Origin of the sequence: Bartonella sp. HY038 (assembly GCF_014117425.1) — a bacterium.
GTDB lineage: Bacteria > Pseudomonadota > Alphaproteobacteria > Rhizobiales > Rhizobiaceae > HY038.
The window spans coordinates 865,071-1,326,443 of sequence record NZ_CP059725.1; the positions used below are offsets into that span (position 1 = coordinate 865,071).

392 protein-coding genes, 8 tRNA genes, 4 pseudogenes and 1 riboswitch (2 of these 405 running past the window's edge) are annotated in these 461,373 nt (G+C 40.2%); of the genes and pseudogenes, 222 read left to right on the top strand and 182 right to left on the bottom strand.

Annotated features, from left to right (window positions below):
* Positions 1–177: the 5' portion of a DUF2062 domain-containing protein gene (locus H3299_RS03620; protein ID WP_182418957.1), read on the bottom strand. It extends 426 nt beyond the left edge of the window; 177 of the gene's 603 nt are visible here — the first part of the coding sequence; the start codon lies at positions 175–177; the stop codon falls past the left edge of the window.
* Between the two features lie 464 nt (positions 178–641).
* Between H3299_RS03620 and moaB the strand changes: the two genes are divergently transcribed.
* The 5 genes from moaB to pqqE all read left to right on the top strand — a co-directional run bounded on the left by moaB (position 642) and on the right by pqqE (position 4,817).
* Entirely contained in the window at positions 642–1,178 is a 537-nt protein-coding gene (gene moaB / locus H3299_RS03625) for a molybdenum cofactor biosynthesis protein B (protein ID WP_182418958.1), read from the top strand.
* 548 nt (positions 1,179–1,726) lie between these two features.
* Positions 1,727–2,659, top strand: a complete 933-nt coding sequence (pqqB, locus tag H3299_RS03635; RefSeq protein WP_182418960.1) for a pyrroloquinoline quinone biosynthesis protein PqqB — start codon at positions 1,727–1,729, stop codon at positions 2,657–2,659.
* Positions 2,656–3,417, top strand: coding sequence for a pyrroloquinoline-quinone synthase PqqC (gene pqqC, locus H3299_RS03640; RefSeq protein WP_182418961.1), 762 nt, complete (start codon positions 2,656–2,658; stop codon positions 3,415–3,417). The genes pqqB and pqqC overlap by 4 nt, the downstream gene beginning before the upstream one ends.
* Positions 3,418–3,729 (top strand): pyrroloquinoline quinone biosynthesis peptide chaperone PqqD, encoded by a 312-nt coding sequence (pqqD, locus tag H3299_RS03645; RefSeq protein ID WP_182418962.1) that lies wholly within the window; start codon positions 3,418–3,420, stop codon positions 3,727–3,729.
* Positions 3,717–4,817, top strand: coding sequence for a pyrroloquinoline quinone biosynthesis protein PqqE (gene pqqE / locus H3299_RS03650; protein ID WP_371739830.1), 1,101 nt, complete (start codon positions 3,717–3,719; stop codon positions 4,815–4,817). The genes pqqD and pqqE overlap by 13 nt, the downstream gene beginning before the upstream one ends.
* Positions 4,818–4,850: 33 nt before the next feature.
* Here the strand turns inward: pqqE and H3299_RS03655 are convergent, their stop codons facing one another.
* Genes H3299_RS03655 through H3299_RS15710 form a run of 3 tightly spaced genes read right to left on the bottom strand, consistent with a single transcriptional unit; the run spans position 4,851 to position 7,043 of the window.
* Positions 4,851–5,456: a UbiX family flavin prenyltransferase gene (locus H3299_RS03655; protein ID WP_246708131.1), complete on the bottom strand. Its 606-nt coding sequence runs from the start codon at positions 5,454–5,456 to the stop codon at positions 4,851–4,853.
* Complete coding sequence (locus tag H3299_RS03660; protein ID WP_182418964.1) at positions 5,453–6,919, bottom strand: UbiD family decarboxylase; 1,467 nt, start codon at positions 6,917–6,919, stop codon at positions 5,453–5,455. Before H3299_RS03660 ends, H3299_RS03655 begins: the two co-directional genes overlap by 4 nt.
* A complete protein-coding gene (locus tag H3299_RS15710) occupies positions 6,912–7,043 on the bottom strand; it encodes a hypothetical protein (RefSeq protein WP_256434231.1) in 132 nt (43 codons plus the stop codon). Before H3299_RS15710 ends, H3299_RS03660 begins: the two co-directional genes overlap by 8 nt.
* Positions 7,044–7,173: 130 nt before the next feature.
* Here H3299_RS15710 and H3299_RS03665 point away from each other — a divergent pair, with 130 nt between their 5' ends.
* From H3299_RS03665 to H3299_RS03680, 4 genes are all read left to right on the top strand, one after another.
* On the top strand, positions 7,174–7,680 hold the full coding sequence (locus tag H3299_RS03665; RefSeq protein WP_182418965.1) for an SCP2 domain-containing protein: 507 nt from the start codon (positions 7,174–7,176) through the stop codon (positions 7,678–7,680).
* Positions 7,671–8,648 carry a peptidase U32 family protein gene (locus tag H3299_RS03670; RefSeq protein ID WP_182418966.1) on the top strand — a complete coding sequence of 326 codons (978 nt, stop codon included), beginning with the start codon at positions 7,671–7,673 and terminating at the stop codon, positions 8,646–8,648. Before H3299_RS03665 ends, H3299_RS03670 begins: the two co-directional genes overlap by 10 nt.
* Positions 8,649–9,572 (top strand): U32 family peptidase, encoded by a 924-nt coding sequence (locus H3299_RS03675; RefSeq protein WP_371739772.1) that lies wholly within the window; start codon positions 8,649–8,651, stop codon positions 9,570–9,572. It begins immediately after the preceding gene.
* Between the two features lie 98 nt (positions 9,573–9,670).
* Complete coding sequence (locus H3299_RS03680; RefSeq protein WP_182418967.1) at positions 9,671–10,810, top strand: NnrS family protein; 1,140 nt, start codon at positions 9,671–9,673, stop codon at positions 10,808–10,810.
* Between the two features lie 81 nt (positions 10,811–10,891).
* On the opposite strand, the gene H3299_RS03685 is transcribed toward H3299_RS03680, so the two are convergent.
* Positions 10,892–13,270 carry a membrane-bound PQQ-dependent dehydrogenase, glucose/quinate/shikimate family gene (locus H3299_RS03685; RefSeq protein WP_182418968.1) on the bottom strand — a complete coding sequence of 793 codons (2,379 nt, stop codon included), beginning with the start codon at positions 13,268–13,270 and terminating at the stop codon, positions 10,892–10,894.
* A 265-nt stretch (positions 13,271–13,535) separates the two neighbouring features.
* Here H3299_RS03685 and H3299_RS03690 point away from each other — a divergent pair, with 265 nt between their 5' ends.
* From H3299_RS03690 to H3299_RS03730, 9 genes are all read left to right on the top strand, one after another.
* Positions 13,536–14,075 carry a DUF805 domain-containing protein gene (locus H3299_RS03690; protein WP_182418969.1) on the top strand — a complete coding sequence of 180 codons (540 nt, stop codon included), beginning with the start codon at positions 13,536–13,538 and terminating at the stop codon, positions 14,073–14,075.
* Between the two features lie 42 nt (positions 14,076–14,117).
* Positions 14,118–14,570, top strand: coding sequence for an SMI1/KNR4 family protein (locus H3299_RS03695; protein ID WP_182418970.1), 453 nt, complete (start codon positions 14,118–14,120; stop codon positions 14,568–14,570).
* A gap of 41 nt (positions 14,571–14,611) precedes the next feature.
* The gene (locus H3299_RS03700) at positions 14,612–15,196 is read left to right on the top strand and encodes a DUF805 domain-containing protein (protein WP_182418971.1); all 585 of its coding nucleotides are present in this window, start codon (positions 14,612–14,614) and stop codon (positions 15,194–15,196) included.
* Positions 15,197–15,689: 493 nt separating this feature from the next.
* On the top strand, positions 15,690–16,463 hold the full coding sequence (locus H3299_RS03705; RefSeq protein WP_182418972.1) for a hypothetical protein: 774 nt from the start codon (positions 15,690–15,692) through the stop codon (positions 16,461–16,463).
* Entirely contained in the window at positions 16,456–17,739 is a 1,284-nt protein-coding gene (locus H3299_RS03710) for a hypothetical protein (RefSeq protein ID WP_182418973.1), read from the top strand. The genes H3299_RS03705 and H3299_RS03710 overlap by 8 nt, the downstream gene beginning before the upstream one ends.
* A complete protein-coding gene (locus tag H3299_RS03715) occupies positions 17,726–18,682 on the top strand; it encodes a MoxR family ATPase (RefSeq protein WP_182418974.1) in 957 nt (318 codons plus the stop codon). Before H3299_RS03710 ends, H3299_RS03715 begins: the two co-directional genes overlap by 14 nt.
* Entirely contained in the window at positions 18,683–19,996 is a 1,314-nt protein-coding gene (locus H3299_RS03720) for a DUF58 domain-containing protein (protein WP_182418975.1), read from the top strand. It abuts the gene before it with no gap.
* Positions 19,993–21,084, top strand: a complete 1,092-nt coding sequence (locus H3299_RS03725) for a stage II sporulation protein M (RefSeq protein ID WP_182418976.1) — start codon at positions 19,993–19,995, stop codon at positions 21,082–21,084. Before H3299_RS03720 ends, H3299_RS03725 begins: the two co-directional genes overlap by 4 nt.
* Positions 21,081–21,965: an RDD family protein gene (locus H3299_RS03730; RefSeq protein WP_182418977.1), complete on the top strand. Its 885-nt coding sequence runs from the start codon at positions 21,081–21,083 to the stop codon at positions 21,963–21,965. The genes H3299_RS03725 and H3299_RS03730 overlap by 4 nt, the downstream gene beginning before the upstream one ends.
* A 190-nt stretch (positions 21,966–22,155) precedes the next feature.
* On the opposite strand, the gene leuA is transcribed toward H3299_RS03730, so the two are convergent.
* From leuA to H3299_RS03755, 5 genes are all read right to left on the bottom strand, one after another.
* A complete protein-coding gene (leuA, locus tag H3299_RS03735; protein WP_182418978.1) occupies positions 22,156–23,844 on the bottom strand; it encodes a 2-isopropylmalate synthase in 1,689 nt (562 codons plus the stop codon).
* Between the two features lie 292 nt (positions 23,845–24,136).
* A complete protein-coding gene (locus H3299_RS03740; protein WP_182418979.1) occupies positions 24,137–24,715 on the bottom strand; it encodes an NUDIX domain-containing protein in 579 nt (192 codons plus the stop codon).
* 269 nt (positions 24,716–24,984) lie between these two features.
* On the bottom strand, positions 24,985–25,629 hold the full coding sequence (locus H3299_RS03745) for an ATP-dependent Clp protease proteolytic subunit (protein WP_182418980.1): 645 nt from the start codon (positions 25,627–25,629) through the stop codon (positions 24,985–24,987).
* 188 nt (positions 25,630–25,817) lie between these two features.
* A complete protein-coding gene (locus tag H3299_RS03750) occupies positions 25,818–26,312 on the bottom strand; it encodes a DUF805 domain-containing protein (protein WP_182418981.1) in 495 nt (164 codons plus the stop codon).
* A 42-nt stretch (positions 26,313–26,354) separates the two neighbouring features.
* A complete protein-coding gene (locus tag H3299_RS03755; RefSeq protein WP_182418982.1) occupies positions 26,355–27,332 on the bottom strand; it encodes an asparaginase in 978 nt (325 codons plus the stop codon).
* Positions 27,333–27,764: 432 nt separating this feature from the next.
* Here H3299_RS03755 and H3299_RS03760 point away from each other — a divergent pair, with 432 nt between their 5' ends.
* The 6 genes from H3299_RS03760 to hemN all read left to right on the top strand — a co-directional run bounded on the left by H3299_RS03760 (position 27,765) and on the right by hemN (position 35,308).
* Positions 27,765–30,008 carry a bifunctional (p)ppGpp synthetase/guanosine-3',5'-bis(diphosphate) 3'-pyrophosphohydrolase gene (locus H3299_RS03760; protein ID WP_182418983.1) on the top strand — a complete coding sequence of 748 codons (2,244 nt, stop codon included), beginning with the start codon at positions 27,765–27,767 and terminating at the stop codon, positions 30,006–30,008.
* Between the two features lie 256 nt (positions 30,009–30,264).
* A complete protein-coding gene (gene pyrE, locus H3299_RS03765) occupies positions 30,265–30,843 on the top strand; it encodes an orotate phosphoribosyltransferase (protein ID WP_182418984.1) in 579 nt (192 codons plus the stop codon).
* A gap of 748 nt (positions 30,844–31,591) precedes the next feature.
* Positions 31,592–31,828 (top strand): hypothetical protein, encoded by a 237-nt coding sequence (locus H3299_RS03770; protein WP_182418985.1) that lies wholly within the window; start codon positions 31,592–31,594, stop codon positions 31,826–31,828.
* A 189-nt stretch (positions 31,829–32,017) separates the two neighbouring features.
* Positions 32,018–32,470, top strand: a complete 453-nt coding sequence (locus H3299_RS03775; RefSeq protein WP_182418986.1) for a hypothetical protein — start codon at positions 32,018–32,020, stop codon at positions 32,468–32,470.
* A gap of 539 nt (positions 32,471–33,009) precedes the next feature.
* A complete protein-coding gene (locus H3299_RS03780) occupies positions 33,010–33,789 on the top strand; it encodes a helix-turn-helix domain-containing protein (RefSeq protein ID WP_246708133.1) in 780 nt (259 codons plus the stop codon).
* Positions 33,790–33,973: 184 nt separating this feature from the next.
* A complete protein-coding gene (hemN, locus tag H3299_RS03785) occupies positions 33,974–35,308 on the top strand; it encodes an oxygen-independent coproporphyrinogen III oxidase (RefSeq protein ID WP_182419628.1) in 1,335 nt (444 codons plus the stop codon).
* A 117-nt stretch (positions 35,309–35,425) separates the two neighbouring features.
* Here hemN and H3299_RS03790 read toward each other — a convergent pair whose 3' ends face one another.
* The 6 genes from H3299_RS03790 to H3299_RS03815 form a co-directional block, all read right to left on the bottom strand.
* Positions 35,426–36,199: a hypothetical protein gene (locus H3299_RS03790; protein WP_182418987.1), complete on the bottom strand. Its 774-nt coding sequence runs from the start codon at positions 36,197–36,199 to the stop codon at positions 35,426–35,428.
* A gap of 96 nt (positions 36,200–36,295) precedes the next feature.
* A complete protein-coding gene (locus H3299_RS03795; protein ID WP_182418988.1) occupies positions 36,296–37,072 on the bottom strand; it encodes a hypothetical protein in 777 nt (258 codons plus the stop codon).
* A 42-nt stretch (positions 37,073–37,114) separates the two neighbouring features.
* A complete protein-coding gene (locus H3299_RS03800; protein WP_182418989.1) occupies positions 37,115–37,360 on the bottom strand; it encodes a hypothetical protein in 246 nt (81 codons plus the stop codon).
* Between the two features lie 189 nt (positions 37,361–37,549).
* The gene (locus H3299_RS03805) at positions 37,550–38,317 is read right to left on the bottom strand and encodes an N-acetylmuramoyl-L-alanine amidase (protein WP_182418990.1); all 768 of its coding nucleotides are present in this window, start codon (positions 38,315–38,317) and stop codon (positions 37,550–37,552) included.
* Positions 38,314–39,039, bottom strand: coding sequence for a DnaJ family molecular chaperone (locus H3299_RS03810; RefSeq protein ID WP_246708135.1), 726 nt, complete (start codon positions 39,037–39,039; stop codon positions 38,314–38,316). Before H3299_RS03810 ends, H3299_RS03805 begins: the two co-directional genes overlap by 4 nt.
* Complete coding sequence (locus tag H3299_RS03815; RefSeq protein ID WP_182418991.1) at positions 39,036–39,392, bottom strand: hypothetical protein; 357 nt, start codon at positions 39,390–39,392, stop codon at positions 39,036–39,038. Before H3299_RS03815 ends, H3299_RS03810 begins: the two co-directional genes overlap by 4 nt.
* A 327-nt stretch (positions 39,393–39,719) precedes the next feature.
* On the opposite strand from H3299_RS03815, the gene H3299_RS03820 reads away from it, so the two are divergent.
* The 3 genes from H3299_RS03820 (at position 39,720) to H3299_RS03830 (ending at position 42,631) form a co-directional block, all read left to right on the top strand.
* Positions 39,720–40,457 (top strand): GH25 family lysozyme, encoded by a 738-nt coding sequence (locus H3299_RS03820; RefSeq protein ID WP_371739831.1) that lies wholly within the window; start codon positions 39,720–39,722, stop codon positions 40,455–40,457.
* A gap of 45 nt (positions 40,458–40,502) precedes the next feature.
* Positions 40,503–41,015, top strand: coding sequence for a ClbS/DfsB family four-helix bundle protein (locus tag H3299_RS03825; protein WP_182418993.1), 513 nt, complete (start codon positions 40,503–40,505; stop codon positions 41,013–41,015).
* Positions 41,016–41,404: 389 nt separating this feature from the next.
* Positions 41,405–42,631, top strand: a complete 1,227-nt coding sequence (locus H3299_RS03830; RefSeq protein WP_182418994.1) for a lytic murein transglycosylase — start codon at positions 41,405–41,407, stop codon at positions 42,629–42,631.
* Between the two features lie 64 nt (positions 42,632–42,695).
* Here H3299_RS03830 and H3299_RS03835 read toward each other — a convergent pair whose 3' ends face one another.
* Both H3299_RS03835 and gstA read right to left on the bottom strand, forming a co-directional pair.
* Positions 42,696–43,976 (bottom strand): glycerate kinase, encoded by a 1,281-nt coding sequence (locus H3299_RS03835; protein ID WP_182418995.1) that lies wholly within the window; start codon positions 43,974–43,976, stop codon positions 42,696–42,698.
* A 106-nt stretch (positions 43,977–44,082) separates the two neighbouring features.
* Positions 44,083–44,691: a glutathione transferase GstA gene (gene gstA / locus H3299_RS03840; protein ID WP_182418996.1), complete on the bottom strand. Its 609-nt coding sequence runs from the start codon at positions 44,689–44,691 to the stop codon at positions 44,083–44,085.
* Between the two features lie 427 nt (positions 44,692–45,118).
* On the opposite strand from gstA, the gene dusB reads away from it, so the two are divergent.
* From dusB to rplL, 11 genes are all read left to right on the top strand, one after another.
* Positions 45,119–46,117, top strand: coding sequence for a tRNA dihydrouridine synthase DusB (gene dusB, locus H3299_RS03845; RefSeq protein ID WP_182418997.1), 999 nt, complete (start codon positions 45,119–45,121; stop codon positions 46,115–46,117).
* Positions 46,117–47,286, top strand: a complete 1,170-nt coding sequence (locus tag H3299_RS03850) for a nitrogen regulation protein NR(II) (protein ID WP_182418998.1) — start codon at positions 46,117–46,119, stop codon at positions 47,284–47,286. Before dusB ends, H3299_RS03850 begins: the two co-directional genes overlap by 1 nt.
* A complete protein-coding gene (ntrC, locus tag H3299_RS03855; RefSeq protein ID WP_182418999.1) occupies positions 47,283–48,743 on the top strand; it encodes a nitrogen regulation protein NR(I) in 1,461 nt (486 codons plus the stop codon). The genes H3299_RS03850 and ntrC overlap by 4 nt, the downstream gene beginning before the upstream one ends.
* Before the next feature lie 377 nt (positions 48,744–49,120).
* Entirely contained in the window at positions 49,121–50,296 is a 1,176-nt protein-coding gene (gene tuf, locus H3299_RS03860; RefSeq protein WP_182419000.1) for an elongation factor Tu, read from the top strand.
* Between the two features lie 80 nt (positions 50,297–50,376).
* Positions 50,377–50,452 (top strand) — tRNA-Trp (locus H3299_RS03865).
* A 654-nt stretch (positions 50,453–51,106) separates the two neighbouring features.
* Positions 51,107–51,331 (top strand): preprotein translocase subunit SecE, encoded by a 225-nt coding sequence (gene secE / locus H3299_RS03870; RefSeq protein WP_182419001.1) that lies wholly within the window; start codon positions 51,107–51,109, stop codon positions 51,329–51,331.
* A gap of 12 nt (positions 51,332–51,343) precedes the next feature.
* A complete protein-coding gene (gene nusG / locus H3299_RS03875) occupies positions 51,344–51,880 on the top strand; it encodes a transcription termination/antitermination protein NusG (RefSeq protein ID WP_182419002.1) in 537 nt (178 codons plus the stop codon).
* Between the two features lie 201 nt (positions 51,881–52,081).
* Positions 52,082–52,513: a 50S ribosomal protein L11 gene (gene rplK, locus H3299_RS03880; protein WP_182419003.1), complete on the top strand. Its 432-nt coding sequence runs from the start codon at positions 52,082–52,084 to the stop codon at positions 52,511–52,513.
* Between the two features lies 1 nt (position 52,514).
* Complete coding sequence (gene rplA, locus H3299_RS03885) at positions 52,515–53,216, top strand: 50S ribosomal protein L1 (RefSeq protein WP_182419004.1); 702 nt, start codon at positions 52,515–52,517, stop codon at positions 53,214–53,216.
* 571 nt (positions 53,217–53,787) lie between these two features.
* Positions 53,788–54,306 carry a 50S ribosomal protein L10 gene (rplJ, locus tag H3299_RS03890; RefSeq protein ID WP_182419630.1) on the top strand — a complete coding sequence of 173 codons (519 nt, stop codon included), beginning with the start codon at positions 53,788–53,790 and terminating at the stop codon, positions 54,304–54,306.
* 53 nt (positions 54,307–54,359) lie between these two features.
* Positions 54,360–54,731 carry a 50S ribosomal protein L7/L12 gene (gene rplL / locus H3299_RS03895; protein WP_182419005.1) on the top strand — a complete coding sequence of 124 codons (372 nt, stop codon included), beginning with the start codon at positions 54,360–54,362 and terminating at the stop codon, positions 54,729–54,731.
* A 90-nt stretch (positions 54,732–54,821) separates the two neighbouring features.
* Here the strand turns inward: rplL and H3299_RS03900 are convergent, their stop codons facing one another.
* On the bottom strand, positions 54,822–55,031 hold the full coding sequence (locus H3299_RS03900) for a hypothetical protein (RefSeq protein WP_182419006.1): 210 nt from the start codon (positions 55,029–55,031) through the stop codon (positions 54,822–54,824).
* Here H3299_RS03900 and rpoB point away from each other — a divergent pair.
* From rpoB to H3299_RS03915, 3 genes are all read left to right on the top strand, one after another.
* Positions 55,013–59,152 carry a DNA-directed RNA polymerase subunit beta gene (gene rpoB, locus H3299_RS03905; RefSeq protein ID WP_182419007.1) on the top strand — a complete coding sequence of 1,380 codons (4,140 nt, stop codon included), beginning with the start codon at positions 55,013–55,015 and terminating at the stop codon, positions 59,150–59,152. The genes H3299_RS03900 and rpoB overlap by 19 nt on opposite strands.
* Positions 59,153–59,343: 191 nt before the next feature.
* Complete coding sequence (gene rpoC, locus H3299_RS03910; protein WP_182419008.1) at positions 59,344–63,552, top strand: DNA-directed RNA polymerase subunit beta'; 4,209 nt, start codon at positions 59,344–59,346, stop codon at positions 63,550–63,552.
* A gap of 19 nt (positions 63,553–63,571) precedes the next feature.
* On the top strand, positions 63,572–63,883 hold the full coding sequence (locus H3299_RS03915; protein WP_182419009.1) for a hypothetical protein: 312 nt from the start codon (positions 63,572–63,574) through the stop codon (positions 63,881–63,883).
* Positions 63,884–64,472: 589 nt separating this feature from the next.
* Here the strand turns inward: H3299_RS03915 and H3299_RS03920 are convergent.
* Both H3299_RS03920 and H3299_RS03925 read right to left on the bottom strand, forming a co-directional pair.
* Positions 64,473–65,177: a cyclic nucleotide-binding domain-containing protein gene (locus H3299_RS03920; protein WP_246708136.1), complete on the bottom strand. Its 705-nt coding sequence runs from the start codon at positions 65,175–65,177 to the stop codon at positions 64,473–64,475.
* A 242-nt stretch (positions 65,178–65,419) separates the two neighbouring features.
* The gene (locus H3299_RS03925) at positions 65,420–65,920 is read right to left on the bottom strand and encodes a DedA family protein (protein WP_182419010.1); all 501 of its coding nucleotides are present in this window, start codon (positions 65,918–65,920) and stop codon (positions 65,420–65,422) included.
* A gap of 639 nt (positions 65,921–66,559) precedes the next feature.
* Here H3299_RS03925 and H3299_RS03930 point away from each other — a divergent pair.
* The 9 genes from H3299_RS03930 to H3299_RS03970 all read left to right on the top strand — a co-directional run bounded on the left by H3299_RS03930 (position 66,560) and on the right by H3299_RS03970 (position 81,890).
* The gene (locus H3299_RS03930) at positions 66,560–68,860 is read left to right on the top strand and encodes an ATP-binding protein (protein WP_182419011.1); all 2,301 of its coding nucleotides are present in this window, start codon (positions 66,560–66,562) and stop codon (positions 68,858–68,860) included.
* A gap of 189 nt (positions 68,861–69,049) precedes the next feature.
* A complete protein-coding gene (locus tag H3299_RS03935) occupies positions 69,050–69,514 on the top strand; it encodes a hypothetical protein (RefSeq protein WP_182419012.1) in 465 nt (154 codons plus the stop codon).
* Positions 69,515–69,765: 251 nt separating this feature from the next.
* Entirely contained in the window at positions 69,766–71,325 is a 1,560-nt protein-coding gene (gene guaA, locus H3299_RS03940; protein WP_182419013.1) for a glutamine-hydrolyzing GMP synthase, read from the top strand.
* Between the two features lie 97 nt (positions 71,326–71,422).
* Positions 71,423–71,761: a YrdB family protein gene (locus H3299_RS15770; RefSeq protein WP_182419014.1), complete on the top strand. Its 339-nt coding sequence runs from the start codon at positions 71,423–71,425 to the stop codon at positions 71,759–71,761.
* A gap of 313 nt (positions 71,762–72,074) precedes the next feature.
* Positions 72,075–75,581, top strand: a complete 3,507-nt coding sequence (locus tag H3299_RS03950) for an autotransporter outer membrane beta-barrel domain-containing protein (RefSeq protein ID WP_182419015.1) — start codon at positions 72,075–72,077, stop codon at positions 75,579–75,581.
* Between the two features lie 174 nt (positions 75,582–75,755).
* Positions 75,756–77,234 carry a helicase HerA-like domain-containing protein gene (locus tag H3299_RS03955; RefSeq protein ID WP_182419016.1) on the top strand — a complete coding sequence of 493 codons (1,479 nt, stop codon included), beginning with the start codon at positions 75,756–75,758 and terminating at the stop codon, positions 77,232–77,234.
* 58 nt (positions 77,235–77,292) lie between these two features.
* Positions 77,293–77,676, top strand: a complete 384-nt coding sequence (locus tag H3299_RS03960; RefSeq protein ID WP_182419017.1) for a hypothetical protein — start codon at positions 77,293–77,295, stop codon at positions 77,674–77,676.
* A 361-nt stretch (positions 77,677–78,037) separates the two neighbouring features.
* Positions 78,038–80,299 (top strand): leucine-rich repeat domain-containing protein, encoded by a 2,262-nt coding sequence (locus tag H3299_RS03965; protein WP_182419018.1) that lies wholly within the window; start codon positions 78,038–78,040, stop codon positions 80,297–80,299.
* Positions 80,300–80,882: 583 nt separating this feature from the next.
* Positions 80,883–81,890, top strand: coding sequence for a hypothetical protein (locus H3299_RS03970; RefSeq protein WP_182419019.1), 1,008 nt, complete (start codon positions 80,883–80,885; stop codon positions 81,888–81,890).
* A gap of 79 nt (positions 81,891–81,969) precedes the next feature.
* Here the strand turns inward: H3299_RS03970 and H3299_RS03975 are convergent, their stop codons facing one another.
* From H3299_RS03975 to H3299_RS03995, 5 genes are all read right to left on the bottom strand, one after another.
* On the bottom strand, positions 81,970–83,241 hold the full coding sequence (locus tag H3299_RS03975) for an ABC transporter substrate-binding protein (RefSeq protein WP_182419020.1): 1,272 nt from the start codon (positions 83,239–83,241) through the stop codon (positions 81,970–81,972).
* A gap of 20 nt (positions 83,242–83,261) precedes the next feature.
* On the bottom strand, positions 83,262–84,083 hold the full coding sequence (locus tag H3299_RS03980) for a carbohydrate ABC transporter permease (RefSeq protein ID WP_182419021.1): 822 nt from the start codon (positions 84,081–84,083) through the stop codon (positions 83,262–83,264).
* Between the two features lie 58 nt (positions 84,084–84,141).
* Entirely contained in the window at positions 84,142–85,077 is a 936-nt protein-coding gene (locus H3299_RS03985; protein ID WP_182419022.1) for a carbohydrate ABC transporter permease, read from the bottom strand.
* 67 nt (positions 85,078–85,144) lie between these two features.
* Positions 85,145–86,263, bottom strand: a complete 1,119-nt coding sequence (locus H3299_RS03990) for an ABC transporter ATP-binding protein (protein ID WP_182419023.1) — start codon at positions 86,261–86,263, stop codon at positions 85,145–85,147.
* Positions 86,263–87,093, bottom strand: a complete 831-nt coding sequence (locus tag H3299_RS03995) for a metallophosphoesterase (RefSeq protein WP_182419024.1) — start codon at positions 87,091–87,093, stop codon at positions 86,263–86,265. The genes H3299_RS03990 and H3299_RS03995 overlap by 1 nt, the downstream gene beginning before the upstream one ends.
* 539 nt (positions 87,094–87,632) lie before the next feature.
* Here H3299_RS03995 and H3299_RS04000 point away from each other — a divergent pair.
* The 3 genes from H3299_RS04000 to H3299_RS04010 all read left to right on the top strand — a co-directional run bounded on the left by H3299_RS04000 (position 87,633) and on the right by H3299_RS04010 (position 91,280).
* Positions 87,633–89,705, top strand: a complete 2,073-nt coding sequence (locus H3299_RS04000; RefSeq protein WP_182419025.1) for a carbon starvation CstA family protein — start codon at positions 87,633–87,635, stop codon at positions 89,703–89,705.
* Between the two features lie 123 nt (positions 89,706–89,828).
* Entirely contained in the window at positions 89,829–90,026 is a 198-nt protein-coding gene (locus H3299_RS04005; protein ID WP_182419026.1) for a YbdD/YjiX family protein, read from the top strand.
* A gap of 243 nt (positions 90,027–90,269) precedes the next feature.
* On the top strand, positions 90,270–91,280 hold the full coding sequence (locus H3299_RS04010) for a GTP-binding protein (protein WP_182419027.1): 1,011 nt from the start codon (positions 90,270–90,272) through the stop codon (positions 91,278–91,280).
* 74 nt (positions 91,281–91,354) lie between these two features.
* Here the strand turns inward: H3299_RS04010 and nrdF are convergent, their stop codons facing one another.
* From nrdF to rpoZ, 6 genes are all read right to left on the bottom strand, one after another.
* Complete coding sequence (gene nrdF / locus H3299_RS04015; RefSeq protein ID WP_182419028.1) at positions 91,355–92,323, bottom strand: class 1b ribonucleoside-diphosphate reductase subunit beta; 969 nt, start codon at positions 92,321–92,323, stop codon at positions 91,355–91,357.
* A gap of 12 nt (positions 92,324–92,335) precedes the next feature.
* Positions 92,336–94,504 (bottom strand): class 1b ribonucleoside-diphosphate reductase subunit alpha, encoded by a 2,169-nt coding sequence (gene nrdE, locus H3299_RS04020; RefSeq protein WP_182419029.1) that lies wholly within the window; start codon positions 94,502–94,504, stop codon positions 92,336–92,338.
* Positions 94,498–94,905, bottom strand: coding sequence for a class Ib ribonucleoside-diphosphate reductase assembly flavoprotein NrdI (gene nrdI / locus H3299_RS04025; protein ID WP_182419030.1), 408 nt, complete (start codon positions 94,903–94,905; stop codon positions 94,498–94,500). Before nrdI ends, nrdE begins: the two co-directional genes overlap by 7 nt.
* Position 94,906: 1 nt before the next feature.
* Positions 94,907–95,128, bottom strand: coding sequence for a glutaredoxin-like protein NrdH (gene nrdH, locus H3299_RS04030; RefSeq protein WP_182419031.1), 222 nt, complete (start codon positions 95,126–95,128; stop codon positions 94,907–94,909).
* A gap of 386 nt (positions 95,129–95,514) precedes the next feature.
* Positions 95,515–95,790, bottom strand: a riboswitch (cobalamin riboswitch).
* 76 nt (positions 95,791–95,866) lie between these two features.
* Positions 95,867–96,751 (bottom strand): LysR family transcriptional regulator, encoded by an 885-nt coding sequence (locus H3299_RS04035; protein ID WP_182419032.1) that lies wholly within the window; start codon positions 96,749–96,751, stop codon positions 95,867–95,869.
* A gap of 209 nt (positions 96,752–96,960) precedes the next feature.
* Positions 96,961–97,365: a DNA-directed RNA polymerase subunit omega gene (rpoZ, locus tag H3299_RS04040; RefSeq protein ID WP_182419033.1), complete on the bottom strand. Its 405-nt coding sequence runs from the start codon at positions 97,363–97,365 to the stop codon at positions 96,961–96,963.
* Positions 97,366–97,577: 212 nt separating this feature from the next.
* On the opposite strand from rpoZ, the gene H3299_RS04045 reads away from it, so the two are divergent.
* Positions 97,578–98,162 (top strand): NYN domain-containing protein, encoded by a 585-nt coding sequence (locus H3299_RS04045; protein ID WP_182419034.1) that lies wholly within the window; start codon positions 97,578–97,580, stop codon positions 98,160–98,162.
* Positions 98,163–98,279: 117 nt separating this feature from the next.
* Positions 98,280–98,948: a uracil-DNA glycosylase gene (locus H3299_RS04050; RefSeq protein ID WP_182419035.1), complete on the top strand. Its 669-nt coding sequence runs from the start codon at positions 98,280–98,282 to the stop codon at positions 98,946–98,948.
* A 59-nt stretch (positions 98,949–99,007) separates the two neighbouring features.
* Here H3299_RS04050 and H3299_RS04055 read toward each other — a convergent pair whose 3' ends face one another.
* Entirely contained in the window at positions 99,008–100,210 is a 1,203-nt protein-coding gene (locus H3299_RS04055; RefSeq protein WP_182419632.1) for an MFS transporter, read from the bottom strand.
* Between the two features lie 405 nt (positions 100,211–100,615).
* Here H3299_RS04055 and H3299_RS04060 point away from each other — a divergent pair, with 405 nt between their 5' ends.
* Positions 100,616–102,727 (top strand): lytic transglycosylase domain-containing protein, encoded by a 2,112-nt coding sequence (locus H3299_RS04060; RefSeq protein WP_182419036.1) that lies wholly within the window; start codon positions 100,616–100,618, stop codon positions 102,725–102,727.
* An 86-nt stretch (positions 102,728–102,813) separates the two neighbouring features.
* On the opposite strand, the gene H3299_RS04065 is transcribed toward H3299_RS04060, so the two are convergent.
* Both H3299_RS04065 and H3299_RS04070 read right to left on the bottom strand, forming a co-directional pair.
* Positions 102,814–102,975, bottom strand: coding sequence for a hypothetical protein (locus H3299_RS04065; RefSeq protein WP_182419037.1), 162 nt, complete (start codon positions 102,973–102,975; stop codon positions 102,814–102,816).
* A gap of 168 nt (positions 102,976–103,143) precedes the next feature.
* A complete protein-coding gene (locus tag H3299_RS04070; RefSeq protein ID WP_182419038.1) occupies positions 103,144–103,755 on the bottom strand; it encodes a hypothetical protein in 612 nt (203 codons plus the stop codon).
* Positions 103,756–104,290: 535 nt separating this feature from the next.
* On the opposite strand from H3299_RS04070, the gene H3299_RS04075 reads away from it, so the two are divergent.
* Positions 104,291–104,638, top strand: coding sequence for a RidA family protein (locus H3299_RS04075; protein ID WP_182419039.1), 348 nt, complete (start codon positions 104,291–104,293; stop codon positions 104,636–104,638).
* A gap of 104 nt (positions 104,639–104,742) precedes the next feature.
* Positions 104,743–105,627, top strand: coding sequence for a metallophosphoesterase (locus H3299_RS04080; RefSeq protein ID WP_182419040.1), 885 nt, complete (start codon positions 104,743–104,745; stop codon positions 105,625–105,627).
* Positions 105,628–105,641: 14 nt separating this feature from the next.
* Here H3299_RS04080 and H3299_RS04085 read toward each other — a convergent pair whose 3' ends face one another.
* Positions 105,642–105,797 carry a hypothetical protein gene (locus H3299_RS04085; RefSeq protein WP_182419041.1) on the bottom strand — a complete coding sequence of 52 codons (156 nt, stop codon included), beginning with the start codon at positions 105,795–105,797 and terminating at the stop codon, positions 105,642–105,644.
* Positions 105,798–106,329: 532 nt separating this feature from the next.
* On the opposite strand from H3299_RS04085, the gene H3299_RS04090 reads away from it, so the two are divergent.
* The 4 genes from H3299_RS04090 (at position 106,330) to H3299_RS04105 (ending at position 109,548) form a co-directional block, all read left to right on the top strand.
* Entirely contained in the window at positions 106,330–106,887 is a 558-nt protein-coding gene (locus H3299_RS04090) for an NADPH-dependent FMN reductase (RefSeq protein ID WP_182419042.1), read from the top strand.
* 501 nt (positions 106,888–107,388) lie between these two features.
* Positions 107,389–107,553, top strand: a complete 165-nt coding sequence (locus tag H3299_RS04095; protein ID WP_182419043.1) for a hypothetical protein — start codon at positions 107,389–107,391, stop codon at positions 107,551–107,553.
* Positions 107,554–107,804: 251 nt separating this feature from the next.
* On the top strand, positions 107,805–109,094 hold the full coding sequence (gene murA / locus H3299_RS04100) for a UDP-N-acetylglucosamine 1-carboxyvinyltransferase (RefSeq protein ID WP_182419044.1): 1,290 nt from the start codon (positions 107,805–107,807) through the stop codon (positions 109,092–109,094).
* A 10-nt stretch (positions 109,095–109,104) separates the two neighbouring features.
* Positions 109,105–109,548: a DUF2948 family protein gene (locus H3299_RS04105; RefSeq protein WP_182419045.1), complete on the top strand. Its 444-nt coding sequence runs from the start codon at positions 109,105–109,107 to the stop codon at positions 109,546–109,548.
* Positions 109,549–109,582: 34 nt separating this feature from the next.
* Here H3299_RS04105 and H3299_RS04110 read toward each other — a convergent pair whose 3' ends face one another.
* Positions 109,583–110,035 (bottom strand): DoxX family protein, encoded by a 453-nt coding sequence (locus tag H3299_RS04110; RefSeq protein ID WP_182419046.1) that lies wholly within the window; start codon positions 110,033–110,035, stop codon positions 109,583–109,585.
* Positions 110,036–110,279: 244 nt separating this feature from the next.
* On the opposite strand from H3299_RS04110, the gene uvrB reads away from it, so the two are divergent.
* Entirely contained in the window at positions 110,280–112,988 is a 2,709-nt protein-coding gene (gene uvrB, locus H3299_RS04115; RefSeq protein ID WP_182419047.1) for an excinuclease ABC subunit UvrB, read from the top strand.
* A 304-nt stretch (positions 112,989–113,292) separates the two neighbouring features.
* Positions 113,293–114,726, top strand: coding sequence for an NADP-dependent phosphogluconate dehydrogenase (gene gndA / locus H3299_RS04120; protein WP_182419048.1), 1,434 nt, complete (start codon positions 113,293–113,295; stop codon positions 114,724–114,726).
* A 430-nt stretch (positions 114,727–115,156) separates the two neighbouring features.
* On the opposite strand, the gene H3299_RS04125 is transcribed toward gndA, so the two are convergent.
* Positions 115,157–116,230 carry a tartrate dehydrogenase gene (locus H3299_RS04125; RefSeq protein ID WP_182419049.1) on the bottom strand — a complete coding sequence of 358 codons (1,074 nt, stop codon included), beginning with the start codon at positions 116,228–116,230 and terminating at the stop codon, positions 115,157–115,159.
* 44 nt (positions 116,231–116,274) lie between these two features.
* On the bottom strand, positions 116,275–117,573 hold the full coding sequence (locus H3299_RS04130) for an MFS transporter (RefSeq protein ID WP_182419050.1): 1,299 nt from the start codon (positions 117,571–117,573) through the stop codon (positions 116,275–116,277).
* A gap of 108 nt (positions 117,574–117,681) precedes the next feature.
* On the opposite strand from H3299_RS04130, the gene H3299_RS04135 reads away from it, so the two are divergent.
* Positions 117,682–118,596, top strand: coding sequence for a LysR family transcriptional regulator (locus H3299_RS04135; protein WP_182419051.1), 915 nt, complete (start codon positions 117,682–117,684; stop codon positions 118,594–118,596).
* Between the two features lie 116 nt (positions 118,597–118,712).
* Here H3299_RS04135 and pepT read toward each other — a convergent pair whose 3' ends face one another.
* The gene (gene pepT / locus H3299_RS04140; RefSeq protein WP_182419052.1) at positions 118,713–119,930 is read right to left on the bottom strand and encodes a peptidase T; all 1,218 of its coding nucleotides are present in this window, start codon (positions 119,928–119,930) and stop codon (positions 118,713–118,715) included.
* An 8-nt stretch (positions 119,931–119,938) separates the two neighbouring features.
* Positions 119,939–121,549, bottom strand: coding sequence for an ABC transporter substrate-binding protein (locus tag H3299_RS04145; RefSeq protein WP_246708137.1), 1,611 nt, complete (start codon positions 121,547–121,549; stop codon positions 119,939–119,941).
* A 264-nt stretch (positions 121,550–121,813) separates the two neighbouring features.
* On the opposite strand from H3299_RS04145, the gene H3299_RS04150 reads away from it, so the two are divergent.
* On the top strand, positions 121,814–122,872 hold the full coding sequence (locus H3299_RS04150; RefSeq protein ID WP_182419054.1) for a hypothetical protein: 1,059 nt from the start codon (positions 121,814–121,816) through the stop codon (positions 122,870–122,872).
* Positions 122,873–123,460: 588 nt separating this feature from the next.
* On the opposite strand, the gene H3299_RS04155 is transcribed toward H3299_RS04150, so the two are convergent.
* The 6 genes and pseudogenes from H3299_RS04155 to lipB form a co-directional block, all read right to left on the bottom strand.
* Positions 123,461–124,468: an aldo/keto reductase gene (locus H3299_RS04155; RefSeq protein ID WP_182419055.1), complete on the bottom strand. Its 1,008-nt coding sequence runs from the start codon at positions 124,466–124,468 to the stop codon at positions 123,461–123,463.
* Positions 124,469–124,519: 51 nt separating this feature from the next.
* Entirely contained in the window at positions 124,520–124,936 is a 417-nt protein-coding gene (locus H3299_RS04160; RefSeq protein ID WP_182419056.1) for a MerR family transcriptional regulator, read from the bottom strand.
* A 142-nt stretch (positions 124,937–125,078) separates the two neighbouring features.
* Positions 125,079–126,107 (bottom strand): hypothetical protein, encoded by a 1,029-nt coding sequence (locus H3299_RS04165; protein ID WP_182419057.1) that lies wholly within the window; start codon positions 126,105–126,107, stop codon positions 125,079–125,081.
* A 454-nt stretch (positions 126,108–126,561) separates the two neighbouring features.
* Positions 126,562–127,632, bottom strand: a complete 1,071-nt coding sequence (gene mutY / locus H3299_RS04170; protein WP_182419633.1) for an A/G-specific adenine glycosylase — start codon at positions 127,630–127,632, stop codon at positions 126,562–126,564.
* A gap of 115 nt (positions 127,633–127,747) precedes the next feature.
* Positions 127,748–129,676, bottom strand: a pseudogene (gene parE, locus H3299_RS04175) (DNA topoisomerase IV subunit B); the annotation flags it as partial.
* A 314-nt stretch (positions 129,677–129,990) separates the two neighbouring features.
* Positions 129,991–130,725, bottom strand: coding sequence for a lipoyl(octanoyl) transferase LipB (lipB, locus tag H3299_RS04180; protein ID WP_371739795.1), 735 nt, complete (start codon positions 130,723–130,725; stop codon positions 129,991–129,993).
* Here lipB and H3299_RS04185 point away from each other — a divergent pair.
* From H3299_RS04185 to gatA, 5 genes are all read left to right on the top strand, one after another.
* The gene (locus H3299_RS04185; protein ID WP_182419058.1) at positions 130,724–130,939 is read left to right on the top strand and encodes a hypothetical protein; all 216 of its coding nucleotides are present in this window, start codon (positions 130,724–130,726) and stop codon (positions 130,937–130,939) included. The two genes, lipB and H3299_RS04185, sit on opposite strands and share 2 nt — an antisense overlap.
* Positions 130,936–131,607: a guanylate kinase gene (gmk, locus tag H3299_RS04190; protein WP_182419059.1), complete on the top strand. Its 672-nt coding sequence runs from the start codon at positions 130,936–130,938 to the stop codon at positions 131,605–131,607. The genes H3299_RS04185 and gmk overlap by 4 nt, the downstream gene beginning before the upstream one ends.
* 320 nt (positions 131,608–131,927) lie before the next feature.
* Positions 131,928–133,412 (top strand): cobyric acid synthase, encoded by a 1,485-nt coding sequence (locus H3299_RS04195; RefSeq protein WP_182419060.1) that lies wholly within the window; start codon positions 131,928–131,930, stop codon positions 133,410–133,412.
* A 200-nt stretch (positions 133,413–133,612) separates the two neighbouring features.
* Positions 133,613–133,900, top strand: coding sequence for an Asp-tRNA(Asn)/Glu-tRNA(Gln) amidotransferase subunit GatC (gene gatC / locus H3299_RS04200; RefSeq protein ID WP_182419061.1), 288 nt, complete (start codon positions 133,613–133,615; stop codon positions 133,898–133,900).
* A gap of 100 nt (positions 133,901–134,000) precedes the next feature.
* Complete coding sequence (gene gatA, locus H3299_RS04205) at positions 134,001–135,482, top strand: Asp-tRNA(Asn)/Glu-tRNA(Gln) amidotransferase subunit GatA (protein ID WP_182419062.1); 1,482 nt, start codon at positions 134,001–134,003, stop codon at positions 135,480–135,482.
* Between the two features lie 76 nt (positions 135,483–135,558).
* On the opposite strand, the gene H3299_RS04210 is transcribed toward gatA, so the two are convergent.
* Positions 135,559–135,999, bottom strand: coding sequence for a VOC family protein (locus tag H3299_RS04210; protein ID WP_182419063.1), 441 nt, complete (start codon positions 135,997–135,999; stop codon positions 135,559–135,561).
* 351 nt (positions 136,000–136,350) lie between these two features.
* Here H3299_RS04210 and H3299_RS04215 point away from each other — a divergent pair.
* From H3299_RS04215 to H3299_RS04225, 3 genes and pseudogenes are all read left to right on the top strand, one after another.
* Positions 136,351–136,854: pseudogene (locus H3299_RS04215) on the top strand (cold-shock protein); the annotation flags it as partial.
* An 89-nt stretch (positions 136,855–136,943) separates the two neighbouring features.
* Positions 136,944–137,216 (top strand): hypothetical protein, encoded by a 273-nt coding sequence (locus H3299_RS04220; RefSeq protein WP_182419064.1) that lies wholly within the window; start codon positions 136,944–136,946, stop codon positions 137,214–137,216.
* 280 nt (positions 137,217–137,496) lie between these two features.
* Complete coding sequence (locus H3299_RS04225; RefSeq protein ID WP_182419065.1) at positions 137,497–138,099, top strand: YqgE/AlgH family protein; 603 nt, start codon at positions 137,497–137,499, stop codon at positions 138,097–138,099.
* Between the two features lie 643 nt (positions 138,100–138,742).
* Here H3299_RS04225 and H3299_RS04230 read toward each other — a convergent pair.
* Positions 138,743–139,048: an ETC complex I subunit gene (locus tag H3299_RS04230; RefSeq protein WP_182419066.1), complete on the bottom strand. Its 306-nt coding sequence runs from the start codon at positions 139,046–139,048 to the stop codon at positions 138,743–138,745.
* Positions 139,049–139,442: 394 nt separating this feature from the next.
* Positions 139,443–139,519 (bottom strand) — tRNA-Pro (locus tag H3299_RS04235).
* Between the two features lie 372 nt (positions 139,520–139,891).
* On the opposite strand from H3299_RS04235, the gene H3299_RS04240 reads away from it, so the two are divergent.
* Positions 139,892–140,386, top strand: coding sequence for a hypothetical protein (locus H3299_RS04240; RefSeq protein ID WP_182419067.1), 495 nt, complete (start codon positions 139,892–139,894; stop codon positions 140,384–140,386).
* 60 nt (positions 140,387–140,446) lie between these two features.
* Here H3299_RS04240 and ctrA read toward each other — a convergent pair whose 3' ends face one another.
* Complete coding sequence (gene ctrA, locus H3299_RS04245; RefSeq protein WP_182419068.1) at positions 140,447–141,148, bottom strand: response regulator transcription factor CtrA; 702 nt, start codon at positions 141,146–141,148, stop codon at positions 140,447–140,449.
* A gap of 684 nt (positions 141,149–141,832) precedes the next feature.
* Between ctrA and H3299_RS04250 the strand changes: the two genes are divergently transcribed.
* Positions 141,833–142,219 (top strand): flagellar export protein FliJ, encoded by a 387-nt coding sequence (locus tag H3299_RS04250; protein WP_182419069.1) that lies wholly within the window; start codon positions 141,833–141,835, stop codon positions 142,217–142,219.
* Positions 142,220–142,565: 346 nt separating this feature from the next.
* On the top strand, positions 142,566–143,282 hold the full coding sequence (locus H3299_RS04255) for an MgtC/SapB family protein (RefSeq protein WP_182419070.1): 717 nt from the start codon (positions 142,566–142,568) through the stop codon (positions 143,280–143,282).
* 108 nt (positions 143,283–143,390) lie between these two features.
* Here H3299_RS04255 and H3299_RS04260 read toward each other — a convergent pair whose 3' ends face one another.
* The gene (locus tag H3299_RS04260) at positions 143,391–143,705 is read right to left on the bottom strand and encodes a DUF1476 domain-containing protein (protein WP_182419071.1); all 315 of its coding nucleotides are present in this window, start codon (positions 143,703–143,705) and stop codon (positions 143,391–143,393) included.
* Positions 143,706–143,905: 200 nt separating this feature from the next.
* On the opposite strand from H3299_RS04260, the gene purC reads away from it, so the two are divergent.
* The 7 genes from purC to grxD all read left to right on the top strand — a co-directional run bounded on the left by purC (position 143,906) and on the right by grxD (position 149,647).
* The gene (gene purC / locus H3299_RS04265; protein WP_182419072.1) at positions 143,906–144,670 is read left to right on the top strand and encodes a phosphoribosylaminoimidazolesuccinocarboxamide synthase; all 765 of its coding nucleotides are present in this window, start codon (positions 143,906–143,908) and stop codon (positions 144,668–144,670) included.
* 198 nt (positions 144,671–144,868) lie between these two features.
* Complete coding sequence (gene purS, locus H3299_RS04270; protein ID WP_182419073.1) at positions 144,869–145,108, top strand: phosphoribosylformylglycinamidine synthase subunit PurS; 240 nt, start codon at positions 144,869–144,871, stop codon at positions 145,106–145,108.
* Between the two features lie 149 nt (positions 145,109–145,257).
* Positions 145,258–145,926, top strand: coding sequence for a phosphoribosylformylglycinamidine synthase subunit PurQ (purQ, locus tag H3299_RS04275; protein ID WP_182419074.1), 669 nt, complete (start codon positions 145,258–145,260; stop codon positions 145,924–145,926).
* Positions 145,923–146,324: a hypothetical protein gene (locus H3299_RS04280; protein WP_182419075.1), complete on the top strand. Its 402-nt coding sequence runs from the start codon at positions 145,923–145,925 to the stop codon at positions 146,322–146,324. Before purQ ends, H3299_RS04280 begins: the two co-directional genes overlap by 4 nt.
* A 216-nt stretch (positions 146,325–146,540) precedes the next feature.
* Entirely contained in the window at positions 146,541–148,748 is a 2,208-nt protein-coding gene (purL, locus tag H3299_RS04285; RefSeq protein WP_182419076.1) for a phosphoribosylformylglycinamidine synthase subunit PurL, read from the top strand.
* Positions 148,749–148,908: 160 nt separating this feature from the next.
* Positions 148,909–149,142: a BolA/IbaG family iron-sulfur metabolism protein gene (locus tag H3299_RS04290; RefSeq protein ID WP_182419077.1), complete on the top strand. Its 234-nt coding sequence runs from the start codon at positions 148,909–148,911 to the stop codon at positions 149,140–149,142.
* Positions 149,143–149,314: 172 nt separating this feature from the next.
* Positions 149,315–149,647 (top strand): Grx4 family monothiol glutaredoxin, encoded by a 333-nt coding sequence (gene grxD, locus H3299_RS04295; RefSeq protein WP_182419078.1) that lies wholly within the window; start codon positions 149,315–149,317, stop codon positions 149,645–149,647.
* Positions 149,648–150,020: 373 nt separating this feature from the next.
* On the opposite strand, the gene H3299_RS04300 is transcribed toward grxD, so the two are convergent.
* Positions 150,021–151,235 (bottom strand): UbiH/UbiF family hydroxylase, encoded by a 1,215-nt coding sequence (locus H3299_RS04300; protein ID WP_182419079.1) that lies wholly within the window; start codon positions 151,233–151,235, stop codon positions 150,021–150,023.
* 365 nt (positions 151,236–151,600) lie between these two features.
* Between H3299_RS04300 and pcsA the strand changes: the two genes are divergently transcribed.
* The 8 genes from pcsA to H3299_RS04340 all read left to right on the top strand — a co-directional run bounded on the left by pcsA (position 151,601) and on the right by H3299_RS04340 (position 160,766).
* On the top strand, positions 151,601–152,371 hold the full coding sequence (pcsA, locus tag H3299_RS04305) for a phosphatidylcholine synthase (protein ID WP_305852530.1): 771 nt from the start codon (positions 151,601–151,603) through the stop codon (positions 152,369–152,371).
* Positions 152,372–152,884: 513 nt separating this feature from the next.
* A complete protein-coding gene (locus H3299_RS04310) occupies positions 152,885–153,994 on the top strand; it encodes a septal ring lytic transglycosylase RlpA family protein (protein WP_182419080.1) in 1,110 nt (369 codons plus the stop codon).
* Between the two features lie 184 nt (positions 153,995–154,178).
* The gene (locus H3299_RS04315; protein ID WP_182419081.1) at positions 154,179–155,402 is read left to right on the top strand and encodes a D-alanyl-D-alanine carboxypeptidase family protein; all 1,224 of its coding nucleotides are present in this window, start codon (positions 154,179–154,181) and stop codon (positions 155,400–155,402) included.
* Positions 155,403–155,472: 70 nt separating this feature from the next.
* Positions 155,473–156,126, top strand: a complete 654-nt coding sequence (gene tmk, locus H3299_RS04320) for a dTMP kinase (protein ID WP_182419082.1) — start codon at positions 155,473–155,475, stop codon at positions 156,124–156,126.
* A gap of 78 nt (positions 156,127–156,204) precedes the next feature.
* Positions 156,205–157,302 carry a DNA polymerase III subunit delta' gene (locus H3299_RS04325; protein ID WP_182419083.1) on the top strand — a complete coding sequence of 366 codons (1,098 nt, stop codon included), beginning with the start codon at positions 156,205–156,207 and terminating at the stop codon, positions 157,300–157,302.
* Positions 157,303–157,601: 299 nt separating this feature from the next.
* On the top strand, positions 157,602–159,149 hold the full coding sequence (gene metG, locus H3299_RS04330) for a methionine--tRNA ligase (protein WP_182419084.1): 1,548 nt from the start codon (positions 157,602–157,604) through the stop codon (positions 159,147–159,149).
* A 3-nt stretch (positions 159,150–159,152) separates the two neighbouring features.
* Positions 159,153–159,926: a TatD family hydrolase gene (locus H3299_RS04335; protein WP_182419085.1), complete on the top strand. Its 774-nt coding sequence runs from the start codon at positions 159,153–159,155 to the stop codon at positions 159,924–159,926.
* Between the two features lie 18 nt (positions 159,927–159,944).
* The gene (locus tag H3299_RS04340; RefSeq protein ID WP_182419086.1) at positions 159,945–160,766 is read left to right on the top strand and encodes an MBL fold metallo-hydrolase; all 822 of its coding nucleotides are present in this window, start codon (positions 159,945–159,947) and stop codon (positions 160,764–160,766) included.
* Positions 160,767–160,934: 168 nt separating this feature from the next.
* On the opposite strand, the gene rpmG is transcribed toward H3299_RS04340, so the two are convergent.
* The 3 genes from rpmG to H3299_RS04355 form a co-directional block, all read right to left on the bottom strand.
* Positions 160,935–161,102, bottom strand: coding sequence for a 50S ribosomal protein L33 (rpmG, locus tag H3299_RS04345; RefSeq protein ID WP_182419087.1), 168 nt, complete (start codon positions 161,100–161,102; stop codon positions 160,935–160,937).
* 95 nt (positions 161,103–161,197) lie between these two features.
* Positions 161,198–162,373, bottom strand: a complete 1,176-nt coding sequence (locus H3299_RS04350) for an MFS transporter (protein WP_246708138.1) — start codon at positions 162,371–162,373, stop codon at positions 161,198–161,200.
* Complete coding sequence (locus tag H3299_RS04355) at positions 162,373–163,071, bottom strand: NUDIX hydrolase (protein ID WP_182419088.1); 699 nt, start codon at positions 163,069–163,071, stop codon at positions 162,373–162,375. Before H3299_RS04355 ends, H3299_RS04350 begins: the two co-directional genes overlap by 1 nt.
* Positions 163,072–163,277: 206 nt before the next feature.
* On the opposite strand from H3299_RS04355, the gene H3299_RS04360 reads away from it, so the two are divergent.
* The 3 genes from H3299_RS04360 (at position 163,278) to H3299_RS04370 (ending at position 166,958) form a co-directional block, all read left to right on the top strand.
* On the top strand, positions 163,278–164,237 hold the full coding sequence (locus H3299_RS04360; RefSeq protein WP_182419089.1) for a hypothetical protein: 960 nt from the start codon (positions 163,278–163,280) through the stop codon (positions 164,235–164,237).
* Between the two features lie 406 nt (positions 164,238–164,643).
* The gene (locus H3299_RS04365; RefSeq protein WP_182419090.1) at positions 164,644–165,666 is read left to right on the top strand and encodes a DUF4375 domain-containing protein; all 1,023 of its coding nucleotides are present in this window, start codon (positions 164,644–164,646) and stop codon (positions 165,664–165,666) included.
* A gap of 83 nt (positions 165,667–165,749) precedes the next feature.
* Entirely contained in the window at positions 165,750–166,958 is a 1,209-nt protein-coding gene (locus H3299_RS04370; RefSeq protein ID WP_182419091.1) for a DUF4375 domain-containing protein, read from the top strand.
* Between the two features lie 24 nt (positions 166,959–166,982).
* Here H3299_RS04370 and H3299_RS04375 read toward each other — a convergent pair whose 3' ends face one another.
* Together H3299_RS04375 and H3299_RS15560 are read right to left on the bottom strand one after the other, a co-directional pair.
* Positions 166,983–168,014 carry a PLP-dependent aminotransferase family protein gene (locus H3299_RS04375; protein WP_210276136.1) on the bottom strand — a complete coding sequence of 344 codons (1,032 nt, stop codon included), beginning with the start codon at positions 168,012–168,014 and terminating at the stop codon, positions 166,983–166,985.
* Positions 168,011–168,358, bottom strand: a complete 348-nt coding sequence (locus H3299_RS15560) for a GntR family transcriptional regulator (RefSeq protein WP_210276138.1) — start codon at positions 168,356–168,358, stop codon at positions 168,011–168,013. The genes H3299_RS04375 and H3299_RS15560 overlap by 4 nt, the downstream gene beginning before the upstream one ends.
* 96 nt (positions 168,359–168,454) lie before the next feature.
* On the opposite strand from H3299_RS15560, the gene H3299_RS04380 reads away from it, so the two are divergent.
* The 3 genes from H3299_RS04380 to H3299_RS04390 are packed head-to-tail and all read left to right on the top strand — an operon-like array spanning position 168,455 to position 169,984.
* Positions 168,455–168,880 (top strand): GNAT family N-acetyltransferase, encoded by a 426-nt coding sequence (locus tag H3299_RS04380; RefSeq protein WP_182419092.1) that lies wholly within the window; start codon positions 168,455–168,457, stop codon positions 168,878–168,880.
* 10 nt (positions 168,881–168,890) lie between these two features.
* Complete coding sequence (locus H3299_RS04385) at positions 168,891–169,502, top strand: FMN-dependent NADH-azoreductase (RefSeq protein WP_182419093.1); 612 nt, start codon at positions 168,891–168,893, stop codon at positions 169,500–169,502.
* A 2-nt stretch (positions 169,503–169,504) separates the two neighbouring features.
* Complete coding sequence (locus tag H3299_RS04390) at positions 169,505–169,984, top strand: carboxymuconolactone decarboxylase family protein (RefSeq protein ID WP_182419094.1); 480 nt, start codon at positions 169,505–169,507, stop codon at positions 169,982–169,984.
* 214 nt (positions 169,985–170,198) lie between these two features.
* On the opposite strand, the gene tig is transcribed toward H3299_RS04390, so the two are convergent.
* The 4 genes from tig to H3299_RS04410 form a co-directional block, all read right to left on the bottom strand.
* The gene (gene tig, locus H3299_RS04395; RefSeq protein ID WP_182419095.1) at positions 170,199–171,722 is read right to left on the bottom strand and encodes a trigger factor; all 1,524 of its coding nucleotides are present in this window, start codon (positions 171,720–171,722) and stop codon (positions 170,199–170,201) included.
* Between the two features lie 232 nt (positions 171,723–171,954).
* Positions 171,955–172,037, bottom strand: a tRNA-Leu gene (locus H3299_RS04400).
* A gap of 323 nt (positions 172,038–172,360) precedes the next feature.
* Entirely contained in the window at positions 172,361–173,563 is a 1,203-nt protein-coding gene (locus H3299_RS04405) for an FAD-dependent monooxygenase (RefSeq protein ID WP_182419096.1), read from the bottom strand.
* A gap of 261 nt (positions 173,564–173,824) precedes the next feature.
* The gene (locus H3299_RS04410; RefSeq protein ID WP_182419097.1) at positions 173,825–174,076 is read right to left on the bottom strand and encodes a zinc-finger domain-containing protein; all 252 of its coding nucleotides are present in this window, start codon (positions 174,074–174,076) and stop codon (positions 173,825–173,827) included.
* Between the two features lie 364 nt (positions 174,077–174,440).
* On the opposite strand from H3299_RS04410, the gene H3299_RS04415 reads away from it, so the two are divergent.
* From H3299_RS04415 to H3299_RS04435, 5 genes are all read left to right on the top strand, one after another.
* Entirely contained in the window at positions 174,441–176,630 is a 2,190-nt protein-coding gene (locus H3299_RS04415; RefSeq protein WP_182419098.1) for an RNA degradosome polyphosphate kinase, read from the top strand.
* Between the two features lie 24 nt (positions 176,631–176,654).
* Entirely contained in the window at positions 176,655–178,172 is a 1,518-nt protein-coding gene (gene ppx / locus H3299_RS04420; protein ID WP_182419099.1) for an exopolyphosphatase, read from the top strand.
* A gap of 223 nt (positions 178,173–178,395) precedes the next feature.
* Positions 178,396–179,808 (top strand): metalloprotease TldD, encoded by a 1,413-nt coding sequence (tldD, locus tag H3299_RS04425; protein WP_182419100.1) that lies wholly within the window; start codon positions 178,396–178,398, stop codon positions 179,806–179,808.
* A gap of 120 nt (positions 179,809–179,928) precedes the next feature.
* Positions 179,929–180,090, top strand: a complete 162-nt coding sequence (locus tag H3299_RS15775) for a DUF4424 family protein (protein ID WP_371739832.1) — start codon at positions 179,929–179,931, stop codon at positions 180,088–180,090.
* 14 nt (positions 180,091–180,104) lie between these two features.
* Positions 180,105–180,635, top strand: a complete 531-nt coding sequence (locus H3299_RS04435) for a hypothetical protein (RefSeq protein ID WP_182419101.1) — start codon at positions 180,105–180,107, stop codon at positions 180,633–180,635.
* A gap of 343 nt (positions 180,636–180,978) precedes the next feature.
* Here the strand turns inward: H3299_RS04435 and H3299_RS04440 are convergent.
* A pseudogene (locus H3299_RS04440) lies at positions 180,979–182,212 on the bottom strand (DEAD/DEAH box helicase); the annotation flags it as partial.
* An 801-nt stretch (positions 182,213–183,013) separates the two neighbouring features.
* Here H3299_RS04440 and gpt point away from each other — a divergent pair.
* On the top strand, positions 183,014–183,508 hold the full coding sequence (gene gpt / locus H3299_RS04445; RefSeq protein WP_182419102.1) for a xanthine phosphoribosyltransferase: 495 nt from the start codon (positions 183,014–183,016) through the stop codon (positions 183,506–183,508).
* 460 nt (positions 183,509–183,968) lie between these two features.
* Positions 183,969–184,436: an NUDIX hydrolase gene (locus H3299_RS04450; protein WP_182419103.1), complete on the top strand. Its 468-nt coding sequence runs from the start codon at positions 183,969–183,971 to the stop codon at positions 184,434–184,436.
* Positions 184,437–184,536: 100 nt separating this feature from the next.
* Here the strand turns inward: H3299_RS04450 and H3299_RS04455 are convergent, their stop codons facing one another.
* The 3 genes from H3299_RS04455 to H3299_RS04465 all read right to left on the bottom strand — a co-directional run bounded on the left by H3299_RS04455 (position 184,537) and on the right by H3299_RS04465 (position 190,316).
* On the bottom strand, positions 184,537–185,613 hold the full coding sequence (locus H3299_RS04455) for a hypothetical protein (RefSeq protein ID WP_182419104.1): 1,077 nt from the start codon (positions 185,611–185,613) through the stop codon (positions 184,537–184,539).
* A 158-nt stretch (positions 185,614–185,771) separates the two neighbouring features.
* On the bottom strand, positions 185,772–189,257 hold the full coding sequence (dnaE, locus tag H3299_RS04460) for a DNA polymerase III subunit alpha (protein ID WP_246708139.1): 3,486 nt from the start codon (positions 189,255–189,257) through the stop codon (positions 185,772–185,774).
* A 618-nt stretch (positions 189,258–189,875) separates the two neighbouring features.
* The gene (locus H3299_RS04465) at positions 189,876–190,316 is read right to left on the bottom strand and encodes a MucR family transcriptional regulator (RefSeq protein WP_182419105.1); all 441 of its coding nucleotides are present in this window, start codon (positions 190,314–190,316) and stop codon (positions 189,876–189,878) included.
* A gap of 370 nt (positions 190,317–190,686) precedes the next feature.
* Between H3299_RS04465 and msrB the strand changes: the two genes are divergently transcribed.
* Positions 190,687–191,115 carry a peptide-methionine (R)-S-oxide reductase MsrB gene (gene msrB, locus H3299_RS04470; protein WP_182419106.1) on the top strand — a complete coding sequence of 143 codons (429 nt, stop codon included), beginning with the start codon at positions 190,687–190,689 and terminating at the stop codon, positions 191,113–191,115.
* A gap of 204 nt (positions 191,116–191,319) precedes the next feature.
* Here msrB and H3299_RS04475 read toward each other — a convergent pair whose 3' ends face one another.
* Positions 191,320–193,161 carry an ABC transporter ATP-binding protein gene (locus tag H3299_RS04475; RefSeq protein WP_182419107.1) on the bottom strand — a complete coding sequence of 614 codons (1,842 nt, stop codon included), beginning with the start codon at positions 193,159–193,161 and terminating at the stop codon, positions 191,320–191,322.
* A 334-nt stretch (positions 193,162–193,495) separates the two neighbouring features.
* Between H3299_RS04475 and H3299_RS04480 the strand changes: the two genes are divergently transcribed.
* The 3 genes from H3299_RS04480 (at position 193,496) to H3299_RS04490 (ending at position 196,118) form a co-directional block, all read left to right on the top strand.
* On the top strand, positions 193,496–193,957 hold the full coding sequence (locus tag H3299_RS04480; protein WP_182419108.1) for a tRNA (cytidine(34)-2'-O)-methyltransferase: 462 nt from the start codon (positions 193,496–193,498) through the stop codon (positions 193,955–193,957).
* A 209-nt stretch (positions 193,958–194,166) separates the two neighbouring features.
* Positions 194,167–195,081 carry an oxygen-dependent coproporphyrinogen oxidase gene (gene hemF, locus H3299_RS04485; protein ID WP_182419109.1) on the top strand — a complete coding sequence of 305 codons (915 nt, stop codon included), beginning with the start codon at positions 194,167–194,169 and terminating at the stop codon, positions 195,079–195,081.
* 140 nt (positions 195,082–195,221) lie between these two features.
* Complete coding sequence (locus H3299_RS04490) at positions 195,222–196,118, top strand: ankyrin repeat domain-containing protein (RefSeq protein ID WP_182419110.1); 897 nt, start codon at positions 195,222–195,224, stop codon at positions 196,116–196,118.
* Between the two features lie 73 nt (positions 196,119–196,191).
* Here H3299_RS04490 and H3299_RS04495 read toward each other — a convergent pair whose 3' ends face one another.
* The 7 genes from H3299_RS04495 to H3299_RS04525 all read right to left on the bottom strand — a co-directional run bounded on the left by H3299_RS04495 (position 196,192) and on the right by H3299_RS04525 (position 203,998).
* The gene (locus H3299_RS04495) at positions 196,192–197,175 is read right to left on the bottom strand and encodes a TerC family protein (protein ID WP_182419111.1); all 984 of its coding nucleotides are present in this window, start codon (positions 197,173–197,175) and stop codon (positions 196,192–196,194) included.
* A gap of 170 nt (positions 197,176–197,345) precedes the next feature.
* Entirely contained in the window at positions 197,346–198,134 is a 789-nt protein-coding gene (locus tag H3299_RS04500; protein WP_182419642.1) for a heme ABC transporter ATP-binding protein, read from the bottom strand.
* Positions 198,134–199,240 (bottom strand): iron ABC transporter permease, encoded by a 1,107-nt coding sequence (locus H3299_RS04505; RefSeq protein WP_182419112.1) that lies wholly within the window; start codon positions 199,238–199,240, stop codon positions 198,134–198,136. Before H3299_RS04505 ends, H3299_RS04500 begins: the two co-directional genes overlap by 1 nt.
* Positions 199,241–199,248: 8 nt before the next feature.
* Positions 199,249–200,160 carry a hemin ABC transporter substrate-binding protein gene (locus tag H3299_RS04510; RefSeq protein WP_182419113.1) on the bottom strand — a complete coding sequence of 304 codons (912 nt, stop codon included), beginning with the start codon at positions 200,158–200,160 and terminating at the stop codon, positions 199,249–199,251.
* A gap of 150 nt (positions 200,161–200,310) precedes the next feature.
* Positions 200,311–201,372 (bottom strand): hemin-degrading factor, encoded by a 1,062-nt coding sequence (locus tag H3299_RS04515; RefSeq protein ID WP_182419114.1) that lies wholly within the window; start codon positions 201,370–201,372, stop codon positions 200,311–200,313.
* Between the two features lie 9 nt (positions 201,373–201,381).
* The gene (hemP, locus tag H3299_RS04520; protein WP_246708140.1) at positions 201,382–201,579 is read right to left on the bottom strand and encodes a hemin uptake protein HemP; all 198 of its coding nucleotides are present in this window, start codon (positions 201,577–201,579) and stop codon (positions 201,382–201,384) included.
* 211 nt (positions 201,580–201,790) lie between these two features.
* The gene (locus H3299_RS04525; RefSeq protein ID WP_182419115.1) at positions 201,791–203,998 is read right to left on the bottom strand and encodes a TonB-dependent hemoglobin/transferrin/lactoferrin family receptor; all 2,208 of its coding nucleotides are present in this window, start codon (positions 203,996–203,998) and stop codon (positions 201,791–201,793) included.
* A 191-nt stretch (positions 203,999–204,189) separates the two neighbouring features.
* Here H3299_RS04525 and H3299_RS04530 point away from each other — a divergent pair, with 191 nt between their 5' ends.
* Positions 204,190–204,510: an antibiotic biosynthesis monooxygenase gene (locus H3299_RS04530; protein ID WP_182419116.1), complete on the top strand. Its 321-nt coding sequence runs from the start codon at positions 204,190–204,192 to the stop codon at positions 204,508–204,510.
* 88 nt (positions 204,511–204,598) lie between these two features.
* Here the strand turns inward: H3299_RS04530 and H3299_RS04535 are convergent, their stop codons facing one another.
* Positions 204,599–206,308, bottom strand: a complete 1,710-nt coding sequence (locus tag H3299_RS04535) for an ABC transporter ATP-binding protein/permease (RefSeq protein ID WP_182419117.1) — start codon at positions 206,306–206,308, stop codon at positions 204,599–204,601.
* 116 nt (positions 206,309–206,424) lie between these two features.
* Entirely contained in the window at positions 206,425–208,626 is a 2,202-nt protein-coding gene (locus H3299_RS04540) for a TonB-dependent siderophore receptor (protein WP_182419118.1), read from the bottom strand.
* Positions 208,627–209,083: 457 nt separating this feature from the next.
* Between H3299_RS04540 and H3299_RS04545 the strand changes: the two genes are divergently transcribed.
* From H3299_RS04545 to H3299_RS04565, 5 genes are all read left to right on the top strand, one after another.
* Complete coding sequence (locus H3299_RS04545) at positions 209,084–210,580, top strand: replicative DNA helicase (protein WP_182419119.1); 1,497 nt, start codon at positions 209,084–209,086, stop codon at positions 210,578–210,580.
* Positions 210,581–210,762: 182 nt separating this feature from the next.
* Complete coding sequence (gene radA / locus H3299_RS04550; protein ID WP_182419120.1) at positions 210,763–212,163, top strand: DNA repair protein RadA; 1,401 nt, start codon at positions 210,763–210,765, stop codon at positions 212,161–212,163.
* A gap of 357 nt (positions 212,164–212,520) precedes the next feature.
* Entirely contained in the window at positions 212,521–213,099 is a 579-nt protein-coding gene (locus H3299_RS04555; RefSeq protein ID WP_182419121.1) for a CvpA family protein, read from the top strand.
* 82 nt (positions 213,100–213,181) lie between these two features.
* A complete protein-coding gene (gene purF, locus H3299_RS04560) occupies positions 213,182–214,729 on the top strand; it encodes an amidophosphoribosyltransferase (protein ID WP_182419122.1) in 1,548 nt (515 codons plus the stop codon).
* A gap of 27 nt (positions 214,730–214,756) precedes the next feature.
* Entirely contained in the window at positions 214,757–215,500 is a 744-nt protein-coding gene (locus tag H3299_RS04565) for an SDR family NAD(P)-dependent oxidoreductase (RefSeq protein ID WP_182419123.1), read from the top strand.
* Here the strand turns inward: H3299_RS04565 and H3299_RS04570 are convergent.
* The 3 genes from H3299_RS04570 to H3299_RS04580 all read right to left on the bottom strand — a co-directional run bounded on the left by H3299_RS04570 (position 215,489) and on the right by H3299_RS04580 (position 218,011).
* On the bottom strand, positions 215,489–216,721 hold the full coding sequence (locus tag H3299_RS04570) for a cyclopropane-fatty-acyl-phospholipid synthase family protein (protein WP_182419124.1): 1,233 nt from the start codon (positions 216,719–216,721) through the stop codon (positions 215,489–215,491). The two genes, H3299_RS04565 and H3299_RS04570, sit on opposite strands and share 12 nt — an antisense overlap.
* A gap of 363 nt (positions 216,722–217,084) precedes the next feature.
* Positions 217,085–217,657: a 50S ribosomal protein L9 gene (rplI, locus tag H3299_RS04575; protein WP_182419125.1), complete on the bottom strand. Its 573-nt coding sequence runs from the start codon at positions 217,655–217,657 to the stop codon at positions 217,085–217,087.
* A 30-nt stretch (positions 217,658–217,687) separates the two neighbouring features.
* The gene (locus H3299_RS04580) at positions 217,688–218,011 is read right to left on the bottom strand and encodes a hypothetical protein (RefSeq protein ID WP_182419126.1); all 324 of its coding nucleotides are present in this window, start codon (positions 218,009–218,011) and stop codon (positions 217,688–217,690) included.
* Between the two features lie 316 nt (positions 218,012–218,327).
* Between H3299_RS04580 and H3299_RS04585 the strand changes: the two genes are divergently transcribed.
* The gene (locus H3299_RS04585; protein WP_182419127.1) at positions 218,328–218,636 is read left to right on the top strand and encodes a hypothetical protein; all 309 of its coding nucleotides are present in this window, start codon (positions 218,328–218,330) and stop codon (positions 218,634–218,636) included.
* Between the two features lie 275 nt (positions 218,637–218,911).
* Here the strand turns inward: H3299_RS04585 and rpsR are convergent, their stop codons facing one another.
* The 3 genes from rpsR to H3299_RS04600 all read right to left on the bottom strand — a co-directional run bounded on the left by rpsR (position 218,912) and on the right by H3299_RS04600 (position 221,406).
* Complete coding sequence (gene rpsR, locus H3299_RS04590) at positions 218,912–219,160, bottom strand: 30S ribosomal protein S18 (protein ID WP_182419128.1); 249 nt, start codon at positions 219,158–219,160, stop codon at positions 218,912–218,914.
* The gene (gene rpsF / locus H3299_RS04595) at positions 219,160–219,558 is read right to left on the bottom strand and encodes a 30S ribosomal protein S6 (RefSeq protein ID WP_182419129.1); all 399 of its coding nucleotides are present in this window, start codon (positions 219,556–219,558) and stop codon (positions 219,160–219,162) included. The genes rpsR and rpsF overlap by 1 nt, the downstream gene beginning before the upstream one ends.
* Positions 219,559–219,876: 318 nt before the next feature.
* Positions 219,877–221,406 carry an NAD(P)H-hydrate dehydratase gene (locus H3299_RS04600; RefSeq protein WP_182419130.1) on the bottom strand — a complete coding sequence of 510 codons (1,530 nt, stop codon included), beginning with the start codon at positions 221,404–221,406 and terminating at the stop codon, positions 219,877–219,879.
* Between the two features lie 233 nt (positions 221,407–221,639).
* Between H3299_RS04600 and H3299_RS04605 the strand changes: the two genes are divergently transcribed.
* From H3299_RS04605 to H3299_RS04620, 4 genes are all read left to right on the top strand, one after another.
* On the top strand, positions 221,640–221,978 hold the full coding sequence (locus tag H3299_RS04605) for a P-II family nitrogen regulator (RefSeq protein ID WP_182419131.1): 339 nt from the start codon (positions 221,640–221,642) through the stop codon (positions 221,976–221,978).
* A 104-nt stretch (positions 221,979–222,082) separates the two neighbouring features.
* Entirely contained in the window at positions 222,083–223,492 is a 1,410-nt protein-coding gene (glnA, locus tag H3299_RS04610) for a type I glutamate--ammonia ligase (protein WP_182419132.1), read from the top strand.
* Positions 223,493–223,819: 327 nt separating this feature from the next.
* Positions 223,820–224,455, top strand: a complete 636-nt coding sequence (locus H3299_RS04615) for a hypothetical protein (protein ID WP_182419133.1) — start codon at positions 223,820–223,822, stop codon at positions 224,453–224,455.
* A gap of 330 nt (positions 224,456–224,785) precedes the next feature.
* Complete coding sequence (locus H3299_RS04620; protein WP_182419134.1) at positions 224,786–228,217, top strand: AsmA-like C-terminal domain-containing protein; 3,432 nt, start codon at positions 224,786–224,788, stop codon at positions 228,215–228,217.
* A 165-nt stretch (positions 228,218–228,382) separates the two neighbouring features.
* On the opposite strand, the gene H3299_RS04625 is transcribed toward H3299_RS04620, so the two are convergent.
* Positions 228,383–228,730, bottom strand: coding sequence for an ADP-ribosylation/crystallin J1 (locus H3299_RS04625; RefSeq protein WP_182419135.1), 348 nt, complete (start codon positions 228,728–228,730; stop codon positions 228,383–228,385).
* A gap of 122 nt (positions 228,731–228,852) precedes the next feature.
* Positions 228,853–231,687 carry an Rne/Rng family ribonuclease gene (locus tag H3299_RS04630; protein WP_182419136.1) on the bottom strand — a complete coding sequence of 945 codons (2,835 nt, stop codon included), beginning with the start codon at positions 231,685–231,687 and terminating at the stop codon, positions 228,853–228,855.
* Positions 231,688–232,524: 837 nt separating this feature from the next.
* Here H3299_RS04630 and H3299_RS04635 point away from each other — a divergent pair.
* The 7 genes from H3299_RS04635 to pip all read left to right on the top strand — a co-directional run bounded on the left by H3299_RS04635 (position 232,525) and on the right by pip (position 242,486).
* Entirely contained in the window at positions 232,525–233,787 is a 1,263-nt protein-coding gene (locus tag H3299_RS04635; protein WP_182419137.1) for an N-acetylmuramoyl-L-alanine amidase, read from the top strand.
* A 528-nt stretch (positions 233,788–234,315) separates the two neighbouring features.
* Positions 234,316–236,733, top strand: coding sequence for a penicillin-binding protein 1A (locus H3299_RS04640; protein ID WP_371739833.1), 2,418 nt, complete (start codon positions 234,316–234,318; stop codon positions 236,731–236,733).
* A 200-nt stretch (positions 236,734–236,933) separates the two neighbouring features.
* A protein-coding gene (gene prfB / locus H3299_RS04645) for a peptide chain release factor 2 (RefSeq protein WP_182419138.1) occupies positions 236,934–238,062 on the top strand; the annotation gives its coding sequence in 2 pieces (ribosomal slippage) (positions 236,934–237,002 and positions 237,004–238,062; 1,128 coding nt in all).
* A 215-nt stretch (positions 238,063–238,277) separates the two neighbouring features.
* Positions 238,278–239,222 (top strand): phosphodiester glycosidase family protein, encoded by a 945-nt coding sequence (locus H3299_RS04650; RefSeq protein WP_246708141.1) that lies wholly within the window; start codon positions 238,278–238,280, stop codon positions 239,220–239,222.
* 149 nt (positions 239,223–239,371) lie between these two features.
* Positions 239,372–240,109 carry a cytochrome c biogenesis CcdA family protein gene (locus H3299_RS04655; protein ID WP_182419139.1) on the top strand — a complete coding sequence of 246 codons (738 nt, stop codon included), beginning with the start codon at positions 239,372–239,374 and terminating at the stop codon, positions 240,107–240,109.
* Between the two features lie 52 nt (positions 240,110–240,161).
* Entirely contained in the window at positions 240,162–241,511 is a 1,350-nt protein-coding gene (gene glmU, locus H3299_RS04660; RefSeq protein ID WP_182419140.1) for a bifunctional UDP-N-acetylglucosamine diphosphorylase/glucosamine-1-phosphate N-acetyltransferase GlmU, read from the top strand.
* A gap of 27 nt (positions 241,512–241,538) precedes the next feature.
* Positions 241,539–242,486, top strand: coding sequence for a prolyl aminopeptidase (pip, locus tag H3299_RS04665; RefSeq protein ID WP_182419141.1), 948 nt, complete (start codon positions 241,539–241,541; stop codon positions 242,484–242,486).
* A 39-nt stretch (positions 242,487–242,525) separates the two neighbouring features.
* Here the strand turns inward: pip and H3299_RS04670 are convergent, their stop codons facing one another.
* From H3299_RS04670 to aroC, 3 genes are read right to left on the bottom strand one after another with little or no spacing between them, the layout of a single operon-like run.
* Positions 242,526–242,795: an exodeoxyribonuclease VII small subunit gene (locus H3299_RS04670; protein ID WP_182419646.1), complete on the bottom strand. Its 270-nt coding sequence runs from the start codon at positions 242,793–242,795 to the stop codon at positions 242,526–242,528.
* Positions 242,796–242,849: 54 nt separating this feature from the next.
* Positions 242,850–243,965 (bottom strand): 3,4-dihydroxy-2-butanone-4-phosphate synthase, encoded by a 1,116-nt coding sequence (gene ribB / locus H3299_RS04675; RefSeq protein ID WP_182419142.1) that lies wholly within the window; start codon positions 243,963–243,965, stop codon positions 242,850–242,852.
* Between the two features lie 53 nt (positions 243,966–244,018).
* Positions 244,019–245,107, bottom strand: coding sequence for a chorismate synthase (gene aroC, locus H3299_RS04680; RefSeq protein WP_182419143.1), 1,089 nt, complete (start codon positions 245,105–245,107; stop codon positions 244,019–244,021).
* A 382-nt stretch (positions 245,108–245,489) separates the two neighbouring features.
* Between aroC and H3299_RS04685 the strand changes: the two genes are divergently transcribed.
* Positions 245,490–245,786 carry a DUF1344 domain-containing protein gene (locus H3299_RS04685; RefSeq protein WP_182419144.1) on the top strand — a complete coding sequence of 99 codons (297 nt, stop codon included), beginning with the start codon at positions 245,490–245,492 and terminating at the stop codon, positions 245,784–245,786.
* Between the two features lie 385 nt (positions 245,787–246,171).
* Positions 246,172–247,074 carry an EamA family transporter RarD gene (gene rarD / locus H3299_RS04690; protein ID WP_246708142.1) on the top strand — a complete coding sequence of 301 codons (903 nt, stop codon included), beginning with the start codon at positions 246,172–246,174 and terminating at the stop codon, positions 247,072–247,074.
* Positions 247,075–247,109: 35 nt separating this feature from the next.
* Here rarD and map read toward each other — a convergent pair whose 3' ends face one another.
* Both map and H3299_RS04700 read right to left on the bottom strand, forming a co-directional pair.
* Entirely contained in the window at positions 247,110–247,895 is a 786-nt protein-coding gene (map, locus tag H3299_RS04695; protein ID WP_182419146.1) for a type I methionyl aminopeptidase, read from the bottom strand.
* A gap of 704 nt (positions 247,896–248,599) precedes the next feature.
* Positions 248,600–249,359: pseudogene (locus H3299_RS04700) on the bottom strand (IS5 family transposase).
* A 246-nt stretch (positions 249,360–249,605) separates the two neighbouring features.
* Between H3299_RS04700 and H3299_RS04705 the strand changes: the two are divergent.
* Both H3299_RS04705 and H3299_RS04710 read left to right on the top strand, forming a co-directional pair.
* Positions 249,606–249,860, top strand: coding sequence for a hypothetical protein (locus H3299_RS04705; RefSeq protein WP_182419147.1), 255 nt, complete (start codon positions 249,606–249,608; stop codon positions 249,858–249,860).
* Positions 249,861–249,968: 108 nt separating this feature from the next.
* A complete protein-coding gene (locus tag H3299_RS04710; protein WP_182419148.1) occupies positions 249,969–250,127 on the top strand; it encodes a hypothetical protein in 159 nt (52 codons plus the stop codon).
* Between the two features lie 223 nt (positions 250,128–250,350).
* Here the strand turns inward: H3299_RS04710 and H3299_RS04715 are convergent, their stop codons facing one another.
* The 6 genes from H3299_RS04715 to H3299_RS04740 form a co-directional block, all read right to left on the bottom strand.
* Complete coding sequence (locus tag H3299_RS04715) at positions 250,351–250,560, bottom strand: cold-shock protein (protein WP_182419149.1); 210 nt, start codon at positions 250,558–250,560, stop codon at positions 250,351–250,353.
* A gap of 659 nt (positions 250,561–251,219) precedes the next feature.
* Positions 251,220–251,582, bottom strand: coding sequence for a hypothetical protein (locus H3299_RS04720; RefSeq protein ID WP_182419150.1), 363 nt, complete (start codon positions 251,580–251,582; stop codon positions 251,220–251,222).
* Positions 251,583–251,694: 112 nt separating this feature from the next.
* The gene (locus tag H3299_RS04725; protein WP_182419151.1) at positions 251,695–252,045 is read right to left on the bottom strand and encodes a hypothetical protein; all 351 of its coding nucleotides are present in this window, start codon (positions 252,043–252,045) and stop codon (positions 251,695–251,697) included.
* Positions 252,046–252,268: 223 nt separating this feature from the next.
* Positions 252,269–252,382, bottom strand: a complete 114-nt coding sequence (locus tag H3299_RS15715) for a tail protein X (RefSeq protein ID WP_371739800.1) — start codon at positions 252,380–252,382, stop codon at positions 252,269–252,271.
* A 638-nt stretch (positions 252,383–253,020) separates the two neighbouring features.
* A tRNA-Gly gene (locus tag H3299_RS04735) sits at positions 253,021–253,094 on the bottom strand.
* A gap of 26 nt (positions 253,095–253,120) precedes the next feature.
* Positions 253,121–253,204 (bottom strand) — tRNA-Tyr (locus tag H3299_RS04740).
* Between the two features lie 192 nt (positions 253,205–253,396).
* Between H3299_RS04740 and H3299_RS04745 the strand changes: the two genes are divergently transcribed.
* The gene (locus H3299_RS04745; protein ID WP_182419152.1) at positions 253,397–254,227 is read left to right on the top strand and encodes an RNA methyltransferase; all 831 of its coding nucleotides are present in this window, start codon (positions 253,397–253,399) and stop codon (positions 254,225–254,227) included.
* 120 nt (positions 254,228–254,347) lie between these two features.
* Here H3299_RS04745 and H3299_RS04750 read toward each other — a convergent pair whose 3' ends face one another.
* Positions 254,348–255,109 carry an NAD kinase gene (locus tag H3299_RS04750; RefSeq protein WP_182419153.1) on the bottom strand — a complete coding sequence of 254 codons (762 nt, stop codon included), beginning with the start codon at positions 255,107–255,109 and terminating at the stop codon, positions 254,348–254,350.
* Positions 255,110–255,295: 186 nt separating this feature from the next.
* On the opposite strand from H3299_RS04750, the gene H3299_RS04755 reads away from it, so the two are divergent.
* The 5 genes from H3299_RS04755 (at position 255,296) to H3299_RS04775 (ending at position 261,225) form a co-directional block, all read left to right on the top strand.
* Positions 255,296–255,670 carry a hypothetical protein gene (locus H3299_RS04755; protein ID WP_182419154.1) on the top strand — a complete coding sequence of 125 codons (375 nt, stop codon included), beginning with the start codon at positions 255,296–255,298 and terminating at the stop codon, positions 255,668–255,670.
* A 212-nt stretch (positions 255,671–255,882) separates the two neighbouring features.
* Positions 255,883–256,584, top strand: coding sequence for an SDR family NAD(P)-dependent oxidoreductase (locus H3299_RS04760; protein WP_246708143.1), 702 nt, complete (start codon positions 255,883–255,885; stop codon positions 256,582–256,584).
* A 247-nt stretch (positions 256,585–256,831) separates the two neighbouring features.
* Positions 256,832–257,506: a protein-L-isoaspartate O-methyltransferase gene (locus H3299_RS04765; protein ID WP_182419155.1), complete on the top strand. Its 675-nt coding sequence runs from the start codon at positions 256,832–256,834 to the stop codon at positions 257,504–257,506.
* A 232-nt stretch (positions 257,507–257,738) separates the two neighbouring features.
* Complete coding sequence (locus H3299_RS04770) at positions 257,739–259,085, top strand: TolC family outer membrane protein (RefSeq protein ID WP_182419156.1); 1,347 nt, start codon at positions 257,739–257,741, stop codon at positions 259,083–259,085.
* 532 nt (positions 259,086–259,617) lie between these two features.
* Positions 259,618–261,225 carry a DUF2497 domain-containing protein gene (locus H3299_RS04775; protein WP_182419157.1) on the top strand — a complete coding sequence of 536 codons (1,608 nt, stop codon included), beginning with the start codon at positions 259,618–259,620 and terminating at the stop codon, positions 261,223–261,225.
* 246 nt (positions 261,226–261,471) lie between these two features.
* Here the strand turns inward: H3299_RS04775 and H3299_RS04780 are convergent, their stop codons facing one another.
* Positions 261,472–262,212, bottom strand: coding sequence for a hypothetical protein (locus H3299_RS04780; RefSeq protein ID WP_182419158.1), 741 nt, complete (start codon positions 262,210–262,212; stop codon positions 261,472–261,474).
* A gap of 826 nt (positions 262,213–263,038) precedes the next feature.
* Positions 263,039–263,113: transfer RNA gene (locus H3299_RS04785), tRNA-Val, on the bottom strand.
* 199 nt (positions 263,114–263,312) lie between these two features.
* On the opposite strand from H3299_RS04785, the gene H3299_RS04790 reads away from it, so the two are divergent.
* Entirely contained in the window at positions 263,313–263,768 is a 456-nt protein-coding gene (locus H3299_RS04790) for a hypothetical protein (RefSeq protein ID WP_182419159.1), read from the top strand.
* Between the two features lie 11 nt (positions 263,769–263,779).
* On the opposite strand, the gene cpdR is transcribed toward H3299_RS04790, so the two are convergent.
* A complete protein-coding gene (gene cpdR / locus H3299_RS04795) occupies positions 263,780–264,142 on the bottom strand; it encodes a cell cycle two-component system response regulator CpdR (protein WP_182419160.1) in 363 nt (120 codons plus the stop codon).
* Between the two features lie 540 nt (positions 264,143–264,682).
* On the opposite strand from cpdR, the gene H3299_RS04800 reads away from it, so the two are divergent.
* Together H3299_RS04800 and hisN are read left to right on the top strand one after the other, a co-directional pair.
* Positions 264,683–265,573 carry an N-formylglutamate amidohydrolase gene (locus H3299_RS04800; protein ID WP_246708146.1) on the top strand — a complete coding sequence of 297 codons (891 nt, stop codon included), beginning with the start codon at positions 264,683–264,685 and terminating at the stop codon, positions 265,571–265,573.
* A 255-nt stretch (positions 265,574–265,828) separates the two neighbouring features.
* The gene (hisN, locus tag H3299_RS04805; protein ID WP_182419161.1) at positions 265,829–266,614 is read left to right on the top strand and encodes a histidinol-phosphatase; all 786 of its coding nucleotides are present in this window, start codon (positions 265,829–265,831) and stop codon (positions 266,612–266,614) included.
* 30 nt (positions 266,615–266,644) lie between these two features.
* Here the strand turns inward: hisN and H3299_RS04810 are convergent, their stop codons facing one another.
* Complete coding sequence (locus tag H3299_RS04810) at positions 266,645–267,634, bottom strand: alpha/beta fold hydrolase (RefSeq protein ID WP_182419162.1); 990 nt, start codon at positions 267,632–267,634, stop codon at positions 266,645–266,647.
* 251 nt (positions 267,635–267,885) lie between these two features.
* Here H3299_RS04810 and H3299_RS04815 point away from each other — a divergent pair, with 251 nt between their 5' ends.
* Positions 267,886–268,377 carry an Hsp20 family protein gene (locus H3299_RS04815; RefSeq protein ID WP_182419163.1) on the top strand — a complete coding sequence of 164 codons (492 nt, stop codon included), beginning with the start codon at positions 267,886–267,888 and terminating at the stop codon, positions 268,375–268,377.
* Between the two features lie 257 nt (positions 268,378–268,634).
* Here H3299_RS04815 and glmS read toward each other — a convergent pair whose 3' ends face one another.
* The 5 genes from glmS to H3299_RS04840 all read right to left on the bottom strand — a co-directional run bounded on the left by glmS (position 268,635) and on the right by H3299_RS04840 (position 275,494).
* Complete coding sequence (gene glmS, locus H3299_RS04820; protein ID WP_182419164.1) at positions 268,635–270,455, bottom strand: glutamine--fructose-6-phosphate transaminase (isomerizing); 1,821 nt, start codon at positions 270,453–270,455, stop codon at positions 268,635–268,637.
* 151 nt (positions 270,456–270,606) lie between these two features.
* Positions 270,607–271,506: a cation diffusion facilitator family transporter gene (locus H3299_RS04825; RefSeq protein WP_371739801.1), complete on the bottom strand. Its 900-nt coding sequence runs from the start codon at positions 271,504–271,506 to the stop codon at positions 270,607–270,609.
* Positions 271,507–271,732: 226 nt separating this feature from the next.
* Positions 271,733–273,919: an anthranilate synthase gene (locus tag H3299_RS04830; protein ID WP_182419650.1), complete on the bottom strand. Its 2,187-nt coding sequence runs from the start codon at positions 273,917–273,919 to the stop codon at positions 271,733–271,735.
* A 418-nt stretch (positions 273,920–274,337) separates the two neighbouring features.
* A complete protein-coding gene (locus H3299_RS04835) occupies positions 274,338–274,838 on the bottom strand; it encodes a BA14K family protein (RefSeq protein WP_182419166.1) in 501 nt (166 codons plus the stop codon).
* Between the two features lie 440 nt (positions 274,839–275,278).
* Positions 275,279–275,494, bottom strand: a complete 216-nt coding sequence (locus tag H3299_RS04840) for a cold-shock protein (RefSeq protein WP_182419167.1) — start codon at positions 275,492–275,494, stop codon at positions 275,279–275,281.
* Positions 275,495–275,812: 318 nt separating this feature from the next.
* On the opposite strand from H3299_RS04840, the gene H3299_RS04845 reads away from it, so the two are divergent.
* On the top strand, positions 275,813–276,235 hold the full coding sequence (locus H3299_RS04845; RefSeq protein ID WP_182419168.1) for a Kazal-type serine protease inhibitor domain-containing protein: 423 nt from the start codon (positions 275,813–275,815) through the stop codon (positions 276,233–276,235).
* A gap of 101 nt (positions 276,236–276,336) precedes the next feature.
* Here H3299_RS04845 and H3299_RS04850 read toward each other — a convergent pair whose 3' ends face one another.
* The 6 genes from H3299_RS04850 to H3299_RS04875 all read right to left on the bottom strand — a co-directional run bounded on the left by H3299_RS04850 (position 276,337) and on the right by H3299_RS04875 (position 283,605).
* The gene (locus H3299_RS04850; protein ID WP_182419169.1) at positions 276,337–277,623 is read right to left on the bottom strand and encodes a dihydroorotase; all 1,287 of its coding nucleotides are present in this window, start codon (positions 277,621–277,623) and stop codon (positions 276,337–276,339) included.
* The gene (locus H3299_RS04855) at positions 277,620–278,588 is read right to left on the bottom strand and encodes an aspartate carbamoyltransferase catalytic subunit (protein ID WP_182419170.1); all 969 of its coding nucleotides are present in this window, start codon (positions 278,586–278,588) and stop codon (positions 277,620–277,622) included. The genes H3299_RS04850 and H3299_RS04855 overlap by 4 nt, the downstream gene beginning before the upstream one ends.
* Before the next feature lie 355 nt (positions 278,589–278,943).
* Positions 278,944–279,933, bottom strand: a complete 990-nt coding sequence (gene glpX / locus H3299_RS04860; RefSeq protein WP_182419171.1) for a class II fructose-bisphosphatase — start codon at positions 279,931–279,933, stop codon at positions 278,944–278,946.
* 158 nt (positions 279,934–280,091) lie between these two features.
* On the bottom strand, positions 280,092–281,408 hold the full coding sequence (locus tag H3299_RS04865) for a homoserine dehydrogenase (protein ID WP_182419172.1): 1,317 nt from the start codon (positions 281,406–281,408) through the stop codon (positions 280,092–280,094).
* A gap of 455 nt (positions 281,409–281,863) precedes the next feature.
* Positions 281,864–283,048: an LL-diaminopimelate aminotransferase gene (locus H3299_RS04870; protein ID WP_182419173.1), complete on the bottom strand. Its 1,185-nt coding sequence runs from the start codon at positions 283,046–283,048 to the stop codon at positions 281,864–281,866.
* A gap of 203 nt (positions 283,049–283,251) precedes the next feature.
* Complete coding sequence (locus H3299_RS04875) at positions 283,252–283,605, bottom strand: hypothetical protein (protein WP_182419174.1); 354 nt, start codon at positions 283,603–283,605, stop codon at positions 283,252–283,254.
* 554 nt (positions 283,606–284,159) lie between these two features.
* Between H3299_RS04875 and H3299_RS04880 the strand changes: the two genes are divergently transcribed.
* The 4 genes from H3299_RS04880 (at position 284,160) to dprA (ending at position 288,620) form a co-directional block, all read left to right on the top strand.
* Complete coding sequence (locus H3299_RS04880) at positions 284,160–285,467, top strand: D-Ala-D-Ala carboxypeptidase family metallohydrolase (RefSeq protein WP_246708147.1); 1,308 nt, start codon at positions 284,160–284,162, stop codon at positions 285,465–285,467.
* Between the two features lie 74 nt (positions 285,468–285,541).
* Positions 285,542–285,616 (top strand) — tRNA-Glu (locus H3299_RS04885).
* Between the two features lie 1,123 nt (positions 285,617–286,739).
* Complete coding sequence (gene plsY / locus H3299_RS04890) at positions 286,740–287,357, top strand: glycerol-3-phosphate 1-O-acyltransferase PlsY (RefSeq protein WP_182419175.1); 618 nt, start codon at positions 286,740–286,742, stop codon at positions 287,355–287,357.
* A 6-nt stretch (positions 287,358–287,363) separates the two neighbouring features.
* Positions 287,364–288,620: a DNA-processing protein DprA gene (gene dprA / locus H3299_RS04895; RefSeq protein ID WP_182419652.1), complete on the top strand. Its 1,257-nt coding sequence runs from the start codon at positions 287,364–287,366 to the stop codon at positions 288,618–288,620.
* On the opposite strand, the gene H3299_RS04900 is transcribed toward dprA, so the two are convergent.
* Positions 288,581–288,817: a hypothetical protein gene (locus tag H3299_RS04900; protein ID WP_182419176.1), complete on the bottom strand. Its 237-nt coding sequence runs from the start codon at positions 288,815–288,817 to the stop codon at positions 288,581–288,583. The two genes, dprA and H3299_RS04900, sit on opposite strands and share 40 nt — an antisense overlap.
* A gap of 353 nt (positions 288,818–289,170) precedes the next feature.
* Between H3299_RS04900 and topA the strand changes: the two genes are divergently transcribed.
* Together topA and rnr are read left to right on the top strand one after the other, a co-directional pair.
* A complete protein-coding gene (gene topA, locus H3299_RS04905) occupies positions 289,171–291,894 on the top strand; it encodes a type I DNA topoisomerase (protein ID WP_182419177.1) in 2,724 nt (907 codons plus the stop codon).
* A gap of 53 nt (positions 291,895–291,947) precedes the next feature.
* Entirely contained in the window at positions 291,948–294,194 is a 2,247-nt protein-coding gene (gene rnr, locus H3299_RS04910) for a ribonuclease R (protein WP_182419653.1), read from the top strand.
* 261 nt (positions 294,195–294,455) lie between these two features.
* Here the strand turns inward: rnr and H3299_RS04915 are convergent, their stop codons facing one another.
* The 12 genes from H3299_RS04915 to H3299_RS04970 form a co-directional block, all read right to left on the bottom strand.
* Entirely contained in the window at positions 294,456–295,775 is a 1,320-nt protein-coding gene (locus tag H3299_RS04915) for an MFS family transporter (RefSeq protein ID WP_182419178.1), read from the bottom strand.
* 150 nt (positions 295,776–295,925) lie between these two features.
* Positions 295,926–297,335, bottom strand: coding sequence for an FAD-binding oxidoreductase (locus H3299_RS04920; RefSeq protein WP_182419179.1), 1,410 nt, complete (start codon positions 297,333–297,335; stop codon positions 295,926–295,928).
* Positions 297,336–297,752: 417 nt separating this feature from the next.
* Positions 297,753–298,232 (bottom strand): F0F1 ATP synthase subunit B, encoded by a 480-nt coding sequence (locus H3299_RS04925; protein WP_182419180.1) that lies wholly within the window; start codon positions 298,230–298,232, stop codon positions 297,753–297,755.
* Between the two features lie 12 nt (positions 298,233–298,244).
* Positions 298,245–298,805 (bottom strand): F0F1 ATP synthase subunit B, encoded by a 561-nt coding sequence (locus tag H3299_RS04930; protein ID WP_182419181.1) that lies wholly within the window; start codon positions 298,803–298,805, stop codon positions 298,245–298,247.
* Positions 298,806–298,926: 121 nt separating this feature from the next.
* Positions 298,927–299,151 (bottom strand): F0F1 ATP synthase subunit C, encoded by a 225-nt coding sequence (locus tag H3299_RS04935; RefSeq protein WP_182419182.1) that lies wholly within the window; start codon positions 299,149–299,151, stop codon positions 298,927–298,929.
* A gap of 74 nt (positions 299,152–299,225) precedes the next feature.
* Entirely contained in the window at positions 299,226–299,984 is a 759-nt protein-coding gene (locus H3299_RS04940) for a F0F1 ATP synthase subunit A (RefSeq protein ID WP_182419654.1), read from the bottom strand.
* A gap of 24 nt (positions 299,985–300,008) precedes the next feature.
* Positions 300,009–300,389, bottom strand: a complete 381-nt coding sequence (locus H3299_RS04945; protein ID WP_182419183.1) for an AtpZ/AtpI family protein — start codon at positions 300,387–300,389, stop codon at positions 300,009–300,011.
* Between the two features lie 401 nt (positions 300,390–300,790).
* Positions 300,791–302,119 carry a cell wall hydrolase gene (locus H3299_RS15780; RefSeq protein WP_371739802.1) on the bottom strand — a complete coding sequence of 443 codons (1,329 nt, stop codon included), beginning with the start codon at positions 302,117–302,119 and terminating at the stop codon, positions 300,791–300,793.
* A 492-nt stretch (positions 302,120–302,611) separates the two neighbouring features.
* Positions 302,612–304,042 carry a ribosome biogenesis GTPase Der gene (der, locus tag H3299_RS04955; protein ID WP_182419184.1) on the bottom strand — a complete coding sequence of 477 codons (1,431 nt, stop codon included), beginning with the start codon at positions 304,040–304,042 and terminating at the stop codon, positions 302,612–302,614.
* 3 nt (positions 304,043–304,045) lie between these two features.
* Positions 304,046–304,723: a tetratricopeptide repeat protein gene (locus H3299_RS04960; protein ID WP_182419185.1), complete on the bottom strand. Its 678-nt coding sequence runs from the start codon at positions 304,721–304,723 to the stop codon at positions 304,046–304,048.
* Positions 304,724–304,953: 230 nt separating this feature from the next.
* Complete coding sequence (gene nhaA / locus H3299_RS04965) at positions 304,954–306,231, bottom strand: Na+/H+ antiporter NhaA (RefSeq protein ID WP_182419186.1); 1,278 nt, start codon at positions 306,229–306,231, stop codon at positions 304,954–304,956.
* Positions 306,232–306,445: 214 nt separating this feature from the next.
* Complete coding sequence (locus H3299_RS04970) at positions 306,446–307,150, bottom strand: L,D-transpeptidase (RefSeq protein WP_182419187.1); 705 nt, start codon at positions 307,148–307,150, stop codon at positions 306,446–306,448.
* Positions 307,151–307,418: 268 nt separating this feature from the next.
* Here H3299_RS04970 and H3299_RS04975 point away from each other — a divergent pair, with 268 nt between their 5' ends.
* The 18 genes from H3299_RS04975 to H3299_RS05060 all read left to right on the top strand — a co-directional run bounded on the left by H3299_RS04975 (position 307,419) and on the right by H3299_RS05060 (position 325,328).
* Positions 307,419–309,509: a molybdopterin oxidoreductase family protein gene (locus tag H3299_RS04975; RefSeq protein WP_182419188.1), complete on the top strand. Its 2,091-nt coding sequence runs from the start codon at positions 307,419–307,421 to the stop codon at positions 309,507–309,509.
* Between the two features lie 90 nt (positions 309,510–309,599).
* Positions 309,600–310,625 carry a beta-N-acetylhexosaminidase gene (gene nagZ, locus H3299_RS04980; RefSeq protein WP_182419189.1) on the top strand — a complete coding sequence of 342 codons (1,026 nt, stop codon included), beginning with the start codon at positions 309,600–309,602 and terminating at the stop codon, positions 310,623–310,625.
* A gap of 88 nt (positions 310,626–310,713) precedes the next feature.
* Positions 310,714–311,520: a ScpA family protein gene (locus H3299_RS04985; RefSeq protein WP_182419656.1), complete on the top strand. Its 807-nt coding sequence runs from the start codon at positions 310,714–310,716 to the stop codon at positions 311,518–311,520.
* The gene (gene scpB, locus H3299_RS04990) at positions 311,513–312,184 is read left to right on the top strand and encodes an SMC-Scp complex subunit ScpB (protein WP_246708148.1); all 672 of its coding nucleotides are present in this window, start codon (positions 311,513–311,515) and stop codon (positions 312,182–312,184) included. The genes H3299_RS04985 and scpB overlap by 8 nt, the downstream gene beginning before the upstream one ends.
* A gap of 129 nt (positions 312,185–312,313) precedes the next feature.
* Positions 312,314–312,547, top strand: a complete 234-nt coding sequence (locus tag H3299_RS04995) for a twin-arginine translocase TatA/TatE family subunit (protein ID WP_182419191.1) — start codon at positions 312,314–312,316, stop codon at positions 312,545–312,547.
* A gap of 163 nt (positions 312,548–312,710) precedes the next feature.
* The gene (gene tatB / locus H3299_RS05000; protein WP_182419192.1) at positions 312,711–313,382 is read left to right on the top strand and encodes a Sec-independent protein translocase protein TatB; all 672 of its coding nucleotides are present in this window, start codon (positions 312,711–312,713) and stop codon (positions 313,380–313,382) included.
* Entirely contained in the window at positions 313,375–314,211 is an 837-nt protein-coding gene (gene tatC / locus H3299_RS05005; RefSeq protein ID WP_182419193.1) for a twin-arginine translocase subunit TatC, read from the top strand. Before tatB ends, tatC begins: the two co-directional genes overlap by 8 nt.
* Before the next feature lie 74 nt (positions 314,212–314,285).
* Entirely contained in the window at positions 314,286–315,566 is a 1,281-nt protein-coding gene (gene serS, locus H3299_RS05010) for a serine--tRNA ligase (protein ID WP_182419194.1), read from the top strand.
* Between the two features lie 192 nt (positions 315,567–315,758).
* A complete protein-coding gene (surE, locus tag H3299_RS05015) occupies positions 315,759–316,517 on the top strand; it encodes a 5'/3'-nucleotidase SurE (protein WP_182419195.1) in 759 nt (252 codons plus the stop codon).
* A 90-nt stretch (positions 316,518–316,607) separates the two neighbouring features.
* A complete protein-coding gene (locus H3299_RS05020) occupies positions 316,608–317,270 on the top strand; it encodes a protein-L-isoaspartate(D-aspartate) O-methyltransferase (RefSeq protein ID WP_182419196.1) in 663 nt (220 codons plus the stop codon).
* A gap of 125 nt (positions 317,271–317,395) precedes the next feature.
* On the top strand, positions 317,396–318,736 hold the full coding sequence (locus H3299_RS05025) for a peptidoglycan DD-metalloendopeptidase family protein (RefSeq protein WP_182419197.1): 1,341 nt from the start codon (positions 317,396–317,398) through the stop codon (positions 318,734–318,736).
* Positions 318,737–319,009: 273 nt separating this feature from the next.
* On the top strand, positions 319,010–319,588 hold the full coding sequence (pgsA, locus tag H3299_RS05030; protein ID WP_182419198.1) for a CDP-diacylglycerol--glycerol-3-phosphate 3-phosphatidyltransferase: 579 nt from the start codon (positions 319,010–319,012) through the stop codon (positions 319,586–319,588).
* Positions 319,589–319,691: 103 nt separating this feature from the next.
* A complete protein-coding gene (gene moaD / locus H3299_RS05035) occupies positions 319,692–319,943 on the top strand; it encodes a molybdopterin converting factor subunit 1 (protein WP_182419199.1) in 252 nt (83 codons plus the stop codon).
* A gap of 2 nt (positions 319,944–319,945) precedes the next feature.
* Positions 319,946–320,425 (top strand): molybdenum cofactor biosynthesis protein MoaE, encoded by a 480-nt coding sequence (locus H3299_RS05040; RefSeq protein WP_182419200.1) that lies wholly within the window; start codon positions 319,946–319,948, stop codon positions 320,423–320,425.
* Positions 320,426–320,791: 366 nt separating this feature from the next.
* Positions 320,792–321,352 carry an invasion associated locus B family protein gene (locus H3299_RS05045; RefSeq protein ID WP_182419201.1) on the top strand — a complete coding sequence of 187 codons (561 nt, stop codon included), beginning with the start codon at positions 320,792–320,794 and terminating at the stop codon, positions 321,350–321,352.
* 376 nt (positions 321,353–321,728) lie between these two features.
* Positions 321,729–322,418 (top strand): ribulose-phosphate 3-epimerase, encoded by a 690-nt coding sequence (rpe, locus tag H3299_RS05050; protein WP_182419202.1) that lies wholly within the window; start codon positions 321,729–321,731, stop codon positions 322,416–322,418.
* Between the two features lie 85 nt (positions 322,419–322,503).
* Entirely contained in the window at positions 322,504–323,811 is a 1,308-nt protein-coding gene (gene purB, locus H3299_RS05055) for an adenylosuccinate lyase (RefSeq protein WP_182419203.1), read from the top strand.
* A gap of 641 nt (positions 323,812–324,452) precedes the next feature.
* Positions 324,453–325,328, top strand: a complete 876-nt coding sequence (locus H3299_RS05060; protein ID WP_182419204.1) for an META domain-containing protein — start codon at positions 324,453–324,455, stop codon at positions 325,326–325,328.
* Positions 325,329–325,504: 176 nt separating this feature from the next.
* On the opposite strand, the gene ndk is transcribed toward H3299_RS05060, so the two are convergent.
* Complete coding sequence (gene ndk, locus H3299_RS05065; RefSeq protein WP_182419205.1) at positions 325,505–325,927, bottom strand: nucleoside-diphosphate kinase; 423 nt, start codon at positions 325,925–325,927, stop codon at positions 325,505–325,507.
* 248 nt (positions 325,928–326,175) lie between these two features.
* Between ndk and abc-f the strand changes: the two genes are divergently transcribed.
* From abc-f to H3299_RS05080, 3 genes are all read left to right on the top strand, one after another.
* Complete coding sequence (abc-f, locus tag H3299_RS05070; protein WP_182419206.1) at positions 326,176–328,062, top strand: ribosomal protection-like ABC-F family protein; 1,887 nt, start codon at positions 326,176–326,178, stop codon at positions 328,060–328,062.
* Between the two features lie 194 nt (positions 328,063–328,256).
* A complete protein-coding gene (locus H3299_RS05075) occupies positions 328,257–328,775 on the top strand; it encodes an IS1595 family transposase (RefSeq protein WP_182419207.1) in 519 nt (172 codons plus the stop codon).
* Between the two features lie 452 nt (positions 328,776–329,227).
* Positions 329,228–329,704: a hypothetical protein gene (locus tag H3299_RS05080; protein ID WP_182419208.1), complete on the top strand. Its 477-nt coding sequence runs from the start codon at positions 329,228–329,230 to the stop codon at positions 329,702–329,704.
* 114 nt (positions 329,705–329,818) lie between these two features.
* Here the strand turns inward: H3299_RS05080 and H3299_RS05085 are convergent, their stop codons facing one another.
* The 6 genes from H3299_RS05085 to H3299_RS05110 all read right to left on the bottom strand — a co-directional run bounded on the left by H3299_RS05085 (position 329,819) and on the right by H3299_RS05110 (position 336,433).
* The gene (locus tag H3299_RS05085; protein WP_182419209.1) at positions 329,819–330,220 is read right to left on the bottom strand and encodes an SUF system Fe-S cluster assembly protein; all 402 of its coding nucleotides are present in this window, start codon (positions 330,218–330,220) and stop codon (positions 329,819–329,821) included.
* The gene (locus tag H3299_RS05090; protein ID WP_371739803.1) at positions 330,217–331,458 is read right to left on the bottom strand and encodes an aminotransferase class V-fold PLP-dependent enzyme; all 1,242 of its coding nucleotides are present in this window, start codon (positions 331,456–331,458) and stop codon (positions 330,217–330,219) included. The genes H3299_RS05085 and H3299_RS05090 overlap by 4 nt, the downstream gene beginning before the upstream one ends.
* A gap of 27 nt (positions 331,459–331,485) precedes the next feature.
* Positions 331,486–332,766: a Fe-S cluster assembly protein SufD gene (gene sufD, locus H3299_RS05095; RefSeq protein WP_182419210.1), complete on the bottom strand. Its 1,281-nt coding sequence runs from the start codon at positions 332,764–332,766 to the stop codon at positions 331,486–331,488.
* 12 nt (positions 332,767–332,778) lie between these two features.
* Positions 332,779–333,534 carry a Fe-S cluster assembly ATPase SufC gene (gene sufC / locus H3299_RS05100; RefSeq protein ID WP_182419211.1) on the bottom strand — a complete coding sequence of 252 codons (756 nt, stop codon included), beginning with the start codon at positions 333,532–333,534 and terminating at the stop codon, positions 332,779–332,781.
* Between the two features lie 55 nt (positions 333,535–333,589).
* Positions 333,590–335,101: a Fe-S cluster assembly protein SufB gene (gene sufB / locus H3299_RS05105; protein ID WP_182419212.1), complete on the bottom strand. Its 1,512-nt coding sequence runs from the start codon at positions 335,099–335,101 to the stop codon at positions 333,590–333,592.
* A 168-nt stretch (positions 335,102–335,269) separates the two neighbouring features.
* Positions 335,270–336,433: a cysteine desulfurase family protein gene (locus H3299_RS05110; protein ID WP_182419213.1), complete on the bottom strand. Its 1,164-nt coding sequence runs from the start codon at positions 336,431–336,433 to the stop codon at positions 335,270–335,272.
* 250 nt (positions 336,434–336,683) lie between these two features.
* Here H3299_RS05110 and H3299_RS05115 point away from each other — a divergent pair, with 250 nt between their 5' ends.
* Entirely contained in the window at positions 336,684–337,358 is a 675-nt protein-coding gene (locus H3299_RS05115; protein ID WP_182419214.1) for an alpha/beta hydrolase, read from the top strand.
* A 247-nt stretch (positions 337,359–337,605) separates the two neighbouring features.
* Complete coding sequence (locus H3299_RS05120) at positions 337,606–339,279, top strand: ribonuclease J (protein ID WP_182419215.1); 1,674 nt, start codon at positions 337,606–337,608, stop codon at positions 339,277–339,279.
* Between the two features lie 78 nt (positions 339,280–339,357).
* Here H3299_RS05120 and H3299_RS05125 read toward each other — a convergent pair whose 3' ends face one another.
* Entirely contained in the window at positions 339,358–339,972 is a 615-nt protein-coding gene (locus H3299_RS05125) for a DUF922 domain-containing Zn-dependent protease (RefSeq protein ID WP_182419216.1), read from the bottom strand.
* 113 nt (positions 339,973–340,085) lie between these two features.
* Here H3299_RS05125 and folP point away from each other — a divergent pair, with 113 nt between their 5' ends.
* Positions 340,086–340,919 carry a dihydropteroate synthase gene (gene folP / locus H3299_RS05130; protein WP_182419217.1) on the top strand — a complete coding sequence of 278 codons (834 nt, stop codon included), beginning with the start codon at positions 340,086–340,088 and terminating at the stop codon, positions 340,917–340,919.
* On the top strand, positions 340,919–341,446 hold the full coding sequence (gene folK / locus H3299_RS05135) for a 2-amino-4-hydroxy-6-hydroxymethyldihydropteridine diphosphokinase (RefSeq protein WP_182419218.1): 528 nt from the start codon (positions 340,919–340,921) through the stop codon (positions 341,444–341,446). The genes folP and folK overlap by 1 nt, the downstream gene beginning before the upstream one ends.
* Before the next feature lie 35 nt (positions 341,447–341,481).
* Here the strand turns inward: folK and H3299_RS05140 are convergent, their stop codons facing one another.
* Both H3299_RS05140 and H3299_RS05145 read right to left on the bottom strand, forming a co-directional pair.
* Positions 341,482–343,740 (bottom strand): ComEC/Rec2 family competence protein, encoded by a 2,259-nt coding sequence (locus tag H3299_RS05140; RefSeq protein WP_182419219.1) that lies wholly within the window; start codon positions 343,738–343,740, stop codon positions 341,482–341,484.
* Between the two features lie 413 nt (positions 343,741–344,153).
* Positions 344,154–344,726, bottom strand: a complete 573-nt coding sequence (locus H3299_RS05145) for a TetR/AcrR family transcriptional regulator (RefSeq protein ID WP_182419220.1) — start codon at positions 344,724–344,726, stop codon at positions 344,154–344,156.
* Between the two features lie 193 nt (positions 344,727–344,919).
* Here H3299_RS05145 and H3299_RS15565 point away from each other — a divergent pair, with 193 nt between their 5' ends.
* Genes H3299_RS15565 through H3299_RS15720 form a run of 3 tightly spaced genes read left to right on the top strand, consistent with a single transcriptional unit; the run spans position 344,920 to position 346,262 of the window.
* Positions 344,920–345,135 (top strand): hypothetical protein, encoded by a 216-nt coding sequence (locus H3299_RS15565; RefSeq protein ID WP_210276139.1) that lies wholly within the window; start codon positions 344,920–344,922, stop codon positions 345,133–345,135.
* A complete protein-coding gene (locus H3299_RS05150) occupies positions 345,107–346,135 on the top strand; it encodes an MFS transporter (protein ID WP_210276141.1) in 1,029 nt (342 codons plus the stop codon). Before H3299_RS15565 ends, H3299_RS05150 begins: the two co-directional genes overlap by 29 nt.
* Positions 346,128–346,262: a hypothetical protein gene (locus H3299_RS15720; protein ID WP_256434234.1), complete on the top strand. Its 135-nt coding sequence runs from the start codon at positions 346,128–346,130 to the stop codon at positions 346,260–346,262. The genes H3299_RS05150 and H3299_RS15720 overlap by 8 nt, the downstream gene beginning before the upstream one ends.
* Positions 346,263–346,659: 397 nt before the next feature.
* Here the strand turns inward: H3299_RS15720 and H3299_RS05155 are convergent, their stop codons facing one another.
* From H3299_RS05155 to H3299_RS05165, 3 genes are all read right to left on the bottom strand, one after another.
* Positions 346,660–347,793, bottom strand: coding sequence for an HlyD family efflux transporter periplasmic adaptor subunit (locus tag H3299_RS05155; RefSeq protein WP_246708149.1), 1,134 nt, complete (start codon positions 347,791–347,793; stop codon positions 346,660–346,662).
* Between the two features lie 66 nt (positions 347,794–347,859).
* Positions 347,860–350,121, bottom strand: a complete 2,262-nt coding sequence (locus H3299_RS05160; RefSeq protein WP_182419222.1) for a type I secretion system permease/ATPase — start codon at positions 350,119–350,121, stop codon at positions 347,860–347,862.
* Positions 350,122–350,137: 16 nt separating this feature from the next.
* Positions 350,138–351,595: a TolC family protein gene (locus H3299_RS05165; protein ID WP_246708150.1), complete on the bottom strand. Its 1,458-nt coding sequence runs from the start codon at positions 351,593–351,595 to the stop codon at positions 350,138–350,140.
* 1,325 nt (positions 351,596–352,920) lie between these two features.
* Between H3299_RS05165 and H3299_RS05170 the strand changes: the two genes are divergently transcribed.
* The 8 genes from H3299_RS05170 (at position 352,921) to H3299_RS05205 (ending at position 364,171) form a co-directional block, all read left to right on the top strand.
* Positions 352,921–356,319, top strand: coding sequence for a type I secretion C-terminal target domain-containing protein (locus H3299_RS05170; protein WP_182419223.1), 3,399 nt, complete (start codon positions 352,921–352,923; stop codon positions 356,317–356,319).
* Between the two features lie 373 nt (positions 356,320–356,692).
* A complete protein-coding gene (locus H3299_RS05175; protein WP_182419224.1) occupies positions 356,693–357,022 on the top strand; it encodes a septum formation initiator family protein in 330 nt (109 codons plus the stop codon).
* Positions 357,023–357,151: 129 nt separating this feature from the next.
* Positions 357,152–358,192, top strand: coding sequence for a pyruvate dehydrogenase (acetyl-transferring) E1 component subunit alpha (pdhA, locus tag H3299_RS05180; protein WP_182419225.1), 1,041 nt, complete (start codon positions 357,152–357,154; stop codon positions 358,190–358,192).
* 14 nt (positions 358,193–358,206) lie between these two features.
* Entirely contained in the window at positions 358,207–359,604 is a 1,398-nt protein-coding gene (locus H3299_RS05185; RefSeq protein ID WP_182419226.1) for a pyruvate dehydrogenase complex E1 component subunit beta, read from the top strand.
* Positions 359,605–359,656: 52 nt separating this feature from the next.
* Entirely contained in the window at positions 359,657–361,012 is a 1,356-nt protein-coding gene (locus tag H3299_RS05190) for a pyruvate dehydrogenase complex dihydrolipoamide acetyltransferase (protein ID WP_371739834.1), read from the top strand.
* Between the two features lie 80 nt (positions 361,013–361,092).
* Positions 361,093–362,553: a dihydrolipoyl dehydrogenase gene (gene lpdA / locus H3299_RS05195; protein WP_182419228.1), complete on the top strand. Its 1,461-nt coding sequence runs from the start codon at positions 361,093–361,095 to the stop codon at positions 362,551–362,553.
* 200 nt (positions 362,554–362,753) lie between these two features.
* Positions 362,754–363,716, top strand: coding sequence for a lipoyl synthase (gene lipA / locus H3299_RS05200; RefSeq protein WP_182419229.1), 963 nt, complete (start codon positions 362,754–362,756; stop codon positions 363,714–363,716).
* A complete protein-coding gene (locus tag H3299_RS05205) occupies positions 363,716–364,171 on the top strand; it encodes a type II toxin-antitoxin system RatA family toxin (RefSeq protein WP_182419230.1) in 456 nt (151 codons plus the stop codon). Before lipA ends, H3299_RS05205 begins: the two co-directional genes overlap by 1 nt.
* Positions 364,172–364,525: 354 nt before the next feature.
* Here H3299_RS05205 and H3299_RS05210 read toward each other — a convergent pair whose 3' ends face one another.
* Positions 364,526–365,740: an NADP-dependent isocitrate dehydrogenase gene (locus tag H3299_RS05210; RefSeq protein WP_182419231.1), complete on the bottom strand. Its 1,215-nt coding sequence runs from the start codon at positions 365,738–365,740 to the stop codon at positions 364,526–364,528.
* A gap of 72 nt (positions 365,741–365,812) precedes the next feature.
* Complete coding sequence (locus H3299_RS05215) at positions 365,813–366,163, bottom strand: DMT family protein (protein WP_182419232.1); 351 nt, start codon at positions 366,161–366,163, stop codon at positions 365,813–365,815.
* A 1,416-nt stretch (positions 366,164–367,579) separates the two neighbouring features.
* On the opposite strand from H3299_RS05215, the gene H3299_RS05220 reads away from it, so the two are divergent.
* From H3299_RS05220 to H3299_RS05235, 4 genes are all read left to right on the top strand, one after another.
* A complete protein-coding gene (locus H3299_RS05220) occupies positions 367,580–368,155 on the top strand; it encodes a spore coat protein U domain-containing protein (RefSeq protein WP_182419233.1) in 576 nt (191 codons plus the stop codon).
* 87 nt (positions 368,156–368,242) lie between these two features.
* On the top strand, positions 368,243–368,983 hold the full coding sequence (locus H3299_RS05225) for a molecular chaperone (protein WP_182419234.1): 741 nt from the start codon (positions 368,243–368,245) through the stop codon (positions 368,981–368,983).
* A gap of 111 nt (positions 368,984–369,094) precedes the next feature.
* Complete coding sequence (locus H3299_RS05230; protein WP_182419235.1) at positions 369,095–371,773, top strand: fimbria/pilus outer membrane usher protein; 2,679 nt, start codon at positions 369,095–369,097, stop codon at positions 371,771–371,773.
* Between the two features lie 186 nt (positions 371,774–371,959).
* Positions 371,960–373,063 (top strand): spore coat U domain-containing protein, encoded by a 1,104-nt coding sequence (locus tag H3299_RS05235; protein WP_182419236.1) that lies wholly within the window; start codon positions 371,960–371,962, stop codon positions 373,061–373,063.
* Between the two features lie 774 nt (positions 373,064–373,837).
* Here the strand turns inward: H3299_RS05235 and H3299_RS05240 are convergent.
* The gene (locus H3299_RS05240) at positions 373,838–375,202 is read right to left on the bottom strand and encodes a sigma-54 dependent transcriptional regulator (protein ID WP_182419237.1); all 1,365 of its coding nucleotides are present in this window, start codon (positions 375,200–375,202) and stop codon (positions 373,838–373,840) included.
* Between the two features lie 598 nt (positions 375,203–375,800).
* Between H3299_RS05240 and H3299_RS05245 the strand changes: the two genes are divergently transcribed.
* The gene (locus H3299_RS05245) at positions 375,801–376,178 is read left to right on the top strand and encodes a hypothetical protein (RefSeq protein WP_182419238.1); all 378 of its coding nucleotides are present in this window, start codon (positions 375,801–375,803) and stop codon (positions 376,176–376,178) included.
* Positions 376,179–376,372: 194 nt separating this feature from the next.
* On the top strand, positions 376,373–377,386 hold the full coding sequence (gene hemH, locus H3299_RS05250) for a ferrochelatase (RefSeq protein WP_182419239.1): 1,014 nt from the start codon (positions 376,373–376,375) through the stop codon (positions 377,384–377,386).
* 117 nt (positions 377,387–377,503) lie between these two features.
* On the opposite strand, the gene H3299_RS05255 is transcribed toward hemH, so the two are convergent.
* A complete protein-coding gene (locus tag H3299_RS05255) occupies positions 377,504–377,965 on the bottom strand; it encodes an NfeD family protein (protein WP_182419240.1) in 462 nt (153 codons plus the stop codon).
* A gap of 374 nt (positions 377,966–378,339) precedes the next feature.
* The gene (locus tag H3299_RS05260; RefSeq protein WP_182419241.1) at positions 378,340–379,314 is read right to left on the bottom strand and encodes an SPFH domain-containing protein; all 975 of its coding nucleotides are present in this window, start codon (positions 379,312–379,314) and stop codon (positions 378,340–378,342) included.
* A 348-nt stretch (positions 379,315–379,662) separates the two neighbouring features.
* Here H3299_RS05260 and panB point away from each other — a divergent pair, with 348 nt between their 5' ends.
* A complete protein-coding gene (gene panB, locus H3299_RS05265) occupies positions 379,663–380,472 on the top strand; it encodes a 3-methyl-2-oxobutanoate hydroxymethyltransferase (protein ID WP_182419242.1) in 810 nt (269 codons plus the stop codon).
* Between the two features lie 852 nt (positions 380,473–381,324).
* Here panB and recA read toward each other — a convergent pair.
* From recA to H3299_RS05300, 7 genes are all read right to left on the bottom strand, one after another.
* Complete coding sequence (recA, locus tag H3299_RS05270) at positions 381,325–382,407, bottom strand: recombinase RecA (protein ID WP_182419243.1); 1,083 nt, start codon at positions 382,405–382,407, stop codon at positions 381,325–381,327.
* A gap of 305 nt (positions 382,408–382,712) precedes the next feature.
* Positions 382,713–383,936, bottom strand: coding sequence for a hypothetical protein (locus H3299_RS05275; protein ID WP_182419244.1), 1,224 nt, complete (start codon positions 383,934–383,936; stop codon positions 382,713–382,715).
* Positions 383,937–384,131: 195 nt separating this feature from the next.
* Positions 384,132–385,349: a gephyrin-like molybdotransferase Glp gene (gene glp / locus H3299_RS05280; protein WP_182419245.1), complete on the bottom strand. Its 1,218-nt coding sequence runs from the start codon at positions 385,347–385,349 to the stop codon at positions 384,132–384,134.
* 150 nt (positions 385,350–385,499) lie between these two features.
* Positions 385,500–385,985 carry a cyclic pyranopterin monophosphate synthase MoaC gene (gene moaC / locus H3299_RS05285; protein WP_182419246.1) on the bottom strand — a complete coding sequence of 162 codons (486 nt, stop codon included), beginning with the start codon at positions 385,983–385,985 and terminating at the stop codon, positions 385,500–385,502.
* Between the two features lie 28 nt (positions 385,986–386,013).
* Positions 386,014–386,808, bottom strand: coding sequence for an indole-3-glycerol phosphate synthase TrpC (gene trpC, locus H3299_RS05290; RefSeq protein ID WP_182419659.1), 795 nt, complete (start codon positions 386,806–386,808; stop codon positions 386,014–386,016).
* Positions 386,808–387,827, bottom strand: a complete 1,020-nt coding sequence (trpD, locus tag H3299_RS05295; protein WP_182419247.1) for an anthranilate phosphoribosyltransferase — start codon at positions 387,825–387,827, stop codon at positions 386,808–386,810. Before trpD ends, trpC begins: the two co-directional genes overlap by 1 nt.
* Before the next feature lie 13 nt (positions 387,828–387,840).
* Positions 387,841–389,718: a peptidyl-prolyl cis-trans isomerase gene (locus H3299_RS05300; protein WP_182419248.1), complete on the bottom strand. Its 1,878-nt coding sequence runs from the start codon at positions 389,716–389,718 to the stop codon at positions 387,841–387,843.
* Between the two features lie 627 nt (positions 389,719–390,345).
* Between H3299_RS05300 and H3299_RS05305 the strand changes: the two genes are divergently transcribed.
* On the top strand, positions 390,346–392,343 hold the full coding sequence (locus H3299_RS05305) for a murein L,D-transpeptidase (RefSeq protein ID WP_182419249.1): 1,998 nt from the start codon (positions 390,346–390,348) through the stop codon (positions 392,341–392,343).
* A gap of 19 nt (positions 392,344–392,362) precedes the next feature.
* On the opposite strand, the gene H3299_RS05310 is transcribed toward H3299_RS05305, so the two are convergent.
* Both H3299_RS05310 and H3299_RS05315 read right to left on the bottom strand, forming a co-directional pair.
* Positions 392,363–393,142 carry a cobalt-precorrin-6A reductase gene (locus H3299_RS05310; RefSeq protein WP_182419250.1) on the bottom strand — a complete coding sequence of 260 codons (780 nt, stop codon included), beginning with the start codon at positions 393,140–393,142 and terminating at the stop codon, positions 392,363–392,365.
* The gene (locus H3299_RS05315; RefSeq protein ID WP_371739805.1) at positions 393,129–394,232 is read right to left on the bottom strand and encodes a cobalt-precorrin-5B (C(1))-methyltransferase; all 1,104 of its coding nucleotides are present in this window, start codon (positions 394,230–394,232) and stop codon (positions 393,129–393,131) included. Before H3299_RS05315 ends, H3299_RS05310 begins: the two co-directional genes overlap by 14 nt.
* A gap of 407 nt (positions 394,233–394,639) precedes the next feature.
* Here H3299_RS05315 and H3299_RS05320 point away from each other — a divergent pair, with 407 nt between their 5' ends.
* The 9 genes from H3299_RS05320 (at position 394,640) to rnhA (ending at position 403,670) form a co-directional block, all read left to right on the top strand.
* On the top strand, positions 394,640–395,323 hold the full coding sequence (locus H3299_RS05320) for a rhomboid family intramembrane serine protease (protein WP_182419252.1): 684 nt from the start codon (positions 394,640–394,642) through the stop codon (positions 395,321–395,323).
* A gap of 535 nt (positions 395,324–395,858) precedes the next feature.
* The gene (locus H3299_RS05325) at positions 395,859–396,992 is read left to right on the top strand and encodes a porin (protein WP_182419253.1); all 1,134 of its coding nucleotides are present in this window, start codon (positions 395,859–395,861) and stop codon (positions 396,990–396,992) included.
* 201 nt (positions 396,993–397,193) lie between these two features.
* The gene (locus tag H3299_RS05330) at positions 397,194–397,775 is read left to right on the top strand and encodes a YdcF family protein (protein ID WP_182419254.1); all 582 of its coding nucleotides are present in this window, start codon (positions 397,194–397,196) and stop codon (positions 397,773–397,775) included.
* 288 nt (positions 397,776–398,063) lie between these two features.
* Positions 398,064–399,605, top strand: a complete 1,542-nt coding sequence (locus tag H3299_RS05335) for a cbb3-type cytochrome c oxidase subunit I (RefSeq protein WP_182419255.1) — start codon at positions 398,064–398,066, stop codon at positions 399,603–399,605.
* A 272-nt stretch (positions 399,606–399,877) separates the two neighbouring features.
* Complete coding sequence (cyoE, locus tag H3299_RS05340) at positions 399,878–400,825, top strand: heme o synthase (RefSeq protein ID WP_182419256.1); 948 nt, start codon at positions 399,878–399,880, stop codon at positions 400,823–400,825.
* A complete protein-coding gene (locus H3299_RS05345; RefSeq protein ID WP_182419257.1) occupies positions 400,825–400,974 on the top strand; it encodes a hypothetical protein in 150 nt (49 codons plus the stop codon). The genes cyoE and H3299_RS05345 overlap by 1 nt, the downstream gene beginning before the upstream one ends.
* 220 nt (positions 400,975–401,194) lie before the next feature.
* Positions 401,195–402,223, top strand: a complete 1,029-nt coding sequence (gene ispH, locus H3299_RS05350) for a 4-hydroxy-3-methylbut-2-enyl diphosphate reductase (protein ID WP_182419258.1) — start codon at positions 401,195–401,197, stop codon at positions 402,221–402,223.
* A gap of 18 nt (positions 402,224–402,241) precedes the next feature.
* Positions 402,242–403,210 carry a homoserine kinase gene (locus H3299_RS05355; protein ID WP_182419259.1) on the top strand — a complete coding sequence of 323 codons (969 nt, stop codon included), beginning with the start codon at positions 402,242–402,244 and terminating at the stop codon, positions 403,208–403,210.
* A 19-nt stretch (positions 403,211–403,229) separates the two neighbouring features.
* Positions 403,230–403,670, top strand: coding sequence for a ribonuclease HI (gene rnhA / locus H3299_RS05360; protein ID WP_182419660.1), 441 nt, complete (start codon positions 403,230–403,232; stop codon positions 403,668–403,670).
* 82 nt (positions 403,671–403,752) lie between these two features.
* Here the strand turns inward: rnhA and H3299_RS05365 are convergent, their stop codons facing one another.
* The 4 genes from H3299_RS05365 to H3299_RS05380 are packed head-to-tail and all read right to left on the bottom strand — an operon-like array spanning position 403,753 to position 407,426.
* Entirely contained in the window at positions 403,753–404,514 is a 762-nt protein-coding gene (locus H3299_RS05365; protein ID WP_182419260.1) for an ABC transporter permease, read from the bottom strand.
* Positions 404,498–405,268 (bottom strand): ABC transporter ATP-binding protein, encoded by a 771-nt coding sequence (locus H3299_RS05370; protein ID WP_182419661.1) that lies wholly within the window; start codon positions 405,266–405,268, stop codon positions 404,498–404,500. The genes H3299_RS05365 and H3299_RS05370 overlap by 17 nt, the downstream gene beginning before the upstream one ends.
* Before the next feature lie 41 nt (positions 405,269–405,309).
* Positions 405,310–406,311 carry an ABC transporter substrate-binding protein gene (locus H3299_RS05375; protein WP_182419261.1) on the bottom strand — a complete coding sequence of 334 codons (1,002 nt, stop codon included), beginning with the start codon at positions 406,309–406,311 and terminating at the stop codon, positions 405,310–405,312.
* Between the two features lie 59 nt (positions 406,312–406,370).
* Positions 406,371–407,426 carry a PrpF domain-containing protein gene (locus tag H3299_RS05380; protein ID WP_182419262.1) on the bottom strand — a complete coding sequence of 352 codons (1,056 nt, stop codon included), beginning with the start codon at positions 407,424–407,426 and terminating at the stop codon, positions 406,371–406,373.
* 231 nt (positions 407,427–407,657) lie between these two features.
* On the opposite strand from H3299_RS05380, the gene H3299_RS05385 reads away from it, so the two are divergent.
* On the top strand, positions 407,658–408,551 hold the full coding sequence (locus tag H3299_RS05385; protein ID WP_182419263.1) for a LysR family transcriptional regulator: 894 nt from the start codon (positions 407,658–407,660) through the stop codon (positions 408,549–408,551).
* A 44-nt stretch (positions 408,552–408,595) separates the two neighbouring features.
* Here the strand turns inward: H3299_RS05385 and H3299_RS05390 are convergent, their stop codons facing one another.
* From H3299_RS05390 to H3299_RS05435, 10 genes are all read right to left on the bottom strand, one after another.
* Positions 408,596–409,414: a protein-disulfide reductase DsbD domain-containing protein gene (locus tag H3299_RS05390; protein WP_182419264.1), complete on the bottom strand. Its 819-nt coding sequence runs from the start codon at positions 409,412–409,414 to the stop codon at positions 408,596–408,598.
* A gap of 235 nt (positions 409,415–409,649) precedes the next feature.
* Complete coding sequence (gene tsf, locus H3299_RS05395; RefSeq protein ID WP_182419265.1) at positions 409,650–410,573, bottom strand: translation elongation factor Ts; 924 nt, start codon at positions 410,571–410,573, stop codon at positions 409,650–409,652.
* A 113-nt stretch (positions 410,574–410,686) separates the two neighbouring features.
* Positions 410,687–411,457, bottom strand: a complete 771-nt coding sequence (gene rpsB, locus H3299_RS05400) for a 30S ribosomal protein S2 (RefSeq protein ID WP_182419266.1) — start codon at positions 411,455–411,457, stop codon at positions 410,687–410,689.
* Between the two features lie 235 nt (positions 411,458–411,692).
* Positions 411,693–412,529 carry a cell envelope integrity EipB family protein gene (locus H3299_RS05405; protein ID WP_182419267.1) on the bottom strand — a complete coding sequence of 279 codons (837 nt, stop codon included), beginning with the start codon at positions 412,527–412,529 and terminating at the stop codon, positions 411,693–411,695.
* Positions 412,530–412,753: 224 nt separating this feature from the next.
* On the bottom strand, positions 412,754–414,028 hold the full coding sequence (gene clpX, locus H3299_RS05410; RefSeq protein ID WP_182419268.1) for an ATP-dependent Clp protease ATP-binding subunit ClpX: 1,275 nt from the start codon (positions 414,026–414,028) through the stop codon (positions 412,754–412,756).
* A gap of 219 nt (positions 414,029–414,247) precedes the next feature.
* Positions 414,248–414,874 (bottom strand): ATP-dependent Clp protease proteolytic subunit, encoded by a 627-nt coding sequence (locus H3299_RS05415; RefSeq protein WP_182419269.1) that lies wholly within the window; start codon positions 414,872–414,874, stop codon positions 414,248–414,250.
* Between the two features lie 216 nt (positions 414,875–415,090).
* Positions 415,091–415,882, bottom strand: a complete 792-nt coding sequence (locus H3299_RS05420; protein WP_182419270.1) for a hypothetical protein — start codon at positions 415,880–415,882, stop codon at positions 415,091–415,093.
* Positions 415,883–416,052: 170 nt separating this feature from the next.
* Positions 416,053–417,429, bottom strand: coding sequence for a Trk system potassium transporter TrkA (gene trkA / locus H3299_RS05425; protein ID WP_182419271.1), 1,377 nt, complete (start codon positions 417,427–417,429; stop codon positions 416,053–416,055).
* A 3-nt stretch (positions 417,430–417,432) separates the two neighbouring features.
* Positions 417,433–418,797, bottom strand: a complete 1,365-nt coding sequence (locus tag H3299_RS05430; RefSeq protein WP_182419272.1) for a sigma-54 dependent transcriptional regulator — start codon at positions 418,795–418,797, stop codon at positions 417,433–417,435.
* Complete coding sequence (locus tag H3299_RS05435; protein ID WP_182419273.1) at positions 418,797–421,055, bottom strand: PAS domain-containing sensor histidine kinase; 2,259 nt, start codon at positions 421,053–421,055, stop codon at positions 418,797–418,799. Before H3299_RS05435 ends, H3299_RS05430 begins: the two co-directional genes overlap by 1 nt.
* Positions 421,056–421,851: 796 nt before the next feature.
* Here H3299_RS05435 and rirA point away from each other — a divergent pair.
* The 6 genes from rirA to H3299_RS05465 all read left to right on the top strand — a co-directional run bounded on the left by rirA (position 421,852) and on the right by H3299_RS05465 (position 428,821).
* Positions 421,852–422,310: an iron-responsive transcriptional regulator RirA gene (gene rirA, locus H3299_RS05440; RefSeq protein ID WP_182419662.1), complete on the top strand. Its 459-nt coding sequence runs from the start codon at positions 421,852–421,854 to the stop codon at positions 422,308–422,310.
* A gap of 34 nt (positions 422,311–422,344) precedes the next feature.
* The gene (locus H3299_RS05445) at positions 422,345–423,562 is read left to right on the top strand and encodes a bifunctional 2-C-methyl-D-erythritol 4-phosphate cytidylyltransferase/2-C-methyl-D-erythritol 2,4-cyclodiphosphate synthase (protein WP_182419274.1); all 1,218 of its coding nucleotides are present in this window, start codon (positions 422,345–422,347) and stop codon (positions 423,560–423,562) included.
* The gene (locus H3299_RS05450) at positions 423,559–424,068 is read left to right on the top strand and encodes a CinA family protein (RefSeq protein ID WP_182419275.1); all 510 of its coding nucleotides are present in this window, start codon (positions 423,559–423,561) and stop codon (positions 424,066–424,068) included. The genes H3299_RS05445 and H3299_RS05450 overlap by 4 nt, the downstream gene beginning before the upstream one ends.
* Positions 424,069–424,576: 508 nt before the next feature.
* Complete coding sequence (locus H3299_RS05455) at positions 424,577–425,665, top strand: hypothetical protein (protein ID WP_182419276.1); 1,089 nt, start codon at positions 424,577–424,579, stop codon at positions 425,663–425,665.
* Positions 425,666–426,284: 619 nt separating this feature from the next.
* A complete protein-coding gene (locus H3299_RS05460) occupies positions 426,285–426,971 on the top strand; it encodes a response regulator transcription factor (protein WP_182419277.1) in 687 nt (228 codons plus the stop codon).
* 17 nt (positions 426,972–426,988) lie between these two features.
* Positions 426,989–428,821: an ATP-binding protein gene (locus H3299_RS05465; protein ID WP_182419278.1), complete on the top strand. Its 1,833-nt coding sequence runs from the start codon at positions 426,989–426,991 to the stop codon at positions 428,819–428,821.
* Positions 428,822–428,916: 95 nt separating this feature from the next.
* Here the strand turns inward: H3299_RS05465 and mltG are convergent, their stop codons facing one another.
* Entirely contained in the window at positions 428,917–430,044 is a 1,128-nt protein-coding gene (gene mltG / locus H3299_RS05470; protein ID WP_182419279.1) for an endolytic transglycosylase MltG, read from the bottom strand.
* 404 nt (positions 430,045–430,448) lie between these two features.
* Here mltG and H3299_RS05475 point away from each other — a divergent pair, with 404 nt between their 5' ends.
* The gene (locus H3299_RS05475; RefSeq protein WP_182419280.1) at positions 430,449–430,910 is read left to right on the top strand and encodes a RidA family protein; all 462 of its coding nucleotides are present in this window, start codon (positions 430,449–430,451) and stop codon (positions 430,908–430,910) included.
* 58 nt (positions 430,911–430,968) lie between these two features.
* Here H3299_RS05475 and pyc read toward each other — a convergent pair whose 3' ends face one another.
* Positions 430,969–434,427, bottom strand: a complete 3,459-nt coding sequence (pyc, locus tag H3299_RS05480) for a pyruvate carboxylase (protein ID WP_182419281.1) — start codon at positions 434,425–434,427, stop codon at positions 430,969–430,971.
* A gap of 313 nt (positions 434,428–434,740) precedes the next feature.
* On the opposite strand from pyc, the gene purU reads away from it, so the two are divergent.
* Positions 434,741–435,625: a formyltetrahydrofolate deformylase gene (purU, locus tag H3299_RS05485; RefSeq protein WP_182419282.1), complete on the top strand. Its 885-nt coding sequence runs from the start codon at positions 434,741–434,743 to the stop codon at positions 435,623–435,625.
* Between the two features lie 56 nt (positions 435,626–435,681).
* On the opposite strand, the gene cimA is transcribed toward purU, so the two are convergent.
* Complete coding sequence (gene cimA / locus H3299_RS05490; RefSeq protein WP_371739807.1) at positions 435,682–437,304, bottom strand: citramalate synthase; 1,623 nt, start codon at positions 437,302–437,304, stop codon at positions 435,682–435,684.
* The gene (gene cysS, locus H3299_RS05495) at positions 437,304–438,809 is read right to left on the bottom strand and encodes a cysteine--tRNA ligase (RefSeq protein WP_182419283.1); all 1,506 of its coding nucleotides are present in this window, start codon (positions 438,807–438,809) and stop codon (positions 437,304–437,306) included. The genes cimA and cysS overlap by 1 nt, the downstream gene beginning before the upstream one ends.
* A gap of 629 nt (positions 438,810–439,438) precedes the next feature.
* Here cysS and H3299_RS05500 point away from each other — a divergent pair.
* From H3299_RS05500 to H3299_RS05510, 3 genes are all read left to right on the top strand, one after another.
* Positions 439,439–440,500 carry a zinc ABC transporter substrate-binding protein gene (locus tag H3299_RS05500; RefSeq protein WP_182419284.1) on the top strand — a complete coding sequence of 354 codons (1,062 nt, stop codon included), beginning with the start codon at positions 439,439–439,441 and terminating at the stop codon, positions 440,498–440,500.
* Positions 440,501–440,759: 259 nt separating this feature from the next.
* Complete coding sequence (locus tag H3299_RS05505) at positions 440,760–441,617, top strand: glucose 1-dehydrogenase (RefSeq protein WP_182419285.1); 858 nt, start codon at positions 440,760–440,762, stop codon at positions 441,615–441,617.
* Positions 441,610–442,872: an AGE family epimerase/isomerase gene (locus H3299_RS05510; protein ID WP_182419286.1), complete on the top strand. Its 1,263-nt coding sequence runs from the start codon at positions 441,610–441,612 to the stop codon at positions 442,870–442,872. Before H3299_RS05505 ends, H3299_RS05510 begins: the two co-directional genes overlap by 8 nt.
* A gap of 296 nt (positions 442,873–443,168) precedes the next feature.
* On the opposite strand, the gene H3299_RS05515 is transcribed toward H3299_RS05510, so the two are convergent.
* Positions 443,169–443,597 carry an organic hydroperoxide resistance protein gene (locus H3299_RS05515; protein ID WP_182419287.1) on the bottom strand — a complete coding sequence of 143 codons (429 nt, stop codon included), beginning with the start codon at positions 443,595–443,597 and terminating at the stop codon, positions 443,169–443,171.
* Between the two features lie 347 nt (positions 443,598–443,944).
* Positions 443,945–446,611, bottom strand: a complete 2,667-nt coding sequence (pepN, locus tag H3299_RS05520; RefSeq protein ID WP_182419288.1) for an aminopeptidase N — start codon at positions 446,609–446,611, stop codon at positions 443,945–443,947.
* A gap of 313 nt (positions 446,612–446,924) precedes the next feature.
* Here pepN and H3299_RS05525 point away from each other — a divergent pair, with 313 nt between their 5' ends.
* Positions 446,925–447,917, top strand: coding sequence for a DMT family transporter (locus H3299_RS05525; RefSeq protein ID WP_246708151.1), 993 nt, complete (start codon positions 446,925–446,927; stop codon positions 447,915–447,917).
* Between the two features lie 48 nt (positions 447,918–447,965).
* Here H3299_RS05525 and H3299_RS05530 read toward each other — a convergent pair whose 3' ends face one another.
* The 7 genes from H3299_RS05530 to H3299_RS05560 form a co-directional block, all read right to left on the bottom strand.
* Positions 447,966–448,841, bottom strand: a complete 876-nt coding sequence (locus H3299_RS05530; protein ID WP_246708153.1) for a uracil-DNA glycosylase family protein — start codon at positions 448,839–448,841, stop codon at positions 447,966–447,968.
* 168 nt (positions 448,842–449,009) lie between these two features.
* Entirely contained in the window at positions 449,010–450,074 is a 1,065-nt protein-coding gene (locus tag H3299_RS05535; protein WP_182419289.1) for a nickel/cobalt transporter, read from the bottom strand.
* On the bottom strand, positions 450,062–450,724 hold the full coding sequence (locus H3299_RS05540; RefSeq protein ID WP_182419290.1) for a DUF1007 family protein: 663 nt from the start codon (positions 450,722–450,724) through the stop codon (positions 450,062–450,064). Before H3299_RS05540 ends, H3299_RS05535 begins: the two co-directional genes overlap by 13 nt.
* A 289-nt stretch (positions 450,725–451,013) precedes the next feature.
* On the bottom strand, positions 451,014–451,427 hold the full coding sequence (locus tag H3299_RS05545; RefSeq protein ID WP_182419291.1) for a Fur family transcriptional regulator: 414 nt from the start codon (positions 451,425–451,427) through the stop codon (positions 451,014–451,016).
* A 60-nt stretch (positions 451,428–451,487) separates the two neighbouring features.
* The gene (locus H3299_RS05550) at positions 451,488–452,288 is read right to left on the bottom strand and encodes a metal ABC transporter permease (protein ID WP_182419292.1); all 801 of its coding nucleotides are present in this window, start codon (positions 452,286–452,288) and stop codon (positions 451,488–451,490) included.
* Positions 452,281–453,114 carry a metal ABC transporter ATP-binding protein gene (locus H3299_RS05555; RefSeq protein WP_315973330.1) on the bottom strand — a complete coding sequence of 278 codons (834 nt, stop codon included), beginning with the start codon at positions 453,112–453,114 and terminating at the stop codon, positions 452,281–452,283. Before H3299_RS05555 ends, H3299_RS05550 begins: the two co-directional genes overlap by 8 nt.
* A 193-nt stretch (positions 453,115–453,307) precedes the next feature.
* The gene (locus H3299_RS05560) at positions 453,308–454,057 is read right to left on the bottom strand and encodes an SOS response-associated peptidase (RefSeq protein WP_182419294.1); all 750 of its coding nucleotides are present in this window, start codon (positions 454,055–454,057) and stop codon (positions 453,308–453,310) included.
* A 173-nt stretch (positions 454,058–454,230) separates the two neighbouring features.
* Here H3299_RS05560 and H3299_RS05565 point away from each other — a divergent pair, with 173 nt between their 5' ends.
* From H3299_RS05565 to cysE, 6 genes are all read left to right on the top strand, one after another.
* On the top strand, positions 454,231–454,602 hold the full coding sequence (locus H3299_RS05565; protein ID WP_246708154.1) for a TIGR02301 family protein: 372 nt from the start codon (positions 454,231–454,233) through the stop codon (positions 454,600–454,602).
* A 192-nt stretch (positions 454,603–454,794) separates the two neighbouring features.
* Positions 454,795–455,052, top strand: coding sequence for a hypothetical protein (locus H3299_RS05570; RefSeq protein ID WP_182419295.1), 258 nt, complete (start codon positions 454,795–454,797; stop codon positions 455,050–455,052).
* Positions 455,053–455,144: 92 nt separating this feature from the next.
* Positions 455,145–455,813 (top strand): hypothetical protein, encoded by a 669-nt coding sequence (locus H3299_RS05575; protein ID WP_182419296.1) that lies wholly within the window; start codon positions 455,145–455,147, stop codon positions 455,811–455,813.
* 703 nt (positions 455,814–456,516) lie between these two features.
* Complete coding sequence (locus H3299_RS05580) at positions 456,517–456,990, top strand: DUF192 domain-containing protein (protein WP_182419297.1); 474 nt, start codon at positions 456,517–456,519, stop codon at positions 456,988–456,990.
* Between the two features lie 6 nt (positions 456,991–456,996).
* Complete coding sequence (locus tag H3299_RS05585; protein ID WP_182419298.1) at positions 456,997–457,776, top strand: alpha/beta fold hydrolase; 780 nt, start codon at positions 456,997–456,999, stop codon at positions 457,774–457,776.
* A 60-nt stretch (positions 457,777–457,836) separates the two neighbouring features.
* A complete protein-coding gene (gene cysE, locus H3299_RS05590; protein WP_182419299.1) occupies positions 457,837–458,667 on the top strand; it encodes a serine O-acetyltransferase in 831 nt (276 codons plus the stop codon).
* A gap of 24 nt (positions 458,668–458,691) precedes the next feature.
* Here cysE and H3299_RS05595 read toward each other — a convergent pair whose 3' ends face one another.
* The 4 genes from H3299_RS05595 to folE form a co-directional block, all read right to left on the bottom strand.
* A complete protein-coding gene (locus H3299_RS05595) occupies positions 458,692–459,051 on the bottom strand; it encodes a DUF488 domain-containing protein (protein ID WP_182419300.1) in 360 nt (119 codons plus the stop codon).
* Positions 459,052–459,208: 157 nt separating this feature from the next.
* Positions 459,209–459,293, bottom strand: a tRNA-Leu gene (locus tag H3299_RS05600).
* A 208-nt stretch (positions 459,294–459,501) separates the two neighbouring features.
* The gene (hisI, locus tag H3299_RS05605; protein ID WP_182419301.1) at positions 459,502–459,915 is read right to left on the bottom strand and encodes a phosphoribosyl-AMP cyclohydrolase; all 414 of its coding nucleotides are present in this window, start codon (positions 459,913–459,915) and stop codon (positions 459,502–459,504) included.
* Positions 459,912–460,535: a GTP cyclohydrolase I FolE gene (gene folE / locus H3299_RS05610; protein WP_182419302.1), complete on the bottom strand. Its 624-nt coding sequence runs from the start codon at positions 460,533–460,535 to the stop codon at positions 459,912–459,914. Before folE ends, hisI begins: the two co-directional genes overlap by 4 nt.
* A 323-nt stretch (positions 460,536–460,858) precedes the next feature.
* On the opposite strand from folE, the gene H3299_RS05615 reads away from it, so the two are divergent.
* Together H3299_RS05615 and yidD are read left to right on the top strand one after the other, a co-directional pair.
* Positions 460,859–461,290, top strand: a complete 432-nt coding sequence (locus H3299_RS05615; protein ID WP_182419303.1) for an iron-sulfur cluster assembly scaffold protein — start codon at positions 460,859–460,861, stop codon at positions 461,288–461,290.
* Between the two features lie 12 nt (positions 461,291–461,302).
* Positions 461,303–461,373 carry the 5' portion of a membrane protein insertion efficiency factor YidD gene (gene yidD, locus H3299_RS05620; protein ID WP_182419304.1) on the top strand. 301 nt of this gene lie beyond the right edge of the window, so 71 of the gene's 372 nt are visible here — the first part of the coding sequence; the start codon lies at positions 461,303–461,305; the stop codon falls past the right edge of the window.

A 461,373-nucleotide genomic window follows, 5' to 3' on the forward strand; every position in this document is an offset into this window, starting at 1 on the left:
TGTGCATGAGGAGTAAATACCAATTGCAAATCCCAATGCAATTGCATGGGGTGAACCCGAGAAACGCAAAATGCGTTTGCCAAAATAACGAAAAGAACGGTTAAATGAGCGGCGCGGCCAAACGGATAGGCGCACTCGTTCACGAAGATTTGCTGGATAACGACGGCGAAACAGCATCTTCTTTATTCTTCATCAAATTTGTGGTTTGAAATTATAAACAATTTAAATCCAATTTTTCAATTTTTAAAACAATGAAGTGCGACATTTTAAAATAGCCTTTTATACCAAAATTAACCTTTATTACGAATTGTCAATTTTGTAGCCAATAGACAAAGTTAGCTTAAATTATTGGTAGCAAGGCGGTTATGCGAGTCGAACATATTGTAAGTAATGCTTCACTAGCATAAAGTTTGGTCTTTTATAAGAGGTTTTATATTAGCTCGATTTTTCAGTTCTATGAACACATTTATAATGCCTTTTGAATATATAGATTATAAGATTAAAATTACAATCGGTAGAAATTTTAAGCTTAAGGCGCGACAGATGGATAGATGATGAGAATGTGTCATTTAGACATTTCATGAAAGAACTGCTATTTAAGCGATATTTATATGTGTTGTTAAATTTTAGAAAGCCTCAACATGAGTACCTGGATAGATGAAACCTTAAGCTTTACGCCCCTTACTATTGCAGTCCTCACTATTTCTGATACACGCAAACCGTTAGATGACCGCTCTGGTGATATCTTAGTGGAAAATTTGCAAAAATCTGGTCATGTTTTGGCAGAGCGGGCAATTGTTCGCGATGAAATTGATGATATTAGAGCGCAGGTTACAAAATGGGCGATGGATGATTCCATTCAAATCATCATCACAACTGGCGGTACAGGGTTTACAGGCCGTGATATTACTCCCGAAGCAATCGAGCCTTTATTCGATAAGCGAATGGATGGTTTTTCAACCCTTTTCCATATAGTTTCTTTTGGTACTATTGGCAGTGTTACCGTGCAGTCACGAGCTGTTGCTGGTTTAATTAATGCAACTTTTGTTTTTTGTTTGCCTGGCTCACCTGGTGCTTGTAAAGATGCTTGGAAAGGCATATTGCAAGGCCAGCTTGATAGCAGACAAAAGCCAAGCAATTTTGTAGATTTGATGCCAAGGTTGAAAGAGCATCTCTAAAACGTCAATATGGCCTTATTTAACATACATATTTGCTCCTTACGCCATATGTCATCATGCGAATAATGATTTATATCATCGCACTAGAATAATAATGTCTTTTAATGCTGTCTTATCAAGGCAACAAAATCTGATTTATTGTATGATTTTATAATTTGTATTGTTAAAAAATAGCGCCTTTTTATAACTCTTTAAAACTAATAGTAAAATTAAGTTGAAACGAGATATTTTTAATGACGCGATAATAAAAAACTGTCATATTCCTTGCGAATGGCAGATGCCGCGATTTGCAGCATTCATGCTGATGATCAATATTTTCCACCAGAAAAGGAGATTTTTATGAAAAAAGCATGGGCAAAGCCAACTATGTGCCAAGTTGCAGCCGGTATGGAAATTTCACGTTATTTACCTGCACAGGTAGCAACAAAGCGCTGATTGCTTTGTATTTTATAGTGATATGGATGTTGGCGCTTTGTCTTAAATATTGTGGACGCGCCAACATTTTTTTTAATAGTTTATATGTTATTTATGTTTAATTGGATTATTTAATGTTTTTTAAAATTATTGGCTCGGCTGCTGGCGGTGGTTTTCCGCAATGGAATTGTAATTATCCATTAAGCCGCAACGCTCGCACAAAAAATGCCAATTATTTGCCGCGTACTCAATCGAGCCTTATCGCATCTAGTGATCAAAAGCGGTGGGTGCTTTTTAATGCTTCCCCAGATTTGCGCCAACAAATTAATCAAACACCAGAATTACATCCCCATGCTGATGGTGAATTACGCAATTCGCCTATTGCTGCGGTTGTTTTAACCAATGCCGATGTTGACCATATTGCTGGCTTGTTGACCTTGCGTGAACGCCAACCCTTTGTGCTTTATGCGACAAAACGGGTTATGACTGTTTTAAACGAAAACCCGATCTTTAATGTGCTGGATCGTGATGTTGTACAGAGAAAAGTTTTACCCAATAGCGGTCTAGTTACCTTGCCTGATTGTGAGGGAAAATCCCTTAACGTAGAAATTGAAATATTTTCGGTTCCTGGAAAAGTAGCACTGTTTATGGAAGACCCAATGCAGCTCAATTTTGGCTCGCAAGAGGGCGATACGGTTGCTTTGAAAATTTATGAGAAGGACAGTGATAACAGTCTTTTATATATTCCAGGGGCAGCAAGTGTCACAAATCTTATGAAGATGAAGGCTGGTAAAGCTGATATTTTGCTGTTTGATGGTACGCTTTATCAAGATGATGAAATGGTAAAGGCAGGGCTTGGGCCTAAAACAGGTGCAAGAATGGGTCATATTTCCATGAGTGGTGAATTGGGCTCTATCGCAGCGTGGCAGGATGTTGCAATAAAGCGCAAAATTTTTGTTCATATTAATAATAGTAATCCGGTGCTAAATGCATCATCGCCTGAGCGTGCTTTGGTAGAAAAGGCCGGTTGGGAAATTGCTTTTGACGGAATGGAGTTAGCCCTATGACTGATTATCATGATATTGCACAAAACGGCCTTAGCGAGAGTGAATTAGAAGCGGTTTTACGCCAAATTGGCCATGAGCGTTATCATATCAACCACCCACATCACCATTATATGATGGCGGGAAATATGTCTAAACTTGAATTGCAAGCTTGGGCCTTAAACCGCTATTGCTATCAGGCCGCTATTCCACGCAAGGATGCCGCTATTTTAATGCGCTCTAATGATCCGGAGTTTCGTGCCGAATGGCGTAGTCGCATTGAAGATCACGATGGCACGAATGGTAAAGATGGTGGCATATCACGCTGGTTAAAATTAGCAACGGGTCTTGGTCTTGACGAAGAGGTGGTTAAAAGCCAAAGGCAGGCTTTAGCTGCTACGAAATTTGCCGTTGGTGCATATATTGAGTTTTGCCGTGATAAAACCCTGCTTGAAGCGGTAGCGTCTTCCTTAACCGAGCTTTTCTCGCCATTGATTATATCAGAGCGCGTTCCTGGCATGCTCGCCAAATATTCTTTCATCAGTGAAGAAACTTTGGCCTATTTTAAGCCGCGTTTGACACAAGCGCCAAAAGATTCTGATTTTGCTTTAGCCTATGTAAAAAAGCATGCCAATACGCCTGAAAAACAACAGCAAGTAATTGACGCATTGTTGTTTAAAACTGATATCCTATGGGCGATGTTAGATGCATTACAACATGCCTATGGTGAAAAAGGCCATATTCCGCCAGGTGCTTTTATAGGGGTACTAACAGGCAATTAGATGTTACATGTTCTGGCGGAAGTTAAAAAGTCAAGGCAAGTTGTAAATGCAAAGAGTAAGCCGCAATTGATGGCGCATGTTCGCATGCGCTATGATCCTGTAAGGGAGGCGCTGGCCTTGTTGTCACCAGAAAAAATCCTTTGGCCTGATGAAATTGCTTTAGAAATTTTAAATCTGTGCAATGGTAAAAAAAACGTGTCTGACATTGCAACTCAATTGGCAAATCAATATGAAGCGCCATTGGATGAAGTAATGGCCGATGTCATAGAATTTTTACAAAGCTGGTCGGATCAGTTATTATTGAAATTATGAATCAGACAATTTTACCACCGATCAGCATGTTGGCGGAGTTGACCTATCGTTGTCCGCTACAATGCCCTTATTGTTCCAACCCTTTAGAATTGATGAAAGCTGATCGCGAATGCGATACAGCGCGCTGGACTGCGTTATTTAATGAAGCAGCCGATATGGGGTTATTACAAGTGCATCTTTCTGGTGGTGAGCCAACCTTGCGTAAGGATTTACCGCAATTGGTGGCAGCACTCAAAGCTCGCGATATTTATAGCAATTTGATAACTGCTGGGGTAGGCGGTGCAGAAAAACAATTGCCAGCCTTAGTTGAAGCTGGGCTTGACCATGTTCAGCTTTCGGTACAAGGCACCGATAGCGCCACCACCGAGCTCATCGGCCATTTAAAAGGTGGTTTTGAGCAAAAAATGAAAACGGCACAAAAAGTGCGCGAATTGCAATTGCCTTTAACTATCAATGCTCCCATTCATCGCCATAATATCGATCAATTAGATGATTATGTAAAACTTGCTTTAAGACTTGGTGCGGAACGGCTGGAAATTGCCAATGTGCAATATTCCGGTTGGGCGCTGCTTAACCGCGGTGCTTTAATGCCAAAACGCGAAGATTTTGAACGACAAATGGATATGGTCGCTCATTTACGTGAGGCTTTGCGTGGTATTTTAAATATAGATTATGTTATTCCTGATTATTTTGCCGATTATCCCAAGCCCTGCATGGGCGGTTGGGCAAGAGATGCTTTTGTGGCAACGCCTGATTGTACAATTTTGCCGTGCCATGCCGCAATGACGATTAAAACCTTGCAATTTGATCGATTTGGCGAAAAATCATTAAACGATATTTGGCTTCATTCATCCGCTTTTAATGCCTATCGTGGCGATGATTGGATGAGTGAGCCTTGCCGTTCTTGCGAACGTAAAGAGTTGGATTATGGTGGCTGTCGTTGCCAAGCCCTTGCCCTTGCTGGTAATGCTAATGAGGTTGATCCGGCCTGTATTCGCTCGCCTTTACATCAACAAATGGTAGAATTGGGGCTAAAAGCATCACAAAGCAATGACGAATTACAATATCGCCGCATTGGTGTTTTTTAGCCAAAATAGCTGCACATGGTGATAGTTTAAATCTTATTCATCAAACCATTCTTTTGCCTTTGCGCTGATCGATATATTGGTAAGACTTATTGCGCGAAGGGCAAGATCATTAACAATATCATCAATGGTTTGTGGCTTGTGATAAAATGGCGGTATTGGTGGCATGATAATTCCACCCATTTCAGTCACTTGCACCATATTGCGCAAATGCCCAAGATGAAGCGGGGTTTCGCGCGCCAATAAGATGAGCCGCCGCCGTTCTTTTAAATGAACATCTGCCGCCCGTATAATGAGATTATCCGCAAGACCATTAGCGATTGCTGCTAGGCTGTGCATCGAGCAGGGAGCAATGATCATTGCGGCAGTTTTAAATGAGCCGCTAGCGATGCTTGCCCCAATATTGTGGTAATCATGAAAAATTATATTGCTCTTACAATTGGTTTGTAATTGCTTATATTTTTGCAACTTTTCTTTTGAAACTTCGGTTTCTATTGTTCTTTGTGCAGATGGAGAAACAACGACGTGCAAATCAATATGCTTTTCGGCATGAAGATAATCAATAATTTTTAAACCAATAGCGGCACCTGATGCACCAGTGATGGCAACGACAATGCGGATGTTTTGAGGTTCATTCATCATAGACCAAGATCTTTCCAATAGGCATCAACTTTTGACTTTACCTCATCGGGCATTTTTAAAACTTTGCCCCATTCACGGGTGGTTTCGCCTTTAATTTTATTGGTGGCATCTAAGGCCATTTTGCCGCCAAGCCCTTCCATTGGTGAAGCAAAGTCCAAATAATCAATCGGCATATTATCTAAAATAGTGGTGTCACGGCTTGGATCAAATCGGGTGGATAAAGCCCAAATTACATCATCCCAATTGCGAATATCAATATCAGGATCAACGGCAATCATTAGCTTGGTGTAATTAAATTGCGGCAACATGCCCCAAAGCCCAAGCATTACACGTTTGGCTTGGCCTGCATAACGCTTATCAATGGCAACAATAATCGCGCGATAGGAGCAGGCTTCTGGTGGTAACCAAATATCGGTAATTTCAGGAAATTGCTTTTTAACTAATGGAACGAATAATTGGTTGAGGGCTTCACCTATGCGCGAGGGTTCATCGGGCGGTCTGCCTGTATAGGTGGAAAGGTAAATGGGGCTTTCGCGCATGGTAATGGCGGTAATTTCCATAATAGGAAAAGGTTCAACTGCGTTATAGTAACCTGTATGATCGCCATAAGGCCCTTCATTTGCGGTATTCTTATGTGATACATAACCTTCAATAATAATCTCAGCTTGCGTTGGTACCATTAAGGGTACAGTTTTAGCTTGCACAAGATCCGTTGGGCTTTTGCGTAAAAGTCCAGAAAATGCAACCTCACTCATGGTTTCAGGTAAGGGCATGACCGCAGATAAAATAAGCGCAGGGTCAGCGCCAATGATAATGGCAACCGGCATATCGCGTTGTTGCTTTTGCCATTTGTGATGGTGCTTGGCGCCGCCGCGATGCGCAAGCCAACGCATGATAAGATGGCTATTGTCGAGTTTTTGTAGGCGATAAACTCCAAGATTAACATCATTGCGATTATCAGGATCAACAGTCATTACCAAAGGCCAAGTTACCAAAGGGGCGGGCTCATCTGGCCAACAGGTCTGAATTGGCAAAACTCCCAAATCAATATCATCACCAGTTAATATAATTTCTTGGCAGGGAGCACTTCGCTTGGTTTTGGTGCGCATGGAAAGGACAGAACGCGCCATTGGCAATTTTTTCCAAAGATCGGAAAGTGAAGAAATACCACTTGGCTCGCGCAAATCCGATAGGCTTTGACCAAGATCAGGGAGGGATTTTTTTTCAATGCCAAGGCCTAGTGCCACGCGCTCTACTGTGCCAAATAGGTTGGTGAGGACTGGGATTTTTGAAATGACACCGTGTTCATTTATTGGTTTTTCAAACAATAGAGCAGGGCCATGCTTTTCCAAAACACGTTTATGGATTTCGGTCATTTCATGTCGAATTGAAACTGGACGCTTGATGCGTTTTAACAAATTGCGCGACTCAAGAAGCTTTATAAAGGCGTTTAAGTCATGCATGGGCTTTTTCCTGATGGGGCAAAATCAGCTGCATAAACATAAACGGCACCAATTTAGGCATTAGAAAAATAATTCGCTTAAGTTGCTGCTTTAGAAAAACTTTTAAATTTGAAACGGTTTTCATCAAAAAAAATCCACTTCTTGCACTGGCGCTTGATATATATTCATGGTATCTGCGACATAATGACGCAATTTTGTGCGACACTATGTCGCGAAGCGCCACATGTCAAATGATTTGCGAAAAGAGGTTTGCTATGCAGCTTGCACCACCACTTAAAAATGCCATTTCACATCTGCCATTACCGCTTTTAAGCCTGCCAGCGCGTTTAGCTTTTTCGCAAATTTTGCTTGTCCACCCCAAATTATTTGATCGCCTTGGCGAACATGCCAGCAAAAATTTTGCTTTCATTTTAACCGATATGCCTTTGGTGTTTGTGGTCAACCCGCAACAAAAATCAATTAAACTTTTCAAAGACCGCAAAGATATTAAGGCCGACGCTGAAGTTGAGGGGCCGCTTGGCCTGTTGCTTGCTTTGGCCGAAGGGCGGCTTGATGCTGACGCGTTGTTTTTTTCGCGCGATGTAATGATTACTGGCGATATGGAAGCAATGCTTGCTTTGCGTAATGCCCTTGATGACAATGAAATAGATTTACCGCATGATTTGTCACTATTAAGTGGCCCATTGGCCCCAATCACCGAAAAAGTGGCTAAGCATTTACGCCGCCATTTATTAAAAGAGGAGCCAAAGCAATGGAATTAATATGTCCTGCAGGTACGCCATCTGCCTTTATTGAAGCGGTAGATGCAGGTGCCGATTGCGTTTATTGTGGCTTTCGCGATGAGACCAATGCCCGCAATTTTCCCGGCTTAAATTTTTCTCGTGAAGAATTATCTGATGCAATCGCTTACGCACGTAAGAAAAATGTTCAAACATTTGTTGCTTTAAACACTTTTATGCGTGCCGGCGCCGAAGATATTTGGTTTAGCGGCGTTGATGATGCAGTAGAAATTGGTGCTGATGCATTGATATTAGCTGATATTGGCCTGCTTGATTATGCAACACGTAAGCATCCACAACAACGCCTCCATGTTTCGGTGCAGGCTTCCGCCTCCAATGTTGATGCTATTGCTTTTCTTGTTTCATCATTTAACGCTAAGCGTGTTGTCTTACCACGCACCTTGACAATTAGCGATATTGCCAAGCTTGCTAAACAAATTGATTGCGAAATTGAAGTTTTTGCCTTTGGCGGTCTTTGCGTGATGGCGGAAGGACGTTGTTCATTGTCATCTTACGCCACAGGAAAATCACCCAATATGAATGGTGTTTGTTCACCTGCAAGTCATGTGCGTTATGAGCGAGATGGTGATGCAATGCTATCTATTTTAGGGGACTACACAATAAACCGATTTGAGCGTGGCGAAGCCGCTGGCTACCCAACGCTTTGCAAAGGGCGTTTTGCCATTGCTAATGAACCAGGCTATGCCTTTGAAGACCCGATTTCATTAGATGTGATGGATCATCTTGACGCTTTGCGCGATGCTGGCGTCAGTGCGTTAAAAATTGAAGGACGCCAACGCGGCAAGGCCTATGTGGCGCAAGTCGTTGCTACATTAAAAGCCGCATTGCAAACCGATAGCGATAGTCGTGGTCAATATTTATCAAAATTACGCGCATTAAGTGAGGGGCAACAAACCACCTCAGGTGCTTATGAAAAACGGTGGAGATAAATGATGAAAAATAGACAAATATCATTATCCATGGGACCAGTTTATTATTTATGGGATGCTGATAAATGGTGCGATTTTTATTATCGTATCGCCGATGAAGCGCCAATCACTTCGGTGAGTATTGGCGAAAGCATTTGTTCTAAACGTTTGCATTTTACCGATAAGCTTATTGATAAAGTTGCGGATCGGCTTCAAAGAGCTGGAAAAAAAGTGGTTTACAGCACCCTTGCTATGGTAACGCTTGAGCGTGAACGCAAAGACGTTAAAAAAGTGCTTGCTCGTAATGATTGTGTTTTTGAAGTCAATGACCTTGGAACGGTTAATTTATTAAACGATCATCAGCATATTATTAGTCCATTGCTTAATGTTTATAATGCACCCACGGCCCGCTTTCTAGCAAGCCGCGGAGCAAAACGCATTTGTTTGCCGCCAGAATTGCCCTTTCAATCAATAAAAACGATTGTTGAAAAAACCAAAGATGTCACTGATATTGAAGTTTTTGCTTTTGGCCGGCTTCCTTTGGCTATCTCTGCGCGTTGCGCCCATGCCCGCTCGAAAGGTCATATTAAGGACAATTGTCAATTTGTCTGCGGTGAAGATCCCAATGGATTGCCAATCCGCACCCTTGATGGCAAAGATTTTTTAAGCCTTAATGGTATTCAAACCATGTCGCATAATTGCCAAGCCTTAACTTATGAAATGCAATCGCTTATTGATATTGGCGTTCATCATTTTCGCTTGTCGCCACAAGATTGTGATATGGTTGCAATCGCGCATTTGTTTAATGATCTCATTGCTGGGCAATTATCGGCTGAGGAAGCAACACAAAAAATTGCAGATCACTGTGGTGATATGCCTTTGGCTAATGGCTTTATTCATGGTTTGGAAGGTGCGCGATTTGTTGAGCGCGCTATTGTTTTATAACAATATTAGTTAAGATTTAAAGATTAAAACTGGTTATCAGCATAGCTATTGATGTGGTGCTGATAGCTTTCTGATAAATCTTTTGGGATGGTGGTTTTATGAAAAAATCCTTTGCCTACCAGCCTTTTTTTACCTTTGGCGCACTTTGGGGAGCGTTGCATTTTCTGTTCTGGCTACCATTTCTTGGCAGTGAAGTGGATTTAACTGGGAGTTATACTCCTTTTTTTTGGCATGCCCATGAAATGCTTTTTGGATTTGGCACCGCTATTCTAGCTGGTTTTTTGCTAACGGTTGTTCCCAATTGGACCGGTGAATTGCTTTTTTCGTCAAGGCTTATAAGATTGCTATTTGCCCTATGGTTGTTAGGGCGCAGTGCTATGATTTTGACAAGTTTTTTACCTGCATTTTTGGTCAGTCTATTAGATAGTATATTTTTACCAAGCGTTGCTATGTGCTTAACAATTCCAGTTATTAAAGCAAAAAAGTGGCGAGATTTCAAAGTCCTTATCGGGCTATTTATAATTATGATTGCCAATATTACCTTTCATTATCAAATAATAAAAAATGGTGATGTTCTCGTTTTTTGCAAGCTTGCTGTGGCAGCTTTTACGGTGTTGATTATTATTGTTGGTGGTCGCATGATCCCTGCTTATATGCGTCTTGCATTTCAAGGCTGCGGCAGGGGCGAGGGGCCGCCCAAACATGGTTTAATCGATAGTGCCACCATTTTTGTAAGCGTAATAGCTCTAGGGCTTTGGGTCAGTGATTGTTGCTTTTTAGCGCAATTTTATTTTGGTTTGGCTGCTGCTATACTCAATATTGTACGTCTCGTGCGGTGGCAAATTTTAAGACCACCTTACCCAATTTTAGTCTTCTTATTAGTGCTTGGTTACGCATTTATAATCATTGCATTTTTGTCTATGGCATTGGCGGGATTTGCAATTTTACCATCACTCTTTCCAATTCACATTATCACTATAGGCGCTATGGCAATATCGATGCTAACGGTGATGATACGCCTTTGCTTGCGATACCAGTTTAAAAAAGCATCAGTCAATCGACTGGTTGTTGCGCCATTTATTTTGCTTACCTTTGCGGTTTTTTTGCGTGCATTGGCTGATATTTATAGCGAGCAAGCAATGACGCTTTTTTATGCTTCAGCTATTTTGTTTTCAATTGCTTTAGTGGCGTATCTTTTTCCCAAAAAACTGCTTTCATATAAAGATAGACGTTTTTAAGACGTAGTCAGAATAAATTTTGTATGTTCGAAAAAAAAGGCCGCGTTAGCGGCCTTTCATTGTTAAATATTTGCTATAAACTTAGTCTTTTAGCTTATAGGCAATGACATAATCGCCGCGTTTGGCATTTTGGCGAGCGCCACCAGCAGTAATAACAATATATTGCTTACCAGTTTTAGGCGAAACATAAGTCATTGGCCCGCCTTGGCTACCAACTGGCAAACGATCTTTCCATACTTCTTTACCAGTACGGCTATCAAAGGCACGTAAATAGAAATCTTGTGTGCCGGCAAAGAAAACAAGACCAGATTGGGTTGATAATGATGGTCCAAGGGTCGGCATACCAATTGGTACGGGAACACCAAGCGCCATATTCATTGGGCCGGTGTCTTGCACTGTGCCAACTGGAACTTGCCAAACGATTTTGCGGGTTTTCAAGTCAACGGCAGACATTGTTCCAAAAGGTGGCTTTTGGCATGGAACACCCAAGGGTGACAAGAAGCGCATGCGCATTGCACCAAAAGGTGTGCCGTCCATTGGCACAATACCCATTTCAATGCCTGAAGCATTGGCTGGAATGTCTTTGCGCTCAACAAGGTAATTGGCAAGTCCTAGGCGCATATCATTGATAAACACATAGCCAAGGGTTGGATCGTAAGAAACTGAACCCCAATTCATGCCACCCAAAGAGCCTGGCATTTGCAAGGATAAATCAAGGCCAGGTGGTGTGAATACACCTTCGTGGCGTAAAGATTTAAATTTGATGCGGCAAAGTACCTTATCAAATGGGGTTGCACCCCACATATCTGCTTCGGTTAGTGTATCATTACCAAAAGATGGCATACCAACAGAATAGGGCTGTGTTGGCGAAGCGTTTTCAGGCTCTATTACGCTTTTGGGTACTGCTCTTTCTTCAACCTTTGAAATTGGCTCGCCAGTCTCACGGTTAAGTAAGAAAATCATACCTTGCTTGGTCACTTGGAATAGGGCAGGGACGATATTGCCCTTATCATCAGGTGCATCAAGCAATACAGGCTGGGCAGGCGTATCAAAATCCCAAATATCATAATGGACAAATTGATAATGCCAACGCACTTTACCGGTTTTTACGTCAAGCGCCACAACAGAAGAAGAGTATTTTTTGTCAAGCTCTGTGCGGTATCCTGCCCAAAAGTCAGGAGTTGAATTGCCGGTTGGCAAATAAACAAGGCCAAGCTTTGGATCATAGGACATTGCTGCCCACACATTTGGCGTACCGCGTGTATAGGTTTGGCCTTCTGGCGGCACAGTAGTGATTTCAGGATTACCTGGATCCCAAGCCCAAACAAGCTTGCCATCATGTACAGAATAAGCACGAACAACCCCTGGTGGTTCGTCAGTCGAGAAGTTATCAGCAACGCGGCCACCAACAATAACAAGATCGCCGGCTAGAAGTGGGGTTGACGTTTGCTGATAATAGCCAGGCTTTACTTCGCCCATGCCAATTTTTAAATCAACAATACCTTTGTCGCCAAATCCTTCACAGGCTTTACCTGTGTCGGCATTAATGCCGATAAGACGCGCGTCACCAGTTGGTAAAAATAGGCGGCGTAAACATTTATCGCCATTTTCATCTGCTGCCACTGTATTGGCATTGGTTTCTTCAAAATAGGCAAGACCACGGCACCGTTGCCATGTTGGTGCGGACCCTTTGGGGTCAAACGTCCATTTTTCTTTACCTGTATCAATATCAAAAGCTAAAACCTTACCATAAGGTGTGCAAACATAAAGGTTTTCACCAATTTGTAATGGTGTGTTCTGGTCTTCTGCGCCAGCACCGGTGCTTATGGCAATGTCACCAGTATGGGCTGTCCATGCAACTTCTAAACGGTTAACATTTTCCGGAGTGATTTGGTCAAGCGCAGCAAAGCGGCTACCATAATCATCATTACCCCAATGTTTCCAATCCTTTTGCTGGTTTTCTGCTGTAACAGGTACAGGGGCAGGCGCAACTTGGGTATTATAAATAACATTTTTAGGGCTGAAAGATGCATAAATTGTTGCACTTAGGCCAAGAAGCGTTAGCAAGGCAAAGAAATAAGAACCTTTACTTGCAACACGACCCTGCGCGCGCATGAGCGGGCGATAGGCCAGCAATACAAGAAATAAAGCAACACCAAGAGGGAATAGGTCTGGAAAATTTTGCCAATAATTAAGGCCTGATTCTAAATAAGACCAGATGGCGGTTGCAATAAAGATAAGGACAAATATCCAAACGCTAAGGGGGCGAAGCTTTATCATTAATAGCCCGCTTACTAAAAGCGCAATGCCAAGAGCAAGATAATAACCAGTGGTGCTTCCTAAAAAAAGAAGGTAACTACCGGCTATGGTGAAGTAAATACCAGCCAACAATACCAGAATACTGAGACAATAAATCAGTATTCTGGGTAATGTGCCCAGTGTTTTATAATTATGAAGCATTAAAATCTCACCGTTAAAATTTTAAGGGATTGGACCAATATGAGGTCATCTATCTAAAATAAAGTGTCAATTAATTCAAAACACATATATTTGTGTTGATGATTTTTATGGTAAAGGATTTACATGCTTAAAGGAAATATATTATTTTGTTTTTATGTGTAACACACAGAAAATATTGAATTTTATTATTATTCTATTCTGTAATAAATCTAAATTATAGTGCATGAACAATGTCATTATTAGAATGGAAATAAGGTAACTATGAATGAATCCCTTTGCTACAATTAAAACGGTCTTGGTTACAAAGCTTTTTAATTATTCTGGTCGTGCGTCGCGTGCAGAATTTTGGTGGTATATCCTGTTTGTTTTACTCATTGTTTGGCTATATAAAAAAATCGCGCGATCTATGTTCTCTTCACCAATTAGGGGGGAACCATTGGCGCGCGCAGATTGGTTAAAACCAGAGCTTAGTCTTAACGATCTTAGCGGTTTTATTTTGGGATTAATGTTAATAATCCCCTTGGTGTCGGTAACAGTGCGGCGTTTACATGATAGAAATATGACTGGTTGGTGGGTTTTATTATTTGTTGCTGTTTATTTACGCCTTAACATTCCTTTTTTTTCTGCATTTCTGCCTTCTTTATATTTACCAGAAGATCACTGGATTTCTGCAGTGAATGTTATAATGTTTTCTATTAGTGCTTACTTATTATTTAATACTTTAACTAAAAATGGGACAAAAGGACCTAATCGGTTTGGATCTGATCCTGCGCCGGTTAAAATAGATACCGAAGTATTTTCTTGAAAATAAATATAAATTTGAAAATATAAGTAACAGGATCATAAAATGGAAATTGAAAAATTTTACGGTGTCAGATTAAAGCAATGTGGTGTTCCTGTTGATGATATTGATATTTTTAACGAAATAAATTGCACATTTAATGGATCAGATTTGTTTTATGAATTTTATAAAACTTATAATGGAGGATATGCAAATAAACAGACTATTTACGTAGATTTTCCGATAACTCTAAGGTATTTTTTTTATGTTAAAAAACCTTTTGATAAATTACACTTCACTATTCAAACAAAAACAAATTTTTTTAAGAGTGATGCTATAGGTCAACAGTTTTTAGTAAATGCCATTATTATTTCTCAAGATAGTGGAGGAAATCCAATTTACATTGATTCAAATACAGGACAGGTATTTTATACTCCAACAGATGTTGGTGAGGACATTGAAGATTTTGAAAAATATTTTTTGGCTGAAAATTTTGGTAATTTTTTTAAAAAAACTTGATTACCAATCCAACTTCGCGATTAAAGAGGGGCTGCCAAATATTGACTATTATAAAAAATATGAAAACTGGTGGGATGAGTTGCTGTAAAAAAAGGGGGGGGCTAATGGGGTTTTGGCAAGCCGTGAGGACAGCAATTTTTAAAAAATATCTAAAATTTTCTGGGCGTGCATCACGGTCTGAATTTTGGTGGTTCATGTTGTTTTATGTACTATGCTATATTTTTATTTTTGCCTTACAATGCTTAGCTTCATGGTTGGAATTCGCTCATAGCGATTTCATTGGTTTAGGTTGGTTTATAGTAAATAATGTATTTTTGCTTGTGTTATTTTTCCCCCGTATTGGAATAACTGTACGGCGTTTGCACGATCTTAATTTTTCTGGTTGGTGGAGCCTTATATTAGTTGGACTAGCTATAACCATATGGATGCGGTTTTTGACCGAGCTATTCACTCCAGATTTTTTAGATTTGTATAGAGTAACCGATTTTATAAATATCTATAAAGTTGCTTTTAGTATATTGACCTTTATTCTGCTTATTGTTTTAATTAAAAAAGGGGACAGTGGTCCTAATAAATATGGAGAAAATCCTGTTCGCGTAAAGGTCGATCTAAGTGTATTCTCATGATAATGATAGAAAATGTAGGATTAATATATTTATATATGTGAATAAATAAGTTTTTTCTATGGATATAGGCTGTTTTACGATAATAAATGCGCTATGGAATAAGTGTTTTAGTTGTAATATTTGGTAATAATGTCAATAGTATAGAATTAATATTATTTAATCCAATTGGCTTTCTATAAATAGCTGTCATTTAAATGTAAGGGATATAAATGGGGGTGAGCAATAAAGGCGGTGTTGTTTGAAAGATATGCCAATTTTTCTAGCCGCTCATATTTATCATAATTTTGGTGGTGATATTATTTTATAATATTGTTTCATTTGTTTTTATCACATTGAAGAAATTTTGCTACTTGTAAATACAAGTGCTGCGGGTCTTATTTTTCTTATTGTTTTGTTTGGCATACTTATTTTGAAGGGGACCAAAAGTGTCAATAATTATGGTGAATATCCAACTGGACCATATAGTTTACAAGACATATTCGTGTGAATATTAATGATAAAGACTAAAAAGGCATTAGGTTTTCTTATTTTGTGTGTTTTGGTAATTGGTATCACAATTGCCAAAGGACAGAATGTTGCCCGTTCACATACTTCTTCTAATCCATCGCAAGGCATAAGTACTGAAAATCAAGTTAATCAACGTCAATATATTGAAGAGTGTGAAAAATATAAATTTGATTGCAAAATAAGTTATGGACATGATGAAATAAAGCCTGAAGAACAGCAGACACAATCGCAACCGGAGCAAAAAAGTCGAACAGTAAGCAACCGTTCATCAACGCCAATTTTAATCGGTCCAACTTCAGTTTTTACTGTTTTGGTGATTATTGTTGTTGTTATTCTGCTTTGGCTACGCTTTGGCGGCTCCGGTGTTTTGTTGAATAATTCCCCTAAAGATATAAAGCCGCAAGGTGAGATACCTGAAAGTTGGGGAAATGCAAGCAATATTGTTTCAAGCTCATCGAATGATATTCTATCAGGAATTTTAGCTATTGATGACAAACGCGTAGCGATGATAGAATTATTGCGGATGTGCCTTTTGCATGGAGCTGGTCTTAGTTCTACACGGCTTGCACGCTCTGACACTGAGCGAACCATCTTTCGCCGTCTTCCCCAATCATTGCCGCAACGTGATGAGTTGGAGCTTTTGTTGAAAACAACGGAACTCGTGCATTATGGTGGGCAAGAAATAACGTCAGACCAATTTGATGAGTTGATCAGCAAAGCCAGAATTTTTTTAAATATAAGGAAGATGGCTAATGCGTAAAATTTTCGTTGTAGTCATTCTCATTGCTTTATTTTTATTGGCTTTATTTTTGTTTACATCACAATGGCGCAATAAGCCTTATGAGCTTTCAGCTTTAGGAAATAAAGGGCTTGAGCTTGTGTTAAAAGCAAAGGATATCCAAACAACAAGCTTTGATAAATATAAAACCTATTTGGACACGCAATTTGATTTTCGTATTCTTTCAACTGATGCAATCATATTTCCATATTTAAATGGTCATTATCAGCTTCCATATTTTACTGATGCGCGCCGTAAGCTAGCGCAAACCTTAAAAAACAAGGTTAATGAATTAGATACAATGGTTGTGCTGCCTAAATGGGATAAAAGAGTAAGCGAAAACCTTAAAGCTGATAATAATTTTTTACTGTTGTTACCCAATGTTAAGTGGGTCATGGACACGCTTGATTATGGTGGTATTCGATTAGATCGTTCTTTGAATAGCTTTACGCGAGAAAATATTAAAACAATTAGCGGCCATATGCGAAAAGTAGAGCTTTATGATGCGCAGTTTTTTTTCCGCGGTACTCTTCCTGATGAATGTGAGGAATTGCTTGGTATAAAGGCTGGCGCATTATTAATTCATTGTTCTGGTGATTATTCCGCTTACTTCCTTTCAGATCCTGATTTATTCAATAATCATGGGCTTGCACTTGGTAATAATAGAGACATAGCTGTTGATATGATCAATGATATGTTGGCCGAATTAGATGCAAAGTCCGTTTTTCTCGATGTAAATGAAAGGCTATTTTCCAATCAAGCCCATGAAGAAGTTAAGCCACAGCCATACAAACGCGATGCTAGCGATTTTGCTCGCCTTTTTGAATATCCGTTGTCGACTATTTGGGCTGCAATTTTAATGATTACCATCATTTGCCTATGGCGCGGCGCTTTTCGTTTTGGCCCGCCATTAAAAGATGCAAATGACAATATTGAAATATCAAAAACAGCAGCAGTAAGTGCTATGGCAAGATTGCTGCGGCTCTCGGGCAATGATGGACAAATGGTCGCACAATTTGTGCAAAATAGTTTGTTGGATAGGGCGGTACAAGCTTTTGGCGAAAGTGGTGGTAATCAAGCGGGGATTGATCGTTTCATACAACGGCTCGCTCAAAAAGATAAAATTTTGGCAGAAAAATTTGCTTCCTTGGCTCGTTCTTTAATGCTGCTTGGACCAATAATGAGACATCACGAGTTACACAAAAATTTAGAAGATTTTCGCGAATTACTAAGGAGAGTAGACCTTGAATCTCGATGAACTCCATAATTTGGTTGCGTCTATACGCGATGAAATCAACAAATATGTGCAGGGGCAAGATGCGCTGATTGATCTTGTGTTGACGGCAATTTTTGCACGGGGGCACTGCCTTGTTGAAGGGCCTCCAGGGACAGCTAAAACCTTGCTTGCGCGTTGTGTTTCAAGTGTTATGGATATGCAATATAGACGTATTCAATTTACGCCAGATTTGATGCCAAGCGATGTGCTTGGTATTAATTTGTTTAATTTTGAAACCAATAAGTTTCATTTGACTAAGGGGCCTATTTTTACAGATATTCTTTTGGCTGATGAAATTAACCGTGCACCGCCAAAAACACAGTCAGCATTATTGCAAGCTATGAATGAACGTGTGGTAACCATTGATGGTAGCGATTATTCACTTGGTGATAATTTCTTTGTGTTAGCTACCCAAAATCCTATTGAGCAACATGGAACATATCCCCTGCCAGAAGCGCAGCTTGACCGCTTTCTTTTCAAGTTGGTTGTTGATTTTCCTGATCGTGAAATAGAAATTGCAATTTTAACCGCTCATGGCTCTAAAGCTATACATGAAGATACCAATAAACCACAATTAAAACAAATTCTTACTGCCGATCTTATAAAAAGCGCTTATGCCCTTCTTGATAATATTCGGTTGGATGAGACCATTCTTGTTTATATTGTTGACCTTGTTCGTGCTACGCGCTCGGATGGTGATATATTATATGGCGCGTCAACCCGTGCCGCCGATGCTATTGCGTCGGCTGTTCGTGTCCGTGCTGCATTTGAAGGACGCAATTATGCAATTCCAGATGATGTGCAAGCTTTGTTTATTCCAGCGCTTCGCCATCGTATTGTGCTTTCACCTGCGGCAGAAATTGACGGGAAAGCAGCCGAAGATGTTCTAACCAATATTATTAACCGTGTGGATGCCCCCCGATAGATGCGCCCTTCAATTCACCTCATCACCCTTGTTTTAGGTCTTACTGTTGCAACTATTATCGTTGCCTTTTGGTTTTCAAGTCTTAGCTGGCTTTTACCGTTTTTCTGGGCAGTCTTAATGGGTGTTTTGGTTATAGATGCGTTGGTATCGCTACCACCAAAGCGTATTGGTTTAATTGCAGATTTACCTAAACAGGGATTTGTTGGGCAAGATATTGAGCTTGTTGCGCAAATTTTTGTGCAAAAAGATGTGTTGCCCAAGGATCTGGTTATGCGCCTTGATCTGCCATTGGTGTTGGTTGGTAAGCCAGAATTTAACCTTTCTTATGAACAAGGAGCAAAGGAAACGGCATCGCGCGCCACGCTTTTGCCTACCAAACGTGGCAAGTTTAAAATACCTGCTCTTTGGTTGAAGTGGTCGTCAAAATTGTCTTTGCTGGAGTTTCTTATTTCCTTTCCAATCAATAAGACAATAGATATTGTTCCTGATATTTCTCCTGTTTTGTCAGGGGCAATCTACACCCAAATCTATCCTTTAGCCGGTGGACAAAAGGATATGAAAACACGTGGTGATGGTAGCGAATTTCACCAGTTGCGTGAATTTAGTGCGGGCATGGATCCTCGTAGTATTGATTGGAAACGTTCGGCACGAACGAGAAGTCTTATTGTACGCGAAACGCGAATTGAACGAAATCATCAGATCGTCTTATGCATTGATAGTGGGCGCTTAATGGCCGAGCAATTGGCAACTGTTTCCAAACTTGATTGTGCTATAAACTCAGCTTTGGCGATGTGTTGGGCATCGGGCATTGCGGGGGATAATGTTGGATTTTATAGTTTTGATAGCAGACCGCGTATTTTTATTCCGCCAGCACCTGGGCGCAATGCCTTCAGTCGCATTCAAAAAACATGTGCTCAAATGCAATATGAAACACGGGAAACTAATCATACCCTTGGTCTCACACAATTGGCAACAAAGTTAAAAAAGCGCTCATTAGTAATTATTTTTTCCGATTTTGTTGATACGATAACTGCTGAATTAATGATTGAAAATATGCAGGTTTTGACCCGTCAGCATCTGGTTGTTTATATAGCAATGAAGGACCCAATTCTTGATAAAATGACGAAGCCAGAGGTTTTAGGATTAGAGCCGATTGCGCGAGCAGTGTCGGCTCATAATATTATTGAAGAACGGCGCGCAGTTTTGGAAAAGTTAAATAGGATGGGGGTGTTGTGTCTTGATAGTGCGCCTGAATTGCTGACCACTAACTTGATATCACGCTATATCGATATTAAATTGCGGGGAATGATATGAGTGAGACTAATTACGGTCATGAATTCACTTTTTCAAGCAATGTTAACCGCGATGATGCAATTATTGTCACGGAGCAGGGTAATTTGCGTTCATCGCGCTTTCGCTTGGAGCGTGAAAAATATTGGCTGCGGCTTGATGAATTGATAAAGCGTGCTGAAAAAAATGGTATTTCAAGCTTTAGCTATCAAGAAACCAATGAACTTACCGACACCTATCGCCAAGCTGTTAATTCTTTAAGTGTTGCGCGTGACATTTCTCTTGATTTAGCTTTGATTGAGTATTTGGAAAGTCTTTGTTCTCGTGCTTACCTTGTGGTCTATGCACCGCAAGAAAGCTTGCGAGGTGTTATCAGTCGGCTTTTTGTTTCTGGTATTCCCCAAGCCGTAAGGCGTTCAGCCTTGCCTTTATTTGTTGGCTTTTTGGCGCTTATATTGGGAGCGGTGGTTGGTTTCCAGCTTTTTAATCAAGACACATCTTGGTTTTATAGCTTGGTTCCATCCAGCGTCTTTGACGATAGAACGCCAGAAGCTAGTGCAGAGCAGCTTCTTAAATCTATTTATAGCGATAAAGAAAATTTTGTTGATAAGTTAACAGATTTTGCTGCAGATTTGTTCTCTCATAATACTCAAATTGCAATATTCATTTTTGCATTGGGTATTTTTTTAGCTGTTCCAAGTTTTTTGCTGACATTTTATAATGGTTTAATCCTTGGTGCGTTTTTTGGCATGCATGTGCAAAAGGGAGTAGGCTATGATATTTTTGCTTGGCTTTCCATTCACGGCGTTACGGAACTTGCTGCGATAGCAATTGCTTGTGCTGGCGGTGCGCGCTTGGGATTAGCAGTTTTATTACCGGGATTGCGTACGCGCAAAGATGCATTAAAGCATCAATCACGTGATGCGGTAAAGTTAGTTATTCTTGCAGCTATCATGCTCATAGTTGCTGCCTTTTTAGAAGGATTTATGCGTCAGACGGTTCAGTCTGCGGAAATTCGATTATTAATTGGTTGGGGAATGGGCGGCTTTTGGTTTACTTGGTTATTATTGAGCGGGCGCAAAAAGCCTATAAAAGGCGGTAATAGGAGATGAGTAAAAAAGAGCGAATTAATCCTCGTCTTTGGAAGTTTGTACCACCTGAGGGTGTCCCCATCCATTTTACCATTGCAACAATAGGTAGCCGTTTTGGCGCCCAAGCTATTGATTTATTATTGACGTATGTTTTAATCTTTATCATGTTTTGGGTTTTAATTCTAACCGATGTCATTGGTTGGACGGCAGCATCTACTTTGATAACCTTGACTGCTTTTTTAATACGCACGCCCTATTATATTTTTTCTGAACTTATTTGGAATGGTCGAACTTTAGGCAAAAGATTTTCAAAAATTAGGGTTATCAATATCAATGGACGACGCTTGACACCGCACCAAATCACCGCTCGAAATCTCATGAAAGAAGTCGAGATTTTTACGCCAGTAATATTGATGCTTAATATTGGGTATCTACCAGTCTGGGGCAAAATTCTCACATTAGTTTGGACTGCTATTATTGTTATTGTGCCATTGTCTAATCGCCGCCGTCAAAGATTAGGGGATATTATTGCAGGAACATTGGTCGTTGAAAATCCGACGTCGGTTTTAATGCCTGATCTTGTCGTAAGCAGTGGTGGTTTAAAAAGTAAAAGCTCTATATTTAGCTTTTTACCCGAGCAATTAGACATTTATGGTCGCCATGAATTGCAAACATTAGAAGCAATTTTGCGCGATGGTAATTTATCGCAAATGGATAGTCAGATAAAATTGGTGGCAAAGACCATTATGCAAAAAATTAATTTTCAAGAAATATTGCAACCTGGGCAAGAACGTCTGTTTCTTACAGAGTTTTATAAAGTGCAACGGGAGCATCTTGAAAAATTGCGTCTATTTGGCACATTACGTGAAAACAAGTTTCATACTACTGAAACCAAGAATTAAAGCCTTTTGTTTTTTTCCTAGAGCGCATTTCGATCTGATTAGATCAGATCGGCGCTCTAATTCATTGTTTACACCGCGTTTTTTGTCCGAAAACCGCTTCACACTTTTTGGAAAACGCTCTAATAAAAAATGCCCATTTAAATCTTAAGACTTAAATGGGCATATGATATTTGTACGTAATATGTTGAAGCTATGCGATGCGGTTTGCAGCGGCTAAAATGGCTGCTAGTGAGGCACTTGTAATATTGTCATCAATGGCAACACCAAAGACATGACCATCAGGATAGGCAATCTCCATATAGCAAATGGCGGTTGCATCAGAGCCTTGCTGCATGGAATGCTCAGAATAATCAATAACCGAAAGCTTCTTACCAATATAGTTGGATAGCGCATTGATAAAGCCATCAACAACACCATTGCCTTTGCCTTCGATGCTTTTTACAACGCCATTATCGGTTATATCGGCCGTTACAATGCGGCGGTTGCGATCAACCGGATCTGGGCGACTTTCATGATCAATATATCCAAAGCGCGCATTTTCACCTGAGGTATAGGTCTTAATAAACTCATCATAAATACGTTGTGATTGAAGCTCTTTCCCCTCAATATCCGTAATTCTTTGAATAACATCACGGAATTCCACTTGTAATTTGCGTGGCAAGTTTAAACCGTAATCTTGATTTAGAATATAAGCAATACCACCTTTGCCCGATTGTGAGTTGATGCGGATAATTGCTTCATAAGAGCGGCCAACGTCTTGCGGATCAATTGGCAAATAAGGCACTTCCCAGATTGGCGAGTTGGCTGATTTTATTATTTTCATGCCTTTATTGATGGCATCTTGATGCGAACCGGAAAAGGCGGTGTAAACCAATTCACCAACATAAGGGTGGCGTTCAGGAATACGCAATTGGTTGGAATATTCGTAAACTTCCTTCATGCGCTCAATGTTAGAGCAGTCAAGCATTGGGTCAACGCCTTGAGTAAACATATTTAAGGCAAGGGTAACAATATCAACATTGCCAGTACGTTCACCATTACCAAACAAAGTACCTTCAACGCGGTCTGCGCCAGCCATCAAGCCAAGTTCTGCAGCTGCAATACCGCAACCGCGATCATTATGGGGATGCAATGAAATAATGACACTGTCGCGGCGATCGATATTGCGGCACATCCATTCAATCTGGTCGGCGTAAATATTGGGCGAAGACATCTCAACCGTTGATGGTAAGTTCAAAATCATTTTCTTCTCCGGTGTCGGATTAATGATTTCAATAACAGCATTGGATATTTCTAGTGCAACTTCAAGCTCTGTGCCAGTAAAGCTTTCTGGCGAATATTGGAATTGGAAGTCATTGCCAGCTTTTGCCGCCATGTCGCTAATCATTTTTGCAGCATCGGTCGCAATTTGCTTGATGCCAGCAACATCTTTGCCAAAAACAACGCGGCGTTGCAACTCGCTGGTTGAATTATAAAAATGGACAATCGGATGATTGGCGCCTTCCAAGGCTTCAAAGGTACGGGTGATTAATTCTGGTCGGCATTGCACTAATACTTGCATGCTGAGATAGTCTGGCATGTTGCCGTGCTCAATACACCAGCGGGCAAACTCAAAATCAGTTTGCGAGGCTGATGGAAAACCTACTTCAATTTCAGTAAACCCCATATCAACGAGCAAACGGAACATACGTTCTTTGCGATCTTGCCCCATTGGGTCAATCAAAGCCTGATTGCCATCGCGCAAATCAACCGAACACCAGATAGGAGCATGTTCAATTGTTTTATCAGGCCAAGTACGGTCCTTTAAACCAACTTGTGGATATGCTTGATATTTTTGGTCAGCATTGACCATGCCTTTTTTTGCAGCAGTGTAAGTCATAATATCACTCTTCATTACGAACTAATGTTAAAACAGAAAATAATGGAAAAAGAGGCATTTTGCCGTTTTGGCATAAATCGGCTGCCGGGCGCCTCTCAGCGAACCCGACAACCGCTAATAAGGCCGAGTAGAAGTGCATTTGTAATGCTTACTAAAGAAAAGCTGCTGAAATATGCAGTCGCGCAAAACCCTTGCTTGGCAGCAAAGCTTTTATTTCTGAAAATGGCGCGATCAAGTGTTTTCATGTGTTAGATACTACATATTTTATTCAAGCCCGCAAGAGAAAAAGCGACTAACAAAACTTTTGTTTACATAAATTCAAAAGTAGGATTGTTTTTAGATCGATAATTTCTTCATTTTCAACCATGATTAAAGCTTTTTCTAACGCCATTTCTACCACTTCAATGTCTTCGCCTTCACTATAAAGGCCGCCGCCTGCACCGATGCGGTCGCCTGCATCATAGGTGGCGATAAAAAGATATAATTCTTCTGATGAGTACCCCGGGCTAGAAAAGCCACGTCCAATTCGGGTGAGTTGATGGAAACGATAGCCTAGTTCTTCTTCGCCTTCACGCATAATGGCTATTTCCGGCGTTTCACCCTCATCAATAATGCCAGCGCAAGCTTCCAACATCATTGGGTTTTCGCCATTCAAAAAGGCAGGAAAACGCAGCTGACGGGTCAATAGAACAGTTTGTCTGATAGGATCATAGGGGACAATGGCACTCGCGGGACCACGGCAATAAACCTCACGTTTTTGTTCGCTCCATTCACCGCTGCGGCGCTGGAACTCAAAATCAAAGCAGGATAATCTGGTCCATCCGGCTGATAGAATTTTTTCTGCAATATTGCGGATTCTATTAAATTCCATGACAGGTACTCCAGTTACAACGCGTCTCATTTAGTTTCGCACATCAAGCGACTATATGCTAGTTAAATTAATTTAAAAAAACTTATCTCTATCGGTTAACCCACTGAATATTTGTCTTTTTTATAAGGGCAATGAAAAAGGTGGCCTTGTGAAAACCATTTTAAATTTTGACAGTCCATATTTATATTAAATGTTGCGCAGACACCAATAAAAAACCTGCTAGATGCACAGCACATAGCAGGTTTAAAAATATAGCAAAATTTAGAGACTTATTTTTGGCTGCTGCTGGGAGCTGCCCCAAGATCTGACCCGAGATCTGACCCAAGATCTGACATTGTGCTGATGGCGCGTGATACAATGCCATATTCCATGGCTTCTTCTACAGTCATCCAATGGTCGCGGTCAATATCAGCGCGCACCCGTTCAACTGGTTGTCCGGTTTCGCGTGAGATGATTTTAGCCAAACGCTCGCGCATACGTAAAATTTCACGAGCTTGAATCTCTACATCGGTTGCTGAGCCGCCAATGCCGCCTGATGGTTCATGTATAAGAAAACGTGTATTTTCAAGGCACAAACGACGTTCTTTTGGAACAGCTAAGAAAATATGGGTACCAGCACTTGCAACCCAGCCTGAACCAATCATGGTAACTGGGGCTGGAATAAATTTAACCATATCATGAATAAGATCGCCAGATTCTACATGGCCACCTGGTGAGGACACAACGACATAGATAGGATCTGAAGATTCCTGCGCAAGCCCGATAAGCTGCGCCACAACATTCTTGGCCATTTTGTCATCAATTCCGCCGATGATGAAAACGAAGCGTGAGCGAAATAGATTTTCTTCCATACGTCCTGCAAGCGGCTTAGCTGCATTTTCGTCTTTTGTTTCTTTTGTCTTTTCATCGCTCATAAGCGGGTTCCTTATACTATACCAAGCATTTCAAGATTAAATTGAAATGCGTAATCTTTATTGCAATTTGAACTCTTTCACAATGTGGCAAAAAGTTTTTATTGATTCGATGTTATATTATCGTTTTGTAACGATTATGGCGAGGCATCCAATGCGAAAACTTATTTGTTAGCTTTCATAAAATTATGTTACGCAAATATATCAGCATTCGTATTTGGTCTTAATGGATCTGGACCATATTTATTGCTACCCATAGTGCCTGTAAACATCAATATAATGTGTAAAATAATCATTGCTATGGCAAATAATCCTTTTAACATTTTGTATGTAAGTGGATCTGGTTCCGCAAATAGTTCGTAATAGGGTAAGCTTGCTTGGATGATAATAATGATCGACCATAATCCAGACATATTTCTATCGTGCAAGCGGCGAGATGTTACTGCCAAGAATGGTATAACAAGTATGAGATCAAGAGTAATACAGAATGCATAAAAACGTATCAGGGTGGAAAATAACACTGGTCCTAAACTTGTTTCTACTAGTTTTGGTATTCCCCATATTAATATCCTTGAGAGTATCAAATAACTAAGACGAAACCACCAAAATTCAGCCCGTGAAGCACGACCAAAAAAATTGGCATATTTTTTGACGAATGTTATATAATTTGCTTCTAAAAATCCCATGAGCTTACCGTTATTCTTGAGTTTTTTAAAGTATCTCAAAGTCTATTGAGCGTCAAAATAATGTTGGATAGTCGCATCTGTGGCACCTGCGCCTATCAAGCATGCAAGTGCAATGCGCGATTTAACACCTGATAAAGAGCCTGAAAAAATCGCACCAGCTTTAGCGAGTGAGACGCCACCACTATCTCCGCCGTAAATGGGCATTGTGCGCCCTTCAATACAACGAGAGGATATGATAACCGGAATTTTTTTGTCGGTTAAGACCTTGATTGCTGCCGCAAATCCATCAGGCGCATTGCCAAGACCAAAGGCTTCAAGTACAAAACCTTTTACACCTTGGCTTGCTGAAAAGGTTAGGTAATCTGGGCTGACACCCATGGCTAATTTCATAAAACCAATATTATCTTCAACTCTCGTTGTTGCGATAGGGGACCGCATCAGGGGTTTACGCCATATGCTTACCTTGCCAAATTCAATAGAGCCGATTTTACCAAAGCTGCTTGAGCGAAAACTGTCAACGCGATAGGTATGGGTTTTGCTCACTTCGCGTGCGGCATGCAAATCATGCTCAAAGGCGATTAATGTCCCAAGATTTTGTGTTTCATTACTTTGAGCCGCAATAATTGCTTCGACAATATTACGTGGTCCATCACTATCACTTTCGCTAGCATTGCGCTGCGCACCAGTAAAAATAACTGGCTTATTTGACTGTACAATAAGATCGCTTAAAAAAGCGCTTTCTTCCATTGTGTCGGTGCCATGAGTTACAACAACTCCGTCACAATCAGCCTGTTGCAAGGTTTCATTAATTTGCTTGGCTAGCGAGAAGGCGAGGGGCAAAGTGAATGCCGCACTATCCAATGTACAAAAATCGTCAACTGTTAGCCGAATATTTGGTAATCGGTCTTTAATCGTTGCAATAAGATTATTGCCCTTTATTCCAGCAACGACACCATCAGAATTTTTATTTTTGGTGGACGCAATCGTGCCGCCTGTTGTTATAATTTTGATATGTTTCATTGCATTGCCCTATTTTATTTTTTGGCTGTTAGCAGAATTAATTATTCAAAACTGTGTATATCTGTAGAAAACACAATTGTCATTTTATCATTCCTGATCTTACCGATAATTTTCATTTGTTGGGGTTTATAAGACAATATTAATTAAACTCATATGAGGTTGTTTTTTCATTTTTTAAAAGCTTTGGTTTCACTTCTATTGAAAAGACAAGTGATATGGATTGAAAGAGCAATTAACTTATCAATTTATACAATGATGTTAATTTTAAACTTTATTGTTATTGCTTAATCTAGAATTGTTTTATAATTTTGAAAATTACAGTAATTTTAATTGAAATACCGCAATTTTTCTTTATATGCTGTTGTAATATAATATTTTTCAATAAAATAGCTGCAATGATAGACCACCCAAAAGAATCAGGAGACTATGCCCATGATGCGTCAATATGAGCTTGTTGAGCGCGTACAGCGGTACAAGCCGGACGTCAACGAGGCATTGCTAAATAAAGCCTATATTTACGCCATGCAAAAGCATGGAGCACAAAAACGTGCAACAGGTGAAGCTTATTTTTCTCATCCTTTAGAAGTTGCTGCAATTTTAACTGATATGCGCCTTGATGAGGCAACTATTGCCGTTGCGCTTCTTCATGACACTATTGAAGATACAACTGCGACACGCGCAGAAATAGATCAACTTTTTGGGCCAGAAATTGGCAAATTGGTTGAAGGGCTTACCAAGCTAAAAAAACTTGATCTTGTTTCTAAAAAAGCTATTCAAGCGGAAAATTTGCGCAAATTATTGATTGCAATTTCTGAAGATGTGCGGGTGCTGTTGGTAAAGCTTGCAGATCGTTTGCATAACATGCGCACCTTGGATGTTATGCGCGATGATAAACGCCGCCGTATCGCAGAAGAAACCATGGATATTTATGCGCCGCTTGCTGGCCGCATGGGTATGCAAGATATGCGTGAAGAGCTTGAAGAGCTCGCTTTTCGCTATATTAATCCTGAAGGTTGGCGCGCGGTTAAAGATCGTTTGGCAGAGTTGCAAGAACGTAATGCCGATATTTTAACCACCATTGAAGATGAGTTGTCTTTCCTCTTTGCTGAAAATGGTATTGATGCCAAAGTAAAAAGTCGGCAGAAAAAAGCCTATTCGGTTTTTAAAAAAATGGAAACCAAGGCTTTATCTTTTGAGCAATTATCAGATATTTACGGCTTCCGTGTTATGGTGCATAAGGTGGCAGATTGCTATCGCTCCTTAGGTGTTATCCATACTACATGGCCAATGGTGCCGGGGCGGTTTAAAGATTATATTTCTATTCCAAAACAAAATGATTACCGTTCAATCCATACCACGATTGTTGGGCCATCGCGCCAGCGTGTAGAGTTGCAAATTCGCACCTATGAGATGGATGAAATCGCTGAATTTGGTGTTGCTGCGCACTCTATATATAAAGATCGTGGTTCAGCCAATAGTCCACAAAATTTGACTGGCGAAACCAATGCCTATGCATGGTTACGCCAAACTATTCAATCTCTGTCGGAAGGCGATAATCCAGAAGAATTTTTGGAACATACCAAGCTTGAACTTTTTCAAGATCAGGTTTTCTGTTTCACGCCAAAAGGGCGGCTTATCGCTTTGCCACGCGGTGCAACGCCGATTGATTTTGCTTATGCCGTGCATACCAATGTTGGCGATTCTTGCGTGGGCGTTAAGATTAACGGTCGTATCATGCCGTTGATGACCGTTTTAAAAAATGGTGATGAAGTGGAAATTATCCGCTCTAAAGCGCAAGTACCGCCAGCTGCTTGGGAATCTATGGTGGTGACTGGTAAAGCGCGTGCGGCTATCCGCCGTGCAACTCGCGTTGCTGTACGTAAACAATATTCAGGATTGGGTACGCGCATATTAGAACGTAGCTTTGAGCGTGCAGGAAAAAAATTTAATAAGGATGAGTTAAAGCCAGTGCTTTCGCGCCTTGCTCGCAAAGACATTGATGATGTTTTGGCCTCGGTTGGCCGTGGTGAATTACCATCAAGCGATGTTATCAAGGCAGTTTATCCTGATTATCAAGATAGCCGTGCAACAACAAAAAGCAAAGCAAAACCGGGCGAAGAAGGTTGGTTTAACATCCAAAATGCATCTGGTATGATTTTCAAAGTACCGGGAAGCGAAAAGACGGCTGGCGATTCAGATGATCGTGAGGGGGATGAACTTCAGCGGCCGCCATTGCCTATTCGTGGTATTCATGGTGACGTGCCGGTGCGGTTTTCGCCAGAGGGCGCAGTGCCCGGTGATCGGATTGTTGGTATTTTACAGCCGGGCGCAGGCATTGTTATCTATCCGATCCAATCGCCAGCGCTTACTGCCTATGATGATCAGCCTGAACGTTGGATTGATGTGCGCTGGGATATTGATGCAGCAATGACCGAGCGTTTTCCTGCTCGTGTTAGTGTTTTAGCAATTAATTCGCCAGGCTCCTTAGCAGAAGTGGCGCAAGTTGTGGCTAAAAATGATGCGAATATTCAAAACTTATCGATGGTGCGGACTGCGCCAGATTTTACCGAGATTATTATTGATCTTGAAGTTTGGGATTTAAAACATTTAACCAAGATTATTTCGCAATTGAAGGAAGAAAACATGGTTAGCGGTGCAAAACGCGTTAATGCGTGATGCAAAACCAATGTGATGCTTGAACATAAATTAGCATGACGTTAATAACGCTATTAAATATGGCTCATAATGGGCTTATCGATTGTTGCGGCTAATCGGTTTTGTTTTTGCATTTTGATGTTGTCCGTTAGCAAAGATGTTAAAATGTAATGGTTTAAAGAAATGCGTTTCACTATTCATTTTTTGCATGGTATCTGAAATTGGTATCAGTTTGTAAAAGTTAAGAGAACGCGCGAATAGAATGAAGGAATTTTTTATGACAACTGATGATGTGCTTGATATTTTTCGCGAAGCAGGCGCCATTCTTGAAGGGCATTTTATTTTAACATCAGGACGGCGCAGTGGCACCTATATGCAAAAAGCCCATGTCTTTATGCATGCTAACTTGACTGAAAAATTATGCCGTGGTCTTGCTGAAAAAATTCGCAAAAATGTTGATGGAAAAATTGATTATGTTGTAGGGCCAGCTATTGGTGGTCTTATCCCTGCTTATGAAACATCGCGTCATTTAAATGTGCCTGCCATTTGGGTTGAGCGTGAAAATGGCGAGTTCAAGCTACGCCGTTTTGATGTTGAAAAAGGCGCACGCGTTGTGATTGTTGAAGATATTGTAACCACCGGTCTTTCTATTCGCGAGACTGTCGATTGCATGCGCAAGGCTGGGGCTGATGTTGTTGCCGCCGCTTGTATCGTGGACCGTTCCGCTGGCAAGGTAGATGTAGGTGTGCCACTTATTGCTTTGGCTGAATATGAAGTGCCTTCATATGACGCAGATAATTTACCTGAAGAACTTGCAAAAATTCCTGCAATTAAGCCTGGAAGCCGTAATATTTAGTGGTAAAACAAAACTATTGATTTTCAACAAAAGCAAAAATTGCTTTTGTTGGAAATTTTGAAAACTAATAAGGGAAGCTACGATCTGTTGGTTTAATTCTGCGGGTAATGAGCCATTTTTCATCAAAATGACCGAACTGAAGCTCCCGATTATCTTTTGTGGTTGTTTGCTATTCTTCATTTTGCTTTATGCTAGTTTTCAATACTGCATTTACATAGTAACGTATCGAATTTTTTGCATCGCTGATGCGTTTGCAGTTTTTTTAAAAAAACATTAGTTAAATAAGCGCTTTTTGCGGTAAAATTTCTTGTAGCAAAGAATTTTTTTCATCCGGTTCTTTTAGCTCGCAGCCGGTTAACGCAAAAATAACAATTTCAGATAGTGCTCGTATTTCAAACCGAAAATTCATTATAAGTCGATATGTTATGATTGAAAAACGTGGTTTTGTTACTTGTCAAGCAAGCTTTTTGACGCCGGGACAATAGGTTGATAAATTTGGAGTGCCTAAAGACAGGTTTTTAGGACAGCGTGGATATAGTCTAAGTCAACGCGGAATGGTTCCGCGCTCTGAGAATTAAAATATATACGCGTTACCTTGTGCAAAAACCTATTTCTACGGAGCATGGGAGAGCTTCAGCTGTTCCAGAGTTCAATGCAGCAAGTGATGTGCCTCAGTGTTATACTGGAGAAAAATTTATTCAACAGTTACTTGATGGTGGATTTTTACCCCTGATGCAGGATTATTAAAATGAACAATAACTATATTTTTGAAATTATCAAAGTTGGTGTTTTAAATAATTCAGAAGCCCCCATTGATAACGATATATTTTATAAATGCCTTATCTGTGAAGGTATTATACCGTCTTGTCCGAAAGAAGACGTAGGATGTCAATGTGGTAATATCGCTATTGATATAGTGTTGCATAGGTTGTTTATTGGAAACAAAGAAAAGTTTTCTATTCTTAAAAGGAAAAAAATATTATAACCATAATATTTAAAATATAATTTTTTATTAAGTTAGATAACTTTATAATTTTATTGATAAAAATATATATTAAATTTATAGATGGTATTTGTTTTTACATTTTTACAGATAAAAACGATAAATATGTTTATATAATAAATATTTATTTGTAAATTCTTATTAGAGGAGGCTAGTAAGGGCAGGTATGCTATGGAAAATAATGAAGGATTCATAGCTGTCATAAAGGCGGCAGAACTTTTTTTGGCCAATGTAGAGCTTTTTACAAAGCAGCATTGGCTTGCAAGTTATGGTGAGTTGCAATTGCAATATAATGAATTGCCTTTATGGATTTTAATTTCAGCAGAAGCATCTGTATGTGAAGCTCATCACCAATTGTTGAAGCTTTATGAGCCCTTTCAAATTGCTCTTTCATCAGTACAGTTAAATATTTATTTTTATCGAAAACAAGCAGATAGTAGGTATTGTCAATTTTTCACTTTCCCAAATACGCAAGATTTTTTAAATGCTCAAATTGATGGTGAGATTTTAACAGAAGAAACTTATGATAGGTTAGAAAATATAAACCAAAAATTTTCAAAAAAAATCATTGATTTTTATATTGGATTTTTCGCCAAATATCATTTCATACGAAAAATGGTGTAATTCATAATGTTAAATGGAACTATTTTACACGCTAAGCGTTAAGTAGTATGATTACTGTGCGTTTTAGACGCAGGGCGCTTAATAATAATATGCTTTAAAAACATTATAAGCTTATAAAATATGAATGACTTGATGTGTGGTTAAAGCCTACATCATTGCTGTGATAAATCTGCGCTTTTACCATTAGATCATTTGTTTTTATGATTAAAATGTGCTAAGGAAATAATTGTTATTTATCTTTAGTATTGTGCTAATTCAATATAAAATATGGACAATTTTTTTGGTGTCTTTTGAGTGCAGTCCAGTTGGTTCGCTGCTGACTTAGATTGTGGTTCTTAAATGGATAGAATATTTTATATCTATGTTTTTTATAGTCATTTAGACTTGGGTTTGATATTTGCATGTATAATCAAGCCGATTGATTGTAATTGAAATGCTCTCATTTGAAGCTATCGTTTGATGAGCGTTAATTCTTATTTGATTAATATGTAAACGTTTAGATTAAAAAATGATTAGGTTATGTGTAGGGAAAGCAATTGTTGGACAGATTGAAAAAAACGACGCTCCAATCGGGCATGCTGTTTCAGCCTAATGACAGTTTAAGTTGTGAAAGCATGAAGGGAACTTTATGCGAAAATTGTCAAGTGCATGGCATTGCCATATGTGCATCACTTGATGAGACGATGTTACGTGAGCTTGACAGTATTACTTCTGACAAAAAACTTGATACAAATCAAGAGCTTGTTCAAGAAGGTGACATCAAGAAATATGTTTTTACTTTGCGCAGTGGTATGTTGCGGCTTGTTTCAACATTGTTTGATGGTCGCAGGCAGATCTCAGGCTTTATTATGCCCGGTGAGTTTATCGGGTTGATTGCGGAAGATTATTATACCCAAACGATCGAGGCAGTAATACCATCAACCCTTTGCGTATTTCCACGCCACGAGCTTGATCAAATGATGGAGTTTTATCCGCAAATGCGTGAGCGTTTGTTTGAGATGACGAGAAAATCATTATCGAGATCGCGTGAAAATCAGCTCTTATTGGGGCGATTAACGCCTATTGAAAAAATGGCCAATTTTTTGTTGATGTCGTCAAAGCGTGCGACTGAAAGTGGTCTAATCGATAATCCTGTTAATCTGGTAATGAATCGCAGCGATATAGCTGATCATTTAGGCCTTACTATTGAAACCGTGAGCCGTTGTTTTTCAAAATTGAAGACTCAAGGGGTAATAAGATTAATTGATACCCATACGGTGCAATTATTAGATAGGGCAACCTTGCAACATCTTTCTGGTATGCGCGATAAGCCTGCCTAAATAAATTATGCTAGGCGAAAGCTATGAAAAGCTAATAAATTAAGTTATGCTAAAATAATCGTATTTATTAAAGATGCGGCGATATGCCTTAATTGTGATAGGTAGAATTACTTTAAAGATACACCATTTGCATGTAATGGTGTAATGATAGAGATAGATAAAGATTTGGAAAGTTAAATTGGCGATGAATAAGGAAACTTTGCTGCATTATGCAATCCAAGCGGTACCTCGCTATACCTCCTATCCAACAGCGGCAGATTTTGTTGCTGTCGGCGATGGCGAGCGAAAGCAGTGGCTTGGTGAAATTGCCAATGGCGAAGCTGTTTCTGTTTATATCCATGTTCCATATTGTACTGAGTTATGCCACTATTGTGGTTGCTTTACCAAGGCAATTCGCCGTGAAAATATTATTCAGGATTATGCGGATACCTTAGTAAAGGATATCCATTTACAAGCAGGTTATTTAAAAGGTCGGCCAAAGCTTGTTCATTTGCATTGGGGCGGCGGCACTCCTTCAATTCTATCAGCTGCAAGTTTTAAAAAAGTTATGGCTGCATTAAGACAAGTTTTTGACTTTGATAAAGATGCCGAGCATGCGATAGAGCTTGATCCACGTACTGTCACGCCGCAATTGGCAAGTCTTATGGCCTCTATTGGCGTTAATCGCGCGAGCCTTGGGGTACAAGATATTAATCCTGATGTGCAAAAGTTGATTGGCCGTATTCAGCCAGTTGAAGATGTTGAAAACGCGGTTAAAAACTTGCGTAATGTTGGCATTATGCGGATTAATTTTGATTTGATTTATGGTTTACCATTACAAACCAAAGCGTCGTTGGAAGAAACGTGCCGCGTGGTGGGGGCGCTTGAGCCTAACCGTATTGCCTGTTATGGTTATGCCCATTTACCGAAAAGGCGTGCTAATCAACGGCTTATTGATGCAGCAACATTGCCGGGTGCTTTTGAGCGATTTGAGCAGGCAGAAGTTGTAGCAAATACCTTGGATAGTCTTGGCTATGTAGCAATCGGTATAGATCATTACGCTAAGCCTGATGATCCGATGACAATTGCCATGAAGGAAGATCGCTTACATCGTAACTTCCAAGGCTACACCGATGATAATTGTCCAACACTCATTGGTTTTGGCGTTTCATCGATTTCAGAATTCCATAATGGTTATGCGCAAACTATTGCTGATATTGGTCAATATCGCCGCGCAATCGATGAAGGCACGATGGCAACCAAGCGTGGTATTGGTCTTGATGATGAGGATCGTTTACGTGCCAATTTGATCCGTGAAATCATGTGCCGTTTCAAGATTGATCTTGCCGATTATGGTGGCATTGAACATTTCCAGCGTGAAATGAATAATATGGCATCACTCGTCAAAGATAATATTGTAACCATTGATGGTTCAATCATTTCCATTACCGAGGAAGGATTGCCATTTGTACGCACACTTGCGGCTTTGTTTGATACATATCGCTCATATGGGCAGGGGCAGTTCTCCGCAGCCGTTTAAATTTTTTGATTTTGAGAGTTTATAACGCGCTTGGCAATGTGCTTGGCGCGTTTCTTTATTATGAATGGCTTTGATTCTACAGCCAACATATCTGTGTTAGTCCTCATCATTTAAATATTAGGTATCAATATCCTTAAGGTATTCACTAAAATCTTCATTGATGTCGTCCATGCTTAACAGTTCATGTGGCTTTAATTTTGTCCATTTTATTTTGGTTGTTACCTTATCGGTGGCTTCATCAAGAATAGGGTCAATAATTAGCGTTTCGATTGTTGTCTTTTTTTTATTTGTAATAAAATTATAGCTTTCTTCGGTTGTTGTTCCGGTAGTTCTTTGGGTGGAGGAATAGTCATAACCAACGAGATTAAAATCACCATTTTGCCAACGAAATCTATATACGTAGAAACCCATTTGACTGCCAAAAAAGCCAATGCGAATATTTAATGTACCATTTTTTGCTGTAACACCACCATAAACAATGCCATGAAATGGATCAACGACTTCGTCATTAATTATAACCGATTGCGGTATGAAATCTGTATCTTGCTTGACAAGACGCCAAAATTTACCTTGCTTGAAAAGCACGATTAGCATTCTAGGATTTGCAACTTCAAATCTACCTGACATTTTTCCGTCGCTGGCTTGCCCAATGCTACGTAATACTAAAACCGTATCAAGTACGCCGTCATTATTGAGATCGTCTTGTTGAAGATATTCAACAATCCAAGAATTGGGTATAAAATCTTGTAATTTTTCACTTTTAATTGGTAATTGGGGAAATTCAAAATAATCGCCAGTGTCATCTGATTGTGCATTTGCTGCAAAAATGTTGAAAAAAATTGTAAATATGATGCTTAATTTCAGCGGGTATTTAAAAGCTCTTTTCAACATAATATATCCGCTCCGTCTTGATCTATTATTGAATATCCAATGTAAGCTCAAAGGCATATAGTATATTTGTAAGGTCATGTAAGTTTAGCTGGAAAATTACTGAGCTATTGCTTTAAGATATTCATCAATATCGCCGCTCATAATCTCATCAAGTTTTAGCAACTTATGCGGCTTTAACTTTTGCCAATCTGAGCTAGTCTCAATGCTATCATCATCTAATGGTGTTTCGATTTTGGTGTTTTGGCGGTTGGTTGAAAAATTGTAGCTGCTGGTTGTTTCAATCCCAGACGCTCGTCCACGTGAATAACTATCATAACCAATGAGATAAAAATCATTGTTTTGCCAGCGAAACGTATAGATTTTATAGATTAATTCGCTGCTAAAATAACCTAAGCGGATTAAGATGATACCTTTTGACGTTGTTACTCCGCCAGAAACGATACCGTTGAATGGATCTTGAATATAGCCATTATCATTTTCGGTTTTAGGGATGAAAGTGGTATTTTGTTTAATCAGCCGCCATTCTTTGCCTTCGCGGAACAAAATAATCAATATTCTAGGATTAGTATCTATTAGGGGTGAAGTATCATCACCAATATGGTTGATATTTTGGATATCTTGATTGCGGAGCACCATAACAGTATCTAGCTCGCCATCGCCATTTAGGTCTTCTTGTTGAAGAAATTCAACAATCCAGAAATCTGGAATGAAATCTTGTAATTTTTCACCCTTCAAAGGTAATTGGGGAAGTTCTATTGTGCTTGCATCTTGATTAGCCTTTTGCTTGGTAAAAGCGCATTGGCATGTTGCTGCAAAAAACACCAATAGGCAAAGAAATTTCAACAATAATCTTTGCCAATATTGATGTTTCACAGCTACCTCAATTGATGAGTTGAAAACAATTTACAAATATGATTACCGCACATAAAGCCCAACTGACATTGCAACGCATAAGACAGCTAAGACAATGAGACCAAGATAAATTTTGGGGCGATCAAACAATATCGCAAAAGCTGAAAACCAACCAACAATACCACCGCCAAGCGCGAAAAGAAAGCCTGCTTTACTGCCAACGGCAATATGTACAGCCATTAGGCCGCCAATGATTAACGCGCCAAATAGAATTAATAATGCGGTGGCGACTTTTTCATAATCATCCATGGTATTTCCTCTTTATCATGCCGCTTGCAAGGTCATATAGGTCTATTACAATAGTTCTACTCTATATCAATGCCGAACGAAAGATTTAAAATAGAGTGCTAACCTAATTTTCCTCGCATAAAAATATGCGGCAAATATGTCTTATCGATTTATGTTAAAAATAAATAGATTTAACTTGGTCGTAAAAATTTAACTAAGGCGTTCAAGCCGTTGGAGCAGGCGGTGTAATGTATCAATGGTGGAGGCATCCGCTACACCGTCAACAAGTGCTGGCCTAAAATGACGCTGGAATGCTTCGGTTACAATTTTAGTATTTTCATCAAAACTTCCAGTGATTTCTATAGGATAGCCATAAAGTGCCAGCATGGATTGAAATGCTTCAACTGGCCGACCGCTTTCACCTAGGCTCATAAACCTGCCGCCGCCAAGTGGGCTTGGCGAGACAAATTGGCCAATGCCATTGTCAGCAAGGTCTTTCCATGGAAATTTTTCGCCAGGGTCAATTTTGCGCTCTGGTGCAATGTCGCTATGGGCTAAGACATAGCGTGCGCCAACATTATGGCGATTTATGATGGATTGGCAAAGTTCAACAACTGCTTTGATTTGAAGCGAAGGAAAATCTGGAAAATTTCCAAGTGGTCCTTGATTGACAATTTCAATACCAATGGATTTTGAGTTAATATCATCTTGCCCTTGCCACATGCTTTTTCCAGCATGCCAAGCACGCTTTGATTCGGCAACCATTTGCACGATAGTTCCGTCTTCGCGTACCACATAATGACAAGAAACTTGTGAGGCAGGATCCTGTAACAGACTTTCGGCAGCTTCAGCATCATTCATGCCAGTATAATGCAAAATCAGAATATGCGGCTTAGTATTATCAGATCTTTCATTGAAATTAGGCGATGGGCGTAAAATTGCGCATTCAAAATCAGGTCTATCCAAAACTTCAGTCATGTTAATATCAATTCTTTTTTAATCAAAGCCCAAGCATTATTAATGCGGGCAAGTCGTTCATTAGCAATTGCAGAAAATTCAGGTGGCATGCCGCGTGCAGCCAGCTTATCGGGGTGATGCTCTTGCACAAGTTTATAATAATGCTTGCGCGCTTCAGCAAAGGGCATCTTGGGGTTAATACCTAAAACTGTCCACGGGTCTTGCGTGCCATTTACGGAATGATATGCGGTGATCGTTTCAAAACGGCTTGCAGTAATGCCAAATATTTCACTTACTTGGCGTAGAAAGTTCATTTCATCTTGATGAATGTAACCATCGGCTTTAGCTATATGGAATAGCCCATCAATAACATCTTCTAAAAGGCAGGATTCGCATTCGCTATCTTTGCAAAGATAAACAATGCGCTTGGCGTAATAATCGAAGCCAGCAATATCGCCCTTTGCCAGTGAGAAAAGACGTGCCACATGGTTTAAGTCTTTTTCTTCCACGCTAAAAATTTCGTAAAATGCCTTAACTTCATTATCGGTAACGATACCATCGGCTTTAGCCATTTTGGCTGAGAGAGCAATCATCGCTACCGAAAACGCTACTTGTCGGCGTTTTTCAGCATCCCCTTCAAAATAAGTGCGCACACTTTCAATCACCGTTGATAAAGCGTCGCTTGCATGTTGTAAAATGCTACCAAGCAATGACCAAATAGTGTTGGAATTATTATCGCTCACCCGCCAAGGCCTCCAGTGGTTTGTGCTGGATAAAAAGCTTTGCGTGCGCTTGTTGCTGCTGCCTCACCAGCCTTTTGTGCATTGTCATCGCTTTGGCCGGTGGCTTTGGCAGCTGCAACTGCATCTTGGCGTGCTTGCTCAATTGCTGATTCGCGCTCTGCATCACTCATGGTTGCAGGGGTTTTCGGCGGCTCTGGCAAATTTATCGGTGAGCCATCAGGTAAAGTTTCCCCTTGGGTTGGGATAAGGGGGGAGCCACCTAAAAATATTTTTTGCCCGATATAGGCACCAATACCCAATATCATAAACAAAATAAGGACAAGAATAACTCTTCCCCACCGAATTCTTTTCATTCCATCACCGCTATAAAAAAATATTTGTTAATATATGCCATTCTTTTACCTTTTTATGCAATGCTTAAAGGCACTTGTTCCAAAAAGGAAAGAATTCAAGTGGTCAAAACGAACAATTATTTTAAATTTACCAATTTGTTTACTTCAAAAGCACAGTCTATGACTAAAGCAAAATTATCTAATTGTGAAGCTGCTGCAAATCATGATTGTGCTAGAAGTAAAGTTTTTAGATGGAAAACATGGCTAAAACACGATTTTAAGCCTTTATCTATTTTTACTAAGATCGTGGCTTGCGGTGTTTTGCTTTTGCCGAGCGCCTGCGGTTCGATGTTTTCCGATCTTGGTGACTTGAAATCACAAAGCCAATTTAAAGGCGAGCATAGTGGAGCAGGCCCGCGTTTTGACGATAGTAACCCCCATGAATGGGCAGCACGTAAGCCATGGCATTATCCTATCCATGGTACTGACATTTCAAAATATCAGCGCGAAATAGATTGGAATGCGGTTAAGCGCGCTAATATTTCCTTTGTCTTTATTAAGGCAACTGAAGGTGGTGATAGGGTTGACGATAATTTTGCGATGAATTGGCAGCGTGCTAAAAATGTAGGTATGCCACGCGGTGCTTACCATTTTTATTATTTCTGCCGTCCAGCAAAAGACCAAGCACGTTGGTTTATTGCAAATGTTCCCAAGGATAAAAGCGCACTTCCACCAGTTCTTGATATGGAATGGAATGATAAATCACCGACTTGCAAGCTGCGCCCAGACCCTGAAACCGTGCGCCGTGAAATGAAGGTGTTTCTTGATATTGTTGAGCGCCATTATAATAAGCGCCCAGTTATCTATACAACGGTTGATTTTTTTGACGAAAATAATCTACGCTTGTTTAAAGCCTATCCCTTCTGGCTGCGTTCAGTTGCTGGCCATCCCGATGAGAAATACAGCGCCCATCCTTTCACTTTCTGGCAATATACCGGTACGGGTGTTATTCCTGGAATTGAAGGCAACGTCGATATTAACGTCTTTGCTGGCAATCGTGAGCAATGGGCAAAATGGATTAAATAAGTCAATGCAATAATTTCGATAAAGTGTTTTTGAAAGGAAATAGTAATGCCGCGTCCAACAGATAAAGCTAGTTTACAGCACCTTGCTGAACAAAACTATCAAAAGCTACACCACATGATAGATAGCCTATCGGCCGAGCAGCAATTAGGGCTATTTCCTTTTGATGATCGCGATAAAAATATTCGCGACGTGCTCATTCATTTATATGAGTGGCATCAATTATTGATACATTGGGTTGAAAATAATTTAGCGGGTCATGACGTCGCTTTCTTACCAGCGCCTTTTAATTGGAAAACTTATCCGCAAATGAATGTTGAATTTTGGCAAAAACATCAATCAACTCCACTTGAGACAGCGAGAGCTGATTTTGAAAAAAGCCATCATAAAGCAATGCAGCTTATTGAGCCGCTTAATGATGAGCAGTTATTTACCAAGAAATTTTACAAATTTACCGGATCAACCAATTTGGCTAGTTATATAATTTCCGCGACAAGTTCGCATTATGATTGGGCATTAAAGAAAATAGGTAAATATCGTAAAATGATAAATGTAAAATAAATGCTTTTACATAGCTTGTGTTTTAAAGGAAGGTAATAAATTTTTATATTTAAGCCACAGGCAATGTTCATAATGATTTTGTTTTGATTATTCTTGCTTGTCAATTTAACAGTTTGTTTTATTAGAATTATTACAAACATTATGGTGCGTAAAAATAGATCACTGGGGATAACTAAAGCTTGTGCAGATTCTAGCACTAAAATTAGCAAGTTCCTATTTAAGGGGCTTGCTATTTATCAAATATTTTTTATTTCCTTAGATAAAGTTCTATTTTATTTTGGCTATGATTAGGCTAAATAGTTTAAGTACTGTTTTGAAAAAATTATTATAATCGCCGACTTTAGTCGCAGTGTTTGATGAGGCTTGGTAAAAGAGCCAATAGGATAAAAATGCTTTTTAATAAGATATCTTTGATTGCTTTATCAGCTATGATGGGCTTTAGTTTCATTCAAAATGCGAATGCTCAAAATACTTCTGAGCAAGCGGCAAATGCAGCGCAAAGTTCAACTTGTGGCGGTAATTTAAAAGATTGGCTTGATGGTGTTGCTAAAGAGGCTAAGGCACAAGGGGTGAGTGATCATTCCATTCAAGAATTATATGATGCACAAATTGATGAAAAAGTATTGGGGCGCGATCGCTCACAAGCTATTTTCAATCTTACCTTTGCAGATTTTTCCAAGCGGGTTATTTCCGATAATCGCCTACAAAAAGGGCGCGAAAACCTTGTAAAATATAAAGCAATTTTTGATAAGGCGGAAGAAACTTATGGTGTTCCCGGTCCAGTAATTGCAGCGTTTTGGGGGTTGGAAACCGATTTTGGTGCGGTGCAGGGCAATTTTAATACTTTAAATTCCTTAGTGACATTGGCTCATGATTGCCGTCGTCCTGATTTATTCCGTCCACAAGTTATTGCTTTACTTAAGCTTTTTGATACCGGAGTTGTCGATTCAAAAACTCAAGGTGCTTGGGCAGGTGAAATCGGCCAGATGCAACTTTTGCCGAAAGATTATCTTGAGCGCGGTGTTGATGGTGATGGCGATGGCAAGGTAGATTTACGAAACAGCACTGCTGACGCTATTATGACTGCAGCGCGAATGATTAGTGAACTTGGTTGGAAACGTGGTCAGCCTTGGCTTGAAGAGGTGCGGGTTACTGGACAAAATGTGCCTTGGCAAGAAGCAACTCGCCAAAATCGCAAACCCCATTCGCAATGGGCAAATTGGGGCGTTTCTGGGGTGCAAGGACCACTTGGTGCAGATGATGGTGATGCGTCATTGGTGTTGCCAATGGGGCGCAAAGGACCAGCCTTCCTTTCCTATGATAATTTTGATGTTTTTGTTGAATGGAATAAATCCATCGTTTATGCCACAACGGTCGCTTATTTTGCTGCACGATTGAACGGTGCGCCAAGTTTCGATCTTGGCAATCCCGATGCTGGCCTATCAACGGATGATATGAAGGCATTGCAAGAAAAATTATTGGCTCGTGGCCATGAAATTGGCAAGATTGATGGTGTTTACGGTGCTTTAACCCGTGATGCTGTAAGAGCCGAGCAATTGCGCCTAAATATGCCAGCTGATGCTTGGCCAACCCAAGATTTGTTAGAAAAATTATAGTCGTTTAAGATAAAAACATCATGCGCCTTTTGGTGGCGCATGATGTTTGTTGTTTCTGACATTGCTATTTAATTAAGATAATTCGTAAATCATTGACATTGGTACCAGTTGGGCCGGGGACAAATAAATTGTCAATTGCGTTAAATGCTGACCATGCATTATGCTGTGCAAGGAATTTTGCACCATCAATGCCAGCTTTTTGCATGGCTGCAATGGTGTTAAAATCACAAAAAGCACCAGCATTATTTTCTGAGCCATCAATACCATCAGTATCTGCTGCAAAACCATAAATTCCCTCAATGTCTTTTATGGTTAAAGCAAGTGACAGCAAAAATTCGCTATTGCGGCCGCCTTTTGCACCTGCCTCAATATCACTTTGGCTAATGGTTACAGTTGTTTCACCGCCAGATAATAATATTGCCGGCTTTTGAAACGGTTGATTGAATAGAGCGATTTCTTTAGCGATGGCGCCATGCATTTTGGCAATTTCGCGCGCTTCTCCTTCTATCGCATCTGATAGGATATAGCTGCTAAAACCAGCATTTTCACAAAATTGCTTGGCAGCAAGCAGTGACTGACGGGCAGAAGCAATGACATGAACTTCGTTGCGTTGAAATGCTGGGTCATTGGGGAGGGGAGCATCTTCATCATCATTGGCAAAATAGGCGATGATATGGTCTGGCAATGCTATTTTATAATGAGAAATATAGGCGCGTGCCTGCTCTTTGCTAATATGATTTGCGACAGTTGGCCCTGATGACACAAAAGACGGTTCGTCACCTGGAATATCTGAAACAATTAGCGAAACCACCTTGGCAGGAGAGGCAGCTTTGGCAAGCCGTCCGCCCTTAATCTGGGAAAAATGTTTGCGTATGGCATTCATGGCGTCAATCGGTGCGCCGCTTGCCAGTAAAGCTTTGTTGAGTAAAATATCATCATTAAGTGACATGCCTAGCGGCGGTAAGGGTAGCAGAGCTGAACCTCCACCGCAAATAAGGGCAATGACAAGATCATTTTCATTAAGATTATTTACCCTGTCTAGCAGTTTTTGGGCGGCAATAAAACCATTTTCGTCCGGCACGGGGTGTGATGATTCAACTACGGTAATATTGTTGCATGGGGTCGCATAACCATAGCGGGTAACAACTAAACCCTCAACTTCGCCATTGCCGGCTTCGTGCCAAAGCTTTTCAAGAGCGGCAGCCATTTGCGCAACGCCTTTACCAGCGCCAATAATAATTGTTCTGCCTTGTGGTTTTTTAGGTAAATATTTTTTTAAAGCAAGATATGGATCTGCTGCAGCAACGGCTATGTTAAAAATGTCTTGAAAAAACTTTTTATGCATGACTCACCCCTCTATATATAAAAAGCCAGATAACCAATTAATATCTGTTATCTGGCTATTATAACGTGAAAGACGAATAATACGAATAATTTATTATATGTGATGATTATTGAAATTTTTGTTCGGCAGCGATCGCTTCAATTACCGCTGGACGTTGGCCAATACGCTGATGAAATGCTTGGATTGCAGGGAAAACCGATAGATCAAGCCCCAAATGTGGTGCCCAATTTAAAACGACAAAAAGATAAATATCAGCAAGAGAAAAAGTATTATTGGCTAAATATTGTGCTTTTTCTAACTCGATTTCAACGGTTTTTAAACGAGTTTGGATTTTTTCAAATGATTGCTTTTTGTATTCTTCTGGCGTAGCTGGATAAAAAAGTGGTCCAAAGCCTTTATGCAATTCAGTGCCGATGAAGTTAAGCCATTCTTGCACTTTTGCACGCTCAAACGTTCCACATGCAGGGGCAAGGTTTTTAGCTTGGCTATTATCATTTAAATATTGAGTAATCGCTGGACCTTCGGTAATAATGCGCCCATCATCCAATTCTAATGCTGGCACATAACCTTTGGGATTGATATCGATGTAATTGCGACCATCGGACGTTGCTTTGCTTGCTAAATCAACTTTGACCAAATCAAGCTTAATACCCAATTCACTGGCTACAATATGAGGAGATAGGGAACAAGCGAACGGGGAAAAATATAGTTTCATGATCATATTCCTTGATGTTGGTTTAGTTGAACTTTTAACAGTTATGAATATAGATGAAATTAATTAAGCCAGAAGATAGCTTAATATCGACAAATTGTTGCATTTTTATTGACAATGTCAAGATGCTAAACTTTTACCCATTGATAATCAATTCACTACATTTTTATCAACTAATCCAAGCCCTATATCGTGCTAAAATTGGTAAAATTGATTTTTAAATTATGATGATAGCGATCAAAAGCTTGGGCTTAGTATTTGCCCTATTGGTTGTTTGTTGAAAGTTTTATGTGGCTTTGCACAGAAAATCGGCGTGTTGTATGGTGTTATTAGAGCTTATTTAATTTAAATGAAATGATTTTTTGCCTCTTTATTGATCTTTTAAAAAAAATGGTTAAAACTTAGGCTTGAGGAAATCAGGAGTTTACCGGTGTCGCTACTAAATACCCCTTTCACAGTCGGTGATGTGACTATTCGCAATCGCGTTTTGGTTGCGCCTATGTCGGGTGTGTCTGATTTACCTTTTCGGTTGCGGGCTTGGCAAGCGGGAGCGGGTCTAGTTGTTTCTGAAATGGTGGCAAGTGGTGAATTGGTTAGCGCACGCAAAGAAAGTCATTTGCGATTATCATCAGATGGTATTGATCAACATGTTGTGCAATTAGCCGGCCGTGATCCCTCTTTTATGGCAGAGGCTGCTCGCATTGCCCAAAATGAAGGCGCCGACATTATTGATATTAATTTTGGCTGTCCTGCTAAAAAAGTGACAGGCGGCTATTGCGGCTCAGCTTTAATGCGAGAACCTGATTTTGCCTTGCAGCTTGTTGAGGCGGTTATTGGTGCGGTTGATGTACCGGTCACGGTTAAAATGCGTCTTGGTTGGGATGATGATAGTATTAATGCGCCCGAAATTGCACAACGCTGCGAAAATGTGGGCGTTGCAATGGTGAGCGTTCATGGGCGCACCAGAATGCAATTTTATAAAGGTAATGCCGATTGGCAGGCAATTAAAAAAGTGCGTGAGCGCATAAAGATACCACTGGTTGCTAATGGTGATGTTACGTGCGCAGAAGATGCGTTGAAGCTGATTGAGATTTCAGGGGCTGACGCTATCATGGTGGGGCGTGCTTGTTATGGGCAGCCTTGGCTTGCTGGACTTATGGTTGATGGTTATATGCCTGATGATATTGCAGCTTATGCAATCAGCCATTATGAAGATATGCTATCCTATTATGGAGTTTTTGCAGGTAAACGTCATGCCCGTAAACATCTTGATTGGTATATATCGCGCCATAGTGCAGGGCTTTATAGTGCCGAGGAGCGTATGGCGTTAGTTACCGAACTTGAGCCAGAAAAAGCAACTATTCTACTTGCGGATATTTTAGGACGTGCTCGTATAGATAGAAATGACAATAAGCAAAGGGTGGCGTAATGGATAATTCAAATTATGGGGCGCAAAATTTTCTCCAAAAAGATAATCTTGCTGCTTTGGTCTTGGATGCTGTTTCTCATCCTGTAGTAATGGTCGCCAGTGACGGATTGATTTGCTATGCCAATAACGATGCAGAGCAGTTTTTAAAAACAAGTGCAAGCACTTTAGCTAAAAGTCGTTTGGCGCAATTCTTACCCTTTGGTAGTCCACTTTTAACCTTGGTTGATCAAGTGCGGCAGACCAAAATTCCAATTACTGAATATCGGGTTGATATTTCTTCGCCCAAGCTTGGGCGCGATAAATTGGTTGACGTATTTGTGCATCCTGTATTTGAGCCGCAAGGGGCCGTGGTTATTCTATTTCAAGAAAAATCGCGAGCCGAAAAACTTGATAAGCAAATGACCCATCGCGGCGCTGCGCGTTCTGTCACCAGTCTTGCATCAATGCTTGCTCATGAAATTAAAAATCCATTATCAGGTATTCGTGGGGCAGCTCAATTGCTAGAAGCGGTGGTGGGCGATGAGGATCGCTCGCTTGCCCGTTTGATTCAAGACGAAACAGACCGTATTGTCGCGCTGGTTGATCGTATGGAGGTATTTTCCGATGATCGCCCCATTGAGCGTTTTCCGGTCAATATTCATCTTGTTTTAAGTCATGTAAAAGCCATTGCTAAAAGTGGCTTTGCGCGCAATATCCAAATTGTTGAGCATTATGACCCATCCTTGCCGCCGGTCTTTGCTAATCGTGATCAACTTATCCAGATTTTTTTAAATTTGGTCAAAAATGCTGCGGAAGCATTGCAAGGACGTGAAGATGGCGTAATTACACTTTCCACAGCCTATCGTACTGGTATTCGCTTAAAAGTGCAGGGACATAAGATTGCTTTACCGATGGAATTTTGCGTGGAAGATAATGGTCCTGGTGTATCTGAAGATATTATGCCACATCTTTTTGATCCTTTTATTACCAGTAAGGTGAATGGCTCCGGCCTTGGTCTTGCTCTGGTTGCTAAGGTGGTTAATGATCATGGCGGGGTAATTGAATGTGATTCAGAAGTTGGGCGCACGGTGTTTCGCATTTTAATGCCAATGTGGCGACCGCAAGACGCGCAAATTCAAAATGTAGAGGTCGAAGATGCGCAAGGTGTTAAGCAGGAGATTGGGATATGAGTAAGGGAACAATTCTAGTCGCTGATGATGATGCAGCTATTCGTACCGTATTAAATCAGGCCTTATCACGTGCTGGATATGATGTAAAAGTAAGCCCCAATGCTGCAACCCTTTGGCGGTGGATTGCTGCAGGAGAGGGGGATCTTGTTGTCACTGATGTTGTTATGCCTGATGAAAATGCTTTTGATTTTTTACCGCGTATCAAAAAAATCCGCCCCGAAATGCCAATTATTGTTATGAGTGCCCAAAATACCTTTATGACGGCTATAAAAGCATCAGAAGCAGGGGCTTATGATTATCTACCCAAGCCTTTTGACTTAAGTGAACTTATTGCTATTGTTGGCCGCGCTATGGCAGAGCCAAAAAAACAAGCTGATGCAGCAAAAAATGATGATGTGGGCGATACTATGCCATTGGTTGGGCGTTCACCAGCCATGCAAGATATTTATCGCATTCTTGCGCGTATGATGCAGACAGATCTTACCATTATGATTACTGGTGAATCTGGCACCGGTAAGGAATTAGTTGCACGTGCTTTGCACGAATATGGTCGCCGCAAAAAAGGTCCATTTGTTGCAATCAATATGGCGGCAATTCCAAAAGATCTGATTGAATCTGAACTTTTTGGCCATGAGAAAGGCGCATTTACAGGTGCACAAACCCGTTCAAGCGGTCGGTTTGAGCAAGCTGATGGCGGAACGCTTTTTTTGGACGAAATTGGTGATATGCCAATGGATGCGCAAACTCGCCTTTTACGTGTTTTACAGCAAGGCGAATATATGACAGTTGGTGGTCGTACGCCAATTAAAACCGATGTGCGTATTGTCGCTGCCACCAATAAGGATTTGCGTTTGTTAATTAATCAAGGGCTATTTCGCGAAGATCTTTATTATCGCTTGAATGTTGTTCCCTTGCGTTTGCCTGCCCTTCGTGAGCGGGCGGAAGATATTCCCGATCTTGTGCGGCATTTTTTCAAAAATGCGGCTGAAGATGGTTTGCCGGTTAAGTATATCACCAGCGAGGGATTGGACCTCATGCGCAGTTATAGCTGGCCGGGCAATGTAAGAGAGCTTGAAAATTTAGTGCGCCGTTTAGCCGCTTTATACCCCCAAGAAGCTATCAATGCCGATGTGATCGAAGCGGAGATAAAGCCTGATCGCCAAAAAGATGCTATGGTTGGCGCAGATAGCGCTGTGCTTGAAACAATATCAATTGCGCAAGCTGTCGAATTTAATATGCAACGCTATTTTGCCTCTTTTGGTAATGATTTGCCACCGGAAGGTGTTTACCATCGCGTATTGGCCGAGATGGAATATCCATTAATTTTGGCTTGCCTCACTGCAACGCGCGGTAATCAGATTAAAGCAGCTGAATTATTGGGGCTTAACCGTAATACTTTGCGCAAGAAAATACGGGATCTTGGTGTGAATATTTATCGCGGCATGAACGGCAATTAAAATAATCTAAATTTCTGCTAAATTAGTACAACTTGCATATTACGGGAGTTGTCTGTTTAAGTTTATGTTTTAATTAACTTTTTTGTGATGGTGCAATTGTGGGGAGGTTTCTAATTCATTTTAGCGCAAATATGTTGAAGTAATGCGAGCTGCAGGAGTTAAGATTTTTTCTTGTCAATTGAAAATTAATATGTATATAGGTTGGCATTATTGGTGGACTTACGTGCTTTGGCAGGATAAATCCATCATAGTTCAATCGCTTTTACCCTTTAGGTTAAGCTATTGAATAATCAGATGGCCGAACTTATATCATGGTTTGGTAGTGTTTGAAAGTTCACCCACTAGTGGGTGCTAACGAGATTGAGAGATCAACGGCGATGGCTAAGAGCAAATTTGAACGTAATAAGCCGCATGTTAATATCGGCACAATTGGTCACGTTGACCATGGTAAAACCAGTTTGACAGCTGCGATCACCAAGTATTTTGGTGAGTTTCGCGCTTATGACCAGATTGATGCTGCACCTGAAGAAAAGGCACGCGGTATCACCATTTCAACTGCACACGTAGAGTATGAGACAGAAAACCGTCACTATGCTCACGTTGACTGCCCAGGCCACGCTGACTATGTTAAGAACATGATCACCGGTGCGGCTCAGATGGATGGTGCTATTCTTGTTGTTTCTGCAGCAGATGGTCCAATGCCACAGACCCGCGAGCACATTCTTCTTGCTCGTCAGGTTGGTGTTCCTGCAATCGTGGTTTTCCTTAATAAGGTTGATCAGGTTGATGATGAAGAGCTTCTTGAGCTCGTTGAATTGGAAGTTCGTGAGCTTCTTTCAAAATATGATTTCCCAGGCGATGAAATTCCTATCGTTAAGGGTTCAGCTCTTGCAGCGCTTGAAGACAGCAATAAGACCATTGGTGAAGACGCAATCCGTCTTCTCATGAGCGAAGTTGATGCTTATATTCCAACTCCAGAGCGTCCAATCGATCAGCCTTTCTTGATGCCAATTGAAGACGTGTTCTCAATTTCAGGTCGTGGTACTGTTGTAACTGGCCGTGTTGAGCGTGGTATTGTTAAGGTTGGTGAAGAAGTTGAAATCATTGGTATTCGTCCAACTTCAAAAACCACTGTTACTGGCGTTGAAATGTTCCGCAAGCTTCTTGATCAAGGTTTGGCTGGCGATAACATTGGTGCGTTGCTTCGCGGTGTTGATCGTGAAGGTATCGAGCGTGGTCAGATCTTGGCAAAGCCAGGTTCAGTAACACCTCATACAAAATTCCAAGCTGAGGCTTACATCTTGACGAAGGAAGAAGGCGGTCGCCATACTCCATTCTTCACAAATTATCGTCCTCAGTTCTATTTCCGTACAACAGACGTGACAGGTATTGTTACGCTTCCTGAAGGTACAGAAATGGTTATGCCTGGTGATAATATTTCTGTGAATGTAGCTTTGATCGTTCCAATCGCAATGGAAGAGAAGCTCCGCTTCGCTATTCGTGAAGGTGGTCGTACCGTTGGTGCGGGCGTTGTAGCGAAAATCATTGAATAGTTAAAAAAACATTTGCTATGTGGAGAGAATCAAGTTATTGACCTCCACACAGTTTACAGGTTGGATCATTTAGTGATCATAGGGGTATAGCTCAGTTGGTAGAGCGACGGTCTCCAAAACCGTAGGCCGCGGGTTCGAACCCTGCTGCCCCTGCCAGATAAGCCCAGACATTTTGTCTGGGCTTTTTTTTAAACTAATTTTTAGTTTCTTCTTTGAGGTCAATCTCTAAGGTGTTGCTGATAGTTTTTCCAGTTAGATATTTATTAATGGTCTGCATGTCTAAATTCCAGTTTGGCTATAATTGCTGTATCAAAAACGTAAAATAGGTTTGGGGCTTTTCGTTACTGTTTACTTTAGTTAGCGATAGCAGTTTCTAACGCTTATAGTTTAGGCTTGTTGCTTTTGAGTTTGGTTGGTTTAATGATAGGTGGAACTAGATTTATTGTCTTCACTATGTTTTGGAGCCGTAACAATCTTTCAATGGCGCCGACATTAAATGACTTGATTTATCTAGTATTGAAGATTAATGGCAATAAAATTTATAATTTGCGCTAATAAAATGGTGTCTGCTTTGTGCGGTCTGCATGGAGAAAAATTAATACAATTGTGCTTAGTTTCGATGAATTACGTTTTTTTCTTGCAATTTCTGAAGTTTTAATTATTATATCGCCAATGTTCGGGCGCGTAAGGCTGTTTGGCTTTTCGCGTCTTAAATCTATATAGCAGATATTTTTTGAATGTGCTGTTAGGTTTACCGATTCGTATTTAATTTGGTTTTTTCTAAGTCTCTTTTATTGAGTAGGGCTATAAATGGCATCTAAGACAAACCCTATCACTTTTTTTAAGCAAGTTCGGGCTGAAATTGCTAAAGTGACCTGGCCAAGTCGTCGTGAGACAGTTATTTCTACCGTCATGGTTTTGGTGATGGTTGTTGTGGCTTCACTGTTCTTTTTGTTGGCTGATTTTCTAATGTCAAATGGTGTAAGTCTAGGTGTGCGCTTCATTAGTGATTTGATTAAGTCTTTTATGGGTTGATGGTGAGGTTCTATGGCTGTTGCAGCGCGTTGGTATATTGTTCAGGCTTATTCAAATTTTGAGAAGAAAGTCGCCGAAGCAATTCAAAAAGAGGCGGAGCTTAAAGGCTTAACGCATCTTGTGGAGAATATTACTGTTCCCGCAGAAAAGATTGTTGAAATTCGTCGTGGGCGCAAAGTTGAGTCAGAACGCAAATTTTTTCCTGGTTATGTTCTTATTCGTGCGCATTTGACTGATGATCTTTTTCATTTGATTAAAAATACGCCTCGGGTAACTGGGTTTTTAGGGTCGGATTCACGGCCTGTTCCGATTTCAGATCGTGAAGCTGATCAAATTTTGACGCAGGTTCAAGAACGAGTTGAAAAGCCAAAGTCAGCCTTGCGCTTTGAAGTGGGTGAGCAGGTTCGCGTTTCTGATGGTCCTTTCGCTTCATTTAATGGTATTGTTCAAGAAGTTGAGGAAGAGCGTTCACGCTTAAAGGTTGAAGTGTCGATTTTTGGTCGTGCAACCCCTGTCGAGCTTGAATATGATCAGGTTGAAAAGCTTTAAGTTTTAGTAAGGCTATTGAAGAATCGCTCGAAAGGGTGGTAAAGCGCGTGAGCGTTTTAATTTAAACGCAATTTTGCGTTTTGGGCGGAAGAAAGAAAATGCTTTAGCCGGCATTTTGTTTTGTACCGCCAACTGCGTGCCGAATGATTTCGGTTTTGGTTCCGTTAGATACGGATAATTTTATATAAAGGCAGATGTAGTATGGCTAAAAAAGTAGCAGGCCAGCTCAAGTTGCAGGTGCCAGCAGGTTCGGCGAATCCTTCGCCGCCAATCGGTCCAGCTCTTGGTCAGCGTGGTATTAATATTATGGAATTCTGTAAGGCGTTTAACGCGTCCACACAGGATATGGAAAAGGGTTCACCTATTCCTGTTTTGATTACTTATTATCAAGATAAGTCTTTCACATTCGTATTGAAGACTCCTCCAGTTAGCTATTTCATCAAGAAAGAAGCTAATTTGAAGTCTGGTTCAAAAGAGCCAGGTAAGATTTCTGCAGGTACGATTAGTCGCGATAAGGTTCGTGTTATTGCTGAGGCCAAAATGAAAGACCTCAATGCAAATGATATCGAAGCAGCGATGCGTATGGTTGAAGGTTCCGCCCGTTCAATGGGTATTGAAGTGGTGGGTTCATAAGATGGCCAAGATTTCAAAAAGAATGAAAAAAATCCGTGAGGGTTTAAATACAGATAAGCTTTTTGCGCTTAACGAAGCTATTGCTCTTGTTCGCGAACGTGCTGTTGCTAAATTCGACGAAACAATTGAAGTTTCGATGAATCTTGGTGTTGATCCTCGCCATGCTGACCAAATGGTTCGCGGTGTGGTTAACTTGCCAAATGGTACTGGCCGTACAGTTCGCGTTGCTGTATTTGCTCGTGGCGATAAGGCTGAAGAAGCAAAAGCTGCTGGTGCAGATATTGTTGGTGCAGAAGATCTTTATGAAGCAATTAATGCTGGTAATATTGATTTTGACCGTTGTATCGCAACTCCTGACATGATGCCACTCGTTGGCCGTCTTGGTAAGGTGCTTGGACCACGTGGTATGATGCCAAATCCAAAAGTTGGTACGGTTACTCCAGATGTCGCTGGTGCAGTTAAAGCATCAAAGGGCGGCGCTGTTGAATTCCGTGTTGAAAAAGCTGGTATTGTTCATGCTGGTATTGGTAAAGCATCTTTTGGTGATCAAAAAATCGCTGAAAACATTCTTGCTTTTGCTGATGCGGTTATTAAAGCAAAGCCTGCAGGTTCTAAGGGTGAATATGTGAAGCGTGTTGCTGTTTCATCAACCATGGGCGTTGGTGTAAAGGTAGATCCAGCTTCGGTTCGTCCAGCTCAATAATATTTACGTTATTTTAATAAATGCGCTCGGGGACTTAATTGTTTCCGGGTGCTTTTTTTATAGAATTTTTTTACTTTGCAAAATCCCAAGCTTGAAATTTTCTTGGTGTGACATAAGTCATTTTATAAGTATGTCTTTTTTAACTAAAGGCGTTATATAGTTTGCATAGGGTGTCGATATTGGTTCATTGTAATTATTTTAATGAATTTATAACCTTATGCTTGCAATTTAGTTGTGAAAGTTATACATGCGAAATGTTGATCGCCTGATTTTTAGAATCAGGAGGTCTTTTTTGCTAGATGCAAAATACCGGAAATATTCCGGAACATCCTGTCCGAGATTGCGGGTGGTGTAAGATTTTTCTTATATCTTAATCTGTGAAGCCTGCATGAGACTGGGTTAGTAGAGCTTTTTAATGGATTTTTCTAATTGGAAAGTTTGAACCAGAGTTGCCTTTGATTGTGTATGCATGAAGAAGGGGACAGGATCCTCGATAGTCACGTGATTATCATGTGGCAAAGGCAACCCGATGGATTTGCAAAGGTGCAAGTCCGTTAATTGGAGAGAGACAGTGGAAAAAGCGGAAAAACGCGAATTTGTCACATGGCTCAATGGGACCTTTAATGAGTCCGGTTCTGTCGTTGTGGCCCACTATTCCGGTCTCACTGTTGCGCAGATTAATGATCTTCGTACGAAGATGCGCGCAGCAGGTGGTTCCGTTAAAGTCGCGAAAAACCGCCTTGCCAAAATCGCTCTTCAGGGCACTGAATCAGAAGCTATTGCTAGTTTGTTCACCGGACAAACTGTTATTGCTTATGCTGCTGATCCAATTACAGCACCAAAAGTTGCTGTAGATTTTGCTAAAACGAATGCCAAATTGGTTATTCTTGGTGGTGCAATGGGTGCGACTGCCCTCGATGCTGATGGTGTGAAGTCTTTGGCTTCCTTGCCTTCACTCGACGAGCTTCGTGGCAAGTTGGTTGGTATGATTTCAACCCCAGCTACACGTATCGCATTGGTCACTCAGGCGCCTGCAGGTCAACTTGCTCGCGTTGTTGGTGCATATGCTCGGAAGAACGAGGCGGCTTAAGGCCGTTTCTCGCTGTCAATAGTTCAAATCTTTTAATTAGTTAGGAATATAATATGGCTGATCTCGCAAAGATCGTTGAAGAACTTTCAGCATTGACTGTTATGGAAGCTGCTGAGCTTTCAAAGATGCTTGAAGAAAAGTGGGGCGTTTCTGCTGCTGCTCCTGTAGCTGTAGCTGCTGCTGCTGGTCCTGCAGCTGCTGCTGAAGAAGAAAAGACAGAATTCGACGTAATTCTTGTTGATGGTGGCGCACAGAAAATTAACGTTATTAAAGAAGTTCGCGGTCTTACCGGTCTTGGTCTTAAAGAAGCGAAAGACCTCGTTGACGGTGCTCCTAAGCCTGTTAAAGAAGGTGTTTCTAAAGACGAAGCTGAAAAAGTTAAAGCTACTCTTGAAGCAGCTGGCGCTAAGGTTGAGCTTAAGTAATATATTTATTCCGGCGGGGAAACTCGCCGGTTTAATTTAAGTTGGAACGAACCCTTTTCCTGACAGTTCGGTGGCTGTCAGGAAACGGGTTTAACCCGTTAAAGGATCCAAATCAATTGGGCGGTAGTATTGCTTAAATTTGGATTTATATTCTGGGCATATTTTACCGGTTGAATGGGTGAAAATGCCGATCGGTATAGCACTATAATCTTGGTGATGTGGTGCAATGGAAGCAGCTCCAAAGGTGTGGCCGCCAATGGAGCAAAGATCGAGGAGCGACGATGGCTCAGACCCTATCATTCAACGGTCGTAAGCGCGTACGCAAATTTTTTGGTAGAATCCCAGAAGTAGCTGAGATGCCGAACCTTATTGAGGTTCAAAAGTCATCATATGATCAGTTCCTTATGGTTGATGAGCCAAAAGGTGGGCGTCCGGATGAAGGCTTGCAGGCGGTATTCAAATCAGTATTTCCAATGACGGATTTTGCGGGCGCTTCAATGCTCGAATTCGTTCGTTATGAATTTGAAGCCCCCAAGTTCGATGTTGAAGAATGTCGTCAACGTGATTTGACTTACGCTGCGCCACTTAAAGTGACGTTGCGTTTAATCGTGTTTGATATTGATGAAGATACTGGCTCTAAATCCATTAAGGATATTAAAGAGCAAGATGTATATATGGGCGATATGCCGCTTATGACTGATAACGGTACATTTATCGTTAATGGTACAGAACGCGTTATTGTATCGCAAATGCACCGTTCCCCCGGTGTGTTTTTTGACCATGATAAAGGTAAATCCCATTCATCTGGCAAATTATTATTTGCCGCGCGTGTGATTCCTTATCGTGGTTCATGGCTCGATATTGAATTTGATGCCAAAGATGTGATTTACACTCGTATAGATCGTCGTCGTAAATTGCCAGTCACTAGCTTGCTAATGGCTTTGGGTATGGATGGGCAGGAAATCCTTTCTACCTATTATAATACGATACATTATGTTCGTGATGGCGAAGAATGGCGTATTCCGTTTTCGGTTGATCGCTTTAAAGGTGTCAAGCTTGTTGCAGATTTGATTGATGCTGATACCGGTGAAGTTGTTGCTGAAGCTGGTCGTAAGCTAACAACACGTGCTGCGAAGCAATTGGTTGAAAATGGCCTTAAAGCCGTTAAAGCTACCAATGACGATCTTTTAGGTTCCTATCTTGCGGAAGATATAGTTAATTATTCCACTGGTGAGATCTTCCTTGAAGCCGGCGATGAACTGGACGAAAAATCGTTAAAGATTCTTCTCGATACCGGTGAAGACGAAATTAATATTCTTGATATTGATCACGTTAATGTTGGTGCCTATATTCGCAATACTTTGGCTGCAGATAAAAATGAAAGCCGTCAAGAAGCATTGTTCGATATTTATCGTGTGATGCGTCCTGGTGAGCCGCCAACATTAGATACTGCCGAAGCAATGTTTGAATCGTTGTTCTTTGATGCAGAGCGTTATGATTTATCAGCTGTTGGTCGCGTCAAGATGAATATGCGTCTTGAGCTTGACTGCCCCGATACTATTCGCGTTTTGCGTAAAGAAGATATTGTTGCAGTATTGAAGATGTTGGTCGAATTACGCGATGGTCGCGGTGAGATTGATGATATCGACAATCTTGGCAATAGACGTGTGCGCTCCGTCGGCGAGTTGATGGAAAATCAATATCGCGTCGGCTTGCTCCGTATGGAGCGGGCTATTAAAGAGCGTATGTCTTCGGTTGAAATCGATACGGTTATGCCGCAAGATTTGATCAATGCGAAGCCAGCTGCCGCTGCAGTACGTGAATTCTTTGGTTCTTCTCAGCTTTCACAGTTTATGGATCAGACCAATCCTTTGTCTGAAATTACCCATAAGCGTCGTATGTCAGCATTGGGGCCTGGTGGTTTAACACGTGAGCGTGCTGGCTTTGAAGTGCGCGACGTGCATCCAACCCATTATGGTCGTATTTGCCCGATTGAAACACCTGAAGGTCCAAATATTGGTCTTATCAATTCGCTTGCAACTTTTGCCCGCGTTAATAAATATGGCTTTATTGAAAGCCCATATCGTAAAATTATCGACGGTAAGGTAACAAGTGATGTTATCTATCTTTCAGCAATGGAAGAGTCTAAGCATTATATTGCTCAGGCTAATTCGCTTTTGGATGGTGAAGGTCGCTTTACCGAAGAATTTGTTGTTTGTCGTCACGCTAACGAAGTTCTCATGGCTCCTAAAGACCATGTTGATTTGATGGACGTTTCGCCAAAGCAGCTTGTTTCTGTTGCTGCGGCGCTTATTCCATTCTTGGAAAACGACGATGCGAACCGAGCTTTGATGGGGTCCAACATGCAACGTCAGGCCGTGCCTTTGGTACGTTCTGAAGCACCTTTTGTTGGTACTGGTATGGAAGCCGTGGTTGCCCGTGATTCTGGTGCGGCTATTGTTGCAAAACGTACAGGTATTGTTGACCAAGTAGATGCTACTCGTGTGGTTATCCGCGCGATGGAAGACTTGGATCCAACCAAATCTGGCGTTGATATTTATCGCTTGCAAAAGTTCCAGCGTTCCAACCAATCGACCTGCATCAATCAGCGTCCATTGGTAACCGTTGGTGATCGCATTGAAAAAGGCGATATCATTGCCGATGGTCCATCGACTGATCTTGGTGACTTGGCTCTTGGTCGTAACGTGCTGGTCGCGTTTATGCCTTGGAATGGCTATAATTACGAAGATTCGATTTTGTTGTCAGAGCGTATTGTTGCCGATGACGTCTTTACTTCAATCCATATTGAAGAATTCGAAGTCGCTGCTCGTGATACCAAGCTTGGACCTGAAGAAATTACTCGCGATATTCCAAATGTTTCGGAAGAAGCGCTTAAGAATCTCGATGAAGCCGGTATTGTTTATATCGGTGCCGAAGTTCAGCCAGGTGATATTCTTGTTGGTAAGATTACGCCTAAGGGTGAAAGTCCGATGACACCAGAAGAAAAATTGCTTCGTGCGATTTTTGGTGAAAAAGCTTCAGACGTTCGTGATACTTCAATGCGTATGTCGCCAGGGACTTTTGGTACTGTTGTGGAAGTGCGCGTTTTCAATCGCCATGGCGTTGAAAAAGATGAACGTGCAATGGCGATTGAACGGGAAGAAATTGAAAGTCTAGCAAAAGACCGTGATGACGAACAATCGATTCTTGATCGTAGCGTTTATGCGCGTCTTATCGATCTATTAACCGGTCGTGTAGCAATTGCAGGTCCTAAGAGCTTCAAAAAGGGTACCACCCTTGATGCTAACATCATGAATGAGTATCCGCGTTCGCAATGGTGGCAATTTGCTGTTGAAGATGAAAAACTTCAAAGCGAACTTGAAGCGATGCGCACCCAATATGACGAATCTAAAAAGCGTCTTGAACAGCGCTTTATGGATAAGGTTGAGAAGGTACAGCGCGGCGATGAAATGCTGCCCGGTGTCATGAAAATGGTTAAGGTTTTTGTGGCTGTTAAGCGCAAAATCCAACCAGGTGATAAGATGGCTGGTCGTCACGGTAATAAGGGTGTGGTATCACGCATTCTTCCCGTTGAAGATATGCCATTCTTGGAAGATGGTACTCACGTAGATATCGTGCTTAACCCACTTGGCGTGCCAAGTCGTATGAATGTTGGACAGATTCTAGAAACCCACCTTGGTTGGGCTTGTGCCGGTATGGGCAAGCAGATTGGTGAAATGCTAGAACTCTATAAGCAATCAGGCGATGTAACGCCATTGCGTCATCGTATTGAGGCAATCATTCCGGATAATGACCGTAATGAGCCAGTGCGTCATTATGATGAAGACAGCGTTGTGCGTCTTGCAGATCAAATGAAGCATGGTGTCTGCATTGCAACACCGGTCTTTGATGGTGCTCATGAGCCAGACATCAATGATGCGCTTGAGCAAGCAGGTCTTTCGACCTCTGGTCAGGTTACGCTTTATGATGGTCGTACGGGTGAATCTTTTGATCGTCAGGTAACAGTTGGCTATATTTATATGCTTAAACTGCACCATTTGGTTGATGATAAGATCCATGCTCGTTCTATCGGACCTTACTCGCTTGTTACCCAGCAACCGCTTGGTGGTAAAGCTCAGTTTGGTGGTCAGCGTTTCGGTGAAATGGAGGTCTGGGCTTTGGAAGCTTATGGTGCCGCCTATACCTTGCAGGAAATGCTCACCGTTAAGTCCGATGACGTTGCTGGTCGTACCAAGGTTTATGAAGCGATTGTCCGTGGTGATGATACGTTTGAAGCCGGTATTCCTGAAAGCTTTAACGTGCTTGTCAAGGAAATGCGTTCACTTGGCCTTGATGTAGAGCTTGATAATACCAGTGAGTTGATTGCTGCGCAAAATGCTCTGCCGGATGCGGCCGAATAAAATGCCGAAAATGAAGATCATGCCAGATTTCTGGCGTGATCTTTGCCTGTCTTATCTAGCTGTTGCAGCTTAAAACGGGCAAAGCAGGATTTTTCTGATCTAAATTATTCCTGTTTAAAACCGATTTTTATTGAGATGACGGATCGCTCATCACAGCAGACTCGATTTTGAAGAGTCTTAAGGAGAACGGCATGAACCAAGAGGTCATGAATCTTTTCAATCCTCAGACGACAGCTCAGACATTCGATTCTATTCGAATTTCGATTGCTAGTCCTGAGAAGATTCTGTCCTGGTCTTATGGCGAGATCAAGAAGCCAGAGACCATTAATTACCGTACGTTTAAACCAGAACGTGACGGTCTTTTCTGCGCCCGTATTTTTGGCCCGATCAAGGACTATGAATGTCTTTGCGGCAAATATAAGCGTATGAAATATAAGGGCATTATTTGTGAAAAATGCGGCGTTGAAGTAACACTTTCACGTGTTCGTCGCGAACGTATGGGCCATATTGAGCTTGCAGCACCTGTAGCTCATATTTGGTTCTTAAAGTCACTGCCAAGTCGTATTGGTACTTTGCTTGATATGCCATTAAAGGATATTGAGCGCGTACTTTATTTTGAAAACTACATCGTAACCGAAACCGGTCTTACTTCATTGAAGCAACATCAATTGCTTTCTGAAGAAGAATATATGATGGCAGTTGATGAATTTGGTGAAGACCAATTTACAGCTTTAATTGGTGCGGAAGCTATCTATGAGCTTTTGGCTTCAATGGAGCTTGAAAAAATTGCTGGTGATTTACGGGCTGAGTTTGCCGAAACAACTTCTGAGTTAAAACAAAAGAAATTGTTGAAGCGCTCGAAAATCGTTGAAAACTTCCTTGAATCTGGTAATCGTCCTGAATGGATGATTATGAAAATCGTACCGGTTATTCCACCTGATTTGCGCCCATTGGTGCCACTTGATGGTGGTCGTTTTGCGACTTCAGATTTGAATGATCTTTATCGCCGCGTTATCAATCGTAACAATCGCTTAAAGCGTTTGATCGAATTGCGCGCGCCTGGTATCATTATTCGCAATGAAAAGCGTATGCTTCAAGAAGCGGTTGATGCCTTGTTTGATAATGGTCGTCGTGGCCGCGTTATCACCGGTGCTAATAAGCGTCCGTTAAAATCACTTTCTGATATGCTTAAGGGTAAGCAAGGTCGTTTCCGTCAAAACTTGCTCGGTAAACGCGTTGACTATTCAGGTCGTTCAGTTATCGTGACCGGTCCAGAACTTAAATTGCATCAATGTGGCTTGCCTAAAAAAATGGCGCTTGAACTGTTCAAGCCATTTATTTATGCGCGTCTTGATGCCAAGGGCTACTCCTCTACTGTGAAACAGGCCAAGAAATTGGTTGAAAAAGAACGTCCAGAAGTTTGGGACATTCTTGACGAAGTTATTCGTGAGCATCCAGTGTTGCTTAACCGCGCGCCAACCCTTCACCGTCTTGGTATTCAAGCATTCGAACCAGTTTTGATTGAAGGTAAGGCTATCCATCTTCATCCGCTTGTTTGTACAGCATTTAATGCTGACTTTGACGGCGATCAGATGGCTGTTCACGTACCATTATCGCTTGAAGCTCAGCTTGAAGCTCGCGTCTTGATGATGTCGACCAATAATATCTTGCACCCTGCAAATGGTGCGCCAATTATTGTGCCATCACAGGATATGATTCTTGGTCTTTATTATCTATCGATTAAAGCCGAGCGTGAGCCAGGTGAAGGCATGATTTTTGCTGACCAAGGTGAGTTAAGTCATGCTTTGGAAACCAAAGCTGTAACGCTACACACCAAGATCAAGGGGCGCTACAAGAATCTTGATGAAAATGGCAATTGGGTGTCAAAAGTTTATGATACGACACCAGGTCGTCTTATTGTTGGTGAATTGCTGCCTAAGAATCCAAATGTCCAATTTGATATTGTCAACCAAGAATTGACCAAGAAAAATATCTCAAAGATGATTGACCATGTTTATCGTCATTGTGGACAGAAGGAAACAGTGATTTTCTGTGACCGTATCATGCAGCTTGGTTTTGCTCATGCTTGTCGCGCCGGTATTTCGTTTGGTAAGGATGACATGGTCATTCCTGATAGCAAGGCTCGCCTTGTTGCTGAAACGGAAGCATTGGCAAAAGAATATGAGCAACAATATAATGACGGTTTGATTACTCAAGGCGAAAAATACAACAAAGTTGTTGACGCTTGGGGTAAATGTACCGACCGTGTTGCCGAAGAAATGATGAAGCGCATTCAAGCTGTTGAGTTTGATCCAGAAACGGGTCGTCAAAAACAGATGAATTCGATTTATATGATGTCGCATTCAGGTGCTCGTGGTTCTGCAAACCAGATGAAGCAGCTTGGTGGTATGCGCGGTCTTATGGCTAAGCCTTCTGGTGAAATTATCGAAACTCCGATTATTTCAAACTTTAAAGAAGGCCTAACCGTGAATGAGTACTTCAACTCAACTCACGGTGCACGTAAAGGTCTTGCTGATACGGCGCTTAAAACCGCTAACTCTGGTTACTTGACACGTCGTCTTGTGGATGTTGCACAAGATGCAATCATTTCGCAAGTGGATTGCGGCACGGTTAAGGGCCTTACCATGCAGCCAATCGTCGATGCGGGTCAGATCGTTGCATCGATTGGTCAGCGCGTGCTTGGTCGTACAGCCTTACTTGACATTCTTCATCCAATTTCGGGTGAAATCATTGTTGAAGCTGGTCGCATGATTGAAGAGGCTGACGTTGCAAAGATTGAAGAAGCTGGTATTCAAACGGTTCAGATTCGTTCGGCTCTTACCTGTGAAACACGTTATGGTGTTTGCGCTAAGTGTTACGGTCGCGATCTTGCACGTGGTACGCCAGTTAACCAAGGTGAAGCTGTCGGCGTTATCGCTGCGCAGTCGATTGGTGAGCCGGGTACTCAGCTAACCATGCGTACCTTCCACTTGGGTGGTACAGCGCAGGTTGTGGATTCTTCTTATCTTGAAGCTTCTTACGAAGGCCATGTTGAGTTGCGTAACCGCAACGTTGTTCGTAACTCTGAAGGTAATTTAGTCGTTATGGGCCGTAATATGGCAATCCTTATTAAGGATGCAACAGGTAAAGAACGCGCTTCACATCGTGTGTCTTACGGTTCTCATCTGTTTGTCGATGATGGTGATGTGGTAAAACGCGGTCAACGTTTGGCCGAGTGGGATCCATATACCCGCCCAATCTTAACTGAAGTTGAAGGTTATATTGCTTTTGAAGACATGATCGATGGTCTTTCTGTGACAGAAACCGCCGATGAGTCTACAGGTATCACCAAGCGTCAGGTTATTGATTGGCGTGCAAATCCACGCGGTGCAGAGTTGAAGCCTGCTATTATCCTTACCGATAAGAAAGGCAAAATTGCAAAGCTTGCTCGTGGTGGTGAAGCTCGTTACATGGTGTCTATGGCAACTATTTTATCAGTTGAACCTGGTGCCCACGTACAAGCAGGTGATGTTATTGCCCGTCTGCCAATGGAAAGCACCAAGACTAAGGATATTACCGGTGGTCTTCCACGCGTTGCTGAATTGTTTGAAGCACGTCGTCCAAAGGACCATGCGGTTATCGCTGAAATCAGTGGTACTATCCGTTTTGCACGCGACTACAAGAACAAACGCCGTATCCTTATTGAGCCAGATGATAATACAGAAGAGCCAGCAGAATATTTGATCCCTAAAGGCAAGCCTTTCCACTTCCAGGATGGTGATCAGATTGAAAAAGGCGATTATGTACTTGATGGTAATCCAGCACCGCATGATATCCTTGCTATTAAGGGTGTTGAGGCTTTGGCTTCGTATCTCGTTAATGAGGTTCAGGAAGTTTATCGCTTACAAGGCGTGTTGATCAATGATAAGCATATTGAAGTTATTGTGCGTCAAATGTTGCAGAAGGTTGAAATTACTCAATCTGGTGAATCTGGCTACATCGTTGGTGATCATATTGACCGTATCGAACTTGAAGAAGTTAATGAACGCTTGATCGAAGAAGGTAAAGCACCTGCACTTGGTAATCCAGTACTTCTTGGTATTACTAAGGCGTCCTTGCAAACACCTTCGTTTATCTCGGCTGCTTCCTTCCAGGAAACAACCCGTGTTCTTACTGAGGCTTCAGTTGCAGGTAAGATTGATACATTGCAAGGATTGAAGGAAAACATCATTGTTGGCCGCCTTATTCCTGCAGGTACTGGTGGTAGCATGGCACAAATCCGCCGCATTGCTACAACTCGTGATGATCTTATCGTTGACGAGCGTCGTAAATCAACTGGCGCGGAAACAGCAAGTGCAATGCTTACAGATATGACTGAAAACGCATCTGCTGCGGAATAAGTTTTATTGATTTAAAAAAATGAAGCCCGCTTTTGTTCAGCAAAAGCGGGCTTTTGTTTTATTAGGGTGTTTTTTTATGTATGCGGAATTATTGGTTGATATTGGTATTTTGATAAGTGAATTACAGAAAAATAGCCGCTTTGAAACAGTTCAATATTTTCAAAGTCAATACGACAAGATCAGTCTTCAGGACGAGCGGGCTGTTGCAGCTGTAAAGGAATTAACGTCGATAGCAGCATTGACGCAATATGGCAATTTTTCCTTTCAGGAGGAAGCTTTGCTAACGTCGGTAATAGAGCGCGCTATTGTCATAAAGCATTTAATCCGGTGAAAATCCTAATATATCGTTTGCTTCAAGCAGGTGGGCTCAATGATGATCAGGTATAGCTTGTCAATAGTTGTAAGTTTTTCTTTTATGTGTCGTTAAAAGGAAAATTTGTTAAGTTTAGTAGTGCGGCGGCTACGCAATTTTGCCTGTGCAACTTTCAGTTTACGAAAATGCTGATCGCTGCAAAATTTTCTTCAAAAAATTGCGAACAACTTAACCTTATTTAGGAGAGAATATTAGTTAGTTGTAATCTTGGGATACGGATTTATCTTCATCAATTGCATTTGATCTGCGGTAAAAAGACGTGAGTAGTGTTGTGATCGTAGTTAGAGATATGAACTTGAGCAAAACTATTTAAGTTATTGAATGTTTGACTATTTCAAGCTTTATAAGTGTGCTCATAAAACGACTGTAAATCCAATTTTATCAAAATTTAAAAAATTAACTTACGAAGATGATGCTTCAAATATATGTGCTTTGGCCTTTAAGTAAGCGCTATTTTGCAGTAAACAAAATTTTATAAAGCAAGCACCACGTGGTAAGGCATAAAGAAATAGAGAAATAATGTTTTAGCTCTATTCTTTCACTACTATTATTGCGGCTCAATTTTATCAATTAGCGGGTCGGGTCGGGCGAAAAGTTCAAGCTTATGCATGTCAACAAAGACAACGCGAGAGCCATCAACTTTAATACCATGTTTGGCGAGCTGTGAAAATGAGCGGGAAAGGTTTTCGGCTGTCATGCCAAGGTAGCGTGCAATTAACCTCTTTTCACATGGTAAATCAATGAAATGGGTCTGATTTTGCTGTTTGGCAAATTTAATAAGAAAATTGGCCAACCGTTCAGATGATGAACGTAATTTTTGGTTTTTGAGTTCTTTAACTGTGTGACGATAACGTTTTGCCAATTCGCGGACAACGGCACGCATGAAGGTTATATCTTCTTCAATTGCTTGGCGAACTTGTTCTGCTGGTATCATTAGCACAGTTGCGTTGCTTAAAGTCCGCGCTGATTGCAAGCATACATCGTCATTTAAAACTGCCGCTAGAATGAAAAGGCCTACTGGCTCAACAATATCAAGGATGGTTTGCTTTTCCTCTGTATAGGAAAACATCTCAATATTGCCTTCAATTAAAATATATAGAAAATCTGCTCGTTGGTTTTGATGGATTAAAACAACGCCTTCTGGAAAATTTTGTAAAAAGCCCCCATTGATCAATGATTGAAAGGTTTCTTCTTTCACATTGGCAAATAATTCTAATTGCCGGACGGCTGCAATATCCTCGGGCCTCATCATTCATCCTTTTACATTGTAATTTATGTGATAATTACAATATTGGTTTACCTAGAGCGCATATTCTTTTTTATGTTTACAATATCACAATCATATTTAAAAGTGTTTTTGTTCTATGGTGGTAAACAAAAATATACTTTCACTTATTTATTGTGGTGGCATTTTAAAATAAATTTTAAATATTTATATAGTATTTTATTATAATATTTTATTATAAGTTTGAAGAATTTTTTAATTTTATTGTTTTATGAGAAAAAAACTTTCACGATATATGGACCTGCTCCCCAAACAAGTGTCCAAGCTGCAGATCCGATAATATTAGCAATAAGAAACTTATGGAATGCCATACCGCCTGATCCTGCAATGATGCCATTCAATTGTCGTGCAATTACAATAAATCTTGCGGTTGCAACAAAGAAAAAACCTTTTTGGTTCAGTTGGTTTTCAAATTTATCTAGCCGTTCGGGTGTTAGTTTAATCAAATAGCCGTAGCGCAGCAAAAGCTTTTTACCACCAAAATGACCGATTGCATATCCGGTACAATCGCCAAGGACACTTCCCAGAAAACAGGCTACTAATAAGCCAGGTAAGCTTAGCTTGCCAGCGGCGGCGAGCAATGATCCAACCACTAATCCGCTTTCGCCAGGTAAAGGTAACCCCAAGGATTCAAAATACAGAATAAAGAAATAGGCGAATATTCCATAGTGTTGAATATAGGCTTCTAGCCAAATTTCAATTGCGTGCATTGTTTACTCTATCAAGTCGTCATTGGTTTATTGGCAAAATTGATGGGTATTAGTTAACTCAACAATCTCATGGTATTTTAAGCGCGTCTATTTAGTGAAAAAGTGGTTGCGCGCCTTAATTTTTCGGTTTTATTACATGGTCGATAAGTAGAGGTTGATTTTGGTTTTTGCCTTATTGCTCCAAAATGCCTTTACACTATTGATAACTATATTGATTGGTATTTTATCATATTAAAAATAAATGCAGCATTTGTTCAATATTCTTTTTTAATAGAACGCTAACATGGATTTTGAAATGCACTTATTTGTGAGTTTTAGTTATTGAAACCTTTAAAAATGTTTGCAGCGCTATATTTTTTATTTTGTTGTCTTTGCTTCCTTAATTTTAGATGTGTTTGCAAAACATATTTTCAAATATCCGTTAGGACCAATTATCGCATTTGATATTTTTGAAAAGAAAAAACTATTATCGCTTAAGTGACTGTTTATTAATGGTATTTATACGTTGTGAATAAAAGTTAAGCTAAAGTTAAGAAAATGCTGGACATAGCGAATCAGTTTTGATTCATTGCAGCTATTCAAGTGCTGTATATGCGAATCAGTTGCAGTGATTTCTAATCTTTGGAAGAGGGGCCGCCTATGGCAAGAATGGACGCGTTGGACGCGGCCAAAGGAGCATTTGCTGACAAAAAAAAGCCGGTAAAGCAACGGTTGGATATGTCTGCGCATGTAAACCTTATTTCAGGTCCAGCTTATAAAAGAATGTTGAGGATTGAGCCTTGGATGCGGCGCTCTATTCCTTTGCTTATAGCTTTTTTCCTTATTATTTTGGCACTGGTTCGCGGTCTTTCTCTTTATGAGTGGCGTGTGGGTATTGAAAGCAGTTCGCGTGCAGCGTTGACGCTTTCAACCGGTCATATAGCTTCAGCAATTGATCGTGTTGCGGCAGTTAATGACGGGTCGAAAGGTAGATTGTCTAATGCAGCCCTGCAGGATATTTTGTTGCGCTTTCGCAGTGCAAGTTTAGTAAATCCTGCCGCCGTTATTGCTATTGTCGATGCCAATGGTGTTGTTGTTGCAGCCTCTGGTTTTGAACCGCTGATTGGAAAGCTGCTTTCTGATCAGGTAAGTGACACACCTGCTTTATTTGTTATGGGGGCAGGTGCAGGTATTATGAACGTTTTGATTAATAATGATCCTGCCTATGCGGCTATGAGCGAGACCGCTGGTTACCGTATCTTTGTTGCATTGTCTCAGCAGAAAATGCTCGCTGATTGGCGTAAAACCTTATCGCTCAATATTACGCTTTTTGCGGGTACTGTTGGGGTAATGTTGGCCATTCTTTATGCCTATTTCAGTCAAGCAACAAGAGCGCGCGATGCTGATGCTATCGCCGATCGCATACAGCAGCGTATTGATACGGCTATGGTGCGTGGTCGTTGCGGCTTATGGGACTGGGATATGGCCCGTGGTCGTATCTATTGGTCGCGTTCTATGTATGAGATGTTGGGCTATCGTCCTTATGATGCGTTGCTTTCAGTATCTGAGGTTGCCGCTGTCGTAGATCCGAAAGATTTTGATCTTTATGATGTTGCGCGCCGTGCGATGAACGGTGAAGTTGATCATATTGATATTAATGTGCCGATGCGTCATAGCGATGGCCATAATGTTTGGATGCGTATTCGCGCTGAGGTTGCAGGTAGTGATGAGCCGCATCTTGTTGGTATTTCTTTTGATGTTAGCGAACAGCATCAATTTGCAGAACAAACCGCTAAAGCTGACCGCCGTATTCGCGATGCTATTGAAAATATTTCAGAAGCATTTGTGCTCTGGGATGCTGATGGACGTCTTGTTATGTCAAATAGCAAGTATAGAGAACATGCAGCCCTATCAGCCAATCTATTGGTGCCTGGCGCTTCTCGTACCTATGTTGAGGCACAAGCGCGTGCTCCGCTTCTTGAAACCGTGCTTGAGGGGGACGAGGAAGGTAATACTACTTATGAGCGTAAACTTCTTGATGGAAAATGGCTAAAAGTGAATGAGCGGCGCACTGAGGATGGTGGTTTTGTTTCGGTGGGTACGGACATTTCTGCCCTTAAAGAGGCTGCGCAAAAAGCGATAGATGTGCAAAAACGTTTGTATAATTTTGTGACTGAGTTGCGTACATCGCGCACGGCACAAAAACAAAAGACTGAGCAGGTTTCACTTCTCAATGAACAGTTGAAGGAAGAAAAAGACCGTGCTGAAAGTGCAAACCGCGCCAAATCTGAATTTTTGGCTAATATGTCTCATGAATTGCGTACGCCACTTAATGCAATCATCGGTTTTTCACAGATGATGAGCGCAGGAACTTTTGGACCGCTTGGCAATGAGCGCTATAATGAATATATGGAAGATATTACTAAATCGGGTACGCATTTATTGACATTGATTAATGATATTCTTGATATGTCAAAAATCGAAGCTGGTCGTTTTTCCATTGATCGTGAACAGCTCGATGCTGCAACCGTAATGAGCGATACTTTGCGTATTATGGCAATTACCGCACAAGAAAAACATGTGGCACTGGCAGCCAAAGTTGCTCAAACCATGCCCATGTATGCCGATAGTCGCGCTTTGAAGCAAATTTTCTTAAATCTAGTATCAAATGCGGTAAAGTTTACGCCAGCTGGTGGTCATGTATCCGTTCATAGTTCCATTAAAAACAAAATGTTGTTTGTAACGATAGCTGATAGTGGCGTGGGTATTCCAAAGACGGCTTTAAACAAATTAGGGCAGCCATTTGAGCAGGTGGAAAATCAATTTACCAAAACCCATACCGGCTCTGGTCTTGGCCTTGCTATTTCGCGTTCATTGATTGAGTTGCATGGGGGTACATTGCGTATTTTCTCACGGGAGGGTAAGGGGACCATTGTCAGCTTACGCATGCCGGTGAAGTAAACTTCTTTTTATTGGTCTTTATTAAAGCTATTCTAATTGGTTGTGTGTTGAGTGTGTATAGGTGCTAACAGGCCTATCAAATGCGCCGCCCACTTGCATAAATTGGAGAAAAGCCAATAGACAATGTTTGATAATGATAGACAGCATCAATAATATCGCTTATGATTTTAATATTATGTGGGTGGTGCTATGAAGAAAAAACTATTTCTATCATTTTTCGGTTTGACAGCTTTATTGGCTTCTTGTGGGACAATGTCTCATACGGCATTATTTAAGCCAGGTGCAACGCTTGCACAAAAGCAAGGCGACCTTGATCGCTGTAAGATAGCATCATTCAAGCAAGTACCTGCAGAGTTAAGCACAACTGTCAATGGTGGGTTTTATGACCCAGGTTATGTGAGTTGTGTTGGCACTGGCGGCGGCGGTGCTTTTTGTCGTAGGGTTGGGGGTGTTTATATTCCACCAACCTATTCAACAGTCGATCGCAATGAAAATTTGCGTTGGCGTTATGTACAAGGCTGTTTGAAGCAAAAAGGCTATGATGTTATTACCAATTTGCGTCCATGTGCAAATGATGCACAAAAGAGGCAGGCCTTAGCTGCCAAAAGCATCAGTGATCTTGTTTGCAATCCTGATTCTAGTCTTGATTATTAAGTGATTGAATTAGCGTTATGTAAGGATTTTTAAATAAGCTTAGCTACTTGATCAAAGTTTGCATTTGGTCTGTTAGCATAGTTTTATTTACCCTTTATCAAAGCTATTTTGATGCCTTTGGGGTAATAAAAGTTCTTGTGCTGCGTTTGAGCAAGGTTAAACAATCGTCTTGATGTGGATTTCTACAAATGTGGTAGGATATTGCGATTAAGACAATTGCATTTTTTGCCGAAATTCATTATCTGCTATGCATGAGCACAAAACATCCTGACAGTATCCTTATTATCGATTTTGGCAGCCAAGTAACGCAGCTTATTGCAAGACGTGTGCGTGAAGCTGGCGTTTATTCTGAAGTCGTTCCTTTTCAATCGGCAGTCGAAGGCTTTCATCGCATAAAGCCAAAAGCCGTTATCCTATCGGGTAGCCCGCATTCTACCACAGATATTGGTAGCCCGCGTGCACCACAAGAAATATTTGAAGCTGGTATTCCAGTTCTTGGCATTTGCTATGGTGAGCAAACCATGTGCGAGCAATTGGGTGGCAAGGTCGAAGCTGGCCATGAACGCGAATTTGGTCGGGCTTTTTTGCAAGTTGACCAAGATAGCCCATTATTTGACGGCGTTTGGGAAAAAGGCTCGCGCCATCAAGTATGGATGAGCCATGGCGATCGTGTGGTTGCGTTGCCAGAAGGCTTTAAAGTAATTGGAACATCGCAAGGCGCACCTTTTGCCGCCATTGCTGATGAAAAGCGTCATTTTTATGCCGTACAATTTCATCCAGAAGTTGTCCATACACCTGATGGCCATTTGCTAATCCAAAATTTCGTTCATAAAATTGCCGGTCTTAAAGGCGATTGGACAATGGCCGCCTATCGTGAGCAAGCCATTGCGGCAATTCGCCAACAAGTTGGTGGCGCAAAAGTTATTTGTGGCCTATCCGGCGGTGTTGATTCTTCTGTTGCTGCCGTTCTTATTCATGAAGCAATTGGCGATCAGCTTACTTGTATTTTTGTCGATCACGGCTTGTTGCGCAAAAATGAAGCCGCGGAAGTTGTTTCAATGTTTCGTGAGACCTATAATATTCCGCTTGTGCATGTTGACGCATCGGATATGTTTATTGATGCCCTTGAAGGGATGAGCGATCCAGAAGAAAAGCGCAAAACCATTGGTCGCTTGTTTATTGAAGTATTTGAAGCGGAAGCCAAAAAAATCGGCGGTGCAGAATTTTTGGCGCAAGGCACACTCTACCCAGATGTTATTGAAAGCGTTTCCTTTACGGGAGGTCCTTCGGTTACCATTAAAAGCCATCACAATGTAGGCGGCTTGCCTGAGCGCATGAATATGAAATTGCTTGAACCTTTGCGTGAATTGTTCAAGGATGAAGTGCGAGCGCTTGGTCGCGAGCTTGGTTTGCCTGCTAACTTTATCGGGCGCCATCCTTTCCCTGGTCCTGGTCTTGCTATTCGGTGTCCAGGTGGCATTACCCGTGAAAAACTTAATATTTTGCGTGAAGCCGATGCAATCTATCTTGATGAAATTCGCAAGGCTGGCCTTTATGATGTGATTTGGCAAGCTTTTGCTGTATTGCTTCCTGTGCAAACCGTTGGTGTTATGGGTGATGGTCGCACTTATGAATTTGTTTGTGCTTTGCGTGCCGTAACTTCGGTTGATGGTATGACAGCTGATTTCTATCATTATGATATGGATTTTCTAGGCCGAGCTGCAACTCGCATTATCAATGAAGTGCGCGGCATTAATCGCGTTGTCTATGATGTGACATCAAAACCACCTGGTACGATTGAGTGGGAATAATTGCATCCACACATGTGAAGACTGCAACTAAAGAGAGAGGATTAAGCGCTGCTATTAAAAATAGCGGCGCTTTTTTATTCATTTGAAAGTTAATATTTTGAATTTTGTTAAACTTATTAATGATAGTCTAAGATTTTTATTAGAATTTTTAATAATCGCGTCTCTATGCTATTGCGGCTTTAGTCGATTTGATCAAGCCATTTTTAAATTTGGTATTGGTTTGATTTTGCCAATAATGATTATTGTTTTTTGGGCAACTTATATAGCGCCAAAAGCGCCTAACCGCTTGGCCTTTTTACCGCGATTTATGGCCGAAATGGTAGTTTTCTTAACTTGTTTAACTCTCATTTATCTCAGTGGTTTAGAATTTTATGCGATATCGCTTGCTATTGTTGTGGTGATAAATTCTATTATTATTAGTTTATTTAGTATTTAAATTTTAGCAAATATAATTAAGTTGAAATTTATATAATTATAAATTATTTTTTATATTTATTATTAAAATATAAATCAATCTTTAGTTGTATTTTTTTGTATTTATGCAATTTAATGTTTAGTATTATTTAAAGTTTTTATAAAAAATTAAGTTATATTTAATTTGTTCATTAAATGTTCTAAAGTTTAATATAGTATTAACTTTTAATATTTGTTATTCTATACCCAGCATAAGCTAGGTATTTTTCTTATGCTTTTATGTTGCGGGGCGTTATTATGCCTATGCTTCAACTGCAAGTTGAAGAGAGGGACTTATGGCATTTAATCACAATTTGATCGTTTGTAATGTTTTACAATCTTTCCAGCGTAAGGCCAATTCTGGTTGTGCTATGCTTGCACTTGTTGCAACTGGCATTGTATCTCTGGCGCTAATCGATGGTGGTTACAGTATTGCTTTTTCGGCTGACGCAAATGAAACGGCTATTGCTCCGAGTAATTTTGCAAACTTTGTTAATAGCAATGGCGATGGCAATTATTTTTTAAAAATACCAAGCGAAGCTAATACAAGCTATGTTTTGTATGATCATGGAGAAAGCGCATCTTATCCGACTTTAAATAGGCTAAACACCAATCATCCTGATATTGCATTGCACTTAAATGGGCAAAATAACAACACTGGACGTAGCGATAATTTTAAGGTTAATCAATTTGTAATTGAAGATGGCACTTTAATAGTTGATGCGGGTCCTGGACTTTCTTTCGAAGTTGGTAGGTTTTTGCAGCAAGGTGGGCATACTGAGATTTCTTCACAAGTTAACGGTCAAGTTGGTTTGAAAGCCAATAATGTCGTTGTCGATATGCTAACTGGTCGGCTTAGTGCCTCGGCCACAGCTGGCACTGCAGTAAAGGGCGATTTAACCTTAGAAAATGGCGCAGTGACGATTGAGACTAGCGTTGGGCAAAGCGCAAAAAATGCATTACCAATTGGCTGGCAAGGTAGTGTGCGTCAAGCAGGAGGACATCTCAATATTTTTAATAGAGGTGGTGTCGGCGTTAGTGGAAGTGAATATATTTTAAATGGTGGTACTCTTAGTATTACGGCGTTAAACCCTCAAAATGCACTTCAATCAACGGGTGCATTAGTAAGTGGGCGTTTTTCACAAAGTGCCGGTAGTAATATAATTTTGGCTGATGGATTGGGCTCAACAGGTGTTCTTCTTGAAAAAGATGCCCGCTATGTTTTATTCGGTGATGATAGTCAAATTCGGATCAATGCGCAAAAAAATGGTGTTGGGTTAAGAAGTGTTTCGAAGGCAAGTGGTGCGGAAAATGATTTTGGTGAAGCTTTCACGCAAAATGGTGGTGATTTAGCTATTCTCGCCAAAACAGGCGGTAAAGGTCTATATCTTGAGCAGGGCGGGGTTAAGCTCATTAAAGGCAATCTTTCTATTGATGTAAGTGAGGCAGGTACAGGCATTGAAATTGCGAATAACAATGACTCAACATCTGATTTTACGCTTGATGATGGTAGCGTTAAAATTGTTGCTAGGGGTGATAATAGTATTGGTCTTAAAAGTGAAAGGGTTACCATAAATGGTGGTAGCCTTGATCTTCTAGCTAGTGATAATGGCAGGGCGATTGATATAGGTTCGGGCCAGTTCAATATGCAGGCGGGCAATCTTTATTTACGTCAAAATTCTGAAGCCGCTCAAGGTTGGGCTGTATATGGTGATGACAATAGTTCGGCTTTTTTTGGTAAGGATGCGGTTGTTGAAACTATTATTGATCTTGATGCGGCGAAGCAAAAATCTGGTTTAATGAGTTTTGGTACTGTTACTATTGAGGATGGAGCCAAGCTTCAGCTTGGCTTTGCCAATACAGCAACAGTTTTGTCATCTAATTATGGAATGGGACGAAGTACTGCAACGTCCTCAATCAATTCTCCTTTTTTAGAAAGTAGAAGCAATCCAATAGCAGGGCAGTTTGATGTCGCACCAGAAAATGTTGCCGGTGAAACCCTTTTTTATAATTATCAGCTTGTATTAAGTGAAGGTAACCAAGATTATCGCTTGGTGATGACACCGAAAAGTACAGGAAATACCGGTGGTGGTGATAACAGCGACGAAAATGAAAATGGTAGCTTAACCGGTGGTAATGGTAGCAGTGAAAATCAAACTGAAACTGGTGATAATGGCGGTGAAAGCGATGGCAGCGGTTCAACCGGTGGTAACAGCAATAGTGGAAGCGACAGCGCTGGCTCAACCGGTGGTAACAGCAGCAGTGGAAGCGAGAGCGGCAGTTCAACTGGTGGAAATAGCAGTAATGAAAATCAAAGCGGCGGTTCAACTGGGGGTAATAGCAGCAGTGAAAGCGATAGTGGCGGTTCAACCGGTGGAAATAGCAGTAATGAAAGTGGTGGCAATGGTAGCCATGAAAGCGAAAGCAGTGGCTCGACGGCTGGTAATAGCGAGCCTGGAAATAATACCAATATTAATGATAACGACAATAGTTGGGTAAATAGTGGTGGTAATCAACCAAACGATAATGGTTCAAGTGGGACTGCCGAGGCGGGGCGTGATTTGCTTTTGCCTTCACATTTATTATCCGGCGCCAATAAAAATGCTAGTTTTTCACTAGAAAATATTTTGCGGCTTGATAGTAAAAATGCTTCACATGCAAATTTAAACCGTGCATTTGATAAATTATATAATAGCCGTAACGAAAAAGAGTTAGAGCAGCATGCGCGTGGCTTAACCGCTCATGATACGACACGATTACCAAGCCTAACCATGGCAATGCATGACCGTATGACCTTAAGCTTACAAAGCGAAATTGATAAAGCTGCACAGCAGACAGAAGTACCCGTTTTGCAAGCTCCGCTTGCCTATGTTGAACCGCAAGCATCATCATCACAAGATTCAACACCGTTTTTGCAAGCTCTGCCAAAAACGCGTGATCGGTTGGTGAATGGAAATACTAAAAATGGTCTTTCACAAATGACCTATTGGGCAAGGCCAATGGGAGCTGCGGATAGATATCGTGCCGTAGATACATCTCATTCTAAACTTGATGCAAATTATGGTGGTATATCTGCGGGTTTTACCCACCGGCTTGATACAATCATTTTGGGTGCAAGTGTTGGTTATCTTCATGGTGATTTATCGGGCGCCGATGGTTATGACGCAAAGAGCAATAGCTTTTTATTAACTGCTGGACTTAAAACCGATAATATTGCTTTGACAGAAAATTTTACGCCAAGTTTCAACTTGATTGGTGCTTATGGTTATAGTCAATATGATCAAAACCGCCGTGATACTTTGGGTGGCCGCAATCAGGCTGATCTTGATGTTAATAGTGGTCGTTTAACCGCCCAAATGGTGCTTAGCTATGATATTGGGGTAAATGCGCGTCTTCTACCCAAAGTTGGTTTGGATTATAGCCTTGTGCGTCTTGGTAGCTACAAAGAGCATGGCGGTGCAATTCCGCTTAGTGTTGATGCAAAAAATGTTAATTCCATGCGGCCCCATATCGGAGCAGATATTATGGTTGTCACTAGCGGCAATATTGAGCTCAATGCTTATGGGCTTTATCGCTATGAAGTTTTGGATAATAAAGTTGGCCTACGCACCAGTTTCAGTGATGCAAGCAATATGAGCTTTATCAGTGAAGGAGAAAATGCGGGTCGTTCATCAGCAAATATCGGTATTAATGCAAAGGTCAAAGTGAATGATATGATATCGGTTGCGGGTGGTTATGATCTAATGGCGGCACGCAAATTTATCGGTCATCAATTTTATTTACAAGGTGATGCCAAATTTTAAAATTTGGGCAAAATGTAACGATTTTTCATTTAGATAATAAAATCAATCTGCTAATATAGGTTTTTTATTGAGTTGATGTTTTAAATAATCAACTTAGTGCTATGATTGTTTTTATTTTGTTAGGTTTATTTAAGCGAATTTGTGTTATTGCTTATCAGATTCAGGAGTATGAATATGGTAGAGCAGGGCAAAATTTTTCTTGGTGCTTATGATGGCGCGGATCAAAACCAAAAAAATGGTGAATATCTTTGGCTAAAATATGCCAATCGCCATGGTCTTGTGACGGGAGCAACCGGAACGGGTAAAACCATTACGTTGCAAGTATTGGCTGAATCATTTTCGACGCAGGGCGTACCGGTTTTTTGTGCCGATGTGAAAGGTGATCTGTCAGGTATTGCAAAAGCTGGCACAAAGTCGGAAAAAATCACGCAACGCGCTAGCGATGTTGGTCTCAATGATATGGTAATGCAAGCAAGCCCGGTTGTGTTTTGGGATATATTTGGCGAGTTAGGCCACCCGATCCGCGCAACAATTAGTGAAATGGGTGCGCTATTATTGTCGCGCTTGCTAAATCTTACCGCCGCACAAGAAGGTGCACTTAATATTGCTTTTAAAATTGCCGATGATGAAGGGCTTGTTTTAAAAGATTTAAGTGATTTACGGGCCATGCTAAATTATTTGTCGCAGGAAAGTAAAGACGTTTCTGCGCGTTATGGCAATGTTTCCAAGGCGTCCCTTGGTGCAATCCAACGTGAATTGCTGGTGCTTGAAACCCAAGGCGGCGAGTTGTTTTTTGGCGAACCTGCTTTGCGTCTTGCCGATATTATGCGCAGTCAAATTGATGGACGTGGCTTTGTCAATGTGTTGGCGGCTGAAAAATTGATGAATAATCCGCGTCTTTATTCAACATTTCTGCTTTGGTTGATGTCGGAATTATTTAAAAAACTGCCAGAAATCGGCGATCCGGAAAAGCCGCGCCTTGTATTTTTCTTTGATGAAGCGCATTTACTGTTTGATAATGCACCCAAAGCGCTGGTTGATCGCATTGAGCAAGTGGTGCGGCTTATCCGTTCCAAGGGCGTTGGCATTTATTTCATCTCACAAAGTCCGGCAGATATTCCTGAAAGTGTTTTGGCGCAGCTTGGCAATCGCATTCAACATGCCCTGCGCGCTTATACGCCTAATGAAATGAAAGCGGTAAAAATAGCGGCGCAATCTTTTAGACCAAATCCGCGCTTTGACACGTTTAACGTCATTTCCAATCTTGCAACTGGTGAAGCTCTTATTTCAACCTTGGAAGAAAAAGGCGTGCCTTCTGTGGTGGAGCGGGTTGTAATGCGTCCTCCAGTTTCGCAAATTGGACCAATAAGCCTCCAAGAACGGCAAAATTTAATCGCGCAAAGTCCAGTTTACGGTCAATATGAACAAGAAAACCATGATGAAACAACAAGACGCAGGTTGGATCAAATGATGCAAGCTGGCGAGCAGCAACAACAACAGCAATCGCGTCAAACACAGCGGGCACCGCGTGCAAGCAATCGGCAAAGCGTTGGCGAGGCTGCCATCAAGTCAGCAACGCGATCTGCAGCTAATGCACTTGGCCGCACGATTGTGCGTGCTGCAACACAATATTTGAAGCGATTTTTTAAATGATATGTAGTTAATGTAGTTGATTAGGCTCAATGAAATTAGAAAATAAAAGGTCGTAAGCATGAAGAAGAAATGGTTTTTAATACCACTTGGCATCGTTATTTTTATAGGTGCCGCCTTGTGGGGAGGTGACAAATACCTCTATTCCCTTGCTTATGATGAATTTGTTGGAATAGCAGTTGAAAAATATGGCTGTGAAGGAAGCGAATGCGATGAACCTATTACCTATGCCATTGAGGCTCTAAAAGAAAAGCAACAATTGTCTGAACGTCAGGTCATGCGCTGCCGCGGCGCCGCTATTGTTGAAGAGAAAAAATTTGTGATTTTAGATGGCGTTAAAAATCAAATTGCCGCATGGATAATTGAAACCTGTGACAATGGCGAAGCATCTCTTGATGACGCTACTATTGAGTTTTATGACGGCTCAGGCTCACATGGTGAGTAGAGCTCTATAATTTTAACAAAACGGGTGTTTAAAGCCCGTTTTTTTTGGCATCAAAGGTGCTTTTATAGGCAGACTCAAAAGCTCGATATATCTCAAGTCTTGATATTTTTTTATTTGTTTAGAATGATAATAATATTTTCTGTGAAGCGTATAAAGAAACCTACCAAAAAATAGTATTAGTATAACTCCATTAAAAAGTCACAAATTATAATTAATAAATTTCTATAATCTTTCTATTGAACAGCTTATTAGCAGCTTGTGTCTTTTAACATCATTTATTCTCTTAGTTTCTGTATCAGAAATCGATTGTACTGATCATAATTTTTTATACTTGTAAAACAATGCAAATAGCGGTGGGCCAATGTTAAATTTTATCAAAGAAAAGTTATTCATTCTAGTTGCTCTGTGCTTAATGCCAAGCTTCGCCTTAAGCGAAGTGATCGTGCAAGAGGTTGATGAGCCAACGATAGTGCAAATTGGCAAGCAGCGCGTTGGTGTCGATCAAGATGGATTTTGTTTAACCCCACCAGCCAAAGGCTATACGCAGCAAGATTGGCAAAATCTTGGTAAATTAACTCGTGTTTCTTGCTTTTGTATCCATGGTGAAGGATTAAATTCACTTGTAGGTTTTCCAACTTTGCCTGAACTTTATCAAATAAGTTTTGATGGTTCCACATTTACCGATATTTCGCCTTTGAAAAACGCGCCAAAACTGACAATTTTATATTTAAAAAATGTAAAAAACACAGAAATTTCAGGTTTTGAAGAATTAGCTAATTTAGAGTTTTTGTCCATTCATCATACCAAATTGCAAGATTATAGCTTTTTATCAAAATTAACTAAACTTGAATTCTTAAGCTTATCCGATAGCAACTTTTCGGACCTCAGTCTTTTAGAGAACCTTGACAATCTTATTGAGCTTAATATTTCTAATAGCAAGGTGACTGATTTTAGCGCCCTTGAAAAATTGCCTAATCTTAAAACCTTAAAACTGAATGGCTTAACACTTGATAAAGATACGATTAAATCCCTTGTATCATTAAAAAAACTTAGCACTTTGGACCTATCGAATAGTAATATTTCAGATTTATCGTTTTTAGAAGATTTAAAAGATATCAGGGAGCTGTTTCTTGACAAAACCTATGTCACAAATCTTGAGCCATTAAAAAACTTAAAAACACTTAATACTTTATCGCTTGCCGGTCTTACCCTTGATGAAAATAGCTCAGCAATCATTGCTCGTTTTACTGAGCTTGATGATTTAAATCTTGCCAATAGCAATATTACTGACCTAAAATTTTTAACGTCCCTTGAAAATTTGTCAAAACTTAATTTAACCGGTAGCAAGGCAACCGATTACAGCTCACTTTCTAAGCTCAAGATGCTTTATTCCCTTATTTTAACTGGTGCATCAATTCCTGACCTTGAACCAATTCGCGGACTGGAAAACTTGAGCGAGATTTCGCTTAATGAAACGAAAATTCAAAATATTGAGCCTCTTCGTGAAACCGCCTCACTTGGTGAAATTGATTTACGCGGCACCAATATTTCTGATGTTTCTTCTTTGGCTCAAAAAGGTTACATTTACCAACTTCTTTTATCCAATACTAAAGTAAAAGATCTTTCTATGCTGCCGGGCGTGCGTGAGTTAGATATTCGTGGGCTTAATGAAAAAATATTTTTAAAACTTCCAAATGAGGTATCCAAATTATTACTTGGTGAAGGACCGAGCGATAATAGAGTGGATCGTAAGGATCTTTTCAATAAGCGGAATCTAGCAAAAGAGACCTACCTGTTAGATGAAGCCCAAATTGAAAGTCTTGTTCGGAAATTACGCGGGGAAAAACAAGTTGAATTTTTAGGGCAGGAAATTTGGCCCAATATATATGGTCTTACCATTTGTTATAAGCCATCAACATTGGATAAAGAAACACAAAAATTATGCGTAAATCAAACCCATAAGGATCTAGGTATTTCTATTGATGAGCCTCTTAATAGTGGTGACATTGCAAAATTGGCAAAATTCACCAATTTACAAAAGCTACAATTGATAAATTTTGAAAAGGTAAATGCTTCTGATCTTCCACCATTGCCGCAATTGGTTTTTCTTAACCTTACCAATGCGAAATTTGTCCAAAATAGTGTTTTTAATAAGCAGCCAAAGCTTAAACTCTTAATGTTGGATAATAGTAATTTTGATGATTTAAATATGATTAAAAACTTTGAAGGGCTTGAAGTTCTTTCTTTGCGAAATACCCCATTAAAAGATATTTCAGCGCTTAAGGATCTTAGATCTCTCTTTGGGCTTGATCTTGCATCAACACCAGTGGAAAATTTTGATACTTTAAGTAGCTTAAGCAATTTGGAAAGCTTAAATTTAAACAATACTAAATTTCAAAATTTATCTATTCTGGCCAAGATTGAAACATTGAAAAATCTAGATCTTCAGAATATTGCTATTTTAAATTTTGCTGGTTTTAGCAATAAAAATACTTCTTTTCTCGTTGGAGAAAATACAAAAACACCTGAAATGCTGCCCTATTTTAAGTTTTTTGGACGCTTAAAAGATCCGGTTTCTGATATTTATAAGCGCGATAATACGTTTTATAGGAGACAATTTTAGGGCGCGGCAATTAATCATTATATGCTTGGGCACTTTACTTCAAAATCAATGGATTGAAGTGCCCTCATTGCATGTTTTTACAGCTATGTTTTTTTATGAGTAGTATTTTGAATTAGATTGGGGTATCGCCTAATTTTTGGGCAATAACTTATCAGATTTTTACAAAAAGTTTAATCAAGTTTGGCGTTTCAATAATATGCTAAAATAAGGCGTTTAGAACAGCCTACCGCTTCAATAATAACCTGCACCACTTCTTGTGATAAAGTGAACAGGGTTTTAAAATTAGCAAAGTATGTTGATACTGTAATAAATACAGTATTAATTTCAATTATTTTCAATTATTTTTAATTATTAACTTTTTTAAGCATGTAATATTCCTTTGGATTTTAATAGCTTCTATATCATCAAAAATCTGGACATCATGAAATAAACGCAGATGGTCAAAATCAGTTATAATAAAACAAAAGCTATGTTGATATAAATAAAATAGATTTTAAATGTGACCACTTATAAAATTAAGATTTTTAGTGAAGTATTACCGTTCTATATATCTTGAATTTTTTGGCTAAAAATGTGGTGCCTAATGACAGAAATAAAAGATAACACTTTACCTATAGAAATCCCAGTTAAAAGAGTTCGTCTTACCTATAGAGCTAATTGGGGCATTGTATTAGTATTGTCTTTTTGGACACTTTTTTTTGCGTTATTTTTTTCAGGTCTTGTGCTCTACGCAAGTTACTATCCAATAAAGCGTTTATGGAATGATTGGGTGATTTCAAAAAATTATGAAGTTATTCCAAATGCATATGCAGCATATGGCTGTAACGAATATGAGGATATTTTAGATTATGCGAATTGTCGTGTTACATTTAATGCTGGTAACCGGTATAAAGAAGAAAAATTAAGGGATGGTTTTGAGAATTTTCCTTATAGTTGGCAAGTTTTTCTAGCGCCAGAAAACTTGGCGATGAAAGGTAAATCTCCAATGGTTCGCAGTGTTGATAATCCAGGTAGAACTAGTTTTTTATTTGGTATTGAAACAATTAAAATACGTCTTTTAAGTCTGTTGATAACAAAAGCGTTTCAAATTTTAATTGTTTCAGTGTGGTTTTACGGCCTATATCTATGGTGGAAAGTTTATTATTGGCGGCGTTTTCCTAATGATGTTTGTTTAAAAGCTATAAAAATAGCCCGTATTTACGATGCAAAAAAACGTGGTAAAGTTTATTACCATTATGGTTTAAGCAAATCTATAGCCGCTAGCGGATTGCGCTATTTGCCTTCTCCAAATTATATCGTTATGCCAAATCCTATGCGTAATATGATGGCATATACATGGTTGCGTAAAGGGCAAGAACCTATATTTTTAAATAAAGAGCAAACAATTGGTGTTGCTATTGAAGCTAAGCAAGCAGGTGGTGGCTATTTGTTGGATTATAACCTGACACGCTGTGTTTTATCTAAGCAAGATAAGGAAAAACTTATCGCCAATATTAAAGCCTATCAAGCATGGATTGCAAAACATCCTAAAGAATTGCAAGAATTAAAGGCGGCTATAGAGCGTCAACCAAAAACCGGTTTAATAGCATAAACGCCAAAAAAAAGCCCAAAAAAAACCATGCAAATGGTTTAAATGTTTGCATGGCATTTTTTAAGTTTTGTCAAAAATTTTAACGGCGCGGTAGTAGCTTTTGTACTTCGGCTGCGGCATCATCGCGGGCTGTATCAGCATCAGCTGTGCCACCAACGATGCGGGCAATATTATCAACAATAGTTTGGGTAATGCGCACGCCATTGCTGCCAGGGAATGCATACCATGGTGTCATTAATGGCATTTGTTCAAGTGAAGGCTTGAAAAGCGGATTTTCTTCATAAAATGTGCCAAGATATTCAGGTGATGTGGCTGCAAGTCCATTATTGGGCACATAGCCAGTTCCTGGAACAACGACTGAGGCACCATAAGGACCTGCGGCAAATTTAGCAAATTCCCAAGCAGCTTTTTGCTTTTCAGGATCCGTTGTTAAAATAATAATCGCATTACCACCAGTTGGCAGTTTGGCTTTTTCAGGGTTAAGAACTGGTATTTTGGCGGTTCTTAATTCAAACTTGTCACCAACGCTATTGATTGTGTTGCGTAATGCGGCGCTGCTGTAAAACTGAAAGCCAACTTTACCTGCGGCAAAGGCTTGCAATCCCGCGTCTGCGGTAAATTCTGGCATGCCGCCTTCTTTTACCAAGCGCTCAATAAGATGAAATGCTGCGGTGCCTTCTGGACCATTAAAGGCAACCGTCTTTTCGTCTTGCGATAGCATGGTGCCGCCAGCGCCAAATAACAGGGCGGAATACATCCAATCGTCACCCTGCCAGCGTAAGTTGATACTTGATACACCATTGCCAAGGGCTTTAATTTTTGCGCCAATACGAATGACGTCATCCCAGCTTTGCGGTGGATTGTCAGGGTTCTCACCAACCGCGCGGAAAAGATCTGCATTATAATACATAATTGGGTTAGACGTTGCAAAAGCAAGACCGACTTGCTTGCCGCCAATTTTTGCAAGATTAAGGATGTTTTCGCTAAAGCCTTGTTTGGCAAGCGTATCTTTTTCGGTATTTAGATAGGGGGTAAGGTCAACGCCAACATTGCGCTCAGTTAACATTCTTAAACGGTTAAGGGCAACAAAGGTTACATCTGGTTGTTCGGCCGTATTAGCTTGGCGCAAAATCGTCTGTATGCCTTGCTCATAATTATCTGACGGATTAACAAAGCTAATCACAACATTTGGATTTTCTTCCATATATTTTTGCGAGATTTTTGCCATCACGTCTTTAAAAAAGCCCGGCATAGGATAATGGACTTTTAACGTCGTTTGCGAAAAAGCAGCACCGCTAAGTGCAACCGATATGCCGATAGCGGCACATATGGATTTTAAGACTTTTTTCATAGATACTCTCCGTTATGGTTTTAACCTTTAAGGCCGGTTAGGGTTATTCCTTCAATGAAACGGCGTTGCGCAAAAAGGAATGCAAGAATAAGGGGAAGGGTGATGATTAATGTTGCTGCCATCAAGACACCATAATCGCTGCCCGATTCAGCAGCGCGAAAATAAAGCAAGCCCAAAGGTGGTGTTGCTTTATTAATGTCGCTTATAACGATCAATGGCCAAAATAGGTCATTCCAATGAGCAACGACAGAAAAGATTGAAAATGCAGTTATTGCAGGCCAAGCATTAGGGACAACAACCCGCGCGATGATGCCAAGTTCTGACATGCCATCAAGTCGAGCAGCATGTAAAAGGTCGTCAGGCAGAGCTTTAAAAAATTGCGTAAAAAGAAAAATGCCAAATACGGAAATAAAGAATGGTAGCCCCATTGCTGTATAGCTATTTAAAATACTTAAATTGCTAAAAGCGACATAAAGGGGCAGGGCAGTGGCGTGAATAGGCACTAATAAGCCTAGCATAACCAGCGCGATCATAAAACGCGCACCGCGAAATTTAAGTTTAGCCATTGCATAGGCACAAGGAATAGCCACCACCACTTGTACTACCAAAATAAGCAGACAAATAAAAACACCATTAAGCATTATTTGTGCCATAGGAACGCGCGTTAATGCCTTGCCAATATTATCAAATAGTGCCCAATTCTTCGGGACAAGCGACAGAGTAGAAGTGAATATTTCATCTTGCGGCTTTGCGGCTGTGCTCAACATCCAAATATAGGGCAACAGAAAGATAAATGTGCCAAGAGCCAGAAAACCATTACGGAAGATGCGAAAAATTGACATTATTTTACCTGAAGTCGAAAGGAGTAAAATGGATGGTTGCAATTGTGAATAGTTTTTATCACTGGTAATGAACACGTTTTTCAACAAAGCGATGTTGCAACAACATCATGATGAGCAAAATGGCGATAAATACCATTGTCATGGCAGATGCATAACCAACGCGTAAATAGATGAACCCCTCTTGATATATGGTCCACAATAAAACCTCTGTCGATTTATTGGGGCCGCCTTCTGTCAGGGTTTTTACGGTTTCAAAAACTTTAACCGAGTTGATGATGGAAATGGTTAAAACAAAAATCGTTGTGGGGCCAAGTAATGGCCAAGTTACCAAACGGAATTTGTCAAAGCGTGAGCGCACGCCATCAATTTCCGCCGCATCATAAAGGTCTTTAGGAATAGCGGTAAGTCCAGCAAGAAACAACACCATATTAAAGCCAATGGTTTGCCAAATGCCAATGATTGCAAGGCTGCCAAGGGCACTATTGGCTGAACCAAGCCAATTGGGGCCTGCAATGCCAAATATTGCTAGAAAACCGTTGATTGGGCCAACCGTTGGGTGAAATAGATATTGCCAAACGGTTGCCATTGCAACAATGAGCGAGGCAACAGGCAAAAAATACACAGTCCTAAAAAAAGCTTTGCCCTTATTAAGGCTGTTAATTGCCAAAGCACTTAATAGGCCAAGAATAAGCGATGCTGGGGTAACAATTAAAACATATTTTATTGTATTTTGAAGGGAGATACGAAAATTTTTGTCATTAAATAATTCAATATAATTGTTAAAGCCAGTGAAGGCAAAATTTGGATAGCCAAGTTCAAAATCCGTGAAGCTTAAAATGGCGATGGCTAGTACCGGTAATATAATCAGTAATAGTGCCAAAATAAGTGCAGGTGCCATCAAAGCAAAAGCTAATTTTTCTTCGCGCTTGGCTCGTAATTTGGCAATATTAGGCATTGTCGGCGTGTAAGGCGCTGAAATGCTGGTCTCAGACATTGTATATCCCCTAGTCTATTTTATGTTTTGGTAACTCTGTATTTTATTTTAGATAAAACGCGATGATTTATCTTATCCGCAATCCGTCGTGATCAAAAAACAGCAGTTTTTCATCGTCAAAATCAAGATGAATGGGCGTGCCTACCTGAAGGGATATCGCTTCCTCTGGCGTGAAACGGGCAATTAATTCGTCGCTTTCATTGGGTAGGTTGATTGCGGCTAAAACTTCATTGCCGATAAATTCAACACGGGCAATATTGCCTTTTATTGGTGAAGTTTCATCACTTATGCGGATATGTTCGGGACGGATACCAATTTTCACTTTTTGCCCAATGGTGAGACTTGCATTGGGCTTAATGATTTTTCCTGCAATGTTGAGCGTGGCATTTTCATTATAAAGGGCAGTTATAATATTAATGCGTGGCGATCCGATGAAACGCGCCACCTCTATATGGCTTGGATTATTATAAACCTCGGTCGGCGCGGCTATCTGCAATAAATTGCCATGCATCATAACGGCAACGCGGTCCGCCATGCTCAAAGCTTCGGTTTGGTCATGGGTAACATATAATGTCGGCACGCCAGCCTTACGGTGTAAATCCACAATTTCAGCGCGTGTATGCACGCGCAAATTGGCATCAAGATTAGATAGAGGCTCATCCATCAAAAAGGTTTTCGGCCGGCGTACCAATGCACGGGCCAAGGCAACACGCTGCCTTTGTCCACCTGACATTTGCCCCGGCTTTCTATTTAAAAATGGGCCAATTTTTAGGCTTTCAGCCGTTTCTGCTACGGCGCGATCAATTTTTTGGCGAGTTGCACGATAGCCAGGCATAAAACTGCCAATAATGGGCAAGCGCTGGGTATCGGTTAAATCGCGCATAGCTAAAGGAACGGCTATATTTTGCCCAGCGGTTAAATGCGGGTATAGCGCATAGGATTGAAAGACCATGGCAATATTACGCTCGCTTGGTCGCGCATGGGTCATATCATGCTTTCCAACAATGATTTTGCCACTATCAGCATGTTCAAGACCTGCTGCTATGCGTAATAATGTGCTTTTACCGCAGCCCGATGGGCCGACAAGCGCAATAAATTCGTTCTCGCTTGCCTTGATGGAAACACTTTTCAAAATAACATTGTCGCCAAAAGATTTGGATATATTTTGTAAAGCAAAAGCGCTCATTATTTTTTATCCCCACTGGTTGAATGCATGGGATAGACTTCACCAATAATGTCATCAATGATGAATTTTTGTAGCCCAGGAATAGATATTGGCGTGCTTGTTACATTGTCTTTTGTAAACTCGTGCATGACAGCGCCAAGGCAATTTACACCAGGAAGGGCGGTTTCGTTAAATTCAACGATATAGGATGTTGGTGCCGTCCAAATAAAGTCAATACCGTTATGATGGGCTTTATGACTTTTATGGATGTGGCCACTTGCATGAAGCTTAACCCGATACTGCGCAAATAAATCCAATAGCTCTTGGCGCTTTTTGGGTTCAATTCCCCAATATCCTGTTTCCCCCTCAAAAGGGCTATCCATGAAAAGTGGCTTATGGGCAAAAATTGCAATATTTTTATCTTTGCTGGCCTCAAGCGTTTCTTTAAGCCAGTTTTGCTGCGCATTATCACGCACATCATCAAGTCCGATAAAAAGGCTATTTAAGCCAATAAGCCGCCAGTTACCTATATCATGAAACCAATGGTCTGGACCTATAATATTTTGCCAGCGCGTAATACGAATATCATCAACCGGTTGAAACGCGCCATTTAAGTGTCCAACGTCATGATTGCCGGGTATGATTGCAAAAGGAATATTAAGTGAGCGCATGCGTTCAATACCAAATTGCAAATCCTCATCCTTATCAGCGCCGTCAATGCTAAGGTCGCCGGTATGAATGATCATATCAGGCTTGACGTCTAAAATATAATCTTTGACGGGTTGCCAATTGGCATTAAAATGTGGTTTTGTTGGACTCATATGAGTGTCGCTAATTTGCAATATACGCATAGTTTGCTTTCCTAATATAAAGGAAATATCCTTTAGATTTAAAAGTGGAAAAAAGGCGCAATGCTTTGCAAATTGCTTAAGACCAAAGCCCGCTTACCCTTTTGTCAAATCAATTTAATTCGAAGCTTGGTATGCGGTGTTGATGACAGCAACATTGTATTTTTATTACAATTTGATGAAGCAATGCCTATACATTACTTTTTGCTTATAAAATGCGATTGTTGAAATCTAAAAATTGAATGGCGTATTTGATTGATAATTTATCAGGTTTATTAACCAAAAGGCTAATTTATGAAAATAGATGACGGATTTATAGCCACCGCAGTTCTTTACCGGTTTTTATATCTATTAGATAAATAGCTGGAAATATTTCATCTATACATCAGGGCATCATAGGCTAATTAACTTTTACTCTAAGCTTTTAATCCCCGATTTAATTTATAGCTTCTATAAAAATGTTTGCAAATTTTTGCACCTAGTCGCAATATAGCCACATTTCGAGGAGCCGGACAGATTCTGTCCTTATTGGAGGGTTACCTATGTTATATAGAGCCAAGCCTTTAAGCGCTGCGCACAAACTTATTCTTGGTTTGCTGGCAATTATTGGCGCATTTTCTTTAGGCTATATTGCTTTAAATCGTGGCGAAGCGATCAATGCGGTTTGGATTGTTGTTGCGGCAGTTTGTGTTTATCTCATTGCTTATCGCCTTTATGGCATGTTTATTTTGAATAAAGTTTTACAGGCTGATCCCACCCGTATGACGCCAGCTGTGCGCCATAATGATGGGCTTGATTATGTGCCAACTGACAAGAATATATTGTATGGCCACCATTTTGCTGCGATCGCTGGTGCTGGGCCATTGGTTGGGCCAGTTCTTGCCGCGCAAATGGGTTATTTACCTGGCATGCTTTGGATCTTGGCAGGTTGTGTGCTTGCTGGTGCTGTGCAAGACTTTATGGTTCTTTTCATTTCAACTCGCCGCGATGGTCGCTCACTGGGTGAGCTTGTGCGTGAAGAAATGGGTACAATACCCGGCGTCATCGCTCTTGTTGGCTGTTTTATGATTATGCTTATCATTCTCGGCGTTTTGGCTATGGTGGTGGTTAATGCTCTTGATGGTAGTCCTTGGGGTACCTATACGGTTGGCTTTACCATTCCTTTAGCACTGTTTATGGGTGTTTATTTGCGCTATATTCGCCCAGGTCGGGTGGGTGAAGTTTCCATCATTGGCATCGCTTTCCTGATATTTGCTATTATTTCAGGTGGTTGGTTCGCAGATAGTAGTATTGGACATTATTTAAGTTTTAATAAGCCAACACTTGCCAGTATCATTATTTTTTATGGATTTATCGCTGCGGTTTTACCGGTTTGGCTTTTGCTCGCACCGCGTGATTATCTTTCGACCTTTTTAAAAATTGGTACCATTATTGGTCTTGCTATTGGTATCGTTATTTTACGACCAACGCTTGAAATGCCAGCATTGACAGATTTTGCGGCAAAAGGTGGGCCTGTATGGGCTGGGCAGCTTTTCCCATTCTTGTTCATTACCATTGCCTGTGGTGCAGTGTCGGGCTTCCACGCGCTTATTTCATCAGGTACTACGCCCAAGATGCTCGCCAATGAAACACAGGCTTGCTATATTGGCTATGGTGGCATGTTGATGGAATCTTTTGTGGCTATCATGGCTTTGGTGGCTGCTTGTGTCATTAATCCTGGTGTTTATTTTGCCATGAATACCCCCTTAGGCACGTTGGTTCCCAATGGAACAGTTGATGCTTTACAATCTGCATCCCAAATTATTTCAAGCTGGGGTTTTCATGTTACGCCAGAAATTTTGCAGCAAATCGCAAAAGATGTTGGTGAACCAAGTATTCTTGGCCGTGCTGGAGGTGCGCCAACATTGGCTGTTGGTATGGCGCATATTTTGCATAATGCTATGTCTGGCTGGCTTGGTATGTCGTTTTGGTACCATTTTGCGATTTTGTTCGAAGCCTTGTTCATATTAACTGCGGTTGATGCAGGCACCCGCTCTGCTCGCTTTATGCTGCAAGATCTTCTTGGTCTCGTGCATCCAGACTTGCGTAAAACTGATAGCCTGCCAGCAAATCTTTTAGCGACATTTATTGTTGTCTTGCTTTGGGGCTATTTTGTTATGGTCGGTGCCCTTGATGAAACAGGTAAAGGCGGCATTTATACATTATGGCCATTATTTGGTATTGCAAACCAGATGCTTGCTGCAATAGCTTTGATGTTGTGCGCTGTGGTCTTGTTTAAGATGAAGCGTCAACGTTTTGCGTGGGTTGCCATTATTCCTGCATGTTGGTTGCTTATTTGCACTATGACTGCTGGCTGGATTAAAATATTTGATGCAAAATTGAGCTTTTTTGTTGCTGCATCAAATGCCGCAAATATGCAGGGCAAAATTAGCAATACAGTGAATGGCGCTTTAACTGCATTCTTTATGTTGGTTGTCATTTCGCTCGCAATCTATTCAATCAAAACGGCAATGGCTGCGCTTAAAAACGATAAGCCTACATCTGCCGAATTACCTTATGAAAGATTGCCAGACCAATATATTCCTGAAGAATATAGAGATGCTAAGACGGCATAAAACTATGTGCTGAAACGAATATGGTCTGCTCATTTTAAAAATTGGCAGACCATATTAACAATTTAAAAATCTATGCCAAACGTTTAATGATACTAAGCGTTCAATATTGGTGGAGGAAATGCCATGTTTAACAAAATTGCTAAGGCCGGCAAATATATGGGGCAGGCGGCTAAATTAATGATTGGCGTGCCTGACTATGATAATTATGTTCAACATATGCGATTGACCCATCCAGACCAAACACCCATGACTTATCCTGAATTTTTTAAAGATAGGCAAGATGCTCGTTTTGGTGGCAAAGGTGGTTTTAAGTGCTGCTAGATTAGGGCGATGATATTTTGGCTCTACATAGATTTGCAAGAGCTTTGTTAAATATTTCCAAAATGTAGTTCTTGCGGCATTTTATTCAATTCTTTAAATTATATTTTCTTTTATAATCAGGGTGTTGTGTTAATTAATTAACTTATGGTTAAAGCTTTATTTAAAGTTATGGTTAAAAAAGCATTAATTTTTATAAAGAATTTATGTTAAAGTTTTGATTTTAAATTATTAAAGGGTTTTCTTATGGTTGTTCCTGTTACCGTTTTTTCGGGTTTTTTGGGTTCTGGTAAAACAACCTTAATCAATCATTTATTACGCAATGATCAAAAGACACCATTTGCGATCATTGAAAATGAATTTGGTGAAACAGGCATTGATGGCATATTACTTGAAAAGCGCGATAAGCTTGAAATTGTAGAAATGAGCAATGGCTGCGTCTGCTGTAGTGTTCGGGGTGAATTTGCAACTGGCATTAATCAATTGCTTGAAAAGCGCGACAAAGGATTGGTTGATTTTGAACGCATCATAATTGAAACCACTGGACTTGCTGACCCTTCGCCGGTGGTGCAAACTTTTTTCGTTGATGATAATCTGCGCGAAAAAACTATGCTTGATGCCTGCATTGTCCTTGCTGATAGCGAGCATATTGAGCGCCAATTGGATGAGCATAATGTGGCGGTAGCGCAAATTGCCTTTGCGGATCGTATCTTTTTAACCAAAACTGATCGTATTGACAGCGAAAAAAAACAATCAATCTTAAAAAGATTAAGTAAAATCAATTGTAAAGCTGACTTTTTTGAAGTGGTTAATGGTGCTTGCCCACAGGAACTTTGGCTCAATGTCAAGGCTTTTGAATTAAGTGATGAACTGCAAATAACCAAGGGTAGTTTGGGCTTTGATGAAGCGCAAAAGCCGTGCTTTAGTGCTTTTTCCGCGCAGGGCGTGCAGCAGCAATCCTGGGGGGATACTATCCAATCGCTTTATTTTGAAATGGCGCTTTTTGATATTGATCGCTTAGGCAGCTTTATGGAAAAATTGATTGAAGATTTTGGCAATGATATGTTGCGCTATAAGGGCGTTTTTGCCATTGCTGGTGAAGAAAAGCGGCTTATTTTGCAAGGAGTGCATAAGGTAGCGGCTTTTGATTATGGCTCACCTTGGAATGAAGAAAAGGCACTATCAAAATTTATTATTATTGGCCGCGGGCTTGATCAAGATTGGTTGCGTGAGCAATTAACGCAATGTCTTGCATGATTATATAAGAGATTATTTTTTTGAATTTTCAATAATCTCTTATATTTTAATAGGTTGTGCTAATTTATTGATGTTTAAAAAGCCCAATCTTCATCCTGCGTGGCAACTGCTTTACCAATAACATAAGATGAGCCAGAGCCTGAGAAAAAGTCATGATTTTCATTGGCTGCGGGTGATAGGGCTGATAAAATAGCCGGATTGACCGCACAAATTTCTGCTGGAAAAAGCGCATCAAAACCCAAATTCATCAGCGCCTTGTTAGCATTATAATGCAAAAACATTTTCACATCTTCACTTAAGCCAACCGCGTCATAAAGGTCCTCAGTATATTTGCTTTCCACTTCATAAAGGTCGAGCAAAAATGCAATGGTGAAATCTTTAATTTCTTGCTGTTTTTCACTGCTGCATTTTTTAAAGGCTTTTTGGAATTTATAGCCGATATAATAGCCATGCACTGCTTCATCACGAATGATAAGGCGGATAAGGTCAGCAGTATTAGTAAGCTTAGCGCGGCTTGACCAATACATTGGCAGATAAAAACCAGAATAGAACAAAAAGCTTTCAAGAAAAACCGAGGCGATTTTTTTCTTCAATGGATCATCAGCTTGATAACGCTCAATCACCAGCTTTGCTTTTTCTTGCAAATAGCGATTTTCTTCCGCCCAACGAAATGCTTCATCAACATCAACGGTAAGACAAAGGGTAGAAAAAATTGACGAATAGGAGCGTGCATGTACCGCTTCCATAAAGGCAATATTGGTAAGAACTGCTTCTTCATGTTGGTTTTCAGCGTCTTCTAAAAGTGATATCGCTCCAACGGAATTTTGAACGGTATCAAGTAAAGTAAGACCGGTGAAAACGCGTATGGTCAAAATTTGTTCTTCACGGGTAAGGCTTGCCCAAGAGCCAATATCATTAGAAAGAGGTACTTTTTCTGGCAGCCAAAAATTAACCGTCAAGCGGTTCCAAACTTCAAGGTCTTTTTCATCTTCAACGCGGTTCCAATTAATGGCGCGTACGGGTTTTGCTTTTAAATGGTTCATTTGATGTGCTCCTTAAAGACTGCATGATACGCAGCCTTCAACCTCGGTGCCGCTTAGGGCATCTTGGCGAATGCGGACATAATAAATAGTTTTAATGCCTTTTTTCCATGCATAGATTTGCGCGCGATTAATGTCGCGTGTTGTTGCAGTGTCAGGAAAAAATAGTGTTAGCGATAGGCCTTGGTCGACATGGCGAGTGGCCTCGGCATAAGTGTCGATGATTTTTTCAGGGCCAATTTTATAGGCGTCTTCAAAATATTGAAGGTTGTCATTGGTCATATAAGGCGCTGGATAATAGACGCGGCCAATTTTGCCTTCTTTACGAATTTCGATTTTTGACACAATAGGGTGAATGGACGAGGTGGCATGATTAATATAGGAAATAGAGCCGGTTGGGGGCACAGCCTGTAAATAGCTGTTATAAAGTCCATATTCGGCAACTCTATCGGCTAATTCACGCCAATCATCTTTTGTGGGGATAGCAATTGCATTTTTTGCAAAGAGCTCAATCACTTTAGGAGTTTTTGGCTGCCATTCTTCATTTATATATTTGGCAAAATAGCTCTTATCGGCATAGGCAGAGTTTTCAAATCCTAAAAAGTGACTTCCATGTTCCTTCGCTAATTTGTTCGAGGCACAAAGCGCATGATAGGTGATGGTGTAAAAATAGATATTAGTAAAATCAAGCGCTTCAGGTGAGCCATAATAAATATGTTCACGAGCAAGAAAGCCATGAAGGTTCATTTGCCCAAGACCAATGGCATGGCTTTCACGATTGCCTTTAGCAATTGAAGGAACACATTCCATATTGCTCATTTGTGAAACAGCGGTAAGGGCGCGTATAGCTGTTTCAACCGTATTGCCAAAATTGGGAGAATCCATCGTTTTAGCAATGTTGAGCGAACCAAGATTGCAGGAAATATCGTTGCCAATAGTTTTATAAGAAAGATCGGCATTAAATTCGCTGGCGTTATTTACTTGCAAAATTTCAGAGCAAAGATTGCTCATTGAAATGCGGCCAGCAAGCGGATTAAGTCGATTGGCGGTATCTTCAAATAAAATATAAGGATAACCTGACTCAAACTGAATTTCTGCAAGGCGTTGAAAAAAAATGCGGGCATTAATACGGGTTTTGCGAATATCAGGATTATCAACAAAGTCTCGATAATGCTTACTTATTTCAATATCACTCATGCATTTTCCGGTGACACGCTCAATATCATAAGGAGAAAATAGATACATTTCCTCATTTTGGCGGGCAAGCTCAAACGTAATATCAGGAATAATTACCCCTAAGGATAAGGTTTTGATGCGGATTTTTTCGTCTGCATTTTCGCGCTTGGTGTCAAGAAAAGTTAAAATATCTGGGTGGTGAGCATGTAAATACACCGCACCAGCCCCTTGGCGCGCACCAAGTTGGTTGGCATAAGAAAACGCATCTTCAAGCATTTTCATCACTGGTACAATGCCTGATGACTGGTTTTCAATATGCTTGATCGGTGCGCCCGCTTCACGCAAATTGGTAAGGCTAAGGGCAACGCCGCCGCCGCGCTTTGATAATTGCAAAGCCGAATTGATAGAACGGCCAATTGATTCCATATTGTCTTCAAGGCGCAATAAAAAGCATGAAACAAGTTCGCCGCGCTGCTGTTTACCAGCATTTAAAAAAGTTGGTGTAGCAGGCTGGAAGCGACCGGTGATAATTTCATCAACTAATTTTATTGCAAGTTCTTGATTGCCGCGTGCAAGGCTTAATGCAACCATGACAACGCGATCTTCATAACGTTCTAAATAGCGCGTGCCATCGCGTGTTTTTAAGGTGTACGCGGTGTAATATTTAAAGGCGCCAAGAAAAGTTGGAAAGCGAAATTTAAAGCCATAAGCGCGTTGGAAAAGGCTTTTTATAAAATCGCTATCATAGGCATCTAACACGCTTTTTTCATAAAAACCTTCTTCGACAAGGTAATCGAGTTTTTCTTCTAAATTATGAAAGAAAACTGTGTTTTGGTTGACATGCTGCAAAAAATACTGCCGCGCTGCCATTTTATCCATTTCAAATTGGATTGTACCATTTTCATCATAAATATTAAGCATGGCATTTAGGGCATGAAAATCAAGCTGTGTTTCGCTGCGCGCTGATTTTGCTATTTGCGATTTATCCAATTGCGGCTGGTCTAGCATTGGTTTTTTCCAAGATTTTTAAAGTTTTTTAAGATTTCATGAACATTGTCAGCATCTTCTTGCGTGCCGCGCAGTTCAAAGCGATAAAGGCAAGGCACATTGCATTTTTGCGCAATAATATCGCCAGCAAGGGCATAGGTATTGCCAAAGTTGCGATTGCCACCAGCAATGACACCGCGAATGCGGTGGCGATTTTCTTCTTCATTTAAAAAATGGATAATGGCTTTGGGTACAGCGCCATTTCCTTCGCCATCAGCATAGGTTGGCAACACCAAAATATAGTCATCACCTATATGTTTGGCTGGTTCTTTGCGATCAATGCGAAAGGCGGGCAATTGCAAGCGCTCGACAAAAGCATGAGTATTGCCGGTCGAGCTCGAGTAATAGGCAAGCAAAAGCATATTATGCAATCTTCGCAATCATGTCAGGGCGAAACCCAGCCCAATGATGATCACCTGCAACAACAACAGGAACTTGACGATAGCCCAACGATTGAACCCGCGAAAAACCATCTTCATTCTCAGTAATATCAATAATATTGTAAGCAATACCCTTAGTATCAAGAACGCGGTAAGTAGCAGTACATTGAGCGCATTGGGGCTTTGAATAGATGGTAACTTGCATGAGATAAATTCCTTTTGAGGATAACTAGCTTTGGTACTTTATAGAGTTTTGGTTAAGCATAAACGCCGAGCAATAAGGGCTTAGCCTTATGCTGCGTTAAATCCGTGCTTTGTCATGGAGGATGGCGCTGTCAGAAATATTAAAGCAGCAAAGCTCAATGCTGCTTATTGTAGCTCGACGGCGCTATAGCTTTAGTTACTGCTGCAATGGTGGGGCCTTGATGTATTGGACATCAAAAATTTTTAGATAAAGCATTATAAACTTCCTTCCCGAAGCCTAAAGAGGCATTTGCACGGGTGAGTTTAACGCATTGGCACAGGCAATAGACCTAAACCAAAAGGGCGCAAAGATGCGCCGATTAAACCTCGCCAGTGCAGACACCCCGTCTGTTGACATTTATTCAAGGCAGGTCTCCTGGCTCACAGCTCAACGCAATTAACGACCTTCCCAAGCGTTATTTCAATTTCATTTTAGCAATGATGCTAATTATGATTTTAAAAATTTTGCTCAGTGGTTAAACCGTTATTGCTCCTTGTTCACAGTTGCGGGGGCAGCTTTGGAATAATATCTATAATCAAATGTAAGGCATTGATTATTAAGCTATCTACCAAATTCCCTTTAAATTTGAACAGAATCAAATAACCTTGAATACTAGATATAGTAGTCTATTTGAATTTTTGGTCAATATATATGGTTAGATTATAAACAGACAAAATTGAATTTGGTTAACTCAGCTTTTTACAGAAAAGCAGCGCGATTGGTTTCGATAGATTGGGAAATAAAATTTGCCACTTCATGAATACGGCGAATGCCTTTTAAATTTTCATGATAGGATAGCCAATAGGAGCGAATAATTGCTTTTTCTGGCAGCACTACCACCAAATCAGGATAAGTTCTAGCGATATAGCTATGCAAAATACCAATGCCGCCGCCAGCTATAATGGCTTCCAATTGCCCTAATGTGCTAGATACTTGAAAATTAGAATGCCAATCTTCACTTATCTCATGGCTATAAGCAAGGGCAGGGGTGGAGATGAGATCGTCAACATAATCAATCTTGCGATGATGTACTAATATATCTTGAATATCTAATGGGTGGCCATGGCGCTTTAAATAATCCTTATGGGCATAAAGGCGCAATTTATAATCGGTCAGCTTTTTGGCAATAAGCCGCCCTTGCGCAGGGCGCTCAACGGTTATCGCAATATCGGCTTCGCGTTGGGACAGCGAAAAATTGCGTGAGACCGGTACCAATTGCAAGGTTAAATCTGGAAATTTTTCTGATAATTGCGGTAAATGCTTAGCAAGGAAAGAAACACCAAAACCATCAGGTGCAGCAATACGAATGGTACCACTAAGCTGCACATCTTCGCCACCAATTTGCGCTTGTGCTTGCAACATTTGCGCCTCAACTTGTTCTGCATGGTTTAAAAGGCGTTCACCTGCATCGGTGAGCTGCGTTCCAGTGGTGCTGCGCGTCACTAATTTGGTGTTCAATTGGTGTTCAAGCGCGGTTAGGCGCCGCGAAATAGTTGTATGATTAACTCCAAGCTGTTTGGCAGCTTTAAGCAACTGACTATTGCGCGCAACGCTTAAAAATATTCGTAAATCATCCCAATTCATACGCTTAAATTTGCATATGTTTGGCGATTATTCAATGCCATAAAACGCTTCTATAGGCTTATGCGCTTATTGTGTAAAAAATAGTTTTAATGAAATCTTGTTTGGCTCATCTAATTGAATTAGACCTATAAATGCAAAAAAACCGCCAACTGTTACAGTGGCGGTTTTATATAAAGTCGATTAATAATGATTAATTCAATAGTTTAGAATCAGTAATCATCATTCTTTTCAGGGGCAACCAAGCCCTCAATACCAGCAAGAAGATCGTCTTCAGACATTTGATCAAAGACTATAGGTTGATCTGCAACGTCATCATTAAATAACGAATCACCCAAACCTGCATCATCATGAGTAAGAAGTGCTGGTGCAATTTCAGGCTCATCAACTTCGACATGCTTTTGCATGGAATGGATAAGATCTTCTTTCAAATCGGCTGGTGACAAGGTCTCATCAGCAATCTCACGCAAGGCAACAACAGGATTCTTATCATTGTCGCGGTCAATAGTGATTTGCGCACCTTGAGAAATCTGACGGGCGCGGTGGCTAGCCAGAAGAATAAGCTCAAAGCGGTTGTTAACCTTATCAATGCAATCTTCAACAGTAACGCGGGCCATAGATGCCCCTTTCATTATATGCGGTTTAATGGATTTGAGGCTTACATAACCAGTTTTTATAAAAAAAACAAGAAAAACCAACCAAAGAGTTAAAATTCCTAAAGTTCTGTCTTGGCATCACTGCACAACTACATTAAGTTAGGTGTATTGTTCCAGTTATTTTAGCTCTGCATTCAATTAGTAATGCATATTATAAAAAGATGGTTTTAAATATGTTTGACCCAAGAGAGAAAATTGCTCTTTTTATTGACGGCGCAAATTTATATGCCGCCTCCAAAACATTAGGTTTTGATATCGACTATCGAAAACTTCTAAAAGCTTTTCAAAAGCGCGGTTATCTTTTACGCGCTTATTATTACACTGCTTTGGTTGAAGATCAAGAATACTCCTCGATTCGTCCACTTATTGACTGGCTCGATTATAATGGATATCGTGTCATTACTAAGGCAGCCAAAGAATTTACTGATGCGGCAGGTCGCCGAAAGGTAAAAGGCAATATGGATATTGAGCTTACCATTGATGCAATGGAGCTTTCGGAAACCGTTGATCATTTTGTTATTTTTTCTGGCGATGGTGATTTTAGATCTTTGGTGGAAGCTTTGCAACGCAAGGGTCGGAAAGTGAGTGTTGTTAGCACTCTTTCAACGCAACCAGCAATGATTTCGGATGATTTGCGCCGCCAAGCGGATCATTTCATTGATCTTGTTTCGCTAAAAAATGAAGTGGGTAGAGCACCAAGCGATAAGCCGAGTGACTCGCCAGCTTTTTATGAAGAAGACGAAGAAGACGAATATTGATTTTTTTTAAATGAAGTGGCGATATATATCGCCACTTTATAGTCTTTTTTGATGTTGCCGCGGCTTTTAGCCGTTTTATTATTTTATTTAAGGGCATAGTTTGCATTGTTATCAGTCATGAATTTTTCTGTAGCGCAATCATGTCCGGATCCTAGCTATGACTGCCCTTTATGCCCGCGCCTTCACGAATTTTTAAGTGAATGGCGGCAAATCGAGCCTAATTGGTATAACGGTCCAGTGAAGCCGTTTTGGCCAAAAGATGGTGCGCAAAGTGTTAAGCTGTTAATTATTGGCCTTGCCCCGGGTTTACGGGGGGCGAATCGCACAGGCCGACCATTTACAGGCGATTATGCCGGCGATTTGCTTTATTCTACATTGAAGCTGTTTGGCTTTGCACAAGGGCAATTTGAAGCACGTATTGATGATAGTTTACAATTAGTTGATTGCGCAATTGCTAATGCTGTGCGCTGTGTTCCGCCGCAAAATAAACCAGTGGGCGCAGAAATAAATATGTGTCGACAATTCTTATCACCATTATTTAACAATCTTCCAAATTTGAAAATTATCATAACCCTTGGTGCTATTGCCCATCAATCAACCATCCGTGCGCTTAAAAAGCCGGTAAGTCGTTATCCGTTTAAGCATGGACTTATGAGTGATGTTGATGGCTTGAAAGTTTTATCAAGCTATCATTGCTCACGTTATAACACCAATACAGGTGTTTTGACCGATGCAATGTTTCAAGACGTTTTTGAAAAAGCGCGCGCTTATCTTGATAATCAATAAAACGCTGGTCTAATTCATAAACCAGCGTCTTTTTTGTGGATTGAAAAGCGTAGTTAAGTCTAGCGTTTGAGTGTTTTAACTTCACCAGTTTTTAATTTTGGCAAAAATATTGCGACAAGTCCCAAGAATGGCAAAAACGAGCAAACATCAAATAGGGCTTGGATGCCATAAATATCAGCAACTTTGCCTAACACTGCCGCAGATATAGCGCCAATGCCAAAAGAAAGTCCAAAGCAAAGACCTGCCACTGTACCAACGCGGCCGGGCAATAATTCTTGCACAAAAACTACAATTGCTGGAAATGCCGATGCTAAGATTATACCAATAATAACCGATAAAATTGCCATGATTGGCAAATTAACATGCGGCATTAATAGAGTAAAAGGTAATACGCCAAGAATGGATACCCAGATAACTGAGCGTGCGCCAATGCGATCACCAATGCGACCACCAAAAATTGTGCCAACAGCTATACCGCCGAGATAAAGAAATAGTAAAATTTGCGCTGTATGAGTAGTAACGCCAAATTTGTCGATAGCATAAAACATATAAAAATTGCTCATACTGGCAAGATATACGTATTTAGCTAGCATCAATAAAAGCAATACAAATAAAGTACCAGCGATTTGTTTTTTAGATAAAAGCTGGGTTTGCCTAACTGCTTTTTTCTTTGCGGTAAATTTTAATTGGGCAGCATACCAACGGCTAACCCAAATCAACAATAAAAAGCCAATAAAGGCAATAATTGCAAAATATCCAATGCGGCTTTGCTGCGAGATAAACAATGCGGCTAATAACGGGCCAAGCGCTGCGCCAGTATTGCCGCCAACTTGAAAAATAGCTTGGGCAAAACCATGGCGACCGCCCGATGCAAGTCGCGTAACCCGTGAGGCTTCAGGATGGAATATGGCCGAGCCAAACCCAACACTCGCAACGCCAATGAGCAACACATAATAATGATGTGCATTCGCAAGCAATAGTAAGCCCACCATGGTAAATAGGGAGGCAAAGGGTAGCGAGTAGGGGAGCGGACGTTTATCGGTATAAAAGCCGATAAGTGGCTGTAAAACTGAACCAGTTATTTGATAGGTTGCGGTGATAATGCCAATTTGTAAAAATGTAAGGCCATAATTATCACTTAATAGAGGATAAATGGCAGGCAACATCGATTGCATGACGTCATTAAATAAATGACTAAGACTAATTGCAAGAAGAATGGCAATGACCGTATCTTCTGTTTTTACTGCTGGGTCCTTTATCATAGCCACTGCTCCTCCCTATTGCCTATGCATGATGTCGCTGTTCCTTAACTGGCCATTAGGGACATCATCACGTGGCTATTTAAAAATTTAAGCTTTGTCGCGTTTATAGCAATTATAAAATATTTTGGCAGGGGCAAATATGATTATAAAATAGGTTCGTGGTAACAAAATTGTGCGCCAAATCATAAATTAAAAAGCTAATCACAAAAGCTAAAGGTGTTTGCCTTGGTTTTAACGATTTTTCATATTATTGAAGTTTTATGCTGTTAACTATAGCTTTAGTTTTTTAACCCTTTTTTAACTACTATTCGTAACTACCCTGAAAATTAAGAGACGATTCACCATTAGCCTTTATGACTTTTGAAGATTAAATTTAAGATGTCAAAGCACTATGACGGGAAGCACATGATGAAATCTGGTTTATATCTTGGCCGAGTAGCATTAGTGAGTGGGCTATCTTTAAGTGCAATTGTTCAATCTTTTGCGCAAACGCCAAAACTGCCATCTGATGGCCCTGTGCCATTGGCGCGGCCCTTTGCTTCAGCGCCGCAAGCGGGAAGCAGTGTAGTTGCTGCAGATAATATTATCACTTCAGGTATTCCTAAATTGCCAACTGGTAAGATGGTTGGCAAATTAAAAGATGGGCTTGATGCGCTTTATAAAAAAAATGACGCAAATCGTGCTATCGCTATTCGAAATGGATTGGCGGTTAATTCCATTGACAGACAAATTTTGACATGGAGCCTAGCGACCTCTGGTGCGCCAGAAATGTCGAGCAGCGCTATTGTATCGGCGATGCATGAGGTGGCAGATTGGCCAGGCCAGTCAATTATGCAGCGCAATTTTGAACGGGCAATTTCGCGGGAAAATTTAAGCGCAGCAAATGTCATTAGTCTTTTTTCTAATCGCCGTCCTGAAACAGCACAAGGCATGGTAACGCTTGCCAATGCTTTAGCCGCATCGGGCAAAACTGCGCAAGCGCGGGCGGTTATTGCGCCATGGTGGCATCGCGAAAAGCTAAACCCAGCCGAAGAAAAATATGTTCTTGAAAAGCAAAAGGGTGTTTTAACCTCTGACGACCATCTTATCCGCATGAAAGCCATGTTGCTTGCCTATCGTATTGATGCAGCTGAGCGCGTTTCGGGGCCGGCCAAGGCACGCTCATTCTATCTTGCTTTTGAAGCGGTGGCGCGCAATAGAAAAGATGCAGGGCAAAGACTTGCTAATGTTGATCCATCTTGGCGTAAGGACCCTGTTTATAGTTATGCGCGTATTCAATATTTAAGGCGTGCTGGAAAATATACTGATGCTGCAAATGTGCTTTTAAAAACGCCAAAAGATGCAGCCTCATTAATTGATCCAGATGCGTGGTGGAATGAACGGCGTGTTTTATCGCGTGAAATGCTCGATCTTAATAATCCGAAACTTGCTTATCAATTGGCGGCGGCACATGCTGCAGAAAGTCCAACAGCCGCAGCAGATGCTGAATTCCATGCCGGTTGGTATGCGTTGCGTTTTTTGAATGATCCCAAAACTGCAATGCGCCATTTTAGCCAGATAGCAAAACTTTCATCGGGGCCAATTTCATTGTCGCGCGCTTATTATTGGATGGGCAGGGCAAGTGAAGCGCAAAAAAATCCTGCGCAAGCAACAAGCTATTATCAACAATCCGCCCGTTTTGGGACGACATTTTACGGGCAATTAGCTGCGGCGCGCCTTGGCGCATCAAAGCTTGAATTGCCTTATCCAAAACCAAGCAATGACGAAAAACAACGTTTTGAAAAACGCGGTGCTGTTCGCGCCATATTAAGGTTAGAGGCGGCAGGCTATAGTGATAAAGCAGGTTTACTTTATCGCGAATTAAGCCGCGAATTAAAAAGCCCCGGCGAACTTGCCTTGCTAGCGGTAATGGCAGAGCGCAAAAGCAACCATGTTATGAGTTTGCGCATTGGAAAAACGGCAGTTTTGCGTGGCATTAATGTGGGTGCGCTTTCGCATCCTTTGGGTGCTATTCCATCATCTGCCAATATTTCACCATCAGGTAAAGCGCTTGCTTATGCTATTGCCCGTCAAGAAAGTGAATTTAATCCAGCTGCAGTTTCAAGCGCTGGTGCACGCGGAATGCTGCAATTAATGCCAGCAACTGCAAAATCGGTAGCGGCAAAACGTGGCATTGCTTATAATGTGCAACGCTTGACGACTGATCCCGCCTATAATGCGACTTTGGGCGCCCATTTTTTAGGTGATCAGCTAGAGCGTTTTGATGGCTCTTATGTTTTGACCTTTGTTGGTTATAATGCTGGTCCAACTCGTGCTAATGAATGGATTAATCGCTATGGAGATCCGCGCGGCCGTGATTTGGATACAATTGTTGATTGGATTGAGCGCATTCCTTACACAGAAACACGCAATTATGTGCAGCGCGTGATGGAAAATTATCAGGTCTATAAAGCGCGGTTGACGGGTTCATTTACAATTAAAAATGACCTTATCGCAGGGCGCACAATGAAAAATTAGTAAAAATGAAAAACTAGCAAAAGAACCCAAAGTTGTATTTGCTTTGGGGCATTTCTTTTGCCGCGTTTACGCTTGTAAGAACGCCATTATTTTTTATCTTGAAAGGGTTGGGATTTTGCCGCTGCAATAATAGCCCGCTCATGGGCGTTGCTACGATAAAACAACTTGCGCACAAAATAACCGCTTAAAGCGCCTAACAGCGAAGATAGAGCAATTAATAAAATAATCTCAAAAGCAAGATGAAGCATGATTTACTTTTCCCCTTCATTGCGTTTGCTCACTGTCCAGCCGATAAAAAAGCTAACAATTGCTGCAATAAGCATCCATGGCCAAAGAAATGATATGAGAAAAGTCATAATTAAGGTCCTATAAGGTTAAATGCATGTCGCAATTATGTGGTTGATAGCTGAAATATTTTATTCGCTTTTGAGTGTGAGGCTTTGCAATTTTAACCCATTTGGTATGCTGAGATCCTTTATTGCCTTTTCAGCATCGCCATTTTTGGCAATGCCATTAATTGTAATGACATCATCACTAAGGATAATCTCGCCACTTTTTAACTGCTGAATCTGTGCTGCCGCATAATGAAGCCACTCAGCAAATTTTTCATCCGCACCTCGCGCATTGCCGGCTTGATCAATAATAACGCCATCCATATTATCTAAAATAGCGAAACGATCAAACTCGACTGGGAAATCGCCTCTGATGGTGATGGTATCATCATTTTTTTCTAAAATAAATTCAAAAGGCGCTTTTAGTGGCGGAACGATAACCTCATCAGTAACCGATGCTATGCCCCATATGGCCGCAGCTTTGGCTAATACATCGCTTTCAATATTTTCAGTTGCGGCGATACCGCGTATCGTAAGGTCGCGGCCATCAAGATCATAAGTCGCCCAAATCTTATCTGTAAGGAGGTTTTCAACTTCATTGGTAAGTTGCGTCGTCATTGCACTCAAGCAAAACCATAATGCCATCACTGAAAAGAAAATAATGGTTGTAAGCAAGGGCCAAAATAGTCGGCGCATAGGATTTCCTTTTAAAATGCTACTTTTGCAGCATATTTATTAAAATTGCTAATTTGCGATAAATATTGAAGAATTTTTATGAAAGCAATATAATTTATAGCAAAGATTGCTTTTGCTTTAAAAATGGCAATAAAAATAGCCTTTTAAAAAAGGGAAGGGGAGTTTGTGAAAACAAAAATATTTACAGGAAAACGAGTTGGGCTAGATTAAAGCACAACCCTCACGCATTCATTATCGAATAATGAATGGACTTGCTAAGGTCATTGCCTTCAAATCCTAACCAGTTACTCCCATTGAGAAAATCATAAGCGCAACGCCAACATTCAATGAAAGGATCATAGCTGAATAGGTTATGGCCGTTTTGACGATATCATTCATTTGATCACCTATAGGTTTGTAATTTAACATCACATTACGTTACAACACGAAACATAACAAATTGTTACAATTGCGGCAATGGTAAAAAAACTTATTCCTTTTTATTTTTTTCTTGTTAAAACATTCATATCAACTCAATTTAAATGGAGGAATGAGCATGTCTGATATAAAGCGTATTGAGCCTGGTAAACGCATGAGCAATGCAGTTGTGCATAATGGTGTTGTCTATCTTGCTGGTCAAGTCGGCGAACCAGGTGCTAGCGCAAGCGATCAAACCAAGCAAATTTTAGCTGAAGTGGATCGTTTGTTAGCTCTTGCAGGTTCAGATAAGACACGTATTTTGAAAGCAATGATCTGGCTTTCGGATATGAAATATTTTGCCGATATGAATGCCGTTTGGGATGAATGGGTTGCACCAAATGCAGCTCCTGCCCGCGCAACCGGTGAAGCAAAGCTTGCAGCCCCTGAATATTTGGTTGAGATTGTTATTACTGCTGCTGTTTAAGAAATTTTGTTTCATAAATTATGGCATATGTCATGGCTATCTATGGCATATGTTTTTAATTTTTAAATTGTATATTTAAAACTCAATTGAAATTAAGGTTTTTAATGTTTCGCCTTATTCATATTTCTGATGTTCATTTAACGCCAATGCCTGAGCCAAAGCTTTTTCAGCTATTGAATAAGCGCATTACTGGCTGGGTTAATTGGAAGATGAACAGAAAAGGCGAAATCGGCAATGAAACCTTGCAGTGCATTATCAATGATATTAAAAATCAACCCCATGATCATATAGCGATTAGCGGTGATTTGGTTAATTTAGCATTGCCGATTGAGTTTCAAAATGCCCGTATTTGGTTAGAGCAATTGGGAAATGCGCAGGATATATCTGTTGTTTTTGGTAATCATGATGCCTATGTACCTACTGCATTAAAAACCGCTATAAAAACATTTGCGCCATGGATTAGCAGTGACGTGGCTGTCAACGCACCTTTTCCCTATATGCGGATAAGAAAAGATGTTGCAATCATTGGTTGCTCGTCAGCTATTGCAACCATGCCTTTTCGGGCCACAGGTAAATTTGGTAAGCGCCAAGCAGACAGCCTTAAAAAATTATTGCACATAGCTGCAGAAAAACAACTTTTTCGCGTGGTGATGATCCATCATCCGCCTATTCATAATGCGACGCATCGCCACAAAATCTTAACAGATATTGATTGCTTTCAAACAGTTATCGCCGAGTGTGGTGCAGATTTGATTTTGCATGGTCATACTCATTTGCCAACACTTTATAGCATAAAGGGTAGAGATGGCGACATACCTGTCGTGGGGGTTGCATCAGCTTCGCAGGGTTTTGGCGGCAAAAAACCACCAGCCAATTATAATGTGTTTGAAATTGAAAAGCAAAATGGCAAATGGCAAAATAGATTATCACGCCACACAATTTTAAATGCTGAAAATGATATTCGCTGTAGCGAAACCATTTTATTTTAATTAGACAAAAAAAGTCACCAAATAATTGATAATTGCTCAATAAGGATAAGGGTTGCGGCTGCAATGGAAAGGCACGTAATACAGATTATAAATCCATATTCTACAATGCTCATAATCACATTATGACTGCTGCGTAGCGGCGAGACTTCAAGAGGAACTTGCTTAGTCATTAGAGCACTTTCAACGAATATTATTTGAATTGACCTAATGGTTTTTACAGCGATTCTGTTTCAATGGGTTTAAAACTCTTGGTAAATTATGGGTAAATGATGGGTGAACTGTAAAATTACCGTGGCTAGGTGTTTATTTGCGCTTTATCATTATGAGAGTTATTTGCAATGCAGCAAAATCTTAAGGCTAGATTGTCATCTTTGGTTTAGATTTTCATATTAGTGTCAATATTTTTTTGACAGTGCGTTGCACTAAAATCACTTACCTATATTGATGTTTTGGAATAGTCTCATAGTTAAATAATTGCATGTTTTGTGGTGATTAGTCGATTATGGGTCTGCTAAATCTTGGTTTTTGAGTTTGTTAGATTTCACATTAAAATGATGGATAAAATCATAAAACTGTCAATTAATGGCATTACTTTTAAATAATAAACTATATATTGCCATTGAGTTTGATTTTTCTGCGATGGTTATCTTGAAGCATGGCAGAATGGACGACAAATCTTCAAGACGTTTAAACAGGTGTAAAATGTCAAAAGTATATAATATCGGTGTTTTCGTTGGTTCATTACGCAATGCTTCTTATAGCCGTAAATTAGCTAATACATTTAAGAAGATTGCTCCAGCAGGTCTTAATCTTGAAATTATTGAGATTGGCGATATGCCAATGTATAATGAAGATCTTGAAACCGACGTACCACCAGCTTCATGGTCAACGTTCCGTCATGCCGTAAAGCATGTTGACGGCTTCTTGTTTATTACACCTGAATATAACCGTTCTGTACCAGCTGTACTTAAAAACGCTATTGACGTTGGATCGCGCCCCTATGGACAAAGTGTTTGGAATGGTAAGCCAGGTGCGGTTGTATCGCTTTCTCAGGGAATTATTGGCGGTTTTGGTGCCAATCATCATTTGCGTCAATGTTTGGTATTTAATGATGTACAAACTATGCAGCAGCCTGAAGCCTATTTATCACATATTCAAAATATCATTACCGATAGTGCAGAACCTGCTAATGAATCTTCCCATGCATTCTTGGTTAGTATTCTTACTGCGTTTGAAGCTTTGGTTAAAAAGTTTGACTAAGCATTGCCCGCAAAAGTGCAAAGCGGTTTTGCGTTAAGGACAATGCGTTGAATTACACATTGCCCGCAAAAGTGCAAAGCGGTTTTGCGTTAAGGACAATGCGTTAAATTATACATTGCCCGCAACTATCTAAATTTACAGTCTTTAATAAGGCTGCCTTATTGATATAAGCGTTAATAAAAGCATTTCCACTGCCGATTATTTTCGCTTTATTGGCCGCTAGCATGTTTCATGTTAGCGGCTAATTTTTGGGCTTGGTTCTTTTAGTGATTTACCTATTTAAATGTCTCTTCATCTGTGCCTATCAAAGGTACTGTTGCTATCTTGAAAAAAAACTCGCTTCAATATAAATAGGCAGCTTACATAATTAAAACTGGTTGCTTAGAGTGCGTGTGTTTATTGTTGAAGCGGTAACATGCTCTAGGCTCTTTATTTGGGCGCATTGTTGACAAGAGAAAGTTAAATCAACTTTTTTTCAAAAAATGCTTAAATGGGCAAAGCATGAGTATTGACCAAAAAAAAGAACATCAAAAAAAGCGCTTGGCAAAACAGTTGCGCACGAACCTAATGCGCCGTAAAGCACAAGCTCGACAAAGAACCGAGGATGGTGCTGAGGATGAGGTGCTTGATGGTGATGCTATCGAAAGCGGTGATAAAGATAAATAGCGGTTTAATTGCAATTAGCGCAATAATTTTTGGCTAGATATCATTAAGAAATTTTAATGTTTGCCATAATTTTGTAGTTAAATATTTTTATCAATTTTTGTTCGCCATTAAAACACTTTTAAAGCGTTGCAACTTATTATAGAGCTGTGAACTCTAAATGACATAGTTTTAAAAGCATTTATTTAACCAAGGCTTTGTCATTTACACGATATTGCGACAATCGACTATCAGCATTTAGGAAGGCAATTAGAATGGATCGTATAAGAATTATCGGCGGTAACCGGCTTAATGGGGTTATTCCGATTTCTGGCGCAAAAAATGCTGCTTTGCCTTTAATGATCGCTTCTTTGCTAACCGATGATATGTTGACCTTAGAAAATGTGCCCCATCTTGCAGATGTAGAACATTTGATTCGTATTTTAGGCAATCATGGTGTTGATTATTCGGTAAATGGCCGCCGTGAACATCAAAATGGCAGCTATTCGCGCACTGTGCATTTTAATGCTCGCCACATCGTTAATACCACTGCGCCATATGATCTTGTTTCGACAATGCGTGCGAGTTTTTGGGTAATTGGGCCGCTGCTTGCCCGTATGGGTGAAGCCATTGTTTCGCTGCCTGGTGGTTGCGCCATTGGTACGCGCCCGGTGGATTATATCTTGGATTGCCTTAAGGCGCTTGGCGCAAATATTCATATCGAAAATGGTTATGTCCATGCCAATGTTGGCGATGGCTTAGTTGGCGCTGAATATACATTCCCTAAAGTAACTGTTGGGGGCACCCATGTCATGCTAATGGCGGCAAGTCTAGCTAAGGGTGATACTATTATTCATAATGCTGCAGCTGAACCAGAAGTTGCTAATCTTGCTGATTGTTTAAACCAGATGGGGGCAAAAATCTCTGGTGCTGGTACATCAACCATTAAAATTTCGGGCGTTTCTGGCCTTTCTGGCGCGCGTGTACGGATTATTCCAGACCGTATTGAAACTGGAACCTATGCAATGGCTGTTGCGATGACGGGCGGCGATGTGGTGCTTGATGGCGCCGATCCGCGCCAATTAACATCAGTTCTTGAAACATTGCGTCAAACGGGTATTGAAATTGAAGAAAGTGCCAACCAAATCCACATTCGCCGCAATGGCCATGCGATTGAGCCGGTTGATATTGAAACCCAACCTTTCCCCGGTTTTCCAACCGACTTACAGGCACAATTTATGGGGCTTATGACCCGGGCGAATGGCACATCTCATATTACCGAAACCATTTTTGAAAATCGTTTTATGCATGTGCAAGAATTGGCGCGGCTTGGCGCAAAAATTTCGCTTTCTGGGCAAACAGCAACGGTCGAGGGTGTTGAGAACTTGCAAGGGGCGCAAGTCATGGCCACCGATTTGCGGGCATCAGTTTCTTTGGTAATCGCAGGTCTTGCAGCGCAAGGTGAAACGATGATTAGTCGTGTTTATCACCTTGATCGCGGTTTTGAGCGCCTTGAAGAAAAATTATCTCATTGCGGCGCCGTTGTTGAACGTATCCGTGGGTGAGTAGAGCATCATGGCCTTATTAAAATTATTAGCCCTTGATAGTGAAGATTTAGCAATTATATCCGCTCACGCGCAAGATGCTGTTTTAAAAGTAAAAGATATCGATTGGCAGCCTAAGGATAAGCGCTTGGTGATTGCTATTAACCGTTTTGCTTGGGAAATTGAAAAGCCACGCGGATTTTTTAAGCGGCGTAATATTCCAGAACGGCATTTTGCGGTTTTGCGATTTGATCGGGTTGAAAAAATTCAAGCTCGCAATATTAATAGTGATAAAGCCGAAGAGGTTTTATCCTTATTAGCTATTCAATTTGAAGAAGGCGATAATCCGCAAGGCACAATTCAATTGCAGTTTTCAGGTGATTGCGCTTTGCGTTTAAGTGTTGAATGTATTGAATGCCAGTTGGGAGATCTTGGCCCCGTTTGGCAAGCAAAAAACCGTCCTAACCATGATTAATCATGGTTAGGACTAAAGCTTTTTAAAAATCTGCTTAAAAATCTGCTTGTTGCGGTTTACCAGCTTGTTGAAATTCATAAATAGCAACAATAAGACAGCAAATAGCCCAAAAGACCAAATATTCATCGCCGCCTTGGTTCCATGTCCAAGCAAAATAGCCACGATTGATATTTAACGCGGTAAGGGCGCTTAAAAGAATAGTCATGGCGCCAAGAGCCGCATAGCGTGAGCAAATACCTAATATTAAAGCTAATCCGCAGGTAACCTCGCCAAGCGCGGCAAAATAAACCCAAAATTCAGCTGGATAAAATCCAACCTTAGCAAAAAAGCCAACAGTATCAGGATTAAGGGTTGGAAAGTGGCTAAACTTACCGTAGGCTTCTGGCAAAAGAAATAAGCCACAAATGATACGCAATAGGTGTTCGGTATTTCTAAAATTAAAATTGCTTGCTTTTAGCTTGAAATCATCCAAATAAAATAGCTTCATGATCTGAGCCTTTTGTAATGTCGATTATAGTTATTTTAAGTTGGGGCACCGAGGTACTTTGCATAATTTTTTGCATTATTTATTGTGTTGTATTTTAGGTAAAATGCTTCGCGATACGCATGACGCGATACATATGATATGAAGCGCACCGCTTACATTGTATTGCCGTTAAATTTATTAAACATATCTTTTATTGATGCTAAAAGTTACTATATACAGTTCAACATATATAGCGAGTGTAAAAATGGCCGAAAATAAAAGCTCAAAAAAAGTTGATCAAAGTAATCACATTAAAGACGGTCAAAATGATGAAGGCATAACAAGCATAGCGTCTTGGGCGAATGAATTAAGTGATGCGGCTGAAAAAGATGTTGTTGAGGTGAAAGCTAAAACGGCAAAAGCCAAAGCAACCAGTGCAGCTAAAAAATCAGTCAAAAAAACCGCTAAAGATGAAAAGCCAATGAAGACATCGCGCGGCACGTTACTTGGCGGTAAAGCTTCCGCTAAAGAGCGCAGCCGTGCGGGACTTAATCCTGTTTCAGGGTTAGATATTTCACTAGAAGATGCTGATAATTTACCCCAAAGCGGTGCGACGGCAACGGTTGAAGCATTATCTGCGCTTATTTCATCGGGCAATCCACTTTTTAAAAATGGTGAGCTTTGGACACCGCATCGACCCGATCGGCCACATAAGTCCGAAGGCGGTATTCCGTTTAAAATGCATACACCGTTTTTACCATCAGGTGATCAGCCAACGGCTATCAAGGATTTGGTGGAAGGTCTTAACAGCGATGATCGCACACAGGTTCTCTTAGGTGTGACAGGGTCAGGCAAAACCTTTACCATGGCTAAAGTCATTGAGGAAACCCAAAGGCCGGCGCTTATTCTTGCACCAAATAAAACCCTTGCTGCACAGCTTTATGGCGAGTTTAAATCATTCTTTCCTGATAATGCGGTTGAATATTTTGTTTCCTATTATGATTATTATCAGCCCGAAGCCTATGTTGCGCGGTCCGATACTTACATTGAAAAGGAATCATCGGTTAATGAGCAGATAGACCGCATGCGCCATGCTGCCACCCGTGCGGTGCTTGAGCGTGATGATGTTATTATTGTTGCATCTGTTTCTTGTATTTATGGTATTGGGTCGGTTGAAACTTATACCGCAATGACCTTTGAGATGAAGGTTGGCGATAGGTTAGATCAACGGCAATTATTATCCGATCTTGTCGCGCAGCAGTATAAGCGGCAAGAATTTAATTTCGTGCGTGGTTCTTTCCGTGTGCGCGGCGATACAATTGAAATTTTTCCAGCCCACTTAGAAGATAGGGCATGGCGCATTTCATTGTTTGGTGATGAGATTGATACAATTACTGAGTTTGACCCGTTAACTGGTAAGAAAACTGGCGATTTAAAATCGGTTAAAATCTATGCAAATTCGCACTATGTGACACCGCGGCCTACTTTAAATCAGGCGATAAAAAGCATCAAAACTGAGTTGCGTAACCGCCTTGTCGAACTTAATGATGCGGGGCGCTTATTAGAAGCGCAAAGAATTGAACAACGCACCAAGTTTGATCTTGAAATGTTGGAAGCAACAGGTTCTTGCCCGGGTATTGAAAATTATTCACGTTATCTCACGGGACGTAAACCGGGTGAACCACCACCAACCATGTTTGAATATATTCCGGACAATGCTTTGGTCTTTCTTGATGAAAGCCATGTTACCATTCCGCAAATTGGCGCTATGTATCGTGGTGACTTTCGACGTAAAGCAACCTTGGCAGAATATGGTTTTCGCTTGCCATCTTGTATGGATAACCGTCCCTTGCGTTTTGAGGAATGGGATGCAATGCGCCCGCAAACCATAGCCGTTTCTGCAACGCCTGCTCAATGGGAAATGAATGAAGCAGGCGGCGTCTTTGCCGAGCAAGTTATTCGTCCAACAGGTCTTATCGATCCGCCCGTTGAAATTAGGCCAGCAAAAACGCAGGTTGATGACGTGATGGGCGAAATATTAGCCACCAGTAAAAAAGGCTATCGCTCGTTGGTGACGGTACTTACCAAACGCATGGCGGAAGATTTAACTGAATATTTGCACGAGCAAGGCATTAAGGTGCGCTATATGCACTCAGATATTGATACGCTTGAACGCATTGAAATTATTCGCGACTTGCGTCTTGGTACATTTGACGTTTTGGTGGGTATCAACCTTTTGCGTGAAGGTTTGGATATTCCTGAATGTAGTTTTGTTGCCATTCTTGATGCGGATAAGGAAGGCTTTTTGCGGTCTGAAACATCACTTGTTCAGACCATTGGTCGTGCGGCGAGAAATGTTAATGGTCACGTTATTCTTTACGCCGATAAGATGACGGGTTCGATGGAGCGCGCAATTAACGAAACCAATCGCCGGCGCGAAAAACAGGTTGCTTATAATCTTGAGCATAATATCACGCCAGCAAGTGTCAGCAAGAATATATCCGATATTCTTGGCTCTGTTTATGAGCGAGATCATGTTCGCGCTGATATTTCGCAATTTATCGATGAAGGTGCGATGATAGGCAATAATCTTGCCACCCATATCGCGCATCTTGAAAAACGTATGCAGGAGGCTGCCGCCGATCTTGACTTTGAGGAAGCCGCACGCTTGCGCGATGAAGTCAAGCGTTTGCGCCAAACCGAACTTGCTATCGCCGATGATCCATTAACCCGTGAAACAATACGAACGATTGAGGGAACCGCCAAAAAGGTTAGTAAAAGCCTTTTTGCCAAGCCTGATTTGGATCATATGGGACCAACAATGGATACCGGACTACCTATGCCAGATTCGTCCGTTAATGATGAGTTGGCGCCGGTAAAGCGCGGGCGTATTGGTGTTGGGTCTTATGAAGAACCTGAAAAATCTAATAGTCGAAAAGGCAGGGCGCGAAAAACGGGTCGGCCAGGAAAATAAGTTTTAAAGCTGTTTATCAAACGTCCCTTTCAATTGCATGATAGGGGCGTTTTTATTTGCAGGCTTGAGCTTTACGAATGATGATATAATTTGCAGCCTTAAGCAGATCAATTTTTTAAATGATCAATATTTTATCAATCATGGCTTTTTTTGTTTTTAAATTGTGCAATTTGATATAGTCTTTGGCAAATAATATCTCGACAATTGGGCAGCATCAGCACTTATCAATGATGAGGCAGTCTTTCGCTTCATTCAATATTCGTCTTTATGCTAATTTTTTTACTAAGTTGAAAGTGAGAAAAACGTGGAACAAGCAGAAATTGGATTGATTGGTCTTGCCGTAATGGGGGCAAATCTTGCCCTTAACATTGCGGAAAAAGGTTATCGCGTCGCCGTTTATAACCGTACTTATGCCAAGACAGAAGAATTTTATAAAAATGCTGGCGATCTGCAGGATAAAATCATTCCATGTAAAACATTGGAAGAATTTGCGGCTGCCATTCGCCCACCGCGTCCAATTATTATCATGATTAAAGCTGGTGAACCAGTTGACGAACAATTACAAGAATTAGCACCACATCTATCAGACAATGATATTATGATTGATGCGGGTAATGCCAATTTCCGCGATACAATCCGCCGCTTTAACACCTATAAGGACACAGGCTTGACCTTTATGGGCATTGGGGTTTCAGGCGGTGAAGAAGGTGCGCGTCACGGTCCATCAATTATGGTTGGTGGCACAGAAACCTCATGGAAGCGGGTTGAACCAATCTTAACTGCAATTGCTGCGCGCTATGATGGCGAACCTTGTGTTGCACGCATGGGCAATGACGGTGCTGGCCATTTTGTTAAAACCATTCATAATGGTATTGAATATGCTGACATGCAGATGATTGCCGAAATTTATGGCATTTTCCGCGATGGTCTTAAAAAGGACGCGCACGATATTTCCAATATTTTTGGTGAATGGAATAAAGGCCGCCTTAACTCTTATTTGATCGAAATTACTGCAACGGTTTTAGGCGCAAAAGACCCAATATCTGGTATGCCCATGGTTGACATGATTGTCGATAAAGCTGGACAAAAAGGCACAGGCAAATGGTCGGTGATTGAAGCGCAAAATATGAATGTGCCAGCAACCTCGATTGAGGCAGCGGTTGCTGCTCGTTGTATTTCAGCTCTTAAAGATCAACGTCAAGCTGCAGCTAAATTATTTGGTGCGCAAAATACCGATTTTTCAATTTCGTATGATGATGCGCTTAATCATGATTTGGCACAAGCATTGCTTGCCGCTAAAATTGCCGCCTATGCGCAGGGCTTTGTTGTTATGGCAGAAGCATCACGCGACTATAATTGGTCGTTGCCAATGCCTGAAATTGCAAAGATTTGGCGCGCTGGTTGCATTATCCGTTCGCAATTTTTGGATGATATTGCTAAAGCCTTTGTTGATGCACCAGATGCAGTTAATCTTATTGTAACGCCAACATTTGCTGCCATGGTTAAAGAGGCATTGCCATCTTTACGCCGTATCACTTGCGCCGCCTTGCAAGCAGGTTTGCCTGTTCCAGCTTTGTCAGCAGCTCTTAATTATTTTGATAGTTATAAGCAAGAACGCGGTACTGCCAATTTAATTCAGGCGCAACGCGATTTCTTTGGCGCGCATGGTTTTGATCGTATCGATGGCAAGGATATTCACCACGGCCCTTGGGGATCTGGTTTAGCTGATTTTAAATAAGCAGTTAAATGTAGTTAATGTGGTTGCAACCATTTACCGCTTACCCAATATCAATCTTATTCATTGTTTCAAGTCGCATGAATTATGAAAAATGATAATCTTGGATTGATTTTGGGGGAGGGGTTGAAGCATAATCTGCTAATTGGAATGAAGTGGTCTGAGAATTTTTTTGTAAAAATCCAAGGATTTAATTGAGAAAAGGCGCTAAAACTTAAGAATATTCTTAAGTTTCCTCGACAAAGTTAGCACAAAAATTTCCTCATACCATTTCGTTCAAATTAATGGGTTCTGACCCTAGGGTGTTGGAGAGCTAAAGATGGAGCTATACCCATCTTTAGCTCTCGTGACCGTATATTCTTGAGCCGCATTATCTTTGCAAAGATCAATGATTCATGACGCAGCTGTTTTTAATGATATCATATTGAAAAACTTAAATATTGCTGCTTGCAATGGCATCTAACATTGCATCGGTTACCTCTTTTGTTGTCGCAGTGCCACCAATATCTGGTGTTTTAATATTTTTGCCACCAACAATTTCAATAGCATCCATAATTCGGTTAGCACCGCCAGTTTCACCTAAATGGTCAAGCATTTGCGCCGCTGTCCAAAAGGCTGCAATAGGGTTGGCTATTCCTTTACCGGTAATGTCAAAAGCTGAACCATGAATAGGTTCAAACATTGAAGGGAAACGGCGCTGCGGATCAATATTGGCCGTTGGGGCAACACCAAGGCTACCTGCCAATGCTCCCGCAAGATCAGATAAGATATCGGCATGAAGATTGGTGGCAACAATTGTATCTAAGCTTTCTGGTTTCAGCACCATCCGCACAGTCATTGCATCAACCAACATTTTATCCCAAGTCACCTCTGGAAATTCCTTTGATACTTCCTCAGCTATTTCATCCCACATCACCATACCAAAGCGTTGCGCATTAGATTTCGTCACCACTGTTAACAGTTTTCGTGGTCGCGATTGAGCTAATGCAAAGGCATAGCGCATAATGCGAGCAACTCCAGTACGGGTAAAAATAGATACTTCAGTCCCAACTTCCTCTGGCAAGCCCTTATGGGTGCGCCCACCATTTCCTGAATATTCCCCTTCAGAGTTTTCACGCACAATAACCCAATCAAGAGTACCTACGCCGCAATTGCGCAAAGGCGGCACAATACCGGTTAATATTTTTGTTGGACGAACATTGGCATATTGGTCGAACCCCTGACATATGGGCAAGCGCAAGCCCCATAAAGTGATATGGTCAGGAATATCTGGCGCGCCTACAGCACCAAAATAGATCGCATCATATGGCTTTAATTGCTCTAACCCGTCTTTGGGCATCATTTCACCATTTTTACGGTAATAATCCGACCCCCAATCAAATGTGGTAAAGTCAAATTCTACGCCATTTAGCCGCTTTTCAACTGCTTTAATAACCTTAATGCCAGCTTCGATAACCTCAGGACCAATACCATCGGCTGGAATAGCTGCTATTTTATATTTATGCATAATAAACCTCTTTTATCCTTAAATATATTATATCAAACTGTCTTCTATTTTACTGGCTTGGTTGCCGACGCCAGAATAATGGTTAAAACACTTGAAACAACAAGCAAACCCGCTACAAAATATAAACCGCCGGAAAAACTACCGCTTTGATCTTTTATCCAACCAATCATTGTTGGACCCAAAAAACCACCTAGATTTCCGATTGAATTGATAGTTGCAATGCCGGCCGCGGCGGCAGAACCTGATAGGAAAATAGTTGGCATGCTCCACATTGGTGGCTTTGAACAAGATATGCCAATATTAACGATGGTAAGGGTAAAAATTATACCTATGATCGACGAAACCATCGCAGCTAGCACAAGACCACAAGCAGCAACCAAACATGCAATCACTACATGCCAAGTACGCTCATTGGATTTATCGGAATGACGTGCCCAAAGGAACATAGCAACCACGGCAAATATAGCAGGAATTGCATTAGCAAAGCCAATCTCCAAAGAATTAAGCCCTGTTGTTTTAATGATTTGTGGCGCCCAAATCCCAGGCGTATACAGCCCTGCCGATGTGCCGAAATATATGATAGCAAGCGCTAAGACGCGAATATCAGCAAGCCCTGCTAATATGCTATGCTTGGCAGTAGCTTGTTTATTGCGCTGCTCATTCGCCATTGTTTCAGTAAGCCAATTACGCTCATCTTTACTTAACCAGTTTGCCTTTTCGGGCTTGTCTGTCATATAGAATAATACAACCACACCCAATATAATGGCGGGTATTGCCTCTAGAATAAACATCCATTGCCAACCGGCATAGCCCATTAAACCATGCATCTGCATTAGCGCACCAGATATTGGTGAGCCAAGTGCCGTTGATAGCGGGGCAGCAGCCATAAATAATGCAGTGACACCGGCGCGCGAACGCATTGGAAACCAAAAACTCAAATAAAGAATGATGCCAGGGAAAAACCCCGCTTCGGCTGCACCAAGTAAAAAACGCAAAACATAAAAACTAACTGGCCCTTGCACAAAAGCCATTGCACCTGAAACCAACCCCCATGTGATCATCACCCGCGCAATCCAAATTCTTGCGCCAACCTTATTTAAAATAAGGTTAGAGGGTACTTCAAAGAGAAAATAGCCAAGAAAAAAAATGCCTGCGCCTAACCCATAAACCGTATTGGAAAGGCCGATATCCTTATTCATTTCAAGCGAGGCAAAACCAATATTGACCCGATCAAGAAAGGCGATGAAATATAAAACCATGATAAATGGCACTATGCGCCAAGTAACCTTTTTTATGACCGCGTTACCATAGGTCACATGATCAGCTTTAACCTCTTGCTGCATGTCTTCCTCCCATCATGCAATAACTCCCACGCCATAAAAGCGCTCGCGAGGTTGGAAAAACAATGTTAAATTGATTATATAAAAAAATGGAATAATAGGGGAAATATAATGGATCTTGCCCATATCGAGTATTTTTTGCTGCTTTGCAAAGAAATGCATTTTGGCCGCACTGCAAAAAAATTGAATATTGCCCCCGCCAGTCTCTCACGGCATATTCGAATGCTTGAGCAATCTTTCAATGTTCGGCTCTTTATTCGTACAACTAGAAATATTATCCTTACCAAAGAAGGCGAATATCTTTTTAAACATGGTCCAGAATTATTAACACTTGCACAAACAATTACGCAGAATATCGCTTTAATGGAAAAAACTGAGAAAAATGAATTGCAAATTGGTGCAATGGATAGTGCTGCGTCTGGTCTATTACCAATGCTTATGCGTGATTTTTATCAAGAAAATCAAAATATCAAACTTTTCATGCACGAAGATAAAACAATTAATCTCATTCCGAAAATTCTCACCGGTCGGCTCGATATTGCGTTTATCCGCTCACCAGAACAAAAAAATCCATTATTGCAAATAATCAACCTTTTTGATGAACATATGGTTATTGCGCTGCCTAGCAGCCATCCACTGGCCACAGCAGAAAAAATAACCATCGATGATCTTAAAGACCAACCAATGATATTACCAGAGCGGCGCTATCGCCCCCATAGCCATGATCTTGTTATCAATATTTTCAAAAGCAAAGGCTATGATATCAATATTGCGCAAATGGCCAGCGAAAAAAATACAATCATTAATCTTGTTGCTATGAATATCGGGCTTGCGATTGTTCCACTATGGACAACAAAATTAACCCAGCAAGGGGTTAGTTTTGTTGAACTGCAACTTACCGACAATGCAAACTTAATGCGGCTGCCCCTTGCAGTAGCATTTTTAAAAAACACCAGAGACGCGGCCCGCGAAAAGTTGTTTGAAATACTGCAAAAAAATATCAAAAACTATGCCGATGAACTATAGTTTATTTTTGCCACAAACTGGCATAGTTTTCCTTTGCGAAGAGCCATATTAGCAACTTTAAGCTATTACCATCTTACATTATCTTTCATATCGGGATCTTCAATAGCTAAAGTTTATTATTTTTTTGCCTGCTTGATAATCTCTACAACCATTTCAGAAGCTTTTTTTAAGGAGTTAACTGGCAAATATTCAAAAATAGAATGAAAATTATGGGCCCCGCAAAAAAGATTAGGGCATGGCACACCTTTTTCAGTTAAAATAGTACCGTCAAAGCCACCACGCATCGGTTTTTTATCGATATTGAGCCCCATTAACGCCATAACATTTAAAGCAAGATCGGCCGCATAAGCGTTTTTGCCAGTTAAGCCTTCAGCAACATTTCGGTAAACTTCTTTATAGCGCATTCTTACGCATTCTTCACCAAATAGGGCTTTGAAACTATTGACTAAATCATTAACAAAAAGCCGGCGTTTTTCAAAATTATTGGCATCAAAATCACGTATATCCATAACCAAACTAGTTTTGGCGACATTGCCATTAATATTTTTAACCCAATAATATCCTTCGCGCCCTTGCGTATATTCCGGTCTTTCTCCAGCCGGCAACATGGCAATAAATTGGTGGGCAAAAAGCAGTGAATTGCGTAATTTCCCCTTAGCTGACATAGGGTGAGCTGCCTGCCCATAAAAATCAATGTGAAATTCACCGGCATTCCAATTTTCAAGCACGATTTCGCCAATAGCACAACAGTCAAGCGTGTAGGCAAAATCTACATTAAGAGCGTTAACATCAAGTGCTTTTGCACCAAGCAAACCAATTTCTTCGTCTGGAACAAAAACAAGTTTTACGACGCCATGTTCAATGTCAGGGTTTTGAACAAGAAACTGCACAGCATCCATAACTTCGGCAATTGCAGATTTATTATCGGCACCTAGCAAACTTGTGCCATCGGTTACGATAATTTGATCTCCAATATAATTTGCAATTTCAGGAAAATCATTTTGTTTTAAAACAATATTTTTTTGCTGATTTAAAACAATGTCGCCCCCCTTATAATCAATCACTTGCGCCTTAGTATCACCAACATATTCAGAACTGGTATCCATGTGGCAAACAAAGGCAATGCTAGGCTTAGCAGTGCTACTATTGGCTTTTAAAGTACCAATCGTAATTGCATGGTCTTGCTCTTCAACATCTAGCCCAAATGCGCGCATTTCTTTAGCCAATAATTCTGCCAACTGCCATTGGTTTTGGCTTGACGGTAATGTGCTTGCACCAGGAATAGCGGTTGTATTGATTTTGGTATATTGAATAAATCGATCAACAATGTCCATAATTGTACCTATTCTTCAATATCAACATCAAGAAAAGCATGAGAGCCGAAAGGATCTATTTTATAGTTTTTAACCTTGCTACTAATAGGCTGCTCAATAATTTGATGAGCAATAGGCAGCCATGGATTTTCTTGTGCGAAAATATCTTGTGCTTTGCCATAAAGCGCATTACGCTTTGCTTGGTCGGCGCTTATGCGAGCTTCTTTAATAAGCCTATCAAATTCTTCATTGCACCAATTTGCTCGGTTAACTGCGCCAATAGCATCACAGCCAAGCAAAGTACCTAAATAACTATCTGGATCAGCAATGCTTGGTGTCCAGCCAATAATCACCATTCCATCACGATCTTTGGCCAATGATAACTTCATATATTCAGCCCATTCATAGCTAATAATATCAGCCGTAATCCCAACTTTAGCTAAATCAACTTGCATTAACTCCGCCGCACGTCTTGCATTGGGCATATAGGGGCGAGAAACAGGCATTGCCCAAATCTTCATGTGCAAATCTTTAACCCCAGCCTCGTCAAGCATAGCTTTTGCCTTTACTGGATCATAAGCATCAACGGGCAGATCCTTATAACCTGGAATTGAAGGCGGCATCGCATTAATAGCAGGAAAAGCCGATCCTAAAAATACTGCATCAATAATAGCCCTTTTGTCTATAGCCATATTAATAGCACGGCGCACCCGCTTATCATCAAAAGGTGGTTGCAAGGTGTTATAAGCACCATAACCAACATTTAGGCCATCACGCTTTAAAATAGTTATATCCTTATTGCTGCGCATTTTTTCAATGTCAGCAGGGTTTGGATAAGCAATTACGTGGCAATCACCGGTTAATAATTTTTGATATCGAACCGATGCATCTGGTGTAATTGAAAAAATGAGATTATCAATCTTTTGCTTGCCACCCCAGTAATCGGGATGAGCTTTATAACGAATAACAGTATCGCGCTGATAAGCAACAAATTGAAAAGCACCTGTACCAATTGGCTGTTGGATTAAGCCATCCAACTTTCCTTCTCGCACCAGTTGATCAGCATATTCTTTTGATTGAATTGCCGTAAAGGTCAAAGAAAGCGACTGAATAAAAATTGCGTTTGGTTCATTTAAAATAAATTTAACTGTATGGTCATCAATCTTTTCTATTTTCCGCAATAATTTATCAAAGCCATAAGATGTATATTGTGGCCAAAGTCCATCACCATAAAGCGGGTTTTCCTTATTGCTTTGACGGTCTAGTGTAAAAATCACATCATCAGCATTGAAATCGCGCGTAGGTTTAAAATAATTGGTCGTATGAAATTTCACGCCTTGGCGCAAATGAAAAACATATTCCTTACCATCATCTGAAACCTCCCAACTTGTTGCTAGGCCAGGCTTAGTGTTTGTTGTTCCAATTTCAACATTGATAAGTTTGTCAAAAATATTCCACGCGGAAGCGTCATAACTGGGTCCAGAAAAATTGCGTGCAGCATCAAAACCATCGGGCGATGCTTCAGAGCAATAAACTAATGTTTTTGCCTCAGCAGCCCCTAGATTGGAAGTGCAGAGCGTAGCTGTAGCCAGCAAAGCTGAAGAAAATAGTCTTTTAAGCTTGATTTTTTTATGCATCATGTCCCCTACCATTTTATGCCGTAGCTCATTTTAAAGCAAAAAAGCCACATTTTCCCAATTGTTTGATTTATGACAGCAAAATTATTCATCTGTCAATAATACAATAATTACTTATTAATATGGGCTAAAATAGTACTTAAAATTACGGTGACCAATATTTATGATTCTAGATTGACATAAATCCATAAATGCTGACTTATATAAAATTAAATATTTAAATAAAACCAGAATTAAATAGTTTTATATTATAAATTAGGAATATTTATGAAATATATTTTTCTAATAGCAAGTATTTTAACAATTTTTATTGCGTTTCAAACTCATAGCTTTGCAAATGGTGGCCCAGTTGAAAGAGCCGATCCAGTGCCAGAATTAAGTCCTGAGTTACAAAAAATAATCGATCATCATTATGATTATCCTTATTCTAAAAATTATACTTACCCCGATGAGATTTATGAGCGCAGAAAACGAGTAGAAGACGATATTTACAGCCAATATATCAATATACGCAGGCCTTCACGGGTGTATAGAACTGCAGAACATTATAAAGAAGACCTGCAAATGCATGAAATGGCGTTAAAGATTGGTCTTTGTCAAAAAATAACTGATGCGGAGATGGAGGCCATTAAAGATCGTATCAATAAGCGATATAATGGGCGAGTGATACTTGAATTAGCCGTTGATCAACGAAACTTAGAGGCCATTGATTTGCTTTTTAAATATGGCGCTGATCCTTTTATGTCTTATGCGGGAGATTTTCCGCGTGGTAAGCCGCCTTTTATTAATTTTGCCTATGAGATGCGCGATACGTTTAACCCCGGCTTTAGTGTTGATGCTATTAGGCTTTTTACAAAAAATGGGTTTGATCCTAATCATGTTATGGATTTAAAATTGGACGGTGTAACTTTTGTAGAAAATGGCATGACATTTCTAGCCGGCATGGTTTTGGTTAAAAATGAATTAGCTTGGGTTTCATTAATGGAGGGCGGCGGAAATCCATGGGCAAAATTTAAGATAGGTGGTAGAATAATGAATATTGCAGCTTACGCTGCATCAAGCGAAGATATAGGCTTTTTAGATTATGTAATTGAAAACGGCTATTTAAAAACTGCGAGTAAAGAAGATATTGAAGATCTTATCGCCAAAATAATGGAAATGCCATTATATGCTGATTATGCGGGCACAGAAAGTAGGCAACGTATTTTACAATCAATAATTGAACAAACTGATATTGTTCCAACGAAAGAAATGTTTGATTATATCAATTGGCGTGGTAATAGCAAAACAGAAAGCATAGACTACATCCTTAGAAAAAAATATTGAAGCTGCACCAGATAACTGAGAAAGTTTACTGCTAGAAAATGCTCCATCAATCGATCTTGTTTAACTTTCGTTAATTGACACTTTCTCATGCTTATACCAGTAAACTTTCTCAGTTATCTAGCACAGCGCTTTTTTTCTATAAAGTTAACTTCTTATATTTCTTTGTGATCTAAAACTTTTACAACTTGCATTAAATCGAGTGCAAAATATTTTGGATGTAATCCTTTTACATGTGGCTATCAAAGGCTTCCTGATCTTTGAATATCTCCCATAGAATAAATTGATCAGCTATTTCCCTGCTTTGGAATAGTTTAAAAATTACGCTGCCTAGTTCTTTTACTGTTTCATCCATTAATTCATTAATGCTTTGCTTTGTATTTTTGTAATTATTAGAATTTGCTTAAAAAAGTTTTGGCAATGGGCAACAACGTAACAAGACCTTTGGTTGATTGTTGAACTGCTTATCGGCGCAAAATATTGCCTCAAAAACATCTTGTAAAAGTAGATTTTACATAATTTTTATCGGTCAGGCCACTGCTTGATAAAATATAAAATTCTTCTACAAGATGTTTTGATGGAAGCTTCGTTTTAACTATCTATTTCATGGCTTGAATAGTCAGGATAACGAGCGCCTTGGGCAGGAGGCAGAATTGCGCTAATTTCTTGCCAAATGGTTGAGTCAAGTTGAATATCCAAGGCGTGTAAGTTTTCATTAAGCCGTTCTGGTTTGGTTGTGCCGAAAATTGGTACAATGTGGTCGCCTTGGGCTAAAACCCAAGCAAGTGCCAATTGCGCCGGAGTAATGCCTAGCTTAATTGCATATTCTTTAAGTTTTTCAACCACAAGTAAGTTTTTGTTAAAATTTTCCCCTTGGAAACGGGGAGAATGTTTACGATAGTCATTATCCGCAAAGTCAGCTTGTGTTTTAATACTACCGGTTAAAAAACCACGTCCTAAAGGTGCATAAGGCACGATACCAATACCAAGTTCTTTACAAGTATCCATAACCCCATTGGTTTCAATATCGCGCGTCCAAAGCGAATATTCGCTTTGCAGTGCGGTTAATGGGTGAACTTTATGGGCGCGGCGAAGCGTGGCTGCCGATACTTCAGAAAGGCCGATATGGCGGACCTTTCCTTCATCGACTAAGTCTTTCATTGCGCCGACCGTGTCTTCAATAGGGACATCGCGATCAAGGCGGTGCATATAATATAAATCAATATAATCGGTTTTTAGGCGTTTTAGTGATGCTTCGCAGGCCGATTTTACATAATTAGGGCTGCCATTCACGGTCTTATTGCCATTATTATTATCAAGCCCTCTAACAAGACCGAACTTGGTGGCAATGATTAGCTTGTCGCGCTTCCCGCCAATTGCTTCAGCCACTAGCTCCTCATTGGTATAGGGGCCATAAACATCGGCAGTATCAAAAAAATTAATGCCCTTTTCTATGGCGCTATGAATGGTGTTGATACCTTGTTGGCGATCTACAACGCCATAGGCCCAAGTCAGCCCCATGCAACCAAGCCCCAAGGCACTTACTTGCAAGGCGGTATTGATTGCAGCTTTTGAATTACCAAGATCTCTCTTTTGCATGATTTTTCTTCCATTAGTTACGCTCAGTGCTTCTTTTGAAGCACCGGAAGATCAGGATTTTGCAAGTTGTCTAAAGCGGCTCTCCAAATTTGTATTGGTTGTGCCTTGTTCTATTTCTTGCTCAATGGTTTGGTAAGCGATGATTTTTTTATCAAGCAATTGAAGATTTTCCTGCAACTGTTTGATATCTTGCGCAACTTTTTTGCGATGCTGTTCTAATTTTTGCCGTCGCTCGGTAATGCTAGCATCGCCTTTATCGCGCAAACTGGCATATTCAAGCATTTGCGCTAGCGGCATACCAGTTGCTTTTAAATTTTTTAAAAAACAAACCCAAGTTAAAATGGTCTTATCATAGTCACGCTGGCCACCGCCATCACGGTCTGCATAAGGCAATAGCCCAATGCGTTCATAATAGCGGATAGTATGACAAGAAAGACCACTGCGTTGTGCAAGTTCACCGATTTTCATTGCATATCCTTTCAACGCATATAGATTTACGGCTTAGAGTATACTCTAAGTCAAGCGTAAAATAGAAAAAAATACATATTTACTTTAATGCTGTTTTTAAGTGAAAAGTGATGGTTAGTCATCAATAATGGTTCAAAAACGATCACTTGGCATCATTTAGTGAGGGTACCCAGTTGATATAATCGAGTATTTCTTGACTAGGTTTAATACCGCGCTTCTCAACGATATTGCGTAATTGGCGTTGTCTATTTTGTGTATATAAATCTGATCTGAGTGCAAAAGTTGTCATGACATCAATCAATTCATCAATGTCTTCTTTACTCGCAGTTTCTAAATAGCCATTTTCTATGATATAATCTAAAAATGGTAGATTAAGACCCATTACTGAATGACTAACAATACTTTTGGGTTCACCTGCTATTTCCCATTGCAACCATGGATTGCCACCGCCTTCCATCAATGACACCCAAGCTAATTCATTGTGAATCAAAACCATATAGGCAAGAAACGTCATGTCATGGTCTTTAGAAGTTGCATGGTCTATTTTTCGATTGTGTACGTGATTGGGATTAAGCTTATATTTTACAAAAAGACGAATAACATCTACACTAAAACCTGGGTTAAAAGTATCGCTCATTTTATCCATAAAAGCTAAATCTGATCGGTCGACATATATATTTCCTTCCTCGTAAGATATGAAAGGATCGGCTCCATATTTAAAAAGTAAATCAATAGCTTCCAAATTCATTTGAGCAACAGCTAATTCTAATAAGGTATCTCCACTATACTTCTTATTAATGCGATCTTTGATTGCTTCAACCTCTGCATCTGTTATTTTTTGACAAAGACCAATCTTTAATGCCAATTCATATATTTGACTATCTTCCTGAAAATGCTTAGCAATTCCAGATCCGCTTTCTGGTATGCGTTCCCGAATATAATTGCTGTAAATATCATTTTCGATACGTTTTCTGCGCTCATAAATTTGATCAGGATAAGTATAATTTTTTGAATAGGGATAATCATAATGATGATTGGTTATTTTTTGCAACTCAGGACTTAATTGCGGCACTGGATCCACTCTTTCAACTGGGCCACCATTTGCAAAGCTATAAGTTTGCAATGCAACAAAACTTGTTAAAATACTTGCTATTAGAAAAATATATTTCATATAATCCCCTTCAATATTGCTTAAAAATAATATTATACATTTACATTGTCACGCAAATTTAATTTATTATAATGCTATTTATTTATATTAATTAAAAATATAAATTGTAATAATCTGGGTAAATAGCCATCAATGTTACCATTATGTTTATATTTTATCACGCTTATATTAATTAATGAAATATCATAGCTTAAAAACAACGCGCTTATAAGCTCAAAACATTACAAAAGTAGAAATTTGCAGTGTTTAATCTTCATGGTCATATATAATTATATTGAGGCGTGAAAAAAGTAGGCATGATTACCAGCGGCAATATTGAATCAATCTTTGGTATATTGGGCATAACAAGGATGCTAGGCTCATCAAAAGTGGTAAGTTGAGTGTAGGCAATGTTTATCTATACTTGGCTTATGCGTTTTGTTGGGGCAAGAAGCCGTAAAAATATCTTATAAAACTATGCAGCTCTTTTTATTTTAAAAGCATCGGGCAGGGCAGTTGCGATAATTTTTTTCATCACCGTTGGAAGAGCTTCATCATGCAAATTATCAATTGCAACCCACCAACCGTTTTTGAAATTTTGTTCATCAATATTTTTGGCAAGATAAACCGACATTTCAAGACGGAAATGGGTAAATATATGGGTTGCTTCACCACTATAATGCCAATTGGCTTTGCTTGGTGCTTGGTTAAGATCGTGTTTTTCTTCTAATGAACCAAAATAATTTGGCACTTCGCTCATTTGCGCAAGCAAGCCTTTTTCATGCCGCTTTTGCAAAAAGACATTACCTTCTTTGGACAATAAGATAAAGGCCGCTCCTTGCCGTAAAGGCTTATCTTTTTTAGGGGCTTTAATTGGATAAATTTCGGGATCACCTTGCGCTAAAGCTTGGCAATGCGAGTTGATAGGACACAAAAAACAGCTTGGTCTCTTCGGGCTGCATAGGCTTGCACCAAGATCCATCATCGCTTGAGCAAAATCCCCCGGCCTATCATTGGGGGAAATAAGCGCCATTTTTTCACGGATCAATGGTTTTGCAGCAGGAAGCGGCGTTGATATGCAAAAAAGGCGGCTGATAATACGCTCGATATTGCCATCGACCACAGCTTCATTTTGATTAAAGGCAATGGCAGCTATGGCAGCGCTGGTATAATCGCCAATGCCGGGTAGTTTTTTCAAATCATTTATAGTGCTGGGAAATATGCCATTATAATCCTCAACAACCCTATCGGCGCAAGCTTTTAAATTGCGTGCACGAGAATAATAGCCAAGGCCTGCCCAAGCTTTTAAAACATCATCAAGTGATGCGGCGGCCAAATTTTCAACCCTTGGCCATTTTTGTATAAATTTGATAAAATAGGCTTTTACTGCTTCAACGGTTGTTTGTTGCAGCATCACTTCCGATAGCCAAATCTTATAGGGATCAGGTTTTAAACCATTTTGTACGTCTTTGGGGCTAATACGCCAAGGCAGCACGCGATGGTGCCTATCATACCAATCCAATAATTGCTTTGCATATATTTCCATAGCATCGATATAGGTGAGATTAGAACCAATTGAAAGATGCGCAGCTGCTTTTGTCAGCTGCGCATCTTTATTAAATAGCGATAGTTTGACCATTATTTATGGGCAGCCTTGCCAATTAAATGTCAAGACTTTCTGTATCGGCAAAGGCTGCATTTTCTTGGATGAAGCGAAAACGCGCTTCTGGCTTAGTGCCCATAAGGTCACTTACGGTTTCTTTGGTCGCTTCAACACTTTCATCATCAATTAAAACCCGCAAAAGTGTGCGTTTTGCTGGATTCATGGTTGTTTCTTTAAGCTGCTCGGCACGCATTTCACCAAGACCTTTAAATCGACCTATTTCAATTTTGCCACGGCCAGTAAACTGAGTTTTCATAAGTTCATCCTTATGAGCATCATTGCGCGCATAGGCAACATTGCCGCCTTGGCTAATACGGTAAAGGGGCGGCACCGCAAGATAGAGATGGCCGCCTGTTACAAGGGCTGGCATTTCTTGATAGAAAAATGTCATAAGCAGAGAAGCAATATGGGCGCCATCAACGTCAGCATCGGTCATAATAATGATGCGCTCATAGCGCAAATCTTCTTCGCGATATTTAGAGCGCGTACCGCAGCCAAGTGCTTGTATCAAATCTGCAATAAGCTGGTTAGCTGTTAATTTATCACGGCCGGCACTTGCGACATTCAAGATTTTTCCGCGTAATGGTAAAATTGCCTGATTGGCGCGGTTGCGTGCTTGCTTAGCAGAACCGCCAGCCGAATCTCCTTCAACTAGGAATAGTTCAGCGCCAAGGGCAGAATTTTGGGTGCAGTCGGCAAGTTTGCCGGGTAGTCGTAATTTGCGCACCGCGGTTTTGCGATTGATTTCGCGTTCTTGGCGGCGGCGCAAGCGTTCATCGGCACGTTCAATCACCCATTCAAGCAGTTTGGTCGCTTCTTGTGGGGAACTTGCAAGCCAATGGTCGAAAGGATCGCGTATGGCATTTTCAACGATGCGCTGGGCTTCTGTGGTTGCTAGGCGATCTTTGGTTTGTCCAACAAATTCTGGCTCGCGAATAAAGACGGAAAGCATGGCAGCTGCTGAAATCATCACATCTTCAGTTGTGATGATTGAAGCGCGTTTATTGCCAATGAGTTCTCCATAGCCTTTTAGGCCGCGCAAAAGGGCAATTCGCAAGCCTGCTTCATGGGTGCCGCCTTCGCCTGTTGGAATAGTATTACAATAGGAATGGACATAAGCATCCCCGCCATACCAAGCCACTGCCCATTCAACCGAGCCATGACCACCGCGTTGATCGGTTTTTCCTGAAAATATTTCTTGGGTTACTTTAAAATCTTTACCAAGAGAGTTACCAAGAAAATCTTTTAAACCGCCGGGAAAATGAAATACTGCCTTTTCAGGTATTTCCTTATTCGGATCCAAAAGGCTTGCATCGCAATTCCACCGAATTTCCACACCGCCAAAAAGATAGGCTTTCGAGCGTGCCATGCGATAAAGGCGCTCTGGTTCAAAATGAGCCTTGGGGCCAAAAATATCAGCGTCGGGGTGAAATCTGACGCGCGTACCACGGCGGTTATGAACTTCACCAAGGTCTTCCAAGCCACCAAGGGGAAGCCCACGCGAAAAACGCTGGCGATAAAGGCGGCGACCACGGGCAACTTCAACCTCGCAATCATCGGAAAGTGCATTAACAACCGAAATACCAACGCCATGCAAACCGCCTGATGTTTCATAGGCTTTGCCGTCAAACTTACCGCCAGCATGAAGTTTGGTCATAATAACTTCAAGGGTTGATTTACCCGGTACTTGTGGGTGATTTTCAATTGGAATACCGCGACCATTATCAGTAACCGACAAATAGCCATTGGCATCAAGGGTTACATCGATAAAATTAGCGTGCCCAGCAACCGCTTCATCCATCGCATTATCAATAACTTCAGCAAAAAGATGATGAAGGGCTTTGGAATCTGTACCACCAATATACATGCCGGGCCGTAGGCGCACAGGCTCCAAACCTTCAAGCACACGAATGGCTGACGCATCATAGGCTTGTTCTGCTTTGGTGTCATTGGTGTTAGAAAGCGGTAAACTACTCATAGATGTTTCCAATTTGGATGGTTCAGATTTATCTGTCGCAGAAATAACTGATTTTGATGTTGTCGGTTCGCTAGTTGCAATAAGTGTATCGTTTTCTCTATGTTCTTGTAAAGTTCTTATATTGTTTTTACTCAAATCTTGCGAGAAAGTAGCGAAAAGGTCATCGTCTTTTTTATCGGTCATATTCTTTCTGCTTCTTCTATCATGCTGAATAGCTCAATTCTCTTAGCAATTTTAAAACAAAATTGCGATAGCGTTGGCGTTTATTGTTTATCAATATCACCAAATATCTCGGCAAAAGTTTTTGCGAGGGCATTATCAACATCATCCATGGTGACAGGTAAGCCTAAATCTACAAGGCTGGTTACACCATGATTGGCAATGCCGCAGGGGACAATGCCTGAATAATGGGTGAGATCAGGTTCTACATTAATGGCAAGACCATGAAAACTTACCCATTTTTTTAATCTGATGCCAATCGCGGCAATTTTATCTTCCGCAGGCTCCCCAATAATTGTTGATGGACGCTCCGGTCGCACAACCCAAACGCCAACGCGATCTTCACGCCTTTCGCCCTTAATATTAAATTCTGCCAAAGTGTCTATAATCCATTGCTCAATAGCTGCAACAAAGGCTCGAATATCCTCGCGGCGTTTTTTTAAATCAAGCATAATATAGACAATACGTTGCCCGGGGCCATGATACGTATATTCACCGCCGCGCCCTGCATCATAAACAGGGAAGCGATCAGGTGCAATCAAGTCGTTAATATTGGCGCTGGTGCCGGCTGTATAAAGCGGTGGATGCTCAACGAGCCAGATCAATTCTCTTGCATTATCGCTGCGAATAGCTTCTGCACGTTTTTGCATGAAGTCTAAGGCAAATTGATAATCCGTCAAGCCGCTTTCAATGCGCCATTCAACCGGCGAATTGTCAATTTGTGGCTTAAAGCTGTATTTAATATCGTTACGAAAACTGGGGCGTATATTTTGCGTCATGGCTCTTATTTATGATGTTCCTGTTAAGAATGCCAGTGTAAATATCAGTTACGCTTGCTTTTTAGGGAAAAAATTGGCTAATCTTATGGCATTTCCAGCAAAGATTGATTCAAGTTTTGTGTTTGGACAATACGCCAAAATAAAGAATTTAGAGCACAATATTGCTTTAACAAAAAATAAATGTGCTCTAACAAAAAGAAAAGGCAAAAAATGACATTACCTCAAGATACAGCAACCAAAGTTGATAAAGCAATTGAACGCCGTGGTTTAATGCTGGTATTATCATCGCCATCAGGTGCGGGTAAATCAACCATTACGCGTCTCTTGCGCGAAGACCCAGAAATGAATTTGGCACTATCTGTCAGTGTTACAACGCGTCAACGCCGCCCAAGCGAAGCTGATGGTGTTCATTATCATTTTATTAGTGTAAAAGATTTTGAGCGCCGCCGTGATAATAATGAGCTTGCCGAATGGGCAGAAGTGCATGGCAATTATTATGGCACGTTACGCGATAGTGTTGAGCAGGTATTGTCGCAAGGTAATGACATGCTTTTTGATATTGATTATCAAGGAGCAGCGCAATTACAAGAAAAAATGCTTGATGATGTTGTTTCAATTTTCATTTTGCCACCATCAATGAAAGAATTAATGGCGCGTTTGCATCGGCGCGCAGAAGATAGTGAAGATGTTATCACTATGCGGCTTGAAAATGCTCGCAAGGAGATAGCTCATTGGAACTCATATGATTATATCATCGTCAATGAAGATCTTAACATTTCGCTTACTGCAGTAAAGTCAATTATTGTTGCTGAACGATTAAAGCGCGCGCGCCGTCCTGGTATGCAAAATTTTATTGATTCACTCATAACAGAAGAAATTTAAATAATCATAATAAATATAAAACCGCGCTATACTTGTAATAAACAAGAATAAACGCGGTTTTCATATACTCAACAAGCTTTCATGATACGCAAACACTTATGAAAGCAATAAACTCCGGTACGCAGTACCAAATCCGGAGTGTGAAAGCAGCTTTAAGCAACCTTCGATTAGGATAAATAAAGCAATTGTGTTAATTCGAAGTTATCAATTGCTTAAATATTTATGAATTTTGCATTTTATTGCATGGGAAATGCACTTTTTTGCCATATTTTATAGGTGAAGAGTTTTTGTGTTTTTCAAATTGATAATAGGAATGACATTTGACACGCGCAATCATGTTACAAGGCACCGGATCAGATGTGGGGAAAACTGTTCTGGTTGCCGGTCTTTGCCGTGCACTTTACTTGCGTGGCATTAAAGTTGCGCCTTTTAAGCCGCAAAATATGTCAAATAATGCCGCTGTTGCTAATGATGGTGGTGAAATTGGCCGTGGGCAGTGGTTGCAAGCCATAGCCGCAGGTCTTGAGCCGTCAATCCATATGAATCCAGTATTATTAAAGCCGCAAAGCGAAACTGGTTCGCAGGTTATAGTGCAAGGCAAGTTAACTACAACCGCACAAGGGCGTGATTATCAGGCTTTAAAAAAACAATTAATGCATGCGGTTTTAGATTCTTATCAAAAATTGCAAAAGACTGCTGATTTTATCATTGTTGAAGGGGCAGGATCACCAGCAGAAATTAATTTGCGCCAAAATGATATTGCTAATATGGGCTTTGCCGCTGCCGCCAATGTACCGGTGATTCTGGTTGGCGATATTGATCGCGGCGGGGTTATTGCTTCCATTGTTGGAACCCATACAATATTAGACCTAAAAGACCGCAATTTAATTGCTGGTTTCTTAATAAATAAATTCCGTGGTGATTTGAGCCTTTTTGATAAGGGCATTGCAGCAATTCAAAATTTTACTGGCTGGCAATCCTTTGGGATTGTACCTTGGTTGAAGGCTGTTGCCAATCTTCCAGCTGAAGATTCCGTCATTTTAGATCGGGATTTTCACCAAGCAAGTGCTGCTAAATCTCATGCAAAAATAAAACATGCAAAAATAAAAATAGTGGTGCCGATTGGTCGCCATATTGCCAATTTTGATGATCTTGATCCTTTAAAGTCGGAGGATGGGGTTGATCTTATTTTGCTTAAAAACGGTGCGCCAATACCAAGTGATGCGGATATTATTTTACTGTTAGGGTCCAAGGCAACACTTGCCGACATGCGATTTTTTCATGAAAATGGCTGGGCTAAATCTATACAAGATCATGCAGCAAGGGGCGGTCATGTCATTGGTATTTGTGGTGGCTTGCAAATGCTTGGCCAAATTATTGAAGACGCAGATGGCGTGGAAGGTAAAGCAGATAAAATTGCTGGTTTAAAATTATTGGATATTGCCACTAAAATGACCAAAACCAAAACAACACGCAATGTTAGCGGCATTCATAGCACCTATAATTGCTCGGTTCAAGGCTATGAAATTCATCTTGGTGCGACTTTAGGCAATGATTGCTTGAATAGTTCTATTTATCTTGGTGGGCAACAAGATGGCGCCGCAAGTCGTGATGGAAAGATCTGGGGCACTTATTTGCATGGAATATTTAATCAAGGTGTTTTTCGCTCAAAGTTTTTAAGCGGTTTTGGTGCGCTGTCTCAAGGCGTATCACAACAAAGCATTATTGATGATGCCTTAAATGATATTGCCGCAGAGCTTGAAAGGGCCGTAAATATTGACCAATTATTGGCTGTTGCTCGTTAAAGCTGGACGCATTTTTGAAAATGTCCAATGGCATATTAGGTTTTAAATGGCCAATGACGTCGAATATTGCCAAGAATTTGTGCTTTTATTGGCGATAAACAATGACAAATATTGCACTTATTGCCATAGGCATGTATAGGATCTAATAAATTTATCTTTATCAATTTAGTGAAGAATACCAGAATATCAGGAGATATGGCATGTCGGTCGATTTGTCGACAGTGAAACGGGTAGCCAATTTGGCACGTATCGCTTTAAGTGAAGACGAAGCTCAAGCAATGAGTGAAGGTCTAAATTCCATTCTGGGATTTGTTGAACAATTAAATGAAGTGGATGTAACTGGTGTTGAACCGATGACATCAGTCGCACCAATGGCACTTGTTATGCGTGAAGATGTTGTAACCGATGGTAATAAGGCGAGCGATATTGTTGCCAATGCTCCACTTACTGAGGATAATTTTTTCCTTGTTCCTAAAGTTGTTGAATAAAGACATCAAAGCCGGATTTTTTCTAACTGATCAATCTGATTTTATATGATGTAAAACGATTGTATCCCTTATAGTTAGACCTCGAAAAGAGAGATTTACTATGACTGATTTAACCGCTCTAACCATTGCAGAAGCACGCGACCGTATGAAGGCGGGCGATTTTTTGCCAAGCGAGCTGACAAAGGCTTATATTAGCAATATTGAAGCTGCAAATGAAACATTTAATGCCTATGTTACCGTTACGGCTGATAAAGCGCTTGATATGGCAAAGGCAAGTGACGAACGCTTGCAAAAAGGCGAGGGACGTGCGCTAGAGGGTATTCCTCTTGGTATTAAAGACCTATTTGCCACTTATGATATTCATACACAAGCGTGTTCCAACATTCTTAAAGATTTTAAACCGCGTTATGAATCAACGGTTACCAGTAATCTTTGGGATGATGGCGCGGTAATGCTTGGCAAACTCAATATGGACGAGTTTGCGATGGGGTCGTCAAATGAAACATCTTTTTATGGCCCAGCAATTAATCCATGGCGTAAAAATGGCTCAACTGATGCTTTAGCGCCGGGCGGTTCATCTGGTGGTTCTGCTGCTGGTGTTGCTGCTCAATTATGCGCTGGTGCAACTGCAACCGATACGGGCGGCTCTATTCGTCAGCCTGCTGCCTTTACAGGTACCGTTGGCATTAAGCCAACCTATGGTCGTTGCTCGCGCTTTGGTGTGGTTGCTTATGCTTCGTCACTTGATCAGGCAGGCCCAATTGCAAAAGATGTACGTGATGCTGCTATTTTGCTAAAATCCATGGCATCTTATGATCTTAAGGATTCAACATCGGTTAATATTGCAGTGCCAGATTATGAAGCCGCTCTTGGCCGTTCAGTCAAAGGTATGCGAATTGGTATTCCAAAAGAATATTATGTTGATGGCATGTCGCCTGAAATTGTTGAGTTGTGGAATAAGGGCAAGGAATGGCTTAAAGCTGCTGGTGCAGAAATTGTTGACATTTCTCTACCCCATACCAAATATGCCTTGCCAGCCTATTATATTGTAGCACCAGCGGAGGCATCTTCCAATCTTGCTCGTTATGATGGTGTGCGTTATGGTTTGCGCGTGCCGGGCAAAGATATTCAGGAAATGTATGAAAATAGCCGTTCTGCTGGTTTTGGTACTGAAGTAAAGCGCCGTATCCTTATCGGTACTTATGTGCTTTCATCGGGCTATTATGATGCTTATTATCTTAAAGCTCAAAAAGTACGTAGCCTTATCAAAAAAGATTTTGATGATTCATTTGCTGCAGGCATTGATGCAATCCTTGCACCTGCAACACCAACTGCAGCCTTTGCCATTGGTGATGAAAAATTGAAGGCTGATCCGGTTGCTATGTATCTAAATGATATTTTCACTGTAACGGTTAACATGGCTGGTCTTCCAGCTATTACTGTACCTGCTGGGCTTTCTAATGATGGTTTGCCATTATCATTGCAATTGATTGGTCGCCCCTTTGGTGAAGAAACCTTGTTCCAGCTTTCGCATGTGATTGAACAGGCAACGGGTCATTTTCTACCAACCAAATGGTGGTAATAAAGAGATTAAAAAAGGCCTTAAGTTTTTAAGGCCTTTTTCTTTATAAGGTACAAGCTTTATCCTGCAATAATCTTCACCAAGTGCCAGTGTTTTTCATCGAAAGCCAAGGCTCCATGGGTTCTAGGCTCTTACCCTTTTGCAATATTTCAATTGAAATATTATCAGGGGATTTAACAAAGGCCATGTGGCCATCACGTGGTGGGCGGTTAATCGTTATGCCATTATCCATTAGGTTTTGACAAAATTGATAAATATCGTCAACTTCATAAGCTAAGTGGCCAAAATTGCGTCCGCTATCATATTCTTGATCATCCCAATTATAGGTAAGTTCCAATTCTGGCGAATTATCAGCCATAGCATCTTCACGATCATCTAATGCGGCAAGAAACACCAGCGTAAAACGACCTTCTTGGTTTTCTTTTCTATGGGTTTCAGATAAGCCGAATAATTTTTTATAAAAATGCAAGGATTGTTCTAAATCGCGCACGCGCACCATTGTATGAAGATAACGCATAATCGGCTCCTTTATTAGATCACATTGTTAGTTTATCCAAAATGGATGAAAGTTGACATCCACCATTCATCTTTTTTTAAAAAACAGAGTCAAATAGCGCCAACCCTATAAAGGTTGTGATCTAAATGGGAAAATACAAGGGGAGGTCTTGCTAGAATGGTTAACATAGATGTTATCTTAATATAAGAGAATCAAAACGCATCGAGCCATATTTTCTTGAATTGATTTTTCATGAAGCGATCTCGGGCAGGAAATGACGCGATGAAAGAAAAGCAACATTCTGATGACTTAAAGCAATTGCTAGATAAGATTGAGCCTATCTCAAACGAGATGGGTGAAATGGCTACTGCGCAAGTTACTGGGAAAATCAAATGGTTTGATATTTCTAAAGGATATGGGTTTATTACGCCCGATATTGATGGAATATCAGACATTTTATTGCATGTTAATGTTTTACGCGAAGGTGGCTTTCAAACAGCGCTTGAGGGAGCGCTTGTTCAATGTACAGTAAAACAAGGCGAGCGTGGGTTGCAATGTGTAGCCATTATTTCTATTGATATGACGACGGCCGTTCATCCTGCAGAATTACCACAAAGAACGCGGGAAATTGTTATTCCAACCAGTGGCTTGGAGCGCGCTATCGTTAAGTGGTTTAATCGCAATAAAGGCTTTGGCTTTTTATCACGCGGCGAGGGGACCGAGGATATTTTTATCCACATGGAAACATTGCGCCGCTATGGCTTGGCTGAATTGCGTCCAGGGCAAGTGGTGCTAGTGCGCTTTGGTAATGGTAGCCATGGTTTGATGGCGGTGGAAATCCACCCTGATAATCCAGTGACGTTTCAAACCCATTAATAGGCCCATTAATTATGCATTATTGTCTTTGTTATCATTAAATAACAGGGACAATGATCAGGGGATGATTTTTTAAGACGGGGGTTTACATGTATAAAAGCATTCTTATGCTTGCTGGGGTTTTGATGCTTACGGGTTGTTTAACCCTAAGTGGAAATTATCATATTATCGAAATTGATGCCAAGGGCAATGAAGTTCCTTCCAAGTTGCACCTTTTTGCGCAAGGAAGGGGAATTTATACTATTCGTAATGCCTATTGCGCTACAAAGCCCAATGCTATTTTGCGCATTATCAATGACGATACTGGGCAAGAATTGAAGAGCGAAAGTCCTTATCGGTGCGGTAAACGTATTTTTAATTAATAAAAAAGGCATAGCTTTTATTTAAGTTTAAAAAGAGAAAATCGGGTATAATAAGTGGCAAGGAATTTTTCTCGCCTATTATTGGTTGAAATTGCACATAGGGGGGCATCCTCCCCTGTGACTGCAATGGGCCTAAAAGCCGCCGCCACCATTATTATTACAAAATTTATATGGAATGTATAATTTTTATTGCAATCATTATTACAAGAAAGTTTGTTAATTTACTGTAATTTTAATATTTCCTCTTGTTATTCTGAAAATAAGCCATAACCTTAACTATATGGCAAACATTAATCTTGATCCTCATTCACATAATTATCTTAACGGTAAACTTATCGTCGCTATGCCCCATATGGCCGATGAACGGTTTGCACGCGCCGTTATTTATATCTGCGCCCATTCACGAGAAGGCGCAATGGGTATTATTTTAAATCAGGCGCAAAATTATACTTTTCCAAGCCTTCTGATGCAGCTTCGCCTGATTGATGAGGCGGCAGCTAGTCTTTTGCCACAATATTTATGGGATTTACCAATTCGCCAAGGTGGCCCCGTTGATAGAGGGCATGGCTTTGTTTTGCATTCTGATGATTATTGTAGTGATAGTACTATGCCTGTCTCTGAAGATGTTGGCTTGACTGCAACAGTTGATATTTTGAAGGCTATTGCTCAAGGGCGCGGTCCTAAAAAATCCTTGGTGGCACTTGGCTATGCAGGTTGGAAAGAAGGGCAATTGGAAGATGAGATTATTGATAATAGCTGGTTGATTGCGCCATGCTCTCAGTCATTGATTTTTGATGGTGCACTTGATGGGCAATATCATCGTATTCTTGCATCAATTGGTGTTAATCCTATGCATTTGGTAGGACAGGTGGGAAATAGTTAACCTTTCATACTGCTCGTTCAATGCGCTATAATCTGTTGATTTTTAAAATTAAACTTTGCTGCCGAGTGCATATCTTAATTCATCTTTGACTAAATCTATTTAGATATCGGGCTGATAATGGCAAAAAGATATTTAAAGAAAGATTTAGATATTTTGATGAAAAGGTTTCGCCGTAAGGTGCAAGTCGCTAGCTTGTAGAGATTATCATTGCAAAAAATGCTATTGATATAAATGCTTATTATCTTTTACGGGCTACTTTATATTAATGATATCAAGATGGTGTAGTGCTTATCTTATGAAATATTATAAAGATAAAAATGACGGTAATCATAGGTTGAAATAGGGTTTTTGCTATTCTTATGTTTTGAAATGACACTGTTTGATAGTGTATCTGTACTTGGTATGGCAAAAAATAGGAGGGGATAATAATTTTATATTTTATCAAATATTCTAAAATAATTTAGCCCAAGGAGGGCGGCACTTTAGATCAAGCTATGCAATTCGTTTTATTAATCTATTAATTTAAAAAGCAAAATAGATAAACAAAATTAAGGGTGCAACACTGCACCCCAATGTTAATACAACTGTATTAGGCTAATGAGATCACCAGACTTATGATCTTTAAGCTCTGATTTTTATAAACTCAATGGGTCCAAGGCGCTTTTCTGTCTGACTTAAAATTATCAGAATAAGAAACATTCGCTCTATTTGGCTTATGGGCAGGTTCCACCCGATAAGCAATGCCTTCAGCCTTAGCATAAGCAATAGCATCTTCTAACGTGTCAAATTGCACACGCAATTGGCTTTTCATGTCGGCAGATGAAGTATATCCCATTAAAGGATCAATCATCTTGGCCTGTTCTGGCTCATACTGCAAAATCCAATAACCTGTTTTAGCTTGGCCCGACTGCATTGCATTTTTTGCAGGACTATAGATACGAGCAACCATATTCACTTACCCTTCAATTTCAATTCAATTATTGAAAGCATATTATATAGAACACTATGCCAGAAAAAGAATAAAATAACCATCAAGATTATTTTATAACTTCCAATGCTAAGAATTTTGATTCTTAATCACGGCCATGGCATTCTTATCAACTTTAGTTAAGCGATACAGCCCACAATCAATTATTGCAATTAAAATAATTCTAACATGGGTTGGAAATGAAACATTTACGCTTTAGCCCCATAGATAATCAAATAGGGAATAATAAAAAGTTGTTTTGGGGATTAATAAAATTAGAAGACTTTTTTGGACAAAATATCTAGTATCTAGTAAATTTTTTTTGAAAATATATTTTGCTTGATATTTAATTCTGCCAAATTACTATTTAAAGTAATGGTCGGAGCGATAGGATTCGAACCTACGACCCTCTGGTCCCAAACCAGATGCGCTACCAGACTGCGCTACGCTCCGACTTTTGTTTAAGAGTTGGTGTGTCTCTCAAGCGTGTTTGCTGTCTAAAAGGTTTGCTTTGAAAGTGCAAGTCCTTTTTTTAGTTTTTTTAAAAAAAATGTCTTTTTTTTTATTTTTTTATGAATTCTGCCGTGGCTGTGGAAAAAAGTTGGCAAAAAAACTAAAAACTAAAATCTATTATGCGCTTGTTTGAAAATTATCGGCCAAATTTTAAAATATGCCCTGCAATTTTAACTTGGCAATTGACTATTTTCCTATGAGCGAAAACCGCCTCAATAAAATATCGACAACTATTTATAATAGTTGCTGCATTATATCGGGCTTTAAATATCATGATTCTTGCAGCGACTTTATGAATTGAGGATTTTGAAAATGACAGATATTAATAAAATAATTGCAGCCTATAGTGAGCAATTAAAAAATCCGCAAATTAAAGCCGCATATCAATATCTAATAAAGTTTATGATGCGCCTTAAAGGACTTTTTATAAGGGCCGAAGGTGAAAATTTTACGTTTGGTAATGTGTCACCTGGCTATATGGACTATAGCTATTTTCCGTTTTACAACGCCTTGGTAAAGCAGCATGGCTTGCGCTTTGGCATTGTGCTCAATCATCAAAATATGGCCTTTGAGCTATGGCTGATGGGGCAAAATATGATGATACAAAAGAAGTTTTGGCGCCTTTTTAAAACCAGCCCATGGATGCAAAATTATAGCACGATGCCACGCTATAGCGCTTTGGAAGTCCAGCTTTTGAATCAGCCTGATTTCAACCATGAAAAAGAGTTGATGGAGAATATCTTACAAAATGCTTTGCAGTATATAGGTGAGATTCTGGTTTTCATTGAATCTAATACCCAAACGTAAAAAGCCCTTACCTCTTATAGGAGGTAAGGGCTTTTATATGCAGCAATCAAATCTTAAAATTTAAGCGGTTTCACGCAAGATTTCACCATTAGGTTCACGCAAAACATAACCGCGCCCCCAAACAGTTTCAATATAATTTTGACCACCAGAAACAGCATCAAGTTTTTTGCGCAATTTACAAATGAAAACGTCAATAATTTTTAATTCTGGCTCATCCATACCACCATAAAGATGGTTTAAGAACATTTCCTTGGTAAGGGTAGTGCCTTTACGCAAAGACAAAAGCTCAAGCATTTGATATTCTTTACCGGTTAAGTGAACGGGAAGACCAGAAATTTCAACTGTTTTTGCATCAAGGTTAACAATAAGGTCGCCTGTTGCAATCACGGATTGTGCATGGCCTTTAGAACGGCGTACGATTGCATGAATGCGTGCAATAAGCTCATCCTTATGGAAAGGTTTGGTCATATAATCATCTGCACCAAAGCCAAGACCACGAACCTTATCTTCAATGCCGCCCATGCCAGAAAGGATAAGAATTGGTGTCTTAACCTTTGACAAGCGCAATGTGCGCAATACTTCATAACCCGACATATCTGGCAAATTCAAATCAAGCAAAATAATATCGTAATCATATAATTTGCCGAGATCAACGCCCTCTTCGCCCAGATCGGTAGTATAGATATTGAAGCTTTCTGACTTCAACATTAACTCGATGCTATGGGCTGTTGCATTGTCATCTTCAATCAACAATACGCGCATAATAATTTCCCTTTTCCGCAACCACGAATCGGCCGCCTCGAACAAAACATTGGGTCAATTTTTAAAATGACCCCTCAATTGAAAAAATTAACCATAAAATACAAGCAACTATTGCCCTTATTTTATCTACTTTTGGCAGCACGCGGAACTGTCGTTGCCTTGTTTGTTAATTTGCCGAAAAATGGTTAACAAATTGTTATCCAGTAATGCAAGTCCTTAAAAAAAATTATCTGCGATTAACTTTCCTTAAAAAAACATAAATAAAAAAAATCATATATTTCAGTAAATTAAAGTGATAACTAATAAATCACTCCTAAAATGACATTTACTAAGTAATTAATATCTTTATTAAAAAACAATGAATTATAGTAAAGACTATTTTCATAATAAAATTTTGCATTGTCCCTTTAAGTATCGATTATATAGCAATTTTAAGGGCGGGCATTAATGACATGTCAGCCCGTTCACTCATCAATAACACCCCTCCAATATAATTTCACAGCATTGCCACATTTTTTTTGGTTGTTTACCTCCCTTTAAGTCTCGCCTTTTATATTCATCTCAATCAAATATTTTGCAAAAATTTTGCTGTAAGGCTTAGCTTTTTATTTGAGCATTTTTATTTTGAGGGTATTTCACATGATGAAGTTTCATAGGCTTCTTCATGATAGAGGGAGTTTATGTATGAAGCCGCGTGAAACGATTGTTAGGCTAAAACTATTCCAAGTGCGTGAAAAGCGTCGACAAATTACCCAACTTGAAACCATGGCATTTGAGTTTCAACGCATGGCTAATGAGCTTGAAACGCAAATCGCCAATGAAGAACGCAAAGCGGGCATAACCGACCATAACCATTTTGCCTATCCAACTTTTGCGGCAGCAGCGCGGCAAAGGCGTGAAAACCTATTAAACTCGGCTAATGATTTGAACATACAAAAAGCCGCAGCTCTTATTGCTTTGCAAGAAGCAGAGGCGGAACTTGCTAAGGCGCAAGCGATTGAGGTGCGCGATGGTAGTTCTACTCTTGAGGAAACAATTAGCTTTGTTCAACGACGTTCGATGATTGGTTAATATTCTACCATCATAAGTTCTATAATTAAAATTCCATTGATTGCAAATTATTTGCGGATTGCTATTCGCAAATAATTTGTTGGTAAAATCATGCGATTAATGCTGATAAACTTGAAGTTTTAGAAGTAAATAAAATTAAGATAAATAAAGCTTGGGGGAACAAGGCGTAAGGTGTCATTTTCCTGTCATATAACTTGCCTATGCAGCAGCAAGTGAGCATTTATCAGAGTAAAAATAACATTTTCACTAAAGATAGATATGCAATGAAGTTTTATTGCTTCAATTTAATTGAATGCTCAAAACTATGCCTTAGCTTTTTGCTTTGCAATTGACCAATAGGTGATTAATGAGATTTGCTGAAACTTTTTCACTCTTACCATTTCTTGACACCGCTGTTTGCCTGTTAACAGCTTTTGTACTCGGTACATTAATTGGTGCAGAGCGCCAATATAGGCAAAGAACTGCAGGTTTACGCACCAATGTGCTTGTTGCAGTAGGGGCGGCCGCTTTTGTTGATCTTGGCCATCGTTTGGCAGGCAATGCTGAAGCTGTAAGGGTCATTTCCTATGTTGTTTCTGGTATCGGCTTTTTGGGTGCTGGTGTCATCATGAAAGAAGGCATGAATGTACGCGGGTTAAATACCGCTGCAACTCTTTGGTGTTCGGCGGCTGTTGGTTCTTGTGCGGGCGGCGATATGCTTGCAGAAGCAACATTGCTCACCTTTTTTGTGATATTCGGCAATACAGTATTAAGGCGGCTTGTTAATCTTATCAATCGTATTCCACTAAACGAGGAAACAGGCGAAGCAACCTATGAAATTCGCTTAACGGTTAATCGCGATGCAGCACCAGAGCTGCGTGAAAAAATGGTAGACCTGTTGGAAAAGGCACAATATCCAGTAAGTGACGTTGAAATTTATGATCTATCTGGCGATAGGGTAGAGCTGATTGCAACTCTGGTAAGCACCGCCATTGATAAGGATGAAATTGAAGCGGTGGTTAACTTGCTTGAAAAAGAACGCAATGTACACCATGCCAATTGGGAAAGCAGTACCCGCGAATAAAGACCAAGAACTGCGACAAGCCAACAACGCCAGTAGAAATGAAAAAAAAACGCAATACCAATATTGATATTGCGCTTTTTAAATATAGATTGGTTTAAAATAAATATACTAAGTAAGAGACTTAACGGCTTCTTCTAAAAGCACAAACATTTTTTCACGCAATTCATCTTCGCTGACAGCAACATTTGCGGCTTTAAAATCTGCCATAACTTTTTCAACAACATCATTATCACCTGGCTCTTTCAAATCAGAAATAACAACTTCTTTAGCATAAGCATCTGCATCTGCACCGGCTTTACCAAGCTTTTCAGCTGCCCATAAGCCAAGCTGACGATTGCGGCGTGCTTCAGCTTTGAATCGCAAATCAGCATCATGAAAAAATTTATTCTCTAACGCTTCACCGCGTTCACTCATACCACTCATTGCACCCTCCGAATTCATGGCAACAAAGAAACTTCTTTAACTACTTGCCGTATAAAAGCGTAACAATCAAGGCGCAATTGTTAAAAACTGTTGTCAATGTTGTTTTTTCTACAATCTTAAGGCTGCGCATGATTGAGATTCTTTGCGATTTGCTATAGTGAGCTTAAATAGTTTATTTCAATATAGTGAAGAGAGTTGCCATGAACCGTCGTCGTCGCATTTATGAAGGTAAGGCCAAAATTCTTTATGAAGGGCCAGAACCAGGAACGCTCATCCAGTTTTTCAAAGATGATGCAACAGCATTTAATGCTAAAAAGCATGAAGTGATTGATGGTAAAGGCGTTCTTAATAATCGTATTTCTGAACGTATATTTACACTGCTAGAAGAAATAGGTATTCCTACCCATTTCATCAAAAGTATTAATATGCGTGAACAGCTCATTCATGCGGTTGAAATAATTCCCCTTGAAGTTGTTGTTCGCAATATTGCCGCGGGTTCTTTTTCTAAGCGTTTAGGCATTGAGGAAGGCACACCATTACCAAGCCCAATTATTGAGTTTTATTTCAAAAAAGATGAACTTGATGATCCAATGGTTTCAGCAGAGCATATTTTTGCTCTTGGCTGGGCAAGCCCTTCTGAGCTTGAAGAAATTATGGCGATTGCAAGCCGTATCAATGATTTCCTTAGCGGACTTTTCATTGGCATAGGCATTCGTCTTGTTGATTTTAAAATGGAATTTGGTCGCCTTTGGGAAGGCGATATGATGCGCATTGTCCTTGCTGACGAAATTTCCCCTGATTCTTCGCGTCTTTGGGATGTTAATACCAATGACAAACTGGATAAGGATCGTTTCCGCCGCGACATGGGTGGCCTCGTTGAGGCTTATCAAGAAGTTGCTCGTCGTCTTGGCATCATTAACGAAAATGAAGCACCGCGCCCTAAAGGTCCGGTATTGGTGAAATAGCTCACCAGCTCTTACTGACATGAATTTATAGGCTTTTATTTTCACTTAAATGAGCCATTTATTTGCCTTTATATAGGCTTTGTTGCACCTTTAGTGAAAATATAGCCTATAAATGCTATTCTTATAATTCCATTGGTTATTAAATCTCTTATGTGCGTCAACAAGCCATAAATCAGCCAAGTAGAAAGATTACAAGTTATGAAAGCCCGTGTCACCGTTACCCTTAAAAACGCTGTTCTTGACCCACAGGGAAAAGCTATTGTTGGTGCCTTGGAAGCACTTGATTTTAGTGGTGTTAACTCTGTTCGCCAAGGCAAAGTCTTTGATATTGAACTTGCAACCAATGACAAAGCCGTTGCCCAAAGCGAATTGCAAGCCATGTGCGAAAAACTATTAGCCAATACTGTTATTGAAAATTTCACCATTGAGATTTTATAATTTCAAAGCAAATTGCCTATAATGCAAGCTGCTTAGACCGCCAGTTTATTATATTATCGGCAATTTTAAGATCATAATTTGTGCTGCACTTTAGCTTAAAATCCGCTTATACCAGAAAAGTGCTCTTGGTTATCTTCAAGGATTTGCAAATGAAAACGGCTGTTATCCAGTTACCAGGCTTAAATCGCGATCGTGATATGATCACCGCTTTGAGCGATATTTCAGGCACCAAACCAATCACTGTTTGGCAAACAGAAACAACCATTCCTGATGTTGATTTAATCGTTATTCCGGGCGGTTTTTCTTATGGTGACTATTTGCGCTGTGGTGCAATTGCTGCACGCATGCCGGTTATGCAAGCAATTAAGGAAAAAGCCGCTAAAGGCGTTAAAGTTCTCGGCGTATGCAATGGTTTTCAAATTTTGCTTGAGGCGGGTCTTTTACCGGGTGCTTTAATGCGCAATACATCGCTTAAATTTGTTTGTCGCGAAGTAAAGCTTGAAATCGCCAATGCAAATACAGCTTTTACAACCGGCTACCAACAAGGGCAAATTATTCGCTGTCCCGTTGCCCATCATGACGGCAATTACTTTACCGATAGTGAAAGCCTAAAGCAGCTTGAAGATAATGGTCAGGTAGTTTTACGCTATGCACAAAACACTAATCCTAATGGTTCACTCAACGATATTGCTGGGATCATCAATAAGCAAGGTAATGTGCTTGGTATGATGCCGCATCCTGAAAATCTTATTGAAAAGGCCCATGGCGGCGATGATGGACGCGCCTTTTTTGCTGGCGCTTTAGGTATTGCAGCATGAAATTCATAAAGGAAACCATAGTACTTGGAGTGTGTTTGCTAGGTGTTTCAGCCTGTTATAGGGTTACTCTACCTGTTGAGCCACCGGTTTTTAACAGCCAACATGCAGCTTTACCAACCATGGAGCACATTGCTTTAACCGCTAATCGCTGCTGGTTTAAATCAGGGGATAATGCATTCAAGGCCTATCGCCTTGCGCCTGAATTACAATCCTATAGTGGCAAGCCCCGTATTTTGCTTGTTGCTTATAACAGACCAACTGATCGGCCACTTTTGGTGGTGGAAGCCATGGGCAGCCCTGCACAAGTTGCGCATTACGGTCCGCTAATGGACAGTAATTTAAGCAGCAGAATAACAGATAATATCAAACGCTGGACTGCTGGCGACAATAAATGTTGAACGAATAAAACGAATGTTGAACGAATAAAATCAACCAAGCCTTATATAAAATGAAATGGGTTTGGTTGAAATAGATCAAGAGCCAACAGATTATATGAAATACCCTTTAAAAGGTAAACATAGCAAGCTGTTGTAAGGACAAACATTAATAGATAGTTTGATTGGCTAGACCAACAATTATTTATTATCACTTAGGGAATACGGAGCCCAAACCTGATGAGCCTTGGCAATGATGTTGCAATAACCCCTGAACTTATCGCAGCGCATGGATTGCAGCCTAATGAATATGCCCGTATTATCGAGCTTATCGGCCGTGAACCAAGCTTTACTGAACTTGGCATTTTTTCCGCTATGTGGAATGAGCATTGCTCATATAAATCATCAAAAAAATGGCTACGTACCCTGCCTATTGATGGTAATTGCGTCATCCAAGGGCCGGGTGAAAATGCTGGCGTTGTCGACATTGGCGAGGGCGATTGTGTGGTTTTCAAAATGGAAAGCCATAATCACCCATCTTATATTGAGCCATATCAGGGCGCAGCAACCGGCGTTGGTGGTATTTTACGTGATGTTTTCACCATGGGTGCGCGTCCTGTAGCTGCCATGAATGCGCTGCGTTTTGGTGAGCCAAGCCATCCGCGCACCAAACACCTTGTTTCTGGTGTTGTTTCAGGTGTTGGTGGCTATGGTAATGCCTTTGGGGTTCCAACCGTTGGCGGTGAAGTTAATTTTGATAAAAGATATAATGGCAATATTTTGGTCAATGCTTTTGCAGCAGGTATTGCCAAAACCAATGCGATTTTTTATTCTAAGGCTGAAGGTGTTGGGCTTCCCGTTGTATATCTTGGCGCCAAAACTGGCCGTGATGGTGTTGGAGGCGCAACTATGGCATCTGCCGAGTTTGACGATTCGATTGAAGAAAAACGTCCCACAGTACAAGTTGGCGATCCATTTACTGAAAAATGCTTGCTTGAAGCTTGCCTTGAATTAATGGCAACCGGCGCAGTGATTGCTATTCAAGATATGGGAGCGGCGGGTCTTACCTGCTCAGCCGTTGAGATGGGCGCTAAGGGTGATCTTGGTATTGAGCTTAATCTTGATCTTGTGCCAGCCCGCGAAGCAAATATGACCGCTTATGAAATGATGCTATCAGAAAGCCAGGAGCGTATGCTCATGGTGTTGCTGCCAGAAAAAGAAGCTGAAGCTGAAGCAATTTTCAAAAAATGGGGCCTTGATTTTGCAATTTGTGGTAAAACCACGGATGATCTTCGTTTCCGCGTCCTTCATCAAGGTGTTGAAGTTGCCAATTTGCCAATTAAAGAGCTTGGTGATGAAGCGCCAGAATATGATCGTCCTTGGGTGGAACCAAAGCTTCCAACTGCACTAAATGATAACGAAATTGCTGACCAAGGCGATTTCGGCAGTGATCTTTTAAAATTGTTAGGCTCACCTGATTTATCGTCACGGCGCTGGGTTTATGAACAATATGACACCTTAATCCAAGGCAATAGCCTTGTTTGCCCTGGCGGCGATGCCGGCGTCATTCGTGTTGACAGTAATGATAAACGCGCACTTGCATTTTCATCTGATGTCACCCCACGCTATTGTGAAGCCTCTCCATATGAAGGGGGCAAGCAAGCCGTTGCTGAATGCTGGCGCAATATTACTGCAACAGGAGCAACGCCCCTTGCTTCAACCGATAATTTGAATTTTGGCAATCCTGAAAAGCCTGAAATTATGGGGCAGTTGGTTTTTGCCATTAAAGGCATTGGTGAAGCTTGTAATGCACTTAATTTTCCAATCGTTTCGGGTAATGTGTCGCTTTACAATGAAACCAATGGTGAAGCTATTTTGCCAACACCGACCATGGCGGGCGTCGGCATTATTGCTGACTGGGCGCATATGGCCACTATTGGCGGCATGCAAGCGGGTGATATATTATTGCTCATTGGCGGTGATGGTCGCCATCTTGGCCAATCGATTTATTTGCGCGATATTTTAGGGCGCACGGAAGGCTTACCGCCTAAGGTTGATCTTTCTGTAGAAAAGCGAAATGGCGATTTTGTTCGCTCGCTTATAGAAAAAAGCTTGGTCACAGCATGTCATGATATATCCGATGGCGGCTTGGCAATTAGCCTTGCTGAAATGTGCATCAAATCTGAAAAAGGTGCAAAGGTAACGCTAGGCAATGGCACGCGGGTTAGTGAGTTATTTGGTGAGGATCAAGCGCGCTACGTAATAGCAATTAACCCTGAAAATCTTGATGATATTACTAATCGCGCTTATTTAAACGGCATTGAACTGCGCCAACTTGGCCAAGTTGAAGGATCGATGCTTGATATTGCTAATTGCTTCAGCCTGTCGGTTGAACAATTAAACAATTGCTTTGAAGGTTGGTTCCCTGACTTTATGGGACAAGAATAAGCCATTGCTGAAGCCTCAATTGAATTAGATATTCATTTGAGGCTTTATTTTTTAAGATAGCTTTTTAAAACAAGCAATGTTGTTGGTACTGCCATAGTGATTTGACATTTAACTAACAGCCATTATATTATTGTAACAATTCAAAATAGGAGAATTTCTCATGGCAATGGACGCGCATGCGATTGAAAAGCTCATTCGCGAGGGCATACCTGATGCCAAAGTAACTATTCGCGATCTTGCTGGCGATGGTGAACATTATGCTGCTGAAGTTATTGCGGAAAGCTTTCGCGGCAAAAGCCGTGTTGCGCAGCATAAAATGGTATATGATGCATTGCAAGGCAATATGGGCGGTGTATTGCATGCCCTTGCATTGCAAACCAGTGTGCCAGAATAATTTGCGTTATTATTAAGTTAAATCGCATATTCTTTAAAATGACTATGGTTAAGTAAAAGAAACTTACCATATAAAAAGTTAAATATTAAATCACGCAAGGTTGCTTTTTAATGGTAAAGCACTTGAAATAATGCAGCTATTAGCCCCAAAGCTGCGCAGGAAGGATTATAGAATGACCGGCATGAATGATTTCATTGATAATGAAGTTAAGAGCAATGATATTGTACTTTTCATGAAAGGTACGCCCGGCTTTCCACAATGTGGTTTTTCAGGCCAAGTCGTTCAAATTCTCGATTATCTTGGTGTTGCCTATAAGGGCGTAAACATTCTCACATCTGACGAATTGCGCCAAGGCATTAAGGAATATTCCAATTGGCCAACAATTCCTCAGCTTTATGTTAAGGGTGAATTTGTTGGCGGTGCTGACATCGTGCGTGAAATGTTCCAACAGGGTGAACTTAAAACATTATTGGAAGATAAAGGCATTAGCGTACAAAACGCTTAAATTGTTTTATATTGAAAAAAAGGGGGACCATTCCTTGAGATTGGTTCCCCTTTTTTATTGTTTATATATTATTGAATTAGAACTTAACTAGCCATATGCGTTATATGGGTACCTCTCACGGCCGTGTCTTTTTGGAGGCGGCTATTGGGTTGAATAAAGCACTCTATGATAGTTCATTTTGATATTCTGGATGCAGACCCAAAAAATAGCATTGTTATTATTAGTGTCATATCCATTGAAGTTCTGGGCTTGCTTAAAGGTGTAGGTTAGGCATAAATCAAACAAGGCTTGATTGAAAATATAGGGTTTCATTAAGCCGTTGTTTGTTTTCCTGCCGCGTTTTCACTTTATTGGTTCTACCACCCTAAGACTACTATTTTAAAAATTTTGGTTTTAAGCATGAAAAACCTTGGCCGGGTTGCATAGCTTCATGCATGAAAAGCGTACGCAAGGGCGAAAACTGTCGCAAAAGCTCAAGGCCACCACTGCGCACCATTTGCACGGGCAGAAAATCTGATAATAAAGCACGGTTAAGCAAGTGCACAAAGCCAGTACGCGCCCAAATGTCGGGCTTGCGGTGACGGTTATAATCGCTGATTGCATTGTCCGAGCCGGGATCTTCGAGGTTTTTTGCTGCGGCATTTGTCAAATCAACAACATCGCGAATTCCAAGGTTTAAACCTTGTGCGCCAATAGGCGGGAATACGTGCGCAGCCTCACCAATAAGGATTGTTCTATTACGGGCAAAATATTTAGGCACTGCGCCGCCCATTGGCCATGCTTGCACGGGTGTTTCAATGGTTACTTTACCAAGCATTGAGCCCATTTTTTCTTCAATTTCTTTGGCTAAAGCCTCTGGCCCAAGGCCTAATAGTCTATTAGCTTTTTCGGGCTTTTGCACCCAAACGAGGCTCGATTTATTGCCAGGTAATGGCACTTGCGTAAACGGCCCTTCACTGGTGTGAAATTCGGTTGAGGTGTTTAGGTGTGGTAATGGGTGTGAAAAGCTTAAAATGACGGCAGTTTGTGGATAAGCCCATTGCCGTGTTTCAATGCTGGCAGCTTCTCTTGCTGCCGAGTTTCTTCCATCTGCTGCAACTAGCAATTGGGTGGTAATCACATCACCATTATCAAGGGTAACCTGCACTCCATTATCTAAATGTTCATAATGGGTGACATGGTTTGGTAATTGTTTTATTTTTTCGCACTGCTCCACCGCAGTTTTTAAAGCAGCATTCAGTGAAATATTAGGAATGTTAAAGCCAAAAGCTTGCTCGTTAATTTCACTTGCACGGAATGTTACACAGGGCGAGCGAATAAGCCGCTTGGTGCCATCAATGATCCGCATGGTAGCAAGTGGGGCAGCTTTGCTTGCCAAATCTTGCCAAATGCCAATTTCATCAAGCTGTTTAATGGCTGGCATCATAAGTGCGGTGGTGCGCATGTCATTTTGGTCGGTGCTTGGACCAATTAGCAAAATATTATCAAAATGTCCCGCCAATTTAAGTGCCGCAAACATTCCAGCAGGTCCCGCGCCAACAATGGCGATTTTGCTTTTGGTGTTGGGAGAAATATCGGCATCTTGCATGACAGCATCCTTTTCATTTCATTATTTTGGCAATCTATCATTTATTTTTTGCAATAAAAAGCAAAGATTGACGGAGCTTTTGTCCAATGGGCATATTTTATATAGATATTTTGTGCCACATTTATCATAAACACCTATATTAGCGCGCTAATGCCGTAATCACACCATTCGAGACTATTTTGATTTGATTGTGTTATAAAACCTTAGTTTTGCACTTGATAAGCTGTTATACAAGGTGGTGCCTTTGATTAAAAAATGAATATTGGTTGCTTTATTACAATTCTTTGTTGTAGCTCTTTCACTTTAATACTATTAAAAGTGCAAGATCCGCTTTTGTGGATGGATTAAACAGGGATGATGCTCGCGTGAAAAATAGTTTTTCTGAAAAGATAAAAGATGGCAAAGAACGCCTATTGGCAAAAAAGGTAACTATGCCACAGGCGCGAGCCTTTTCGGTACATCTTTTAACTGCATCGGGATCATTTTTAGCTTTCTTATCGCTTGTTGCAGCGTCTGAAAAACAGTGGACAGCTATGTTTTTCTGGTTGGGGCTTGCTTTATTTGTTGATGGGATTGATGGCCCGATAGCAAGAAAACTGGACGTAAAATATGTTTTGCCGACTTGGTCTGGCGAATTATTGGATAATATTATTGATTACGTCACTTATGTGCTTATTCCTGCCTTTGCGCTTTATCAACGCGGCTTCATGGGCGAGGGGCTATCATTTTTATCAGGCGCGATCATTGTGATTAGCAGTGCAATCTATTACGCCGATACCGCAATGAAGACAAAAGAAAATTTCTTCAAAGGCTTTCCTGTTGTTTGGAATATGGTGGTGTTTGCGCTTTTCGTGCTAGAGCCCGGTGAGTGGGTGGCTTTTGGTGTTGTTGTGTTTGCAGCGGTTTTATCCTTTGTGCCGATATATTTTCTCCACCCAGTTCGGGTTGTGCGCCTGCGGCCGTTAAATTTAAGCGTCTTTTTAGCGTGGTGTGGCTTTGGTGTTGTTGCATTGTTTTATAACCTTGAAGCGCCTTATTGGACAAAGTTAGGTCTGATGATTACCAGTATTTATATTTTTGGTATTGGTTTTATTTTGCAGCTTTTTCCAAAATTTGGACTTAGGTCAAAATCATAAGCATTTTTGCGGAGGATGAAGTTTTGCAGTGTTGGAAGTCATATACAATAATATTGACGGTTAATTACGCCTATTTTGCAAAATTGCAATAAAACTGATTTGTTACATTGCGTGATCAACTATATGATTCATTTAGGTGATTTTAAAAAATGCTCGTGTTTGTGGGTAAATTTTGGCAATTTATTCAACTTTTTTAAATTATATGATAACATTTTAGCTTAAGGCTCCAAAGGGATAAATATTAACTATAATTTAAAGCGAAAATAGAGTTTTTTAGCTGATTTGTCTTAAAAATCAATTGCTTATATTAGGGTTTTAAAGGTATCAGTCAAAGCATTGTTGATAAGCGTGAAAGCGTGCTTGCTACCACTAATCGCAATATGTTACCAAATTGTAACATTATTTGATTTAAACAATTTGTGTCTATGCGGCTAGTTTCTGGTTGGTCGTCAACAAAACCTCATCGCTAGGGTTTGCGATTTGGTTGCGGTTTCATTACAGAGCGGACGAAACATGAAGCAAAAATTACGAAAATTATCTCAAAGCTCCGCATCAACAGCGGTTAAGCTTACAGGGTTTGTTGTGTTGGTAGCTGGTTTGACAGCTTGTAATTCTACAGGTCCGCTATTTCCAAGCGAGAAAGAATTAGTACGTACAACACCTGTTAAAGATGTAGAATATGGTGCACCGCTACCTGGTGTAAAAATTTTTCAAAATGCCGAAGCCCAAATAGCTCGCAAAGCAGGGCGCGTTTTTGTTGGAAAGCCTTATAAGGTTAATGGTCAATGGTTTTACCCTAAGGCTGAAATTGGTTATAGCAAAGTAGGGCGCGCTTCTTGGTATGGCGCAGGATTCCACGGCCGTAAAACGGCAAATGGCGAAATCTTTGATATGAACCATTTGACTGCCGCTCATCCTACTATGCCTTTGCCAAGCTATGCAAGGGTTACCAATTTAAAAAATGGTGCATCAGTCATTGTACGGGTTAATGATCGTGGGCCTTTTGCTCATAATCGTTTGATTGATCTTTCTAAAAAAGCCGCTGAGACTTTGCATTTTGCAAATCGTGGTGTTGCTGATGTTAAGGTTGATTATATCGGGCCAGCACCTGCGCAACCCCGTAAAGACGGTTATTTATTGGCTTCCTATCGTGGGCCAAATCAAAACGCAAACTCTGCCGCTGCCTTTGTTGCAATTGAAGATAATCACAAGAATAACGAAGCTGAAAAAGCCGTTAAAGCTGTGGTAAAAGATAGTTTTGATTTGTCAGAAGCAAAGCCTGCTCTTAATTTAGCGCCGCGTTTAACCTCTGCCTATGTTGAAGAATATATTGCATCAGGACGCAACAGTGATATTTTTGCGCAAATTTTGCGTGATGAAGGTGCGTATTCACACGCTAAACAAGAATTTATTACTTTGGGCAATTTTGCCAATAAAAACGATGTTAATGAAATTGCTCAAAAGCTCAAATCTTTTGGTGATGTTAAGTTTGTTGAAGATAAAGACCAAAATGGCAATGTAATTTACTCTGCTAATCTCATGGTAAAAAACAATCTTGATGAAGCACTTGATGCTGCATGGTCAGCCGGTGCAAATGATGCGTTTATCGTGAGAGATCATTAGGTTCTTGTAATACAAAACTTGGTTTTATGTTAAGTAATTACTAAAATTATTTAAGGCTGCGCGTCAAAGGACGCGCAGCCTTTATTATTGTTTGAATTTAAAAAATATTAATAATGCCTCGCTAAGAATGGTGAAATATCGACTTTTAGATAAAATTGTACGACATGATTGGGACTATTGGGGTATGAAATTAATAAGCAAAAATTTTACCAATCATTTATATCGGCGATTTTTCATCGCTATTTCGCTATTTTTGGTTTGCTTTTGGCTTGTTTTTTTAAGCATGCCAGCTTTTTCAGCTATAACGGGCAAAGATTTTGAAACAAGTGCGGCGCAGGCATTATTGGTAGATAAAGAAACTGGAAGTGTTTTATTTGAAAAACAAGCCAATAGTCGCATAGCGCCTGCTTCACTTGCCAAATTGATGAGCGCAGAAGTTGTTTTACATGCACTTAAGCATAATAAAATTTCATTAGATGATGAATATATCATTTCCGAAGATACGTGGCGGCGCGGCGGTGCACCATCACGTACAACCACAATGTTTGCGGCGGTAAAAAGCAAGGTAAGTGTTAATAATTTGTTGCAGGGCTTAATTGTCCTACAAGCCAATGACGCGGCCCTTGCATTGGCTGAAGGTGCATTTGGTAGTGAAGAAGCTTTTGTTAATAAAATGAATGAGAGAGCGGCGGAAATTGGTCTTAAAAATAGCCATTTTGTCAATGCAACTGGCCTACCGCAAGACGGGCAATATACCACACTTAAAGATTTGGCATTGCTTGCTGCTTATTTAGAAAAAGAATATCCTGATCAGATAGCGCTATATAGCCAGCCAGCCTTTGAATGGAACAAAATATTTCGGCGTAACCGCAATCCGTTAGTGGGGGCCAATATTGGCGTTGTTGGCATGGCTAATGGCTTTACGCAGGGGCAGGGCTATTCGATTTTCTTATCAGTTGAAAAAAATGACCGTAAGTTATTTCTTGCACTTGCTGGTGTGTCCAAAGAAAAAGAGCGCAATGAAGAGGCAATACGTATTATCACTTGGGCAATGAATGAATTTGTAAGTCGTCTCGTTTTTGATAAGGGTGAAAACATCGGGCAAGCCAAACTATTTGGCGGCGACAATACCACGATTGGCCTAAAGGTTAATGAAGTCGTTGCTGTCTTGATACCAAAAACTAAGATAAAACAAGTAGAGGCTAAAATTAGCTATGAAGGGCCAATTACGGCACCGGTGGAAGCCAATAAACAAGTTGGTTTGGTTAAAATTTTGCTTAATGGTGATAATATTCTTGAACGGCCAGTATTTACGGGGGAAACTGCGACAGAGGCAAGCCTAACCCAAAAGGCAAAAAATTCGCTTTATGAGCTTTCCATTGGTTGGATTAGGGCTTATTGGAATTAATTGGTTCTTACTCTTTTATATTTAAAGTTTAATCCATCAAAAGTCTTTAAGGAAATGAAGGAATAGTATTTTGCAGCAAGGTTTTTTTATTTCTTTTGAAGGTGGCGAAGGTGCAGGTAAATCAACGCAAATAAAACGCCTTGCAAAAGCACTTGAACAAAAGGGCTATGATTTGGTCATTACCCGTGAGCCAGGTGGCACAGCAGGCGCAGAGGCGGTGCGCTATGTATTGCTAAGCGGTTATGGCGAAAAATATGGTGCTTCGCTTGAAGCAGCCTTGTTTGCCGCTGCAAGAGCTGACCATATTGATGTTTTGATCGAGCCGGCATTAAAATCTGGTAAAATTGTGCTATGTGACCGCTTTATTGATTCAACCCGTGTTTATCAGGGTGCTGCTTCACCGCAACTTGCTACAACGGTTGATGCACTTGAACAGGCCGCAATAAAAAACATACGGCCCAATATTACTTTTATTCTTGATTTGCCGGCAGAAGTGGGCTTAGCACGAGCAAATTCACGCCGTAGTGCAGATAGTGCGGTTGATCGGTTTGAAAAAGATGATGTCTTAATTCATGAAAATCGCCGTCAGGCATTTCTTGATATTGCACAAAAAGAGCCAGATCGCTGCGTGATTATTGATGCAGAGGGCGATATAGACCAAATTGCCAATGAAATTTTGTCTAATGTCGAGCACAAATTACATCAAACACAATTATTAAAATAGGGTTTTTGCTTCATGAAAGTATTAAGCTATTATAGTAAGCGTTGAAGGCATTTTCGCCGCGTGACATTTGAGGTTAAAATGAACGACATTGTTAGTATTCCACAATATGATGATATTGATGGAATCATCAGTCCTGCACAAAATACTTTCTTTGTCGGTCATGAGGCGCAACGTGCGTTTCTTGCGCAAATGCTGGACGAAAACCGCTTGCATCACGCGCTATTAATGGAAGGCGCAAGGGGCATCGGTAAGGCAAGTCTTGCCTATCGCCTTGGTTATATTTTATTGGCAAAAAACATTGCTGCCGATAGTATAATGGCGCAAGATCTTCGTGATATTATCAATGATGACGCTGCAATAAATTTTGAAAATAAAAATATTTGGCGCAAAATTGCCCAAGGTGCTCATCCTAATCTTTTGCATATATCACGGGCGTTTGACCCTAAAACACAAAAATTTCGTGGGGCAATCACTATTGATGATATTCGTAAGATTACCCATTTTTTACAGCAAACTTCGTCTAATAATGATTGGCGCATTGTCATTATCGACTCTGCTGATGATATGAATAGAAATGGTGCTAATGCGCTGTTAAAAACTTTGGAAGAGCCACCAAAGCGCACTATTTTTATGCTTATTTCCCATAATGCTGGGCGACTTTTGCCCACCATTCGTTCGCGTTGTCAGGCAATTATGTTTAAGCCATTGGATCATAATGATTTACAAGTGGCATTAGGTCACGCTGCAGGTTTTGATAATGGATCTGCACAAATGCAAGATAATGACGAATTAATTGCCAATTCTGAAGGAAGCGTTCGTAAGGCGGCTTTAATGCTAGCTTATGGCGGGCTTGATATTATCCATGCAGTTGAAGATATTTTAAACAATAAGGTATTTTCAGTTGATGGTGCTTTTAAGCTTGCCAGCGTGTTATCTGCCAAAGATGCCGAAGTGCAATTTTCGTTTTTTATTGATTATGTGCTTGATCGTGTGGCGCAATTGTCGCGTGATAAAGCCATTGGTGGCGATTTAGTAACGGGTGAAAAACTATCACAATTCTGGAATGAGATTGAGCAACAAATACGTGATGCCACTGCCTATAATCTCGATAAAAGGCAATCTATCCTTGTTCTCTTGCAAAAACTACATCAAAATTTGAACGACTGTTTGGGTTAATCATAGAATTATATTATCTTTTTAGGTGACAAAGGCAAAATCTAGCATTATGTCTTTAAAGAAAAGGCGATAATGTTTCTAATCTTGTCTCGTCAGATAATCATGATAAAAATCATCGCTGACCTTAGTTGAAAAACTATTCAATATTGATTGAAAAGATTATGCCAAGGGTTGCAAAAACAATAGGAAGATAACAGCAATAAGGCTTGTTCACCCAATTTTGTAGCCATTTTAAAATATTGCAACCATTCGGGCCGCTATTTGAGCGTGCGCCGTAAGATAATGAAGACTGAAGTTAAATGCGTGAAAAATATTATATAACGACACCAATCTATTATCCTAATGGCGAGCCACATATTGGCCATGCATATAATGCTATTGCAACCGATAGTATGGCGCGGTTTCAGCGCCTTGACGGCAAGGATGTTTTTTTCTTGTCGGGCACGGATGAGCATGGTTTGAAAATGCAGCAGACAGCGGAAAAATTGGGCATCACTCCGCAGGAATTGGCCGATAAAAACTCAGCCGTTTTCCAAGAAATGCTAGCATCATTGAATATTTCTAATGATGATTTTATCCGCACCACCCAAAAACGCCATTATGACGCTTGTCAGACCTTATGGAAAATTTTGGAAGATAATGGTGATATTTATCTTGATACCTATGCTGGCTGGTACTCGGTTCGTCAAGAAGCCTATTATGATGAAAAAGATACGATCGTTGGTGAAGATGGTATTCGCCGCGAAACAGAAGTTGGTTCACCAGTTGAATGGAACGAGGAAGAAAGCTATTTCTTCCGCTTGTCAAAATATCAAGATAAATTGTTAGATTATTATGAAAAGCACCCTGAATTTGTTGGGCCCAATGAGCGGCGCAATGAAATTATGAGCTTTGTGCGCTCTGGCTTGCGTGATTTATCAGTTTCGCGGACCAATTTTTCTTGGGGTGTTCCAGTACCGGGTAATTCTAAACATATCATGTATGTTTGGCTTGATGCGCTTACCAATTATTTAACCGCAACAGGCTATCCAGATCCAAATGCGCCGCGTGCTGGGTTTTGGCCAGCCAATGCACACATTATCGGCAAGGATATTGTTCGCTTCCATGCTATTTATTGGCCAGCTTTTTTAATGTCTGCTGGTATTGAATTGCCTAAGCGGGTTTTTGCCCATGGCTTTTTGCTCATGCGCGGTGAAAAAATTTCAAAATCGGTTGGTAATGTCATTGATCCTTTTGCAATTACTGCGCAATATGGCGTTGATTCCATTCGTTATTTCCTCTTGCGTGAGGTATCCTTTGGCCAAGATGGCGTTATTAACAATACCGCGATTATCAACCGCATTAATGCCGATCTTGCCAATGACCTTGGCAATCTTGCCCAGCGCTCTTTATCAATGATTGCTAAAAATTGCGATGGAAAAGTGCCAAATAAGGGTGAGTTATTAGCGCAAGATAGTGAGATTTTAGATAAGGCTAGCGAAGTGGTTAACACTGCTCGTGACGCAATGGCAAAGCAGGCGCCGCATTTGGCGTTAACAGCTATTTTTGCGGTCATTTCTGATGCTAATCGCTATTTTGCGGGTGAAGAGCCTTGGGCTTTGCGCAAAACGGATCCAGCACGTGCTGATACTGTCCTTTATGTAACCGCTGAAATATTGCGCCGTGTGGCAATTCCTTTGCAGGCCTTTATGCCCGCATCAATCGACAAATTGCTTGAACTTTTAAACATTGGCGAAGATCATCGTATGTTAAGCGATGTTGCAAGCCAGTGGATTGCGCCGGGAACTGCATTGCCAAGTCCAAGCGGTATTTTCCCACGTTATAAGCTTGAAGAGCTTGAGGGTTAAATTATGTTGATTGATAGCCATTGTCATCTCGATTTTGATGATTTTGCTCCCGAGCTTGATGAGGTAATAGAACGCGCTCATCAAGCTGGTGTTAAGCGCATGGTGACAATTTCTACCCATGTGCGCCAATTTGATCGGATCATTCGCATTGCCGAAAAATATGAGCATGTTTTTTGCTCCGTAGGGACGCATCCCAATAGCGCCCATGAAGAACCCGATATTACCGCAGAAGACCTATTGGCATTAACTAGCCATGAAAAGGTGGTTGCGATTGGTGAAGCTGGTCTTGATTATCATTATGACTATGCAACACCACAGCAACAAAGAGCGAGCTTTCTTCATCATATTGATGCAGCGCGACGCAGTGAATTGCCATTGGTCATTCATTCCCGTAATGCCGATGAAGATATGGAAGCGATTTTGCGTGAAGAAATGGCAAAGGGAAAATTCAAGTTTATTTTGCATTGCTATTCTTCTGGTATGCAATTGGCAAAGGCAGGCATTGAGCTTGGCGGCTATTTATCTTTTTCAGGAATATTGACCTTTAAGGGCGCACCAGAAATTCGCGAGGTTGCAAAAATTGTGCCGTTGCAGCAATTATTGGTAGAGACCGATGCGCCTTACCTTGCGCCAGTTCCTTATCGTGGCAAGCGCAATGAGCCTTCTTATGTGGTGAAAACGGCGGAAGTTTTGGCCGAGCTGCGCTCTCTTAGCTATGAAGAATTGGCTGAAATTACAACCGATAATGCATTTCGGCTTTTTTCAAAAATGCTGTGATTGGTTAAACAAAATAGGATGACTGAAATATCTGCAAAAGATAAATTGCGATTTACCATTTTAGGCTGCGGTTCCTCGCCAGGGGTGCCGCGACCAAATGGTGATTGGGGTTCTTGCGATCCCTTAGAGCCTAAAAACCTCCGCTATCGCACCTCGCTATTGGTAGAGCGTGTTAGCGCAATGGGCACAACCAGCATTGTCATTGATACAGGGGCTGATTTTCGCTCTCAAGCCATTGATGCTGGCATCACCAATCTTGATGGCGTGGTTTATACCCATCCCCATGCAGATCATATTCATGGCATTGATGATTTGCGCACTTTTGGCATTGCACAAAATAAGCTAATTGATATTTATAGCGATGCTGCCACGTTAAATCGCTTACATGAAGCCTTTGACTATTGTTTTAAAACACCAACGGGGTCAAACTATCCACCCATATTACGCGCCCATCAAATTGGCCCCTATGATCATTTTAAAATTAATGGGGCAGGGGGTGAATTAGAGTTTCAAACCCATTTGCAAACCCATGGCGATATTCACTCGCTTGGTTTTCGTATGGGGAATGTCGCTTATTGCACCGATGTGAGTGCCTTTCCTGAAGAAAGTTTAACTAAGCTATTTGATCTTGATGTGCTTATTATAGGTGCTTTGCAATATCAACCACATCCAAGCCATTTTTCACTTTCGCAGGCTTTGGATTGGATTGATTATTTGCGGCCAAAACGTGCCATATTAACCCATATGCATATTTATCTTGATTATCGCACTGTTTTGCGCGAAACGCCAGATTATGTCGAGCCAGCCTATAATGGCTTGCAATTTGAGGTTGATTGTTAAGTCTCACCTTTTAGCGTTGCCAATAGTGCCACAAAGCCTTGTAGCTTTGATAAAGACAGTTTGATTGTTTCACAACTGTAATGGGCAGCATTTTATAGAATTAAAGATTTATTTTAGACATAAAAAAACACGGCTAAAAGCCGTGTTTTTAAACATAATTTATAAAAATTACTTGATCTTTGTTTCGCGAAACTCAACGTGTTTTCTTACGATTGGATCATATTTGCGCTTTGTCATCTTATCGGTCATTGTACGGCTGTTCTTTGTTGTTACATAGAAAAAGCCGGTTTCTGCCGTCGACAAAAGCTTGATTTTGATTGTATTAGCTTTAGCCATAATAGAGAATCCTGTCTATTTGAATCACCACACCGCCTGAATGACCCGTGGCCTAAGACGATTTTGTCGCGACAATAAGCATTCAGGATAAAAAGTCAAGAGCGTGTTAACCTTACAACCAATCTTATTACAACTAAAGCGACATAAAGACCGAAAAAAAGTGCCATTGCCATGGAAAAACCGGTTACGGGAAAGATTTCCATAGCTTGTCCAATGATCGATGGGCCAATTAGCATGCCAATACCATAGCAAAAAATGAAAGCGGCATTGGCGGCAGCAAGATCGCTGCCTTTGAGTCTTGCGCCCAATTGGGCAAGGCCAATGGTATAAAGGCCAGCTGATACACCACCTAACACAAATAAAACCGCCCCAAGTAAATAATATTGGTGCATGATGAATGGCACGAGTAAAGTGCCAATAAGGCCAATAGTTGCGCAACCAGCCAAAGCATAGCGGCGGTCGGGCAATCGATCGCTAATCATGCCAATTGGTACCAAAAGCAGCACATTGCCTAAAGCAAGCAGGGTTAAAAAATGTCCAGCTTGTGCTTCACTATAGCCCAAATTTAATGAAAATGGCGCGATTAAGGTAACCGCACCCAATTGAACTGCACCATAAACCAGCACCGCCATGGTTGATGTTGGCACTTTGAAAATGAATGGCAAAAATGGCACGTGTTCGCTGTCTTTGAAATTAGGGCTTAATTTCCATGCTGACATAATGGGAATGCTGGCAAGGGCAATAAGCAAGCACCCAATACCAAACGGTAAAAAGCCTTTGCTGCCAACATAGGAAAACAAAATTGGCCCTAGCGAAAAACCAAAACCAAAAGTCGCCGCGTAAATGGCAAGAATCGCCCCACGCCTTGCTGGTGGTGCTGAACTATTGACCCAAAATTCTGATAGAATGAACATAATCGTCATAGCAAAATGCAAGGTAAAACGTAAGACAAACCAAACCCATAGGCCTTGAAAGCAATAAAACCCTAAAAAGCTTAAAGCGCCAACAATAAGCATGACTAAAATCGGTTTGATAACGCCAAACTTTAGCGCGATTCTTGATGTACAAGCTGCAGCAATAATGGTGGCCAGACCGCCAATCGTGCCGCTATAACCAATAATACTTTCAGAAATACCATGATCCAACATCATTGCTGAAATAAGGGGCGTTCCAAGGCCAATTGCTATACCTACCGCAGCAATTGTCGCTATCGCCGCAATGATTGCCCGCATGGCATGGTTTTCGCTTTGGCTATCCGTTTCAAAAGTCATCAGCTAAATCGAACCTTTCTATAATGTCTTCCCCTCGCGCTATAATATAGCGTAACTGGATGACATTGCTTTAACGCCATGTTGGGCGTTATGCAATCTTTTGTATCTTCGATGATTTGTTTTGTGATGTCATGAATTTTGATGTTTGGCGGCGAAAACAAATCAACCCATTGTAAATCGGATAATTCGCTTGATGGCTGCATTTCATCAATATTGCTGATATTTTCTGCAAAGGTTAGAAAAAAACGTGTGTCAAACCGCCTAATATGCCCAGTTGGGGTAATTGCCCTTGCAAAATAATGTAACGCAGATGGGTTAGGCAGCAGTTGTTGATTTTGAAAAATGCGCCAAGCAGAATTTATGCTTTTTCTTAACGGAGCCTTGGATTTTACGCCAATAAGAAGCCCTGTTTCTTCTTGTGTTTCCCGAATGGCACATAATGCCAAAGCATTTGCGTGTTTTTCTGTAAAATGTTTTTTTTCACTGCGCATCAATTTTATATCACGCTCATGAAGTGACGTAGAGTAAAGATGGCTAAAATCAGCACGATCCATTTTGCCGCCGGGAAAAACATAAAAATCCGGCATAAATTTATGCGCTTCATGGCGTTTTCCCATCAATACAAATGGCTTGCCATCTATAGCTTTTAATATCAATAATGTTGCCGCGGATTTGGGTTTTAAAATATGTTTTGTCACTATTACTTCACTTGAAAAGACACAAAATTGTTATGCTAGTATAGCTAGGTTTAGCACTATCAAGCATTGTTAATAATAAAACTTTTTTTAATATACAATTTTCCTTTATGTCTATATCGTTTACTTTAAACAAAAGACGGGTTCTTCAAATTTAATTAAAAGCATATTTTATATCATCTGTAACACTAATAAAGTGAGAAATGATTATGCATAAAATATTAAAATTTTTTCAGATTTTTTCTATTATTGCTCTTGTTCTTGGTGGAACTATGACAAGCAATGCGCAAGAAAAATGTGAAATTTATTATCTTCCAACATTTGTTAAGTTAGATTTTGATAGTTTAAAACATATAAGTATGCATGAATTTATAAATGGAGAATTTCATTATTTAACTGTAGCGAGGAATGTGCAATATTTTGCTCCTTTGCCGCCGGAGTCGTTAAGCGCGCCGGAACTTCAAGCGGATAAACAAATCCTATCCTTAGCAGATGATGTGCAAGATATTTATTGGTTATATAGTATTGCTTCCTCAGCCGACGTTAAAACCTTTTTCTCTGGGCGGGATTCTGACTTTGCACCTTATATCTTAAGAGCTTTAAAACGCCAAAATTTGGATGATATGGCACAGCAGTTTGCTGTAGCAATGGAAGCTTTTGGCAATCGCTATCAAGGTTTTGATGCAAGCAAAAAAAGCATTGAAAACTTTCCAATTCCGGTTCGCGAGGCAGAGTTAGATGAAATTTTTCTTAAAATGATGGCGGCTTATGATAATAGTGCAGAAGGGCTAAAATATAAGGAGGCTGTATTAAAACAGCGAGAATTAACCAAGAAAATGGATGGCGATAAGATTAGCTATCAACGCCGTAATATGATGGAATATAACCTTTTTTATCAACAGCATCCACAAACTTTCGCAGCACAAAAATTGTTAGATGGTTTTCCAAGCCAAAATGAAATTTATAAAGCAATTCATGACAAAATTTGCAATAATCCACATTTAAAGAATTGGTATTTAACCACCTATAACGCCCAAACCGATAGGGCTCATTTGTGGTTTATACAGCATAAATTAATTACTAGAAAAAATGATCTAGGCCCGCGTGAAAGTTGGCCAATTTATTACCAAAATATCTTTTCGCTTTATTTATTTCAAATTGAAATTTGAAATGGCGGCATAAGTCAATATTTTGATAATTCTTCATCTGAAGATTTTCCTAACCTTCTAAAGGCGTTAAAATCATCCAATCTTGATGACATCATTCCTATTGTATTGGAAGCTAAATCTCTGCATGACAAATTCGAGCAATTAAAACAGAAATATAATACAAGCTCTCCCCAAGATTTTATAAAAGTGTACGAATTACTGCGGCAACCTTTGGCTGAATTTGAATCTAAAATTGATGTTGATGAGTTGGATGACAAAATTGATGATGCGTCTCTTAAACTTGTTTTGGATAATAAGCTTATTTCACCGTAATTTGGAGTAAACAATGGGCTTCGACGCACCAAAAGAATGCACAATTTATTATGTGCCAAGGGACAAAACAGCCACTTTCGATGATTTGAAGAATTTGAATTTTGATGAAACTATTCGAATTATATTTCATGATTTAGAGCATGAGCTTTTTACAGCGTATTTGGCAGCCTATAGATCTTTTGATAGAAGTAAAGCATCATTAAATAATTATAAAAGGTTAAGTGACGCTTTTTTTAAGCGGCCTGTTTATGAGCAGGACCTGTATTGGTTATATTGCATAGCTAGCCATCATAGCATCATTGACTATTTCCAATCATTAGCTTCAGATTTTGCGCCATATACACATCAGGCCTTAATTCGATTAAATATGCCGGAAATAGCTGATATATTTTATAAAATGATGCAAGTTTTTGGTAGCCGATATAGTGGTTTTAATCACAGGAATCGTAATCTAATAGGATTTTCGCAGGAGGATTCAGATAATCTCCTAATTACCGGCAGTGAAGAAATGACCAATGATGTCATTGAGGAAGAAATTCGCAAGGCAGTTACACCTAGTGTTTTACAGGCATTTCCATGCTCTCAGCAACTCTATCATGCTATGCGATATTATATTTGTGTCAGTGCAGAGGCAAGAAATTGGTACGAAAAGCGGGTTGAAATTATTTCTGATAAGCAACGAGCCATCTGCTTAGTTCAAAATCTATTTAGCTTTGAGGAAAATTTAGGGGATTGGCAAAATTGGCCGCCGCCTTACCGATCTTTATATCTAATTGAAATATTTTACACTGAAATTGTGCATGGCAGCCTTGGTCAGTATATTTATAATCAAAAAGGTGAAACCGTATTGGCGTTGTACAATGCATTGCGCCAAAACGGTCTTGATGAATTGGCTAAATTTATAGGCGATGCAAAGGAGCTTTATGAGCAATCACTTCAAAAAATTAGTAGATTTTATGTTGAGCGCGATAAAGACAAAATAATATATTTTCATGATATCATGAAAACAGCACCTTTTTGCAATTTTGCCAAGGAAGTAAACATCCATGATTTATTGGATAAGCTCGACGATGCGATGACAGTCATTGCCCGTAACCATAATATTCTTCCACGTTGACAATATCTTTGCTTTTTGGTTGGGGGGCGGTTGGTATTGTGTGAAAATTTGGAAATTCCATGTAAGGACGAAAGAGGTTCACATTGAAAATTTTAAAAATATTAACACGTTTGCTTGCTGGGGCAGTCATTACAAGTGGCGGCAATTCCACTGCAATAGCCAAAGAATGCACCGTTTATTTTGATCCCAAAGGCGATGCCATTACCTTTGATGATCTAAAATATATTAGCCTTGATGAGGTGTTAAATTCTAAGTTCCTCATTTTAACCTGGGACATGCATGGCTATCATGTAAATCCTAGCTTTTACGATAGCAAATCCTCGCCGGTTGATAAAATATTGGCTTATCCTGACGATGTACAAGATCTTTATTGGTTGTTTGTTTTCTTGCGTTATCAAACCGTGGTCAATTATTTTCAAAGTAATGATTCAGATTTTGCCCCCTATATTGGGCGCGCATTACAGCGGCAAAATATGGAGGATGCAGCACGCCAATTCCAGTCTGCTATGGACGCTTTTGGCAGCCGTTATCAAAAATTTGACCTATCAGAAAAAACCATTAAGCATTTTATTATTCCGGCAACACAGGCTGAACTTGATCAGGCCTTTTTAAAAAAATTAGATGCTATGATGGGTGAGGAAGCCCCAGATGGTTATAAAAAAATGCATTTAGACCAACGTAAGCAAGACAGAAAATTATTAGGTGGTGGCCCTGAAAAAGATACATTAGGCTATGCAGCGCTTTATGCAACGCATTCTGATGTCTTACAAGCAAAAGATAAGTTAAGGGATTTTCCAAAGCCTATCGCTATTTATAAGGCATTGCGCGATGATATTTGTCAAAATGACCAGCTTCATGATTGGTACAAAAACATTGTTCAATCGATGACAGAAAAGGATCGCATGAATATTTTGGCTGAAAATTTATTTCTTCTTCAAGATAGGTTTGGCACAAGAGAAAATTGGCCAAGCGTTTATCGTGATATTTTTGCACTCAATTTATTTTCGGCACAATTTTCAAATGGCGGATTTTACCAATATTTTGATCATAATCCAAATGAAGTTCCAGCATTGCTTGAAGCGTTTAAAAGGTTAAATTTACAAAATCTTGAAGCTGATTTGCAAAAAGCAAAATCCTTATTTGAAATGGTAAATAAGCTTTCTCCTAACGAGTTAGAAAATGGTAATCCATTAGATGATTTTGAGGATAAGCTCGATTTTACTAAAATTCTTGACGAAGTTGATGGTGCGATGCTGAAGCTAGCAAAAGAGAATAACATTCTACCTCAGTAATTCTATCGCTTATCAGCGTTTTAATTATTGGGCAATTATGCGGCTTTCATTTGCAACTTTAGCCAATTGGTTGATTGCTTGTTCTAAACTGAGTACATTGGTGTAACCAATAATTAAGCCATATTTATCTGGTTCACCTTTATACCAATGAGATAGGGGAGATACCTTTAACCCGTGTTGCTGCCATAATTGTGCTAGCTCTTGATCTTTGCTGCCTCGTTTAAGGTAAGCAATTATGTGCATGCCACCATCGGTTAATTCTATATTCAAGATATCACCTAAAACTTGCTTTAATGCAGCCTCCATAATAACGCGGCGTTGTTGATAAAGCGTACGCATTTTTTTAATATGGCGATAAAAATGGCCTTCACTCATAAATAAAGAAAGTGCTTTTTGGGTAAAAAGCGGCATACCACTTTCATAGATGTTACCAATTTGCATAAATAGCTTTATTGTTTCTTTCGGCATAACGATATAACCAGCTCGCAAGGCAGGCATTATGGTTTTGCTAAAGGAACCAGTATAAATAACTCTATCATGGGCATCGATACTCTTTAATGCGCTAATTATTTTTCGTTTAAAGTGAAATTCGCCATCATAGTCATCTTCAATAATCCAACTTTTTTTATTAGAAGCCCATTCTAATAGTCGCTGTTTTCGTGGTAAAGACATTGAAACAGTTGTTGGGCTTTGATGGGTCGGTGTGACAAGCGCAAATTTTGCATCACTATGATGCTTTAATAGATAGTCTGTGTTTAGCCCCTTATCATCTATTGGAATATAATGAAGTTTTGGGATAATAAGTTTGAGGAATTGGGCCGCAATAAAATATCCCGGATTTTCAAAAAGAACCGTATCATTAGGTGTGGATAGTACCGCAAAAATAAGCCGCAAGCTGGCGCGGTAACCACTTGTTATAAAAATTTGCTCGGGCGAGCAGTTAAGCCCGCGAGAGATATTAAGATAGCTGGCAATATTCTCTCTTAATGGCTGATAGCCCATAAAAGGTGGCATGATAAGATCATTTTCATCCATATTACGGGCAGCTTTTTTCAAAGTAAAAGCCATTTTTTATAAGGAAAGCTTTCAAGGGCTGGAATTCCAAGGCGCAAATGCTTGGGCTGTAAGTTGCTTTTTTGTGCAAATTCACTCTTTGCGCCATTAGTGTTGCTATTTAAAGCAACTTCAATATTAAGTTCTGGGTTCACAAAGGTGCCTTTAGCGCCTTGGCTTACCAAATAGCCTTCCCCAACAAGTATTTCATAAGCGGATTCTACAGTTTTACGCGCGACATTCAATCCACTTGCTAAAACTCTAATCGATGGTACGCGATCGCCCGCTTTAAGATTGCCAATACTGATTTCATTTCGGTACCGCTCATAAATGCTTTTGTAGCCCACAATCATGTCCTACCTTTTTTTGTTTATTTTGGCTCTTTCTAATATGACTTAGCAGTTTAAATTGTGCAACTCAATTTAGCTTAAACCGGAGAAATTATGGAAATAACGCATTACAGCACACCAAGCGAAATATTGCAGTGCTTTGATCTAATGGCGATGTTGCGTCCAAAACTATTAAGCAAAGAAGCTTTTATAGTACAGGTGCAACGTCAACAGCAGCAAGGCTTTGCATTGCTGGGAGTTACTAACGCTACCATGCCGCTCGCATTAGCTGGATATCGTTGTATGGAAAATTTTATCCATGGTCGATTTTGTTATGTCGATGATCTTATCACCCATCCAACTGTACGCGGGCAGGGATATGCAAAAAATTTACTCGATAGTTTGGGTAAACTGGCCTTTGAAAAAGGGTGTCAGCGTATGGTGCTTGATACTGGATTGACGAATAAAACAGCGCAAAAATTTTACCAACAGGTGGGCTACACAACCACTGGTTATCATTTATATCGCGATTTATATTAAAGGAAAAATTATGAGATTACTTCATATTAAGGTGAGCCAAGATTTAGAAGGATCTTCATCTCGCAAAGCATCAGCGTATTTGGTGGATAAACTAAAGGCTTTACACCCCGATATTTCGGAAACAATTATTGATTTAGCCCAAAATCCACTGCCGCACTTAGATAGTGCAATGATAACGGCCATTTTTACCAAACCTGAACTGCGTAACGAGGCGCAGTGGGAGCTGCTAAAAAAATCAGATGAATTGGTTGATCAGCTATTTAACCATGAGATTTTGGTTATTTCCTCGCCAATCTATAATCTTGGATTACCATCGGTGTTAAAGGCATGGTTTGACCATGTAACACGGGCGGGTCGCACTTTTGCATTTAAATCGGATGGTACCAAAACAGGGTTGGTTCATAACTTAAAAGCCTTTTGTGTTTTTTCAACTGGAAGTATTTTTTCAGCCGGCCCCTTTGTAAGTGATGACCAGTTTACGCCATATGTGCGGGTCGCCTTGGAGTATATAGGCATTAAAGATTTAACGAATTTTCGTATTGAGGGTACTCAAGACGCAAAAACACGTGACACGGCTTTAGCCCATGGCTTGAAGCAAATTGATCATTTTTTTGAGGTGTAACTATGTCAAATCGAGTAAATTTATTCAAAACCCAGCCAGTATTAGCAAAAGCTATGACTGAGCTGTCCAATAAAACAAGTGGTTCAAGCATGGATAAGACATTGAAGCATCTTGTTTATATCTATAGTTCCCAGCTCAATCATTGTGCATTTTGTCTCGATATGCATGTTAAAGAAGCTAAAATCGATGGCGAGCGTGAATTGCGTTTGTTGCATATTCCAATTTGGCGTGAATCTACACTGTTTTCAGAGCGGGAAAAGATAGCCTTAGAGTTGACTGAGCAACTCACTAGGCTTGGTGAAAATGGTATTGAAGACGAATTATATTCAAAAATGCAATTGCACTTTAATGACGATGAAATAGGCCAGTTAATCTTTGTAATAGCTGTGATTAATAGTTGGAACCGGCTTATGATTGCGTCCAAAATGACGCCGGGTTCCTTAGACCACTTATATGGTTTGGATAAGGCAAATTTAAAATAAAAATAAAGCCAGCAAGAAATTGCTGGCTTTTTTTTACACGCTATTTTTTGCTGTATTTAATATGCCTTAGTCATTAAAAACAGATAATATTGTTATACAAATATCCAAACTTTAATGCTGGGTTTAATCGGTCGGCTATAATTCAGCGCGGCATTGAATAAACCAATCACAAATTAACTGCTTAATAAAAAGCCCGGTAAAACCGGGCTTTTTATTATTCGCTTTTAGGAGCTGCTTTTTTTGCAGGAGCCTTGCGAGGAGCTTTGGCTTTTTCAGCTTTTTCTCCATCAGCTTCTTCGCTTTTAGCAGCTTTCTTAGCTGCTGGCTTTGCATCTGCGTCAGCATCTTTTTTCTTTGCTGCAGCTTTCTTTTTTGGCTTAGCTGCGGCTTTTTCTTCTTCTTCTTCAGCCGATGCAACCAATTCCTCAGGAGAAACTTTTTTGTCGGTCACATTGATCTGACTTAAAAGATGATCAATAACTTTTTCTTCAAAAATAGGCGCACGCAAATTAGCAACTGCATCAGGGGTACGACGGAAGAATTCCATGATCTCTTTTTCTTGACCAGGATATTGTTGCAATTGTGCATAGATTGCACGCTGCAATTCTTCTTCAGATACCTTAACTTCAGCTTTTTCACCAATTGCTGAAAGTACAAGACCCAAACGCACGCGACGTTCAGCAAGCTTGCTATATTCAGCGCGGGCCTCTTCTTCTGTTGTTTCTTCATCTTCAAAACTACGGCCAGCTTGCTGTAGTTCTGTTGTGATTTGGTACCAAATATTGTTGAATTCTGCTTCAACCAAAGTTGAAGGTGTTTCAACCTTATAATCACCATCCAAGGCATCAAGAATCTGACGCTTTACTTTTTGGCGGGTAATTTCACCATATTGGCCTTCAAGCTGTTCGCGTACGATTTCACGTAGGCGGTCAAGTGATTCAATGCCAAGTTTTTTTGCAGCTTCGTCATCAATAACAAGCGCATCAGGTGCAGCAACTTCTTTTGCTTTAATATCAAAAGTTGCAACTTTACCAGCGAGGTGAGCTGCATTGTAGTCTTCTGGGAAAGTTACAGAAATAACTTTTTCTTCGCCAGCTTTAATACCGATTAATTGTTCTTCAAAACCAGGAATGAAGCTTTTTGAACCAAGAACAAGCTGAGTATCTTCAGCTGCGCCACCATCAAATGCAACACCATCAATTTTACCTAGAAAATCGATAGTTACGCGATCGCCATCTTCAGCGGCGCCGTCTTTTGTTGCAAAATTGCGGGTTGAAGAAAGAATGCGTTCAATTTGCTGTTCAACTTCTTCAGCAGGAATTTCAACAACATCACGAGTGATTGAAATACCAGAAAAATCTTTAACATCAATTGTTGGTAGAATTTCATAATTGATGGTGAATTCGAAATCAGCCTTACCAGAAAGAACGTTTTCTGCGTCCTTTTCATCTTCACTCATAGTGACCTTAGGCTGAGTTGCTGAACGCTCATTGCGCTCTGCCAAGATGTTTTGTGGTGTTTGATTGAGAATTTCATTTACAACTTCTGCCATAAATGAACGACCATACATTTTACGAATATGCTCTGCAGGCACTTTGCCTGGACGAAAACCCTTTAACTGAACCTTGTCCTTGGCGTCTAAAAGACGTTCCTCAAGCTTCGCTTTCAAATCCTTGGCTGGAACCACGATTTTAACTTCGCGCTTCAGTCCCTCATTAAGCGTCTCGGTAACCTGCATTACACAACCTTCACTTCTTTTAGAACATGCTTTAAATGCTGTTCATTTCAATCAAAATTCTGCATTAATGTAGATATTTTGCATCCAATGAAATCTATTTGCAATGAAATCTAAGTGAAATCTTTGCTATGGAATGCAATTTGTATCAATAAATGCATCGTACCTGTAAATACAAAACTGCGGTACCCAACAAGTTGGAATACCGCAAAATTCTTTTTGTGGTCTTTTAAAATGGTGCGGATGGAGGGACTCGAACCCCCACGGTCTCCCGCCAGAACCTAAATCTGGTGCGTCTACCAATTTCGCCACATCCGCACATGCTTTAATCTACATGACCACAGCGCACGTTCCTATAGCACTCTATTTTTAACTAGCAAAGGGCAAAACGAACTTTTTTTTGAAAAAAAATTAAAAAAATTAAAAGCAAAATAAAAACAGTGGGTTATATGTGTATAAAAATCGTGGAATTTGCTTTGGTTTGTTTGCTTTTTGATGCTTTAAGGTAAAAAAAGCGCGTTCTAAGCCTTTTAAAGCGCTATTTATGTGAATCGCTTAATTAATAATTGCTCATTTATGAATCGTTTGGGAGCCGTTACCGATCATTATTACAATCGCTAACGGCGCCCCAGTTGCAAGTATTAGATATTTCTAGCATCAAAATTATAAAGCCAATCAAGGTCAGTTAAGAATTTTTCTTGCGGGCGTATTTTCATAAAAAGGTTGCGTGCCAGCGCAACTGGTCCGCTAGCATGATAAACAAAGCGATTAAAATCACCGCGTTTAGCAACTCTTGTTAATCTTTCATTGCGGGCTGTCTCATAAGTTGTAATAGCGCTCTCAAAATCCTTGTGTTTTAAAAGTGCGCTTGCAAGGGTTGCAGCATCTTCAATAGCCATGGCCGCACCTTGCGCGGCAAACGGCGTAACGGCATGGGAGGCATCACCAACAAATATTTCATTGTTAATGCCATGAAAACGCAGGCTTGGCATTTTGAATAAGGGCCAATAGGTCCAATCATCTGCCTGTTGCATAATATCTTTGATATTTTTATGCCAGCTAGAAAAATGGCTTAATAGCTTGGCTTTGTCGCCAGTTTTGCTCCAGCTTTCTCCCGGATTTTCGCCAGCGGTAATGGCAACAAAATTATAAACTTCATTTGGCTTTGCTGGATAGGTAATGAAATGACCATCGCCATGCATATAAACGCCAATGGTAGGCTTTTTATTTGCAGCCATAAAATCAGCGGGTACTTGGTCAAAGGGCAGGGTTGCACGCCAAGAAATATAACCAGAAAATTGTGATTTTTCTTTTAAATGCTTTTGGCGCAACTGGGACCAGACACCATCGCTTATGACCAAAAGATCACCATTGACCGTTGTTGTTGTCTCGCCTTGTTTTAGTGTGACATTATAGCCTTGATCGAGTGAGCCGCTATAATCGACAATTTCATGATCTAAATAGATGTCTATAAGAGGATTTTTTAAAAGGGCGTCATAGAGGATTTTTTGCAGATTGGCGCGGTGGATGGTGACGTAAGGCGCTTTCCACCGGTTTAACGATACTTCTTTAACTGGCAGCATGCTAAGAAGATCATCTTTGCGGCCATCTCTCATCATGATGGTGTCGGGTTCAACGCCAGATTTTTGAATGTCGTCCAAAATATCAAAGTCACGCAATAGTCTTGTGGCATTGGGTGCAAGCTGTAATCCTGCGCCAACTTCTGCAAGTTTGGCAACTTTTTCATAAATTGCAATTTTATATCCGTTTTTTGCCAATGCGAGTGCGCTTGCCATGCCAGCTATACCTGCGCCTGAAATGATAATTTTGGCTTTGTCGGACATAATTTTACCTATCTTTATTATTGTTACATATCTGCGCCAAATTTTAGATAGCCAATTGCTACTCCTATTGGATGTTCAATCCAAAATAGAAATTTTAAATAATATATATTTTGATTGGCATGGTTTTGGCGTCACATATAAAGGACATGTGTGTTTGCAACTAGATTACTTAAATGTAATGAGACAAACACCGTCTAAATATTAAAGTCTAATATGTTGAAAATCCTCAATAACCATCAAGATTATTGAGGATTGATCATTTTAAACTGCTGTTGCCAATGGTTGGTAAAAACAGTTTTCAGGCTTTGATTGGGTTGGGCCAAGGGCTGGGTTATAGCGATATAGGGTTGAGCAGTAAGGGCAAATTTTTTCAACATCGCCACCCATATCAAGGAAAATATGCGGATGATCATATGGCGGATTGGCGCCAATGCACATAAATTCCTTAGCTCCAATTTCAATCATTTTATACCCGCCATCGTTTTGGAAATGTGGTATATGATGATCAGCCATTTAAATGCTCCATTAATTGCTGTTACGATCCTATCATAGATCTGTTGATAGCGTGGCAAAAACTGTAATACCATCACTTATCTGTAATAAAAGAGATGATAATGCAAAAAAGTTATTTGCTGCTGTTATCAGAAAATATCAGCAAATAATATAATTAACTGCCAAATGCTGCAAGCTTTTTGCTATGGGCGCTCAAAAATAAAAAAGATACAAGCTTATGGTGATATATTCGTGGCGCTTTTGGAATTTTGGAGTAAAAATATTATTGCAAGGTCGAATCGTTGAGATATACTTTAAAAGTAAAAATAATTTTGTGTAAATTTGTTTGCGATCCATTACGACTATCATCGCGGAAGGGGCTTTTATGAATACCGTAAAAAATACTGACAATAATAAGGTTGATAGTGTAAAAACTGGTGATGGAGCAATTACTTTTGATAGTGTGGAACGTTTTGTAAACCGAGAATTTTCATGGTTACAATTTAATAACCGTGTGTTGATGGAAAGTGCCAATGCGCAACATCCATTATTGGAGCGTGTGCGTTTTCTTTCTATTTCTGCAGCAAATCTTGATGAGTTTTTTATGGTGCGTATCGCAGGACTTGCTGGGCAAGTTCGTGCAGGTATCCAAACTCGCAGCGCAGATGGGCGCACCCCACAAGAACAGCTTGATTTCATTTTGCCAGAAGTCGATAGATTGCAAAAAAATCAACAAATGCAATTGCGTTTGCTGCGCACTGCCCTTGTTAAAGAAAAAATTGAAATTGTCCGTCCTGATAAATTAAGCAAAACGGAAAGGACATGGCTTGAAGATCATTTTAGCCAACGTATTTTCCCGGTTTTAACACCGCTTTCAATTGATCCTGCCCATCCATTTCCATTCATTCCTAATTTGGGCTTTTCCATCGCATTACAATTGTCGCGCCGAGCCGACAAATATCCGATGACTGCCTTGCTGCGTTTACCAACAGCGCTAGAGCGGTTTATTCTATTGCCGGATGAGGATCGCGGTTCGCGTTTTATCACGCTTGAGGATACGGTTGGGCTGTTTATTGGCCATTTATTCCCCGGCTATGAAGTTAGTGGTGCTGGTACTTTCCGCATTATTCGTGATAGCGATATTGAAGTTGAAGAAGAAGCTGAAGATCTTGTACGGCTTTTTGAAAGTGCGTTAAAACGGCGCCGCCGCGGTCAGGTTATCCGTATTGAATTTGATGCAGAAATGCCGGAAGATTTACGGATTTTTGTTGCAAGTGAATTGGAAGTTCCAGAAAATCGCATTAGTGTGCTTGATGGTTTGCTGGCTTTAACCATGATTTCAGAGGTTGTAGATCTTCCACGTCCCGATTTGAAATTTGTGCCTTATAATCCGCGTTTTCCTGAGCGTATCCGCGAGCATGGCGGCGATTGTTTTGCGGCAATTCGCGAAAAGGACATTGTTGTACACCACCCTTATGAATCTTTTGATGTGGTTGTACAGTTTTTGCGTCAAGCCGCAACTGACCCTGATGTGGTGGCAATTAAGCAAACTCTATATCGCACATCAAATAATAGTCCGATTGTTCGCGCTTTGGTTGATGCGGCAGAGGCAGGCAAGTCGGTGACGGCGCTGGTGGAATTGAAAGCGCGCTTTGATGAAGAAGCCAATATTCGTTGGGCGCGTGACTTAGAGCGGGCTGGCGTACAAGTGGTATTTGGATTTATCGAACTTAAAACCCACGCTAAAATGTCATTGGTGGTGCGCCGCGAAGACCAGCGCCTGCGGACTTATGTGCATTTGGGAACTGGTAATTATCACCCAATCACCGCTAAAATTTATACAGATTTATCGTTCTTTACCACTGATCCAGATATTGGCCATGATGTTGGTGGCATTTTCAACTTTATTACAGGCTATGCACGGCCTGATGAAGATATGAAAATTGCCTTTTCGCCACTAACATTGCGTTCGCGCATGTTGCACCATATTGAAAATGAAATGCAAAATGCCCGTCAGGGCAAAAAAGCTGCCATTTGGATGAAAATGAATTCGCTGGTGGATCCGCAAATTATTGATGCGCTTTATCGGGCAGGGCAGGCTGGCGTTAAAATTGATTTGATTGTTCGTGGTATTTGCTGCTTGCGTCCTGGGCTTCCAGGTTTTTCAGAAAATATTCGCGCCAAATCTATTGTCGGGCGGTTTTTGGAACATAGTCGTATTTTCTGTTTTGGTAATGGCAATGATTTACCAAACGAAGATGCGATTATTTATTTCAGCTCGGCTGATATGATGCCGCGTAATCTTGACAGAAGAGTTGAGACATTGGTTCCAGTTTTCAATAAAACCGTGCATCAACAAGTTCTTTCACAAATAATGCTTGCTAATATCATTGATAATCAGCAAAGCTTTGAAATCCTTAATGATGGCACATCGACGAAAATTCAGCGTCTTGCTGAAGAGGAAGCGTTTAACGCCCAAGAATACTTTATGACCAATCCTAGCCTTTCAGGGCGTGGTAAGTCATTACGGTCTTCAGCGCCTAAACTTATAGCTCGTCGTAGCCGTGAACGCTAAGAAAAACAACAAGATTGATTGATTATGACACGTGCAAATGCTCAAGGTCGTCTCAAAGGGCGTAAACCAATTGCGGTTATTGATATTGGCTCAAACTCGGTAAGACTTGTGGTCTATGAAGGGTTGGTACGCTCGCCCACGGTTTTGTTTAATGAAAAAATCCTCTGCGGTCTTGGCAAGGGTTTGGCAAAAACAGGGCGATTGGAAGACGAGTCGGTAAAAATTGCACTGGCGACCTTGCGGCGTTTTAAAGCTCTTTGTAAGCAGATTGATGTTGATAATATTCATGTGCTTGCAACTGCCGCCGCACGCGAAGCGGAAAATGGCCCACAATTTATTGAAGAAGCGGGCGAAATTTTAGGCTGTGAAATTCGTGTTTTAACCGGCAAAGAAGAAGCAACCTATTCTGCCTATGGTATTTTATCGGCTTTTTACCAGCCTTCTGGTATTGTTGGTGATATGGGTGGCGGCAGTGTTGAATTGGTTGATGTTCATAAAAACAAAATTGGTGATGGCGTAACAACACCTTTGGGCGGATTGCGCCTTATGGATATGTCGGATAATAATCTTAGCGAAGCGGTAAAAATAGCGCGGCGTTATGTGCGAAAAGCCACATTATTAACCAAAGCGCGTGGGCGTAATTTTTATGCAGTTGGCGGTACATGGCGTAACCTTGCCAAGCTCTATATGAGCTTTAAGGGCTATCCTTTGCCAGTTATGCATGCCTATGAACTTATTCCAGACGAGATTGATTATTTTCTTCATCGCATAGCCAAGGGTGATATTGAAACCATCAAGGGGATTGAAACAATTTCAAAAAACCGCCGCCAATTATTGCCTTATGGTGCGGCGGTGCTTCTTGAAATTATTCATGTGATGAAGCCAGCAAAAATTATTTTCTCCGGTTCTGGTGTGCGTGAGGGCTTCCTCTTTTCATTGCTAAACAAAACAGTTCGCAATTATGATCCATTATTATCGGCAACGGAAGAAATGGCGGTTTTGCGTGCTCGTTCGCCGCGTCATGCGAAGGAATTAATGGTTTGGACTTCGCAAGCCTTTGAAACTTTGCAATTAACTGAAAGCGAAGATGAAAAGCGTTACCGCGAGGCCATTTGCTATCTTGCTGATATTGCTTGGCGTATTCACCCCGATTATCGCGGCATGCAAGCGGCCAACCAAATTGCCTATGGTGTTTATTCCGGTATCGACCATCCAGGGCGAGTTTTTGCCGCTTTAACGGTTTTTTACCGCAATGAAGGCTTGGTGGGTGATAAAAACGCCCCAGAAATTATTAGCCTTGCAACGCCGGATATTATTTACCGCGCCAAGGTTTTGGGCGCTTTTATGCGCATTAGTAATTTATTTTGTGCATCTAATAGTGGTATTTTACCTGAAACCTTCTGGTCTATGGAAGATGGCTGCCTTTCGCTCAATATCCCACAAAAATATCAAGATTTGGTATCTGATCGCCCAATTGGTCGTTTGCAGCAATTGTCTAAATTGGTCAATATTCCGGCGCAATATCGTATCATTAATGATTAAGTCTTGATGCGATATTGATTTGTGCGCAATGGCGTTAAAAAAATATTATACATCTATCTCGTTTTATCGCGTAGTTTTATAAAACTGCGCGATATTTGCATGAAATGACAACAGTTTTATTGCTTTGAAAAAAATTGTTAAATTTTGCTTATTTTACAAATTGTAATATGGTCTTGCTATCTTTAAAATAAGGTTTCAAGATTTAAAAAGAATGGGTATTGTTATGAAGCCGTTAATTGATCAGTTTGATGTTTCACAAGAGGCGGTGGAGCAGGTTGTAAAAAGCACCTTGGAAAATGCCGATGATGGCGAGCTTTATATGGAGTATCGCGAAAGTGAAGCCTTAGTTTTTGACAATGGCCGGTTAAAAACTGGCTCTTTTAATCAAGATCGCGGTTTTGGTTTGCGGGCTGTCGCTGGCGAAGCAACGGGCTATGCTCATTCAGGCGAATTTTCATTAGCGGCATTAAAACGGGCAGGTGATGCGGCCAAGGCAGTATCAGCCAATCATAGCGGTACTATTGCTAGCGCACCGCGCGGTACTAACCATCATCTTTATGGTGATGAAAGTCCGCTTGGAGCACCAAGCTTTGAAGAAAAAGTTGCTCTGCTTGAAAAAATTGATTCTTATTTGCGTCATAAAAACGGCGATGTTAGACAGGTTACAGTATCCCTTGCTGGCTCTATCCAACAAGTGGAAATTTTGCGTGCAGATGGGCAATTACTGCGCGATACACGTCCGCTTGTTCGCCTTGGTATTGGTGTTGTTGCCGCCCATGGCGATCGGCTTGAAAGTGGCTTTTATGGTTGCGGTGGCCGAAAGGCTTTTGAAAGCTTTATTACCGAACATAATTGGCAAATGGCGGCTGATGAAGCCTTGCGCCAAGCCTTAATTAATCTTGAAGCGGAAGATGCACCAGCTGGAACCTATGATGTGGTTTTGGCAAATGGTTGGCCTGGTGTTATGCTGCATGAAGCGGTGGGGCATGGCCTTGAGGGTGATTTTAACCGGAAGAAAACCTCTGCCTTTTCAGGGCTTTTAGGTCAGCAAGTGGCAGCAAAAGGGGTAACTGTCGTTGATGATGGTACAATTCCAGATCGGCGCGGTTCCTTAAGTATTGATGATGAGGGAACGCCATCTGGTCGCAATATATTAATCGATGATGGTAAGCTTGTTGGCTATATGCAAGATAGGTTAAACGCCCGTTTAATGAATATGCAGCCAACCGGTAATGGCCGGCGCGAATCCTATGCCCATGCGCCAATGCCACGTATGACCAACACTATGATGCTTGGCGGTGATGCAACGCCTGAAGATATTATCGCTTCGGTCAAAGATGGTATTTATTGTGTTTCTTTTGGCGGCGGTCAGGTGGACATCACATCGGGTAAATTTGTGTTTGAATGTACTGAAGCCTATCGCATCCATAATGGTGTTGTTGGTGCGCCCATAAAGGGTGCAACACTTATCGGGAATGGACCTGATGCGATGCACCGTATTTCGATGATTGGCAATGATCCAAAGCTCGATAATGGCATTGGTATGTGCGGAAAAGCAGGGCAAAGTGTGCCGGTTGGTGTAGGGCAACCACATTTGCGCATGAATGGCATGACAATTGGTGGTACGAAAGCCTAATTAAGAGATGAAGAGTAGTTTAACTCTCTAATAGAGTTAAACTACTCTATTTGTCTAAAAAGGTGGCGAGATAAGTCTGGTTATCTATGGGGTTGAATAGGGGGAAATGAAATTAATTCAATAGTTAAGTATTTAGAGCAAGCCTTTGTTAGCGTTTGTGGAACTAATGTAAAAAAGATAAGCCCAATCCAATTTGAAATGCGTACAAAACACTTTAAACCAAGCCAAAAGCTTTATTTTCTTTTTGTTGATAAAGACCACTTTACTTCAATTGAAAAATAAGTTTGGGAGTAGCTATGGGAAATGCCAAAAGCTGGTTTATTGTTAAATATAATTGGAATGATGTTTGCAAAGGCGAGCATCATTTTCAGCAACGCTATCTTGGTATTGGCGGTGATCTATGGCCGCAAGGAAATGCGAATAGTCATACCGCCTATTATTCGATTTTCAAAAAAATAAGTGAAAATTGGCAATATATCAATATAGGCAACTATTATATAAATGTTTGCACATCGCTTATTGACGCAAAAAACTATAGCCAATTTTTAGAGGCAAAATATAAAAAGCCAATCCTTATTGAAGTGTCATTAGATGATTTAGAAAAGGCTGCAGGCTATGATTTTGGCCAGCCCCACGGCGGCTATTCGTTAATAGAGACGGAGATTTTTGGCTGCCGTCGTTTTGAAGCAGCAAAAAAATATCTTAATCATCACGGTCTATTTAAAACGCGTGGTGATATAAATCAGTTTATTAGCGAATTAGATTTAACCAAAGTGGAAGATCTTGATAATTATCTTGCTGTTTCGATTAGAGAAGTTTTGTTTTAAAATTGATTATCAAAAGGCGCTTAAAGCAAAAAGGCGTTATTAAAAAATAACGCCTTTGAAAAAAATGCTTTTATAAAACTATAATTTTAAGTTTTTAACCGTGTTGAGGTTAGCATAAAGGCTGGAATATCATCGCCAAAACCAATAATTGGGCTATTATCATGCTTTTTGCGGTTGTGGTCAGAGTGATTATTTCTTGAATGGGGTGGCTTCGTTGTTTGCATATTTTCTTTAACTTTTACCGCTTCAATTACGGGCTCTTTGCTTTGATTATTTGCCGCTTTGCTTGGCGCATCTTTGCCTACGGTCTCATCAATTGAGGCTAATGTATCATTGGTTAAAATTGGATCTTTTGCTTTTTTATTGGTATTCTTTTTATTGCGGCCAGCTTTACCCTTATGCTCGATTTCTTCAGCTTTTTGTGGGGCAAGGGTTGAAAGATCGCCATCAAGCCAAGCGATTTCTTCCTTGTTCATTTTTTCAATAGCATCAACATATTTCATGTCGGCTTTGGTAACAATGCTAAAGGCACTGCCTTTGCGGCCAGCTCTGCCTGTGCGTCCAATGCGATGCACATAGTCTTCAGGATGTGTTGGCACGTCAAAGTTAAAAACATGGCTGACATCAGGAATATCAAGCCCGCGTGCCGCAACGTCGGATGCAACCAAAAGTTGCAATTTACCCTCTTTGAAATTGGCAAGCATCGTCATGCGCGAGCGTTGATCCATGTCGCCATGCAAAGCACCAACGCTAAAATTATGGCGGGTTAGCGAACGGAAAAGCTCTGCCACATCTTTTTTGCGGTTACAAAATATAATCGCGTTTTTAAGCTCATCACCCTGTGCTTTAATAAGGTCGCGCAATACGGCGCGCTTATCCCAAGATTTTGGCGGCGATTTTACTAAATATTGGGTGATTGTGCGTGCGGTTGATGATTCTTTTGCAACTTCCACGCGCTCTGGCGCATGTAAAAACTGCTCGGTCAATGTGGTAATTTCTGGCGCCATAGTTGCCGAGAAAAACAAAGTTTGCCGTGTAAACGGAATAAGTTTACAAATGCGCTCTATATCAGGAATGAAACCCATATCAAGCATGCGGTCGGCTTCATCAATCACCAAAATTTCAACGCCAGTTAAAAGGAGTTTACCGCGTTCAAAATGGTCGAGCATACGCCCTGGTGTTGCAATTAATACATCTGCGCCACGCTCTAATTTGCGGTCTTGATCTTCAAAAGATGTACCGCCAATAAGTAAAGCGACATTTAGGCGATGATTGATGCCGTATTTTTCAAAATTTTCAGCTACTTGCGCTGCAAGTTCGCGGGTTGGTTCAAGGATCAAAGTGCGCGGCATTCTTGCGCGTGCACGTCCTTTTTCAAGCAAGGTCAACATTGGCAGTACGAAAGAAGCCGTTTTACCTGTGCCAGTTTGTGCGATACCTAAAACATCTCGCCGTTGCAGAATAAATGGTATTGCACCAGCCTGAATTGCGGTTGGAGTTGTATAGCCAGCTGCATCAACTGCGGCCGTTACTTTTTGGGATAAACCAAGTTCTGCAAAAGATGTTAAGGAGGACATATTTTCTTCAATTTTTAAGGACAAATTTTAATCTTTGTTTAAATGCGTCAAATGATCGCTAATTAATTAGCTATATAATGCAAATTAGAAAAAATAAAAGCATTATATAATTTTATTCAATCTTATCAAACTTACTTGATAAAGCCAAACGGTATTTCCATAGCTGTCTATCAAGCTTGTCATAATAATTTTTGTAATCTAGTTATTTTATGCAGTCTATCTAGATGATTTTTTTATAATCTATCTGTGTGATGTAAAAATAAGCAAGATGTTTATTTTTCATCAAATAAGATTTAAAGCTATAAATATTACACCATCAAGACATAAATATTTAAGAATAGTTAAGCTTCTCAGATATAAAAGTCAACGAAATAATTTAATCGATTTTATAAAAGTATTTAATGTTTTTATCAAAGTTAAACACTTGCGCTTAGCAAATTGGAGAAAATATAGAAGTATAATTTTATATTTAAAATCAATTTGATATATATTTTTAATAAAGTGATTATAGGTACAAAAATTTAATTTTTTCAGTAAAGAATGTTTGTAAATTAGTGAATAATGCAATGATTCACTGTGATAGAGTAACGTCGTTAAGCACTTTGAATTGACATTATTTTTATATATCATTGGCTTATCTACTAAATTTTGCCATTGCTTGAATTGTTGCATGTCATTTATCAAGTGGATAACTAACGGCTTTTTTGAATAGTTTCCATAAAGGGGCTGTTTTTATCTTAATAATTTTATCTACATAATTTATAGTGTTTGCAATAAATAGAATATTGGTCTGGAGTTATCATGTCACTTCCTGAAAAAGCATTTCCCGTCAGCTGGGATCAATTTCATCGCGATGCACGCGCACTTGCTTGGCGTATTGCAGGGCAGGGCACTGAGTGGAAAGCCATTGTTGCTATTACACGCGGTGGCTTGGTGCCTGCCGCCATTATTTGCCGCGAATTAAATATCCGCCTTATTGAAACCGTTTGTATTGCCTCTTATCACGATTATAGTAAGCAGGGTGAAATGGCGGTATTAAAAAACATCAGCGAAAACCTGTTAGAAAATGGCGGCGAAGGCGTATTGGTGATTGATGATTTGACCGATACCGGCAAAACAGCTGGCCTTATCCGCAATATGATCCCAAAGGCGCATTTTGCAACGGTTTACGCAAAGCCGCAAGGCCGCCCGCTGGTTGATACTTTTGTAACCGAAGTTAGTCAGGATACTTGGATTTATTTCCCTTGGGATATGGGGCTTGCCTATCAAGAACCTATAGCAAAAGGCGGCGCCTAATTTATATTTTTGGCAAGGTATCCACTCGATTAGGCGTGGTTTCCTTGCCAGTATTTTAATAATGAGTGAAAATAATTTCCTTAAATGCAGCGTTTTTTATAGCTTATAGGTGTTGTATACTATAAGGCTTGGCATAATACTATTTTTATGCTAATATCCGCGCCGGCTTTTGAGAATGTGCTAAATTTCGGATATTAACCTTGTTTTTAAAAAAGTAATAGAATAGTTGACAGTGTTTTTTTAAGGAACTGTTTTAGGTTTTTATTCTTTGACATTTTTATATCAATCAAATTATTAAGCAATCAAAAACCAAATTATCGAAAAACCAAATTATCGAAAAATATGTGCTGAGCAATTGAACCAAACGGATTTTGATTCATTATATTAATATCAACTCTTACCGGTCGCATCATCATCATAAATCGACGACCCAAAAAAATAACAAGAAGAGGATATAGTAATGTCGGCCGTAGCAAAATCAAAAATTGTATTATTAAATGATGGCCATCTATTACAGGTAGCAGCCCTTGTTTATCGCTATCAGGGCAAAAATTTAGAAGTTTTATTAATAACCAGCCGTGGAACTGGCCGTTGGATTTTTCCAAAAGGTTGGCCAATGCCAGGACGCAGCTCAGCTCAAGCTGCCTTGCGCGAAGCCTATGAAGAGGCAGGTGTGCGCGGCACTGCTGAAGCTCATGCAATTGGTTCTTATGAATATAAGAAATATGACTTGCCAGAGGGACAAAACTTGTTCACAGTTGACGTTTTTCCAATTTTATTTTCTCATCAAGAGAAAAAATGGCCAGAAAAACAACAGCGTCAATATGAGTGGGTAAGCCCGCAAGAAGCTGCAAAGCGAGTGGATGAGCAGGAGTTAAAACAGCTCCTATTAAATTTTCAGCCACTAGCCCAAGCGGCAATAGCTTAATCTTACTTTAATATTATGGGGCTAATACCTAAAATAGCAATAAGCTATCAAATGGGCTACGACTTGATTTAAACTGTAGCCCATAGTTTTTTTAAGATAATTAATTGGCCTTGTAACCTTCCATCAGTTCAAGCACCTCGTTTTCGGTTAAATAGCGGATAAAATCAAGCTGTGTATTTTGCGCAACATGAATTTGATCCGTCATATTTTCCCAGTTGCGCTTAATCATGGATTGAACTTGATCTTCAACCGCAACCAAAACCACCTTTCCTTGCCATTTTGGCCATATATCTACCGCTGGCTCGCCCAAAATAATCGGAAATATTTGCGGTCCTTCATCTTGCCAGTTAGACCAAGGGATCCAAGAATATAAGGATTTATGCACAACTTCATCCACCAATATAGCTGGATTGGCCTTGCCAATTTTTAATTGTTCTTGGCGCTCTGCAATAAAGGGTTGCAACAACTCAATAGCGTGAAAACCGTTTCTTATGTGGTGACCACGAACAATAAAACCAGTTTTACTGGAATGTAATAGCACAACCATGTCAGGATTGCTCATTGCCGTCATTTGGGTAAGAAAATAAAGATGGCTAATATCAATGAGATCGCTATAATAAATTTCGTAAATTTTTTCGATAAATTGTTGGTTGGCTTTAAAAGCCTCTAAATAGTCATCATGATGAATGATGCATGCCATGATGGGAAGAATGAGCCAATTAATCGTCTCCGTAAGATCTGCTAATCGCGCTTTTTCATCACTATCAAGGTTTTCAAACTTTTCTTTAACCTGATGCCAATTTTTTAAATCTTGCTCAAATGCGGCTTTATTTTCATTATATCGACTGTCACTTTCATTAGGCTCATTACCAATAAAAGGTTCAAACTCTGCTAAATAGTGCAATAGCAATGCGCAAGCATGGTCAAAAAATTGCGCTGGTTCCACCCTATCCTCAATAAGGCCGCCACAGGCCAAAGCAAGGGTGGCAGCATTTTCAGGCAAAACAAAATGGCTTAATTGCTCGCCTACTTGTTTAATCCATAGGGAGGGATCATCAATTTTCTTACATGCTTGTTGAAAATTTACCCAAATAGGCAGCATCTCTGGCGAGCGCACGGATTTATCAGCTTTGACCATATCCGCCAACAAGGCATCAATTCTACCTATATTCTGCATGAAACACCCCATTATTGCTAGAATTAACCTATTAGAGCGCATTTCAATCTGATTGGATCAGATCGGCGCTCTAATCCATTGTTTACCTTCGTTTTTTGTCCGAAAACCGCTTCACACTTTTTTTGAAAACGCTCTAAATAATCGTTACTTTTGCCCAATTAAACCATTTCAACATCCACAACACCTTGGATCGCTTTCATTGCCGCGGCAATTTGCGGGCTTAAGCGGTAACGGCGCGGCAATAAAATTTCAATCTCGCGTTCACCGTCATCTTTTAATAAAATAAGGCTAACTTCACCATCACCAATAGTGGTTAACTGTGTTTTGATATGCTCCACTACATCGGCAGAACGCACAAATAAACGCAGCATTTTACGAAGGCGCGCCGCCTCATCTTCTAAAGAATTAACGCTTTGGATGCGCAGGCTCACCCCTTCGGGGCGATTTTCCGCAGCAACAGTAATCACTACCGATTGCCCCGGTTCCAGCATGTCACCAAATTGGGCAAGACCTTCAGAAAAAAGAATAGCTTCATATTGACCAGTTGAATCTGAAAATTGCACAATACCCATTTTGTTGCCAGTACGGGTTTTGCGAATTTGCTTTGTGGCAACCGTTCCAGCAAGGCGGCCAGCACTAGCCCCTTTACGTACTGCATTGGAAAATACTGCCCAATCTTGTACGCGCATTTTTTCAAGGAAGGTTTTATATTCATCGAGCGGATGAGCCGATAAATAAAATCCAACCGCTTGAAATTCGCGGTGCAGTTTTTGCGCGCTAAGCCAAGGAGTTGCTTGTGGTAACATGAGCTTTTCAGCTGGGGTATCAGCAAGGCCAAAAATATCAATTTGACCACTATTACGATCTTCAAGCACGCGATGCGAACGGGCTAGGATAGTATCAATGCCTGCCACCAAAACTTCGCGGCCAATGCCAAAACAATCAAGGGCGCCTGCACTAATCAAGCTTTCAAGGGCGCGGCGATTAACAATATGGGTATCTACGCGCTCGCAAAAATCTTCCAAGGAAGAAAATGGCTTATTGCCGCGTACTTCAACAATATGGTCAACCGCCTGCTCACCTACGCCTTTAATGGCGGAAAGCGAATAATAAATGCAATTATCACCCACTTCAAAAATACGATAAGACGTCTGGATCGACGGCTGCACCACCTTGATGCCTAAACGCTCGGCTTCACGGCGAAAATCGTTAAGCTTATCGGTATTATTCATATCATAAGTCATTGATGCGGCGATAAATTCAACCGGATAATGCGCCTTCATATAGGCGGTTTGATAAGAAACAATAGCATAGGCGGCAGCGTGGGATTTATTGAAACCATAATCGGCAAATTTTGCCAAAAGATCAAAAATCGTATTGGCTTGTTGTTTAGATACGCCATTTTCAATCGCGCCATCGACAAAGCGCGATCTTTGCTTATCCATTTCCTCGCGGATTTTTTTACCCATAGCGCGGCGGAGCAAATCGGCTTCACCAAGGGAGTAGCCAGATAAAACCTGCGCAATCTGCATCACCTGTTCTTGGTAAACAATAACGCCTTGAGTTTCTTTCACAAGATAATCAATTTGCGGATGGATCGAGGCAATTTCTTCTTCGCCATGTTTGCGCGCATTATAGGTTGGAATATTTTCCATTGGTCCCGGGCGATAAAGCGCGACAAGGGCAATAATATCCTCAATTCTATCCGGCTTCATGCCCAGCAAGGCTTTACGCATACCGGCACTTTCCACCTGAAAAACGCCAACAGTTTCACCGCGCGCCATCATTTCATAGGTTAGCGCATCATCAAGGGGAATGTGAGAAAGATCTATTTTTATGTTTTTTCGCGCAACAAATTTAACCGCAGTTTGTAAGACTGTAAGGGTTTTTAACCCCAAAAAGTCAAATTTCACCAATCCTGCTTGCTCAACATATTTCATGTTAAATTGGGTGACTGGCATATCCGAACGTGGATCACGATACATCGGCACCAATTGCCACAAGGGGCGGTCACCAATAACAATACCGGCCGCATGGGTGGAGGCGTGGCGATAAAGCCCTTCTAGCTTTTGCGCAACATCAAGCAAGCGGCCAACAACTGGCTCTTTTTGCACTTCTTCTGCAAATTTTGGCTCATCTTGAATAGCTTTTGACAGCGAAACAGGATTAGCAGGATTTGATGGAACAAGCTTACTTAAGCGGTCAACCTGCCCATAGGGTATTTCAAGCACACGCCCCACATCGCGCAATACGGCGCGCGCTTGCAGCGTTCCAAAGGTGATAATCTGCGCAACTTGTTCGCGGCCATATTTACCCTGCACATAGCGAATGACTTCTTCGCGCCGATCCTGACAAAAATCAATATCAAAGTCCGGCATTGATACGCGGTCAGGATTCAAAAACCGCTCAAAAAGCAGCGAAAAGCGCAAAGGATCAACATCGGTAATGGTAAGCGCATAAGCAACCAGCGAGCCAGCACCAGAACCACGCCCTGGTCCTACGGGAATATCCTTACTCTTTGCCCATTTGATAAAGTCAGCAACGATCAAAAAATAGCCGGGAAACTGCATGCGTTCAATAATGCCAATTTCATATTCCAACCGCTTTTCATAGTCTTCAACATTATAGCCATCAGCAAGCCCTGCGGTTTCAAGTCGCCATTTTAAACCTTCTCGCGCTTGGCGGCTAAGTTCTGCAGCTTCTGCGGCAAGGGCTGCATCAGGGTCATCCGACTGGCCAGTAAATCGCGGCAAGATCGGCTTTCTAGTTGGGGTAAAACTGTGGCAGCGTAATGCAATTTCAACGGTATTTTCAATGGCTTCGGGAAGATCTTTAAAAAGCGCAACCATTTCATCTTGCGTTTTCATATAATGATCTGGCGTTATGCGGCGGCGATCATCATTAGACACCACTTGGCCAGCGGCAATAGCCAGCAACGCATCGTGGGCTTCATAATCTTCACGCTTTAAGAAAAAGCCTTCATTGGTTGCAACAAGGGGCAATTCGCGTGCATAGGCAAGTTCCACCAGCTTTGCCTCAAGAGCACGATCATAATCGCCTTGCCGTTCAAGTTCAACATAAAGCCGATCTTTAATTGCCTTTTGCAAAAACTCAATGCGGTTCAAAGCCTTGTCAGGGCGATCTTCTTTAAAGGCAGCAGCAATAGGCCCATTTAAACCACCAGTTAAAACAATAATACCATCACCAATTTCATTAAGGTATTGCGCTCTAATATGGGGTGGATCTGTATCCAATTTATCAAGATATGCACGGCTTACAAGGTCAACAAGATTATTATAACCTGTATCATTGGCAGCAAGAAATACCATTGATTGAAAATCTGCAGCGGTGCGCATTTTAACTATGCGGCTATCACGCGCATCATCTTCAAAATCTACAGCTAATTGACAACCAATAATGGGTTGAATACCCACCTTAAAACATTTTTGGGTAAATTCCAATGCGCCAAATAGATTATTGGTATCAGTAATAGCAATTGCCGCTTCATGGTCGCTTGCTGCATGAGCAACGATTTTGTCGGTTTTAAGCGCTCCTTCAAGCAATGAAAAAGCAGAATGGACGCGCAAATGGACAAACTTAGGATAAGAAAGTGATTTAGGCGTTTGTGTTGTTGTTTCACTCACCAGTATGGATCCTATTTTGCTTCAGGTTTTATGAATGTGGTGCTGAATATAGCTTGAATATATGGCATTTATATCAACACATATGATAGGTGATATAAAGATAATATTTACAACTTTAAAGCCCTCTTTGCCGAAAATATGCTTCAATTAGCAGATTGTTCGTGAGCTCGACTAAAGAAGCTAAGCTTTGCTTCAAGGCTTTACTAAATAGCTTCATAATAAATTTTGTGAAACGCCAGTTAATGGCAGAGCTGTTTAAGAAAATATATAGATTTTTAATATTTCGAGAAAAATATTTAGTTTAAAAAATATATTTGAAACAAGCAATTGTACGATGAGTTCAAATTTTTGATAGATCAATAAAAGGTAGCGAAATTAGTTTAAATAGAAATGTTTTATATTGTATTGTTTGGTAAAATAGATGGTGCCAAATAAATTTATAAAAAGACAAAAATAAAATGGCGATGTTTATAGAGTAAATATACTCAGTTAAACATTAACGCCATTTTTTCACATGAAGTGTAAAGACTATGTATCACCTTGTGGGTGGTAAAATTTATATTTTAATTATCAAATTATTAAAGATAACTTAACTCCCCCGCAGGTGTTAAAGTTATATTATTGCTTAGCTGCCCGCTTTTTACGTTTGCGGCCTAGTCCCATTTCTTTTGCGAGTTCAGAACGCGCCATGGCATAATTAGGAGCAACCATAGGATAATTTGGATCAAGATCCCATTTTTCACGGTATTGTTCTGGGGTTAAGCCGTAATGGGTCATCAAATGGCGTTTTAATGATTTAAACTTTTTACCATCTTCAAGGCAAATAATGTAATCTTCACCAACAGAGCGCTTTGGATTAACTGCAGGCTTGGGTTTTTCAGTAACGACTTCAACAGTATTAGTTGCATCGATACTGGATAGCGCACCATGTACATTGGTGATTATTGTTGGTAATTCAGCTGCTTGGCAATCATTATTGCTTACATATGCAGCAACGATATCAGCGGTCAATGCGATCAACATTGCCCGGTCAGTTTCATTATTATCAGAGCTTTCCATAAGTTCTTCCTTTTGGTCTTGTTTTATCAAGTCAAAATACAAAAATATGGCTTAATAAAAAGCCTATATAAATCTATCTGACAAGGATTTAGCTATTTGTGTTGCTAATATCATTACATATAAAATTGTCAATCGATGTGATATCTAAATTCTATTAATTTTTATATAGGCAACGATATCGGTCTTTCAATTATATTACAATATATTTTATATAATAAATAAGCAGATATTTTTTATTAAAAAAATGTAAGGTTATATCGCAAATATGTGATTTTAAAAAAACTGCAAATGAAATTTATATAGTTCTCCACTTGTATTGTAGTAGAGCTACTCTATTTTAAAATTAAAATTTCGACAATGGGTATTAAAAGTGAATAGATTAAATAATACACACTTAAAAGTTATTAAAACTGATGAAGAGTGGCAAGAACAGCTTACCCCTATTCAATATCAGATTACGCGCCAGCATGGTACCGAGCGAGCGTTTTCCAGTCCAGATTTTGATACGTCGCATCCTGGCATATTCCGTTGTATTTGTTGTGGCAATGCTCTGTATGATTCATCTGATAAATATGAATCTGGTACAGGTTGGCCAAGCTTTAGCCAACCTATTAGAGAAGATGCAGTTATTTGTGTAGATGATCATTCCTATGGAATGGAGCGTACTGAAATTCGTTGTGCTGATTGTGACGCACATCTTGGCCATGTTTTTCCTGATGGCCCTCCACCTACTGGCCTTAGATTTTGTATGAATGGTCACGCGTTAAGCTATGATCAACAAAGTATTAATTCTTATTGATAGTGTTTTTTTATATTTAATATTAGCAACGTTTCTTTGTTTAAGGGTGTGTTAGCGTTTTTTAAGGATAAAAAGGTGATTGATTATTTTGATCAATCACCTTTTTAATAAATGTACACCCAACCATTTATTTTAATAAATATTATTGCTTGGATAGCCTAATTTATATAATCTATTTAAGTTTTATAGATTGTTAAAACAAAGTTACTCATCTTCTTCATCTAGGCTTAAAACACCACCGGTTTGACGTGACCAGAGTTTTGCGTAGATGCCATTTTGTGCTAAAAGCTCCTCATGGGTTCCATCTTCTACAATTATACCTTTTTCCATAATAATTAGGCGGTCCATTGCGGCAATGGTTGAAAGACGATGGGCAATTGCAAGTACAGTTTTGCCTTCCATCAATCTCATCAAATTTTCTTGAATAGCAAATTCTGCTTCGGAATCGAGAGCCGATGTTGCTTCATCAAGAATGAGAATCGGTGCATCTTTGAGCATAACCCTTGCAATGGCTATACGTTGGCGTTGGCCACCAGAAAGTCTGGCACCGCGCTCGCCAACTTGCGCATCAAAACCTGTATTTCCGGAGTGATCGCGTAATTGGTCGATAAAATCAGCAGCTTCTGCATCACTTACCGCAGCTATCACGTCATCATGGCTAGCATCAGGACGACCATATATGATGTTTTCGCGCAATGAGCGGTGGAGCAATGCAGTATCTTGCGTCACCATCCCTATATTAGCTCTAAGTGATTCTTGGCTGACATTGGCGATATTTTGCCCGTCAATTAGGATGCGACCGGTCTCAACGTCAAAAAAGCGCAACAGTAAATTGACAAGGGTTGATTTACCCGCACCAGAACGGCCAACAATACCAACTTTTTGCCCTGGCAAAATATTCAAGTTCAAGTTACTGATAACACCTTTACCTTTGCCATAATGAAAACCAATATTTTCAAAACGAATATCACCTTTGGTGACAATAAGCGGCTTGGCATCAGGCTTATCTTCAATAAGGCGTGGGCGGGCAATAGAATTAATGCCATCTGCAACAACGCCGATATTTTCAAATAATGCCGACATTTCCCACATAATCCATTGTGCCATGCCATTAAGACGCAATACAAGACCAATGGCGACAGCAACAGCGCCAACCATTACTGCGCCGTTAACCCAAAGATACAGTCCTAATGCGCCAACAACAAAAAGAAGTAGGCAATTACTTGCATAAACGCCAAAGGAAACCAACGAAATAAGTCGCATCTGTTTATGAACAGTTGTTTGAAAGCCAACAAATGCATCACGCGCATGGGTTTCTTCGCGTTGATCATGGGAAAAAAGTTTGACTGTGGCTATATTGGTATAGGTATCAACAACGCGCCCCGTCATCAGAGAACGCGCGTCTGCCTGTGCTTCTGAAGCGCGGCGCAATTTTGGAATGAAAAAACTAAGAATTGCGATATAGGTTAATAACCAACCAATAAAAGGCAGCATTAACCGCCAATCGGCACTTGCGGCAAGAATTAACGTACCGATAAAATAAACAATGACATAATTTAATACATCAAATAGTTTCATGATGGTTTCACGCACTGATAATGCAGTTTGCATAACCTTTGCGGAAATCCGTCCAGAAAATTCATTTTGGAAATAACTAATTGATTGGCCTAATAAATAGCGATGAATAAGCCAACGAATACGCATCGGATAATTGCCAAGCAAAGTCTGATGCATAATTAAGGAATGGATACCAACCGTTACCGGCAATAGCACCAATACAATAAAAGCAATAAAACCTAGCTTGCCCGATTGGTTGGCAAGAAATGTTTGAGGGCTTTCCGATGACAACCAATTAACAATATTGCCTAAAAATCCAAATAGTGAAACTTCCATTATAGCTATTAGCGCGGTAAACACCGCCATTAAAGCAAGCCATCCCCAAACGCCCTTTGTATAATGAATGCAAAATGCAACAAGGCCGCGTGGTGGCATTGTTGGTGGATCGGCAGGAAAAGCATCAAGCCTGCGCTCAAACCATCCAAACATGTATTATCTCCTTTTAACGGGTCACAAATTACCGTTATAAATAGTAGTTTTGCACTGTTTTTATTTATAGGTGCTAAGGATATAGGGAATTACAATTGCCATTAAAGGCTAAATTCCATCAATATAACAATTAATTGAAATGATTATATCGTAAGCAGTTTATTACAACAAGCCGAGTTTTAAAAACTTAACAACATGGCCTTTAGGCGTTTAAAGCTGAATATAGATAGTTTGGGTAATGGGATGCATGCAAAAAGTAAATTATGTTGAACTTTTTGTCTAAATCCGTTTAATGCCTTATATCATATTCTCATTTTCTATGGTTTTTTATTCAATGACGTTACAGCTCGCTTTATACCAACCCGATATCCCTGGTAATACTGGCACTATCATTCGCCTTGGTGCATGTCTTGATATAGGTATCAATATTATTGAACCTGCGGGGTTTGATATTTCTGACCGTAATTTAAAAAGAGCGGGCATGGATTATGTGGAGTTAGCCCATTTACGCCGCCATCAAGATTGGCAGGAATTTACTAGATTAATGGCAGAGGAAAAACGACGCATTATTCTATTCACCACTCATTCTGATAAAGCTTATTATGATTTTTCGTTTAAAGCTAATGATTGCTTGCTTTTTGGACGTGAATCCGCAGGCGTTCCTGAAGATGTCCATAATTTTGCATTTGAAAGAGTTACGATTCCAATGAGCCCTAAAGCACGCTCGCTTAATTTGGCTTTGAGCGTTGCTATGGCCGCAGGCGAAGCTAAGCGGCAAATTTTGTTAACAGATTAAGCATTGAATTAGATCTTATTGGCAGGTTTTATGTTTTGTGAAACTCCGTTGTTGATAGGAAAACGTAATATAAGTTAATAAGTTTCTAGCTTACTAAGGCAATCTGCATATAAAGCTGTGTAAAGCTTGTATGAAGCATTGCAGTTCGCGGTTAGACATAGAACAATTGCTAAGCACCATCAATTTAACCAATTGTTAAGAGAACGCTTATGAAAATGCCATTGATTCCAAGTGATATACCGGCAGATATTGATGAGAAAAAAACTCAGGTTTCAAAATGGTTTGAAGATTTGCGCGACCGTATTTGCTTAAGTTTTGAACAGATTGAGCGTGATCTTGAAGGGCCGTTAAGTGAATATTTGCCTGCAAAATTTGAGCGTATCCCTTGGCAAAAGCAAGGTGGTTTGCAAGGTGGTGGTGTAAGATCTGTTCTTCATGGGCGCGTTTTTGAAAAAGCGGCGATTATGACCTCGACAGTATTTGGCGAGATTGAACCAGAATTGCGCAAGGCAATACCCGGCGCCGAGGAAGATCCGCGTTATTGGTCTTCTGCTATTTCTTTAATCGCCCATCCTCAAAGCCCTCATGTACCAACTGTTCATATGAATACGCGGCTTATTGTAACAACGCGCCAGTGGTTTGGTGGTGGTGCAGATTTAACCCCAATGCTTAGTGAGCGGCGCACCCAGCAAGATAGCGACAGCGTTGCATTTCATAAAGCATTTCGCTTTGTTTGTGATAAGCACAAGGATGTTGCTGATTATGACAAGCTTAAAAAATGGTGCGATGATTATTTTTATTTAAAACATCGCCAAGAACCGCGTGGTATTGGCGGTGTTTTTTATGATTGGCTGCACTCTAGTGAAGAGCAGGGCGGCTTTGATGCCGATTTGGATTTTACTCGTGATATTGGTCGCGCTTTTGCAGTTGTATATCCCTATATTGTAAGGCAAAATTTTAACAAACCATGGACAGAGGAACAGCGCGAAGAGCAGCTTATTCAACGTGGTCGTTATGCCGAATTTAATCTACTTTATGATCGCGGAACGCTTTTTGGTTTAAAAACCGGTGGCAATGTTGATGCTATTCTTTCCTCTTTACCGCCTGCCGTGCGCTGGCCTTAAGGTTTTTATAGTTTATCAAAAATTAGATGCGCTGCCCAAATTACAATATTTGGGTGGTGTTTTTATTTGGTGATAAGGTTTTAACTATTTCGCTGTGTGCATTTTGGGTCTATCGTCTATAGATCGAAAGGGGGATTTCAATGAAAAAAATCCTTGGTCTGTTCGTCACATTTTTTGTTGCGCATTATTGTTTGATTGGTTGGTTATCCGCTCAAAATTTGGTTGAGGCTGGCGCAAAAGACACCCCGTCCTCCCATAGTTATTTTGATAAGGCTCCAAGAAGTGTTTTTACGCTTGCTCAAAAAATTGAACGCAAGCAAGATATCACCCTTGCAGAAGTAAAAGCATTACCAGAAGGAGCGCTTAACGCGCGTTATGACACTGAGATCACTTTGTTATTTTTTGCCGCTCGGCACTATAATTTACAAGCTATTGATATTTTACTGCAAGCGGGGGCTGATCCCTATATGGTTGATAAACCATCTCAAAAATCGGTGCATGATTTTACATTCTATATCACCGATATGAACACGCCCGGCAGCTATGAAGATACCATGAGATTTCGCACCGAACTGATGCGGATATATTTAAAAAATGGCGGTGATCCAAACCATGAATTACCATCTACCTCAAAAACGCATTTATTGGTAAGTGCAATATTAATGCGTAATATTAAAGGTGCACGCATGCTAATCGAGGCTGGAGCCGACCCTTTTAAAATGGAAGGGACAGGACTTACTGGGCCAACAATGTTGGCAATTCGTCGAGATGATGAAAGTAATCAGTTACTCAAAGATATTATCTGCAATGGTGCATATGATCATGCAACAGAAGAGCAGGTTCGAAAAATTATTACTTATTTGAAGCCATTGGGTGCGACTGATTTACAGCGTGAAACAAATCAAAGAAAATTAGCGATGTTTATATTAAAAAGACATCCTAATTTTAAGGATAATGTTTCAACAAAATATATATTTAACGGTCCGATTCCATGGACAACCATTGGTGAAACAAGTGATGAGGTGTTATGTAAATGATAGCTTTTTAGCTAATCAGCCCAAATTAATGAATAATTTTAGGCTGATTATTTTAATAAAGAGGGATTACGTTTTAATCATGTGTTGAATGGTGGTTATTATTTTTTGTTTTCAACAGTGATACAACAACACCAATTGTTAAAATACCAAAAGTAATAATTAACGACCAAATCGCGGGGAATTTATCCCAATTCATGAGGTCCGCAATAAACATTTTACTGCCAATGAAAATAAGCAATACTGAAAGTGCATATTTCAAATAGGCAAAGCGGTGTAACACAGCGGCCAACGCAAAAAACAACGCACGAAGACCTAATATCGCAAAAATATTCGACGTATAAACAATAAATGGGTCAGTTGTGATGGTAAATACTGCTGGTACTGAATCTACTGCAAAAATAATATCGGTAAATTCTACCATTATGAGTGCAAGGAAAAGCGGTGTTGCAAAACGCAATAATTTGCCGTTCTGTGGCTGTTTAACAAAAAACTTATTGCCATGAAGATCATCCGTAACGCGCAAATATTTGCGCGCAAAGCGCAATACAGGATTACGGCTCATATCAGGCTCCGCTTCATCTTTGGCAAAAAGCATCTTAATACCCGTAAAGATAAGAAATGCTGCAAAGAGATAAAGAACGAAATGATAATTGGCTACGATAGCGGAGCCAAAGCCGATCATTAAACCGCGCAATATGATAACGCCTAAAACACCCCAGAATAAAACGCGGTGTTGATATTGGCGAGGAATAGCCAGCATGGAGAAAATAAGCGCAATGACAAAAATATTGTCAAGCGACAAGGTTTTTTCAACGACAAAGGCGGTTAAATATTGCGCTGTTTCGGTAGCGCCCATTTGCCAATAAACAATACCAGAAAAGGCAATACCAAGACTGATATAAAAGGCGGATAATTTTAAACTTTTACCGATTTCAATTTCATGGTCACCACGGTTAAAAAGACCAAGATCTAGCACAAGAAGAAATAAAACAATGACAAGGAAAAATAGCCAAAGCCAAATTGGGGTGCCTAGAAAAGGCATAAAAAACATGTCCATAAAGACCTCAATTAATTGGAAGAGATCCACAGACAATAGCGGGCGGACCTCAAGATAACTCGAAGTGGTCCGACATCGCAGTTTTTCAAATTAAACTACCAGAGGGGCCCGGCCCATGCAAACAAGATAAGGCCGCCTTTTACTTAATTCAAGGGCGAGGCTCAAAAAAATTAAACCATATCAGCTTGCGGTAGAATGAATGGCACATGGGCTGGGGGCAGGGCATTGACCGGTAGATAGCAATTATAAATATTTTGTAGATTTGCCGCGGTGATAACCTCTTGCGGTATGCCTTTGGCAGCAATCTTACCTTTTTGCATTAAAATAAGATGATCAGCATAGCGGGCTGCAAGGTTCAAGTCATGCAAAATAGCAATGACCCCACCGCCTTGTTTCACAAAATCTTTGGCGATATTCATAACCGTTAATTGATGTTCTATATCAAGGGCGGCAACTGGTTCATCAAGCATTAGCCAGCAAGGCTTGCCTTCATATTCGGGCTGCCAAATTTGGCATAAAACACGGGCAAGCTGAACGCGTGCTTGTTCACCACCTGAAAGCTCTTGGTAAAATTTTGCATGGTAATCAACTAAGTCCACTTTACTTAAAGCGGCATAAATTAATTCGTCATCACTAGCTAATAAGCGGCCATTGCCTGCTGATAGGCCAATTGCCACCACTTCACGCACTAAAAACGGAAAAGACATGGTACTGGCTTGAGGCAAAACAGCGCGTTGGCAAGCAAGTTGCCATGCTTTTATATGACGTGTATTTTGTCCATTGATGTAAATATCACCGCTATATTGTAATTCTCCGCAAAGTGCGCTGAGTAAAGTTGTTTTGCCAGAACCATTTGGACCGATAATAACAGTTAATTCACCCGCTTTAATATTAATAGCTAAGTCTTCAATGATGGTTTTTTTGCCGCGATTGACGCTAAGGTTTTCAACTTTTATCATCATAACATCATCCCGCGTTGGCGCAGCAAAATCCAAAGAAAGAAGGGAGCACCAAGAAGCGCTGTTATTATGCCAATGGGCAATTCGGCCGGATAAACCACTATGCGGGCAATATAATCGGCAAAGATAACAAGGCAAGCGCCAAGAAGTGCGGAGCATGGAATAAGATAGCGATGGTTGGGGCCGATAATTAGCCGTAATATATGGGGTATAACAATACCAACAAAACCAATGCCACCACTTACCGCGACTGCCGCACCACACATTAAGGCCACCAAAACAATTGAAATGTTTTTAAGTCTTTGTACTGGAAACCCTAAATGGCCTGCCACGGCCTCACCAAGTGCCAAGGCATTTAAGCCATTAGCTAAAAATGGCGCTATGCATAGGCCAAGAACAATAAATGGTGCTGCAATGATTACTTTTTGCATGGTTGTACCTACCAGAGAGCCTAGGCTCCAAAAGGTAATGTCACGCAATTGTTGATCACTTGCTTTAAAGACCAATACGCCAATAATTGCACCAATAAGCGCAGCAATGGCAATGCCTGCCAAAAGCATGGTTGCAATAGATGTCTTTCCATTGTGCGTGGCGATTGAATAAAGTAATAAGGTTATAATTAAACTACATAGAAAAGCACTAAAAACAATGCCAAAGGAGCCTATGATTGGGCTGATACTTATTGGAATAATGTGACCTAATACGATGAATATCACCGCACCAAAGCCAGCACCTGCTGATACGCCAACAATGCCAGGGTCTGCCAATGGGTTGCGAAATAAGCCTTGCATTAAAACGCCGCAAACAGCAAGGGCACTACCAACAAATACGCCAAGAATAACCCTTGGTAAGCGAATATCGATCAGTACCAGATAATCTTGTGTTGCTTGCACTTGTTCAAAATTTTCGGTACTAAAATAATGGCTAATCAACCTTAGCAATGAAACATCTGTTTGCCCTAATAAAAGGCCGCAAAGCACGCTAGCAATGAAAATTGGAATAAGGGCAATTAATACTAATTGACCACGAAGACTTCTGTCACCTTTTCGCATTGCCGAAAGAGTTTCGCTCTTTGGCACAGGCGCAGTGTGGCTCGACAAAGACATTATTTTTCCTATTTCGATTGATTTTGGCCATAAAGCAATTCTGCAACATCACGTGCTGCTGCGGCCGTACGTGGGCCAAAGCCAAGCAAATAAAGCCCATCCATGTCTTTAATCATATTATTTTTAGCTGCAGGAGTTGCAAGAACGGCCGGCAAATCGGTAAGTTGGGTGGTAACAGGGCGGCCTGGAAATGGTGACATCGACAAGATCATATCAGGTTTTGCAGCTAGCAATGCTTCATCGTTTAAGAGTTTATAGCCATCAAATCCAGTGATTGCGTTTTCTGCACCTGCAAGCTTAATGATGCCATCAGCTGCCGTATTGCTACCAGCCGCCATAACGCGACCATTTTGTACGGAAAGTACAAAGAGAATTTTTTTCTTTTCTGTAACCTTATTCGTCAACTCATCGGTTTTATTAAAATCTTCATTAAGTTTGGTAATAAGCTCATCGGCTTTGTCTTCAAGCATTAGGGCTTTACCAACACTGCGCACTTTGGTGATAACACCATCTCGGCTAAAGCTTTCTGGCACAACAACCATTGGCACCGACGCTTTTTCTAAAATATCAATTGTAGGCTTTGGGCCGCTACCTTCAACCAGCAAAATACCCTTTGGTGCCAGCGATAAAATGCTTTCAGCTGAAAGGGCGCGCATATAGCCAATATCTGGTAAAGCTTTGGCAGCTTCGGGATAGATGCTGGTCATATCGCGGCCAATGATCCTATCTTGTGCGTCAAGTGCATAAACAATCTCAGTTAATGCGCCGCCAATGACGATAATTTTGGAGTCTTTCGGTAAAACTTCGGTTTCCGCGCTTTGTGCGGTATGGCTAACCGAAAATAAGCACAGAATAAGAGTTGTTTGGATAAGTATCTTTTGCCAAAGAGAAAATGGCTTTTTGATAGTTTTATAAAACATCGTGTTATCCTGTGATTAATGTTGATGATATTTTTGATAGTTAAATTTGGTTCAGCTGCATGATGAAGGGCAATAATATTCGCTATACAAACTGATTTTACTTAGAGGAAAATTTATAGGTAATTTTCCTCTAAACCGTATTATGTATGTTTAGGCAACTGCGCTTTGCTCTAAGCGTGGTAGGGATGCCATCAGGTCGCTCCATGCGCTTAGTTCTTTTTCGCCTTCTTGACGTTTGCCAAAGAATTGAATGATAAGATTATTATCCTTATCAAACACTTCCATAGAGGTGATTTCGCCGTCTTTGGTTGGCTTTTTTACAGCCCAAATTTTTTCAACATTAGGTTCCAATAAATGGAGGTGGAATTGCTCATCCATAATATTGGTCCATTCACCATAAGGTTTGACTGGGCCAATTTTACCGGTGAAGATTTGAATGCAACCACGATTACCAACAAAGCACATAATTGGTAAATCTTGTTCATGAGATTTATCAAGCATGGTTTTGATCGCACTTTTATCCAATTCGTAAGCAAAACGATCGCCAACAATATGGTTTGCTTCATGGCGCTCAACTTGCATATCTTTTAAAATATTATGCAATTGATGCACATCTTTCATTTCACTCCAGCGGCGACGGAATTCTTCAATATCAACATCGCCTTCACGCTTTGCTGCTTCTTTCGTAAAAGGCTCAACGCTAATCATGTCGGTTGGTGTGCCAAGTGAATTTTGGTCAGCAAAAGCTTTCCATGCTTCATGATCGGTGCCTTCATGTTCATAAATCTTAAATACAGCAGTACCAAACTTGTCAAAATATTGGATGCTATTATATTTTTTGCCCATGATCTCGACTTGCTTTTCAAACGCAAAAGCCCAGTTTTTATTGAAAATGCGCAAGTCAATTTCGCCTAATGTGAGCGATGCCCCCTCACCATAAAAGGTTTTTTCAAAATGTCCGCGCATTTCATGTACGGCTGAATCGTTGCGTACGATGCATAAGACTTTACCAAAAGTTTTAGCTTTTTCTAAAAGATCAGCAATATCTACCTTTAATTGGCGGGCTTCACTATTACAGGCATAGGCGCAAATGAGTTCAGCTTCAGTGATGCCGATAGACTTCACAAAATCGCGTTCGCGCAGTTTGACGCCACTTTCAGCGACTGCGGCTTTATGTTTGGTGATGATGTCTTGTGCTTTTGCGTTCAACATGGAAAATTCCTATTTGTTTAATATTAGCTTGCCAAAGCGCGTTTTCTTTAAGCGATAGGTGGTATTTTCGTGAATGATAATAACTTCACGACTATTTTTAAAAAGTTGAGCGCTATCTATGATTGGCGGTGTAAGCAATGTCGCAGTAGACAGATCTGCATCATCTGCTAACTTATTTTTTACCGCATCTCCCATGATCATTCCCATTTTATTTCTCCGTTTTTTAAGAGCCGCGCTATAAAAGGGAAAAGCGCATTAAGGGTTGGTATTTTTTGCTTTGTTAAACTTAGTTAGACAAGATAAATTGTAATAGTCTAGAAGACGCAATAAACGAATTTTTTTAACTATCAATTACTTAGCACGCCAAATTAACAAAGTTGTATAAAGAGGTAGGATAGACCTACCTCTTCATATTGATTTAAAATTTTTGAATGAATGATAGTTTGAAACTACGGCCTGGTTCGCTAAAAAATTCTTTAGGATAGGATGTTGAAGAACGTAGGTTCAAAGCATTCCAATAGGTTTTATCAAAAAGATTATAAACACCTGCTTGTAAGCGTGGACCTTTTTCACCCATTGGTTCCCACCAACCAGTTAAATCAACAACAGCATAACCAGGTGCGCGTGCATAATCTGAATTTTTAGCTACCTTATTACGTTTGCCAGCGGCTGTTAAATTGACATCTGCACCCCAAATTTCTTGTGCATAGCCTAAACCAACCATGCCCTTTAAAGGTGGAACAGAGTTTAGATATTCATCCTTATCGGTGTCACGTCCTTCAGCATAGGCAAGGGCAAAATTTGTATGCCAACCATTACCAATTTGCCAATGACCTTTTGCTTCAACGCCAGAAATAGTAACGCGTGCACGGTTAATATTTTCAAAGCGACCAAGTGGAAATTCTCTATTACCTGCTAAGCTAACTTGGTCGATGAAATTCTTGTAACGGTTGCTAAACACACTGATTGAGCCACCTAAATCTTTGTCGCCAAGTTGAACACCAATATCAAAACCATTGCTTGTTTCTGGTTTTAAATCTGGATTGCCGCGGGTGTAATAGAACCCTGGGTTAGTGTAGTTAAAATAAAGTTCAGAGGCAGTTGGAGCGCGAAATGCCTGAGCCCATTGTGCGTAAAGTGTGACCTTATTGGCAACATCCCATTCACCACGTAACTTAGGTGAAAAGCGTGAATCGCTTTGCGAATCTGGATAGCCAGTAAAGCCAGAATTTTGTTCATAGCGTGCACTGTGTTTTGGATCACGCTCATACCAGTCAAACCGGCCACCTGGTGTAATTCTTACGCGGCCATCATAAAATGCAATTTCGTCTTCAAAAGCAAAACCAAAATTCTTACTTTCTGTTGTAGGTGAATCTGCTTGATTGACGTGCATGAATTGGCAGGTCATGAAAGGGCGTGTGTAGGGTGGAGGTGGGCAGCTATCTTCACCACCAGCATATTGCTGATATTTTGAAAATGAGGTGTCAATTGCAACACGAACGGTGTGGGTTGTTGCCCCCAATTGCAATGTTTTAAAACCATTGACATTGAAGCCATATACACGTTCTTCCGTCTGCGCGTCGCGTAAGTAAAAGCCTGTTGGTACAGGAATACGATTACCATATTGGCTAGTTTCTAGGCGTTGGCGCTGCCAGTAAATATTAGCATGTGCTTCATCTAGCCAGCCATCACCATTACCTATGTAATCATAAGATGCAGAAAAACGTTCACGTTTTTTCGTTTGATCTTCATAGAAAGTACCTGGCGTGTAAGTGCGTACGGCTTGATTTAAGCCATGTGTGGTGCCGTCAAAATAAAATCGTTCAGCCGTGAAGCCAAAGCGATGCTCTTTACCGACATGCTGATAAACTTTGAAAAGCAAATTATTATTATCAAAGTCTGCTGGATTAGCGATTGAGCGATCAACGCCATAACCACTAACAGAGCCATTATTTTCGCGCTGTTTGCCGCCAACATAACCGCCTTGCAATAAGAAATAAGTATCATTGGCGCGGACAGCAAACGCTTCATCAATATGCCAGCTGCGATTAGATGAATCGTAGCTTCCTTTAGTAAGGGAGGCCCAGTTCTTGTCACCAGTCAAAAGGTCTTCTGGGTCAAGAGTACGGAGCATAACAACACCGCCAAGTGCACCTGAACCATAAAGGCTAGAATCTGAACCGCGCACAATATCAAGACTTGAAAGCGAAGAGATGTTAAATGAGGAAATGCCCCCTGTTAAATTTCGGCTTGATGGATCAGGGAACCAAGTAATAGGTACGCCATCAATTGTCGTTAAAACACGGTTTTGATCAAGTCCGCGGATAGTAAAACTATCGGAGCCCCGGCTATAAGAAATAGCAGGATCAAGCCGTGAGATATCATTAATATCATCAACCTGTTTTTTGGCAATTGTATCGCCTGAAATACTATCTGTTAATACTGTAGCTTTTCGGTCAAGTCTTTCTTTTTTACCTTCAACCACGACAGTATCTAGCGTTTGAGAATCAGAAGTTGCATTTGTAGTCTGATTCGTTGTTTGTGCTGATGCAGGGCTTGCTGCGCAAATGGCAATAACGCCAAATGCTGCGTAATGTTTTAAACGCTTTAATTGTAACCAATACATTAAGATACCATCCTTCTCAATTCTTTTGAAAAGCTTTGGCTTGCCACATTAGATTGGCTGGCTACGCTTCATATCATGAATAGTCACTATTAAACATGATACTAACAGTCAAGAAAAAAGTTGATTTTTATCATTTGGACTGGTTTAATAACAGGGGTGATGATCCGTTATATATTTAAGGATAATAAGTTATGTATATCGCAATGAACCGTTTCAAAGTCAATAAAGGTAATGAAGCCGAGTTTGAAACTATCTGGAGAGAGCGCGAAAGCCGTTTAAAAGAATTACCGGGCTTTGTAGAGTTTCATTTACTTAAATGCGACACTGATAAGGATGAAAATACCAGCCTCTATTCTTCACATGCTATTTGGAAAGATCGTGAAGATTTTATCAGTTGGACAAAGTCAGAGCAATTCCGCGATGCCCACAAGGGTGCTGGTGAACGCCGCCATGTTTTTGCAGGCCCTCCACATTTTGAAGGTTTTGAAGTTATTTTGTCTGAAAAGGCTTGATCTCTGAATAGTTGGCTGCTTTGCCTTTGTTTGTTTTAAAAAATAGTACAAAGCAGCCATTTTAAAAAAAATATAGTTAAATTGATTTTTAGTTAATTATTTGAAGCGTCCATTTTTTATTGTTTTTGATAAGTTTTTGGTTGAATAATGTTTTGATTTCATCTTGATGTGTGATGCAGATGACTATTGTATTGGGACAGTGTTTTTTCAATAAAGACATGGATTGAAGTGCGTTATTGTGATCAAGTTGATTGGTTGCTTCATCAAGAAAAAGAATATCTGGTTGGTAAAGTATAGCGCGGGCTACAGAGAGTCGCTGTTGCTCCCCACCTGATAATATTTGTTGCCAATTGTCATTATGGTCTATTTTGTCGCCTAAGTTTAGGCTTAGCAAATTCAGTGTATCCTTTATTATTTCATCATCATAGGTATTCTTTGCTGGGTAGCTAATGACAGTGCGTAGCGAGCCTTTAAATAAATAAGGCGTTTGTGGTAAAAAGAGCATGCGTCCGTAAAGCGCACGATCTCCCTGGCAAAACGGCCAGAGTCCAGCTAAATAGCGTAAAAATGTTGTTTTTCCTGCACCGCTTTTACCATCAACCAAAAGCCAATCGCTTTTTTCAAGTCTAATATCAGGAAAATAGCCCAATGGTGTCTTATCTGGATAAAAAAGTTGAACATTTTTGAAGGAAAGAAATGCGCTTTTGTGGTTACCTTGTTGCTTGGATCGATCATTGTCGCTTTGATTGTTTTTTGTGGCTATGGGGCAAATATTTAACGCTGTATCAAATTCGGCCAAGCGTTTGATGAATGATGACCATTCAATCAAACGCTTATAATAAGTAGCTATCCAGCCAAAGCCATCAGCAACAATGGCAAAGGCACTTTGTATTTGCATCACGTCGCCAAAAGTTATGGTTTTATTTAAAAAAAATGGTAATACCGCAATAATTGGAATAAAGTTAGTTAAGCGAAATTGGAATGCTGTTATAGATTCTAATTTTATCTCAGCTTTGATAATTTGAAACCAATTATCGCCAATGGCATCAAATAGTTGCTTTTGCTGTTTATTTTCGGATGCTTCACCATTATAAAATGCAACTTCTTCACTTTTTTCCGTCAGTCGGATGAGTTTGGCCCTATAGTCAGCTTCCCTGTGTTGGCGATCTATATTGAGAGAAAGTAATATTTTGCCGATCCAATGGATAATTAATGTTGATATAACGCCATAGGCTAGAGCTATCCAGAATACATAGCCATGCAATGTATATTGTGCATCATTTAAGGTGATATCAACGAGCGGTGAAAGATTCCACAAAATGACAATAAAGGTTAGCAATCGCGTCGCATGGGTTAATAGCGATTTGAATAAAAAAACGCTTTCAGCCGTGAATAATCTTATGTCTTCGGCTATACGTTGATCTGGATTATCAGGATATTGGTTGAAACGCAGCATATAATGGCGATGGTCATCTAGCCATTTGTCACTAAAATAATTGTTCAGTTCTCGTCGCCATAAAAACACTAAAATTTTGCCGAATGCACTGCCAACAACAATGCTTAAAACAACAATTGATAAATAAAATATATAAATAAAAATTAAGTGTAATGCCGCTTCACCATCAAATTGCTGAAGCGCATCGTAGAACAGCTTTTGCCATTCATTGATAAAAACACTCATATATACAAACAAGAATTGGCAGCTTATGGTTAGGATAAGGGAAGCCCAGATTTGCCAATTAAATGTTTTAAGGCTGAAAGGTGCCAAAAATAGTTTGAAATAATAGGAATATTTCATCTCGGCCTTATTTTAAAATTGTTAATTTAAGTTTTATTGCTTTGATATTCTTTATGGCAAGCTAATTTATATTGGCTGAAATATCTCAGCCAATATAAGCTTTTGGTGGGCAAGAATTAAAATGTTGTATTAAAAGTGACCAAGATACTTCTTGGATCAGCAAAATAATTGTTGAAGGTTTTGTCACGTACGCGATTATTTTCATAATAACGCTTATCAAAAATATTATTAGCATTAATTTGCAAATAAATATTCTCTTTGAAATTATATTGTAGGCTCAAATCCCAAACTGCATAGGCTTTTTGTTCAATATTATAGACGCTTTTGGTCTTGCTTTGCGCACGAACACCGCCGCCGATTTTCCATTTGTCATTATCAATGGGTAAGACATAAGTGGTGTTGAGGCGAAACATATGTTGAGGTGTTGCAGGACTGTAATTGTCTCCCGCTATAATTGAAGTCGATTCTGATTCAAGATATTTACTGCGATTATAGGTATAGCCTGTAAATACATTCCAACCTTTCGTAATTTCGCCACTAAGTTCTATGTCAAAGCCACGGCTTTGCACTTTTCCATCTGCATAATAATATCTTTCAATATTGTTATAAATCGCACGATTTGCTTGAATAATTTCAAATAATGCAAAGGAAGCATCAACGCGTCCGTCAAAAAAAGTGTTTTTTATGCCAATTTCTTTGTTGGTGCCAGTGACTGGAGGCAGAAAATTATCATTCTTATCAAGCGCAGATTGCGGCCGAAATATTTCTGTGTAGCTTGCGTAAAGTGTCGCATTATCATTAAGATTATAGTTTAGCCCATAATAGGGAATGAATTTTGTTTTTTCATAATGGTCGCGTGTAATATCATCATCTGGCCGTCCCATAAAGCGGAAATAGGTAGATGTACTATCAAATTGGTAATTGGTAACGCGGGTACCAATAATTGCATATAAGTTGTCAATAAAGTTGAAGCGACCACCAAGGCGCCCCGACGTTTCCTTAAATTTAGTATTAATTTCAACATCGGTATAAAGGATGCTGTTATTAGACCAATTGGGCTCAATAATTTCGTTACCTGAAAAATTATCAATATTATAAGATGTTTGATTACGTACTACGCGCATATGTGAATCATAATCATTGTAGGAATAATCAATACCACTAAAAATTTCCTGTTTGCGATTTAAAAACTCGAAATCACCATTGAGTTTAACCTGCGCGCTAAATTGTTGCCCGTCATTATCATAGCGAACAGCATTATTAACGCTGGCGAGACGGTCAATTCCTAAACCATTTCTAGCGATAAGAGCTGCAAATGCATTATGTGACTTAAATTGGTTGTAATTAACTGATGCATTCAACTTCCAATTACTGGAAAATTCATGATCAATTTCAAAAAATCCATTGGCTTTTTGTTTTTCTAAACGGTTCCATTTAGCACCAAGATAGGTCGAACGTGATAGTCCAGCATCTTTGCCATCGCGTGTCATGGGGACACCGTAAAAATCGGGTACTTCATTGCGTTTTTGGAAAAGACCGCCTAATTGCCAAGTGGTTTTATCGCCAATGTCGCCCTCAATAACACCAAAAATCATACCATTTTTGTTGTCGACATTATCTTTAAAGGAATTAGCCTTATCAAAATTGCTAACAAAGCGGCCACGCAAGCTCTTGTCAGCATTGAGTGGGCCGGTTATATCTATAGTTTCTTGGATTTTGCTCCAAGTGCCGACAGAAAATGTATTGGTTGCTGAAAACTCATCTTTTGCACGTTTGCGAACCAGATTTATCGTACCGCCAGGCTCTCCCGTTCCTTGCATAAGGCCAGTTGGTCCACGTAATACTTCAATGTGATCATAGATTGCAAGATCGCTATAATCACCAGCATCTCTATAGGCATTTATTCGGGCGCCTGGCGCGTAGGAATTAACACCATCCTCTTGAATTTGATCGATGTAAAAACCTCGAGATTGGAAGCGATACATACCAGATTCGCGTAATACATTGATACCAGTGGTATTTTTTAAGGCATCGGCAATATTACTTGATGCTTGGTCTTTAAGCTTTTGATTGCTTACAATTGAAACGCTTTGCGGTGTTTCACGCGCAGTAAGCGTTAAGCCTGTGGCAGAACTTATATCATCAATAATATAGCTGCCTGTCCCTTCTGTTAAACTGCGGAAATTTGCTCGATTAACGATGACGGTATCTAAGGTTTCATCATCGGTCTCATTGCTATTGCTCTGTGCATAAATATAATTAATGCTGCATGGTTGAAGCGCTAAAAACAATATAGCAAGTTTCCAATTTTTACGCATTGATGTTTCCTTAACAGCAAGATTTTAAGAAAGCCATTTGTGCTAAAAATGACTTTAAACAAATTCAAAAATGTGAATTTGACAACAAAGGTTCATTCGTTGGGGAATAATGTCAGCGCCATAATATATTTTTTTAAATTTTACTAGCGATGTATAAAACAATTTTAATTATACATGTTTTTATTTATTTTTTATTTTTAATTAGAATAATTAATATTACTGTATTATATTAGATGTTTAATGTGTTGAAGGGATTTAAAGTAAAATCGTTTTATTACCACCAATTTAAATTAGATATAGATTAAATACACCGTCAAACTGCTATATGTCTGTTCTTTTTTTAGGGTGTGGATCAAGTGTGGATGAATTTATTTAATCTTGTTTTTTGGTTAATATTATTGCTTGCGCTTGATGATCGGCGTATTTGATGAGCTTAGATAAATTCAGGTGATTCATTATGGCAGAAGCGACAATCCATTCAATCAATAAAGCCAAGGGCCAAGGTGATAGTTATCGTCAAGCTCCCCATAATCTTGAAGCTGAGCAGGCATTGCTTGGCGCATTGTTGATTAATAATGATGCTTTCGATCGCGTATCGGATTTTTTAAAACCTATACATTTTTACGAGCCGTTGCACGCCAAGCTTTTTGAAGTTATCTCCAGTCTTGTTGGTATGGGTAAAACTGCAAATCCAGTAACGGTAAAGCCTTTTATTCCAGCGGATGAAAAACTTGGCGATATGACGGTATTTAACTATGTTATACGCTTGGTAACTGAAGCAGTGACTGTTATTAATGCTACCGATTATGGTCGTTCTATCTATGATCTATATATTCGCCGTGCCTTGATCAGCGTTGGCGAGGATGTGGTTAATAATGCTTATGATGCACCAGTTGACCATGCGCCAGGTAAACAAATTGAAGAAGCTGAGCAGCGCCTTTTCCAATTGGCTGAAACAGGCCGCTATGGTGGTGGTTTTGAAAATTTTGGTGAAGCATTAACCAAGGCCGTTGAGCTAGCTGCAGCTGCTCATAAACGTACATCAAAATTATCAGGTATTCCAACACAAATCCATACGCTTGATGAACGTATGGGTGGCTTGCAACGCTCCGATCTTATCATTTTGGCTGGTCGTCCGGGTATGGGTAAAACTTCGCTTGCAACGAATATAGCCTTTAATGTTGCTGCGGCCTATAATGCGGAAAAGGCCAAGGAAAATAATGGCACCAATGAAGGTGGTGTGGTTGGTTTTTTCTCGCTGGAAATGTCATCAGAACAGCTCGCTACCCGTATTATTGCTGAACAGGCAGAAATTTCGTCATCAAAAATTAGACGTGGTGATATTTCAGAAGAAGAATATACAAGATTGCTGCGCGCGACCAAGACCATGCAGCAAGTACCACTTTATATCGATCAGACCGGTGGTATTTCCATTGCCCAGCTTGCCGCACGCTCACGCCGCTTAAAGCGCCAGCGCGGCCTTGATGTTTTGGTGGTAGACTATGTGCAGCTGATGTCTGGTTCATCCAAGCGCTCATCAGAAAATCGCGTGCAGGAAATTACCGAAATCACCACTGGCTTAAAGTCATTGGGTAAAGAGTTGAATGTGCCGATTATCGCACTTTCTCAGCTTTCTCGTCAGGTGGAATCGCGTGAAGATAAACGTCCACAGCTTTCGGATCTTCGTGAATCTGGTTCGATTGAGCAGGATGCGGACGTTGTATTGTTCGTTTTCCGTGAAGAATATTATATTAAAAACCGTGAGCCAAAACTTGGTACGGAAGAGCATATGAAATGGCAAACTGACATGGAAGAAGCCTTTGGCAAGGCTGAAGTTATTGTTGCAAAACAGCGTCACGGTCCAACAGGTACAGTGAAGCTTGCTTTCCAATCAGAATTTACGCGCTTCTCTGATCTTGCAGAAGAAGATCGTTTGCCAGAGCGTTTTGAATAAAGTGGTAGTTGATATGCGGTAAACTAATTGAGGGAAAGTTGGCGAGACTTTCCCTTTTTGATTTATATTGAAAATATGAGATGAAAGTTTCTATATAGTGCTAATTATCAGGCTATCGGTAAAATATATTCATGATTTTGCTCTTTATTAGGCTATATTAAAAAGGATTTTAGTAAAGATTTATGGCGCGTTCAAAGGTTCAGTTCATTTGTCAAAATTGCGGTACAGTCTATTCGCGCTGGTCGGGTAAGTGTGATGCTTGCGGTGAGTGGAATACATTGGTTGAAGAGGGGACCAATGGTGGTATTGGTTCCGGTCCTGCAAAGGCAAGCGCGCGTAAGGGGCGCGCTGTACAACTAACTGATCTTTCTGGTGAAATTGAAGATGCGCCGCGTATTTGCTCGGGCATTGCTGAGCTTGATCGCGTTACCGGTGGCGGTTTTGTACGTGGTTCCGCTCTTTTGGTCGGCGGCGATCCGGGTATTGGCAAATCAACACTTTTAACTCAAGCTGCCGCCGCTTTGTCACGCCAAGGCCATAATATTGTTTATGTGTCGGGTGAAGAAGCGATCGCTCAAATAAGGTTGCGTGCGCAGCGGCTGGGTGTTGCCGATTCAGCTGTGCAATTGGCGGCTGAAACCAATGTTGAAGATATTTTGGCAACCCTTAGTACAGCGCGTAGGCCTGATTTGGTTATCATAGATTCTATACAGACACTCTGGTCGGATGGCGCAGATTCGTCCCCTGGTACGGTGACGCAAGTGCGCATAGGTGCTCAAAGCATGATCCGTTACGCAAAACAAACGGGGGCTGCGGTTGTTTTGGTTGGACATGTCACCAAAGATGGTCAGATTGCCGGTCCGCGTGTTGTAGAACATATGGTTGATGGCGTACTTTATTTTGAGGGTGAGGGCGGCCATCATTATCGTATTTTGCGCACGGTTAAAAATCGTTTTGGCGCAACAGATGAAATTGGCGTGTTTGAGATGTCAGATAAGGGCTTGCGGGAAGTTGCTAATCCATCTGAATTATTCTTAGGCGAGCGTAACGAAAAAGCACCAGGTGCAGTTGTGTTTGCTGGTATGGAGGGAACGCGACCAGTGCTTGTCGAAATTCAAGCTCTTGTTGCGCCATCTTCACTAGGCACGCCGCGCCGCGCTGTTGTTGGTTGGGATAGTAGCCGCTTGGCTATGATTTTAGCCGTTCTTGAAGCGCATTGCGGTGTACGTTTTGGTAGTCATGATGTCTATTTAAATGTTGCAGGTGGCTATCGTATCAGCGAGCCTGCTGCAGATTTAGCTGTTGCGGCCGCTCTTGTTTCGTCAATTGCGGGTGTCGCATTACCGGCTGATTGCGTTTATTTTGGTGAAATTAGTCTTTCTGGCGCAATTCGCCCTGTTGCACATGCCTTGCAACGCTTGAAGGAAGCTGAAAAACTTGGCTTTAAACGTGCAACTTTGCCGAAGGCTGGTAAGGAAAAAATGAACCAAAATGATTTTGCTATACGTGAACTTGATAATCTTCCTGACCTTGTTGCGCGCATCGCTTTGGCAAAAAATAAGGCAGGCCGTGATAATCAATAACCTGTTTGTTATAGCATATCTAACATAGGCATAAAGGCGTTCAATATAATTTATTATTCAAAAAATGTGGCATATTTGCTTTTTACAGCAAAGTTAAAGATTTTTTTAATTTGCCTATGCCATTGATGAATCTTATTCCATTTAAAGAAATTGTTCCTTCTCGTTGGAATGATTGACGGACCGCTTATCCTAAAGGATAACTAAAAGCGATTATAAATTGTATTATTATTTTTTGTTTTTGGTAATTTTTGAAAGCCGATAAGGTTTCAGGAAAGTAGTTAAACAATAGCAATCCTATGACTGAAAATGTTATAGGTGTGGTTATAGATAAGTTAAATTTAAAATTAGGAAAAATTAATGCCCGTTACTTTGCTTGACATTATTGTTGTTGTCGTTGTTTTGTTGTCGGCATTTCTTGCCACCATACGTGGGTTCTCACGCGAAATTTTGTCCTTACTATCATGGGTGTTGGCGGCTGCCGCAACATTCTTTCTTTATGAATATGCACTTGAATTTGCGTCTCCATATTTCTCAAATAAAACGGTGGCAATTGCGGTAACTATTGTTGTGCTGTTTTTAGTGTTCCTTTTCATCATTTCAATATTTACCATGAAAATTGCCGATGTGATTGTTGATAGCCGGATAGGCGCACTTGATCGCACGCTAGGTTTTATTTTTGGGCTCGCTCGTGGCGTTCTTATCTTGGCTGTTGCAATGATCTTTTTAAACAGTTTAGTGAAACCTGCCGATCAGGTTGATTGGATCAGGGATGCTAAAACCAAACCAGCTATTGATTCTGTTGCCAACAAATTGCGTGATACATTGGAAGAGGCCTCGACTAAAATATGGGGTATGGCTGATCGCATTAAGCCATCACAACAACAAGAACCAAATGATTTGTTGAATAATGGCGAAGCAGGTCAGCCAGTTGAGTAATTTTTTTACATCGCATATTTAAGAATGATGCTTAGCATGCTATATATCTGTTTTGGAAATAGCTGCGAAGGCACATTGGCGAATGAAAACCTCTTTCAATGACTTTTCTCAATACACCACATCTCGAAATAATACTTCCCCAAATAAAGTTGATTTAGACCAATTTCAATTGGAGGTTGACGGAGATACCCTTCATGAAGAATGTGGTGTTTTTGGTATTTTAGGGCATGAAGATGCAGCAACCCTGACAGCTTTAGGGTTACATGCTTTGCAACATCGTGGCCAGGAAGCGGCAGGCATTGTTTCATATGATGGCGCGGCTTTTTATTCTGAAAAGCAGATGGGGCTTGTTGGTGATCATTATACTGATCCAGCAATGTTAGCACGCTTGCCCGGTAATATGGCTATTGGCCATGTGCGTTATTCCACAACCGGCGAAACTGTATTGCGCAATGTTCAGCCGCTATTTGCTGAATTGGAAGTAGGCGGCATTGCTATTGCCCATAATGGTAATTTTACCAATGGTCTTACACTGCGCCGTAAGCTGATTGCATCAGGTGCAATTTGCCAATCAACATCCGATACCGAAGTTGTTTTGCATTTGATTGCGCGTTCACAACAAGCGTCTTCATCCGACCGTTTCGTTGATGCTATTCGGCAGGTTGAGGGTGGTTATGCTATTCTAGCATTAACGCGTACTAAACTTATTGCAGCACGTGACCCTTTGGGTATTCGTCCCCTCGTTATGGGTGAGCTTGATGGCAAGCCGATTTTCTGTTCGGAAACCTGCGCTCTTGATATTATTGGGGCTAAATTCATTCGTGATGTCAAAAATGGTGAAGTCATTATTTGCGAGGTGCAAAAGGATGGCACTATTTCAACAACGGTGATTGCGCCAGAAAATCCAAAGCCAGAACGCTTATGCCTATTTGAGTATGTCTATTTTGCTCGCCCTGATTCTGTTGTTGGTGGACGCAATGTTTATTCTACGCGCAAAAATATGGGAGTTAATCTTGCCAAAGAAGCGCCATGCGATGGCGATGTTGTAGTCCCTGTACCCGATGGCGGAACTCCGGCAGCTATTGGCTATGCACAAGCAAGTGGCATACCGTTTGAGCTTGGCATTATTCGTAACCATTATGTTGGTCGTACCTTTATTGAGCCTACTCAGCAGATCCGCGCTTTTGGCGTTAAATTGAAACATTCAGCCAATCGCGCTGTTATTGAAGGCAAGCGGGTTATCTTAGTTGACGATTCTATTGTGCGCGGTACAACCTCGATTAAAATTGTACAAATGCTGCGCGATGCGGGCGCGCGTGAAGTGCATATTCGTGTTGCTAGCCCAATGATTTTTTATCCCGATTTTTATGGTATAGATACCCCAGAAGCATCCAAGCTTCTTGCTAATCAATATCCTGATTTAAAATCCATGAGTGATTATATTGGTGTTGACTCGTTAGAGTTTTTGTCAATTGATGGCCTTTATCGTGCGGTAGGCGGCGAGCCACGCAATAACGCCAATCCACAATTTACCGATCATTATTTTACCGGTGATTATCCAACCTATTTGGCCGATGAGCATAGCAGTGACAATGTCCATAAATTATCTGTGTTGCGAACCAGCCGATAATTTTATTTGCCAAAAAGGGAGAATAGTGTGCAAGATTTTTCACTTGATGGCAAGGTAGCATTGGTAACCGGTGCATCACGCGGTATTGGCAAAGCTTTTTGCCTCGAGCTTGCTAAACGGCAATGTCATATTATTGCCGTAGCAAGAACCGTTGGCGGTTTGGAAGAGCTTGACGACGAGGTTCAGGCATTCGGCGGTACAACAACACTTGTACCGCTTGATCTTAGCGATATGGATGGTATTGATCGGCTAGGTGCATCAATTTTTGAACGATGGGGTTATCTTGATATATTACTGGCAAATGCTGGCATCTTAGGACCGATTTCACCGGTTGCCCATATTGAAGCGAGCGAATTTGATAAGATAATGGCCATCAATGTCACCAGTCAATGGCGGCTTATCCGGTCCACAGAGCCTTTGTTAAGAGAATCTAGGGCTGGTAGAGCAATTTTAATGTCTTCAGGTGCTGCACATCGGGTTCGTGCTTTTTGGGGAGCCTATGGTGCTAGTAAGGCGGCGCTTGAAGTACTTGGCCGTGCTTGGGCCGATGAAATGCGTCAAACAAATTTACGTATAAACCTTGTTAATCCTGGCGCAACCCGAACCGATATGCGTGCTAAAGCAATGCCGGGGGAGGATCCGTTAACATTGCCAACCGCCGCTGAGGTTGCAAGCTCAATGATACCGCTTGTTGCACCAGATTTAAATGATCACGGCCGGCTATTCGATGTGCGGCGTAATCGGTTTGTTGATTATCATCTACCCGATTAAATCAATTTTACGCAGGCGGTTTTCTTCTTTTGCAATATAATCACGGGTAATTGGTACAGCATCTTGCCTATGGGCAAGCTGAATATGGAAAACCATCATATTTTGCCAGCGAAAAGCCGATTCTGATGCTGCAAGATAAAATTCCCACATGCGGCAAAAACGTTCATCATATAAAGCTTTGGCTTTATCACGCTCGCTTAAAAATCGCTCGCGCCATGCTTTTAAAGTATCAGCATAATGCAAGCGCAATATTTCAATATCGGTAATAACCAGTCCGCTCTTTTCAATAATGGGAATGACTTCAGAAAGGGCAGGGATGTAACCGCCAGGAAAAACATATTTACGAATAAATGGATTTGTTGTTCCCGGAATACCGTTGCGACCAATAGAATGAAGAACAAAAACACCATCAGGCTTTAGCATGCGTTTCACATGAGAAAAATATTCTTTATAATGGCCAATGCCAACATGCTCGAACATGCCAACTGATACTATTTTATCAAATTGTTCTTTAATTAAGCGATAGTCTTGTAGAAGAAACCGGCATTGTTGTTCAAGCCCTTGATCTTTGGCGCGTTGGGTCGCAACTAAGTGTTGTTCATGGGAAAGTGTAACACCTGTTACATCTGCCTTTAAAAAACGTGCCATATAAAGGCTAAGACCGCCCCAACCGCAACCTATATCCAAAAGGCGTTCACCTTCTTTAATTGATAGTTTAGCTGCAAGATGGCGCTTTTTGGCAAGTTGGGCTTCCTCAAGAGTAGAATCTGGAGTTTCAAAATAGGCGCAGGAATATTGCTTATCTGAATCTAAGAATAAATCATAAAGCTGGCCTGATAAGTCATAATGCTGGCGTATATTGCCGCTTGAGCGCTTCAGATTATTCATTTGCATTAAGCGTTTAGTACTGGTGCGCACAGCATTTAAAATCCGCATCCAAGGTTCGTTTTCTGCGCTTGCTCCTGCGTTGCTAAATATAAGTTCTAATAGCCCATAAATATCGCCTTCTAGAAAATCAAAGCCGCTATTCATATAAGCTTCACCAAATTTTAATGCTGGGTCAAAGGCAATTTCTTTTTCCCATTTTGTGTGATTTATGCGCACATGAATAAGGGGGTCATGCTGATCACCAAAGTGAAAAACCTTACCGCTTGCGTCGGTTACAAGAAAATTCCCTTTTTTAATAAGGTGTTTAAGAACAGTTGTTAAAAGTCCAAACATTATTTTCACCTACCTAAAGCACTGCTAAGAATAGTTATGGCATGGAATATCGTCGCATAAATACTATCAGTTCATAGATGCCCATGGGAACCTATTGGGTAGTCATATTTTGGCAGGTAGATTTATTAATCTGCAACATGAGTTGAAAACATAATAAAACCTGCTACGCGGCTATCTTAATCATCAAACAGCTTTATGCCTTTCTATTATTATATATTTAGTGAAATTTTTAAGAATTAAAATAAAAAACACCCAGCTTTACAGCCGGGTGTGATCATTTTTTGTTTATCACGCTATATTATAAGCTATAAGCGTGCATTACATTTATTAGAAGTAATAAATGTAACTATTTATAAAAGCTTATTAAGCTTGATCTTCATCTTCGTCAGTGAAGTCAGCATCGTCTTCATCTTCTTCAACTGGTGGAAGTTTGTATTCATCGCGATCAATTGCAGAAAGATCTTCACCCTTAGCTTGACGCTCTGCTTCATCAGCTGAACGAGCAACATTAACTGTTACAGTTGTAGTAACTTCAGGATGCAAGGCTAAGGTTACAGTATGAAGGCCGATGGTCTTGATTGGGTGTGCAAGCTCAACCTGTGTACGAACAATAGTGAAGCCATCAGCTGTGATTGCTTCAGCGATATCACGGGTTGATACTGAACCATAAAGTTGGCCTGTTTCACTAGCTTGACGAATAGCGATGAAGCTTTTGCCTTCAAGCTTAGCTGCAATTTGATCAGCTTCGCTTTTACGCTCAAGGTTATGAGCTTCAAGTTGTGCACGCTTGCTATCAAAATATGATTGGTTAGCATCATTAGCGCGAAGTGCTTTGCCTTTTGGCAAAAGGAAGTTACGGGCAAAACCGTCTTTAACGGTAACAATATCACCCATTTGACCAAGGCGGGCGATGCGTTCTAGAAGAATTACTTTCATAATAATATCCTTAAGGTTGGAATTGAAGTTTTAATTTGATGGATTTTTGGGTTGTTGGTATAAATTATCTCTGGCTTGCGTAACTGATGACGCAAGACCAAGAAAAACGAGAATAATAAAAATGAGTGCCGTAAAAACACCACTAAATAAAAGAAAATAGGTCGGCACAAGAACGGCAAACCGCCATAATTTTCCTAATGTAATTTGGTGAATAAAGGCAATGCCGCTAGCAACAAAACCTAACGTAAATGCAAAACAAATCGAGATTGCGCACATAAAGGCAGTATAATTTGAGCCAACAAGACTTGCTGAAATAATGGCAATAAACCAAAGCGGTATTGCCATTGCTGGCATAGTTAAGTCCCTTGGCCAAAATGATAGAGGCCTTGGACTTAAATGCTGTGCTGTTACAAGATTTGTAGAAATATAGATACAAAGCAATATTGTAATAAATACGCTAGTAATTGTTTCTGATGCAACAGTAAAAATCGCCAACTTATTGAAGTTTATGTTGTAAAATTCTAGCATCTGATTTCGTGTTACTTCATCAACAAAAATTTGGGAAAATAGTGATTTAATATTTTCATCCATTAGTTTTTTAGTTGAAGCAAATGATTCTGGTGAAAGCAGCGGTATTGAAGTGGTAGAGTTTACATAAATAGCGAATAAAATGACTGTTATTACACTGATGACGCAAAGATTAAATAAAATGGATGAAAGTGGCAGCCATCTTGCCTCAGTCGTTTCTTTATCAACGGTCACAATATTCAAAATAGTGCCGATTAATAATGCAGGAAAAATAGTTATAATACTAAAATATAGCGCGGCTTCAACAGGTTGGATAATGCATGAAAAAACTACAGCAAGCACAGCGCTTAAAAAGGCGCCTCGTATTCCAAGTGCAAGCGAAACACTGGCAATGGATGTTGCTGCTAAAACCTTAAAAATAAATGGGAGAAAAGACAGATTAGCTAAATAAAATGACAACACATTAGACCCACCTGCAATGATGGCACCTAAAATTATAAATTTATGAAAAGATATATTGCGTTGCATTTCTTGCTGTCCTGCTTTTTATAAAATCTTGCATTATTTATATTTTGCAAGATTATGGCAGTTAGAGGCATTGCCCCAACCAACTATTTTCACTTTTATAGTTTATAAAAAACTTAAACAAGCTATCATAGTTAAAAATCAAGTGTTTATTGTTAAATTTGAAAGGCAGAAGTAGCTCCTGCCTTTCAAAAAATCTACTTACTTTACAACGTAAGGAAGAAGGCCAAGGAAACGAGCACGCTTAATAGCGCGAGCAAGTTCACGTTGCTTCTTCTGGCTTACAGCAGTGATGCGTGAAGGAACGATTTTACCGCGTTCTGAAATATAACGCTGCAAAAGCTTAATGTCCTTATAGTCAATCTTTGGAGCATTGGCACCTAAGAAAGGGCATGTCTTACGACGACGATGGAAAGGACGACGGCTAGGGATCTGATTAATATCAACCATTATTCTTCTCCTTCACCAAAGTTTTCATCATTGTCGCGTGGACGACGGCCGCGACGTGGACGTTCATCATCGCGATCACGGCGAGACAACATTGCTGATTGCCCTTCTTCGTGTGCTTCAACGCGAATAGTCATGAAGCGCAAAATGTCTTCATTGATACGCATTTGACGTTCCATTTCAGCAATAGCTGCTGCAGGTGCATCAATGTTGATGCATGCAAAATATGCACGGCGATTCTTGCGAATGCGATAGGTTAGGGGACGGATACCCCAATTTTCGATACGCCCGACTTTGCCACCATTTGCTTCAATCACGCCTTTGTAGGTTTCTACAAGCTGATCTACTTGCTGTGGAGCAACATCCTGTCGGGCAAGGAACACATGTTCATAAAGAGCCATTTGCTTTGCCTTTCTTCGATTAATACCCGATATACTGGCGCAAAGCCTCTGCGACTTCTCTATTCTTTTGAAAGATGAAGAAAGGACGCACGGTGAGACGTTCGAGAGCGGAGACACGGGAGGATTTAAAAATATTTTTTAAAGCTAAAGGTAAAACCTGTTAGCCCTCCGTTCAGCCCCCAGCCAATAGCCTCGGGTAGACGAGGCTGTGCTTAAATGTTTTTTAGTCAAAAAGCAAGAGTATAAAGCATATTTATCCAATTTAAACAGTTTGCAAAGTGCATAAAACTTATTTTAACCTATTGGCTAGGCTAACACTTAAATGGTAATCGCCATTTCAGGTTGCAGTAACCAGCGTAAGGCTTGAGGCAATGTGTCAATGAGATCTTCTGCTATGAGTCCTGGTCCAAAAATGGATGCTGCCTCACTATGAAGATATGTGGCGGCACAGGCAGCTTCAAAAGCTGGCATACCTTGAGCAACAAAGCCGCCGCATAGGCCAGCAAGGACATCGCCCGATCCTGCGGTTGCAAGATAGGCTGGTGCGTTGGTGTTAATGGCTGCGCGGCCATCAGGCGCGGCAATCACGCTATCGGCGCCTTTGAAAAGAATTACCGCTTTTGATTGCTCTGCAGCCATTTGTGCTTTTTCTAGGCGTGACAAGAATTTATTGCGCGCAATTTCGGGGAAGAGCTTTTTAAATTCGCCCTCATGGGGAGTTAATATGACTTTTGTTGTCGAGCGCTCAATAGAGCTAAATAATCGCTGTGATATTTCGGTAAAGGCTGTAATACCGTCAGCATCAAGTACAAGCGCATCAAGGCTTTGGGTTATAATAAGCTCAAGTGCAATATCTCTTGCACGCATTCGATCGCCGAAGCCCGGTCCAAGCACCGCCGCTTTTACCTTGCGGTCATGCATAAATTCAATGATATCTTCAATTCTATCATAAATATGCAGCATCACCGATGTGAGCTGTACAGCATTTACTAAAAGTGCGCTTGATTGCGAAAGTAAGGTAACAGCACCTGCGCCCGCTCTTGCGCTAGCATGGGCGGCTAGGCGTCCTGCGCCAGTACTGGTTGAGGGGCCAGAAAAAACGGCACAGTGACCGCGGCTATATTTATGACTATTATGATCGGGAATGGGGAGCTTGTCTTTCCAAATGAATGGAATATTAACCATGGTTTTGGGTTTTATCTCATCTAATACTTTGTAATTTATGCCTATATCGGCGCAAATTACCTTGCCTGCCAAAGATTTACCTGGATAGAGCAGGTGGCCCGGCTTCATGCGAAAAAAAGTCACGGTCAACTGTGCTTTGATTGCAACCCCCAGTATGTCGCCCCTAAGTCCAGAAATCCCCGATGGCAAATCCACCGCAACAATTGGCTTGCCGCTATTATTGGCAAGGTTAATAAGATCCGCGTCATTGCCGCTGATGGGGCGGTCAAGTCCCGCGCCATAAAGGCCGTCTACAATAACATCGAATTCATCAGGATTAAATTCAGCTATTGGCTTGATTGATCCTTGAAAATTACTGGCAGCCGTTTGAGCATCGCTTTGTGGGCGCGGCTCCGTATCGGTAAAACAAATCGCTTCCAATCCGCGTCGCTTTATCACTGCAGCAGCAACATAGCCATCTCCGCCATTATTGCCTGGTCCACAAAGGATTGCCACTTTTTTGGTATCAGGAAACTGTTTTAATAATGTATCTGCAACTGCAAGGCCAGCATTAAGCATTAATTGGTAGCCAGATAGGCCACCATTCTTAATGGTCAAGCTATCTGCCTGCGCCATTTCTTGCGGATTCAACAAAAAACTATCCGTTATGTTGTGGTCCTTCATATGCTAGTGCCTCTTTTTTGTAGGTTGTGCCTAAAATTTAAGCGATGTGCTGCTTTACAGTATAGACTCATTTTCAAGGTTTGAATTTAGCTTATAGTGTTATAAAGTGCTATTTTAACGCGATTTCAACAAAAATATAAATTTTTTATGTTGAATTTGCAATTGGCATGGTTCATGCATGAATAGAATATCAGAAACCCTAGGGTGGATTTTTAAATGGAGGCCTTTCAAATATGAAAAAGATTGAAGCAATTATTAAGCCATTTAAGCTTGATGAGGTCAAGGAAGCCCTACAGGAAGTTGGCTTGCAGGGAATAACTGTCATTGAAGCTAAGGGTTTTGGCCGTCAAAAAGGGCATACAGAGCTTTATCGCGGTGCTGAATATGTTGTCGATTTTTTGCCAAAGGTGAAAGTTGAAGTTATTGTTGCTGATGAAACTGTTGAACCAGCAATTGAAGCAATCCGTAAGGCGGCTCAAACAGGCCGTATCGGTGATGGTAAGATTTTTGTCTCGTCCATCGAAGAGGTGATCCGCATCCGCACTGGTGAATCAGGCGTTGATGCTATTTAAATTTTATTTTCTAAAGCTACCCGAGCAGAAAATATTTTGTTAGGATGGCTTATGGTTAGCAGATTTCCAAATCGGGATTTGTCGTTTTTATAAGGGAAGTTAATATGACAACTGCAAATGATATTCTAAAGCAGATTAAAGATCATGATATTCGCTTTGTTGATCTTCGTTTTACTGATCCAAAAGGTAAAATGCACCATGTAACCATGGATATTTCACAGGTTGATGAAGATATGTTCGCTGACGGTGTGATGTTTGATGGTTCATCAATTGCCGGTTGGAAGGCAATCAATGAATCAGACATGGTATTGATGCCAGATCCTGAAACTGCCCATATGGATCCGTTCTTTGCGCAGTCAACCTTAGTTATCATGTGCGATATTTTAGATCCAATTTCTGGTGAAGCTTATAATCGCGATCCACGCTCTATCGCTAAAAAGGCGGAAGCCTATTTGAAGTCGCTTGGTATTGGCGATACAATTTTTGTAGGTCCCGAAGCTGAATTTTTCATCTTTGATGATGTGCGTTTTAAGGCTGATCCATATAATACTGGTTTCCGTTTGGATTCTAATGAATTGCCATCAAATGATGATTCAGAATTTGAAACTGGCAATCTTGCTCATCGCCCGCGCGTTAAAGGTGGCTATTTCCCAGTGCCGCCAATTGATTCATGTCAAGATATGCGTTCAGAAATGTTGAGTGTTTTGACCGATATGGGCGTTGTTGTTGAAAAACATCACCATGAAGTTGCAGCTGCACAGCATGAACTTGGCATTAAATTTGACACTTTGGTGCGTGAAGCTGATAAGATGCAAATGTTCAAATATGTTGTCCATCAGGTAGCTAATGCCTATGGCAAAACAGCAACCTTTATGCCAAAGCCAATCTTTGGTGATAATGGTTCAGGTATGCATGTGCATTTATCAATCTGGAAAGATGGCAAGCCAACTTTTGCCGGTAACGAATATGCTGGTCTTTCTGAAAGCTGCCTATTCTTTATCGGTGGTGTAATTAAGCACGCCAAGGCAGTTAATGCCTTTACAAATCCTTCAACCAATTCTTATAAGCGATTGGTTCCTGGCTATGAAGCTCCTGTATTGCTTGCTTATTCAGCACGCAACCGTTCTGCTTCTTGCCGTATTCCTTTTGGTTCTTCACCTGCTTCCAAACGTGTTGAAGTTCGTTTCCCTGATCCAACAGCAAATCCATATCTTGCTTTTGCAGCTCTCGTCATGGCTGGGCTTGATGGTATCAAAAACAAAATCCATCCAGGTCAAGCGATGGATAAGGACCTTTATGATCTACCTCCTGCAGAACTTAAAGAAATTCCAACGGTTTGCGGTAGTCTTCGTGAAGCGCTTGAATCACTTGATAAGGATCGCGCATTCCTTAAGGCTGGCGATGTATTTGATGATGAAATGATCAATTCATTTATCGCACTTAAGATGCAAGAAAATATGCGTTATGAGATGACGCCACATCCAGTTGAGTTTGATATGTATTATTCTGTCTAATTGATCTTGGTTTGTTAGATTTTTAATTAATATAAACAATGGATTAGACTTTAAACTTTAACCATTGTTTGATCTAAAAAGTTTGAAAATATAACTTCAACTGTAACATTTTTTTAAAATTTGTTGCAAACTGTTTAGGCATATTGAATATAACTATTCAATATGCCTTTTTTTTGATTTATTCGTTTTATATCAATCAATATCGGGTTAATAATTGGTCAAAATAAGATTTGCATGCTTTGTTATTTGTAAAGTTAAAATGCAAAAATGATAAATGCATTAAAACTGTGCCAATAACAAATTTGCAAGAGAATATGGCAGGAAAAAATGAAATTTAAGAAACTAGTAGCTGCAAGCTTTCTTGCAAGTATTGTTTTAACCAATATTGCGTCCGCCCGCGAGGCAACTCAGAGTGAGTTAAAGTCTTTAAATGAGGTTGCTGCAAATTACCGTCAGGCGACAATGAATAAAAATGTCGATGACCTAATTGCCGGTATTCCCCCTCGTGTGATTAAAATTTTGACAGAAATTTCTAAACCCGTTGATGGTGTTGCGCTTGATGAAGCTAAAGTGAAGGAAAATATCAAGCGTGATATTACTTCTTTTACGGAAATAGCAAAAGTTATAAGTTGGGATGTGGATCTTAAAAATAAAAAAGCTGGAACGCTTGATGTTACAGCTAGGGAAAAGCAAGAGAAAAAAGATGGAGAGCCTTTTTTTATCATACCTTCAACAACTGTAGTTGAGTTGAAAGTTAAAAAGCAAAGCGCATCTATATCAGATACAAATGCATATGAGCTAAAGCGACAAAAAATAACCTCAGATGTTATTGCAGTTCTTGACGAAGGCAAATGGTATATTTTATCAGCCGATAATCCAATGCAATTACTCGTTTATCAACGCGCATTTCCTGGTATAGAAAAAGCTCAATTACGTAAGCCCGTAATTTTTGACGCTAAATAATTAACTTATTTATTTTGTGTTCCAATTTTTAATATGGCTTTAAAAATAATGCATTAGGGTAATGTCTTAATGCATTAATTTATTTTCTGTTTAATCTTTATTTTAAATCATATATAAAATGAATTGGTTGCAATCACTGCCTTGTTTAAGCAAAATAAATGTAGCTGCAGTCATTGCGTTTCATTGCTTAGAGCGTAGATTAAGTGCAATTGATAGCTTGGCAACAGCAAGATAATAGTGCCAAATCATAGTTTCAAATTATAATGCTGATTTAAATTGTATGATTTTATGCGGGATTTGAAATGCAAAAACGGGGGCGATGGATTTACCTTGACTAAGAAACACAAGAAAATTCGCTTTTCTAAGCGAAGTATCAAAAAATTACATCACTTTCCTTCGTCTATGCAATCAGATGGTATTAAAATCCGCGAGAGGCGGATTGTGCCTTTTTGTTTTCTATTAGCTAAGCGTTGTTTGATTTATAGCTTTATTTTACTTGTGCTTTTTAGCATATTGCTTGCCATCTTACTTAAGGTTGGTATCAGCGGCAATATGCTGGCGCAAAAAATGGAAGCGGCGTTGCAAGGTAAATTAATAAATGTTGCCGAGACTAAGATAGATGATGCCTCGCTTTCCTTTGATGAAAGTTATCATTTGGCACTTGAGGCACATAATGTTGGGTTAACCAATGTTAAAGGTGGTGTAGAGATTGATAAAATTGGTATTTTACGCCTTGGTCTTGCGACTGCACCGCTCTTAAAAGGTAATATAAAGGTAGCGCAATTTGAAATTGCGGATAGCAGCATCCACATGCCAGCATCCAATGATGGTAATTTTTTAGATAAATTACCGCAGGATACATCAGGGAATATAGATTTTGATACCATTTCTTTTGCTTTATTTAAGGCATTCGATGGAGTTTTTTCAGCTTTAAAGAGCCAGGAAACCCATTTGGTGGTTATTCGCAATGTGTCCGTGCATTTTGGTAGCGAGGCGGTACAAAAGACGTTTTATATAGATGAATTATCGCTACAATATGAGAATAATTATATTTTAGCAACAGGAAGTCTAACGTGGAAAGATCAAAAAATAGCGCTAGAAGCAACGGTTAATACTTCTGCTTCTGGTGCTGCTGATAGCTTTGTGATTTCTATGAAAGATTTTCCTTTCCATCTTGGCGCCGATGATAACGTTGCTCGTATATTTGCGGATGGACGACCAAATAATAATTATTTTCGTAGCCGAGGAAAAGTCAACCTTGCTTTGCAAGGCGCCTTAACAACTAATAATACTACACAATTGGAATTAACTTTGGGCTTAGGTGAAACTGGAACCGATATTGCTCAAGACAATGATATTGCAACAAGTGGTGAAATAAATCTAGCGTATAAAAGCGGTGATGGACAGATTGCTATTTTGCCTTCAGAGTTAATTCTTGGTTCGCTCTACTTGCCATTAAAAGGTGGTGTGCAATCGATCTCGATGAGTGGTGAACAAGGTGTATATGCATTTAACCTTGTTATGAACGATGGTGCAGTCAAACCAGACGATGTAAAGGCAGCACGCCTTGATTTTAACGGTGAGATTAAAGGTCGCTTTTTCGCAAAACGTGCCTTTGTTGATTTTTCCCAACTATTACTTGAAACCAAGAATGGTAAAATTGACGGGCGCGGAAGTTTGCAATTTGGTGTCGGATCACCACAGACGCTGCTTGAGTTTTCTATGCCGCAAATGCCGAGCGATGAAATAAAGCAGATATGGCCAATTAATTTGTCGCCCGGCGCGCGTCGATGGGTAGTAAGTCACGTTGCAGGTGGCGAGGTCAAAAATGCCAATTTAAAAATTAATTTTCCGCAAGGCATATTTGTACCCGGTGGTGTGCCACCAGTGTTAAGCGACAATGAACTTGTTCTTGAGGGGGAGTTTGAAAGAGTATCAACTTTATTGGTTGGTGATTTGCCCCCCTTACGCCAAGGTGCAGGGCGTGTTGTTATTAAAGGTACTACGACAGAAATTTTTATGGATAGTGCAATATCTTATATAGATAATAAAGAAGATCAGATTGAGTTAAGTGAAGGTTATTTTGTCATTCCATGGCGGCCTAATATTAAGGTTTTTGCAAATGCTTCAGCGCGTTTTAAAGGTAAGGTTAGCGATGTTGTAAGATTGGTTAGCCTTGATCCAATAAATGCTAAGGATAAGGTTCCATTTAAGGCTGAAGAGGTTAGCGGTGACGTTTCTGGATTGTTGAAAATCCGTTTTCCATTAATGCCGCGCCCTGATAAATCTCTCATCAATTGGTCAAGTGAGTTATTATTTGACAAATTATCGCTTTTAAGTCCGCTTGATGGAAATATTCTTATTACGCAGGCTAAAGGCACGGCAAAACTCAATAAAAGTGACATCACCATTATTGCCGATGCCAATCTAAATGGAATTCCAGCTAATATAAACTTGTACCGCCCTATGGGGCCTTCTGATATCATACCCAGTGAAACTATTCGTATTCAATTGACAGACGATATTCGAAAAAAGCTGATGCCAGGTCTCAATTCCATTGTCTCAGGAACTGTTGCATTAGAAATCGGTGCGCCTATAGAGGGCGCTCGTCCGGTAAAAGCTGATGTTTCCAATGCAGAAATTCGTTTGCCATGGGTCAGTTGGACCAAGGGTAAAGGGATTGCTGGCGAAGTGCAATTTTCATTCAAGAATGGTGGTGGCAATGTTAAAACTATTGAACTTCATAATTTTAGCTTGAAGGGTAATAGTTTTATGATTGCCGGCAATATACTCATTCAAAATGGTGCATTGCAGTCTGCGGATCTATCAAGAGCCAATCTCAATCGTGGTGATAGTTTGGGGTTGACTTTACGCAAAACAAATAATGGTTATCGTATCGTAGCAAATGGCAAAAAACTTGATGCGCGTGCCTTAGTAAAAATGGTTAGCGGAAGTCAAAACCAAGGGCAAGCTAAGTCTAATGATAGTCTTGATCTTGTTGCCGATATTGATAGTCTTAGTGGTTTTTATGACGAAACTTTGAGTAATGTAAAACTTAAAATGGTTCGGCGTGGCTCATCCAGTGAAGATGTCATTTTTAATGCTTTGACTGGTGATAATAAATCAATTACCGCTAAAATTACGCGTAATAATAATAGCCGTGACATTGCTGTTAATGCAGCTAATGCCGGAGGGCTTTTACGTTTCATGGACTTTTATGATAAGGTTCGCGGCGGTATTTTGCAATTATCGTTAAAATCTGGCACCGATGGAACTTTAAAAGGGCCTGTTAACGTGCAAGATTTTCAAATTGTTAATGAGCCACGTCTTGCGTCTTTAGTGTCTTCAACGCCGCATAGTGGCGGTAAGAGCCTTAATCAAGCCGTGGATGGTAAGCTTGATGTTTCTGTCGCTGTTATTGAGACGGCTTCGGCGCAAATTGGCAAGGGCGATAGTTTTTTGGTGATTGATGGCGGCGTTATCCGTGGTCAAACAATTGGCGCGACCTTTCAAGGTATTGTCTATGACGCATCAGGTAATATGTCTATGACAGGTACCTTTATGCCAGCCTATGGTATTAACCGTGTTTTCGGCGATGTGCCGGTTCTAGGCACAATCTTGGGCAATGGCCGCGATCGTGGGCTTATTGGTATTACCTTTAAAATTGATGGTAAGGCGCGCGAACCCAAAGTAACTGTGAATCCAATTTCGGCCATTGCGCCGGGTATTTTTAGGCAGATATTTGAATATAAACAGCAATAACATTTTTATAAAATAAAAACTTTGTTCAGATACAGTAGATCTCTTTGCAATAAAGCATTCCTTAAACATCTATCTTATAAAAATGATGCGCCTGCACTGCGTTAACTGCTTATTTAATTAGGCATTCCTCTGTTGCCTTAAAGGCTAATTTAAAACCTTAAAAATTTAGCGAAACTCGTGGGTAACTTCAATTTTTCCAATAATTGCAGCATTGAATGCATCAAGTTCTTCAGCAGGAATCCAATATTCTTGATGGGCATTGCCGCCAGCAACTTGAATATCATATTGATCAAGAAAAGCCTTATCAACCTCCATGCGGGTTACAAAGCCTGAGCCGCTGCGCGCAACATTCCAATCACGTGCAATTTTAATCGCATAATCTTCGCTCAAAACTGGGTAGAATATCGGTTGGTCAGGCAAACGTGCTGGAAAGGCGGTCATATCTGTTTGCTCAATAAGTTTTAATTCTTCTGGGCCAACTGGACGCCAAAGAGTAACTGTTTCAACTGTCATAATTTGATACCTTATAAAAATACCCGCCATATATTTATATATATGGCGGGCAATAAACTATAAAAAGGTTTTTAGGTCAATGCCAAATGGTCAACCAAGCTATTTGGTCATTACTCTAGCGATCAAAAGAAGCCTTTTTTCTGCCACCAACCGCCTCGCTTCGGCTTGTCGCCATCTTGCGATGAGGAAACGGTTATTTCTGTTTCTTTTGCTGTTGCAGTTTCATTATTTTCGATAATCTCAGTATTATGACTGCTAATATCATCAGCTTTGCGTTTACGGCGTGTGCGTGGCTTTGCTGTGTCCGCTTTAACTTCGCTGTCTTTGGTGTCAGGCACAACAACATCACTTATCGCAGCTGCTTCACTCAGTGTTGCTTCCACCGCAGTATCTGTTTTGGTAGCTTTAGAGCGTCGTGGTGTGGTGGTTTTTGGTTTTGCCGGTGCTTTTCGTTTAGCTTTTACCGCTGGTTTTTCAGCCACAACTTGAGTGGTTGTTTCCACCTTGGTGAAGGGGCCAACCGGTTCTGCATTAGGGATAATTTTGTTTTGCGCAGCATTTTCGTTCGATACTACAGCTAAATTATCGGTTGCAGCCTCAACTGCTTGGTTCTTGTTCCTTGCTGTTTGGCGCCCACGTCCCCGACCACGGCTATTTGGCTTTTGTTCGCCATTGTTTTTTGCTTGCGAAGTGGCTTGTGGTGTCGTAATGGCAATTTTTTGGATACCATTTTGCTTAGCATTTACGTTGCCATTTGCGGCAGCCGCTTTAGGGAAAAAGCCAACGGGCTCAGCCGCAGGAAGGAAGCGGTTGCGACGGCTTTGACGTATTTCAGCAAGAGCTGCTTGTGCAAATGGCCCTACTGGTTCTGCAAAAGGCAAGCGCTTACGATCATTATCATAATGGTCACGGTTACGGCGTCCACCACGGCGACCACGACGTCTGCGCCGGCGGTTGCGCTCTTCTTCGCTTAGATCGCTTGTTACGCTATCACCATTAGCCTCTTGTCTGCGGTCATTATTGCCACGCTTTTTCTTGTTTTTGCGTCGTTTATTGTCATTTTGTGGCTCGTTAACCGTTACAACCTCTTCTTCCTCTTCGACTTCAGGGATATCTTCATAGATTTCCTCTTCTTCGAAGATTGGAGTTATTGGCATGATAACGGCTGGTGTGCCTTCTGCAGGCGTACCTTTATCAATTGCTAAATGCTGGGCACCAACGGTTTCATCTGCTTCAATACTAATTGTTAAGCCAAAACGCAATTCAAGATCAGAAAGTAGTTTGCGTTTATGGTTTAACACATAAAGTGCGGTGCTAACTGGAGTGCGAACGATGATATTATTTTGACCATTACGCAATAAATATTCTTCGATTGAGCGCATAACATGTAAGGCCACCGATGATTGCGAGCGCACATAGCCAGTTCCAGCGCAGTGCGGACAAACCTGCATGGTGCTTTCAAGCACTGATGCACGAATACGCTGGCGGCTCATTTCCATAAGACCAAAATGTGAAATGCGACCCACTTGAATACGGGCGCGGTCGTCTTTTAAGCAATCCTTAAGCTTTTTTTCAACTGAACGGATGTTGCGCTTGTCTTCCATATCGATAAAATCGATGACAACAAGACCAGCCAAGTCGCGCAGACGTAATTGACGGGCAATTTCTTCGGCAGCTTCAAGATTGGTTTGAACGGCGGTTTCTTCAACCGAATGTTCTTTGGTAGAGCGGCCAGAATTCACGTCAATTGCAACCAAAGCTTCGGTTTGGTTTAAAACGAGATAACCACCAGATTTTAATGTTACCTCTGGTTGCAACATACGGTCAAGTTGGGTTTCAATGCCGTTTCGCGCAAAAATCGGGGTTAATTCACGATAGGGTTGAACAGCTTTGGCATGGCTTGGCATAAGCATACGCATGAAGTCTTTTGCTTCACGATAACCGCGTTCGCCTGCAACCTGAATTTCTTCGATATCTTTATTGTAAAGATCACGAATTGACCGTTTGATAAGGCTACCTTCTTCATAAACAAGGGCAGGGGCAATTGAAGTTAGTGTAAGTGTACGAACATTTTCCCAAAGGCGCATAAGATATTCATAATCGCGTTTAACTTCAACCTTGGTACGATTAGCTCCTGCTGTACGCAGGATAATACCCATGCCTTTTGGTACATCGAGTTCTTTGACGATGTCTTTAAGGCGTTTGCGATCATTAATATTCGTAATTTTGCGTGAGATGCCGCCACCACGCGCTGTATTAGGCATTAAAACGGAATAGCGACCAGCAAGAGAAAGATAGGTGGTTAAAGCAGCTCCCTTATTGCCACGCTCTTCTTTAACGACCTGTACAAGCAGGATTTGGCGTCTTTTAATGACTTCTTGTATTTTATAATCGCGTTTATAGGCCTTTTGCAGTGTTGGAAGCTCTTCTAATGCATCCTCTGCGCCAACAGATTCAATAATGTCCTCATTATTATCGCTATCATCACTTTCAAGCTCTTGGTCATCATTGTTATCTGGTTCAATATTTATGTCATTTTCATCATTATCTTCTGCGATAATGTCACTATCTGCTGCCGCCGATTGAGTTTTGCGGTTGTTGCGAGTGTTTTTGCCATTGCGATTATTGGCCTTAGCTGCCTCTTCTGCGTCTTGCTCTTGTTTGGCGGCAAGTTCTTCAGCTTCAAGCAAAGCTTGGCGGTCAGCTTCGGGAATTTGGTAATAATCAGGATGGATTTCTGAAAACGCTAAAAAGCCATGGCGATTGCCACCATATTCAACAAAGGCAGCTTGCAAGGACGGCTCAACGCGCGTCACTCGGGCAAGATAAATATTGCCTTTCAGTTGCTTTTTATGGTCCGATTCAAAATCGAATTCTTCAATCCGGTTACCGCGTGTGACGACAACCCGTGTTTCCTCCGGGTGGGAGGCATCTATAAGCATTTTGTTGTTTGACATATTGCAAATTCCAACAAACCAAATTTCTAACCTGCGCGATCAGCAGAAAAATGCTGCGCGTTACTGTCATTTCATCTTGGCTTGCAAATTCAGGTTTTACCGGACCGGAGCAATGACGTGCGACATAGAGTTGCCCTAAGGCAAGTCTATCGGTCATTTTCTCTTTTCTCATCCGTTCTGAATGAACCATAACGGCTCCTGGCAAAACGATTATACTATAATCCGAATATCGGATCAGCGAAACTTTATTATAGTTCATTTTTACAAAAGCTCTTCAGCCTAAGCGGTAAAAATGTATAAACTGATTTATGGGATTAATTTAGCCTGTCACACTAACGCACCCAAATAATAATTAAATCTAGGTTGAAACAAAAACTCAAATCTTACATGTCAAGATTGACAAAGCCGGTTGAGTTTGTAGTTCATCCTCATGCTAATATTCTGCTTATTACGGGCATTTGGCAATATATCCATCGCATGGATGCCTGTTGATACCTCATATCACAAAATTCAGCAGTTTTGTTCTATTGCTTAGAAAGCAATCTTGCAAGCAAAATCCGCCAATTGAAACAAGATTTATATCTTTTAGAATATTATGAATTAATTAAATTATTTGTTTCCCTACTATGAAATCTAACCTTATTTGGGGATACGTAGCCCATGAAATTTGACTGAAACCCCTTGCAATCTTACGGTAAAAAAAATATGAAAACATATCATACAGGTCTTAATCTAGCGATAATTTAATTTTTAAATATCTCATTGCGATTTTTTGCCAGTCCGCCTTATGGTCGGTAAGCATAATATGTCATGCTCAAAGTTATTGGTTACAGAATAATGATTTTATCAAAAAATTGGTTTTCAAAAAGCTTAATCTTTATTTTTCTGCAATTGGCAATTTTTTGTGTCGTCATTAATTACAGCTTAGCAGCAGCAAGTGAGGTCGATGGTAGCAATTCTGCATCATTTAAAGTTTTAAGCACGCAGCTTACTGGCGACAATAATCGATTAAGAATTGTTACTGTTTTAAATGAGAAACCTAATTACCGCCTTATGCTTTTAGATAAACAACCAAGATTAGTTGTTGATTTACCCAAAGCTGATTTTTTGATGCCGCTTAAAGCAGTAGACATACGCGGTATGGTAAAAGAATTGCGCTATGGTGCAATAAACCCAACGCAGTCGCGCATGGTTTTTACCATGAAAACGGCCTTTGCTATTGAGCGAGTTGATGTTGAATCGTTAAATGAAAATATTTGGCAACTTATCATTGATATAAAAGCCGTGCCTGACCAGGATTTTGATAAGTCAATAGAACACACACGAAAATTTGAACAATTGCGGCGTACAAACCCTGAAAATCTTGATCACAATAAGCCTGATAAAATGGCTATAAACGTAAAGAATGATGAGTTTACAATTGTTATTGATGCGGGACATGGTGGTTTTGATACTGGTGCAATTGGTGTTAGTGGTATTGAAGAAAAAAGTGTGACTTTGGCCTTTGCTAAGGCACTGAAAGATGTTCTTGAAAAAAAACAATTTAAAGTGGTTCTAACCCGTGATGATGACACGTTTTTACGCCTTGGCGAGCGTGTCCAATTGGCACGTAGCAACGCAGCTAATCTTTTCATATCGATCCATGCCGATTCTATCCATTTGCCTGATATTCGGGGGGCAACAGTTTATACTTTATCTGATAATGCTTCAGATTCCTTGGCTAAAGCCGTGGCTGAGAATGAAAATAAAGCCGACTTATTAGGTGAATTGCCGCCCGATGAGCCGCCTGAAGTTGCCGATATATTGATTGATTTGACACGGCGCGAAACTGATGGCTTTTCATCGAAATTTGCTGATCGGGTTATTTCATCCCTCAATGAAGGGCAAATACGTGTTATTAATAATCCACACCGATATGCAGGCTTTATGGTGCTAAAAGCGCCTGATATACCTTCAGTGTTAATTGAACTTGGCTATCTTTCCAATGCTGATGATGAGAAGCTTATCTCTGATCCTGTTTGGCGCAATAATATGGCGCATATTATTAGTAATGCGATTGAAAAATATGCTCAAATGCGAATGCAAAAGGCATTGCCATAATATTTTCGTTTTGGCGTGAAAAGCGACTTCCTATTGTATCGATAAGTATTTTTATTGAAATTGTTTAATTTGTTAAAGTTATGTAAAATAATAGTAATTTGATTTAACATGCTTTTATTATTATAAACAGATAGATAATATTTTGCTTGCTGCCAAAAATAAAACGCGGTGTTTAGATTAATTGTATATAATGGGTATATTTCTTGGTTGAGCGTTTGCAGTAAGCAGAGCTTAAGGGGGGATAATTAATTCGTTTCGCAAGATTCTTTTATTTTTGCCAGTTCTTTTGTTGGTACAAAAAATACGTGTATCAACAGAATTAGTGATAAAATTAACGAATTTCGTAAAAATGGCATAAGAATTTTAAAATATTTTAATTTTTCTTGTCATTTTCCTTGTCTTTGACGTATTTGAATGCAAATGCAATGGGATTAATTGCTTTTCTCAATTTATAATGGTCTGAAAATAGTGTCACGTAAGTTTCGAAAAATTCTGGGATATACAGTTACTTCAACATTGACCCTTGCAATTCTGGGGCTTGGCTGCGCAACCGCTTATGTCAACGAAGTATCAGAAGAACTTCCAAATTATGAAGTTTTGGAAAAATATGAACCACCAGTAATGACGCGTGTTCACGCAGCAGATGGTGGTCTTATGGCCGAGTTTTCTAATCAAAGACGGCTATATTTGCCAATTCAAGCGGTTCCAGACCGCTTAAAAGCGGCTTTTATTTCAGCTGAAGACAAAAATTTCTATAGTCATTTTGGTCTTGATCCTGAAGGTTTAGCGCGGGCTGTTGTCAATAATTTAAAAAATATGGGGTCGGGCCGTCGTCCCGAGGGTGCGTCGACCATAACGCAGCAGGTAGCAAAAAACTTTCTTTTGAGTTCAGATGCTACAATGCAAAGAAAAGTACGTGAAGCTATTCTTTCCATGCGTATCGAAAAAGCTTATTCTAAAGACCATATTTTAGAGCTTTATTTAAACGAGATTTATCTTGGTAAAGGAGCATATGGTATTGCAGCTGCCGCGCTAACTTATTTTGATAAGTCAATCAATGAGCTTAGTTTAGAACAGATAGCCTATCTTGCAGCGCTCCCTAAGGGACCTTCAAATTATGATCCTTTTACCCATACTGAGCGCGCATTGGAGCGCCGTAATTGGGTCATCGATCGCATGGTCGAAAATGGTTATGTTGATGCTGCCGATGGAGAGGCTGCCAAGCAAAAGCCGCTCGGTGTTACGTTGCGCAGCAAGGATAACTATGTCTTTGGTGCTGATTATTTTACTGAAGAAGTGCGCCGTCAACTTATGGCACGCTATGGTTCAAATACACTTTATGAAGGTGGTCTTTCGGTTCGTGCTACGTTAAATCCACAATTGCAAGTCTATGCGCGTAAAGCGTTGCAAGATGGTCTCATTAAATTTGATCAAAATTTTGGTTGGCGCGGTGCTTATAAAAAGATATCACTTGCCGGAGATTGGGGCGTTGCGCTAGGTGAAATACCAGCATTTAGCGATGTACCTGAATGGCAGCTAGCAGTTGTCCTTTCCGCCGATAGCAATAGTGCCCAAATTGGTTTGCAGCCAGAGCGCGAACTATCCAATGCTTTATCTTCACAACGTGTAAAAGCAACGATTGCTGCTAGCGATATGAAATGGGCATATCGTTTGGTGGATGCAAATGGGCGCCGTAGCACAGCGAAAAATCCTGCTGGTGTTTTAGAGCCCGGCGATGTGGTGTTTGTTGAAAAGAAAAAGGGCACGGACAATGCCTATCAATTGCGTCAACCGCCGCGCGTGCAGGGCGCGTTAGTTGCTATGGAGCCTGTGACTGGCCGCGTTTTAGCAATGGTTGGAGGTTTTTCTTATTCGCAATCAGAATTTAACCGCGCGACGCAAGCTTATCGCCAACCAGGCTCATCATTTAAACCCTTTGTCTATGCTGCTGCACTTGATAATGGTTACACGCCTGCATCGGTTGTGCTTGATGGTCCTGTTGTTATTGACCAAGGATCTGGCAATATTTGGCGGCCTAAAAACTATGGTGGTACATTTGCAGGTCCATCGACCCTACGCTATGGTATTGAACGTTCGCGTAACCTTATGACTGTGCGTCTTGCTAACGATCTTGGTATGCCGGTGGTGGCAGAATATGCCGAGCGTTTTGGTATTTATGACAAAATGCAGCCGGTGCTTTCAATGTCGCTTGGCGCAGGTGAAACCACTGTGCTTCGTATGGTAACGGCTTACTCGGTTCTTGCAAATGGTGGACGCGCTATTGAACCATCGATGATTGACCGTATTCAAGATCGCTATGGTAAAACTATCTATCGCCATGATAAGCGTATTTGTAAAGATTGTAATGTGAGCGTTTGGGATAACCAGTCCGAGCCGGAATTGGTTGATGAGCGTGATCAGGTGCTTGATCCAATGACCGCTTACCAGATCACGTCCATGATGCAAGGGGTGGTTCAACGTGGTACTGCAGCTCGTCTTAATTACTTAAACCGGCCTATCGCTGGTAAAACGGGTACTACTAATGATTCCAAGGATGCTTGGTTTGTTGGTTTTACACCTGATATTGTGGTTGGCGTTTTTGTTGGCTATGATAATCCACGTTCATTAGGCTTTGGTGGTACAGGGAGTGCTTTGGCAGCTCCAATTTTCGGTAACTTTATGGAGCCAGCCATGAAGGGTAAGCCGAAAATTGATTTCAAAGTGCCACAAGGTATGAGCCTTATTGCAATCGACCGTAAAACTGGTATGCAAGCCCATGCCGGTGATCCCAATGTCATGGTGGAAGCGTTTAAACCCGGTACTGGTCCAGCTGATGTCTATCAAGTTATTGGTGGCGCTGAATCTTTCAAGGAGGGGGTACGCGTACCTCTTATGTCACCCACCGTCAATGACGCGATTGGCCGTGGCTCAAGTGGACTTTACTAGATTTAAAATTTAACCATGTTGAAATTGAAGCGCATATTTGCAAATAGCGAATATGCGCTTTTGATATTGAAGTCGGTTTGACTTTACGTTAGCAAACAGGCAAAAGACAAAGAAATGCATTTATTTTTGCAGTTTAAAATCATGAGTTGATAAGTGTAAAATGAATGTAAGCTTATAAGTTAAGAGGTTGTGGCGTAATTATGCGTGCAGAAATTGAAACATTGGTAGATGAAATCAAGCAGGCCATAAGTCTGCTGAGGAGGCATCTTTGACTGGGATCAGTCATTAAAACGCCTTGAATATTTAAATCAGCAAGCAGAAGATCCTTCGCTTTGGAATGATCCGCAAAAGGCGCAAGACTTGATGCGTGAGCGCCAACGGCTTGAGGAATCAATTGCTGGTATAAGGCTATTAAGCCAAACCCTTGATGATAGTGTTGAACTTATCGCTATGGGCGAGGAAGAGGGCGATGCGAGTATTATCAAAGATGCAGAAGAAGCTATTAAAGGCTTAAAGCAAGAAATTGATAAGCGGCAAATTGATATGTTGCTCTCTGGCGAAGCTGATGCCAATGATACCTATTTGGAGGTTCATGCTGGGGCAGGTGGTACTGAAAGTCAGGACTGGGCCAATATGCTGCTGCGTATGTATACGCGTTGGGCAGACCAGCATGGTATGAAAGTCGATATCATGGAAGTTCATGATGGCGATGAAGCTGGTATTAAGTCCGCCACTATACTTGTTAAAGGCCATAATGCTTATGGCATGCTTAAAACAGAATCAGGCGTGCATCGTTTGGTGCGCATTTCGCCTTACGATTCTAATGCACGCCGCCACACGTCTTTTGCAAGTATTTGGGTCTTTCCTGTTGTTGATGATAATATCGAGGTTGAAGTTTCCGAATCGGATGTTCGCATTGATACTTATCGCGCATCGGGTGCTGGTGGTCAGCATATTAACACCACCGATTCTGCTGTGCGTATTACGCATATTGCAACGGGAATTGTGGTCCAGTGTCAGGCTGAGCGTTCACAACACAAAAACCGCGCTGCTGCATGGTCAATGCTACGCGCTCGACTTTATGAAGAAGAGCTGAAAAAGCGCGAAGAAGTTGCCAATGCAACCGAGGCTAACAAAACTGAAATTGGTTGGGGGCATCAAATCCGTTCTTATGTTTTACAGCCGTATCAATTGGTCAAAGATCTACGGACTGGTGTCGAAAGCACCGATCCGCAAGATGTTTTAAATGGTAACCTTGATGCCTTTATGGAAGCTGCACTTGCGCAACGAGTGCATGGTGGTGGTGAAGACGTCCAAGATATTGATTAGGTTTAACGTTTTATAGTAATTAATTTAAAAATATTAAGCTAATTTATTGGCGCATTTATTCGCTTTTGCGTTATAAATGCGCCATATTTTTTGGTAAAATAATGAGACTATGTTTCATGCTTATTTTAAGAATTTTATTTAATCTATTGAAAATAAATGTATTTTTAAGTGTTTTATGTCTCATGTTTTAGTTTAATATCAAAGGTGTTTTTGCAATGCGGCTATTCTTTTACGGCTTTTTTGTCATTGTTATTTTGGCACTGATTTTAAGTTCCATGTGGCTTTTCAACAAAAGCAGCAATAATGACTTTCGGCAAAATAGTGTTGAACAGACTATCAAGACTAAGGATAATGATCCAATAGTTGGTTTGTTGCCGCAGCCAGAAATGGCCGAGCAGCCAAGCAAGCAGTATGGAGAAGAAACCTCAAAAAATGATATGACACCACCAGTTACCCCAATGGATGATAGTTTGAAAAAGCAATTTTGCACCACGGATAGCTTTGAAAATAAAACCTATGTTGTGTGTCGCGCCAATCCTAGCCTTGATCGGATTGAACTATTTTTAAATGGCAGTGATGATAAGCCTTATAAGCGGTTTTATCGTTTAGAAGACGCACTTAACGCTGAAGGCAAAACAATTGCTTTTGCGATGAATGCTGGCATGTATCATGCTGATTACACCGCTGTGGGGCTTTATATTGAAAATGGCAAAGAACTGCATTCCATTTCCACCAAAGATGGCCCAGGTAATTTTCATATGAAACCCAATGGTGTCTTTTTTATCAATGATGGTAAAGCTGGTGTATTGGATACAGATAGCTTTATTGCTCGTGGTTTAAAACCACAACTTGCTACCCAATCTGGACCGATGTTGGTTATCAATAATGAAATTCACCAGCGATTTATTCCGCAATCTCCCTATCTTGAATATCGCAACGGCGTTGGAGTTACGAATGATGGTGAAGTGATTTTTATTATTTCTGAACAAAAGGTCAATTTTGATGAAATGGCGCGTTTTTTCCGCGATAAGCTAAAAACACCGAATGCATTATTTTTTGATGGCTCTATTTCTAGCCTTTTTGCACCAGAACTTTCGCGTAAAGACTGGTGGCATGGATTGGGGCCAATTATTGCCGTAACCCTTGACAAGAATGATTGATCTGGCTTTGTTGGTGAAGTTGATTTAATAACGGACATGATTTAGACAAGAAAATAAGCTTGTTGACGGTTCAGGGCTTGGATTATTGTATAGACTTTTAAGCTCGTATTTATTTTGTAAGATTAATTTTGAAGATAGATAGGTTAACGATGGAAGTATCATTTTTGGGGGCGTTTTTTGGGGGTATTTTATCCTTTTTGTCTCCTTGTGTTTTGCCGTTGGTTCCCCCTTACCTCTGCTATATGGCGGGCGTGAGTTACGAAGAATTACGAAACAAAGATAAAAAAGTAGGCTTTGCTATTGATAAGCAAATTCTTATTCCTGCAATTGCGTTTGTTTTGGGTTTTACGCTTATTTTTATGTTTTTAGGAGCAGGTGCATCTTTTATCGGCCGCTTTTTGCTAAGTTGGCAACCCGAAATAGCTATCGGTGCAGGTATTATTATTATTATTATGGGCTTGCATTTTTTAGGCGTTTTTCGCATTCCGTTGTTGTTGCGTGAAGCAAGGTTTCAAACAAAAAAAACGAAATCAGGCCCAGTTGGTGCATTTATTATGGGTTTAGCTTTTGCTTTTGGTTGGACACCTTGTATCGGGCCCATTTTAACTCCAATTATGAAATTTGCAGGTGAATCGGAAACGGTAGCAGGCGGTGTCATGTTGCTTGCAGTTTATTCTTTGGGGTTAGGTGTGCCGTTTTTATTGGCAGCAGTATTTTCCAGTGCTTTTATATCTCGTTTAGCCTCTTGGCGTGTTCATTTAGGGGTCGTTGAAAAGATAATTGGTGTTTTGTTGGTTTTCGCAGGAGTTGTTTTTCTTACGGGGCAACTGCAAGTTATTTCTTCATGGTTTATGGGAGCATTTCCATTTCTGCAAAAATTAGGTTGAATTTGCGAATTTTACGTTCTTTTTATTGTATCGCTTTTTTATAGAGGGTTTCATGTCACGTTCTTGCTTATCGGTTGTTCTCGGCGCGGGTGAGGGTACCCGCATGAAATCCAGCCTACCAAAAGTGTTGCATAAAATTGCAGGGCTGCCACTTATTGGCCACGTGGTTCAAGCGATGGAAAAAGTTGGCTTTGATCAGCTTGCTGTGGTGGTAGGACGTGGCGCCCAAGATGTGCAGGGTTTTGTATCTACTTTAACCCCAAATGCTGCTTTCTTTGAGCAAAAGGAGCGCCTTGGCACAGCCCATGCCGCACTGGCTGCGCGTGAATTATTGGCTAAAAATTATGATGATGTTTTGATTGTATTTGGTGATACGCCACTTATTGAAGCAAAAGCTTTAAGCCATGCGCGTCAAGAGCTTAAGGCAGGTGCGGATATTGTGGTGATGGGCTTTTATAGTGACACACCTCATGGTTATGGTCGTTTAATTATTGAAAATGGTAAATTACAAGCCATTGTTGAAGAAAAAGAAGCAACCAATGAGCAAAAGAAAATAAAGTTTTGCAATGGTGGTTTAATGGCCATTAATGGCAAACACGCTTTGTCACTATTGGAAAAAATAGAAAATAATAATGCCAAAGGCGAATATTATCTAACTGATATTGTTGCGTTTGGAGCCACGTCTGGACTTGATGTCCGCGCGATTCAAATTCCATTTGATAATGTCATTGGTATCAATAATCGCTTGGAACTAAGCCAAGCTGAGCATATTTGGCAACAAAGGTGCCGCAAAGCTATGATGCTTGACGGTGTTACCATGCAAGCACCTGAAAGCGTATATTTTTCTTTTGATACAAAAATTGCCGCTGATGTTGAAATCGAGCCAAATGTAGTCTTTGGTCCTAAAGTTGAAGTGTCATCGGGCGCTATTATTCATAGTTTTTCTCATGTTGAGGGGGCATTTATTGGTGAAAATGCTTCAATTGGCCCATTTGCGCGCCTTCGACCAGGGGCAAAACTTGGCGCAAAGTCGCGGGTTGGCAATTTTTGCGAAATTAAAAATGCGCAAATTGGAATCGAAGCTAAAGTTAATCATCTTAGCTATATTGGTGACGCCGAAATCGGTGAACGTGCCAATATAGGCGCTGGTACAATTACTTGCAATTATGATGGCTTTAATAAATGGCAAACAAAAATTGGCGATGACGCATTTATCGGTTCTAACAGCGCTTTGATTGCGCCTGTTACTATTGGTGATGGTGCCTATGTTGGCTCAGGTAGTGTTGTAAGCGATAATGTACCTGCTGATGCTTTGGCTTTGGCGCGTGCGCGGCAGGTTAATAAGGAAGATAAGGCTAAATTATTGCGTGCCTATTTTTCATCACTTAAAATTCCAAAATAAGTGTTCAAATGATATGAGGATGTGATTATGAGTCTTGGTTGCCTTTTTCCAGAAATAGAGCCTTTTCATCAAGAGATGCTAAAGGTTTCTGATATTCATGACCTTTATGTCGAGCAATGCGGCAATCCTAATGGTAAGCCAGTGATTATGCTGCATGGTGGACCGGGGACTGGAATTTCAATGACCATGCGACGTTTGCATGATCCGCAAAAATATCGCATTATTTTATTTGATCAACGTGGTTGCGGAAAATCAACCCCCTATGCCGAGTTGCGTGAAAACACCACTTGGGATTTGGTTGATGATATGGAAAAAATCCGTAGCCATTTAGGTGTTGATAAGTGGCAAGTTTTTGGTGGTTCATGGGGATCAACTCTTGCCCTCGCTTACGCGCAAACTCATCCAAATTATGTAAGTGAGCTTATTTTACGGGGCATATTCATGTTGCGCCGTTTTGAGGTGGAGTGGTTTTATCAAGAAGGCGCAAGTCTTATTTTTCCAGATCGGTTTGCCGCTTATCGTGATCATATTCCACTCGACGAGCGGGGCGATATGATTGGCGCCTATTATCGGCGCTTAACCAGTGATAATAAAGAAGTTCAACTTGCTGCAGCAAGGCTATGGGGGCAGTGGGAGGGATCTGCGATTAATCTATTGCCTAATCCTGAGCAAGTTGCAGCCTTTAGTAATGACGATTTTGTTATAGCTTTCGCTCGTATTGAAAGCCATTATTTTCAAAATCGTGGTTTTTGGGAAGATGATGACCACTTGTTAAGAAATGTTGATAAAATTAGACACATTCCGGCGATTATTATCCATGGTCGTTATGATATGTGTACGCCTTTTATTAATGCATGGCAGTTAAAGGAAAAGTGGCCAGAGGCTGAATTGCAAATTATTGAAGATGCTGGACATGCAGTTAATGAGCCTCCTATTGCAAAGGCGCTTATTCAGGCAACAAATCATTTTGCTTAAATAATCGAAGGGGCGTTTTATAAAACGCCCCGTTGGTTTTTAGTCTTGTGGGTCAAGTGGCTCAACACCATCTGCTTCATTGTTTTTGTTAAGGCGAATTTTCTCAACCTTGTTTTCTGCTGTTTTTAGCAAAGTGTCGCAATGCTTTTTCAGTGCTTCGCCGCGTTCGTAAATAAGGATCGATTGTTCAAGCGGTACATCGCCACGCTCGAGATTTTCGACAATATGCTCAAGTTCACTCAAAGCTTTTTCAAAACTCATGGTTGAAACATCGGCATTATCTTGATTATTTGTTGGTTGTTCTGACATCATATTTACCTAAAAATATTTAAATTTCTCAATTCCATTAATTAAAACAAAGAATTATTGGATTTCTGTACGGGTAATGTGGATTCCAAAGCCTTCAAGACCGACATAATGGCGCTCTTTTGAAGCATAAAGCACAATAGAATTGATACCCAAATCCTTTAAAATTTGCGCACCAAGACCAATTTGCCGCCATTCATCCTCACGGGTTACTGCTTCGCTATGGGCTTCATGCCCTTCAAGAATAAGCTCACGGCTACGCATATCATGGGCATCAGTGCCAACGCCGACGGAACCTTCACGTAGATAAACCAAAACGCCGCGTTTTTCATTGGCCATCATCTTTTTCAAGATGGTTGCTATTTCATCTTTAGTGCCAAATACGTCGCTTAAAACATTTTCGCGGTGAAGACGTACGGGAACATTTTCACCGTCACGTATATCGCCAAGGACAATGGCAACATGTTGCATGGGTTCCCAAGGCAATTGATAGGTATGGGCAATAGCAGGGCCGGCTGCTGTTACAACAGCTATTTCATCGACGTGTTCAACAAGCTTTTCCTGTCTTTGACGATAGGCGATTAAGTCCGCAACAGTTACCTCATGAAGGTTATGCTCTTTGGCAAAACTGGATACTTGAGGACCGCGCATAACGGTGCCATCATCATTGACGAGTTCGCACAAAACACCAACTGGTGCTAATCCAGCAAGACGGCATAGATCAACCGCTGCTTCAGTATGGCCAGAGCGCATCAAAACCCCACCCTCGCGGGCAATTAAGGGAAATACATGGCCGGGGCGGACAAAATCAACTGCGCCACAATTGAGATTTGCAAGATTACGTACAGTTAATGTACGGTCATTGGCAGAAATACCGGTTGTTGTACCATGACGATAATCAACGGTCACTGTAAATGCAGTGGAATGGGGAGAATCATTTTCCGCGACCATTGGCGCCAAGTTTAACCGCTTAGCTTCACTATGTGGCATTGGTGCACAAACAATTCCAGACGTGTGGCGTACAATAAATGCCATTTGCTCCGGCGTGCAAAGACTTGCCGCTACAATAATATCACCTTCATTTTCGCGACCATCATCATCCATGACAACGACCATTTCTCCGCGTTCAAAAGCGCGAATGGCATCGACAACATGTTTTTGTTTTTGATTCATTTGAAGGACTTTCTATAAATCGACAATTTAAATCTCAGTTAATCTTTGATCGTTTAAATTCGGCCAGTTTGACCACGATGAAGAAGGAAGTGATCGGCAAGGGCGCAAGCCATCATTGCTTCACCTACCGGAACAGCACGTATGCCAACGCATGGATCATGACGGCCTTTGGTTATAACGTCTACCTCATTGCCATCTTTATCAATTGATTTAGTTGGGGTTAGCATTGAAGAGGTAGGCTTAACGGCAAAACGGGCAATTATTGGCTGTCCGTTTGAGATGCCGCCCAAAATACCGCCGGCATGATTGGATAAAAATAGTGGTTTGCCATCAGCGCTAATACGCATTTCATCAGCATTTTCCTCACCACGCAGTGCTGCAGAGGCAAAACCATCGCCAATTTCAACACCTTTAACCGCGTTTATTGACATCATGTAGGAGGCAATATCTTGATCCAATTTTGCGTAAATTGGGGCGCCGAGACCGGCAGGTACATTTTCAGCTATTATTTCTACAATTGCGCCAATGGATGAGCCGCTTTTACGAATCTCATCAAGATATTGAGTAAAGGGTTCCACCATCATTGGATCGGGACAAAAAAATGGATTATTATCAATCTCTTCAAAGTTCCAGCGGCTTTTATCAATGGATAGATTGCCAATTTGAACAATAGCTCCACGAATGTTGACTTCTGGTATGATTTTACGTGCTAAAGCGCCTGCTGCTACTCGCATTGCGGTTTCGCGGGCTGATGAGCGACCACCACCACGATAATCACGAATACCATATTTGACATCATAGGTGTAGTCAGCGTGGCCAGGGCGATAATTATTCGCTATATCGCCGTAATCTTTTGAGCGTTGATCAGTATTTTCAATAACCATTGAAATGGGGGTTCCAGTGGTAATCAATTGGTCGCCATTTGGTAAAACGCCAGACAATACTTTTACTGCATCATCTTCGCGGCGCTGTGTGGTAAACCGTGATTGTCCTGGCTTTCGGCGGTCGAGTTCTTTTTGAATGTCATTAAGAGAAAAAACAATTCCAGGTGGGCAACCATCAATGACGCAACCAATCGCGCTGCCATGGCTTTCTCCCCAAGTCGTGACTCTAAACATATGACCAAATGTATTGAATGACATGATAATTGCTCAACTATTTTAAAACTCTGTTAGGGTTGTTTTATTGTTGTTTTGGTGTGCGGTCAAATATGATAACGACATATAATCAAAATTTGATGATTTTTTACAATCTTTCGTCACATTCACCTGCTTTATATAAATTCATTCAGTATTAATGTTGAATTTCTTATAACGATAAGCGGTAGGAGGTTGGATTTTGTTTTTTTCCAATTTTTACTATTAGCAATTTTTATAAAGATTGGTGCTATTTGGGGCGAGATTGATACTGTCAATTGAAGAATTCATGTTAGCGGGGCAATGTATTTTGAGTTTATCTTGAATATTTTGGCTGGGGATTTTAATTACTAGAGTTATGGGCCATGTTCCCATATAAGGAATTTTTATGCGCAAACTTTTATTTTTAGGTGCATTCGCTGCGGTTGTTTTTCCATTATCTGCATTTGCTGATAGTGCTCAGGGAACAATTACAGCAATTGATCCAAACGCAAACACTATGCAATTAACAGATGGTAAGAGTTATGCATTACCGGGTGAGTTTGATTTTAGTGTCATTCAACCGGGAATGAAAGTGACGGTATTTTATGATGTTGATGGATCCAACCGTTATGTCACGGATATTGAGCCTGAAGGAGAAAACACTCATATTGAACTTCCTGATGGGCAGACACAGTCTAATTAATTGAGATTTTAATAGTCAATCCATTAACTAAAAATTTAAGCTAGCACGGGGGTCGCTTAGCTGATTGACTTAAAGGCAAAGCATAGTGTTTAAGCGCTACGCTTTGCCTTTTTTTATATAATGAGTCATTATTACGAATTTTATGACTAAAAATTGAATGATTTAATTGCATTGCCAACAGTTTTAACCCTTGTAAGAGTTTCCATTGGATGAAAGACTATTATTCTTCTATATAGTGCTATAGGAAGGGGCATTTGTTTTCATAAAAACAAATGAAAATAACAAATTTGGGCAGAAAAATAATACTCAAAAAATTTAGCTGTTAGAGTGAACTGAGTATAACATTAAATAGCATTCCAATTTAAATGATATGGGTATGGCAAATATGCAATCTTCAAATATACGCGGTCTTTTAGCGGCTTTTGGCGCCTATGGTCTTTGGGGGCTTTTACCGCTTTATATGAAGGCTGTTGCCCATATTGATGTTTTGGAAGTCGTTGCTAACCGTATTATATGGGCAGTTCCTGTTACAGCGCTCATTCTTTATTATTTGGGTAGATTTACCGATTTACTTAATGCTTTCAAGAAACCAAAAGTTCTTGCTATGGCTTGTGTGACTTCGGCGCTTATAACCTGCAATTGGAGTGTTTATATCTGGGCAATTGGCAATAATCATGCTGTCGATGCTGCCCTTGGTTATTATATTAATCCGCTATTAAATGTATTATTGGGCTTTGTTTTTTTAAAGGAACGCTTAACTCCGTTTCAATGGCTAGCTGTTGTTTTAGCTGCATGTGCTGTTGCAATTCTTGCAATAAATAAAGGCGGCTTGCCTTGGGTGTCGTTGGTTTTGCCTATAACATTTGGCCTATATGCTTTGCTACGCAAATCGCTTCCCATCGGTCCAGCGCAGGGATTTATGCTAGAAGCCCTTATTTTGTTTATACCTGCTTTAGTATTGCAAGGCTATTTCATCTATAGCGGTAAAGATTACTTTGTTCACGGCACGACCCTTGATACCCTATTGCTTATTGGCGCTGGCCCTTTAACGGCAATTCCACTCATTTTATTTGCAGCAGGTGCAAAAGCTTTGAATTTGATGACACTTGGCCTTATGCAATATATGACACCAACGATCCTATTTCTATTTGCTGTTTTTGTTTTTCATGAGCCTTTCAGCCAGATTGAACTTGTTGCATTTTCGTTAATCTGGCTAGCACTTATAATTTATACTGTTTCATCTAATATGAATTATCGAGCATCAATCGCAAAAGAAAAAATACTATAAATGCATTTTAAATTTATGTTTAGATCAAGGAGGTCTTAAGTTTTAAGGTCTTCATCCTCACGTAAGGTTAAAACTTCAACACCCTTTTGAGTAACAAGTACTGTGTGCTCAAACTGAGCTGAAAGCCTATTGTCAACGGTTATAACGGTCCAGCCATCTTTTAATGTTTTAACTTCATTGCTACCCTGATTGATCATTGGTTCAATTGTAAAGGTCATGCCAGGCTCTAATATTAGTCCTTTTCCTTTGCTCCCATAGTGAAGTACAGTGGGTTCTTCATGCATTTTACGGCCAATACCGTGCCCACAAAAATCTCTCACCACCGAATATCCATTTTTCTCGGCGTGATGTTGAATGCACGCGCCAATATCGCCTAAAGTGGCGCCAGGCTTTACCAGTCTAATTGCTTTATATAGGCACTCTTGGGTGGTTTTAACGAGATGCTTAGCTTTTTCATCCGTGTCGCCAACAATAAAGGTCACACTGCTATCACCGTAAAATCCATCCTTTTTTACTGTTACGTCAATATTGATAATATCACCATTTACAAGCTGCCTATCACTTGGCCAACCATGACAAACAACCTCATTAATGGATGTATTGACGGTGTGTGGATAGCCATATTGACCAAGGCTACCTGGAATAGCATGGAGATTATTTATAATGTAATCATGACAAAATTTATCAATTTGCAGAGTTGTTGTCCCAGCTTTTATTAAGGGGCGTATAGCGGTTAATACTTTGCTAGTTAATGTGCCAGCAACGCGCATATTCGCTATATCTTTATCATTTTTTATTGGAACTTTTTTTCTTTTTAGCATCAATATTATCCAATTGCAGAAATCTCATATGTCAATATTTGAGTCGTTTCATCATGTCATGCTCATTCATCGCCAAGGCAATATTTAATTGTAAAGAGCATAAACTACTGAAAACAATCAAATGAAATTAATATAGGATTATTATGACGAAGACAAAATAGCGCAACATCAAACGCTTTTAAAAAGAAGTTTGCCTGCGAACGAGTGGCGCAAAACGGCTTTCCTCACCACAAAAGTTGATGGCATATCATTTGATTAAGGTTTGTAAATTTTAAAAAAGGGATTGCCGTAATCGTTTAAAGGTAAAGTAATATATGAACTAAATAAAAGGATTCGGTGATAAATACAGCCCAGCAAAGGAATGAACTTGTCTTATTTATTGAAATTTGGGGGATGTAAAAGCCCTGCTTAACCAATAAATGCGGCTATATAAGAGCAAGCGATCAATATTTTATCAAGCAAAAATATCATGAAAATACTTTGCGTGACGCAATTATCCTAAAGCTAAAGCGTAAAACTTGCAGGATAAAAGGTAAGGTGCAATTTTGCTATGTTAATATGGATAAGTAGGAATAATTTTAACTCACATTTTTGATTGCATATTTTTTAAAGTGGTTCAATTACTTTATAAGTATTTATAGATTAATCATCACAGTGCGTATCTAATGCTGGGCTTCTATTTATTGTCGTATTAGGGGCAGGCCTCAACAATTGAGATAAAATATCACGACTGCAGCTATACATATTGCTGAAAAGAAAGTATGAGCGCATCGACAGTATCTTGTTGCAATACGTCACCAAGTTTGAAGTTTTGCAAACAAGTTCTCAATTTTATGACGTAATTTATAGGTTGGCTTGTAAAAGAAGATATTCGCTGTCCTACCTTTTCGGGGAGGAATGCAAGGCTTGATTTTTTTATCAAATAAGGCTTGCCTCAACCAGACTGTGTCAATACCTTTGTCAGCAATAAGTTCTTGCGCTTCAAGCAAAACTGGTAACAGAAGAGCCGCGCCTTTATAGTCGCTCATCTCACCTTGCTATTATCACAGGCATAGCGGCTTTCCATCTTGGTCAACGACTATATGCAGTTTTGAGTTCAAGCCACCTTTGTGCGTCCGACACATTGGGCAACATCCCCTTTTTAAGCAGGCTTGCTGCTGTGCAGTGTGCTTTAAGATGAGTTGCATCAATCATGATACGCTGAGGTTTTGAGCCTTCCTTGCTAAGTGCTGCAAAGATACGATCAAACACACCCAACCGGCTCAAGCGAAAAAGGGAGTTATAAAGGATTTTGTGCGCACCGTAATCCTTAGAAGCATCTTTCCATTGCAAGCCATGCTTAATAACATAGACAATCCCACTGATAACGCACATATCACCAACACGTGCCACCCCATGCGATAATGGAAAATAAGGCGATATCCGCGCAATCTGATTTTCACTCAATAAAAATATATCACTCATTGGCTACCTCCGTCACACCAATGAATCATAAATTAGCTAAAATGTGAATCAATAAAATTAATAGGTCCTGATCCTAAAGACTTAGCGCGAAATACTCAAATTGGATATTATTATATATTAACCTATTGTCAGTTGAAGTAAGATCAATGCATCTTTAAGTATGATAATATCCGTTCTGCTTGCAATCTTGAAACGAATAGAGGCTTAGGATTTAGCCACATATTTATGCCTATAATGAGGGAAAACATGAAAAGAATTTTATATATTTTAGCTACGCTTTTAATACTTAATATTCCAGCCGTTGCTACGCAGTGGGATGATCAAACTAAAGCAGCAATGCAAGATGCATTTTCTAAAATGTATCTGGCATTTGATTTGAAAGACAAGGAGCAAATATTATTAGATATGCCTCCTGAAACGTTGTTACATTATGCCAAAGGCTTGAATATGACAGAAGAAAAATTTACATCTTTCATGTTTACTGTCATGGATGAAAATTGATCAAAGATATCATCAACGACATTAGATTATGATAAAGATAAGTTTATTTATCGTGAATTACCTAACGGAGAGCTGTATACGCTTATTTTGTACAAAACGCATACCCTTATGAAAGATGGTAGCGAACAAAACTCTGAAAATCTTGGGTTAGGTTTCAATGTTGATGGGCGCTGGTATTTTGTAATTGTTGATGATGAAAGATCGTTTAAAAAAGTTTTAGAAGTTTACCCGCAATTTAAAAATGCAGATTTGACAATTCCCAATTAATAACGTTTTTATTTGCTTTAAATATGTCTTAAAAGGAGCCGAAGGCGCAAGTTTTGGCGTTTTCGTCCTCCATGTCATAATTTGTGGAAATGTGGTAAAGCGTGAATGTTTCTGTTTACATTTAACAAATAAAAAAGGCCAGACAATCTGTCTGACCTCTCGGCGTTATCTTATTTTATCAATGCCAGTACATCCGTGGTCATTGCAAAATAGATAGCAATCTTTAAGCTGCAGCTAGGTTGCAAGCAGACATTTTACCTGAACGCTTGTCTTGCTGCATGTCGTAGCTTACAGCTTGACCTTCATCAAGTCCGCGCATGCCAGATTGTTCTACTGCGCTAATATGTACAAATACATCTGCGCCACCATTATCTGGTTGAATGAAGCCGAAGCCCTTGGTTGAATTGAACCATTTAACTGTGCCTGTGGTCATAATAAACCCTTTCATAGCAATAAGAGATCAATGCAGGAACTGCATCTAAGTACCGATTTTTGAGAAGAGGGGAAAATTAGGACGCTAAAAGCGTATAAAGTAACAACTCGAAAAAAAACATCGTTTTTAATGTTTACATTAAATTATTTCATACGTCAATTGAAATTTTAAATAAGTATTATAGTGCTAAAATGAAAGTTATTCAAAATAAATATCATTACAAAATTTAAATAAAATTGGGTAACGCTATTTTTTCGTAAAAACCAATTATAAAAAGCGGTAATATTAACCCTGCCCGTGATTTAAATTAAGTCCCTGCCTTTAGTTTTTTTTGCTAACGCATCACGCTCTGATGTATTTTCAAGGTCGAAGCCAATATCATAGCGATGTTGTGCTTTGGATGCCCCCTTATTTTGGGAGTGTAAAATGCCGATCTCATTCATGCAATGTTTGGGTTAAAAATTGCGTCAAGCGGTAGTGTAGGTCAAGGCCATAGTGATTATATACATCAAGCAAATACGGGATATTATGTTTTTTTGTGCTTATGCAGTAATCTGACGCAGTATTTTTGCGGTTAGCTTCGGGGAGTATCCTGTGACAATAGGGCAATAAAAAAGGCAGCTAAAAGCTGCGTTTGCGGTACTGTTGTTTAAGGATCATTATGGTTTTTTAGTAGGACCTTGTGGGAGCGTTGACATTTTTTCTTCAGCCATTTTAACCAAATCTTCTGGTGTAATTTTGAAATCCCAAGTGGAGATTACCTTTGCAGCGTTTTCTATGCTCACTCTTTCATCAAGTTTGATTTGTCCATTATCATACTCCTGAAAATGGCGAGATTTTATATCTTCACTTTTTGATGCTTGATTGTGGTGTGCATAAAAACCTAGGGCGGCTTGGAGAACTAAGCTATCAAGTACAAGTACAATGGCAAATTTACGCGATTTTTTTAAAAATAATAAAAATATACCACCGAAAAAAGCTATAAAAGCAATAATCCATAATAAAAAAATAACTATGCCCATACGTTTCTCTTTTTTAGTGCTATATACATTATTATTTTTAATGAAGATCACTTCAATCTGAGACTATCACACCGTTGTAAGCAATTTAATTATATTTAAAAAATGGAGTTAGTTAAAGCGTAGTATCTGGCATTTTTTGATAGCCAGACAACATTATCCCGCAGCCAATTAGTGAAATAACCATAGTTGCTGCAACAAGTATACCACCTAGAGCAATTCCACATGAGGAAGAAATGATTATCAAAATTACAAGTGATTTGCTTTTTACGTCTAATGCTATGCCAGCAAGAAAAATGCATAGACATGAACACCACGTGCCATAAAATGTATAACCATTTACTTCGTGGTTTGGGAGTGAGGCGCCACCAATCCCACCCAATGCGCTAGCATAGGCTTGCATGAAAACTGCCACTAATCCTAAAACACCTGCAATAATTATGATGATTGCGCCAATTATTCTCATGATTTTTCCTAAATCAAGACATCAAAATTTAAGAGTTTTACTTAGTTTAGTCAAGCAACATGAAAGAATGGTTTACTTGTTATCAATGTCGCTCCAATCAAGATCATGCATTAGGGCGCGCGCATTATTCTTTTTAATCTGATTATCCTTTTGCAGATTTAAGTCGTTATCAATGCTTGTGGTCGCGCGAGATTTTGAAAGGAAGTGGCTGGCTGTTTCAACATTAAAGGTCTGGATTTGCTTTTACTACGGTTTCAACATAACTACTTTTATTGCCATAGATTTGTTGCCAAATATGGTCAAGCATTTTGCCTTGAATAATTTTATAATGGTTCACGATCTATCAAATCTGCTTTATCTAAACAACGTTTCAACAATTGACACGCACGCCGATGGTTGCCAATAGGCAAAAGTTAGGGCGATTGAATAAACATTCATGCAGGCAAATCCATGGCGAGTCTGGTAGAATTGGACTTCTTTAACCGCTTTGATAAGAACCTTATTGGTTTGGTCATCCGACTATTATGCCACCTTAAGTCCGCCAACCAAGTCTAGTTTGTCCATGCAGTGCTTGGCTTTGGTTTAAGCATTGGATAGCTAACTATTTTGATAATACCTATCAGTGAAATAGCAAAGTGCCGAGCATTAAAGCTGCCTATAAAACATTGTTTGCTGTTTCATCAATATTACGTTTGGCGTGAGTTATGATAAGGTGACTTGGACGGAGAGCAATTTGAATGTTGGGGTTGTATTTATCTAAATTGATAATTGCTTTGGGCGCTCATCTTTTATCGGCATAATTGGAATTTTTGCTATGAGTTAATGATTTTGATTCGCAGATCTGGAACTCACAATAACATGCTTTTTGAACAAAGTTGTGTGACATCTTGTATGTCATATTGTTTTGCAAATCTGAGGAAATATCAATGCAGAAGGGAGGAAACACCATACAATCAATGAATTATGATTTTATCATGGAGCGGGTAGCGGGAATCGAACCCGCATATTCAGCTTGGAAGGCTGCTGCTCTACCACTGAGCTATACCCGCAAGCTAATATGTCAGCTAAAGAAAAATGGTGGAGCGGGTTGGATTTGAACCAACGTAGCTTACGCAACGGATTTACAGTCCGTCCCCTTTAACCCCTCGGGCACCACTCCACTTTTCAAGCTAGCTGAACCAGCTTTTAACTTTGCAATCTGTAGAACCTTAATTCGTTGCAGCTTGCGGAGTGGGTTATGGCGATAAGTTGAGCAGAAGTCAACAGCCTATTTCAAAAAAAATGAAAAAAAATATAAAAATGTGAAAAATTAGTTCTATCCGTGGATAGTAAATGCGCATATAACTGGCGCATGAACTCAAAAACTCCTAAAGATTCCCATTATGCCCGTTTGCGCCGTCAATATAGAGACAGCCAAAACAACGGCCCCAAATCAAATCGTCCGGCACTTTCACCTGAAAATGTGCCTGATGGACTCGTTCGCCTCTATGGTTTGCATACTGTGCGGGCAGCGTTGGCTAATCCTCGACGTAAGCTTAAGCGTCTTTTGCTAACCCAAAATGCTTTTGCACGGCTGGAAATTGCACAAGAGGATTTGCCGATTGAGCCAGAATTGGTTGAACCACGGGCGATAGATCGGTTGCTAGGATCTGATGCCGTGCATCAAGGTGCCATGCTTGAAGCTTTGCCATTACGTCCGCGTGCACTTTCTGCACTAGGTAATAGTGAGCTTGTCGTTGTATTAGATCAAGTGACTGATCCCCATAATGTCGGGGCAATTATGCGTTCGGCAGTGGCATTTAATGGCGGCGCGTTAATAACGACTGCACGTCATTCGCCAATAGAATCAGGCGTTTTAGCCAAGTCGGCATCTGGTGCCTTAGAGCTTATTGATCATATTTGTATAGGTAATCTTGCCACGGCAATTGAGCAATTGCATAAGGCTGGTTTTACGACCTTTGGGCTTGATTCTGAGGGACCGCTTTCGTTGGAAGAAACCTTTACAGGTAAAAAAATCGCCTTGGTCTTAGGTGCGGAAGGGAAGGGTTTGCGGCAAAAAACGCGTGAAACTGTATCCTATCTTGCGCGTCTTGATATGCCTGGTGAAATAAAATCGCTGAATGTTTCTAACGCGAGTGCCATTGCGCTTTATGCAGCACGTAATTTTTTAAAGGCTAAATAGTTTTTTAAACCCCACATGGCTGACAATTCAGATTTGGAACACTTAAAACCACGAGTATTGAGTTACTCGTGGTTTTATTTTTTTATGTTTTACTTTTGCAAATCTATGCGAATCAAAAAATTAATATTTGAATTGCTCTGATAGGATTCGTTCATCCCATGAGTGGTTGGGGTCAAATAATATACGCGCAGTGATATTTTTAGCCGAATAAATGGTTACGCTAGTAACGGTTTTAACTTCAATATTATCAGCTGCGGCATTAACTGGTCTTTTATCTTGCTCAAGCATATCAAAGCGTATGGTTGCTGTGTTCGGCAAAAGGGCACCATGCCAACGGCGTGGGCGAAATGGGCTAACCGGGGTCAATGCAATAAGTGGCGCCAAAAGTGGTAAAATAGGCCCCTGTGCTGACAGATTATAGGCGGTGGAGCCGGCGGGTGTTGCTGCCATAATGCCATCGCAAATCAATTCTTCCATTCTGATCTGATCATCAATGCTGATTTTAATTTTTGCTGCCTGATAGGACTGGCGAAACAATGACACTTCATTGATAGCAAGGGCTTTGACGCTTCCTTCAAGTTTTGATTCTGCAATCATCTCTAATGGATGAATTTCTTCCATATGGGCAACAGAAACACGTTCAGGAAGGTTTTTTATTTCATATTCATTCATTAAAAAACCAATGGAACCGCGATTCATACCATAAATTGGTTTTTGACTATTCATAAAATCACGCACGACCTGGAGCATCGTGCCGTCACCACCAAGGACTATGATAGTTGTTGCTTCTTCCGCGCTATTTTGCCCATAGTGTTTGATAAGAGCTTGAGCTGCTTTTGTAGCATTGGGTGTTTCTGCGGCAATAAAGTGAAATTTTGGCATGGAATGTGAACTTTTTTAATTTACAAATCGACTATTAGTAGGAAAAAATTATAAATTTTGTAATCAGCCGGTAATCAGTAATATGCTTCAATTCGGTGTCATATGCAAATTTAAAAATATGATAGCTTCAGGATTAAGATACTTAGCCGGAAAATAAGTTATCCATTATCTATGAAAGCATTTTTGATGTTTCTTAAAAAAAATCCAAAAAAGGAATTACTTAAAGGCGAATATGCCATTTTTATTCCAGAGGGCTCTATCGGTCGGCCTTTTGATGAAGTCTATGAGTTGCGAGAAACAATTATTGATGAGCAATATGAGATCATATTTATTGGTGGTATAAGGTTTTTATTTGATACACAAAATCAATTCCATTTTTATAAAAATAGTCTTTTTGTTGTCGTTCAAGAACCATCGATTTTGATCTTGGGTATTGAAACAGTTTTAAACCGCAATATAGAGGTTAAAAAGCTTGAACAAGGCATTGTATCTTTTATAAATATCTGTGATAGCAGATTTATAAATGAGCTTTTTGAGTTTAAGAAAACATTGGAGCGCTGATGTTTGCGGTTTAACAGCCGTGACAATCAATGTCTTTGAAGAAGCAGTTAATTATCTAATAAGTTGAGCTGAGTTTTTGCGTTTAAAATAACTTTTTTCAATTAAATGAAAAAAAATATGGCTTATGCTATCAAAAGGTCTTAAAGATTTTTTAAATGGTCAGTCAAATTTAAGACATGTGCTTTTTGCACAAAACGGTTATGGAGCACGTAATGGAAGAGCCAGTCATGCACAAAAATCCTTGCGCTTTAGTGATTGGTGTTGGTGTGGGGACTGGTTATCAAGCGGTGAAGCGTTTTGCTGCTGGCGGCTATGATGTTGCTATGATTGCGCGAAATCACGGCCGACTTGAAAAATACGAAGCTGAAATCGAAGGCGCTTTTGGATATCCAGTTGATATTACCAATATTGAAGCTTTTGATCATCAGCTCAATGAAATTATTGCAAATCATGGTTTGCCGCAAGTTGTTGTGTTTAATGCTTTCCAAGGGGTTTTTGGTGATTTTTTGGAAATCGACCCAATGCAACTCGCCATGAATTTTAACACTAACGTTATGGCGTTTTTGCATGTGACACGCAAATTATCGCCTTTAATGCTTGAGCTTGGCCATGGTGTTTTCATTGTAACAGGTAATGCTGCAGCTATTCGCGGTAAAAGTAATTTTGCGGGCATTGCTCCTACAAAAGCTGCGCAACGAATTTTAGCAGAATCAATTGCTCGCTCGCTTGGTCCAAAAGGTATTCATGTTGCTTATGTGGTTATTGATGCGGTAATTGATGTGCAATGGTCGATGAACCGAAGCAATAATGATGATTATTTTATTCAACCCAATGATATTGCTGAGGAATTATGGCATATCGCGCACCAACCGCGCGGGGCTTGGTCGTTTAATGTTGAATTGCGCCCCCTATAAAGAAATATGGTAAAGGTTACAAAGATTAGCATTTTATTAAATGCTTTCACTGCCTTATGCTTTGTAGTTTAATGCATTAAAAAAATACTCACTAATAACCGCTTTATAAGGTTGTCCAATCAAAAAAGTCTAAGCAGTTAATGAAATCGAATTTATTTTTTGATTTTGAGTAGACATCTACTTTGCTTGGCGGCGATAAATAGGGGCAGGTTGCTGCCTTTATGGAAAAATGCCGGAAGGATTTCTTATGAATATAGATTATGCTGAACTTCGCCGCAAAATGGTTGATAATCAGGTTCGCACTGTAGATGTTACCCGTCTTTCTGTATTGGCCGCTCTTCTTGCTGTTCCGCGCGAAGCATTTGTTTTAGATGATTTTAAGAAGTTTTCCTATGTCGATGAAGATGTGGAAGTGAAAGCTGCTGAAAATGGGCAGCCAGCTCGTTTTATCATGGAGGCAGCTCCATTTGCCAAGCTATTGCAACTTGCCGATGTTTCAAAAAAAGATATCATTCTTGATATTGGCTGTACGACTGGTTACAGTGCGGCTGTTCTTTCAGAGCTTGGCAGTTCGGTTATTGCACTTGAAAGTGATGAGGCATTAGCACAAGCTGCAAAAAATAATCTTGACAATAATGGTTATGATAATGTTGTTGTGATTAATGGAGTATTGCAGGACGGTTATAAAAATGAGGCGCCCTTTGATGTTATAGTTATTGAAGGTTCGGTAGATTTTGTACCGGAAAATTTATTTTCCCAATTGCGTGAAGGTGGACGCCTCGTTGTGGTTGTTGGTCATGGTAATGCTGGAGTTGCGCAGTTATTCATTAAAGAAGACGGCGTTATTTCTGTGCGGCGCGGCTTTAATCTTGCGGTAAAACCTCTTGCTGGATTTTTAAATAAGCCGAAATTTGTATTTTAATATTATATAAATGCCTTTTTGCTATGTTTGCTTAAATCTTGCCTTGGTTGAAAATAAAGCGGTTTTGCAAGAGAAAGTTTTATTCTAGTTGTTTTCCTGCAACGCTTGCCGATTTTATGAGTAATAGTTTTTTTATTGCCTTAAAAATTGCAAGCTATGTGTTGCGAATTTATTAGCTAGGCTATAGCAATAGATAAAGTGGTAATTGAGATTGGTTTGGATTGTGAAAAATATGAAAAAAGCACTGTTGGCAGCTCTGCTGGTTTCAGGCACGATTCTTTCAAGTGTCCCATCAAAAGCTGAAAATTTGATGGGTGCGCTTTCAAAGGCTTATAATAATAATAGCCGTCTCAATTCAGATCGCGCCTCTGTTCGTGTTAGTGATGAGAATGTTGCAATTGCACGATCCGGCATCCGTCCGTCTATAGCTGCATTTGCTAGCTATACTCGCGGTAATAATGCTGGAAATCCCTATTATTCAACTGTTGGCTCGGTCGGTATTCAGCTTGACCAAGTTATTTTTGACGGTTTTTCAACAAAAAATAATATTAGTGCTGCTGAATTACAGTCTGCTGCGCAACGCGAATTTTTGCGTAACAGTGAACAAAATCAGCTTTATGCGGCGATTGAAGCTTATGCAGATGTTTACATGGCGCGGCGTATCGCTATTTTACGTCAACAAAATGTTGCTGCATTAGATGAACAAGTTCGAGCTGATCGGGCAAAACTTGAGGTTGGTGAGGGTACTCGAACCGATCTTGCGCAATCTGAGGCACAGCGGGCCCTAGCTATTTCGCAATTGCATTTAGCCAAAGCTGACGTAAAGTCAAAAGAAGCGATTTATCGCCAGGTGATTGGCGTGGAGGCAGAGAAGTTGGATGCTCCAGTATCAGCTACCGGTCTTCCTCGTAATGCAAAATCGGGTTTTGAAATTGCAAGAGTAGAACATCCTGCAATTCTGTCTGCTCGTTACGCTGTCGATGCGGCGTCCTATCGGGTTAAGGCTAATGAAGGCGCATTGCTGCCACAAGTGAACTTCAGGGTCGCAAGCTCTTATAATGAGGTTTATGATGGCCCAGGGACGAGTGGCAGAGCCAACTCGATTGGTCTTGCTTTAACAGTGCCATTTTATCAAGGTGGTCGCACATCTGCACAAATTCGTCAATCCAAAGAGCAGTTGGGTCAGGCGGTGATTCAGGTTGATGTTTATGTTGATCAGGTTCGCCAAGAGCTATCCGCCGCGCTTTCTCAATTAGATGGCGCTAGGGCATCTGTTGCAGCCTATCGTGATAGTGTTGCTGCGAATAAAATTGCTTTGAATGGACGTATTGAGGAAAATCGAGTCGGGCAAGCAACTACCCTTGATGTTTTAAATTCTCGGGGTATGCTTATTGATTCTCAGGTAAGTCTAGTATCTGCCGAACGTGATGCAGTTGTAGCCAGTTACGGGCTAGTGGTCGCGATTGGGCGTATGAGTGCTCAACAGTTAAATTTGCAAGTTGTTCACTATGATCCCAAAATTCATTTTGATGCTGTACGATTTAAATGGTTTGGTTTGAAAACGCCATTTTCTCGTTAGATCATATAATATATAGTTATAATAGGTGCTGGATTTTAAAGCATCCGATATAACCTTTGGTGTGAAAAAAAATACATTATTTGATATTAAATCCTTAATTATATTCCCCCATGTTTTTTTGCTGATTTGATTGAAATAATTCCCTTTTTCTAAATTGAAAACTAATATTTTGTTCTTTTTTAATATCAAATCAAATCGAATCATCGTTATTTTAGAATGTTATCGATAGCGCATTTGTCGCCATAAAATTGGAATTGGCTCTTATTATAGTTTTTTATCGATTCCTAAGGCTGATCTGGAGTTTTATTAGCAAAAAAAATGTTAAGTTCGATGAAAAAAGTCTTTTGGGACTGGAATGTAATTATTAAAAAAAATATACTAATGTTGGTTTTATTTTTAAATTTAACAAATATTGTTACAAAATATGAAGGGCTGTCTGTTTACGCTGGATTATCTCATGGTTACGAGTAAATAAGAGATATCATATATTGAAATATTATGTTCGGCAGTTACTGAGAGTTAGGTGGGATTGATGGCACAAAATCCAAATGCAATGCAAGAGCCAAGCATGGATGAGCTTCTCGCATCTATTCGTGAGATCATCGAAGAAAATACGGGACCTTCACCGAATAGAAATCCAAATAGGCAAGATGTAAATGCGCATGAGCCAGCTATTCCAGTACAGCGTAACGCTGTTGGTGAAAGCCAAACGCGAGTAAATCCAAATCCAGCATCTCCTTCTACAATGCCACGTAACTTGCAAGGCGATGACCGTGCTTTAAGGCTTGATATTCAACAATATGGTGATGTCGGGAAGGTTAATTCTGAAGCGCCACCTGTACAAGACGCCATGAATGCATTGGCTGCACGTATTGGTTTGCGCCATAATGAGGAAGGAGATGGGGCAGCTAATGACGGAATTGCACGTGATGATAGGCCGCATCTTCCACCACCGCCGGCAGCTATGGTTGTTAAATCCGCCCCTAGCGAAGGAGCTCCGCAAGCACAAGTTTCAAATCCTGCGCTTACACAAGCTCGTACCATGAACACAAGCCATAATGCAGGTAATGTTAACAGTTCTCCAGCACATATTAATAATACGCAAAACGTTATTAATAAGCCTATAAGCGCAGTTCAGGCACGGCATCCCAATCCAGTAGATCAAACAGCACAATTTCAAGGGCAGCCAATGCAACAGCGTGCTGCTCCCATTCATGCACCAAATCAAGCTGCGCCTCAACCGCATTTAGCTCCACAAACGCAAGTCGATCCGGTGCGTCAACGTGAAATGCCGCAAGTAAGACCCCTACCACAACAAAGGGAGGCATCCCAACAAAATGAAAGTGCTGTACGTAATCAACAAATGCAGTTGAATGCTGCTGCGCAGCAAAATGGCAATCGTCAAATGCCCCCTCAGCCGCGTGTTGCAAATCCAAATACACGCCCTAATCAGGTTGCTCCGCAAAATAATGTTACGCATAATGTAGGTGCTGAAAGACGTGCGCCGATTCAGCAACCCAATTTTAATGCAGAACCACATATTGATGATAGGCGGGATTTGCGAGCAAGTTCGCAGCCATTGCCTCAAGAGGTGCATGCATCCAATGATCTAAATCCTAATCGTCGTCCTGTGTCGGCTAGTGTTAATCAGCCAAATATTGACGCTGTGCAAGATGAAAGGCAAATACTTGCGCAAGGACAATCCAGTAATTTAGCTGTACCTCAAGGCCAGTTAGATGTGCCTGATGCCCCCCATAACGTACCGTTTCCACGTTCTGCGCCATCAAAGCCTCATTTTTTAAGTCAAGCTTTGCGATCAGCATTTATGAGTATTCCTGCCAAGGATTCAGCTTTTCAAACGGCCTCATCTTTGCCGCAGGCGCCGCTTCGCCCACAAAGCGTATCGTCCAGAAGCACACAGCCAACGCGAGTTGAGCAGAAAGCTGCTGAAATGATAGAAGCAGAGGTAAAGCGTGAAATGGATAATATTGATAGGGCATTGGAAGCTGATTTTGAAAAATCAGCTGAAAACTTGTTACGGCCCTATATTGCTAAATGGCTTGATGAGCACTTTAGTGAACTTTTTGAAAAAGTTTTGCGCGAAGAAATAAAGCGCGTTATCCAGGCACAGCTGCGTTAAGGCAATTAAATAAGATTACATATTTAGCCATGTATTTCGTTAATACATGGCTTTTTATTTGTATTGTAATAATTTTTATTGTGGTGCCACTAATGTGACCTGATATTTTAATATTAACCCTTGTTAGTTGCAAGACAGATATTTTTTCAGCAGATGAAATGTATAGATTTTATATTTGTCACAGCAAAAAAAACACTTGATTTTGTAATTTTTTTCTGTCAGCTATTTGAAATAGTATCCATATTATTAATTAGGAAAATGTCCTATTCTCCATTCATAATAATTTTTAGCCGCAACTATAAAAATCTCTTTTATGTGCTCGTTTTTAACTTTACAAGTTAAATTCGAAATAGCATCCCATAATTCAATGGCTAATTTTTTATCATCACCATTTAATTTAAAATATCTATTGTCTGAATTAATATTTAAAAAGGCATCAAGTAACTCATAATCATCATCGTTAATGCTTTTTAAATAATTAGGCGCATCAATGGTTTCATTACATAAATAGTTCAAAGGATTTTGGATGTACCATCCAATATACTTTTTATTTTTAATTATAAATCCAAAATCCTTAGTAAATAAAACAATATTTGCATTGGATAATCCATGAGTTTCATTGAAACAGATCAAATATCTTTTTTGTTTATTCAAATATCGGAATTTTACTCGTGGGAAACAATTTATTTTGCCGCACATACTAAGAAAACCATGGTTTATAATGCCAGGTGTTTTTACTTTTTTTATACGATCAGGTGCAATGGACCGAATAGATGCGAAGCTATTGTCTTCAGCAAAGCATATTGTGTCATAAAAATCATCTAATCCGTCAATTGTACATATGTATGGTCTTTTAGAAGAAATAAAATCAACAAACGCCCCTGTTTCATCTAAGAAAAATCTTAATTTAGCATGCGGAATAATTAAATTACTAGTTGTTGTAATTTTTATTCCGTCAACTATTTGAAACGTATCAATATTATTCATTTTTGGCCTTGTCGCTAATATTATTTGTAATCTGTATTAACGCAAAAATATAAAATTTTGAAATGATGCTTGCTTATTTTAGGAAGGCATAGATGCTAGAAAGATTAAAGAATAAATTATTTCAGCATATAAGGGGGGGTTGGGCAAGGGATGATTTTAAAGGGCGCCACTTTGATACAATCATCATTATTCTAGCTATCAACTGATATCTTAGCTACTGCTTAAGCCATCGGTTATTGAAGAGCTGTTATTAGGCGTGGCATCAAGGTTGATCATAGCACATACAACCGTTCGATTTTTATTGTCTTTTAACCGACTTAACTTTGCTATAACGAGCACTATGGCCAATGCAAAACCATAAAGTGCTTAAGCGCATCTACTGAGGCCAGTATGGATCATCTACAGAGCGAGTAGACCTTAAAGTGGTAAATCCATCCATTGTGAGTTGATCGAAGCCTGCGCGCTTTCTGACCGGTAAGATGTAGATTTGGCAGGGCATTTTTAGCGTGCACTATTTATATATATTGGCGCAGTCAAAGGAGGCTTGGATATAAGTTTTTTCATAATGTCTAAAGCTATGGTTACTGAAAGTTTCAAGCGGCAAAGAGAACGTTTGTCTTATGATAATCATCAATGGCTATGAATATTTCTACATCTCTCATTATTATTTACAAAATAGGCTGATAAGAAAGGCTTGCTACAGAAAATATAGACAAGCTAAGCCGCTATAAGAATTAGCATTCTTAGCCCAAATAGTTCTACAACTTGGCCAATTGTTTTATAAAAACAGATTATTTTAATAAGTAATGAGGAGGATTTAATCAAATGGTGGGCGTGACAGGGATTGAACCTGTGACCCCTACAATGTCAATGTAGTGCTCTCCCGCTGAGCTACACGCCCATTTGATGTCGCGTCATAGACCATATTAGTGTCTTGCAGTCAATGGTATTTTTAGCAAAATTAGTTTATTTTTTAAATATTTTGTAATTGTGGATAAAGTTGCCCAGTGTTTAGATTATTAGTGTTTAGGTTCTTGGGGCTGAGGTTCTAGGCTTCTGTTTTTTAGGAAATTGCGCAAGAGTAATATCGGGGTGGGACAATGTATATAAAAAAGAACGGCAAATATTCATTCGCATTCTTTTTAGATTATGATGATGTATTTGATGTTTATAATGGCTTTGCCAAAATGGATAATTTTGAAATTGTTGGTTTGATAAATATTAAAAATAAACAGCAAACCAAAAATATTTGCTTTTTCTATGAAGAAGGCGAGGGGGATTTTCGTTGTGAAAACCAAGATAATCAACTTGCCATTATTTATAGCGATATTGAGGCTGAGAATTACCTAGGGTTCATTGATAATATAAAACAGCATGAAGATGGATTATTTTTGGCTTTGAGTTCAACTCTATTGTTTATAAGGGAAAACAATATTCGTGTAGTATGCATCCTAAAGTTATTTTATTATGAGAAAATGCTATTTAAATGTTTAGAACGCATAAAAAGCCATGCAAGGTTTTGCATAGCTAAATATTTTACATATTTAATATCCTAAAATGGCTATTTTTACGCCGCGATTAGCATTTTTTGCACTTCGCTTACCAATTCACGCAAGTGAAAGGGTTTGGACAAAATACGCGCATCACTTGGTGCTTGCGAATCTGCATTAAGCGCGACTGCGGCAAAGCCAGTAATAAACATTACTTTAAGATCTGGATCAATCTCTGTTGCACGGCGTGCAAGTTCAATACCATCCATTTCAGGCATGACAATATCGGTTAAAAGTAGCTCAAACGGCTCTTCCTGTAAACGCTCATAAGCGCTAACACCATTATCAAAATCGGTTACTTCATAACCTGCCCGTTCTAGCGCTTTGGCTAAAAAGCGGCGCATATCATTATCGTCTTCAGCAAGAAGAATACGTTTCATCGACCTATCCAAATTTTAATTAAAGCCGTTATTTAAGGTGTGACCCTATTTGAGAATCGATAATAGCAAGTCTTGGTAAAAAGGAAATAAAGAGATTTAATCCTCTTCATTCTTGGTTAATACCAACAGGCTGTTATCTTAACCAGGCGTGTCTTGCTTGCTTTTTTAGCAGCATTCTAATAAGGGCAAGATTTGTCATGGTTGGATAAATATCGGCTTATTTTTCCTTGTAAATCTTATAAGCCTATCATAACATTATATCCATTAATTTTTAAATAAACAAAAAAATAGCTGTTGAAAAATCCTTTTTATTTCAATCTATTGGTTTTATTTGTTAAAGTAATTTTATTAAAGCTGCGGTTAGGATCAATAGATTTTGGAGAGAGTAACGTGTGATTGATTTGCTCCTTCAAGCTTGATGATAAAAGATATTGCTTGGGCAGTGCCTGATGTCATTGCATATAAATATTGAAAATTATACTGTTAATTAATAGCGCTTAATCTCGTAGTTTAAATTGGGTAATGTGGGATAGCAGATAAATGGCTGCAAATATTGATTTTGGTGGGCAACTTCCCTTTCGGATTATGCGTCCGCATAACCAAACTGTTCCATTTTTTTTCAATTCACCTCATTCGGGGCGGCAATATCCCGCGTCATTTTTGCAAATGAGCCGTCTTAATGATTTTGATATCCGGTTATCTGAAGATCGTTATGTTGATTTAATTTTTGGTTCTGTGCCGCAGTTTGGTGCGCCGCTCATGCTGGCTGATTTTCCGCGTGCCTATCTTGATGTGAATAGAGAACCTTTTGAGCTTGATCATCAAATGTTTGAAGAAGCATTACCAAATTTTGTACCAAAACCTTCTCCGCGTGTTTTAGCCGGGCTTGGTAGTGTTCCTAAAATTGTAGCTCAGGGTAAAAATATCTATGCTGGACGTATTTCAGCCAAAGCTGCTTTAAATCGTATTGAGCATATTTATCAGCCCTATCACACTTGTCTTGATTTTGAATTGCAACAGATAAAAGCGCAATTTGGCTATGCAGTTTTGATAGATTGCCATTCCATGCCTGGGCAATTGAAATTTTTTCAAGGAACACGCCAACCCGATTTTGTTCTTGGTGATGTTTATGGCCGTTCCTGCGCTTCACAGCTTAGTCGCCTTGCAGCGCAGCTATTAAGCGAAATGGGCTATTACGTCCAATGTAATCAGCCTTATGCTGGAGGCTTTATAACCATGAATTATGGGCGGCCTTTGCATATGTTCCACGCTTTACAAATTGAAATCAATCGCGATCTTTATCTTGATCCAGAGACTTTGGAGCCTGATAGTGGTTTTGATGCTTTAAAGAAAAATATGTCATTTTTTGTAGAGCAATTGGTACAATTGTCACACAGTGCTTTTATCTTGCAGCAAGATGCAGCAGAATAGTATTTTTTCTTTTTAATTTTAGGCTAGTTAATTAAAAAATATTTTGAATAATGGATGGCTATAAAATAAAAGGACCGCATACTTAAAAAGTATGCGGCCAAGTTTATCTAGGTAGCAATGAAACATTGCTTAACCAAGAATTAAAATAATTTGGCCGTAAGGTCAATGCAATTTGACCAAAAAAATGACATAAAATACTAATCGATTAAAAAATATTCTATTTTTATGTAAATAAGGCGTGTAAGGGGACTAATTATGTCGGCATTTTATGATGAAACATTTTTCTGTAAGTTAAATGAGATAGCTGCGAGTCAGTCCTTACCGCTTTTTCGACAAGCCTTGACTGTAAATAATAAAGAAGTTGATGGTTTTGATCCAGTCACAATGGCAGATCAGCAGACTGAAGCCGCATTGCGAGCATTTTTACAACAAAATAGACCACAAGACGGTATTTTGGGTGAAGAGGGTGGCATTGAAGGTGGAGAGCGTGAATTTGTTTGGGTGATTGATCCAATTGATGGCACCAGGGCTTTTATTTCAGGTTTGCCGGTTTGGGGTACGCTTGTTGGATTATTGCATAAGGGGGATGCTATCGCTGGCATGATGGCCCAACCATTCACGGGTGAGTTGTTCTTTGCCAATGATGAGGGAAGTTTTTTACGTCATAATGGCTCAACCCAGATGATAAAATGTCGTGATACTACTCATATTAAAGATGCAACGCTTTTTTCAACCGCGCCGCAATTATTGAAAGGTAAGGAGGGGGAGTCTTTTGCATGTTTAGAGGAAAAGGCTCAATTGACCCGGTTTGGTACCGATTGTTATGCTTTTGCGATGTTAGCTGCTGGCTTTGTTGACCTTGTGGTAGAGGTTGGATTAAAACCTTATGATATTGTTGCGCTTATTCCGATTATTGAAAAGGCTGGTGGCGTGATTAGTCGTTGGGATGGCGGAAGGGCAGAGGAAGCAGGTAACATAGTTGCGGCGGCCACGCCCCAATTGCATGAAAAAGCAATGGAAATTTTAGCCAAAGCCATTTAAGTTTGGAAATGGTTTGCTCACCAATATAGCTTATTGTGCCGTAATTTTTAGCATTGTGTCACCACTATCAATCGAATTGGTAGCGGCAATGCTATTGTACGATTTATTCTTTTGCTTAAAATTGGGCATAAAGGATGAACCTGGTATAAAGGCTGAAAATCCTTGCCAGAATTGCCTTGTAAACTTTTCTTCACTTGCCAAAATATCATGGGGCGCGCCGCGCAAATCAATCAATTGTGCCATTCGTAATCTAGAAACAAATTCGCGGTTTTTGGGCGAACTGCTAAAATTATCTTGATTAGGCTGATAGACGAGAGTTGGAATGGTCATATTGTCGATATAATGGCTTGAACCAATATAGCCTATGGCATCAAGCATAGTAGAATACCAGCCAAGGCTTGGGTACGCGCGTTTATTGTTATGTATAATAGCAGTACTATCTTCGCTATCTGGAGCTTCTGGTAGTTCTTTGGTTAATAATAAAGGTCGTGTTGTTCTAATACGCCCCAATCCGCTATCGCTTAATATGCGGCAAAATTTATGAAAAAAACCATTATTGCTGTGATTGCTAGGTGTTAATGGTGGAGAAACAAGAATTTGTCGTCTGATTTTGCCGGCAAATAAATCATGAGCCGTAAGCGCAATGATTGCTCCCATATCATCACCTAGAATATAGTAGGGGGCCGGTAAGCTTTCTAAAATAATTCTGGTAAATAATATATCAAGGTCGTCAATAAATCTGCGATAATCCTTGACATGACCGCCCCATTTGTCGCCGCGCAATTTATCTGATTTTCCTTGGCCGATAAAATCAGGGCAGATAGTAAAAAAGCCACGCACTGCCAATTTGTGAATAGATGATTGATAGTCTTCAACCTGTTTGCCATAGCCCTGCAAAAGCAAGATCGTTCCATTTGGTACGCTGCTTTGTGGCTTGGAAATGATATAACGCATTGATAGGTTTTTGCGCACCATTATGTAGTCTGTTTTACTATCAATTGCCGATATTGTTTCAATCATTATCAATCACATTGCTTAAGGTTTTAATAAGTAACCAAGGCGGTTATGGCATTAAAATTTTTCATTAATAGACTAAACTGCTTTGGCTATTAAATGGTTAAAATAATTTTATTTATAAATCTTGAAAACCAGTATTTCTCTACCCACATGGTAAATGTGACCGCCACTATTGGGGTTACGTGCAAATAAAAATCGCCCATTGTGGGATTTTAGTCTTGCAAATTCATGTTGCTCTAAAGGAGGGCATAATTATGCGTCAAGTAGATTTTACACCATTATATCGGTCAACTGTTGGTTTTGATCGTTTATTTAATATGTTTGATACACTTTCTCAGCCAGAAGGTGCACAAAGCTATCCGCCTTATAATATTGAACGTTTAGGCGAAAGTTCCTATCGTATTTCGATGGCGGTGGCTGGCTTTTCGGTAGATGAATTAGAAATTGAAGCCCATCGAAATCAATTGACTATAAAAGCTAATAAATCATCTCAACAAAATGATGATAATCAAAGCGAATTTCTCTATCGTGGCATAGCTACACGGGCTTTTGAGCGCCGCTTCCAGCTTGCCGATCATGTAGAAGTAGTCGGTGCAGAATTAAAGAACGGCCTATTGCATATTGAGCTAAAGCGCGAAGTGCCTGAAGAAATGAAGCCACGCCGCATCAACGTCAATGTTGCAAACAATAATGCCACTAGTGTTGAAACATCATCAAAAGTGATTGAAGTTGAAGCGGCTGAATAATATTAGCTTCCATTAAAGTTGGTTTACTATAGCAAAATAATGAAAAGGTTGCAGATGTTTGTCTGCAACCTTTTTTAACTTGATGATAAATATCACGCTGCATATAAAAAGCAGACTTATTTTATTCTAGAGCGTTTTCCGAAAAGTGTGAAGCGGTTTTCAAGCAAAAAACGCGGTGTAAACAATGGATTAGAGCGCCGATCTGATTCAATCAGATCGGTGCTCTAAGTCTGCTTCTAGAGTTTTTACTTGCTGAATTATTCTACTGTTACAGCCTTTGCAAGGTTGCGTGGCTGGTCAACATCAGTGCCCAATAATAAGGCGGTATGATATGCAATGAGCTGGATTGGTACTGCATAGACCAGTGGTGCAATTAAATCTGGTACTTCAGGCATAACCAAAGTTGCTAAAGTTTTCATATTGGCGGCTTCTTTACCCTTTTCATCGGTTATGAGAATAATCCGCCCACCACGTGCTGCAACTTCCTGCATGTTGGAAACCGTCTTTTCAAACCAGCGATCATAAGGCGCAACAACGATTACCGGCATGGTTTCATCAATTAAGGCGATAGGCCCATGTTTTAATTCACCTGCAGCATAACCTTCAGCATGAATATAAGATAATTCTTTGAGCTTTAATGCGCCTTCTAAGGCGATAGGATATGATGTGCCGCGGCCAAGATAAAGCACGTGCTTAACGCTCATCAATTCAGTGCAAATAGACTCAACTGATTTTTCAAGCTTCAAAGCTTGATTGATAAAGCGCGGTGCTTCCGCCAATATTTTTACTAACTTTTCTTCTTTTTTTGCATCAATGAAACCGCGCGCAACGCCAGCATTAATCGCTAATGCAGCAAGGGCTGCCAATTGACACGTAAAGGCTTTAGTCGATGCAACACCAATTTCTGCGCCGGCAAGGGTTGGAAAAACTCTATCTGCTTCACGTGCCATAGTTGAATGGGCAACATTTACCACTGCGCCCGTTGCTATATTTTGCTGCCGGCAATAACGAAGGCAAGCCAGAGTATCCGCCGTTTCCCCCGATTGAGAAACAAAAAGCGCCAAAGTATTTGGATCAAGCGGCGGTTCGCGATAGCGAAATTCTGATGCAATATCGTTGTCTATTGGAAGACGCGCCAGATTTTCAAACCAATATTTAGCAACAAGGGTTGAATAAAATGCGGTGCCGCAGCTTGCGAAAGATAAGCGGCTAATTTTTTTCCAGTCAATACCTTCAAGCGCGCGTATTTTGCCTTTTGCTAGGTCAAGATAATTGGCAAGCGTATGGGAAATGACCTCTGGTTGCTCGAACATTTCTTTGCGCATGAAATGGCGATGATTGCCTTTGGAGACAAGGAATGAAGCTCCTGTCGCACGGGTTTCTGTGCGTTCTACCTCATTGCCTTCGCCATCATAAATCTTAACACTATCATGGGTAAGAACAGCCCAATCGCCATCCTCCAAATAGCTAATGCGATCGGTAAATGGCGCAAGGGCGATAGCATCTGAGCCAACATACATCTCGCCATCGCCATAGCCAATGGCAAGAGGGGGGCCTTGGCGTGCTGCAATCATTAAATTGTCTTCACCTTTAAAAATGAAGGCAAGTGCAAATGCACCGCTAAGGCGCTTTAATGCCTTTTCAACTGCATCTTTGGGAGTGTTGCCGGCAATAAGTAATTGTTCTACAAGATAGGCGACAGTTTCAGTATCGGTTTCAGTTTTAAATTCATACCCTTTTGCTGAGAGTTCTGCCTTTAATTCCGAAAAATTTTCAATAATGCCATTATGCACAACGGCAACTTGTTCTGTCATATGCGGATGAGCATTTTTTTCAACTGGCATGCCATGGGTAGCCCATCTTGTATGGCCAATGCCTGTAGTGCCAGCAAGCGGATGCGATTTTGACTTTTCTTCAAGATTGACGAGCTTACCTTCGGCGCGCATGCGTTTCAAAATGCCGTTTTCAAGGGTTGCAACGCCAGCCGAGTCATATCCCCGGTATTCAAGCCGCTTTAAACCATCAATTAATAATGGTGCAACTGGTCTTGTTCCAAGAATACCAATAATGCCGCACATAAATAGCTCCGTTAATTTAAAAATCTGTTCTATATGTATTAGAACAATTGTCCAATACAATAGTTAATAAGCCAAGAACAATCATTTAAAAATGTGATTTCAATTTTTGTGGTGACTGAACTTGGCTTTAATCATGCAAAATTCGTTGCAATCATGCAAATGGTACTGCTGTTGTGCCGGGGGGAAGTTTTGCTTCCTCCTCTGGCTCGACATGGATGACAACTTTGCTGTTTTGAATTTCAAGATGTAAAGCATCTTCAATACGATCACAAATTTTGTGAGATTCTCCAACCGTCATAGCCGCAGGTACAACCAAATGAAACTCGATAAATGTCAATTGGCCAGCAAGGCGGGTGCGTAAATCATGGGCTTCAATTGCACCATCGGCATTTGCAGATACAATGTCGCGTATGCGCATGGTTTCTTCGAGTTCCACACCAACATCCATCAATCCTTGTACCGAATTATTGATAACTTTCCAACCTTGCCAAAGAATATTTATTGCAACGATAATGGCCAATAATGGATCAAGAATATGCCAACCTGTAATAATAGCTGCAAAAAGACCAATTAAAACACCAACAGAGGTATAAACATCGGTCATTAAATGGTGTCCATCAGCAAGAAGTGCGGGTGAGCGTAGACGATTGCCAACCCGTATCAATAATACCGCCCACACGCAATTAATAACACTGGCAACAAAATTAACAGCAAGACCCAAGGTTGGAGTTTCAATGGCAGGTGGTTCTCTGAGTGCCCCCCAAGCCTCGTTGATAATCAATAATGCGGCAATAATAATTAAAACACCTTCAAGCACTGCAGAAAAATATTCGGCCTTATGGTGCCCAAATGGATGATTATGATCTGCTGGTTTGTGGCTGATGCGGATAGCAAACCAAGCGACGAGAGCTGCAATAACATTAACGATTGATTCAATGGCATCAGAATAGAGCGCGACGGAGCCAGTTACATAATAAGCAAGATATTTAAGCCCTAATACAGCAAGAGATACAGGGATGGACATGATAGCCATCCGATTAATAAGTTTCATATTGCCAGCCATTTGAATTGCATCCTGCTTTTAATTAAGATCTGTTCAACCCAATATCACCCGTTTATTACCAAATTTAGAATGGTATCTAACCACTCTTTGATTGTTCAAAACTTGGGTCATATCAATAAAAGCTATTTTACATAAGACAATGTAAAATAGCTTTGATTTAAGTGTTTTCTATTATTTTAGCTAAAATTTTAGTTAGCTATATGTTCATATTTCTCTAAAGAATTTTGCGTTTTTTAGGAAGTTGGGCAATGACGTTTTCAATCATTCGTAAACCTGCGTCCCCCCCTAAAGACATAATCGATTCAGGGTGAAATTGTACTGCAGCGATTGGTTCGCTTTTGTGCTCAATTCCCATGATAATCCCATCATTTGTTTCTGCTGTGATTATAAAGTCGGTTGGTAATGTGGCTTTATCCGCATAAAGCGAATGATAGCGACCTATGGTAATTTCTTCCGGTAGGCCAGCAAAAACAGTTCCTGCCTCAAGAATTTTAATGCGCGATGGTTTACCATGAACAGGTATGGGTAATTGCTTCAAACTGCCGCCATAGGCTTCAGTAATCGCTTGTAGCCCAAGGCAAACACCAAAAATTGGCAAATTACGGTTGCGTGCGCGGCGAATTGTTGCAGCGCAATCGAAATCTTTTGGATTGCCAGGGCCAGGTGATAAAACCACAAGATCAGGAGATAGTTGTTCAAGCATTTCACTGCTAATTGGGCTACGCAATGTTGTAACATGCGCACCCGTTTGGCGAAAATAATTAGCAAGCGTATGCACAAATGAATCTTCGTGATCGACAAGTAAAACCGAAACACCTTCACCAATTTTTTGGGCGCGATGGGCAACATTATCATTATGGCTTTGGGTTGCGCCGCGAATAGCTGCTATCATTGCCGAAGCTTTAAGCTCTGTTTCTGCTTCTTCTTCTTCAGGATTTGAATCAAAAAGCAAAGTTGCACCGGCGCGAACTGCGGCAATTCCATCTTTAATCCGCACTGTGCGCAGGGTAAGGCCAGTATTCATGTTACCATTAAAATGCACCATGCCAATGGCGCCGCCATACCAAACACGCGAACTCATTTCGTGTTCTTCAATAAAACGCATCGCCCATAATTTAGGCGCGCCTGTTACTGTTACTGCCCATGCATGAGAAAGAAAAGCGTCAAAGGCATCCATATCATCGCGCAAACGCCCTTCAATATGGTCAACCGTATGGATAAGGCGTGAATACATCTCAATCTGACGGCGGCCAATAACCCGAACGGAACCAGGCTCGCAAACGCGACTTTTATCATTGCGATCCACATCAGAACACATGGTAAGCTCTGACTCATCTTTTTTAGAATTGAGTAGTTTTAATATTTGTTCTGAATCGGCAATTGCATCTTCACCACGCTTGATAGTGCCTGAAATAGGGCATGTTTCAACGCGGCGGGCATTCACCCGCACAAACATTTCAGGCGAAGCGCCAACAAGATATTCTTGCTCGCCCAAATTGATAAAGAATGAATAGGGGGAGGGATTGGTCTTTTTTAAGCGCCGTGAAATTGCAGATGGCGAGTCCTTGCAAGGCTCATAAAACGTTTGTCCTGGCACAACTTCAAATAAATCACCACAGGCAAAGCTTTTCTTTGCTTCACGCACAAGATCGGCATAAGCGCCGCGATTATGATCGCTGCGCGGTGGAATAGCGGTGGAAACTTTAAAATCTTGGCCTTGGCTATCATTTTCAACGCCAACAGTAGATAGGGAAGCTACTGAAAAATCATAGCGATCAATCCATGCTTTTGCGGCATGGTGATCAACGATTAAAATGCTGTCAGGCAAATAAAGCACAAGATCGCGCTGATCTTTCTCACGCTCTATCTTGAAATCGATAGCCTCGAATTGAAATGCAAGGTCATAACCAAATGCACCAAATAAGCCCAAATTTTCATCAGCATCAGAATGAAAAATTTTTACAATCTCACGCAAAACCGTAAATACCGAAGGTTGTCTCGACCGTTCTTCTTCCGTATAGCGTCGTGTTGGTTGTTTTATATATAGGCTTAGTTTTTCCGCACTAATTGATGTGATTTCAATATCGCTTAGTGCTTCAATATTTGGCCTGATCATTGCTAAGATAATGACACCGCGACTATTGAGTGCTGCAATCGACAAATTTCTTCCTGATGATGTGACGCTTAATGGCGGATCAATAATGCCCGTATCCCAGCGGGTATAACGTCCTGGATATTCATAGTTTGAGGAAAATAAAGCACCAAGACGGCTATCAAGTGCATCAACCATTTTATCGGTTGCACCTTCATAGGCGATAAAATCACGATGACGCATAATATCGATGCCACCATCTGTGGTATATTTAAAAGATGTATTTTCCAAAATTAATCCGTCCTTCATCATTGGACATTCTCCCGTTGTGTCACAAGAATAGACCAAACGGAAAATTAAAAAGGCCGCTCGGTTATCCGTTGCGGCCTCGCACCTAAAAAATGCACATGCAAAAAACGACCGCTATAAGCAGGTCCACCACCAAATATTAAAAATGCGTGTTTGTTTTTGACATGTTTTCATGGAAATCTATTTAACCGCAAAATTAAAATTATGCAATGAGATTTTCATTTAATCTGTAGCGTCACTTATTTTGCGATATTTAGTGGTTTAGATTACAAATTTCGTTTTCTTTTATAGTAAAATAAAAAAACGCTGCAGGGGGTGCAGCGTTATAATTTTTAAAAAATTTAAGTTATTCAAATAGTGTCTCGCCTCATATTGTTATTATCAAGGCGAGCTAAAATGAGGTCATTTGAAAAATTGCCTAAGGCACATTGCAGAAATGATCTCGGCCATCATAACCACGGAAAGTACCTGTTTGTGAGTTAAATGTACGGTATTTTCGTGAACAATAATCATACCAGCCGGGCGTCCATGGATCTAATCCTCGATAAACAGGCTGTGGCTGATAAATAGGGCGCGGCTGTTGATAAACGGGCTGGGGCTGCGCTGGATAATAAGCTGGCGGCGGTGGTGGTGCTTGATAAACCACATTTGGTCGCGCTGGTTGCGATAAAGCTCCGCCGATAATTGCGCCAGCAGCCAAACCGATAACACCTGCGGCAATGGCATCGCTATGGTCACGGCGCTTAGAGTGATGGCGATAAGGCGGAGGAGGCGGCGGCGGTGCATAATAGCCATCACCACCGTAGTAAGGGCCAGGACCAGGTCCATAAGGACCACGAGCAAAGGCTTGCGACATTGGGGCTGAAGCGGACGCGATAGCTGCGAAGGATAAAATAGACATTTTTAAAAATTTATTCATAATACACTCCATCATCTGGAATCATTGACCTTAATAATGAGGTCATTTCCAGTTTTAATTGGTTTGGAGTTTATGACTCTAACCAAGGTTTGTCTGGAAACGCTTTCATGTTCGATTATTGATGATGGCATCTGAATGGATTATGAACAATTTACTAACAATGTTGGAGGATAATCGATAAATGTATTTTTCTTTGTAGAAATTAGTTTAATTGATTGTATTTTATGGTTATTTTTTTGTAAATTTTAGGTTTTGTGCAAAGTGTCACATAATGTTTCAATGCTAAATATTTAAGTGCTAAAAACAAAATTGTTTGGTTTCTAAGTATGCAGTGCTGAGCTTTATCTATCGCGAAAATGAAATAAACTATATATTAAGAATAATAAAAAACCCGGCAACCAAAAAGGAGACCGGGCCTTCATTCAATTATGGCTATAAAATTAACCGGTAACAGAAATATTTACTGCCTTAGGACCTTTGCCGCGACGATCAGGTTCAGTGTCATAGGACACTTTCTGTGCATCGTTCAAGCCGGGCAGACCTGAATCTTGAACCGCTGAAATATGAACAAAAATATCTGGACCGCCGTCATCTGGCTTAATAAATCCAAAACCTTTTTCATTATTAAAAAACTTAACTTCACCCGTCTGAGCCATAATTCTCAATTTCCTTTGTATAATATCTGGCTTTTATTAAAAAGCTTTATAACTAGACCGCCTGACTGCTGAAAAGTCAAGCAGCGTTCAAAGGCAGTTTTTGTAATATGGAAAGAGAAGCTATAACGGGTTTCCATAAAACCATGACAGATTAAGCGCTTTTGGCCTAAAATGCCTCATTACTATCTTTCTATGTCCGTAAATTGCCCCGAACAAAAAAGAGATTGCGATATTACAAAGCATTTGGCAAGTCTTTTCTGGTATTCATAGGATATTCATTTACCTAGTTTTATGTTGGTTCTAATCAAGGAGCGACTCATGCGTATAATTTCACTTGTTTCAATAGTTTTTGCAACCTTTGGGGTGTTATCAGCTTGTAATTCTTCTAAAGAAGAGAGCGATACCAGTGCTAAGCCTTGCCCATTAAATTATTTACCCGTTTGTGGTGAAAAAAATGGCGAGCAAAAGGACTTTTCTAACCGCTGTATGGCGGAGGCTGCCGAGTTTAAAATTATTAAAGAAGGCACCTGTAAGCCGCAAGATCAAGTTCCTGCGGATTCAACCCCAAAGCCTCTTGAAAATAGTAGCTCAGAACAGCGGCCTTTAAAATTTGCCTGTACCCGCGAATATAAACCCGTTTGCGGCGTGAAAGATGGCAAAGCAGAAACCTTTGGCAATCGTTGCATGGCTGAAGCACAAGATTTTGTGGTAAAGTCAAACGGTCCTTGCCCTGCAAACTAAGTTCATTATAAATTTTTTCAAATTGCCAACTTTTAAAAACTTATAATAATAGGCATGAATGGTTTCATTGATGCCTATTATTTTTTGGGGGATCGTATCAATCAGCGTTCGAAAATAAACCGACCGCCAACCATTGTTTTAAGAACGCGACCTTGTAGTCTGGCATTTTCAAAAGGCGTGTTTTTGGATCGTGAATGTAATTCATCCAATTTTACCACCCATGGCTCTTCAAGATCGATAATCGCAAGGTCAGCTTTTGCACCTGCCTTTAATGTACCAACATCAAGGCCAAAAAGCTGGGCTGGTTTGGTTGATAGGGCATCGATCAAACGCATCAGCGGTACTGATCCATCATGATAAAGTCTTAGCGCTGCGGCAAGTAGGGTTTCTAAACCAATTGCCCCTGGTTCAGCATCTGAAAACGGCAATCTTTTAGTATCAGCATCCTGCGGATCATGGGAAGATACAATAATATCTATAACACCATCGCGCAGGGCTTCAACCATAGCCAAGCGGTCTTCTTCATGGCGTAGCGGTGGTGAAAGACGGAAGAAAGTGCGATATTCACCAATATCATTTTCATTAAGACAAAGGTGGTTGATTGAAATACCCGCAGAAATAGTATTGCAACGGTCTTTAGCAAGTTTAACTGCGTCTGCAGACATGGCACAAGAGATTTGTGCAGCGTGATAGCGCGCTTTGGTCAATTGGGCTAGGCGTAAATCTCGTTCTAATGCAATGAGTTCTGCTTCGCGGACAATGCCTGAAAGACCAAGCCAGCTTGCAAGAATTCCTGAGTTCATAACCCCAGAACCAGTTAAATCGCGATCTTGTGTTTCATGAATAATTGGCACATCAAAATCACGTGCATAGGTCATGGCGCGGCGTAAAATATTGGCATTGGCAATTGTTTTCTTACCTTCGGTAAAGGCAACAGCTCCCGCTGCTTTTAATAGCCCAATCTCGGCCATTTCAGTGCCTTCCATACCCTTGGTGATCGAGCCGGTAGGGAAAACGCGTACTAATCCATTGTCGCGCGCGGTTTTTAAAATAAAGTCAACCAAAGATACGTCATCAATAACTGGTGTCGTGTCGGGCATCATGAAAAAAGAAGTAACCCCGCCAGAAGCGGCAGCAAGGCTTGCCGAGCGAATAGTTTCACGATATTCTTGCCCAGGTTCACCGACAAAAACTCGAGTGTCTACAAGGCCGGGTATAATGGTTTTACCATCAAGGTCGTGGATTTCAGCACCTTCAGGCGCACCTTGATTTTGTACGCTTTTGCCTATGGCAGAAATTTTACCATCTTCGATAATAATTGTGCCAGTTTCATCAATATTTTGAGATGGATCGACGATATGTGCATTCTTTAAAACATGTGTTTTCATGCTACATCTCCGCGAAATTTTAAGTTGCGTTGGTCCAGCAATGCCTCAATCACTGCCATGCGAGCGGCAACGCCCATTTCCACTTGTGTCTGGATCACGCTGTGCGGGCCATCAGCAACATTGGAGGAAATTTCAACACCGCGATTCATTGGGCCTGGATGCATGACAATGCAGTCAGGCTTAGCAAGTTTTAACTTTTCGCGGTCAAGACCAAAAAAATGGAAATATTCGCGTACCGATGGAATTAATGCGCCTTGCATGCGTTCGCGTTGTAAGCGCAGCATCATGATAACATCTGCATCTTTAATGCCTGCTGCCATATCGCGGTGAACTTCAACGCTCATATCTTCAATAGCGGTCGGTAAAAGTGTTGAAGGCGCAACAACACGCACTTTAGCCCCCAATTGATTGAGACTAATAATGTTAGAGCGCGCAACGCGTGAATGTAAAACATCGCCGCAAATGGCAATAGTTAAGCCTTCAATCGTGCCCTTGGCACGCCTAATTGTTAATGCGTCTAGCAGCGCTTGGGTTGGGTGCTCATGGGCACCGTCACCGGCATTAATAACCGAGCAAGATACTTTTTGCGCGAGTAATGCAACTGCGCCAGCCGATGCATGGCGCACAACTAAAACATCAGGTTGCATTGCGTTAAGGGTCATGGCTGTATCAATCAGCGTTTCGCCTTTTTTAAGCGATGAATTTGCAACCGCCATATTCATCACATCAAGCCCAAGCCGTTTACCAGCAAGTTCAAACGATGACTGGGTGCGGGTTGATGCTTCGAAAAACAGGTTGATTTGCGTGCGACCGCTTAAAATAGATTTCTTTTTGACAGCGCGGCGCGAAATTGCAACATTTTCATCAGCGCGGTCGAGTAAAATATTAAGATCTGGGCGTGAAAGCCCTTTTATGCCAAGAAAATGGCGATGGGGAAAAATCGGATGATCATTTTGATGTGTCATGGCGAGTGCCTTTTTAAAACCGTAGCCTTTTATAGAATAAGGCAATAGCAAGATGCAAATAGCTTTTTGCATTAGTTAAATAGATTTTAAACTTGATGCTAATTAATTTTGCTTAGATAGTTTAAAAACATCAAACGGCTTTTTAGTAAAAATCTATAAAAACAAAATGTTAATAAAGTAGTAAGGATCTCTAAGGTTGAGCTTTCTGAGTTTATCAAAAAAATAAAAAAATCAAAAAGACTAAGGTGTAAAAGCAAAAAACGCCCGTGATTAAAATCAGGGCGTTTTGTAAAAAATCAAACTATGGCAGAAACAGCAATAAGGTTTTGCCTGAAAGCGATTCTTTTGCGCAATGTTAGTCGAATTTATCAGTTTTTTGATGGCGTGCTTTAATGTTACGTATGGTGCCGGTATGGGAGCGCATAACAATAGTATCTGTCTCGATATAGTGGCGAGCAAATCTAACACCTGAAAGCATATTGCCATCAGTGACACCAGTTGCCGCAAACAGCACATCACCTTTGGCCATTTCGCTCATATCATAAACTTTTTTCGGATCTAAAACGCCCATTTTAGCCGCGCGCGCTATCTTTTCATCGGTATTTAATTGCAGACGTCCTTGCATTTGGCCGCCAATGCAGCGAAGTGCCGCCGCTGCTAAAACGCCTTCTGGTGCGCCGCCAATGCCAAGATAAATATCAATGCCTGTTTCATCAGGGTCTGTTGTATGAATAATGCCGGCAACGTCACCATCACCGATAAGGCGAATCGAAGCACCGGTACTGCGGATTTCTTCAATGAGTTTAGCGTGGCGTGGACGATCCATAACGCAGGCTGTAATATGCTCGATTGCAACACCTTTTGCTTTAGCAAGTGCATGGATATTATCGGTTGCGGATGCATCAATATCAACAACGCCTTTTGGATAACCAGGGCCAACGGCTATCTTTTCCATGTAAACATCTGGTGCGTAAAGAAGATTGCCTTTTTCTGCAATTGCAATAACAGCAATTGAGTTAGGTTGGTTTTTGGCACAAATTGTCGTGCCTTCTAGTGGGTCAAGTGCAATATCAACAGCCGGCCCGTGCTTGGTACCAACTTCTTCGCCAATATAAAGCATAGGGGCTTCATCGCGCTCACCCTCGCCAATCACCACCGTACCATTAATTGGCAAGCGGTTAAGCTCTTGGCGCATCGCGTCAACAGCTGCTTGGTCGGCAGCCATTTCGTCACCGCGTCCGCGTAAACGCGCAGCTGCTACCGCAGCACGCTCCGTTACACGCACAAGCTCAAGGGTTAAAATACGATCAAGTCCATTTACATTATGGTCAGTGGAGTTAGCCATCACAAATATCCTACCGGATTTGGGTTGCACACCTTATGCCGAACCAAATCGGCAAGTCTTCGATAATGTCTTTTGTCAAAGACGAGCCGCTGACGCAAGAGGCTGACCGTTCAACTTACGTTATAATTGATTACATTTAGAAATTTAAATCGATTTTATTATGCGGGTCTTTCAATTCGGATCATTTGTGGCTTGTCAACTAGGTTGCCATCCTTAGTAATTGCTTCCAAAGCAGTACGAACAAAAGACTCGGTTGTTTCATGGGTGATAAGAATAATTGTCTTTGTTCCAGGGTGTAATTCTTCGGACATCGGGCGTTGAACAATTGATTCCAATGAAATATTGTTTTGCGCCATACGTTTTGCAACTGCTGCAAAGACACCTGTCTTATCATGGACGGAAAGACGGATAAAATAACCACCCGCATGAGAGCGCATTTTAGCTTTTTTATAGGGCGTAAGATCACGGGCAGGGGTACCAAATACCGGCCCATATTGGAAGCCCGGAGTGGATTTTGCAATATCGGTAATATCGGCAATAACAGCAGAAGCGGTTGCCGCACCGCCTGCGCCAGGACCCGATAGGATAATTTCTCCCAATAGATCCGTTTGAATGGAAACGGCATTGGTTACATTTTGAACCTGCGCAATAACCGAGGATATTGGTACCATTGTTGGGTGGACACGCTGTTCAATGCCTGATTCTGTTTTAACTGCAACGCCAAGCAATTTAATGCGATAGCCAAGTTCTTTAGCAGCATGGATATCAGCTAAGGAAATATTGCTTATACCTTCAAGGTAAATATTATTGACTGAAGTAACGCAGCCAAAAGCAAGGCGAGTTAGAAGCGATAATTTATGGGCTGTGTCATTGCCTTCAATATCAAATGTTGGATCAGCCTCAGCATAGCCTAGAGCTTGTGCATTGGCGAGGCATTGCGAAAACGAAATGCCCTCATTTTCCATTTTGGTAAGGATATAATTGCAAGTGCCATTTAATATGCCATAAACGCGGGTAATTTTATTTGCGCTTAGCGCTTCGCGCATGACTTTAATGACAGGAATACCGCCGGCAACAGCGGCTTCATAATTCAGTAAGGCGCCTTTGCTTTCAGCAATTTGCGCAAGTTCAATACCATGGCGAGCTAGCAAGGCTTTATTTGCGGTTACAACGTGATGGCCTTTTTTAAGGGCTGCTTCAACACTGTGACGGGCTGAACCTTCTTCGCCGCCCATTAGCTCGACGTAAACATCGATTTTATCGGATGCAGCAAGTTCAACCGGACTATCAAACCATTCTATTGCACTCAAATCAATACCACGATCGCGCGTACGATTACGAGCTGATACGCCGACGACTTCAATTTTGCGGCCGCATTCGCGGCTTAATTCTTCCTGCTTTTGTTGAAGAATATTGATAACAGCACTACCGACAGTTCCTAATCCTGCAATACCGACTTTTAAAACTTCGCTCATGGTTTGACCTGTTGTAGTTAAATAGAATGTGGTTTCTAATTTTGTTTGTAACAACTTCTGCAATAAAATATCAAGCTATTGCAAAGACGTTTCAAGTTTTTATTATTTAATTATCTATAATAAAAAACGTTATTCTTCTAGCAAGTGCAAATAGCCGTTTTATATTAAATATGGTTTTATCCACCGCTTATACAGATATGCCACGTAACGAAAATGATTAGGCCGATTATTAACCAGTAACCAACGCTCTGTCTATGGTTCTATTTTATAATTGTTTTAATGATTTTTGGCTGTGCGGAGGAAAAATTTGCGCAATATAATATGATGGAGCTGTTGAATTTTATAGTTGATATCTGGTGATCTAATGAGTTTATTTATAAGTCGAAGCACTGGTATTTAAAATCGTTTTCACGGTTAGTGATAGTGCTAACCGTGAAAACATAATGTGAATTACATCACGCATCATCGCCAGAGAAAAAGCGCTTCAAGTTGCGTGCTGCTTGGCGTAAGCGATGTTCATTCTCAACCAATGCAATGCGTACATGGTCATCTCCATGTTCACCAAAGCCAACACCGGGTGAAACTGCAACATCTGCCTTTTCAATAAGTAGCTTGGAGAATTCCAGCGATCCTAAATGGGCGTATTTAGGCGGAATAGGTGCCCAAGCAAACATAGTTGCAGCTGGCGGCGGAACATCCCACCCAGCACGTGAAAAAGTTTCAACCATGGTATCGCGGCGTTTTTTGTATATGGAGCGTACTTGAGCAATATCCGAGCCATCACCATTTAATGCTGCTGTTGCTGCAACTTGAATGGGTGTGAATGCACCGTAATCGAGATAGGATTTAACCCGTGTTAAAGCACCAATCAATCGTTCATTGCCAACAGCAAAACCCATACGCCAACCCGGCATTGAAAAGGTTTTTGACATGGAGGTAAATTCAACGGTTACATCAATGGCACCTGGTATTTCTAGCACTGATGGCGGTGGATTATCATCAAAATAGATTTCCGCATAGGCAAGGTCTGATAGCAGAATCAAATCATTTTTCTTGGCAAAATCGACAACCTCTTTATAAAAATCAAGGTCAGCAACATAAGCGGTTGGATTCGATGGATAATTTAAAATAACCGCAATGGGTTTAGGGATGGAGTGTCGCACAGCGCGATCAAGCGCGCGCATAAATTCTTCACCCGGTGCTGCAGGCATAGAGCGTAAAACGCCGCCCGACATAAGAAAGCCAAAAGAGTGGATTGGATAGGTGGGGTCTGGGCACAAAATTACATCGCCAGGAGCGGTGATTGCTTGTGCCATATTGGCAAAGCCCTCTTTGGAACCCAAAGTTGCAACAACCTGTGTATCTGGATTAAGCTTTACGCCAAAGCGGCGCTCATAATAAGCGGCTTGCGCACGGCGTAAACCTGGAATACCTTTTGATGCTGAATAACGATGGGCGCGCGGATCTTGGACAGCTTCGCAAAGTTTTTGCACAATTGCCTTAGGGGTTGGCAAATCTGGATTGCCCATGCCAAGGTCAATAATATCTGCACCGGAGGCTCGCGCGGCTGCCTTTAGGCGATTTACCTGTTCAAAGACGTAAGGCGGGAGGCGACGAATTTTATGAAATTCTTCCGACATGGCAAGACCATTCTATTAGTTGATTAAAGTTAATATTTTAAAGTACGAAGGCACCATGATTATAATAATGTCGCTATGTCAACGATCAATTATCCAATCAAAAGTGTAGGGCATAATTGTGAGGCATATATGTTAAGTACATGCCTTTCGATAAATGCATTATTAGCGATATGTTTAATTTATATCAGCCTAGGAAAGCTTTTTTATTGACCGGCTTGTTCAATCTGGCGCAAGGTTTCTTCCGCAGATTTTGCGGCTGCTTGCTTTTGTCGTGCAATATCTTGCTCCGTTGGAACAGCCTCGGTGGCCGCTCGCTCAAGATTGCTTCGATCTTGAGTTAATTGGTTAGCGAGCTGATCGCGCTCAGCTTTGGTAAATTGCGCAGTTTCTCCTTGTGGCATTTGTGAAAAACGCGGAAATACACCAGTTCTATTGGCGCCTTTTTGTGGTACTGTTTCAAATTCTTTGCCGCCTGCGCATCCAGTAAGCGCGCCAACAAGCGCCATTATAATGACTGTAAAAAGAATTTTAGGGTTTTTATATTTTTCTACGGTCATTTTAAATCCATTTTTTCAAGCAGAAGGAGTAGCATTAAAGCAAAATACTAATGACATGGCTTTATTATGCTTGTACCTTTTCTATTATTGCATTTTTATCGTCAAGGCTTCAACAAAAACATAATCAAAAAGCAATAAAAAAGGTTAAATTTTATATTTTTTTTAAAAGGAATAAAAAATTTAACTAGTTCTAGGTGCTGGTTGTTGCCACGCTAACTCATTTGTAAAGAGTGAACCGATTCCCTCATTTGCGGCTATTTTATTAGTAAATTAACTAATTTACAGATTAATCATCATCAATCTTTACCATTTTATGTTGTTTTTTGTTAAAATCTCGCAATAATAATTGACTGGAACACAATCGCCACAGCATTATGATAGTGTGATGTTTTGCCATGCTTTAGTTGTTAACTAATGCAGGTGAAAATTTAAAGCGCTTGGTCTATTGCCAATTAATACTAGCCTTGCTGAATTTTTATTCAACTAAGCATAATGGCGTTTTATTAATAAATTTTTATTGTTGGTTTAAATTGGTAACAAATTGGAGATTTTGTTTGAAACTGTTTTGTCACGACAAAAGTGCTTTTCCATCCATTTCACTTTTAAAAGTAGCTGGGGCACTTTTTGTTCTTTTTCCATTTGTTAGCAGCTGCACATCACTAACTGATCAATTTGCTGATACTGCCTCTATCGCTAAGACTGTTGACGAAGAAGACGCTAAAAATAACAAAAAGCGTAAATCTGGCGGCGTTAATGATGTGATCCCCGTTCCAGATGAAGATGGCGTTCAAGCAAGTTTGGGCAATCAACCAAGTTTAGAGAAGAAGGTTGTTGATGGTACGCAAGCACAGGCGGCCAATGAAGATGATGCTTCCGATAACCAACCTAAAACTTTGTTATCGATGTTTTCTAACAAGAAAAATCGAGATGATGGTGATGCTACAGCAGTAATAACTAGTGAACCAAGTGATTCTAAAAACAGCAATGTTTCGAAACAAGAAAAGGCGCAGGTAAAAGTCAATCCAGCTAATAGCGGGATTTCCACACAATCAAATGATAAAATTGAAAAAGAACAGCCTAAGTCGTTATTCTCGATGTTTTCCAATAAAAAGAATGATGAACAGCAGGTGAGCGATGCAAGCGGTAAGAATGGTAATCTTGACAATGGAACTGCTAGTGCAACGATCAATAATAAAAATTTGGCTGTTGATAAGAGTTTGCTAGGGCGAGCCGATAGCCAAGATAAGGGCGCGCGTCTGCGATTGTTTTCAGGAAATAGCGATTCTTCATTAAATGGTGGTGAAACTGGAGCTACCAATAAGCTTGCCTCAATAAAGCCTGATAGAGTTGATCGCAGCCAATATTCTGTCGAATTGCCAGGGGTGCGCCCCAATGGCGGTATTGAAATTAAGCACCGTACCAGCCTTTATGATGATACCGATATTGACGCAAATGAGGTGGAGGCATTTCCATCGATCCAAATGGCCTCAGTTGGCGGCATGGGACGTAATTTGCCAAACGGCTTACGACTTGCCCATAAAGCCGTGGACGCGCGTTGTTTAAAGCCACAATTAATTAGTCTCTTAAAAACGATTGAGCGAAATTATAATCGACCAGTCTATATTACATCTGGTTATCGTAATCCGATTTATAATCGCAAGGTTAATGGTGCTAATCGCTCGCTCCATATGTCATGCGCAGCTGCTGATATTATTGTGCCTGGTGTTCACAAATACGAAATTGCTAAATTTGTACGTAGTCTGCCGGGGCGCGGCGGCGTTGGCACTTATTGTCACCAAGCGATCCATGTCGATATTGGTCCACGAAGGGACTGGAATTGGTCTTGTTCTGGAAAAAAATAGAATTATTTCAAAAAAATCTAAAATGGGGCTTGCGGATTTAAATTTTTGCGTTTATAAGCCCATTCACTGCTTGGGCGCCCATCGTCTAGCGGTTAGGACGCCGCCCTTTCACGGCGGAAACAGGGGTTCGATTCCCCTTGGGCGTACCACTTTACTTTTGAGGTTTAGCAGTAAATCCTTAGCTGATTTGCATTTTTGAATATAGTTTATTGCATTTTAAATATTTTAAGCTTTTAATTCAGGTCATTTATTTCTTCTTTGTTCATGACCCTAAAGGACAAGTCCAAATCAGTCTCATATAATTGCTCTTTTTGACCATATATCATATTAATAAAATGTAGAATGACGAGAAAATTATATACAGAAGGCAGTTTTTCAAATGTGCCATTTGGTTAAATTGGTTTATTCAGCTTGTTTTATAACTCTATTTTTTTCAGTCAGTCTTTTGCTGATGAAACCGTTGCCAAAAAAATAATTAGCCACATTAGCGAAGACATAGAATGCAATTCTAATTCGCGCGATAAAATATTTGCTGTCGGCGAAGTAAATACAAAATCATATTTTTGGGGTGTAAATGGCGATGGCGCTCCGTTTGAAAAAAGCTGCATATGTCATTAATGAAGATAAAATTATGATATATTCGGCTTATAAAGATTATTATTGCGTTGGTTTTATGAAAGATTATAATTTTATAAAATTTATTATGGTTTGATTGCGAAAGAAAATATTATATTCGATAATTATATAGCAGATTTAAGTAAGTATTTTGGAAAATGGGAGTAGAATGATGGATCTTTATTTAAATTTTTTGAATTAAAAGAAATGAATAATAAATTATTTATAGATATGGACGTGAATATTGTTGATATTATTGCACAGTTTTATACCAATAGTGGATATATTAATTTTGACCTAAACACTTAAAAATTTAAAGCTGAGGTAATTGAGCAAGGTAGTGATCAGCTTACTAATTGTTATTACCGTTTTTATAAGTAGAGAGATTATTTGGTGGTTGTAGATTATAAAAAAAATAATAAATGCGTTACAACTACAGCTTTTAATATGTCTGGTGTTTATAAGGTAAGCTATAATAATAATTAGTGTTGGCAGCAATTTAAAGTGTCGGGTTAAATCATTTCATTGCATATTTTTTGAAACAGAGAATTTTCGTTTTTCATTTTCTTTTTGCATTAATGGCTGCTTTTCCTTTTAGCAAAAATGTTTTAACTGTTATTGATAGTTTTTAGCAGTCAGATTTAAGGATTGGCCTTTATGCTTTTTGATGAATTGTCAGCAATTCCAGCTTTTTGGATCATCGCCGCAGCTATTCTAGGTTATTTATTGGGTTCAATTCCTTTTGGTCTTCTTTTTACCAAGGCTGCAGGTCTAGGAGATGTTCGCAATATTGGTTCCGGTAATATTGGTGCGACCAATGTGTTACGTACCGGAAATAAAAAACTAGCAGCCGCTACGCTTTTGTGTGACGCTTTAAAAGGAGCTGTTGCAGCTATTTTATTTAATGTGCTTTTTCCTGGAGCAGGAATGATTGCAGGTTTTTTTGCGTTCTTGGGGCATCTTTATCCAGTTTGGCTGCAGTTTAAGGGGGGGAAAGGCGTTGCTACCTATATTGGTGTGGTTTTTGCAATTTTTTGGCAAGGTGGATTTATCTTTCTTGGCGTGTGGCTGATTACTGCTTTTATAACACGTTATTCCTCGCTTTCTGCGCTTGTTGCTATTATCGTTGTGCCGCTCGCCGGCTATTTTCTTACCTCTCCACTTATAACCGCAATATTAGTCTTGATGGGGCTTTTGATTATTGTTAAACATAGAGGTAATATTAGTCGGCTAATGTCTGGAAATGAGAGTAAAATAGGCGCGAAAGGGAAATAAAAGGGGATTGTGATTAAAACGCGGGGGATAAAATTAAGTGAAAAGCAAAGGCTTTCATGGTTACAGCTTATTCGTAGTGAAAATGTTGGGCCTCAAACTTTTCGTCAGTTGATTGAGCGCTTTGGTTCGGCAGAGCAGGCTTTGTTAGCTTTGCCAGATTTGGTGGCGCATGGGGGTGGGCGCAAGATTCGCATTGCAAAGGCAAGCGATGCAGAGCGTGAGCTTGATTTTGCCCAGCGTAATAATATCCATTTTATCGGTATTGGTGAGCCAGACTATCCGCCTTTATTGCGCGCTATTGATAATCCGCCACCACTAATATCTGCTAAGGGTAATTTAAAGTTATTGCAAAATACGGCTATTGGCATAGTTGGTTCGCGTAACGCTTCTGCTGCGGGGCAAAAATTAGCAAGTCAGTTTGCTGCAAGCTTAGGGGAAGCTGGACTTATTAGCCTATCGGGTTTTGCACGCGGCATTGATGGGGCTGCCCATCAGGCTAGCCTAAATACTGGAACGATTGCTGTCATGGCAGGGGGGCTTGATTATATTTATCCGCCTGAACATGGTGACCTTTATCAGCATTTATTAAAAAGGGGTAGTCTTGTTATAAGTGAAATGCCAATTGGCTGGCAGCCAAGGGCGCAAGATTTTCCGCGCCGAAATCGATTGATTGCAGGTATTGGTTTAGGATTGTTGGTCGTTGAGGCCGCAAAGCGTTCTGGTTCATTAATTACAGCACGATTAGCTGCTGATTATGGGCGCTTGGTTTTTGCAATACCAGGTTCGCCACTTGATCCGCGTGCGGTTGGCACCAATGGTTTGATTAAGGAGGGCGCCAGTCTTGTTGATTGTGCAAAGGATATTATTGAAAGCCTCACACCTCTTTGCCCTGAAATGACATTATTTGATAAGATGCTGCCGTTTGAACTTCCAGAAGCTATAGATCAGCATTTGCTTGAAGTTAATGATACTTCTATGGAAAACATTATATCAATGACAAGCCCGCAAATATCCCAGAGCTTTTCTCTTAATAATTTAAATCACTGTGACATTAATAATAGCAATTTGGATGATGACCTTAGCAAAAAGGAAAGGCAAGTTCTTTTGGGGCATTTATCAGTAACACCGATTGATATGGAGACTTTGGCTCTGTATTGTGATTTGTCTTTGCCAAAGGTCTATCTTGCCATTTTGGAGCTTGACCTTGCAGGCAAGGTGCTACGTCATTCGGGAGGTTTGGTGTCACTGGCGCCAGATTTTTGATTTAACATATCTTTGTAATTTTGAAATCTCAGTAAACTTTCTTTCTCTACAACTTCAAGCAAGAAAAAAACCAGTGGCTCGTTAACCTTAGCTGCCATTAATTTTAGCGAAAGTGCCATTTCATATATATAGTTAATTGTGCCGAGTTTATCAATTTCGTTAGCCGATTTAATGTTTTGATTCTCTTGGTCGGTCATGTAACCTCGGCTCTCTTAGTCGTTTATCTAATGCGATGGTTTGCCTAACACAATAATTTATCACATTAATTTTGACTTATTATATTTGGCGATTTGTGTTTCATTGCATAATTGAATGAATGATTAAAAATATCTGTATGATAAGATATTTCAAGGGTAAGCCAATACTAGTGCGATATTTTTGCCAAAAAACATCTTATTTATGGTTAATTTTAAATCAGGACTTGACGTTATCTCATTGACTGTTCATTTGAATGCTGAGATTTTTTTTCGCGATTATTGAATTTTGATGCGATTTAACACAAGGGATGACTTATTTAACCAATAGGTTCGTTCCAAAATGGGAATTGAAGATGAAAGTAGTTGTTGTCGAATCACCAGCAAAAGCAAAAACAATTAATAAATATCTGGGAAGCGACTATAAGGTATTTGCCTCATTTGGTCATGTGCGTGATCTGCCAGCCAAAGATGGTTCTGTTTTGCCTGATGAAGATTTTGCCATGAAATGGGATACAGACAGCGCATCGGCAAAGCGCTTGTCTGAAATTGCTAAAGCGGTCAAGGATGCTGACCAATTGATACTCGCAACCGATCCGGATCGTGAAGGGGAGGCAATTTCGTGGCATGTGCTTGATGTACTAAACGCGAAGCGCGTTTTAAAAGACAAGCCAGTAAGCCGCGTTGTTTTTAATGCTATCACTAAAAGCTCCGTGCTTGACGCTATGGCGCATCCTCGCCAAATTGATGATGCGTTGGTAAATGCTTATCTTGCTCGTCGCGCATTAGATTATCTCTTTGGCTTTAATTTGTCGCCAGTATTATGGCGCAAATTGCCGGGTGCGCGCTCTGCTGGGCGTGTACAGTCGGTAGCGCTGCGCTTGATTTGTGATCGTGAGGCAGAAATTGAGCGGTTTATTCGTGAAGAATACTGGACGATTGCAGCTGAACTTAATACGCCGCGTCAGGAAAAATTTATTGCACGTCTTACCGATTTTGAAGGTAAGAAGCTTGGCAAGCTTGATATTAAGAATGGCGAGCAGGCAGAAAAAATTCGCAAAATGTTAGTTGGTGCGAGTTTCAAAATTGAAACGGTGGAAGCAAAGCCAACAAAGCGCAATCCTGGTCCTCCTTTTACAACATCTACTTTGCAGCAAGCGGCGTCATCGCGCTTAAGCTTTTCGGCATCACGCACAATGCAAGTTGCGCAGCGCCTTTATGAAGGTGTTGATCTTGGTGGGGAAACAACTGGTCTCATAACCTATATGCGTACTGATGGTGTGCAAATGGCGCCAGAAGGTATTGATGGTGCGCGTAAATCGATTGCTAAAACTTTCGGCAATAATTATGTGCCGGAAAAGCCACGCTTTTATTCAGCAAAAGCTAAAAATGCGCAAGAAGCGCATGAGGCGATTAGACCAACTGATTTTTCACGCACGCCGCAATCCATGAAGGCATTTTTGGATGCCGACCAATATCGCCTTTATGATCTTATTTGGAAGCGTGCAATAGCCAGTCAAATGTTACCGGCCGATATTGAACGAACTACGGTTGATATAGCTGCAAGAAATGGCGAGTCTATTGCCGATCTACGTGCAACGGGTTCGGTTATTCGTTTTGATGGCTTTTTGGCAGCCTATATGGATGTTCGGGAGGAAGATTCAGGAGATGATGAGGGTAGCGCACGTTTGCCATTCATGGAAAAGAATGAGGTGCTCACCCAATCTCGCATTGACGCTGACCAGCATAGCACCGAGCCGCCGCCACGTTATTCAGAAGCAAGCTTGATTAAAAAGCTTGAAGAATTAGGAATTGGAAGGCCGTCCACCTATGCGTCCACTCTGGCGACATTGCAGGACCGTGATTACATCAATATCGATAAGCGCAAGCTTATTCCTGAAGCCAAGGGACGGGTGGTTACTGCTTTCCTTGAAAACTTTTTCAACCGCTATGTTGAATATGACTTTACCGCTAGCCTTGAAGACAAGCTTGATCTTATTTCAGATGGTAAGTTGGTTTGGAAAGACGTATTGCGCGATTTTTGGCAGCAATTCTCGTCTTCCATTGCCGACATTGCTGATTTGCGTGTAACCGCTGTTCTTGATGTTTTGAATGAAGTACTTGCGCCAATCGCTTTCCCTGCGCGTGAAGATGGCTCAGATCCGCGTTCTTGCCCATTATGTAAGCAAGGACAATTATCGTTAAAACTCGGCCGCTATGGTGCATTTGTTGGTTGCTCTAACTATCCTGAATGTAAATTTACGCGTCAGCTTGGTAGTGAGGGTGAAGGTGATGGTAAAGCACTAGGTGATGAACCTGCAGTGTTAGGGCAGGATCCTGAAACTGGCGAGGATATCACTTTGCGCACTGGCCGTTTTGGTCCTTATGTACAACGTGGTGATGGTAAGGATGCTAAACGTGCCGGTTTGCCAAAAGGTTGGCAAATGGCCGATATCGATTTTGAAAAGGCACAAGCTCTGTTGGCTTTGCCGCGTGATATTGGTTTGCATCCTGAAACTGGCACGATGATTACAGCAAGCATTGGGCGCTACGGCCCTTATATTGCTAATGATGGAAAATATGCTAACCTAGAAAATGCTGATGAAGTGTTTAGCATTGGTATTAACCGTGCTGTGAGCGTTCTTGCTGACAAGGCTAATAAAAGCGGTGGTCGTGCAAGCGCTGCAAGTGCAAAACCTATAGCCAATTTAGGTGCGCATCCTGATGGTGGCGAAATTACCGTGCGTGATGGGCGTTATGGCCCCTATGTTAATTGGGGCAAAATAAATGCTACCATAACTAAGGGTATGGATCCTGCAAGCTTAACGCTTGAAGAAGCAATTACCTTGCTAGCCGCAAAGGCAGCTAAAATGCCAACAAAAAAAGCTGCAGCCAAAAAAGCGCCAGCTAAAAAGGCCGCAACTAAAAAAACAGCAGCCAAAAAAGCAGTAACAAAGAAGGTGGCGGGTGAGAATAGCGATGAAAAGCCCAAAGCTGCTAAAAAAGCCGCTCCTAAAAAAGCTGCTGTGACGAAAAAGACTGCAGCCCCTAAAAAGGCCAGTGTAAAGAAAGCAGAGTAATCTTGGCTAAAAAACCAAAGAAAAGCAACAGCAAATCTAGTCCTAATAAGGCAATGGTTCATCTACCAAGCCGCGAAGATGTGGTGCAATTTATTTCTGATAATCCAGGAAGTAACGGCAAGCGTGAAATTGCCAAAGCCTTTGGTTTAAAAAGCGAAGGCCGCATTTGGCTGAAAAATCTTTTACGCAGTTTGGCTGATGATGGGGTTATTGAAAAGCGGCGTAAAACTATTCATTCTAAGGGTAGTTTACCGCCGGTTGCAGTGCTGGATATTTTTGGTCGCGATAAAGATGGTTCATTACTTGGTCGACCTGTCGATTGGCATGATGATGAGCCGCCGATTGTTTTATTGCGCGCCGGTAAAGTCGCCGGTGGTCCTGCTATTGGTGTTGGTGATCGTATCACCGCTAAAGTTTTTCCATCTAAAGAAAAAGGCCCTGCTTATACAGGGCGCCTTATTCGTAAAGTGGACAAGAAAAATAGTACTGTTCTTGGTGTGTTGCGCGAGATAAAAGGCGAATGGCGGTTGGAGCCGGTTGATCGCAAGCAAGATCCTGTTCTTATTGATCCGCAATCATTAGAAAATGCCAAGGAAAATGATCTTGTTGAAGTGACACTTGGTCGTGATAGCCGCTATGGTTTAAAACGTGGCATGGTGCGGCAAGTGGTGGGTAGTATTGAGAGTGAAAAAGCACTTTCAATGATTGCAATCTACGCTCATTCCATACCGCATATTTTTCCTGAAGAGGTTTTGCAGGAATCTGAAAATGTTAAGCCAGTAGTCATGGCTGATTGTAAAGATGGAGCAGGGCGCGAAGATTGGCGCGATATTCCGTTTGTAACGATTGATCCCCATGATGCTAAAGATCATGATGATGCAGTTTATGCTGAGCCAGACAGCAATGAGGCCAATGCACATGGTCACATTGTTATGGTAGCTATTGCTGATGTTTCCGCTTATATCCGTCCTAATTCGGCAATGGATAGGGAGGCATTAAAACGCGGCAATTCCGTTTATTTTCCCGATCGCGTTGTGCCTATGCTGCCAGAGCGGATTTCTAATAATCTTTGCTCGCTGCGTGAGGGTGAAGAGCGCCCAGCTATGGGCGTGCGTATGGTCTATAATAAGGATGGTCACAAGCTAAGCCACAGTTTCCATCGGGTAATGATTCGCTCCCATGCAAAGTTAAGCTATCAACAAGCGCAAAAAGCAATTGACGGGGTGTTGGATGAAAAAACCGCACCGATTATTGACACAATCTTGAAGCCGCTTTGGAAGGCCTATGATAGCCTTAAAAAAGCGCGTGACAAGCGTGAGCCTTTGGACCTTGATTTACCTGAAAAGAAGCTGCTTCTTGATGAAGAAGGGCGCGTTAAGGATGTTTATATTCCATTGCGCCTTGATGCGCATCGCTTAATTGAAGAATGTATGATTGCTGCCAATGTCGCAGCTGCAGAAACCTTGAAAAGCAAAGGTCAATCATTAATTTTCCGAATTCATGACCAGCCATCGCTTGCTAAGCAAGAAACCTTGCGTGAATTTTTGGCAACAATTGGCTTACCGCTTGCCCGCGGTGCTGACCTTACGCCATCTAAGTTTAATGCCATTTTGAGTAAGGTAAAGGGCAGCGAACAGCAGGACTTGGTTAATCAGGTTGTCTTGCGTTCGCAAGCTCAAGCTGAATATAGTCCAGATAATATTGGTCATTTTGGTTTAACTCTGCATAATTATGCGCATTTTACCTCACCTATTCGCCGCTATGCGGATTTAATTGTGCATCGCGCGCTTATCAAGGCGTTAAAGCTAGGCAATGATGGTTTGACTGATCGTGAGGAAGAGCAGCTTGGCGAAATCTCGGCGCAAATTTCGCAAACAGAACGCCGTGCTATGGCAGCAGAACGTGAAACAACCGACCGCTTAATAGCGCATTATCTTGCCGATAAAATAAATGCTGAATTTTCAGGCCGTATCACCGGTGTGACTAAGTCAGGTTTATTTGTCCAGCTTGATCCTTATGGTGCTGATGGCTTTATACCAATATCAACACTTGGCGCTGAATATTACCTTTATGATGAAGCCCGTCATGCTTTGGTTGGAGAGCGCAGCCAAAAAGGTTTCCAAATGGGGGATGTTGTATCTGTGCGTTTAGTTGAAGCCTTGCCGGTTGCTGGTGCTTTACGCTTTGAGATGTTGACTAAGCCGCAAGAATTACCATTCTCAATGCTTTCTCATCATAAAACAGGCAAAAGAAACCGTAATATGGCACAAAAGCCACAACGGGGCCGCCGCCGTAGGTGATAAAAATGCTTTTGGGCTTGTGTCCCAATTGTAACAAGAAAAGCTCATCGTCTTATTGGTTAAAATCTTGATATTGATTATTTCATCATAAATATTTAAAAAGCCGCAACAATATTGCATTGTTGCGGCTTTTTTTAAATTATTTTAACCAATTTCAGAAAGATTTTTGTTTAAAATATAGCATAAATAACTAGAGCTTTTTTGAAATTAAATAGCTCTAGCTAATATAATTACAGGTATACATGGCCAAACTGCGCTTATTTAGTGGATACCATGTCCTTGCAAATAGCCTTTTTTGCGAGCATCAGGCATGAGCAATGCGGCGATAAATGCAACGACCATCATGATTGTTACATAAATATAGAAATAGTTTTCATGTCCAAGTTGCTTCATTCCAAGTGCAACGGTTTCAGCCGAACCACCAAAAATTGCATTTGCAATGGCATAAGACAGACCAACCCCCAACGCCCGAGCTGAAGCGGGGAACATTTCAGCTTTAACAATACCACTAATAGAGGTGTATAGGCTAGTAATGGCGAGCATGACCACAATGGTAAAAAATACGACATAGGGCGATGTTGCACTGCCAATGATTTTTAGCGCGGGAATTGTGCAGATGATCGATAATACTGTCCAAATAAGCAGTGATTTTCTGGTACCGATACGATCTGCAAGCATACCAAAAAATGGTTGTATTATCATGAAAACAAAAAGAGCTGCAGTCATCAAGGTTGTTGCAGCATGTTTCTCAAAACCGGCAGTTGTTACTAAGAATTTTTGCATATAGGTAGTGTAGGTATAAAAAGTTAAAGAACCCCCAGCTGTAAAACCAAGTACCAATAAAAATGCTTTGCCATGATTGCGCAACAAAGCGACAATGCTACCTGCTTCTTTACTTGTGCGTGTTTCCTCTGTTGAAGTTTCATGAAGGTTTGAACGCAAGTAAAGCGCCACAATTGCTGCTAAACCACCAATGAAAAATGGAACGCGCCAACCCCAGCTTTTCAAAGCCTCATCATCCAGATAGCTAGCAAGAATAAACACCACCAGTGAGGCTAATAATTGACCACCAATGAGAGTTACATATTGGAATGAGCTGAAAAATCCGCGACGACCTTTAAGTGCTACTTCACTCATATAGGTTGCCGTCGTACCATATTCGCCGCCAACGGAAAGTCCCTGTAACATACGCAAAAGCAAAAGAAAAATTGGTGCTAATATGCCAATTGTTTCATAAGTCGGCAAAAGCGCAATTAAAAATGAACCGGCGCACATCATCAAAACGGAAATAAGCAATGAGCGTTTGCGCCCATATTTATCGGCGATGCGGCCAAATAACCAGCCACCAATGGGGCGCATAAGAAAGCCGACAAAGAAAACGCCTGCTGCCTTCAATAGCTCTTGGGTTGTGTCGCCGTTTGATGGAAAAAATAACGCAGCAAAATAAATTGATGTGAATGCATAAACGTAAAAATCATACCATTCAACTAGGTTGCCAGAGGCGCTCGATACAATTGCATAAATTCTTTTACGTGTATCATGCGGATCTGGCTGATGTGAATCAGCTTCATGTGAGTGCATATCTGTGTCCTCCTAAGAATTATTCTATATTTTTATTATTGATCGCCTGCCATATTGCAATAATAGAATAGCCATATTTGCGCCATATTTAACAATATTTGCGAAATTAATCATTATTAATATGCTAAAGTATAAATATAGATTATAAGCTTATAACATTTTTCCCGGGTTCATAATGCCATTTGGATCAAAGGCTAATTTAATTTTTCGCATTAAATCGATAGCGACTGGGGATTTAAAGGCAATAAGTTCTTGTCTTTTGAGTTGGCCAATACCATGTTCTGCAGAAAAGGCACCACCATAGCGCATAACAAGCGTGTGAACATGATGATTAACATCAGCCCATTTGGACAAAAATTCATGCCGATCCATGTCAATTGGTTGAGTGATATTATAGTGAAGATTGCCATCACCCATATGGCCAAAGCAGACGATGCGAGCCGCAGGAATAAGGCTTTCAACCAATTCGCCCGCTTCAGCAATAAAATCTGGAATTGAAGCTACAGGAACGGAGATGTCATGCTTAATCGAGCCACCTTGTTTTTTTTGAGCCGGTGACATCTCTTCACGCATAGTCCAGAATTCGTTTTCTTGTGTTTTATTGCTAGCAATAACCGCATCTAGAATAATATTTTTTTCAAAGGTCTCACTTAAAATATCTTCAATGAATTGGCATGCTTCACTATCTGAGTGGGGAGAGGAAATATCAATCAATACATACCAAGGGTAAGGCGCAGAGAATGGATCGCGACTTTTAGCGTTGTAATCGACCGTAAATTCTAGTCCTATGCGCGGCATTAATTCAAACCCCGTAAGCATAGTACTCGCTTTATCATGGGCAATAGTAAAAAGCTTAAGCGCTTCAAAAGGCGATTTTACGCCAACATATGCTACAGCTTTGCCGCGTGGCTTTGGATATAGTTTTAGCACTGCCGCTGTAATAATACCTAGCGTACCTTCGGCTCCAATAAAAAGATCTTTTAAATCATATCCGCTATTATCTTTTTTAACTTGGCGTAAATCATCCAATATGCGGCCATCAGGCAATACAACTTCAACACCAAGACATAATTCCCGGCTATTGCCATAGGATAGTACGGCAGTACCACCAGCATTAGACGACAAGTTGCCGCCAATTTGGCATGAGCCTTCCGATCCTAGTGAAAGAGGAAAAAGTCGATTGGCCTCATCGGCGGCTTCTTGTAGATTTTTTAAAATAACGCCGGCTTCTGCCAATATAAGATTCCCTTCCACATCTATAGAGCGAATTTTATTGAGCCGCGCTAATGAAATAATGATTTGGTTGCCACTTGTATCAGGCTGTTGGGCGCCGACGAGACCAGTATTGCCTCCTTGCGGAACAATGGCGGTTTTTGTTTCATTGGCAAGCTGCATTAGTTTTGAGACTTGTTGAGTAGATTGCGGGCGTAATAAAAGCGGCGTCTTGCCGTGATAAAGCCCACGCTGCTCAATTAAATAAGAGCTTAAAATATCGGGATCCGTAATTGCGTTATTACTACCAACAATAGCAACAAAGCGCTCGATTAAATCTGGTGTCATGTTTTACCTCTTAAATCAAAAAAGTTGCTAATATTGGCATAGGTGCCAGCGTTTAAAGTAGTCATGGTAAAGCTATATGAAAAGCGTTGCCTTTAACAGTAATTAAAAATCTTAAAAAAGATTTTTCATTCACTCCTAACCAGTTTTGCCGTTAGACGTGCATTCAGCATTTATGTGAAAAAGACTAAAAGGTTAAAACATCCATTGAGAATTATTCGCTATACGAAAAGTCAGGTAGATTTGGCTTTTTACGAGGCTTAGCCAAGTTATCTATAATATCCAACTGTTTTAAATTTCGATACAACTTGTAACTCATGGATTGTTGTGGATGCTATTTCTAGTAAGGGCGTTTATAAATGAAGTTAATAAAATCAAAAAAGCCGCCCAGTGGGCGGCTTTTTATTTTGAAAAATAAACTTAATTAAGTTTTGTTTTAACTTGCTCTAGCGAATTATGAAACAATTTATCTGATTTATTGCTGTCTAGTTCTTCGCTAATTATTTTTCCGGCAGCTGCGATTGCAATATCAACAGCTTTGGAACGTACTGCAGCAATTGCATCGGCTTCAGCAAGAGAAATTTTTTGCTCGGCCAAACGATTGCGGCGCTCTACATATTCTTCGGTCTTGCGACGTGCATCTTCTGTTAGTGCAACTGCTTCGCGTTGCGCAACTGCAATAATGTCAGCGGCTTCCTTTTCCGCTTCAGAACGCTTGCGTTGATATTCAGCTAAAAGCTGTTGTGCATCTTCACGTAAGCGGCGAGCATCTTCCAATTCTTCAGATATGCGTAACGAGCGTGCATCTAAGGCTTTGCCAATCCAACTTGGAACTTTTAAATAGGCTAAAATCGCCAAAAATAGTACAAGCGCAATAAGGGCCCAAAAAGTATCGGTCATTATGTTCTCCTCTTATTCGCTTACTGATTTAACGGCTTTAGTTAAAGAATCAGCAGTTGCCTCGCTGCCAATAAAATCTTGAACAATTTGTTTCGCTGTATCAGCTGCTATTTGGCCAACATCTTGCATTGCACGGTCTTTAATATCACCAATGCGCTTTTCTGCAGCAGCTAATTTTTCTTCTAATTCAGCTTCTACGGTTTTACGTTCCCGTTCAGCCTTTGCTTTTGCTTCATCATTCGCAGCTTGTGCAATAACAAGGCCTCTTGCGCGTGCTTCCGAAAGCTCTTTTTCATAAGCGCTAACAGCAGCATCTGCATCTTGTTTCATACGGGCGGCTTGATCTAGATCAGATGCGATACGATCGCGTCTATTTTCAATGACAGAACCGATGCGTGGAACAGCAATTCTTGCAATAAAAATATAAAAAAGACCAAAACAAATGATCAACCAAAAAAGATGGGATGCAAAATAGGTCGAATCAAAGGGAGGGAAACTGCTGCCACCATGCCCAGCTGAGGCATGCTCTGCGGTGGATTCAACGCCTTGTGCAAAAGCTGAGGACACGAACATCCAATTCATCCTTCATAGAAGCAATAAACCTTAATCGGTTTATCGAAGTGTAATCTGATATAATCTGGAATTATAGCTTGAAAGATGTGCCCGAGTTAAAGGGCACATCTTTAAAATGTGATTATGCGAACAGAAGGATAAGAGCAACGAGCAATGAGAAAATGCCCAAAGCTTCTGTCACAGCAAAACCAAATACAAGACGGCCGAACTGGCTGTCAGCAGCTGATGGGTTGCGCAATGCGCCTGAAAGATAGCTACCGAAAATGTTGCCAAGACCAAGAGCTGTTCCTGCCATACCAAAACAGGCTAGACCGGCGCCGATGTATTTTGCTGCTTCCGCTTCCATAAAATTCTCCTTTGAATAAAGCGCTTTTGATGGTTTATGCGCATATTGGAATGTGGCGGTTGACCGCCGGTTGGTTAGTGACCAGGATGCACTGCATCGTTGAGATACATACAGGTCAATACTGTGAACACATATGCTTGCAAGAATGCAACCAAAAATTCAAGTGCTGTAATAGCGACATTCATTGCCAAAGGCAAGATAGCGCCGCCAAAACCAATTGGCCCCATTGCAGCTAAGCCAACGCAAAAACCTGCAAACACTTTCAACGTAATATGGCCTGCCAACATATTGGCGAACAAACGAACTGAAAGGCTGATGGGACGTGATAAGAACGAAATAACTTCAATGATTGTTACAATTGGTACAATGACAGCTGGTACACCTTTAGGAACGAAAAGTTTGAAAAAGCCAACGCCATGCTTAAATACACCGTAAAACACAACGGTCAATATAACGAGCATCGCCAAACCAAAAGTGATCATAATTTGAGTTGTAACAGTGTAGAAGTAAGGGAAAAGACCAATGAAGTTGGCAACCAATACGAACATAAACAAGGAAAATACGAGCGGGAAAAACCGCATGCCTTGTGTTCCAGCAGATTCGCGCAAGGTATTTGCCACAAATTCATAAGCCATTTCTGAGACCGACTGTCCGCGTGTTGGCACAAGACCACGGCTTGAAGAGGTCAAAAGCAAAAATGCTGCTGAGGCGACAATAGTTATAACCATAAAAAGGGATACATTGGTAAATGATAAATTCCAACTACCGATATTAATATGGATCAGATCTATTATTTGAAACTGATGAATAGGATCCAACGTTGCCTCCTTAATAAGCAGTCAAATCGGCCTTTTGGCCTAATTATCTTTATTGTTCTTCTGTTTGCCAATAGAGCTTTGCTCTATCATGCCTACAGAACGTAAAACATTCATAACGCCAGCGGCAAATCCAAGAAAGAGAAAAACAATTAATCCCCAAGGATTTGTACCAATTAATTGATCAAAGCCAAGACCCAAAACGACACCAACAACTATTGCTGCTAAAAATTCGCTTGAAAGCTTTATAGCATAGCTTGAGCTAGGCGGTGTTTTCTCTGGTTCAGGTTGTTTAAACGCTCCCTTTTTAATCAAAGCCTCTTCTAGGCGATTTTTGCGTTCGTCCAAATCCGTCATGTTTGAGTGTTGATGCTCATTAATGGTATCACCATGTGGCTTTTCAGGCTGATTCCCTTTGGCCATGAATGTCCCCTATCAATGAGTGGCAACGTACTAGCTTTAACCTTTTAGGTTGCGCGCAACATATTGTTACTGGAGCAATTCGTCAAGGCTTGAAAGTAGCTCTAACACAGAGAATAGCATAGTTTTTTAGCAGTAATTTGAGAAACAGCGGGAAAAAATTTTTGAATGCAGTAAATTGGCTTCATTATCTAGCCCAAAATATAGACATATAATTTTTTTGTTTTCTTTTTTGTGTGATTGTTTCTCATCTATGGATTGGGTGTTGGGAGGTAGAATAATATTAAAAATGATTCCTTGGCATCAAAAATCTTGAAGAAATGTGCAATACATACCTTTAATCAAATATTTTAAAATGTTTGATTAAAGGCATCTTGGTCACGTTCTGCGATGTTTGAGGGAAATCAACCCCATCCGCCATTTTTTGTTCGGTAAAATATGTGTAATCCAATTTTTTCCATTTTATACATAGAACTTGCCCAGTTTGGGCGTACGTAAACGGCGTGATAATGGGTCGAAGAGCCAACCTCAGGCAACCAGATTTGTCCTGCTGAAACGGCCTTAGCAATATCTTGTGCAATGCGCCAATGGCGCTTTTCTGTGACGAGATGCTTTTTCCCATCACATGCAAAAGAAAATTGGCATCGATTGCGCCAGTTAACATTTTGATAAACAACGCCGCAAACAGTATTTGGATAAGAGGGGTTTCTAACCCGATTAAGGACAACTTGTGCGACCGCAGCTTGCCCTTTTAATGTCTCGCCTCGTGCTTCAAAATAAACAGCTTCAGCGAGGCATTTTTGTTCTTTGGCGGTAAATGAAGATGCAGGTAAAGGTGTGGCAGCCCACGCATGATCTTTAGGACCAATTGGTGGAATAAAACGTCCTGCAGTTTTCTCTGCATCAGTCAAGATGGAATCAAAAGGAGATTCTTTAGCTGTCCCAGCATTGGCTGGCGCGTAGCCAAGAGCAAGAATGTCAGGCTTATCGTTAGTAACCAATGAAGCTAGCATGTCAGGAACTGCGAGTTTGGGAAGTTCTTTGCGTTTAGGCACTGGAATTATCCCAAGTGCAATTTGGAATTGACCCTTAGCTTTCTCGGGCGGAACAAGACGAGCAATATGCTGTTGTTCTAGCTGAGAGATTGTTGGCAGCTTTATACTGCGATCCAATTGAGTGTCAGCTAAAACAAGACGTAAATCATTGCTTTTTCGCGGCATAAAAGCTTGTTTTGCGGCGCTATTAATTCGTTGATCGCTTGAAAGCTCCCCTGACTGCATGCTGTAGGGTTGAGCAAATGCAGTGTCGGTAAAAGTGGCTGATATTCGCACTTGTTCATTAAAGCGCTGCCGACTAGCCTTTAGTTCAGCGACATTATCTGACTGTAAGACGCGATCTGCTTTTTTATTTTTCGTAACGGTGGGAGTGCTGATAAAAAGCGTTGTATTAGTTGCAACAAGCGGCGCAGTCATTTGTTTTTGCAGTGTCGACATTCCAATAATTGAAATGCCAGCGCCTAGGATTAGTGGAAAAAGGTAGCGAGTAGGTGAGCGCTTTTCAGGTAGCATCAAAGGTGCTTCATAATAGCGTCCCTCTGGCATATGATAACTTGCAGGTGCAGTGAGACGGTATTCAACGTGATTCTTAGGCGATTGATGGCCAAAAAAGTTTTGAAAAATACTCACCGCATAAACTCCAGCGCAATAGACAAAATAAGTTGGGGATAGAATCACAATGTTTCCACCCTTATGATTTGGGTAGAATGCAATAGTAAAATTTATTTAAGGTTAACAATGTGTGTTCGAGCGAACAAAAGGTTAATAACATTGGTTAACGGGTTCGTATATGTTTAATTTCGAAAAAAATAAATTTTTTGTATGTGATTGTTAAAGTGCGGGGAATAGAGGGATTTGTTGAAAATTTAGCGAGTGTTTTTATATTAGATTTTGCCGCATGACGTCTTAATTAAGTAAAAAGTTCAAAAGAATGCTGCGCCTTATTAAATTTAATTATTGATATCGTGTTTTTAATTAAAAAAAATAATTGCAGATATTAACTATAAATATTGAGGTCACTTAAGAGATAAGTAAATTAATTTATCTAATTTCAGTAAAATATTGAAAGTCGCCATTGCATTTTTTCTTCGGCTAACTGTTCGGCACATCAAAAAAAGCGCCAATACTTTTTCAGCAATGGCGCTTTTTATCTAGACTATAGAAGTTTGCTTAATGCTTTTTCTTAGCGCGTCCTGCAAAAGGATTGTCCGGCTTGCGCATTGATAACCTTATCGGAACGCCGGGCATCTTAAAAGTTTCACGTAGGCTATTGACAAGATAGCGTAAATAGGATTGTGGCATTGCATCAGGACGCGAGCAAGATATAACAAAGCCTGGTGGTCTTGTCTTAATCTGCGTCATATATTTAATTTTTAACCGGCGGCCGGATACTGCAGGCGGTGGATGGTGGGTAATAATCCCACCAAGCCAACGATTAAGTTTTGCTGTAGAAATGCGCCGGTTCCATATACGGTGAACCATTTCAACATTTTCCATCAGCTTATCAATGCCTTGGCCGCGTTCACCCGAAATAGGAATAGCCCGTAAACCGCGAACTTGCGGCAGAAGCCTACTACATTTTTCTAGTAATTCGGTTAAGGTTTCCTGCCGGTTTTCGATTAAGTCCCATTTATTAAAAGCAATAATTGGTGCGCGACCTTCACGTATAATAAGGTCAACAATCTGTAAGTCCTGCTTTTCAAAAGGAATTGTTGCATCAAAAAGAACAATGACCACTTCGGCAAAGCGAACAGCTCTTAAAGTATCGGCAACCGAAAGCTTTTCCAACTTTTCTTGCACACGAGATTTACGCCGTAAACCTGCTGTGTCATGAAGTTTGATTTTTCGACCGCGCCATTCCCAATCCACTGAGATAGAATCGCGGGTGATGCCAGCTTCAGGCCCGGTCAACAAACGGTCTTCCTCAAGCATGGTATTAATCAATGTCGATTTGCCAGCATTTGGGCGGCCAACAATGGCGATACGCAACGGTTTTGTATCGTCATATTCTGGCTCTTCAGCATCTGGATCTTCAATGTCGTCACCAATGGAAGCAGATTCGATTTTGAGGCGTTCTTCTTCTTTTTCTTTTTCAAATGCCTTTTCTGAGCCAACGGCTTCAACTATGGCATCACGTAAGTCTGACATGCCAAGACCATGCTCGGCAGAAATAGGACATGGTTCACCAAAGCCTAATTTCCAAGCATCATAAAAATTGCCATTTGCATCCTTTGCTTCGGATTTATTGGCAATAAGAATAATTGGCTTACCTGATTTGCGTACAAGCGACGCAAATGTTGTGTCGGCTGGCGTAAGGCCAGCTTTTGCATCCAATACAAAAAGAATAAGATCTGCTTCTTCAATAGCCGCGCGTGTTTGCGCCCGCATTCTGCCTTCAAGCGTGTCATTGGCAGCTTCTTCAAGGCCGGCGGTATCAATAATGTCAAAACGTAAATCTTGTAAACGCGCGGCGTGATGCCGGCGGTCACGAGTGACGCCTGGTGTATCATCTACAATTGCTAGCTTTTGACCAACAAGACGATTAAATAAAGTGGATTTCCCAACATTGGGTCTTCCAATAATAGCGATTGTAAGCGCCATAAATTAGCCTTTTGCACTTTCTGTGCGGCTATTGATCAAGCTCAACATAAGTTGAGCTCGGGCTGCTACGCCGCTGCCAGCACTCTCACTGTCATTAATAATTTGTTCAAAATAGTTTTTAGCTTCAGCTAAATTGCCAACTTTCCATGCCGAAAGTCCTAAAATTTCGCGCGCTGATAGCCGCATAGGATTATTATCAGATGCAAAAACAGTAACACGTTGGCTTAATTCATTAAAATCCGCTGTATCAACTAATATATAAGCTGCGCGAATACTAGCAATATCTTTTAATGCGCTTGGTGTATCACTATTTTGTGCGATTTTATCGAACATAGCAACAGCCGCTTGTTTGTTGCCTTGTTCCAAGGTTAGCCCCGCTTCACGCATTTGGGCAAGTGAAGGATAGCCGCCAAATTCAGAGGATTCAATCTGCTTTAATGCTGCAATTGCTTCATCAACTTTACCGCCTTTGACAAGGCTTTCGGCTGTTAACATAGCATCGCCGATAGTTCCGGCCTTTTTATTTTGCCAATAGCTATAACCTTGCCAAACAGCAGTGCCAAGCACAAGGGCGACAGCCGCGCCAATTATCATTGGACCAAATTTGCCCCATAAAGCACGTGCTTTTTCTTGACGAATTTCTTCGTTAACTTCGCGAATAAAGCTGTCGTCTTCTGCCATTACAAAACTCTCTATGGTAATTTATCTCATTAAAGATAGCTTTTAAGCATAAATGCGGCAATAGCAAAGCTATTTTTTGCAATTGAATTATTTTTCATCGAACTTTGCTCATTCCACCGCTTCATCAAAGCTTTTTTCTAAGGATAGCTTGTTAAAATTGCGATAAATTTGAAAAATCTTCTTTTCGAGCATTGGCTTTTGGTAATGAATTGGATTTTATAAGCATCAAGCTAATTTTGCTTTTGCTTGATGTATCCTAAATATAAAAAACCATAAATCAGTCCAATAATTGCTGATAGTACTGAACCCAATAAGACTCCAATTTTAGCGCTTGCTAATTGTTCAGGGTTGCTAAACGCTAACATGGCAACAAAAATAGCCATGGTAAAGCCGATGCCAGCCAGTAATCCAACCAATATCATGGCGCGCCAGTCAACTTGTGGGGGCAGGCGGCAAGCACCCAATTTAACTGCGATAAAACTGGTTAAAATAATGCCAAGCGGCTTGCCAATTATAAGGCCTGCCATGACTCCCATAGTTATCCCGAATGTGCCATTAGCGGAAAGATTGATATCGCCAAGGTAAATTCCTGCATTGGCAAGCGCAAAAACCGGCATAATGAAAAACGCAACCCAAGGATGAAGATGCTTTTCAACAATCGCGAGCGGATTTATCAAGGCTTTGTAGGGCTTATTGTCTTTACCAAGCTGTAAAGGTTGGTAAATAATTGGCGTTAAAAGACCAAGAATAACACCCGCGAGAGATGGGTGTATACCGGTTTTCCAGAGGCCAAACCAAAGCACACTTGCTGGCAATGCGTAAGCAAAAGCTGATGAAATACCAAAGAAATGAAAAATGTAGATAAGACCAATAGCTGCAACAGCAATTAGCAGTGCTGAAGCGTCAATGCCATTAGAATAAAAAATTGCAATGATAAGTACGGCGATAATATCATCAATAATCGCCAGTGAAAGCAGAACTACGCGAATATTGCTCGGCAAGGAACGCCCTAGGAGTGCCAGAATACCAACAGCAAAGGCGATATCTGTGGCGGTTGGAACTGCCCAACCGTGATGGCTAATTGGATCTGTGTTAAACAGCATATAGATGAGAGCTGGTACTAAAACGCCGCCAAGGGCTGCAATAATTGGTAATGTTGCCTGTTTAATGCTTGAAAGTGCGCCATTATGAATTTCTTTTCTGATTTCAAGACCAGCAATAAGAAAGAAAAATGTCATCAAGACATCATTGACCCAAAAATGTAGATCCCAATTTAAAGAAAACTTGCCTAATGAAATACCAAGCTTTGTATGCCAAAAACCAACATAGGTTGTATAAAAAGATGAATTGGCCCAAAATAGCGCAATAGCTGCGGCGGCAATTAAAAGGACACCTGCAAAAGCTTCCAAGTGCATAAGCTTTTTTATTTGAATTAAAATGCAAAAATAAATTTTGGCAATGAAATGGGGTGTTGTCACAGATTTCAATGGTTGGTCTTGGTGGTCCATAAGTAAAGCTCCGCTCTCTCAGCGGCCCGACCAAGAACATTCCTGCCAATAGATTATTCTAATTGACACCCTTGCATTTATTATAAGATGTTTTTTCGTTTATTCAACCGTTTCTCATATGAGAAAGTAAATTGAATTCTATCATTTTAACCATGGGAAAGAACTTCTTCCCATGGCTAGTTTAAAGTCTAATGCGTTCGGCTAGGCTTTTGAGCTAGATTTGTTGCGCGACTTGTTGGTGATCTGTAGTGCGAGGAATAACGACAACTTTACTACCCACGGTAACGCGGTTGTAAAGATCGATGATATCTTGAAATAGAAAACGGATGCAGCCAGAAGATACGTTTTTACCAATACTCCATTCTTCCGTGGTTCCATGCAAGCGGAACAAAGTATCACGACCATTACGGTAAAGATAAAGCGCCCGAGGGCCTAATGGATTTTGTGGGCCAGGTGCCATGCCGCCGCCAAGATGTCCATAACGCTCCGGCAATCTTCTCATCATGCTAGGGGTTGGTGTCCAAGATGGCCACATTGCTTTACGACCGATAATCGCATCTCCGCTAAAGTTTAGGGTATTATTTTCGGCAATGCCAACCCCATAACGGATAGCTTGATCGTCTTCCATGACAAAATAGCAAAAATAATTATTAAGATCGACCACTAGAGTGCCTGGCGTATAAGAACTTGGATAAGCAACAATTTGTCGCCAATAGATTGGGTCGATTTTACTGATATCTGAAGCTTTGACAGGGTAAGGTTCACTGTCGATTGCACCGTACATTTCAAGATAATAGGGATTAATTTTTTTTGCTGGCACTGGGGTTGCATCAGCAATGCGGCGTCCTGTTGCACTACATGCACCTAATGCAAGCGGTGCAGAAAGCATAAATATTCTTCGGCTCAATTTACCTGACATTACTTCGACCTTGATTCGGATAGAAATTGTTTTGCATAATTGTGAATTTGGCTAATTTAAGAATTTGTCATAAACTTGTTTGCGATTATCTTTATAGATAATTATGAAAAAAATTCTTAATCATTTGAAATAAACGTGTATGATCACAAAAAGTTTCACGTCATTATGCTTATTTATTGGTAATAGCTTGGTTATTATCAAAATATTGCTTGTGATTTATAAGGCCTAAGTTATCAATTTTGTTGGTTTTAAGAGAGGCAATTTTCAAATGAATTTGCGTATAGGACATTCGGCATGTCCTCATGATTGCCCCTCGACATGCGCCTTAGATATAGAATTATTGGCAGATAATCGTATTGGTCGGGTAAGAGGATCGAAAGATAATAGTTATACTGCTGGGGTGGTTTGTGCTAAGGTTGCCCGTTATGCTGAGCGTGTCCATCATAGCGAGCGCTTATTAAAACCTTTAAAACGTATCGGTAAAAAAGGTGCGGGGCAATGGCAAGCTATTGGGTGGGATGAAGCGCTAGATAGTATTGCAGAAAAAATAACTGAGCAAGTTGAACTTTTGGGGTCGCAAACGGTTTGGCCTTATTACTTTGCGGGCACAATGGGCTTGGTGCAGCGTGATTCGATTAATCGGTTGCGGTTTGCTGGAAATTTTTCCAAGCAGTTTTCTACTTTTTGTACCAACACTGCGGTGACCGGTTATTTTGCTGGGGCAGGGCGTATTGCAGGTGTTGATCCGCGTGAAATGGAAAAATCCGATTGTATTGTTATTTGGGGCACCAATGCTGCAGCTACGCAAGTTAATGTGATGACCCATGCAGTGCGCGCGCGTAAAGAGCGTGGAGCAAAGATTGTTGCGATTGATGTTTTTGAAACAACAACGGTAAAACAAGCTGATATTGGGCTTATCTTAAAGCCTGGAACCGATGCGGCACTTGCTTGTGCGGTGATGCATGTGCTTTTTCGTGATGGTTATGCAGATTACGCCTATATGAAAGCCTATACGGATGATCCTTTTGGACTTGCCGCTCACGTTATTAATAAGGATCCATTATGGGCTGCCAAAATTACTGGTTTGAGTGTTGCGGAAATTGAAGAATTTGCCAAGCTGATTGGTGAGACCAAGCGCTGTTTCTTTCGCCTTGGTTTTGGCTTTACCCGTCAACGCAATGGCGCTGTTGCTATGCATGCGGCGCTCTCTATTCCTGCTGTACTTGGCTCTTGGCAATATGAAGGAGGAGGGGCATTTTTTTCAAACTCTGATATTTATGTGTTAAATCGTGATGAGATTACTGGAAAAAAATTGGCGGACCCTACTATTCGCAGCCTCGATCAATCAAAAATCGGTCGCATCCTTTGTGGGGATAAAGATACGCTTTATGGTGGCCCTCCAGTCAACGTGCTCTTTATTCAAAATACCAATCCGGTTAATGTCGCTCCTGAACAACGCCTTATTCGGCAAGGTTTTATGCGAGATGATCTTTTTACTGTTGTGCATGAACAATTTATGACGGATACGGCAAAGCTTGCTGATATTGTTCTACCTGCAACTATGTTTGTCGAGCATGATGATATTTATTGTGGTGGTGGTCATCAACATATCATTCTTGGACCAAAATTGATTGAGCCACCTTTAGGGCCAAAACCCAATTTGTTTGTCATTAACCAACTTGCACAGCGCCTTGGTTTTAAAGGGTTTGATTTTGACGAAAAAACATTGATTGATGATTTATTGGTTAAAAGTGGTTTTGGTGGTTTTGAGGAGTTGAAGGAAAAACGCTGGTATGATGTGCAGCCATCTTTTGATGAAGCGCATTTTATCAATGGCTTTGGTTGGGATGATAAACGCTTTCACTTTAAAGTAAATTGGCTGGATGAGCATTTTCCTAACCGTCCGCCAGCTTCAATGGGGTATCAGGGAAATTGGCAAGAAATGCCGCAATTTCCAGATCAATGGGATAACCTTGAGCGCATCAGTGAAGCTTGCCCATTTCGGTTGGCAACATCGCCCGCGCATAATTTTTTAAATTCTACTTTTGCCGAAACGCCAACATCATTGCAAAAAGAGAGGCGGCCGGAACTCTATATTCATCCAGATGATGCCAAAGCGCTAGATATTGAAGATGGAGATATTGTTGCAATCGGTAATGCACGCGGGGACGTGCGGCTGCATGCTAAGATTTTTGCTGGGGTGCAACGCGGAGTGCTTATATCTCCTGGTATTTTTCCCAATAGTGCATTTATTGATGGCGAGGGCATAAATACTTTAACAGGCGCACAGTCACCTGCACCTAATGGTGGTTTAGCCGTTCATGATATTAGTGTGTGGGTTAAAAAATGCGCAAATTAAAATTGTTGGATTAATAGAATCTCAATCAACATAACGGCATTTATGCAGTTTTAATGAATCAGCATTGGGCTTGTGCCAAAGGAATATTAGATGGAAAATTGTAAAGCATTTATCACCGGCGTTGCAGGTCTGTCATTAAATGATCAAGAGCGTGCCTTTATTAAAGAGCATAAGCCATGGGGATTTATTCTATTTGCACGCAATATTGACAATAGCGATCAATTATCTGCACTTACTGATGATATAAGACTTACATCTAATAATGAAAATGCTTTGATTTTTATAGATCAAGAAGGCGGAAGAGTTCAGCGTCTACGTCCACCACTCGCCCCTAATTATCCAACGGCAGCAGCTCTTGGTGATATTTACAATAAAGATCAAGATCAGGGCTTACGCGCAGCTTGGCTAATGTCGCGGCTTCATGCTTTTGATTTAAAAAAATATGGGATTAATGCTGATTGTTTGCCGCTTTTAGATGTGCCGGTTGCTGGCAGTCATGATGTTATTGGTTCGCGTGCCTATGGTCATACGCCTGAGATTGTCACCGCAATGGGTAAAGCTGCAGCACAAGGGCTTATTGATGGAGGTGTTTTGCCGGTTATGAAACATATACCTGGCCATGGCCGCGCCATGTGTGATACGCATTTGGCATTAGCGCGGGTAGAAGCTGATATTGATGAATTAAAGCAATCAGATTTCATTCCATTTAAGCAATTAGCGCATTTGCCAACCGCAATGACAGCCCATGTTGTCTATGAGGCAATTGATCAAGAACAAACTGCCACCCTATCATCAAAAGTTATTTCTGAAATTATTCGCGGCGATATCGGCTTTGATGGCTTGTTAATGACCGATGATTTATCCATGAAAGCACTATCTGGAACGATAGGTGATTTAGCTCAGCAAGCATTTATAGCCGGGTGTGATGTGGCTTTGCATTGTAATGGTAATTTTAGCGAAATGTTGGAAGTTGCTGGAAATAGCCCATATTTACAGGCAAAAGCCGCGCGAAGAGCTGCTTTTGCCGAAAGTTTTGTTTTAAATACGATAGCAGCGGATGAAAAAGAGCTACGGCAAGAATTTGCCAATTTTTTTCCAGAAACGCTAAATTTTTAATTATTTTATCTCGTTTAATCAATAGGCTATAAGGAATATTTGTTATTTGGCTTTAGCTGGAAAAACACCGCAATCTGATGCACCTCCCATGAGCGAATGGTGGGATGATGAAACGCGCGGTGTGAGTGAACCGGCATTGGTGGTGGATGTCCAAGGCTTTGAGGGGCCGATGGATCTTCTCTTGCATCTTTCGCGCACGCAAAAAGTCGATTTAACCCGTATTTCAATTGTCGCGCTGGTTGATCAATATTTACAGTTTATCAAACAAGCGCAACAGGTAAGATTGGAGTTGGCGGCTGATTATCTGGTTATGGCTGCTTGGCTTGCTTATTTAAAGTCACGGTTATTGGTTCCTAAAAAACAAGGGGAGCAAGAAGCAAGTGGTGAAGAAATGGCGGAAATGTTGCAATTTCGCTTGCGGCGGTTGGAAGCCATGCGCGATGCTGCTGGTAAATTGATTAATCGCAATCGTTTGGGGCGTGATGTTTTTAAACGTGGAGCGCCAGAAATGGTTGTGGTTGAGCGAAAAAATCGTTTCAATACGACACTGTATGAGTTGTTAACGGCCTATACCGGAATAAGGCAGCGACAAGCGGTCAGTCACGTTGAAGTTGGCAACCGTAAGGTTTGGCCACTTAAATATGCTCGGCAAATTTTAAGCCGTATGGTGGGTGATCTTTCACATGATTGGTTGGCGCTTGATCAATATTTGCTTCGTTTTATCAGTGATGACAAAGAGCGTAAGACAGCAATTGCCAGTGCTTTTGCAGCAAGTCTTGAAATGGTGCGTGAAGGGCAGGTAGAGCTGCGGCAAAGTGGGGCTTTTTTACCGCTTTATATGCGTGTTAAACAAGACGATAGAGATGAAGATAGGGAACAGCTTAGCAATGGTTGAAAAGCCCAAATTTGACAATTCGCCTTTGCTGTTACGGATGGTGGAGGCAATTCTTTTTGCATCATCCGAGCCCGTCTCGCGCAATGCTTTGGCGGAGCGATTACCAAAAAATAGCAATATTGATTCTATAATTAACGAGCTAACTGAAATCTATAGTGGTCGCGGTATTAATTTGTGCCTTGTTGGCAATGCATTTGCTTTTCGTACTGCTCCTGATTTAAGCTTTTTGTTATCTAAGGAAGAACAAACAGCGCGAAAGCTGTCACGTGCAGCCTTAGAAGTGTTGGCAATTATCGCTTATCATCAACCTGTAACGCGTGCGGAACTTGAGGATATACGCGGCGTTGAAACCTCAAAAGGAACACTTGATGTTTTGATGGAGACCGGTTGGATAAAAATTCGTGGTCGAAGACGAACACCCGGTAGACCCGTCACTTATGGTACAACCCAAGATTTTCTCGATCACTTCACTTTGCCCGATATTGGCGATTTGCCGGGTATGGAGGAGTTGAAAGGGGCGGGGCTATTATCCTCGCGTTTGCCTGAAAGCTTCACGATACCGATTCCATCCGTTCATGAAGATGAATTGAGTCTTGAAGAGGACCCTTACGAGGATATTGACTTGGAGCAGCTTGGGCTTTTACCGCCTAAAGATATGGAATAAGCTTTTTAGATCAATTACTATTGATATAGGCTAATAAAATTAACAAATTTGAATAGTAGCGTTTGAAACTTGGATAAAAAGCTTCTAAAGTGTTAAAGTTGAATTGTTGAAATAAGGAAATTGACGCAAATGGGTTTCGGTTCTATTTGGCATTGGATTGTTGTTTTAGTAATTGTGCTGTTATTGTTTGGCAGTGCTAAAATTCCTAATTTGATGGGTGATGTGGCAAAAGGTATTAAAAATTTCAAGTCCGGTATGAAGGATGATGAAGATGAGAAGCAAGCTGCTACAAAAACGATTGATGCTAAAACTGGTGAGACGGTAGACACCAATAAATCTTCGGTTGATGATAAAGTATCATAATATTAAAAATTTGCAGCTTTTGGGCTTGTGATTCATGCTGCATATAATGTTGCTCTGTTGGAATATTTGGTCATCTTTACTATTTAGTTGTATTCACTAATATAAGTAATTTTATTAAGTGGTTATAGCTGAACAATATTTTATTGCTGCATGAGGGTTGTTGATGTTTGGAATTGGTTGGTCTGAATTTTTAGTTATTGCTATTGTGGCAATAATTGTAATTGGACCAAAAGATTTGCCAAAGGTGATGCGTTCCTTTGGGAAAGCAACTGCAAAAATGCGCAGTACTGCAGCAGAGTTTCGTCAACAATTTGATGATGCAATGAAAGAGGCAGAGCTTGATGATGTAAAATCAGCGCTTGATGAGGTTCGCAATCTTGATCCAAGACGTAGTCTTACGCAGGTATTTGATCCATTTCGTGATGCTGCCAAAGATGTGAAACAATCACTAAGCCAAACGAGTGATGCATTAAAAGGTATTGCGTCTCCCTCCCTTGAAGATCAAGCAATTTTGGATAGTCGCAATTTATTGCCACCGACAAATTACCAAGGTGACGATAATTATCTGATGAGCGATAAGCCACAAAGTGTAAATCAGCAAGATCATTACGTATTTGATGCTTCATCGCGACGTAAAGGCAAGGCTGTAAAACATCATGCGAGCTTTGAAATGAAGCGTCCGGTGCGTAAGCATCGTTTGAAGCACAATAGCGGGCGTTTTTCACGCAATAGTCATGGAAAAAAAGCCGCCTATTATGTCGAGCGATCCGTAAAATCGGTGCCATTGGGTCAAATAATCAATAATAAGAATGGGGCGCAAAGTTCCGATGAGTGAGAGTAAAAAAATAGCAGCAGATAAAACAGAAGATATGGATGATAGTGCTGCACCCTTAATGGATCACTTGAATGAGCTGCGTTCAAGACTGATTTGGTGCATTGCAGCCTTTATGGTTGCTTTTGTTTTATGTTTTGCTTTTGCTGTCGATATTTTTAATTTTATTGTCCGCCCTATGCAATGGGCGATGGTTTGGCATGGTGATGACCCTGCTAACTTGACCTTGATATATACTGATTTATTTGAATTTGTTTTTGCAAAGATTAAAATTGCCGCTTTTGGTGGTGTGGTTATTGCCTTTCCTGTCATTGCTATACAGCTTTATCGTTTTATTGCGCCTGGTCTTTATAAAAATGAGCGCAATGCATTTTTACCATTTTTAATAGCTGGTCCCTTATTGTTTTTGGTCGGCGCAGCGGTCGCTTATTATCTTGCAACGCCGATGGTAAGTTGGCTTGCACTGTCTATGCAGCAAGTAGCGCCGGCGGGCGGTGATTTGCATGGTGCTGCTAAGATTGTTTTGTTGAACAAGGTATCAGAATATTTGAGACGGGTGATTTCTTTTGTGTTGGTTTTTGGTTTAATATTCCAAATGCCAATTGTCACAAGTCTACTGGTGAAAGTTGGTATACTATCAGCGCAAGGGCTTGCCAGTAAGCGCCGTTATGCAATTGTTGCTATGTTCGTTGTTGCGGCTATTGTCGCTCCGCCCGATGTATTGAGTCATATTACACTTGCACTTCCAATGGTGCTCCTTTACGAAATATCGATTATTATTGCACGCATGATTGAACGAGGACGAAAAGCAGACAACGATAGTAGTGCTTAATTGAATATTTGCTCTATCAAATAAGACCTGATGTTTCTCTTCAAATAAATAGCTTTATTATATGGTGAAAATTTATGCTTGATATTAAATGGATCAGAGAAAATCCGCAAAGCCTCGATGAGGCACTTCTAAAACGCGGCGCACCTGCGCAATCTGCAGAAATTATAGCTCTTGATGCCCAGCGTCGTGCCCATGTCTTTAACTTGCAAGAAATGCAAGAGCGCCGCAATGCTGCATCAAAAGAAATTGGTCAAGCAATGGCTAATGGCGATAAAGAACGTGCAGAAAAGCTAAAGGAAGAAGTTTCAGCTTTAAAGTCGGCCTTTAGTGAAGCAGAACAAGAAGAGCGCCGTTTAAATCAGGCGCTTGAAGATGTTTTATCTCGTACACCTAATATCCCGCTTGATGATGTGCCAGTTGGTCCTGATGAAAGTGCCAATGTTGAAGTGCGTAAATATGGTACGCCGCGTGAATTTTCTTTTGCACCAAAAGAGCATTTTGATATTGGTGAAGCATTAGGCGGTATGGATTTTGAACGGGCAGGGCGCATGTCTGGTGCGCGTTTTACCATCTTGTCTGGTATGTTGGCGCGTCTTGAGCGTGCGCTTGGCCAATTCATGCTTGATATTCATACCAATGAGCATGGCTACCGTGAAGTGTCAGCACCTATTCTTGTTCGTGATGATGCGCTTTATGGTACGTCGCAATTACCAAAATTTTCGGAAGATCTTTTTCAAACTACTGATGGTCGCTGGCTTATTCCTACAGCGGAAGTGCCGCTTACTAATTTGGTGCGTGAAGAGATTTTGGATGAAAGCATATTACCTTTACGATTTACCGCGTTAACACCTTGTTTCCGCTCAGAAGCGGGTTCTGCTGGTCGTGATACCCGCGGTATGCTGCGTCAGCACCAGTTCTGGAAAGTTGAAATGGTGGCAGTAACTGATCGTGATTCTTCATTGCTTGAATTAGAGCGTATGACGGAATGTGCAGAAGAAGTGCTAAAGCGTTTAGATCTTCCATTCCGTACGGTTGTGTTATGTACGGGCGATATGGGTTTTGGTTCTAAAAAGACCTATGATATTGAGGTTTGGTTGCCTGGTCAAAATGCTTATCGTGAGATTTCTAGTTGCTCGGTTTGTGGTGACTTTCAAGCGCGTCGTATGAACAGCCGTTATCGGGTAGAAGGTGAAAAGACCTTGCAATTTGTCCACACGTTAAATGGTTCGGGAACTGCTGTGGGACGTTGCCTTATTGCCGTACTGGAAAATTATCAGCAAGAAGATGGTAGCGTCATTATTCCTGATGCACTTATTCCTTATATGGGCGGTGTCACGCGTATTGCTGCCCTTTAATATCATCATGCTGTCATAAGTTGGCAGCATGTTTAATAAAGCATTATGCTGCTAATTAGCTTGTCTATTTTAAAATGAAGCCAACACTATTGTAATATGTCAGTTTATTCAATCTGTTGGCTTTATTCTAAACTTGCATGACCATTATAATTCTATTCAACTTAGATTTTTAAGAAATTCAAGGAGTTTCACATGCGGATTTTAATTACCAATGATGATGGTATCCACGCCGAAGGTTTAACCGTCCTTGAGGATATTGCGAGATCTTTAAGTGATGATGTGTGGGTTGTTGCTCCTGAAAAAGACCAAAGTGGTTTATCTCATTCCTTAACCCTTTCCGATCCCTTGCGCATGAGACAGATTGACGATCGTCATTTTTCTGTCCGTGGAACGCCAACCGATTGTGTCATTATGGCTATCAAGCATATTATGCCACAAGCCCCTGATATTGTTTTGTCTGGAGTGAATTCAGGCGGTAATCTTGCTGATGATGTTACTTATTCTGGTACTATTGCAGCTGCTATGGAAGGGACTTTATTGGGCGTGCGCTCTTTTGCTCTTTCGCAAGAATATGTAAGTGAGAATAATAATCGGATTATTCCATGGGATACAGCAAGGCAGCATGCGCCTGCTATTTTACAAAAATTGATCTCATTACCCTATAAGCAGGGTGTGTTGACTAATCTTAATTTTCCAGCTTGCGGGTCTAATGAGGTTACGGGTGTCGAAGTTACCCATCAAGGGCATATTGCCCATGATATTTATATTGATGAGCGCCATGATGGGCGCGGTTTCCCATATTTTTGGTTAAAGTTTTCGCGCAATAGAAATTTATGTGCAATTGGTAGTGATGCTTACGCGGTGGATAAGAAAAAGATTTCTATTACGCCTTTGCATCTTGATCTTACGGCGCAAGATGAAATTGCCGTTTTACAGAAAGCATTTTCTTAATCTTTTTTTATTGTTAAGTGCATTTTATATGTTTGAGCCAAAAGCACCGTTGATGCTTTTGGTTGTTGAAGTTGAAGAGTTAATAAGACTATGGCTGCTGAAAATAAGGTATTGTCGGAATATGAAGCTCTAGCAGGTTTAGCTTTGCGCATGCGTGCAAAGGGAATTGACCTTTCTGAGCTATTATTGGCATTGGAACAGACGCCGCGACGTAATTTTATGGATTCGGCTTTTAGTGATATTGCCTATAGTAATAGCGTTATACCCATTGAATGCGGCGAATATATTGAACGTCTTGATGAGCAATTGATTTTGATTAATACTCTGCAGCTTGAAAAAAAACATCGTGTTTTAGAAGTGGGTACGGGATCAGGTTTTACAGCAGCTTTGATGGCGCGCCTTGCTGGGCGTGTTACTACAATTGAACGTTATAAAACTTTATGTGACGAAGCACGTATACGATTTCAAAATCTAATGCTTGATAACATTATTTTACGGCAAACCGATGCCATGCGCGGCATTCCGGGTAATGGTCCATTCGACCGTATTATTATTTGGCCAGCAATGGTGAAGGAGCCTTTAGCCTTCATGGAAATGTTAGCAGGTAATGGTATTTTGCTCGTTCCACTTGGAGTGGATGATGGGGTGCAAACCATCATGCGTTATTCCAAAACGGGTACCAGATTTGAGCGGTCAGATATGTTTAGAGTACGTTATCAACCATTTATTGAGGGTGTCGCTGAAATTTTATGATTATTTTATGGCAAAATATAAGAAAAATTGCATTTTTTTGACATTTTTTTTCCAATCTTAACTCTCAAGTAAGATTAACCCTATTTAATGGCCTTGTCATTGATTATCGGGTACAGGCAAATCAGATGCATTTAAAAATAATTGATAAGGTTTCACGCCGCTATATTCAGGGGGCGGCACTCATAGTAATTACTGGTTTAGTTGCTGGTTGTAGTTCTGATACTATGCGGTTTACCGATGGTCTCTTTACAAATTCGACACCATCACAGCAAGCTGCAGTAAATCGTCCCATTCCGCAACAGCAGGCACAGCCGCAACAATTGCCGCCGCCAGTGCAAAGCGGAACTATCCAAAGCAATGCTTTGCCACCAGCGCAGCCACAATATCAAGCGTCGCAGCAGCCACAATATCAGGCTCCGCAACAGCCACAATATCAGGCGCCGGCGCAGCAATACCCACAGCAGCCAACACACCAATTGGCGCCGGGACAGGTTGCCGGTACTGGCGAGCCACCACGTAATCTTGGTACATTGCCGGCAAATGCTGTGCAAGGCGGTCACGCTTCATCAAGCGCTAATAATCGCAGCTATATCGTTCAAAGTGGTGATACTTTGACGCGTGTGGCTAATCGTAATGGTGTTAGCGTTAATGATATTAAAAATGCCAACGGGCTTTCAAGTGGTGCGATTCGTGTAGGTCAAAATTTAATTATTCCAGGTCGTGGTACAGGTAATCAAGGTACTGCTGTAGCGTCAGCTAATGCAGCTGTAACCCCAGTGAGTGTACCTCGTACGCAAGCTGGAAATCAACAAGTAGCTGCGGTGCGGCCAAATGCGCCTGCTGCGCAAGCCTCAACGTCTAATCAAAATACGGCTCAAGCTAGCAATCAAAGTAATGTGATTGACACGGTTGCTGTTCGTATGGATCAGCCAACCACTGCTCCTCAGCCAATTGCGCCAACACAACAACAAAATGCGACGAGCGGTCAAGCCCAACAGCCACCGCAAGCCCAAAATGCTGTTGCTTCAAAAAATGATTCTATTGCTCAAGCTGAGCAAGTTGCGGCTGTTGCACCGCAAGCAACAGGTATTTCGCAAATGCGTTGGCCTGCACGTGGACGTATTTTGAGCAGCTTTGGCCAAAGGGAAGGTACTGTTACCAATGATGGTTTAGATATCTTGGTTCCTGAAGGTACATCAGTACGCGCAGCAGAAAATGGCGTTGTTATTTATGCTGGTGATGGCTTGAAGGAATTTGGTAATACTGTACTTATCCGCCACGAAAATAATATTGTGACTGTATATGGGCATAATAGTAAAATTCTTGTAAAGCGTAACCAGCAAGTACGTCGCGGCGATGAAATTGCAAAGTCAGGTATGTCGGGCAATGCAGCCACACCTAAGCTACATTTTGAAGTGCGTAAAAATTCCGTGCCCGTAAATCCAGCGAAGTTTTTAGAAAACTAATGCAATGCGAGTATGATATTAGTGCATATAAGTTCATCGAAATAAGGTTGCAGATTACTTTGTTTACTACCCGATAATTATAAATAAAGTAGTTTAAAGCCTATATTTCGTATGTTAGTTTTTGTTTTAAAACGGTCTGATAGATTATCAGGCCGTTTTTTGTTTAAACTAGGGGATTTGCTTTCTATTTAAATTTTCTGTCATTTTACAAGGTCATTAAGACATGCTACTAGAGTGTAAGGCTTTTAAAAATGTTGGATTACGGCACCGCGCATGAAAAATAATGCTCTTTCTTTTCCTAATATATTGACTTATGCACGCATTATTGCTGTGCCGTTGGTGGTGTTGTGTTTTTTTCCTGAAGGAGAATTCAAATCATCAGATACCGCACATTGGGCGGCTTTCATTATTTTTGTAGTCGCTAGCATTACTGATTTTTTTGATGGCTATCTTGCACGCATGTGGAAGCAAACATCTAATATAGGCCGTATGCTTGATCCTATTGCTGATAAATTATTGGTATCGACTTGTCTTTTGCTGTTAGCTGCAAATGGAACGATTGCAGGATGGTCGCTTTGGGCCGCAATTATCATTCTTTGTCGTGAAATTTTGGTGTCGGGTTTAAGGGAATATTTGGCTGAATTGAAGGTCGGAGTTCCGGTATCGCGCCTTGCTAAATGGAAAACAACAGTTCAAATGATAGCGCTGATGATCTTGCTTATAGGGCAGGCAGGCGAGCCCTACTTCATTTACACAACACAACTTGGTCTTGTCTTATTGTGGATTGCAGCCATATTAACGTTAATTACTGGATGGGATTATTTTAGAGCTGGACTTAAACACATTATTTGACAACTAATTTGAATTTAGCATTTATTTTAGAGTAGTGTATTCTTAAAAAAAATTCATTGCCTATTTATATTAATTGCAGAAAACACCGTTAAGGAAAATTGTTATGAAACTCGTTTATTTTGCTTGGGTCAGAGAGAAAATTGGCACAGCAGAAGAAAAAATCGAATTGCCTGAAACGGTAACAAATGTCAGCGAGCTTTTTGAGTTTTTAAAAAACAGTGAAGAAAAATATGCCTCTGCTTTCGCAAATGAAGCTATTATAAATGTTGCAATTGATCATGAGCAAGTATCGCATGATACAGCAATTGTTGGGGCGCAAGAAATAGCTTTTTTCCCTCCAATGACGGGAGGATAATTATGATTGATAGCAAAGCTGTTGATATTTATGTCAGCATTCAAGACAAAGATTTTGATGTTAATTCTGAGATTGAACGGCTGACCAGTAAGAATAAGAATATTGGGGCTGTTGTTAGTTTTCTTGGTCTTTGCCGCGATGAAGCTGGTACATTAAAAGCGTTGGAACTTGAACATTATCCTAATATGGCTGACAAGCAAATTGAAAGGATGGCAAATAATGCTGCTCAACATTGGGAACTTGATGCAGTTACAGTCATTCATCGTTATGGATTGATTGGGGTGGGGGAGAATATTGTTCTGGTTATAACAACCTCTAAACATCGCACTGCTGCATTTCAAGCGGCAAATTTTATTATGGATTACTTAAAAACTGATGCCCCTTTTTGGAAGAAGGAGCATAAGAAAGATGGTAGTACTGGTAGTTGGGTTGAGGCAAAGCAGGATGATCGGTTAAAACGCGATCATTGGCAAAACGGTTGATTTCAATTTTATCGTAAAATAGTATATTAAAGCTATTTTTATCTTATGTGATATTATGTAAAAATCGTCTTTCCCTTTGCTTGGAAATGATTTAATGAAATCATGTTTTATAATGTTCTGTGATGTTCATTTAAAAATAGAGGCAACCAACCACCAAGAAATAATGTATTAAACATTTTTCTAACAATATAGTAAGGTTTTTTATATATCCTTTTTGGATTATTTAAGACTAATTAATGATTGAGTATGCTTACATGTTATGTGTTTTAAATTTGTAAGAGCACATAAAATAAATATTTTTATTGGTGTTAATTTTTTAACATCATTTTACGCAATAAATGTTGCGTGATTCGAGCAGGAGTTCTTATGTCAGCTTTTGGAAATTTTTTTAAATCCGTGAATAAAGCAATTTGTGCTATCTCTATGACTGGATTGCTTGTTTCCCTGGGTATGGCACCTGTGATAGCTTTTGCACAGCCTGCTAGTCAACAAGACGTACCACAAAACCAAAACTTTGGCTCTTGGACAAAAGTATGTAGTCAACCATCTGGCACACCTAATATCCAATGCGAAATTACGCAAAGTGCTCGCGCTAAGGATCGTCCAGACATTTCTTTTCGCGTTTCGTTCATAAAAAGGCCAGCAAAGGATCAAGGTACTTTACTGCGTGTTATTGTTCCTATTCGCGTAGAGCTACAACTCGGTATTGGTATTATGATTGATGGCACAACCGATATGGGACATATGCCGTATCGCCGTTGTTTGGGTGATAGTTGTGTTGCTGAGGTATTGCTCAATAATACCGAACTTGCTTCATTCCTCAACGGTAAGAATGCAACCTTTTATGTCTTTACCACCCCACAAGATGGTGTTGGTGGTATCATTAACCTTGATGGTGTAAAAGCGGGTTATAACGCATTACCTTAGAAGCATTTTAAAAATTTTTTATGGCTGTTTAATTTAAATAGTACGGACAGAAGAGCGTTTTATACATTAAATTGTGTTAAAATGCTCTTTTGTGTTTTAGTTGGGCATGTAATTATTTTTAATATATAAACTTTGCTGCTTAGCAATTTTTATATAAGATGAAGTCTCTCCGTGCTTGCGTAGTGGTCCAGTATTTTTTACATTCTTGTCAAAAATTCTTTTGATTGTGTTTTATATCTTTTGCCTTGTTTCTTTTCTTGTATTAAAACAAAGCTAAGAGCACTTAACATTCGTTAATCCGGATTTATTTAATTCCATTAGATTAAAATGCAAATAATAGTATTTTTACCGTCTTATGCGGTTATAGGAAATAGTCATGTCCACTGAAATAATTATTGCTCCTTCTATTCTAGCATCTGACTTTTCAAAGCTTGGTCAAGAGGTAAAAGATGTTGTATCCGCTGGGGCGGATTGGATACATATTGATGTAATGGATGGACATTTTGTTCCAAATATTACTTTCGGACCTGATGTGGTGAAAGCCATTCGCCCTTTAACTGATGCTGTTTTTGACACTCATTTGATGATTGCTCCATGCGATCAATATATTGAGGCTTTTGCCAAGGCAGGTTGTGATATTATAACTATCCATGCTGAAGCAGGTCCACATTTGCATCGCTCACTGCAAACTATTCGCAGTTTGGGAAAAAAGGCTGGCGTAGCGCTTAATCCGGCTACACCTGAAAGCGTTCTTGAATATATCCTTGATGATGTTGATCTTGTTTTGGTCATGAGCGTAAATCCCGGCTTTGGTGGTCAAAGTTTTATCTCATCAAGCTTAGACAAAATTTCTCGTGTAAAAGCACTAATTGGCAATCGTCCTATTGATATTGAAGTGGATGGTGGAGTGTGTCCACAAAATGCTGAAACTATCGCGCATGCAGGTGCCAATGCTCTCGTTGCAGGATCCGCTATCTATAAAGGAGGGGATACCACAACCTATGGTCCGCGTATCAGTGATATTCGTAATGCTGCAAAAAGCGGAATTTCAAAGTGGCGTTCATAGACTATGAGACGTCGAAATTTTCGATATTACGAACTATTTTAGTGTAAGTTAAAATTATTCCCCTTGTAAAACAGGAAAGAAAAAAATGATCCCTCGTTACTCCCGCCCCGATATGGTTGCTATCTGGTCTCCAGAAACGAAATATCGTATTTGGTTTGAAATTGAGGCTTACGCATGTAATGCTTTGGCTGAAATTGGTGTTATTCCAAAAGAATCTGCCAAAATTATTTGGGAAAAGGGATCGGCGGCTGTTTTTGATGTTGCTCGTATTGATGAAATTGAAGCAATCACCAAGCATGATGTGATTGCGTTTTTGACCCATCTTGCTGAGTTCGTTGGTCCTGATGCTCGCTTTATCCACCAAGGTATGACGTCTTCGGATGTTCTTGATACGACTTTAAATGTTCAATTGATGCGTGCGAGCGACATTTTATTGGATGATTTAGATAAGCTTCTTGCTGCATTAAAGAAACGCGCTTTTGAACATAAGAATAGTGTCACTATTGGTCGTAGCCATGGTATCCATGCCGAACCCACAACATTTGGTGTGAAATTGGCGCAAGCCTATGCGGAGTTTAGCCGTTGCCGAGTTCGTCTTGCCGCAGCAAAAGAGGAAATCGCAACTTGCGCAATTTCTGGCGCAGTTGGCACTTTTGCGAATATTGATCCACGCGTTGAGGAATATGTTGCAAAAGCGCTTGGTATGCGCCCTGAGCCGGTTTCAACTCAGGTTATTCCACGTGATCGTCATGCAATGTTCTTTGCAACTCTTGGTGTTATTGCTTCATCGGTTGAGCGTCTATCAATTGAAATTCGCCATTTGCAGCGTACCGAAGTGCTGGAAGTGGAAGAGTATTTTTCTCCCGGACAAAAGGGCTCTTCCGCAATGCCACACAAACGTAATCCAGTATTAACTGAAAATCTTACTGGTCTTGCGCGGATGGTACGTTCTTATGCTATGCCAGCTATGGAAAATGTCGCCCTTTGGCATGAGCGTGATATTTCCCACTCATCGGTTGAGCGTTATATTGGTCCAGATGCAACCATTACTCTCGATTTTGGATTGGCTCGCCTTACGGGTGTTATTGAAAAGCTTCTGGTTTATCCAGAAAATATGATGAAGAATTTAAACAAATTCCGTGGCCTCGTTCATTCGCAGCGTGTTCTTCTAGCCTTAACCCAAGCAGGTGTTAGCCGTGAAGATTCCTATCGCCTTGTTCAACGTAATGCCATGCGCGTTTGGGAAGAGGGCAAAGATTTCTTAGAAGAACTGCTTCAGGATGAAGATGTTCGCAATGCATTGTCAGAAGAAGAAATTCGTGAAAAGTTTGATCTTGGTTATCATACTAAGCAAGTTGATACCATTTTTGATCGTGTTTTTGGTGAACATTAAGTCATTCTAGGTGACGATAAATATTTAAGTGAAGTGATTCTTATGGGCGTATCTAGCATTTTATAAAATGTTAGATACGCTTTTTGCATTCAAGATGAAGGGCATAATTAAAGGGAATATTGAAATTCATTTGGTTCTTTGCATGTTTCTTCTGAAAAGTAGTTAATCTATTTATTTTATTAAATAAATTTATCATTAAAAAGATTTTACATTAATTTTTATGAGCTCAATATTGTCTCTTGTATCACTATGGCGTTAGTCAGAAAAAATCATTTCACATGGTTTTTCAATTTGAAAAAATATTTCATTATTAAATCGGGTGAATGTCAGGCTTTTGCCTTGATTTAGTGCTTAATTAACTCTGTTCTCTTATACTTGAGAAATTCTGGCTGTATTTTTGTGATGAATATGCCGTTTTGGATCAAGTAAATGGAATAAAGGTTTTGCTATTATTTGTACAAGCTACCTTTATAGTTTTGTTTGGTTTTAAGCCATTTTTATTCGTTAGGGTTAAGAGCTATTTTGAATAATTTTAATAAGATATCTTGGTATCTTTTAGGTTTTTCTTAATGGAAAAATTATCTTAATAAATTGATAATAAGCCAAGCAGTTGTTAATTGTATAGGGACGAGCTGCATTATATGAAGCGTAGATTGATCACTTTTGTTTCTTTTGGTGTTGTTTTAACTGCATTTTTGCAGTTAGGTAAAGACCATCTATCTGATGGCTACACTCAAATGAGTGGTGTTAGCCATGCACATGCAGCTAATGCAGAAAAACAAATTTTTGGACAAGTTCATTATGAACAGGCCAGTAGCTTGCCTAGTCAAGCTAGCTTGCTTGTTCAACTCGTTGACCAAACTGTAGCAGGTTCGCAAAAAGTGGTGAGCGAAACACGTTCCCCTGCAAGTAGTTCTGGAAAAACTGAATTTAAACTACCTGTTGACCTTAATGACTTAGATAATGCGCATAAATATAGTTTGAAGGCGCGTATTTCTGTGGGGGATTCACTTATTTATGTGAGTGAAACGCCCACAATGGTAGATCACAAGCAGGCTGGGTATATCATGCGCCTTGCCTCCATTGGCCAACCAATGCCTATTGTAAATAAGCAAAAGGGAATAGTTGGTTCTGAATGGATAGCCCGCGAAATCAATGGCATACAAATATCGCAGGGAACAAATGTAAGTTTGACAGTTAATAGTTCCGTCCAGGCACCAGCGTTAGGGCTAGATAATAGCGCAGCAGTTTCTAGTCGGTTTAGTGTGAATGGTTCGGGTGGCTGCAATCGCTTTTTTTCGGTAGCGCTTATAAATGAAAACAGTAATGCTTTAACCTTTGATCCGCTTGGAATGACATTCATAAGTTGCCCTGAAGTTGTTACTGATCAGGAAAATCGCTTTGTTAATATGATGTCCAAAGTAAGAAGCTATGAAGTAGACAAAGACAATACGCTTAATCTTAAAGACCAGCACAATCGCGTTATTGCTCGTTTTGTTACCAATAACTCTATTTAAAGCACTGTTTTGCATTTGAAGGTTATTTTATTTACATATATACCTAAAACTTTATTGCATGGCCTCACAATATTGTTTTTTAAAAGTTGGAACTTGCATCAAATATATTGATATAAAAAAAGCCTGATTTTTCAATCAGGCTTTTCATGTATTAATGCAGCTTAACGCTGTGATAATTATCCAACTACTTCAGTTTGTGAGAACCAATAAGCGATTTCTTCACTTGCAGTTTCAACAGCATCTGAACCGTGAACTGAATTTTCGCCAATTGACAAAGCATGTGCTTTGCGAATCGTACCTTCTTCTGCATTTGCAGGATTAGTGGCACCCATCAATTCGCGATATTTTGCAATTGCGTTTTCACCTTCAAGAACCTGCACAACTGTTGGTCCAGAAGACATAAATTCAGTCAATTCTTGAAAGAAAGGACGCTCTTTATGCACTGCATAAAAGCCTTCTGCTTCGCGCAAGCTCATCCATACGCGCTTAGAAGCAACAACTTTCAATCCAGCTTCTTCAATCATAGCTACGATAGCGCCAGTAATATTGCGGCGGGTTGCATCAGGTTTAATCATCGAAAATGTGCGTTCAATAGCCATTTTTTCGCCCTTTATAAGTTAAAATCAACATCATCTGTGGTATAGCGATCTTCGTTATGCTTGCCAAGAGAAGCTAGAAGACTTATATCACTTTCAACATTGTTTTTATACTGCAAAGCTTTAAAATGTGAAGCTAAGTGTGATTTAAACCCCTATCACAGATAAAATGTACCAGTTTAGCTTTTATGTGGAAGCTTATGGACATTTTCAGTTTTATAACCAGACGAATAGTAAAAGGCCGGCTTGAAATGTTGATTTTAGATGATGTTACCCTGCGAATGGCTGGCAAATTGTTGATTGATCATAGTAGCGCAATCTTACCTGAAGGATCTAAAACCGGCTTTGTTGGACATAATGGCACTGGAAAGTCAACTTTGTTTAAAGCAATTGTTGGCGAACTTAGTACTGAAACTGGGAAAATAGTATTGCCGAAAGGTGCTAAAATCGGACAAGTTGCGCAAGAAGCACCTGCTACTGAACAATCGCTAATCGATATTGTATTGGAAGCGGATAAAGAGCGTAGTGCTTTGATGCAGGAAGCTGAAACCGCAACAGATCCAATGCGCATTGCTGAAATACATATCAGGCTTGCTGATATTGATGCCCATTCAGCAGAAGCGCGTGCTTCGACCATTTTGTCCGGCCTTGGTTTTGATAATGAGGCGCAATTACGCCCAGCATCATCTTTTTCTGGTGGTTGGCGTATGCGTGTTGCGCTTGCGGCTGTTTTATTTGCCGAACCTGATATTTTGCTATTGGACGAACCTACTAATTACCTCGATCTTGAAGGGATAATGTGGCTTGTAGATTACATTAAGAAATATCCCCATACTGTTGTTATTATTAGCCATGATAGAGATCTTTTGAATAGTGCTGCCACATCCATCTTACATCTAGAAAACCAAAAACTCACCTTTTGGCGGGGTAATTATGACCAATTTGAACGCCAGCGTGCTGAAACAATGGAACTTCAGCAAAAGCAAGCAGTAAAGCAAGAAGCGAAAAAAAGCCATATGGAAGCCTTTGTTGCGCGGTTTCGTGCCAAGGCTACCAAGGCGAAGCAAGCGCAATCACGCTTAAAGGCTCTTGAAAAATTAAAGCCCATTACTGTTTGGAAAAGCGAAGGTGTGGAGCCATTTAGTTTCCCCGATGCTGAAAAAGTTGCTGCTTCTCCCATTATTGCGCTTTCAAATGTCAATGTAGGGTATGAACCACACAAACCGATATTAAAAAATCTCGATTTACGAATCGATAATGATGACCGTATTGCCCTTTTGGGTTCGAACGGCAACGGTAAATCAACTTTTGCTAAGCTTATTGCAGGTCGATTAAAGGGGGAGAGTGGAACCATCACACTGTCGCCAAATTTAAAAGTGGCCTTTTTTGCACAACATCAATTAGATGATCTATATCCAGAAGAAAATGCTATTGAGCATGTGCGCCGGTTGATGCCACAAGAGCCAGAAGCTAAAATTCGCTCTCGTGTGGCGCGAATGGGGCTTTCAACTGCTAAAATGATGACCAAGGCAAAAGAATTATCAGGTGGTGAAAAAGCGCGACTTTTAATGGGGCTAGCAACTTTTGATGGTCCTAATCTTTTAATTCTCGATGAGCCGACTAACCATTTGGATATTGATAGTCGAGCTGAACTCGTTGAGGCATTAAACGAATTTAATGGTGCAGTTATTCTTATTGCCCATGATCGTCATTTGATTGACGCAACAATGGATCGCCTTTGGATTGTTCGTGATGGCGGCGTTGGTGTATATGAAGGTGATATGGACGCCTATAGGGCAGAGGTTTTAAACTCAAATAAATCTTCTAACTCTAAAAAAAGAGTAAGCGCAGAAACGGATAAGCCAAAAAACGATCAACGAAAAATTAATGCGGATAAGAGGCAGGCTCTTGCGCCGTTACGAAAAGAAATTCAAAAATTTGAAGCAGATATAGAAAAGTTACAACGAAAAATATCTAAATTAGACATCGAATTGGGTGAAGGTGATCTTTATCATTCAGCGCCTGATCAAGCGACAAAAAAAACGATAGAGAGATCTAGCTATATTAATCAGTTAGAAGAAGCCGAAAATAAATGGTTATTACTGACTGAAGAATATGAAGCCGCTATTGCGGAGTGATGTGTAAGACCAAAAGTATATATTAAAACGGCGGTTAAATATCGTTTTTCAATATGCCATTGCAATCATTAGAAATGGTTATCGGGGCTGCACCAGATGAATGAGAAAGTTTACTGGTATAGGTATAAGAAAGCGTCGCTTATTTATTTGATTTCAATTTCAAGGAATTTACCTATTACTATCAAAGACTTCGTGTGCTGATTGCCTATCAAACACAGCAAGAAGTGGGTGAAGTTTTTGACGGTGAGATTGAGGTTGATGAGGATTATTTGGGTGGTGAACGCAAGAGTAATCGTGGACGTGGAGCAGGTGGCAAACTTCCTGCTTTTAGTTTTCTCAAGCTCGGCGGATGTGTGTATACGAAGATTATTCTTGATGTATCAAATGCCAGTTTATTGCCCATCATTAAATGCGAAGTTGTACCCGATAGTATTATCTATAGCAACTATTGGCAAGGATATAATGGCTTGGATATATCAGAGTTTAAACATTATTGCATCAACCATTTAAAACTGTTTGTAGACAAAAGCAATCACATCAACGGCATTGAGAATTTTTGGAACCAAGCCAAACGACATATGCGTAAATTTAATGGTTTACTAAGAAAAAATTTTGGACCTTTTTCAAAGGAATATGAGTGGCGATTTAACAGCCTATTGCCGAAAGCGAAATTAAAACTGATTAAACAATGGGTTAAACAATTTATGGGTTGATTAAATGGTATAGCCGCAATCATAACTTGGTCGATGCGTGTTGGGTGAGTGATTAATTGGTTTGATGTGGCTATTGGTGAGACAGAGGAAATATTGCAAAACGATATCATGTCAAAACTGCTATTTTGACAAAAAGAGCTTTTTAAATGCTTAGGTTATATTCATAGTTCCTATAAATTAGAGGCTACTTTACTGTTGATCAAGTTCGATGGTGATGATCTTGGTATTGCATGAATTGATCTATAAAGATGTATCAATCTTACCAGTGTGAATCTTTGCACAAAAAGGCAAAATATTAGACAATATACAGACGCCGCTAGAAATAAGAAGCTTGCTAAAAAACCTTAACTATCCTGACATGAGCTTCCAATTATGGTACATTGATATAACCATTTTATGTGCTTTAGCTTTTAAGTATTGTTTCTAAGTATTGATAAAATTAGGGGAGCAAATTGGTTAAGTGTGTTGATAAGGATGTTGTAACGTTTTTTGATGATGATGTGCTGCTTGATGCGGAAGTGATCGCACATTTTAAATATAAATCGCGCATATCTGTAATGCCATTGGATAAGCCGGCATTGTCTTATTATCTTAAATTAAGCGGTGCAGAGAAAATTTGTGAGATTATTGGCTTTTTTTCAAAAAATGAAAGTCAAAATTTTTCTATTGATCGCATAGATGATTATGACGAGATATTTGGCGATCTAGTTTATCAAAATGCATTGTTTAAATATCAAGGTGTCTCTCTATTTATTTGGAAACAAGATGAAAACAAGTTTTATGTAGTTTTTGGTGATGCCGAAATCATTGATAAAATTGATAATCAGTATGTAAGTAATGATGATTTTATGGAAATTTTAAATGAGGATGTCGGCTTATCACTTAAAGGGCGCAACTATATGCTTGATGCCTTACGCAAATATGGATAACTTGTTTTGTCGTACACAAAAACTTAAAGCCATTATTATTGTTGTAAAATAAGGCGTTATATTGAGTATCTAAAGCTGCATAGTTGCAATAAATAACATGCAGCTTTATGATGTTTAATACCAGCCAACTGCAACTTGTGCTTCTTCAGACATGCGGTCAGGTGACCATGGCGGATCAAATGTCATCGTGACTTCCACGAAAGGAATACCTTCAACCGCACTCACTGCGTTTTCAACCCATCCAGGCATTTCGCCGGCAACAGGGCAGCCAGGGGCGGTCAATGTCATTTCGATTTTAACAGAACGATCATCTTCAATATCAATACGATAAATAAGACCAAGCTCATAAATATCGGCAGGAATTTCAGGGTCATAAACAGTTTTCAATGCTGCGATAATATCATCTGTCAGCCGATCCAACTCGTCAGCAGGAATAGCTGATACAGCAGCTTCTGGGGCTGTTTCCAAATCGATAGCAGAGTTATCCGTCTTTTGTTCTTCAGTATTTTCGGTCATCTGAAAAAAGTCCTTGCTTTTTCAAGAGCGTTAGCCAATTGGTCAATTTCTTCTTTGGTGTTATACATAGCAAGCGATGCGCGACAGGTTGATGTGACACCAAAGCGCGTTAGCAAGGGCTGTGCACAATGGGTGCCAGCGCGTAATGCAACACCTTGGCGGTCGGCAAACATCGAAATATCATGGGCATGAATTCCCTGCATTTCAAATGAAATAATACCACCCTTATTGGGCGCATTGCCAATAATACGCAATCCTTCAATTTCGTTTAGACGTTCATGGGCATAAAGGGTGAGCCGTTGCTCATATTCCATTATTGCTTTGCGACCAATTTTTTGCACATAATCAAGTGCAACGCCAAGACCTATTGCTTGCACAATCGGCGGTGTCCCTGCTTCAAAACGATGAGGAGGATGGTTGTAGGAAATGTAATCTTCCCGTACTTCCTCAATCATTTCACCGCCACCTTGAAATGGTCGCATCTTTTCTAAAATAGATTTTTTACCGTAAAGCGCACCGATGCCGGATGGTCCATATAATTTATGACCGGTAATAACATAAAAATCACAATCTAAAGCCTGTACATCAACATCCAAATGCACTGCACCTTGTGCGCCATCAATGAGTACAGGAATATTGTGCTGATGAGCGAGATCAATTATTTTTTTAACAGGTGGAACAGTACCCAAAACATTGGACATATGGGTAAGAGCTACAAATTTTGTTCGTGGTGACAGCGCTTTTTCAAAACTTTCAAAGTGAAGAACACCGGCGTCATCTACGGGCAGAAAAACGAGCTTTACACCTTGTCTTTCACGCAAAAAATGCCAAGGAACGATATTGGAATGATGTTCCATCACGCTAATGATAATTTCATCACCTTCATTTAGGTTAGGCATTGCATAGCCATAGGCTACTGTATTAATTGCCTCAGTGGCATTTTTGGTAAAAATAATCTCATCGCTTGATGATGCATTAAGGTAGCTACGAACGCTTTCACGCGCTTGCTCATAAAGGTCTGTTGCCGCATTAGATAAAAAATGCAAACCGCGATGCACATTGGCATAAGAGCTACTATAGGCATTGGTGATAGCATTAATGACGCATTGTGGTTTTTGCGCGGATGCACCATTATCAAGATAGGCAAGGGGCTTATTGTAAACCTCGAGCGAGAGGATAGGAAAATCCTTGCGAATAGAATTAACGTCAAAAATCTCGCTTGCTTTTTCCAAGGTCATTATAAGTCCCTTACTTTATATTTTACATTATAAGTGGTCGATAAGCCATTGATCGATTGTGGATTTTAACGCGTCTTCAAGGGGTTCGTCCTCAAGCTCTTCAATTAATTCTTGAACAAAAGCTTTCACTAGCAACCCTCTAGCTAATGCCGCTGGTACACCGCGTGCCATCAAATAAAATAAATGGTCGTGGTTAATCTCGGTGACAGTTGCGCCATGGCCGCAAGCAACGTCGTCAGCAAAAATTTCTAGTTCTGGTTTTGCGTCAAATTCTGCCTGATCGGAAAGGATAAGACTATTGCAGGCCATGCGAGCATCGGTCTTTTGCGCTTCACGCGAAACACGGATCATACCTTGGAAAACACCACGTGCTTTATCCATTGCAACATTGCGTACAATTTCGGTTGAAGTAGTATTTTCAACCAAATGGCGAACGGTCATTGTTGTGTCGGTGTGGCTTTGTCCGTTAAGCAAATTAACACCGCGTAATTGGAAGTCAGAGCCTTCGCCGCAAAGATCTACATTAATTTCTTGGCGTAATAGTTTAACGCCAGCATTGATAATATAGAGTTTCAATTTTGCGTTATTTTGTAAAACAGCGTTAAACTGATTAAACTCCACGGCGTGCTGGTTACGCTCACGAATAATGATCCAAAGCACTTCAGCGTCATCTTCAACCGCTAAGCGATTAATCGCGCTAGAAAAACTAGGGCTATCATCGCCTAGTTGACGCTCAATAATGATTGCCTTTTTACCCGCTGCCACACTTACTGGTGATGTGGTATGGGCCTGACCATCCGTAACAATATTTTGAATCTCGATAAGATTAATATCATTGTCATTATCGCCAATATTAATCGACCAACCATCACTTACATAAGCGGTGTTGATTTGGCTGATCACATCATCGCTAGCAAAATGCTTTGGCAAAGAAATTGTGCCCGATGAAAGTTCTCTTGCGACTGGTTTAGCATTTGCAAGCGCATCACTATTTATGCATTTACCATTTATCAATGGCAAAACTGTACTACCTGCCAAAATTGGCTCTAGCACTGAGGGTTCACCATCACTTGAAAAGGCTTTATCCGTTACAAAATCGGGGATATCACGCAACAAGGTGCGTAAATCTGTATAATGCCAAGCTTCGATTTTGCGTGATGGTAAGCCTTTTTCCGCAAAGGTTTCAACTGCTTTTTGGCGTAACAAAACATTGCCAACATCGCCAGGAAGTTGGGCAGCAACGGTCTCTAACCCTTCAATGAGGGCTTTTTCAGCTGATGTATGTTCAGCCTTTGTCATAATAGACATTAACAAGCTCCCTTATGCGCCTTCGCCAATGATTTCTGCATAGCCATTATTTTCAAGATAAAGTGCCAAGGATTTATCACCACTTTTAATGATGCGGCCTTTATAAAGAACATGGACGGTATCTGGGACAATATAGTCAAGAAGACGCTGGTAATGGGTAATAACAAGGAATGAGCGATCTGGGCCGCGCAATTTGTTGACACCATCGGCAACGATTTTCAAAGCATCAATATCAAGGCCACTGTCGGTTTCATCCAAAACGCAAAGCTTTGGTTCCAATAAATCCATTTGAAGAATTTCCGCACGCTTCTTTTCACCGCCGGAAAATCCAACATTTAACGGACGCTTTAGCATAGCCATATCCATCTGCAAATCTTCTGCGGCATCCTTGACACGTTTAATGAATTGAGGGATTTTTAATTCCGGTTCACCGCGTGCACGGCGCTGTGCATTCATTGCAACTTTTAAAAATTCCATGGTTGCAACACCTGGAATTTCCATAGGATATTGGAATGCAAGAAATACACCAAGAGCTGCACGCTCTGCTGGATCAAGTTCTAAAATATTTTCGCCATTATAAATAATCTCGCCTTCAGTGACTTCATAATCATCACGTCCAGCAAGAATATAAGAAAGGGTTGATTTACCTGAACCATTTGGACCCATAATGGCAGCAACTTCACCATCTTGAACAGTAAGGTCTAACCCACGAATAATTTCTGTACCGCTTTCAGCAATACGAGCATGAAGATTTTTAATTTCTAACATATTTTTAATCCTTTATACAGCGGCGCTAAAATAAAGCTGCCAGCCGAAAAAATATTTAACCAACGCTGCCTTCAAGGCTAATATTGATGAGCTTTTGTGCTTCTACGGCAAATTCCATCGGTAACTTTTGAATAACTTCCTTAACAAAACCATTGACGATAAGAGCAATAGCTTCCTCTTCAGGAATACCACGTTGCATTACGTAAAATAATTGGTCGTCGGAAATTTTGGAAGTAGTTGCCTCATGCTCAAATTGAGCCGTTGCATTTTTTGCTTCGATATATGGCACTGTATGGGCACCGCAATCATTGCCAATAAGCAAGCTATCACATTGGGTGAAGTTACGCGCGTTGGCAGCATTTCTTTGGGCAGTGACTAGGCCGCGATAGGTATTATTGGAAAAACCAGCCGATATGCCTTTAGAAATGATACGACTTGAAGTGTTTTTTCCCAAGTGGATCATTTTGGTGCCAGAATCAATTTGCTGATAACCATTAGATACGGCGATTGAATAAAATTCGCCGCGCGAATTATCACCACGTAGGATACAGGATGGATATTTCCAAGTAATGGCCGAGCCGGTTTCTACCTGTGTCCAAGAAATTTTGGAGTTATCGCCACGGCAGTCACCACGCTTGGTTACAAAGTTGTAAATGCCGCCTTTTCCTTCCTTGTCACCTGGATACCAATTTTGGACGGTTGAATACTTAATTTCAGCATCTTTTAAGGCAATCAGCTCAACCACAGCTGCATGAAGCTGATTTTCATCGCGTTGCGGCGCGGTACAACCTTCAAGATAGGAGACGTAACCACCTTCTTCAACTATGATTAATGTACGCTCAAACTGACCGGTATTGCGCTCGTTAATGCGGAAATAGGTTGATAATTCCATAGGGCAGCGTACACCCTTTGGCACATATACAAAGGAACCATCAGTAAACACAGCAGAATTAAGTGCTGTATAATAATTGTCTGCAACTGGAACTACGGATGCGAGATATTTTTGCACAAGCTCAGGATATTCGCGAATGGCTTCTGAAATTGAACAGAAGATAACGCCAGCGCTGGCTAGTTCTTTTTTAAATGTTGTTACAACTGATACGGAATCGAATACAGCATCAACAGCAACACGTCCACTTGCATAGATATTATCTTCAAGCTCGGAACGCTCATCTTGTTTTCGAACGCCAGCAAGAATTTCCTGCTCTTTAAGCGGAATACCAAGCTTTTCATAGGTTGCCAATAATTCAGGATCTACCTCATCTAAAGATTTGGGACCAACTTGGTTTTTTGGTGCTGCATAATAATACAGGTCTTGGAAATCAACTTTGGGATATTCAAGGCGTGCCCAATGGGGCTCGCTCATATTTAGCCAACGTTGAAAAGCCTGAAGACGCCATTCAAGCATCCATTCAGGTTCACTTTTTTTCGCAGAAATGAAACGAATGATTTCTTCGTTCAAGCCTTTGGGGGCCTTATCTGTTTCAATCTCGGTTTCAAAACCATATTTATATTGGTCAACGTCAATTTCGCTAACCTGTCTTATTGTTTCCTGCACTGCAGGCATAGGCTTATCTCCATCCTGGCCGGGTCAAAGTCCAGCAGTTATTGAAAAAAGCAAAAAATGATATTACAGTTGCTTTATAGAATTTATATAATTGATTAGAATCAAAATTCAATAAACATGACAATAGCACTCAAGCTTTATTTGTTTTTAAAACTATTCTAAAAAAATTCAAGGCTTTTGCGTGATTTTTTTGCTTCTGCTGACAATTTTTTGTGTTTCAGCTAAAAAAGTGTCAATATCATGTAATTCTGTGGTCCAGCCTGTGGAAACTCTTATGGCACCATTGTCATTATGATAATTCATCGCTTTTAGGATTGGGCTACTTGATACTTTTCCTGAGGAGCAAGCAGAACCTGCTGAAACTGCAATTCCAGCAAGGTCATAGGCAATTTGCAATGTTTCAGCTTTCATCTGCGGAATGGAAAAAAATGATGTATTCGGTAATCGCTCCGTTGCTTTCCCATGAATGATACAATCGGGCGAAATTTCCTTTAATCCCCGTTCAAGGTGATCGCGTAGAATTTTTAGGCGATTATTTTCGTTGTCGTGTCGTTTGATGTCTTCTACTGCTGCACCAAAAGCACTAATCATACCAACGGCTTGTGTGCCACTGCGGTGACCATGTTCTTGGCCGCCGCCAGTGAGTAAGGCTTTAGGCATTAAAACTCTGCCCATTGCAATTAATGCGCCAATACCCTTGGGCGCGCCCAATTTATGACCGCTTATAAAGACGAAATCTGCGCCAAGCGCCGTAAGGTCAAGCGGCATTTTGCCATAGGCTTGCACAATATCGGCAATAAAAACACCGCCAGCTTGTTTTACAATATCGGCAATTTGACCAATTGGTTGCAAGACGCCAGTTTCATGATTGGCATATTGAATGCTGACAAGTGGTAACCCAGCAGATTTATCGTGGTTTGCAAGCTCATTTTCCAAAATATTACAATGAATTAAACCATTTTCATCAACTGGAATAGTAATTATATCTGCTTTATCAAAACGTCCACCGGCTAAAACACAAGGATGTTCAGTTGCACCAATATAAAGCTTAGAAAATAAAACAGGGCTGCGTCCCATCATATACTGAGGAGTGAGGGCGAGTGCCGCACTTTCAGTTGCTCCCGATGTAAATACAATATTATCAATATTTGCATTAAGACTTTCCGCTATATGCCGTCGTGCGCTTTGGATGAGCGCTTTAGCTGTTCTTCCCTCGTTGTGAACCGAGGAGGCATTACCAAAATGCTCAAAAGACTGCATTAAAGCAGTTTTAGCAGAATCGCTTAGCGGAGTTGTGGCATTGAAATCGAGATAAATGCGGCTTTTGGCCATTAATTCAATCCATTTATATAAAATTTATGCTTTTTATCGGTTTTACTGCGTAATTTTCTTGAAAAATACATAGCATAACGCCTATTTAACAAATAGCGATATGTTTACCAGTTATCAAACATGATTTTTTTAAGAAAAGTGGATTTTTCCAACAATCTTTAAGTTATTTAAAGTGTGAGTGAGTAAGCGTTAATATTGAGCTGAATAACACCATGCTAATTTAAGATTTGGCGAATTATTGGAGTAATGGATGCCTGAAATTATTTTTAACGGCCCTGCAGGGCGTCTTGAAGGACGCTATCAACCTTCATCAGAAAAAAATGCCCCGATTGCGATTATCTTGCATCCTCATCCACAATTTGGTGGCACAATGAATAATAAGATCATCTATGATCTGTTTTATATGTTTCAAGAGCGCGATTTTACCACACTACGCTTTAACTTTCGCGGTATTGGTCGTAGCCAAGGTGAGTTTGACCATGGAGCAGGTGAATTATCTGATGCTGCTGCTGCGTTGGATTGGGTTCAATCGCTGCATCCAGATTCACGCAATTGCTGGGTAGCGGGCTATTCTTTCGGCTCTTGGATCGGTATGCAATTATTAATGCGCCGCCCTGAGATCGAAGGTTTTATTTCAGTTGCGCCGCAGCCTAATACTTATGATTTTTCCTTTTTAGCGCCATGTCCATCATCAGGGCTTATCATTCACGGCGATGCGGATAAAGTTGCACCGCCAAAAGATGTGCAATCTTTGGTCGATAAATTAAAAACCCAAAAGGGTATTACAATCACACAAAAGACCTTAGAAGGTGCAAACCATTTCTTTACCGGTCGTGTTGAAGAATTAATTGATGATTGTTCTGAATATCTTGATCGCCGTCTTGCTGGTGAACTTTCAGAGCCAAGAATGAAGCGTTTACGCTAAGTTTTGTAGCCAACCATCTTATAGGTTTATGGGATGGTTGCATTTTAAAGCTAAAATTTTTCTGGTTGCATCGATGCTTTTTTCGGCGTGAAGAAATGAGGCATAGGAGAAGTTAAATTTGTAGTTTACCTCTCTGCATAGCTATGAGCTGTTTGCAGATGATGTCGATATTGAATTAATGAGTAAAACTAAATATGCAGCATTTTAAATGATGGATTTTAATAATGCTGACAAAAGGGAGCAATAAATGGCCGTTCAAGATGGCACTGAGCTTGTCTTTTTACCACTTGGTGGTGTAGGCGAGATTGGTATGAACCTTGCGCTATATGGTTATGGCGCTGAAGATGACCGCGAGTGGTTGTTGGTGGATATGGGGGTAAGTTTCGCAGGGCCAGACCTGCCTGGGGCAGATTTAATTTTGCCGGACATCAGATTTTTAGAAAGTGAGCGCCATAATATACGTGGGTTAATTATCACCCATGCTCATGAAGATCATTATGGTGCTGTACTTGATTTATGGCCAAGGTTAAAAATACCAGTTTATTGCACTGCTTTTACCGCCGGCATGTTGGAAACCAAACGGCAATCAGATTACCAATCCTATGAAGTACCGCTGACCCTATTTAAAGCTGGCGAGCGTTTTCAAGTTGGTCCTTTTGAGGTTGAGGCTGTTGCAGTTAACCACTCCATTCCTGAACCCGTCTCTTTAGTGTTGCGTACCCCACTTGGTAATGTAGTTCATACAGGCGACTGGAAAATTGATCCAGAACCAACGCTAGGCAATACCACCGATGAAGCTAGGTTTCGCCAAGTTGGTGATGAAGGTGTTCTTGCGCTTATTTGTGATTCAACCAATGCTATGGTTGAGGGTACTTCGCCAACCGAAACAGCAGTTAGCGAAAGCTTGGCAACTATCATTGGCAATGCCAAGGGGAGAGTTGCGATTACAACATTTGCATCAAATGTGGGTCGTATTAAATCTATTGCGGTTGCGGCTCAGCACGCAGAGCGTAAGGTGCTTTTACTTGGACGCTCAATGAAGCGCAGTGTTTTAGTTGCGCAAGAACTTGGAATGATGGAAGGACTTGATCCATTTTTATCGGAAGAGGATTATCCTTATATCCCGCGTGATAAGATCGTTATAATCCTTACAGGATCCCAAGGCGAACAACGGGCAGCATTAGCTAAGATTGCGCGTGATGAAATGCGCGATATTGAACTTGGCGCTGGCGATATGGTGATTTATTCATCACGCTCTATTCCGGGTAACGAAAAAGCCATTATAGAAACGCAAAATCTATTAATTGATCGCGGCGTTGAAGTGGTAACTGAACGTAATGGCCTTGTTCATGTATCTGGGCACCCACGCCGTGATGAATTGCGGCAAATGTACAAATGGGTGCGTCCAGACGTTCTTGTTCCAGTTCACGGCGAGGCAGCGCATTTGACAGCCCATGCAGCTTTGGGTGCACAAGAGGGCATTAAGAAAGTTGCGTCAATTCGCAATGGCGATATGCTTTTATTGGCTCCCGGTGAAGTGCGTATTATTGATGAAGTGCCTGTGGGGCGTATTTATAAAGATGGATATCTCCTTGGTGACGAGGATGAGCTTGGTATTCGCGAGCGCCGCAAATTAAGCTATGTCGGTCATGTTGCTGTATCTTTGCTAATGGATAAAAATTTTGATTTAGCAAGTGCGCCTGATCTTGTGGCTTATGGTGTACCAGAAACTGACGGTCGTGGTGAGTTGATGGAAGATCTATTAATGGATCGGGTTGAAGATGCAATTGGCTCTATTCCAAAACAACGTCGCCGCGATAGCGAAGTTGTTCGTGAATCTGCACGCAGAGCAGTGCGTTCAGCAGTCAATGAAATTTGGGGTAAAAAGCCTGTGGTAACGGTATTTTTGCATCGTAAATAAAATATCTAACACTATGTACAAATAAAAAGCCCTTTTCGTTGATGAAAAGGGCTTTTTAATTTTTACAATTTTTTAGGCTTATTTGCCTTCTAGCTGTTGCAAGCGATAGTTAAGCAGCCGTGAAAAACGTTTTTCGAAGTTAAGGGTTTCAACGCGCTCAAAATAAGCTTGCGCACGGTCTTGTTTGCGCATGATGCGATTGACAACCTTATTGATGTCTGCTTGTAATTCTTTACAGTCTTTACGATAATAAAGAGAGCGAATAGCATGCTCCATTTCGCTGGCATGGGCGCGAGCGATAATAATGTGGCTTTCTTCATGGCGACGAATATCGCGGTATAAAACATCCCAAATAATGGCAAGTTCAGCTGAGCGTGTTGAGTTGCGCTGTTTCCAGCGTGGAAGCAATACTTTAGCCTGAATATCAATGTCAGCTCTTGCAACTTTACAATAGCGTCCATCCTTTACAAGTTTAATATTAGGCACAAATTTTAAGCGTGTGGCACCAGGATGACGACTACCTGTCGTTTTTAAAAATGGACCTCTCCCTGACATTGAGCGATCAAGTTCAGCCGCAGTATTTCCGGAAATTGTATAAAAACTATCTTTACGATAAATTTTTGATGCAGATGCGGATTGCGCCAAGCAGACAACAGAGAAGGCTGCTAAAATTATTGTGGGAAGCATGCGCATTAACCGATACTCCTGAAATGCGGGATATGAGTAGTTGAGGACAAGTGTAAAACTATTATATAGAAGTGTAATTATTATTGATAAAACAGAATCTCTTAAAAAAAGTAAATTCTATGAATAAAATTTGGAAATGTGCACATAATCGAGAAATTATTTTAGGACCTAAGTCCATATTAATGGGAATTTTAAACGTAACCCCAGATTCTTTTTCTGACGGTGGCCGCTTTAATCAACCAGATATTGCTGTTCAAAAAGCCAAAGCAATGATTGAAGCAGGTGCAGATATCATTGATATTGGTGCTGAGACTACAAAACCAGGTGCAGAACCGATAGATGTGGAAACTGAGTTAGATAGGCTTATACCCGTTGTAAAGGCTTTGGTAAAGGAAACAAACTGCGTTATTTCGATTGATACCTATCATGCGCAAACTGCGTTTGAATGTGTTGCATTAGGGGCACATATTATCAATGATGTTTGGGGGCTGCAAAAGGATGCCGATATGGCTGATATTGTTGCAAAAACTGGGGCAGGGGTTGTTATAATGCACACCGGGCGCGAGCGGGTGCGCGACAAGGATGTTATCAAAGATCAAATCCATTTTTTAACAGAATCACTAAAGCTTGCAAAAAATGCTGGTATTGGTGATGAGGCAATTGTGCTTGACCCAGGCTTTGGTTTTGCAAAAACTGTTGATGAAAACATGACTCTGATGAAACGGGCAAATGAATTACATGTCTTAGGCTATCCTTTATTGGCAGGTACGTCACGCAAACGTTTTATAGGTAATGTTGCCCACATAGATATTGCCGATCAACGCGATGTTGCAACAGCAGCCACGTCAGTATTAATGCGCAATCTAGGTTTTGATGTTTTTCGTGTTCATAATATTGAAGTGAATAAGGATGCGCTTTTAATTGCGGATGCTTTTGTAAGGGCTGGCGCATAATGAATGTTGAAGCAGAAAATCCCTATAAAAAAGTTTGGCTTGGCCTTGGTGGTAATATTGGTGATGTGCCGCATAATATGGCAATGGCATTACGAAAGCTGATTGGAACACCAGATAATAAGCTATTAGATATATCATCCCTATATAAAACACCGCCATGGGGAAATGTTGATCAGCCATGGTTTTATAATAGTTGCGCTTTAATTCATACTCGTCTTGATCCGCAAAGTTTTTTGGACCAGTGTTTGAAAGTTGAGTTAAGCCTTAAAAGAGAGCGCCTTGAGCGGTGGGGACCAAGAACGATTGATCTCGATATATTGAGTTTTGAAGGGGTTGAATATTTCAAATCAGATAGTTTAACGCTTCCTCATCCACGTATTAGTGAGCGATGTTTTGTATTGTTACCGCTTGTTGAAATTGCCCCTGATTTAAAGATAGGCGTGCACAAAGTGTGTGATCTTATAAAAAAATGTGCAAATGAAGATATTGAAAAAGTAAGCAATGGCAAAGAATGGATCAATTTTTAACTTCAAATGTCTGAATATTGCAAGAATTGAGTTTTTTAATCATTAATGCCTAGAGCTACTCTAGAAGCTTTACGATAATCATTCCATGGGCGTTGAGGAGATCCCGACGCCCATTTAATAATAAACTCTCCATTTTCATTATAAATTTCAGCGGTGCCATTAAGTGCAATATCGCGCTTTGTAATCAGTAATGCATTTGCTTTACAACTTTCATTGCTGAGTTTTGGATAGCTCGTGCTGACATAGTTCAAAAATATAATATCTGCTTTGTTGCAGTTTTCCTTTAAAAAATTTGGATTATCGATGATTGTTAGCTGTTTGCTGCTTTCTAAACTTAGATGGCAAATAAATTCTGTGCAGGTAAAACCAAAGGGGACTTGGCTGTTTACTGGTATGATATCTCCAGCTTTTAACTTCAAACTGCTAAGCCAGTTATTCACAAGGTAACTTGGCGGCCTTTCTTGATTGACTGCAAATTTATGGTCTTTAGTAAAAGACGCAACCAGACGGCCATCTTCAGAAATCAATATGCTTGGAATTGGTGAGCTAAAAGTAAGCAACATACCAACACAAAGGGGAATAAGTCCAAGTAGCCTTAATCGCGTTTGTAAGAAAAAAAGTATAATTAGACCCAAAGTTAAAAATATTAAATCATGTTCATTAATTATGTTGGTATTAAAGTCTGGTGAAATAGAGGAAACCCAAAATGCAATTTTTTTTACGATATCGACGCCAGCTCCCATAATTTGTAATGGTAGCCATTCAAGATGAAGTGGCATTAAAACTGCTGCCATAAGTGCAAAAGGCATCACCAATATAGACATGATAGGAAAGGCTAGCCCATTGCCCAAAATTCCAAGTGGCGCAGTATTGTTGAAATGATAGGCTGCAAAAATTCCACTAGCAAAGCCTGCGACTAAAGAGGCTACTGCGGTTGAAACAATTGGCACCAAAACAAATTTATATAGAAAATTCTTTTTAACTATTTTTTCATTTTGTTTTTTCTCTCGATTGCTCCACCAGCCAAAAACCGCAATTAGTGCCGCTGTTGCAGCAAAGGACATCTGGAAGCTAGGTCCAAGAATTTCATGGGGAGAAATAATAATTGTAATCAGTGCAGCAATGGCAATATTTCGCATGGTAAGGGCGGAGCGATCAAATACGATTGCAATCATCATAACGGCAACCATCACATAAGAGCGCTGTGCGGCAACATCTGCCCCAGATAAAATAAGGTAAAATGTTGCAGCAAATAGCGCAATGATGGCAGCTAGCTTTTTAGCTGGATAACGCATAGCAAAAGATGGAAAGCAGGATAGAATAAGGCGAGCCACTACCAAAATCATACCAGTTACCATTGCCATATGTAGGCCGGAAATAGAAAGAATATGGGAGAGCCCAGAAACCCGCAACGCTTCATTAGTATCATCACTAATGCCGCCCCTTTGTCCGGTAATCAATGCAGCGGCCACCGCACCAGCCTCGCCACCAATTGCGTTAGTAATACGTTCGGTCATGTTGCTACGTAGGGTGGCAATCGCTAAAAAAAGCCGCTGGGTTATATTGGTTGGCGCTGAAACGGAAATTATTTGTGGTTCGCCCATAAAAAAACCTTGGGCGCTAATACCTGAATAATAGTTATGGAACGAAAAGTTATAACTGCCGATGCGTGACGGGCCGCTAGGAGGGCGCAAGCGAACAAGCCCATAAAGTCCATCGCCTATAAGAATATTAGCGGGTAAGCTCCGTGCAGTTAAACGTATCTTATCAGGGGCAAAGGGAAGCGCGGGGTTTTCACTTGCTAAAACTTGAAGATCTAAACGGTAGCCGCCTTTAACGCCTTTATCAAGTGATAATACTCGACCTGTAATCGTGGTTGTTGAGGTATTAGCAATGATAGGTGTATTTTTTCGAAGAGTTTCCACCTTGCCTGCAATGGCGCCAGCATTAAAAAGGACAAGGGTAAGTGCAATTAAACGCAACGATCGGCTATGACGAAAAAGCGCAAAGATTAGAAGACTTAACAGCAATAATATAAGGAGATAAATTAATGATGGTTCATAGTCTAGATTGAAATACCAAATGGAACCACTGCCAGCAATAACCGGTAGAAATAAAAATATACTGCCAAGAGCACCTTCAAAGTTATATAAATTGCAAAGTCTGTTGTAAAGCTTATTGAGGCGATCAAACAGCCAGTTTTTATTTTTTGGCGGATGGTAAGCAATATCGTCCGGAGTATCTATTATCCGTGGATGACTTTGGTTGGAGGGTGTCTTAACATTTTTAGCCAAATGCTGAAGATCCTCCCTTGTTATAGTAAAATTAAATTATTCCCTATTGTCTAATTGAAATGAGATATTACTCTTTTATATCTATATTGCACAGTAATATTTGCTTTAATAAAAATATATTTTAATTTATATTAGTATTTATATTTATTATAATATTTTTAATAGTATAATAATTTAGAAGGTTTTCAAATTTTTGTAAGCTGTTGGTGCAAAAAACGTAAATTAGGATAGGGGCTTATGCTTTATTAATGCTTATTAAGCATTAACCTTTGAAGCTTTAACCAATGAAACTGTGCCTAGTTTCTTTAGAATGCCATAGATGGTAGACATGTTGAAGAACGTCTTTTAGTGAACCAAATTTGAATTCAAATTGAATTTTTTACATTTTTAGTCTTATAAACCATTCTTGAATTTTATCTATTTGCAATTAATTTTGACTTGACCGTTGATAAAAAACGATCTGATAATTCTCCGTTGGTCGCCCTTGCTAAAAGTAGCGCCCCTACCATTGCAGATATATCATAGATTGCGTCGTCTTTAGCGGTATCACTGTCTTCTAACGTGGTAAGAATAGCTAAAAGTTGTTCTATTCCCTGCTTAAAAGAATTTTTAATCATTTCGCTAGTGTCATTACGCGAAATATCCATGGCGAGATATGATATAGGACAACCTTCAGCAAGATTGTTTTTGTTTTCTTGTGACAAGTAGCCTTCTATTATCGCTTGCCGCGCCGCTGCTTGCGAAGGTGTGTCTTTTACTCTTTTTTGCCATTTTTCGTTTGAAGCGTTAAACACAAGCGAACAAATCTTGGTCAATAATTCATCTTTTGAGCTGTAATGCTTATAGAAACCACCATGGGTTAAACCAGATGCATTCATAAGATCCGCGATACTAACTTTTAGCCCCTTTTCTTTGATGAGCTTCGCGGTTGTTTTTTCTATTCTTGCGCGATTTTGGATCATTTTGTCCTTTGAAACTCTTGGCATAAAGCCTCCAAATATTAAATCAAAAAATAAATAAAAACGATAATTTACCCGTAAAATGCATCTAAAAATAGAAATTGCATTAAAATAGATTTCATTTATAATCTATTTTAACAGCCTATACAATTTTAAAAAGCAAAATTAATCACAGCTGACTTTCCCCTGTTAAATGGATTTGAGAAGAATAAGGTCTAATATGTCGACAGAAAAGTTTTCGCCAAATTTTATGTACATCATCATCGGCAGCGCCATTATTTTAGCTTTGTCTTTGGGAATTCGTCATGGATTTGGCCTATATCTTGTGCCTATGAGCCATGAATTTGGTTGGGGCCATAATGTTTTCAGCTTAGCTATTGCGATGCAAAATCTGCTTTGGGGGAATAGTGCAACCTTTTACCGGGGCGTTTTCTGACAAATATGGCGCCAAAAGAACCGTCCTTATTGGCGGTGTTCTCTATAGTTTGGGCTTATTGTTGATGGCCATCAGCTCATCTGGGATAATGTTGAACTTAAGCCTTGGTGTTATTTTAGGGTTGGCGCTATCGGCAACGTCTTTTTCTGTATTGCTTTCTGCCGTTGGGCGTGCGGCACCCGTGCAAAAACGCGGTTTAGCGATGGGCATGGCTAGTGCTGCGGGGTCTTTGGGACAATTTATTATGCTGCCTTCGACATTGCTTTTAATACAAAACTATGGATGGTCGACATCCTTGCTTATCGGTGCTGTATTAAGTGCATTAATTATACCATTGGCATTTTTACTAAAAAATCCTCAGTCGTCTAAAGGCGCTGCTTCTTTAGCTAAAAATAAACAGCAAGCCTCATTAAAAGAAGTAATTGGTATCGCTATCAAATATAAGCCATTTTTGTTTTTATCTTTAGGTTTTTTTGTTTGCGGTTTCCAAGTTGTTTTCATCGGTATTCATATGCCAGGCTATTTAATTGATAATGGTTTTGATAATACGACGGGCACAATATTTTTGGCGCTTGTTGGTCTATTTAATATCGTTGGAACTTATTTAGCTGGCTGGCTTGGTGATAAATATTCAAAGCCGCATCTATTAATGGCACTATACGGTCTGCGCGGAGTGGCTATAATTATTTTTCTAACTATGCCCTTAACCACTTATTCGGTATATTTATTTGGCGCGGTGATGGGCATCCTTTGGCTCTCGACCGTGCCGCTAACTAATGGTATTGTTGCCAACATCTTTGGAGTGCGTTATTTAACCACCCTTGTTGGCCTTGTCTTTTTTACCCATCAAGTAGGGTCATTTTTCGGAGGTTGGTTAGGTGGTGTCAACCATGACCTGACTGGAAATTATACAAATATATGGATTTTTGCAATTTTTCTAAGTCTAGTTGGTGTAGCAGTGCATTTCTTTGTTAATGAAAAGGCGATAATTCATGAATAAATCTTTTAAGCTTTTCAAGTTTAATGCAGCACTTATCGCTCTTGGCTTAGTCATGTTTGCAGTTTATTTGTGGACAAAAACCCCTGATTTATTTGTAAATTTCAATCATGCTTTTTGCCCCCATTAATAGGATAATGAATAAGGCTACGCTGAAAGCGTTATCAATCTCTGATTACAGTTAATTTGACTACATAAAAGAGTAATTTATTTTGCAGCTATTACAAAATTTGCTTATTTTGCTTTTCTTAACCATATGATCTATGCCGTTGTTTTTTATTGGCAGACCGGATGAGTTTACATCATATGCATTTATCACTTAATTGAGCGGCTAAAGAAAATAGTATTCAAGCGGTTAATAATACCAAATAATAATAATTGCGTGAGAGATGAGCGAGTTTTAGTGTGTCTCTTGAACCCATTTTGAAGTTATATTTATGCTTCTTCTAAGGGGGAGGGGAGCTAATAAAAAATGCCGCAATAAACATGCGGCATTTTGTAGTTCCAATAATTTACTATTGATAAAATTAGCGTTCGCGTAAAGCTTCGCCAGCTCTGTTGAGAGGTTTTAACAAATAAGCAATTATGGTCTTTTGTCCTGTACTAATTTCTGTTGTGGCTACCATACCTGGAAAAATTGAATATTTATGATCCTTTTCAGGATGGTTTTTATCTTTTACATCAATATAGCTTTGATCTGTCTGTACGTGGACACGATAATAGCGCACGCGTTTATCTGCTTCATCTTCAATAGTATCTGGTGAAATATAAATAACTTTGCCTTTCATAGATCCATATACGCCAGAGTCATAAGCAGAAATTTTTACATTAGCACTTTGTCCATCATGGATAAAAGCAATGTCACGAGGGGTGATCTTGGCTTCAATTACCAATTGATCGTCCTGCGGTACAATTTCCATCAAGATTCCGCCAGGTGCTATAACACCACCAATAGTAGAAACATTGACATTTTTAACAATGCCTTCTGTTGGGGATGTAATAACTCTGCGGCTAAGTTGGTCTTTTAAGCCTCCGAGGCTTTTGATTAGCGGCTCCAATTCGCTCATGGTTTTGGTATAATCATCTCGTAACGCTACAAGATATTGATTTTGACTAGCGCCAAGACTGGTAGTGAGCTCAGCAACGATTTGTTGGAGACGTAGCAATTCGGTCTTGCTTGCCGCGCCACTTTGCATGAGAGGCTGAGCTATTTTAATTTGTTCCTCAGCAAGATTTAACTGGTTTTGGATATTTGAAATGTTTTCTTTAAATGCACGCCTATTAACCGTGAATAGGTTTGTTTCACGTTGCGTTACCTCTTTAAATTTTAACACATCTGCTGGAAAATCAATCTTATCCGCATCGTTAATTTCCGCTTCAATACGCGCAGCTCGGGCTTGCAGCGTGATAATTTTTGATGAGGTTTCATCAAATTTAGCTTGAGACAATTTCATGTCAAGAGTGGCTAATACATCACCTTTTTTAACTGTATCGCCTTCTTTTACTGTAAGATTTTCAATAATTCCGCCTTCAAGGTTCTGGACGATCTGTCCTTTCATTGAAGGAATAACTCGACCTTCGCCTACTGCAACCTCTTGAAGCTCAAAAAGACAAGCCCACACTAAAAAAGCAGCAAGGGCAGTCATCATTATCCAAAGCATTATACGGGCCTTATTCGTTACGCCGTATATTTTGAACATTCCATCACTAAACATATTTTCCCCGCCTTATTTTCTAAATGGGTTTTCTGATGCCTTGGCTGGCTTGATTGACAGCACACCAGAACCCGATTTAGCATATGGGTTGGGCGTTTTTGTGGCTTCGGTAGTTGGTGTTGGCTGCACAGCTTGCTGGCCAGCGCTCATTGCTTTTAATATTTCATCCTTAGGTCCATCCCTAATGATGCGACCATTATCTACAATTAATATCCGGTCAACGAGTGATAAAACTGGATATCTATGGGTAGCAACGATTAGCGTGCGATTGGTTAGCCATTGTTGGAGATTGCGTAAAACTTCAACTTCCGTCCCTTCATCAAGTGATGCAGTGGGTTCGTCAAGGATTACGACGTTAGGTGAACGTAAATAAAGACGGCTCAGCATAAGCGCTTGTTTTTGTCCACCTGAAAGTCCGATACCACTTTCGCGAAGTTTTAAATCTAAACCATGGGGCTGATTTAGTAGTAATTTGTCGGCGCATGCTAGTCGCATTGCTTTTAAAATATCTTCATCGCTAGCTAATGGGCTACCAATAAGAAGGTTATCGCGCAATGTGCCGTAAAAAAGGCTTGATTCTTGTAGCATTGCACCAACGTCGCGGCGGATATCTGCAATATCAATAATTTTCATTGGTGTGCCATCAAGCGTAATTTGACCTTGAACAGGTGCAGAAAGGCCAGCAATCATACGCAATAGTGTAGATTTACCAGCGCCAACACGCCCCAACACAGCAATCCGCTCACCGGCTGTGATGGTCAAGCGAGGTATAACTAAGGCGGGTTTTTCCATAGGCCCATAGGCATAGGCAACATTTGTAAAGTCGAAGTTACCTAAGATTACAGGCTTGTGGTAATAATCATTTTTGCTGTCATGATCGACAGGTAAAGTAAGCAAACCATCAAGTGCTTTTTTACCAACGCGGGCATTTTGCAAACGACCCAAAATACCTGGAATTTGCGCTAATGGAGCAATTGTACGACTAGTCAGGATTGAGCAGGCAAGCACAGCACCAAATGACATGACATTATTCAAAATACCATATACACCCGCAACAATTACGCCGACATAGGCAAGCTGTTGTATCATTTGTGAAAAATGCATCAATAGAGCAGCCCATTTGCGCTGTTTCAAGCTGATGTCACCGCTCGTCTTGTTGACGTTATCCCAGACGTTACGGAAGCGTGGCTCTGCTTGTAGTAATTTAATGTCTTCTGCGCGGTAGATAGATTCCATTAAAACTGCGTTACGCAACGCCGCTTCGTCAAGGCCAGCATTTGCTAATTTGGCGAGTGGAATTTGGGCAATGATACCAGGTAAAATAATCAACGGAATAGCAAGAATTGGAATCCAAACTAATGGACCACCAAGCGCCCATATAATTGCCAAGAACACTGTAACAAAAGGTAAATCAATTAATACACCAAGCGTACTAGAGGTAAGCAATTCGCGAATTTGGTCAAGGTCACGTAGCTGCGAAACCAAGGTGCCAGGTGAACGTGGTCGTGCATCATTGCGAATATTTAATGTGCGCGAGAAAAACATACCAGACAATTTTAAGTCAGCAAGTTTTCCAAAATAGTCCGTAACTGAGACCCGTGACATACGCATCAAGAATTCCATAACCATTGCAATTGCAACGCCGGTAAAAAGAACCCATAGCGTTGAGAGTGATTGCGATGGAACAACGCGATCCCAAACTTGCATCGCAAAAAGTGAAGTACCGATAGCAAGAAGGTTACCAAAAAGAGAGCCAAGCCCTAATTGCACCATAAGAGGCCAATTGCTGGTAAAGATACCCCTCAACCACGATTGCGGCTTTTCTTCAAGATATTTGTCAAGACGGTCATCGCGTACAGCTTCATGACGGTCAAGCAATAAGATTTGGCGTTTTCCAGCCTTAAAAAGCTGATCAAGCGCCACGCGGCGTTCAAAAGACTTTCCATTTACTACAAAATGGATCAAAGCCTGCTTTTCGTCAAAGGCAGTTAGCAAACCTAGTTCTTTGCCAATTTCAATGACGCATGGCAACATAGTATTAGAAAGATTGCTTTCGTCTATGCTTAAATAGGTTGCATTAAGGCCGCACGCCAAAGCAATATCTATTGTAGATTGTTTGGGATCCCCGCCTTTTGTCCAAGCTGCTGCATTGCGCACCAATTCAGGTGAAGATTTTATACTGAGCTGACGCGCAGCTAGAAGTAAAACATCAGTCCATTTTGTTGCATCAAAGGCAGGTTGTATACTGCTAATATTTTCAATTTTATCGGTCATTATGACACCCCGCCAATTATCGTCCGCCTCTTAAACGCTCCACTAGTTCACCAACCGCAGTGTAAGCTTTAATACGTGCGGTCATATAGTCGGCCATTGCTGTAACATATTCACTTTCAGCAATAAAAGTTTCGCGTTCGGCATTTACCACATCCGTTAAGGGACGTTTATTTAATGTATATTGTTGCCAATAAAGATCGCGTGATGTCAAAGATAGTGACATCAGTTGTTTTGAATTATCCATTCTGGCGGTAGCACCATCAGCTTCTGTTTTGGCAGAGCTGACAGTGGTTCGTGCAACAAGCCGCTCATTTTCACTTGCCTGCTTGGCTGCATTTACCTCAGCCTGTGCTGAAGCAATTTGGTGTTTTTCCCTAAATCCTGAATTTAATGAACCGCTCAATTGCAAGCCAACAAATGAATTATCATTGGTAATATTACGCTGTCCTGTGGATTTTTGTTGGCTTGCAGCTACACTTACCGATGGGTAAAGTTGTGCTTTTGCAAGCCTAACACGTTCGAGCGAAGCTTTAACTTCTGCATCCGCGGCTAAAACATTGGGCGTATTTTCAATTGTATTGCGTCCACGGCCAAGAGAATCAAGGAATTTTGAGGTTGTTTCCATATTCGCCACTTTTGTAGGGCGGATACCAGTTATTTCAGCAAAACGTCCTGCAGCTATATCAAATCTGTTTTGAGCAGATAAAAGATCCGAGCGAGCACGTTGAATCGCTAAGTCGGCTTGATTAAGGTCAACTGCGTCTGAAAGACCGCTTTCAACACGTTCGGCGATTTTTTCACGTGTGCGCCGCATCGCTCCATATTCGCGTTCCGCAGCAGCAATTAATTCTTGAGAGGCGGATAATTCAACGAAAACCACAGACATATTGGTTGCAACATCTTCAACAGCTTTAGATAAAAGGTAGCTGTCTTTTTCGTAAGTCGCTTTGGCTACACCAATTCGACTTGAAGTGCGACCAAAATCATAGACTAATTGGGTTACACCTACTGAACCGCGCACGCTTGAGCCGGTTCGGTCACTATTACTTGCGGCATAATACCGGTTATAGCCTGGATCTACACCATATTGAAATGTTGGATACCAAGCCGACTTTTCAATGGAAATTTGTGCATTGCTCTGGACAACAACAGCTGATGCGCGGCCAATATCTGGGTGGCGCGCGATTGCAATACCCACGGCATCAGTAATATTGAGGTTATCAGTATTGATTGTATGGAGCGGATTGTTACTCGCATTGCTAACATCATTCGCCCTTGCTAATGAAAGAGTAGATTGGGGCGGATTTGCTAATGCTTGCACATTCTGATTTCGTTTTAACTTTAATCCTTGGCAACCTGATAAAGTTAGAACGCATGCCATTGATAGCGCGCCGATAAATACTTTGCCAGACGAATTGGATAAAGATTTCACTGCAGCTTTTTCACCCCGTTTTGCACTCTGCGATGTCATCATTATTCCTTTTAAAATAAATGTTTTATTCAAATAAAATTTCTTTAATAATTGCCAAACAATTTAGAGTAAGGCAAATATCTTGTCCACCATATTCAATATTTGAGGCTATTTATTATTGCAATCCAATAAGATTGTGCAATTTTAGAATAAATTGATAAAAAATCCACTCATGAAATTAGCAATTACAATCATGATGCATTAACCCAGCCCGCTATTTTAAAAACCTACTTATAGTATAATTGCTCATAGAACAAGAGAAACAAAAATAGTTTTTTGGTTTTTATTACAGTCTTAGCAATTTACTGGCCAATAGCTTTATTAATCGAAAATGTTCGAGGATTTTTCTATGTTGTGAAATATCTTGCCGGCAGTGTTGCTTGATCAGCTAACTTTATAATGGATGAATGGTTGAATGGTTCCATTTATATTAAAAAATTCTCGCATCCAAAAAAACATAGGCATGCGGTAATTTATGGTTTGGTAAGCTAAATGGGGATGTTGCCAATGTTTGTTTATCTTTTTGTATGTATTGGTGGTTTGTTGGACTTTTCTCTTTGGTGTGATGTGTCACGCCCCTAGCGCTAGACACCTTAGCTGTTACTTCTTTAATTCCGCGACTTATATTGATCTCTAACCGTTTTGTTTGCAGGGGTTCTAATTTGGTTAGACGTCGTCGGATTCCATTTTATTGTATAACAAAGTGAAATGAAAAACGTTGGCAGTGCAGCAATCTTCGATCTTGTTTTGGAAGATGTTGCTCCTGATAATGGTTAATTGTCTTTAGAACATTGCAAGCTTTGTAGGCATCTCTTTTGTGAGTTGAAGGGATTAAAGTTTAGTGCTGTAACAAGGCAAGGTACAAAGTGGAATTTTACCTGTTTTTTTGTACGTGTTATAATTACAACTTCGAAATAGGGTGCTAGTTGCTGGTTACTTTGAAAGAATTAGTAAAATATATTCCTGAAACGTAATATATTTTTTTAGTTAGGTTGATTTTTTATTTTATTTGAAATTTAATCAATTATTATAGTAATATTTTCGAATTTTATTTTTTTATAAATTAGTTTTAATTTATTTATATTTGTTTTTTTCATTTTAATAAAAATATATTGATATTATATGTATTTTTATAGTATGGATATTTTGATTTTTGTTTATATCGATCATGAGAAATTTGAATTCTTATTTTTGTTCTACGGGGTGTTTGGGGTAGAGATAAGGATATGACGATTTTTCTAAGATAAGTTATCAAAATTTGTTTGGCTGCTGGTTTTGGTTACATTTTGTTACCATCTGGCTTACTAGTTTGTTGAAGGCGGGGAAATATGGCTTCTATATCATTTGTTGGGACTAGTGGTTCTGATCATCAGATCCATTTTGGGTTTGATTCAAATAAAGAAAAGAAAGTTTTGTGGTTTGACATTGTTGATTATGCGCCAGGTTCTCAGGTGCGTTTAATATCAACAAATAATCCAAACGATGTGTATTTTGGGCAATATGACTCTGTTACCGGTTATTGGATGGTTGATCTAACCAGTGGGCCTGCTTTTGATGCAGGTTATTTACCTTTTACCATAAGCGTTATTGGGCAAGACCCCGTCGATAGTGCTAATTTGTTTTTTAGGGTTCACGTTCTGCCCCCAATTACAACTGTGCCAATTATCGAAACTTTTACTGATAATGTTGGGCTTCTGCCGGATGGTCAAGGTGAGTTTCCTTCAGGAACCCAAACAGATGATCGCACCATTACGCTTAATGGCAAGGTCGATAGTGAATATTTAAATAATCCTGAAAAAAGCTTTTATAAATTAGTAATTTATCAAAATGGTGTACGCCTTGGTACGGCGAATGTCGATGCAAATGGTAATTGGTCTTATGTGGTAGATGATGTTCTTGAGCATCATACTAAGTATAATTATGAGGCTCGCTTTGAGGATGATGGGGGAAACGTAGGCGATTATTCATCTAAGTTTGTTGTTGATGTTGAGTTGTCTATATCTATAGATTCTTTAACTACCGCAGATTTTACTCCACTGCTAACTGGACATATAGGTTTTGAACTTTTACAAGATGAATACGTAACAATAAGCGTAAACGGAAAAACTTATAGTTCTTCTAATGGTCAGGTTGTCGTTGATCAAGAAAAAATGACTTGGTCATTACAAATTCCAGATAGTGATGCTTTAAAAGCAGGAACTTATGAAGTTGTTGCCGCATTGCATAAATCTACAGGGGAAATAATTGTACAGGACAATACTGCAAATGAGTTGCGCATTCTCGATCCGGTGATTCCACCTGTTGTTGAAGGGAATGATGACGAAAAAGCAACCGCGATGACGCTCAGCGAAAATGGGCAATGGAAAATTTATACTAACGGAACAGTACTCGACCAAAAAGCGACTGATGAAAAAACGTTTGGTACGTTTGATCAGACCCATTTAAAGGGTAAAGATGTATATGGTCCAATTAATAAACCTACTGCTGGAACGCAAAATGGTACATGGTTGGATATAAATCGTGACGGTTACATGGATTTTGTCTCCAACGATGGTAATGCCGAAACCGGTCAGCAGATGTATTATAATATTGGTAATAATACCTATCTATCATATCAAATAGGTAGCCAATATCGAAATGGGCCAGATTACAATCCTAAAGCTAATGTTATGGCTCAATATGCTGGCGTTATTGGTTTTGACAAAAATGGGGATGGTTTTGCAGATATTGCCTATGGTAATATTGCTCCAGGGCGGTCTGGTTTTGTGACGGCCCCAGGAAGCGGTTATACATCTAATCGCACTTGGGATAGTCAGATTGTCAGTAATATTAACGGTAATGTTCAATCTATGGTTAAAGATAAGAATTTTACTGATTCGCGACTTGGTCCGTCTAATTTTGATTATTCGCCAAATGCTTATAATGCTCAGCCAGGGCCAGAAATTTCCGGTGTTGATCTTAATAATGATGGCATTGTGGACCTCGTTTATCATGGTGTTAGCGGTTATAGTAAACTTGGTAACGAAAGACCTGATGTTCGCCGCATGAGTAATGATCAGCAACGGCTCGTTGTTGTGTCAAGTGATGGTAAAGATGGTTATTCGACAAGTCAGATTATTGAAGGGGTTTTCCAAAATACCGGTAAGGCAAATTCCACGACAAGTAATGCTATTTCCATGACTTGGGCTGATTTTAACGGCGATGGTTTCATGGATTTGTTTATTGGCCGTGGCAAGGCTCAAGATGGCCATTCTGAGTATGAAAGCCGTATCCTTTACAATGATGGTAACGGAAATCTTGGTTCAACTGCTCCAAATGCCATAGGGACGGCTAATAATATTCATTGGCTAGGCGATAATTTGGAAGGTGGTCCATCAATTGCTGTCGATTGGAATGGCGATGGAAAAATGGATATTATCGAACTACCAGCTTATTCCGCTGGTAACGGTGTATCTGCAAATGGTACCACTGGTACAGTCAATCTTTACACCAATAACTCAACGTCCTCTGGTAATAGTTTTTCGACTTCCAATCTGTTAGGCGGTACTAATACAATAGGTGTAAACGGTACAGTAAATGCGCATAAAAGTCCTGGTAAAAATGATCCTGTAACAGGCGCTGTTGTTGCTGATATTAATTGGGATGGTGCTCAAGATTTGTTGATTTTCACACAACAAGGAAATACAGAAATCGTCCGCAATCAAACAACAATTGCTAAGGGAACAGCATTGCATTTCCGAATTCTTGATCAAGAGGGTATTAATTCATTTTTAGGAAATACCGTTCAACTATACGATTCCAAAGGAAACCTTGTTGCTTCTCAAATTATAAATCCTCAGTCTGGTAACCAAACTAGCGATACGTCAGGTATTGTCAATTTTTACGGACTAGATCCAAATGAGACCTATTCACTTAAATTATTGCGTAATGTGAAAGGTGTGAGTTCGAATATAGATTCAACTGTTAATGAAGCTTGGGGTGGTTTTGTTGCTGGCGAAGCATATGAAGCACATGTATTGACCGCTGAGAGTGGAGATAGCTCAAAAAATGCCAATTTGGGTACCGGTATTGTCGGTACGGGTTACAATGACACATTTTATGCGACTAAAGGGACCGATAAATATGACGGCGCTGGCGGTTGGTCCATAGTGAATGGGCATAAAGAGTGGAGCGATACGGGTGGTCTCGATATTATAGACTTTAAGTTGGCTGGTAATACCGCAGTTAATGTTGATTTAAGTAAGACAACTTACCAAAATACTGGCTTTAATACAGTGCTATTGAAGAATATCGAAGGTGTTGCTGGTGGTAATGGTAACGATACCTTTACAGGTAATAGTCAAGATAATTACTTTAATGGTCGTGGCGGTGATGATACCTTTAATCTTCATAATAGTGGCCATCATACATTGATATATGAGCGTATTGATGTAAATGACGCAACCGGTGGTAATGGTCATGATATTGCAAATGGTTTTACCATTGGTGATTTTAATACAAATGCCAATGCGGATCGTATCGATCTTTCGGGATTGTTGATTGGTTATCAGGATGGCGTCAGTAATATTGCCGATTATATTTCTGTGGTACATCAAGGTAATAATACTATAATTTCAGTTGATATTGACGGTACAAATTCGCAGTTTTCTAGTTCCGCGATACTAACATTGAATAACGTTCTTACAGATTTGGATACTTTGGTGAATAATCATCAGATTGTTGTTTAATTTAGTTGGAGCTCCAACTGAAAATTTGAATTGCTTCCTGCGCTTGTTGGTGTGGGAAGCTTTTTTGTTTGGGTGGCCTTAATCTCTTAGAATTGGTTAAGGGCTGAGTTAAGGCTGTTTCGATTTTGGTATACTGAAAGCCTATCGGGAAAGGTTTTTTTTGAATAGAATGCATATTAGTTATTTTAGTAATCAGACGTTAAGCATATTTTGCTATATTTGAGGTCGTCTAGTAATCTTCTTTAACCTAAATATGCGTAATTTAATGATTTAAATGTGAGCGAGCTATGCTGAAAGGCCTGTTGCGGTCTGTCAAGATTGTAAGCATATTAAAATTATTTTGTGATTCCGAAGCTAAGGGCAGCATTAGTAAATGTGGACAAAACAAAAACGTAAAACCAATCGTAGTCGCTTTATTTTGCCAATCATTACTGTGGCTGTATTGTCTTATTTTGGTTATCATATTTACCATGGCGAATATGGTCTATATTCCCGCGAAAATGTTGATGAGCATATCATGGTACTAAATTCAGAGCTTCATAAGCTTGAGACCCAACGCCAGACTATGGAATTGAAAGTTTCATTGTTGCGCGATGGCGAAATTGAGAAGGATATGCTGGATGAGTGGGCGCGAAGGAATCTCAGTGTTTCCAACCCGAATGAATTGACAATAATTACCTCTCAAGGTGATAAATCAAATTAACCAAAATTAGGTTAATTTTAAAAGTCACGTAAAAACAGATACTTATCACTATTGTTAACTGATTTAAAAGACTTGTAACTTTCTTTCTGACAGCGTATTTTAAGGAATACCTATCACAGGGAGTTAAAAATGGTCGCAAAAGCAAAAAAGGCGCCTACCAAGCTTGTAGAAAGCGCTTTGTCTAATGCCATGCCGACACCAAGTCCGGCAGAATTTACCAAAGAAGAAGAGCTAAACGCTTATCGCGAAATGCTGTTGATTCGCCGCTTTGAAGAAAAGGCAGGCCAATTATATGGTATGGGCTTGATTGGCGGTTTTTGCCATCTCTATATCGGGCAAGAAGCTGTCGTTGTTGGCATGCTTAAGGTTTCCAAAGAAGGTGACCAGATTATCACCTCTTACCGTGATCACGGTCACATGTTAGCTGCTGGCATGAGCGCGCGCGGTGTGATGGCAGAGTTAACTGGGCGTCAAGGTGGCTTTTCCAAAGGGAAAGGCGGCTCAATGCATATGTTCTCCAAAGAAAAGAATTTTTATGGTGGTCATGGTATCGTTGGTGCACAAGTGCCGATCGGCACAGGTCTTGCCTTTGCTAATCGCTATCTAGGTAATGACAATGTATCATTAACTTTCTTTGGCGATGGTGCGGCCAATCAGGGGCAGGTATATGAGAGTTTTAACATGGCTTCTTTATGGAAGCTGCCGGTTATTTATGTAATCGAAAATAATCATTATGCTATGGGCACTTCGGTTTCACGCGCTTCTGCGGAGACGGATTTTTCAAAGCGCGGCCTTTCTTTTGAAATTCCTGGTATCGTTGTTGATGGTATGGATGTACGCGCAGTAGCTGCTGCGGCTGAAGAAGCTATGGCTTGGGCGCGCGGTGGTAATGGGCCGATTATTCTCGATATGCAAACCTATCGTTATCGCGGCCACTCTATGTCTGACCCTGCAAAATATCGCAGTAAGGAAGAAGTGCAAAAAATGCGCTCTGAGCATGATCCAATTGATCAGGTGAAAAAACGCCTTATGGATAATGGTTGGGCAAGTGAAGAAGAATTAAAAGTAATTGATAAAGATGTCAGAGCAATTGTAGCTGATGCAGCTGAATTTGCTGAGAATGATCCTGAGCCAGATGTTTCTGAACTCTGGACGGATATTCTGGTTTAAGGAGGTTTGCTAACATGTCTATTGATATTCTTATGCCTGCATTGTCACCAACAATGGAAGAGGGCAAAATTTCTAAATGGTTGAAAAAAGAAGGCGATAAGGTTGAGCCCGGCGATACTATTGCTGAAATTGAAACCGATAAAGCCACAATGGAAGTAGAATCTGCGGATGAAGGTATTATTGGCAAGATTCTTGTGCCTGAAGGCAGTGAAGGTGTTAAAGTTAATACGCCAATAGCTATTTTGCTTGAAGATGGTGAAACTGAGGCTGATTTAGGAAAGGCTGTTAATCCTGCAGATAAAAATAAGGCTCCAGCAGCAGATCAAGTTGCTGCTCAAAGTGAAGCCGCAGTGCAGCCGGCAAAGGTTGCTGCAAGTCCAATTGCTGTTGAAGTTGAAAACGATCCTGAAATTCCTGCTGGTACGCAAATGGTTATGACCACCGTGCGCGATGCTTTACGCGATGCTATGGCTGAAGAAATGCGCCGCGATGATAGGGTTTTCCTTATCGGTGAGGAAGTTGCCGAATATCAAGGCGCTTATAAGGTTAGCCAAGGCTTGCTTGAAGAATTTGGTGCAAAGCGTGTTGTTGACACCCCAATTACCGAACAAGGTTTTGCCGGTCTTGGCGTTGGTGCAGCCTTTGCTGGCTTGCGGCCAATTGTCGAGTTTATGACGTTTAATTTTGCGATGCAGGCGATTGACCAGATCATTAATTCAGCGGCAAAAACCCGTTATATGTCTGGTGGACAAATGTCAGCTCCGATGGTGTTTCGTGGTCCAAATGGAGCGGCGGCTCGTGTTGGTGCGCAGCATTCACAAGATTATGCTGCTTGGTATAGCCAAATTCCTGGTTTAAAAGTGGTTATGCCTTATACTGCGGCCGATGCTAAAGGGCTTTTAAAAGCTGCAATTCGTGACGAAAATCCAGTTATTTTCCTTGAAAACGAATTAGTTTATGGCCAACAATTTGAAGTTCCCGATATGGAAGATTTTGTCTTGCCAATCGGTAAGGCTCGCATTCATAAAAAAGGTAATGATGTAACGATCGTATCTTTTGGTGCTGGTATGAAACACTCAATCCTTGCGGTTGATGAATTGGCTAAACAAGGCATTGATGCAGAATTAATTGATTTGCGTACTATCCGCCCAATGGATCTACCAACCATTATCCAGTCGGTCATCAAAACTGGACGTTTGGTAACTGTTGAGGAAGGTTTCCCGCAATCATCTGTTGGTACGGAAATTGCAACACGGGTGATGCAACAAGCCTTTGACTATCTTGATGCGCCAATCATGACGGTTGCCGGTAAAGATGTGCCAATGCCTTATGCGGCCAATCTTGAAAAGCTTGCCTTACCAACCATGGAAGACGTGATTGAAGCTGTAAAAGCTGTCACCTATAGCAATTGATGGAGATTGTAATATGCCAATAAAAATTACAATGCCGGCGCTTTCACCAACTATGGAAGAGGGTACTCTATCAAAATGGTTGGTAAAAGAAGGTGATAATGTTACTTCGGGTGATGTTATCGCCGAGATTGAAACCGATAAGGCTACAATGGAAGTTGAAGCCGTGGACGAAGGCGTGGTTGCTAAAATTTTAGTGCCAGCTGGTAGTGCAGGCGTAAGAGTAAACTCTGTCATTGCTATTTTAGCCGCTGATGGTGAAGATCTTGCAGCCGCAGCAAAGGCAGCTGATGCTTCTACATCAAGTGATGTGGTAAAAGATGTGGCTATTGCAAGTGATAATCAAGCACCGATACAGCAATCAACACCGCAGACTGCAGACGCACAAGGTTCAGTTGCCCAAGCTAATGCCACTCAAGACAATGCTACAGATGGCAATGCGGGCAAAGGAAATCGGGTATTTTCTTCACCTTTAGCACGGCGCTTAGCAAAAGATGGTGGACTTGATATTGCAACCGTTGTTGGTACTGGCCCCCATGGCCGTGTCATTAAGCGCGATGTTGAAGCTGCATTGCAATCAGGTACCGCCAAAGTTGCTACAAACGCTACTAGTAATGCTGCAGCGCAAACGTCAGCAAGCGCTGCGCCAACCATTAGTGCGCCATCAGATGATGCTGTGCTTAAGCTATTTAAAGAAGACGAGTATGAGGTTGTGCCGCATGATACGATGCGTAAGACAATCGCGCGCCGTCTTGTTGAATCAAAGCTTACTGTGCCACATTTTTATGTGACGGTTGATTGTGAACTCGACGCGTTGTTAAAGCTACGTGCTGAACTTAATAGTGCTGCACCAATGGTTAAAAATGATGCAGGGACTGCACCAGCCTATAAGCTATCAGTTAATGATATGGTAATTAAGGCTGTAGCTATGGCATTAAAGGCACAGCCTGATGCTAATGTTTCATGGCTTGATTCAGGGATGATCCGCCATAAGCATGCCGATATTGGTGTGGCCGTATCTATACCCAATGGTTTAATTACGCCGATTGTTCGTCATGCCGATGAAAAATCTCTTTCTGCCATTTCAAATGAAATGAAAGATTTGGCCAAACGTGCGCGTGAACGAAAGCTAAAGCCAGAGGAATATCAAGGTGGCTCTAGCTCGGTTTCCAATATGGGGATGTTTGGTGTTAAATCATTCTCGGCAATTGTTAACCCGCCACAAGCAACCATATTCGCAATTGGCGCAGGTATTCAGCGCGCTGTAGTGAAAGATGGAGCTTTAGCGATTGCAAGTGTCATGTCGGTAACAATTTCTACCGATCACCGTGCGGTTGATGGTGCTTTGGCTGCACAATTGGCACAAACATTTAAAGGGTTGATTGAAAACCCAATGAGTATGCTGGTTTAAAATCTTAGGCGTGAGTGGGCTCCACTCACGCCTTATTTAATCAAAAGCATTCCGGCTAATTTTTTTGATGGAGTAGAAGCGTGTCAGCAAGTTATGATGTTATTGTTATCGGCTCTGGCCCAGGTGGTTATGTTACTGCTATCCGCGCTGCACAATTAGGCTTTAAGACCGCAATTGTTGAGCGTGAGCATCTAGGTGGAATTTGTCTTAATTGGGGTTGTATTCCAACCAAGGCACTTTTGCGTTCGGCTGAAGTCAAGCATTTAAGCGAACACGCTAAAGATTACGGTCTTACTTTAAATGGTACAATCAGTGCTGATATTGATGCTGTTGTAAAACGTTCCCGCGGTGTTTCTGCTCGATTAACTGCTGGTGTCGGCTTCTTGATGAAAAAGAATAAAATCGACATCATTTGGGGTGAGGCTAAGCTTACCAAAGGTGCAAAAGGGCAAGAACCTGCTGAAATTATTGTTGGCAAGCCTTCAAAACCTGCCCACCAGCCGCAAAATTCTGCGCCTAAAAATATTTTGGGCGAGGGCACCTATAAGGCTAAGCATATTATTGTGGCAACGGGTGCACGTCCGCGTGCATTGCCAGGAATTGAACCTGATGGCAAATTGATTTGGACCTATTTTGAAGCAATGGTGCCAAGTAGCATGCCTAAATCCATCGTTGTTATGGGATCTGGTGCGATTGGTATTGAATTTGCGTCTTTCTATCGTGATATGGGGGCGGAGGTTACCGTTGTAGAATTAATGCCGCAGATCATGCCTATGGAAGATCAGGAAATTTCGACCATTGCTCGTAAGCAGCTCGAAAAACGCGGTATCCGAATTATTACTGAGGCTAAAGTTACTAAAGTTGATAAGGGCGCAAATTCAATTACGGCGCATGTTGAAGCTAAGGGTAAAGTCGAAACTATTACGGCAGACCGGTTGATTTCAGCTGTTGGCGTACAAGGCAATATTGAAAATACCGGCTTAGAAACTGTAGGTGTTAAAACTGATCGTGGTTGTATCGCTATTGATCAATGGAGCCGTACTAATATTGAAGGTATTTATGCTATTGGTGATGTTGCGGGTCCGCCAATGCTTGCCCATAAGGCAGAAGAAGAGGGCGTTATCTGCGTTGAAAAAATTGCAGGTCTCAAAAATGTTCATCCGCTTGATAAGGGTAAAATTCCTGGTTGTACCTATTGCAATCCTCAGGTTGCATCAGTTGGTTTAACCGAGGCAAAAGCAAAAGCGGCTGGGCTTGATATTCGGGTTGGGCGCTTTAGTTTTGCTGCTAATGGTAAAGCCATTGCTCTTGGTGAAGATCAAGGCATGGTCAAAACAATTTTTGATAAAAAGACTGGCGAATTATTGGGCGCTCATTTGGTGGGGCCAGAAGTCACAGAACTCGTTCAAGGTTTTGTTATTGCAATGAATCTTGAAACAACGGAAGAAGAACTTATCCATACGGTATTCCCACATCCAACCCTTTCTGAAGCAATGAAGGAAAGTGTTTTGGACGCTTACGGTATGGTTTTAAATGCTTAAAGTTATATAGATCATATCAAGACCAAAGCGGTGATATTAACATTGCTTTGGTCTTGGCATTCAATAAAACGTGGGATATATGCACAACTACTTGTTGTTGACAGAGATTATATCTATTTAAAGTGATAAAATGAATTCGCTTTAATTTCGCATAATGCTTTGGTAAATTGGCTCAAGCAATTGCCGGAAGAGGAATAAAAATGGTTACGGTGCTCAATACTGTTGCTCAAAAACGAGCAAGGCATCCTGAAAAAGCGCATAAGCCGGATAATGAGGTTTTAAAAAAGCCAGATTGGATTCGGGTAAAAGCACCAACCTCGAAGATTTATGCAGAAACTCGTGATATCGTTCGCACCAATAAGCTGGTTACCGTTTGTGAAGAAGCGGGTTGCCCTAATATGGGTGAGTGTTGGCATCAACGTCATGCCAGTTTCATGATTATGGGGGAAATTTGTACCCGCGCTTGTGCATTTTGTAATGTAACCACTGGTATTCCTTTGCCGCTTGATGATGGTGAGCCGCAGCGTGTTGCTGATGCAATTCAACAAATGGGTTTAAAGCATGTGGTGATTACCTCTGTGGATCGTGACGATCTTGCTGATGGTGGTGCTATGCATTTTGCTAAAGTCATTACTGCAATTCGTTCAACTAATCCACAAACCACCATTGAGGTGCTAACCCCAGATTTTCGTCATAAGGATGGCGCACTAGAAATCGTGGTAGCTGCTAAGCCTGATGTGTTTAACCATAATTTGGAAACTGTTCCATCGAAATATCTCAAGGTGCGGCCTGGTGCGCGTTACTTCCAATCTATTCGTTTACTGCAAAAGGTAAAAGAGCTTGATCCGTCTATCTTTACCAAGTCTGGCATTATGGTTGGCTTTGGCGAAGAGCGTAATGAAATATTGCAATTGATGGATGATTTACGTTCCGCCGATGTTGATTTTATGACTATCGGCCAATATTTGCAGCCAACGCGCAAGCATCATCCGGTTATTCGGTTTATAACGCCGGAAGAATTTAAGTCCTACGCTACAATTGGTAAAACCAAAGGCTTTTTGCATATGGCATCAAGCCCATTAACGCGTTCATCACACCATGCTGGTGATGATTTCGAGATGTTAAAAGCAGCCCGAGCTGCTCAACTTGCAGCCAAACGCTAATGCCTAGAATCTCAACTAAAATGATTGTCGCACATAGGCCAGATCAGATGTTTGATCTGGTTGCTGATGTAGAAAAATATCCTGAATTCGTACCGATGTGCGAAGCGCTGATTATTAGACAAAAGCGCGAAAAAGACGATAAGGTATTGTTAGTTGCCGATATGACAGCTGGTTATAAGCTCATCCGTGAGACTTTTACTAGCCAAGTTTTACTTGACCGCAATCAAGGTATCATTGATGTAAAATATATTGACGGGCCCTTTAAACATCTTGAAAATCGTTGGACTTTTTCTCCACAAGAGAGTGGGGAAGGGTGCGATGTTGATTTTTATATGGATTATGAATTCAAAAACCGCATGCTAACAATTTTAGTTGGATCGGTTTTTGATATGGCTTTTCAAAAAATGACATCGGCATTTGAAAAACGCGCCGATGAGATTTATGGCAACTCTTAATTGCTGATAATGGTACTAATTCTAACAAGAAATATAATAAAGGCTTGGAATATTTTGGGTGTTAATATAGGGGCTGAGCCTAGTGAAGATCAAAAAAGTAGTGTAGGTCTTTAGATCCGAAATTATATTTTTACCTTAATCATATCATTTTGCTTATTGTATAACTCCTTTGGTTTGCTAACTCATAACCATTTTTAATTACTCATTTTAATTTAATTAAATCAATGTTCTAACTTAGGGCTCTTTTATTCTAATTCATATTAGCAAATGTAAAAAATGTTCTTTTCGATAAAATAAAAAGCCAAGCAAATATCAAAATTTGCCTGGCTTTTATTCATTCATTCAGCAAGAATGTTACTTATTCATTGCTTTTTGCAGATTTTCGTCAACTTTATCGAGGAAGCCTGTCGTGGATAGCCATTTTTGATCTGGGCCTACTAATAAAGCAAGATCCTTAGTCATGAAACCTGATTCAACTGTATCAACGCAAACTTTTTCAAGAGTTAATGCAAAGTCTTTAAGTGCTTGATTATTGTCTAACTTTGCACGATGAGCAAGACCACGCGTCCACGCAAAAATAGAAGCGATAGAGTTTGTTGAGGTTTCTTCGCCTTTTTGATATTGGCGATAATGGCGGGTAACTGTACCGTGAGCCGCTTCCGCTTCAACTGTATTACCATCGGGTGTCATGAGAACTGAAGTCATGAGGCCAAGTGAGCCGAAACCTTGGGCAACAATATCAGACTGCACATCACCATCATAGTTTTTACATGCCCAAACATAGCCACCAGACCATTTAAGAGCAGAAGCAACCATGTCATCGATAAGGCGGTGCTCATACCATAATTTGCGTTTTTCAAATTCTCCCTTAAATTCTGCATCATAAACCTCTTGGAATATATCCTTGAAGCGACCGTCATAAGCTTTCAAAATAGTGTTTTTGGTTGAAAGGTAGACAGGGAAATTGCGTTGCAAGCCATAATTTAATGATGCACGGGCAAAGTCACGAATGGAATCATCGAGGTTATACATAGCCATCGCCACACCAGAACTTGGTGCATCATAGACATCATGTTCAATAACTTCACCATCTTCGCCAACAAACTTGATTGTTAGCTTTCCTTTACCAGGGAAACGGAAATCTGTTGCGCGGTATTGATCGCCAAATGCATGACGACCAACAACAATTGGTTGAGTCCAACCTGGAACAAGACGCGGAACATTTTCACAAATAATTGGTTCACGGAAAATTACGCCACCTAAAATATTACGAATAGTGCCGTTTGGCGACTTCCACATTTTCTTTAGCTTAAATTCTTCTACGCGTGCTTCATCCGGTGTTATGGTTGCACATTTGATGCCAACGCCATATTTTTTGATAGCATTTGCAGAATCAATTGTTACCTGATCGTCGGTTGCGTCACGATTTTCAATTGAAAGGTCATAATATTTCAAATCAACATCAAGATAAGGGTGAATCAACTTGTCTTTAATGAGTTGCCAAATAATCCGTGTCATTTCATCGCCGTCTAGCTCAACAACAGGATTTTCAACTTTGATCTTTGCCATTAAATGTTCCTCTTCGTTAATGTGATTAATTTCTATAGCATTGGAAAATGGTTAGTAAAAGTACAAAGCGTATTATAACGGACCTTTGAATACAAAATAAGCACCAAGGCAGATGAATGAGAAGCCGACCAAATGGTTAAGTGTGAGTTTTTCACCTAAAAATGCTACTGAGAAAAATGCAAATACAATCAAGGTAATGACTTCTTGTATTGTTTTTAATTGCGCTGCTGAATAAACGTTATGCCCCATACGATTTGCTGGAACTGCAAGGCAATATTCGAAAAATGCGATGAGCCAACTTATAAATATAATCAGCATTAGTGGGCGATTTGGGAATTTTAAATGGCCATACCAAGCAAAAGTCATAAATACATTTGAAGCTAATAGCAAAAGAATGGGCGCAATATATGGCAATGCTGGCATAGTGATTCCGATCTAGTTTATTTGGCGCCAAGGATCGCAGATGTGTTTATGGTTGCAAATCAATTTTTCGAAATCTATTTGAAGTTATGATAATCACCAGCCTACATGATGTAAAATATTGGGGCTGGTGTAGATAGTTTAAAGCAGCTATTGGTATCCAATGAATAAGTGACTGCGTTAAATTTACCTTTGATAAGTAAAAAGTGGAGTTCATTAAGTATTTCTTTTAAGGATTAAAGGCTGGTTCTACAACGGTTTTAACAAGCGTAAACAGAAACACAGCTACGCTTTATTTCCGTAAACTGTGAGAGGAGATAGCTTCCCGCCTTGAAGAATAAGCGTTTTAACTTATAGGCGGTTAAATTGAACTTGATGAGAGTTATTTTGTTGGTGTGGCTAAAGGTACAAAAACATAGATCTTGTAGTAAAACACTCATATTCAAATTGTCAAAACGCAATCGTAAAAATAATGCTTTTGCGTTTCCCTAATGCCTGTACCAAACGCTTTTATCGATTACTAAGTAATCAATCAAACCAAATTTCATTGTTTATACAAACAATTTGCAGCCTATGATGATCTTGATGTGTCTGAATTTCACCGTGAGCGGATCATGCATTTGAAACCTTCGGGCAAAAACCTTTGTGGATGAGCGCATTCATGTCAATGGAGTAGAGCTATTCTAAAGCCTAGCCAAACGACATATGCGTCGCTTTAATGGTATTCCAAAAGAGTATTTATACCTTTACTTAAAGAAGTGTGAGTGGCGCTTTAACTGCCCAGTAATCCGGAAATTGAAATAAGTATCGTTAAGTTTGATATAATAATTAAAAGTAAATATTATCTCTGTTATTCCATTATTTTTATTCAATTTAATAAATATATTGTTTCTAGAATTTGTATTTACAAATTTATAGATTGTTAGGTTTGTTGTAATTATTATATGTATTTTTATTGGTGTAATTGTATATTTATGTAATTTGTAAAGTATCTAATTAAAATTTACTAATATTATTATATGATATTTAAGATATTTAAATATTAATAATGTTTAAAATGTTGTATTTGTGCATTATATGATTTTTTTTACTAAAACTATATTGATTTAAGATATTTTGAATGGTAGATAACTGTTAAGCGTTAAAGTCGGGGGCGATTTTATTTATTGAGTTGAAGTAAATTATTTATTTCTATTAATAATTGAAGTTAAATTTTTGTTATTTGTTTTGTCCAAGTAAATATTAATTCATTTGAACATGCAATTATAACCCATTCGGGGTGTCTGGGTTGTTTCAACAAAAATCCTTTGATTTTCGTGAAGTGTTTTTAATTTGCCAGTGATTTATCAGTGGCAAATTAAAGTTCTGCATTGGGTGTGCAGAATTTCTTAAACTGTGCTTAGAATTAGGAGTTATCAAATGAAACGTATTATTTTAAAAACTTTGGCTACAGTCAGTGTTTTGGCAATGGGTGCGGGCTTGGCTCAGGCTCAGTCAACTAGTCCAGCAACTGCTGACTTGCAGGTTGAAGTTAGTATTACTACTGGTTGTACTGTGAACTTCCCTAATAATTCCGGTAACGTGAATTTCGGCACTTATTCACGCATTTCAACAAATTTAGTTGAAACACGTGAGGTTGTTGTGGATTGTAATGGTGGCAACGCGGCTAATGCTGGTGATTATAGCTTGAGCCTCAGTGAAGGTAGTAATTCTGCAGCGTCTGGTGGCTTGCCTGTAGGTCGTAAACTTAGCAGTGGTACTGGTGTAATTGCTTATGATGTTTATAAAGCAGTTAACCTTTCATCGCGTGCTTGTGGTGGTGAGCGTTGGGATGCGACCCGTCCATTTACTGGTAATATTGATGCTAGTTCTGGTACTATGAATGGTTCGGCTTCACATTATTTTGCCATCTGTATCCCAGCAATTCCTGCGACCCAAACGCAGCCAGCTGTTGGTACTTATACTGACGCATTGGTTGCAACTCTTACCTACTAATAAATATTGCTTCCATTTGGAAGCTTTGGGGTGGGAGTGTTCTCCTGCCCCATTTTAAATTTCTTTTTAAGTTTGGTGGATAAATAGATGCGGATATTGGCTTTAATCATAATTTATTTGGCTTTGGCGACAGGGGCGGTGCAATCGCAGGAACTGGCTAATGGTGTGAGTTTAACTGTTATGCCTTTGGTTTTGGATGTGAAACCACCTAAAGTTGCAGATAATATTATGGTTCGAAATACAAGTCGTATGCCAGTTCGTCTGCAGGTTCGTGTTTTTCGTTGGCAGCAAAAAGGCGGTAAAGATTATTATGCGCCAACAAATGATGTTGTGATTACGCCACCATTTGTTTCTGTTAAGCCTGGTGGTGTCGCTACGGTAAGAGTGTCACGCGTTGCTAAGGGACCAGTATTGGGTCAAGAGGCTTATCGGGTCTTTGTAGATCAGATTCCACCTTCTGCATTGCGGACCAATAATGCCGGTGAATCCTCAGCTGGTGTAAGCATGGTGTTACGTCAAGTTGTACCCGTATTTTTTTCTCCTGGTACGGGTGGTGTAGGCGCTTCTCAAGCTAGTATCTCATTTTTTGCTCAACCGGCTTCTGGTGGTTTTAACATCACTGCAACCAATAGAGGAAGTAATCGTATTCGTATGGCCGACGTTTTCCTTCTTGCTGGAGGGCAAGTTATTGGAGCTAAGTCGAAGCTCGTCGGATATGCTTTGCCTGGATCTGATTTTCGATTCTTTGTGGCCACAAGGGGTGGCGGTAAGCCTGATAGAATAAGGTTTACATCTGATGTGGGGCAAATTGAGTATCCTCTGCAATAAGGAGCGCGATGTTTATTTGATTTAATTTCGTTCAAATTTGTTCGGGGCAAGTTAGATCGGATGGCATTTTCGGAATGTCTAAAATTTGAATTCCTATTGGGGGCATATAGGATGAAATGTGAATATAGCAAAAAGGCGGGACGTAAACTGCTTTATAGTTCTAGTCGTATGGCTCTTTTATTGGCAAGTGGTGCCTTTTTGGGGTGTTTTACTTCAGATGGCTTTGCTCAGCAGATAAATGATGATGTGCAGTGGATGACTTCTGATGAAGTAGCTTCCTCTAATTATACCAGTGCAACTAATGTCCAAAGCGGATCTGTTGATGAGTTAGCGGCTCTTAGTTATCAGGAGGGGGAGTCTGTCGGTGCTGCTGTAGACGGTTTATCTGGTCAGCAAGCTGATGCCTTTGTTGACGTTACTGTTAATGGTGAGACCCGTCCTAATTTGATCGCAGTTCGACAGTTAGCCGACGGTTCATTCATTATGAATGCCGATGTACTTCGTGGGATCGGTATATTGCCTCAACGATCTGCCACAAACAACGATGGGTGGGTTAGCTTATCTGCGCTAAAGAATGTACAATTTACATTTGATCCCCGCACTGAAACATTAGCATTTATTACTACTGATCCTGATGCCTTGGCTCCTTATGCCTTAAGTCTAAATCCATTAGCTGCTGCTGCTCGCTCTGGCGGTTCAGAAGGTGAAATAAAGCCACAGTCAGATTTGGCGGCTGTTTTGAACTATAATATTTACGCCGATTCTGGGCATGAAAATTTTAAGGATATTTGGGATTTTCAAGGCGTTTCCGCCACAATAGATGGGCGTGTCTCGGGTAAGTTTGGCACATTTTATACATCTGAATTATTACGCTATTCATCTCAAGGCTTTGGTCGTGATAGAAGCGATGCTATTCGCCTTGATAGTTATTGGACGTATTCTGATGAAAAGCGTATGATGACTTATCAAGTGGGCGATTTGATAACAAGAAGTGTTTCGTGGTCGCGCTCTACGCGGTTAGGCGGTGTTCAACTGCGTAGAAATTTTGATCTCCGCGACAATCTTGTTACAATGGCATTGCCTGAGCTTTCGGGATCTGCAGCAGTTCCATCAGCTGTTGATCTTTATATAAATAATGCTCAGCGCGCGGTTTCAGATGTTCCAACCGGACCTTTCTCTTTGACAGATATTCCTGTTGTTACTGGTGCTAATTCTGCGCGACTTGTCGTTCGTGATGCCATGGGGCAAGAGTCTGTAAAAGAAATTTCATTTTACGCTTCAAGTGATTTATTAGCCAAAGGTTTATGGGATTTCGCCGTTGAGGCAGGTGTCCCACGTACTAATTATGGTAGTAAGTCTGGTAGTTATTCCAGTGATTTCTTTGTTTCAGGTACTACTCGTTATGGTTTTACAAATAGTTTGACTGGTGAGGCACATGCAGAAGCTGGTAGTGATTTCTTTAATGGCGGTTTGGGTGCTGTTTTCACTATTGGAGACCTAGGTCGTCTTTCTGTTGCCGGTAGTGCTAGTAGTTATAAGAGTGAAACAGGGCAACAACTATATGCAAATTTACAGTTGGAGCGTTGGGGTTTTTATTTTAATGCAATGACGCAAAGGACTTATAGCAACTACAATGATACGGCCTCAATTGTCGATCGTAAAAATCGCGATATTACTGAAGATATTGATTGGGAAAATATTGATTTTTCTAATGATAGTTATCGTGCTCTTAGCCGAGCCTCTGCTAGGCCTGCCAAAGCTGTTAATCAGTTGTCTTTAAGTACCAATCTACGGTTTGATCCTGCTACGATTACACTAAGTTATACTGAGGTGGATTACTGGGATCAAAAGGATTCAAAATATTTAAGTGTGTCCAGTAGTCGCAGTTTTGGGCATGGAATTTATGGTTACGCAACCGGATTTGTTAATCTGAAAGATTCTGACGCCTATAGCGTTTTTGCGGGGCTTTCGTTTACCTTTGATAAAGGATATAGCGCTTCCACAAATGTTACTACAGACCATGAAGGATCTCGTTTTACGTCACAAGTGGCTAAAAGCCTCGGTGGTAATGTTGGTGATTATGGTTGGGCAATTCGTGATACTGAAGGTAAACGCACACAGCGTGGAGCCGATGGACAGTACCGTACGTCTGTCGCCTTGTTAGGTGCATCCATTGATCAGTATGAAGATACTTGGCGTGCAACAGCAAGTGCGGCTGGTGGGGTGGTCTATGCCGATGGTGCTTTAATGCCTACGACACGTATTGAAGATTCATTTGCCGTTGTGAACGTTGGTGTGCCTGATGTTGGTGTTAAAGTTAATAATCAAAAATATGGTACTACATGGCGCAATGGCAGATTGGTAGTTCCAGATCTTCTTTCATATACGACGTCTAATATCTCGCTAGATATGAATAGTTTACCTCCGGATGCTATTGTGGATAAAACCGATGAAGACGTCCGTCCAGCAGCGCAAAGTGGTGTTGTAGTGCACTTCGGCGGAGCAACAGGTGATCAATACTTATATGTTTCTTTAAAAGGAACTGATGGTAATACAATTGAGGTTGGATCTTATGCGCAAGTCGCAGGATCTGACGTTGGTTTCGATATCGGTTATGACGGACTTGCTGTTATACAGCTTAATCAGATTAGCTTACCCGCAACACTTCATGTCTTGGAAAAAAATGGCAATACGTGTGAAGCTGTTATTGAAGCGTCAGTTAATCCTGGGTTGCAGTCAGGTAGCCAAACTATTGTCTGTCGCCCAATGGGGCGCGCAAATCAAAGATAAGTTTCATGTTGCTTAGCACATAACGTTTATAGATTTAAATGGAATTGATGGTTGGTAAGAAGTGAGACAAAATTGGTATTTCTTATAGTGGTTGGTTTGTAATGAGTTACGTCACTCGGCAAATATTATTTTAAAATTTAGCAATTCTATTTGATTACAGATTATTATGAGAGGAATGTTGGAATTATGAATTCAAATGGGGCTACACTAAAAAAGAAAGCTTCTTGTTATGGTTTAGTGGCTACTTTATTTTCTTCTATGTTAGTTTTCTCTATTCATAATGATGCTTATGCGCAAAATGCGTGGCAATCTGGTAGGATGGTGTGTAAACTGAATGGATCTTCAGTTATTGATTTTGGTGATATTAGCGGCTTATTAATTAAACAGGGTAGAGCTGATAGTGATCTTAAACCCACCTGTTCTAGTGATTTTTATCAAATGGCTAATAATTCATGGTTTGCTTCCGGTTCGGTTTGTGTCGGGATTGAATCGCTGGAAAGCGGACAGAGTGCTGATCCTAGGTATCTTTATCTTGATGGCAATCCTGCGTCAGAACATAAACTTATGTATAATTATTATTTAAATAATCTAGATGTTGGCGCTAGAGTAGGTGACGGGGTTCAGGTGCCAGGAGTTTCCTTATCTACTCAAGAACCATGGCGGGGGACGGGGACTCCGTCAGGGCCTATGAATGTTAGTTTGTGGTTTAATTTATTCGCAGTTTTTAATTTTAATCAACCTAATCTACCTGCCGGAAAGTATTCCAATCAATATAAAGTTACGCTGCGTTCAGGTGCTGGTGGTGGAAGCGTGGGTGGAAGAACTTCATGTGCAAATTTTCCCGATATATCGGAACCCGTTACAATTACCGTTACTGCTCAGGTATTACCGTCATGTCAATTTAGAATTAAACGCCACATTAACTTTGGTATGCATACGCGATTAAACGCGAACATCGTTGCTTATGGTGAATTGGGGGTAGTGTGTAATCTAAATGCATCCTATGAGATAAAGTTGGATGGTGGGCGAAACAAAAGTACTACCGATCGTCGCATGTCTAAATTTTCAACGGGAGCTGTTTTTGATGACACAAAGACAATTGCCTATGATTTATATTTACCTAATACACAAATGATTTGGGGAAATACTGAGGGTGTTGATACCTATAAGGGGACCGCAACCGGGGCTGAACAGACAATAAGAATTGATGGTAAGATAAATCCAAAAGGAAATTTTTCGCCTGAAGTTGGGAATTATCGTGATAATGTTGTTGCAACAATTGTCTATTAGATACGTTTCATGTGGTAATGTATTGCTTAGCTGTGTTGATATTTAGAATTCCTAAATGATTTAAACTGTGTTTCTATCATCTTTTAAGGATGAATATCATAGTTTGACTAGTTCTAACAGATCAACGATGTTTACTCATCGAGTCACTGTACTTAGCCAAAAAGAGCCATCACTATCGCAGTGGCAATGACAACCGTTTATATATTTTGATGCTGTCTTATAAAAAGCAGTAGCAACATACTTAGGTGGGATTTGCCTACAATCTTTGCTAGCTAGTACGCAGTCTTTGAGCGTTTTGATGGTTGGTCATGCTAGAATGTATTTGAGCCGATATTTGAATCTACATCAGATGAGCTTGATTATGAATATATGATGGTTGATACCATGATTATCCCCGTTCATCGTTACAGATGCGGCAAAAAAAGGCTCAAAGTCAAGCCATCGGTAAATTAAAGAATTGATGGACAATTATAACCGTTCCTTTAATAGACGCTTTGGACAATGTGGTGCGGTTTACCTTCTACTGAGGGAATCGTTTGATATGATTTGTCTCCCATGATTGATTAAATATAGGGGCTAACACCTAAGAGTGTTATTTAAGGATGATTTTAAGATCATCTAGCAGTTGTTTAAGTGTTGCCTCTATTTAAAAATCCTGCCCTAAGCTGCTCTAAAAACTACTTTCAAATTGTGCTAGCCCTCGATGTTTAAAAACAAGTAATTGAGGGCAAGATTTTTTTAGCGGCAAGGCATCTAAAATGGGTAGTATTAATTCTACATATAACTATTTTCGGTATCAATCTCTAGCTCTACTAACTTTCGATAGAGAGTCGATCTACCAATTTTTAAACGGCGTGCTACTTCGCTAATACGTCCTTGATAGCGTGTCATAGCGGTTTTTATTACCATGCGTTCAAGTGCATCGAGAGAGCAAATATGACCAGTTTTATCAAAGAAAAAATCATCAGAACCGGAGCCTTTGGTTTGCTCTTTGCTTTCGGGTTCTGAAACTTCGCCTTTCACAAGTTGCGGGAAATCAGCAATGGATAAAAGGGGCCCAGAGCTTAGAAGTACGGCGCGAAACAATATTCTATCTAACTCGAGAATATTATCGGGCCAATCATATTGCGATAGAAAATTGATAGCCGAATTTGATAGTCCAGAAACATGCGAATAGCCTGTCTCTGTTATAATATGAATTAAAAGGTTTTTTGCAATATCGGTTATATCTTCTCGTCGATTTCTAAGTGGAGGTATGGACAATTGTCTTTGCGCGAATAGTTTATATAGTTTCTTGTGAAATTGCCCCTCTGCTAATATTTCATTTATTTCAGGGGTTGTCGTCGCAATCAATCGTATATGGTGATTATTTTCGACGCCGAGTTTAATTAACCGATCATAAAGAAAATCTTGCGCCTTTTGTGTAAGGCTTTCAATGTTGAGGAAAAGTAGTGTCCCGTTTGAAAAATTATCGAGTGCTCTTTCAACGTTGCGTTTCCAATCCTCTGCATATTCTTCATGGTTTAAAGAGTAGCGGCATTGAATATTACGCAAAGTTGCACTTTCATACCCGCTTTCCCTATGTATTATAGTTGCAATACTATTTCTACCTGTCCCTTGTTCTCCGGTTATTATGACATTGTGTTCGTGTTCGACAATGTCTTTTGCCACCATGACTGTGGTCTGCATAGCAAGGCTGTTCACCACCAGATCCGAAAAGTGCAGATTGCCTTCAAAGCATCTATGCATGCTTTTAATCTCGCGCTCTATAGCAGCACGTTGCATAGTATTTTTTATCGTCACCATAAGGCGTATGTCAGAAAACGGATCAATGATAAAATCATTTGCACCAGACTCGATCGCACGTGCTAAATCTCTGCTTTCATCCTTGTAGGACACAATAATGATCGGTGAGCGGATTCCAGCCGTCCTTAGTGTATCAATGAAATCTAATCCATTAATATCGGACATCTGCAAATCTAATAGTGCTAAAATAATATTGGGACGTCTTCGAAGCAAGTCTAATGTATGATAACCACTACTCGCTTCGATTATGCGGTACCCCTGATTAATCAGCAACTTGGAAATACGTTGCCTACGACCTAAGTCTTCCATGGCAACTAAAATTGTACTAACCATTATATTTAATACTCCTAGTTACCAGTATAACGGTTTGTAGATAAATTAGTTGCATGTGAAGCCATATCAATTCTTTATATTCTAAACTACGTATTTCGTAACTGAGGCGATTGCGTATCTTAAACGCTTCTGTTCATCGCATGAGATCGTGGTTATCCATTATCTGCTGCCGATAACATAGTTTTGGAAGCGTCAATTTTAAGTGGAGGATAGGGATAGTCCTCAAATGGATGAAATTTATCAAAATTATATAGCTTGATTATATATTTTGTTTAACTAAAATATTTAAATCTATGATCGGATACGCATATTCTTTCCTATTGATGAATAAATGCAACAGTTGGCACTTTTTTAACGAAATATTTAAAGTTTCCATTGCTTTGAAAAAAAACAGAATTATTTAATAACGTATTGTTACTTTTATGACGATGATAAACAGTAAAATAAACGCTCTAAAAAATTATGACAAAAGTTGCACCAAAAAGTTGAAACATTGTTTAGAATGTTCCTATGAAAGAATGCAATCCATTATTTTAGCCCAATATTGGGAATAGTTGTTTTATCCATTATAATTGCCCAAATGGGTTTGGAGTAAAAAATGAAGTTTTTAATATCCCTTGTCTCTACTGCAATAGTTGGTTTTGCGCTCAGTGGTTGTATAGCACCAGATATGAATGGGCCAATAAACCCTGTTGTACAGCCGCAGGTTAGTCGTGGCATTGAAGGACAATGGATTGATTCAGAAGGTGTTGCTTTTTCTTCTTTCCGTAATGGGATTTTTGAAACACGATCGATTGATACACAAGAAAAATTATCAGAAGGCAATTATGCAATGACGTCTCCGGAGATGGTTTCTCTTGAGATGAGGTCGTTGGTACGTGGTACGGTGTCACGCGTAAACTGCGCTTTATCAGGCTATAGTAGATTGTTATGCACGACCGAGTCTGGTTCTCACTTTACTTTAACAAGGCAATAAGCCATCTTAGATGGTATCAAATTGCATTTTATTATATCAGTATTATCCTATTGAGCTAGGCATTGGTGTGTCTAAATGTAAGGCTTTTATAATTTTGACAAATTTTCAGATATCTCTTAAAACTTGATAAAAATTACCTATTTAAAGAAATGTAATATTCACTAGTTTTATAAAATAATGAAAGTTTCAATATTATGCAGCCAGCGCGTAAGTCAAAAATTGGTGTCCTTCTTGTTAATCTTGGGACACCAAATGGAACAGACTATTGGAATATGCGTAAATATCTATCGCAATTTTTATCAGATAAACGTGTTATTGAATGGCCAAGTTTCGTTTGGCAGCCGATCTTACAAGCCATTGTTTTAAGCATTCGCCCTAAAAAATCTGGCGCAGCTTATGATCGTGTTTGGTTTAAGGAAACCAATGAATCGCCATTACGCCATTATACGCGCTTGCAAGCAGAAAGACTGGCAGCGCAATTACAAGATCTTAACAATGATGACACCATAGTCGTCGATTGGGCGATGCGTTACGGACAGCCATCGATCGACCAGGTGACAAGCAGATTATTACAGCAAGGCTGCGATAAGATTGTATTATTTCCGCTTTATCCGCAATATTCAGCAACAACTACGGCGACGGTGAATGATGCGTTTTTTGACGCTTTAAAAACCCATCGGGTGCAACCAGCTATTCGTACGGTGCCGTCTTATCCCGATCATCCTGTTTATATTGATGCTTTGGCACAATCTATTGATAATCATTTGGCAACGCTCGATTTTACACCAGATGTTCTGGTCGCTTCCTATCATGGTATTCCACAAAGTTACGCAAAACGCGGTGATATTTATCCGCAAGATTGCGCAAAAACTACCAATGCTTTACGGCAAAAAATGGGCTTAGGGGAAGATAAGCTGCTAATGACCTTTCAATCACGTTTTGGTCCTGAAGAATGGTTGCAGCCCTATAGTGATAAAACAATTGATGAATTGCCTACAAAGGGGATAAAATCCATTGCGGTGTTTAATCCAGGCTTTGTGTCTGATTGTCTTGAAACCGTTGATGAAATTGGCCATGAAGCAGCCGAAAGCTTTCATGAAAATGGCGGGGTTAATTTTTCACACATTCCATGTCTCAATGCGAGTGATTTGGGTATAAAAATTATTGAAACACTCGTGCGTCAAGAATTATCTGGCTGGGTGAAATAGGGAAAACACAAATTACCGCCTAAAATATTTAAAAAAGCAGTTTTATCTTTTCATCGCTATAAACTAAAAACCCCGTAACTTTTGTTATGGGGTTTGTTTTAAATTGCAACTCTTGATCTAGTTAATGCTTTCAACTTCAAAAAATCCATTTTGATAAGATTTTATTCGCACAGTGGTGCCTTGAGGCAGATCAGGCCCAATAATATTCCATAATGAATCGCCGATTCTCAAACGGCCTTTGCCATTGATGATTGGTTCTTCAAGGGTGGAGACGTAGCCAATTAATTCTTCAGTGCGATTATTTAAAAATGGTGCATCAGTCATTTTGCTTTTTTGGTTAAGCTTGACACCGATTAATACGGTGATGACTGAAAAAATAATGAATATAAAAAGCTGTGTTTGCCACATTGCAAAAATTGGAAAATGACCTTCTAACAACCAAACAACAATTGCTGTTGCAATGGCTGCTAAGCCAAACCACATAAGATAGACACCGGCGACAAACAGCTCTAAGACTAGCAATATAAAGCCTGCAATAAGCCAGCACCAATAACCAAGTATTTCAAAAAAATCTAACATTCAGCCTATCCATTTGCATATTTTAAGACCTCTAAAAGGCGATGAAATAAAATAACGTTGTAAATTGCTTTTTATCTTAAATTGGCGGTGTTAAGAAAAATTGCAATATCAGTACAAAATTAATTATATATATCGGCGTTAAAGCTAATATAAATGTTAAATTTTATAATCAGTGAAATATTTTAAAAATATCTTACAATTTAAAAGCGAATAAGGTGAAAATATGGTTATATAATATTTCATCTTAGTCTTTGTAAGTACATCTGATTTTTGTAAAAACCGTATGTTAAATACCTTTGATTGAAGAAATTATATACTCTGCAAATTGTAAAATAAAAATCAACAGAGTATAATCATCAAAAACTATTTAGTGTTTATTCGTTGTCAAAGCCAGCGCGTCTTTGTACTGGTTTGGTTGATGGTTTTGAATCGCCGCCAAATACTTCCTTGGCGATGGCACCAATGCCACCGAGAGAGCCAATGAGCGATGATGCTTCAAATGGCATTAACACAATCTTATTATTATTGGCTGAACCGATTTTGCCTAACGCTTCGGTATATTTTTGCGCTACGAAATAATTGATAGCCTGCACATCGCCTTCGGCAATTGCCCGAGAGACTGCCTCTGTTGCCTTTGCTTCTGCTTCAGCCAAACGCTCACGCGCTTCAGCTTCGCGGTAAGCAGCTTCTCTTTTACCTTCAGCTTCCAAAATTTGCGCTTGCTTCAAGCCTTCTGCGCGCAGGATATTTGCGTTTCTGTCACCTTCAGCTTCAAGTACTTGCGCACGCTTATCGCGTTCTGCCTTCATTTGGCGATTCATCGCTTCGGTCAAATCGCGTGGCGGTTGGATATCCTTGATTTCCACACGGGTCATTTTTAGGCCCCATGGATGAGCAGCAACATCAACCACTTGCAATAGGCGGTCATTGATGATGTTACGGTTAGACAAGAGTTCATCAAGATCCATAGAACCAACAACAGTACGAATATTGGTCATGGTTAGGTTGATGATTGCGTATTCGAGATCAGATACTTGATAGGCAGCTTGTGCAGCGTTAAGCACTTGATAAAAGGCAATAGCATCAACTGACACAGATGCATTGTCTTTGGTGATAACTTCTTGGGTTGGGATATCAAGAACCTGTTCCATGATCGAAATTTTCGCCCCGACGCTGTCGATGAATGGGACGATGAGGTTAAGGCCTGGTGCCATTGTTCGTGTGTAACGACCAAAGCGCTCGACCGTATAATTATAGCCCTGCGGTACCGTTTTAATACCTTTAAATAAGGTAAGAATGATAAGGGCAGCTAAGATAATAAGGGCGATGCCCATTCCTTGTAACGCCATAATACATTTCTTTCTAAGTTAATTTGTTCATGCTTATAATGCTGTTTATAAAATCATTATCGTGCATTGTTATAAGTGCACTTATAAATTCATATTTTTACAATATAAAAAAGCAGAAAATAAACATTTTACTCTCTATTAACTATTTTTTTGTTTGAAAAGTGATTGTGTGGCTATGAAACCCTCTTAATACTTACAATTATGTCAATTGAGGTGATTAAAATTGCAACGTCCGCCATCTAAATGCTCCATATTTTTACCGCGGCTGATTTGCTTATTAGATCAAAATATGGTTTGGCATAAATATCAATTCGCATTTTAAGTCATTATTGCATAAAGGGCTCCATTATGAGCAAACCCATCACTATTCGCCGCAAAACTGCCCCACAAATTCAAGCACAAAAGGGGCAGACACCGATTGTGTCCTTGACGGCCTATCATGTTTTTATGGCACAGATTGCTGATGAATATTGTGATTTCCTGCTGGTTGGCGATAGTGTCGGAATGGTTGTTCATGGTTTATCTTCAACAATTCCCGTTACACTTGAGATGATGATCACTCATGGCCAAGCTGTCATGCGTGGTACGCAAAGGGCTATGGTTATTATTGATATGCCATTCGGCTCTTATGAAGAATCGCCTGAACAAGCCTTTCGCAATGCGGCGCGTATTATGCAAGAAACTGGTTGCGGCGGGGTTAAGCTTGAAGGAGGCATGAAACAGGCTGCAACCGTGAAATTTTTAACCGCGCGGGGCATTCCTGTCATGGGGCATATTGGATTAACTCCGCAATCTTTTAACACCTTTGGCGGCTTTAAGACGCAAGGGCGTAACGAAGAAAGCTGGCAAGAAATTGAAAAAGATGCAAAGGCCATTGAAGAAGCAGGGGCTTTTGCGGTAGTTATTGAAGGTGTGGTCGAGCCGTTAGCTAAAAAAATAACCCAGATGGTTACAATTCCAACAATTGGTATTGGCGCATCTAATGCCTGTGATGGTCAAGTATTAGTTATGGAAGATATGCTCGGTATGAGCAATCATAAAGCTAAATTTGTGCGCCAATATGCTCATTTTGAACATGCGATGGACAAAGCTTTTGCCCGATATGCTGAAGATGTTAAAAATCGTACCTTTCCTAGCGAAGATGAGGTTTACCGCTAGATTTTACTCGGTTGACAAACATATGTGTAAAAGGGCAAACGTCCTTTTACATCATTTAAAAAGAAGAGTGTGCGGAGCTAAATACACAGTTTCTCCAAAGCTTATAATGTTATGTGCAAAATGAATCTTATATGGATTGTAATATTTCTGAGTAGAAAATTTGAGATTATATTTGCTAATCTTTGATTGAATTAAGTGCCTAATTGCATAATGAACAGTGCGGCATCGCAATGCCAATATCGTACCTCAATTCTATTGTCTTTTAAAGCTAGCTCGTAAAGCTCTGAAGCTGCTATTTAGCATCTTTAAATTATATGCATAGGTTTAAAAGAAATGTGTCAAACTGTTCAAAAACCGCGTTAAAAGCGATCAAAGGCGGCGGAGTATATCATACCTCTATAGCCAGTTCCGATAAATTTTACGCCTACAATAGCTAGGCTGACTCTAGTCGGCGACATTTTTGTATTGACCATTTGAAATATGAATTGGCATGAAGACAAGTCTTTATTAATGGCATTAAAGAATTCGTCAAATTCATGCTTAACAAATTAAAAGATATTCCCAAAAAGGCGTTCTATTGGACTGAAAAATGTGAATGAAGATATTATAACCATTCTTCCGTTACTCATGCAAAAATCTAGTTAAAACTGCCAAGGGAAAATTTTCTAAAACATGCGACATTAGTGTTAAACGCATCTTGTTTTTAGCGTAAAAAAACGAAACACAGCCACATAAACATAGAACCATAATATTCATAAGGTCTAACATGAGTAAAAATTAGCCTTAATCAAAAACAAAAAGGGAGATAGCTGAACTGACTAACTCCCTTTAATATCATACATCAATTAAATACTATCCGGCTGCACTTTCATCATCTGCTTCAGGACCAGTATTTTCTAAGAATTTTTCGGCGATAAGTCCCGCATTTTGTCGTAATGCTGCTTCAATTTCATGAGCTGCTTCTGGGTGTTCCCGCAAAAATTGCTTGGCATTTTCGCGACCTTGACCAAGACGCTGAGAATTATAGGAAAACCATGCACCTGATTTTTCAACAATACCAGCTTTGACGCCAAGATCAACAAGTTCACCAACTTTTGAGATACCTTCACCGTAAAGAATATCAAACTCAACTTGTTTGAATGGGGGAGCTAATTTGTTTTTAACCACTTTAACACGGGTTTGATTGCCCACAACTTCATCACGATCTTTCAACGCGCCAATACGACGAATATCCAAACGAACAGATGCATAAAACTTTAGTGCATTACCCCCTGTAGTTGTTTCAGGTGAACCAAACATAACGCCAATCTTATGGCGAATCTGATTGATAAAGATAACCATACAATTAGAGCGTGAAATTGAAGCGGTTAACTTACGCAATGCCTGGCTCATTAAACGAGCTTGCAAGCCAGGGAGGCTGTCACCCATTTCGCCTTCTATTTCAGCTTTTGGTGTTAGAGCAGCAACAGAATCAACAACCAATACATCAACAGCACCAGAGCGCACCAAAGTATCGGTAATTTCTAATGCCTGCTCGCCAGTGTCTGGTTGAGAAATCAAAAGATTTTCAAGGTCAACACCAAGCTTGCGAGCATAAACTGGATCAAGCGCGTGTTCTGCATCAACAAATGCGCAAATGCCGCCTAGCTTTTGGGCTTCGGCTATGGTGTGCAATGCCATGGTGGTTTTACCAGAACTTTCTGGCCCATAAATTTCAACAATACGCCCCTTAGGCAAGCCACCTACACCCAGAGCAATATCAAGGGATAAAGAGCCAGTGGGAATGGTTTCAATTTCTACAACTGTATCATTTTGCCCAAGACGCATGATTGAGCCTTTGCCAAATGCTCGCTCAATTTGGGACAGGGCAGCATCTAATGCTTTTGTTTTATCCACGGTATTATCCTCAACAAGTCGTAATGTTTTCTGAGACATCTTACACCACCTTTTCAGGATTTTTAAACCCTGGATTGATTATTCACATGAATCATTTGTACATGATTTGTTCTTATTTTGCAAGGGGCTTAACTGATTGAAATTATTATATTTAAAATTTTGTTCTATTGATGTTCTTTTTTGTGGGGGCGTAAATAGATTAGTGATTCAAGTCATATCTATTTGATGTCTTTATGAAAGTATTGTTTTCGCTTGCGATGATATGGATAAGACAGAATCAATAATCTATTTGTTTGGTGTTTTTAGTGAATAGGATTACCTTTTAAGTTTAAGCATTTAAGTGTTCAATTGGCGTGAATTGACGGTTTTAATTGCTTAATTAGGCTTTCGGGATTGATTTTTCCGGTAAGTGCTAACATCACCAATGATGTACGCCCCATGGGTTTTAACTCAAATTGTAATGTTTGGGGGTTATTTATAAAAATAATTATTTGATTTTTAGCTTGTTCAAAAAAACTTGTCTTTTTGGCAAACGATAGCCATCCAGGCAGACCATTTGCCCATTCTTCTTTTAATTGAAGAGGTGTTTTATTTTCTCGTTTTGCTTGTGCATTGATTATTTTATTGGTTAAACCATTATCTTTAAAAACAAATGATCCGTTAAAGAAATTATATCTTTGAACTTGCCCAAGCATACCTAAAGCCATGCGAGACTTATCAATTTTTCCATGATCATTTTCACGCTGTAGGGTTAGTACAGTGAGGAGCGAGTCTATGGTAATGCCATCCATCTTTAATTGTGCATTTAGCTTGCCACCCTTATTGAGGGTTAGATTGAATTGATCTAGCTGTAATAAGGCATTTTTGCCACCATATGCACCATTCAGGACAAGATTACCACTGGCGCGACTGTATCCCATATTGATAAGATCTGTTCGCGATGTGCCAACTGGAAAATTCTTGACTTCAACATTAATGTTGGCAATTTTAATTTTAAACTTTACTGGATTATCGCGTATCGAGCGCGTTAGTCTAATTTCACCATTTTGAAGCGATCCGAGCGGGTTATTCTTATCATCGAGCAATTGAATCGATTTAAAGGTTCCTCTGTCGTAGCTAAAGCCAATATTTTGGTTATATATCCCTTCATTAGGCGGTAGGGCTGCGCCATTAAGCAATATTGTATTGGCGATTAACGTACTTTTTTCGTATCGATAAAATACTTTATCGATGATTACATTGGAAATTAAAAATCCGCCATGGGGAATAGCTCTTACATTTGTAAATGTTATAGTTTTAAATCTTGTGTCAGGTGTTAAAACATCACCGCTAATAATAACATCTTTTAAAATTATATTTTGCTTGTCTACTGCTACACTTGCAACGGTTACGATAGTTTTGCGGCCAAAACTTTTTTTAAAACGATCTAAAAAAGCCTCTTTATTGAAAGGCAGGTTTGATGCAGTGGCCGTTGATTGCTTGTTTAGGTTTTGTGCGTAACTTAATGTTATGTTAAGAAAAGTTATTACTAAAAATGCCTGTATTATTACATTAAAAACTTTTTTCATGAAATTAACCCGCATGCATTGGAATTGCAGTTTAGCTTTTTATCTTTCGACAACAATTCAAATGGTATTGCTGCAGACATAAATATAAAGCAAAAGTAATGTTTTTATTAAGCATAGAAGTAAAACTTTGCAAACACACATTATTTAACATCCATATTATAAAATGTGTGTTTAGGGGCAAAGGTTTTGAGAATATTAAAGAATAAGTATTTTGACTGTATCGCCGATTTTTAAAGCAGGGGCATCAATTTCATTAACAATAAGACAATTTGATTGTGCCATAATCTTCATAAGCGATGAATCTGCAGATGCCGCTGGCGTCACATGCAAAATGCCGTGTTCATCGCTTTTCATCGTAGCACGTATATAGTGACGACGAGGACCATTTGCTTTAAGTTCTTTAGTTAATTTGGCATTGATTATGTGTTGAGTGGTCTGATTGCCGCGCATTTTGTCCATCATCGGTAATAGAAAAAGAGTTGCTGTGACTAGGGCAGAAACCGGATTACCTGGTAGCCCTAAAACGAGCATTTCATTTTCGTTATTATTGATACTGCCAAACATTAAAGGCTTGCCTGGGCGAAGCGCAATTTTCCAAAAATCGAGTTCCATTCCAGCTTTTTTCATGACTTCTTGTACGAGGTCATAGTCACCAACCGAAACCCCACCACTTGTAATGAGTATGTCGGCTCTTTGTTGTTTTGCGGCAATAATCGCGGAATGGATTTCAGCGCGATCATCGGCGACGATACCAAGATCAATAACCTCACCACCATTATCCATCACAAGTTGTGCCAAGGCATAGCCATTTGAAGCAATAATTTGACCTTCACCCGGTGTTGTACCAGCTGGTACCAATTCATCGCCAGTGGATAAAATAGCAATGCGAGGTGATCTGATAACGGACAAAGTGTCATAACCACTCGCTGCTGCAAGGCCTATAGCTGACGGTGTTAGTTTGGTGCCGATTGGTAAAATAACATCGCCTTTTGCAAAATCGCCACCCGCAGGACGAATATTGGCGTGAAGTGCTGCATTTTGGGTTAATTCAATAGTTTGATTGTCAAGTTTTGTAATGTTTTCTTGAATGATAACAGTGTTGACTGAATCTGGAACAGGGGCACCGGTAAAAATTCGGATCGCTTCACCAGCATTAATCTCACCATGGAACATGTGCCCTGCTGCGGCTTCACCAACGATTTTAAATTTTGTTCCAGCGGCAATTTCTTTATCATTCATGACCGCATAGCCATCCATTGCTGATGAATTAAACGGCGGTTGTGTAAGTTTGGCTATAAGTGGTTCACTTAAAAAACGCCCACCCGCAAAGCTGATATCAATGGTTTCACTTTCTAAAAGAGTTGCCTTGTTGGTTAACCTGTCAAGGGCTTCATCAACTGTCATAAGTGCCATTGTCTATCCTATCTCATCATATGATTAAAATAATCAGTTACAACTTTATTGGAGAACATGACTATTTCATTTAAAGGCTATTTAAAAAACAACAATTCAAGCTAACATCTAATTTAATGACCGGAAAGCCTTAACAAAATAAACAATTAATTAATCTTGCTGGCGTAGCCAATTGCCTGATTTGCCGCCAGTTTTCTCACTAAGTTCGATATTAGTGATCGTCATCGACTTATCAATTGCTTTAGCCATGTCATAAATTGTAAGGCAGGCAATTGATACGGCTGTCAATGCTTCCATTTCAACACCAGTTTTGCCTGTTAGAGCAGCGGTTGCTTTAACCCTTATGCCTGGAAGAGATGCGTCTGGCAACAAATCAACACTTAGCTTTGTTAGCATAAGTGGATGACAAAGAGGAATGAGATCAGATGTCTTTTTAGCCGCCATAATACCGGCGATGCGGGCTGCAGCTAGCACATCACCTTTAGCAATACGGTCTTCAGTAATAGCGATAAGTGTTTCATTTGCCATGATAACACAACCTTCGGCAACGGCCTTACGTTCTGTTTCATGCTTTTGGCCAACATCAACCATGTGGGCGGCGCCATGCTCGTCAATATGAGTTAGCTTATTTGACATATTAAATTCCTATCGCTTATTTTAAGCTTTAAATGTCAAGTAGTTGACGGGTCGCTAATGCAACATTATCTTGCCGCATAAGGCTTTCACCGATCAGGAAATTTTTGACATTGCTTTTGGTTAATCTCAAGCAATCTTCATGGGTAAAGATACCACTTTCACCAATTAGAAGTTTGTCTTCAGGCACCATTGGAGCAAGTCGCTCGGTCACTGCGAGATCAACATAAAAATCACGTAAATTACGATTATTAATCCCTATCATTTCCGATTTTAGTTTTAATGCACGTTCCATTTCCACTTCATTATGCGTTTCAATAAGAACATCCATCCCCAGTTCAAAGGCTGTGTCTTCTAATGCTTTTGCACAATCATCATCTATCGCAGCAAGAATGATTAAAATGCAATCTGCACCCAAAGCCCGTGCTTCATATACTTGATAGGTATCAAATAAAAAGTCTTTCCGCAATGTTGGTAAATGGGTTGCATTGCGTGCTTGATTTAAAAATTCTGGCCTACCTTGAAATGATGGAAAATCAGTGAGTATAGACAAGCAAGCAGCACCGCCTTCTTCATAGGCACGAGCGAGAAGTGTTGGATTGAAATCCTCACGAATAAGCCCTTTTGAAGGACTTGCTTTTTTGATTTCAGCAATTAAACCAAAAAGGCCCGCAGCATTTTTTGCCTTTAATGCATTAATAAAACCACGGGGGGCTTCAACATCTATAATTTTTGCCTTTAAATCATCAAGTGAAGTACAGGCTTTTGCTTGGGCAATTTCCTCAAGCTTATAGGCTTCAATTTTTTTTAAAATATCACTCATAATCAAGATTCTTGTCGATTAGAAACAGAAATAAGATGTTCAAGTTTGCCGAGCGCTTGCCCCGTATCAATGCTTTCTTTTGCAAGCTCCACGCCATCGGACAAGTTGGTTACCCTGTCGGCGATAATAAAGCTTGCAGCTGCATTTAATAGAACTATATCGCGATAGGCACCTTTTTCTCCTTCTAAAACACGTTTTAAAGCGGCAGCATTATATTCAGGGTCACCGCCCTTAAGATCGTCTTTGCTAACTCTTTTCAGTCCTACTTCTTCAGGAGTTACGATAAAGCGAGAAAAAGCACCATCTTTTATAGCAACAACTTCTGTTTCACCAGATGTTGTTAATTCATCCATCCCATCACCGTGAACAACCCATAATGATTTGGAACCCGACGCTTGTAATGTGCGGGCAACAGGCTCAAGCCAATAAGGTGAAAATACCCCAATTAATTGTCGTGTTGCGCCAGCTGGATTTGAAAGGGGGCCTAAAATATTAAAAATAGTTCGTGTTCCTAATTCCACACGGGCAGGGCCTACATGGCGCATAGCGGAATGATGTGTTGGTGCAAACATGAAGCCAATGCCAGCTTCTGCAATACAAGTAGCAATTTGATCAGCTGTAATATCAATATCGATGCCTAACGCTTTCAAGGCATCTGCTGCACCTGATTTTGACGATAATGCACGATTGCCATGTTTGCCAACTGAAATTCCTGCGCCTGCTACCACGAAAGCTGTTGCTGTTGAAACATTGTAAGAGCCAGATTGATCGCCGCCAGTCCCAACAATATCAATAATATTTTCGGGGGCTTTAACGGGTAACATTTTCGCCCGCATTGCTTTAACTGCGCCGGTGATCTCGTCAATAGTTTCGCCACGCACCCTCAATGCCATTAAGAATGCACCAATTTGAGACGGCGTGGCTTGGCCCGACATCATAATTGTAAAAGCCTGCTCCGCTTCATCTTGAGTTAACGGCGTAGCCGTTGCAACTTTATTGATAAAAGGCTTTAGATCGGCCATGTTTCTTGTCCACCTATGGGTTTAGAATACGCTGGATGATTGAATTATTTGCTTGAACCGGATGCTCTTTCTCAATTGCAAAGAGATATTGAGACAGCACATCTTGCTTTAAAGATAAGCTAAGCTGCTCTTTCATGGCTGGATCAAGAGCATCAGGGCTAGTACTTGCCGGTTCAGTAGTGCTTGTAACTTTGAAAACAAGCTTTGTCTGTTCATTTTCGCCAGGAGCTATGCCGGTTGAGTTTGTTGGACCGCTAAAAATTGCAATGAGTGCTTCTTTACTAAGATTTAATCCTGCACCTGTTCGACTTAAAGCCTCAGCTTTCTCAACTTGAATGTTATTTTCATTGGCAATTTGTGCAAGGCTTTTACCTTTAGCAAGCTCGGCATTGAAGCTTTCTGCTTTTTGCAAGACAAGACGGTTCATTTCTTGTTCTTTCCAAGCGGTGATTACAGATTGTCTTACCTCATCAAGTGTGCGCTCACGGCTATTTATAATTTCGTCTGCTTGATACCATTGAACACCTTCATCGCTGGTAAGTGGATCTGAATCAATACCAATAGTTGCATTAAAAATGCCACCAATTAGGTTTTCCTTGTTAGGAAGATTCTCAACGGCTTTCCCTTGAATATCGTTGCCCTCAGCATCAATAATTACGCTTGTTATTGGTAAATTATGCTTTTGCGCAATTTCATTTAAAGAAAGACCTTCAAACTGTTCATCAGCAATGGTTTTTACCAAAGCAGATAAATCTTGACGAGCTTTTTGGTCTGCCAATTGTTGACGGATTTGTTCGGCAACGGCTTCAAGTGGTGCAACCGCGCTAGGTGTAATCTTAATTACGCGAACAATTACGGGTCCTTGTAAATCATTTATGACGGGAGAGATACCACCTTCTTGCAATGGAAAAACCTCTGCTGATACCAATGATGGTAAGTCGGTACGGGTGAGGGGACCTTTTCTAATGGCATCGATGCTTAGATTGAGCGAGCTTACCAATTCATCAAAGCTCATACCACTTTGCAATTTTTGTGCAGCCGCATCGGCTTGCTGACGATTATCGAAGCGTAATTCATCAATAATACGTGTTTCTGGAGATAAAAACCTAGAGGATTCCTTTTGATAAAAATCTTTGATTTCGTCCTCTGTAATCGCTGTCGGATTAGCAAAATGTTGCGCTGTTAAAGTAACATATGTTGCTTTCCTATATTCAGGAGCGCGAAAGTTTGCTTTTTGAGTTTCATACCATGCAGCAAGTACATCTTGAATGGGCTCTGGCACCTCACCAATTAGTTTTGGTGTTACTGCAACATAATCTATATTTCGTAGTTCGCGATTATTAAGTACAAGTGCGGAGTAAAAGACATCTGGCATAACAATGTTTTGGCTCACCGCTTCAATAATTTGGTTGCGTATGCCAGTTTTTGCCAATTGCTCAAAATAGGTTTTTTGTGAAATACCTGCTTGATTGATAAATTGGGCAAACGCTTCTTTGCTGAATTGACCATTCATGCCATGAAAAATTTGCTCTGAACCAAGAACGCGTAATGCTCCATCTTGCCCAATGTTGGTTTTCATTAGCCTTGCTTCTTCATCGATCAATGCGTAGCCTTTAAGCGTTTGCAAAAGCTGGTTCGCAATGCCTAATTGAGCAAACTGATCAGGAGAGATATATTGCCTAGTCGAAAAGAAATATTGTGTAGCCTGATTTTGAGCCATGAATTGGTAGTCTGCAAAAGTTGCTTCAGATTTGCCCGACTGATAAATGGCATCGCTTCCCTGTCCATTAAATGCTTGTGGGATTCCCCATAAGGCAAAACTTAACAATAATAATCCAAGTAATGCTTTTGCCACCAAGGTGTTGGCTGCTGCGCGCATATGATCTAGCATAAGATATTTCCATGTTTTAACTATCAGTCGGAATATTTAGGCATTTGTTTGCCCTAATAAAATGGCAGATGCAAGATGTTGCCTGCATTTTTTTGGTTTTAATTACGATAACGAGTGATAATTGCCCAATATTCGTATTTCTGAAGTGGGTTTTTATCAGCAAGGTGATGTTATTTATAAAATGTACTAAATTTAATTTATTTTGTATATTCAAATTTATAGTAAGTTAAAATGGTCTTTTCTTAGAGACTCTAATTGAGATTATAGCTTTAATATCACTAATTTATTTTTAAGTTTTTATAGTTTTCAGTTGTCTATTTAACCGGTTTTATCGGGTTAATAAATCAAAAAAATAATAGTATCAAATGTTTAATTTTTAATCTTAGTTATAGAAAAAAGTCATTTTTATATTTATATTTTATTGTAATTATCCGTGGGCAATATTGGTTATTTTATTGACAAGGTGGCCTATTTTCTGGATGATGAATAACCTATTATTAAGGCGCTTCTGGCATGCTAATCATATAGTGTGGCTCAGTGTGCATTGTATTCTGCTTTGGTTTAATGAGTTTTCTTGAGTTTTAAGTTTTCTTGGGTTTTAAGTTTTCTTGGGTTTAATGAATTGTTATGGCTAAAAAATCATCTTATAAATCGGTTTGCCTTTTGGTTGGTGTTGCATTTTTAGCATCCCTTTCTACAAAATCAGCAAATAGTGCTAATATCTTTGATTATTTTGGTCAAAAAAAGCAAGAGCGTTTACAGCGTGAGCAGGCCTTGCGGCAACAACAGTTTATGCAGCAACAAGTTCAGCCAAGGCAAGTTACGCCGGTTGATCCTACACCTCAGCCAATTAAGCGTGTTGTGGTAGAACCTCCCAAAATATTTGATTATCGTCCTGATAAATTGATTGATTTAGATTTTTCAAAAGTTAAGTTCCAGTCATCTAGCCGTGCTGACGATATTGATCGATTGCTTGATACTCAACTTGTGGACGAGGAATCTAATACCATTAATGGTGGTACAGTTAGCAATGATAGTAATGAGGTGGGGCAATCTGAAATTGGTGCGCTTAGTGTTGAAGAAGCAAAATTTGCAGAACTCGCCCGTACATTGCCAGTAATTAAAGTTGAAAAGCAAGTTGGTGAAGCCTTAACAAAATATTATGCGGCTCACCCCCAATTGATATGGTCAGCCAATAATGTTCTCAGTGAGAAAGGCAAGGCCGTTCAAGAGTTTTTAAAAAAATCCGCTGAAGATGGTCTGAACCCGGATGAATATCTGGTTGATTTTCCTGAAATTTCTGGAAATGTTGAAGATGCTCAAGCTGTTATGGTTTTTGATATAAAATTAACCGCTCGCATTTTGCGTTATAGTTTGGATGCAGGAGCAGGGCGTGTAACCGCAGATCGTTTATCTGCATTTCATGATTTACCGCGACGCAAAATTGACCTTGATACAATTTTGCAAGAATTGGTAAAAAATACTTATCCTGAGCAAGTCCTTGCGAGTTTAGAACCACGGTCGCTTTGGTATAAAAGTCTTAAAGCCGAACTTGCGGTTTTAAATACACAACAAAGTGCCCCTCGGATAGAAATAGCCGATAATACGGTGATAAAGCCAGGTAAGGCCAATGATGAATTAATTAAAGTTATTAGGTTGATTCTTGATAAGGCACCACCATCTTATTTGGAAAGCCATAGGCAAGTGCTTGAGGAAAACCTGCAAAATACGATTTATAGTGAGGAATTGGTTATTGCCGTAAAAGATTTGCAAAAGGTTTTGGGTAAGGCAAGTGATGGCGTTATAGGGCCGGCAACTATTCGGGCTTTGCAAGGTGACAATATCGTTGATAAAAAGCAAAAAATTATCACCTCGCTCGAAAGATTGCGGTGGTTGCCGCATGAGTTTTCGGATCGTTATGTGTTTATTAATCAACCAGCCTATCAAGCACAATATTTTGAAAATGGCAAAGAGGTTATTGCCATGAAGGTTGTTGTTGGTTCGCAACGTCACCAAACATATTTTTTCTATGACAATATAAGTCTTGTTACATTTAATCCGACTTGGGGCGTGCCGCGTTCTATTGTCATGAATGAAATGATGCCACGCATATTAAAAGATCCAGCCTATCTTTCTCGTAATGGCTACGAAGTGTTTAATGCATCGGGTAAAAAAGTAGATGCTTCTTCGGTTAATTGGGCGAATGTCGCGACTAAAGGCTATGGTGTCAATATTCGCCAAAAGCCAGGAACAAGTAATGCATTGGGTGAACTTAAAATTTTGTTTCCTAATAAACATGATATCTATCTTCATGATACGCCATCAAAAGCTGCTTTTCAACGTGACATGCGTGCAATTAGCCATGGTTGCGTGCGGTTAGCTGATCCTCGTGCTATGGCCGCTGCAGTCATGGGACTAGAAAAAGATGGCTTGAAGCGTTATTTTGGCAAGGATGAAAAAACGGTAAAGTTAGATGTAACTGTTCCTGTTTATCTAACCTATTTTACTGCTTGGCCAGATGCTGATAATCATATTATCCATTATTATGATGATGTTTATAACCGTGATAGTGCACAGCAAACTGCAAGCAAAAAAATTGAAAAAATGCGTCTTGAAAGTATGTAGATATGATGTCAATGCACAGTTAAATATGTTTTAAATATCCAAGCACTGCATCGATAGAGTGGACGGTGATCGTAGTTGGTAGCGAAGTACGTTCAATCATGATGATTGGTATTGATAATTCTCTTGCGGCTTTTACTTTGCCGTAAGATGAATTGCCGCCTGAATTACGGCATATAATCAAGTCAATTTTTTTATCGATCAATAGTTTTTTTTCGCTAGCACTATCGGTTGGGTAGCCTATAATAAATTCAAGATTGGTAAGCTCATCAATATTATCTGGATAGTCGATCATCCGCGCCCAAAATTTTGAATCTTTAAAATTAGCAAATGGTGCAATGTGCTGGCGACCAATAGCTAGTAATATGTTTTTACCTTTGGGGATTACGGTCAATGCCTCGCTAATATTGGGGACGCTAAGCCAAGTATCGCCGTCTTGTTTTTTCCAAAGTGGCCGCTCTAGTCTTAAAAGAGGTATTTTGGTTATTCTTGATGCTTCATATGCATGGTCAGTCATTTGACGGGCAAATGGGTGCGTGGCATCAATTATAAGGTTAGTTTTTTCCTTCAAAAGATAGGTTATCAAACCTTCGACGCCTCCAAAGCCACCAATGCGCCAATTGCCTTTTGGAATGCGTGGTGAAGTAGTACGCCCGGCAAGAGATGTTGTAATATTGATTGGTTGGCTTTCCAATATCTCCGCAAGTTGATATGCCTCGGTTGTTCCTCCTAATATAAGAACCGATAGAGGCTTCGATACTGGCTTTTCCAACATGTTGGAATCAAAATTATGATCTTGCAATGATTGCGCCCTTTCGATCGGTTATGATTACTTCCACCTCGACAGGTGCGCCATTTAGTACTTTAAGTGCAGTACTCTTAGCTAGCTTGGCGATTGAAGGTGCTGGATTTATGCCTTTTTCTAGGGCAATATCAAGTATTTCTTTTGCGGTGTTGGCATTTATTATAGTTGCTTCAAAAGATTTGTCTAAGCCCAAGTCACGAACAATTTGCCATAAAAATTGCCGATTGATCTGTGATCGTGAAGAGTGGAGATCTGTTTCACCTTGTGCAAGTTTGGTCATTTTTGCAAAACCGCCAGCAATTGTAAGTTTTGGGATTGGATGATTGCGCAAATATTTCAATACTGCGCCAGCAAAGTCCCCCATGTCAAGCAAAGCATAATCGGGTAAATTATAAAGCGCTTGTGCTGCATCTTCTGAGGTTGATCCTGTTGCTGCTAATACGTGTTGTGCATTTTGCGCCCGTGAAACGTCAATGCCGCGATGAATAGAATGGATCCATGCTGAACAAGAAAACGGATGAACGACACCGGTAGTACCAAGAATAGAAATACCGCCAACAATACCAAGTCGGCCATTCCATGTATTTTTGGCAATTTCCTCACCATTGGGCACGGAAATGGTAATAACAACATCAGCAGGCAGTCCATAAGAACCGCAGATTTCTTCAACAATATCACGCATCATTTGTCGAGGTACTGGATTAATTGCGGCTTCTCCTGGCTCTATTGGTAGACCTTTGCGTGTTACTGTGCCGACCCCATCACCCGCTACAAACATTATACCCGTTCCTTCCGGAGCGGGAAAAACAGTTGAAATAATCATTGCGCCATGAGTAACATCGGGATCATCGCCCGCATCTTTTATTATACCAGCACTTGCATAATCTTCGCCAAGACTTTCCATTGCTAATTGAAAATATGGAACTTCTCCTTTAGGGAGGATAATACCAACCGGATCTGGAAATTCACCAGTTATGAGAGCTATTAATGCAGCCTTTGTAGCCGCTGTAGCACAGGCTCCGGTTGTCCAACCTGATCTAAGTGAACTTTTGCTTGAAGGGAGATCATCATTCTCATTCATCGTCATAGCTGTCTTTATTTTTGTTGCAGTTTATGGCAAAACGAGTTTGATGTTTTACATGCTCGTTAGCTCTATCATTGTTGTATATTGCTATAATATTTTTTTAAAATTTCAAAAAGACTATTTAATGATAATTAAATTTCTAATCGTTAATTTTGCATTTTTTGTGGTTGAAAGCCAAAATTTAAGAATTTTTTTAAATGGTTTTTCTCAGAAATAAAAGATATTGAGATTAGAGTGTTTAGACCTCAGCTTGCCAATTTATATTTTATCTAAAAGTGAGCTTTAAAGTCGGAAAACTAAGAAAAACAACAAATGAGCCATTGAATTAGTTTTAACCTTGTTGAATATAAATTGATCGATTGTTACTATCAACAATATAATAATATAATCTAACGATTAGAAAGAATAAGATGCAGCCGAATAATATCCACCCATTTCGTAATCGAGAGCCAATGTTGAATATACCAACCGTAGTGGTTGTATTTGTTGTCATTAATATCGCAGTATTTATCTGGCAGGATTATATTTTGGATTGGAATGAGCAAAATTATTTCATTGTTCGCTTCGCATTTATTCCATTAGTCTTTGGTAGTGAACAGACATTAGAGGTTTTATTAACTCCGGTTACTTCTTCTTTTCTACATGCAAGCTGGAGCCATCTTGGCATGAATATGTTATTTATGGTGGTTTTTGGCTCGCCGCTTGCGCGGCGCATGGGGGTAGGTGGATTTATAGTGTTTTGGATATTTACATCCGCGGCAGGTGCGCTTTTTTACTACGTATTAAATACGGATAGCCCAATTCCTGTTGTGGGAGCATCGGGTGTGGTATCAGCTATGCTTGGCGCTATTGCGCGATTTGGTTACGGTCGTTCTTTCTTTCATCCATCACTTTATGGGGATGTACTGCCAATACGTATTGCTATACGTTCACGCGATATTGTCACAATTATGGGGTTTTGGTTAGCAAGCAATTTACTTTATGGTGTCACTGCAAGTTGGGGTGGTGGTGCTATTGCTTGGCAGGCTCACATTGGTGGACTTCTTGCCGGTTTTTTAGCTATTGGTCTTTTTATTCCACCAAGGAAAAAATAGTCAAAAGTAAATAGTGTTCGAGATAACTGGAGTCTATTGAGGCATTTTAATTGCTACCAATGGTGCCTTGAAAAGTTGTTGGCTTTAACTCAATCTATATCGTTTAACAATTCACCTTTGCATGTCTGAGGTTGTGAATTTGAATAAAATCGCACGAAAGCAGCTTTTTAATAAGTTGTTGTTAAGTTGGTCAGTGATGTTGGCGGTGTTGCAAAAATGCAATTATTAAAAATAGAGTATTTCTAAATGCTGTTATATCATGAATTTCTATACATGCGTATATTTACACAACTTCACTAGACAGTTATATGAATAAAATATGACAAGCATACTCCGTATTAATTTTTATCAAGATTAGCATTTCTGTAATGTGAAAAATTGATGCAAATATTAGATCATTGGGTTAATTTTAAGAGTGGGGCTTGATTAACATTGTGGTATTAAATTTGTATTTAATACAGTGTTGCTAGGCAATCAGAGTATTAGTTTGTAGTCTGTGTACATAATAATCGGTTTTTAAAAGTAGGGATCAACCATGAAAACTTCAAAGTTCTTTTTAGCGCTTTTAGCTGCTGGGGCAAGCTTGGGATTTACACAATATAATGCGTCTGCAGCAGATGCGGTAACTTTAGAAGCAGAGCCAGTTGAGTATGTGCGAGTTTGTGATACTTATGGTCAGGGTTATTTCTATATCCCCGGTACTGAAACCTGCATGAGCATTGGTGGTATGGTATTTGGTACTGTCTATGGTGGCGCAGATGTATATACTCGTACTTTGAATGACCGTGATCCTAAAAAGTGGCGTTATTCAACTCGTGCAGAACTTGATTTTTCTACAGCTACTGATACTGAGTTAGGTACTTTGCGCACCTTTATCCGTTTGCGTGGTGAGTGGGCCGATGGCGAGCAGGTTGAAGCTGGTAGTTTACGCTTTGGCTACATTGATCTTGGTGGTTTGCGTGTAGGTCTTGATGAATCTGCAATTAATACTTTCTTTGGTTATTATGGCGATTTCATCAATGATGATGTGGTGCTTGGCGGCGGATACAGAACTAATCTTATCAGCTATACCTATGCAGCTGATAATGGTTTCTCAGCTTTAATTTCTCTTGAACAGGGAAATACTGAGGATAATGACTATAATGGTCAAATTACTGATTATACACCTCATGTTGTTCTTGCAGCTAAATATGAGCAGGCTTGGGGCTCATTAACTGGTGCCGCTGCTTATGATTCTGTTAATGAAACTTGGATTGGTAAGGCCAAAGTTAGCGTCAATATTACTGATAAATTTAACATTTGGGGTATGGCCGCTTATAAGGATTTAAAAGATACTTATTTTGGTGATATTGATGATGAAAATTCAATCATCACCGATCGTAATATTCGCGGTGTTCGCGCCGTTAATAGCTTCTATGCTACTTGGGGCGGTAAATGGGTTGGCTGGGTAGGTGCATCCTACGGGTTTACTGAAAAGGCAACAGGAAATCTTCAGCTTGCTTATGAGGGAGCTGGTAATTTTTACGGTGCTGCTAACGTTAATTATGAACTCGTATCAGGTTTAACGCTTATTCCTGAAGTTAATTATCGCAAATGGAATGATAGCAAGTCAGAGTTGAAGGGTAAGGATGCGTTTGGCGGTGCCTTACGTTTACAGCGTGATTTTTAATCCGTTTATTCTTTAAATGTATTAAAGGCTCAGCTTTGCTGGGCCTTTTTTTTGATCATTTAATCTGTCTACTCAAAGCTAGCTGAATGTTATATTTTAAACATTATAAAACCTTAAAAATGTTAGTTTTTGATTTTATAAAGGCCATATTTGTTGAGTTTATATTGTATTCTATTTGAGTGCTTCAAGGTGTCGAGTTTTATGAAAAAAATAATCGTATTTCTATCCATTCTTCTCATAGGCCCGTTAATTGCGTCATTGGTAATAGTCATAATAGGTTTGCGTGATCACAAGGGAAAGGCTGATATAGGCGTGGTCCTTGGTACTGCAATTTTTGCTGATGGCACCTTGTCTTCTTATCTAAAAGGTCGCCTTGATGAGACTGTAAAGCTGTATCAACAAGAATATTTTCCGTTAATTGTTGTCAGCGGTGGTGAAAATGAGTTTGGATTGTCTGAAACAAAAATTATGAAAGACTATCTTATTGAACAAGGTATTCCAACCAATGCCATTATCGAAGACGCTGAAGGTATTAATACTGCAGCCACAGCAAAAAATATGGTGGCGATAATGCAAAAGAGTTCAGCCCAAAGTGCATTTATTATTACCCAATTTTTTCATGTTCCTCGTACTCGTTTGGCTTTTGCCTGCAATGGTATTTCCCCCGTTTATTATGCGCCAAGTCGGCAATGGAATATGAGGGATCTCTATTCTGTTTTGCGCGAAGTGCCTGCGAATGTCACTTATTGGTGGAATTGTTCAAAACATTCCAACAAAGGGTAATCCGGTTCTATTGTCGTGCTAGCTCGCAAGCATTACTTGTTTTTTATCATTTCTATTTCTAATAGATCGGATATTTCTAAGGTCACTGTGTAATTATGCCACATCGGAAAATCTTGTGTCTTATTCTAAATATGGTAAAAGGACAAAACTTTATAAGTTTTCCAAATTACATTCTAAATTGCGACGCAGTTAGTTGAAAATTCATGCGGTCATGATCTTAGATAATAATGTTTAGCTTGATGATGAAATATGCAGCTTAAATGCTGGTAATGCGAGAAATAGAGTCTTATGAAAACCATTTTTTCTTGTAATCATAAACAGATCGGTACCAATTATCTGGTTTTTGCCATTATTGCTGGTATTATCGGTGTTTTGCTCTCGGTTGTTATGCGATTGGAGCTCAATGAGCCAGGGATTCAGTATTTTCATGGTCTAGCTAGCTTATTATATGGTTATGAGGGAATCTCAGCTGTTGAGAAAGGGCGTGAAATGTTTACGCTTTTTTCATCTGCTCATGCCCTTATCATGATTTTTTTCATGGTTGTACCAGCTTTATTTGGTGGTTTTGCTAATTGGCTGCTGCCAATGATGATTGGTTGCGAAAATATGCTATTTCCGCGCTTGAACCGCTTTGCTTTCTTATTATTATTTCCTGCAATGGCTTTGTTGGTTGGTAGCTTATTGTGGGTTTCTTCTGCGCAGACTGCATGTCTATTAATGATAGCAATGATTCATCTTGCTGCGCTTTCCGCAATATTGACTGCTGCTAATTTTATCGCAACTATATTGGTGGCGCGCGCCCCTGGTATGGGGTTTAAATATTTACCAATTTTTGTCTGGTCAGTTTTGGTTTCATCTTTTTTAATGATTATTTGCATGCCGACTATGACTGCTGCATTAAGTTCTTTACTTTATCATTTTGGTTTTGATAATTTTAGCATGCATGCGGTTGATGGTAAAAATCTACAGGTTATGTTGTGGTTCTATTCGCATCCTGAAATTTTTGTACTGATTTTACCTGCGTTCGGCATTATTAGTGAAGTTGTTGCTACTTTCGCAAATCGCCCACTTGTTGGACGGTCTTATGTTGTTTCGGCCATGGTCTTTATCGGTGCGGCGGGTTTCTTAATTTGGGCGCAAAATCTTTTTTCTGCAGCCAATCTTGGCGACATGAAGGGGTATTTTTTTGTAGCTTTACCAATTATAGCTATTCCTGCTTTTGTGATAATCGGTTCTTGGCTTGCAACAATTGTAAGTGGGCACATTCAATATAAAACGCCTATGCTTTGGGCTTTGGGTTTTATTTTAATGTTTGTTATTGGTAGTTTTTCAGCTATTCACTTGGCACTAAACAGCCCTGTGAGTAACGGCAATCCAGCATTCGTCAGCCATTTCCATTATATTTTGTCACTTGGTGCAGTCTTTGCAATTTTCGCAGCATGGTATTTTTGGTTTCCCAAAATTTCGGGTTATGAGTTACGCGAACTTACCGGTAAACTACATTTTTCAATTATGTTTATTGCGGTTAATATGATTTTTCTTCCGCAACATTTTCAAGGTTTTGAATATGTTAATGGTAGTGTTGCTTTGTGGATTGAAAATAATATTGGTTGGAATAAGATTATAACGTTAGGTGCAATGATAGGCGCTCTTTCACTTGTTGTTTTTTTATATGGCATTTGTGAAGCGTTTTGGCGTAAAATAGCCGTAGCAAGCAATCCTTGGGGTGAGGGGGCAACGACACTAGAATGGTCCTTGCCTTCGCCTGCTCCAATTGTTCAATGGCAAGCTATCCCTGTTTTTGATAAAAAAAAAGCTGCAAGTTTTTAAGGGTGGCCTTTAATTTACGTGAAGGTCATCCCATTATGTATTTAACTATATAATTTATAGTTTTTGATAAATAAGCTGCAATTGGTCGTTAAATTGCCTGCAAAAGATGTTTAATGGTTTTTCCTGTCTAAATTACTATAAAATATTTTGTAATTCTGATTTATGATTAATGTGATGCAAATTGTCGATAATTATGAGATGATATGGTATCAATTTTTAATCTACTGCTGCAAAGTTTAACTAATTTGAGCAAATGCTCGATGGGTACGTTAATGTCAATACCTAATCAAATCAATCAAACACCTGAAATGGCTTATATTTCCATGGCGGAAAGCCGCGATTATATCACGTTGTTAAAACTTCGCGTTATGTCGTTGGTGGTTTTTACTGCCTTTGTAGGCCTTGTGGTTGCACCTGGAACAATTAATCCTATTTTGGGGTTTCTTGCTATTTTATGTATTGCTGTCGGTGGTGGTGCGTCGGGTGCGTTAAATATGTGGTACGATTCTGATATTGATGCTGTGATGAAGCGTACTCAATCTCGACCTATTCCATCGGGTAAAATAAGCCGCAACCAAGTATTGATATTTGGTTTGGTTTTGGCTGCTTTTTCTGTTGGCGTGATGGGTGTTTTTATTAATTGGTTTTCAGCGCTATTTTTGGCCTTTACAATTTTTTTCTATGCGGTCATTTATACGATTTGGCTAAAGCGTTCAACTCCGCAAAATATCGTTATAGGTGGAGCATCTGGTGCTTTTCCCCCAATGATTGGTTGGGCTGCGGTTACAGGTACAATTAGTCTTGATAGTATTGTTTTATTTTTAATTATTTTTATGTGGACACCACCGCATTTTTGGGCTCTTTCCTTGTTTAGTACAACAGATTATGAAGCTGCGCATATTCCGATGATGCCAAATGTTAAGGGCGAGCGTTCGACAAAAAACCAAATTTTGGTATATGCAATTTTAATGGCATTAATCGGCGTTTTGCCTTATGTCTTAGGCTTTGCGGGAATTGTATTTGGTAGTATTTCTGCTGTTTTGGGGTTTATTTTTATTATTCGTGCCGTTCAGTTATGGAAGACGAGTACACGAGATGAAACTATCCCTGCTGCAAAACGATTATTTTTCTTTTCACTATTTTATTTAACCGGTGTTTTTGCTGTTCTTTTGCTTGAAAATCTTGCCATTAAAGCACTTGCAATTTGGGGATATAACTAATGGTTAAGTCATCTGATAAACAAGCTTACTTAACCCTTACAAAAGAACAAAAAGCTGCAAGAAAAAGCCGTGCCTTAGGTATAATGGTGGTTGTTTTATTACTAGCATTATTAATTTACATTGCAACTTATGCAAAATTTGGTGGGTAAATTTAGGCTTTCTTTTTTAAGCGTTAATTAAACGCTTAGTCAAAAAATATTTTCGCTATAATTTTCTGGCTAGATTATATAAGAGTTAGCCGCTATATATGATATTGATATTTTAAAAGCGATGGCTTTGCTAGTTTCAAATATTACTTTGATTGCCGATGTGTTTTAAGGTTCTGAATAACCTATGCATTTTATTTCTTTGACAGAGGAACAGAATTTTATGGCCACCAAATCCCCCCTAACTATACGCCTGTGCGGACCGCGTGGATTTTGTGCAGGCGTTGATAGAGCTATTCAGATTGTGGTTGCAGCCTTAAAAAAATATGGCGCGCCTGTGTTTGTACGTCATGAAATAGTTCATAATGGTTACGTAGTTGAAGGTTTAATTGCTCGCGGTGCGGTGTTTATTGAAGAGCTAGATGAAATTCCAGCAGATCTTCGTGATCGGCCTGTCGTTTTCTCGGCGCATGGAGTACCAAAGTCAGTACCGGCAGATGCAACGGCTAAAAATCTTTTTTACCTTGATGCTACCTGTCCCTTGGTATCAAAAGTGCATAAGCAGGCGATTAGACACCGCAAGCACGGACGACATGTTATTTTGATTGGACATGCTGGGCATCCAGAAGTAATTGGCACCATGGGCCAATTAGATGAAGGGGCGGTAAGCCTTATTGAAACCATTGAGGATGCGCAAACTTACCAGCCACTTGATCCTGAAAATCTTGGCTTTGTTACGCAAACGACTTTATCGGTTGAAGATACAGCTGGCATTATTGAGGTGCTCTACCAACGTTTTCCACAAATGCAGGCGGCGGCAGCTGAATCTATTTGCTATGCAACAACCAATCGGCAGGACGCTGTTAAAGCAGCTGCACCAGGTAGCGATTTGTTCTTGATTGTTGGAGCTCCCAACTCATCAAATTCACGTCGCCTTGTCGAGGTTGCGGAAAGAGCAGGGGCTAAAAAATCTATTTTGGTACAACGTGCTTCTGAAATTGATTGGTTGAATTTGGGTTCTTTAGGGGTGGTTAGTTTATCTGCGGGAGCTTCTGCACCTGAAATCATTGTTTCAGAAATTATAGAAGCTTTTCGTGAGCGCTATGAGATGAGTATTGAGCTTGCTGAAACAACGCAAGAGCTTGAAAATTTCTTAGTAAATCGTGAATTGCGTGATGTTATTCTAACCAATGATGATATGGCTTTTGTGAATGGCGTAGAAAGTGATTCCGCGCTTAATGAATTAGCCTAACAAGAAAGGTAATCGGCAATGGCTGTTTATACCGATATTAGTGAAGAGCAGCTTGCAGGCTTTTTAAACGAATATGACGTTGGAACGCTTCTTTCATATAAGGGCATTGCTGAAGGCGTTGAAAATTCTAATTTCTTGTTACGCACAAAAGCTGGTAACTTTATTCTTACTATTTATGAAAAGCGCGTAGATGAGCGTGATTTGCCGTTTTTTCTGGGGCTAACACAACATCTTGCGCAAAAAGGCATTCTCTGCCCACAACCTATCCTTCGTAAAGATGGCGAGATGGTAAGTCGATTAGCTGGAAAACCAGCCGCGCTTATTAGTTTTCTTGAGGGGATGTGGGTTAGGAAGCCTACAGCTTTTCATTGTGGTAAAGTGGGAGCCGCTCTTGCTAATTTACATGTAGCGGGCTCTGATTTTCCCATTAAACGAAAAAATAGCCTTTCAATCGATGGTTGGCATCAATTGTGGAGTGATGTGCGTTATCGCGCAAATGATATGGCTCCAGATCTTGAAAAAGAAATAGATAATGAATTAGTTTTTCTTGAAAAAAATTGGCCTAGTGATTTACCATCTGGCGTGATTCACGCTGATTTATTTAATGATAATGTGTTTTTCCTTGATGGTGATTTATCCGGCATAATTGATTTTTATTTTGCTTGTAATGATGCCTTCGCCTATGATTTGGCCATTTGCTTAAATGCATGGTGCTTTGAAGCGGATTTATCGTATAATTTGACCAAGGGGAGTGCCCTTCTATCTCATTATGCTACGCAGCGTCAGCTTTCTGATCGTGAGCGAGATTTATTGCCTATTTTAGCACGCGGTGCCGCATTGCGCTTCTTTTTAACTCGCGCCTATGATTGGTTCTTTATTGATGATAGCGGACTTGTGGTTAAAAAAAATCCAATCGAATATTTGCGTAAACTACGCTTTTTTAGACAAATAGTGCGTAGTAGCGAGCTTGGCCTACCCAACAGTTGATAGCTGACAATAATAGATGATGAAACAGATAGTAATTTATACTGATGGCGCGTGTTCCGGTAATCCTGGCCCTGGTGGTTGGGGTGCGCTTTTGCAATATAATGGTCATGAGCGCGAATTATTTGGCGGTGAAAAAGATACCACTAATAATCGTATGGAAATTATGGCAGCTGTTGAAGGGTTAAATGCGCTGAAAGAACCATGTAAAGTCGATCTGTATACTGATTCAGTTTATGTACGTGATGGCATTTCAAAATGGATTGAAGGTTGGAAGCGTAATGGTTGGCAAACGGCAGCCAAAAAGCCGGTTAAAAATATGGATCTTTGGCAAGCACTTGACGAGGCTCGTAAACGCCATGATGTTGTTTGGCATTGGGTTAAAGGACATGCTGGACATACAGAAAATGAGCGTGTTGATAGTTTAGCGCGTAAGGGCGTTGCCGAAATTAAAGCTGGATAGTGTTAATGAAATAGGCAATTTGGGTTTTAGAGCAATATTATTAAGGGAGATGTTGCTTTTTAAACTGCCTATCCATTATAGATTATGCTTTTTTAGGGCGCCATTTTATCAATTTGTTTTCTATGATGTCGAGAAGCATATCGATAACAAGAACGAAAACACCAAGAATAATAATTCCAGCAAATACACCTACCGCATCAAAATTGCCTTCAGATTGAGCGATTAAATAGCCTAATCCTGCCGATGATCCTAGGTATTCACCAATGATTGCACCAACAACGGCAAAGCCTACCGAAGTGCGAAGAGATGAAAGAATCCAACTCGCCGCAGCTGGAAAATAGACGTGGCGCAATAACTCTAAACGGTTTGCTCCTAATATTTTTGCATTTGCCAATACAATATTATTTACTTCGCGTACACCTTGCATCGCGTTAAAAAAGGTTATGAAAAACACCAAGGTAACGGCAAGCGCAACTTTTGACCATAGGCCCAAGCCGAGCCATAAAACAAAAATAGGTGCTAATACAACGCGGGGTATTGCATTCAAGGCTTTAATAAATGGGTCTAAAATGCGTGCGGCATTATTGCTTAATCCAAGCCAAACACCTGCAGCAACACCTAAACCTGTACCGATTAAATAGCCTAAAACTGTTTCGGTCAAAGTGATTGAAACATGTTTATAAAAATCTGTATCAGTTAACCAATTGACTATTTGTTTTAAAACATCTTGAGGGGCAGGGAAAAAGAAAATATCTATAAAGCCTAACGCTATACCCAGCTCCCAGCCACCAATGATGACAATGACAATGGTTAACTGAATAAGTCGTTCAGTCATGACGTTCATAACTTTTCTCCACTTCGTCGCGCAAGGATAGCCAAATTTTTCTATATAATTCCATAAAACGCGAATCGAGTTTTACTTCTGAAACATTTCGCGGCCGATCTAAGTCAATGTCGAAACTATTAATGATATTGCTTCGTGGGCCTGCTGATAAAATAACAACTCTATCACCTAGCGCTATTGCTTCCTCGAGATCATGCGTTATCAAAATTACTGCACGTTGTTTTTCTTGCCAAAGTCTTAAAAGCTCGTTCTGCATTAGATGGCGGGTATGAATGTCTAAGGCAGAGAATGGTTCATCCATTAGAATAACTTTGGGATCGGTGATTAATACTTGTGCCATTTGAACACGTTTGCGTTGCCCTCCTGATAATTGGTGCGGATAACGATGTTCAAATCCTTTAAGGCCAACCTTCGCTAGCCATTGCATAGTCTTATCATGCCGCTCATTCTTCGGGACTTTACGAAAAAGTAGGCCGAGCTCAGTGTTTTCATAAGCGGTTTTCCAAGGTAAAAGTGCATCTTGCTGGAAAAGGTAACCAATTTCATTCTGTACGCCTTTAACCTTTTTATTATCAATGTGTACCGATCCTTTAGCAGCTTTTAGCAGGCCTGCAATTGCATTTAGGATCGTACTTTTTCCGCAACCAGTTGGCCCAACAATTGCGAGAAATTCGCCGTCTTTAACACATAAGTTGACATTTTGAACCGCAACAAAATCTCCAAAGGCCATAGTTACTTCATTTATATCCACCATTGTATTTGTGGGTATTGTTTGCGATAACTCCGTTACGGAATTCATTTTTTATTCCTTTCTAATGCCTTAATCACGAATTCATCGGTGTAGGTTTTAGAAAGATCTATGTTGGTTTGCGAGACACGTGGGTTAAATGTTTTTAAAACATCTAATGGTATTTTAATATCTGTTGGATTTATTAAACCGTCGGTCGAAAAAATTGGCCGAGCATTTTCAATAGCTTTAATAAAAGTCTCTCTGTCTCCAGCAACGAAGTCCTTAGGCATTGCATCAACGATTTCATTTGCTGTGTGATCATGCATCCAAGCCAAGGCTTCAACTGTTGCATCCGTTACCTTTTGGATGGTTTGAGGATTTTTTGTGATATAATCCTGTAATGCATAAAGGACCGATGTTGGATAAATTCCCCCATAGATGTCAATTGCGCCTTGATCTTGCCTACCATCAATAACAATGCGCCCAACTCCCTTGGCAATTAAAAAGGTTGCAGCAGGATCGTAATTGACAAGAATATCGATTTTTTCTTGCTCCAATGCAGCAACGGCAGCTGATCCTGAGCCAACACCAATAATTGAAACATCCTTATCGCTGAGCCCATGGCGTTTTAGATAAAAACGAATGAAAAAGTCAGATGATGATCCTGGCGCGGTAATGCCAATTTTTGAACCTTTAATGGTTGAAGGGGTTTGCGGATCAAACTTTGAGTTGTTTCCTGCTGCCATTACTAGCCCAGAATTTCGTGCCAATTGAACAAAGGCCACAACATGCTTATTTTGTGCTTGCATTTGGATCGTATGATCATAAAATCCAACTGCAATATCTGTAGAACCTGCTACCAATGCTTGTAAGGTTTTTGATCCGCCAGAGGCAAAATTTTCAACCGTTACATCTAGACCGTGTTTTTCATATAGGCCCAATCCAACCGCCACAGGGAAGGGTAAGTTATTAAGATTGAAGGATCCTACACTTATCCTTACTTTTTCTGCAGCTGCTATATTTATAAATAGTAACGTAAAAACAGTGATTAATATCTTTTTAAGCATCTTTGTCCTCCAACTATATCATTGCTCAAAATTTGTTATTTTGTATTTTTATCACTTTGCTACTTTAATAAAGCAGCACCTTGAAAAATCCTGCGTGTGGTTCTTAAAAGACTGACTATATTTCTTCCATCTCTATTTCTAATTGTTAAGGAAAGACTTCCTGAGGGATGGTCGATGATAATATCAGTAGGTGTGTTTTGCTTTCCAGAAAGCTGGCTTGCTAATGTGTTTTCTATTGTGGTTGCTACTGCAATGCCAACAGCGCCGGTTGTAGCTAGGCTTGGGTGGCATTCGTCTGGCATGAAATAGCGGGCATTAATCGTAGATTTTTCTTTGCTAGTACTCAATAAAACAGGTTTGGGAATTACTTTATTTCGTACATCTCCTAGGCCCATTTTTAGGCCTGCTTCTTGTCTGATTGCCGCAATCTGATCTATTAAATGCTTATTCGCGTTTAGCTCTTGAGCGGTTTCATGCGCTGTAACATTTAAGGGTGCTGGATCGATAAGCACAAGTGGTATGGCACTATTAATGCATGTAACAGTGATGCCATTAATTACTTCTATTGTCTTTCCAGTTGGAAATAGGCTGGTAAAATCGCCATTAGCAGAATTCAGAAAGTTAAGATAAATACCAGCCCCTGTTCCTGGTACTCCATCTATCGCGCTTGTACCATTATAACAAACAGCATTGCCAACAACCGGTACTTCTGCTTCAATGATTTCACCTGTATTAATATTATGGATCTTTACGAAAGTTACAGGCTCTGTTGGGTAAACTAGCCCTGCTTCAATTGCAAAAGGACCAACAGCAGATAACATATTTCCGCAATTAGGGCTTGTGTCGACAATGCCTTCTAGATTACGTATTTGGGCAAATAAGTAATCGACATCTGCATTAGGTACTGTTGCTGGGCCCACTATAGCAACCTTATTGGTAACTGGGTTTCCACCACCAATACCATCAATTTGCAACGGATGTCCTGCTCCCATAATTGATAATAAGATATTATCGCGTTGGCTAACTTGTTTTGGAAGGTCTGACGCTAGAAAGAATGGTCCGCGTGATGTACCACCACGCATAATAACACAAGGTATATATTTAAGATCATTCATGAATCTCTCCCATAACATAAATGAAGTCGGTATTGCCCAGAGATAAGTCCCTAAAAATTCGACGGACAAATAAACTCCCAATTAGATTGGGAACTCCTCAAGTTATGAATTAGTCGTATAATCAACTTACCTTTCCAGATATGTTTATCTTGCATTAATTCTAACTATTAATTTATAATACACATTTTGATTGATTTAAAAAATGCAATTTTAGGGGGTAATTAATAACCAATGAGCATAAATTGCGAAATCTTAGATCTTAGAGCGTTTTTAACAATTGTCGAGCTTACGAGCTTTAACCGTGCGGCGGAGGTTTTGCATATATCGCAACCAGCATTAAGCCGGCGTATGCAAAAACTTGAGGAAATAATTGGTGCACCGCTATTGGAGCGAACAACGCGCCATGTTGGTCCGACCGCATTAGGCAATGAATTATTACCCTTGGTCCGCCGCTTAATTGAGGAGTTCGATGGTTCTTTATTCGCTGCTCGCGATAAAGGGGTAAAAGCTACTGGCTTAGTAACAATTGCCTGCTTGCCAACTGCTGCATTTTATTTTTTACCGCGTATAATTAGCCGCTTTAGTTTGCAATATCCTGAAATACGTTTTCGTATCCTTGATTTGACAGCAACTGATGGCCTTCAAGCGGTGAATCGAGGGGAGGTTGAGTTTGGTATTAATATTATAAGTGGGATAGATAGCGAATTAGCATTTGAGCCGCTCATGGAAGATAAATTTGTGCTTGCGGTAAAGCGCGATCATCCTTTAGCCAAAAAGGAGGTCGTTTTATGGGAAGATTTAAAACTTTATTCGCTGATAACCGTTCATAATTCAAGCGCAAATCGCATTTTGCTAGACGCAGCATTGGCCAAAGAAAATATAAAAATTAACTGGCGCTATGAAGTTACACATCTATCTACTTCACTTGGCTTCGTGGAAGCTGGTCTTGGCATATCAGTTCTACCGCAAATGGCAACACCGCAAGGGGAACACCCATTTTTAGTAACACGACCGATAGTTAATCCCACAGTATCAAGAATGATTGGTGTAGTGAAAAGACGAGGATCAATTTTATCACCTGCCGCCCAACATTTCTACGATATGCTTATAAATGAATGGAAATAGAATTCTCGTATGTTGCGATCAAAAATCTATAAGTGATTATAAATTTAATGGTCAGCAATATTGACTGAGCCGGAGATTGTTCCATTTCCATCATTTGCAATAAAGTGGACTTTTTGCCCTTTATCAAGCTTGCCAGATAATATTGGGGCGGAAAAGATAATTTTATTTGGCTCTTGCTGAATGAGTTTTGCAATGCCCAATTGTGCCTTATCTGAGGCTAAAAATAATTCAGCAATTTTACTTTGATGGGGTAGGTGTAAGACAACTTCGATATATTTATCATGCAGCTTTGGTTCTTCTACATAAAATGTGTCACTAGCTTGTTGCGGTAACGTATTTAACGCAGTCTGAATTTTTAACTTGCTAACAAAATTATTAGTCGGTTTACTATTAAGTAAAAAAGGAACATCAACCGGTACGCAAATAGTATTACAAATTCCAATTAATAAATTTCCTTTTAAATTAACGCTTGCAATATCGCTGGCAGCGATACGGAAAAGAATTTGCGCATGGTCTTTATAGATATATGCCCAATCTTTTCCTTCTTGTAATAAATGAGGAGCTGTAAATAATAACGTATTTTTAATACCGTTTTCTATTTGTAAATTGGGTGACAAACCAGAGTTACCAGAATTTTCCCAGTAAGTTTTCCAGTCAGGCTGTAGCTTTACATCAATAAGCCCATAACGCCATTGGGGCTCATTATTTAGTACTTCATTGTTAAATATAATGGAAATATCGGCGCCTTCCATCTTGGTGTGATTAACGGATTGGGCCTGTGAAATTGTTAATGAAAAAAAATAACAGATTGCTGTAATAATTTGTAATGCAATAGCTTTTTTGTAATAGCAAAATTTACCCATTTCAAAGCCTTTTAAATATATTTAAAGTGTGTTGGCGCTGTTATTTACTACTTTTTTATTTTGTTAAATAGAATGCTAACTACAAAAATAGGGCGAATTTACGAAAAATACTCTATTGAGCCTAGATTTTGGCTGATAAATATATTTACCAATGTGCCAATAAAATAAGCGGAACAAGTAGTAAACTTATTCCGCTTAATTAGTTTATTCAGTTAAAACCGGTTGCTAAAGCTAATTAGCTTTTTGCAACTGCAGCAACTTCAGCCGCAAAGTCAGTTTCTTCTTTTTCAATGCCATCACCAAGAGCAAAGCGAACATAGCTTACAAGCTTGACTGGTGCGCCAATTTCTTTTTCTGCTTCTTTTAATGCTGCTTCAACGGTGATGTCAGGATTGATAACAAAAGCTTGTGAAAGAAGAACAACTTCTTCAAAGAATTTGCGCATACGGCCTTCAACCATCTTTTCGATGATGTTTTCTGGCTTGCCTGATTGACGAGCTTGTTCAGAAAATACTGATTTTTCGCGCTCAATAGCACCGGCATCAACTTCGTCTGAAGTTAAAGCAAGTGGATTGGTTGCAGCAATATGCATAGCAATCTGACGGCCAACTGCTTGTGCCTTGGTTGCATCGCCATCGGTTTCAATAGCAACGAGAACACCCAATTTGCCAAGACCATCGGCAACAGCATTATGGATATAGGTTGCAACAACACCCTTATCAACCGAAAGCTTAGCAGCGCGGCGCAAATTCATGTTTTCGCCAATGGTTGCGATTGAATCCTTAATAGTGTCAGCAACAGTTTTGCTTGAGCCAGGATAGATTGAATCGGCAACAGCTTCAACTGAACCATCAGTTGAAAGGGCTGCTTGCGCTACACCATTTACAAGTGCTTGGAATGCATCATTACGTGCAACGAAATCGGTTTCAGAATTTACTTCAACCAAAACAGCAGTATTGCCATTTGATGCAATACCAATCAAACCTTCAGCTGCAGTACGACCAGCCTTCTTGTCTGCCTTAGCAATACCCTTAGCGCGAAGCCAATCAACGGCTGCTTCCATGTCGCCATCTGTTGCAGCAAGAGCGGCTTTACAATCCATCATGCCGGCGCCGGTTAATTCGCGAAGTTCTTTAACTTGAGATGCGGAAATGCTCATTTTAGCCTCTTTGTTAAAAATAACGAAGCGTGCTTGATGACCTTTCGGCTCACGCACGCCCGCTAATAATTTAAATTTCAAATATTAGCCTAAATTGGCTGACATTTGTTGTCTTAGTTAGAAGCTACAGCTTCTTCAACATTTGTGTCGATTGGTGCTTCAACTTGTGCACCAATGTCAATGCCGTTTGCGCCATGTTGACGCGCAATGCCATCAAGGGCTGCACGAGCAACAAGATCAGAATAAAGCGAAATTGCGCGAGCTGCGTCATCGTTACCTGGAATTGGATAGTCGATATTGTCTGGATCACAATTGGTATCAACGACAGCGATAACTGGAATACCAAGACGCTTTGCTTCTTGAATAGCAATTGCTTCTTTATTGGTGTCAATAATGAACATTAAGTCAGGAACCGAACCCATATCCTTAATACCACCAAGGGCGCGATCCAATTTTTCACGCTCACGTTCAAGGTTTAGGCGTTCCTTCTTGGTGAAGCCTTGGCCTTCATTGGTCAAAATTTCATCCAATTTACGAAGACGCTGAATTGAATTAGAAATAGTTTTCCAGTTGGTGAGCATGCCGCCGAGCCAACGAGCATTAACATAATACTGAGCAGAACGATCAGCAGCATCAGCAATAATTTCTGAAGCTTGACGCTTTGTACCAACGAAAAGAACGCGACCACCACGAGCTACTGTATCTGAAATCACCTGCAAAGCGCGGTGCAACATAGGTACAGTCTGTGAAAGATCGATAATATGAACATTATTGCGCTCGCCATAGATATAGGGAGCCATCTTTGGGTTCCAACGATGTGTTTGGTGACCAAAGTGAACACCAGCTTCAAGTAGTTGGCGCATTGAAAAATCAGGCACTGACATTTTAATTTCCTTAATTTCCGGTTATACCTTCACGAAATGAGGCAAATCTGCCACCGGCGGACCCGCTAGTAATCTTAGCTTGGCCCATATCTCGTGTGTGGAATAGCTTGCCTTTATAGGACTAAAGACAAAAATGCAAGCTACCATTAGTAATTTGTTGTCGAATTCCATATTTTTCATGAAATAGACTATTAAGATGTAACTTATATGACGTATCGAAGCGATAATAATTTTCCTACTTTGCGCTACAGTCAATATCGCCCTTATCAAGCAATTCAATTTTAATGAGCTTCCCTTTGATGGAAAAATCGCCATAATCCATGATGAGGTCGCGCGTTACGCCATTCTTATATAATAAAAAACTAGTGCGGTAAGTTGGAAGACCATCTTGACTACTACTATCATCAAAATATGAGATATTGATGGGCCAAGTCGGCTCTTCTCCCAATTTACCCATAATTTTGGTCTCTTCATTTGGTTGGGCGGCTATCTCTTTGCCAATCACCACATTAGTAGGTGTTATTTTATCGGCATCTTCTGAGCCATCGAAGATATTGGTATTAAAAATGTAATTTTTATTCAAAGCATGATTAATAATTTCGATGGTATGTTCAGTTGGGAAGATTGCCTTTTTTAATTGATGGTTTGCAACTTCTGGTTTTGTAATGTCAACTTTCAAGCCGTCCTCTTCAAGCTCAGCGCTGCCGTCTACTTCCTTGGTTAGCTCTTGGTCGGTAAAGCTTTTGCTTCTAAAACTAAATTTTTTGCCATCACCGCTTTCGATGGTTGTTACTTGTTGGTCACTCATACGCTGTGGCAACTCACTTAAGTCAACTTTGCTGACAAAGCGAAATTTAGTTGTAAAGCCTTTGCATTTGTTGCCAGTAAATTCATAGACCATACGTCCGGAAAACCCAGTAATTCCAGATTTGTCACTGGCGTTATCTAGCTGTAATTCATATACGCCACGATAGGGAGCAAGTTCGTCTATGGTGGTTGCGAAGCTGTATGAGGGGGGGATCAATGAGTATAAGCCGATTGTTAAAAGTATTGGTCTGATAAAGCGGTACATAGGCCTACTCCTAATTAGAAAATATCTGCATTTACCCATATAATATCTAACCGATAAGTGGTGATATAATTATCTTGACACTATCCCTAAAAGGTAAATGAATTTCGATGTTGTAGAATTTTGTTATAAATTAGAAAAACCGTACATTGATAAACCCTTTATAGCGTTTTCAATATACGGCTTTATAATTTTTTGCCTAAAATAAAGATGTTTAATAACTATTTTCAGGCCGTTGCATTTTCTTTTTCTACCTTGCGGTCTGCATAAATATAAAGTGGCCGAGCTTCACCAGTTACGACGTCACCAGAAATAACGACTTCGCGCACACCTTCCAGTGTGGGTAATTCGAACATAGTATCAAGTAGAATTTTTTCCATAATCGAGCGCAAGCCGCGAGCACCAGTTTTACGTTCAATCGCCTTATTAGCAATAGCCCGCAATGCATCATCGTGAAAAGTCAATTCAACGTCTTCCATTTCAAAAAGGCGTTTATATTGTTTCACAAGCGCATTTTTAGGCTCTGATAGGATGCGAACTAAAGCATCGATATCAAGATCTTCCAAAGTTGCAATTACAGGAAGACGACCGATAAATTCAGGAATTAAGCCAAATTTTAGCAAATCTTCTGGCTCAAGTTCGTGGAAAATCTCACCAAGCCGGCGATCATCAGGCCCTGAAACATTGGCTGCAAAACCGATAGATGTTTTTGCACCGCGTTCAGAAATAATCTTGTCAAGACCCGCAAAAGCACCGCCACAAATGAATAGAATATTGGTTGTATCCACCTGCAAAAACTCTTGTTGTGGGTGTTTGCGTCCGCCTTGCGGTGGGACAGATGCAACAGTACCTTCCATAATTTTTAGAAGTGCCTGCTGTACGCCTTCACCAGAAACATCGCGGGTGATTGAAGGGTTATCTGCCTTGCGGCTAATTTTATCCACTTCATCAATATAGACAATACCGCGTTGAGCGCGTTCAACATTGTAATCTGCCGATTGCAATAGTTTTAGAATAATATTCTCAACGTCTTCACCAACATAACCAGCCTCGGTCAAAGTTGTCGCATCTGCCATTGTAAAAGGCACATCAATAATGCGAGCAAGAGTTTGGGCAAGATAGGTTTTACCGCAACCAGTTGGCCCAACAAGCATAATATTAGATTTTGCAAGCTCAATATCTGAGTTCTTGGATTGGTGAGCAAGGCGCTTATAGTGGTTGTGCACTGCTACTGCTAAAACGCGTTTTGCATAGGATTGACCAATGACATATTCATCAAGAACGACCATTATTTCTTGAGGGGTTGGAACGCCATCAGTTGCGCGCACAGAGGAAGATTTATTCTCCTCGCGAATAATATCCATGCACAATTCAACGCATTCATCACAGATAAATACGGTTGGCCCAGCAATTAATTTGCGAACTTCGTGCTGGCTTTTTCCGCAAAATGAGCAATAAAGCGTATTCTTGGATTCGCCGCCGGTGTTTCCAACTTTGCTCATCACTGTTTCCTTTCATACAGATATTATACGGGTTTATAATATCTGTTATTTAATTCTGCCTAAGCAAGATATCTAAGTCCAATAAGGCTAGATATCTTTTTCCCCTTTAAGTCATATTTCCAGTTTTGGGTGCAAATATTTATTAAGCAAATATTATACACCTAAAAAGCATTTTTATAAATCTTTAATCGATAATCAGATCGGATCTCGTTAAGAATTCTATAATTCAGCTTCACTAATGACGCGTTTTTCAATAACATCATCAATAAGGCCAAAGTCTTTTGCTTCTTGTGCTGTCATAAAATGGTCACGATCAAGCGTCTTTTCAACCATTTCATAATTTTGCCCAGTATGTTTTACGTAAATTTCGTTAAGGCGACGTTTTGCCTTAATTAGATCTTCGGCATGACGTTGAATGTCAGAGGCTGCACCTTGGAAACCACCAGAAGGTTGATGCACCATAATGCGGGCATTTGGCAGCGCAAAACGAGAACCGGTTGCGCCTGCTGTCAAGAGTAGCGATCCCATAGAAGCTGCTTGCCCCATGCAAAGGGTAGAAACATTGGGGCGAATAAATTGCATTGTATCATAAATTGCCATGCCTGCACTGACCAATCCACCTGGTGAATTGATATAAAGGTGAATATCCTTTTTAGGATTTTCAGCCTCAAGGAACAAAAGCTGCGCACAAACAGTAAGTGCCATATAATCTTCAACAGGGCCATTTATAAAAATAATACGCTCTTTTAAAAGACGCGAAAAAATATCATAAGCTCGTTCGCCACGATTGGTTTGCTCGACCACCATAGGAACAAGGCTCATTGCAGTTTCAATCGATTCACTCATTATATGGCTTTCATTTAATTAATTTTAATCTACAAAAAATAGACCAAATTTTAGTAAAATCTCGAATCACTGACTAATAGCGATAAGTTTATTAAAATAGATAGGGTACTAGTCACCCTTTTCGCAATAGTGAAAAAAGATAAGTTTTGCGTTAACGTGTTTTTTTATCAACAAATAAGTGATTGTTGTCGGCAATCGGTTATCTTTTTTATAGACTTATGAAAGCGGAGTTCTTTTAATTGCCCAATCAAAAAAACTACCTTCAAGTGGTGGTTGCTCTGTTTTAGCTTTTTTGTGAATGTGAAAGCCAATAAAATCCTTATTCAGAGTTGGCTCAATGCCAAATGCAGGATCAAATATTTTTTCTGCATCTCGTCCAGACCAATAATAAAAACTTTCTCTAGGTTTTGCTTTATCAAAAAAATGATATTTTTTAGCAAGCCTTGATATACCATCATTGCCAAAAATAGTTATACCTAAATGGTTTGGCTGGACTGGCTCATTTTTTAGTTTAAGCAAAAATGGCAGCCAAACCCGTTTTTTAAAGCCTAGCCATGAGGGGACAAGGTTAGTTCCATTGATATAGTTCTCAAATTCTGCGATAATCGGATTATCGGGCGGGAGATAAAGCGCAGAAACACCAACACGTCGCGCATTATCGCTAGCAAGCCAAACTTCGTTTGGATTTGGATGAAATTGCTTTACTAAATATATATCTGTATCGAGCCAAACACCTTTTTGATATTTCATCAACATGACACGGAAAATATCAGAAAACTGCACGATAGAGCGTGATGGCTTAAAGCTAGGAAAGCTGGGGTCAAGCTTATAAAGCAGCGAAAGCGGCAAAATCGGTTCAGCATCACATAGCTCAACGCCTTCAGGCACGCCTTCAACGTAGTTATGTGCATATAATTTCACATGTTGGCCAGTTTGCACCATAGATGCAAGGCAAAGCCGATCAATATAGCGGAGCTTTTCTCCATACCAGAAGGTACAAATATCCATAAAAATTTCCTGATGAAAGCAGTATTTCACCACTTTAGAGTATTTTAAAAGCACATGAAACTAGCAATTGAATGTTTTTGTGCCCGACTACTTTATAAATTTGTCAAACATTATATTGAAAAATTTAAAATACGATCCCAACGAATAAATAGTTAAACAAATGATTATTGTTAGAAAAATTCAAAACTTACCCTAAACATTTGCTCCACTTCTTTTACAGCTTCAGCTAAGGCAAAAATTACAATACGGTCTTTGGGCTGAAGCCGCAAGTCACCGGTAGGTCTAATAATCTCGTCTTTGCGATAGATTGCACCAATTCGCAAACGATTTGATAGAGTTAATTCCTTAATGGTTTTACCCACAAGTGGAGATGTTTCTACAGCCTCCACTTCCAATAATTCTGCTTTACCATCTGAAATGGAGTGTACTGCCCGGATGCGCCCACGCCGAACGTGCTGTAAAACTTTTGATATGGTGGCATTTCGCGGATTTATATGGGCATCAATGCCATCAGTTCGCGTAAATTCTTCATAAACAGGATCATTAATAAGTACCATATTAGCTGATGTACCAAGACGCTTTGCCATCATCGCACTCAATATATTGACCTGATCCTGATTGGTTAAAGTTACAATAAGATCTGCCGTTTCAGCTCCGGCTTCTTGTAATACTTCTTGATCTAATGCGCTTCCATGTAAGACCGGAGTTTTTTTCAATCTGTCGGTGATGTAAAGAGCGCGTTCTTTATCAAACTCTATTATTTTGACTTTAGCAGGATGATTTTGCTTTTCAATTTCTTGCGCGACATATAGACCAATATGCCCACCACCTGCAATAATTATGCGACGAGCTTCTTGTTCTTCATGGCCAAAAAGTGCCATGGTGCGGCGTACTTGTTTTTCTAATACCGTTATATAAACAATATCACCAGCATTTAATTCATCATCTGCTTGAGGAATGAATAATTTACCATTGCGTTTTATGCCAACTGCTGTCGCCTGAAGATCGGGGAATAGGCTGCTTAATTGCCTCAAAGGCGTGTTTATGAGCGGGCAGTCTTCACTGCAGCTAATGGCAAGAAAAAGAACTTTGCCATCGCAAATGCTCAAAACATCAAGAGCACCAGGTTCAGCAAGGCGTCTTAAAATAAGCCTTCCAACTTCAATTTCGGGTGAAATAACCACATCTATGGGCAGGTTTTCTCGCGAAAAAAGATCTTGATAGCGTGGATCAAGATAGGCTTGCGAGCGAACGCGAGCAAATTTGGTTGGTACGGCAAAAAGCGAATGGGCTACTTGGCATGCCACCATGTTAATTTCATCATGAAGGGTGACAGCAATCAGCATGTCAGCTTCATCAGCACCGGCGGCAGCAAGCATATCGGGATGAGAGCCATGGCCGACAAGTCCGCGCACGTCTAGCTCGTCTCTTATTGTAAAAATAAGATCGGGCGAAATATCAATGACTGTTACATCGTTTTGCTCTGCTGCCAAGCGCTCGGCAATACCGTAGCCCACTTGTCCTGCACCACAAATAATAACGCGCATATTTTAATATACCCCTAGAGACTTCAATTTTCGATGCAGGGCTGAGCGTTCCATGCCGACAAATTCTGCCGTGCGCGAAATATTACCACCAAAACGATTGATTTGAGCAACAAGATATTGTTTTTCGAATAATTCGCGCGCTTCGCGCAAAGGAAGAGCCATAATGTGCTGGTCATTATCGGTTGGAACACGCGGCAAAGAATCGCCAATTTCGGCAGGTAGATGTTCAGCCGTGATTGGTTCTTCACTATTGTCATCGCGGGTTAAAATAAGAAGGCGCTCAACATTGTTTCGCAATTGCCTTACATTCCCGGGCCAACTATGCGCTTGTAAAACGGCCATAGCATCATCACTAATAATGCGTGGACGAATTCCTGTTTGGCTAGCAATTTGTTTGACGAAGAAGTCAACAAGAGTGGGAATATCTTCTCTATGGCGCGATAATGCCGGTACCGATAGTGGCACGACAGCAAGCCGATGGAAAAGATCTTCGCGAAATAAACCTTCCGCAATTAGTCCTTCAAGATTTTGTGCTGTTGAAGAAATAATACGGACATCAACTTTGACGCGTTTATTGCCGCCTACGCGCTCAAACTTTTGCTCGGTTAGTACACGCAAAATTTTGTTTTGCGTTTCGCGCGGCATATCGGCAACTTCATCAAGATATAAAATACCACCATGGGCTTCTTCTAGTGCACCAATTTTTCGCTCCCCGCCGTCCATTTCGGTGCCAAAAAGCTCGATTTCCATACGTTCGGGCGTAATTGTTGCAGCATTTAAGGTGACAAAGGGACCATTGGCGCGGGTTGATAGCGCATGGATCATCCGTGCGGCCATTTCTTTGCCAGAGCCCGAAGGACCGGTTATCATGATACGACTATTAGTTGGAGCAATTTTTTCGATGGTTTGTCGCAATTGGTTAATAATTAAGGAATTTCCAAGTAATTCTGGCGTATCTGTTACCTTTTTGCGTAGTTCTGTGACCTCGCGCTTCAATTTTGAGGTTTCAAGCGCTCTTTCGGCAACGAGCACGAGGCGATCTGCCTTAAATGGCTTTTCAATAAAATCATAAGCGCCGCGTTTTATAGCAGAAACTGCGGTTTCAATATTTCCATGACCAGAAATCATAACAATGGGAAGGTTTGGATATTGCTTTTTAATCTCATCAAGCAAAGAGAGGCCGTCAAGCCGGCTTCCTTGCAGCCATATATCAAGAAAAATAAGGCGAGGGACGCGTTCATTGATAGCAGCCAAAGCCTGATCAGCATCGCCTGCCATACGTGTCTCATGCCCTTCATCTTCTAAAATGCCAGCAACGAGTTCCCGAATATCCATTTCATCGTCGATTACAAGAATATCAGATGCCATTATTTTAAACCTTCTTCTTTAGAAGACATGTCTATGTCTTTATTATTATGGTTATTTTCAATTTGTGGAAAAATAAAACGGATCATAGCCCCAATACCACCATAAAAATCACTTGGAGCATCATGTAATTCCATATAACCGCCATGTTCTTCGACGATTTTGCGTACAATTGCAAGGCCAAGGCCAGTGCCTTTTTCACGTGTTGTCATATAAGGTTCAAGTAATTTTTGCCTGTCATCTTTTGGCAATCCTTTACCATTATCGATAATATCAACAAAAATAGAACCATCTTTATCATAAGATCGCACGAATATATGACCATGAAAACCTTCACGGCCTGAAACTGCATCAATCGCTTCGCTGGCATTTTTGATAACGTTGCCAAAAGCCTGCCCTATGAGGCGATTGTCGAAGCTTCCCATCAATGGGGTTGCGCCAAAATCGCGTTCAAATTTGATTTCATGCCGTGAAACTTCAACGAGAAAGCTAGCCTCACGCAAAGCATTGCGTAGATCAGTTGTTGCCATTACTGGTTTCGGCATGCGCGCAAAAGAGGCAAATTCATCAACCATGCGTCCAATATCGCCAACTTGTCTTATAATTGTATCAACACATTGATCGAAAACTTCGCGGTCACTCGTGATGACTTTTCCATAGCGGCGGCGAATTCGCTCTGCTGAAAGTTGGATTGGGGTTAGTGGGTTTTTGATCTCATGAGCGATGCGGCGGGCAACATCTGCCCATGCTGACGAACGTTGGGCATCGATAAGGTCGGTAATATCATCAATTGTAACTACCCATGAATGCGCTTCTTTTTCTGATTCTTCCATTGTAGTTTGCACATTAAATACGCGTGCTCTACCATGATGGGTAATAGATATTTGCTCACGATGAATTTTTTTAGCTGATGCACGCGCGACTTCAAAAACCCGACCAATTTCGCTGTGAACAGAAATCAAGCTGCGCCCAATAACCTCTTCAGGCTTGAATTCAACCATAGTCTCCGCAGATTTATTAATAATTGTTATGTCAGCATGATCGTCAACTCCGATAACAGCCGCACTTACCCCTGATAAAACTGTTTCTGAAAATCGTCGCCGCTCATCAATTTGGTCTCTGGCTGAAATTAGCAAGTTTTGCTGGTTTTTAAGTTCAGCGACCATGTAATTGAACGTTTTGGATAAATGTCCAACATCACCATCACGGGCGCGTACTGGTACAAGAACATTCATATTGCCTGCAGCAACATCATCTGCTGCCCCAATTAAGAGGCGGATAGGAAGAACAAGCTTGTCAGCCACAGCAATTGCTGTCCAAATCGCCGATAACAGCATGATGAGGAAAAGGCAGAAATAAAGAACCGCAAAGGCAATTTGCATAGTGACACGATTTGCCTCCATGTCACGATAACGGTTGGTATTATTTTCGGTTAAACGTAGCGCATCCAATACGTTCGGATCTACTTGTCCAGCAATATACAGCCATGCATTATCAATATTTTGCATTTTTAAGATAACGCCGAAATAATCATGTTCACCTGGTTGAAAAGCTACAGGCTCATCGGTGCTTGCCTTTAATATCCATTCTTCTGGTGGGATTGGTAAATTGGTACCTTCAGTTTGTTCACTTGCTGTAATAATATTACCCTTACTTCCCAATAAAAAGGCGCCACTTAAATTGCGGCCAGTTACTTGCAATGACATTTGGCGTTTATATTCAACTGGATTTAAGTTTAACAATTGTCGATTATCTAATTGCTGTGCCATCGTATAGGATGCAGCTTGTAATGAGTTTAATGTTGCACTAGCATAGGCATTGGCAAAACCTACCGATGAATCAACAATCTGCCGAGTGTTCACATCAAACCAACGATCTAAGCCTAAATTGAGTGTAACAAGGGCGATGATCGCAATAACTAAAGCTGGAAGGGCAGCAACCAATGAAAAAAGTGCAATTATCCGCACATGTAATTTGGAAGCTGCTCGCCGTGCCCGCCATGCTTTAATAATTGGATAAAGCTCATGAATAATAACCGCAATTAAGCAGAAAATCATTGCGACATTGGTAAAGATTAACACAATTGTGACCGGACGGTCTGGGGAGATAGGCGTTAATCCAATCAAAACGAGAAATGATACTGCAGCTGTTAATAAGGCAAGCACTATTATTGCTATGCCGATAGCCGCGCGTCGCTTTTTTAGTGCTTTTCCTTGGATGCGCTCTTCTTCCGTTAATTTAGGTATTTGAAAGCCTTTCATTGGATGGCCTTGCTTTTATTATTTTTAACCAATGAATTGGTCATGATCTACCTTTTTGAATATAAGGATCTAATGATACTTAAATATTTGTATTTATATGTTATTTTCAATTGAGCTCAGCTAATAAAAAAGAATAAAGTCGCATAATGTTTGTGTTAAAAACGTCTTTTTAAGTTTGGCTTACCCCAAAAAAATAATCGAGAATCCTCATAATATAAAGCTTACAAAATTTCAGTGGTAATATTGCAACATTTTGTGTCGAAATTGCAACAAAGATGCATAAATGTGATAAAAATATGAAAAAAAATTAATCTGACTTTTTACAGTCATGTTCTCAACACATAGAAAGCGAAATTTAGATCGCAAAGTTGTTTTTAGTAAATATATCTAATTTTGTAATATTGTAAGCTTGATTTGCGCCCAAGTAGACTTACTTAGTCGAAATATGCAATATGGCTGATGATGGCTAGCTAATTATTGTCTTGAACGGTGAAAATGCAATGGTCTTGGATAAAAGTATGACAGGATGTGTTTAAATGCCACATTGATAATTTAGTTCTTTTTGCTTATATCTCAAATAGATAATCTAGAATTATGATGCTTGTTGAGTGGGTAGTTTGTATTTTGGTTTATTTTAGAATTGGTTTTTAGTGTGATTTTTTGTTTTAACAATATAAAATTTTAATATTAAAAAACACTTTCTTTTTTTTAGAATAGTTATAAACTGGCGCGCGTCAGTCAAGGCATTTGCCTTATGGAAATGGTCGTTAAATCGACCAATATGGAAGGAACTATTATGCGGCTTACAAAACAAACCAATTATGCAATTCGAATGCTTATGTATTGTGCCGCCAATGAAGGTGAGCTTAGTAAAGTACCAGAAATTGCTAAGGCCTATTCAGTTTCTGAATTGTTTTTATTTAAAATTTTGCACCCTCTTGTTGAGGCAGGTTTAATGCAGACTGTACGAGGCCGCAATGGCGGGGTTAAGCTTGCTAAGCCTGCAGTTGAGATTAGCGTTGCAGATGTTGTCAGAGTAACTGAAGAAAATTTTGCTATGGCGGAATGCTTCGAAAATGATGCTGTTGAATGTCCACTCGTCAATGCGTGTGGTTTGAATGCAACTTTGTCAAAGGCATTAAAAGCTTTTTTCGATGTTTTGTCAGCTACAACCATTGCAGATTTGCAGCGTCCACAGTTTAGAAGTCGGTTAGGCATTGAACAAAATGAAGAAAGCTGCAAAATGGCAGGCTGATATTCTCAAAAAGAGATGAGGCTTTATTATTTCAATGTCAAAAAAGGTTGCAGCAATTATTCTTGCTGCTGGTCGCGGTGAACGTGCTGGCAGTATAGGTCCTAAACAATATGAAGATTTGCAAGGCGAAGCAGTTATATGTCAAACCGTGCAAAAGTTTGTCGATTGTGTTGACATTGGGCAAATTATTATTGTTGTTCATGAGGATGATATAGACCTTGCAAAAGCTGCACTTCAGCGCTTTGCACAGCGTGTAGAGTTGGTTATTGGTGGTGCCACACGGCAAATATCCACTTTTGCTGGACTTGAATATTTATCGTCATCTTCACCGGACTTTGTACATATTCATGATGCTGCCCGTCCTTTTGTTACAGTGCAGATTCTTGATAATATTCATCAAAATCTTTCCCTTAAAAATGGCACTATCATTGCAATTCCTGTTTCCGATACTTTGAAACAGGTGGATAGTAATAATAATATTATTGCGACAATTAAGCGAGATGGTCTATTTAGTGCACAGACACCGCAGACCTTTCCTTTTTCCTTGATTTTTGATGCCCATAAGAAAGCTCATGAAAATGGGCAAGATCATTTTACCGATGACTCTGCTCTTGCTGAGGCGTATGATATTCCAGTCAAAGTATTGTTAGGCTCGGCTGATAATATAAAAATAACATGGCCAGAAGATTTTAGTCGCGCTCGACAAATATTTGTAAAGCAACAAGGGCAAAGCCAACAGAAAGTTGATAATATGTATCCCGATATACGTACTGGAAATGGTTATGATGTCCATTGTTTTGAAGCGGGGGATCATGTTACCCTCTGCGGTGTGGATATTCCTTTTGATAAAAAGCTCTCTGGGCACTCAGATGCTGATGTTGCATTGCATGCTTTGACGGATGCTTTATTAGCAACAAGGGGGGCTGGGGATATTGGTACGCATTTTCCACCTTCTGATCCGCAATGGCGCGGGGCTACATCCCATATTTTTGTTCGCCATGCGGTGTCAATTGTTAAGCAATATGGGGGGCGTATTGCCAATGTTGACATTACTTTAATTGCAGAAGCGCCAAAAGTTGGACCACATCGTGATGCTATGGTTGTCGCATTGAGCGACATGCTAGGCATTACCATAGATAGAATATCGGTCAAAGCAACGACAAATGAGAAGCTGGGTTTTATTGGCCGAGGTGAAGGTATTGCTGCAATTGCTACTGCCAATGTTATTTACTCAGGCGAGGTGCCTTCATGATTGATGCTAAGATTATTGATGAGCTTGCCCGTGAAGTATTAAATATTTGCCGGCAGCAAAAGCTTTTATTGGCAACAGTGGAATCTTGCACTGGTGGAATGATTGCTGCCGCACTTACTGATATCGCCGGTTCATCAGATGTGGTGGAATGCGGTTTTGTTACCTATTCAAATGAAGCTAAAATGAGCATGGTCGGTGTAGATCAATGTTTATTGGAAAAATATGGGGCAGTTTCAGAGCCGGTTGCGATTGCAATGGCAAAGGGCGCTTTGCAGCATAGCAGGGCTGATATTAGTATTGCAGTCACTGGTATTGCTGGCCCCGCTGGCGGAGGAAGTGAAAAGCCAGTTGGTCTTGTCCATTTAGCTGTTGCCTTCAAGCATTTTGAGCCTTTGCATTTTAAGGCGCATTTTGGTGATATCGGGCGTCGCAATGTGCGGCAAGCGACAGTTGTCAAGGCTTTGGAACTTATCATTGCGAATATCAGACACAACACAGAAGCTTGAAGATTATTAACTTAAATTTTAAAGTTTACTAGCTAGGTATCTTTGGTCTGTGTCATTGTTACAAATTTTTGTTCTATTGGAAAATGTGAGGGCGTATTTTCATTCGCTTCTTTAAGGCGTAGGTGAAATATATGGTATGAATTACACTTTTATTTACAGGCTTAATTTTCTCTAGCGATTTGATAAAAAATAATGATATGTTTCAATAACAAATTGCTTTAATGTTGGATTTTAAGCCTGCAAAAAATATAAAAATTATGGTCTTTGTAATTTTATTTAACAAAAAAACGTGGGCTATTTTTCTTTTAAAGTAAAAAAATATTTTGCATTTAATATGGTGCTATATATTATAGGTAATAAATGGGATATCACTAATTAAAATTGATAGTTTTTATTGTGACGTATAATGCTTTAAAGTTTGGCTTTCGTTATTATTAATTTATTAAATTGAATAATATATTCCCTTACCTTTTTATTTGTTTTATTGCTTTATTTAGAGGAAAAATAGATGGCTTTGTTCGATTTTCTAAGTGGTAAGCCCAATCCCGCAAAAATTTCTAAGCAGGCCCTTGCAGAAACAAACAAGGTAGATCCTCGAGTTGCGCAGTTTTGGCAGGAGTTTTCAAAGTTATATGCAAATTGGGATGGTGAGCCTAGTATCGATAAAATGGAAGCTGCTAATAATTTGCTGCATGTTAATTTTCCGCAAGTCATATGTGAAGTTTCCCAAAGAATAGTGAATGGTAATGCAAAAACCGAGTTGGTTCTAACCTCTGATGGGAATGCAGCAGTACTTGATGATATCTTCGCTTTAGCTAAAGGTGCTCCACGTGATATTCCAATTTCATTATTTCGTGGCGCCATTCTTTCAAGTAATGATATTATTTTGAATGATGATCAAGGCAATGAGGTAACGGTTGAAAATGTTACGGCACGTATCGTTTCAGATCAGAGTCGGCTAAGCTTAATTCTTTCTTATAAAGGTTTTTCTGAAAAAGATTTGTCGGATAGCCGGAAGATGTTAATGGTAATGTTGGCTGTTCATACGCTTGGTGAATTAAGGTTTATGACCTCGTTTTTCAATTGGGGTTTTACCTTTGATGGTGATAATAGCGAACAAGAAATTGCTTTGCATGATGTTAGCAAAAAACTTGATGAAATTTGGCAAAAACGCGGACGGGATGGACATTTTTCTACAACTGATGAAAGCAAATTTACTGTTTTGCGTGGTACCGATGGCGATGATAATCCAATGATTGTCACACTAAATGTTGATGCTGATCGATTGGTAGGGGTGTCTGAATATTATAATACTCTTATTGTTGAAAATTCATTTTCTACAAAAGATGGTCTTACCATCGCCAGTGATTTTGCTGATTTGCTTGCTTCTTGTCTTGAAGTTGACCAGACGGGTCTCTTGACCCATATTGTTTTTCTTCCTGAAGCCGGTGAAAGACATTGTTATTTCAAAATTAAAAATGCAGATGCTGCCAGTCTTATGGTTGATTTGTGTCGTGTTAAATTCAAAGGAATTGGTGAAGTACGACAAACTATTGAGGCAGATCCGTCCTGGGCGCATTATCTTCTATTTGCATAAATTATCAATGTCGTCAGATAATTGATCAATTGCTGCTAAGTGCGTTTATATCAAATTTTTAAAATAATTAAATGTGAATTAAGATTTTGAATTTTAATGATAATATTTATCGTTTGAATTAAATATTTCAAATATTGCATGTTAGTGGTGATGAAAAATAGATGCTGAATACAAATATGGATTTTAATATATAGTACTAACATTTTTTGTGGGGACTTAAAGCCTACCTTTAAAATACTGATATTGCTTGCGGGCCTTAGGGTCTGCTATCTATAGTGTAGAACCTATATTATTTCCTAATTTTTCATTATTGGGTTTTTTCAGGATAAATCAGATAGATATGCAGAGATGTAAATATATCGCAATAAATTTAACTAATGAAGAAGAGCGGAATGTATTTTGAGTATCACTATCTTATAGTTTTATTTCAATATATTATCAATTGGCTTTTTTGCCTATTTTCTATAGGAGCGGCCGCACTTTTAAAAATATGAATTGCTTTATTTATTAAAGGGTGATGTTTATTAAAGGTGGGTTTTTATTGTGTTTATCCAAGCGATTTTTAAAAAGACAAGTTGGGAGAGATCTCAAGATTTATTCTTGAAACTTAGGAATTAAAATGGTGATTCGAGCAATTGCTGCAGATCTAATTCTAGAAGAGCCAGTTCTTTTAATTGAGGATGACCCTATGGTTTATCGCAGATTAAAGGTTCTATTATTGGCTATGGGGTATGGGGAAAATGGCATTATCCATGCTACCACTTTGAATGAGGCACGCCAGTATGTAGCCAGTTTACCCAAGATAGCGCTTGCCCTTGTTGATCTTGGGCTTCCTGATGGAAATGGAATTGATTTGATCCGCGAATTGCGTGCTGGTGATAGCGATTTAGGAGTTCTCGTTATATCTGCTTGGAGTACGCAAGACATAATTTTTGCAGCTTTGCATGCTGGCGCAACAGGTTATATTGTCAAAGAACGTGATGATTTGGAACTTGCACTGGCTTTGCGAAGTGTCATACGCGGAGGGGCTCCTATTGATCCATTTATAGCCCGTAAAATTATTGAAGAGTTGCCGCCAGCCAAAGTTGGTGACGATGACATGGCTGAATTAGAGAGGTTAAGTCCGCGTGAGCATGAGATCTTAATTTTGGTAGCACAAGGATTGGGCAATCAAGAGATAGCCGATCAACTTTCGCTATCGCGCTATACCATTGAATCTCATATTAAACATATATATAGGAAATTGTCCGTTTCATCTAGAACCAAAGCTATCCATACAGCACGTAGATGGGGTCTTATTTGTTAAGGTTCTGTGTATTTTTTTTGATTTTTTTTATTGGACAAGTATGTGCATGGGCAAAAGAAAATGGTGATATATGTTCCGTCCAGATTTTATCGATAAAAACTGCTCGGGCTTTGCATAATGGTAATAAACCGCTTTTGAGTGAGTATTGGGTTAAAACAACTTTACCAGATAATTGGAATTTCAAGCGTTCTAATAGTGAAAAAAAAGTCTGGTATCGTATTGATTGGCAGCAGTTATGTGAAGATGGTATCGCTACTCCAGTTACAGTTGTTTTACAATCTATTCAAATGGCCGGCGAAGTATATGTTAATGACCAGCAAATATGGCGTGACCAAAACGTTACCGAGCCTTTATCGCGTAGTTGGAATAGACCGCGATACTTCCAGTTACCTAGGAGTTATTTGCGTGAGGGGATCAATACATTATGGATTAAAGCAATTAGCGTGCCAGGCCAGCCATTAGGTTTGGGGGGCTTTTATTTGGGTGATCCTAACAAAATGCAAATGCTTTATGATAAGCTTATTTGGAACAGTCGAACAGTTATATTGATCAATATAATTTTAGCTGTTGCCTTAGCTATAATGCTGTTTTTTGTTTGGATCGTAGATAGGAGACAGACTGCTTATGGTTGGTATGCCATATCTATTGTTTTTTGGTTGATTTTTATAAGCAATTTTTTAGCTACCAGTGCTTGGCCCTTTTCGAATAGCTATGTTATTGCCCGTGTCAATACAATTGCCCTACTGCTTACAACGATGAGTTTTAGTTTGTTTATTCTTCGTTTTGCTAAGCAGCGATTGTTTTATGTTGAGTGCATATTTTGGTTGGTGATTGAATTTTTAGTGGTTTTAACCTGGTTTATTGCAGATATCAATCTTTGCATAGCGCAAGTATTAAGTTTAATTATAGGAACGTTTATTTTTTTATTTGCTTGCATACAACCTCTTTGTTTTGGTTTACGACAACGCCAAAAAGAGATTGTTTTTTTTGCATTAGGTTGGTTGCTCGTTCTTGGTGCGTATATCTATGATTTATTACTTTTGTTAAACCTTGTGTTTAACCCAATTGCTTTAACGTCCTATGTAAGTATTTTTGTCACGCTTTACATAATATGTATAATTGGGTGGCGTCATGCGCATTATATTAAACAGATTGCATCGTTTAATGATGAGTTAAGTATAAGTGTTACAAGGGCTAAACGGGAGTTATCAGTTGTCTTGGAGCAAGAATATGCGCTTAGTATGGAAAATACGAGATTACAAGATCGCTTGCAGATTGCCAATGATTTACATGATGGATTGGGTGGTTCTTTAGTACATCTGATGGCGTCTGTTGAGATGGCTAAGCCATTTTATAGTTCTAAAGAGGTTATAGCTATGCTAAGCCTTATTCGTAATGACTTACGACAGGCAATAGATAGTAGTTCAAGCCAAAGTGTTAAGGTTCCCGAAACTCCTCATGAATGGCTTGCTCAAGTACGACATCGCTATTCAACTCTCTTCGAGGAGCTTGGACTTGAATTTAAATGGTACATTGAAAGATCGTGGAAAACTGTGCCTACAGCAATTCAGTGCCTTGCTTTAACACGCTTAATTGAAGAAGCTTTAACTAATGTTATTAAGCATAGCCATGCACATTTTGTTGAAATTAGCTTAAAACTACCAAAGAATGATGTGCTTATTCTTACTATTGAAGATAATGGCTTAGGTTTTGATGTAGAAGCTGTGGCTCAATCAGGTATGAGCATTGGTATGCGCAGTATGAAAATGCGCATTAGTCGTGTGGGGGGGCATTTAGAAGTTTTGTCAAGACCAGGGAAAACAACTTTGATAGCCACTTTAAATCTATGATACAATCAAAATGAATTTGAATGATCAATGTCACGAACAATTAAAACTAAAACAATTATGTCTCTTATATTACATAACTGCTTTAGTTTTTTTATTTAATTGGGTGCCGTACTACCTGAACGCTCGACCTCACGCCATTTTCGAACATTTTGGTTATGCTCATCTAACGTTTTGGCAAAGGCATGTCCACCAGTACCGTCAGCAACAAAATAAAGATCTTCAGTTTTTGGTGGATTGGCAACGGCCATCAAAGCATCCTTGCCGGGAATTGCAATTGGTGTTGGCGGCAGGCCATTAATCTTGTAAGTATTATAAGGTGTTTCCTTATCTATGTCTGAACGATATATTGGGCGCCCTGATGGCTTACCTGCACCACCAAAAAGGCCATAAATGATAGTAGGGTCTGATTGCAAACGCATATTTTTACGCAGCCGATTAACAAATACAGCTGCAACTTGTGGACGTTCCGACGCAATACCCGTTTCTTTTTCAACAATTGATGCAAGTGTTACAAATTCATTAATGTTTTTAATCGGTAAATCTGCAGCTCTTGTAGCCCAAATGTCTTTTACCAATTTGTCTTGCTTTTGTTGTAAGCGGCGCACAATATCAGCACGAGTTGTGCCGCGTAAAAATGTCACTGTATCAGCCATTAAACCACCTTCAGGAGGCATTTTTTCGTTTGCTAAATCGCCAGTTAATATTTCATTACTGCCAATGCGATTTAGCGCTTGGGTTACAGTCCAACCTTCTGGTATTGTTATGCTATGCTCAATAGAGCGACCTAGAACCAAGATATTCATAACATCACGCATAGATGCGTGGGCAGGTATTTCATATTCACCTGCCTTTAGCGCCTTAGTTTTTTGTTCCCATCCAATGCCATAGACAAAGATTTGATCATTGGAAATGATATTACTGCTAGCAAGCATTGTTGAAATTTCTTTTATACCTGTCCCAGGTTTGATCCAAATGACTTCAGCCTGTTGCAATGGGCCTTGATCATTAAATGTCTTTTTTAAATAATAAATACCAAATCCTGCCCCTAATGCGGCAAGTATAAGGAGTGAAAAAACAAGGTTCGCTAAAATAACTAAAGGGTTACGCGCCGCTTTTGAACGCCGTCTTTTTTTGGTTTTAACGCTTTTAACCGCATTGTTGGGCTCTGGATCAACCTTGTTTGGTTCTATATTATTTTGCTCGTTTGGGGCAGGAGATGTCATTGTAGCTTCTTTATGTTTGGTTTGGACATTATCCAATTCAATTTCTAAATGGCTTTCAAACCAAGAATATTTTCAAGACCTTGTTGCGTCAAGATAAATTTAAATGTCGCAGTTTAATTAGATTTTGCTGCTATTTGGTTAAAATAACAAAGGCATTTGTCTTTTAGATGGCATAAGATGTCTTTTCTAGGGCTTTGAAAAAAGTAATGTGCTATAATCTGTTGCTAAGGGTGGTACATGTTGTGATTGTCCACCTACATCCATCAATTTGTTCCTTTATTGTTTAGGGATAACTCCTCTTTCCTTATCCATTTAGGCAAGGATGAATTGTATTTTATTAAAAATGCGCTAGGCGTTTTTTTTGAACTGTGTATAATTCTAGTTATTTTATGGAAAGGAATATCATGTCAGATTTAGTTAGCCAAAGACTAAGTGATTTGGGAATTACTATACCGCAAGCCGCGGTTCCTGTTGCCAATTATGTTACTTATGCGCAAAGCGGAAACCAGTTATTTATTTCAGGGCAATTGCCGCTCAAAGATGGAAAATTATTAGCCACAGGTAAAGTGGGGCAAGATGTTACTATCGAAGACGCCAAAAAAGCGGCTGAAGCCTGTGCGATAAATGTTTTGGCGCAAGCACAAGCAGCACTTGGTGATCTTAATAAAATTAAGCGTGTGGTCAAAATTGTTGTATTTGTTGCAAGTGCGCCTGATTTCTATGATATTCCGCAAGCAGCAAATGGCGCATCTGACCTATTTGTAAATGTGTTGGGTGAAGCGGGTAAACATGCGCGCTCTGCAGTTGGTGCTGCTAGCTTGCCGCTCAATGCAACAGTGGAAGTTGAAGCTATTCTAGAAATTTAAGTTTTGAAGTGAAACCTCATTTTATTAAAAAGTGAGGTTTCACAGTTTTATTAAAAACCTATTCAATAGTCATTAATAGGTCTTTGGCATCTATTTGGTCGCCTGGCTTAACAAAGACGTCAGCAATTATACCATCTTTTTCTGCATGAAGTGCTGTTTCCATCTTCATAGCTTCAATAGATAGCAATACATCACCGGCTTGAACCTTATTGCCAGTTTTGACTGCAACTTCTGAAACAACTCCGGGCATTGGCGCACCAATCTGATTTATATTGCCAAGCTCGGCCTTAGTTCTGGTTTTAACTGCGCCTGCATGTAGACGATCGGGCACTTTAACGCGCCGTGGCTGGCCGTTAAGCTCAAAAAATACCGTGATCATGCCATTTTCATCGCTTTCGCCAATTGCAAGATTGCGGATGACCAATGATTTTCCCTGTTCAATTTCAACCAATATTTCATCGCCATGGTTGAGGCCATAGAAATAAATTGGTGTTGGCAGCGTGGCAACTGGGCCATAAAGATTGGCAGCTGCGATAAAATCAGAAAAAACTTTTGGATACATCAAATAGGAAGCAAATTCACGGTCGCTAATTTTACGATTAGCTTTTTCTTCTATTTGCTGGCGCTCATTATTAAGATCAGCGTCTTCCAATAATGCGCCGGGGCGTACTGTAAAAGCTTGTTCACCTTTTAATATTTTTTTCTGGAGTTGTTTTGGCCAACCACCTTCTGGCTGTCCCAAGTCACCGCGCATCATCGATACGACTGATTCTGGAAAAGCGATGTCCTTGTTGGGATTTTCAACATCTTCAACACTTAGATCTTGCGATACCATCATCAAAGCCATATCGCCGACAACTTTTGATGAGGGAGTAACCTTAACAATGTCGCCGAACATTTGATTTACATCGGCATAGGCTTGGGCAACCTCGTGCCAGCGCGTTTCAAGCCCTAAGGATCTTGCTTGTTCTTTTAAATTGGTGAACTGGCCTCCGGGCATTTCATGTAGATAAACTTCGGATGCTGGGCCTTTTAAGTCGCTTTCAAAAGCCGCATATTGTTGGCGTACCGCTTCCCAATAAAATGATACTCGCCTAATAAGATTAGTATCCAAACCGGTATCATGATCACTTCCCTTCAACGCTTCTACGATGGAGCCAAGGCAGGGTTGCGATGTATTGCCTGAAAATGCATCCATTGCGCCATCAACGATATCCGCACCACTTTCAATCGCTGCCAAAACAGTCGCGGCGGCAATGCCTGATGTGTCGTGGGTATGGAAATGAAGTGGCAACGCAGTTGTCTCACGCAGTGCTTTAAATAATATGCGTGTCGCGTTTGGCTTCATCAGTCCCGCCATATCTTTGATTGCAATAATATGGGCGCCAGCTGCTTCCACTTCACGGGCGAGTTTTAAATAATAGCCAAGATCATATTTAGGTCGAGCAGAGTTTAAAATATCGCCTGTATAACAAATAGCTGCTTCACATATTTTATTTTCTTCTAAAACGGCATCCATCGAAAGACGCATATTTTCAACCCAGTTAAGGCTATCAAAAACACGGAAAACATCAATGCCATTTTGTGCAGCTTGGCGAACAAAATATTTTACCACATTGTCGGGATAGCTTTTATAACCAACGCCATTGGCGCCGCGTAAAAGCATTTGCAATAAAATATTGGGTGCGGCTTCTCGTATTTTATTCAAACGCTCCCACGGATCTTCAGTTAAAAACCGCATGGCAACATCAAAAGTTGCACCCCCCCAACATTCAAGCGAAAACAACTCTGATAGGCCTTTCGCGTAGGTTGGAGCGATATTGATAATATCATGGCTGCGCATGCGGGTCGCTAATAAGGATTGATGACCATCACGCATGGTCGTATCGGTAATGAGGGCGCGTTTTTGCTCTCGTACCCATGCTGCAAATTGTTTGGGTCCCAATTCATCAAATCTTTGCTTGGTACCAGCTTTAATCTCGTGGCTTTTGGTTTGCGGAATAACCGGTGAAGCGGCATTGGCTGCCGGTTTTGCGCGCCCTTTTGTTTCAGGATGACCATTTACGGTTACATCAGCAATATAGGTCAATAATTTACTGGCGCGATCTTGCCTTTTTACCGATTGAAAAAGCTCTGGTGTGGTGTCGATAAAGCGCGTTGTATATTTATTGGCAGCAAAATTGGGGTGGGAAATAATTGCTTCCAAAAAGGTAAGATTGGTGGCAACACCGCGAATACGAAACTCGCGTAAGGCTCGGTCCATTCGCGCAATAACTTCATCAGAAGTTGGTGCCCAAGCCGTTACTTTTTCGAGCAATGGATCATAGAAACGCGTGATGACAGCACCACTATAGGCGGTGCCGCCATCTAAGCGAATGCCAAAGCCAGTTGCACCGCGATAAGCGATAATCCGGCCATAATCAGGGATGAAATTTTGCTCAGGATCCTCGGTGGTAATACGGCATTGCAAGGCATGGCCATTTAGCTGAATTTGTGCCTGCGGCGGTACACCAGATTTTGCTGTACCAATGGTTTCGCCTTCAAGTAGCTTGATTTGTGCCTTAACAATATCAATACCAGTAACTTCTTCGGTCACTGTATGTTCAACTTGGATGCGCGGATTAACCTCAATGAAATAGAATTTTTCTTCATCGGCATCCATTAAAAATTCAACTGTGCCAGCGCCAATATAATTGGTGGCATGGGCAATTTTTAAGGCGTAAGCAGCAATTTCTTGACGCTGTGTATCATTGAGATAAGGGGCTGGTGCGCGTTCAACTACCTTTTGGTTGCGCCGTTGGATAGAGCAATCACGCTCATATAAATGCACAGCATTGCCATGGGTATCGCCTAAAATTTGCACTTCAACGTGGCGAGCGCGCTCAACTAGCTTTTCAAGATAAACTTCATCCTTACCAAAAGCAGCTTTGGCTTCACGTTTAGCTTCTAATACTTCGCGGGCTAAATCTTCTTCCTTACGGATAACGCGCATGCCACGGCCACCACCACCCCATGAGGCTTTAAGCATGAGTGGAAAGCCAACGCTTTTTGCAAGTTTGGTTATCTCATCAATATTGTCGGGCAGGGGCTCTGTTGCTGGTACAACGGGAACGCCAATATCAATAGCCAGGTTTCTTGCTGCAACCTTATTGCCTAATTGGCGCATGGTTTGTGGTTTAGGGCCAATAAACAGAATATCATTTTGCGCACAAGCTTCTGCAAATTCCGGACTTTCTGACAGCAGACCATAACCTGGGTGAATAGCATCAGCACCAGAAAGCCTGGCAACACGGATGATTTCTTCAATTGATAAGTAGCTTTCAATCGGCCCTAATTCATGCCCTAATTGTGGATCGCGGCCAATTTGATAACTTTCATCAGCCTTGAAGCGGTGAAGTGCTAATTTGTCTTCCTCCGCCCAAATAGCAACGGTTTTAATGCCCAATTCATTGGCGGCACGAAATACGCGGATAGCAATTTCTGACCGGTTTGCCACAAGTAGCTTTTTAATGCGCATTATTAAGTTCCTCCCAAGCATATATGCTTATATTTAAATAATATAGTTGCCGATAAAGCAAGAGAAACAAAATAGAAAATATAACATTTATTTGTATTGTGCAATTTTATATGTATATATTTATTTTTTTGGTTGGTTTATATTTGTGAATGTTTAAATAAGAGTGCGAGACTTTTTATAAGCTGTTTTAGTTGCGCCAAATTTTTTTTAACTTGTTCGGTACAACATGCTAATAAGAAAAGACTGGAATATGCTTATAAAAAGCTCTAAATGGGCGATTTAAGAGATAGTCTTGTAAGGTTTTGGAGTTGTGATGAGTCGTTTTATTTTAACTGTTTCTTGCCAATCTATGCGTGGTGTTGTTGCAGCCATTTCAGGATATCTTGCTGATAAGGGGTGTAATATTATTGACTCTTCGCAGTTTGATGATCTTGAAACGGGTAAGTTCTTTATGCGGGTAAGTTTCGTATCAGAACTTGGAGCGAGTTTGAGCGAGCTTGAGGAAGGCTTTGCAGATATTGCGCAAAAATTTACCATGGATACGCATTTTTACGATTCAAAAGAGCGTATGAAAGTTGTCATTATGGTTTCTAGCTTTGGCCACTGCTTAAATGACCTTTTATATCGCTGGCGCATAGGTGCTTTGCCAATTGATATTGTTGCAGTGGTATCTAATCATTTTGATTATCAAAAGATCGTTGCCAATCATGATATTCCTTTTTATCGCATTAAAGTGACCAAGGAAAACAAAAAACAAGCTGAACAAGAACTTATGGATGTTGTGCGCCAAAGCGGTGCGGAGTTGATTGTGCTTGCCCGTTATATGCAAATTTTGTCTGACCAACTATGCAAGGAAATGTCGGGTCGTATCATCAATATCCATCATTCCTTCTTACCATCTTTTAAAGGCGCAAATCCTTATAAACAAGCTTATCAACGCGGCGTTAAGCTTATTGGTGCAACAGCCCATTATGTAACGGCAGATTTAGACGAGGGGCCAATTATTGAACAAGCGGTAGAGCGTATTACCCACGCACAAAATGCCGAGGATTTTGTCACCATTGGCCGTGATGTTGAAGCACAAGTTTTGGCTCGTGCTGTTCACGCACATATCCAACATCGTAATTTTATCAATGGTAGCCGCGTTGTTGTCTTTCCAGCAAGCCCAGGAAGTTACGCGTCTGAGCGTATGGGATAGTTAATGTAAATTTTTAAAATAGCCTGCTATCATTATCTGATAGCAGGCTATTTTTTTTAAGCGCTTTGTTGATTTAATAAATTTTCATCTTGTACAGTGCGGTTTTTTACCAACTTATAGACAACAGAATCGAGCAGCGCTTGGAATGAAGCATCAATAATATTATCGGATACCCCAACGGTGCGCCAACGCATGCCAGATTTATCTTGGCTTTCAATCAATACGCGGGTGATAGCTTCTGTGCCACCATTTAAAATTCGCACTTTAAAGTCAATCAGTGACATATCTGCAATTTCACTTTGATACTTACCAAGGTCTTTACGCAGCGCAATATCAAGAGCATTGACGGGGCCATGCCCTTCGGCAACCGACATATGAATTTCATCATCAATACGTAATTTTACAACCGCTTCTGACATTAAAGCAATGCAGCCATTGCCTTGGTGTCTTCTTTCAACACTACAGCGAAAAGATTGGATATGGAAAAAATCAGGTAAAGTGCCAAGATGTTTGCGAGCTAAAAGCTCAAAACTTGCATCCGCTCCCTCATAAGCATAACCAGATGCCTCACGCTCTTTGACAATATTAATAAGGCTATCAAGTCGTGGATCACTTTTTTCAACCATAATATTGCGCTGATGGAGCTCGGCAATAAAATTGGCTTTGCCACCTTGGTCGGAAACCATGACGCGGCGGCTATTGCCGACTAATTGTGGTGGAATATGCTCATAGGTTTCAGGTTCTTTTAAAAGAGCTGACGCATGAATACCTGCCTTGGTTGCAAAAGCTGATGAACCAACAAAGGCGGCTTGCTCATTGCTGTTGCGGTTTAATATATCGTCAAAGCTGCGGGAGATTTGGGTTAATTTTCTTAATTTTTCAGGTGCAATTCCTGTCTTAAATCGTTCTGACCAAAAGGGTTTTAAGCCAAGGGTTGCCATTAATGTAATAAGATTGGCATTACCGCAACGCTCACCAATGCCATTTAATGTACCTTGCACTTGCCGCACACCTGCTTCAATGGCGGCTAATGAATTAGCAACGGCTTGGCCTGTATCATCATGGGTGTGGATGCCAAGATGATCGCCTGGCACCACTTTGGTTACTGCTTCGATGATCTTGGTAATTTCACTTGGCTGAGTGCCGCCATTGGTATCGCATAAAACCACCCAACGTGCGCCATTATCATAGGCTGCTTTGGCGCAGGCAAGCGCATATTGCGGATTTGCTTTATAGCCATCAAAGAAATGCTCGCAATCGACCATTGCTTCTTTACCTGCGTTTTGGACAAATTTTACCGATTCTGCAATCGATTGTAGGTTTTCGTCATTGCTACAATTGAGTGCGACACGCACGTGGTAATCCCATGTTTTAGCAACCAAGCAAATGGTATCTGATTTTGCTTGCGCTAACATGCTAAGGCCTGGATCATTAGAAGCAGAAATGCCAGCCCTTTTTGTCATGCCAAAAGCGACAAATTTAGCTTTTTGGGTCGGCTTTTGGGTAAAAAAAGCCGTGTCAGTTGGGTTTGCGCCTGGATAACCGCCTTCAATATAATCAAGGCCAAAATCGTCAAGCATTTTGGCGATTGTCTGCTTATCTGCAAGCGAAAAATCAACACCGGGTGTCTGTTGTCCATCACGCAGAGTTGTGTCATAAAGGGTTATATAATCACGCATTATTTTTTTACTTCCCAGCTGGTTACACGTTCTCCGGTTTCAGGATTTTTTCCATCCTTTAACAAGATATTTTGCTTGGCAAGATTATCTCTAATTTCATCACCCTTTGCCCAGTCTTTAGCGGCTATAGCTTCAAGTCTTAAAGCAATTAGTTGATGAATTTCATCGTCTGATAGTTCCGCTTTGCGGTAAAATAGCGGGTTTTGTTTATTGTCAATCAAATCTTGGCGGAGAAGACCAAGCAAAGCCATACCTTCGCCCAATGCTTGTGCATCGCGTTCTTTGTAAAAACGCCTTAAGGTGGTTATTGCATTCCATGTATTAAGATCGTCGGATAATGCCTCTACCATCTCATTATCGGCGCTTGTATCGATGCTGCCATCAAACTTAATGTCACGTAATAGCTCATACCAGCGATAAAGTTCATCTGCACCTTCGGTTAAGCGTTGTTTTGTCCAATTTATTGGTTCGCGGTAATGGGTTTGCAACATGGAAAAACGTGCCGAGAGCCCTGCCCAAATGCTGCGCAATTCCTCGCTCACCTCACCAGTAAATTGCGGTAAATCTTCATTTAAGACTTCTCGAATAGTGATGAAATTGCCAAGGCTTTTAGACATTTTTTGACCTTCAACTTGTAAAAAGCCATTATGCAACCAATAATTTGCCATGCGTTCATTGCCAAAAGCCGAGCAGCTTTGAGCTATTTCATTTTCATGGTGGGGAAAAATAAGGTCAATGCCGCCGGCATGAATATCAAAAATATTGGCCATTGGATCATCGCATTGTAGACCACCACCAAAAGGCTGCAATAATTTTGCCATCGACATTGCCGAGCATTCAATATGCCAGCCAGGGCGACCATTAACGGCTATTCCAGCAGGTGAGGGCCAGCCAGGTTCGCCATTAAGCGATGGCTTCCATAAAACAAAATCCATTTCGTCACGTTTATAGGCCGCAACATCAACGCGCGCGCCAGCAATCATATCATCAAGCGAGCGGCGCGATAATGCGCCATAGCGTGGGGTAGTGCCCATGCTGGCAACGGAAAACAACACATGGTCTTCTGCTACATAGGCGTGACCAGTTTCTATAAGGCGTTCAATCATGGCGCGCATTTCGCCAAGGTGGTCGGTGGCGCGTGGCTGTTCATCAGGCGGTAAGCAGCCCAATGCTGTCACATCTGCTTGAAACTGGTTATTCGTTTCCTCGGTGAGTTTTCTAATTGCATCATTAAGTGGCAGATCTGGATAATCGCGTACGGCACGCGCATTAATCTTATCGTCCACATCGGTAATGTTACGGGCAAAAAGCACATGGTCTTGGCCATAAATATGGCGCAATAGACGATATAACACATCAAAAACAATGACAGGGCGCGCATTGCCTATATGGGCATAATCATAAACTGTTGGTCCACAAACATAAAGGCGCACATTGTTTTTATTAATTGGATGAAAATCATCTTTTTGTCGTGTGAGGGAATTATAAAACTTCAACACTGCCATGGCTGCAACCTTTATGTGCGTGATTTCTTGCCGCTGATCTGGGCGCTAATCTCTGCTTAAAGGGATAACAGTGATGAAAACAACCAGACCAGCAATGAGCTAGTCAATAATAATTGTAAAAATACAAATTGTGGTTTCAAATGTTTTCATGAAACACATTTAGCGCGCTTTACCAATCTGCGTCAAGTGTTGTTAGAAAAATTCAAACAAAGAATTTATATGCCTTAATATCATTTCAAGATTTAATTCTGCTGCTTCAATTTTTGGCTTATTGTTAACAAAATTCATTAAATATTAAACTTAATGTACCAATTTTTAACGATTTTTATTGTTGGAAATTTAGGTCTGATGATTGCAAAATGATTAGCACATTTTCTACAAATCATTCTTTGCTGCGGTTTAAACATAAATTGTGGTAAATGATGTTGTAATATGAAAATAACATATTGTTACTTGATTTTTAAAAGCGTATGACATTAAATGTTATATTATAACGTTGCATATGGTGGATTGTTAGATTTGTGCGGGGCTATATTGCGGTCTGCTAGCGTTTCAGCTTTCACCTTATATGTTGGTTAGATTTGATATTTTACATTTTATCCGTCAATAACGCTCTTAAAGGATGCAAAATGACAAATTTGGTTAAAAGCTTTCGCAAGTTGCTTGCCGCTTCTGTTTTTGTTTCAGTTTCTGTTTTTTCAGCAAGTGCCTTTGCTGAAGTTCCTAAAGTTACCGCTTCAATTAAGCCGATCCATTCTTGGGTTGCAACGGTTATGGAAGGTGTTGGCACGCCTGAATTGATTGTGAAAGGGACAGGATCAGAGCATGGCTATTCTTTGCGCCCAAGTGACGCCGATAATCTGGCCAAAGCTGATATTGTCTTTTGGGCCGGCCCAAGCATGGAAACATTTTTAATAAAGCCGCTTGATAACCTTGCGGAAAAAGCAGACAAGGTTGCTCTTTCTGAAATCCCGGGCATAAAGCTTATTGATATGCGTGAAGGAGGTATGTTCGAAGCCCATAGTCATGACCACGACCATGATCATGAGCACGAACATGGGGAGGCTGACCACGACCATGATAAGGCAGAAAAGGCCGATGCGCATGACCACGATCATGCTCATGAGCATGCCAATGAGCATGAAAGCGCAGAAGCTGATCACGACCATGATCATCATAAGGATTTGCATTTCTGGCTAGATCCTGAAAACGCCAAAGTGGCCGTTAAAGATATTGCTGAAGTTTTGGCAAAAAAAGACCCAGAACATGCCGATCGTTATCGGCAAAATGCAACCGCCTATGTGGCAAAGCTTGATACATTGATTAAGCAAGTAAATAGTGAGCTTGCACCGGTACGTGGTAAACCATTTATTGTTTTCCATGACGGATATCATTATTTTGAAAAACGCTTTGGTATTCCAGCTGCGGGTTCTATTACAGTAAATCCTGAGCAAGCACCTGGTGCACAGCGTATTTCCGAAATTAAGGAAAAAGTAAAAGACTTAAAGTCTGCGTGTATTTTTTCAGAACCACAATTTGAGCCGCGTGTTGTTAAAACTATTCAAGAAGGCACAGGCGTCAAAACAGGTGAGCTTGATCCACTTGGTTACGATATTCCAGAAGGACCAATGCAATACGAGCTTATGATTGAAAAAATTGCTCATTCATTGAAACATTGTCTTTCCGAATAATTTAAGTTTTTTGGCCCGCTTGTTTTAAAAGCGGGCCATTTATAAGTGGCTTTAATTAAATTTGTGATTGGTAAATTATAATTTACTAAAATATTCTTTATCAAGAATTAGCTATTTGAAATTCTATCTAACTGATATTTAACGTAATTTTTTTCTTTTTTTGAAAATATGGTTTAGCGTGCAAATTTAGCTATATTTTTATTGCAACCATTAATGCTTGTCTCCGTTTAACTTTAACAACCCAAACGGAGTACGTATCATGAAAATTCCTCCACAATCTCAAGATCACATGCCTGGTGTAGAATCTAAACTTATTCCACCAGCTCAACATATACGCGATAGCTATAAAGGTTCAAGCAAATTAGCTGGTAAAAAGGCACTTATTACGGGTGGAGATAGTGGTATTGGTAGGGCCGCGGCATTGCATTTTGCTCGTGAAGGTGCTGACGTTGCCATTATTTACCTTCCAGAAGAAGCTGACGATGGCCAAGACGCAAAGAAACTCATTGAGGCAGAGGGTGTGCGAGCTTTAGCGATTGAAGCGGATTTACGAAAAGTGGAAAATTGTAATAATGTCGTTAAAACTGTTATTGAGCAATTTGGTGGATTAGATATTGTCGTAAATAATGCAGGTATTCAAAAGGTTGCTAAAGACCTTGGTGAAATTTCTGATGATGATTGGCATTGGCATTTTGATATTAATGTGCATGCAATGTTTTATTTAACTAGGGCGGCGTTACCTCATCTACATAAAGGTGCATCGATTATTAACACAACTTCGGTCAATGCTTTTGCTGGAAATGATATGCTCGTTGCCTATTCAACTACTAAAGCAGCGCAAGCAGGTTTTACGCGTGCTTTGGCATTACAACTAGCAGATAAAGGTATAAGGGTGAATGAAGTTGCGCCCGGTCCGGTATGGACGCCAATTCAGCCTGCTGGATTTGGACCTATCGATCCTCAGATTGTGGCCGATATGGGAAAAAGTGTTCCTTTGGCGCGCATTGGTCAGCCAAGTGAGGTAGGCCCGGCCTATGTTTATCTTGCTAGTGAAGATTCATCATTTATCACTGGGCAAACCATTCATGTTAACGGTGGCATGATTATCAATGGTTGACACATTAGCATCTGTTTCGCCATCAGAACAAACATGGTTACATAGCCAGCGACATCATCGCTGGCTAGAGCAGCAAGGACAAAGGCTGTTAGACTTTTCAAAAGAGTCTCGCGTTAAAAACGGTTTTACCGCTCTTAATGATCAAGGTAATCTTCCTGACAACGCGGTTGCTCAAACAATCATAACCGCCCGTATGACCCACGCATACGCTTTGGGTTCTATATTAGGTTTACCCGGTTGCGCGCCGCTTGTAAAACATGGTATTAAGGCTCTTCTTGGGCCATTGCATGATGATAAGCATGGTGGTTGGAAACAGGCAGAAGATCAACCACAAGCAAGAAAAATTGCCTACCTTCATGCTTTCGTTGGCTTGGCTGCGTCATCAGCAGTTGTAGCGAAAACCGAAGGGGCTGAACTTCTTCTTAAGCAAGCTGTTGATATCCTTGAAGAATATTTTTGGTCGGAAAATGAAGGAGCCATGCGCGAAAGTTTTGCGGCAGATTGGTCTAATGAGGAAAACTATCGCGGTGCAAACAGTAATATGCATTCTGTAGAAATGTGTATGGCGCTTGCTGACGTGTTAAATTCTTCTATTTGGCGGCAAAGAGCTTTGCGGATTGCCCATCGTATTATCCATACCAATGCGCGTGAACATAATTATCGAGTTCCGGAGCATTTTGATAAAAATTGGCTGTTAATGCGGGATTTCAATAAGGATAAACCTTATGATGATATGCGGCCATTTGGCATGACACCAGGTCATTTTTTAGAATGGAGCCACTTACTGCTAAAGCTTGAAGCGGCTTTACTTCTAAATGGTGAAGAAGCGCCAACATGGTTATTTGAAGATGCAAGCAAATTATTCGACGCAGGTGTTAATACTGGATGGGCGGCAAACGGCAAGCCGGGTATTGTTTATACAATTGATTGGCAGGATAATCCTAATGTAAGTAATCGTGCTCATTGGGTGCAAGCCGAGGCTATTACTGCCGCCGCTGCGCTTTTAAAACGTACTGGCAATATTAAATACGAAGTTTGGTATCGGCGATTTTGGGATTTTCTCGATTTACACATGATTGATCGGCGAGGTGGTAGCTGGCATAATGAAGTTGATGGCGACAACAATCCCTCAAGTAAAATTTATGTAGGAAAGCCAGACCTTTATCATGCTTATCAATCAACCTTAACGCCGATATTGCCTCTAGCTCCCTCGCTTGCAACAATGCTTGCTCAACGTATGCAAATAAATCAATAATTGTTGATTGATAGCATTATGGATTTAAACTATTAAATTTGGTTATTGTCCGTTTGTGAATTAACTGTTTCGCTTAAAACATCATACCGTTATTAGCGGTTTGATGTTTTTTTAATAATTATTTTACAAATCAATCTACGAGAGAAATAAAGCAAAAAAGATTTCAAGATTGTAATCGTAAATGTGGCTGATGATAGCTCAATACCTGTTCGGGCTGGGAAAATTGTTTTAAAATTTGAATAATAAAGGCGCCCTTCCGATAGGGTGAGCGCCTTCTTATTTTGAATAATTAAAATTTAAACAATCTTGATTTGTACTTCCACATTGCCACGTGTGGCATGGGAATAGGGGCAAATTTCATTATGGGCAGTAAGCGCTGCCATTTCAGCTTGTTGCTTATCAAGGCCATCAAGATGAACGTTAAGCGTTACAACTAATTGGAAGCCACCTTCTTTACGAGGGCCAATACCAACATCGGCCTTAACCCAGCTATCTTCACCAATTTTCATACCCTTTTGGGCAGCCGCAAAGCGCGTTGCTGATTCAAAGCAGGCTGCATAGCCAGCTGCAAAAAGAGTTTCAGGATTTGCGCCGACTTTGCCATTGCCGCCCATTTCTTTTGGTTTGATCAAGTCTAGGTTGATGGCACCGTCTTGCGATGTAACATGACCTTCACGGCCACCTTTAGCTGTTGCACTTGTTGTATAAATAACTTTTTCTAACATGTTTGCTCCTAAAATAATCAAGTGAATATTGCCCAGTTGGGGGGAGTTAAGTTGTATGCTACTTAAGCTAAACTAGAGCACATCCGCTAAGCATTGGCTTATCATTGTGCTCTAATATTTTGTTTATGTATTTTCCATCGCAAAACTGCTTTTACACTTTTATGGAAAATGTCTAGCCACATCAGCAGCTTTATTCGTTCAAAATTGATATTGAACATGAATTTCTATTCTCAATAATTCATTAAAATGCCGAGAATTTTAGGCATTTTAATGAAAATTCTATATTCAATATTGTTTAGTATATAGCGTCTTGTTCTTATTGAACAAGATTATAAGTGGTCTTATAATCACTTATTTTTATGTTTCTTTTTATCCTTATCATCACCAAGTAACCTTGCAATGATATCACTAACATCATTGGACAAATTATTTGTCTTGGCAATATGCTTTAGAGCATTTTCAAGCTTATTGCGGCGGTTTTGCTCTAATGATCGCCAAGAGCGTAAAGTTGTTAACAGACGGGATGCAAGTTGCGGATTCTTACCATCAATATCAATGATAATCTTTGCAAGATAATCATAGCTAGCGCCATCTTTACGGTTAAATGCAACAGGGTTGCCGCCCGCAAATGCCCCAATCAATGCACGCACACGGTTTGGATTGTCAAAGGAAAAGTGCTTGTGTTTGGTAAGCTCTTGCACTTTTTCAAGGGTTTCCAATCTTGCACTACGAGCTTGCACACCAAACCATTTGTCAATTGTTAAAACATCTTTGTCAAAGCGTTTTTCAAAGTCGCTAAGCGCTGATTGTGCTTCTTTAGATTGGGCAAAATTTTGCACCAAAATATTAAGGGCAGCAAGGCGATCGGTCATATTATCTGCTTGGTCATATAAGCCGCCGACCCTTTTAGGCGAATTTTCAGCTATGGCAATATAATAAAGTAAAGTGTTTGCCAAAGCGCGCTTGCCTGCATTGATCGCATCGGGGGTGAATGGCTTTGCAGGGTTTATTGCTTTATAAAGTGTGTTAAAGCTTGCTTGGTTTTCTTTAGCAACAATTTCAACCAATATTTGTCTTGCAGCATGAATATAATCGGGATTGATATCTTTTGCGACAATCCTTGCAATTTCTGCTTCGCTAGGCAAGGTCAAAGCAATCGCGCGAAAAGCTGGTTCTAAACGCTCATCATTGGCAACATTATCGACGAGCTTGGCAAGTTTTACGCATTGCTTATGGCGCAGTTTTCCCTCATGCTTATGGGCGTGTACCAATTCATCCATCAAAAGATCATTGAGTGCCTGCCACCGGTTAACTGGATCCTGATCAAATGCAGCAAGGAAAAAACGCTCCTTTTTGCTTAAATCTGTTTTAAGGATGACTGGGGCAGAAAAATCACGTAATAGTGACACCACAGGCCGATGCTTTATCCCTTTGAAGTGGAAGCTTTGCTTGGCCTCGTTAAGCACTAAAAGATTAGCTTCGCTATTGCTATTTGTTTTCACATTAATTTCGTTACCCTCTTCATCTAAAAGAGCAAAGCGAATAGGTATGACCATTGGCTTCTTTTTCTTCTGCCCTGGTGTTGGGTAGATTTTTTGCTCTAGCTTAATGGTAAGGGTTTCATGCTTTTCGTTATAGTCAAATTTGGCTTTTACATGTGGTGTGCCTGCTTGTTCATACCAAAGCATAAATTGAGAAAAATCTTGTTTTGAAACCTTCGCAAAGCATGCAATGAAGTCTTCAATCGTACAAGCCTCGCCATCATGGCGGTCAAAATATAGATCCATACCTTTTCTAAATAATTCATCACCGAGCAAGGTGTGAACCATGCGGACAACTTCGGCACCTTTTTCATAGATAGTGGTTGTATAAAAATTATTAATTTCGCTATATTGCGTAGGTCGCACGGGGTGGGCAAGGGGACCAGCATCTTCTGGAAATTGCGCGATTTTCAATAGACGAACTTGGTCTATACGTTGCACGGGACGCGAGCGTTGGCTTGATGAGAACTCTTGATCTCGATAAACCGTAAGCCCTTCTTTTAAGCATAATTGGAACCAGTCACGGCAAGTGATACGGTCGCCCGTCCAATTGTGGAAATATTCATGGGCAACTACACGTTCAACATTGGCAAAGTCGGCATCGGTTTCGGTTTCGGCTGCGGCAAGAATATATCGATCATTAAATATATTCAGTCCCTTATTTTCCATTGCACCCATATTAAAATCAGATACGGCGACAATATTAAATATATCAAGGTCATATTCGCGACCAAAAGCTTTTTCGTCCCACGCAAGAGATCGTTTAAGCGAATCCATTGCATAAAGCGCGCGCTCAGTCTTACCTTTCTCGACATAAATGCCAAGATCCACAATTTTACCGCTCATTGTCTTGAAGTTATCGCGGGTTACTTCAAGATTGCCAGCAACCAAAGCAAATAAATAGGATGGTTTGGGAAAGGGGTCATGCCATGTTGCAAAGTGCCGATCTTTACCTATATTTCCAGTTTCAACGCAATTACCATTGGATAATAAAATGGGGGATTGTTTTTTGTTTGCTTCAATCCGAACAGTATAAACGGAAAGAACATCGGGACGATCATAGAAATATGTGATCCTGCGAAAGCCTTCCGCTTCACATTGGGTGCAAAAAACACCATTAGATTGGTAAAGACCCATTAATTGGCGGTTAGCCTTGGGATTGATTTTCGTTACAATTTCTAAGGTAAAAGGATCACAAGGAGGATTGTCAATTTTTAATTGGCTGGGGGTTATGGTAAATGCTTTTGGCTCTAGTTCAATATTATCAATGGCAACACGTACCAGCTCCAATTCATCACCAATAAGAATAAGTGGTGCGCCTTTTTTAGTGCCTTGCCGTCTTTCTAGCGACAATCTTGTGGTCACAACTGTATTTTCAGCTTCAAGAATGAAGTCCATATGCGTTGTTTTTATTTCATATGGTGTTGGCTTATAGTCTTTTAAGCGAAAAACTGGACGCTTTACCGTGTTCATAACCTTAAATCCCATTTGTTAATTTATTTTAAGGTAGGAATAAATTTAAAAGGCTGCAATAGATTTTTTAAAAATATCTCCAATCGTTGCTTTATTGTTAGTTACTTTTTTAAAAACAAGATATTTAAAAAAAACTATGATAATCGATTATTTATTATATCGTGGCAAATAGGTTTTAAATGTACGCAAATTATTTAACTTAAATCTTTTAGGCTGAATAAGTAGTAAGAGTGCGATGTGCCTCATTTTGTATCACTATCGCTGCAATGTGGTTTAATGCTTTGATGTTTTAGGTGAAAGTATCGGCTTTATTATGGGTTCTTTAGATAAAATGCCTGTTATTTCAGGAAATGTAATGGTTGGAATCTGGATGAAGGTTACGGCTGTTGCGCTCTTTGTCGGTATGTCGACTTTACTCAAAGCAGCTGTTGGAATTCCAGCTGGTGAGCTTAGCTTTTTTCGTTCATTTTTTGGATTGCTACCAGTTTTTATCTGGCTATTTATGCGTGGTGAGTTGCGTAAAGCTTTTTATACAAGCAATATTGTCGGGCATATTTGGCGTGGATTGTTTGGCATTTTGGCTATGATGTGTAATTTTTATGCTTTAACCTTATTGCCTTTACCTGAATCTATTGCAATTAGTTATGGTGCGCCGCTCATTTTAGTAATTTTAAGCGTTATTTTTTTAAAGGAAAAAGTACGTTTATATCGTTGGAGTGCAGTTTTTGCTGGGCTTTTCGGTGTGTTGATAGTTATTTGGCCCCGCATGACGATATTTTCTGCGCAGGAATTAGATACGTCGATTGCTTATGGCGCTATAGCTGCCCTTGCTAGCGCCGTGCTTACAGCTATTGCACTTTTATTGGTGCGGCGCTTAGTTTTTACCGAACGTACAACAACAATTGTGCTCTATTTCATGATTTCTGCAAGCTTATTTTCTTTACTATCTTGGCCGATTGGCTATTTCTTAAATCATATAGGCATAAAAACTGCATTGCTTGATGTCTGGGTTTGGCCAGATTGGCATATAGCCTGTTTATTAATCGGTGCAGGTCTTTTCGGCGGTGTAGCGCAAATATTTATGACAGAAGCATATCGCCATGCTGAACCATCAACTGTTGCACCCTTTGAATATGTCTCTTTGGTGCTCGGGCTTATTATTGGTTATGTGGTTTTTGGTGATGTGCCAACAACGCAAATGCTCATTGGAAGTTTGATTGTCGTTGGCTCTGGAATATTTATTATTTATCGTGAAAGCCGCTTGAATTTATTAAAGCCACAAGAGCGTGCAGCAAATTCCAAATAGAATAATTTGTATGAAATATGCGTGAAAGCTAATAAAATTATAGGTGGGTTAATGGGATAACTCACGCATTTTCATTTTCACATTAAGCAAATCTTGCCACGTAAATTTTTTATGAAGGGGATTTTTCAATAAATAACGCGGATGGAATGTTGGCATGACATCAATAATTTTTCCGCCTGCGGTTGCAAATTTTAGCCAGTTACCGCGCATACGCAAAATACCTTCATTGGCACCGGTAAGCCATGTTGTTGTTGTGCCGCCAAATGCTAATATCATATCAGGATTTGCCAGTTCAATTTGCCGGTAAATAAATGGCTTACATAATTCAACTTCATGCTGTGTGGGTTCGCGATTGCCCGGTGGACGCCATGCGATAACATTGGCAATATAAACATCTTGACGATTATACCCTATTGCCCCAAGCATTTTGTTGAGTAGCTCACCTGCGGGACCAACAAAAGGCACACCTTGCAAGTCTTCCTCACGCTCTGGAGCATCGCCGATAATCATTAGCTTGCTCTTGTTTGTACCATCAGCAAAGCAGGTGTTTTTAGCGGTAATTTTTAAAGGACAGCCCTCAAAATCGGTTAAATTTTGACATAGTTCCTCAAGACTATTTGCACGCATCGCAACTTCGCGTGCAAGTTTTATCTGGTCATCAAGGGGAACATAATTGGTTTTACGCGCGGCGCTTGCAGTTCTTGTTGGTGCCTTTTTGCTGTCAGTCGCCTTTGTTGCGGTCGAGACTGGTTCTTGATTAACCGCAATCTTCGTTTCAGATTGAATATTTGAAGGTGCAGGCGCTACCTGAAGCCGATTAATAGGTTCATCCAAGATTGCTATATCAACGCCAGAATCCTGATAGAAGCGTAAAAGCTCTTCAAATGTAAAGGCTTTTTTCTGTCCAATAAGGTTTTCGCTCACGCCTCGTATTCCTGTTTGTAGCAATTAATTTCTTGGAAAATAATGAAGGTTTAATAATCATATTTGTTAGCACATACAAGTTGCTAAAGTTTTTATTTTTAAACAATTCGAATGGTAAATTAATTTATGCGTTTATATAAATGATTAACGCGTTAATTTATTTTCAATTTAACTTATAATCGAGGTCAAAGTGAGGGAAAGACCAGTGAGGAAGATGAAAATTGCGGCACACCATTCTAATGCAGATTTGAAAAAGTTAAAATGGCTTTGTCGATTTGAAATCTTGAGTGCTAATGATTTTGCATAGACAGCAAGCGCGGCCAGAAGCGATACGGTTATGAAAGTGCCAAGAGACATAGCCAAAACCGATAACACACCAATAAACCATAAATCATTGAGCATGACAAAGCTCATGACAAATATAGCACCGGAACATGGGCGAAGGCCGACAGAAAAAACAGCCATAAGGGCCGGGCGCAACTGCAATGGTTCTTTGACAATGTCAGGGCTAATCATATGGGCTTGGCCGCAATCATTGCAAATTTCACCTGCGCCATTAAATACATGGTCAACGCCGCCTTTTTCATAATTTAAGCGTGGTTTGTTGTTTAATGCGCTTTTGGGAGACAGGCTTGATTGAAAGCTGCTTTGTTGGTTAAAGTCACTGGCTGGTGCACTGTCAAATATAGTTGTTTTAATGCTTTTTTTGTGAAAATAGGGTTTGATTTTTCGCCAGATCATAACCATCCCCAAAATCATAACCAGAATAAAGCTGCCTGTTGTTAAAAATGTAGCTGCTTGTGTGAGACTGCCAGGAATTAGAAAAAATACTAATAAAATAATAAAAATTGCGCTTAACGCTTGCAAAATTGATGAAAGGAACGATAGGAAAATACCGCGTTTTAAACTTGCATCATTGGCAACAAGATAAGATGCTATCACTGCTTTACCATGTCCAGGGCCGGCAGCGTGCAAAATACCATAAAGAAAAGAAAGACCAATAAGCCAAATTGCATTATGTGGGTTTTCTTTCATACCAATGAGATATCCGCCAATTGTGCGTTCAAAGACCTGTTGCCAACTAAGAATATAAATATAAATTTCTGAAAAAATGGATGAGTTATTGACTGGCTGCTCAGGCGCACCGATACCAAGAGGAGATCTAGCAAAGGCGTTAGTTAGCATGCTATAATATATTACAGCAATCAAAGGCATAAATTTTATTTGTCGCATATCACTTCCAATTTGGGCGCAAGACGTTGGGCTAGGTCAAAACTTGCATCGGGATTTGCAAAAAAATCTTCGGTTTCATTGGCAAGACTTTTGGATAATATTTTATCGCCATCAGGACGAACCATGTAGCCCTTACAAAACGAAGGTAATCCCGAAAATGAAATATCGACATCGCGTTTAAAGTTTACGGCAACATAAAAAGTTGGGTCATAGAGTGAAAAGCTGTAATGGCCACCACGTTTAATATATAATGGTTCTTTGGGCTTATTTTCAATATGAAGCGTGAGCTGGTTATTTTTCATATCAGCAATAAGCTTATCGGGATTAGCAAGCTTAACTGATTTACCATCTACTGTTACAGATTGGAAATAGTCAAACTCAGCTAAGGATTCACGGATAGTTTTGCTTATTTCGGCAAGTTCTGATGGATCAAGAAAACGGTCACCATTCTTGTCAAAATCTAAAATAACCCCAGCAGAAAACAAAGCATCAAACAACCAATCTTGCGAGAGTTTTTCAACCTTGCCATCTTTATCTAGTTGAATTTGAACTTTTGCATCGACAAAAATATGTGGATGAGCTTGCACAATAGCAGTCATCGGCACAATGAATAAAATACTAAAAAAAAACTTAAATAGAGTTTTGATCATTTAATTTTAAAAAACCTTACATGCATTAGTTTGTTGTTTGATCTATGCATGACGAGCTGCTTTTAGCATATCGAGTGATAGGTAAAAGCGGCGACAAACTATGCAAGCGGATCAAAAAATGCTTAAATTGATTCATTTGAGGAAAATATGCTTTAATTATGACAAAAAGAAAACACCTGCCAAATAGTAAATAAAAAATTTAAATATTAAGAAAAATTGGGCCTATTTAGCATCGCCTTAGTGGGCTGTCATCTAAGGTGCACCATAAATACGCAGGTAATAGGTAATATTAAACATTGCTGGGTTCTTCTGCACATTTTTCGCAAAGACCACGAATTTCTAATGTTGTTGCATGGGGGCGAAAGTGGATCTTATGCATATGGTCATGCACTTCATGTTCAATAACGTGATTGTTAAATTCGTGAACCTTGCCACAGTTTTTACAAATAGCAAAAGCAACAAGATGATGGTCATCGCAGTCAGGGTGGGCGCAGGCGATATAGGCATTTAAGCTTTCAAGCTTATGCACTGCACCGATTGCAATCAACTTATCTAAAGCGCGATAAATTTGTAACGGAGCGCGAAACCCCTCATCGCGCAATTGATCAAGGATAGTGTAAGCGCTTAATGGTGCCCGCTCTTTCTTGAGGACATCAAGAACGAACTTTTGGTTTTTTGTAAGATCACCAATTGGGGGCATCATCTATCACTCTTTTCATAAGTCATACTCAAATATATTAGCCGATAATTGCTTTTAATCTAGCTAAGTTTTGTTTTTTAACAAGCTGAATGGCAAAAGGCAAATAACAAAAAGGACAAAGGCGGCAACAACAATCGAGGGGCCAGAAGGCGTGTTAAAGATTTTTGACATTTGCAATCCTGTTGTTGAAGAGATAATGCCGATGACACTAGAAAGCAAGGCCATGATTTCAGGGGTTGATGACAACCGTCTTGCTGTGGCAGCAGGTAGTATCAAAAGCGCGGTAATCAGCAATATTCCGATGATTTTCATAGCCACAGCGATAATAAGCGCTAGCATAAGCATAAAAATAATTTGAGCAACTTCAGGATAAAGCCCTTCTGCTTTAGCAAGGTCGGCATTGACTGTTCCAGCGATAAGTGGCCGCCAGATGATATAAATAATCGCTATAGCAAAAATACCGCCCAGCCAGATCATTAAAAGATCAAGCCGAGAAACCGATAAGATGTCGCCAAATAAGTAGACTGAAAGGTCCTGTCGTACCCAAGGTAAAAAACTTAAAATAATTAAGCTGATAGCAAGGCTTGAATGAGAGAGTACGCCAAGTAAAGAGTCGTTTGAAAGTGTGTGACGGCGTTGTAAAAGTAAAAGGATAATGGCCAGCATTGTTGTAACGATGAAAACACAAATGGTCATGTTAATGTTGGATATGAAGGCAAGAGCAACGCCAAGCAAAGCTGAATGGGCCATTGTGTCACCAAAATAAGCCATGCGGCGCCAGACGACGATACAGCCTAAAGGCCCGGCTGCCAAGGCAATGCCGATACAACCAACCATGGCGCGTACAAAAAAATCATCAAACATTCGTATTATCCTGTGGTTTATTATCTGGTTTTGTTAAATGATTATGTTTGCTGTTGTCGTGACATTGATCGCCTTGGCAAATCGTACCATCTGGATGGTGGTTGTGGTCATGTTGATGCCGGTAAAGTGCGGCGGAATTTTTACCATTCCTTGAAAATAGGGCATTATATTCGGGGCTCATGGCCACCTCTTCTGGCTTACCGCTACAGCAAATATGCCCATTAAGGCATATCACGCGGTCGGATGCTGCCATAACGACGTGTAAGTCGTGGGAAATAAGTAAAATTCCGCAATTTAACCGCTGCCTATATTGAGAAATCAGATCATAAAGTTCTGCTTCGCCGCTAAAATCCACGCCCTGCAATGGCTCATCTAAAACAAGAATATCAGGTTTGGTTGCAGCAGCACGTGCCAACATGACCCTTTGCAATTCCCCTCCTGATAAATTGAGAACTTGCGCGCCACGTAAATGCAATGCTCCAACTTCTGCAAGAGCTGCATCGGCATCTTCCATTTTTAATTTGTGGGTAAGCTCCATAAAGCGACCGACACTCATCGGCATGCTACGGTCGAAATTAAGCTTTTGTGGCACATAGCCAACCCGCAAGTTTGGTGCTTGCCAAACATTGCCCTCATTAGGTTTTAATATTTTAAGAGCCATTTTTGCGGTGGTGCTTTTACCTGAACCATTAGGGCCAATAAGCGTTATAATTTCGCCGCGTGATAATTCCATGTCAATGTTACGTACCAGCCAGCGATTATTGCGAAAAATCCCAGCGTTTATAAGCTTTATCAATGAGGATGACACGAAGAATAAACTTTCTATTCAAATACCTAAATTATTGGTTCTAATCATATATAAATAAGTTTGATGTGTTTTCTTTATGCACATAAATGACTTAGCCTCGATAAAAATCAAAGGTTTTAACCATCAATGCTTGGCGTAAAAACACATAATTCATTATCGTTATAACATAACACTTAAAAAACGCAATTTTAAAACATAGCTCATGCATTTTTTAAAAGAGTGACAGTTGGTTGGGGCGGCTTTTGGATGCGCTGGGTGTTTCTAATTCCTGTATTTCGTCCAAAACATCTTCGCTGCGATAATTGGCATCATTAACCTTGGTAGATATTTTTCTAGCAATGAATTTTTCCGTGTCAGGCGTGGTTAACATGCGCAAGACATCTTCGCCGCGATAGTTACGTATATCTAACCACGCTTGATAATTTTCTTTGGAAATAATGAGTGGCATGCGTTGATGTATCATTTTTATATCATTATTTGCGGCTGTGGTTATTATGCCTGCAGTGTCAATTTCAGTGCCGTCTGCACCACTCCATGTTTCAGCAAGCCCAGCAAAGCCGATAATTGGACTATTTTGAGACGTAATGTAATAAGGCTGGCTTTGTTTGCCAGTTGTTTTTTTCCATTCAAAAAAACCGCTCGCAGGAATGATAATTCGGCGGTGGTTAAGAGCATTTCTAAATGATTTTTTTAAATGTATCGTTTCTGCTCTAATATTAATTGTGAGTGGCCATTTATCAGGTTCTTTGACGAAAGCGGGAACAAATCCCCAACGCATTAATGAAACATCATGTGGGGGTAGGTTGCTATTGTCTGGCCTTGTTGCTTCTGGGTACTTTACAATAAGGATTGGCTGTGTTGGAGATATATTATAAAGGTGTGGTATTGCAATTGGAACAATGGCGCCAAATTGCTCTTCAATTTTTGTAATATCTGTTAATAGAGTGAAACGACCACACATTTAATTTCCAGTTTTAAATTAATCGACTTTTATAAGTTTAACTAAGCGAATGAACAAATACAAATACAACAAAATTGTAAATATGTATCGAATTGCGAAAAATTTAATTTTATTTAATAAGTTTTTGACAATTTGAATTTGTGCTGCAGTATGAAGTTGGGGTGATTTTTATCGTGATAAAACGTTTTTTTTCCATTGTTTTTATTCTAACTATTTTGCTACCCGCATCCCATGCTTTTGGGCAAAATGTTAGCTATGATAAAAAAATGACACGTTTATCAGAAGTTTTGGGTTCTCTTCATTACCTTTATAATTTATGCGGCGAAGATACAGCTATTTGGCGTGATAAAATGGATTTATTGTTAAACGCTGAACAAGCTGATGGCACAAGAAAGACTAAATTAACAGCCGCTTTTAATAGCGGTTTTCGTGCTTTTTCTGAAAATTACTACCAATGTACGCTTGCTGCGTTAAGCGCGATAGAGCTTTATAATGATGAGGGTAAGAAACTTTCCCAAGAATTAATTGACCGCTTTGGTAATTAATTGGTTTTTACATAGATATTCAAAATATGGGATAATTAAAATTATTTTATACACCCTGTCATTGAATACTGCCATTAAAAGATAAATTAACCTTTTTTTCAGTTATCTTACAAGGCCCTAAAGAAATATGCTAGTCTAGGATTAGATTATAGTGTTAACGCTCTTTGCGTACAAATAAAGAGATGACAGGAAATGAAAAATAGTCAATCCGACTTAGCATTAATTATTGCGCAGGAAAAAAAACTTGTTGCAAGTGAAACACAGGCAGAAGCTTGGGCTAATGGTATGTCTAATGGTATTGAACCTGAAATTTTAGCTGAGGTAGCTTTTGTTACTGCACTTGAGCATTTTTTGCTGTTTAAAAAGGAAGAAGAAGCCTTAAATCTTGTGGATGTTATTCGCGAACGGATAATTATGGGGGAATTTCTTAACCATAAGACAGTACAATAGCTCAATCATCTTCTATTTACCGCGTTGGTTGAACATTTAGCGGATTTAAATAGATTATTTACAGTGCTTATTATCTATAAAATTTGGTAAAAATGTTAAAAAACATCAATAAATCGGTCTTGGTAGTAGGTCTTGCTTTAATTCTAGCAAATGCACCACTGCAAAATGCGTTTCCCAAAACCGATCAGCCAGATTTTCGTGGGATTTTGGATAATAATATACCTGATCCTGAAAGTGCTTTTGGTCCTTTTAATGGTGATGACACCAACAATAATAGCTTAATCGGCCATTCTTTACCAATTGTTTTATATGATGAAACTGCTTTGCCCGCTAAAGTTCGTGATATGCGTTTAAACATTATTAAAGCGGCTAAGACAGGCGAAATCGAAGCATTAAGACCCTTGCTTGGCACTGGGATTAACGAAACCCAATTAAGGTTGACAGACGAAGAAGGCGATCCAATAGAGTTCTTAAAAGAGATTTCTGGCGATGGAGAGGGACTTGAAATTCTGTCAATTATCATTGACTTACTTAATTCAGGTTACGTCCATCTTGATCAAGGCACTGAACAAGAAATTTATGTTTGGCCGTATTTGTTTGCCTATCCAATAGATAAATTAACCAAAGCTCAAATGGTTGAAACTTTCCAGATTATGACTGCGGGTGACTTTGAGGCGATGAAAGACATTGGTGCTTATTCTTTTTTTCGCATCGGTATAACACCAGATGGCAAATGGCAATTTTTTGTTAGCGGTGATTAGGGGCTGAAAGATTATTTTATCACACCGTAAGCCATTCTTGCTCCACCACCAAGTGGTTTGGGATGGCTGTAAAATTTACCTAATTTAAGTGCAAATACCAGAAAATTGGCGTTGCCATCACTATCGACCAAATATCGGGGGAAGTCACCAAGATGTCCGTTGTCATCCCAAGGAGTTGAAAGTTTTTTGTTCTTTGGAAGGGGTTAAGTGACTGCTTGCTAAACCGGTGGAATTATCTTTTCGCCATTTAATCTGGATTGCTATGAACATGAAGCCCATGAATGACAAGTGCTAGATATTTTAGATGTGGTATAAATACCAAGTCATAATAAGATAGCTCAACGCTAATAGTGCTGTTTTCTTTCCTGGGCTTTTATTGGTCGCTTCAAAAAAATCTATGTTAATGCTATTTACACAATCATTTTTGTTTGTGCTTGTGGAGCTTGTTGTAATGTAAATGCACTAAGCAGCAATGTTATTGCTAAATATTTTTCATTTAATCCCCCTTTTAAATTTAATATGCCGATGGTGAGACTTCGCCACGCAATTATTTTTTGACGAAAGCATATTTCATATTTATTGCGTTAATTTATGCGGGTGGAATTTTATATGCGGTAAGTTGATTTTTGTTAATCAAATTTCTACTTGCAAAATAGACCATGGTTTTGCATGGTGAAAGTTATTTCACCGTGGGGATTTATTGATGAAAACGATATTTGCAGCTATAGTTTCTTTTTTGATGCTTTCGACGAATGCTATGGCACAAGAGGCAATGCGCATTCCTGTAGATTCTGCGCCTATCAGTTTTTTAACTGCTAGTGGGGCGCATAATTACTCTGTTGAAGTTGCTCAAAAACCTCAGGAGTTGGAAGCAGGTCTAATGTTCCGCAAGGATTTACCTCATGATAGAGCTATGCTTTTTGTTTTTGCAGTCCAGCGCGATGTTATGATGTGGATGAAAAATACTCCTTTACCACTTGATATGGTTTTCGTTGATAATAATGGCAAAGTTGTTTCACTTGCTTATAATACAACACCAGAATCAACTATTCTTATTTCTTCAGGTTTTCCAACTCGCTATGTTGTTGAATTGAATGCTGGTGAGATTAATAAGATGAATTTAAAGCAAGGTGATTGTGTTGTTCACCCTGCAATAGCAGTAAAATGTGTCAGGTAATAATTTATGCTAAAAGATGATGTGAATTTTTTTGAAAGTGATGGTTACACTCTTGCCTATCGCGATAAAGGAAATGGGCAACCTATTTTACTCATTCATGGTTTTGCATCATCTTCATGGGTTAATTGGGTTGCGCCCGGATGGTTTCGTACGTTGAATGATGCTGGTTATCGGGTAATTGCCATTGATAATCGCGGCCATGGATTTTCACAAAAAATTCACGATGAAAAAGCCTATACACCTGAAGCAATGGCCGATGATGCGGTTCGTCTTCTTGATCATCTTGGTATAGAAAATGCGCATATCATGGGTTATTCCATGGGCGCAAGAATTACAGCATTTGCTTGTTTACGACATGCAGCACGAGTGCAAAGTGCTATTTTTGGCGGTCTTGGCATTGGTATGGTAACAGGTGCTGGAAGATGGGAGCCTGTTGCTGAAGCTTTGTTGGCTGACGATATTGCAAGTATTAGCAGCGAACGAGGTTTGATGTTTAGAAAATTTGCAGATCAAACCCAAAGTGATCGCTTAGCTTTAGCTGCTTGTGTTATTACGTCAAAAAAGGAACTCACCGCAGCTGAAGTTTTTCAAATAAAACAACCCGTTCTTGTGGCTGTTGGCAGTACTGATGAAATTGGCGGCGATCCCGTTGCTCTAGCAGCTTTATTACCTAATGGTGAACCCTTGGTAATTGAAGGGCGAGATCACATGTTGGCAGTAGGTGATAAAATATATAAAAAAGGTGTTTTGGAATTTCTCGCTCGTCATCCTATTGGTCGCAGATAGATTTTGTCTGATAGGTGCGGTTAAATTAGCTTTATAGTGACGATTGGAAAGATGAGCTAGATGAATTCTTCTGCCACTCTTATTTCTTTTGATAGAAAATATGACATTGATGATTTATGGAGCCTCATTTATTCAGAGGCAGAAGCGGCTGTAGTCAATGACCACACCATGTCGGGGTTTCTATATCCCTCTGTTTTAAATCATCAAAGTTTACGTACGGCAGTGATTAATCGGCTTGTTGATCGACTTTATCATTACGATCTTGATCAGGACGTGTTACGGCAAACTTTAACCGAGGCTGCCGCAACGATTGAAAATTTTGATGAAATGTTAAGTGAAGATATTGCTGCAGTTTTTGATTTGGATCCAGCCTGTCATCGTTTAATGGACGCCTTATTATATTTTAAAGGCTTTCATGCCTTGCAAACCTATCGACTTGCCAATGCTTTATGGCAGGCCGGGCGCATAGATTTTTCCTATTATTTGCAAAGCCGGTCCTCTTCAGTTTTTCAAACAGATATTCATCCTGCTGCAACCATTGGTAAGGGTATTTTTCTTGATCATGCCACGGGTTTAGTTATTGGTGAGACTGCTGTTGTTGAAGATCATGTTTCTATCCTTCATAGTGTAACATTAGGTGGTACTGGCAAGGCTGGCGGTGATCGCCATCCTAAAATTCGGCATGGTGTTTTGATTGGTGCAGGTGCAAAAATTTTAGGCAATATTGAAGTTGGTCATTGTTCAAAAATTGCTTCAGGTTCTGTTGTTTTAAAAGATGTACCTGCAGGTGTTACCGTTGCCGGCGTGCCAGCGCGCATCATCGGTGAGGCGGGTTGTACTGAGCCTGCACGCAATATGGACCAAACCTTAATTGCGGGAGATGGCATTTAAGTATACTTATTCATGATTTGATTATCAATCATTGCTAAGTTGTTCTAAATAATCTTTTAAAACAACCGCATTATTATGTTCGCTGTCATGAGCTGCAAAGAGTAAGCTTACGATGTTGTGTGTCTTTATACTGTCTATAAAGGCTTGTATTTTTATATTATTTTGATCAAGTTCTTTCTTATATTTTTCAGTAAATTCGGGCCATTTTTCAAGGTCATGATTAAACCATTTACGTAAATCTGCACTTGGTGCGATATCTTTGCACCAATCATCTAGTTTGGCTTTGTCTTTTGTTAGACCCCTTGGCCACATGCGATCTACAAGAACTCTCCAACCATCGTCATTTGTTGGCGTTTCATAGATATGTTTAATGTGTAATTTCAAAACTATGCCTTTTAGATTAATCAATGCGAAAATAATCAATAATAGTCAATGTCTTTATGTCTGAAAAAATATAAGAGCGTTTTAGCTATTATCTCAATTAATGGGGCTTAAGGCTAAGTGACAACAAAGCTCAAAAAATCTGTAAATAGATTTTTAATGGTGCGGTCGAGAAGACTCGAACTTCCACGGGTTGCCCCACAGCGACCTCAACGCTGCGCGTCTACCAATTCCGCCACGACCGCACGTGGTAGAAGCTAAAATAAATCAGCTAGCGGCATGTAACAAATGTGTAACTTTATGACAAGCACTTTTTTTAAATATAACAATTTTTTTAGATCTTTGTAATCTTAACGCTTAAAAGAAGCAATATGTTTCCTAAAAGGTAAGGCAAGTGCGTTTAACGAGTAAAATTTAAAGCAAAGATGCCCAATTATCTCATTAAGCCATTATTCATTGAACCTTTAACAATAGTGGTTTGCCGTTTTTATCTTGAATGCTTCGATAAAAACAACTCTGTCTGCCCGTATGGCATGTTGGTCCGTGACCCTCCACTTCAACTTTAAGCAAAAGTGCATCTTGATCACAATCGACAAGAATTTCTTTTATGTGTTGCATATTGCCTGAAGTTTCGCCTTTCTTCCAAAGTGACTGGCGAGAGCGTGACCAATAATGAGCAATGCCAGTGCTTAAAGTAAGCTCCAACGATTCTTTGTTCATATATGCTAGCATCAAAACTTCATTGGTTACATGGTCGCAAGCAATGGCTGTAATTAAGCCATTTTGGTCAAAGCGCGGCGCAAACATATCGCCTTCTTCCTGCTTTTCCTTATCAATAAAAGGCGAAGAAAATTTTTCAGATTTCATCGAAATCCCCTTATCATATTCATGAATTGCGCTTGTTCTTGCGGATTATTTTCATAATGACCACGAAATGCAACCGTTATTGTTGTTGAACCCTGCTTTTTTACCCCGCGCATTGCCATGCATAAATGTTCCGCTTCAACTAAAACAGCGACACCGCGCGGCTTTAAATTATTGTTGATTGCATCGGCTACTTGGGCGGTCATTGTTTCTTGCGTTTGCAGTCGGCGGGCAAAAACATCAACGACTCTTGGCAGTTTTGATAGGCCAACCACGCAATTATCAGGAAGATAAGCAATATGGGCTTTGCCAATGATCGGCACCATATGATGTTCGCAATGGGAAAAAAATTCAATGTCACGAACAAGTACTGGATCATTATAGCCAGCGACTTCTTCAAATACTGTTCCTAATATATCTTCTACCGATTGCTCATAACCGCCAAATAATTCACCATAGGCTTTGGTAACGCGTGCAGGAGTCTTTACCAAGCCTTCACGATCGGGATTTTCGCCTGCCCATAATAGCAATGTGCGAACGGCTTGTTCAGCCTCTTCACGACTTGGGCGTTTTTCAATAGATAATGGTTTTTTACTAACGGGATTCTGCACGAAAACATCCATTCTAAATTTCAAACTTTTGCTTAATTTTACTCGTTAGCTTTATAAAATAATCATAAAGCTAACAGTCAACACTTAATCACTTACGGCCCTATTTAGTTCCCTTTATTCTTTACTAAATAACATAAATTAGAAAATATCTAAGAGTGGCAGTAAGCTCATATGGTCTATTAATTTGAATCGGTTATAATTGATATGACTTCATATTGGAGAATATATAGTTTACCTTTATATGGCATTAAAGGAATTTCAATCCTATATAATGGTTTATTCGTGGAACGAAAGTCCCAATCACTGGATTTAGATGGATTTGGTATCAATAAATTATGATTGAAGACATTTATAATAGTAAAATATTATCAGCGGCAGCTCATATTAGCCTAACTGGTCGCCTTAATGATGCTGATGCGTCATCGCGCCAGCACTCTAAAATATGTGGGTCGATTATTACTGTCGATATTAAAATAACTAATGGCATTGTTACAGAATTTGCCCAGGAGGTGCGCGCTTGTGCATTAGGGCAAGCCTCAGCATCGTTGCTAGCCAATCATGTTATTGGTGCAAGTACTCAAGAGTTGATGGAGCTCAGAGATGTTATGTATGCCATGCTTAAGGAAGATGGTCAGCCGCCAATAGGCAAGTTTGAAGAACTTGGTTGTCTGCAACCAGTAAAGGACTTTAAAGCCCGTCACGCATCAACTCTGTTAGTGTTTGACGCAGTTGTTGATTGTATCCAGCAAATTGAAATCACAACTTAGAAACCAAGGGCAATGATAGATCAAAAACGCTATAATCGCAATTATGATGGTCCATGGCGCAAAACACCGGGGCGAATTATAGG

What these genes read in the sequence shown, in the direction of transcription:
- moaB (WP_182418958.1), top strand. Translation starts at nt 642, where the DNA reads ATGAGTACCTGGATAGATGAAACCTTAAGCTTTACGCCCCTTACTATT.
- pqqB (WP_182418960.1), top strand. Translation starts at nt 1,727, where the DNA reads ATGTTTTTTAAAATTATTGGCTCGGCTGCTGGCGGTGGTTTTCCGCAA.
- pqqC (WP_182418961.1), top strand. Translation starts at nt 2,656, where the DNA reads ATGACTGATTATCATGATATTGCACAAAACGGCCTTAGCGAGAGTGAA.
- pqqD (WP_182418962.1), top strand. Translation starts at nt 3,418, where the DNA reads ATGTTACATGTTCTGGCGGAAGTTAAAAAGTCAAGGCAAGTTGTAAAT.
- H3299_RS03655 (WP_246708131.1), bottom strand. Translation starts at nt 5,456, where the DNA reads ATGATGAATGAACCTCAAAACATCCGCATTGTCGTTGCCATCACTGGT.
- H3299_RS03660 (WP_182418964.1), bottom strand. Translation starts at nt 6,919, where the DNA reads ATGCATGACTTAAACGCCTTTATAAAGCTTCTTGAGTCGCGCAATTTG.
- H3299_RS15710 (WP_256434231.1), bottom strand. Translation starts at nt 7,043, where the DNA reads ATGAAAACCGTTTCAAATTTAAAAGTTTTTCTAAAGCAGCAACTTAAG.
- H3299_RS03665 (WP_182418965.1), top strand. Translation starts at nt 7,174, where the DNA reads ATGCAGCTTGCACCACCACTTAAAAATGCCATTTCACATCTGCCATTA.
- H3299_RS03670 (WP_182418966.1), top strand. Translation starts at nt 7,671, where the DNA reads ATGGAATTAATATGTCCTGCAGGTACGCCATCTGCCTTTATTGAAGCG.
- H3299_RS03675 (WP_371739772.1), top strand. Translation starts at nt 8,649, where the DNA reads ATGATGAAAAATAGACAAATATCATTATCCATGGGACCAGTTTATTAT.
- H3299_RS03680 (WP_182418967.1), top strand. Translation starts at nt 9,671, where the DNA reads ATGAAAAAATCCTTTGCCTACCAGCCTTTTTTTACCTTTGGCGCACTT.
- H3299_RS03685 (WP_182418968.1), bottom strand. Translation starts at nt 13,270, where the DNA reads ATGCTTCATAATTATAAAACACTGGGCACATTACCCAGAATACTGATT.
- H3299_RS03690 (WP_182418969.1), top strand. Translation starts at nt 13,536, where the DNA reads ATGAATCCCTTTGCTACAATTAAAACGGTCTTGGTTACAAAGCTTTTT.
- H3299_RS03695 (WP_182418970.1), top strand. Translation starts at nt 14,118, where the DNA reads ATGGAAATTGAAAAATTTTACGGTGTCAGATTAAAGCAATGTGGTGTT.
- H3299_RS03705 (WP_182418972.1), top strand. Translation starts at nt 15,690, where the DNA reads ATGATAAAGACTAAAAAGGCATTAGGTTTTCTTATTTTGTGTGTTTTG.
- H3299_RS03710 (WP_182418973.1), top strand. Translation starts at nt 16,456, where the DNA reads ATGCGTAAAATTTTCGTTGTAGTCATTCTCATTGCTTTATTTTTATTG.
- H3299_RS03720 (WP_182418975.1), top strand. Translation starts at nt 18,683, where the DNA reads ATGCGCCCTTCAATTCACCTCATCACCCTTGTTTTAGGTCTTACTGTT.
- H3299_RS03725 (WP_182418976.1), top strand. Translation starts at nt 19,993, where the DNA reads ATGAGTGAGACTAATTACGGTCATGAATTCACTTTTTCAAGCAATGTT.
- H3299_RS03730 (WP_182418977.1), top strand. Translation starts at nt 21,081, where the DNA reads ATGAGTAAAAAAGAGCGAATTAATCCTCGTCTTTGGAAGTTTGTACCA.
- leuA (WP_182418978.1), bottom strand. Translation starts at nt 23,844, where the DNA reads ATGACTTACACTGCTGCAAAAAAAGGCATGGTCAATGCTGACCAAAAA.
- H3299_RS03740 (WP_182418979.1), bottom strand. Translation starts at nt 24,715, where the DNA reads ATGGAATTTAATAGAATCCGCAATATTGCAGAAAAAATTCTATCAGCC.
- H3299_RS03745 (WP_182418980.1), bottom strand. Translation starts at nt 25,629, where the DNA reads ATGAGCGATGAAAAGACAAAAGAAACAAAAGACGAAAATGCAGCTAAG.
- H3299_RS03750 (WP_182418981.1), bottom strand. Translation starts at nt 26,312, where the DNA reads ATGGGATTTTTAGAAGCAAATTATATAACATTCGTCAAAAAATATGCC.
- H3299_RS03755 (WP_182418982.1), bottom strand. Translation starts at nt 27,332, where the DNA reads ATGAAACATATCAAAATTATAACAACAGGCGGCACGATTGCGTCCACC.
- H3299_RS03760 (WP_182418983.1), top strand. Translation starts at nt 27,765, where the DNA reads ATGATGCGTCAATATGAGCTTGTTGAGCGCGTACAGCGGTACAAGCCG.
- pyrE (WP_182418984.1), top strand. Translation starts at nt 30,265, where the DNA reads ATGACAACTGATGATGTGCTTGATATTTTTCGCGAAGCAGGCGCCATT.
- H3299_RS03770 (WP_182418985.1), top strand. Translation starts at nt 31,592, where the DNA reads ATGAACAATAACTATATTTTTGAAATTATCAAAGTTGGTGTTTTAAAT.
- H3299_RS03775 (WP_182418986.1), top strand. Translation starts at nt 32,018, where the DNA reads ATGGAAAATAATGAAGGATTCATAGCTGTCATAAAGGCGGCAGAACTT.
- hemN (WP_182419628.1), top strand. Translation starts at nt 33,974, where the DNA reads ATGAATAAGGAAACTTTGCTGCATTATGCAATCCAAGCGGTACCTCGC.
- H3299_RS03790 (WP_182418987.1), bottom strand. Translation starts at nt 36,199, where the DNA reads ATGTTGAAAAGAGCTTTTAAATACCCGCTGAAATTAAGCATCATATTT.
- H3299_RS03800 (WP_182418989.1), bottom strand. Translation starts at nt 37,360, where the DNA reads ATGGATGATTATGAAAAAGTCGCCACCGCATTATTAATTCTATTTGGC.
- H3299_RS03805 (WP_182418990.1), bottom strand. Translation starts at nt 38,317, where the DNA reads ATGACTGAAGTTTTGGATAGACCTGATTTTGAATGCGCAATTTTACGC.
- H3299_RS03815 (WP_182418991.1), bottom strand. Translation starts at nt 39,392, where the DNA reads ATGAAAAGAATTCGGTGGGGAAGAGTTATTCTTGTCCTTATTTTGTTT.
- H3299_RS03820 (WP_371739831.1), top strand. Translation starts at nt 39,720, where the DNA reads ATGTTTTCCGATCTTGGTGACTTGAAATCACAAAGCCAATTTAAAGGC.
- H3299_RS03825 (WP_182418993.1), top strand. Translation starts at nt 40,503, where the DNA reads ATGCCGCGTCCAACAGATAAAGCTAGTTTACAGCACCTTGCTGAACAA.
- H3299_RS03830 (WP_182418994.1), top strand. Translation starts at nt 41,405, where the DNA reads ATGCTTTTTAATAAGATATCTTTGATTGCTTTATCAGCTATGATGGGC.
- H3299_RS03835 (WP_182418995.1), bottom strand. Translation starts at nt 43,976, where the DNA reads ATGCATAAAAAGTTTTTTCAAGACATTTTTAACATAGCCGTTGCTGCA.
- gstA (WP_182418996.1), bottom strand. Translation starts at nt 44,691, where the DNA reads ATGAAACTATATTTTTCCCCGTTCGCTTGTTCCCTATCTCCTCATATT.
- H3299_RS03850 (WP_182418998.1), top strand. Translation starts at nt 46,117, where the DNA reads ATGGATAATTCAAATTATGGGGCGCAAAATTTTCTCCAAAAAGATAAT.
- ntrC (WP_182418999.1), top strand. Translation starts at nt 47,283, where the DNA reads ATGAGTAAGGGAACAATTCTAGTCGCTGATGATGATGCAGCTATTCGT.
- tuf (WP_182419000.1), top strand. Translation starts at nt 49,121, where the DNA reads ATGGCTAAGAGCAAATTTGAACGTAATAAGCCGCATGTTAATATCGGC.
- secE (WP_182419001.1), top strand. Translation starts at nt 51,107, where the DNA reads ATGGCATCTAAGACAAACCCTATCACTTTTTTTAAGCAAGTTCGGGCT.
- nusG (WP_182419002.1), top strand. Translation starts at nt 51,344, where the DNA reads ATGGCTGTTGCAGCGCGTTGGTATATTGTTCAGGCTTATTCAAATTTT.
- rplK (WP_182419003.1), top strand. Translation starts at nt 52,082, where the DNA reads ATGGCTAAAAAAGTAGCAGGCCAGCTCAAGTTGCAGGTGCCAGCAGGT.
- rplA (WP_182419004.1), top strand. Translation starts at nt 52,515, where the DNA reads ATGGCCAAGATTTCAAAAAGAATGAAAAAAATCCGTGAGGGTTTAAAT.
- rplL (WP_182419005.1), top strand. Translation starts at nt 54,360, where the DNA reads ATGGCTGATCTCGCAAAGATCGTTGAAGAACTTTCAGCATTGACTGTT.
- rpoB (WP_182419007.1), top strand. Translation starts at nt 55,013, where the DNA reads ATGGCTCAGACCCTATCATTCAACGGTCGTAAGCGCGTACGCAAATTT.
- H3299_RS03900 (WP_182419006.1), bottom strand. Translation starts at nt 55,031, where the DNA reads ATGATAGGGTCTGAGCCATCGTCGCTCCTCGATCTTTGCTCCATTGGC.
- rpoC (WP_182419008.1), top strand. Translation starts at nt 59,344, where the DNA reads ATGAACCAAGAGGTCATGAATCTTTTCAATCCTCAGACGACAGCTCAG.
- H3299_RS03915 (WP_182419009.1), top strand. Translation starts at nt 63,572, where the DNA reads ATGAAGCCCGCTTTTGTTCAGCAAAAGCGGGCTTTTGTTTTATTAGGG.
- H3299_RS03920 (WP_246708136.1), bottom strand. Translation starts at nt 65,177, where the DNA reads ATGATGAGGCCCGAGGATATTGCAGCCGTCCGGCAATTAGAATTATTT.
- H3299_RS03925 (WP_182419010.1), bottom strand. Translation starts at nt 65,920, where the DNA reads ATGCACGCAATTGAAATTTGGCTAGAAGCCTATATTCAACACTATGGA.
- H3299_RS03930 (WP_182419011.1), top strand. Translation starts at nt 66,560, where the DNA reads ATGGCAAGAATGGACGCGTTGGACGCGGCCAAAGGAGCATTTGCTGAC.
- H3299_RS03935 (WP_182419012.1), top strand. Translation starts at nt 69,050, where the DNA reads ATGAAGAAAAAACTATTTCTATCATTTTTCGGTTTGACAGCTTTATTG.
- guaA (WP_182419013.1), top strand. Translation starts at nt 69,766, where the DNA reads ATGAGCACAAAACATCCTGACAGTATCCTTATTATCGATTTTGGCAGC.
- H3299_RS03950 (WP_182419015.1), top strand. Translation starts at nt 72,075, where the DNA reads ATGGCATTTAATCACAATTTGATCGTTTGTAATGTTTTACAATCTTTC.
- H3299_RS03955 (WP_182419016.1), top strand. Translation starts at nt 75,756, where the DNA reads ATGGTAGAGCAGGGCAAAATTTTTCTTGGTGCTTATGATGGCGCGGAT.
- H3299_RS03960 (WP_182419017.1), top strand. Translation starts at nt 77,293, where the DNA reads ATGAAGAAGAAATGGTTTTTAATACCACTTGGCATCGTTATTTTTATA.
- H3299_RS03965 (WP_182419018.1), top strand. Translation starts at nt 78,038, where the DNA reads ATGTTAAATTTTATCAAAGAAAAGTTATTCATTCTAGTTGCTCTGTGC.
- H3299_RS03970 (WP_182419019.1), top strand. Translation starts at nt 80,883, where the DNA reads ATGACAGAAATAAAAGATAACACTTTACCTATAGAAATCCCAGTTAAA.
- H3299_RS03975 (WP_182419020.1), bottom strand. Translation starts at nt 83,241, where the DNA reads ATGAAAAAAGTCTTAAAATCCATATGTGCCGCTATCGGCATATCGGTT.
- H3299_RS03980 (WP_182419021.1), bottom strand. Translation starts at nt 84,083, where the DNA reads ATGTCAATTTTTCGCATCTTCCGTAATGGTTTTCTGGCTCTTGGCACA.
- H3299_RS03985 (WP_182419022.1), bottom strand. Translation starts at nt 85,077, where the DNA reads ATGTCTGAGACCAGCATTTCAGCGCCTTACACGCCGACAATGCCTAAT.
- H3299_RS03990 (WP_182419023.1), bottom strand. Translation starts at nt 86,263, where the DNA reads ATGAGCGCTTTTGCTTTACAAAATATATCCAAATCTTTTGGCGACAAT.
- H3299_RS03995 (WP_182419024.1), bottom strand. Translation starts at nt 87,093, where the DNA reads ATGCGTATATTGCAAATTAGCGACACTCATATGAGTCCAACAAAACCA.
- H3299_RS04000 (WP_182419025.1), top strand. Translation starts at nt 87,633, where the DNA reads ATGTTATATAGAGCCAAGCCTTTAAGCGCTGCGCACAAACTTATTCTT.
- H3299_RS04005 (WP_182419026.1), top strand. Translation starts at nt 89,829, where the DNA reads ATGTTTAACAAAATTGCTAAGGCCGGCAAATATATGGGGCAGGCGGCT.
- H3299_RS04010 (WP_182419027.1), top strand. Translation starts at nt 90,270, where the DNA reads ATGGTTGTTCCTGTTACCGTTTTTTCGGGTTTTTTGGGTTCTGGTAAA.
- nrdF (WP_182419028.1), bottom strand. Translation starts at nt 92,323, where the DNA reads ATGAACCATTTAAAAGCAAAACCCGTACGCGCCATTAATTGGAACCGC.
- nrdE (WP_182419029.1), bottom strand. Translation starts at nt 94,504, where the DNA reads ATGCTAGACCAGCCGCAATTGGATAAATCGCAAATAGCAAAATCAGCG.
- nrdI (WP_182419030.1), bottom strand. Translation starts at nt 94,905, where the DNA reads ATGCTTTTGCTTGCCTATTACTCGAGCTCGACCGGCAATACTCATGCT.
- nrdH (WP_182419031.1), bottom strand. Translation starts at nt 95,128, where the DNA reads ATGCAAGTTACCATCTATTCAAAGCCCCAATGCGCTCAATGTACTGCT.
- H3299_RS04035 (WP_182419032.1), bottom strand. Translation starts at nt 96,751, where the DNA reads ATGAATTGGGATGATTTACGAATATTTTTAAGCGTTGCGCGCAATAGT.
- rpoZ (WP_182419033.1), bottom strand. Translation starts at nt 97,365, where the DNA reads ATGGCCCGCGTTACTGTTGAAGATTGCATTGATAAGGTTAACAACCGC.
- H3299_RS04045 (WP_182419034.1), top strand. Translation starts at nt 97,578, where the DNA reads ATGTTTGACCCAAGAGAGAAAATTGCTCTTTTTATTGACGGCGCAAAT.
- H3299_RS04050 (WP_182419035.1), top strand. Translation starts at nt 98,280, where the DNA reads ATGAATTTTTCTGTAGCGCAATCATGTCCGGATCCTAGCTATGACTGC.
- H3299_RS04055 (WP_182419632.1), bottom strand. Translation starts at nt 100,210, where the DNA reads ATGATAAAGGACCCAGCAGTAAAAACAGAAGATACGGTCATTGCCATT.
- H3299_RS04060 (WP_182419036.1), top strand. Translation starts at nt 100,616, where the DNA reads ATGATGAAATCTGGTTTATATCTTGGCCGAGTAGCATTAGTGAGTGGG.
- H3299_RS04065 (WP_182419037.1), bottom strand. Translation starts at nt 102,975, where the DNA reads ATGCTTCATCTTGCTTTTGAGATTATTTTATTAATTGCTCTATCTTCG.
- H3299_RS04070 (WP_182419038.1), bottom strand. Translation starts at nt 103,755, where the DNA reads ATGCGCCGACTATTTTGGCCCTTGCTTACAACCATTATTTTCTTTTCA.
- H3299_RS04075 (WP_182419039.1), top strand. Translation starts at nt 104,291, where the DNA reads ATGTCTGATATAAAGCGTATTGAGCCTGGTAAACGCATGAGCAATGCA.
- H3299_RS04080 (WP_182419040.1), top strand. Translation starts at nt 104,743, where the DNA reads ATGTTTCGCCTTATTCATATTTCTGATGTTCATTTAACGCCAATGCCT.
- H3299_RS04085 (WP_182419041.1), bottom strand. Translation starts at nt 105,797, where the DNA reads ATGACTAAGCAAGTTCCTCTTGAAGTCTCGCCGCTACGCAGCAGTCAT.
- H3299_RS04090 (WP_182419042.1), top strand. Translation starts at nt 106,330, where the DNA reads ATGTCAAAAGTATATAATATCGGTGTTTTCGTTGGTTCATTACGCAAT.
- H3299_RS04095 (WP_182419043.1), top strand. Translation starts at nt 107,389, where the DNA reads ATGAGTATTGACCAAAAAAAAGAACATCAAAAAAAGCGCTTGGCAAAA.
- murA (WP_182419044.1), top strand. Translation starts at nt 107,805, where the DNA reads ATGGATCGTATAAGAATTATCGGCGGTAACCGGCTTAATGGGGTTATT.
- H3299_RS04105 (WP_182419045.1), top strand. Translation starts at nt 109,105, where the DNA reads ATGGCCTTATTAAAATTATTAGCCCTTGATAGTGAAGATTTAGCAATT.
- H3299_RS04110 (WP_182419046.1), bottom strand. Translation starts at nt 110,035, where the DNA reads ATGAAGCTATTTTATTTGGATGATTTCAAGCTAAAAGCAAGCAATTTT.
- uvrB (WP_182419047.1), top strand. Translation starts at nt 110,280, where the DNA reads ATGGCCGAAAATAAAAGCTCAAAAAAAGTTGATCAAAGTAATCACATT.
- H3299_RS04125 (WP_182419049.1), bottom strand. Translation starts at nt 116,230, where the DNA reads ATGCATAAATATAAAATAGCAGCTATTCCAGCCGATGGTATTGGTCCT.
- H3299_RS04130 (WP_182419050.1), bottom strand. Translation starts at nt 117,573, where the DNA reads ATGCAGCAAGAGGTTAAAGCTGATCATGTGACCTATGGTAACGCGGTC.
- H3299_RS04135 (WP_182419051.1), top strand. Translation starts at nt 117,682, where the DNA reads ATGGATCTTGCCCATATCGAGTATTTTTTGCTGCTTTGCAAAGAAATG.
- pepT (WP_182419052.1), bottom strand. Translation starts at nt 119,930, where the DNA reads ATGGACATTGTTGATCGATTTATTCAATATACCAAAATCAATACAACC.
- H3299_RS04145 (WP_246708137.1), bottom strand. Translation starts at nt 121,549, where the DNA reads ATGATGCATAAAAAAATCAAGCTTAAAAGACTATTTTCTTCAGCTTTG.
- H3299_RS04150 (WP_182419054.1), top strand. Translation starts at nt 121,814, where the DNA reads ATGAAATATATTTTTCTAATAGCAAGTATTTTAACAATTTTTATTGCG.
- H3299_RS04155 (WP_182419055.1), bottom strand. Translation starts at nt 124,468, where the DNA reads ATGCAAAAGAGAGATCTTGGTAATTCAAAAGCTGCAATCAATACCGCC.
- H3299_RS04160 (WP_182419056.1), bottom strand. Translation starts at nt 124,936, where the DNA reads ATGAAAATCGGTGAACTTGCACAACGCAGTGGTCTTTCTTGTCATACT.
- H3299_RS04165 (WP_182419057.1), bottom strand. Translation starts at nt 126,107, where the DNA reads ATGAAATATATTTTTCTAATAGCAAGTATTTTAACAAGTTTTGTTGCA.
- mutY (WP_182419633.1), bottom strand. Translation starts at nt 127,632, where the DNA reads ATGGAAATATATGCAAAGCAATTATTGGATTGGTATGATAGGCACCAT.
- H3299_RS04185 (WP_182419058.1), top strand. Translation starts at nt 130,724, where the DNA reads ATGGCTCTTATTTATGATGTTCCTGTTAAGAATGCCAGTGTAAATATC.
- lipB (WP_371739795.1), bottom strand. Translation starts at nt 130,725, where the DNA reads ATGACGCAAAATATACGCCCCAGTTTTCGTAACGATATTAAATACAGC.
- gmk (WP_182419059.1), top strand. Translation starts at nt 130,936, where the DNA reads ATGACATTACCTCAAGATACAGCAACCAAAGTTGATAAAGCAATTGAA.
- gatC (WP_182419061.1), top strand. Translation starts at nt 133,613, where the DNA reads ATGTCGGTCGATTTGTCGACAGTGAAACGGGTAGCCAATTTGGCACGT.
- gatA (WP_182419062.1), top strand. Translation starts at nt 134,001, where the DNA reads ATGACTGATTTAACCGCTCTAACCATTGCAGAAGCACGCGACCGTATG.
- H3299_RS04210 (WP_182419063.1), bottom strand. Translation starts at nt 135,999, where the DNA reads ATGCGTTATCTTCATACAATGGTGCGCGTGCGCGATTTAGAACAATCC.
- H3299_RS04220 (WP_182419064.1), top strand. Translation starts at nt 136,944, where the DNA reads ATGTATAAAAGCATTCTTATGCTTGCTGGGGTTTTGATGCTTACGGGT.
- H3299_RS04225 (WP_182419065.1), top strand. Translation starts at nt 137,497, where the DNA reads ATGGCAAACATTAATCTTGATCCTCATTCACATAATTATCTTAACGGT.
- H3299_RS04230 (WP_182419066.1), bottom strand. Translation starts at nt 139,048, where the DNA reads ATGGTTGCTCGTATCTATAGTCCTGCAAAAAATGCAATGCAGTCGGGC.
- H3299_RS04240 (WP_182419067.1), top strand. Translation starts at nt 139,892, where the DNA reads ATGACAGATATTAATAAAATAATTGCAGCCTATAGTGAGCAATTAAAA.
- ctrA (WP_182419068.1), bottom strand. Translation starts at nt 141,148, where the DNA reads ATGCGCGTATTGTTGATTGAAGATGACAATGCAACAGCCCATAGCATC.
- H3299_RS04250 (WP_182419069.1), top strand. Translation starts at nt 141,833, where the DNA reads ATGAAGCCGCGTGAAACGATTGTTAGGCTAAAACTATTCCAAGTGCGT.
- H3299_RS04255 (WP_182419070.1), top strand. Translation starts at nt 142,566, where the DNA reads ATGAGATTTGCTGAAACTTTTTCACTCTTACCATTTCTTGACACCGCT.
- H3299_RS04260 (WP_182419071.1), bottom strand. Translation starts at nt 143,705, where the DNA reads ATGAGTGGTATGAGTGAACGCGGTGAAGCGTTAGAGAATAAATTTTTT.
- purC (WP_182419072.1), top strand. Translation starts at nt 143,906, where the DNA reads ATGAACCGTCGTCGTCGCATTTATGAAGGTAAGGCCAAAATTCTTTAT.
- purS (WP_182419073.1), top strand. Translation starts at nt 144,869, where the DNA reads ATGAAAGCCCGTGTCACCGTTACCCTTAAAAACGCTGTTCTTGACCCA.
- purQ (WP_182419074.1), top strand. Translation starts at nt 145,258, where the DNA reads ATGAAAACGGCTGTTATCCAGTTACCAGGCTTAAATCGCGATCGTGAT.
- H3299_RS04280 (WP_182419075.1), top strand. Translation starts at nt 145,923, where the DNA reads ATGAAATTCATAAAGGAAACCATAGTACTTGGAGTGTGTTTGCTAGGT.
- purL (WP_182419076.1), top strand. Translation starts at nt 146,541, where the DNA reads ATGAGCCTTGGCAATGATGTTGCAATAACCCCTGAACTTATCGCAGCG.
- H3299_RS04290 (WP_182419077.1), top strand. Translation starts at nt 148,909, where the DNA reads ATGGCAATGGACGCGCATGCGATTGAAAAGCTCATTCGCGAGGGCATA.
- grxD (WP_182419078.1), top strand. Translation starts at nt 149,315, where the DNA reads ATGACCGGCATGAATGATTTCATTGATAATGAAGTTAAGAGCAATGAT.
- H3299_RS04300 (WP_182419079.1), bottom strand. Translation starts at nt 151,235, where the DNA reads ATGCAAGATGCCGATATTTCTCCCAACACCAAAAGCAAAATCGCCATT.
- H3299_RS04310 (WP_182419080.1), top strand. Translation starts at nt 152,885, where the DNA reads ATGAAGCAAAAATTACGAAAATTATCTCAAAGCTCCGCATCAACAGCG.
- H3299_RS04315 (WP_182419081.1), top strand. Translation starts at nt 154,179, where the DNA reads ATGAAATTAATAAGCAAAAATTTTACCAATCATTTATATCGGCGATTT.
- H3299_RS04325 (WP_182419083.1), top strand. Translation starts at nt 156,205, where the DNA reads ATGAACGACATTGTTAGTATTCCACAATATGATGATATTGATGGAATC.
- metG (WP_182419084.1), top strand. Translation starts at nt 157,602, where the DNA reads ATGCGTGAAAAATATTATATAACGACACCAATCTATTATCCTAATGGC.
- H3299_RS04335 (WP_182419085.1), top strand. Translation starts at nt 159,153, where the DNA reads ATGTTGATTGATAGCCATTGTCATCTCGATTTTGATGATTTTGCTCCC.
- H3299_RS04340 (WP_182419086.1), top strand. Translation starts at nt 159,945, where the DNA reads ATGACTGAAATATCTGCAAAAGATAAATTGCGATTTACCATTTTAGGC.
- rpmG (WP_182419087.1), bottom strand. Translation starts at nt 161,102, where the DNA reads ATGGCTAAAGCTAATACAATCAAAATCAAGCTTTTGTCGACGGCAGAA.
- H3299_RS04350 (WP_246708138.1), bottom strand. Translation starts at nt 162,373, where the DNA reads ATGACTTTTGAAACGGATAGCCAAAGCGAAAACCATGCCATGCGGGCA.
- H3299_RS04360 (WP_182419089.1), top strand. Translation starts at nt 163,278, where the DNA reads ATGCATAAAATATTAAAATTTTTTCAGATTTTTTCTATTATTGCTCTT.
- H3299_RS04380 (WP_182419092.1), top strand. Translation starts at nt 168,455, where the DNA reads ATGGAAATAACGCATTACAGCACACCAAGCGAAATATTGCAGTGCTTT.
- H3299_RS04385 (WP_182419093.1), top strand. Translation starts at nt 168,891, where the DNA reads ATGAGATTACTTCATATTAAGGTGAGCCAAGATTTAGAAGGATCTTCA.
- H3299_RS04390 (WP_182419094.1), top strand. Translation starts at nt 169,505, where the DNA reads ATGTCAAATCGAGTAAATTTATTCAAAACCCAGCCAGTATTAGCAAAA.
- tig (WP_182419095.1), bottom strand. Translation starts at nt 171,722, where the DNA reads ATGCAGGTTACCGAGACGCTTAATGAGGGACTGAAGCGCGAAGTTAAA.
- H3299_RS04405 (WP_182419096.1), bottom strand. Translation starts at nt 173,563, where the DNA reads ATGTCCGACAAAGCCAAAATTATCATTTCAGGCGCAGGTATAGCTGGC.
- H3299_RS04410 (WP_182419097.1), bottom strand. Translation starts at nt 174,076, where the DNA reads ATGGCTGATCATCATATACCACATTTCCAAAACGATGGCGGGTATAAA.
- H3299_RS04415 (WP_182419098.1), top strand. Translation starts at nt 174,441, where the DNA reads ATGAATACCGTAAAAAATACTGACAATAATAAGGTTGATAGTGTAAAA.
- ppx (WP_182419099.1), top strand. Translation starts at nt 176,655, where the DNA reads ATGACACGTGCAAATGCTCAAGGTCGTCTCAAAGGGCGTAAACCAATT.
- tldD (WP_182419100.1), top strand. Translation starts at nt 178,396, where the DNA reads ATGAAGCCGTTAATTGATCAGTTTGATGTTTCACAAGAGGCGGTGGAG.
- H3299_RS04435 (WP_182419101.1), top strand. Translation starts at nt 180,105, where the DNA reads ATGGGAAATGCCAAAAGCTGGTTTATTGTTAAATATAATTGGAATGAT.
- gpt (WP_182419102.1), top strand. Translation starts at nt 183,014, where the DNA reads ATGTCACTTCCTGAAAAAGCATTTCCCGTCAGCTGGGATCAATTTCAT.
- H3299_RS04450 (WP_182419103.1), top strand. Translation starts at nt 183,969, where the DNA reads ATGTCGGCCGTAGCAAAATCAAAAATTGTATTATTAAATGATGGCCAT.
- H3299_RS04455 (WP_182419104.1), bottom strand. Translation starts at nt 185,613, where the DNA reads ATGCAGAATATAGGTAGAATTGATGCCTTGTTGGCGGATATGGTCAAA.
- H3299_RS04465 (WP_182419105.1), bottom strand. Translation starts at nt 190,316, where the DNA reads ATGGAAAGCTCTGATAATAATGAAACTGACCGGGCAATGTTGATCGCA.
- H3299_RS04475 (WP_182419107.1), bottom strand. Translation starts at nt 193,161, where the DNA reads ATGTTTGGATGGTTTGAGCGCAGGCTTGATGCTTTTCCTGCCGATCCA.
- H3299_RS04480 (WP_182419108.1), top strand. Translation starts at nt 193,496, where the DNA reads ATGACGTTACAGCTCGCTTTATACCAACCCGATATCCCTGGTAATACT.
- hemF (WP_182419109.1), top strand. Translation starts at nt 194,167, where the DNA reads ATGAAAATGCCATTGATTCCAAGTGATATACCGGCAGATATTGATGAG.
- H3299_RS04490 (WP_182419110.1), top strand. Translation starts at nt 195,222, where the DNA reads ATGAAAAAAATCCTTGGTCTGTTCGTCACATTTTTTGTTGCGCATTAT.
- H3299_RS04495 (WP_182419111.1), bottom strand. Translation starts at nt 197,175, where the DNA reads ATGGACATGTTTTTTATGCCTTTTCTAGGCACCCCAATTTGGCTTTGG.
- H3299_RS04500 (WP_182419642.1), bottom strand. Translation starts at nt 198,134, where the DNA reads ATGATAAAAGTTGAAAACCTTAGCGTCAATCGCGGCAAAAAAACCATC.
- H3299_RS04505 (WP_182419112.1), bottom strand. Translation starts at nt 199,240, where the DNA reads ATGTCTTTGTCGAGCCACACTGCGCCTGTGCCAAAGAGCGAAACTCTT.
- H3299_RS04510 (WP_182419113.1), bottom strand. Translation starts at nt 200,160, where the DNA reads ATGTTTTATAAAACTATCAAAAAGCCATTTTCTCTTTGGCAAAAGATA.
- H3299_RS04515 (WP_182419114.1), bottom strand. Translation starts at nt 201,372, where the DNA reads ATGTTGAACGCAAAAGCACAAGACATCATCACCAAACATAAAGCCGCA.
- hemP (WP_246708140.1), bottom strand. Translation starts at nt 201,579, where the DNA reads ATGGGAATGATCATGGGAGATGCGGTAAAAAATAAGTTAGCAGATGAT.
- H3299_RS04525 (WP_182419115.1), bottom strand. Translation starts at nt 203,998, where the DNA reads ATGTATTGGTTACAATTAAAGCGTTTAAAACATTACGCAGCATTTGGC.
- H3299_RS04530 (WP_182419116.1), top strand. Translation starts at nt 204,190, where the DNA reads ATGTATATCGCAATGAACCGTTTCAAAGTCAATAAAGGTAATGAAGCC.
- H3299_RS04535 (WP_182419117.1), bottom strand. Translation starts at nt 206,308, where the DNA reads ATGAAATATTCCTATTATTTCAAACTATTTTTGGCACCTTTCAGCCTT.
- H3299_RS04540 (WP_182419118.1), bottom strand. Translation starts at nt 208,626, where the DNA reads ATGCGTAAAAATTGGAAACTTGCTATATTGTTTTTAGCGCTTCAACCA.
- H3299_RS04545 (WP_182419119.1), top strand. Translation starts at nt 209,084, where the DNA reads ATGGCAGAAGCGACAATCCATTCAATCAATAAAGCCAAGGGCCAAGGT.
- radA (WP_182419120.1), top strand. Translation starts at nt 210,763, where the DNA reads ATGGCGCGTTCAAAGGTTCAGTTCATTTGTCAAAATTGCGGTACAGTC.
- H3299_RS04555 (WP_182419121.1), top strand. Translation starts at nt 212,521, where the DNA reads ATGCCCGTTACTTTGCTTGACATTATTGTTGTTGTCGTTGTTTTGTTG.
- purF (WP_182419122.1), top strand. Translation starts at nt 213,182, where the DNA reads ATGAAAACCTCTTTCAATGACTTTTCTCAATACACCACATCTCGAAAT.
- H3299_RS04570 (WP_182419124.1), bottom strand. Translation starts at nt 216,721, where the DNA reads ATGTTTGGACTTTTAACAACTGTTCTTAAACACCTTATTAAAAAAGGG.
- rplI (WP_182419125.1), bottom strand. Translation starts at nt 217,657, where the DNA reads ATGAAAGTAATTCTTCTAGAACGCATCGCCCGCCTTGGTCAAATGGGT.
- H3299_RS04580 (WP_182419126.1), bottom strand. Translation starts at nt 218,011, where the DNA reads ATGCCAGCAATGGCAATACCGCTTTGGTTTATTGCCATTATTTCAGCA.
- H3299_RS04585 (WP_182419127.1), top strand. Translation starts at nt 218,328, where the DNA reads ATGACTGTTATTACACTGATGACGCAAAGATTAAATAAAATGGATGAA.
- rpsR (WP_182419128.1), bottom strand. Translation starts at nt 219,160, where the DNA reads ATGGTTGATATTAATCAGATCCCTAGCCGTCGTCCTTTCCATCGTCGT.
- rpsF (WP_182419129.1), bottom strand. Translation starts at nt 219,558, where the DNA reads ATGGCTCTTTATGAACATGTGTTCCTTGCCCGACAGGATGTTGCTCCA.
- H3299_RS04600 (WP_182419130.1), bottom strand. Translation starts at nt 221,406, where the DNA reads ATGAAGGACCACAACATAACGGATAGTTTTTTGTTGAATCCGCAAGAA.
- H3299_RS04605 (WP_182419131.1), top strand. Translation starts at nt 221,640, where the DNA reads ATGAAAAAGATTGAAGCAATTATTAAGCCATTTAAGCTTGATGAGGTC.
- glnA (WP_182419132.1), top strand. Translation starts at nt 222,083, where the DNA reads ATGACAACTGCAAATGATATTCTAAAGCAGATTAAAGATCATGATATT.
- H3299_RS04615 (WP_182419133.1), top strand. Translation starts at nt 223,820, where the DNA reads ATGAAATTTAAGAAACTAGTAGCTGCAAGCTTTCTTGCAAGTATTGTT.
- H3299_RS04625 (WP_182419135.1), bottom strand. Translation starts at nt 228,730, where the DNA reads ATGACAGTTGAAACAGTTACTCTTTGGCGTCCAGTTGGCCCAGAAGAA.
- H3299_RS04630 (WP_182419136.1), bottom strand. Translation starts at nt 231,687, where the DNA reads ATGTCAAACAACAAAATGCTTATAGATGCCTCCCACCCGGAGGAAACA.
- H3299_RS04635 (WP_182419137.1), top strand. Translation starts at nt 232,525, where the DNA reads ATGATTTTATCAAAAAATTGGTTTTCAAAAAGCTTAATCTTTATTTTT.
- H3299_RS04650 (WP_246708141.1), top strand. Translation starts at nt 238,278, where the DNA reads ATGCGGCTATTCTTTTACGGCTTTTTTGTCATTGTTATTTTGGCACTG.
- H3299_RS04655 (WP_182419139.1), top strand. Translation starts at nt 239,372, where the DNA reads ATGGAAGTATCATTTTTGGGGGCGTTTTTTGGGGGTATTTTATCCTTT.
- glmU (WP_182419140.1), top strand. Translation starts at nt 240,162, where the DNA reads ATGTCACGTTCTTGCTTATCGGTTGTTCTCGGCGCGGGTGAGGGTACC.
- pip (WP_182419141.1), top strand. Translation starts at nt 241,539, where the DNA reads ATGAGTCTTGGTTGCCTTTTTCCAGAAATAGAGCCTTTTCATCAAGAG.
- H3299_RS04670 (WP_182419646.1), bottom strand. Translation starts at nt 242,795, where the DNA reads ATGTCAGAACAACCAACAAATAATCAAGATAATGCCGATGTTTCAACC.
- ribB (WP_182419142.1), bottom strand. Translation starts at nt 243,965, where the DNA reads ATGAATCAAAAACAAAAACATGTTGTCGATGCCATTCGCGCTTTTGAA.
- aroC (WP_182419143.1), bottom strand. Translation starts at nt 245,107, where the DNA reads ATGTCATTCAATACATTTGGTCATATGTTTAGAGTCACGACTTGGGGA.
- H3299_RS04685 (WP_182419144.1), top strand. Translation starts at nt 245,490, where the DNA reads ATGCGCAAACTTTTATTTTTAGGTGCATTCGCTGCGGTTGTTTTTCCA.
- rarD (WP_246708142.1), top strand. Translation starts at nt 246,172, where the DNA reads ATGCAATCTTCAAATATACGCGGTCTTTTAGCGGCTTTTGGCGCCTAT.
- map (WP_182419146.1), bottom strand. Translation starts at nt 247,895, where the DNA reads ATGCTAAAAAGAAAAAAAGTTCCAATAAAAAATGATAAAGATATAGCG.
- H3299_RS04705 (WP_182419147.1), top strand. Translation starts at nt 249,606, where the DNA reads ATGAAAAGAATTTTATATATTTTAGCTACGCTTTTAATACTTAATATT.
- H3299_RS04710 (WP_182419148.1), top strand. Translation starts at nt 249,969, where the DNA reads ATGAAAGATGGTAGCGAACAAAACTCTGAAAATCTTGGGTTAGGTTTC.
- H3299_RS04715 (WP_182419149.1), bottom strand. Translation starts at nt 250,560, where the DNA reads ATGACCACAGGCACAGTTAAATGGTTCAATTCAACCAAGGGCTTCGGC.
- H3299_RS04720 (WP_182419150.1), bottom strand. Translation starts at nt 251,582, where the DNA reads ATGGGCATAGTTATTTTTTTATTATGGATTATTGCTTTTATAGCTTTT.
- H3299_RS04725 (WP_182419151.1), bottom strand. Translation starts at nt 252,045, where the DNA reads ATGAGAATAATTGGCGCAATCATCATAATTATTGCAGGTGTTTTAGGA.
- H3299_RS04745 (WP_182419152.1), top strand. Translation starts at nt 253,397, where the DNA reads ATGAACTCAAAAACTCCTAAAGATTCCCATTATGCCCGTTTGCGCCGT.
- H3299_RS04750 (WP_182419153.1), bottom strand. Translation starts at nt 255,109, where the DNA reads ATGCCAAAATTTCACTTTATTGCCGCAGAAACACCCAATGCTACAAAA.
- H3299_RS04755 (WP_182419154.1), top strand. Translation starts at nt 255,296, where the DNA reads ATGTTTCTTAAAAAAAATCCAAAAAAGGAATTACTTAAAGGCGAATAT.
- H3299_RS04760 (WP_246708143.1), top strand. Translation starts at nt 255,883, where the DNA reads ATGGAAGAGCCAGTCATGCACAAAAATCCTTGCGCTTTAGTGATTGGT.
- H3299_RS04765 (WP_182419155.1), top strand. Translation starts at nt 256,832, where the DNA reads ATGAATATAGATTATGCTGAACTTCGCCGCAAAATGGTTGATAATCAG.
- H3299_RS04770 (WP_182419156.1), top strand. Translation starts at nt 257,739, where the DNA reads ATGAAAAAAGCACTGTTGGCAGCTCTGCTGGTTTCAGGCACGATTCTT.
- H3299_RS04775 (WP_182419157.1), top strand. Translation starts at nt 259,618, where the DNA reads ATGGCACAAAATCCAAATGCAATGCAAGAGCCAAGCATGGATGAGCTT.
- H3299_RS04780 (WP_182419158.1), bottom strand. Translation starts at nt 262,212, where the DNA reads ATGAATAATATTGATACGTTTCAAATAGTTGACGGAATAAAAATTACA.
- H3299_RS04790 (WP_182419159.1), top strand. Translation starts at nt 263,313, where the DNA reads ATGTATATAAAAAAGAACGGCAAATATTCATTCGCATTCTTTTTAGAT.
- cpdR (WP_182419160.1), bottom strand. Translation starts at nt 264,142, where the DNA reads ATGAAACGTATTCTTCTTGCTGAAGACGATAATGATATGCGCCGCTTT.
- H3299_RS04800 (WP_246708146.1), top strand. Translation starts at nt 264,683, where the DNA reads ATGGCTGCAAATATTGATTTTGGTGGGCAACTTCCCTTTCGGATTATG.
- hisN (WP_182419161.1), top strand. Translation starts at nt 265,829, where the DNA reads ATGTCGGCATTTTATGATGAAACATTTTTCTGTAAGTTAAATGAGATA.
- H3299_RS04810 (WP_182419162.1), bottom strand. Translation starts at nt 267,634, where the DNA reads ATGATTGAAACAATATCGGCAATTGATAGTAAAACAGACTACATAATG.
- H3299_RS04815 (WP_182419163.1), top strand. Translation starts at nt 267,886, where the DNA reads ATGCGTCAAGTAGATTTTACACCATTATATCGGTCAACTGTTGGTTTT.
- glmS (WP_182419164.1), bottom strand. Translation starts at nt 270,455, where the DNA reads ATGTGCGGCATTATTGGTATTCTTGGAACAAGACCAGTTGCACCATTA.
- H3299_RS04825 (WP_371739801.1), bottom strand. Translation starts at nt 271,506, where the DNA reads ATGAAACTTATTAATCGGATGGCTATCATGTCCATCCCTGTATCTCTT.
- H3299_RS04830 (WP_182419650.1), bottom strand. Translation starts at nt 273,919, where the DNA reads ATGAAGGACGGATTAATTTTGGAAAATACATCTTTTAAATATACCACA.
- H3299_RS04835 (WP_182419166.1), bottom strand. Translation starts at nt 274,838, where the DNA reads ATGAATAAATTTTTAAAAATGTCTATTTTATCCTTCGCAGCTATCGCG.
- H3299_RS04840 (WP_182419167.1), bottom strand. Translation starts at nt 275,494, where the DNA reads ATGGCTCAGACGGGTGAAGTTAAGTTTTTTAATAATGAAAAAGGTTTT.
- H3299_RS04845 (WP_182419168.1), top strand. Translation starts at nt 275,813, where the DNA reads ATGCGTATAATTTCACTTGTTTCAATAGTTTTTGCAACCTTTGGGGTG.
- H3299_RS04850 (WP_182419169.1), bottom strand. Translation starts at nt 277,623, where the DNA reads ATGAAAACACATGTTTTAAAGAATGCACATATCGTCGATCCATCTCAA.
- H3299_RS04855 (WP_182419170.1), bottom strand. Translation starts at nt 278,588, where the DNA reads ATGACACATCAAAATGATCATCCGATTTTTCCCCATCGCCATTTTCTT.
- glpX (WP_182419171.1), bottom strand. Translation starts at nt 279,933, where the DNA reads ATGGCTAACTCCACTGACCATAATGTAAATGGACTTGATCGTATTTTA.
- H3299_RS04865 (WP_182419172.1), bottom strand. Translation starts at nt 281,408, where the DNA reads ATGAGCGAAGTTTTAAAAGTCGGTATTGCAGGATTAGGAACTGTCGGT.
- H3299_RS04870 (WP_182419173.1), bottom strand. Translation starts at nt 283,048, where the DNA reads ATGTCGGAAGAATTTCATAAAATTCGTCGCCTCCCGCCTTACGTCTTT.
- H3299_RS04875 (WP_182419174.1), bottom strand. Translation starts at nt 283,605, where the DNA reads ATGACCGTAGAAAAATATAAAAACCCTAAAATTCTTTTTACAGTCATT.
- plsY (WP_182419175.1), top strand. Translation starts at nt 286,740, where the DNA reads ATGCTTTTTGATGAATTGTCAGCAATTCCAGCTTTTTGGATCATCGCC.
- H3299_RS04900 (WP_182419176.1), bottom strand. Translation starts at nt 288,817, where the DNA reads ATGACCGACCAAGAGAATCAAAACATTAAATCGGCTAACGAAATTGAT.
- topA (WP_182419177.1), top strand. Translation starts at nt 289,171, where the DNA reads ATGAAAGTAGTTGTTGTCGAATCACCAGCAAAAGCAAAAACAATTAAT.
- rnr (WP_182419653.1), top strand. Translation starts at nt 291,948, where the DNA reads ATGGTTCATCTACCAAGCCGCGAAGATGTGGTGCAATTTATTTCTGAT.
- H3299_RS04915 (WP_182419178.1), bottom strand. Translation starts at nt 295,775, where the DNA reads ATGCACTCACATGAAGCTGATTCACATCAGCCAGATCCGCATGATACA.
- H3299_RS04920 (WP_182419179.1), bottom strand. Translation starts at nt 297,335, where the DNA reads ATGACACCAGATTTAATCGAGCGCTTTGTTGCTATTGTTGGTAGTAAT.
- H3299_RS04925 (WP_182419180.1), bottom strand. Translation starts at nt 298,232, where the DNA reads ATGACCGATACTTTTTGGGCCCTTATTGCGCTTGTACTATTTTTGGCG.
- H3299_RS04930 (WP_182419181.1), bottom strand. Translation starts at nt 298,805, where the DNA reads ATGTTCGTGTCCTCAGCTTTTGCACAAGGCGTTGAATCCACCGCAGAG.
- H3299_RS04935 (WP_182419182.1), bottom strand. Translation starts at nt 299,151, where the DNA reads ATGGAAGCGGAAGCAGCAAAATACATCGGCGCCGGTCTAGCCTGTTTT.
- H3299_RS04945 (WP_182419183.1), bottom strand. Translation starts at nt 300,389, where the DNA reads ATGGCCAAAGGGAATCAGCCTGAAAAGCCACATGGTGATACCATTAAT.
- der (WP_182419184.1), bottom strand. Translation starts at nt 304,042, where the DNA reads ATGGCGCTTACAATCGCTATTATTGGAAGACCCAATGTTGGGAAATCC.
- H3299_RS04960 (WP_182419185.1), bottom strand. Translation starts at nt 304,723, where the DNA reads ATGGCAGAAGACGACAGCTTTATTCGCGAAGTTAACGAAGAAATTCGT.
- nhaA (WP_182419186.1), bottom strand. Translation starts at nt 306,231, where the DNA reads ATGGACCACCAAGACCAACCATTGAAATCTGTGACAACACCCCATTTC.
- H3299_RS04970 (WP_182419187.1), bottom strand. Translation starts at nt 307,150, where the DNA reads ATGTCAGGTAAATTGAGCCGAAGAATATTTATGCTTTCTGCACCGCTT.
- H3299_RS04975 (WP_182419188.1), top strand. Translation starts at nt 307,419, where the DNA reads ATGAATTTGCGTATAGGACATTCGGCATGTCCTCATGATTGCCCCTCG.
- nagZ (WP_182419189.1), top strand. Translation starts at nt 309,600, where the DNA reads ATGGAAAATTGTAAAGCATTTATCACCGGCGTTGCAGGTCTGTCATTA.
- H3299_RS04985 (WP_182419656.1), top strand. Translation starts at nt 310,714, where the DNA reads ATGAGCGAATGGTGGGATGATGAAACGCGCGGTGTGAGTGAACCGGCA.
- scpB (WP_246708148.1), top strand. Translation starts at nt 311,513, where the DNA reads ATGGTTGAAAAGCCCAAATTTGACAATTCGCCTTTGCTGTTACGGATG.
- H3299_RS04995 (WP_182419191.1), top strand. Translation starts at nt 312,314, where the DNA reads ATGGGTTTCGGTTCTATTTGGCATTGGATTGTTGTTTTAGTAATTGTG.
- tatB (WP_182419192.1), top strand. Translation starts at nt 312,711, where the DNA reads ATGTTTGGAATTGGTTGGTCTGAATTTTTAGTTATTGCTATTGTGGCA.
- tatC (WP_182419193.1), top strand. Translation starts at nt 313,375, where the DNA reads ATGAGTGAGAGTAAAAAAATAGCAGCAGATAAAACAGAAGATATGGAT.
- serS (WP_182419194.1), top strand. Translation starts at nt 314,286, where the DNA reads ATGCTTGATATTAAATGGATCAGAGAAAATCCGCAAAGCCTCGATGAG.
- surE (WP_182419195.1), top strand. Translation starts at nt 315,759, where the DNA reads ATGCGGATTTTAATTACCAATGATGATGGTATCCACGCCGAAGGTTTA.
- H3299_RS05020 (WP_182419196.1), top strand. Translation starts at nt 316,608, where the DNA reads ATGGCTGCTGAAAATAAGGTATTGTCGGAATATGAAGCTCTAGCAGGT.
- H3299_RS05025 (WP_182419197.1), top strand. Translation starts at nt 317,396, where the DNA reads ATGCATTTAAAAATAATTGATAAGGTTTCACGCCGCTATATTCAGGGG.
- pgsA (WP_182419198.1), top strand. Translation starts at nt 319,010, where the DNA reads ATGAAAAATAATGCTCTTTCTTTTCCTAATATATTGACTTATGCACGC.
- moaD (WP_182419199.1), top strand. Translation starts at nt 319,692, where the DNA reads ATGAAACTCGTTTATTTTGCTTGGGTCAGAGAGAAAATTGGCACAGCA.
- H3299_RS05040 (WP_182419200.1), top strand. Translation starts at nt 319,946, where the DNA reads ATGATTGATAGCAAAGCTGTTGATATTTATGTCAGCATTCAAGACAAA.
- H3299_RS05045 (WP_182419201.1), top strand. Translation starts at nt 320,792, where the DNA reads ATGTCAGCTTTTGGAAATTTTTTTAAATCCGTGAATAAAGCAATTTGT.
- rpe (WP_182419202.1), top strand. Translation starts at nt 321,729, where the DNA reads ATGTCCACTGAAATAATTATTGCTCCTTCTATTCTAGCATCTGACTTT.
- purB (WP_182419203.1), top strand. Translation starts at nt 322,504, where the DNA reads ATGATCCCTCGTTACTCCCGCCCCGATATGGTTGCTATCTGGTCTCCA.
- H3299_RS05060 (WP_182419204.1), top strand. Translation starts at nt 324,453, where the DNA reads ATGAAGCGTAGATTGATCACTTTTGTTTCTTTTGGTGTTGTTTTAACT.
- ndk (WP_182419205.1), bottom strand. Translation starts at nt 325,927, where the DNA reads ATGGCTATTGAACGCACATTTTCGATGATTAAACCTGATGCAACCCGC.
- abc-f (WP_182419206.1), top strand. Translation starts at nt 326,176, where the DNA reads ATGTTGATTTTAGATGATGTTACCCTGCGAATGGCTGGCAAATTGTTG.
- H3299_RS05085 (WP_182419209.1), bottom strand. Translation starts at nt 330,220, where the DNA reads ATGACCGAAAATACTGAAGAACAAAAGACGGATAACTCTGCTATCGAT.
- H3299_RS05090 (WP_371739803.1), bottom strand. Translation starts at nt 331,458, where the DNA reads ATGACCTTGGAAAAAGCAAGCGAGATTTTTGACGTTAATTCTATTCGC.
- sufD (WP_182419210.1), bottom strand. Translation starts at nt 332,766, where the DNA reads ATGTCTATTATGACAAAGGCTGAACATACATCAGCTGAAAAAGCCCTC.
- sufC (WP_182419211.1), bottom strand. Translation starts at nt 333,534, where the DNA reads ATGTTAGAAATTAAAAATCTTCATGCTCGTATTGCTGAAAGCGGTACA.
- sufB (WP_182419212.1), bottom strand. Translation starts at nt 335,101, where the DNA reads ATGCCTGCAGTGCAGGAAACAATAAGACAGGTTAGCGAAATTGACGTT.
- H3299_RS05110 (WP_182419213.1), bottom strand. Translation starts at nt 336,433, where the DNA reads ATGGCCAAAAGCCGCATTTATCTCGATTTCAATGCCACAACTCCGCTA.
- H3299_RS05115 (WP_182419214.1), top strand. Translation starts at nt 336,684, where the DNA reads ATGCCTGAAATTATTTTTAACGGCCCTGCAGGGCGTCTTGAAGGACGC.
- H3299_RS05120 (WP_182419215.1), top strand. Translation starts at nt 337,606, where the DNA reads ATGGCCGTTCAAGATGGCACTGAGCTTGTCTTTTTACCACTTGGTGGT.
- H3299_RS05125 (WP_182419216.1), bottom strand. Translation starts at nt 339,972, where the DNA reads ATGCGCATGCTTCCCACAATAATTTTAGCAGCCTTCTCTGTTGTCTGC.
- folP (WP_182419217.1), top strand. Translation starts at nt 340,086, where the DNA reads ATGAATAAAATTTGGAAATGTGCACATAATCGAGAAATTATTTTAGGA.
- folK (WP_182419218.1), top strand. Translation starts at nt 340,919, where the DNA reads ATGAATGTTGAAGCAGAAAATCCCTATAAAAAAGTTTGGCTTGGCCTT.
- H3299_RS05145 (WP_182419220.1), bottom strand. Translation starts at nt 344,726, where the DNA reads ATGCCAAGAGTTTCAAAGGACAAAATGATCCAAAATCGCGCAAGAATA.
- H3299_RS15565 (WP_210276139.1), top strand. Translation starts at nt 344,920, where the DNA reads ATGTCGACAGAAAAGTTTTCGCCAAATTTTATGTACATCATCATCGGC.
- H3299_RS15720 (WP_256434234.1), top strand. Translation starts at nt 346,128, where the DNA reads ATGAATAAATCTTTTAAGCTTTTCAAGTTTAATGCAGCACTTATCGCT.
- H3299_RS05155 (WP_246708149.1), bottom strand. Translation starts at nt 347,793, where the DNA reads ATGCTTTGGATAATGATGACTGCCCTTGCTGCTTTTTTAGTGTGGGCT.
- H3299_RS05160 (WP_182419222.1), bottom strand. Translation starts at nt 350,121, where the DNA reads ATGACCGATAAAATTGAAAATATTAGCAGTATACAACCTGCCTTTGAT.
- H3299_RS05165 (WP_246708150.1), bottom strand. Translation starts at nt 351,595, where the DNA reads ATGATGACATCGCAGAGTGCAAAACGGGGTGAAAAAGCTGCAGTGAAA.
- H3299_RS05170 (WP_182419223.1), top strand. Translation starts at nt 352,921, where the DNA reads ATGGCTTCTATATCATTTGTTGGGACTAGTGGTTCTGATCATCAGATC.
- H3299_RS05175 (WP_182419224.1), top strand. Translation starts at nt 356,693, where the DNA reads ATGTGGACAAAACAAAAACGTAAAACCAATCGTAGTCGCTTTATTTTG.
- pdhA (WP_182419225.1), top strand. Translation starts at nt 357,152, where the DNA reads ATGGTCGCAAAAGCAAAAAAGGCGCCTACCAAGCTTGTAGAAAGCGCT.
- H3299_RS05185 (WP_182419226.1), top strand. Translation starts at nt 358,207, where the DNA reads ATGTCTATTGATATTCTTATGCCTGCATTGTCACCAACAATGGAAGAG.
- H3299_RS05190 (WP_371739834.1), top strand. Translation starts at nt 359,657, where the DNA reads ATGGAAGAGGGTACTCTATCAAAATGGTTGGTAAAAGAAGGTGATAAT.
- lipA (WP_182419229.1), top strand. Translation starts at nt 362,754, where the DNA reads ATGGTTACGGTGCTCAATACTGTTGCTCAAAAACGAGCAAGGCATCCT.
- H3299_RS05205 (WP_182419230.1), top strand. Translation starts at nt 363,716, where the DNA reads ATGCCTAGAATCTCAACTAAAATGATTGTCGCACATAGGCCAGATCAG.
- H3299_RS05210 (WP_182419231.1), bottom strand. Translation starts at nt 365,740, where the DNA reads ATGGCAAAGATCAAAGTTGAAAATCCTGTTGTTGAGCTAGACGGCGAT.
- H3299_RS05215 (WP_182419232.1), bottom strand. Translation starts at nt 366,163, where the DNA reads ATGCCAGCATTGCCATATATTGCGCCCATTCTTTTGCTATTAGCTTCA.
- H3299_RS05220 (WP_182419233.1), top strand. Translation starts at nt 367,580, where the DNA reads ATGAAACGTATTATTTTAAAAACTTTGGCTACAGTCAGTGTTTTGGCA.
- H3299_RS05225 (WP_182419234.1), top strand. Translation starts at nt 368,243, where the DNA reads ATGCGGATATTGGCTTTAATCATAATTTATTTGGCTTTGGCGACAGGG.
- H3299_RS05230 (WP_182419235.1), top strand. Translation starts at nt 369,095, where the DNA reads ATGAAATGTGAATATAGCAAAAAGGCGGGACGTAAACTGCTTTATAGT.
- H3299_RS05235 (WP_182419236.1), top strand. Translation starts at nt 371,960, where the DNA reads ATGAATTCAAATGGGGCTACACTAAAAAAGAAAGCTTCTTGTTATGGT.
- H3299_RS05240 (WP_182419237.1), bottom strand. Translation starts at nt 375,202, where the DNA reads ATGGTTAGTACAATTTTAGTTGCCATGGAAGACTTAGGTCGTAGGCAA.
- H3299_RS05245 (WP_182419238.1), top strand. Translation starts at nt 375,801, where the DNA reads ATGAAGTTTTTAATATCCCTTGTCTCTACTGCAATAGTTGGTTTTGCG.
- hemH (WP_182419239.1), top strand. Translation starts at nt 376,373, where the DNA reads ATGCAGCCAGCGCGTAAGTCAAAAATTGGTGTCCTTCTTGTTAATCTT.
- H3299_RS05255 (WP_182419240.1), bottom strand. Translation starts at nt 377,965, where the DNA reads ATGTTAGATTTTTTTGAAATACTTGGTTATTGGTGCTGGCTTATTGCA.
- H3299_RS05260 (WP_182419241.1), bottom strand. Translation starts at nt 379,314, where the DNA reads ATGGCGTTACAAGGAATGGGCATCGCCCTTATTATCTTAGCTGCCCTT.
- panB (WP_182419242.1), top strand. Translation starts at nt 379,663, where the DNA reads ATGAGCAAACCCATCACTATTCGCCGCAAAACTGCCCCACAAATTCAA.
- recA (WP_182419243.1), bottom strand. Translation starts at nt 382,407, where the DNA reads ATGTCTCAGAAAACATTACGACTTGTTGAGGATAATACCGTGGATAAA.
- H3299_RS05275 (WP_182419244.1), bottom strand. Translation starts at nt 383,936, where the DNA reads ATGAAAAAAGTTTTTAATGTAATAATACAGGCATTTTTAGTAATAACT.
- glp (WP_182419245.1), bottom strand. Translation starts at nt 385,349, where the DNA reads ATGGCACTTATGACAGTTGATGAAGCCCTTGACAGGTTAACCAACAAG.
- moaC (WP_182419246.1), bottom strand. Translation starts at nt 385,985, where the DNA reads ATGTCAAATAAGCTAACTCATATTGACGAGCATGGCGCCGCCCACATG.
- trpD (WP_182419247.1), bottom strand. Translation starts at nt 387,827, where the DNA reads ATGGCCGATCTAAAGCCTTTTATCAATAAAGTTGCAACGGCTACGCCG.
- H3299_RS05300 (WP_182419248.1), bottom strand. Translation starts at nt 389,718, where the DNA reads ATGCTAGATCATATGCGCGCAGCAGCCAACACCTTGGTGGCAAAAGCA.
- H3299_RS05305 (WP_182419249.1), top strand. Translation starts at nt 390,346, where the DNA reads ATGGCTAAAAAATCATCTTATAAATCGGTTTGCCTTTTGGTTGGTGTT.
- H3299_RS05315 (WP_371739805.1), bottom strand. Translation starts at nt 394,232, where the DNA reads ATGACGATGAATGAGAATGATGATCTCCCTTCAAGCAAAAGTTCACTT.
- H3299_RS05320 (WP_182419252.1), top strand. Translation starts at nt 394,640, where the DNA reads ATGCAGCCGAATAATATCCACCCATTTCGTAATCGAGAGCCAATGTTG.
- H3299_RS05325 (WP_182419253.1), top strand. Translation starts at nt 395,859, where the DNA reads ATGAAAACTTCAAAGTTCTTTTTAGCGCTTTTAGCTGCTGGGGCAAGC.
- H3299_RS05330 (WP_182419254.1), top strand. Translation starts at nt 397,194, where the DNA reads ATGAAAAAAATAATCGTATTTCTATCCATTCTTCTCATAGGCCCGTTA.
- H3299_RS05335 (WP_182419255.1), top strand. Translation starts at nt 398,064, where the DNA reads ATGAAAACCATTTTTTCTTGTAATCATAAACAGATCGGTACCAATTAT.
- cyoE (WP_182419256.1), top strand. Translation starts at nt 399,878, where the DNA reads ATGTCAATACCTAATCAAATCAATCAAACACCTGAAATGGCTTATATT.
- H3299_RS05345 (WP_182419257.1), top strand. Translation starts at nt 400,825, where the DNA reads ATGGTTAAGTCATCTGATAAACAAGCTTACTTAACCCTTACAAAAGAA.
- ispH (WP_182419258.1), top strand. Translation starts at nt 401,195, where the DNA reads ATGGCCACCAAATCCCCCCTAACTATACGCCTGTGCGGACCGCGTGGA.
- H3299_RS05355 (WP_182419259.1), top strand. Translation starts at nt 402,242, where the DNA reads ATGGCTGTTTATACCGATATTAGTGAAGAGCAGCTTGCAGGCTTTTTA.
- rnhA (WP_182419660.1), top strand. Translation starts at nt 403,230, where the DNA reads ATGAAACAGATAGTAATTTATACTGATGGCGCGTGTTCCGGTAATCCT.
- H3299_RS05365 (WP_182419260.1), bottom strand. Translation starts at nt 404,514, where the DNA reads ATGAACGTCATGACTGAACGACTTATTCAGTTAACCATTGTCATTGTC.
- H3299_RS05370 (WP_182419661.1), bottom strand. Translation starts at nt 405,268, where the DNA reads ATGGTGGATATAAATGAAGTAACTATGGCCTTTGGAGATTTTGTTGCG.
- H3299_RS05375 (WP_182419261.1), bottom strand. Translation starts at nt 406,311, where the DNA reads ATGCTTAAAAAGATATTAATCACTGTTTTTACGTTACTATTTATAAAT.
- H3299_RS05380 (WP_182419262.1), bottom strand. Translation starts at nt 407,426, where the DNA reads ATGAATGATCTTAAATATATACCTTGTGTTATTATGCGTGGTGGTACA.
- H3299_RS05385 (WP_182419263.1), top strand. Translation starts at nt 407,658, where the DNA reads ATGAGCATAAATTGCGAAATCTTAGATCTTAGAGCGTTTTTAACAATT.
- H3299_RS05390 (WP_182419264.1), bottom strand. Translation starts at nt 409,414, where the DNA reads ATGGGTAAATTTTGCTATTACAAAAAAGCTATTGCATTACAAATTATT.
- tsf (WP_182419265.1), bottom strand. Translation starts at nt 410,573, where the DNA reads ATGAGCATTTCCGCATCTCAAGTTAAAGAACTTCGCGAATTAACCGGC.
- rpsB (WP_182419266.1), bottom strand. Translation starts at nt 411,457, where the DNA reads ATGTCAGTGCCTGATTTTTCAATGCGCCAACTACTTGAAGCTGGTGTT.
- H3299_RS05405 (WP_182419267.1), bottom strand. Translation starts at nt 412,529, where the DNA reads ATGTACCGCTTTATCAGACCAATACTTTTAACAATCGGCTTATACTCA.
- clpX (WP_182419268.1), bottom strand. Translation starts at nt 414,028, where the DNA reads ATGAGCAAAGTTGGAAACACCGGCGGCGAATCCAAGAATACGCTTTAT.
- H3299_RS05415 (WP_182419269.1), bottom strand. Translation starts at nt 414,874, where the DNA reads ATGAGTGAATCGATTGAAACTGCAATGAGCCTTGTTCCTATGGTGGTC.
- H3299_RS05420 (WP_182419270.1), bottom strand. Translation starts at nt 415,882, where the DNA reads ATGGATATTTGTACCTTCTGGTATGGAGAAAAGCTCCGCTATATTGAT.
- trkA (WP_182419271.1), bottom strand. Translation starts at nt 417,429, where the DNA reads ATGCGCGTTATTATTTGTGGTGCAGGACAAGTGGGCTACGGTATTGCC.
- H3299_RS05430 (WP_182419272.1), bottom strand. Translation starts at nt 418,797, where the DNA reads ATGGCATCTGATATTCTTGTAATCGACGATGAAATGGATATTCGGGAA.
- H3299_RS05435 (WP_182419273.1), bottom strand. Translation starts at nt 421,055, where the DNA reads ATGAAAGGCTTTCAAATACCTAAATTAACGGAAGAAGAGCGCATCCAA.
- rirA (WP_182419662.1), top strand. Translation starts at nt 421,852, where the DNA reads ATGCGGCTTACAAAACAAACCAATTATGCAATTCGAATGCTTATGTAT.
- H3299_RS05445 (WP_182419274.1), top strand. Translation starts at nt 422,345, where the DNA reads ATGTCAAAAAAGGTTGCAGCAATTATTCTTGCTGCTGGTCGCGGTGAA.
- H3299_RS05450 (WP_182419275.1), top strand. Translation starts at nt 423,559, where the DNA reads ATGATTGATGCTAAGATTATTGATGAGCTTGCCCGTGAAGTATTAAAT.
- H3299_RS05455 (WP_182419276.1), top strand. Translation starts at nt 424,577, where the DNA reads ATGGCTTTGTTCGATTTTCTAAGTGGTAAGCCCAATCCCGCAAAAATT.
- H3299_RS05460 (WP_182419277.1), top strand. Translation starts at nt 426,285, where the DNA reads ATGGTGATTCGAGCAATTGCTGCAGATCTAATTCTAGAAGAGCCAGTT.
- mltG (WP_182419279.1), bottom strand. Translation starts at nt 430,044, where the DNA reads ATGACATCTCCTGCCCCAAACGAGCAAAATAATATAGAACCAAACAAG.
- H3299_RS05475 (WP_182419280.1), top strand. Translation starts at nt 430,449, where the DNA reads ATGTCAGATTTAGTTAGCCAAAGACTAAGTGATTTGGGAATTACTATA.
- pyc (WP_182419281.1), bottom strand. Translation starts at nt 434,427, where the DNA reads ATGCGCATTAAAAAGCTACTTGTGGCAAACCGGTCAGAAATTGCTATC.
- purU (WP_182419282.1), top strand. Translation starts at nt 434,741, where the DNA reads ATGAGTCGTTTTATTTTAACTGTTTCTTGCCAATCTATGCGTGGTGTT.
- cimA (WP_371739807.1), bottom strand. Translation starts at nt 437,304, where the DNA reads ATGCGTGATTATATAACCCTTTATGACACAACTCTGCGTGATGGACAA.
- cysS (WP_182419283.1), bottom strand. Translation starts at nt 438,809, where the DNA reads ATGGCAGTGTTGAAGTTTTATAATTCCCTCACACGACAAAAAGATGAT.
- H3299_RS05500 (WP_182419284.1), top strand. Translation starts at nt 439,439, where the DNA reads ATGACAAATTTGGTTAAAAGCTTTCGCAAGTTGCTTGCCGCTTCTGTT.
- H3299_RS05505 (WP_182419285.1), top strand. Translation starts at nt 440,760, where the DNA reads ATGAAAATTCCTCCACAATCTCAAGATCACATGCCTGGTGTAGAATCT.
- H3299_RS05510 (WP_182419286.1), top strand. Translation starts at nt 441,610, where the DNA reads ATGGTTGACACATTAGCATCTGTTTCGCCATCAGAACAAACATGGTTA.
- H3299_RS05515 (WP_182419287.1), bottom strand. Translation starts at nt 443,597, where the DNA reads ATGTTAGAAAAAGTTATTTATACAACAAGTGCAACAGCTAAAGGTGGC.
- pepN (WP_182419288.1), bottom strand. Translation starts at nt 446,611, where the DNA reads ATGAACACGGTAAAGCGTCCAGTTTTTCGCTTAAAAGACTATAAGCCA.
- H3299_RS05525 (WP_246708151.1), top strand. Translation starts at nt 446,925, where the DNA reads ATGGGTTCTTTAGATAAAATGCCTGTTATTTCAGGAAATGTAATGGTT.
- H3299_RS05535 (WP_182419289.1), bottom strand. Translation starts at nt 450,074, where the DNA reads ATGCGACAAATAAAATTTATGCCTTTGATTGCTGTAATATATTATAGC.
- H3299_RS05540 (WP_182419290.1), bottom strand. Translation starts at nt 450,724, where the DNA reads ATGATCAAAACTCTATTTAAGTTTTTTTTTAGTATTTTATTCATTGTG.
- H3299_RS05545 (WP_182419291.1), bottom strand. Translation starts at nt 451,427, where the DNA reads ATGATGCCCCCAATTGGTGATCTTACAAAAAACCAAAAGTTCGTTCTT.
- H3299_RS05550 (WP_182419292.1), bottom strand. Translation starts at nt 452,288, where the DNA reads ATGTTTGATGATTTTTTTGTACGCGCCATGGTTGGTTGTATCGGCATT.
- H3299_RS05560 (WP_182419294.1), bottom strand. Translation starts at nt 454,057, where the DNA reads ATGTGTGGTCGTTTCACTCTATTAACAGATATTACAAAAATTGAAGAG.
- H3299_RS05570 (WP_182419295.1), top strand. Translation starts at nt 454,795, where the DNA reads ATGAAAAATAGTCAATCCGACTTAGCATTAATTATTGCGCAGGAAAAA.
- H3299_RS05575 (WP_182419296.1), top strand. Translation starts at nt 455,145, where the DNA reads ATGTTAAAAAACATCAATAAATCGGTCTTGGTAGTAGGTCTTGCTTTA.
- H3299_RS05580 (WP_182419297.1), top strand. Translation starts at nt 456,517, where the DNA reads ATGAAAACGATATTTGCAGCTATAGTTTCTTTTTTGATGCTTTCGACG.
- H3299_RS05585 (WP_182419298.1), top strand. Translation starts at nt 456,997, where the DNA reads ATGCTAAAAGATGATGTGAATTTTTTTGAAAGTGATGGTTACACTCTT.
- cysE (WP_182419299.1), top strand. Translation starts at nt 457,837, where the DNA reads ATGAATTCTTCTGCCACTCTTATTTCTTTTGATAGAAAATATGACATT.
- hisI (WP_182419301.1), bottom strand. Translation starts at nt 459,915, where the DNA reads ATGAAATCTGAAAAATTTTCTTCGCCTTTTATTGATAAGGAAAAGCAG.
- folE (WP_182419302.1), bottom strand. Translation starts at nt 460,535, where the DNA reads ATGGATGTTTTCGTGCAGAATCCCGTTAGTAAAAAACCATTATCTATT.
- H3299_RS05615 (WP_182419303.1), top strand. Translation starts at nt 460,859, where the DNA reads ATGATTGAAGACATTTATAATAGTAAAATATTATCAGCGGCAGCTCAT.